We start from the raw sequence: 452,289 nt of genomic DNA, 5'->3' as shown, positions 1-452,289 counted from the left end.
CGAGTTCCGCCGCTTGTGCACCTTCTGCATCGCTGAGGGACTCGCCCAACCGGCCCACATAGGCGGGTTTACCCTCCACCAGCGGGATTTGCCCGGAGACGAACAGGTGATTCTGGCTGACCACGTGGTTGATGTAATTGGCAATCGGCTGGCTGGGGGTGGGCAGCGTGAGGCCCAGGGCTTGCACGCGTTGGCGGAGGGAGTCGCTCATGATGAATCCTCTTGGGTCGGGAGGCTTCAGCATGTTGGCTGTATTGAAGGGCGACAAACGGATAGATCTCACACGACGTATCGAAAAAACTCACGCGTCAGTGCAGGTTTCCTTCAGCCACTGGCTGAAACATGCGGCGGCTTCGCTAGGGGTGCCTTGAGGTGCGATCAGCCAGTAGCCGATGTCGCTGTGATAGGGCGGCCAATCGAAGGCCTCCACCAGGCTGCCGTCCTGCAGCCTGCGCTCGATCAGGCGATGACGGCCCATGGCGATGCCCTGGCCGGCCACGGCGGCTTCGACCACAATGTTGTAGTCGTGCAGCATCACGCGGGGGTGCTGGCCGAGGTCGACCTGATAGTGCTCGGACCAGTCGGTCCATTCAAAGGGGCGGTGCGAAGTGGCCATCAGCAACGGGCTGTCTTGCGCTGCCTTGAACGTCGGGCTGCACACCGGCGAGAGGACTTCCGGCATCAGTCGCGTGGCCTGCACATCGGGCCAATCGCCCTTGCCATAACGGATGGCCAGGTCGACCTCGGCGCCTGCCACGTCCGCCAGTTGAATGGCCGGCAACAGCTCCACCTGAATATGTGGGTAGCGATTGAGGAAGCCGGCCAGGCGGGGCGCCAGCCACAAGGTCGCAAAGGAGGCCAGCAAGCCGATGCGCAGCACGGTGGCACTGGGCGTGACGCGTTGGGCACGGGTGGCGGCGGCGATGGCGTCGAGGGCTGGGCGGATTTCGTCGTAGTACTGTTGGCCGTCGGTGGTCAGATCGATCGCTCGGGTGCGTCGGATAAACAAGGGTTTGCCCAGGTGCTGCTCAAGCTTTTGCACCTGATGGCTCAGCGCGCTCTGGGTCACTGACAACTCGCTGGCGGCCTTGATAAAACTCAAGTGCCGCGCCACGGCTTCGAAGGCGCGCAGCGCCAGCAGCGGCGGAAGGTCCTTGTGCAGTGCCACCTGGGTGCCTCTCCTGGTTCGGAAAAATAGCGATTTTGTGCGATGACCTGCCTTTTGTCGCCCGCTGATTTGCCGTTGAGCGGGGGAGGCCGCATTATTGGACCATTCCCTCCACGACGTAAGCCAAGCCATGAGTGAAGACGACAAGCTGATCGACCTGAATGCCGAGCGCGCCAAGCGCGTGCATGACCTCAATGACAAACGCCTGAATGAAGTCCGCCAGGCATTTGAACAGGCAATGCCACTCGGCAAAGTGAAGAAAAAACCGAAGAACAAACCCAAAAAGCGTTGAAACAGTCTGCATCCATTGATGCAGGTCAGTTATTGCCCTTCTTTACGCCCCGTCGCGGGCGACATTGATCCCCGTCAATTTTCCAATCCGCCTTCTCCATTAACTTAGCCCTATCGCAACAGGGCAAGTGCAGGAGGCCGGTCATGTTTATCGATAATGTGGTGTTCGCCGGAGTGCTGACCGTAAGCCTCATGGTGATGTTTTTTGTAGGGTTTGGAATTTTTATCTGGAAAGACGCGAACAAGCGGAAAAAACCATAGTTTTTCCAGGTTACATGAGCACGCAAGGCATTTTGGGCGACTTCGGTCGCCCTTTTTTTTTGCGCCTGAATTAACGCAATAGTGATCGGCATAAAAAAAGGTGCGACCCTCGCGGATCGCACCTTTTTTATCGCCGGCGGCTTATCAGCTGCCTAGCGCCTTGGAAGCCAACCAGAACAACCCGGCCGACAGCGCCACGGTTGCTGGCAGGGTCAGTACCCAGGCCATCAGGATGGTCTTCACGGTGCCGCCCTGCAGGCCGCTTTTGTTGGCGACCATGGTGCCGGCCACGCCCGACGACAGCACGTGAGTAGTCGACACCGGCAGCGCGAAGATGTTGGCAAAGCCAATCATGGTCGCGGTGGTGATCTGTGCCGACATGCCCTGGGCATAGGTCATGCCCTGCTTGCCGATCTTCTCACCGATGGTCAGTACTACACGCTTCCAGCCCACCATGGTGCCCAGGCCCAAGGCCAGTGCGACAGCGAGGATGACCCAGAATGGGGCGTATTCGGTGGTGGCGGTCAGGTCTTTGCGCAGTTTGTCGAGGTCGGATTTCTCACGGGCATCCAGGCCTGGCAGCTTGCCGACCTTTTTCGCGGTGTCGTCCAGGCAGAGCAGATAGCGGCGCACTTCAATACGCTGGTCAGCCGTCAACGCGTGATAGTCGGACACGCCTTTGAGCGTGTCGACCAGCGCGTTGATGGTCGGCTCGGTCTGCTGCGGGTTGCACTGGAACTTGCCAGGCAGGTCGTTCTGCACGCTTTTGCCCAGGGCCAGGAACTCGCCGAGCGTGGCGTTGTTACGCTGGTAGAACTGGCTCAAATGCACGGTGGCGTCGCGGGTCCGTTCGATCTGGTAGGTGGTGCTGCCCAGGTCGAGCACGAATTGCGCCGGTACGATACCGATCAGCACCAGCATGATCAGGCCGATACCTTTCTGGCCATCGTTGGAGCCGTGCACGAAACTCACGGCCATGGCGGAAATCACCAGCACCAGGCGGTTCCAGAACGGCGGGTGTTTCTTGTCGTCGAGCTTGCGGCGCTGGTCCGGGGTCTTGTGCATCTTGGACAGCGGACGCCACCACTTCAGGCCGATCAGCACCAGGGCTGCGACGAGGAAACCGGCCATCGGCGAGAACACCAGGGAAGCGCCGATATCCACCGCTTTCTGCCAGTTCACACCGTCAGCCAGGGGAATGTCGTTGATCAGGGCGTTGGCCAGGCCGACACCGAGGATCGAACCGATCAGGGTGTGGGAGCTGGAGGCCGGGATACCGAAGTACCAGGTGCCCAGGTTCCAGGTGATCGCCGCTGCCAATAAGGAAAAGACCATCGCCAGGCCATGGCCGGTGTTCACATTGATCAGCAACTCCACCGGCAGCAAGTGCACGATGGCGTAGGCGACACCCACACCGCCGAGCAACACGCCGAGGAAGTTGAACACCCCGGAGAAGAACACGGCCAGGTGTGGCGGCATGGCTTTGGTATAGATGACTGTGGCCACCGCGTTAGCGGTGTCATGAAAGCCATTGATGAACTCGAAGGCGAGGACAAAGGCCAGGGCGAGCAACAGGCTCACGAGAACCCAAGCATCCAGTCCGCTGAATAAATCGATCATGAAGGTTTTCTGACCCGGTCGTAAGGGGGCGCGATTATGCCAGAAAACCTCAGTAATCGATGCACTAGCTGCTCATCGGTAACAATCTTCCCTGAAAAAAATCCCGGAAAAGGCGTGCATCCCAGGGTTTTCGGGGCTTGGGCAAGTGTTTGATTTATATAGGAGAGGGCGCTGGAAGCGGGGGATTGTCACAAAAACGTCACGGCTGAAACATTTGTATGAAATTTTACCGTTCTTGGTAGGGTGCAAGATTTCTGGCTGCTAGCTAAGTGCCAGCAACCTAGGCCAAAACCTTGAGGCTCAAACCAAATCGCTTAGGGCTCTTCGGTTTTGAGTTCCTGTTCAATCTTTTGGATTTCCTGTGCAAATGCCTGGTCGAGCAGGCTGGCGCGCTTGCGCCATGGTTTGCGTTCAGGTTCAGGCTGGGCGGCGTAGGTGGTGACTTCCCCGCCGTAAACGTCCTTGTAACGTTGCTCCTGGCGCTCAAGTTCCGCGCGCAGTTCATCTTTCGTCACATCGTTACCTAATTGAGTTGAGTGTAAATACGTTGCAGCGTTATGCCGGAATGCGCCCTCGGGGTGTTTCAAGTCGAACCGCCATAGCGTTCAAGTTTGAAACAGACATGGGTGAACACTTGTTAGTGCCGTCATTCAAGGCAGGTAGTTGCTATCGACGATGCACGGCGTGTGCATCACGTGGCCAGCTCCGTTGCCGATAATGAAACCGGGCGGACCAGTACACAGGGTGCATTATAGCGGCGCATTTGAATAACACTATCGGTATAAAGTTAAAAACCGTCAACTTTGTATGAGTGTTCTGTTACACGTGCCTGTTGGTAATTGCACACATTCGGGTGTCATGAATCCATCCGAACTTCAGGCGTTAATAAGACGCCTCTGGTTTTTTTCAATCCGCCATGGGTGAAGGGGGAGGTTGCGAGCAAATTGCGATAATCGAATGATCGTCCGATAATCGCACAAAGTTGGCGGCCTTGCCTTGTGCATCTCGGCTGACGCGGCTTGTAATAGTGGCCAAACCTCCCCCGCGGTTGACAATAAGACAAAGGATCCCGACATGAACGATCAATTGCGCAACTCTTTCGCGTCAGTGGCGCCGCCGATCGTTGCGTCCCCGGCCAAGCGTATCCAGGCGTTTACCGGTGATCCGGACTTCATGACCTCCCTGGCCCGTGGCCTGGCCGTGGTGCAGGCGTTCCAGGAACGCAAGCGCCACCTCACCATCGCCCAGATCAGCCACCGCACCGAAATCCCCCGCGCTGCCGTGCGCCGTTGCCTGCACACCTTGATCAAGCTCGGCTACGCCACTACCGATGGGCGTACCTATTCGCTGTTGCCCAAGGTCCTGACCCTGGGCCATGCATACCTGTCCTCCACACCACTGGCGGTGTCGGCCCAGCCTTATCTGGACCGCATGAGCGAGCAACTCCACGAAGCCTGCAACATGGCGACCCTCGAAGGCGACGACATTCTCTACATCGCCCGTTCGGCCACCACCCAGCGTTTGATTTCGGTGGACCTGTCGGTAGGCGGCCGATTGCCGGCCTATTGCACCTCCATGGGCCGCATCCTGCTCGCGGCGCTGGATGATGCCTCGCTGCAGGATTACCTCGACCACGCCGACCTGCAGACCAAGACCAGCCGCACCCTGACCACGCCCGCCGCGCTTTTCGACTGCTTGCAACAAGTGCGTCAGCAAGGCTGGTGCATCGTCGACCAGGAACTGGAGCAGGGCCTGCGCTCCATCGCGGTGCCGGTGTATGACGCCTCGGGCCAGGTGCTGGCTGCGCTGAACGTCAGCACCCACGCCGGCCGGGTCAGCCGCAGCGAGTTGGAGCAGCGCTTCCTGCCGAGCATGCTCAGCGCCAGTCGCGAGTTGAGTGCGCAGCTATTTGCTTAAGCTGTTCGGTGACCGCACAGATCCCGGTTTGGTCAATTGCGCTGTTTCCCCTGGCTTATTACTGTGCGGCAGCGCTCTAGGGAGCGCGCAATAATAACGACGGCCCAAGGTCGTCAGCCCGCCATCGGTGTGGAAATAAAAACAATGAATCAGCCCTCTGTCGGTACCCCTTTGGACGTGCAGTCCTTCATCAACACCCAGCCACTGTCACGCTATCAGTGGCGCGTGGTGATTTTGTGTTTCCTGATTGTTTTCCTCGATGGCCTCGACACCGCCGCCATGGGTTTTATTGCGCCGGCGCTGTCCCAGGATTGGGGCATCGACCGCGCCAGCCTCGGCCCGGTGATGAGCGCCGCGTTGATCGGCATGGTCTTCGGCGCACTCGGCTCCGGCCCGCTGGCGGATCGCTTTGGTCGCAAAGTGGTGCTGGTGGGCGCGGTGCTGGTGTTTGGCGCGTTCAGCCTGGCGTCGGCCTACAGCAGCAACGTCGATCAACTGCTGGTGCTGCGCTTCCTGACCGGGCTCGGCCTGGGCGCCGGCATGCCGAATGCCACCACGCTGCTGTCCGAATACACCCCTGAGCGCCACAAGTCGTTGCTGGTGACCAGCATGTTCTGCGGCTTCAACCTGGGCATGGCCGGCGGCGGGTTTATCTCGGCCAAGCTGATCCCTGCATTTGGCTGGCACAGCCTGCTGCTGATCGGCGGCATCCTGCCGTTGATCCTGGCGCTGGTGTTGCTGGTGTGGCTACCGGAATCGGCACGCTACCTGGTGGTGCGCAATCGGGGCACCGACAAGGTGCGCAAAACCCTGTCGCCCATTGAGCCGAACATCGTCGCCCAGGCCAGCAGCTTCAGCGTGCCCGAGCAAAAAACCGTGAAGGCGCGCAACGTGTTTGCGGTGATCTTCTCCGGCACCTATAGCGCTGGCACGTTGTTGCTGTGGCTGACCTACTTCATGGGCCTAGTGATCGTGTACCTGCTCACCAGTTGGCTGCCGACCCTGATGCGCGACAGCGGCGCGAGCATGGAGCAGGCCGCGTTTATCGGCGCGTTGTTCCAGTTCGGTGGCGTATTGAGCGCGGTGGGCGTGGGCTGGGCGATGGACCGGTTCAATCCGCACAAGGTCATCGGCACGTTCTACCTGCTGGCCGGGGTGTTTGCCTACGCGGTAGGGCAGAGCCTGGGCAATATCACCTTACTGGCGACCCTGGTGCTGATTGCCGGGATGTGTGTCAACGGTGCGCAATCGGCGATGCCGTCCCTGGCCGCACGTTTCTACCCCACTCAAGGCCGTGCCACGGGCGTGTCGTGGATGCTCGGCATCGGCCGTTTCGGCGCGATCCTCGGCGCGTGGATGGGCGCGACCTTGCTGGGCCTGGGCTGGAACTTCGAGCAAGTGCTCACCGCGTTGGTGATCCCGGCCGCATTGGCCACCACTGCCGTGGTGATCAAGGGCATGGTCAGCCATGCCGACGCCACCTGACGCCTGTGGGAGGGGGGCTTGCCCCCGATGGCAGTGGTTCAGCCAACACATCTCGTGGCTGATACACCGCTATCGGGGGCAAGCCCCCTCCCACATTGATTGAGCGTTGTCTGAATGATTAGTGAGGTAACAATCTGTTCGATAATCGAACGTTGAGTCGATTATCGGATTGTTTGGCCCATTTCCCCGGCTTAATCTTCAAGCACTTCGGCGCCACCTCAGCGCCTTTTTCGATCCACACCGGGAGCCCGAACCCCATGGCTGAAATCCTCGCGCTGCGTGACGCGGTGAAGCAATTTGTGAACGACGGCGACACCGTCGCCCTCGAAGGCTTCACCCATCTGATCCCTACGGCAGCGGGTCATGAAATCATTCGTCAGGGCAAGAAAGACCTGACGCTGGTGCGTATGACGCCTGACCTGATCTACGACCAGTTGATCGGTGCCGGCTGCGCCCGCAAGCTGATTTTCTCCTGGGGCGGCAACCCCGGCGTGGGCTCCCTGCATCGCCTGCGTGACGCGGTCGAGAAGCAATGGCCGCAACCGCTGGAAATTGAAGAGCACAGCCACGCCGACCTGGCCAATGCCTACGTCGCCGGCGCATCGGGCCTGCCGTTCGCGGTGCTGCGTGCCTACGCCGGTTCCGACCTGCCCAAGGTCAACCCGCTGATCAAGACCGTGACCTGCCCATTCACCGGCGAAGTGCTGGCGGCGGTGCCGTCGGTGCGTCCGGACGTCACCGTGATCCACGCGCAAAAAGCCGACCGCAAGGGCAACGTGTTGCTGTGGGGCATCCTCGGTGTGCAGAAGGAGGCGGCACTGGCGGCCAAGCGCTGCATCGTCACCGTCGAAGAAATCGTCGATGACCTGAATGCGCCGATGAACAGCTGCGTCTTGCCGACCTGGGCCCTGACGGCGGTGTGCCATGTGCCCGGTGGTGCGCACCCGTCCTACGCTCATGGTTACAACGAGCGCGATAACCGCTTCTACCAGGCGTGGGACCCGATTGCCCGCGACCGTGGGACCTTTACCGCCTGGATCAACGAATACATCCACCGCACCGCCGACTTCACCGAATTCCAGGCCAAGCTGGCCACCGCGCAGGAGGCCAAGTAATGGCTTACTCGACCAATGAAATGATGACCGTCGCCGCCGCGCGCCGCCTCAAGAACGGCTCCGTGTGCTTTGTTGGTATCGGCTTGCCGTCCAAGGCGGCCAACCTGGCACGCCTGACGTCGTCGCCGGATGTGGTGCTGATCTACGAGTCCGGCCCGATTGGCGCCAAGCCATCGGTACTGCCACTGTCCATCGGTGACGGCGAACTGGCGGAAACCGCTGATACCGTGGTGCCGACCGGCGAGATCTTCCGCTACTGGCTGCAGGGCGGGCGCATCGACGTGGGCTTCCTCGGCGCGGCCCAGGTCGACCGCTTCGGCAACATCAACACCACCGTGGTGGGTGACTACCACCAGCCCAAAGTGCGCCTGCCGGGCGCAGGTGGCGCGCCGGAGATCGCCGGTTCCGCCAAGAGCGTGCTGATCATCCTCAAGCAGTCGGCGCGTTCGTTTGTTGACAAGCTGGACTTCATCACCTCGGTCGGCCACGGCGAAGGCGGCGACTCGCGTAAGCGCCTAGGCCTGCCGGGCGCGGGGCCGGTAGGGATTATTACCGACCTGTGCATCATGGAACCGGAAGCGGATACGAACGAATTCGTGGTCACCGCGCTGCACCCGGGCGTGACCCGTGAGCAAGTGGTGGCCGCCACCGGTTGGGCGATTCGGTTTGCCGAGCAGGTCGACACCACCGCCGAACCCACTGAAGTTGAGCTGACCGCCCTGCGTGACCTTGAAGCACGCACCGCAGCCGCCCATGGCCAAGCACCGGGAGAAGCCTGATGCGCGATGTATATATCTGTGACGCCATTCGTACCCCCATCGGCCGTTTTGGCGGTGGCCTGTCCACCGTGCGGGCGGATGATCTGGCGGCGCTGCCGATCAAGGCATTGATCGAACGCAACCCGTCGGTGGATTGGACGGCAGTCGACGAGGTGTTCCTCGGCTGCGCCAACCAGGCCGGTGAAGACAACCGCAATGTGGCGCGCATGGCGCTGTTGCTGGCGGGCTTGCCGGAAAGCATTCCGGGGGTGACCCTCAACCGCTTGTGCGCCTCGGGCATGGACGCGATTGGCACCGCTTTCCGTGCGATTGCCAGCGGCGAAATGGAGCTGGCGATTGCCGGCGGCGTCGAGTCGATGTCCCGCGCGCCGTTCGTAATGGGCAAGGCCGACGCGGCGTTTTCGCGCAACATGAAGCTGGAAGACACCACCATCGGCTGGCGTTTTATCAACCCGTTGATGAAAGAGCAGTACGGCGTGGACGCGATGCCACAGACCGCCGATAACGTCGCCGACGATTATCACGTGTCCCGTGCCGACCAGGATGCCTTTGCCCTGCGCAGCCAGCAACGCACTGCCGCCGCGCAAGCCGCCGGTTTCTTCGCTGAAGAAATCGTGCCGGTGCGGGTCGCCCATAAAAAAGGCGAAACCGTGGTAGAGCAGGACGAGCATCCCCGCGACACCACCCTGGAAGCCCTGGCCAAACTCAAGCCAGTCAATGGCCCCGACAAGACCGTCACCGCCGGCAATGCGTCGGGTGTGAACGACGGTGCGGCGGCGCTGATCCTGGCCTCCGCCGAAGCCGTCAAGAAACATGGCCTGACCGCCCGCGCTCGCGTATTGGGCATGGCCAGTGCCGGTGTTGCGCCACGCGTCATGGGCATCGGCCCGGTGCCGGCCGTGCGCAAACTGGTCGAGCGTCTTGGCTTGGCGGTCACTGACTTTGACGTCATCGAACTCAATGAAGCCTTCGCCAGCCAAGGCCTGGCGGTGTTGCGCGAGCTGGGCATTGCCGACGACGCACCCCAGGTCAACCCGAACGGTGGCGCCATCGCCCTCGGCCATCCGCTGGGCATGAGCGGCGCACGGCTGGTGCTGACTGCGCTGCATCAGCTGGAAAAAACCGGCGGCCGCAAAGGCCTGGCGACCATGTGTGTCGGTGTTGGCCAAGGCCTGGCCCTGGCGATTGAACGCATCTAATAAGAGAGGACTGCTCCATGAGTGACAAGCCCGGATACCGGCGCCCGCAAGCGGGCACTCAACCGGATTACCTGCACCCGGCCTACCAGTCGACGAACCTGCGTTCGCCGTCGCAGCCTTTGGTGTTCCTGCCCCATTCCTTGTCGGAAATCACCGGCCCGACCATCGGTGCCGAGCGCGTCAACGAGAAGGACAACGACCTCACCGCCCAACATGCAGGCGAGCCCCAGGGCGAACGCATCATCATTCACGGCCGTGTGCTGGATGAAAACGGTCTACCGGTGCCGGGCATCCTCGTGGAAATCTGGCAGGCCAACGCCGCCGGGCGCTACAACCACAAGCGCGACCTGCACGACGCACCGCTGGACCCGAACTTCACCGGCACCGGCCGCACCGTCACCGACGCCGACGGCTGGTACCAGTTCCAGACCATCAAGCCCGGCGCGTACCCGTGGGGCAACCACCACAACGCGTGGCGCCCGGCGCATATCCACTTTTCGCTGTTCGGCCCGAGCGTGCTGACGCGCCTGGTCACGCAGATGTACTTCCCCGGCGACCCACTGCTGGCGTACGACCCGATCTACAACTGCGTACCGGACACTTCGGCCAAGGAACGCTTGATCGCCCGTTTCGACCTGGAAAAGACCATTCCTTCCTATGCCCTCGGCTACCGCTGGGACATCGTCCTGCGCGGCCGCGACGCCACGCCGATGGAGAAATGAGATGACACTCAACGCGACCACGTCCCACACCGTTGGGCCGTATTACCACATCGGCCTGACCTGGCTGAACCGCGAAGACCTCACCGTGGCCGCCACCCTTGGCGAGCGCGTGGCGATCAGCGGGCAGGTGGTGGATGGCAACGGCGATGTCGTCAACGACGCCATGCTCGAAGTCTGGCAGGCCAACGCCGCTGGCAAGTACGACCACCCGGAGGATGAGCAGGACAAGGCCCTGGACCCGAACTTCGAAGGGTTCGGCCGGGTGCCGGTGGATGCCGAAGGGCGGTTCCGCTTTACCACCATCAAGCCGGGCGCCGTGCCGGGCCTGAAGGGCACCACCCAGGCGCCGCACCTGGTGGTACTGGTGTTTGCCCGTGGGTTGGTGAAGCACTTGCTTACGCGGATTTATTTCGAGGGCGAGGCGCTGAATGGGGAGGACCCGTTGCTGGCGTGTGTGCCAGCAGAGCGTCGCAGTACCTTGATTGCGCAACAGGATGCGGCGGGGGTGTATCAGTGGAATGTGATTCTGCAGGGGACCGATAGGGAAACAGTGTTCTTCGATTATTGAGTGGTTTTTCAGGGCCTCATCGGGGGCAAGCCCCCTCCCACATTTGATAGGCGGTGCGGTCAACATGTGGGAGGGGCTTGCCCCCGATGGGGCCGGTTCAAGCACCACCTACCCAAAAGTCTTCTTGCGGAACATGGTTGTTGCAAAGTATGTCTAGGCTATAACCGTTCCCACTGAGTGAAAAAAACATGACAACAACAACGAGTCACTACACCGGAGAAGAACGCAGCAAACGGATTTTTGCGATTGTCGGGGCATCCTCCGGCAACCTCGTCGAATGGTTCGACTTCTACGTCTATGCCTTCTGCGCCATTTACTTTGCCCCGGCGTTTTTCCCGTCGGACGACCCCACGGTGCAACTGCTCAACACCGCTGGCGTGTTCGCCGCCGGCTTCCTGATGCGGCCTATCGGCGGCTGGCTGTTTGGCCGGGTGGCCGACAAGCACGGGCGCAAGAACTCGATGATGATCTCGGTGCTGATGATGTGCGCCGGTTCCCTGGTCATCGCTTTCCTGCCCACCTACAAGGACATCGGCGCCTGGGCCCCGGCGTTGCTGTTGGTGGCGCGCCTGTTCCAGGGCTTGTCGGTGGGTGGTGAATACGGCACCACCGCGACCTACATGAGTGAAGTCGCGCTCAAGGGCCAGCGCGGTTTCTTCGCCTCGTTCCAGTACGTGACCCTGATCGGTGGGCAACTGCTGGCGGTGCTGGTGGTGGTGATCCTGCAACAGATCCTTACCGAAGAAGAACTGCGCGCCTGGGGCTGGCGGATCCCCTTCGTGATCGGCGCGATCGCGGCGGTGATCTCCCTGCTGCTGCGGCGCACCCTCAAGGAAACCACCAGCAAGGAAATGCGCCAGGACAAGGACGCCGGCAGCGTGGCCGCATTGTTCCGCAACCACAAGGCGGCGTTTATCACCGTGCTCGGCTACACCGCTGGCGGCTCGCTGATTTTCTACACCTTTACCACCTACATGCAGAAGTACCTGGTGAACACCGCCGGGATGCACGCCAAGACCGCCAGTTACATCATGACTGGCGCACTGTTCGTGTACATGTGCATGCAGCCGCTGTTCGGCATGCTCTCGGACAAGATCGGCCGTCGTAACTCGATGCTCTGGTTCGGCGCCCTCGGCACCCTGTGCACCGTACCGATCCTGCTGACCCTGAAAACCGTGACCAGCCCGTTCCTGGCGTTCGTGCTGATCTCCCTGGCCCTGGCCATCGTCAGCTTCTACACCTCCATCAGCGGCCTGGTGAAAGCGGAAATGTTCCCGCCTCACGTCCGCGCCCTGGGTGTGGGTCTGGCCTATGCAGTGGCCAATGCGATCTTCGGTGGCTCGGCGGAATACGTGGCCCTGGGCCTCAAGTCCATGGGCATGGAAAACACCTTCTACTGGTACGTCACCGGCATGATGGCGGTGGCCTTCCTGTTCAGCTTGCGCCTGCCGAAACAGGCGGAGTACTTGCACCACGATCTGTAAGGGATGAGCTATGACACTGCGCACGAGCAATCAATTGTTCGACGCTTACTTCACGGCGGACAGCATGGCCGAGGTGTTCTGCGATAGGGGACGCTTGCAGGGCATGCTGGATTTCGAAGCGGGATTGGCCAGGGCGCAGGCCCGGGTCGGGCTGATCCCTGAGGCCGCGGTCGCACCGATTGCCCAGGCGTGCCTGGCCTCGCTGTACGACGTGGATGCCCTCGGCGTGGCGATTGCCACGGCGGGGAATTCGGCGATTCCGTTGGTGAAGGCGCTGGGCAAGTTGATTGCCAGTGAAGATGCCGGGGCTGAGCGCTATGTGCATTTGGGCGCGACCAGCCAGGATGTGATGGACACCGGCCTGGTGTTGCAACTGCGCCGGGCGCTGGCGCTGATCGAAACCGACCTGGCGCGCCTGGGGGATATTCTGGCCGCCCAGGCCCAGCGTTACGCCGCCGTGCCGTTGGCTGGACGCACTTGGTTGCAACACGCGACGCCGGTCACCCTGGGGATGAAAATCGCCGGTTGGCTGGGGGCGGTGACGCGCAGCCGGCAACGGCTGGTGGAGCTGAAGCCGCGCTTGCTGGTGCTGCAATTTGGCGGTGCTTCCGGAACGTTGGCCGCGCTCGGCGAGCAGGCCATGCCGGTGGCCGAAGCCTTGGCAAACGAGTTGCAACTGACCCTGCCCGAACAACCCTGGCACACCCAGCGTGATCGTTTGGTGGAGTTTGCCAGCGCCCTCGGTTTGATCGCCGGTAGTCTCGGCAAACTGGGTCGCGACATCAGCCTGCTGATGCAGACCGAAGCGGCGGAGGTGTTCGAGCCGTCCGCACCGGGCAAGGGTGGTTCGTCCACCATGCCGCACAAGCGCAACCCGGTGGGCGCGGCCGTGCTGATCAGCGCGGCGACCCGCGTGCCGGGCCTGGTATCGACGATGTTCAGCGCCATGCCCCAGGAGCACGAACGCAGCCTGGGCCTGTGGCATGCGGAATGGGAAACCCTGCCGCAGATTTGCTGCTTGGTCTCCGGCGCATTGCAACAGGCGCTGCTGGTGAGCGAAGGGTTGGAAGTCGACCCCGAGCGCATGGGCAAAAACCTCGACCTGACCCAGGGTCTGGTGCTGGCTGAAGCCGTCAGCAGCGTGCTCGCCCAACGCCTCGGCCGGGAGACTGCGCATCACCTGCTGGAACACTGCTGCAAGCGCGCGGTTGCCGAGCAACGGCATTTGCGTGCGGTGCTGGCCGATGAGCCGCAAGTCACCGCCGAGCTGTCGGCGGCCGAACTGGACCGCCTGCTCGACCCGGCCCACTACCTGGGCCAGGCCCGCACCTGGGTCACCCGCGCCGTAGCCGAACACTTTGCTTGAGGAGACCACCATGGCATTTGTACACCTCGCCGAAGGCGACCTGCATTACCAACTGGACGGGCCTGTGGATGCGCCTGTGCTGGTGCTGTCCAACTCACTGGGCACCGACCTGCATATGTGGGACATCCAGATCCCGGCCTTCACCCAGCACTTTCGCGTGCTGCGTTTCGATACCCGTGGCCATGGCAAATCCCTGGTCACTCCTGGGCCGTACAGTATCGAGCAGCTCGGCCGCGACGTGATCGCGCTGCTGGATGCGCTGGATATCCAACGCGCGCATTTCTGCGGTTTGTCCATGGGCGGCCTGATCGGCCAATGGCTGGGGATCAACGCGGGCGAGCGCCTGAACCGCCTGGTGGTATGCAACACCGCTGCCAAGATCGGCACGCCCGAGGTGTGGAACCCACGCATCGAGATGGTGTTGCGAGACGGCGCAGCGGCGATGGTGGCGCTGCGCGATGCGTCGATCGCACGCTGGTTCACGGCGGACTTCGCGGCCGCTAACCCGCATCAGGCCAAGCAGATTACCGACATGCTTGCGGCGACCTCGCCTGAAGGTTACGCCGCCAATTGCGCAGCGGTGCGCGATGCGGATTTTCGTGAGCAACTGGCCCTGATCAAGGTGCCGACGTTAGTGATTGCCGGCACCGACGATGCGGTCACCCCACCGGCCGGCAGCCACTTTATCCAGAACCATGTGCAGGGCGCCGAGTACGCCGAGTTCTATGCGGCGCACCTGTCCAATGTGCAGGCGGGCGCTGCGTTCAGCGACTGTGTCATTGAATTCCTGCTGGCCCACTGAGGAGCTGTTTGTGAACGAGAAACAACGTTACGCCGAAGGCCTGCAAGTGCGCCGCGAAGTGCTGGGCGATGCCCATGTCGACCGCAGTCTCAATGCCCTGACCGAGTTCAACAGCGAATTCCAGGAGATGATCACCCGCCATGCCTGGGGTGACATCTGGACTCGTCCGGGACTGCCGCGGCACACCCGCAGCCTGATCACCATCGCCATGCTGATCGGCATGAACCGCAGCGAAGAACTCAAGCTGCACCTGCGTGCCGCCGCCAGCAACGGCGTGACCCGTGCCGAGATCAAGGAAGTGCTGATGCAGAGCGCGATCTACTGCGGGATTCCGGCGGCGAATGCGACGTTTCACTTGGCTGAATCGGTGTGGGATGAGCTGGGGGTTGAGTCCCAAGCGTAAGCTTGGGACCTGAGACAAACGCGATATCCGGTTGGATTTATTCATCGCTAATGTAATCGCTAGTGTATACGTAACTTTCCCGCTTTGGCTCCCCCATCTCTTTACGAAAAGCATTTTCATTGAAGGGGTCCGGGTTGGTATTAGTGAGCGGTGTTTTTGGATCGTTATCGTGATCAAAGTCGGGTTTGTTGGTGGGTAGGCCGACGGCTTGAAGTTCGACGTTCTGTTCGCCGGAGTTGTAGCCGGGTTGCCTTGTACCATTCATACCGGTCCAGGCATGCGACAGTTCATGATATAGGAAGTTGTGAGGTCCAATGACACGGTTGAGCTTGAATTCGATATAGGAGCGATTGTAGCCTACTTCGCCTCCCCTGTCGGGTGTGCCACTTTTTCCATTTTGAATAAAACCAAAATCTGATGTTTCTGCGTATTCGGATTCTCTGCCTTCTTCTGTGAGTTTCATCTTGTTTGGGTTGTACCCGTAGTAAGAGCTATTGTCCCAGGATTCAACTTCGAATATTTTTAGTGGCACACCATTCGCTGCTGCTTTCGAATCTAGAAATTGCAGCATTTTTTGACCTGTACGCGAGGATCTCATCATTTCCAAGTCATCTTGGACGCGCTGCTTAAATTCAGGCGAGCCTTCAACTTTAATTCCTGTGGCTCCGACGTGCATATAGTTAATAGAGTTGACAATATTGTCTGGGTGTTTTTGTACTGAGTCGCTTGGCTTCGCGTAGATAGAATCAAAGCGATTGTTTGACTCTATTTTGTCATTGCCTGCACCTGCATAGAAGGTAGTCAAAGATTTACCTTGTAATAGGTCGTCACCTAAGCCTCCGTTCATCACGGTGTGTCCACGTTCACTACCATAAAGTTTGTCATCTCCAGGGCCTCCATCCATGTAGACCATTTGCGCCTTGCCTCCGAATATACGGTCGTTACCCTTATTGCCGTATATATAACTTATGCCCCGGCCCGCACGTATGGTATCGTTGCCGTCATTGCCTTCAACATAATAAGTTCCGGAACCAAGTCTTATTGTGTCATTACCCCCTCCGCCAAAGATGCGGGAGCGGGCCCCGCGTGCAGTGATGTCGTCATCACCGTCTCCGCTTTCTATAATGATTTCATTTGATACATCTTTGTCGACTTTGATGGTGTCGTTTCCTCCGTGAGTTCGAATAGTTATTTTTTGATTAGCGTCACCTATCGTGTAACGGTTAGGCTGTATAGTGTAGCGCTTTTCGTTAACTACGATGTCGAGGGTTTCATCTTTGCCTTTGCGCACGCGAATAGAGTCGGCTTTGTTGCCGGTTTCTATAATAAGGTTGTCGGACGTTAGCTCAGCGTCCTTAGAGGGGGAGTTTTTTATTGATTTTATGGTTTCTTCCCTAGTGACTTTTATATTTTCATCTTGATACACAAGGGTTGGTTGAATGATGGTTGTATATAAAGGTTCTTGGTCTGTGGTGGGGCGAGGTGTTCCTGGTCGCTCAGTATGCGCACTTGAGCTGTTGCGTTCTCCGCTGATAAATATAGGTGTGTCAGAATTTTTAGTAGACTCTGCTAATTTATATTTTTCAGCGGGTGAGGGCAGGGGTGGGTAATTTTTAATCATCGGTTGACCATTAAATTAAAAACGTGAGGTACCTCCTGATTGGTTTTTTTTACGTAATAGTTCCATTTTCAGTTTAGCGAGAGTCAGAATCCCCAATCCAATTGCAGGCAGGTCGGTTAGACACCTCCACTTCGGCGCCAGCAATGGCGTGACCCGTGCCGAGATCAAGGAAGTGCTGATGCAGAGCGCGATCTACTGCGGGATTCCGGCGGCGAATGCGACGTTTCACCTGGCTGAATCGGTGTGGGATGAGTTGGGGGTTGAATTGCGCGAATAGGCGTCAGTGGGAGTCGGCATCCCATACCCAATTCCACACGCCCGGCAGATGCACCGGCTCATTCACGTCCTTCACCGTGCGCGCCAGTGCCGCACGCTGCAGAGCTGCCGTATCGGTGTAGAACGGTTCAGCGGCGGTCTTCATGCCGTTGATCCGTGCACTGTCCAGCAGGATCTGCAAGTACTCCTGCATATGCCGTGCGGTGTAGCGATTGATGTCGTGGAAGGTCACCACCACAGGGATCACCCCATCCACCGTCGGCAACTCGCCCAACGCAATGTGTTCGCGCACCACCGACAGTTGCCGATACAAATTGGCCCGGCGCCGTGGGCTGCCGTTGAAGCCCCAGATCTTGCCGTCATTGGCACTCAAATCCGTGAGCAGCACCTGCATGCCGTGACGCTGGTAGGCGGCGAAGGTGCGGCGGTCGTAATTCCAGAACGGCGGGCGGACCAGTACCGGCGGGTTGCCGGTGATCGCCGCAATGTCAGCGGCACCCTGGGTGAGGGTGCGTTCCAGTTCGGCGTCATTCAGCCAGCGATGGTTGGTGTGAAACGCCGTGGCGGTGTGGAAGGCCAGGATGTGGCCCGCCGCATACTCGCGCTGCATGGTCTTGCGGCCCCGTGAACTGCCACCGGAGCGCGAGGCTTCGGTTTGCAGGAAGAACACCGCCTTGATCCCCGGCAGCACCGGGTTTTGCGCCAGGTCAGCCACCACTGAGCGGCTCGGATTGTTGTAGCCCGACGCGCTGGGACCGTCGTCGAAGGTCAGCAGAAAACGGATCGGCGCCTGGCCTTGCAGGCGCTGCTCGGTCTGCGGTGTCAGGGCAATGGGCGCGCCAATACAGCCGCTGAGGCTCAGGGCCAGGGCAAGCACGGCGGAGGCGATGGCGAAGGGTTTCATGGTGGGCGCGGGCTCGAATAGGAGGCCGCTGTTGGGTGGATCAGCAGCGGCAGGCGCGCACGATACAGCAAGATGGTTGGTGTGAGGTTACCGCCTGACCAACGAGCGCGGTTCAGGCTCAACCGACGTATTAGGTACGCAGCAGCTTGCCCATTTCTTTGTTCAAGGCATTTTCAGTGAAGGGTTTGGGATTGGGGGGAAACTCGGGCGTGGTCGGCAACCCTACGGCTTGACGTTCGCTGTTGGGGACATCGAATGATTCACCCTTGAACATCTCCACAGTCGTGCCTGCCAGCGCAGTGCCGTTACCGGCGTCATAGGCGTGGACCATTTCGTGATAGAGAACGGTGATAGGTGAGTATGTCACGCCGGCCAGTACTTCCAGGGCTGAGCAGTTATAGGAGATTTCAGCCCGGTCAGCCCGCGACCCCGGCACGCCGTCGACCATGAAACCCCACTTGGGGTCGCCGCCGACCACCGGTGGGCGTTCGTATTGCAACAAGGCTTTGAGTTCCTGGCTGCCATAGGTGTAGCCGCTTCCTGTGTCGAGCAGGTCCTCCACCACTGTCACCGGTGCGCCGGGCTATCGCGTTCATTTCGGCAAGTATCTGTTTGCCCTGAGGGGAACTGCGCAGCAAGGCCAGATCGTCTTCGACCCGTTGGATGAAGTCGGCCGAACCTTTTATGACAAACCCTTCAAGCGACGCGTGGTCAGGCGTGACGGTGGTTAATCTCGAGCCGTTGAGGTGCCGGATCGTATCGCCGGGTTGAGCGTAGATCAGGTCGCCGGGGCGATTGCCAACCACTGCATCACGACCGCTGCCGGTATAGAACGTACTGCGGTCGTTGCCAATCAAGCGGTCATTATCAGCGCCGCCATGCAGCACGGTATGGCCATTGACCTTCACGTCCAACTGGCCTGGCAGGGTCTGGCTGATGTGGACCTGGTCCGCTTTGTCGCCGGTTTCAAGGATCAGGCTGTTGCTGAGGCTGTTGTCAAAGTCGTACTCCCAGACTGATTGCCCGCCGGCCTTCAAATTTCCATCATCCAGAAACGGATGCCGATGCGCTTGAACCGGATTGTCGGGCGTGAACGCCAGTTGAGGAGGAGTGTCGGGTGTATAGCGGCTGTTGCTGAAGACCGTGGCGCATGCAATACGATTTGAAGCGTCCATGTGAGATCCCTGTGGGAGAGCCAGGCATTGGCCCTGTCTCGTGAAGTCGACCGGACGCTTCAAATCGTTCCCAGGGTAAATGTTATGCGGCTTTACAGCAGGCTGATCGGGTAACTGACGATCAACCGGTTCTCGTCGAACTCGTTGTTGCTGTAGTCGCGACGCATGCTGGAATTGCGCCAGCGCACGGTCAGGTTCTTCAGGCTGCCGCTCTGCACGGTGTAGCCCAATTCGCTTTCGCGGCCCCATTCCTTGCCGTCAGTGATGGTGCCGGTGTGGACGTTGCTGCCGCTGATATAGCGGTTCATCAGGGTCAGGCCGGGCACGCCGAGGGCGGCGAAGTTGTAGTCGTGGCGCACTTGCCAGGACTTCTCCTGGGCATTGTCGTAGCTGCTGTTGTAGCTGTCGTTGGCCAGGGTGCCGCCGCTGGTGCCGTTGACGCGCATCCAGGCGCTGTTGCCGGTGAGTTTTTGCAGGCCGACGTAGAAGGTGTTGCCGCCGTATTTGGCAGAGAACAGGCCAGACCAGGTCTTGTTATCCAGCTCGCCGGCGCGGGCGCTGCCATCGTCCTTGCCATAGAAAAAGCCCAGGTTGGCGCCCAGGGTCCAGTCGCCCAACGGCTGGCTGTGGGTCAGGTTGACGAACTGCTGGCTGTAGATGTCCTTGAGCTGGGCATTCCACAGGCCGATCTGGGTGTGTTTGTCGTTGAACAGGTATTCGCCGCCCTGGAAGTTGAAGCGGTCCGAGGTGAACGCGGCTTTGCCGAACATCGACATGTCGCTCATGCTGCTGTCGTCACGCGGGCTGTTGGCGCGGAACTGGCCACCGTAGAGGGTCAGGCCGTCGATCTCCTTGGAGGTGATCTGCCCGCCGCGCAGGGTTTGCGGCAAGGAGCGGCCATCGTCCGAACGCAGGATCGGCAGCACCGGCATCCATTCGCCAACCTTCACTTCGGTCTTGGAAATACGCGCCTTGAACGCCACGCCCAGACGCCCGAACTCATCCGCCGGGCGGCCGTCGTGATCCAACGGCAGCAACTGGGTGCCCCCGGTGCCGCGCCCGCCATCGAGCTTCAACGAGTACAGCCCCAGCACATCCACGCCGAAGCCCACCGTGCCCTGGGTAAAGCCGGACTTGGCGTCGAGGATGAAACTCTGCGTCCACTCCTGCGCACCGCTCTGGGTCTTGGTCGGGTTGGTGAAATTGCGGTTGAAGAAGAAATTGCGCAGGTTGAGGTTGGCGCTGGCGTCTTCCAGAAAGCCGTGTTCCTCGGCGAGGGCGGGCAGGGCAAGACTGGCGACAGCGGTTGCCAGCAAGAGCCGGCGCGGGTGGAAAGTGCTCATGGCGTAAGGACCTGTTGTTATTGGGTTTATGCAGGTGGCGGCCATGGTGCAGGGCGGTGCGGGGGCGATGAAAGTGGGGGAGAGCCGGTTGTGGGCGATGATCGAACGCAAGTTGGCCAGTGAAGAAAAACAAAAAGCCCACCAAAAGGTGGGCTTTGTTGACGCGGGCGCTATCAGAACAACTTCAGCGCCGGTGCTTCTTCTTTCAACGGCTCATTCTTCGCGGTCTGCTCGTTCCAGCCACCGCCGAGGGCCTTGTACAGGTTGACCTCGCTGGTGAGCTGCGCCAGGCGGTCGGTGATCAGCGATTGCTGGGCACTGAACAGTTGGCGCTGGGCATCGAGGAACGTCAGGTTGCTGTCGACACCGATGCGGTAGCGACGCTCGGCCAGGCGGTAGTAATCCTGGTTGGCCGCGACGAAGCCACGCTGGGCGTCCAGTTGCTGCTTGTAGGTCTCACGTGCGGCAAGGCCGTCGGAGACTTCCTGGAAGCCGGTCTGGATCGCCTTCTCGTAGTTGGCCACGTTGATCTCTTTCTGGATCTTCGAGTAGTCCAGGCTGGCGCGCAGGCTACCGGCGTTGAAGATCGGGATGTTGATCTGCGGGGCGAACGACCAGGTGCCCGAACCGCCTTTGAACAGGCCGCCCAGGTTAGGGCTCGCGGTACCGGCGCTGGCGGTCAGGCTGATGCTCGGGAAGAACGCTGCGCGGGCCGCACCGATGTTGGCGTTGGCGGCCTTGAGGTTGTACTCGGCTTGCATGATGTCGGGACGACGTTGCAGCAGGTCCGATGGCAAGCCGGCCGGCACTTCGCTGAGCAGGTTGTCCGACAGCGGCTTGCTGGCGATATTCGCCGGCAGGCCGGTGCCCAGCAGCAGGGTCAGGCTGTTTTCGTCCTGGGCCACCTGGCGGGTATAACGCGCCAGGGCGACCCGGGCGTTTTCCACCGAGGTACGCGATTGGCTCAGGTCGAGGGCCGAGGCCACACCGACTTCGTTGCTGCGCGAGGTGAGCTTGAAGCTTTGCTCGTACGCGTCCAGGGTGTCCTGGGTCAGCTTGAGCAGTTCCTTGTCGGCCTGCCAGGTCAGGTAGGCATTGGCCACGCTGGCCACCAGGCTGATCTGGGTACTGCGCCGCGCTTCTTCGGTGGCGAAGTACTTTTGCAGGGCTTCTTCGCTCAGGCTGCGTACGCGACCGAACAGGTCCAGCTCATACGAGCTGATCCCGAGACCGGCCGAGTATTGGCTGCTGATGGTCGATTCGCCGGTCTGCGACAAGCGGGCCGGAGTACGCGAGCGGCTGCCGCTGCCCGTGGCCGACACGGCCGGGAACAGGTCGGCGCGCTGGATCTGGTACTGCGCGGCATAGGCGTCGATGTTCAGGGCCGCTACACGCAGGTCACGGTTGTTGACCAGCGCGGTCTGGATCAGCTGTTGCAGGGCAGGGTCATGGAAAAACTGCTTCCAGCCCTGCTCGACAGCGGCCTGGCTCGGCGCCTGGGCCGACGAATACGCCGGCCCCTGCGGGAACTGTGCGGCCACCGGCGCTTCGGGGCGCTGATAGTCAGGTATCAGCGAGCAGCCACTAAGCACGAATGCGGTGACGGCTAGGGAAAGTAGCGACTTGCTCATTGGCCAGCCTCTTTAGGGGTTTCAGTTGTGTCAGTCTTTTTACGTTCGCCGGCGGCGGATACAGTTGCGAAGAACAGGGGCACCCAGAAGATCGCCAGCACAGTGGCCGTGATCATACCGCCGATTACACCGGTACCGATTGCGTGCTGGCTGCCCGAACCTGCACCCGAGGAGATCGCCAGCGGCAGTACGCCGAGGATGAACGCCATGGAGGTCATGATGATCGGGCGCAGACGCATCCGCGAGGCCTCGATGGCCGACTCGACAATGCCCTTGCCTTGTTCGTGAAGTTCTTTGGCGAACTCCACGATCAGGATGGCGTTTTTCGCTGCCAGGCCCACCGTCACCAACAGGCCCACCTGGAAGAACACGTCGTTGGACAACCCGCGCATGCTGGTGGCGATCAACGCACCCACCACACCCAGCGGCACTACCAGCACCACCGCAATCGGGATCGACCAGCTTTCGTACAGGGCCGCGAGGCACAGGAACACCACCAGCAGCGACAGGGCGTACAGCGCAGGCGCCTGGGAGCCGGACAGGCGTTCTTCGTACGACAGGCCGGTCCACGCGTAGCCGATACCCGCCGGCAGTTGCTTGGCGATACGTTCGACTTCGGCCATGGCGTCACCGGTACTGTAGCCCGGAGCCGGGGTGCCGAGGATTTCCATCGCCGCTACACCGTTGTAACGCGAGAGCTTGGGCGAACCGTAGATCCACTTGCCTGAGGAAATGGCCGACATTGGCACCATCTTCCCGGAGTCGCTGCGCACGTACCATTTGTCCAGGTCTTCTGGGGACATCCGGCCAGCGGCTTCACCTTGCACGTACACCTTCTTCACCCGACCACGGTCGATGAAGTCGTTGACGTAGCTGCCACCCAGGGCGATCGCCAGGGTCTGGTTGATGCTCGACAGCGAAATACCCTGGGCACTGGCCTTCTCGTCGTCGACGGTGAGCTCGTACTGCGGCTCATCGTTCACGCCGTTGGGGCGCACACCCGCGAGGATCTTGCTTTGCGCGGCAGCCCCGAGGAACTGGTTGCGTGCGTCCATCAGCTTCTGGTGGCCAACGCCGCCCTGGTCTTGCAGGAACACGTCGAAACCGGTGGCGTTACCCAGTTCCAGTACCGAAGGCGGCACGATGGCGAACACCATGGCGTCCTTGAAGGCACCGAAGAAGTAACCCTGGGCACGCTTGGCCACTTCGAATACCGAGGTGGATGCATCACGTTCATCCCACGGCTTGAGCATCACGAACGCCAGGCCCGAACTCTGGCCACGACCGGCGAAGTTGAAGCCGTTAACGGTAAATACCGATTTCACCGCCTTGCCTTCGCCTGGCTCGCCTTCCTTGTCGTTGAGCAGGAAGGCACGCATGTCGTCGATGACTTTCTGCGTACGTTCGGCTGAAGATCCGACCGGGGTCTGCACCTGGGCAAAGATTACGCCCTGGTCTTCTTCCGGCAGGAACGCGCTCGGAATGCGGGTGAACAGCCAGATCATGCCGGCGAAGATGATCAGGTACACGAAGAATGCAGGAAACTTGTGCTTGATCATATTGCCCACGCCGCGCTCGTAGCTCAGTACGCCACGGTCGAAGGTGCGGTTGAACCAGCCGAAGAAACCACGCTTGGGTTGGCCGTGTTTCTCAGGGTCGATCGGCTTGAGCATGGTGGCGCACAAGGCCGGGGTGAAGATCAGGGCAACCAGTACCGACAACGCCATGGCCGAAACGATGGTGATGGAGAACTGTTTGTAGATCACACCGGTGGAGCCGCCGAAGAATGCCATTGGCAACAGTACCGCCGACAGCACCAGGGCAATACCGACCAGTGCGCCCTGGATCTGGCCCATGGACTTGACCGTCGCCTCTTTGGGCGACAGGTGTTCCTCGGCCATTACCCGCTCGACGTTTTCCACCACCACGATGGCATCGTCCACCAGCAAGCCGATGGCCAGGATCATGCCGAACATGGTCAGGGTGTTGATGGTGAAGCCGAACGCGGCCAGGATCCCGAAGGTACCCAGCAATACCACCGGTACGGTCATGGTGGTGATGATGGTGGCGCGGAAGTTCTGCAGGAACAGGAACATCACCAGGAACACCAGCACGATCGCTTCGACCAGGGTGTGGACTACACCGGAGATCGATTCGGTCACCACCGGCGTGGTGTCATACGGCACCACAGCCTTCATGCCTGGCGGGAAGAACGGTTCCAGGGACGCCACGGTGGCACGGATGGCCTTGGCGGTGTCCAGGGCGTTGGCGCCCGACGCGAGCTTGATCGCCATACCCGACGCCGGCTTGCCGTTGAACTGTGCACTGATGCTGTAGTTCTGGCCGCCCAGTTCGATCCGTGCGATGTCACGCAGGCGAACCTGCGAGCCGTCGGTATTGACCTTCATCAGGATCTTGCCGAACTCTTCGGCGGTCTGCAGGCGGGTCTTGCCGATGATGGTTGCATTCAGCTGGGTGCCGGGCAGGGCAGGCAGGCCGCCCAATTGGCCGGTGGCCACCTGGACGTTCTGTGCCGCAATGGCAGTGCTGACGTCGACCGGGGTCAACTGGTAGTTGTTCAGCTTGGCCGGGTCGAGCCAGATACGCATGGCGTACTGCGAACCGAACACCTGGAAGTCACCTACACCTGACGTCCGCGAGATCGGGTCCTGGATATTGGACACGATGTAGTTGGACAGGTCGTCCTTGGTCATGCTGCCGTCTTCCGACACCAGACCGATCACCATCAGGAAGTTCTTCACCGATTTGGTCACGCGGATACCCTGCTGCTGCACTTCTTGCGGCAGCAGTGGGGTCGCCAGGTTCAGCTTGTTCTGCACCTGAACCTGGGCGATGTCCGGGTTGGTACCCTGGTTGAACGTCGCGGTGATGGTCATGCTGCCGTCGGAGTTACTGTCCGAGGCGACATAACGCAGGTTGTCGATACCGTTGAGCTGCTGCTCGATGACCTGCACCACGGTGTCCTGCACGGTTTGTGCGGACGCGCCTGGGTAGGTCACCTGGATGTCGATGGCGGTTGGCGCGATGGCCGGGTATTGGTTGATGGGCAACTTCAGGATCGACAATGCCCCGACCAGCATGATCACCAGGGCAATTACCCAGGCGAAAATGGGACGGTCGATAAAAAATTTCGACATGGGTTACTCCCCCTGGCCAGCAGCGGCGGCAGGAGCGGGAGCAGAACCGGCAGGCTTGGCGTTGTCGGCGTCCTTGACCTTGACTTCGATGCCCGGCTTGATGAATTGCAGGCCTTCGGTGATCACGCGGTCACCGGCGTCCAGGCCTTTTTCCACCAGCCAGTAGGCGCCGGCAGTGCGGTTTGCCACCAGTTGACGCTGCTCGACCTTGTTGTCCTTGTTCACCACCATGGCGGTCGGGATACCTTTGATATCACGGGTCACGCCTTGTTGCGGTGCCAGGATGGCCTTGCTGTTCACGCCGGCTTGCAACTGGGCGTGCACGAACATGCCCGGCAGCAAGGTGTGGTCAGGGTTGGGGAACACGGCGCGCAGGGTCACGGAGCCGGTGGTCTGGTCGACCGATACTTCGGAGAACTCCAGCTTGCCGTCCTGGCCATAGGCAGTGCCGTCTTCCAGGGTCAGCTTGACCTTGGCCGCGTTGGCGCCGGCTTTTTCCAGCTGGCCGCTTTCCAGGTCGCGGCGCAGTTTCAGCATTTCGGCCGAAGACTGCGTGACGTCGACGTAGATCGGGTCCAGTTGCTGGATGACGGCCATGGCATCGGCCTGGCCGTTGCTGACCAGTGCGCCTTCGGTGACCGAAGAACGGCCGATACGCCCGGAGATCGGCGCGAACACTTTGGTGTAGCGCACGTTGATCTGGGCGGTTTGAACGTTTGCTTCCGCGGTCATGCGGTTGGCGACGGCAGTGTCGTATTCCTGACGGCTGACTGCCTGCTCATCGACCAACTGCTTGTAGCGGTCGGAGATGGACTTGGTCTGGGTCAGGCTGGCTTGTGCGCTTTTCAGGGTGGCGTCATACACCGACGGGTCGATCTGGTAGAGCTGTTGCCCTTCCTTCACGTCGCCGCCTTCCTTGAACAGGCGCTTGAGAATGATGCCGTTGACCTGTGGGCGAACTTCCGCAATGCGGTAGGCGGTGGTGCGGCCTGGCAGCTCGGTCGTCAGGGTATAGGCTTGCGGTTGAATGGTGACCACGCCGACCTGAGGGGTTTGGGCGGGCGGAGCCGCTTCTTCCTTTTTACATCCGCTGAGCAGCGATGCCAGGGCGACGGCAGTGACCAGAGCGGTAACAGCTGGCTTAAGTTGCATGAAGATCCTCGGGTCAGGCGCGCAGGGTGCGCACAAGAAGTGTGGAAGGGTAAAAAACAAGCTGTGAGTGGATAAGTAGCTTGCTACGCAATATACTTACGTTCATGGTTGTTTGTAAACTCTTGACAGGCTTCGCGGAATGTTGACAAAGCAATGCCCAAAGCCTCGATTTTAGTACGTTCGGCGCCCATGACGGTGTCGTCCCACAAGTATTCAGACGGTGGTCAACCACCACCCACAGTGTCCTGATTGAGGTTTTACTGCCATGGTTCGTCGCACCAAAGAGGAAGCTCAGGAAACGCGCAGCCAGATTCTCCAAGCCGCCGAGCAAGCCTTCTATGAGCGCGGCGTTGCGCGGACCACGCTGGCGGATATCGCCGCGCTGGCCGGTGTGACGCGGGGTGCTATCTACTGGCATTTCAGCAATAAATCCGATTTGCTGCAGGCGCTGCTCGACACGCTGCATGAGCCACTGGACGAGTTGGCCAGGGCCAGTGAAAGCGAGGATGAACTCGACCCGCTGGGCTGTATGCGCAAGTTGTTGATTCATTTGTTCCATCAAGTGGCCCTGGACCCGAAAACCCGGCGCATCAACGAGATCTTGTTCCATAAGTGCGAATTCACCGATGAAATGTGCGACATGCGCCGCCAGCGCCAGACCCACAGCCTGGAATGCAACCTGCGCATCGGCCTGACATTGCGTAACGCGGTCCATCGCGGGCAACTTCCGGAAAACCTCGACACCACCCGTGGCGCGGTGTGCATCCACGCCTACATCAACGGGCTGATCGGCCAGTGGCTACTGGTACCCGACAGCTTCCAACTGCATCAGGAAGCCGAACGTTGGGTGGACGCCGGGCTGGACATGCTGCGCTGGAGCCCAAGCCTGCGCAATTGACACAAAATGCGTAATTGCATCAGGTTGTGTCAACAGTAAAGCCCAAGGACCGTCAATCGTCCTTACGCCTGATTAGTGGGGTGACTTTATATACGGGCTGGCGGGCGGTTGATAGGTAGCCGCCTAAGTATTTTGTAGCGATTTTGTTGCAGGGCTGTGAAGGAATGTTTCCTACAGGACGCTACAAATCAAAATGTGGGAGGGGGCTTGCCCCCGATAGCACAGTGTCAGTCACCCGATTCATTGGCTGACACGCCGCTATCGGGGGCAAGCCCCCTCTCACATTGGGTAGTCGTACTACTTCGGAATAACGATTACAGCGCCAGGGTCGGGTAGTCGATATAGCCGACCGGGCCTTTGCCGTAAAAGGTTTCCGGATGCGCTTCGTTCAGCGGCGCATCGGCTTTCAAGCGCGCCGGCAGGTCCGGGTTGGCAATGAATGGCACACCGAAGGCCACCGCATCCGCCTTGCCTTCGGCCAGCCATGCATTGGCGCTGTCCTTGGTGAAGCGCTCGTTGGCGATGTAGGTGCCGCCGAAGGCTTTCTTCAATTGTGGGCCAAGGCTGTCCGCACCTTCTTTCTCACGGGAACAGATGAAGGCGATGCCACGCTTGCCCAGTTCACTGGCGACGTAGGTAAAGGTTTCCGCCAGATTGTCATCGCCCATGTCATGGGAGTCGGCGCGCGGTGCCAGGTGCACGCCCACGCGGCCGGCGCCCCAGACTTCGATGGCGGCGTCGGTGACTTCCAGCAGCAGGCGTGCACGGTTTTCCAGCGAGCCGCCGTACTGGTCGGTGCGTTTGTTGGTGCTGCTTTGCAGGAACTGGTCGAGCAGGTAGCCGTTGGCGCCGTGGATTTCCACGCCGTCGAAGCCGGCGGCCTTGGCGTTCTCGGCACCGGTGCGGTAGGCGTCGATGATATCGGCGATCTCCGCCGTTTCCAGGGCACGTGGGGTCGGGTAGTCCGCCAGTGGACGCACCAGGCTGACGTGGCCTTTAGGCTGGATCGCGCTCGGGGCCACCGGGGCTTCGCCGTTCAGGTACAACTCATGGGAAATACGGCCCACGTGCCACAGTTGCAGGAAGATCTTGCCCCCCGCGCCGTGCACGGCCTTGGTGACGTTGGCCCAGCCGCGCACCTGGTCGTTGGACCAGATGCCCGGGGTGTCCGGATAGCCCACGCCCATCGGCGTCACGGAAGTGGCTTCGCTGAGGATGAGCCCGGCGGAAGCGCGTTGCACGTAGTACTCGGCCATCAGCGCGTTGGGCACGCGACCTTCATCGGCACGGCAGCGGGTCAGCGGCGCCATGATGATGCGGTTCGACAGTTCCAGGTCGCCCAGTTTGATCGGATCGAAAATAGTCGTCATGGGATAACACCTTTCTCTATTAAGTGGTTGATCAGTGGGTAGCGAGGGCCAGGTCGGCATCGCCGCCCTGACGGAAAGTAATCAGCGTCACCAGCAGCGCGAGAATCGCCAGGGCCGCTGCGGCCAAGGGCACGCTGGTCAGGCCGAAACCGTGGGCGATCACACTGCCGCCGACCCAGGCACCCAGGGCGTTGCCGATGTTGAAGGCGCCGATGTTCAGGGTGGACACCAGGTTCGGTGCAGCCTTGCCGAAGGTCACCACGTTGATCTGCAACGCCGGCACGGCGGCAAACGAGGCGGTGGCCCAGAGGAACAGGGTGATTTCCGTCGGGATCACCGCGATGCTGGTCCAGCTCAGCGCCGTGGAGACCACCGCCATGCTGATGAACACGCCAACCAGGGTCGCGGCCAGGCGCTTGTCCGCCAGCTTGCCGCCGATGATGTTGCCCACGGTGAGGCCCAGGCCGATCAGCAGCAGGGTCCAGGTCACGCCCTTGGGCGACACGCCGGTGACATCGCCGAGCAGCGGCGCGACGTAGGTAAAGAGGGTGAACATGGACGCGGCGAACAGCGCGGTCATACTCAGCGACAGCCAGATGCCGGCGCCCTTGAGGGCGGCCAGTTCGGCGCGCATGTCGAGTTTTTCTTCATCACGCTTGGCCGGCAGAAAGCGGATCAGGCCGATCAGCGCCACTACCCCAATCACCGTCACCGCCCAGAACGTCGAGCGCCAGCCAGCTGCCTGGCCCAGTGCGGTGCCCAGCGGTACGCCGAGCACGTTGGCCAGGGTCAGGCCGGTGAACATCAGGGCCACGGCCGAAGCACGCTTGTTGGCCGGCACCAGGTTGGCCGCCACCACTGAACCGATCCCAAAGAACGCACCGTGGCACAGCGCGGTGACCACACGGGCAAACATCAGCACGTTGTAGTCACTGGCCAGGGCGCACAAAAGGTTGCCGACAATGAAGATCCCCATCAACGCTACCAGGGCCGCCTTGCGTGGCAGCCTGGCAGTGGCCAGTGCCATGAACGGCGCACCGATCGCCACGCCCAGGGCGTAGCCGGTGACCAGCCAGCCGGCGCCGGGAATCGACACCCCCAAGTCCGCCGCCACATCGGGCAGCAAGCCCATGATGACGAACTCGGTGGTGCCGATGGCGAAGGCGCTGAGGGCCAGTATGAGTAGCGAGAGGGGCATTCGTGGTTCCTTGTTACAGCGCTGCGCTGTCGTGCGCGCTGAGTTCGGTGGTGAGCGCCGCGAGGAAGGCTTGGATGGTGTCCTCGTTGCGTTTGAAAAAGTGCCACTGGCCGGCCTTCTGGCTGCTGATCAACCCGGCGCGTTGCAGGGTGGCCAAGTGGGCCGACACGGTCGACTGGGACAAGCCGCAGCGCTGGTCGATCTGCCCGGCGCAGATGCCGTATTCGTGGTTGTGCAGTTGCTCGGGGAATTGCACGGTCGGATCTTTCAGCCAGGTGAGGATGTCTCGTCGTACTGGGTGTGCCAGGGCTTTTATTATTTCGTCGAGGTCGATGGACATGGCAGGTGCTCGGTTTCGTACAGCGTTATATCGCGATGAGGCGAACTTTAAATCGGTCTATCCCGATATACCAATATGATTTTGGTCTGAGCCTAGGCTCATTCGGTATATCGGGTTATAACGATACGTTGGCGGCAGTGATAGACTGCGCGCCATGAATTATCTCGCACATCTGCACCTGGGCGGCCAACTTCCTGAGCAACTGCTGGGCAGCCTGTATGGCGACTTCGTCAAAGGCCGCCTGCAGGGCCAGTTCAGCCCGCAAATCGAAGCGGCGATCCAGTTGCATCGTTCAATCGATCGCTTCACTGACAGCCATCCGCTGGTAGGTGAGGCGTTGTCGCGCTTCAGCCTGACCCGCAGGCGCTATGCCGGGATCGTCCTCGATGTGTTTTTCGACCACTGCCTGGCGCGGGATTGGGCGCTGTACGCCGACCAGCCGCTGGAGCGCTTCACCTCGCAGGTGTACCGCGTCCTGGCGGCCGAACCGCAATTGCCGGGGCGGCTGGCGCAGATTGCACCGTATATGGCGGCGGATGATTGGCTGGGTTCGTACCGTGAATTTGCGGTGATGGAGCAGGTGTTGCGGGGAATCTCGCGGCGGCTGACGCAACCCGAGGAACTGGGGTATGCCATGCACGAGTTGCGAGAGTTGTACGAGCCGCTGAGTGAAGATTTCCGACGGTTCTACCCCGATCTGCAAGCATTCGCACAGATCCAGCTGACAAGGTAAAGCTGAATGTGGGAGGGGGCTTGCCCCCGATAGCAATGGTTCAGTCAAAGCATGCAGTGACTGACACACCCCAATCGGGGGCAAGCCCCCTCCCACATTTGAACGGTGTTCACTTGAGTTCAGGCAGCAAATGCTGGTCGAGCATCCACTTGCTCGGCTTCCGGCACCGGCCCGAACAACGCCTTCTGCACCGCCTGCTGCGCCTGATACGCCAGCGCCGCGCGTTCCTGTCCGGCACAGGCAATCGGCGTGAGCACATGGATTTCCACGTCACCCTGGTCATTGGCAAACAAGCGCATCAGGTGCGAGAGCAAATCATCATCGCCAATAAACGGTGCCAGCGGGTCCACTTGCCCATCACGCAGATAACGGATCGCCACCGGTTGCAGCGACACATCCGCATCGATCGCACTGGCCAGCAAGCGCCCGTGGAACGTACGCAGGCTGCGCCCGTCGGTGGTGGTGCCTTCCGGGAACATCAGCAGCGGGTGCTGTTGCTCCAGATGACGGGTCATCTGCTTGCGGATCAACTGGCTGTCGCCCGAGCCCCGGCGGATAAACAAGCTGCCAGCCTTGGCCGCCAACCAACCTGCCACCGGCCAGGTGCGCACTTCGGCCTTGGACAGGAATGACATCGGCGCCACGGCGCCGAGCAGCGGAATATCGGTCCAGGACACGTGATTGCTCACCCACAGCATCGGCGTTTGCGGCAACTCGCCGTGCACCGTCACGCGAAAGGGCAGGGCGTTGGTCAGCCGCGCCATAAAGAACCGCGACCAACGCTGGCGCCGCACCATTGAATTGGCGATGCCCAGACGCTCGAACACCCCAAACACACTGGCCATGCTCAAGCCCAGCGCCACCACCACCAGCACGCGGGCAATACGCCCGTAAACCCGCAGGCGGCTCATCACATTGCAGCCTTGAAGTGGCGCGCGTAACGCGGGCACAGCTCATCGCGCTTGAGCAGGATGAACACGTCGGCCACCTGGAAATCTTCATCCCAGCACGGCTCGCCGCAAATCTTCGCACCCAGGCGCATGTAGGCCTTGAGCAACGGCGGCATCTCCGCGATCACGTTGGACGGCAGGTCCAGCGCGGGCAGCGGTTTTTTCGGTTCGGCGCGCAGGTGTTCGTTGCACAGGTAGCGTTCGCGCAGGCGCTGCATGATCGCGTGGGCCTGGATCCCGCCGTCGTGCATCGGGATGCTCGCGCAGCCCATCAGGTAGCTGTAGCCACCCTGGTTGAGCACCTCGGCCAACTCGCCCCACAACACCGCGATAGTGCCGCCGTTGCGGTAGGCCGGGTCGACGCAGGTGCGGCCGATCTCCAGGATCGGGCCCTGCAGGTGGAGCAAGCCATGTAGGCTGAATTCTTCTTCGCTGTAGAACCGGCCCAGGGTGCTGGCGGCCTGGTGGTCCAACAAACGGGTGGTGGCCACCAGTCGACCGCTGTTCAAGTCCCGCACACCGATGTGGCTGCAGTGAACATCATAGTCATCCATGTCCAGGCCCAGTTCCGCGCCTTTCAGCTTGGCGTTGAACTCGCCGCTGAACACGTTGAACCGCAGGGCCTGTGCTTCCTGCAACGCCTGCGCGCCAACCAGGCGTTCGGCTTGCAGACGGCGTTCATTGCCGGTGTCGCTGATGCGGGCGATCTGAGTCATGGCGAATCTCCGAGTGCCAGCCACCTTTCGGCCGGTCGACTTGTTTGTCCAAACTCAGGCTATGTAGGCTCGGTGTCATCTCCATGAAGTTATGGTGACGCTTGGATGACAGGCCTTGTGTAGCAAATCTGTCATCACCCTCGGCTAGGCTCGCGGGCACGAATGCCCCCCTTGAGTCTGCGTCCATGGTCAGAGGCTTGTTGTGTGTTGCCCTGCTGTTCGTCACCGTCACCGCCCATGCCGACACCTGGCCTGACAAGGACTGGGCCAAGGGCACACCGCTCGAAGGCCCGGCTGTCGACGCCCTCAATGCCTACGCTTTCCCAGCGCGTGACGACACCACCCGCAAAGGCATCCGCACCGACGCGCTGTTGGTGATCCGCGATGGCGTGATCATTTATGAACGCTACGGCGCACCCACCACCGCCAGCACGCCGCACCTGACCTGGTCGGTCAGCAAAAGCCTGATGGCTACGGTGCTCGGCGTGGCCTACGGTGAAAGCCGTTTCAAACTCACCGACCCCGCCGCGCGCTTTTACCCGCCGATGAAACAGCACCCCAAGGTGACCATGGCTGACTTGCTGCACTGGGCCTCGGGCCTGGACTGGCAGGAAGACTACGAATACGCGCCGCTGAAATCCTCGGTGGTGGCGATGCTCTACACCCGAGGCCGTGGCGATATGGCGGACTTTGCCGCTGACACCGACGCGGCGGCTGAGCCGGGCCGGGCGTTCCGGTACTCCAGCGGCGACACCAACATCCTCTCCGCCGCCCTCAAAGGCATGCTCGGCCACAAGGCTTATATGAGTTACCCGTGGGATGCGCTGTTCAAGCCGTTAGGTATTCGCAACGCCACCTGGGAAACCGACGCCGACGAAACCTTCGTCGCCTCGTCCTACGCCTACCTCACCGCCCGCGACCTGGCGCGGGTCGGCTTGCTGATGGCGCGTGACGGGCGTTGGGGCGATCAGCAGTTGCTGCCTAAAGACTGGGTCGCCTTCAACCGCCAGCCGTTCGACAACTACAAGGTCGGCCAGGACGAAGCGGCGCCGGGTGGTCATTGGTGGCTTAACAAAGGCGAACCGCGCCCCTGGCCCGACGCCCCCGCCGACACCTTCGCCGCCCTCGGCCACTGGGGCCAAGCGCTGTACGTGATGCCCGACGAACAGTTAGTGATCGTGCGCTACGGCGATGACCGCGACGGCAGCTATCGCCATAACGAACTGCTCAAGCGCGTGCTGGCGGCGGTGCAACCATGATCCGCCGTCGGCCGTTTACCAGCCTGTTCCTGCTGCTGTTGCTCGCCCTGCTGGGGTGGATCTGGCACGAGCGCGTCAACCTGCAAGCCTTCCCCGACATCATCGCGGCGTACGCGGCCAAGGAATATTGTTCGTGCCGGTATGTGGAGAACAATCCGGCGGCGTATTGCCGGGGGTATGTGAAGCAGTACGTGCCGACGAGTGCGTTCAGCGATAACCCGGAGCGCAGTGAGGTGACGGCGAGTGGGCTGGGGAGGACGCACACGGCGAGGTGGCTTGGCGACCGCCAAGGCTGTCGCTTATCCCCCTGAGGTTCCACAGGGTGGAACCACCTTTGATTGTCCTTGCGCCCACATCGCGGTTAGCTGGCGATGTGCAGCAAACAAGAACGGGAATACCCGCCTGCGAGGAGAATCACCATGCGCCCCCACCAGCACATACTGGATTGGCTCAGCGACGTTGCCGGCGACTTGCGCGCCGTGCGCCACGACATTCACGCCCATCCTGAACTCGGTTTTGAAGAGAACCGTACCTCGGCCCTGGTTGCGCAGTCCTTGAGGGAATGGGGTTACGAGGTGCACACCGGCATCGGCAAGACGGGCGTAGTCGGTGTCATGCGCAATGGCAGCAGCTCACGCACCCTGGGCATCCGCGCTGATATGGACGCGTTGCCCATCATCGAAAATACCGGAGCGGCCTACACCAGCCAGCACGCCGGTTGCATGCACGCCTGCGGCCATGACGGCCATACCACCATGTTGCTCGGCGCTGCCCGCTACCTGGCGGCCACGCGGCAATTCGACGGTACGTTGAACCTGATTTTCCAGCCCGCTGAAGAAGGCCAGGGTGGCGCCGAAGCCATGTTGGCCGATGGTTTGCTGGAGCGTTTTCCCTGTGACGCCCTGTTCGGCATGCACAATATGCCGGGCTTGCCGGCCGGGCACCTGGGGTTGAGAATCGGGCCGATGATGGCGTCCCAGGACTTGCTCACCGTGACCCTCGAAGGCGTCGGCGGCCACGGTTCCATGCCGCATCTGACGGTGGACCCACTGGTGGCGGCGGCGAGTCTGGTCATGGCGTTGCAGACCGTGGTGGCGCGCAATATCGACACCCAGGAAGCGGCCGTGGTCACGGTCGGAGCCCTTCAGGCGGGCCAGGCGGCCAATGTGATTCCCCAGCAGGCGCTGTTGCGTCTGAGCCTGCGCGCGCTCAACCCCAAGGTGCGCGAACAAATGCTGGAACGCGTGTTCGCCATCATCCACACCCAGGCCGCCAGCTTTGGCTGCACCGTGCAGATCGAACACCGCCCGGCCTATCCGGTGCTGGTCAATCACGCCGAAGAAACCGAGTTTGCCCGCCAGGTCGGCATCGCCTTGCTCGGCGCCGATGCGGTGGACGGTAACACCCGCACGCTGATGGGCAGCGAAGACTTCGCCTGGATGCTGCAACGCTGCCCCGGCAGCTATCTGTTCATCGGCAATGGCGTGTCGCGGCCGATGGTGCATAACCCCGCCTATGACTTCAACGACAACATCCTGCTGACTGGCTCCGCCTATTGGGGCGCGCTGGCCGAGAGCTGGCTCAAGCCTGCCTGACGACCGTCTTTTTCTGCCGCTGGACCCTTTCCCTCGATCGGTTGAATGGAGTGTTCCTCATGCAGACTGCAAAACCAGGTGTGTCCCGCACCCGCCAAGTGGTGGCGGCCGTCATCGGCAATGCGCTGGAATGGTATGACTTCATTGTCTACGGCTTTCTGGCGAGCATCATTGCCCGTCAGTTTTTTCCTTCGGATGACGAGTACGCCTCGCTGCTGATGGCCTTGGCCACTTTTGGTGTGGGTTTTTTCATGCGTCCTGTGGGGGGCATCCTGCTGGGGATCTATTCCGACCGTAAGGGCCGCAAGGCGGCGATGCAGTTGATTATCCGGCTGATGACCGTGTCCATCGCATTGATTGCGTTCGCGCCCAACTACGCCGCTATCGGTATGGGGGCACCGATGTTGATCGTGGTGGCGCGCATGCTTCAAGGCTTCGCCACCGGCGGTGAATACGCGAGCGCCACAGCGTTTCTGGTGGAAAGCGCTCCGGCCCATCGCAAGGGCTTATATGGCTCCTGGCAATTGGTAGGGCAATGCCTGGCCGTGTTCGGCGGCGCAGCGATGGTGGCGGCGGTCACGCATTTCTTTTCGCCGCAAACCCTCGACCTGTGGGGGTGGCGCCTGCCGTTCGTGTTCGGTTTGCTGATTGGCCCGGTGGGCCTGTGGATTCGTCGGCACATGGAGGATCCAGAGGAGTTCATCGAGGCACGCAAACAGGCGACCGGCCCGGCGCCGAGCCTGATGCAGGTTGTACGCGAGCACAGACGCAGCATCCTCGTATCCATGGGCCTGGCCTGTGGTGCGACGGTGTCGTTCTATGTGGTGCTGGTGAACATGCCGACCTTTGCCCACAAAAGCCTTGGTTTGCCGCTGGACCAGGTATTGATGGTGCAGATGTTTGCGGTGGCGCTGATGACCGTGGTGATTCCGCTGTCCGGGCTGCTCTCGGATCGCCTGGGGCGGCGGCCGGTGTTGATGGCATTCACCCTCGCATTCTTCGTCATGGTTTATCCGCTGTACGTGTGGGTCGCCGCCGCACCGTCCATCGAGCGGCTGCTGGTGATGCAGGTGCTGCTGTGTACGGCTATCGGTGGTTTTTTCGGGCCGGCACCGACGGCATTGGCTGAGCAGTTTCCCATCGAAGTGCGCTCGACCGGCGTGTCGGTCGCCTATAACGTGGCGGTCATGGTGTTCGGCGGTTTCGCGCCGTTGATCGTCACTTGGCTGACCAAAGTACTGGGCACGCCAGTCGCGCCATCCTTCTATGTCTTGTTCGCTTGCGTGCTGACGCTGCTGGGCACTTACTGCATGCATGAGGCACCGCGGGCCAAGCAACCGCTGCCGTTTTCCAAAGAGGTGAAGCCTTGAGTATTGTTGATTGGGATGCCACCGAACTGTCGCGGGCGATTCATGGGCGTGAGGTGTCGTGCGAAGAAGTGATGCAGGCTTACCTGGCGCAGATCCAGCGCTTCAACCCAGGTGTGAACGCGCTGGTGTCGCTACGTGATGCCGATGACGTTCTGGCCGAGGCGCGCGAATGTGATCGCGAGTTGGACCAAGGCAAGTCCCGCGGCTGGATGCACGGCATGCCCCAGGCGATAAAGGACCTGGCGGCGACCAAAGGCTTGCGTACGACGCTGGGGTCGCCCTTGTTCGCCGAGCACGTGCCCACCGAAGACGCCATCAGCGTGGCGCGGGTACGGGCCAGTGGCGCGATCATCATCGGCAAGAGCAATGTGCCGGAATTCGGCTTGGGCTCGCAGACCTACAACACTCTGTTCGGTACCACCGGCAATGCCTATGACCCCGGCCTGGTCGCTGGCGGCAGCAGTGGCGGGGCGGCGGTGGCCCTGGCGCTGCGTATGCTGCCGGTGGCCGATGGCAGCGACATGATGGGCTCGCTGCGCAACCCGGCGGCGTTCAACAATGTGTTTGGCTTGCGTCCGTCGCAAGGCCGTGTACCTCACGGGCCTATGCCTGAAGTGTTCGTGCAACAGCTAGGCACCGAAGGCCCAATGGGCCGCAGCGTGACGGACGTGGCGCGGTTGCTGGGCATCCAGGCGGGTTACGACCCTCGGGTGCCGTTGTCGTCCAAGGAAGATCCGGCGGTGTTCGATCAACCCTTGCAGCGTGACTTCAAGGGGGCACGCCTGGGTTGGCTGGGGGATTACAACGGCTATCTGCCGATGGACGACGGTGTACTGAGCCTGTGCGAATCGGCCCTTGGCGATTTCACCGCGCTGGGGTGCACAGTGGAAAGCTGTCAGCCGGACTTTTCCATGGCGCGGCTGTGGCGCAGCTGGTTGGTGCATCGCCACTGGCTGGTGCACGGCAACCTCGGCGCGGCCTATGCCAACCCCAAAAAGCGTGCGTTGCTCAAGCCTGAAGCACAATGGGAGGTGGAGGGCGGCCTGGGGTTGACGGCCCAGCAGGTGTACCAGGCGTCGGTGGATCGCAGTGAGTGGTATCGCGCCCTCGCCAAACTGTTCGAGCATTACGATTTCCTGCTGTTACCGACGGCCCAAGTGTTCCCTTTCGAGGCACAACAACCCTGGCCGCGCCTCGTCGGCGGGCGCGAAATGGACACCTATCACCGCTGGATGGAAGTGGTGATAGGCCCGACCCTGGCGGGGCTGCCGAGCATGAGCATCCCGGTGGGCTTCAACCCCCAGGGCCTGCCCATGGGCCTGCAGATCATCGGCCCGGCCCAGGCGGATCGGGCAGTGCTGCAACTGGCCTATGCTCATGAACAGCTGACGCAATGGGTGCAGCGTCGGCCGCCGACGTGCCTTGAATCGACGGGTTGAGCCGCGACCGGGCCTGTATCTTGCTGTGAACAATGATCATCCATCGGCAACAGGGAGATCGAACATGGAGACAGGCACCGTACGCTCGGTCGAGCGCGCACTGGCAATCGTCGAGTTGCTGGGCGAGCATCAGGCCCTGGGGCTGGAGGAGTTGCATTACCTCACCCGCCTGCCCAAGGCCACAGTGTCGCGCATGTTGCTGACGTTGCAGGAGCAGGGTTGGGTCTATCGCGGCTTGAGCGATCGCCGTTACCGCCTGCGCGCCCAGCGCCTGTTCGGTGACACCCAGCAACGCTTCAAACGCCAGGTGGTGGAAAGTGCAGCGCCCTGGCTGCTGGAACTCAGCGAGCGCACCGGGCTGGTGGTGGATTTGTCCTGTTTTGATGGCGAGCGCCTGGAGGTCATGGAAAGCGCGATCCCCAGTGTGTTGCGCAAACTCTACCCGAACAATTGCCAGATCGTCGGCCAGCACGCCAGCCTGTTTCATTCTGCTATGGGCAAGGCCTGCCTGACCCAATTGCCGGCCGAAGAGGTTCAACGTTTGGCGGGCCGCGACCAGGTGGCGGCGGACGAGCAATACCAGGCCTGCGAACAAACCCAGCATCAGGGCTTCGGCCAGCGCACCGAGGGGTATTGGGAATACCCGGTGCGCCTGCCGTTTCTGATTCGTGCCGTGGCCTTGCCGGTGCGCGCCAATGGGCGCCTGGTTGGCAGCATGGCGTTGCATTGGCCGATGCATCAGGCGCCGGTTGAGCGGGTGTTGAACCTGCACATGGCCAGCCTGGAAGAGACGGTGCGCGAAGTGCAGCGCGCATTGGCGTAACCCTCGCGATCCGGTTAAGGTTCGTTCAGGTTTTTCGCCCCACGAGTCTTCAATGTTCAACGCTTCTGTGATCAAACCCCTGGCTTTCGCTCTGTTGGCCGCCGCCGCTGTGCCTGCCCATGCCGACTGGTACCTGGATAACGAGTCCTCGCGCCTCTCTTTCGTCACCACCAAGAACACCGAGATTGCCGAGGTGCAGCGCTTCCTGGTGCTGCACGGCAAGGTCGACAGCAAAGGCGCGGCGCAACTGGAAGTGGAGCTGGAGTCGGTCAACAGTGGCGTCCCGCTGCGCGATGAGCGCATGCGCAATCAGCTGTTCGAGATCAAGACGTTCCCCGAGGCGCTGATCAACGCGCAAATCAACCTGCAACCCATCAACGACCTGGCGCCCGGTGCGCAGCTTGAATTGCGCCTGCCGTTATCCGTGACGCTGCACGGCAAGACCCAGACCTACAGCGCCGAGCTGCTGGCCACGCGCCTGGATGACCGGCGTTTCCAAGTGGTCACCCTGGAGCCGCTGGTGGTGCATGCCGAGGACTTCGACCTGGCGCCGGGGGTGGCCGTGCTGCGTAAAGCGGCGGGGCTCAAGTCGATCAGTCTGTCGGTGCCGGTGGGTGCGGTGCTGATCTTTACGGCGCGCTGACGTGAGTGGCGCGGTGTTCCCGTGGCGCAGCGCCAACCGTTTCGAGTTGTTGATCGACGGGCCGAGTTTTTTCCCGCAGATGCTGGTGGGTATCGCCCGCGCCGAGCGGCAAGTCGAGTTGGAGTTGTACCTGGTGGAAGCCGGCGCCTGCGCCGAGGCCATGGTGCAGGCGCTGGTGCTGGCCGCCGAGCGTGGCGTGCAGGTGCGTTGCCTGTTCGATGACTACGGCAGCCTGGCGTTTACCCTCGGGCTGCGTAAGCGGTTGACCGATGCCGGTGTCGAGCTACGTTTCTACAATCGCCTGCGCTGGCGCCGCTGGATGCGCAACCTGTACCGCGACCATCGCAAACTGCTGTTGATCGACCAGGACATGGCCTTTGTCGGCGGCACCGGCGTGACCGATGAATTCTGGACGCCGGGCAACGACAGCGCCGACTGGCACGAAGTGATGGTGCAGATCAGCGGCCCGTTGGTGCAGGACTGGCAAGCATTGTTCGACCGCCAATGGCACGCCAACAACGCGCGCCGTGCGTGGAAACCCGCCACCCATTTCGGCTTGCCACGTTTGCCCAGGATGCCCGCCACCGGACCGGGTCTGGGTCGTGTGGCCTATGCCGATGCCCGCCAGCACCGGGACATTTTGCAATCGCTGATCCGGGCCTTGAACAGCAGCAAGACGCGCATCTGGCTGGCGACTCCGTACTTCCTGCCGACCTGGGGTGTGCGTCGTGCTCTGCGCCGTGCGGCGGGGCGGGGTGTGGAGGTGCGTTTGCTGCTCACCGGCCCGCGCACCGATCACCCGTCCGTGCGCTATGCCGGGCACCGCTATTACCCGCGCTTGCTGCGCTCGGGCGTGCAGATTTTCGAATATCAGCCGTGCTTCCTGCACCTGAAGATGGTGCTGGTGGATGACTGGGTCAGTGTGGGCTCGTGCAACTTCGACCACTGGAACCTGCGCTTCAACCTGGATGCCAACCTGGAAGCGTTGGACCCTGAATTGACGCGGGCGGTGGCGGGCAGTTTCGAGCGGGATTTCGCGCAAAGCCAGGCGGTGAGCCTGGAGGCGTGGAAGTCGCGACCGTTGTGGCGGCGGGTGAAGCAGCGGGTGTGGGGGTGGATTGATCGGTTGGTGGTGAACCTGCTGGATAGACGCGGCTAGCCAGTCCACTGGGAGGCAAATGTGGGAGGGGGCTTACCCCCTCCCACATGTCTACAGCAGTTCGAAGGTCTGCTGCTGTACGTCCTGGGAATCCAACCCGATCTGCACATTGAACTCGCCTGGCTCCGCCGCGTACTTGAGCTGGGTGTTGTAGAACTTCAAGTCTTCCTCGGTGATGGTGAAGTGCAGGGTGCGCTCTTCACCGGCCTTGAGCATGACCTTCTGGAAGTTCTTCAGCTCCTTGATCGGGCGGATCATCGAACCGGCCACGTCCTGGATGTACAGCTGCACCACGGTTTCGCCATCCACCTTGCCGGTGTTTTTCAGCGTCACGCTGGCGTCCAGCTTGCCGGTCTTGTTCAGGGTGGTGGATGACAGCGCCATGTCCGACAGGCCGAACGTGGTGTAGCTCAAGCCATAGCCAAACGGGAACAGTGGGCCGGTGGTGTCATCGAAATACTGCGAGGTGTAGTTGCCCGGCTTGCCTGGGGTGAATGGCCGGCCAATGGTCAGGTGGTTGTAGTAGGTGGGAATCTGCCCCACCGAACGTGGGAAGGTGATCGGCAGCTTGCCCGACGGGTTGTAGTCACCGAACAGCACGTCGGCGATGGCGTTGCCACCTTCGGTGCCGGCGAACCAGGTTTCCAGGATGGCGTCGGCCTGTTGGTTCTCTTCAAGGATCGACAGCGGGCGACCGTTCATCAGCACCAATACCAGCGGCTTGCCGGTGGCTTTGAGGGCCTTGATCAGGTCGCGCTGGCTTTGCGGGATGTTCAGGTCGGTGCGGCTGGACGACTCGTGGGACATGCCACGGGATTCGCCCACGGCGGCTACCACCACATCGGCATCCTTGGCAGCCTTGACGGCCTCGTCGATCATCACCTGGGCTGGGCGGGTGTCATCCACCACTTCCGGCGCATCGAAGTTGAGGAAGTTCAGGTAGTCGACCACCGCCTTGTCGTTGGTGATGTTGGCGCCACGGGCATAGATGATCTTGCCTTTTTCGCCGATCACCGCGTTCATGCCGTCGAGCAGGGTCACCGATTGCTCGGGTTTGCCGGCGGCGGCCCAGCTACCCATCATGTCGATTGGCGCCTTGGCCAACGGGCCGACCAGGGCGATGGTCGCGGATTTTTTCAGCGGCAGGGTGTTGTCCTGGTTTTTCAGCAACACCAGGCTGCGACGTGCGATATCGCGCGCGTCGCTGCGATGCAGGCGGCTTTCGGCGTAGGTGTCGGCCGGGTCATCCTCGGCCTTGCCGATGCGCAGGTACGGGTCCTTGAACAGGCCCATGTCGTACTTGGCGCCGAGCACTTCGCGCACGGCGTTGTCGATGTCGCTCTGTTCGATTTCGCCGGACTTGAGCAGGCCGGGCAATTCCTTGCCGTACAGCGAGTCGTTCATGCTCATGTCGATGCCGGCCTTGATCGCCAGCTTGGCGGCTTCACGCCCGTCCTTGGCCACGCCGTGCTTGATCAGCTCGAAGATCGCGCCATGGTCGCTCACGGCCAGGCCCTTGAAGCCCCAGTCCTTGCGCAGCAGGTCGTTCATCAGCCAGGTGTTGGCGGTGGCGGGCACGCCGTTGATCGAGTTCAGCGCCACCATCACGCCGCCGGAACCGGCCTTGATCGCCGCGTGGTACGGCGGCAGGTAGTCCTGGTACATCTTGACCGGGCTCATGTCGACCACGTTGTAGTCGCGGCCGCCTTCCACCGCGCCGTACAGGGCGAAGTGCTTGACGCTGGCCATGATGCTGTCGGCATTCGCCGGGCTCACACCCTGGAAGGCCTTGACCATCACTTCGGCAATGCGCGAGACCAGGTAGGTGTCTTCGCCGAAGCCTTCGGAGGTGCGGCCCCAGCGCGGGTCGCGGGAGATGTCGACCATCGGCGCGAAGGTGATGTCGAGGCTGTCGGCGGCGGCTTCCTGGGCGGCGATGCGCCCGGAGCGGCCGATGGCGTCCATGTCCCAGCTGGAGGCCAGGGCCAGGCTGATCGGGAAGATGGTGCGGTGGCCGTGGATTACGTCATAGGCGAAGAACATCGGGATCTTCAAGCGGCTGCGCATGGCCGCGTCCTGCATCGGACGGTTTTCCGGACGGGTGATGGAGTTGAACGTGCCACCGATGCGGCCGGCGGCGATTTCCTTGCGGATCAGCTCGCGGGGCATTTCGGGGCCGATGCTGATCAGGCGCAATTGGCCGATCTTCTCATCGAGGGTCATCTGCTTGAGCAGGTCGCTGACGAAGGCGTCCTTGTCCTTGAGCGCAGCAGGCTTTGTTTCTGCCCAGACGGGGTGGGTGGCCAGCGTGGCAACAAGGCCGAGCAAACACAGCTTCTTCATGAATATCCTTTTTCGGCTCACTGCACAGCGAAAATGCGCTGTTCTGCCAAAATGTGGGGAACGTATGTTGTTGTTCGAGTGTTATACCGACAAATGCCGCACACTTCGGAACTCTTATTAGCGGTGGGCATCTTTTTAGCTGATTGATTCGATGCAATCCAGTCGTGGCAACGGATTATGCCTTACCGGTGCCCAATTCCATCAAGGTTCGCCAGGAGAAACACCATGCAAGCAGCACAAGGTTATCGCTGGGGCTTGAAAGCCGCGGTTCTGCTATTGATCGGCACGGTGCTCAGCGGTTGCGGCATCAACAACATCCCGACCCTGGACGAACAGGCCAAGGCTGCCTGGGGCCAGGTGCAGAACCAGTACCAGCGCCGCGCCGACCTGATCCCCAACCTGGTGGAAGTGGTCAAGGGCTATGCCGCCCATGAGCAGGACACCCTCACCGCCGTGATCGAAGCGCGGGCCAAGGCCACTTCGATCCAGGTGGACGCCAGCACCCTCGACAACCCGGAAAAACTCAAGCAGTTCCAGCAAGCCCAGGACGGCTTGAGCGGTGCACTCAGCCGTTTGATGGTGGTGTCCGAGCGTTACCCGGACCTGAAAGCCAACCAGAACTTCCTGGCCCTGCAATCCCAACTTGAAGGCACCGAAAACCGTATCGCCGTGGCCCGCCGCGATTTCATCCAGGCGGTGCAGGCCTACAACACCGAGATCCGCACCTTCCCGGGCCGTCTGTGGCACAGCGTGATGTACAGCGACTTGCCGGTTCGCGCCACGTTTGAAGCCACCAGTGCCGATGCCGATAAAGCGCCGCAAGTGAAGTTCAAATAAGGCCGCGCTGAGGTGTCGATGCGTTTATTACGGATAGGCCTGGCACTGTGGCTGTTGGCCTGCGTGGGCGTGGCCCAGGCGGCGCTGACCTTCCCGGCGCTGACCGGGCGGGTGGTGGACAACGCCCAGATGCTCGACCCGGCCACGCGCCAGCAACTCACTCAGCAGTTGCAGGTGCTGGAACAGACCTCCGGCGACCAGATCGTGGTGGTCACCGTGCCCGACCTGCAAGGCGTGCCGATTGAGGACTTCGGTTATCAGTTGGGCCGCGAGTGGGGCATCGGCCAGAAGGGCAAGGACAACGGCGCGCTGTTGATCGTCGCCCGCGATGAGCGCAAATTGCGCATCGAAGTCGGCTACGGCCTGGAAGGTGTGCTCACCGATGCGCAGTCGTGGGTGATCATCAACCAGGTGATTGCACCCAAGTTCAAGGCCGGCAACTTCAGCCAGGGCATCAGCGACGGCGTGGCGGCGATGATTCAGGTGGTGGGCGGCGAACCGCTGGCCGTGCCGGCCCATGTGGCGGACGCCAACTTTGCCAAGGATAATCCCGGGTTTTCCATCGGTCTGTTTATCCTGCTGATCGGCGTGTTGTGGCTGTGCAATCGCTTGGGCCTGCCGGTGGGTGCGATCCTGCTGGCGATTCTCAGCAGCAGCGGCCGTGGCGGTGGTGGCGGGGGCGGCGGCGGTGGTTTCCGCGGCGGCGGGGGCGGCTTTGGCGGTGGCGGGGCTTCAGGCGGCTGGTGATGATAATAATGAGAGAGCAAGCACAACCATGGCATTACTGACTGAACACGAGCAGCGCCAGGTCGCGCAAGCGATCGCCCGGGTGGAAAAGACCACCGACGCGGAACTGGTGACCGTGCTGGCCGCCCGCGCCGATGACTACGCCTACATCCCGCTGTTGTGGGCTAGCCTGATCGCGCTGGTAGTGCCGGGTGTGGTGCATTACCTGTCGGGCTACCTGACCATGTACACCTTGCTGCTGGCGCAATGGGCGACCTTCATTGTGCTGTGCCTGGTGTTCCGCTTGCCCAAGGTGACGACACGGTTGATCCCGCGTTCGGTGCGCCACTGGCGCGCGTCCAACCTGGCGCGACGCCAGTTCCTGGAGCAGAACCTGCATCACACCCTGGGCAGCACCGGTGTGCTGATTTTCGTCAGCGAGGCCGAGCGGTATGTGGAGATCCTGGTGGATGACGGCATTTCCAGTCGCCTGGATGACAGCAACTGGGATGGGATCGTCAAGGCGTTTACCCAGCAGGTGAAGCAGGGGCAGACGTTGGCGGGGTTTGTGGCGTGTATCGAGGCGTGCGGTGAGTTGCTCAAGGTGCATGTGCCTGTCACCCAAACCCGTAACGAACTGCCCAATCGCCTGGTCGTACTCGAATAAAAGACTCAACACTGGGCAAAAAAATGTGGGAGGGGCGGTGTTCCATCCAATGACCACTGATCAAATAACCCCGTGCTCTGAATCACTATCCCCCCTAAAATGCCCGGCATTCCCTGCCCGAGGCGTTTTTGTTCATGTCTGTCACTGCTCAACCGGATCATCATGCCCAGTTCATCGAACTGCTGAGCGCAAGCCTCGCGCAGAGTGCCTTTATCAAACTGGTGCTGGCCAAATACGTCGGTAACGAGGCTGAGTTGCAGCGGCTGATCATCAAGCCGGTAACGGTCAAGGAGCAGCCGTGCCTGTCCTTCGTCTATCGCTACAAGACCCGCGATATCACCAAGAACTTCCCGGTGGCCGAGGGAGTGGCAACGATTGCCGAGCTACTGCCGGCATCGTTCAAGAACGCCCATCTGCTGTCGCTGAGCGACGAAGCGCAGCTGGAATACAGCAAGAAGAACAAAAGCTCGTTGTTCAAAAGCAAGCCGCAGCAACTGCGCGAAGCGCCATCGGCTGAGCATAACCGCGAGAAAAACCGCTTCCTCGACCTGAGCCGGCCGTTCCTCGCTGACCTGGGCGTGACCGACGCCAAGCAGGCGCTGATCCCGTCGATGTCGCGCAAGTGGAAACAGATCAACAAGTTCATCGAGGTGTTCAGCCATGCGCTGACCTCGTCACCGCTGAAGCTGGACCAGCCGGTGCGCGTCGCCGACTTTGGCTCGGGCAAGGGCTACCTGACGTTCGCCATCCACGACTACCTGCGTAACACCCTCAAGGCCGAGGGCGAAGTGACCGGCGTTGAATTGCGCGAAGACATGGTGACCCTGTGCAACGCCGCCGCCGCCCGCCTGGAGCACCCGGGGCTGGTGTTCAAATGTGGCGACGTGCGCAGCGTGGCGCCCAGCGAACTGGACGTGATGATCGCCCTGCATGCCTGCGACATTGCCACGGACTACGCGATCCACACCGGCATCCGCTCCGGCGCGTCGATCATCATGTGCTCGCCGTGCTGCCACAAGCAGATCCGCCTGCAAATCCAGAGTCCGGTACTGCTCAAGCCGATGCTGCAATACGGCCTGCACCTGGGGCAGCAGGCGGAAATGGTCACCGACAGTTTGCGTGCGTTGTTCCTCGAAGCCTGTGGTTATGAGACCAAGGTGTTCGAGTTCATCTCGTTGGAGCACACCAACAAGAACAAGATGATCCTGGCCGTGAAGCGCGCAGAGCCGCTGGACAACGCGCAGTTGCTGGAAAAAATCCAGGAGCTGAAGGCGTTCTACCACATCACCGAACACTGCCTGGAAACCCTGCTGCGCGCGGATGGTTACCTGGCCTGATCGGCCAATGCTACGGGCGCAGGCTGCACCGCCGTCTTGCGCCCCAGCATCACCGTCACGATCACCCCGCACGCGAACACCCAGGTAATCGGCTCGATGTGTTCTCCAAAGAACAACGCCGAAAACGCGATGGTGAAGAAGATCTGCAACAGCTGGATCTGGCTGACCCGCGCAATCCCGCCCATGGCCAACCCGGCGTACCAGGCAAAGAACCCCAGGAACTGCGAGAACAGCGACACATAGCCAAATGCCCACCATGCGCGCATCGAAATCGCGCCTTGATGTTGTGCCGTCAGGTACCACACCTGGCCGATCAGCACCGGTGTCGACAGCACCAGCGCCCAGCAGATCACCTGCCAGCCGCCCATCTCCTTGGCCAATCGTCCGCCTTCGGCATACCCCAGGCCGCCCACCGCAATTGCACCGAGCATCAGCAAATCACCGGCCTGGATACTGCCGGCGCCGGTGATCAAGGCGTAACTCAACACCAGGCCACTGCCCAGTGCCGCGCAGGCCCAGAAGGCTTTCGATGGCCGCTCATGGGACAACCACGCCGCATACAGCGCCACGCACAGCGGTTGCAGGCCGTTGACCAATGCGCCGTGGGATGCCGGCAAGGTCTGCATGGCCCAGGCCGACAGCACCGGGAAACCGAGAATCACCCCCGCGATCACCAGGCACAACCCACGCACCTGGCGCCAGGTGGGCCAGCGTTCGCGACGCCACAGCAACAGCGCCGCCGCCGGGATCGCCGCAAACAGTGCGCGGCCCAGGCCGTTGAGCAACGGGTGGATTTCCTGCACCACGATGCGGGTGAAGGGCAGGGTCAGGCTGAAGATGATGACGCCCAGCAGGCCGAGGGCCATGCCGGTGTTTTCGCGCGAGCTCATGGGGCAACCAAAACGAGAGGGCTTCAAGGGAAGCCCATCTAGCCACATCCCCCGTCGGTTGCGGGCCTACAGCTGGGTGCGGATTTATCCGTACAGTTTTTCAGAAGAAGCGCGTGATGCTGATCTTGGCGTTGCGGCCTTGGCTGTAGACACCTTCACCGCTGAGTGCCGGTTGGTAGAAGCGGTTGAACAGGTTATCGACGGTGAAGTTGATCTCGGTGCCCTTGAGACCGGCCTGCTGCGGTTTCCAATTGGCGAACAGGCCTTGTGTGTCGTAGCTGGCGTTCTCCGTCTGGTCGTAGATAAAGTCGCCGATGCTGGAGTTCAAACCGCCCGCGTAAATATCGGTGGGCACGCGATCGGTCTTGCGTACGAACTGGCCCTGCCAGCCCACCTGCGCGTCCCAACTCGGGATCTTGGTACCCAGCACCACCACCCATTTGGCCGGTGGGATGTCCCGCGCCCACACGTGCAGGTTGGTCGCCCAGGGGTTGGTGTAGGGGTTGTCGCGCTTGCCTGTGGCCCAGGAGTAAGTCAGGGAGCCGAACAGGTAGGTCGAGTCGTAGTAGCTTTCCAGCTCGACGCCCTTGATGGTCATGCCGCCCACATTGCGATAGTTGGTCCTGGACGCCGCGTCACTGCATACCGCATCGATACTGCCGGATACTGTCAGTTGCCGTTCGCAGCCGACGCCGGTGGCTTTCATGATCTCGTCTTCAATACGGTTGTGGAACAGCGTGGTGCGCAGTTGCAGGTTGTCCTCGCGGGTGAAGAGCCCCGAGAAGTTAGTGACGTTGCCTGCGGTAATCGCCGTAATGCGCTCCGGGTCGAGGTTCAGGCTGGTGGCGCTGCGGGTGCTGAGGGCGCCTTGGACTTCGTACTGTTCATCGATCACTGGCGCGCGCCAGGTGCGGTTCCAACTGGCGAAGAAGGCCACATCCGGGGTTACGTTCCAGAACGCGGCGAGGCGTGGCGACCAGCCGGTGTAGGTGCGGTCGCTGTAGTCGTGACCCACTTTCGGGTCCGGGTTGCTGTAGTACGGCGCATCGTTGGCTTCGCCGCGATTGCGCACATGGTCGTAGCGCAGGGACGGCGTGAGGGTCACGTCGCCCAGGGTAATCGCGTCCTGGATGTAGAACGCGTTGCTATCGACCTTGCCGTGGGGCATGAAATACGGCTGGAAATGCCCATAGTTGTATCTGGCAGTGTTGTAGGTCGCACCTGGCATCCAGCTTTCGGTTTCGCGCTTGTGCTTGCGGATCTGTACGCCCGTGGTCACCGCGTGTTCCAACGGGCCGGTGGTCAGCAGGCTGGTATTGCGCAGTTCGAGGATGCGGTCTTTGTAGGACGTATCCATCTTGCGTCCACCGGTCGCCAGGCTAATGACGGCATTCGCGGCGCGCTCATCGGTCTGGTCGGTATTGGACTCCGAGTAGCTCAGCTTCAGGTCGATCAGCGGGTTGTTCAACGGGTGGTACTCGTACTTGCTCGACCAGGTGGTGTCCACCGTGTCGCGGTCGGCCAGAAAGCGTGATACGGCCGTGGCGTAGCCGTAGCGGTCGATGGCCGATTGTGTCGGCGGTGATGGGTAGGACTTTGCCGAGAACGGCGTCATACGCTGGCTTTGGGCGCGCGAGTAAGACAGGCCCATGCTGTGTTCGTCGGTGAAGTACGCGTTGAACTTGAACAGCTTGCCGTCGACATCCTGCGCGCTGTTGGGCAAGCGTTTGGGGTTGATCGGGTATTCATTGCGCGGGTCGGGCGGTGTGCCGGCGAGCTTGAGGTCGCCGCCGTCGCGCTTGGTCAGGTAGGCCAGGCCATCCATGCGGCCGTCGTCGGTGCGGCCGTACACAGCGCCGGTGTAGACCTGCTCGTGGGTGTTGCTGGCGTAGCCGTATTTGACCATCGCCCCGGCGTTGCGCCCGTCCTTGAGAAGGTCGGGTGCGTCCTTGGTGATCATGTTGACCGTGCCGCCAAAACCGCCGTTACCGGTAAATGGCGAGTAAGGGCCTTTCTCCACCTCAATGCTTTTGATCAACTCGGGCTCAATGAAGATAGTGCCTTGTTGATAACGCTCGAACCCGCTTTTGGCCGCACCATCCACGGTCATCGGCACATCTTCGGCATCGCCCATGCCGCGGATGTTCATGGTCTGGCCGCCCGGCTTGGGCGAGCCACCCATGGATACCCCGGGCAGGGTCTGCAACAGCGAAGGAATGTTATCGGGCTGGTAGCGGTCGATATCCGCCTGGCTCAGGGTGGAGCGGCCCACGGTGCTGGAGTCGACCTGGCTACCGGTGCCGATCACGCTCAGTGCATCCAGTTGAACCACGCCGCTATTGGTGGTCTTGGCCTCTTCGGGCCTTACCACATAGGTACTGCCGACCTTGATCAGGGTGAACTCGCCGTTTTTCAGCAGGGTACGAATCGCCGCCTCCGGCGTGAAGTCGCCGTTGAGCGCGGGCGCATGCACGTTCTTGAGCAACTCTTCATCGAACAGCAACTGGATCTGTGCCTGCTGCGCCACCTGGCTCAGGGACGTGGCCAGCGACTGGGCCGGCAGCGTGAAGGGCTCGGCCTGGGCGCTGAGGCTGTACGCCAGGCAGGTGGCGATCAGGGTCGGTCGAAGAAACAGGTGCGAAGCGTGGCAAGGCGCGCGAAACATGAAATCCCCCGGTGTGGCCAAGTGGCCGAAAAGGTGTGCGTATCGAACTCAGACCGGAGGAAGACGGGGCAGCTGAAAAAATCCACACCTGCGAATGCAAAATATTCTCAAATAAGAATCTTGTGAGTTTATTTGCTCGGTTCGATCCTCACGATGCCGTCGGTCGACATCACGGTTTTCACCGGCAGCAAGGCGGGCAAGGCGTTGAGCAGGGCGTCCGGATCATTCACATCCAGATTGCCCGAGACCTTCAGGTGCGCCACGGCGCTGCTGACCTGCAGCGGCGCCTGGGGGCGATACAGGCTCAATTCATCGATCAGGCTGGCCAGCTCGCGGTTGCGAAATGACAGGTGACCGCTGCGCCAGTCGGCGACCTCTTCGGCGGTGAGGGTCTGCTGCTGCACCGTGCCCTTGGCGTAGCTGTAGATCGCACGTTGCCGGGCGCCCAGCAGGGTGATGGGGCTTTTCGCGTCCGGCTCGAAGGCGACTTGGCCATGGGCGACGCTGACCACCAGTTGCTGCTGGCTGCGGCGCACATCGAAGCCAGTGCCGACCACGCGCACATTGGCCTCGCCGGCTTGTACGAACAGCGGCCGTTCCTTGTCGGCGGCCACTTCAATGTACAGCTGGCCCTTGTCCAGGTGCAGGATGCGCTGGTGCGCGGTGAAATCCACGCGTACGCGGGTGTTGGCATTCACATACAAAGTGCTGCCATCGGGCAGGTTGAGGGTGCGCATGCCTTTGGCATGGGCCGCGACCTGGGTGTGATACAGCTCGCGGGGCGCGCCGATATGGGTGGCCAAGACCGCGCACAGCAGAGCAGCGGCCACGGCCAGGGCAGGGCGCCATACCGACGGTTTGCGCTGGGGCAGCGCCACGGGTTTGTTCAGTTGTTGCAACTGGGCCAGGTCTGCCCACAGCTGTTCGAATTCGGCGTAGGCACGGGCATGGGCGGGATCGGCCTGCCAGGCGGCAAAGGCCTTGCGCTCGGCACGCCCGGTTTCACTGCGGTTGCGTGCAAACCAGCTGGCGGCTTGGGCATCGATGGCGTTGCTGTCTTCGATGTCCAGCACGTCGGTGTCGCTCAGGCGGTTCATTCTGGCTGCTCCGTGCCGGGTTCGTGTTGAAGGCGTCGCTTGCAATGCAGCAGGGCAAACGCGATGTGCTTTTCCACCATGCTGGTCGAAATGCCCATGCGCTCGGCGATCTGCGCCTGGCTCAGGCCTTCGAAGCGGTGCAGCATAAGGGCTTCTCGCCTGCGGGGCGAGAGTTCGGCGAGGACTTCTTTCAACTGTTCCAGGCGTTGCAAGCGTTGCGCGGCGGCCATGGGATCGTTTTGCTCGTCGGTGACAGGCTCCGCGTCCATTTCGGCCTGATCAGAGTGGACTGTGTGCCGTACCTTCTGTTTGCGCCAGTGATCACGCAGCAGGTTGCGCGCCATCTGGAACAGAAACGCCCGTGGCTGCTCGACCTTGGCACGGTCGCGGTAGTCCAGCCACTGAGTGAAGACATCCTGGGTCATGTCCGCCGCGTCGCTGGCGTTGTCCGTGCGTTTGCGCAGGAAATACAGGATATCTGTATAAAACCCGCGAAAGGCATCGGCCGACAACGGGTCGGGCTTGGGACGAGACATGGATATCCTTCTTGACGAAGCACGACGTGGAAAAGTCGTGAATGATATCGAGAACTATTGTCATTTGTCATTCGGTTAAATGACAGTCACTGAGTCCATGGCTGGTAATCAGCCGGGTGTGACCTTTAATCCTACAAGCAAGTGAACAAAATCCCACTTGATAAGGAGAGAGTCATGGCTGGATGGTATGAGTTGAGTAAAAGCAGCAACGGGCAATTCCGTTTTGTGTTGAAGGCGGCGAACGCAGAAACCATTTTGACCAGCGAGCTTTACGTCACCCGCAGCGCAGCCGAAAACGGTATTGCTTCCGTGCAGACCAACAGCCCGCATGACGAGCGCTATGAGAAAAAAGTGGCCAGCAATGGCCAGCCGTTTTTTAACCTCAAGGCTGCCAATCACCAGGTGATCGGCAGCAGCGAGCAGTATTCCTCGACAGCGGCACGGGACAACGGCATTGCAAGCGTAAAGGCCAATGGCCCGACGACCACGATCAAAGACAAGACTTGAAGGTGTCGCAAAAAAACAAACACCCCGGCTCGCAAGAACCGGGGCGTTTTTTCAGGCGGCGTCCAGCAGCGCCTTCAATTGATTGCGTGCCGTTTCACTCAATGGGAACACCGGCAACCGTGGGTCACCCACTTCCAAACCGGTCAACCGCAACCCGGCCTTGATTGTCGCCGGCAACCCGCCCTTGAGGATGAACTCCAGCAATGGCAGCTGGCGGTAAAACAGCGCCTGGGCCTGGGTCAGATCGTTGCTCAATACCGCGTCGTACAAATCCAGGTTGAGCTGTGGGATCAGGTTCGGCGCCGCCGTGCACCAACCTTTGGCACCCGCCACGAAGGCTTCCAGTGCAAGCGGGTTGCAGCCGTTGTAGAACGGCACATCGCTGTGGCGATGCAGTTGGTGCATGCGCTGGATATCCCCGGTGCTCTCCTTGACCATGGTCACGTTGGCCACCTGCTTGATGATGCGCAGGATCAGCTCCACCGACATGTCCGTGCCGCTGGTGGCCGGGTTGTTGTAGAGCATGATCGGCACGCCGATGCTGTCGCCGATTGCGGCATAGTGGGCGAGGATTTCCGCTTCGCTGAGCTTCCAGTAAGACGTCGGCAGCACCATCACCGCATCGGCGCCATTGGCCTCGGCGTAGCGCGCACGGCGTACGGCCTTGGCAGTGGTCAGGTCGGAAACGCTGACGATGGTTGGTACGCGCCGGGCAATCTTGGCCAGGCTGAAGGCGCTGACTTCATCCCACTCGGCATCGCTCAAGTAGGCGCCTTCGCCGGTGCTGCCTAACGGCGCGATGGCGTGTACGCCGCTGGCGATCAGGCGGTCGATGGAGCGGCCCAAAGCGTCGAGGTCGATGCGTTGGCCGTCGGCGCTGAACGGGGTGATGGTGTAGCCGATGATGCCGTGGATGGTTGGGCTGGACATGGAAAGTCTCCGGTCGAAAAAGGGCAGGTCAGTTCAGGCAATCGGCGTGTTGGCGCAGGTTCTGCCGGGCGTAGTAGTTGAACGCGGCGCCGTGGCGCTTGGGCCGGGAGATCCAGTCATGGGCCTCGCGACCCAGCTCTGGCAGGATCGGCTTGATGGTGCCGGCCGCCATCGCCAGCAACTGCAACTTGGCCGCGCGTTCGATCAATTGCGCGATCACGCAGGCTTCCTCGATGCTCGCCCCGGTGGACAACTGGCCGTGGTGCGAAAGCAGGATCGCGCGTTTGTCGCCCAAAGCCGTGGTGATGATTTCGCCTTCTTCGTTGCCCACCGGCACACCCGGCCAGGCCTCCAGGAACGCGCAGTCTTCGTACAGCGGGCAGAGGTCCATATGGGACACCTGCAGCGGCACTTCCAGCATCGACAGCGCGGCGATGTGCGTGGGGTGCGTGTGGATGATGCAATTCACATCCGGCCGCCCACGGTACACCCAGCTGTGAAAACGGTTGGCCGGGTTGGGAATGCCGTGACCCTCCAGCACCTCAAGATCTTCGTTCACCAGCAACAGGTTGCTGGCGGTGATCTCATCAAACCCCAGGCCCAGTTGCTGGGTGTAATAGGTGCCCTGTTCCGGCCCGCGCGCGGTGATCTGCCCGGCCAAGCCGGAGTCATGGCCGTTCTCGAACAGGATGCGACACGTGAGCGCCAGCTTTTGCCGGTCGGTCCACGTATTATCCGCCAGGGTGTTTTGCATCTGGATCAGCGCTTGCTTGACCAGTTGGTCTTTCGGGAGTGCTAATGTCTTGGCCATATCGGTGTCCTTTGGGTGGTTCAATGGACGTCGGATTTGCTGTCTCCCGCTGCTCGCAAGGTCGTTGGGTGAAGGCAAATGACACTAAAGATGCTATATGACACTTTGTGTCATTGGCAAGCACAGCTCATCGCTTACTGCATGGATTAACCGCAGCGCATGTCTATCCGTTTGAAATTATTGAGAAAAAAACTTGGCGTCACCTTGGAGGCCCTGGCCGAAAAGTCCGGGATGACCAAGAGTTACCTGTCCAAGGTCGAGCGCGGGCTCAACACGCCATCGATTGCCGCCGCGCTGAAACTGGCCAAGGCATTGAACGTGAAAGTCGAGGAACTGTTCAGCGAAGACAGCGTCAGCCTGGACAGCTACAGCCTGGTGCGCAGCCATGAGCGGCCCGACACCTCGCCCGGTTATGCGGTGCTGGCCCATCAGGTCAGTGAGCGCAGCCTGCTGCCGTTCATCATCTACCCGCCGGCGGAGTTCACCGACAAGACCTTCAAGGAGCATCTGGGTGAAGAGTTTCTGTTCGTGCATGAAGGCCAGGTGGAGGTGGACTTCATGAATGAACGGGTGATCCTGGAGCGGGGCGACGCGTTGCACTTCAATGCGCAGAAGCCCCATCGGTTGCGCTCGGTGGGGCCGGTGCAGGCGCAGCTATTGGTGGTGGTGCACAGCGGCGAAGAGTGATCAGCGTTCGACAGGGACTGACAGCGCCGGATTACCCAGTGGATGGGTACGCGCCGCAAAGAACTTCAGCTCCACTCCAGCCCCGTCGAACAACTGCGAATACCGCCGCTTCTGCTGGCGAATAAACCCATCGCTGCGTCCCGACACCGAGATCGCCAGCGTCGTCACGTTGGCCTGGCGAATCGCATCCACCAAGTGTTGATCCTGCGCCCCCAGCTCGTGGCCAAAGATGCACAGCGCGCCCTCGTGGCTCAGCAACTGCTCATAACAGAACGACAGGTAATCCGAACTGCGGATGGTCTTGAGCTTCTCTTCCACCTTGCCCTCGCTGACGAACAGCGGCACATCATCCAGGGTCTTGATGGTGTTGTTGATCGCAAAACTGCTGAGCAAAGTGCTGTCGGTAGTCGGCAGTTTGCGCGCAGTGCCGTCGAGGTTGCGCACCAGGTGCAGGCCGCCGTGCAGGTACAAAATGCGCGTGGCGTCGGTGCGGGTGTTGCGCAGGTCGAAGCTGGCGTCGGCGCTGCGGAACAAGTCGTCGATGCCCGGCGTGTGCAGGATCGCCCAATAGTTGAGCAAGTCGTAGTTGCTGGTGAACACCGTCGCGTACTGCTGCAACTCAGTATTGAGGGTCACCAGCGTCGACGGTTGCACCAGGCGCCACGGGATATGCACGGCGTGGATGGTATTGATCAACGCTTCCTTGATCGCGTAATAGCGGTTGCGCGGCGCCGCCGAGCTGACCGCCAGCGCCTTGTTGACCCGGCTGGTGGTTTTCAACGCGCCCAGCGCCTGCTCGAAGCTGCGGGTTTGCAGGGCGTCGAACACGCTGAGTTCGGATTGACTCAGGGGTTTTTCTTCGACGGTGCGGGCATTTTCGAACAGTGAGTCGTAGGCAAAGTCTTCCCAAATCGTGCGGCTGGCGCCATTGCCGATCAGAATCCCACTGAAGTCGCGGCTCGCGCGCAGTGCGCTCCAGTCTTCAAGGTGGGCGTCTATATCCTGGAAATCCTTCATCGGGGCGGGTCTACTCGAAATCGGCTGGACGGTGACTTTATCACGAGCGGGCGTTGATCCTGATCAAGATGCAGAACGCGTCACCGGTTGATTCTGTAGGCATAAAGCCTCTGAGGATTGACCATGAGCAGCACCTTCTTTATTCCCGCCGTCAACATCATGGGCACCGACTGCCTCGACGAAGCCATGACTGCCATCCGCAACTATGGTTTTCGCAAGGCACTGATCGTCACTGACGCCGGCCTGGCCAAGGCCGGCGTGGCCAGCATGATCGCCGAGAAACTGGCGATGCAGGACATCGACTCGGTGATCTACGACGGCGCCAAGCCCAACCCCAATGTGGAAAACGTCGAGAAAGGCCTGGCGCTGTTGCAGCAGAGCGCCTGCGATTTCGTGGTGTCCCTGGGCGGCGGCTCGCCCCATGACTGCGCCAAGGGTATCGCCCTGTGCGCCACCAACGGCGGGCATATCGGCGACTACGAAGGCGTCGACCAATCGAGCAAGCCGCAACTGCCGCTGGTGGCCATCAACACCACCGCCGGCACCGCCAGCGAGATGACCCGCTTCTGCATCATCACCGACGAAAGCCGCCACGTGAAAATGGCCATTGTCGACCGCAACGTCACGCCGCTGCTGTCGGTCAACGACCCGGCGCTGATGGTCGGCATGCCCAAGGGCCTCACGGCCGCCACCGGCATGGACGCGCTGACCCACGCCATCGAGGCCTACGTATCCACCGCCGCCACACCGATCACCGACGCCTGTGCGATCAAGGCCATCGAACTGATCAGCGCCAACCTGCGCCTGGCCGTTCGCGACGGCACCGACAAGGCCGCACGGGAAAACATGGCCTACGCGCAGTTCCTTGCGGGCATGGCGTTCAACAATGCGTCCCTGGGTTTCGTACACGCCATGGCCCACCAACTGGGCGGTTTCTACGACCTGCCCCACGGCGTGTGCAACGCGGTGTTGTTGCCCCACGTACAAAGCTTCAACGCCAGCGTCAGTGCCAAACGCCTGAGCGACGTAGGCCGAGCGTTGGGCGCGGACATCAAGGGCATCACCGACGAAGAGGGCGCCCAGGCCGCCATCGCCGCGATTCGCAGCCTGGCCCACGACGTCGACATCCCGGCTGGGTTGCGCGAACTGGGCGCCAAGTTGCAGGACATTCCACTGCTGGCGAGCAACGCGTTGAAGGATGCATGCGGCCTGACCAACCCACGGCGCGCGGACCAGCGGCAGATCGAGGAGATCTTTCGCAGCGCGTTTTAATCCGTCCGATAACGGGCGACGCATATCGATGCGGCGCCCGCCAACACCACACATAAAATCGCCAACGGCCACGCCTGTTGACTCACCAGCAGGCTCGCCACGCCGCCGATCAACGCGGCCATCAACTGATGCATAAAGCCGCTCAACGCCATGGCGTAGGAGCCGCTCACCGGTGAGGCATCGTTGGCCAGGGACAAACTGATCGGGTAACTCATCGATTGCCCCAGCACCGCCACGCAGTAAGGCAGCCACAGCAAGACAGCGATTCCGACAGCAAACACACTGCCCAGCAACATCACAGCCGTTCCCGTTAGAAGCAGGGTCATGCCCCAGCCCATCATTTTCAGCCGCCCCGTGCGAGCAACGAAGCGATTGACCATTAATGCCCCCGCCAGATACGCCACGCTGATTGGCCAACCCAGCCAGCCATATTGCGCCGCGCTCCACTCGAAACGCCCTTGCAGAATCAACGGTGCACAGGTGTTGAAGGCGATGATCACCCCATAACCCAGGCCACCGACCAACGCCGCGTGCAGAAACGGCGGATGCCGCATGATCATGGCGTAGATACGCCAGGCAGATGCCGATGTATCGACCTTTACCCGTGCAGGGAATATCACCCGGTTCAACACCAGCATCAAACCGACTGCGCCAATCGCCAATCCGTAGAAGATCGCCTCCCAGCCGAAGACCACCTGCAACAACGACCCAACGAATTGACCGATGCCCAAAGCAATCACGAAAGTCATGCCCAGCCACGACAACCCTTTTGCCAGCAATGCACCGCTGAAGCTGTCGCGCACCAACACCCGCGCCATCACCGAAACACCGCCTGCCCCCAACCCTTGAACCAGCCGCAATGACAGGAAGACTTCAACGCTGGACGCCGAGGCAATCGCCGCACTCGCTAGCGCATACACGCAGAGCGCCGCCAATAGCACCGGCTTACGTCCGAAACGTTCGCCCAGGCTGCCCCACAGCAACATCGGTAATGCCATGCCGACCAAGTAGATCGCCAGGGCCAGCGCGACGTGTTCCTCGGCCGCGGGGAGGGCGTGGGCAATGGCGGGGACGGCGGGCAGGTAGCTGCTGATGCCGACTTGGGCGAGGAAGGCGGCGCTGCAGGCTATGACAAGGGTGGTGGTATTTTTCAAGACGAGGAAACCGCCAGCGTGAGTTCTGAACAAATCGTCGGAAGTCGAGTTATATGAATCGTGTCGTTTGAAACTCTTCATTTTTGAAAAGTGTGTAATTCAGCGATTACTTTTATTTTCTTCTATCAGACTCAGGAGCCTTGAGCAAAATAAACGTATTGTTTCATGGGTCATATCTGCTCGAAGCGTTATACGAATTGCGGCTTTTCCTCTGGGAACAACAGGGAAAAATACAGCTGACGTGAAGAAGCCACTGTTGGCGAGTTGTGCTGCGATTGTGTTCGCTTTTTCCGCCTCGCCGCAGGCCACCATACGGATTGCAGTACTCGTGCCGTACTGCGCAGTTTCGATGAGTCTGTCAAATAATTGGATGTTGGTGAGGAGTTTATCTTGAAGAAGAGTCAGTTCCTTCGTTTGGTGAATTTTTACAGAGGCAAGGCCAGCACCAATAGCGGCAGAATTTAGACTCTGGGACCAGTTGCTGGGTCCACCGTATCGATGCATGAGGCTTTTTTGTTTTTCGGTGCCAAACATAACCAGTCCTCCACTAGCGCCGAATGATTTGCCGAGCGATGCAACGATTAAGGTTTGATCGTCTAGCGTTTGAAAATTAGGGCGGATGAAGCCTTTTCCTTTCTCTCCAAAAGCTGACAGCGCATGCGAGTCGTCCAGATATAAAAATAGACCATAGCGGGATTTAAGGTAGATCAAACCGTCAATATCCGCCTTTCCACCCATGCTGTAGATGCCATCGGCTACGTAGGCGACTTTCTTGTGTTTCTTACATGATTCTTCAATAAAGTCTATGTCATTATGCGGCGCGGTTATTACTTCTGTTTCATCCGCGCAGGAGGCCTTCATATAGTTCATTGAATAGTGAGAATGTCTGTCGAATATCATCGTAAGGGGGACGTTTTTGGTAAACGCTCCGCTGGCAAGTAAGGGCAGTAATCCAGCGCTGGCCGCGCTGCAAGATAAGGTGCTCAGGCAGATTGAGTTGAAAAGCGTTGAAAGCGCTGTTTCATATTGTTCGAGCATGTCCAGCTTGCATCTATTTTTTGAGTTCGCTACTCGCAGGGTCTTGGCTTTGAGTATCCCTTGGATAGCGCCATCCAGTATTTGCTGGTTGTAATTAAGTCCGAGGTAGGAGGTGGTGCAGAAATGTTGAAGTTCACGGCCGTATTGGTCGACAAAGCAGTTGTTGCTTTTGATAGTTGCATTAAGTTCGCAGGTTAGTCCTTCTTTGGCCGATTCCCAGTCTTCGTTGGAGGTTTGGATGATTTTTTTATAGTTTGAGAATTTGTTGGTTGACCTGGAGGTTTCCATTTTTCTGTCCTTGGCGATGGAGAGAAATAACATTAATGGGTATTTTTTTGAAGGTTAAGTCAGGGCTTTCTTTTTGAGGTGACAGTCGGAAGATATTTTTATGTGTGTAACTTCCTACAATCTTCAATGGTGTGTATTCATCTGCACTGACTTGGTAACCAGATCAAGGCGTTTTTTATCGTGGTGTTTTGAGCTATACCAAGAGGCGTCGTACGATTTGATGAAGTCACCTGTCACCCTATTGAGTAAGGTGGTAGTGCAAGGGCCTAATGTGACGATAGCCTCCGAAGACCTGTCTCTCAGGTAGTCAAAACCAGCGGGATGAAGGGAGTAGTGGATGAGGATTCTGTTATTCGGCGCCACCGGCATGGTCGGGCAGGGCGTGCTGCGTGAGTGCCTGCTGGCCGCCGACGTGCAGGAAGTGGTCGCCGTCGGCCGTACGCCCCTGACCCAGGAGCATGGCAAGCTGCACCAGGTGCTGCACAGCGACATGCTGGATTTCCAACCCCTGGAAAACCTGCTGCAAGGCTTTGATGCGTGCTTCTTCTGCCTCGGCGTTTCATCGGCGGGCATGAATGAAACCCGGTACACCCACCTCACCTACGACCTCACCCTGGTCGCCGCCAGCACCCTGGCGCGGCTCAATCCGCAGATGACCTTTATCTATGTGTCCGGCGCCGGAACCGACAGTTCCGAGGCGGGCAAGTCGATGTGGGCAAGGGTCAAGGGCAAGACCGAGAACGCCTTGCTGCGCCTGCCGTTCAAGGCGGTGTACCTGTTCCGTCCGGGCGTCATCCAACCCTTGCATGGCGTGCGTTCGAAGACGCCGCTTTACCAATCCTTCTACTCGGTGCTTGGCCCCCTGTTGTCGTGTGTACGGCGGCTGAAACCGGGTTGGGTGGTGAGCACCGAGACAGTGGGCCGGGCGATGTTGCAGGCGGCCAGCCACGGCGCGCCGCAGCCGGTGGTGGAGCAGGCCGAGATCAACCGGCTGGCCAGCGAGCGTCGCTGATGCTGCACAAGAGCCTGGTGCGTCGGCTGGACCTGATCACGCTGCAGCTGTTCGTCGCGGTGTTCGAGGAGGGCACGCTGACCCGTGCCGCCAACCGCGAAGCCATCGCCGTGTCGGCCGCCAGCAAGCGCTTGATGGAACTGGAGCAGGTGCTGGGCGTGAGCCTGTTTGTGCGGCGGGCCAAGGGCATGGACCTGACGGCCGCTGGTGAGACCCTGCTGCACCATGCGCGGCAGATGTTGTTCAACGTCGAGAAGATGGGCCTGGAACTGGGCGAACACAGCCATGGCGTGCGCGGTTATGTGCGGATGCTGGCCAATCTGTCGGCGATCATTCAGTTCCTGCCGGAAGACCTGCGGGACTTTTCCAGACTGCACCCCGAAGTCAAAACCGACCTGGAAGAACGCCCCAGCGAAGGCGTGGTGCAGGGCGTATTGGATGGGGTCGCTGACCTGGGGATCTGCTCCAGTGACACCGACACCAAAGGCCTGCCCGGCGTGACCTATCGCCACGACAAACTGGTGGTGCTGATGCCGAAGGATCACCCGCTGGCAACGCGCGAAAGCCTGGCGTTCGTCGACACCCTCGACAGCGATTACGTCGGCCTGCACGCCGCCAGTTCCATCAACATGCGCACCCACGCCGCCGCCCGCGAGGCGGGCAAGCTGCTGCGCCTGCGCATTCATGTACCGGGGTTTGATGCGATGTGCCGGATGGTGCAGGCGAATATGGGCATCGGCATCCTGCCGCAGAAAGCCTATGAATTATTTGGTCGCGCACTGGGTTTGCATGCCGTACCGCTGACGGACGATTGGTCGGATCGCAGCCTGATCCTGGTGGTGCGTGATGAAACCCAGCTGTCACCGGTCAGTCGATTGTTGTTCGATTATTTGAGCGTTCGCGTTTAGCGAACGCTGCTTGCCAACTGACGGTTGGATTTCTCCTGCACCTGGCCTCTAGTCTTGGCCGCACATTCCAAGAATAAGAGGTGCACCCCATGACGGCTCCCCTGAGCGGTATCAAGGTGATCGAGATCGGCACCCTGATTGCCGCGCCGTTTGCCGCCCGGCTGATGGCCGAGTTTGGTGCCGAGGTGATCAAGATCGAAGCCATGGGCCAGGGCGACCCACTTCGCAAATGGCGAAAGCTGCACGAAGGCACGTCGCTGTGGTGGTACCTGCAATCGCGCAACAAGAAGTCACTGGCGCTGGACCTCAAGTCGCCGGAAGGCCTGGACCTGATCAAGCAATTGCTTGGCGATGCCGACGTGCTCATCGAAAACCTGCGCCCCGGCGGCCTGGAAAAGCTCGGCCTCGGCTGGGACGTGCTGCATGCGCTCAACCCCAAGCTGACCCTGGTGCGTATCTCTGGCTATGGCCAGACCGGCCCGTATCGCGACCGCCCTGGCTTCGGTGCCATCGGCGAGGCCATGGGCGGCATCCGCTACACCACCGGCAACCCGGACTCGCCACCGGCGCGGGTCGGCGTAAGCCTGGGCGATTCGTTGGCGTCACTGCATGGCGTGATCGGCGCGCTGATGTCGCTGCTGCGGGTCAAGACCGGCCAGGGCGACGGGCAGATTGTCGATGTGTCGCTGGCCGAAAGTGTGTTCAACCTGATGGAAAGCCTGGTGCCGGAATACGACATGCTCGGCCATGTGCGTGAACGCAGCGGCGGCGCCTTGCCGGGCATTGCGCCGTCCAACACCTACCTGACCGCCGACGGGGCTTATGTGGTGATCGCCGGCAACAGCGACCCGATCTACAAGCGCCTGATGCACACCATCGACCGCGCCGACCTGGCCGAAGCCCCCGAGTTTGCCCACAACGATGGCCGCGCCGCCAAGAGTGGTCTGCTCGACGCCGCGATCACCCACTGGACCAGCAGCCTGCCCATCGAGCAGGTGCTCAGCGCCCTGGAAGCCGCCGAAGTGCCGGCCGGACGCATCTACTCCGTGGCGGATATCGTCAGCGACCCGCACTACCAGGCGCGTGAGATGTTGCTCAATGCCGAGCTGCCCGGCGGTGTGTCGGTGAAGATGCCGGGCATCGTGCCCAAACTCTCGGAGACCCCCGGCGGTGTGAACTGGCAAGGCCCGACCCTGGGCCAACACACCGACGAAATTCTTGGCAGCCTGGGCCTGGCCGGTGCCGATATCCAACGCCTGAAAACCTCGGGAGTGGTGCAATGATCACAGACTATTGCGACCCGCTGATCGTGCAGGAAGTCTCCCCGCGTGACGGCCTGCAAATCGAGCCAACCTGGGTCGAAACAGCGGATAAGATCGCCTTGATCGATCAACTGTCCCTCGCCGGTTTTTCGCGGATCGAAGCCGGTTCGTTCGTTTCACCCAAAGCCATCCCGGCATTGCGCGATGGTGAGCAGGTGTTCCAGGGTATCGACCGCAAGCCGGGTGTGATCTACGTCGCGCTGATCCCCAACCTCAAGGGCGCCCAGCGCGCCGTCGAGTCCCGCGCCGATGAGTTGAACCTGGTGATGTCCGCCAGCCAGACCCACAACCTGGCCAATCTGCGTATGCGTTGCGAAGCCTCGTTGGCGGCGTTTGGCGACATCACACGGTTTGCCGCCGAGCATCCGGTAACGCTCAACGGCAGCATCGCCACCACCTTCGGTTGCCCGTTCGAGGGCAGGATCGACGAAAACCGCGTGCTGCAGATCGTTGACGCTTATCTCGAGCTGGGCATCCAGGGCATCAGCCTGGCTGACACCACAGGCATGGCTAATCCGCGTCAGGTGGAGCGCCTGGTCAAGCGCGTGCTGCAGCGCGTATCCGCCCGTGACCTGACCCTGCATTTTCACAACACCCGCGGCTTGGGCCTGTGCAATGTGCTGGCTGCCTATGAGGCTGGTGCCCTTCGCTTTGACGCGGCGCTCGGCGGTTTGGGCGGCTGCCCGTTTGCGCCGGGGGCTTCGGGCAATATCTGCACCGAAGACCTGGTGAACCTGTGCGAAGAAGTCGGGATTCACACCGGGATCGACCTGCCGCACCTGCTGCACATGTCCCGCCGCTTGCCAGCCCTGTTGGGCCACGAGCTGCCTGGCCAGGTGGCCAAGGCCGGGCGCAATTGCGACCTGCATGCGCCACCGGCCTACATCGCCACGCTGTAACGCCGTACCAGACAACAAAAACAATCGGGCGCCGCTGAGCAGCCCGCTGGAGAGAAACCATGAGCACTAATACGTTGGAGGCTGGCGTGCGCCCGGCCGCTGAAATCGATGCCGAAAAAGCCCTGGTCAGCAAGGTCGCCTGGCGCCTGATGCCGCTGATCATGGTGTGCTACCTGTTCGCGTTTTTTGACCGGATCAACATCAGCTTTGCCAAGTTTCAGCTGCAAGCGGACCTGAGCCTGAGCGACACCGCCTATGGCCTGGGTGCCGGATTGTTCGTGGTGGGATATGTGATCTTTGAAGTGCCGAGCAACATGATGCTGTACAAGGTCGGTGCCCGGCGCTGGATTGCACGGATCATGATGTCGTGGGGCCTGGCCACGGCGGCCATGGTGTTTGTTACGGCCGAATGGCAGTTCTACGGGCTGCGCTTCATCATCGGCGCGATGGAGGCGGGGTTCGCGCCGGGCGTGCTGTATTACCTGACGTTGTGGTTTCCGCAGCACTTCCGCGGGCGCATCACGTCGATGCTGTTCCTGGCCTCGGCGTTTGCCGGCCTGGTGGGCGCACCGTTCTCCGGCCTGGTGCTGGAACACCTCGACGGCGTGTTGCAAATGCGCGGCTGGCACTGGTTGTTCCTGCTCGGCGGCTTGCCCTGTATTGGCCTGGGGTTCCTGGTGTTGACGTTGCTCAAGGATCGCATTGAAGACGCCCATTGGCTGACGTCGGCGGAGAAGACCCTGCTGTCGAGCCGCATCGCCAAGCATGAGCCGAACCAGCACGGCGGTTCGCTGCTGTCGGCGATCCGCATCCCCGGGTTCCTGATGCTCGGCTTTATCTACTTCCTGATCCAGGTGGCGTCCTACGGCCTCAACTTCTGGGCGCCGCAATTGATCCGCAGCGCCGGTACCCAGAGCCCGGTGATGATCGGCCTGCTCACGGCGATTCCCTATGTGTGCGGCGCCATCAGCATGGTGGTGATCGGGCGCCTGTCGGATGCCACCGGCGAGCGGCGCAAGTTTGTCTGCGGGCTGGTGGTGCTGGGGGCGGTAGGCTTCTTCAGTGCCGGGATTTTTGCCGACCACACTACCTTCCTGATCATTGCCCTGGGCATGTTGGGCGCCGGCATCATCGCCTCGATCCCGACCTTCTGGACCCTGCCGCCCAAGCTACTGGCCGGCGCCGGTGCCGGCGCGGCGGGAGGCATTGCGGTGATCAATACCCTCGGGCAGTTCGGCGGCATTGTCAGCCCGGTGATGGTGGGGCGGATCAAGGACCTCACCGGCAGTACCACCCCGGCGCTTTACGTGATCGGTGTGTGCGCGCTGTTGGCGGCGGCGCTGTTGCTGTGGGGACTGCCGCAGAAGTTGCGCACCCTCGATAAAGGTTGATCTTGACCGCAACCCCGCGGATTGGAGGAGGACCGTTCGTCGCACCGGCGAGTTTTTTCTAAACCTTTACCGCCCTCAAAATTCGAAATGAGGGCGGGGTGTATTCCCCGGTCCCTTTTTTTGCCCTGGAGGAACCCATCATGAGCCGCATGGCTATCCGGTTACGCACCGCCAGTTTCGCGATGCTGCTGGGCCTCGGCGCCAGCAATGCCTTCGCCCAATCGCCTGCTGAATTCATCGAGCAGGCTTCGGCCAAAGGCATGGCCGATATCGAAACCAGTCGCATGGCCCACGCCAAGACCTCGTCCCAGGAAATCAAGGACTACACCATCGAGGTGATCAACGAGCGCACCCTGGCCAACCAGCACCTGGCGGCCATCGCCAAGAAGCTCGATTTGCCCGTGGCGCCGCGCGAGAAGATCGTCGATAAAGCCGAAACCCTGATGCCCGAACTCAAGGACGGCGACTCCTTCGATGCGGCCTACACGGCGCAGCAGGTGAAGGAAAATGAAGACGCCATCGCCTTGTTCAAACAGGAAGGCGCGGCGTCGGATGTGCCGGAAATCAAAGCCCTGGTCGATGAGACGCTGCCCAAGCTGGAAGAGCGTCTGCAAAAGGCTCGTGCCTTGGCGTCGACCTATGGAAAAGGCCATCAAGGCGACGGCTGAACCTGTCACTTGAATTGAAAAAAACGGCGGTTGGATCATCTCCAACCGCCGTTTTTTATAGGCTTTGCTAGAACGCCATTTCCGCCTGGCCGGTGCCTTCGAGTGCGAGCAAGTATTGCTTGGCTTCCAAACCTCCCGCAAAGCCCGTCAAGCCGCCTGACGCACCAATGACCCGATGGCAGGGCGCAATGATCGAAATCGGGTTACGCCCATTGGCCGCGCCCACTGCACGGACGGCCTTTGGGTTGCCGATCTGCTGGGCAATCTGGCTGTAGCTGCGGGTTTCGCCAAAGGGAATGGTCAGCAGCGCCTGCCAGACCTGCTTCTGAAAATCGGTGCCGGTAAACTCCAGCTCCAGGTCGAACTGGTTGCGGGTGCCGGCAAAGTACTCGTGCAACTGGCGTTCGGTTTCCAGCAACACCGGGCTGTCATTGGCCTCGTGCAGCTCACCCAGGCGCACACGGTTGGCGCGTTCCTCTTCCCAGAGGATGGCACTGAGCTTGCCAGCACGCGCCACGAGGGTGAGTACGCCGACAGGCGAAGGCATGAGCTTGTATTCGTAGGACATGAGCGGGCTCCTGGGTGGGCGGGGTAGCGTTGAATCTAGACCACGCCGCCCAACGAGAAACTACGTTTCTTGCGATTGAATTCGGTTTGTTCAGTGGTCTTGCTGCAACACTTTAAGCGCCGCTGAGGCCAGAAAGCCGGAACGGCTTTTTTCTTCCGGGTGGTGCAGCACATATTCATCGATGCGGTTCAACAGATAACCGGGCAGCGTGATGTTGAGCTTCTGCGCCTTGCCCAGGTACTTGGTGACATCAATGTCCACCACCGCCCAGGTGCAACCTGCATAGTGAGGGTTGGCGGCGTGCAAGGTGACCTTTTGCGCACTGGGAATCGGTGCACCGTCTTCCGCCAGGATTTCGAAATGTCCTTCAATGGCTTCGCGAGCCATGGCCATGGCGTCGTCCAAGTCGTCGCCGGCGGAGTAGCAGCCTGGAATATCCGGGACTTCTACGCCCCAGGCGTGGTCGTCGTCGCCGGTTGAAATTGCAATCGGGTAAAGCATGTCTGTTGTCCTCCACGGACGGTTAACTCAGCAGAGCCTGTTTCAAAATGCTCTTGGCGGTCTTGTCCAACAGGTCCTTCTTTGGATGGGGAATCGTCACCAGCCCCGGTTTTGTCGGGTGCTTGAAGTGGTGGTGGCTGCCTCTGATACGTACCAGATACCAACCGTCCGCAACGATGTGACCTATCAAATATCGGCTATCCACAACACCTCCTTGTGGTGTGTGATGGTGGTGACTATAACCACTGAATTGAAATTATCAACACTCTACCTACCAGTGGTCGATGACCGGCATTTTGGCAGGTGGTCAATGGAGTGTATGAGCGCGACGGAATGGCGCTGCAGAGAGGTATTGCGAGGTTTTGCAGCGGCGTTACCGGGCCGGTAGCGTCTGTGCAATGACGGCGAGAAACGCATCAACCAGGACACTTTTTGTTTCTGCACGGGTCAGCACCAACAACTGCGCACACGCATCTGCTTCCACCAACGGCCTGTACGTTACGCCTTTATTCATCAGGCTCTGCGTACACGCCGGCACCAACGCCACGCCTTGCCCGGCGGCCACCAGCGCAATGATCGAGGTGATTTGCCGCCCGGTCGGGCCTGGGCGTAGCGGCTGGCCGTGGTGGCGGTAAAGCTGTTCGATGGACTGGTTGAGCCCCGAGCCATAATCCGCTGGAAACAGAATCAACGGGTAGGTACTGAGCTGCGCCAGGCTGACGTCGGGTTGATTGGCCAGCGGGCTGTCGCTGGACACGGCGGCCACCAAGGGTTCCTCGCCCAGGGACAGCGCTTGCACCGCTTCGCCTTGCGGCAATAGGCGGCTCAGGCCGATATCCAGCCGCCCATCCGCCACTTGCGCACCCAGGATGCCCGAGGCGCATTCCACCAGGGTCAATTGCACATCGGGAAAGCGTTGGGCAAACGCCTGGATCGCCTGGCTGAACAGGTCCGACAGGGCGATCGAACTGACATAGCCCAACGCCAGTTGCCCGGCCGTACCTGCCGCGAGTTTGCCGGCGATCACCTGTGCCAATTCCACCTGCTCCAGTACGCCGCGTGCATAGGGCAGGAATGAGCGGCCTTGTGCGGTGAGGGTGACCGTGCGGCTGGTGCGGTCGAACAGCTTGAAGCCCAGCTCGGTTTCCAGCGCCGAGATCTGTCGCGTCAGCGGCGGCTGCGCCAGGTGCAGGCGAATGGCGGCGCGGCCGAAGTGCAATTCTTCGGCGACGGTCAGAAAGTAACGCAGCTTGCGTAGGTCGAGCATCCTGGTCCTTGGGTATCGATCGGTCCGAAATCGGTATTGGTTCAAGACCTGCCGGCCATTCTATAAAGACCTCACAAAATAAAACGAGAGGTTTCATGAAACCGCGCCTGCATTGTGCCCGTCTTGTCCTGTTCCTGTGTGGCTGCGCGGCGTTCCTCAACCTGTATGCCACCCAGAGCATTCTCCAGACCTTTGCCGCGCAGTTTCACATCAGCGCCAAGGCGGCGGGGTGGAGCATCACCGTGACCACGTTGGCGGTGGCGATCACTGCACCGTTTGTCAGCCGCCTGACCGGGCGCTTCGAGCCACGTACAGTGATCAGCGCGGCGGCCTTGCTGCTGGCGCTGCCGGCGCTGATGACTGCCTGGGCCGACAGCTTTGCCGAAGTGTTGGTGTGGCGGTTTGTGGCGGGAATGTTGATCCCGGTGGTGTTCGCCACCAGCGTGGCGTATATCGGCGACCGCTGGCGTGGCGGTACGGTGACGGAAGTCACCAGCCTGTATGTGGCAGGGACCGTGCTGGGTGGGTTTGCCGGGCGTTTCGTCACCGGCGTCGTGACTGAATATGTCGGCTGGCGCGAAGCCTTTGAATGGCTGGCGGTGCTGAGCCTGATGGTGGGTGGGTTTATCCAGTTCCTGTTGCCTATGAGTCGGGTGCGCTCGGCGAAGGTTCAACCCTCGTTCTCGGCGGTTTTTAGCAAGCCCTTGCTGGCCGCCTACGCCGTAGGATTTTGCGTGCTGTTCTCCCAGGTTGCCGCGTTTACCTACGCAGGGTTGTACCTCGGATTACCGCCGTTCAACCTGGGGCCTGCGGCGTTGGGTGCGCTGTATATGGTGTTTTTGCTGGCGTTGATCGTGATCCCCATAGCCGGGCGCCTCAGCAAATCCCGGCCTCATGCCGAACTGCTGAGTGTGGCTGCGCTGCTGGGCATCAGCGGCTCGGTGCTGACGCTGGTGCCCTCCTTGTGGTGCATCGTGGTGGGCCTGGCCCTCAGTTCTACCGGCGTATTCCTCGCGCAGTCGGCGGCCAACGCGTTCACCACGGCCACGGCCGGTGACAATAAAGCAGGCGCTGTGGGGGTGTACCTCACGTGTTACTACCTGGGCGGAAGTTGTGGTGCCATTGTCCCGGCATTGATCTGGGAACGCTGGGGCTGGGCCGGTTGTGTGGCGCTGATTATTACCTTCCAGGTGTTGACCTTGCTGATCGCCCTGACCGGCTGGAAGCCCGCCAAACCTCAACTGATTCCGACGCCATGAATGCCATCCCAACCCGCCGTCGCACACTGATCGCTGGCTGCAGCGCCCACGCCGTGCATGATGGTCTGACCGATGTCATCTACGTGCTGCTGCCGATCTGGCAAACACAGTTCGCCTTGTCCTACGCCCAGGTCGGGCTGTTGCGCGGTGCCTATTCCGGAATGATGGCGGTGTTCCAGCTCATGGCCAGCCGCGCCGCAAAACGCTGGGGCCGAGTGCCGATGCTGGTCGGCGGAACCGCGCTCGCCGGCGCGGCTTACCTGTTGGTGGGCCAGGCCACCGGGCTGGTGATGCTGTTGCTGGCGCTGCTGCTCGGCGGTCTGGGGGCCAGCAGTCAACACCCGCTGGCGTCTTCGATGATCAGCGATGCCTATGAGGACGGTGGCGGAATCAAGCAGGCGTTGTCCCAGTACAACTTCTGCGGCGACATCGGCAAAACCCTGATCCCCGGCCTGGTGGGCCTGTTGCTCACGGTGATCAGTTGGCGCGCCAGTGCCACGTTGCTGGGGGTGCTGGGGTTGGCGGCGGCGGGGTTGCTGTGGTGGCTTATTCCTGCGCAAACATCCGAATCGTCCTCGACCAAAAAAGCCAAACACTTCACTGGAACAGGCTCCGTCACCGGCCTGCGCGCACTGATCCTCACCGGCACCCTCGACAGTGCCGTGCGCATGGGCTTTCTCACCTTCCTGCCGTTTCTGCTACAAGGCAAGGGGGCGGGCACCGCCGGTATTGGCCTGGCCCTGACCCTGCTGTTTATCGGCGGGGCGTTCGGCAAATTATTCTGCGGCTACCTGGGCGCACGCATCGGCATGCTGAAGACGGTGTGGTTGACGGAGGGCAGCACGGCGCTGCTGATCGTCGCGGCGGTGTACCTGCCGCTGGACGGGTTGATGGTGATGTTGCCGGTGCTGGGGCTGGTGCTCAATGGCACGTCTTCAGTGCTGTACGGCGCGGTGCCCGATCTGGCGCCAGCCGAGAAACGCGAACAGGCGTTCGTCGTGTTCTACACCGGCACGATTGGTGGCGGGGCGCTGGCGCCCGTGGTATTCGGCGGGGTGGGGGATGCGCTGGGGGTGACGGTGGCGGTGATGCTGCTGGCCGGGGTGTTGGGGGTGACGTTGCCGTTGGCGTGGGTGATTCGCAGAGGAATGCAACTGGACGGTTGATAACTTTTTCTGACCCGAATTTCAGTTCCATCCTACGTCAGGATACAGAAGGCGAAACTGTACAGTTCGGTCTTCTAAAATCGCGGCGCATGTTTCGCATGCCTATCAGTGAGTGACGAGTGGCCGTTGCTTGATAGGAAGCGATCAGACTAAGCTTTCTATGCGCCAATGACGTATAGGCGTGAATATGATATTTATCGAGTCACCCGCATTTACAGAAGATCTGCTAGGGCTTCTGAGTGAGGAAAGCTACGGTGAATTCCAAGCGTTTTTGGCCGAAAATCCCACCTCCGGTGATGTCATTCAAGGCACCAATGGCTTGAGAAAAATCCGGTGGGCCGTGCGGGGAAGGGGAAAGAGCGGAGGCGTCAGAGTGATTTATTATCATGTCTGCAAGGCCTATCAAATCAGGTTGATCTTGATCTACCGGAAGGGCATTAAAGATGACCTTTCGCTGGCGCAGAGAAGTGTTCTGAGTGAAATAAACAGAAGGTGGGAATGATGGAGAAAAAACTGTTCAACCGTCTGGTCGAAAGTTTGATTCAGATGGATGAGATCGTAAGTGGCGAGCGATCTCCTTCTCGCGAATTTTTTGTTGATGCGTTGAAGGTAAAAGAGATTCGACAAGCCACTGGGCTTTCCCAAGCGGGCTTTGCAAAGGCGATTGACGTGCCTGTAGGAACACTTCAGAACTGGGAGCAAGGGCGACGTGAGCCAGAAGGGCCGGCTAGAGCATTGCTTCGTGCCTTACACAACGACCCTAGTCACGTATTGGCAGCGCTGGAGCATCGATAATTTCCGAGGTTGTGCCTTTTAAGTAAATGAAAACCGGCTGGCTGAAGCCGGTTTTTCTGTTTGAGCTGCCTGCATCGGCGTAATGCCCTGCGCCCTTTTTTCAAGTTTTGCGACATTGCCTACACCACCTTCGGAACACGTTGGGTTGTATGCCATGGCATGGGCTATTTATGGTTTCTCAGCCGCTACATCGGCACTTGATGGCAACTGCACCCAGGGCACCCTGGAGTGTGCCGGTATCCCGAAAGCTACCCGGCTCACTCGCCTGCGTGCAGTTGCCACCCTCCCGAATCACCAAATTCAACGCATAAAAAAACCGGCCACCAAGGACCGGTTTTTTTGCATCCCTCGTCAGAAACAACCTGACGCGAAACGAGAATCTGAGTGGAGCGGGTAGAGGGAATCGAACCCTCGTCGGAAGCTTGGGAAGCTACTGTTCTACCATTAAACTATACCCGCTCAGAGCGGCTGACTTTGTACCAGAAGTTCGCCGGGATTTGAAGTTTTTCTTCAAAAAAATGTGTGGGTTACAGATGTCCCACACATCGACAAGCGAACCCATTGTAGGAGCGAGCTTGCTCGCGAAAGACTCAAGAGCGCCGCGTTCTCTCAGGAGACGAGCGTTATCGTTGACGTTCTTCGCGGGCAAGCCCGCTCCTACAACGGGTCGTGTTTCAGAGTGCGAAGGCATGTTGTGCCGGGCCGGTTTGATAGCGCAATCGGCTGACCTGGCGCTCCGGTTTCAAGAAGCCCACCACCGCATCCCGGCTGTCCCGGCAGGCTGCCTTGTGCTCCATGTCCAGGAAGTGCCCCGTGGCCTGGATCGTGCTGAAGCTGCTCTTCGCCACATGCTGGCCAAACAGCTTGGCGTCCTGTGCGCTGGTGTACTCGTCCCATTCGCCATTCAAAAACAGCACTGGAATGTCGATCTGCTTGGCCGCCTTGAGGTAGCACAGGCGGTCACTGTTGAGCACATGGCTGATGTGAAAGTGCATCTGCCCATACTCGTGTTCTGCCAGGCTGCTCACGTGCTTGTAGTTGAAGCGCTTGAACAACGACGGCAGGTGTTTGCCGATGGTGCTGTTGACCAGGTGGCCGACGCGGTCGCGGTCGAGGTTGCCGAGGTAGTCGACGCCGCGCTCCAGGTAGTCGCGCATGGGCGCGTTGATCACTGGCGAGAACGAACTGATCACGGCTTTTTCCACGCGACGTGGCCGGTGGGCGAGGGCGACCAGGGTGGCGGCACCGCCCCAGGAAAACGACAGCACATGTTCCGCGGCAAAATGGTCGATGAGTTCCAGCAGGATCTGGCCTTCGACTTCCTTCGTCAGCATCTGCTCATGGCGGTTATGGATTTTGGAGCGACCGGCGTAGGGCTGGTCGTACAAAACCACATTGAACTGCGGGTACAGGCTTTTCACGGTTTGGGCGAAGGATGCCGTGGTGGCCATGGAGCCGTTGACCAGGATGATGGTCTTTGCAGCAACGTCCGCGCGATAGAACTCCGTGTAAACCCGATACTGACCCTGTATATCCAACACAGCGATTTCTGGCCTCATGTCGTAAGACTCCTGGCAAGCGGGTAGGGCGCGCAGATCACTCTGCACGAGCTTTGTGACAGGTAGGCATACGCCTGGAAAAGGAGGGCCCATGTCGATCCGATGACGGCTGGCCGACGGCTGTTGTTATGGCGGGCTGTTTGCCTGGAAGGCCCGTAGATCAAGCGCGGGCGGGGCAAGGTGTTTCTTGGAGGTTATAAGCGACTCGCCAGTCATAGTTGAACTGGTGATCCTGATTCAAGCAGTCGAGGCGGCACCTCGCAAGGTGACCTGGCGGTTTTTTGCCATCACCGGCCGAACGGTCGTCAGACCTGTCGGATTTCGTCGTCAGTCAGCGCCCGATACTGGCCCGGTGCAAGGGCTGCATCCAGCACCAGGGAGCCCATGCGCTCACGGTGCAGGCCGATGACCTTGTTATCAAAATGCCCGAACATGCGCTTCACCTGGTGATAACGCCCTTCGATGATGCTCAAGCGTGCGCTTCTCGGCCCGAGCAATTCCAACTCGGCGGGTTGGGTGGTCAAGTCTTCGAAGGCGAAGTAAATACCTTCGGCAAAGGTGGTTGCGTATTCAGGGCCGATAGCCTGTTCGGTCTCGACGAGGTACACCTTGGGTAACTTGGTCCGCGGTTGCGTCAAGCGCCGTGACCACTGGCCGTCGTTGGTGATCAGCATCAGGCCGGTGGTGTTGAAGTCCAGACGGCCGGCAATGTGCAATTCGCCTTTGTCCGGTTCATCGAGTAAATCCAGAACGGTTGGATGTTGCGGATCAGACGTGGCGCTCACGCACCCCAGGGGCTTGTGCAGCATGAAGTAGCGCGCCGGTTTGCCTGCCTGTAGCACCTCGTCGTCAACGCTCACTCGGCTGAATTCCCGCACCTCATGATGGGGATCGCTGACGGCCACGCCATCCACCGCCACACGCCGCTCAACCAACAGCAGGCGCACTTGCTTGCGATTGAAACGCGGCAGGTTACTGAGGAAACGATCCACCCGCATTACGTCGGTTCAACCCTACGCAACTGTTCATCGACCTGGGCACAACGCGGGCACAGGCAGGCCTGGTTGCGCAGTTCATCGGGCAGGGCCTGGAGCACGGCCGGGTCGATGGTGACGCTGTAGCACCAGCAGGCCTGGTCGACCGTACGCGGGTCAGCCAGGCTGCAGTCGTTGCGTGCACCGCAGGCGGGGCAAAGGGTGGGTGTGGTCATGGGCTAGTTCGGGCAAGGTTGCGGATGATTCCGCTAGGCCCTGTACGATACAGGGCCGTCCCCGCCCAGGCCACTCAGAGCTGGAACTTGCTGACCAGCACGTTGAACGAGGTGGCCAGGCGCGACAGGTCCTGGCTGGAGGCGTTGGTCTGATGGGCGCCGGCCGCCGTCTGGGTGGACAGGTCCTGGATGTTCAGCAGGTTGCGGTCCACTTCGCGGGCCACCTGGGCCTGCTCCTCCGAGGCCGAGGCGATCACCAGGTTGCGTTCATTGATCTTCGCCACGCTGGTGGTGATCCGTTGCAGGGCTTCGCCGGCGTTCTGCGCCAGGGTCTGGGTGTTGTTGGCCCAGGTCAGGCTCTTGTTCATCGCCGCGACCGCATCATCGGCGCCGGTCTGCACTTCACCAATCATCTTTTCAATATCGACCGTGGACGTCTGGGTGCGATGGGCCAGTGCGCGGACTTCATCGGCAACCACGGCAAAACCGCGACCTTGCTCACCCGCGCGCGCCGCTTCAATGGCCGCGTTAAGCGCCAGCAGGTTAGTCTGGTCGGCGATGCCACGGATCACATCGATCACCTTGCCGATCTCCCGCACCTGCCCGGCGAGGTCTGCCACCGACTGCGTGGAGTCGTTGATCTCAACCACCATCGAGCTCATGCCGGACACGGCCTGTTCCACTTGCTGGCGACCCTCTTCGGCCTCGGTGGTGGCCTGGCGCGAGGCTTCTGAGGTCGAGACGGCGTTGCTGGCCACTTCGTCCACGGCGGCGGTCATCTGGTTGACGGCGGTGGCCGCTTGTTGGATTTCATCGTTCTGGCGGGTCAGGCCACGGCTGCTTTCATCGGTGACCGCACTCAGTTCCTCGGCGGCCGACGCAAGCTGGTCGGACGCGTTGGCGATTTCCACCAGAGTGCTTTTCAAGCCGCCTTGCATATCCGAGAGCGCCATCAGCAGTTGCCCGGCCTCGTCGGTGCGTTCGGTGATGATGGCTTGGGTCAGGTCACCCTGGGCAATACGTTGTGCGCTAGCCACGGCCTGGGCGATGGGGCGGGTGATCAGGCGGGTGATCAACATGCCAATGGTCAAGGCGATGATGAAGGCCAGCACAATGCCGCTGATCATCCACGTCAACGCGCTGCTGCGCAGTTCATCCGCAGCGGCGGCGCCTTCCTTGATCTGGCGGTTATTGGATTCGACCATCACGCGGATCAGCTCGCGCGCCTGGCGGAAGAGCTCATTGTTGGTGGTATTGAGCTGGGTGCGGGCCTGATCGAGCTGGCCACCGTCGAGCAGTGCCATGATGCGGTCCGAGCTGCTGATGTAAGTGGGCCAGAGTTGGTCGAGTTTGTCGCCGGCTGCCCGTTCGTCGTCTTCCAGCGGGGTTGCGCGGTAGGTGGCGTACGCGGTCTGGCTGCGCTTGAGTTCCTGGGCGATATCCTGGCGCACACGTTCGCGATCCTGGGCGGAAACGTCACCGTTGCTGGCGTCCAGCAAGCGGTACAGGCCGCGGTTATGGGCGACCAGGCCGTTGAGGGTGGCGGCTGTGGTGCTCACCGAGACCAGGTTGTTGGAGAACGTCGACTCCAACGCCGTGGAGAGGCGAACCACGCCTTTGATGCCCAGCAGGCCCACCCCCAGGGTGACCAGCGCGCACAGGAGGAATGAGAGCAGCAGTTTGGTTGATATTTTCATGAGTCAGGTCCGGGCAGGGTAGCGAAGGGTGCACGCTAGAGCCTCCCTGGCTCTTGGCGATGTCATTGTGACATCATCGCAATTGACAAAGTTGCGAGCCAGATAAATTTACTGAATCGATAAAGCTTGCGCAGATGTATCAACCTATTACGAAAACGCACCAGATTCGCTTTTTGATGTCAGATATTTCGTCATTCAATGAAAGTTGAATGCCGCCCTCCAGCGTCGCTGGAGGTGCTCTTCCGCGGTCCAGGAGGCCGCCATGTATCGACGACTGCTGCTCAGCGCTTTACTCGGTCTGACCCTCTCTGCTTGTGTGCCCTATTACGATGGAGGCCAGAGCTACTATCGATCCGAGGTCTACACTTCACCGGCGCCGGCGTATTACTACGGGGGTGGCTCGGCGTATCAATACCGCCGTGACTACTACCCCGCGCCGCGCTATTACGCACCACAACCGCGTTATTACTCGGCCCCGCGTTATTACCAGCCGGCGCCACGCTACTACGGGCCGCGTGCCGGTTATCGGGCGTACCCGAACCAGGGCTGGGGCGGAGGTCATTGGGGTAATGGGGGTGGGCACGGTCGCGGTTCCGACCATGGAGGTGGCCGCGGCGGTCACCGTTGACGGGCCTGTACGGCAAGCGGCGCATGAAGCGCCGCTTTTTTATGGGCGCAGCCGTCAGTAATCGGACAGGTCCGCCAACGGGTGGCGGCCTTCCCACGCCTTGTCGAAGTGAGCCTGCACCACCGCCTCAGGAATGGCGTTGATATCCGGCCAGTGCCAATGGGGCGACTGGTCCTTGTCGATCAACCGCGCACGCACCCCTTCACTGAACTCAGGATGCCGGCAGCAATTGAGGCTCAACGTGTATTCCATCTGGAAAACCTCGGCCAGCGACAGGTGCCGTGCGCGCTGGATCTGTTCCCACACCAGATGGGCGGTCAGCGGGCAGCCTTCGTTCAATGTCTTGCCGGCACGACTGAACAGGGGGTCGGCATGCTCACTCAGCAGGCTCAAGGCGCGCCAGGCACACCGCACATCGCCTACATCCAGCCATTCGTCGATCTGCGCCCGGCGCGGTAACCACTGTGCTTCGGGTTGCTGACCGGCGGCTTCCTGGGCCAGCGCCTTGAGCAGGCTGTTGAGTTGCATCGGGGTCTGTTCCTTCCAGTTCAGCTGCAACAGGCCATCGAGCAGTTCGTCTTGCTGATCGTCACGCAAAAAGCGGTCGGCCAGGCCCAGGTCCAACGCGTCACGCCCGTTGATATGCGCACCGGTCAGGCCGAGGAACAACCCGAGCTTGCCCGGCAGGCGCGACAGGAACCAACTGGCGCCGACATCCGGGTACAGGCCGATGCTGATCTCCGGCATGGCCAACCGGCTGCTCGGCGTGACAATACGCACCGCCGCACTTTGCAACAGGCCCATGCCACCGCCCAGCACGTAGCCGTGGCCCCAGCAAATCACCGGTTTCGGGTAGGTGTGCAGGCGGTAATCAAGGCGATACTCCGCCGCAAAAAACTGCGCCGCCAGCGTCGGCACCACGCCTGGCTGCTCGCGGCAAGCCTGCGCCAGGCTGCGCACTTCGCCACCGGCGCAAAACGCCTTGGGGCCGTTGCCGCGCAGCAGCACGCAGACGATGTTCGGGTCTTTGGCCCAGGTGTCCAGGCGTTCGCTCAACGCGAGGATCATCGGGTGGGAAAGGGCATTGAGGGACTTTTCAGCGTCGAGGCTGGCGATGCCGATGCGGGCACCGTCGCTGCCGGTCAGCTCTTCGAAGTGCAGGTTCATCGTGACCTCAATCGAGAAGGTGAAGGATGAGTATGATCGCTTCGCAGGAAAGTGCCGGTGGTGTGTCAGAGCAATTGACAAGCGGGGTCGGCTTTCCTAGGGTTCGCCACATTCTTTTTGACAAGACCATTCAACCATGACCGAAGACGACCGTATCAAACTCGAACCCAGCTGGAAACACGCCCTGCGGGATCAGTTCGAGCTGCCGTACATGGCCCAGTTGCGCGCCTTCCTGCGCCAGGAACATGCCGCCGGCAAAGAGATCTACCCGCCCGGCCCGCTGATTTTCAACGCGCTCAATTCCACGCCGCTGGACAAGGTCAAGGTGGTGATCCTCGGACAGGACCCGTACCACGGCCCTGGCCAGGCCCACGGCTTGTGCTTCTCGGTGCAACCGGGCATCCCGACGCCGCCGTCGCTGCTCAATATCTATAAAGAGCTCAAGCGCGACCTCAACATCGATATCCCCAACCACGGCTGCCTGCAAAGCTGGGCCGACCAGGGCGTGCTGATGCTCAACACCACCATGACCGTCGAGCGCGCCAATGCCAACGCCCATGCGGGCAAGGGCTGGCAGTTCTTTACCGATCGGATCATCGAAGTGGTCAGCGAGCATCAGCCGCACCTGGTGTTCCTGCTGTGGGGCGCCCATGCCCAGGGCAAGCAGAAGCTGATCGACGCGACCAAGCACCTGGTGCTGACGTCGGTGCACCCGTCGCCGTTGTCGGCGTACCGCGGGTTTTTGGGGTGTGGGCATTTCAGCCGGACCAACAAGTTTCTTGAGCAGAATGGCGAGACGCCCATTGAGTGGCGGTTGCCGCTGGTCTGATCTGTAGGGCCACCTGTTATTTTCGACAGTATCCAGAGGGCGTACTTGCGCATTAAATGATCTACCTGGCCTTGTCGGTAGGGTGCTTTCCCGTCGGTAGTCAATGGCTGGTCATTGATTGATTGCCCAAGGAGAGTGGACATGCCCAAGTACAACCCCTCGACCCCGATCCCCCGCATGCTGGACCAGCCCTGGGTGCCAGCGGCGCTGCCATTGCTGGCAGATGAAGTGGCTTACACGATACACCGGTTGGACCAACTCGCCCCTTTGGTAGTGGAAGTTCAATCGATTTGGCCGGGGTGGGATAACCTGGATCCAGGTGAGGTGACCACAGTTACCTGGTTGTGGGATGGTGAACCGGTTGGCGATGTGAAGGAGTTGACTGCGCCCTACGATGCAAGCGACCTACCGAGTGTGGCCGGCGCCATACCCGAAATCCTGCTGGCGGTGCCCGGCCTGCATAGTTTGCAGTACATCGTTGAGCTGGTTCCTGGCAACCCGGCGGATCCGTCTTTTCCAATCCAGATAAACTTGAACAAACTCGCCCCGAATCAAGGGGTACAACCGAATTGGCTGAATTTTGACACTGATATTCAAAATAACGGCGTCACTGATGACTACTTGGTCGCCCACGATGATCAAGTCGTGGCAATTGTGCCTCCATGGCCTGATATGCGCCTGGAGGATCGCGCTTTAGGTAAGTTGACACTGCTACCAGCGCTCCGGCGCCCACATTCACGTAGCGACGAGATCGTGGCATCGGTGGAAATCACCCAGGCTCATAAAGCCGGTGCACCTATAGAGCTGGCATTTGAAGGCGAAACGTTTCGCTCGTTGCTCAGCAATCGAGAGTATTCGGCGCAATACCATCTGATTAATCGCGCTGGATGGCAGGGGCCTGCGTCGCGTACGGCTGTGGTACTGAATGCGCTTACGCCCTCGCCGATTAATTTTCCTGCACCGGAAGTACCACAAGCGTTCGGCACGGGCGCGAACGGGCGGATTGATTTGGAAGATGCTCGTGAAATTGGCGGCGTCTACATGAACATCCTCGAAATCGTCGGCGCATTGGAAGACGATGTTGTGACACCTTCCTGGAACTTGATACCCCTTCCACAAATCATCGTAGGGCCGTTCCAGGTCTGGCCAATTCGTGTGCCAATCCCTTGGCTGATCCTGGCCCAAGGCGGCTTCGAACTGGCAGGCGGGATCATCCGGGCCAGTTACACCTGGCAACGCGGAACCGCTGCGCCCCGGCCTTCCGTGGTCAGGTTCGTGCCGGTAGATTTTACCGCAGCTGGCGAACTCAATCCGGATAACCCCAACTACATCAACCCCTTGCTTCTGCTGCCAACCGTGAAAGGTGTATCTGGCGATGATGTATTGACCATCCTCGACCGTGATCAGCCCGCCAATGTGGAGCTGGTGCTGGGTGTCGGCTTCGAGGTGGGCGATTTACTTGAGCTGATCTGGAATGACAATCCCACGCCGGTGGCAACTCACCCTGTCGCTATTGGCGAAAACCCGGGAGCCGTGATTCCGTTCCAGATCCCCTGGGCACTCATTGATCCGATTGGCAATGCGCTGGTCAACCTCTTCTATCGCACGTTCAATGGCGTAAACCGCCAGCGATCGGATAACAAAATCGTCATCGTGGCGATCTCACCTGTTCTGGGGTTGAAGCCCACTCGATACCCGGATGTGAACTACGGCCCGGGGCCGGACTCCGGATTTATTGGGTGTACGCTCAATCCTCATCCGTCCTTTGGCGTTCAGGTACTTGTCCCTGGCGACGATACGCGCCTGCAGGTAGGCGATATTCTGCGATTGAGCTGGGTGGGGTATGCCAGCCCCAATGGCAATGTCAGCCATGTGATCAGCGGTTCTGAAGGTGAATGGGATTCACCGCCCTTGAACCTGAATTGGGTACAAAACGGTTACCCCTTCACCGTGCCATTCGATCCCTGTGTGTTGCTGCCTGGGCTGGTTAAGCCGGACGACTATCCTCATAAGCCCAGACATGGTTCAGCCACCACAAGCTACAAGGTGCTTCGTGGTGGGGTGCCAATTGGCGGGTCGAATCCTAGCCTGGTATTGGTCACATTGATTCGTCCAAACAACGTACCACCTTGTATTGCACCCAGTTGAGCCAGCGTGCAACAGGGAAGGGCACAAGGTCCTTCCCTTTGTATTGGCACGCCCTTGCATATCTTTTTTTCATAGGACCATGCGTGCTTTTAAAGACTCGTTAATGGCATGTCGGGAGTGAAAAAGACGTTTAACCGCCCACTCGTCGTTGAGTGCAGGACTGCACACTTTTTGAGCTTTGACAAACTGTGAATCTTGACAGTTACGCACGCACTAAGGGCGCTGTTTAATGAACTAGCCGCTGTCAGGTTGCACTGATTTCGGAAGATGAAAAATGATGTATCCACAAACAGGGTCGCCGATCTGAGGGCGAAATGCCGTGGTCCGGGTCCTGATCCTTTCACTCATGCAAGGAGCTTTGGATCATGTCAAAAAAACTACCGTTGTCGAAGGCCAAAACGCCAGCAACGCTGGCGAAGGAAAAGTTGCCTGCGAAAGCAAAAGCTACCCCTAAACCCTCGCAGCGCACGCGCGCAGGGACACAGAGGGTTTTAGCCGATGCGCCTCCTCCCACGCTTGTCAACGCACTCCCTAACTTGCCAGTAGTTCCCCCCGACCCTGACAAATCGGCAGACGGTCAACCCAATCTCATACCCCACGACGTCCAGGCCAGCGGTTTGACTATGTCCTTTCCACGCTGGTTTCCACTTGCAGATCCGGGGGAACTCGACACTGTTTTTTTTCGTGCGAACGGTCGATTGATTGGTTTCTATGAATACAGTGGCGACGATCCTGCGCCACCTGATCCTTTTGTTCACACAATTCAGCCGCACGCCGAGCTGCAAACCCATGGTGAAAAGGAGATCACCTATACGATCTTTCACGCCAATGGCAACGTAGCTCCCTCTGAGCCCACACGTGGGTTTGTCGACGCAATCGACCCCAACCTCAATAATCGGCCGGCTGCCATTACCCCGCCAGCCGACCTGGCGGGGCCTGTGACGCCGGATTACCTGAATGGCAAACCCGGGTTGGTATGTCAAATTCAACGTTTGGCTGACAACCGCCCGGGAGATACCTGGACAGCGTTTTTTGGGAGTAAGGATTTAGACGGTATCTCTGGTGATTTTCCAGAAACAGGCAACGCTGAAGTGATTTTCCCTTCCGCGGCTGTTCTGGCGGACGGGCCGGGTGATCGGGAGATTACCTACGCGGTGTCTGATCGTGGAGGCAACGCTACGCAGCCGTCTTATGTCCGAACAGTGACAGTCGCCACCGCTAACCCACCAGAGCTGGAAGACCTTGAAGTATTGGAGGCGCCTTTGATCGATAAGCAAGAGGCGCGCAATGGTGTGACGGTGCGCTTGGGGAATATTCTCAACTGGCTCTCGACTGATATGGTTCGAATGTTCTGGCATGGCACCTTGATCTACGAGAAATCTGTCGGTGTGTTCCCTATCTTCCCTATCGATGCCACGGCTACGTTTGATGTGATCAGTTCACATGGGGACATATACGATGCCGATGTCCACTGCACTATCAGCCGTGACGGGCTAGGGACTATCCCCTCGCCAACGATCACCGTTGCGGTGAATATAGATGAGCCCGGTGATCCGGATAACCCTGGCCCAGGCCCCGTTGACCCCGCCTATGATCCACCGACGGTCAGAGGCAATGAAGGCCATGAGAACCATTTGGTAGAACTTGACCGCGGTTTCCCGGCCACGGCGACGTTCATTATTCCTCCAGGGCTACCCGCCGGCGTTTTCATCGATATTTACTACGGCATTATGGGCGGGACGCTGGCTGACACTTATGACGTCAACGGTAGTGAAGCCGACGATTTCGAGGTTGAGTTGGAGATTGATTGGGACACTATCGAAATGTATGGCAACGGCGATGCCATACCTTGTTATTACAAGGTTCGCGATGCAATCAACTACAAGCACTCTCCCGACCAGAGCGTCAAGGTTGAACTCTACAGCTTGTCGGGGCTTGCAGATCCGGTGTTCTCGGTACTCAATACAGCGGGCAGGCTTGGATGCTTCGACCGCTTGGAGCCTCCGCTAGTCCCGGCACCTTGGGTGGCAGTCCCTATTTTCATCAAGGACGACGTAGTTCTTCAAATCGATGACCTCGTTGTTGTACATGCGGCCAGGTACGCAATTGGCGATAACACTACCCCGTTAGATACCCTGGAAACGACGCCTCGACAGATATCGTTCAACGACGTCGCGGATGGGTTCACCATCAACCTCTTGCTGGGGTTGTGGTTCAGGGACTTTACCGGTACCGCCGGTCGTGGTTGGGTAGGTGTGCGCTGGAGTATCTTTCGCCCTGGCACGACGGATCGCGGTACCTCGGATGAAGTTCAGGTGCGATGGGATTTCCGTGGTGCTTACCCACCACTGGGCACCTGTGTGCCAGATTCGACGCGAGCGCTAGGGTCGCTGTGATCCATGCATAACCCTGTTGGCCTCTTTTTGGGGTCACAGGGTTTTTTATTGCGGCTTGATTAATCAACGCCAGGATTGTGTCGACGCTCGACGAGCTCATCATAAGGAAACTCCTACATAAAGCGGTAACCCAGATCCTTAGTCTTTGCGCCGTGGAAAACGGAAGGCCGGTCGATGTGGCCTCCGGGTTCGAACTGGTACTTTTCTGAGGCTCACTGGCAATGCACACAATTGATTCTTCTCGCTTTAAATACTCCAAATTATCGGCCGCGATCAAGCTTATCGCTGTTGCCCCGATGTGTTTCCTGAGCGCTCAAACCCTGGCGCTGGAAGAACTGGATGGAACGACCAAAGATGTCTATCCAGTAACGTACGTTGATAACTTTCGGCTGAAAAACAATGCCACGCTGAATGTGCATAGCGGTGCGACAGTGCGCGACATTCAGTCGGTTGATTCGACGGTAAACCTGACAGGCGCACGGGTTTCATCCACTGCCACCACCACCGCAGTAATACTGAGCAACAGCACTGCACATATCAACAACACTCTTATTACCAGTACCCGGGCGGGTGGTCTGGACGTGGTACGCAATCCGTCGACGGTCACGGGTTCCTTCGCAGAGGTCAGCAATAACAGTGAAATCCGCGGTGCGACTTATGGTGCCAATGTAACCTCCTACAGCACCTTGAACCTCTATGACTCGAAACTGGTGGGCGGTTCCCAGGCCGGGTTGATCCTGCGCGGTGGCGCGGCCAATGCCTTCAATAGTCAAATCACCGGTGCTACCGACGGTGTCCGCATGACCCGCGAACACAGCACCGTACCCAACTCGCCAGAGCTGCGCTTGGAAGGTACACGTGTAGAGGGGCTGGCAGGCGCTGCCATTGTGGTCGATACACCGATCACCGCTGAAATTGATGTCAATAACGGCTCTACCCTGATAGGCAGCAACGGCAACCTGCTTGAGTTGAAAACTGGCGGCAACGCCAACATGCGCGTCAACAACAGCGCCCTGACCGGCAACATCCAGGTGGGCACCGGCAGCGCCCTGGACCTGAGCCTCGACCACGCCATCATGAACGGCGACGTGATCAACAACGGCGGCAGCGCCAGCGTTGGCCTGAGCAACGGCTCGATCCTCACTGGTCGCCTGGAGAACGTCGACAAGCTGGCGATCAACAGCGACGCCACCTGGGTGATGGTCGACAACCAGCAAGTGGGCGACCTGGCCCTGAGCGGCGGCAACGTCAAGTTTGGCGACCCAGGCGTGTTCTACCAACTGGACGTGGAAAACCTGTCGGGCAACGGCACCTTCATCATGACGGCGGATTTCGCCACGTTGACCGGTGACTTCCTTAACGTCACCGGGACGTCGTCGGGTGATCACAAACTGCTGATCGCCAGCAGCGGTGCCGACCCGTTGAGCGATGACCGCCTGCACGTGGTGCACACCGCCGATGGCGGCGCCAAGTTCAGCCTGCTGGGTGACCGTGTGGACGTGGGCACATACTCCTACAGCCTGGTCAACGACAACGAAGGCAAGGACTGGCTGCTGGACCCGGGCAGCAAGGTGATCAGCCCGAGCACCCACTCCGTACTGGCCCTGGCCAACGCGGCGCCGAGCGTGCTCTACGGCGAAATGACCAACCTGCGTACCCGCATGGGTGAGTTGCGTCACAGTGATGGCAAGTCCAGCGGCTTGTGGAGCCGTACGTACGGCAACAAGTTTGAAGTGAATAACCGCGATAAAGGTGTGCAGTACAACCAGGTCCAACGCGGCTTCACCCTGGGTGCCGACGTACCGTTGTCCGGTGGCGACGGCCAATGGCTGGGAGGCTTCCTGGCCGGTCACAGCACCTCCGACCTGGACCTGAACCGTGGCAGCAAAGCCACCGTCAACAGCTACTACGCCGGTGGTTATGCCACATGGCTGGACGCTGAAAGCGGCTTCTACTTCGACGGCGTGCTCAAGTTCAACCGCTTGCACAATGAGTCCAACGTGGCGATGAGCGACGGCAGGAAAGCCAAGGGCAACTACACGCAAAACGCAGTGACTGCTTCGGCAGAGGTGGGCCGCCACATCAAGCTGGACGACGGCTTCTTCGTGGAACCTTACGGCCAGTTGGCCACGGCAATCATCCAGCGCCAGAGCTACGAGCTGGATAACGGCCTGCAAGCCAAGGGCGCGCGTACCGCTTCGGTGGTGGGCAAGGCCGGTGTGACCGCCGGACGTGACATCCAGCTGGACGGTGGCAGTGTATTGCAGCCGTACTTGCGGACTGCCGTTGCCCATGAGTTCAACCAGAGCAACAAGGTGTCGGTGAACGGCAACAGCTTCAACAACGACCTGTCGGGCACTCGGGTTGAAATGGCAGCTGGTCTGGCCATGGCCGTGTCGAAGAACTGGAAGGTCCATGCCGATGTAGAGCGCAGCATGGGCAAGAGTGTTGACCAACCGTGGGGGGTGAATGTGGGGGTGCGGTATGACTTTTAAGCGCGCATGAATGAAAAATGCCCCGGGCTGGAAAGCACGGGGCATTTTGTTTCTAGGTTATTAGAACTCAGGTGTTTACGACCGTTACTGTAGTACTCGAGCCATTGGTCACGTAAAGGGTGGAACCGTCGCGGCTGATAGCAATTCCGAAGGGGTGATTGAACCCCGGGATAGCATCGATCACCGTTTCCTGAATGGTGTCTATTATTTTTACCGTATTATTATCGGCGTCGGTAACATAGGCGAGTGGTTGAGTAGGATGCATGACGATGCCGTATGGAGCGGCAAATGCGGGTAGGATACGGCGTCTGATATTGGAGCCTGCATTAATTATATGAACGTTATCTCCGTTGGTATCAGCCACGTAGAGTGTCGGATTTGTGCTGGTGTTATGCGGACTGTAAGCCATGTCTAGAGGCAGAGTGAATCCTGTAATCGCTGCCACACGGACATTGGACGCTGGGTCAATAACATGAACTGTGGTTTGACTACCTACATAAAGTCGGGTTTGGCTTGGGTTGAAAGCCAGCCCGGCAGCGTAGTTACACCCTGACAGCGTATATAGGCGTTTGCCATCGAGAGTGTCATGGGTGTTCAAGGTGTGTGAATTATAACAGGCAACATATAGACGTGACCCATCTTTGTTTAACAGAATTGTATAGGGGCCGGAAAGCCCTGTTATCTGATTGATGAAGGCATAGCTGGTTGTGTTGATGACTGTGACACTTTGTGATCTGATGTTGCTCACGTACAACCTTCCGCCATCTGGGCTTATAGCGATAGCATAGGGCGAGTTTAATCCAGGGATGGTGTGAATTACTTTGTGAGTGGCTGTTGATATTACCGAGACGGTGTGAGAGCTTCGGTTGGTCACGTAAACCCTGCTTCCATCTGGACTAATGACCAATCTAGCAGGGTTCGCACCTACATCAATGTGAGCAACAATCCCCGCCTGTCTTTTAATACTGTAGGGTGGTGCATTCAAACGCACGGTAGAGTTTTGACTATTGAGCCCATCCATTGAGACCTGTGTTTTAATGCGAAGGGAACTTCCATTTGGGCGTGACTTCAGGTAGTCGTTGGGGATCGGGGTGATGATTTTTCTGGAGCTGTACTCTGCAGGCGTTACTGGAACGCCGTTACGCACTACATAATCTAATGTTCCATCATCATGTTCAAAAGTTATCCAAACAGGCTGACTTGGCTGCATAAAGGGGTATTCGAGCACTTGTACCGTGTTGGCAGTATTGGCGTCGACTTGACCTCCTGAAGCTTGAGGAATGCTCACCACGTTCGTGACCGAGTCAGGAAGCGGGAAGACTCTTACATTCAGTGAGTTTGAAGGGGTGTCAGAACCGTTTCGTGTGACTACATAGTCAACGTTAAACTCCTCATTTAAGTGAGCGGCAACGACAATGTTTGAAACGTTGAAATCAACATAACCCTGGGCGGTGTTACCGAGTTTTGGTGCAATAGTTGGGCTGCCTATACCCATCTTTCCCCTAATGAAAGGTTGGATAGTGTCAGCGTCCAGCATGTTGTACTGGACGCGAATCGTGGCTACCGGCGGACTGACTACATGGAGCGGATCGATTGTGGCACTTTTGCCCGGTATGATAACGGTTGATTGCAAAATCTGCGGCGCGGGAAGATTCAGCGGCGCCCCAACTCGCATATCCACTGCGTGGGAAATACGCGTACGTTCATTTGGCTTGGTCAGTGTGTAATAAATTCTGGCTGATTTGTCGAGGTTGGCTACCACGAAAGTACGTTCGATATCGAAGTATAGGTCTCTCCCCACCCAAATATTGGTAATGGGGAAAGATTTAGTGGTACTGCCACCCGCTGCAGAACCGTCAAAATGCACTGTAACGGTACTGCCTAGAGTGAATGCCGAGTTGCGCTTGACAAGGACGGTTGCACCAAAAAGGCTCACGGATGGATTAAATACATAATCTGGTGGCGGGGCCTCTTCAATTTCAACAATAGGCAATGAAGGGACAAGTTCGCCTACATCAAAGTTGGCAACTTGAGACGGACGAGTTCCGGCCTCATTCGTGACTGAATAAAGAACGTCCAGGGTGCCACCTTCAAGACGGGCAATGTCGCCGTCGGGACCGTTTGCGAGGTTAAAGATAATGTTGCCTTTTCCGGCGGGTCGCGGCCCTACTTCTCGATAGTAACCGGCTCCATTGACGTAGGTTCCGATTAAAATCAATAGCACTGCGTCGAACGAGTCTTGTCCGGTATAGGGATCGATCCAGACGGTAATCGATGGAGCGTCTACCGGTATATTGCCGTCCGGTGCCTGAAGAATTCTCGCAGGAGGAAGCTCGACCGGGATCGAGTCGCCAATGACTTCATATACATTGACCTTCGAACGACGATTAGGTGTGACGCCTGCGCGTATACGTTCGAAGCGAATACGCAGGCTGCCGCCGACCAGCGTTTCTAAATCTTTGAAAGGCACCGAAATATGCTTGTTAACAAAGACTGAGTCGATGGTGCCGGTATATACCTCTTCGATACGGGTTCCTGCAGCGGTATATCCCACTGCGAATACTTTTATTACATCAGATTTTTGGTAGCCGTTGCCAGGGACATTAATAACGATGGTCGCATCTGCACCCTCCAGTAGGCCAATATCTACCTTCCCTTCATCGTTAACCTCAGCGATAAAAGGTGGAGCTAAAAGAGGATGTGGGTTGCCGACAAAAGACTCGACAATTGTCAGCGGGGAGGGGGCAACTGTTTTATTCCCAGCTTCGTCTATCACATAAAATTGAATGATCACATCGCCGTAGCCGACTTTGTCCCATGTGGCGTTGTAGACGATGATGGTGATTGGGCCCGTACCTGCCGCTTCGCCTTCTGTTACTACATGCTTAACGACATGACCGTTGAGTGTCAACCAAATTGTATCTCGTGCGGCCCAATTATAAAGCGGATTCAAACCTGGTCTGTTTGGGTACTTGTGGATTTTTATCTTGACGCCCATCTGAGCATCTTCTGGCTGCACGCCATTGTCGATGATGTGTTGCTCCAATTGCGGTGCAGTCATATAGTCGTGATAAGTTCCCGTGTCTGGGTTTGGCCCGGCAGGGTCAATATCGTCAACAAGGAAGCTGAATTTATCCGTCTCCGCTGTGCCTCCGCCAGCACGCGTCACCCTGAAATAACAGGGGGAGATGGGACCGTATTCAAGCCATGCGGTTGATACATACAAGGAAATCGATAACCCCGCTGAAGCTTGGGTATCAGAAACTGTCGTAAAGGCTGCCGGCACAGTAGCACTTCCGAAGAACAGCTCGACGAAATCATTTTCTGCCATATCCAAGTATGACTTCAGAATACACAAGAGACCTTTTTCAGGGTTGAGATTTTTCGCCGCTTTATTGATCCCGCCATGGTAACCAATATAGGGCACCCTGAGGCCGGGTATATCTAACGATAAATCTGCGAACGCGACACGGGGTACTTGCTCGGGTCGGCTGAGGTCGAATTCGTAAACGGCATCTTCCTCGGAAGGCTGTGAGACGTGATCAAGGGGAATGATTTCGGATGACATGATGTACTCCTCGATTGAACAATTGGGGGGGGGTATCGCAACGCGTGCGAGAAGCCTGTAGTCCATTCAATATCGAGCAAACGTCTACCGATAGCTGTGATAAATGACAGTGCCGACCAGCGGTAGAGGGCCAGGCCTGGGTCACCTGAAACAGGGGGACGGACTGGCCATGGCTGTGTCGAAGAACTGGAAGGTTCACGCCGATGTCGAGCGCAGCATGGGCAAGAGCGTTGACCAGCCGTGGGGGGGGATGTGGGGGGCGGTATGACTTCTAAGCAGTGATGAAGGTTTTTGGTTGCCCTTCTTTGGCGTGAAAAACTGCCCTGAATCTCCAGTTCAGGGCAGTTTTTTAACTACGTAAACAGGCTTTTAAGTCGCCAACTTAACACTTAAAGGGCGACGACAGAAACAGTTGAGCCCCCAGTGTTGCAGACATATGCATAAGCTCCGTCGTTTGATATTGCTATTCCCTCGGGAGTGTTGAAGCCGCTAATGGTTTTTATGACGGTGTCGGTGCGGGTGTCAATAAGTTTTACCGAGTTGCCTCTAGCCTCGGATACATACGCTTCTTCGGTAATGGGGTTAAAGCCTATGCCGTTGGGGGCATTAAATCCGGTTATTGTTTTGTCTATCTTGTTGGTGGTGGAGTTGAGCACGAGTACGGTAGTGCCTGTGTCATTCAATCCGCGATTGGTTATATATGCTTTTGGTGCACTGAAGTTGTGTGGGCTAAAGCGTATATCTCTAGGGTAGGATGTGCCTGGGATGTCACCCAGAAGACTGCCATTGTTTGTTGTGCTGATAATTGTGGTCACAGTTCGGCTAGGGGCATATAGGCGAGTGCCCTCAGGATTGATATCAAGTCCAGTAGGGTAAATAACTTTCAGGCTGTTTAGTCGAGCATAGTTGGTGGTGTTGTGAACATAGACAAAAGCGTCATAGTTACAGGAGACGTAAAGGAGAGATCCTGAGGTGTTGAAGGCGATTCCAAAGACACTGTTAAATCCAGTAATGGTCGCAATAATAGTGTTGGTCGCCGTATTTACGATGGATACTGTTTTTGTGCCGAGGTTGCCGACGAACAAACGCACTCCATCAGGATGTAGTTTTAGTCTGTAGGGGCTGGAGAACCCAGAAATAGTGGCGACAACAAGGTGGGTTAGGGTGTTGAAGACCGACACCGTGTTACTGCTGTAATTCGTTACATAAGCTAGCCTCCCGTCATGGCTGAGTTCGATGTGGTGGGGGTTTGTGCCAACGGTTATATTTTTAATAATCCCTGATTGTCTCTTAACAACGTAACTCGGCGAGTAAAGCGCGGTCGCCGAGCTTTTAAGGTTGGTACCGTCGAGTGAAACCAGCGTCCGGACATCCAGGTCAGAGTTATTGCTGAGTTTCAGTTGATAGCTGATCGGTATAGGTTCATCAATCTTTTTAGCGTTCGCCTCGGGGAGGCTGACGGGGGCACCGCTGCGCAGTTCATGATCTTCTTCACCGTCTAGATCAATCCATACGGCTTGCCCGGCCTTCATGAAGGGATAGTTCAGGATTTGCACGCTGTTACTAGTATGTGGATTGAGCGCGCCACCGATGGCCTGCGGTATCGAAACCACATTTGCAACGGAGTTAGGGAGTGCTTGTATTTCTAGGTCCAGTGGGTCTGACGGTAACGTCGCATTTCCCCGCGTTACCCTGTATTCTACGGTGACGTGTGTTTCCAAGTTGGCGGCGATTGCTGCATTGCCTATCTGAAAGTCAACAAAACCAGCTGCCGCGTTTCCATATTTCGGCGTAATAGTTGGGGTCCCCAAACCTGACTTGCCGCTAAAATAGGGTTGAATCAGGTCGCTGTTGTGCATGGTATAACGCACGCGATACGTAAATACGGGTGGATTTAGAACATGAGCAGGATTCATCGTGGCACTTTTTCCAGGCACTACGACAGTGGCCTCCAATATTTCCGGCACAGGAAGATTCAGCGGCGCCCCAACTCGCATATCCACTGCGTGGGAAATACGCGTACGTTCATTTGGCTTATTCAGTGTGTAATAAATCCTGGCTGATTTGTCGAGGTTGGCTACCACGAAAGTACGTTCGATATCGAAGTATAGGTCTCTCCCCACCCAAATATTGGTAATGGGGAAAGATTTAGTGGTACTGCCACCCGCTGCAGAACCGTCAAAATGCACTGTAACGGTACTGCCTAGAGTGAATGCCGAGTTGCGCTTGACAAGGACGGTTGCACCAAAAAGGCTCACGGATGGATTAAATACATAATCTGGTGGCGGGGCCTCTTCAATTTCAACAATAGGCAATGAAGGGACAAGTTCGCCTACATCAAAGTTGGCAACTTGAGACGGACGAGTTCCGGCCTCATTCGTGACTGAATAAAGAACGTCCAGGGTGCCACCTTCAAGACGGGCAATGTCGCCGTCGGGACCGTTTGCGAGGTTAAAGATAATGTTGCCTTTTCCGGCGGGTCGCGGCCCTACTTCTCGATAGTAACCGGCTCCATTGACGTAGGTTCCGATTAAAATCAATAGCACTGCGTCGAACGAGTCTTGTCCGGTATAGGGATCGATCCAGACGGTAATCGATGGAGCGTCTACCGGTATATTGCCGTCCGGTGCCTGAAGAATTCTCGCAGGAGGAAGCTCGACCGGGATCGAGTCGCCAATGACTTCATATACATTGACCTTCGAACGACGATTAGGTGTGACGCCTGCGCGTATACGTTCGAAGCGAATACGCAGGCTGCCGCCGACCAGCGTTTCTAAATCTTTGAAAGGCAACGAAATATGCTTGTTAACAAAGACTGAGTCGATGGTGCCGGTATATACCTCTTCGATACGGGTTCCTCCAGCGGTATATCCCACTGCGAATACTTCTATTACATCAGATTTTTGGTAGCCATTGCTAGGGACATTAATAACGATGGTCGCATCTTCACCCTCCAGTAGGCCAATATCTACCTTCCCTTCACCGTTAACCTCAGCGATAAAAGGTGGAGCTAAAAGAGGATGTGGGTTGCCGACAAAAGACTCGACAATTGTCAGCGGGGAGGGGGCAACTGTTTTATTCCCAGCTTCGTCTATCACATAAAATTGAATGATCACATCGCCGTAGCCGACTTTGTCCCATGTGGCGTTGTAGACGATGATGGTGATTGGGCCCGTACCTGCCGCTTCGCCTTCTGTTATTACATGCTTAACGACATGACCGTTGAGTGTCAACCAAATTGTATCTCGTGCGGCCCAATTATAAAGCGGATTCAAACCTGGTCTGTTTGGGTACTTGTGGATTTTTATCTTGACGCCCATCTGAGCATCTTCTGGCTGCACGCCATTGTCGATGATGTGTTGCTCCAATTGCGGTGCAGTCATATAGTCGTGATAAGTTCCAGTGTCTGGGTTTGGTCCGGCAGGGTCAATATCGTCAACAAAGAAGCTGAATTTATCCGTCTCCGCTGTGCCTCCGCCAGCACGCGTCACCCTGAAATAACAGGGGGAGATGGGACCGTATTCAAGCCATGCGGTTGATACATACAAGGAAATCGATAACCCCGCTGAAGCTTGGGTATCAGAAACTGTCGTAAAGGCTGCCGGCACAGTAGCACTTCCGAAGAACAGCTCGACGAAATCATTTTCTGCCATATCCAAGTATGACTTCAGAATACACAAGAGACCTTTTTCAGGGTTGAGATTTTTCGCCGCTTTATTGATCCCGCCATGGTAACCAATATAGGGCACCCTGAGGCCGGGTATATCTAACGATAAATCTGCGAACGCGACACGGGGTACTTGCTCGGGTTGGCTGAGGTCGAATTCGTAGACATCTTCATCCTGCGGTTTGGGAATGTCGCAGTTGGTGGTGATTGGCGTACCGGCAGCGGTTGTCATGATCGTGATCCCTGATTGAGATAGAAATGTGGCTCATCGCATACGCGGGAGGTCCGGATTTCATTCAAAGCCAGGCGGCAGCGCGGCGATAGCTGTGAGATTTGACAGTGCCGACGAGCGGTAATGAGGAGGCGGAGCGTGCCATCGCGCAAGAGTTAAGACGGGCGATTCCAATGCCTGAACAACGGCTCCGCCAGAAACAACACAAACAACAAGCGCATCACCTGCATCGCCGTCACCAGTGGCACCGACAGTTGCAGGGTCTCGGCGGTCAGGCTCATCTCGGCAATGCCACCGGGCATCATGCCCAGGGTCAATGAGCGCAGGTCCAGGTGTGTCAACGCACTCAGCCCCACGGCCGCCAACGTCGCCAGCGCCATGGTCAACGCGGTGCCGATCAAGGTACGGCCCATGAACGACGGCGCCCGACGAAAGAACTGCCGGTTGAAGTGGCAACCCAGGCCACTGCCGATCAACCACTGGCCAATCTGGCTGCCGCCATCGGGCAGGCCGATATGCAAATCCCACACGACGCTGGCCGTGGCACTCACCAGCAACGGCCCGAATAACCAAGGGTTCGGCTGGCGCAAGCGCTGCCAACCCCAGGCGACCAAGGCGCCCAGCGGAAACAGCGCCAGCAGCCACGGCCAGCTCACCGGCGCCGGGTGAAACTGCGGTGTACCGCCTTCGAGCAAGTACTTGAAGATCGCCGGCACACACAGCACCACCACCAGCACCCGCAGGCTCTGGCCCGCCGCGACACGGCTCAACACCGCGCCATTGCGTGCGCCGAGGTTGACCATCTCACCGGAACCGCCCGGCATGCTCGAGAAAAACGCCGTGGCGCGGTCTTCACCGCTGCGGCGCATCAGCCACACACCGACCACGCTCGACAGGCTGGTGACCAGCGCGCCGAAGAAGATCAGGCCGAAGTGGCTCATCACCTGTTCGATCACCACTGGCGTGAAGTGCAGGCCGATGCCGATGCCCACCACCCATTGGCCGCATTTGCGCCCGCCGGGAATCTCCGCCAACTGCCACGGCGTGAGGCAACGCACCAGGATGATCGCCAGCAGCGAACCGACCATGTACGGCAACGGCCAGCCAACCAGGCTGGCCAGGTAACCGCCGGCCAGGCCGACCAGCGGTGTGCCCCACCAATGTTTGAAGGTGACCTCAGACATCGGCCACGGCACGACGCTGCAGGGCGCGCTTGCGGTAGATACGCAGCAGCGGGAAGGCCAGCATCAGCGCGGTCAGTACCCATACACCAAAGGTGATCGGGCTCGACCACAGGATCTGCAGGTCACCGTTGGAGATCGACAGCGCACGGCGCAGGTTCTGTTCCATCAGGCCGCCAAGGATAAAGCCCAGCAGCACCGGCGACAGCGGGAAGTCGAGCTTGCGCAGGATGTAGCCGAAGATGCCGATACCCACCATCAGGAACAGGTCGAAGGTGGTGGCGTGCACCGCGTACACCCCGATGGCGGTGATGATCGCGATCACCGGCACCAGTGCCCAGTTCGGCACGGCGAGGATGCGCGTGAAGATGCGGATCATCGGGATGTTGAGGATCACCAGCATGACGTTGGCGATGAACAACGAGGCGATCAGGCCCCAGACGATGTCCGGTTGCTGTTGGAACAGCAGCGGACCCGGGGTGATGTTGTACAGCGACAGTGCGCCGATCATCACCGCCGTGGTGCCCGAGCCGGGAACGCCGAGGGTTAGCATCGGCACCAGGGCACCGCAGGCGGACGCACCAATCGCGGTTTCCGGAGCGGCGAGGCCGCGCATGTCGCCCTGGCCGAATTTACCGCTGGCACCGGCCAGGCGTTTTTCGGTCATGTAGGCAACCGCCGACGCCAACGTGGCACCTGCACCGGGCAGCACGCCCATGATGAAACCGAGCAGGCCGCAACGGATATTCACCACGAACACCGCGCCCGCTTCCTTCAGGTTGAACATCATGCGTCCGGTGGCTTTGACCGCTTCCTGGCCACGGTGGGTTTTTTCCAGCAGCAACAAAATCTCGCTGATGGAGAACAGACCCAGCACCAGCACGACAAACTGGATGCCGTCGGTGAGGTGGATGTTGTCGCCGGTGAAGCGATACACACCGCTGTTGGCGTCAATGCCGACCGCCGAGAGGAACAGGCCGATCAGCGCCGCTACAAACGTCTTCAGCGGTTTGTCCCCGGCCATGCCGCCGAGGCAGACAATCGCGAACACCATCAGTACGAAATATTCCGCCGGGCCGAAGGCAATCGCCCATTTGGCCAGCAGCGGCGCAAACAGCACCATGCCGCAGGTGGCGATGAACGCGCCGATGAACGAACTCCACGCCGACAACGACAGCGCCACGCCAGCCAGGCCTTTGCGGGCCATCGGGTAGCCGTCGAGGGTGGTCATCACGGTGGAGGCTTCGCCCGGGATGTTCAGCAGGATCGAGCTGATGCGCCCACCGTATTCGCAGCCCAGGTACACGGCTGCCAGCAGGATCAGCGCCGATTCCGGCGGCAGGCCCAGGGCAAAGGCGATGGGGATCAACAGCGCCACGCCGTTGATCGGGCCCAGGCCCGGCAACAGGCCGACCACGGTGCCGATCAGGGTGCCGCAGAGCGCGGTCACCAGGTTGTAAGGGGACAGTGCAACGCCGAAGCCCTGGCCCAAGTAGCCGAAAGTATCCATATCAGTTCTCCAGAACGTCGAGCAGGCCGAGGGGCAGCGGCACATCCATGGCTTTATCGAACAGCAGGTAAAGACCGATCGCCATCAGGCTGACGATCACCACGCTGGGCAACCAGCGGCCGCCATACAGGCGTGCCATCGGGATGCCGATCAGCATGCTGCTGAGGATGAAACCCAGGGGTTCGAAGGTGCCGGCGAACACGATCAACAGCGCGACGCACACGCCGATCTTGATCAGTGTTTCGCGGTCCAGCGCGGGTTCTTCTTCGGTGTGTTTGGTCGGTTGTGGACGAAACAGCATGTAGATCAGTGCCAGGCTCATCAGCCCGAGCATCAGCAGCGGGTAGGCGCGCGGCCCTACCGGCTCGTAGGAAAACGACGCCTGATACGGCCAGGCCATCAGCGCGAGGCCGGCACAGGCCAGCAGCAGCGCGGCGGCGAAAATGCGTTGTAAGAGCATGTGGAACTCCTGGGCCACGCCGCTTGGCTAAAGGGCGTGGCCACACAAAAGAGGGGCGATTACTGGATCAGGCCGAACTCTTTGGCCAGCACTTTGTAGTCAGCCACTTGTTTCTTCACGTAGGTGTCCAGCTCCGGGCCGGTCATGGCGAACGGGAACAGCTCACGCTGGTCACGCAGCTTGGCGAACTCCTCGGAGGCCAGCAGTTTGTCGAAGGCGTCTTTCCACCAGGCGTAGTCGGCATCGCTGACTTTTGGCCCGAGGTAGAAGCCACGCACCACTGGCCAGACGATGTCGTAGCCTTGCTCTTTGGCGGTTGGGATGTTCTTCATTTCCGGCTCGTCCAGACGCTGTTCGGAGAACACCGCCAGCAGGCGCATGTCGCCGCTCAGGATGTGCGGCATGGAGTCGGAGATGTCGGTACTGCCCACCTGGATATGGCCGCCGAGCAGGGCGGTGGCGATTTCACCGCCGCCTTCAAGGGCGACATAACGCAGTTCGCGCGGGTTGATCCCGGCGGCCTTGGCAATGAGCGCGGTTTGCATCCAGTCCTGGCTGCCGACGGTGCCGCCGGAACCGATCACCACGCTGCCCGGATCTTTCTTCAAGGCTTTGACCAGATCGTCGAGGGTCTTGTAGGGCGAATCGGCTTTCACCGCGATGGCACCGTAGCTGGTGCCGACCGCTGCCAACCAGCGCACGGCGCTTTCATCGAAGCGACCGAACTTGCCTTGGGCCAGGTTCAACAGCGAACCGCTGGACCAGGCCACCAGCGTGCCGCCGTCCGCAGGGCGCTGTGCAACCACGGCGTTGTAAGCCACCGCGCCCACGCCGCCGGGCATGTAGGTCACGCGCATCGGCTTGCTCAACAGCTTCTCGTTGACCAGCGCGCTTTGCGCCAGTTTGCAGGTCAGGTCAAAACCACCGCCCGGCGAGGCCGGGGCGATGCACTCCGGGCGCTTGGGTTCGTCAGCGGCCAGCAGTTGGCCGGCGAACAGCATGCAGCCGGCGGCGAGGGCCAGTTTACGCAGTGAAAGGGTCATGGTTATCTCCGTCTTTGTTGTTATGAGGGGTTACTACCAGAGCGCAACGCTGTAGCTGACCAGCAGACGAACTTCATCTGCGTCACGGGCCGAGTAGTTGGAGCGGTACGTGGCGTTGCGCAGGCGCACGGCCACATCCTTGAACGTGCCGGCTTGCACCACATACTTGATCTCGGTGTTGCGCTCCCACTCCTTGCCGGTCTCGCCGTTCTTGAGCTTGATGTTGTCACCCGACAGGTAACGGCTCATGAAGCTCAGGCCGGGAATGCCCAGCTTGGCGAAGTCGTAGTCGTAGCGCGCCTGCCAGGAACGCTCTTCGGCGCCGGCAAAGTCGTTGATCTGCACGAAGTTGACCAGGTACGGGTCGCTGCCATCCACATAGGGGAAGGCGCTGTCGCCGGACATGTGCTGGTAACCGGCGCTGAGCTTGTGGCCGTTGAGGGCATAGCTGAACAGGCCGTTGAGGGAGGTGTTGTCGATCTTGCCGCCACGGGCGGCGCCGGTGTCATCGCTGATGGCCAGGCGCAGGTCGGTGCCAAACGTGCCAGGACCCATCGGGCGCGAGGCGACCAGGCCGAGGAAGTGCTGGCGGTACACGTCGTCGAGTTGGGCGAAGTGGTAGCTGCCGGTGATCTTGTCAGCGAACTTGTAGTCGGCCCCGCCGAAATTGAAGTGTTTGCCGGTGGCGCCGCTGACGAAGCGGCTGTTCTTGTTGTTGAGGGCGATGTCTTCGTAATTGGTGTCGTCGCGGTCCTTGGCTTTGTCCAGGCGCCCGCCGGTGAACACCAGGTTCTTGAATTCCTTGGAGGTGATCAGGCCACCGTTGAAGGTCTGCGGCAGGATACGCCCGTCATTGGGCTTGAGGATCGGCAGCTCGGGGATCAACGAGCCGATCTTCAGCTCGGTGGCCGAGATCTTCACTTTGCCGGTCAGGCCCAGCTTGGAGTATTCGTTGGCGGCGCGGCCATCATCATGGGTAGGCAACAGGCCGGTGCCGGTGCGGTCGGGGCTGGAGTCGAGCTTGACCCCGAGCATGCCCAGCGCATCCACGCCGAAGCCGACGGTGCCGTCGGTGTAGCCCGATTGCAGGTTGAGCATGAAGCCCTGGGCCCATTCGTCGCGCTTGGATTGCTGGGCGCTGGTGCCGTCGCGGAAGTCGCGGTTGAAGTACATGTTGCGGGTTTCCAGGGTCGCGCTACTGTCTTCGAAGAAGGCAGCCTGGCTAAGCGGCGAAAAGCCGGCAAGGGTAGCAGCACTGGCGAGGGCGGTCTGGGTCAGGCGAGAAAAACGAACAGGCGAGGGGACCTGGGGCTGTGTCGACAGCATCGTTGTGTACTCCGTTATTGTTCTTATTTTGGCGAAAACGCGTCGAGGCGTTTTTCGGGCGCTGCGGTTAAGGCAGCTCGGCGGGCATAGACCACCGTGGCTGGATGCTAAAGGGCGAAGCTTTCACTAACCTTTCAGTCGGCTTTCAATGTTTTCGGGCTTCACAGGCCGGTCGGCGCCTGTAAACTGCCCGCCAAAGCGTGGCGCCGACCACCCCTGAATGAGGTAGTAATCCATGCGTGTCTTGCTGGTTGAAGACCATCTGCAACTCGCCGAAAGTGTCGCGCAAGCGCTCAAGAGCACGGGTTTGACCGTTGACGTGCTGCACGACGGCGTGGCGGCGGACCTGGCCCTGAGCAGCGAGGAGTACGCGGCGGCGATCCTCGATGTGGGGCTGCCGCGCATGGACGGTTTCGAGGTGCTTGCGCGGTTACGCGCCCGTGGCAAAAACCTGCCGGTGCTGATGTTGACCGCGCGCAGCGATGTGAAAGACCGCGTGCACGGCCTCAACCTGGGGGCGGACGACTACCTCGCCAAACCGTTCGAACTGACGGAGTTGGAGGCGCGGGTCAAGGCGCTGCTGCGCCGCAGCGTGTTGGGTGGTGAGCGTCAGCAGGCCTGCGGCGTGCTGGTGTACGACCTCGATACGCGACGCTTCACGGTCGGGGGAGAGTTGATGACGCTCACCTCCCGCGAGCAAGCCGTGCTTGAGGCGCTGATTGCCCGTCCGGGTCGGGTGATGAGCAAGGAGCAGTTGGCTTCCCAGGTGTTCGGCCTGGACGAAGAGGCCAGCCCCGACGCCATCGAAATCTACGTGCACCGCTTGCGCAAGAAACTCGATGGCCAGCCCATCGCCATCGTCACCTTCCGCGGCCTCGGCTATTTGCTGGAAGCCCGCGATGCATAAGCCCAGCAGCCTACGCTGGCGCCTGTTGTGGAACCTGGCGCTGTTGCTGGTGCTGTTGATGCTGGCCAGTGGCATGAGCGCCTACTGGAACGGTCGCGAGGCCGCTGACACCGCCTACGACCGCACGCTGCTGGCCTCGGCGCGTACCATCGCCGCCGGCTTGACCCAGGTGGACGGCACCCTGAGCGCCAACGTGCCCTACGTGGCCCTGGACACCTTTGCCTACGACAGTGCCGGGCGCATTTACTACCAGGTCAATGACATCGACCAGAAACTGATCTCCGGCTACGAAAACCTTCCCGGCCCACCGCCGGGTACGCCACGCACCGATGACTATCCGGCACTGGCACGCTTTTACGACGCCATCTACCAGGGCCAGCAGGTGCGGGTGGTGAGTCTGCTCAAGGCGGTGTCCGAACCGAACATGAACGGCATGGCCGAAATCCGTGTCGCCGAAACCGATGAAGCACGCGTGAGCATGGCTCGCAGCCTGATGGCCGACACCTTGCTGCGCCTGGGCATGCTCGCCGTGGGCGCGTTGTTGCTGGTGTGGTTCGCCGTGAGCGCGGCGTTGCGCCCACTGGAGCGTTTGCGTACGGCAGTGGAAGAACGCCAGCCTGACGACCTGCGGCCCTTGCCGTTGGTGGAAGTGCAGCATGAGTTCGGCCCATTGGTGCGTTCCCTCAACCATTTCACCGAACGCCTGCGCGGCCAGTTCGAGCGCCAGGCGCAGTTTATTGCCGATGCGGCCCATGAGTTGCGTACGCCACTGGCCGCGCTCAAGGCCCGACTGGAACTGGGCCTGCGCGCCGAGGACCCCGCCACCTGGCGCAGCACCCTCGAAACCGCAGCCCAGGGCACTGACCGCCTGACCCACCTGGCCAATCAACTGTTGTCCCTGGCACGCATCGAAAATGGTGCCCGCGCCATTGCCGAAGGCGGCGCGCAGTTGCTCGACCTCAGCCAGTTGGCCCGTGAGCTGGGCATGGCCATGGCGCCGCTGGCCCACGCACGCGGCGTGGCATTGGCGCTGGAAGCCGACGAGCCGGTGTGGCTGCGCGGGGAGCCAACCCTGTTGAACGAGTTGCTGAGCAACCTGGTGGACAACGCCCTGGCGCACACGCCACCGGGTGGCAATGTGATCCTGCGGGTCACGGCGCCGGCGATACTGGAAGTGGAAGATGATGGGCCGGGCATCCCGCTGGATGAGCGGGACCGGGTGTTCGAGCGTTTCTACCGGCGCAGCCAGCAGGGCATGGGCTCTGGCCTGGGGCTGGCGATCGTCGGCGAAATCTGCCGGGCGCACCTGGCACAGATCAGCCTGCACGATGGCGAGCAGGCCGGGCTGAAAGTGCGGGTGAGTTTTATCGCGGGTTGATCAATAGAACATCGAGCGGGCTTCATCCAGCTCGGCGCGCAAGGCGTCGCTGTAAGGGTCGACCCGCAGTTTCTGCATGGCCGGCAAGCTGGAAACCGGGACGCTGGCCAAGGGGTGATCGGTGCCGCGATGGCAATACAGCACGGCGACCTGCACCAGGTCGATGTAGTCGAGGCGCGCTGAATCGCGTTCCAGATCCAGGTATTGGCCAGGCAGTTTCGCCAGCATTTCCGGAAAGTCCCAGCCGCCCAGCAGTTTGTCGCCCAGCAGTGGGTGGATGCTCTCGATGACGTGGTTGAGGCTGACCGGGTCGGCGAGCAGCTCGTAGTGGTCTTCGGCGTAGGTCAGGATCGGCAGCACACCGATCTGGTGCACCAGGCCGCCGAGGGCCGCCTGGTCCGGCTTGAGTTGTGTGTGGCTGCGGCACAGGGCATAACTCACACCCGCGACCTCCAGGCTGCGGCGCCACACATCACGCATCTTTTGTTCGACCACGTCGGAACGCGCGTGGAAGATCTGCTCCATGACCAGGCCGATCGCCAGGTTGCTGCTGTAGTTGGTGCCCAACCGGGTGATGGCGGTGTGCAGGTCGGTGACTTCCTGGGTCGCACGCAACAACGGGCTGTTGACCACTTTGATCAGGCGCGCCGACAGCGCGGTGTCGCGACCGATCACTTTGCTCAAGTGGCTGATGCTGATCTCCGGGTCTTCTGCGGCCTGACGAATATTCAGGGCCACTTCCGGCAATGTCGGCAGAACCAGGTCATCGTTATCGATGGCCCTCACCAAAGCCTGTTGGACTTTTTCCGCCAGCTTGTTCATTCATGCTCTCTAGGGTGTTGCAAGAAGGTACGGCGATTAACGCTGGATCTCTCGATCGCGGTCGAGGGTGTAAGGCAGGTCGAGCAGTCGCAAGCCTGGACCTTCCAGTGTGCCCAGGTGCACATCGCCACTCTCGGCAGCTTCGGCTTGCAACACGGCCAGAAGTTCAACGCTCTGGTCAGCTTTTGCGGCGATCACCACTTCGCCGATCGAGCTGTTATGGCTGGGAGAAAACAACGGAGTGCCTGGCTCGGGCATTTCCGGCGCATTGAGGCTCAAACGGTACAGGCGACGTTTGAGTTTGCCCAGGTACTGCATGCGCGCGACGATTTCCTGGCCGGTGTAACAGCCTTTCTTGAAGCTCACGCCGCCCACGGCCTGCAGGTTGAGCATCTGCGGGATGAACAGCTCGCGGGTCTGGGGCATGACCTGGCCGATGCCAGCGCGGATTTGACCCAGCAGCCATTCATTCAGGTCGGTTTCTTTGAGATTCGCAGCCAATTGAGGGCGTATAACGTTGGCGTGCTCGGCAGGCACCCAAAGTTCAGCGCGATCAGGGGAGACTCGGATGGCAATCAACGTATCGCTGCGGGCGACGCTGTCGGTCTCTGCCGACAGCTCAAGGCCAAGGCTTATGAGGGCTTGATCCCCATTGACCAGGCCAAAGCGCACCCAGGCGGCGCTTTCATCGGTGAGTTTGGACTTGGAGAACACGGCGTATTTCTTCAGGTCGGCCAGTTGCGGCTCCAGCAGCTCGCTGGCCATGGCCAGCAACACACCGTCACCTTGCAGCAGGATGCGGAAGCTCGACTGCATGCGCCCTTTTTGCGTGCAGCGCGCGCCGAGGCTGGCCTGGGTGTCGCTCAGGTAATTGAGGTTGCAGGTCAGTTGGCCCTGAAGGAATTTGGCAGCGTCGGCGCCGCGGACGGCGAGAACGCCTTCGTGGGAAAGGGGGCAGAAGAAAGCAGAGTCAGCCATGGGTCATCGCAGGTCAAAAAGTCATGGGTGCATCATAGAGGGGCGCCCGGCAAATGGATAGTTTCCGTATGGGGCGACCAAAGCCGACTGTTCCGGTGCCGTCGGGTCTGTATACTTGCCGCCTATTTGAGGAGCGCTCCATGGTCGAAGATGTAGAAATCAATCGCCTCTACTGGCACAGCCGTCGCGGTATGCTGGAGTTGGATGTGTTGCTGGTGCCTTTCACCAAGGAGGTCTACGCGACGCTCAATCAAGTGGATCGCGACCTCTATGTCCGCCTGCTGACGTGCGAAGACCAGGACATGTTCGGCTGGTTCATGGAACGCGCCGAGTCGGAAGACCCGGAGCTGCAGCGCATGGTCCGGATGATCCTGGATCGTGTCCAGCCCAAGTAATAGCTTTGAATGCCGCTGGCAGGCCTCACGGCTGTTGCTGGCGGCCTATCTCCTTGCCCAGCTGTTTGCGCTGGGCGCCTTGATGTTCGTGCAACTTCCTTTTTCGAGCCTTGGCATGCTGGTGTGCCTGGCGCACGCCGCCTGGGTTTTGCCACGCGCTGTCCTGTTGACTCACCGTTCGTCGATTGGTGGCCTGCGCCGCGATGCAGACGGCTGGCAGCTGTGGAGTGCCGCGCGGGGCTGGCACAGCGTGCAGTTGCGTCGCGATAGCCTGGCGTTGCCGTTGATCGTGGTGCTGCGTTATCGGGTGCAGGGCGAACGGCGGGTACGTTCGGTCTGTGTGCCGAGGGATTCGCAGGCCGCCGATGTGCACCGGCGCCTGCGTGTACGCCTGAAGTTCAGCCGCCGTAGGTGGTTGGCACCAGGATAGTGTCGCGGGCCTCGGGCAGCATCTGCGGATAGTCGAGGGTGTAATGCAGGCCTCGGCTCTCCTTGCGCTCCATGGCCGAGCGGATCATCAATTCGGCGACCTGGGCCAGGTTGCGCAGCTCGATGAGGTCGCGGCTGACTTTGTAGTTGCTGTAGAACTCGTCGATCTCGTCCAGCAGCAGCCTTACGCGATGTTGCGCGCGTTGCAGGCGCTTGTTGGTGCGCACGATCCCCACGTAGTCCCACATGAAGCGGCGCAGCTCGTCCCAGTTGTGCGCGATGATCACATCTTCGTCCGAGTCGGTCACCTGGCTGGCGTCCCAGCGGGGCAGGGCGGCTGGCACCGGAATGCGGGGCAATTGTTCGAGTATGTCCGCCGCCGCAGAGCGTGCGTAGACGAAGCATTCGAGCAGCGAGTTGCTGGCCATGCGGTTGGCGCCGTGCAGGCCGGTGAAGCTGGTTTCGCCAATCGCGTACAGACCCGGTACGTCGGTGCGACCGTGCTGGTCGACCATCACGCCGCCGCAGGTGTAGTGCGCAGCCGGCACCACCGGGATCGGGCTCTTGGTGATGTCGATGTTGAACGCCAGGCAGCGCTCATAGACGGTGGGGAAGTGGGTCTTGATGAAGGCTTCGGGTTTGTGGCTGATGTCGAGATACACACAGTCGATACCCAGGCGCTTCATCTCATGGTCGATGGCGCGGGCGACGATATCGCGCGGGGCCAGTTCGGCGCGAGGGTCGAAGCGCTGCATGAAGCGTTCGCCGTTGGGCAGTTTCAGGTGTGCGCCTTCGCCACGCAGGGCTTCGGTGATCAGGAAGCTCTTGGCCTGTGGGTGGTACAGGCAGGTGGGGTGGAACTGGTTGAATTCCAGGTTGGCCACCCGGCAGCCCGAACGCCAGGCCATGGCGATGCCGTCACCGCAGGCGCCGTCGGGGTTACTGGTATAGAGGTAGACCTTGGCCGCGCCGCCAGAGGCGAGGATGGTGAAGCGTGCGCCGTAGGTGTCGACTTCGCCGCTGCCCCGGTTGAGCACGTAGGCGCCGAGGCAGCGCTCGCCGTCCAGGCCCAGGCGTTTTTCGGTGATCAGGTCGACGGCGACGCGTTGCTCCAGCAATTCGATGTTGGGGCGTTGGCGCGCCTGGTCGAGCAATGTCCTGAAAATCGCCGCACCTGTGGCATCGGCGGCATGAATGATGCGACGGTGACTGTGGCCGCCCTCGCGGGTCAGGTGGAACTCGAAACCACCGTCGTCGCTGCCTGCGTGCTCATCGCGGGTAAAGGGGACGCCCTGGTCTATCAGCCATTGGATGGCCTCGCGGCTGTGCTCGACAGTGAAGCGCACCGCTTCTTCATTGCACAGGCCGCCGCCGGCGTTGAGGGTGTCTTCGACATGGGATTGCACCGTGTCGGTGTCGTCCAGCACGGCGGCGACACCGCCCTGGGCCCAGAATGTCGAGCCGTTGGCCAGGTCGCCTTTGCTCAGTACCGCAATGCGCAGGTGGCTGGGGAGGGTCAGCGCTAGGCTCAAACCGGCCGCGCCGCTGCCGATCACCAAGACATCGTGTTGAAACTGTTGGCTCATTGGAAGGATTCCGCAAAAAGCGATCCGAAGAGGTGGCGCAAACAGGACGCCTGGATCGGCGAATCAAAGGGGCACACGGGCTACTAGTATATAGAGGGGTGGAGCGGCACAATAGCCGGGCATTCGTGGCAATGTGAGATTACGGTGCACGGCTCGGGTAGAATCAGCTGGTTATTGAAGCGGGAACTTTTTGCATAGGCCCCGACTCAATAGCAGGTTGCCCGAAAGCTGGGAAAACGTTGAGTTTATTGGCCCGTCGGGAGCATTGGACGCGTCAGAAAACCGACGACAAGATTATTCGCGCAGTCGGCGTTGCCCGTGCTGCGTTTTTCGTGTGTGCCAAATCAGTGCGTGCCGGAAACTTGCTTGAAGGGGGAGAACTTTTGCGAAAAGACCGAGTCTATGTTTGCAAGCCTGATCGTTTAGTTATGCAAGCCTCCTTCAAGTACTACGAGGAGTGTTCATGCTAACCCAGGAAGAGGATCAGCAGCTGGTCGAGCGCGTCCAACGCGGCGACAAGCGAGCTTTTGATCTGCTAGTGCTGAAATACCAGCACAAAATTCTCGGGTTGATCGTGCGGTTTGTGCACGACACCCATGAAGCGCAGGACGTTGCACAGGAAGCCTTTATCAAGGCTTACCGTGCACTTGGTAACTTTCGCGGTGATAGTGCGTTTTACACGTGGCTATACCGAATCGCCATCAACACGGCGAAGAACTATCTGGTGTCTCGCGGACGCCGCCCGCCAGATAGCGATGTAAGTTCAGAAGATGCGGAATTTTACGATGGTGATCACGGCCTCAAGGATCTCGAGTCGCCGGAGCGTGCATTGCTGCGCGACGAGATCGAAGGCACCGTTCATCGCACAATTCAGCAACTGCCAGAAGATTTGCGTACGGCGTTAACTTTACGTGAATTCGATGGTCTGAGTTACGAAGACATTGCGAGCGTCATGCAGTGTCCGGTGGGGACTGTAAGGTCACGGATTTTCCGGGCCCGGGAAGCCATCGATAAAGCCTTGCAACCGTTGTTGCAAGAGAACTAAAGACAGCGGCGACAGCCAAGAGAGGAACCGCCATGAGTCGTGATGCCCTGCAGGAATCGCTGTCCGCAGTGATGGATAACGAAGCGGATGAACTGGAACTTCGTCGAGTGCTCAACGCATTTGATGATGCCGAAACCCGTGATACCTGGTCTCGTTACCAAGTCGCTCGGGCGGTGATGCACAAGGATCTTCTAATCCCTCGTCTGGATATTGCTGCGGCCGTTTCTGCTGCGCTGGCTGATGAAGCCGTTCCGGCAAAAGCTGCTCGTGGTCCATGGCGTAGCCTGGGTCGCTTGGCAGTTGCTGCCTCGGTAACTGTTGCCGTGCTTGCTGGTGTTCGCCTGTACAACCAGGATGAAATCGCCGGTGCCGAACTGGCCCAACAGACTCAGCAACCGGTCATGGCCGGTCCGCAAGTCAAAGGCCCAGCGGTATTGGCCGGCTACAAGGAAAGCTCTGACACCACCGGCCCGATGGCCAACGGTGTACTGCAAGGGCAATCCGGCTGGCAAGACCAGCGTCTTCCAGGCTACCTGCGCCAGCACGCACAGGAATCGGCTCTGAAGGGCACTGAAAGCGCTCTGCCTTATGCTCGTGCAGCAAGCCTGGAAAACCGCTAATCCGTAAGGAGCTCTATGCGAGCCATACCGCTCCTTACGCTTTTGCTCAGTGGTTGGTTTGCACTCCCCGCCCACGCCGATGAAGCCCAAGACTGGCTGACTCGACTTGGGCGTGCAGAGCAACAGCAAAGCTTTCAAGGTACGTTCGTTTATGAACGTAACGGCAGTTTTTCCACCCATGACATCTGGCATCGTGTCCAGGACGGTCAGGTCCGTGAGCGGCTCTTGCAGCTCGATGGTTCTGCCCAGGAAGTCGTGCGGTTGGATGGCCGGACACAATGCGTCAGCGGCACCCTCGTCGCAGGCATTGGCAATTCCCGTGATGCACCGTCACGTGCGCTCGATCCGCAAAAACTCAATCAATTCTACGAACTGGCCGTCATTGGCAAATCGCGCGTGGCCGGTCGAAATGCGGTCATCGTATCGATCACACCGCGTGACCAGTACCGTTATGGTTTTGAACTGCACCTGGATAGAGAGACCGCGCTGCCGCTCAAGTCCCTGCTGCTGAATGATCAAGGGCAATTGCTGGAGCGCTTCCAGTTCACGCGATTGAATACTTCGGTCGTGCCTGATGACCGGGATCTGCAACCCAGCAGCGACTGTACACCTATCGCCGTCGCAAATAGCAAGGCGCCAGAGGTGCAATCTACCGAGACTTGGCATATGGAATGGTTGCCGCCGGGTTTTCAGCTGACCAACACCAGTGCCCGCAAAGACACTCAGACCAAAGCGACCGTCGACAGCCTGATGTATGAAGACGGGTTGGCGCGGTTCTCGGTATTCCTGGAGCCGATCAGCGATGCAAGCGTCACGGAGACCCGCACTCAGCTGGGCCCTACAGTGGCGGTATCGCGTCGGCTGAACACGGTGGACGGTGAAATGATGGTGACGGTGGTAGGTGAAATACCCATCGGCACCGCAGAGCGTATCGCGCTATCGGTGCGTGGTGAAAAAAAACCAGCCGTCCAGCCGTGAGTCTTTAATCCTATGTTCATCCTGACGTTTCACTGTACTTCCATGCCAGGTTGGCTGCCGAGAGCATGAAATGTCTGGATCAGCATTTTCACTTGCAAAAATCCCTCATGTTTTTTATAGGTCAGGGCTTGTCGGCTCTGGCCTTGTTTTGTTCGCGGAACAAAGATGTCGGTCGCAGTTTCCGGCGTTTCTTGAACCCTGTCGCTCAACCCTGCTCGTCGTAACGGGAGCTGTATGTCGATACCACGTTTGAAGTCTTACCTATCCATAGTCGCCACGGTGTTGGTGCTGGGTCAGGCCTTGCCTGCGCAAGCAGTCGAGCTGCCTGACTTCACCCAATTGGTCGAGCAAGCCTCACCTGCCGTGGTGAACATCAGTACCACGCAAAAACTGCCGGATCGCAAAGTCTCCAACCAGCAGATGCCGGACCTGGAAGGCCTGCCGCCGATGCTGCGCGAGTTCTTCGAGCGCGGCATGCCGCAACAGCGCGCACCCCGTGGTGGTGGTGGTGGTGGTGGTGGTGGTCAGCGCGAGGCCCAGTCCCTGGGCTCGGGTTTCATTATTTCGCCGGACGGCTACATCCTTACCAACAACCACGTGATTGCCGACGCTGACGAGATTCTCGTGCGCCTGGCCGATCGCAGTGAGCTGAAAGCCAAGCTCGTCGGTACCGACCCACGTTCCGACGTGGCCTTGCTGAAGATCGACGGCAAGGACTTGCCTGTGCTCAAGCTGGGCAAATCCCAGGACCTGAAAGCCGGCCAGTGGGTGGTCGCCATCGGTTCGCCGTTTGGTTTTGACCATACCGTGACCCAAGGCATCGTCAGCGCCATCGGCCGCAGCCTGCCGAACGAAAACTACGTACCGTTCATCCAGACCGACGTGCCGATCAACCCGGGTAACTCCGGTGGTCCGCTGTTCAACCTGGCGGGCGAAGTGGTCGGCATCAACTCGCAGATCTACACCCGTTCCGGTGGCTTCATGGGGGTGTCGTTCGCGATCCCGATCGACGTGGCCATGGACGTCTCCAACCAGCTGAAAAGCGGTGGCAAGGTCAGCCGTGGTTGGTTGGGCGTGGTAATTCAGGAAGTGAACAAAGATTTGGCTGAATCCTTCGGTCTCGACAAGCCGGCCGGCGCGCTGGTCGCACAGATCCAGGACGACGGCCCGGCTGCCAAAGGCGGCCTGCAAGTTGGCGACGTGATCCTGAGCATGAACGGCCAGCCGATCGTCATGTCGGCCGATCTGCCGCACCTGGTAGGTGCGCTCAAGGCCGGTAGCAAAGCCAAGCTGGAAGTGATCCGCGAAGGCAAGCGCCAGACCGTTGAGCTGACCGTGGGTGCTATCCCTGAAGAAGGCGCAACCCTGGATGCCCTTGGCAGCACCAAGCCGGGCGCCGAGCGCAGCAGCAATCGCCTGGGCATTGCCGTGGCCGAGCTGACCGCTGAGCAGAAAAAGAGCTTCGATCTCAAGAGCGGCGTCGTGATCAAGGAAGTGCAGGACGGTCCTGCTTCCCTTATCGGCCTGCAGCCGGGTGACGTCATCACCCACCTGAACAATCAGGCGATCGAGACCACCAAGCAGTTCACTGACATCGCCAAGGCGTTGCCGAAGAACCGCTCGGTCTCGATGCGTGTGTTGCGTCAGGGCCGCGCCAGCTTCATTACCTTCAAACTGGCTGAGTAAGTCGGTAATAACAAAAAGCCCAGCCTTCGTTTAACGAGGGCGGGGCTTTTTTGTGCCTGATCGGTTTAGCTCATCATCCCTTTGACCAGGCGTTCCTGTTCGATCAACTCACGCTGGCGTGCATCGATGCGCGACGACAGCGGGAAATTGCTGCCGGCGCGACGCTTGGCAAAATCCAACTGCTGGATAGCCTGCTGGAAATCACCCACCAGCGCAAAGTACTCGGCGCGAGCCTGATGCAGCCCGATGATGTTGCCCGACAAGCCGCGGGTCTCAGCGACCTGGTACCACACGTCCGGGTCATCCGGGCGAGACTTGAGCAAACCGTCCAGCGCCTTTTCCGCATCGGCGGTACGGTTCTGCTTGAGCAGCAGGTCCACGCGCACCTGATTCAACGGATAGTTACCCGGATACTGGGTGAGCATCCGATCCGTACGTTGCTGGGCATCCGGCAGGCGGCTGTTGTCGATGTCCAACTGAATTTGCGCCAGGTTGTAGGTGATGTCGTTGGGCGCTTTGGCCAGCAGCGGCGCAAGGTTTTCCCGAGCCTGCTTGAACTGGGAGCCTTTGATCTGGGCGATCGCCAGGCCATAGCGCGCCACATCGTTCTTCGGGTTTTCGTCGAGCTGCGCCTGGAAACGCTTGGCGGCAAGGCCTGGCGTGTCCTCGTATTGCAACTGTACCCGTGCACGAATCAGTTGATAGCGCAGGCTGTCTTCCTTGCCGCCAGGCTTGGACTGTTCGGCGCGGTTGCGGGTATCGGCGATCCGCGATTCGGTGACCGGGTGCGTCAACAGGAACTCCGGCGGTTTGGCGTCGAAGCGGTATTGGCGCATCAGGCGTTCGAACATGGTCGGCATCGAGCGCGGGTCATAACCGGCCTTTTCCAGGTTGAGGATGCCGATACGGTCAGCCTCTTGTTCGTTCTGGCGAGAGAACCGACGTTGTTCCTGGATCGCCGCAGCCTGGGTGCCGGCAATCGCGGCAATACCTGCATCGCCTGCACCCGCCGCAGCAGCAATGATGCCGCCGAGCAGGGCGGCCATCATCGGAATCTGCATGCGCTGTTGCGCTTCAACGCCACGGGCGAAGTGGCGTTGGGACAAATGCGCCAGTTCGTGAGCCAGTACCGAGGCATATTCCCCTTCGGTCTGGGCGTTGAGGAACAGGCCGCCGTTGACCCCGACGATGCCACCCGGTGCGGCAAAGGCGTTCAGTTGCGGGCTGTTGATCAGAATGAATTCCAGCCGCCGGTCATTGACCTGGCTGGTCTCCACCAGCTTGTACACGCTGGTTTCGACGTAGTCCTTGAGCTGCGGGTCGTTGAGTTGCGAGACCTGGCCCCGCAGATAGGCCAGCCAGGCGCGGCCCAACTGGTATTCCTGTTGCGGCGAGACAATGGCAGAACTGGCGTCGCCAAGTGACGGCAGGTCGTCAGCGAAGCCTGGGGAGGCCAGCAGGCAAGCCAGCGTCAGCAGGGTGGGGCGCAAAAAAGTCATGCACAGAGCCTTTCGACAAAGAGCTTACTGTAGCCGGACACTGAGCTTCGGACCAGATATTCTAAGCACTCCCAACGCTTGCCCGGAGTAAACCATGACCAACGCTGTAGCCTTTGATGCCGAACTCGATGCCAGCGGCCTCAATTGCCCGCTGCCCTTGCTCAAGGCCAAGCTGGAACTCAATCGTCTGGCCAGTGGCGCAGTGCTCAAGGTGATCGCCACGGACGCTGGCTCCCAGCGTGATTTCCGTACGTTTGCCAAGTTGGCCGGCCACACGCTGTTGCACGAAGAAGACGCCGCCGGTGTTTACCGTTACTGGTTGCGCAAGGCCTGAACCGTTTGCCCCATCACCCGAGGTTGATTGATGTTCAAAGTGTTACGAGACTGGATCCAGCGCTACTTCTCCGATGAAGAAGCCGTGGTGCTGGCGGTCCTGCTGTTTCTGGCCTTTACGGCCGTACTGACCTTGGGCGGCATGCTGGCGCCGGTATTGGCGGGGATGGTGCTGGCTTACCTGATGCAGGGCCTGGTCACTACGCTGGAGCGCCTGCGCCTGCCGGGTGGTGCGGCGGTAGGGCTTGTGTTCGCCTTGTTCATGAGCTTGTTGGTGCTGTTTATCGTGGTGGTATTGCCGCTGCTATGGCATCAGTTGATCACCCTGTTCAATGAACTGCCCGGCATGCTCGCCAAGTGGCAGTCGCTGTTGCTGTTGTTGCCGGAGCGCTACCCGCATTTGGTGTCGGACGAACAGGTGCTGCAAGCCATCGAAGTGGCGCGCGGAGAGATCGGAAAATTCGGGCAATGGGCGCTGACCTTTTCCCTGTCCAGCCTGCCGCTGCTGGTCAACATCATGATCTACCTGGTGCTGGTGCCGATCCTGGTGTTCTTCTTCCTCAAGGACCGCGCCATGATCGGTCGCTGGGTGCGAGGCTACCTCCCTCGTGAGCGCGCGTTGATTACCCGGGTGGCGGAGGAAATGAACCGGCAGATCGCCAACTACATTCGCGGCAAGGTCATCGAGATCATTATCTGCGGTGGCGTGACCTACATCGCCTTCATCGCCCTGGACTTGAACTACGCGGCCTTGTTGGCCTTGCTGGTGGGGATTTCGGTGGTGGTGCCCTACGTCGGCGCCGTGGTGGTGACCGTACCTGTGACCTTGATCGCCTTGTTCCAGTGGGGCTGGAGCGACCAGTTCATCTACCTGATGGCGGTTTACGGGATCATCCAGACCCTGGATGGCAACGTGCTGGTGCCGCTGTTGTTCTCGGAGGCCGTCAACCTGCACCCGGTCGCGATCATCTGCGCTGTGCTGTTGTTCGGTGGGTTATGGGGATTCTGGGGCGTGTTCTTTGCGATCCCACTGGCGACGTTGTTCAAGGCGGTGCTGGATGCGTGGCCGCGCCAGGAGCCGGTGGTTGCGCCGATGTTGTAACAATTGGGGCGAACAGGGGTGTTCGCCCCAAGGCTTCAAGCCTTGTTTAAAGCCTGCGCCGCCGCCAGCACGGCATCCACATGCCCTGGCACTTTCACGCCACGCCATTCCTGGCGCAGCACACCATCCTTGTCGATCAGGAAGGTGCTGCGATCCACACCCAGGTATTCCTTGCCGTACAGCTTCTTCAACTTGATCACATCAAACAGCTGGCAAACCGCTTCATCCTTGTCACTGATCAGCTCGAAGGGGAACGCCTGCTTGCCCTTGAAGTTCTCGTGGGATTTCACGCTGTCACGCGATACGCCAAACACCTCGGTGTTGGCCGCCTTGAACGCTGCGTACTGGTCACGAAAGCCCTGGCCTTCAGTGGTGCAGCCCGGCGTGCTGTCCTTCGGGTAGAAGTAGATCACCACTTGCCTGCCCTTTAGGGCGGCGAGGCTGAAGGTCTGGCCGCTGGTGGCCTGGGCTTCGAAATCGGCTACGGGTTTGTCGATGACTACCGCCATGAAAACTTCCTTACATTGGGTTCTGTGGGCGCCATGGCTCGATCAAGGCGTCGAGGTTCAGGGCATCGGCGAAATCCAGGAACTGGTCGCGCAACCAGCTGATCTGCACGCCAGCCGGCAACGTTACGGTAAACGTAGCGTTAAGCATGGTGCCGCCGGTTTGCGGGGCCTGGTAGGTGTCGCAGGTCAGGTTTTCCAGCTCGACGTTGTGGTCGATGAAGAACTGGCACAGCTCGTTGACGATGTCCGAGCGATAGGCGGAGCTGACGTAAGCCACATACGGCAGGGCCTGGGGGCGATTCTCCAGGGCAGCGCTGCGCACCACGTTGACGGTGAAGTCATGCTTCTTGGCCAGGCCCGGCAGGCCGGTTTCCAGGCGCGCCAGGGCATCCCAGGTGCCGGAGATCTGCAGGACCAGCGCGCTGCACTCGCCGTGGCGGGTCAGGCGGGAGGTCACGACGGCGCAGCGGTTTTCATGGCTGGCGCGGCACAGGACGTTGGTCAGCTCCATGGGGTTGGCGCCGAGGGCACTGATAACAAGGAATTGTTCGCGAACTGTGGGGGTGGACATGCAGCCTTCCTAAAACGATGAGCGGTCGATACCGTGTGGGCTGTATCGATCAAAGGATGAAGGGTAGCGAAAACCGTCGCCAAGGGATAGGAGGGGGCGTTTTCATTGCGTGACCGGTCTGATTTCATCGTGCTTCAGGGCGTGCTTCTGCCCAATGATGGCATTGCCTGTCGTTTAGTTGCGCCAGAACGCATCCTCAGGCGGTACTTCGCTTGTGCAAGCATCTTGGCGCCAGTACCATTACGGCTCTCTTTTTCCGGCAGGAGCGGTTGCATGATTGCGGGCAGTATGGTGGCACTGGTCACACCCATGGATGCACAAGGTCATCTCGACTGGGACAGCCTGGGCAAACTGGTGGACTTCCACCTGCAAGAAGGCACCAACGCCATCGTGGCGGTCGGCACCACCGGTGAATCGGCCACCCTCGATGTGGAAGAACACATCCAGGTCATCGAGTTCGTGGTCAAGCGTGTTGCGGGCCGTATTGCCGTGATCGCCGGTACGGGCGCCAACTCGACGCGTGAAGCCATCGAGTTGACCAAAAACGCCAAGAAGGCCGGCGCCGACGCCTGCCTGCTGGTGACCCCGTACTACAACAAGCCGACCCAGGAAGGCCTGTACCAGCATTTCCGCGCCATTGCCGAAGCGGTCGACATCCCGCAGATCCTCTATAACGTACCGGGTCGCACCGCGTGCGACATGAAGGCCGAGACCGTGATCCGCCTGTCCACCGTACCGAACATCATCGGTATCAAGGAAGCCACCGGCGACCTGCAGCGCGCCAAGGACATACTGGCCGGCGTGAGCAGCGATTTCCTGGTGTATTCCGGTGACGACGCCACCGCTGTCGAGCTGATCCTGCTGGGCGGCAAGGGCAACATCTCCGTGACCGCCAACGTGGCCCCGCGTGCCATGAGCGAAATGTGCGCCGCCGCCATCGCCGGCGACGCCGTGACCGCCCGCGCGATCCACGAGAAGCTGATGCCGCTCAACAAGACGCTGTTTATCGAATCCAACCCTATTCCCGTGAAGTGGGCGCTGACTGAAATGGGCATGATGCCGGACGGTATCCGTCTGCCGCTCACCCGTCTCAGCGAAGCCTGTCACGAACCGCTGCGACAGGCCCTGCGCCAGTCCGGCGTCCTGGTTTAATTGAGGAAGCACTACGCATGAAGCGATTGGCCGGACTTTCCGCACTTGCCTTGATTATCTCCAGCACCAGTGGCTGCGGTTGGATCTGGGGCCCGGAAGGCTACTTCCGTGACCGCGGCAGCGATTACCTGGAAGCACAACCTACCAAACCGATGGAATTGCCGCCGGGCGTCAACGTCGCCAAGCGCCTTGACCCGTTGCTGCCGATCCCGCGCAACGTCGCCGACGACACCACTAAAGGTGAATACGTGGTGCCACGTCCACAGCCGATCTCGGCCGTGGCGGATGCCAGCGACTACAGCCTGCAGAAAAGCGGCGACTCCCGCTGGATCGTGGCCCAGCGTCCACCTGCCGAAGTCTGGCCAGTGGCCGTGCAGTTCTTCCAGGACAACGGTTTCCGTATCGACGAGCAGCGTCCGCAGACCGGTGAATTCACCACGGCATGGCAGCAGGGCAGCGAACTGTCCGCCACCATGGCCAAGCGCCTGCAGGCCGGTGGTGTAGCCGCCGACAGCGAAGCTCGTGTGCGTGTGCGCATCGAGCCAGGCGTGCAGCGTAATACCAGTGAAGTCTACGTGGTCAGCGCCGAGCGCCCGGCCGGCAGCACCGCCAACGTTGACTTCACCAACCGCTCGGTCAACACCGGTGTCGACTCGGCGCTGGTCGACGAGATGCTGGCCAGCATGAGCCGTATCTCCGAGAAGGGTGGGTCGGTTTCCCTGCTCGCCGCCCGTGATTACGACACCCCGAGCCGCGTCAGCCTCACTGAGGACGGCAGCGGCAACGTGGTGCTGAACCTGGGTGAAGACCTCGATCGTGCCTGGGCCAGTGTTGGTCGCGCCTTGGAGCAGGGCCCTTGGCGCGTTGAAGACATCAACCGCAGCCTGGGCCTGTACTACATCAACGTGGCGGAAAAGGCCGAGCGTAAAGACGACGAGCCTGGTTTCTTCGGCAAACTGTTCGGCAGCAAGCCGACCAAGGAAGAGATCGAGACCCGCGCCGAGCGTTACCAGGTTCGTTTGAGCAAGGTGGGCGACAGTGTGCAGGTCACCGTCGAGAAGAACATCAATACCGTTGCGCCAGCTGAAACAGCGCGCAAAGTGTTGGGCGTGATTCAGGACAACCTGGGCTGATCCGATGCGTTTTGCCGTTCTCGGCAGCGGTAGCCAAGGGAACGGCACGCTGGTCGCACATGACGACACGTATGTGCTGGTGGATTGTGGTTTCTCGTTAAAAGAAACCGAGCGGCGCCTGCTGCGCCTGGGGGTTCACCCCGCGCAGCTGAGCGCGATTCTGGTGACCCACGAACATGCCGACCACGTGCATGGCGTGGGTTTGCTGTCTCGGCGCTACAATCTCCCTGTGTACCTCAGTCGCGGCACCTTGCGCGGGATGCGCAAACCCATTGAACCCGCGGGTTTCCTGGCCGGTGGCGAGCAGTTGCAAATCGGTGCCTTGAGCATCGATGTGATTGCCGTTGCGCATGACGCCCAGGAGCCGACGCAGTATGTCTTCAGTGACGGTGAGCGGCGCTTTGGTGTGCTGACCGACCTGGGCTCCTACTGCACCAAGGTGCTGGACGGTTACCGGAACCTCGATGCCTTGATGATCGAGTCAAACCACTGCCGAGACCTGCTGGCTCGTGGTCATTACCCCTACTTCCTCAAGCAGCGGGTGGGCGGCGAACTGGGACATTTGAACAACCACCAGGCGGCGTACCTGGTGTATGAGTTGGGCTGGCAAGACTTGCAACACCTGGTCCTGGCCCACCTGAGCAGCAAGAACAACCTGCCGCAGCTGGCCCGGCAATGTTTTGTCGACATCCTCGGGTGCGACCCGGACTGGCTGCAACTGGCCGATCAAGATTCAGGGCTCGACTGGCGACACATCGCCTAGCCCACCATTTAGCAAGCGGAGCCCATCATGGAAAAACGTGAAGAACTCTACCGCGGCAAAGCCAAGTCGGTGTACAAGACCGATGACGCCAACCGCCTGATCCTGCTGTTTCGCAACGACACCTCGGCGTTCGATGGCAAGCGCATCGAACAACTTGATCGCAAAGGCATGGTGAACAACAAGTTCAACGCCTTCATCATGCAGAAGCTCGAAGCGGCCGGCATCCCGACCCAATTCGACAAACTGCTCGGCGACAACGAGTGCCTGGTCAAGAAGCTCGACATGATCCCGGTTGAATGCGTCGTGCGTAACTACGCCGCCGGCAGCCTGGTCAAGCGCCTGGGCGTGGAAGAGGGTCTCAAGCTCAACCCGTACACCTTCGAACTGTTCCTGAAGGACGACGCCAAGGGCGACCCGTTCATCAACGAATCCCACGTCGTGGCATTCGGCTGGGGCACCGCTGAGCAACTGGCGCGCATGAAGGAGCTGTCCCTCAAGGTCAACGACGTGCTGAGCAAGCTGTTCGACGACGCAGGCCTGCTGCTGGTGGACTTCAAGCTCGAGTTCGGTGTGTTCCACGACGGCTCCATCGTCCTGGGCGACGAATTCAGCCCGGACGGCTGCCGCCTGTGGGACAAGGACACCAAGAAGAAGATGGACAAAGACCGCTTCCGCCAGGGCCTCGGTGACGTCATCGAAGCCTACGAAGAAGTCGCCAATCGTCTCGGCGTACCGCTTTAATCGACGCAAGCATCTGATAGCACGGAAAAAAATCGCTTCGGCGCTTTGCATCCACGAATCATGCTGTTATGATGCGCGCCGTTGGAGAGATGCCAGAGTGGCCGAATGGGACGGATTCGAAATCCGTTGTACCTTCACCGGTACCTAGGGTTCGAATCCCTATCTCTCCGCCATTACATAGAAAAAGCCCCGTAGCCGAATAAGCTACGGGGTTTTTTCGTTTTGGAATGTAATCGTTCCTTCTCTGTGGCCAGCAAGCCTTCAAGCTTGACCCTACTTCTTACCCTTGGGCTTTGACGGCGGCTTTTTATCCGTCTCCTTCACCGTCTCCCTAGGCCTCTTCTTTGCCTCAGCCTCTGTCACGTACTCCCCTGTGACCGCGTCACGATATCTAGCTGGCATATAACCTCCTTGGCAGTCTGTCGCCACGGCAGCGACTTTTTCAGGCTAGCCCAGGGGCTTGGGGGCACAAGATTCATTGTGCGAATTCTCATTACCAGGCTTTTCCATCGCTGTGACGGGCGTTGCGACACTTTGTGTCTAGTCCTGAAATAGGTTTACACCTGTTTCACCCCAACGCCCGATGCACTGCATCGGGCGTTTTGTATTTTAAGGACAAGTGCGGGCGCTCCTGGTTGTAGATCAAGATCGCCTCCCGCACCATTTGCTCCGCTTGAACCAAGTCTGTCGGCCGGTGAAGCAAGAGTTCCGCCTTCAAGATTCCGTTGACCCGTTCTGCCAAGGCGTTTTGGTAGCAATCGTAGCCATCAGTCATCGAGCATGTGATGCCATGCTTGGCATGGATTTTTTGATAGAGCACTGAGCAGTACTGCACGCCGCGATCCGAGTGATGAACCAGTTTCTGGCCCGTTCGACGTGCCTTCAACGCCATGCGTAAGGCTTGGGCTACCGAATCGGCATGTAGACTGCCATGCACGTGATAACCAACTATTTTCCTCGAGAAGGCATCCGTCACCAAACTTAGGTAGGCCGGTTCATCGCGCCCTGTAGATAGGTAGGTGATATCCGCCACCCAGACCTGTTCCGGGCCAGTAGCTACGACTTGTTGCGGGCCAGGCTTTAGCAAATTGGGATGGCAGCGAAAGCGATGATGGCTATCGGTCGTCTTGTGATAGGCCCGTCTCCTGCGCACCAACTGCCGGTGCTCTCGTAAAACCCCAAACAAACGATCTCGTCCGACATGCAATTCTGGCTTGTCATGCTTCGCTTGCATCATCGAGTGCAATTTGCGGGTGCCAATGCACGGTTGGCGCACACGAACTTCCTGCACAAACTGGAGAAGTTTCTGATCTTGATCGGCTCGGGCACGATGGACCCGGTCACGCTTGTAATAGGCTTGGCGACTGATCCTCATAAACTGGCAAGCCCTGCTGACACTCAGGGTCTGGGTTTGCGCAACGACTTGCCGGACCGCTTTTTTACAACGGATACACCGTAATCGTTCTTCAGAACATCGACCACGTCTTCAAAGAATTTGGCCTTCTGGTTGGCCAGTGCCAGTTGTTCCTCGAGCTCTTTGATTCTTTGCTCGGGAGTCAACGGCAAGGTAGGTTTGTCCATCGGTCGGCTCCTCTGGGTCCGAATGGAGGCGCCTTGGCTCCAGTCCTGCCGACCATGCTTGCGTAACCACACCAACACCGTCGAACGACCCTGAATCCCATAACGCCGTTGAGCTTCTTTATAACTCAACTCGCCTTTTTCGACTTGGTCGACAACCGACAATTTAAAAGTCAGCGTGTAATCTCGTTGACTGCGTTTTGCGCCCGTATTCATTGCACCTTCCCGATAAGACGTCAGAAGGTGTAAACCTTATTTAGGACGAGACATTGAAAATAAAAAAGCCTGCTGGGCTTAAGGCTCAGCAGGCTTTTTGGGTGGGCACTCTTCGCTCAGGCGGGTTGGGCCGCCAGGCTATTGCTTACATTCCGCCCCAGCACCAGCACAGTCATAAAACCGACGCCGACCAACGCCGTGGCCAGGCTCAACAACACCGAGCTGCCCATCTGGTCGACGATTCGCCCGCCAAAGAACGAACCCAGGGCAATGATCACCTGGAACAGGGCGACAAACAGCGGCATGCCGCGTTCGACATCCTTGGGCGCCACGACAAACATCCAGATACTGGCGCAGGCCGGGAAGGCACCGAAGGCAAAGCCCCAGAGTGCGATCAGCATCGCTGCGCCGGTCAAGCCAGTGGCGAAGTAGGGGAACAGTGCAGTGCTGGTGCCGATCATCAGTGCGACCAGCAGCAGCGTGTAGCGCACGCTGCGGTTGGCGGCGAAGCCGGCAAAGATGTTACCCGCAACCCCTGCCACGCCAAACATCAGCAGCAGCGAACCGATGGTCGGGCCGTCGAAGCCGGAGCTGTTCTTGAAGAACGGCGCAACATAGGTGTACGCAGCAAAGTGCGCCAGGCCGATCAGCAATACCGCGATCAACCCGACCCGAGCCCGTGGGTTGATGAACAAGGCGGGCAGGTCGCGCACCAGAATGGCTTTCTCCGGATCCAGCCGAGGCAACAAGAGGACCTGCGCCAACAGCACCGGTATGCCCACCAGCGCGGTCACCAGGAACGTCATGCGCCAGCCCATCAAGCCACTGAGCCAAGTGCCGACCGGCACGCCCAGAACGGTGGCCAGGGTCACGCCCATCATGATGATCGACGTGGCCTTGGCGACGTCCACACCCTTGGGCGCCAGGCGGCCGCTGAGGGCGATGGCCGTCGCCCAGAAACCACCGATACTGATGCCCAGCAAGACGCGGCCGAACAGCAGCAGGCTGAAGTCACTGGCGAACGCCACGACCATGTTGGCAATGATCATGATCAGCGTCAGGCCGATCAGCAGGTAGCGGCGGTCCATGGCGCCAATGATCACCGACAGCAACGGGGCGGCGAGGGCGGCCATGATGCCGGGCAGGGTCACCATCAGGCCGGCGTGGCCGGCACTGATGCCGAGGTCGGCGGCGACGTCGTTGAGCACGCCCACTGGGAGAAATTCACTGGTCACCAGGGCGAAGGCACCGACGGCGACCGAGAGAATCGCCAGCCACTGCTGTTTGACGCTCTGTTGATTATGTTCGGGAAGGCCGCTGGGGGCCTGGCTGGCACTTGGCATGGCGTTGGGTTCCAGGGTGAATGTCGCCTGAAGTCAGGCGCGGGGGAGGGAAATTGGAGGCGATTATAGGAACCGGTACTGAAAATCGGGCAGGCGCTCGTTTCGATAGTAATCATCAGTGCTATCGATGCGACGCTCTAGCCCGCACGACATGGCCAGTACACCTCTCGCACATACGTCCAAGGTAATGCCTACAGGCCGCGCGTTGCGATACCCCGGGCAATCCTTTTGGTCGCTTTATTTTCCCCGTCTTTCTCAGCAGCAGAAATATTAAGTAGCACTTCCATCGACATCGCTAAAGTCCTGCCCCGGCGGGCCGAAACGCTCTCATACGACGTCGTATCCCTGATAAGAGAGTCCCCTGAAAATGTCCCTTCGCAGCCTGTCCATCGCCCGCCGTGCGGGTCTGGGTTTCGCCTTGATTGCTTTGCTGGTGGCCCTACTGGGTTTTTTTGCGCTATCGAACATGGCAAGTATCCGCGCCAACGCGGTGCAGGTTGAAAGTGGGCTGGTGCCCAAGATGCGGCTGGTGGCGGATATTCGCGAAATCATGTTGCGCATTCGTACGATCTCTTTGCGCATGGCGTTGGACCCGAACCCCGCCAGCCTTGCGCAGTACCGCAGCCAGATGGACACCCGTAGCCAGGACCTGACGAAAAGGTTGGCCGAGCTTGATGCGGTCATCGACACCCCTGAAGTGCGCTCGCTCTATGACCAGTTTCAGGTGTCGCTGCGCCTGTACCAGCAAGGTCTGGCACAGTCCTTCATCCTTGCCGATAAGCAGCAGGGCGCCGAGCTTAACAAGCTGCTGCTGGTGGACATGAAAACCGTGGTTGATGGTTCCGGTGCGCAACTCAATGCCCTGGCTGACTACTACAACGCACAGATCAATCAGCAGGGTCAGGAGGCGGAATCGCAATACAGCCGTTCGCGCACCATGGTGGTCGGCTTCGTGCTGCTGGCCGCCTTGAGTACGGTGGCGCTGGCGTGGTTATTGACTCGCAGCATTGTCGGTCCGTTGGGCCATGCGGTGCGGGCCGCCGAAAACGTTGCCCACGGTGATCTGACTCAAACGGTAGACGTGACCGGCGATGACGAAGTAACCCGCTTGCTCGTGGCGCTCAAGACCATGCAGTCCAATCTGCGCGGGACCCTGCAACTGATCCGCCAGTCTGCAGGGCAGATGGCGTCATCCGCCACCGACCTGAATGGCATCACCGATCAAAGCAGCCGCAGCCTGCAAAAGCAGACCGCTGAAATTGAACAGGCCGCCACCGCTGTGAACGAGATGACCTCGGCGGCGGATGAGGTGGCGCGCAATGCCGTTTCCACCTCCGAGTCCACTCGCCTCTCTAATGAAACGGCGCGCGAAGGCCAGCATCGTGTCGGCGAAACCGTCAGCGCCATCCAGGCCCTGAGTTCTAACATTGGTGAAACGTCGACGCTGGTGCAGAATCTCGCCGAGCAATCGCGCGATATCGGCAAGGTACTCGACGTGATTCGCTCCATTGCCGAACAGACCAACCTGCTGGCTCTCAATGCGGCTATTGAGGCTGCGCGGGCCGGCGAGTCCGGGCGTGGCTTTGCGGTCGTGGCTGATGAAGTGCGCGCATTGGCGCACCGTACCCAGCAATCAACCCTGGAAATCGATCAAATGGTGACCGCGATGCGCTCGGGGTCTGACCATGCACTCACATCAATGCAATCGAGTACCCAGCGTGCCACCGATACCTTGGCCTTGGCTGAGGGCGCGGGTGGTGCATTGAGCCAGATCACCGACTCTATCGACCAGATTCACCAGCGCAACCTTGTCATTGCCAGTGCCGCAGAGGAGCAGGCGCAGGTGGCCAAGGAAGTTGATCGCAACATCGTCAACATCCGCGACTTGTCCGCTCAGTCCGCTTCCGGCGCCGGGCAGATTAATGGATCGAGCCGAGAGCTGGCGCAGTTGGCCGTCGCGCTGAACGAGGCGGTGGCACGTTTTCAGCTGTAGTGGGACTAGGGTTAAGGCGTGAGTGAATCGGACTGCAGTTCCAACACCCGATCTCTTCCGCCTTCGGCCACTAAATAGGCACCCGGACCGGTCCGCACAATCGATTGCGGCGCCTTCAGGAACGACAAAATTGTCTGCTGGTGCCCTTGCTTATCGATCAGTAACAGGCGCGCCCGATGAGTCGAGTCTTCATTGATCCACAGCCCACGCTCATCGCACATCAAAAACGTCGGCTTGTTCAGGTTGCTCAATACCACCGGATCGCTGCCGTCCTGAGTGAGTTCGCGCACCACGCCTTTTTTCTTCTCGGTGTAGAGCATCCGCCCGTCAGTACAACGCACGATGGACTCGCCTTCCTGCAGTTGGTCGCGTACTACGGTCAGGGTCTGGTCGCTCCAGCGATAACGCAGCAATCGCCCGACGGGTTTGCGGTCTTCGATGGCATAGAGATCGTCGCCGTCATCCCACAGGCCTTGCACGTTCTCGCCTTTGAACAGTTCGGTGACGACGCCGTCCTTGAAGAAACTCACGGGCAGGTCGGCCGATTCCTGGCTGAACACCCAGCCGCCGCGGGTGGCGAACAGGCCGTCGGGTTTGGACAGGCTGGCCACCACCACGTCGCGGCTGCCGTCGGGGTGGATGCGTACAATGCTGCCTTTGGCCTTGTCGAGTTCCTGGCTGACCATCAGCGAGCCGTCCGCCAGGGGCATCAGTGAGGCGGCCTTGGGGACGTCGCGGTGCACCACTTGGACACTCCACCCCTTGGCGGCACTGACGGGGTAGTAACTCTGCCAGGCAAAAAAGCCCAGGGTTGCCACGCACAGCAGGCCTGCTGCGCGCATGCCAAATCGGAGCGCCGGGTATTTTTTTGGAGCGTTGGTCATCGAGAGTTGCCAGCCGTCGGGGGGGAAGATCGTCGACCACCCTACCAAGCTTGTCGCTGAACTTCACGCGTGGGAAACCCGTTGCCCCGTTTACTGGTGCCTAGTCCTGCTCCCCCACGCCCTGTCTGATTTTTTCCAGCAACTCATCGATATGAAAGGGCTTGGTGAGCAGGTCCATGCGTTCGCCCAGGAAGTTCTGGCGGTTGGCCGCATTCTCGGCGTAGCCGGTCATGAACAGAATCGGCAGGTTGGGATGCAGGGCGCGCGCGTGGTCGGCCAACTCCCGACCGGTCATGTAGGGCAGGCCGACATCCGTCAGCAGCAGATGGATGCTCGGGTCGGCCTGCAGAATGGCGATTGCTTCGTCACCGTCAGCGGCCAGGCTGCAGCGGTAGCCGGCGTCCATCAGGACCTCGGCGACAAAACTGCGGACCGAGGGCATGTCTTCGACGATCAGTATATGTTCACCCTTGCTGTTACCTGGCACTGCCACGGTCTTGGTGGCAAGGGTGGCAGGGCCGTCGGCGGCGGGGAGCATGAGGGTCACCTCGGTGCCCTGGCGGGTGACGCTGCGGATCTGCGCATCACCGCCGGACTGGCGGGCAAAGCCATAGATGGTCGACAGACCCAGGCCGGTGCCCTGGCCCAGGGGCTTGGTGGTGAAGAATGGGTCGAACACCTTATCGATCACGCTGTGCTCGATGCCCACACCGTTGTCCCGTACCGACAGTGCAACGTACGGGCCGTCTTCCAGCTTGAGGTGGCCGTTGGAGTACGATGGGTAAGTCGTCACCCAGATAATCCCGCCCTGGGGCAGTGCATCCCGCGCGTTGATCACCAGGTTCAGTACCGCACTTTCCAGTTGGATCGGGTCCACCAGCGCCACGGCGGGGTTGCTGGTCAACTCCAGCTTCAGGGCAATGTGTTCGCCGATGGTGCGCACCAGCAGTTCTTCCAGGGAGCGGATGTGTGCGTTGATATCGGTCGGCCGGGTGTCCAGTGGCTGCTGGCGGGCGAAGGCGAGCAGGCGGTTGGTCAGGCCGGCGGCGCTAAGGGCTGAACTGAGCGCCGCGTCGGCATAACCCAGGACCTTGTCGGTGCGCTGGCTTTCGATGCGCTTCTTGATCAGTTCCAGGCTGGTGATGATGCCCGTCAGCAGGTTGTTGAAGTCGTGGGCGATACCGCCGGTGAGCTTGCCCAGGGCATCCATTTTCTGGGCCTGGAGCAGTTGCGCCTCCGTACGTGCAAGCTGGGTGGCGGCGTTGGCCAGTTCGGCCTGCTGGTGACGTTCACGATGGCGGTGTTCGGTCACGTCCTCGACAAACACCAGGCTCAGCTCGGCGCGGTCATAGGGCGAAATCTGCCATTCGGTTTCGCGCAGTTGGCCATCGACCTTCATCTGCAGCGTGCCCTTCCAGCGCTCGCCTGCCGCGAGGCGCAAGCACAGCTCCTGGATAACGCTATATTGATCGCTGGCGAAGCATTCGAGCAGGGCGTCCGGGTTGAGGTTGTCGTGGATCAGTTGGGCGAAGGCGTGGTTGCACTCGTGAACCTTCAACTGCGCGTCCATCACCGCAATCGGTGCGCTGATATTGAAGAAGATTTCCCGAAAGCGCGCCTCGCTTTCGCGCAGGGCGTATTCGGTGTCGCGTACCCGCAGCAAGGTGCGCAAGGTCGCCAGCAGGACCTCGGGGTCTACCGGGTGGATCAGGTAGGCATCGGCACCTGCGTCCAGGCCGGTGATGATGTCGCCGGTCTCGATGGACGCCGCCGAAACGTGCACCACCGGCAGCAACGCCGTGGCCGGGTTGGCGCGCAAACCGCGCACGATATCGAAGCCGCTCATGTCGGGCAGGTTGACGTCCAGGATCAGTGCGTCGATCTTGCCCCTTGCGATCAGGTCGAGTCCTTCCTGGCCCGTGCCGGCTTCCAGTACCCGGTAGTGATGACGCTCAAGACGTCGGCGCAGGGCGTAGCGCGTGGCGGCGTTGTCGTCGACGATCAGCAGCTGGATGTCACGTTTCATCGACGGTCTCGCTGGCGATGGAAAAGGGAATGATCACAAAAAACAGCGAGCCCACCCCAGGTGTGCTTTCCACGCCCACCCGGCCACCGAGCAGTTCGGCGAAACGCTTGCACAAGGACAGCCCCAGGCCGGTGCCGCGCAGACGTTTTTGCAAGGGCGAATCGATCTGGGAAAAGTCTTCGAACAGGTTGCTGTGCAATTCGGCTGGTATACCCAGGCCGGTGTCCTGCACCGCAAAGCGTATCTCGTGTTCATTCTCCATGCGCGCCGACACCCGCACTTCGCCCTGCGTGGTGAACTTCAGCGCGTTGGAGATAAAGTTGCGCAGGATCTGCGCCAGTTTCTTGTCATCGGTGTAGAGCTTGGGCAAGCCGGACGGCTCTTCGAAGATCAGGTCCACCGAGGACGCATCGACAATCGGCCGGAACATGCCGCGCAATGCCGAGAACAGGTCGAACATGTCGAACCAGGCCGGGGAAATGCTGATACGCCCGGCCTCGATCTTGGCCAGGTCCAACAGGTCATCGACCATCTCGCGCAGTTCGCGGGCCGAGTTGCGAATGAAGCCGACCTGGGTGTGCTGTTCCTCGCTCAACGGGCCATCCAGCTCATCGGCCAGCAGGCTGGTGATGCTCAGGATCGAGCCCAGCGGTGTGCGGAACTCATGGCTCATGTAGGACAGGAAGCGGCTTTTGAGGTCCGATGCCTGGCGCAGTTGATCGGCCTGGGTGTCCAGTTCGGCATACAGCGCGAGCACGCCTTGGTTGGTTTCGTCCAACTCGGCACGCAAGGCGTCCGCCTCCAGGCGAAGGCGTTCGATTTCAGCGGCGAGCGCGGCAGGGGTGTCAGCCATCAATGGCCTCCAGGGCAATCACGAAGACCGTGACGTCATCCCGGCCGCGACAGAAGTCACGGTGCAGGACGGCGGCGATCAGGGCAGGGTGGCGGTGGACGAGCCCGGGGTAGTCCGAAAGGTTCCAGCGTGATTGCAGGCCGTCGCTGTACAGGATCAGCAACTGGCCGCCGACTTGAGCGTAGTCGAAGGCATGCGCCTTGCGAAACTGCACGCCGACGATCCCAGGGTGCGAAGCCAGTCCCCGGGACTTGCCAGGCCCGATCAGGCTGGCGCCAATATTGCCCACGCCGGTAAACCTCAGGTGATCGGCCTCGGCATCGTACTGCGCCACGGCAAGGGCGCCGCCGCGAGTGCCGTTCATGGCAATGTGCAGATCGTTCATCAGCACCGTCGAATCCAGGAAGGCATCCTGGGCAAATACCACTTCTCCTGCCCGCGCGGCGTGCTCGGCATATTCTCCATGGCCGAGTCCATCGGCCACCATCACACTGAAACGACCGGGTTCGATTGCCAGGTGCCAGGCATCCCCGCAGTGCGGGTCGTCATGCAGTGAGTGCTGGCTGACCCCGTAGCGAATGTCTTTTGCAACCGAACCGCGCGGATACAGCCTGGCCAGGATCGCCGTGCCGCGTTGATCGGCGTAGGCATCGAATACCTGGGCCAGGCGCGAAATTGCGCCCAGGCCAATGCCTTGGGTACCTCCGGTGGAGTAGCCGTCCACCAGGCAGCTGTTCAGGTCGAAGCCGTGGCCACGGTCGATGGCGACCAGTTCGAGGCCACCATTGCCGGTGGTGCGCAGGTGCAGTTGGCCGTGCTCGGCATGCTTGAGGATATTGCTGGCCAGTTCAGTGGCCACCAGGGCCACGCGCCCGGCATCGGTGTCGTCGAAGCCCAACTGCTCGGCGAGCTGCTGCGCCGTGCGACGGGCATGACCGATCTGGCTGGTGTCCTCAATCAGCAGTACATGCGTCAGGGCGCTGGGGATGTTCAGGCCCATCGGGTGATCGTCACGCGGGTGCCCTGGCCTGGCGCGGTCTCCAGTTCAAATTCATCCACCAGGCGCTTGGCTCCGGTAAGCCCCAGGCCCAGGCCGCTGCCGGAGGTCCAGCCGTCGGTCATTGCCAGCTTGAGATCGGGAATGCCCGGCCCTTCATCACGAAAGGTCAGGCGCACGCCGGGTCGATGGTCTTTTTCCACCACCGCCCAATCCATGTAGCCGCCCTTGCCATAGACCACCGTGTTGCGCGCCAGCTCGCTGACCGCCGTGACCAGCTTGGTCAGGTCGATCAGGCGCATGCCGCAGTCCTGGGCCAGTTTGCGTACGAGTTGTCGAGCCAGCACGACGTCCTGTTCGATCAGCACCGGGTGGGTGCCATTGCTGGCTTGGGTCATGAGTGTTCTACCCGGTCACGCAGCAGTTTCATGCCGCGCTCGACATTCAACGCCGTCGCCACGCCAGGCAGGGTCATGCCCAGTTCCACCAGCGTAATGGCTACGGCGGGTTGCATGCCGACCAAGACCGTCTGGGCGTCCATGATGCGTGACAGGCCGGAGATGGTGCCGATCATGCGTCCGATGAACGAGTCGACCATGTCCAGCGCCGAAATATCGATTAGCACACCGCGGGCGGAGGTACGGCTGATGCGCTCGGACAAGTCGTCCTGCAAGGTCAGCGCGAGTTGGTCGTGCATGTCCACCTGGATGGTCACGAGCAAGAACTCGCCCATCTGCAAAATAGGGATGCGTTCCATGCTTAAACGGCCTTGGTGACGGTGACGCCCAGGCGTTTGAGGGAGAGTGCCAGCGCGTCGGCCAGGTTGGCCTTGGTCACCACGCCTTGCAGGTCAAGGCCCAGGTGCACGATGGTCTGCGCGATTTGCGGGCGTACGCCGCTGATGATGCAATCGGCGCCCATGAGGCGGATGGCCGTGACGGTTTTCAGCAGGTGTTGGGCCACCAGGGTGTCGACGGTTGGCACGCCGGTAATGTCGATGATCGCGATTTCCGCGCCGGTGTCGACGATGCGTTGCAGCAGCGACTCCATCACCACCTGGGTGCGTTGCGAATCCAGGGTACCGATCATCGGCAGGGCCAGGACGCCGTCCCACAGCTTGACCACCGGGGTGGACAGCTCCAGCAACTCTTCCTGCTGACGCTTGATCACCGACTCCCGGGATTTCTGGAAGGTGCGGATGGTGTGCATGCCCAGGGCATCGAGCAGTTCGGAGATCTTCAGCAGTTGTTCGGCCAGTTGTGCCGGTTGGTCGGCGTATTCTCGCTGCAGCAGGACGAACAGCGGGCCTTTGAGGGCGAAGATAAAGCTGGCGGTCTGTTGCGAGTCCTGGCCGACGAGGGCGCGACTGTGGGACAACTTTTCCAGGAATACGCGGGTTTCTGCCCAGTTGTCATGGTCGGTGTTCTGCGAGTTGCCTTGTTGCAGGGCTGTCGTCAGCAGGTTCAGGAACTCCTGGGTTTGCTGTTTGACGTCATCGCCTTTGATGTTGCGCGTCGCCCCTGAGGTATCGAGGCTGGCATTCCATTCAGCAAGGAGGGCGCTGCGATTGTCCTGCAGGGCCTGGATTGTGTTCGTTTGCAGAGTTGCCACGGGGAACCTCCTTGAATGCCATCGATGGGAATCGCGCAATTTATACTAAAACGAACTGTTTAGAATTGTTTCCGGTGGAATCGTTCATTAGTGGCACTGCGACATTAATCGGCGGTGGACCCCTCTTGCTGTGACAGCACGGCGTAATCCTGGCCGCCGTAGAAAATTCCCAGAATCGACACCCTCCGCGCACGTGCATCCACCCTGAATGCGATGACGGTGGAATGCCGATAATGCGTAATGCGTAGGCCAGGCAGCACGTCGTCCCGGCGGGTGCCACGTAAAGGAAACATGGTCAGGTTTTCGCAGCAGGTCACGAGGTTGTCGACGAAGCGTGCGGCGACCAGCGGCGAGCCGGTATCGCTGATGTAGTCTTCAAGGGCGTCAAGTTGGGTCAGTGCCTCGGGCGAAAAGGTCACTGAATACTTCACGTTCTATCGTGGCCTTTGCGCTGGCGTTTGGTGGCCAGGTGCTCACGAACCTGCTCGGCCGATAACGCCCGGCCGGGGTTGGCATCGAGCGCCACGGCGGCGGGGATAACCTGGTCGCGCAGCCAGTCATCCATGGCGCGATCCCGTGCCAGCAAGGCCCGCAGGCCGTCGCGGATCACTTCGCTTTCGGTGGCGTATTCACCGGCAGCGACCTTGGCCTTGACCAAGGCAGCCATTTCGATGGGCAAGGTAATGCTCATTTGCTGGGTTGAGCGCATTTGGACGTCCGCCAGGGGTGAGTAGGATTCAATCCTACTTGACCATTGGCGTGATGCAAGGAGCATCTGGTCAAAGCCGATATCCGGCGTCTCGTCGTCCATCCAGAAGTGATAGGTTTCCATGAGTGAGTCCATCTCCCGTTGTGTAGGTCAGGCCGCAAGTATTGACCCATTTCAACGATTGCGTGGTCGCGGGCAGCCAATAACCCGCTGATATGTATGACTTCATATTTGTAGCAGGGTTATTACGGCAAACCGGTCCTGGCACACATGGCGCCCCACCCGCTCCCATACGATAATGCCCACCCCCTCGACCACTCTGGCCTCACTCCCGTGATCATCAACTTCGACCTCAACGACCTCCAGGCCTTCCGCGCTGTGGTAGACAAGGGCAGTTTCCGTGGCGCCGCCGAGGCCATCCGCATCTCGCAACCGGCCCTCAGCCGACGCATCGAAAAGCTCGAAACCGCCCTCGATGTAAAACTGTTCGAACGCACCACCCGGCGCGTCAGCCTGACCATGGTCGGCCGCGCCTTCCTGCCGCAGGTGGAGCGCATGCTCGATGACCTCGACGTGGCGCTGATGGGCATCAGCAACGTCGCGTCCACGCGCATGGGCAATGTCACCATCGCCTGTGTGCCGTCCACCGCCTACTACTTCATGCCCCACGTGATCTCCGAGTTCCACAAGCTGTACCCGAAGATTCGCCTGTGCGTACTGGATGCCAGTGCCGGCGAAGTGTGCAATGCGGTGGAGAGTGGCGAGGCGGATTTCGGCGTGAGTTTCAGCGGCAGCCTGGCCGATGAGGTGGAGTTCGAGCTGTTGCTGCAGGAGCGCTACGTGCTGGCCTGTCGTCGTGACCACCCGCTGGCCCAGCGCGACAGCGTGGCCTGGGCCGAAGCCTTTGAGCATGATTACATCACGCTCGACAAAACCTCCGGCAACCGCTCCCTGCTTGACCAGGCCTTGCGCGGCGTGCGGGTGAAAAAGCCGAGTATCTGCGAAACGCATCACGTGACCACCATGATCGGGCTGGTGGAGGCGGGGCTGGGGGTGGCGATGGTGCCGTCGATTGCGATGCCGGCGGTCGAGCATCCGATTCTGGTGAGCGTGCCGCTGGTGGAGCCGCAGGTGATGCGCAACGTGGGCTTGATAAAACGCCGCGGGCGGACTTTGCCGCCAGCGGCGCTGGAGTTGGAGCGGTTGGTGCGGGAGATGCCGTTCCGGTCAGCGTGACACCGAATCCAGCCCGGTGGATTGCACCACCGGTTGCACCTCGGGCGAGGCCAGGAATTGCAACAACGCCTTGGCCTGCTCCGGATGTTCGGCGTTGACCGGTATGCCCGCCGCAAAGCGTGTCACCGATTGCACGTCTTCCGGGATCTTGCCGACGTAGGTCACACCGGGCACCGGCAACAATTCCGCGACCTGCTGCAAGCCCACTTCGTAGTCACCCTTGGCCACCTGCTCGGCCACCGGCAGGCGTTCGATCATGGTGCCTTTGGCGGGCATGCCGAGCTTCTTGAACAGCTCTTTCTCGACATACACACCGCTGGCGCTGTCCGAATAGGCCACCGATTTGGCCTTGCTCAGGGCGGCTTTCAATTCGGCATCGGTGCCGATGGCCGGTTTGACGGCGCCGGCCTTCACCACCAGGCCGATGCGCGAGTCTGCCAGCTCCACGCGGGAGGCCGGGTCGACCTTGCCCTGCTTGATCAAGTCGTCCAGAGCGTAGCCGACCATGATCACCACGTCGGCGTGTTCGCCTCGGGCCAGGCGGTTGGGAATCGCTTCCGGCGCCTTGCCCATCGACGGGCCAAGGATAGTGTCCAGGGTATCGCCGCTGTGCTTGGCGTATTGCGGGCCGAGCAACTTATAAGCGGCAGTGAAGCCACCCGACGTCATCACCTTGAGCTGTTCGGCCTGGGCCGACAGCGCCAGGGCGCCGAGGGCCAGGGCCGCCAGGGTCTTGAACAGCGGCTTCATCACGCGGCCCCCTGCATCACCTGGCCACGGGTATTGGCGCGACGGTACAGCGCCAGGGTCGAGCACAGCGCGCACAGGGCGGCGAACATCATCCAGTAGGCCGGCGAGGCCTTGTCTTCGGTGATGTGAATGAACCAGGTGGAGATCGCCGGGGTGAAACCGCCGAAGATCGCGGTCGCCAGGCTATAGGCCAGGGAGAAGCCCGCCACGCGCACTTCCACCGGCATGATTTCGGTGAGTGCCGGGATCATGGCGCCGTTGTACATACCGTAGAGGAACGAGAACCACAGCAGGGTTTCCAGCATGTGGGCGAAGCTCGGTGCGTTCACCACGTAGGACAGTGCTGGGTAGGCCGTGAGAACGGTCATCGCGGTCATGGCGATCAGCACTGGCTTGCGGCCGAAACGATCGCTCAACGTACCGCCGATCGGCAGCCAGACAAAGTTCGACACCGCCACCAGCAGGGTCACCAGCAGCGCATCGGACGTGCTCAGTTGCAGCACGGTCTTGCCGAAAGTCGGCGCGTACACGGTGATCAGGTAGAACGCGGTAGTGGTCATGGCCACCATCAGCATGCCGCCGATGACCACGGTCCAGTTTTTCACCAGGGTCGCCATCACTTCACGCATGGTCGGGCGATGTTTGCGGTTGGCGAATTCTTCGGTTTCCTGCAGGTTGCGGCGCAGCACGAAGATGAACGGGATGATCACGCAGCCGATGGCGAACGGAATGCGCCAGCCCCAGTCGGCAACCACCGAGGGTTCCATCCACACATTCAGGCCATAACCCAGCGCAGCGGCGACCACGATGGAGATCTGTTGGCTACCCGATTGCCAGCTGGTGTAGAAGCCTTTGCGGCCTGGGGTGGCCATTTCAGACAGGTACACCGATACGCCGCCCAGTTCCGCACCAGCCGAGAAGCCTTGCAGTAAACGACCGAGCAGCACCAGCAGCGGTGCCCACAGGCCGATGGTGTGATAGCCGGGCACCAGCACGATCAGCAGCGTGCCGCTGGCCATGATCGACAAGGTCACGATCAGCCCTTTGCGGCGCCCGACGTCATCGATATAGGCACCCAGAATGATCGCGCCCAACGGACGCATCAGGAAGCCTGCGCCGAACACGGCGAAGGTCATCATTAATGACGCAAATTCATTAGCGGCAGGGAAGAACGCGGCAGCGATGTAGGTGGCATAGAAACCGAACAGGAAGAAGTCGAACTGTTCGAGGAAGTTGCCCGAAGTAACGCGGAATACCGCACCCACTTTCGAGGGGGCAGAATCGGGACGGGTAGAGCTAGTCATGGTTTTATGTCTCCAGCGTTCTTTTAAAGTGCTTGTTTCGCTTAAGACCTAGCATAGTGGCTGACACATTTAGAAATGAAAAGTGACAAATTTGGATGGATTGATGTGTTTTTGCTATCAATTGGTAATGCGGTCGGAAATGCGTTCGCTGTCTATGCTGAAGATGTGACCAATTCTTACGGATGGGAGGTGGCAATGACTGATCAACAGAAACGGCGGGACGAGCCGGAACGTGAGCAGCCCCGGCGGCATGAGGAAGAAAAACCGCAGACCTGGAAACATCCCGATGATGGCACCGAGCTTTCAGAGCGCGACCAGGAGCGTCCGCTGAAACCGTAATATCAGGCTAAACGCGGTCCAAATGTGGGAGTGGGCTTGCCCGCGATGGCGGTGTGACAGTTGACCGATGCGTGGACTGACACACCGCCATCGCGGGCAAGCCCACTCCCACAGTTGTATGCGCACCTCCAAAAATCAGGAAAATATTTGACATATTTGATTTGTGATCACATATTGAGGCCATAAGAACGACAACACAGGTTTTGCCTCATGACCGATGGTCCGCTCCTCCTGCCCACCCTGCGCCAGGTGTCCCGCGATACCTTGCAAGACCAGGTCTACCGCCAGATCCGCGAAGCGTTGATGAGTGGCCGTTTCCAGCCTGGCCAGAAACTCACCATCCGCGGCCTTGCCGAAGCCCTTGGTTCCAGCCCGATGCCGGTGCGCGAAGCCCTGCAACGCCTCAGCGCCGAAAACGCCTTTGAAGTCACCGAGACCTCCCGTCTGCGTGTACGCCTGATGACGGTCGAACGCCTGCGTGAAATTCGTGATGCACGGGTCGCCCTCGAAGGGCTGCTGGCGGAAAAAGCCGTGCTGCGCCTGCAAAAGGCTGACCTCGACGAAATCACCGACCTGTGCCAGCAAATGCAACACGCCGCCGACGAAGTCGACGTGTCGCGCTACCTGTGGACCAACTTTGCATTCCACCGGCGCATCTACGCCGTGGCCCAGGCCGAGCTGACCATGGCCGCCGTGGAAAACTTCTGGCTGCACATGGGCCCGTGCTTTGCGCTGGTCGCCCCGGATAAAGCTCACCTGCAACGCTCGATGGAGGCGCACACGCGCATTGTCGAGGCGCTGGCTGCCCGCGATGGCGCCGGCGCCCGTGCAGCGGTGACCGATGACATCATGCAGGCCGCCGACTCCCTGGCGCGTCTGCTCGTCAAGAACGACCGTTCGCGGTCGTCTGCTTCAGGAGGTAAACGTGCATGAGTGTCCTACAGCGGCTGCAGCCCTATCCTGGGTTACGTGTGTTGATTTCCGGCGGGGCTGCCGGCATTGGTGAAGTGCTGGCGGCGGCGTACCTGGAAGCCGGTGCCCAGGTGCATGTGTGTGACGTGAGCGAGCCAGCCCTGGCCGCGTTTCGCGACAAGTACCCCGGCACCGTCGCCACCCGCGCCGACGTCAGCGATGCCGCGCAGATCGAAGCGGTGTTCACGGTGCAGCGCGAGCATTTCGGCGGCCTCGATGTGCTGGTCAACAACGCCGGAATCGCCGGGCCTACCGGCGGTATCGATGCGATCAGCGACGCCGAGTGGCAAGCCACTATCAACATCAATCTCACCGCGCAATACCGCTTTGCCCACCACGCGGTGCCGATGCTCAAGCAATCGTCCCACGGCCACCTGCTGCATATCGCCTCGGTAGCGGGGCGCTTGGGCTACGCGTGGCGCACGCCGTATGCGGCGACCAAATGGGCGATTGTCGGCCTGATGAAATCCCTGGCCTCGGAGCTGGGCGAGAGTGATATCCGCGTCAACGCCTTGCTGCCCGGCATCGTCGAAGGCCCGCGCATGGACGGCGTGATCCGCGCCCGTGCCGAACAGGTCGGCGTGCCGGAAGCCGAGATGCGCCAGGAATACCTCAACAAAATTTCCCTCAAACGCATGGTCACCGCCGAAGACGTGGCCGCCGTGGCGTTGTTCCTCTGTTCGCCCGCCGCACGCAACGTGACCGGCCAGGCGATCAGCGTCGACGGTAACGTCGAGTACCTGTAAGCCACGGAAGAACACATCGCGCAGCACCCAGGATTTTTTTCATAAGAATAAAAGTCGGAGATTCGTCATGTCCAAAAATCGTCCTGTCATCATCACCTGCGCCGTCACCGGTGCGATTCATACACCGTCGATGTCGCCGCATCTACCGATCACCGCGCAGGAAATTGCCGACGCCGCCATCGGTGCCGCCGCAGCCGGCGCCGCGATTGTTCATCTGCATGCCCGCGATCCCAACGACGGCCGCCCAAGCCAGGACCCGGCGCTGTTCGCCGAATTCCTGCCGCAGATCAAGGCCGCCAGCGACGTGGTGATCAACATCACCACCGGCGGCGCGCCGACCATGGGCGTGGAAGAGCGCCTGCAACCGGTGATGCAGTTCAAGCCGGAACTGGCCTCGCTGAACATGGGCTCGATGAACTTCGGCTTGTACGAAATGCTCAACCGCTTTACCGAGTTCAAGCACGACTGGGAGCGGCCGTACCTGGAAGAGAGTGACGATCGGATCTTCCGCAACACCTTCCGTGACATCACCCACATCCTCAATTCCTGTGCCGAGAACCGCACCCGTTTCGAGATCGAGTGCTACGACATCGGCCACCTGTACACCGCCGCGCATTTCCTGGAGCGCGGCCTGCTCAAGCCGCCGTTGTTTATCCAGTCGGTGTTCGGTTTGCGTGGCGGTATCGGTGGGCACCCCGAAGACCTGGCCCACATGCGGCGTACCGCCGACCGCCTGTTTGGCGACGACTATGTGTGGTCGATCCTCGGCGCCGGGCGTGGGCAGATTCCACTGGCGACCATGGGCCTGTCCATGGGCAGCAATGCGCGTGTTGGCCTGGAGGATTCGCTGTGGGACGGCCCGGGCAAATTGGCCGCGTCCAACGCCGACCAAGTGCGACGTATCCGCACGGTGATCGAGGCCCTCGGCCATCGGGTCGCAACGCCCGATGAAGCGCGGGAAATCCTTGGGCTCAAAGGGCGCGACCAGGTCAATTTTTAATCCGAAAACCGCCGCGTCACGGCGCGGCCTGCATCCCGCACAACAACAATAAGGGGATCACACCATGCGTATCGAAGTGCTTGTCGACGTCAAGACCACCCTGGGCGAAGGCCCCGTGTGGGACGTCGAGCAACAACGGCTGTACTGGATCGACAGCGCCGACGGCCGCATCCTGCGCTGCACCGACGATGGCCGCGAACTGCGCGCCTGGGAGGTCGGCCAGAAAATCGGCTCCATGGCCCTGCGCCATAACGGTGAGTCGGCGATTGTCGCCCTGCAAAACGGCGTGCACACCCTCGACCTCAAAAGCGGCGGGCTCAACCTGGTCATCGACCCGGAACCGCACCTGCCGGATAACCGCCTCAACGACGGCAAGGTCGACCGCCAGGGCCGCTTTATCTTCGGCTCCATGGACACCCAGGAAGACAGCGCCAGCGCCAGGCTTTACCGCCTGGACGCCGACCTGAGCCTGCACACCCTGGACGAAGGCATCATCGTGTCCAACGGCCCGTGCTGGAGTCCGTCGGGCGAGACCTTCTACTTTTGCGACACCTGGTCTGGCGAGATCTGGGCCTACGACTATGACCTGGCCACCGGCAATGTGCGCAATCGCCGCACCCTCGCCAAGGTCGACACCTCGGGCGGTGGCGCTGCCGATGGCTGCACCGTGGATGCCGAGGGCTGTTTGTGGCAGGCGCTGGTCTATGCCGGGAAACTGGTGCGCTACACCCCCGATGGACAGGTCGACCGCATCATTCAGATGCCAGTGAAAAAGGTCACCAGCCTGACCTTTGGCGGGCCGAATCTGGACACCCTGTTTGTGACCTCCATGGCCAAGCCGCCGCTGCCGCGTTTTCCGGCAGACGGCCAGCAGCGCGGAGCGCTGTTCGCCATTACCGGGTTGGGCGTGCAAGGAATAGCCGAGCAACGGTTCGCCAGCTAGCGCGTGTGTGTGACAAGGCATATTCCTTCGCAACCTTGTGTCAGTGCGCGCCCTCGCGCGCCTGGAGAGGCCCATGGCAACTATCAAAAAAGCGTCGCTGCGCAGCATTCACCGGCATTCCTGGGTGTCGCTGCTGGTCTGTTGGATGATCTGGATCCTCAACGCCTACGACCGTGAGATCGTGTTGCGCCTGGGGCCGACCATCTCCAAGCATTTCGATTTATCCGCCGACCAATGGGGCACCGTGGCCACGGTGGTCATGCTGGCCCTGGCGTTGCTGGATATCCCCGGCTCCATGTGGAGCGACCGCTACGGCGGCGGCTGGAAACGTGCGCGCTTCCAGGTGCCGTTGGTGCTGGGCTACACGGCGATTTCGTTTCTGTCCGGCTTCAAGGCCCTGAGCGGCAACCTCGCCACCTTCATTGCCCTGCGCGTTGGGGTCAACCTCGGCGCCGGTTGGGGTGAGCCGGTGGGGGTGAGCAACACCGCCGAATGGTGGCCGGTGGAGCGACGCGGCTTTGCCCTGGGCGCGCACCACACGGGCTATCCGATTGGCGCGATGCTCAGCGGTATCGTCGCGAGTTTTGTCATCACCGTGTTTGGCGAGGACAACTGGCGCTACGTGTTCTTCTTCGCCTTCGTGGTGGCGTTGCCGCTGATGATCTTCTGGGCGCGTTATTCCACCGCCGAGCGCATCACCGCGTTGTACGTCGACATCGCCGCCAAGGGCATGACGCCGCCGGACAACGCCCCAGCCAGTTCGGTGAAGGGCGAGGCCTGGCGTACCTTCGTCGCCACCTTGCGCAACCGCAATATCGCCCTCACGGCGGGCAATACGATGCTCACCCAAGTGGTGTACATGGGCGTGAACATCGTGCTGCCGGCCTACCTCTACAACATCGCCGGATTGTCCCTGGCCGAGTCGGCGGGGATGAGCGTGGTGTTCACCCTCACCGGCATTCTCGGGCAACTGGTGTGGCCGTCGCTGTCGGACATCATCGGCCGGCGCACCACCCTGATCATCTGCGGGGTGTGGATGGCGGCGAGTGTCGGCGCGTTCTACTTCGCCAACACCCTGACCCTGATCATCGTCGTGCAACTGCTGTTCGGCCTGGTGGCCAACGCGGTGTGGCCGATCTACTACGCGGTGGCCTGCGACTCGGCCGAGCCGTCGGCGACGTCCACCGCCAACGGCATCATCACCACCGCGATGTTTATCGGCGGCGGCCTGGCGCCGGTGCTGATGGGCAGTCTGATCGCCATGGGCGGCGGCTGGACCACACTGCATGGCTACACCGTGTGTTTCTTCGTGATGGCCGGCTGTGCCCTCGGCGGCGCGCTGCTGCAACTGTTTTCCCATCGCCCCCAGGCGTTGGCCCTGCAACTCGACTCCTAGAACAACACCGATGCGCCCCCCAGCCTGGCTGGCGGGGCGCCAAGAGGAACTGCCGATGACTACCGCCACCGCCGCCCGCACGCCGCAGGCGTTGAACAAACTGATGTTCGTCAAGCTGATGCCCTTGCTGATCATCGCCTACATCCTGAGCTTCCTGGACCGTACCAACATCGCCCTGGCCAAGCATCACCTGGACGTCGACCTGGGCATTTCCGCTGCCGCCTACGGGCTGGGTGCGGGGCTGTTTTTCCTGACGTATGCGCTGTCGGAAATCCCCAGCAACCTGATCATGCACAAGGTCGGCGCGCGCTTCTGGATCGCGCGCATCATGGTGACCTGGGGCCTGATCTCGGCGGCCATGGCCTTTGTGCAGGGCGAAACCTCGTTCTACGTGCTGCGCCTGTTGCTGGGCATCGCCGAAGCGGGGCTGTTTCCCGGCGTCATGCTGTACCTGACCTACTGGTTCAACCGTGAGCAACGGGCGCGGGCCACCGGTTACTTCCTGCTCGGCGTGTGCTTCGCCAACATCATCGGCGGCCCGGTGGGCGCGGCCTTGATGCGCATGGACGGCCTGCTCGGCTGGCACGGCTGGCAGTGGATGTTCCTGCTCGAAGGCTTGCCGGCCGTGGCGTTTGCCTGGGTGGTGTGGCGCAAACTGCCGGACCGCCCGAGCAAGGCGCCGTGGCTGTCGGCCGAGGAAGCGCGCGGGATCGAACAGCGCATTGCCCAGGAAAGCGAAGAGGGGGCTGGCGCGGGCGGTCACTCGCTGAAGAACTGGCTGACCCCGCAGATCCTGCTGGCGATCTTTGTGTACTTCTGCCATCAGATCACTATTTACACGGTGATCTTTTTCCTGCCGAGCATCATCAGCAAGTACGGTGAACTGAGCACCATGAACGTCGGCCTGCTGACCTCGTTGCCGTGGATCGCGGCGGCACTCGGTGCGCTGCTGATTCCGCGTTTCGCCACCACGCCCGGGCGTTGCCGGCGCTTGCTGGTCACGGGCCTGCTGACCATGGCGTTGGGCCTGGGTATTGCCTCGGTGTCGGGGCCGGTGTTCAGCCTGCTGGGTTTTTGCCTGTCGGCGGTGATGTTCTTTGTGGTGCAGTCGATCATTTTTCTATACCCGGCCTCGCGTCTCAAGGGTGTTGCGCTGGCGGGCGGGCTCGGGTTCGTCAACGCCTGCGGGCTGTTGGGCGGGTTTGTCGGGCCGTCGGTGATGGGCGTGATCGAGCAAAGTACCGGCAATGCAATGAATGGTTTGAAAGTCATTGCGTTGGTGCTGGTGGTGGCGGCCGTGGCAGCCCTGCGCTTGCGCATGGGGCACGAGCCTGAGCGTGGCGCCCAGGCCAGCGAAGCGTCCTACACGTAGACGCCGGCAACGGGCCTTTCTACACTGCGGCTTGTCTTGGGGAAAAGGGCAGGCGCCGATGAATCGCAATGAACTACGCAAAGCCGACATCAACCTGATGGTGGTGTTCGAAGCGCTGATGCTGGAGCGCAACGTGACGCGGGTGGCGGAGAAGCTGTTTCTCGGCCAGCCGACCATCAGCTCGGCCCTCAACCGTTTGCGTACCTTGTTCAACGACCCGCTGTTCATCCGCGTCGGCCACCGCATGGAGCCCACGGCGCGTGCCGAGGAGATCATCCAGCACCTGTCGCCGGCCCTGGATTCGTTGTCATCGGCCTTGAGCCTGACCCACGATTTCGACCCGTCCATCAGCACCATGACCTTTCGCATCGGCCTCTCCGATGACGTGGAGTTCGGCCTGTTGCCGCCGCTGCTGCGCGCCTTGCGCCAGGAAGCGCCGCAAGTGGTGTTTGTGGTGCAGCATGTGGACTACTGGCGTATTCCCGACCTGCTGGCCTCCGGCGATATCACCGTCGGCATCACCCAGACCCGTGGCCTGCCGGCAAATGCCAAGCGCAAGCTGCTGCGCCATATCCGTCCGCGTATCCTGCGCGCCGATGCGTCTGAAACGCCGCTGACCCTCGATGAATATTGCTCACGGCCCCACGTGCTGGTGTCCCACACCGCCAACGTGTCGGGGTTTGCCGATGAGTGGCTGGCGGAGATCGGCCGCAAACGCCATGTGGTGCTGTCGGTGCCGCAGTACAGCGCGCTGCCGGCCTTGCTCGCCGGCACCGACCTGATCGCCAGTTTGCCGGACTACACCGCCGAGGCCATGGCGGTGTCGGGCCACCTGTTCTGTGAGCCGTTCCCGTTTGAAACGCCGACCCTGGATTTGTCGATGGTCTGGCTCAGCCACGTGGACACCGACCCGGCTGAGCGCTGGGTACGTTCGCGGCTTGAAGCGTTTATGAGTGACAGAGGGCTGGCCAGCAAAGCCTGATGCTTTTATCCGTGGTATATCTAGGAATCTTCCTACCAAAGACTCGGAGCAATCCATGCCACACCTGCACCTGGAATACACCGCCAACCTGACAGGCCTCGCCGTCGAGAAGACCCTGTTGCGGCTCAACAACGTGCTGATGGCGTCCGGGCAGTTCGGTTCCGAGTTCGATATCAAAAGCCGTGCGGTCAAGGTCGAGACGTTCCAGGTGGGCACTTCCCTCGACCCGCGTGGGTTTATCGCAGTGAAGCTGTCGCTGCTCAGCGGGCGCTCACCGCAGGTCAAGAAGCAGCTGTCGGAAAGCCTGCTGGCAGCCTTGCAGGATCTGGGCGACTGGCCGGAAGGTATCCAGGTTCAACTGAGTGTCCTGTTGGTCGATATGGACCGCGACAGCTACAGCAAGGTCGCCGTCGGCTAAGGTTTACAACAAACCCTGATCCGCACACACCTTCACCACCTGCTCACGAAACCAGGTATTGGCGCTGTCCTGTTCGCTGGTTTCATTCCACTGCATCTCCAGGGTGAACCCCGGCAAGCCGTTGGGCGCTTCGCAATGGCCGAACGTGGTGGCGGGCGCCAGCAGTTTTTGCACGCGGCGCGGCAAGGTGACGATGAAGTCGGTGCCGGTGATCATCTTCAGCGCTGCGCTGTAGCTGTTGGCGCGGGCGATCACTTGGCGCTTGTGGGCCTGGCGCGCCAGCCAGCCATCGATCATGTTGGTGTCGGAGGTCCACGGCGTAGGGAACACATGACGCCGTTCGACGAAGGACTGCAGGCTGAAGGCCGGTTCCCGTGGCGCTGAGCGTTTATCGAACACACAGACCAGGTCGTCTTCGAGCAGCATCTGGGTGCGGAAGTCTTTATGGGCGCGGTGGAAATTGGGACCGAAGCAGATCACCAGGTCGAGGCGGCCTTCGCGCAGGTCGTCGGCGGGGATGTCGGTTTCCAACTTTTGCACGTTGACGATCACTGGCAGGTCGGCACGGTCGAAGTGCTTCAACAAGCGCGGCAGGATCAACTGTTCGAAGTATTCCGGCGCGCACACATTGAACGTCACGGCCTTCTGGGTCGGGTCGAAGGCCTGGCCTCCGGCGTGGCACAGGTTGATGCTTTCGAGGATTTTCTGCACATGCCCGTACATGGTGGTGGCCTTATACGTTGGCCGCATGCCCGCCCGGGTGTTGATGAACAACTCGTCTTCAAAGCTGGTGCGCAGCTTCTTCAGGCTGTAGCTCACGGTGGACTGGCTGACAAACAGTGTTTCGGACACCTCGGTAACGCTGCTCTGGTCGTAGACGGCGATAAACACCATCAAGTCCTGCATATCGAGCTTTCTGAGCAAGTTACTGTTTAGCATCGGTTTCGTCCGTAAACCTGTTGTACCGAACTCAGTACAAGACAGCGCAAAAGCTTAACGGAACGAGCGTGCCATTAGAAAGCTCTGTAGGGCGTTTCTATGTTTGGTGTGAGACAAATACTGTTTGCAACACGACCTCAGCGGATATGTCGTGCGTAGTGCCTTGGATTGAAGCGCGTGACGATCAGCAGCATCAGCACGATCACTGCTGTCAGCGTCCACCAGGCCCACTCGAAACTGCCCAGCTGATCGCGGATCATCCCGGCGATCAGCGGCGACAGCCCGGCGATCAGGTAGCCGATGCCCTGCACAAAGGCGGTGAGGCCACCGGCGCGGCGCGGGTTGTCCAAGTGGTCGAGGGACAGGATCAGGCTCATCGGGAACAGGCCGCCAATGCCCAGGCCCAGCAGGCATGGCCACAACAGGCTCAGGTGGTGCGGGCTGAGAATCAGGCCGCAGAAACCCAGGATGATCAATACCAGCAGCACCGTCACCACACCGCGTTTATCCTGGCGACGGTTGGCGATGGCAGGGGTGACCAGGCCGGAGACCACTTCCATGGCCGTCAGGAAGCCCAGGAGCAGGCCGGCGTTCTGCTCGCTCCAGCCTTGCTCCACGTAGTAAGGCGCCAGCCACGCCAGTACGCAGGTGTAGGACGCAGTGCCCAGGCCGAAAAATACTGCGAGCAACCAGGCACGGCCATTGCCGAAAAACGACTCCTGCGGGCCCGCACCGGCTTGCGGCAACGGCGGCAACACCGAGCGTTGCGCGTACCAGAACACCAACGCCAGCACCGCCAACGCCGCCCAGATCGCCAGGCCGATGCGCCAGCTGCCGGTCTGCACTTGCACGAACGGTGCGAACGACGCCGCCAGCGCTGCGCCGCCCATGATCGCGGTGACGTACAACCCCATGAACAGCGAAACATTGTCACTGAACCGCGACTTGATCAGCGCCGGCATCAACGCCTGGATCATCGCGATCCCCACGCCGGCCGCGATAGCGCTGACGATCAACTCCAGCGCCGAATCGAGGAACAGCCGCGACAACGTGGCCCCGCCAATCACCAGCAGGGACACCACGATGCTGCGGTGTTCGCCAAAGCGTTTGGCCAGGCCCATGCCGAAGAACATCGCCAAGCCCATGGCCATCACCGGCAACATGGTCAGCAACGCCGCGCTGCTGAAACTCAACGGCACATCGCCGCGAATCGATGACAACAACGGGCCGACCGCCGCCATCGATGGGCGCAGATTGAGGGCGACCAGCACGACACTGATCATCAGCCAGATGGCGATGGTGGGTTTTGCGTGAACGGTTTCCATGGGACGCCCTTGAGTGAACAAGGGCGAATCAGGCCATGGGCGGGGGAGTGGGGCAAATGAGAAAGTCGCTAGGTCTATCTAAAAATTGCGCTGGTCAAAATGTGGGAGGGGGCTTGCCCCCGATGGCAGTGTGTCAGCCAACAAATCTTTGACTGACCCACCGTTATCGGGGGCAAGCCCCCTCCCACATTAGATAGAGCGGATCACATGCTTGATCTCCTGGAATGCCGCCAACCCCCACGGCCCCAACTCGCGGCCGATGCTGCTCTGCTTGTAACCGCCCCACGCGGTCTGCGGGAAGATCACTTGCGGCGCGTTGATCCACACCAGCCCGGCCTGCAAGGCATTCGCCACACGCTCGGCGGTTTCAGCATGGCGGCTGACCACACTCGCCACCAGGCCGAAATCGCTGTCGTTGGCCAGGGTGATCGCTTCTGCCTCAGAGGTAAAACGGCGGACACACAGCACCGGGCCGAAGATCTCTTCGTTCCACAACGCGCTTTCCAGGGGTACGTCGGTGAACACGGTGGGGCGAATGAAAAAGCCCTTGGGCAAGTCCGTCGGGCGGTCACCGCCACACAGCAAGCGGGCGCCGTCTTCGATGCCACGCTGGATATGCCCCAGCACCCGCTGATACTGCGCGCGGTTGATCAACGCACCCATTTCCACGTCATCGGCAAACGGGTCTGCCACGCGAATGGCCTCAGCCCGTGCCTGCACACGCACCAGGAATTCATCGGCGAGCGTGTCAGCCACCAACACGCGACTGGTGGCCGAACACATCTGCCCGGCGTTGAAAAAACCGCCGCCACAGGCCAGTTCCACCGCCAGGTCCAGGTCGGCATCCGCCAGCACCAGCAGCGAAGACTTGCCGCCCATTTCCAGGCTCACACCCTTGATGGTTTCGGCCGCGCGTTGCATCACCTGCACGCCAACGGCGTTACTGCCGGTGAACGATATTTTCGCCACACGACGGTCCGCTGCCAGCGGTGCGCCGACCGCCAAACCTGTGCCACACACCAGGTTGAACACTCCAGCCGGCAAGCCGGCCTCGGCGATAATCCGCGCCAAGTGCAACTCGGCCAACGGCGTGACTTCCGAGGGCTTGAGCACCACGCAGCAGCCGGCGGCCAGGGCCGGGGCGAGTTTCCAGGCGGTGGTTACCATCGGGAAATTCCACGGCACGATCAGCCCCACCACGCCACAGGGCTCACGACGCAGGCGTGCGCTGAAGTCATCGCTGGGCAGTGCCACCGGCTGGTCCTGAGCGGCGTCCATTTCTTCGGCAACGCTGGCGTAGTACTCGAACGTGGCGATTACATCGTCCACATCAATTGCGGCTTCAAACAGTGGCTTGCCGTTGTTGCTCGATTGCAGGTGCATCAGGTGTTCGCGCTGCTCGCTCACGCCCTGGGCGATCTTGCGCAGCAGGGCGGCGCGATCACGGCCGGTGCTGTTCGACCACTCGATGAAGGACGCGCTGGCGGCGTCGACCGCCTGGGTCACCGCTGTCGCGTCGCCGACGCTGACCTGGGCCGATACCGCCTCGGTGGCCGGGTTGATCACCTCAAGTACTGCTTGGCCGGCTCGCCACGCGCCGTCGATGTAGATCCCGTTCAACACCGCGCTCATACCGCCACCTCCTTCATCCACAGACCTTGGTCGATTTCAATCAGTGTTGGCCCCTGGCGATCGGCGGCGCTGCGCAGTGCCGCACGCAGCTGCGCGATGCCCTGGATGCTTTCAGCGGCACAACCCAACGCCTTGGCTACGCCGATAAAGTCCGGGGTATAGATGTCCACGCCGACTGGCTCGATGGCGCGGTTGACCATGTATTTCTTGATCTCTTCATAGCCCTGGTTATTCCACAGCAGCACGATCACCGGCGTGCGCGCCTCCACGGCGCTGGCCAGTTCCGGCAGGCTGAATTGCAGGCCGCCGTCGCCGATCAGGCACACCACCGGTTGCCCGTCGCCGCGTCCCAGCCAGGCGCCGATAGCGGCGGGCAGGGCGTAGCCCAGGGTGCCGTAGCCAGTGGATGAGTTGAACCAGCGGCGCGGGTGGTCGAGGTTCAGGGTGAGGTTGCCGCTGTACACCGGTTGGGTCGAGTCGCCGACCAGCACGGCGTTGGGCAGCTCCTCCAGGACGGTGTTGAGGAACAGGGTTTGTGCGCGGGTGGCGGCGTCCCAGCCTGGGTTCAGTTCGGCCCACAGGCACGCAACTCGCGCAGCGCCCCACGTGCTGTTGCGGGGAGGCAATGGCTTGCTGTTGAGCGCATCCAACAAGGCTTCGGCAGCGATCTGCGCATCGGCTACCAAGGCAACCTGCGGCGGATAGTTGCGCACGGTCTGGTCCGGGTCGATGTCGATCCGCAGCAACGCGCCGGGAATCTCGAAGCCGCCGGCGAAGGTGACGTCGTAGTCGGTTTCCGCCAGCTCCGTGCCGATGGCCAGCACCACGTCGGCTTCGGCGACCAAGGCGCGGGTGGCGACCAGGGTCTGGGTCGAGCCGATCAGCAGCGGATGGTTGGCCGGCAACATGCCTTTGGCATTGATCGTCAGGGCCACCGGCGCGCCGAGTGCCTCGGCTAATTGCGTGAGTGCTGCGGCGGCGTCGATGGCGCCGCCCCCGGCCAGGATCAACGGCTGCCTGGCCGCCGCGAGCAACTGGCTCATCTGCTTGACCGCCGAGGGCGCCGCACCGGCGCGTGCCACGCTGACCGGCTCGCTGCCCAGCAGCGCGTCGGCGTTTTCCACCAGCACATCCAGCGGGATTTCAATATGCACCGGGCGTGGGCGCCCGGCCTGGAACAACGCAAAGGCACGCGCCAACACGCCGGGCAACTCGGCCGCCGACATCAGGGTGTGGGAGAACGCCGCCACGCCGGCGATCATCGCGCCCTGGTTCGGCAGCTCATGCAACTTGCCGCGCCCGCCGCCCAATTGGCTGCGCGACTGCACGCTGGAGATCACCAGCATCGGGATCGAGTCGGCGTAGGCCTGGCCCATGGCGGTGGTGATATTGGTCATGCCGGGGCCGGTGATGATGAAGCACACGCCGGGCTTGCCGCTGGTGCGCGCATACCCATCGGCCATGAAGCCGGCGCCCTGTTCGTGGCGCGGGGTGACGTGACGGATGTTGGAACGGGCCAGGCCACGATACAGCTCCACGGTGTGCACGCCGGGGATGCCAAACACCTGGTCCACGCCATAGCCTTCCAGGAGGTTGACCAGTACTTCGCCGCAGGTCGCCATAAACGTCGCTCTTATTGTTGAGATAAGGCGTTATTGGACCGGCTGGCCGGTAGCGGCAACAATCGATAAAAAGTCATACTAGCCATGTCCTCAGGTCATGGCTGCGCCCCTATGAAACGCCTCCCGCCGCTGCCCGCGTTGCACACCTTCTGGGTCACGGCACAGTGCTGCAACTTCACCCGTGCCGCCGAGCAACTGCACATCACCCAGGGTGCGGTGAGTCGCCAGGTTGCCGGGCTTGAAAGCCACTTGGGTTACGCCTTGTTCCAGCGCCAGGCGCGGGGCTTGAGCCTGACCGAGGAGGGGCGTGAGTGGTCGTTGCGCGCCCAGCAGGTGTTCGGTCTGATCGGCGAGGCGGTGGAGCAGATCGGTAGTCGCCGCCAGGTCCTGCAACTCAAGGCTTCCACCTGTGTGATGCGCTGGTTGTTGCCACGCCTGATGCAATGGCAGAAGGAGCGCCCGGACGTGCCGGTGGAACTCACCACCACCGTGGCCTACACCGTGGACTTTCGCCGCGAGCAATTCGATGCGGCAGTGATCTATGCGCCCATCGCCGAGCAGTCGGCCGAGGCGCGGCATCTGTTCGACGAACAACTCACCCCGGTCTGCACCCCTGCGATGCTCGGCGTTCTGCACTCACCGGCAGACCTGCAGCAACAGGTTCTGCTGCATCCCACAAGGGATGAGCGGGATTGGGCGTTGTGGTTGAAGGCGGCGAAGACGCGACTGAGTAACCTGAGCCAGGGGCATCATTTTGAGACGCTGGATTTGGCGATGACGGTGGCGTCGCAAGGCTCCGGCGTGGCGATTGGCGACCGTGCGTTGATTGGCGAGGATTTGAAGGCCGGGCGGTTGGCGACGCCGTTTGGGCTGCGGGTGCCGACGGGGATGGGCTATTACCTGGTGTATCCACCGGGCACCGAGCCTTCGGCGGGGCTTGAAGCCTTGATGGATTGGTTGGTCAGCCAGGCCAGAATCTCCTGACACTCACATTTCAAATGTGGGAGGGGGCAAGCCCCCTCCCAAATCTCAGTAGCCGACGGTAAAACGCTGGCGCGAGTGCTTCGGCGATTCGACTTCGTCGATCAAGGCAATGGCGTAGTCGGCAAAGCTGATCCAGCTGCGACCTTCACTGCTCACCAGCAGATCGTCCTGGCCCACGCGGAATTGCCCGGTGCGCTCGGTCTCGACGAACTCCGCCGAAGGCGACAGGAAGGTCCAGTCCAGTTCCTTTACCTGACGCAGCGTGTCGAGAAACGCTGCGCCTGCACTGGCTTCGGCTTTGTACTCAGCCGGGAAACCCGCGCTGTCGATCACCCGACCACCACCCGGCAGCAACAGCGAACCGGCACCGCCCACGACCAGCAGGCGTTTCACTCCGGCTTTCTTCACCGGCCCGATCACCGCGCTGGCCGGCAGGGTGGCGAAGTGCGCGGCGCTGATCACCACGTCACTGCCGCTGATGGCCTGTTGCAGGGCGTCTGCGTCCAGGGCATCCACCTGCTTGACGGTAACGCCAGGGCGCGCCGCCAGCTTGTCGGTGTTACGTGCGATGGCCACCACGTTATGCCCGCGACGCAGAGCTTCTTCCAGCAGTTGGCTACCGGCCCGGCCAGTGGCCCCAATGATTGCGATCTTGCTCATGACGTTCTCCAGTACGGTTAAGGTTTGAAACGGTTCACCACTTCATTTCGCCCTTGGCGACTTTGGCGCTCAGTTCCAGCGAGCCTTCGTCGCCGAGGGTCGGGTAACGTTTTTTCATGGCCGCGATCAGGGCGGCGGAATCCTTGGCCTTGGCGGTTTCGGCGTCGAAGGCCTTGATGTAGTCAGCGGTAAATTTCACCGATTGGACGGACGGCGTACCCAGGTAGTGACCCGGGATCACGGTGCGCGGTTTCAGGTTTTCAATGCGTTGCAGGGTGGCCAGCCAGTCTTTGTGGGATTGCGCGCTCTGGGTGTCGGCCATCCACACATGAATGTTTTCGGCGACGACCACGCCACCGACCACGGCCTTGAGCGACGGGATCCACACAAAACTGCGATCCGGCTGTGGGCCGTCCAGGCCGATTACCTCCAGTTGCTGGCCTTCCAGGCTCAAGCTGTGGCCTTCGAGGACCTGCGGCACGATAGTTTTGGCTGGCTTGTCCGCAGCCATTTTCGGGCCCCAGAACTCAAGCTTGCCGGCGACGGTGGCCTTGATGTGATCGACCACCGGTTGCGGCGCCAGCACCTTGGCGTCGGGGAAGGCGGTGGTGAGGGTGTCGAGGCCGAAGTAGTAGTCCGGGTCGCCGTGGCTGATGTAGATGGTGGTCAGGTGTTTGCCGCTGGCGCGGATCTTCTGCACCAGTTGTTCGGCCTGGCCTTTGCCGAACTGGGCGTCCACCAGGATCGCATCCTTGGCACCGCTGACCAGCACCGAGGTGACCGGGAAGATCGCGGCGTCGCCCGGGTTGTACACGTCCAGCTTCAGCTCGGCGGCGGCCGCGTGGGCGGCGAAGGCCAAGGCGGCGGTGGCCAGGGTCAGGCGCTTGAGGGGGGAGAACATCGGGCAGCTCCAGCATCGGTAAAGGATGCACAGAGCTTAGTTGCACAAAACCAGACTAAAAATGCGATGCTGGGACATAGTTTGTTTCTGAAATCGGGCAAATCATGGACCGTCTCCAAGCAATGCGCGTGTTTGTCACCGTGGTGGACCTGGGCAGTCAGTCCGCCGCCGCCGATCATCTGGACCTGTCGCGCCCGGTGGTGTCGCGCTACCTGGCCGAGCTGGAAGACTGGGTCGGCGCGCGCCTGCTGCACCGCACCACGCGCAAGCTCAGCCTTACGGCAGCGGGCGGTGAAACCCTGCCGCGCTGTCGACAATTGCTGGAGCTGTGCTGCGATATGCAGGCCGCCGTCAGCGAGCCCGATGACGCGCCCCGTGGCCTGCTGCGCCTGAGCGTCAGCACCTCGTTCGGCCAGGCGCAATTGGCCGAGGCCATCGCCGAGTACGTCAAGCGTTACCCGTTGGTGACCGTCGACCTGCAAATGCTCGACCGCACGGTGAACCTGGTGGATGAGCGCATTGACCTGGCCATTCGCACCAGCAACGACCTGGACCCCAACCTCATCGCCCGGCGCCTGACCCTGTGCCGCTCGGTGGTGTGCGCCTCGCCGGCGTACCTGCTGGCCCATCCGGCCCCGCAGAAAGTCGAAGACCTGGCCGGGCACAACTGCCTCACCCATTCCTATTTCGGCAAGAGCCTGTGGCATTTTGAAGAGCAGGGTGAGCACGTCTCGGTGCCCATCACCGGCAACATCACGTCCAACGAGGCCAGCACCTTGTTGCGTGTGACGCTGGCCGGGGCCGGCGTGTCGATGCTGCCCACTTACCAGGCCGGTGATTACATCCGCCGGGGTGAACTGGTGCGCCTGCTGCCCGACGCCGAGCCCCGGCAGATGAACATCTACGCGGTGTATGCGTCGCGCAAACACATGCCGTCGGCGCTGCGCAGCCTGTTGGATTTTCTGGTGCTGAGGTTTCCGGAGGAACCTGCGTGGGACGTTGGTCTGTAGGACCTGCCCTTTCAAAGTCTTTAAAAAACCGGTCATATCGGGCTAATACCCTCCCATAAGACGAACACTGCAACGGTGGCGAGCGGGCTTGCCCCGCGTTGTGTTGCGAAGCGACCCTGGAAGGAGGAATGCGGTGGGTCAGGCACTCTTTGGCGCTGGTTTTGGGGCTGCTTCGCAGCCCAACGCGGGGCAAGCCCGCTCGCCACAGCGGTACTTCCAGCTCTACCTAAAGACCTTGAAAGGGCTGGGTCTGTAGGGCGACATAAACCTGTTGAATGTCGTCCGATAATGGCAACTCGCCCTGGTTGACCTATGCTTTAAACAGCACCGTGTAGATCCGCAGAGGTCTGTGCCATGAGCATAAAAACCAGAAAGTACCTGATGATTGTCACCCTGTGCGCCATCGCCAGCGCGCTTTACGGGACTGCTGCCTTCCGTGTGGAGCAGACCCGTATGCAGCCGACCTTTGCGATCAGCTGCCATCAGGACCAATGCGTACCCCATACCGGCAGTTTCAGTGCGCTCAGGTAACCGGCTGTTCAGCCTTGAGTTGCTCACGAAACGCCTTGGGTGAGAACCCGACCCGGCGGCGGAACAGCCGCGAGAAGTTGGTCGGGTCGGAAAAACCCAGCACTTCCGACATTTCATTGATGGTCATGCTGGTGTACGTCAGCAGGCGCTTGGCTTCCAGCAATTGGCGGTCGTGCATGATCTGCAGCGCAGGCTGCCCACCCAGTTCCCGACACGTGCCGTTGAGGTGTGAGACCGAGATGCCGAGCTTGTGGGCCAAGTCCTCGATCTTCGGGTGTTCGCGGTAATGCTGTTCCACCAGTTGGGTAAAGCGGCGGAAGTATTCACGCCCCCTCGGCGCCCGTGGGTGGCGTTTCTGGATGGCCTGGCGGCTGATCCACACCAGCAATACGCTGACCAGCGCGTGCATCATCATGTCCCGGGCCGGTTGTTCGTCGGCGTATTCATTCTGCAAGCGGGCGAACTGGCTGTTCAGGTACTCACTGTCCTTGCCCGCCGGGTAACTGCCCAGGGACTGCAAGCCGTCCACCGTCGAGCCCAGTTGTGCCTGCAGGTGGCTGACCAGCGGCGCCGCAAGGGTTACCACGTAGCCTTCGACATCCTCGGGAAACCGAAAACCGTGCACGCACAGCGGCGGCAGGACTTGTAGCGTCGCTTCGTTCAGCGTGGTGCGCTGCCCTTCGATTTCCAATTGTGCCTGACCTTTGTGCACATACAGCAACTGGCACAGATCCGCGTGCCGGTGGGGCTGGATTTCCCACTGGTATTCCCGACTGCGCCGGGAAATGGTTTCGCAGTGCAACAAATCGGGCGTCGGCCATTGCTGGTGTTCCCCGTAAAGCTTGAAGACCGGAATCGCGGTTTTGGTCATGGTTTCAATCCGATACTCAGGAGAGTGGTGCGGTAATCGCCCCGATTGGCAAAAAGCGCAGGCTTTGGCTCAGTTTTCACCTTCTTATGCCGGCCACTCAAGTGAAAAATGTCAGCAACAAGACCAATGACAACTCTTTCACTCAATCCGTTCGAGTGGAACTTGCGGGCCATAAAAATAATGAAAACGCTGAAAACCCAAGTCGCCATTATTGGCGCCGGTCCCTCCGGACTGTTGCTCGGCCAACTGCTGCACAACGCCGGTATCCAGACTCTGATCCTCGAGCGCCAGAGCGCCGATTACGTACAAGGCCGCATCCGTGCCGGGGTGCTGGAACAAGGCATGGTCGACCTGCTGCGGCAGGCGGGCGTCAGCCAGCGCATGGACAACGAAGGCCTGGTGCATGAGGGCTTCGAGCTGGCGCTCAATGGCCAGTTGACCCACATCGACCTCAAGGCGCTGACCGGCGGCCAGACGGTCATGATCTACGGCCAGACCGAAGTCACCCGCGACCTGATGGCCGCCCGTGCTGCCGCGGGCGCCATCACCCTGTATGAAGCCCATGACGTGCAACCCCACGAGCTCAAAAGTGATCGGCCCTGGCTGACCTTCAAACATCAGGGCGAAGCCTTCCGCCTGGAGTGCGACTACATCGCCGGTTGCGATGGCTACCACGGGGTTGCGCGCCAGTCGATCCCCGCGGAATCACTGAACGTTTTCGAACGGGTCTACCCCTTCGGCTGGCTGGGTATCCTCGCCGATACGCCGCCGGTTCACCCTGAACTGGTGTACGCCAAACATCCGCGTGGCTTCGCCTTGTGCAGCATGCGATCGCCGACACGCAGCCGTTATTACCTGCAAGTGCCGGTGGAGGAGGCGCTTGATGAGTGGTCCGATGCGCGCTTCTGGGACGAACTGAAAACCCGCCTGCCCAGCCACCTTGCAGCCGACCTGGTGACCGGCCCGTCGATCGAAAAAAGCATCGCGCCGCTGCGCAGCTTTGTGGTGGAGCCGATGCAGTACGGGCGCCTGTTTCTGCTCGGCGATGCGGCGCATATCGTGCCGCCTACCGGGGCCAAGGGCTTGAACCTGGCGGCCAGTGACGTGAGTACCCTGTATCGGATTCTGCTCAAGGTCTATGGCGAGGGGCGGGTGGATTTGCTCGAACGCTATTCCTCCATCTGCCTGCGGCGGGTGTGGAAGGCCGAGCGCTTTTCCTGGTGGATGACCTCGATGCTGCATCAGTTTCCCGAGGCGGATGGCTTCAGCCAGCGCATCGCCGAGAGTGAGCTCGATTACTTCATCCACTCCGAGGCCGGGCGCAAGACCATCGCCGAAAATTACGTCGGGCTTCCTTACGAAGCTATCGAATAGCCTGCTATCGTATCGAGCATTCCCGCGGGCCGCCTTTTCCCGCGGGCCCTGCTCGAAGGTCTTGCCGTGACGCACCTCAATCAGCCTGTTCCGCCGCTGCCCGCTGTGCGCAGCATCCTCGCCTCACTGATGATGGCGATCTTCCTGGGGGCCTTGGACCAGACCATTGTCGCCGTGTCCATGCCCGCAATTTCCGCCCGGTTCCACGACGTCAACCTGCTGGCCTGGGTCATCTCCGGCTACATGGTGGCGATGACCGTGGCGGTGCCGATCTACGGCAAGCTTGGCGACCTGTACGGGCGCCGGCCGATGATGCTGATCGGCATGGGCCTGTTCACCCTGGCCTCACTGTTCTGCGGCATGGCGCAAAGCATGGAGCAACTGGTGCTGGCGCGGATCCTCCAGGGTATCGGCGCCGGTGGCATGATCTCGGTGAGCCAGGCGATCATCGGCGACATCATCCCGCCCCGCGAACGCGGGCGCTACCAGGGCTATTTCAGCAGCATGTACGCGGTGGCCAGCGTGGCCGGGCCGGTACTCGGCGGCTACATGACCGAGTACCTGTCGTGGCGCTGGGTGTTCCTGATCAACCTGCCACTGGGCGCCGGCGCCTGGTACGTGGCCCATCGCACCCTGGTGGGGCTGCCGGTGCCGCAGCGTAAGCCGATCATCGATTACCTCGGCACGTTGCTGATGATCATCGGCCTCACCGCTTTGCTGCTGGGCATCACCGAAATCGGCCAGGGCCAGCATTGGCGTAGTGACTCGGTGCTGGGCTTGCTGGCGTGTGCGCTGGTGGCGTTGACGGTGTTTGTCTGGCATGAGCGGCGTGCACGCGAGCCGTTGTTGCCGATGCATCTGTTCGCCAACCGCAGCGCGGTGTTGTGCTGGTGCACGATTTTCTTCACCAGCTTCCAGGCGATTTCCCTGACGGTGCTGATGCCGCTGCGCTATCAGACGGTGACCGGCTCGGGGGCCGACAGCGCGGCCCTGCACCTGCTGCCCCTGGCGATGGGCTTGCCAATGGGCGCCTATTTTGCCGGGCGCATGACCTCGGTGACCGGCCGTTATAAACCGATGATCCTCAGTGGCGCCTTGCTGAGTCCCTTTGCGATTCTCGGCATGGCCTTGAGCGCGCCCCAGGCGGTGGGGCTGACGGCGATGTTCATGTTGCTGTGCGGGATCGCCGCCGGCATGCAATTCCCCACTTCGCTGGTGGGTACGCAGAACTCGGTGGAACAACGCGACATCGGCGTCGCCACTAGCACCACCAACCTGTTCCGCTCCCTCGGCGGAGCAGTCGGGGTAGCGTGCATGTCGGCGCTGTTGCTGGCGCTGTTGCAGGACTCGAGCTTCGCCCACCTGGCCAGCGGCGCGCTGGTGGCCGAGGGCAGTTCCGGCAATGTGCTGCTCGACGGCCTCAACGCCGCCCCCGGCCCGGCGCAGGACGCCCTGCGCGGGGAGCTGGCGGTGACCTTCCGGCATTTGTTGATGGTGAGTGCGGCGGTGTCGCTGCTGGGGCTCGCGGCCGCAATCGCGATGCCCAACCGGGTGCTGCGCGGCCGCGAAGACAAGGCACGCTGAGCGTGAGTTTCAAGGGCTGTAGTAACCCACCGCTACCATGAAATGCCCGGCCTTGCGCACATACGCGTGCTTGTTCTCGACCTTGTCGGTCACCGGGTTTTTCCAGCGGTATTTGTATTCGCCCTGGTCCTGCTCGGCCATCAGCTTCAGGATTGGCTCGCCCACCGGCTTGCCGTCGGGGTCCTTGATCTTGCTGAAGTCGGTGTTGATCAGGCGCAGGTTGGTGCCGTGCGCCACATAGCGCTGGGTATCGAGGTCGACCACGAACACATAGAGGTCATCCTGCAGGAAACCGCCTTGCAACGAATTGATGGCCTTGAGCGTGCCGGCTTCATCCTTGAGCAGTGCGTTCACCGCCTTGTTGCGCAGGGCCCTGGCCTGTTCCGGCGTGGCCCGGGGCAAGTAGTAACCCACCGCCAGGATGCGTTCGCCCACGCGTTGATAAAACACGTGCTTGTGCTCGACCTTGCCGTCGTTCCAGTTCTGCCAGCGGTAATCGGCCTGTTGGATGCCCTGGCCGTCCGGCACCTTGAGCGCGTCCTTGAATGACTGGCGCAACTCCGGCCCGAGCACCTCGGATACATCGCGCCCGATCAAGGCGGAGGAGGGGCCGCCACTGGCCAGCAGCACGCCCTGGGTGTCGACCACGAAGACATAGCGGTCGTGGTCGACAAACTCGCCCTGGCGACTGAACGCGGCAAACGCCTTGTCGCCATTGCTCTGGTAGTACGCCAAGGCTTTTTCCAGCAGTGCCTTGGCGGCCTGGGCGTCCTCATCCTGAGCCGTTGCGGCGTGCACCTGGCTGAAACACAACAGCAGCAGCCAGGTGAGTCGAAGCAGTGCCTTCATTACCGGTCCCTCGTTCTTGTTGGTGTGACAAGAGCGTAGACGGTCGTGGGCCACTCAGAAGGGTTTGGTCGGCAGGTACTTGCCATCCAGGGTGATCACCGCGCGGGAGCCGCCGTCCGGGTCCTCGACTTTCTTGATGTCCAGCTTGAAGTTGATCGCACTGATGATGCCGTCGCCGAATTGCTCGTGCACCAGGGCCTTGAGGGTCGAGCCATAGACCTGGAGCATTTCGTAGAAGCGATACATCGTCGGGTCCGTCGGTATACCGCCGGGGAAGCTGCCGCGCAGGGGCACGCTTTGCAGCAGGCGGCTGGCGTCTTGGTCCAGGCCGAGTTTGTCGCACACCACATCAGCGGCCTCCTTGGGCAACGGGTGCTGGCCGAGCAGGGCGGCGGTGACGAACGCCAGGCTCAGGCCGGTGCCGTCGGTGAGGTCCTGCCAGGACAGGTTCTTGCGCGCCTTGAGCTCGATAACGGTGTCGGCCAGGGCCAGGCGTGGGGTTTGGGCGAAGTGGGATTGCAACATGGTGTGGTCCTCTGGGTTGGAATAGGGTCAGGCCGCGTGAATCTGATCCAGCAGCGACACGAAGCCACCGCTGCGTTGGTCCAGGGCGTCGATGGCGCCGGTCTCGATGTCGTACACCCAGCCATGCAGGGTCAGCCGGCCTTGCCCGAGCGCCAGGGCGACCGAAGGGTGGGTCTTGAGGTTGGCCAGTTGCGCGATCACGTTTTCGCGCACCAATGAACTCAGGCGGGCGGCGTCCGAGGCATGCTCGCGGGCGGCGTTGATCAGCTTGGCCGACTCGGCGTGGCGCAACCAGTTGGCCACGGCCGGCAGGTGGTCCAGGCATTTGCAGGTGGAGATCGCGGTCATGGCGCCGCAGTCGGAATGGCCGCAGATCACGATATCGCGCACCCCCAGCACCGCCACTGCGTATTCGACCGTGGCCGACACACCGCCCGGCTCCGGGCCGTAGGACGGCACGATATTGCCGGCGTTGCGGATCACAAACAGATCTCCGGGTTCCTGCTGGGTCAGCAGTTCCGGGACCACCCGGCTGTCGGAACAGGACACGAACAACGTGCCGGGGTTCTGGGTGGTGGCCAGGTGTTTGAACAGGTCGCTGCGTTGGCCGAAGGCTTCTGACTGGAACTTGCGAAAGCCGTTGATGAGGTCTTGCATAGGGTTCTCCTTGCGTCGCTGATGGGGCAAGGATGGAAGTTTTCAGCTATAGCGTCCAAGACCGGCTTATTATGGTTTTTATAAGTCATGCCTATAGTTGGAGGCAGCCGATGCTGTTGCGCCATATCCGATACCTGTTGGCCGTCGCCGAACACCGCAATTTCACCCGCGCTGCCGAGGCGCTGCACGTGTCGCAGCCGACCTTGTCGCAACAGATCAAACAGCTGGAAGACACCCTCGGCGCGCCGTTGCTGGACCGCTCCGGGCGCAGCGTCAGCCTCACCGATGCGGGCGCGGCCTATGTGCGCTTTGCGCGCCTGGCCTTGCAGGACTTGCAGGCCGGAACACGGGCCATGCATGACGTACAGGACTTGAGCCGGGGCAGCCTGCGCCTGGCGATGACGCCGACCTTCACCGCGTACCTGATCGGCCCGTTGCTGGCGCGGTTCAACGCCCTGTATCCGGGAATCACCCTGAGCATCGAAGAGCTGACCCAGGACCGTATGGAAGCCGCGCTGACCGAGGACCTGCTGGATATCGGCATCGGTTTTACTGGCGAGCATCTGCCGGATATCGAATGCGAAGGGCTGTTTGCCGAAGCGTTGAGCCTGGTGGTGGGGGCTGGCCATCCGGGGTTAGACGGCCGGCGGTGGCTGGAGCAGCCGATGGTACTGCTCAACCCAGGCTTCGCGACACGGCGCTACATCGATGGCTACTGCCGCGATCAAGGGTTAAAGCCGCTGATTGCGATGGAAGCCAACTCCATCAGTGCGATCATCGAAATCGTGCGCAACACCCACCTGGCCACCATCCTGCCCAGTGCGATTGCCCAGGCCCAGCCGGGTTTGCGTGCGGTCGCCATCGAACCGGCGTTACCGCAACGCACCGTGGCACTGCTCAGCCGCCAGGGCGCCTATCGCAGCGCCGCGTGCCGGGCCTTTGTCGCGTTGATCAAGGCGCCGCCAGCCACTGATTGACGATGCCGTCGTACGCCCCGGTGGCCACGCTCAGGTGCAGCCACTGGTCGACATAGCTTTTCCACGCCACATCATCACGGGGCAGCAGGAAGGCTTTTTCACTGTATTGCATCTGCCGTTCCGGGTTGACCGCGCACAGCCCGGGCTTGAGCTTTTGCTGGTAACGCGCCTCGCTGGCGTCGGTGATCATCACGTCGGCCTTGCCGGCCAGCAGTTCGTCAAAGATGGTCACGTTGTCGTGCAAACGGATCTGTGCCTGACCCAAGTGCATACGGGCAAACACTTCGTTGGTGCCACCCGCCGGTTCGATCACGCGCACATTCGGCTGGTTGATCTGCTCGACACTCTGGTAACGCTGCACGTCGGCACAGCGCACCAGGGGGATCTTGCCGTCGACGCCGAGTGCCTGGCTGAAGAAGGCTTTTTTCTGGCGCTCCAGGGACACCGAAATGCCGCCCACGGCGATGTCGCAGCGCTGGGCGAGGAAGTCCGGCATCAGGCTTTTCCAGGTGGTGGGCACCCAGTGGATCTTGGCGTTGAGGCTCTTGGCCAGGGATTCGGCCATGGCAATGTCGATGCCTTCATAGGTGCCGTCGGCGCGCAGCGAGGTGTAGGGCTTGTAGTCACCGGTGGTGCAGACGGTGAGTGTGCGGCGCTCGAGCACCTGGTCAAGGCGCGAGGGCGCGGTGTCGGCCACGGCGCTGGTGGCCAGGCCGAGTACACACAGGGCGAAAAGAGCTTTCATGCGGTCGAGTCCTTGGGGCATGGTCGGGGCGGCCATTATTTCCAGCGTGGGGCAGGGTGGCAAGGCACGCTGAATGTTTAGCCAAGTTGCAACCAAACTCCGTCAACCCTGAATTTAATTGCCCTGTGCCGGCGTGTGACGCTGGTAGTTATCTCTTGCACTGTGATCCCCGCATGGACGGCTCCTCCGACACTCACTCCGCGAAACTGCCGTCCGCCCTCGCGTTCTGGGCCCTGTTCCACTGCCGGCACGCCCGCCCACCAGATACCGCATTCCTACGTTGATCCATCCCGTTCGATGGCGTGCACCTGCGCGCCTGCCTGACCCCTACGTATGAGAATGCCCATGAGTGTTTTTGCCTGCCTGCAGGAAGCCCAGTCTTTCCTCGAACAACACCCGGACATCGAGATGTTCGAGCTGTTTATCCTCGACAACAACGGTGTGCCACGCGGCAAGTTGCTGCACCGCGACGAACTGCTGGCGGTGTACGAGAGCGGGCGCCCTTTGCCCAGCACCATCCTCGGCCTGACCATCAACGGCGACGACGTGGAAAACTCCGGGCTGGTCTGGGAGGTGGGCGATATCGACTGCCGGGCCTACCCGATCAGCGGCAGTCTGCAGCGCATGCCGTGGCGGCTGATCCCCACCGCGGCGGTGCAAGTCAGCATGCACCCCACCGAAGGCCTGCCCGCCACCGTGGCCGACCCCAGGCATCTGCTGGCCAAGGTGATCGACGGGCTCAAGGTTGACGGTTATTACCCGGTGATGGCGGCCGAGCTGGAGTTCTACCTGCTCGACCAGAAGCCCGACGGCAATGGTCGCCCGCAACCGGCACGCGATGTGGACGGCGGTCGGCCGCGCTCGACCCAGGTGTATGGCCTGCGCGAGCTGGAGCAGATCGAGCCGTTCCTCGCCGACCTTTACAGTGCCTGCAAACTGCAAGGCATCCCGGCGCGCACGGCGATTTCCGAATACGCGCCCGGCCAGGTAGAGATCACCCTGGAACACCGCACCGACGCCCTGCAAGCCATGGACGAAGCGGTGCGCTACAAACGCCTGGTCAAGGGCGTGGCGCATAGACACGGGATGACCGCGTGCTTCATGGCCAAGCCGTTCGACGGTCTGGCTGGCACCGGTATGCACATGCACGTGAGCCTGGCGGACGCCGAGGGCCATAACCTGTTCGCCAGCGAGGCCGCTGATGGCACGCCGCTGTTGCGCCAGGCAGTGGGCGGCATGCTCAGTACCTTGCTCGACTCATTGCTGATGTTCTGTCCCAACGCCAACTCCTACCGGCGTTTCCAGACCAACAGCTACGCGCCGCTGGCCGCCACCTGGGGGGTGGACAACCGCACCGTCAGCCTGCGGGTGCCGGGCGGGCCGGCCAATTCGCGGCATATCGAACACCGTATCTGCGGTGCCGACGCCAATCCCTACCTGGCTGCCGCCGCGATCCTGGCCGGGATCCATCGCGGCATCCGTGAGCAACGTGACCCCGGCGCCCCGGTGGAAGGCAACGGCTATGCCCAGGCCAAGGCGCTGCTGCCCACCGACTGGCTCACCACCCTGCGCGCACTGGAGGCTTCCAGTTGGGCACGGGAAGCGTTTGGCAGTGAGTTCCTTGGCGTGTACCTGGCGGTAAAACGCGCCGAATACCGCCAGTTCATGGGCGAGGTCGGGGAGCAAGACTGGCGGTGGTATTTGCATCAGGCATGATCGATTGGGTGGCAATCACGGTTTCGACCTTTTTTTCACGTTGCGCTGGTTAAGCTGCGAATCAAGGTCGTTCACAGCCGTTTCACCCATATGAGCCCGCGATGTCGCCACACACGCCTTCCTCCATCGAGATTGAATACGCCGAGCGCTGCGGTCGTGAGCACGCCAGGGTCTGCGGCGACACGCGCCCGCCCGGGCTGACGCAGCGCCTGGCGGCCTGGCGCAGTGAGTGGTTGGTGCGTCAGGCCTTGAAGGTTGCGGGTGAGCCGGGCCTGATCCTCGACCTGGCCTGCGGGTCGGGGCGCTTCTGGCCGGTGCTGGCCGAACACGTCAACCGGGTTATCCTGGCGTCGGACAACTCCCAGGACATGCTCGACCACGCGCTTACCCATCACGCGGCGGCGTTGCTCAAGCGGGTCAAGACATTCCAGGGGTCGGCGTTTTCCATCGGCTTGTCGGCGAATGCGGTGGACTGCATTTTCTGCCTGGAATTGTTTCGCCATGTGCCCAGCAGTGAAGGGCGCCAGGCGTTGCTGCGCGAGTTTCATCGGGTCAGCCGCGACTCGGTGATTGTCTCTGTGCCTTCTCGTACCAGCGTTGAGGACGAGTTCCGCCAGGCTGGTTTCAAGGTCCTGAGTCATCACGAGTTCATGCCGGGCTCCAACCTGTGGCGGGTCTACGTTCTTCGTAAGAGAGGATAACTCCCGCCTGTCGGACTATTCTTCATCTCCTGTCTGAGTTTTCATGGTCGGCTGTGCACTGCGGATGCTCGCTAGCCCCTTTCGCGATATATACTGCGCGCCATTCTTCAAGGGAGAGCCGTGTGGCCATCGATATTCACTGGATCTGCGACAACGATAGCCTCGGCCAGCATTGCGCCGAATGGCAGCAGTTGCCATTCGTCGCCCTCGACACCGAATTCATGCGGGTCGACACCTTTTATCCCATTGCCGGGCTGATCCAGATCGGTGATGGCGTGCGCGCTTACCTGATCGATCCCCTGACCATCGACAACTGGCAACCCTTGGCTGCGCTGCTGGAGAACCCGGCGGTGATCAAGGTGCTGCACGCCTGCAGCGAAGACCTCGAAGTGTTGCTGCGCCTGACCGGCAGCCTGCCGGCGCCGTTGTTTGACACCCAATTGGCAGCGGCTTACCTGAACCTCGGTTTCTCCATGGGCTACTCGCGCCTGGTGCAAGCCGTGCTGGACATTGAGCTGCCCAAGGGCGAGACCCGTTCAGACTGGCTGCAGCGGCCATTGTCCGAGACCCAGGTCAGCTACGCCGCCGAAGACGCGGTGCATTTGGCCGAGGTCTATACGCGGCTGCGTCCGCAACTGTCTGACGACAAGTACGCCTGGGTGCTGGAAGACGGTGCCGAGCTGGTCGCGAACCTGCGCCGCGAAGTCGACCCGTACGAGGTGTACCGCGACGCCAAGCTGGCGTGGAAACTGTCCCGTGCCCAGCTCGCCGTGCTGCGTGAACTGTGCGCCTGGCGCGAGCAGCAAGCCCGCGTGCGTGACTTGCCGCGCAACCGCATCATTCGTGAACACTCGCTGTGGCCCTTGGCCAAATCCCAGCCGGACAACCTCGCCGCCCTGGGCAAGATCGAAGACATGCACCCGCGTACCGTGCGTCAGGACGGCCAGTTCCTGCTGGACCTGATCAAGCGTGCCGGCAGCGTGCCCATGGACCAATGGCCGCCCGCCGTTGCCGAGCCTTTGCCGGTGGATGCCGCCGCACTGATCAAGCAACTGCGCGCTCTTGGCCAGGCTGAGGCCGAACGCCTGGACATGGCGCCGGAACTGATGCTGCGCAAGAAAACCCTCGAAGCCCTGGTCAAGAGTGGCTACCCCGATGGGCCTTACCAATTGCCAGACTCGCTGCGTGGCTGGCGTCGCGAGTTGATGGGCCAGGCGCTGCTCGACAGCCTGGCCACCGCCGGAGAACAGCCTTGAAACGTATTTGCTCCATCTACCGCAGCTCCAAACGCGCCGGTATGTACCTCTATGTGCTCAAGAGCGATGCCCTTGAACGTGTGCCTGAAGCGCTGATCACGATTTTCGGCAAGCCGGCCCACGCGTTCGACCTGGTGCTGACCCCCGAGCGCAAGCTGCAACAGGAAGACATCGTGCAAGTCCTGGAAAACCTCGACAAACAGGGCTACCACCTGCAAATGCCGCCGGCCGAGGACGAGTACATCGAACACTTGCCCGAAGAGCTGTTGCGCCGCAACGACCCGATGTGATCGACCGGTGCCCCATCCGGGGCACTCGCTTCAATGGAATCGTATAAGTGGGCGGTGGCCGTAAGGATGCGGGCGGCCGTCCGTAGTGTTTTTGAAAGGTTTTATGCATGCGCGTTCTGATTGCTGAACAGGATCACCCGCTCTACGCCCAATTGCTCGGCGAAGCGGCACCGGACCTTGAAGTGCTGACCAGCGGCGACTCGGCCGAACTGTCGCGCCTGGCCGCCGATTGCCCGGTATGGCTGGGCCAGCCGGACCTGTTGGCCACATTGTTGCGCCAGGGTCACCACCCGCAATGGCTGCAATCGACCTGGGCAGGTATCACCCCGTTGCTCGCCGAGGGCCTGCCGCGTGATTATCGATTGACCCGTGCCGTGGGTATTTTTGGCCAGGTCATGGCTGAATTCGTGCTCACCTACATGCTCGGCCACGAGCGTGAAGTGCTGGCCCGCCTGGTCAGCCAGGTCGAGCGTAAATGGGACAATCGCATGGGCCAGAGCCTGGCGGGACGCAAGGCGTTGATCGTCGGCACCGGCGATATTGGCCAGAGTGTTGCTGAGTTTCTCGTGCCGTTTGGCGTGAAGCTGTACGGCATCGCCAGTTCCGCACGCGAGCAGGCGCCGTTTATCGAAGTGGCCGGGCTCGACCAGTTGGGCCGGCTGGTGGGCGAGGTGGACTACGTGATCAACCTGCTGCCCAACACGCCGAGTACCCACGATCTCTACGACGCGGGGCTGTTCAAGCAATTCAAGCCAACCGGGCTGTTCATCAACGTCGGGCGCGGCGTGGCGGTGGTGGATGCCGACCTGGTCGAAGCGCTGAAAGAAGGGCACCTGGCCGGTGCGGTGATCGACGTGTGCCGCCAGGAGCCGCTGCCGCAACGTCATCCGTTCTGGACAGCTTGGGGGTTGCTGCTGACCGGGCACAGCTCCGCGCCGACTTCGCCGGCATTGATGGTGGAGTTGTTTGTGCAAAACCTGCGGGCGTATCAGGCCGGGCAAGACTTGCGCGGGAACGTGGATTTCGAGCGCGGTTACTGACAGCAGAGGAGCCGGCATGCCGGCTCCTCTTGGCATTACAGGCTGAAGTCACCTTCCGACACCAGCTCGCTCAGTGGCTTGCGCGGGCTCGGTGCTTCACGGCCTTGCAGGTACTCCGGCAGGCTCGATTTGTCCCCCAGCTTGCCGACCGCCACGGCGGCATGCAGCGCATAACCTTCCGGGATCTTCAGCTCTTTGCGGGTCAGTTCTTGATCGAAGCCGGCCATGCCGTGGGTGTGCCAACCGCTGAGGCTGGCTTGCAGCGCCAGGTGGCCCCAGGCGGAGCCGGTATCGAAGGTGTGCCACAGCGCCGGGGTTTCTTCCGTGGCGCCGGGGGCGGTGAAGTCGGTTTTCGAGGCGATGATCACCAGGGCCGACGCATGTTGTGCCCAGCCACGGTTGAATTCATTCAGCAAACCCAGGAAGCGCTCCCAGTCCGGCGTGTCGCGGCGTGCGTAGAGAAAGCGCCAGGGTTGCGAGTTGTAGGCCGAGGGTGCCCAGCGTGCTGCTTCGAAGAAACTCAGCAGGGTTTCCTTGGAGATGCTCTCGCCGGTGAAGGCGCGAGGCGACCAGCGGTCGGTGAACTGGGTGTGGATCGGATAGTCGGCAACACGTGTCATGGAGCAGTTCCTGATCGTCAATTCGGCCCTCAAAGCTACTGTGCAGTCACTAGACTGACAAGTGTTGTGACACCGCCAGTCGTAAGCGCTTGGATCCCGCAGCCGTGGGCACTAGACTGGCGGCCTTTTCACCTACCGATACTGATGTAGAGCCATGGCCGCCAAAGTCGAACCTTTCTGGATACGCAAAACCCTCGAACACCTCGACCAGGAGGAATGGGAGTCGTTGTGCGACGGCTGTGGCCTGTGCTGCCTGCAAAAGCTTGAAGATGAAGACGACAACAGCGTCTATTACACGCGTATCGCCTGCAAACTGCTCGATCTCAAGACCTGCCAGTGCACCGACTACCCCAACCGCCGTGCGTCGGTGCCCGATTGCATCCAGCTCACCCCGGGCCAGGCCGACCAGTTCAAATGGCTGCCGCCCACCTGCGGCTATCGCCTGGTCAGCGAGCGCAAGGACCTGCCGTTGTGGCACCACCTGGTCTGCGGCGACCGCGATGCCGTGCACCATGAACGCATTTCCCAGTCCGGGCGCATGCTCAGCGAAGGCAGCGTGCCCGAGGACGACTGGGAGGATTACCTGATTTTCCGCGCGGGCTGAAAGGGGAGTGTGTATGAGGGTCGGAACCAAGCTGGCGGCAAGCCTGGTGTTGTTGGCACTGAGTCAGCCTGGGTGGTGCGCGAAGAAAGTCGACCTGGATTATCACGTCAAACTGCTGCCCCAGAGCGATCAGGCCGAGGTACGCCTGAGCCTGTCCCAGGGCTCGGCGGTGCGCAGCCTGAACTTCGACCTGGGCCGCGACGGTGACTACAGCGACTTCAAGGCCGACGGCCAGTGGAGCGTCAAGGAGCACCGTGGGCTGTGGCAACCCAGCGCCGACAAGGCCAGCCTGACCTACCGCGTACGCCTCACCCACGCGCGCAAACCGGGTATCTATGAAGCGCGGATGACACCCGGCTGGGCGCTGTTTCGCGGCGAAGACCTGGTGCCGACGGCGCGTCTCGACCAGCAGGACGGCGTCGAATTGGTCTCGCGCCTGGTGTTCGAACTGCCGGCCGGCTGGAAAAGCGTCGAAACCGCCTGGCCGCGCATCGGCAAGAACAAGTTTCGCATCGACAACGTGTCCCGCCTGTTCGACCGGCCCACCGGCTGGATGCTCGCCGGCAACCTCGGCAGCCGCCGGGTGCGCCTGGGCGAAACCGAAGTCACCGTGGCCTCGCCCAAGGGCCAGGCCATGCGCCGTATGGATGTGCTGACGCTGCTGACCTTCGTCTGGCCGCAGGTGGAGACCGCGTTCCCGCGTCACCCGGCCAAGTTGCTGGTGGTCGGCGCCAGCGACCCGATGCGCCGTGGTGCCTTTTCGGCGCATGACTCGGTCTTCCTCAACAGCCGTACCCCGCTGGTCAGCGAGCACGGCGGCAGCCCGTTGGTCCGCGAAGTGGTGCAGGCGATAGGGCGTTTCAACGATCACGACACCAGTGATTGGATCAGCGAAGGCCTGGGCGAGTATTACGCCATCGAATTGCTGCGCCGCGCCGGCGGCATCACGGATGAGCGTTATCAGGCGATACAGGCGCGCTTGGCGAAGGAAGGCAAGGACGTGACCAGCCTGCGTGGCGAGCACGTCAGCGGCGCGACAGTGGCACGGGCGGTGGTGGTGTTGCAGGAGCTGGATCGCGAGATCCGCGTGAAGACCCATAACAAGCGGTCGCTGGATGACCTGACGCAAGCAGTGATGCGGGCCAACCGCATCACCACGGCGGAATTTGTGCAGCTTGCCAAGAGCATCATCGGCGAGTCGTCGGTGGTGCTGGACAGCAAGCTGCTACGTTAGACGCTGGTTTTGGTGGCCTTCTCGGCCGCCACTTCAGCCTTGGTCTTCAAGTTCTTCAGCTCCGCGCCGGCCCGCTCGATTTTCGTACGTACCGTGTTCATTTCCTGGCGGCCCTGTTCCAGCTTGTCCTTGAGCGAGCTGTGCCCGGTAAAGCCACGGGCCAGCGCCACACCGCCGATCGCCACCTGGATCAAACCGAAAATCCCGCCTCGGCGCAGGCCTTTGCCGACCATCATCACGCCACCCGCCACCGAGCCGATGCGCTCCCAACCGTGCACGTTCTGCTTTGGCTGAGTCTCGAAGGGGGTGTGTTCGATGATAGGTCGCAAGGTTTTGCTGTCGCTCATGATCTGTCTCCAACAAGGGCTATTGATAAGTAGCTGACTGCCCGCAGACGCCGGATGTTCCCGAAATATCAGTACTTGGGACCCGAACGGGTGTTGTTGCCCTTGGCCAGGCGGTCGTAAAGGACCACGTTGACCGTGGCGGCGAGGTTCATGCAACCGGTGGTCGGGATGTAGACCACATCTTCGCACCAGTCGCGGATCTCTTTATCCAGCGAGCCGTCTTCGGGGCCGAAAATGTACAGCGCACGGTCGGGGTGGGTGTACTCAGGCAGCGGGCGGGCGCCTTCCACCAGTTCCACGGCGACGGGGATGCAACCCAGGGGCAGGATCTTTTTCAGGTCATCGATGCCGATCAGCGGAATGTCGTGATGGACCTTCTTGGTGTCGGTGATGAAATCCCGGGCGCGCTCGTAGCGCACGCCGGTGTAGAACACCGAGGCCACGCCGTAGCAACCGGCGGCGCGCATGACTGAGCCGACGTTTTCGGGGGATTTGGGGTTGTACAGACCGATGCAGCTGTAGCGTTTATTGCCCACGGGGAAGGGTGCCTTGGAGAAAAACGGCAATTATACGGCCTTGGGGGGATGTGTTGCTTGGACGATCGCCATCGGGGGCAAGCCCCCTCCCACACCAGGCCTGCGTACGCCGGTCAGAATGTGGGAGGGGGCCTGCCTCCGATGAGGCCGGTGCTAACAACAATGGACGATCAGTCGTCTTTCTTCATCAACCCCGCCAACGCCGCAAACGGGTTATGCGTGGCCTTGGCAATCGTCGGGCTGCTGGTGGAGCCTTCGCCGAAGTACTGCTGGTCGGTGTAGCGCGAGTGTTCGTTGTCGTGGCAGTACAGGCACAGCAATTCCCAGTTGGAACCGTCCTGGGGATTGTCATCATGATTGTGGTTGCGGTGGTGTACCGTCAGTTCACTCAGGCGTTTGCCCGAGAACTCACGGGCGCAGCGGCCGCACACGTGGGGGTACATCTTCAAGGCTTTGTCGCGGTAGCCCATTTCCCGGTCGCGCTGGGCATCGGCAAGGATGCGGTCCAGCTTGGCGGTGTGGGAGGGCGGGTTGGTCGAGCTCATCATGGCTCCTGGCTATTTGGTGGTTCACGGATAGGGTTGATTCTAGCCGCTCGCGACGTAAATAACCGCTTCACTTTACTCATAAGGATCTGAAACGCATGCGTCTGCATTCATGGACTGTTGCACTGTTGTTGTGTGGGGTAGTTGCCCACGCCCAAGCGTTCTCCACGCCAAAACCCGGGCAGGTGATCGAGGTGGCCCTCGAACAACTGCACCCGACCCAGGCTGTGGTGGGCTTTGACCAGATTTACTACAGCCTGGGCCTGTTCGCCGACAAACCCGCCAAGGTCTTCGATGAATACTGCGAGACCAACGGCCAGGGCGAGGCTGACAACGTGCCCAAGGGCGCGGACCTGCACCAGCCGTCCAGCTTCACCTGCCAGGACCCGGTCGGTACCCATCCCGACGAAATGAAAACCGTGGTGGTCGGCCCCGGCGGCCAGCTCTACCTGACCGACGGTCACCACAGCTTCACCACCTTGTGGGAGGTGCCGGGCGGCGGCCCCCGCTTGAAGATGTGGGTCAAGGTCACCGATGACTTCAGCAACAGCCCGGACATGCAGAGCTTCTGGCAGCACATGCAAGCGGCGCGCAAGGTCTGGCTCAAGGACAAGCAGGGCCAGACCCTGCCACCCGAGCAGTTGCCGGCACACCTGGGCTTCAAGAACCTGCAGGACGACACGTTCCGCAGCCTGGTGTATTTCACCCGCAAGGCCGCCTATGGCAAGCCGGACGCGGGAGAGGTCGCACCGGAGTTCCTGGAGTTCTACTGGGGCAATTGGCTGCGCACTCAAATTGACCTGGGCAAGTACAACCTGAACAAGAAGGGCGGTTACAAGGACGCCATTGAAGCCGTCGCCAAGCGTATGGTCAGCCTGGCGCCGGGTTCACAGGTGGGCGATAGCGGGTTTACTGCCCATCAGCTGGGAGGCATGACAAAGCTCGACCGTAACGAGCTGGAAAAGACTTTCGACAAAAAAGTGCCGTACGTGATCGATTACCGCAATTCCCTGCGCTAGCCGATCACGCCTTCTGTGCAATCCAGATGGTATGCCGCGTGCCCTTGTTACCATGGGCAAACACCTGCACTTCCTCGGCCTTGAAACCGGCCTTGCGCAGTTTGTCGCTGAACAGCTTGTCGGCGCTGGCCGACCACACGGCCAGCACGCCCTTGGGGCGCAGGGCCTTGGCGCAGGCGGCCAGGCCACCGGCGGAGTAAAGCCAGCTGTTGGCCTTTTGCGTAAGGCCTTCGGGGCCGTTGTCCACGTCCAGCATGATCGCGTCAAAACCCTGGGGCTCGGCCTGCAGCACCTTGGCGACATCCTCCAGGCGGATCACCGTGCGCGGGTCCAGCAATGGCCGGCCGGATTTTTCCCCCAGCGGCCCACGGTTCCACTCCACGACACCCGGCACCAGTTCTGCGACGACCACCTCGGCGGTCTTGCCCAGGTGTTTGAGCGCCGAGGCCAAGGTGAACCCCATGCCCAGGCCACCGATCAACACCCGCGAATCCGCACGACCGGCAACTCTGCGGCAGGGAATTTCCGCCAGCGCATCCTCGGAACCGTGCATGCGCGTGTTCATCAATTGGCCGCCGTCACCGCCCTGGATCTTGATGACAAAATCTTCACCGTATTCGAACAGGCACAAGGCACCGCCATTGTCGGGGATCGGGGTGGTGTCCAGCAGAACGAAACGTTTCATGGAAATCTCATTGGGAAGGGCATTCTTGCGCGGTTGGGAGTAGCCTTGTGACATTCCGGTCAGGCCATGGAGCCATCGATGAAGTGCAGCATTCTAACGGTCATTGTGTTGAGCGCGCTCGCCTGTGGTGCGACGCAGGCTCAGGAGTTGCAAACCGTACCGGTCGCGCCCGCCCCGACGCCAGGCGCGCCGGGCACCCCGACGCCGACGTTGTACCCGCAAGTCACCCCGCCGGCGGTGCCCAAGACCAACGGCTCGCCACCGTTGGTGCCCATCGTGCTGCCGACGCCGCCGAAGGATCAGACGGTGCCTGGCTTGCTGCAGAACGACAGCAAGCCGAAGTCGCCGGGCGGTTAAAACTGCTGGGAAAGTAGCTGCCCATCCGCCATGCGCAGGCGCTTGGACAGGGCGATGGCAATCGCGCGGATGATCTTGGCGGCAACCCTGGGCGCTTCGTTGAGCATCTTTTCCAGGGAGTCCCTGCCCAGGTTCAGCAGCACACAGTCGCTGGCCGCCACGCAGCTGGCGGAACGCCGCTCGCCGTCGAGCACCGCCATTTCGCCAAAGGCCCGGCCACTGCGCAGGGTGGCGATAGTCAGGCGCTGGCCGTCATGATTGGTTTTCTGCACCGCCACCTGGCCATTGTGGAGGATGCACATGAAGGTGCCGGCGTCGCCTTCGAGGAAAATCACCTCGTCACAGGCAATGCTGCTGATGTTGAAGTAACCGGCGGCGACGTGAAAATCTTCCGGCAACAGCGGGTCGAACAGGCCGCAATCCATGAGCATGTCGCGGATTTCGGTATTCATTAAGGTCGGTAGTGCCATGGCTGCAATCTTGATCCATCAATCAGTAGGCGGTCCTGTGTTCAGACAGGACCGCCCGGCTAAGTTCCTTAAACCAGCCCCAGCGCCTTGAACACAAATCCATATTCGAGCGCTACGTCACGTAATCCCTGGTAACGACCGCTCATACCACCGTGGCCGGCGCCCAGTTCGGTCTTGAGCAACAGCAGGTTGTCGTCGGTCTTGGTGTCGCGCAACTTGGCCACCCATTTGGCCGCTTCCCAATACTGCACGCGGCTGTCGTTGTAGCCGGCAATCACCAGCAGGTGCGGGTAGGCCTGGGCGCTGACGTTTTCGTACGGCGCATAGGCCTTGATGCGCTCGTACACTTCGGGTTCTTGCGGGTTGCCCCACTCGTCATACTCGGTGATGGTCAATGGCAGCTCGGGGTCGAGCATGGTGTTGAGCACGTCGACGAACGGCACTTCGGCAATCGCCGCCTGGAACAGCGCCGGGCGCTGGTTGAGCACCGCACCGATCAACAGGCCGCCGGCGCTGCCGCCGCTGATCACCAGTTGCCTGGACGTCGTCAGGCCCTCGGCGATCAAGTGTTCGGCACAGGCGATAAAGTCGCTGAAGGTGTTCTGCTTGTGCTCCTGCTTGCCGTTGCGATACCAGGCCTCACCCAGCTCGCCGCCGCCGCGCACATGCGCAATGGCAAACGCCACGCCCCGGTCCAGCAGGCTCAGGCGGGCGTGGGAGAACCAGGGGTCGAGGCTCGAACCGTAGGCGCCGTAGCCGTACAGGTACAGCGGTGTCGGCTTGCCGAGCTGGTCGCGCTTGACCACCAGGCTGATCGGCACCTGGGTGCCGTCCGCCGAGGTGGCCCACAGGCGCTGGCTCACGTAGTCGTCGGCATTGAACACGCCGAGCACCGGAGTTTCCTTGAGCACCTGTTGCGTGCCGCTGGCCAGTTCCAGTTGGCGCACCTGGGCCGGGCGGTTCAGGGCTTCGTAGCGCAGGCGGATCCTATTGCTGGCAAATTCCAGGCTGTTTTGTACGTAGAGGCTGTAGGCGGCGTCGGGCAATTCCACGCGATACACCGGCAGGCCTTCCGGGTGCACCTCGATCACCGGCAGGCCGCCGATGCGCAGGCTCAGGGTCATGGCGCTGGTGTTGAGGCTGATGCCGTCGAGCATCACTTCGTCGTTGTGGGGGATCAGGGTCTGCCATTCGCCTTCGGTCGGCACATCGCCAATGTCGGTGGCCACGAACAGCGCGTAGTTGATGCCATCGCGGTTGCTGCGGATAAACCAGGTCCACGCGCCATTCAGCTGACCGTGATCGACATCGTATTCATGGTCCTCGACCCGTGGCGCCAGGCAGGTGAAATCCAGGTGCGGCTGTTCGGCATCCAGCGCCCAGACTTCGCTGGTGGTCTTGCTGCCCAGCGACAGCAGCAACTGGCGCTCGGAGCTGGAGCGGTAGCAATGCAGGAAGAAACGGCCATCGGGCTCGTGGAACACTTCCTGCGCCGCCGTGCCATCCAGGCGATAGCGATACAACTTGTGCGGGCGGTGCGTGTCGTCCAGTTCGCCGAAGAACAGCGTCAGGCTGTCATTGGCCCAGGTCATGCTGCCGTCGCAGTCTTCAAACGCCAGTTCGCTGACCTTGCCGGTGGCCAATTCCTTCACGTACAGGGTGTAGATCTCTTCGCCACTGGTATCGAGGCTGTAGGCCAGGCGCTGGTGGTCGGGGCTGATGCTGAACGCGCCGAGGGAGAAGAAACCGCCATTGGCCAGCACGTTGGGGTCCAGCAACAGTTCTTCGCTGCTGTCGTCCACCTGGTTGCTGTCATCGGCCGGGCGGCGGCAGCGGTAATGGCGGGCGTACTCGTCACCGGCGGTGGTGCGCGTGTAATACAAGTACGGCCCCCACGGCGAGGGCAGGGACAGGTCGGTTTCGAGAATGCGGCCCTTGATCTCTTCGAACAGGCTGTCGCGCAGCGCCTTCTGGTCGGCGAGTTGCGCTTCCTGCCAGGCATTTTCGGCCTTGAGGTAATCGAGCACCTCGGCGCTGTCGCGCTCTTGCAGCCAGGCATACGGATCGGGGCCTTGGGCCTTGCGGGCAATCGGAGCAGTCGATACAGGCATAGGATTGATCTCTATCTGGCAGACGGTGGCAGGCATTGCAGCCGCGACACGCAAAAGCCGTTATCATAGCCGCCTGTTTGCCAACCTTGCCATGGACACCATGACCGAGAACGACTATCTGACCGCTTGGGGCCTTTACGCCTTCGCCGCTTTGGGCTGCCTGCTGGTGTGGTGGCGCATGACCCGCTGGATCTGGCGCTGGCTTCGCGAGCCGCTGCAATTGCTGATGGCGGTGCTGCTGTTGAGCCCGACCATCGTCGATCCGGTCAAGACCCAGTTCGCGCCGGCGGTGGCCATCACCGCCCTGGACCTGGTGCTCAAGGTCGGCAACAACGCCTGGCGGGCCATTTCCGATCTGTTCATGTACAGCATGATCGCCTTTGGCGTGTACCTCGTGTTTGTGCTGATCCGCTGGCCGATCGAGCGCGCCGCCAAGGCCCGCCGCGAGCGCAAGGCCGCCGCCGATGCGGCCCTGGCCGCCGAGCCGGATCAAGATGAAGACGACGTACCCTTCCGCCGTCCTGCACCCGTGAGCGGTATGCGCGTCGAACCGCGCCTTTAACGTCGTCCGCCCTGCAGCGAGAGCCCTGGCATGTGTGAATTATTGGGCATGAGTGCCAACGTCCCCACCGACATCGTGTTCAGCTTTACCGGGCTGATGCAGCGCGGTGGGCGCACCGGCCCCCACCGTGACGGTTGGGGCATTGCGTTCTACGAAGGCCGTGGCCTGCGTCTGTTCCAGGACCCGGCCGCCAGCAGTGAGTCGGAAGTCGCGCTGCTGGTGCAGCGTTATCCCATCAAAAGCGAAGTGGTCATCGGCCATATCCGCCAGGCCAATGTCGGCAAGGTCAGCCTGGCCAATACCCACCCGTTCGTGCGCGAACTGTGGGGCCGCAACTGGTGCTTCGCCCACAACGGCCAGTTGGCGGATTTCAACCCCCGCGCCACGTTCTACCGGCCGGTGGGCGACACCGACAGCGAAGCGGCCTTTTGCGACCTGCTCAATCGCGTGCGCGAAGCCTTCCCTGAACCGGTGGACCTTGAAAAGGTGCTGCCGGACCTGATCGCCGCCTGTACCGAATACCGCAGCAAAGGTGTGTTCAACTGCCTGCTTAGCGATGGCGACTGGCTGTTCTGCTATTGCTCGACCAAATTGGCGCAGATCACCCGCCGCGCACCGTTCGGCCCGGCTCGCCTGAAAGATGTCGACGTGATCGTCGATTTTCAGGCCGAAACCACCCCCAATGACGTGGTGACGGTGATCGCCACCGAGCCGTTGACCGACAATGAAAACTGGACCCGCTACGAACCGGGCCAATGGAGCCTGTGGCGACGCGGTGAATGCGTCAGCCAGGGTATCACCGAGTAAGGATATCGCCCATGTTGCTCAGTTATCTGCGGTTGGTGCTGTTTGCGATTGGCCTGCTGGTCGGCGTGCAGGTGCCGGGGTTTATCAATGACTATGCCAAGCGTGTCGAAGCGCACCTGATCGAGGCCCAGACCGGCCTCAGCGGGTTTGAAAACACCGCACGCCAGTTCTTCAACGGCGATTTGAAAGCCTTGGTGGCGCATTACCGCGCCAGTGATGACCCGGTGTTCCAGAGCGATGCCAACAGCCTGGGCGCCATGCTTGATCGCCAGGTGGCGTTGGACAAGCAGTTCCAGGCCATGCAAGGCCCGTGGTACATCCGCGCCCTGCAAGTAGCGGTGGCGGCTGACCCGGATATCCGCTTGGAAACTTGGAGCGGCTACAGCTACCAGATCCTGCTGACGCCTGAAGCCATGGGCTGGGGGCTGGGCGGGGCGATGCTGCTGTCGTTTGGCCTGGAATGCCTATTCCGCCTGATCGACTGGGTGGTGCTGGGCGGCAAGCGCCTGCGCCAGAGCCGGCCGATCGAAGAGCGTGACCTGAAAGGCCTCTAAAGACTGACGCGGTCAACTGTGGGAGCTGGCTTGCCTGCGATAGCTATTTATCAGTTAATGCATCAGTGACTGATACACCGCTATCGCAGGCAAGCCAGCTCCCACAGTTTTAACCGGGTTTCGTCAGTAACATTCTGTCTTCACCGACTTCCCCGGCATAGCGGGCAACGACTTTCTGACACAACCCCACAATTTCCTCCACCAACTCCACCCCCACGCGCCACGACACCACCACCTGCAGATTCGGCAGTTTCTGCGCCATCGGCAACATCACCAACTCCCCGCGCGCCAGTTCTTCGCTGACCAATACCGGCGGCAACGCGCCGATGCCGAACCCGTCGCGTAACAGGCGGGTTATCGCCGACACCGAGTTCACGCAGTTCATCCGTGGCGCGGCCACGCCGTTGGCTTGCATCAGGCTGATAACGTCCTGGTGCGGATGGGAGTTTTTCGAGTAGGTGATGATGCGCTCCCGGGCCAGTTCGGCGAGGGAGGAGTAGTCGCGGTTGTAGATCGACTGGCTGGCGACGATCCAGGCCATGGGGTGGCTGGCCAGTTCCAGGCTGCGCACGGTTTCGAGGCGCAGCAGGTCGGTTTGCAGGATCAGGTCGAGGAAACCTTTTTGCAGCTGATCGCTGAGGTTCAGTGCAGTATCGGCGACCAATTCGATTTCCACGAGGGGGAAGTGGTCCATCAATTCCGCCACCAAGGGGCTGAGCCACGTGTGGATCACCGTGTCCATGGCGCCGATTCGGATGCGCCCGACCTTGCTGCTGGTGGTCTCCAGGGACTGCTTCAGGCCCTGCATGGTCACCATCATCTGCTCGGCGTAATCCAGCACCTTCAAGCCTTCCGGGGTCAGGCTCACGCCACGCGAATCTCGCAGAAACAACTTCACCCCCAACTCGCTTTCCAGCACCGCGATGCGGCTGGAGATCGAGGCCTGGGTGGTGAACAGCTTCTCGGCGGTCAGGCGAAAACTCTTGAGTTTGGCCACCCAGACGAAGGTTTCGAGGAACTTCAAATTCATGGGATCAACTTTTTCTTATGCATGGATCGGTTTTTATTAGTTGGACGCGGCACCGGGCCAGCGCCAAAAATCGAGCCATTCCACGATAAGCGCCGTTGGGGTGTCAGGACAAGTTGCGAGTTCTGCGTAAAAAATCCCACACTACAAAAAAACAAAGCCTACAGGAGCGACAGTCCGTGAGCCGTCTTCTACTCAATTGCGACATCGGCGAAAGCTTTGGCAACTGGACCATGGGTCTGGATGCCGAGGTCATGCCGTTCATCGATTGCGCCAATGTGGCCTGTGGTTTCCATGCTGGCGACCCGAGCATCATGCGCAAGACCGTCAGCCTGGCGCTTAAGCATGGCGTGCAAATCGGTGCGCATCCGGCGTACCAGGACCTGCAAGGCTTTGGCCGCCGCTCGATGGCTTATACCCCGCAGGAAATCCAGGACCTGCTGCACTATCAGATTGGTGCGCTCGAGGGTATCTGCCGTGCCCAGGGCGGGCGGGTCAGCTACGTCAAACCCCACGGCGCGATGTACAACGACATGATGGCCAACCCCGTGCAATTGCGCGCGGTGATCCAAGCCGTGGCGGCCTACGGCGAGTTGCCGCTGATGCTGCTCGCCACCCGCGACAACAGCGCGGCCCAGGCCTTGGGCGATGAATACGGCGTCACCCTTTGGTTTGAAGCCTTCGCTGACCGCGCTTACGACAATAAGGGGCACCTGGTGTCGCGGCAGTTGCCGGGCGCCGTGCACCATGATTCCGACATTATCGTCCAGCAAGCCCTGACCCTTGCCCGTGGTGAAACGTTGATTGCCAGCGACGGCAGCCCGCTGCTCCTGCAAGCCAATACCCTGTGCGTGCACGGCGACAACGCGAGCTCGGTCGCGGCCGTGCAGCGCATCCGCGAGGCATTGAAGCCAGCATGAAGCCACGGATTGAAGTGGTCGCCATCGACTGCCTGATGGTGCGTCTGTTTGATGCTATCGCCGAGACCAACATGCCGTGGATGCTCGCCGCTACCCAGCGCCTGCGCAGCGGGTTTGGCGCGGCACTGGTGGACCTGGTGCCGTCTTACACCACGTTGATGGTGCATTACGACCTCAACGCAGTGAACCCGGCCCAGGCGCGGGAGCTGATCGACCAGGCCCTCACCGACCTGCAGCCGCAGGCCCAGGGAGGCGGCCAGTGCCATGTGCTGCCGGTGTGGTACGACCTGAGCGTCGGCCCGGAATTGACCTTGCTCAGCCAGCGCAGCGGCTTGGCGATCGACGAAGTGATTCGCCGCCACAGCGCCCACGAATACCAGGTGTTTGCCCTTGGCTTCGCGCCCGGCTTTGCCTTTATGGGGCTGGTGGATGAAATCCTCGCCACCCCGCGCCTCAGTACCCCACGCAAACGCGTGGCGGCCGGCAGCGTCGGCATTGCCGAACGGCAAACCGCCGCCTACCCGGTGGTGTCGCCGGGCGGCTGGAACCTCATCGGCCGCACGCCGGCCAGACTTTTCGACCGTGAGCGCGACGGCTACAGCCTGATGCAGCCTGGTGACACGGTGCGCTTCGAAGCGGTCGAGCATGCTGAATTCATCAAGCTGGGTGGCGATGACACGCCGTTGGAGTCGCAGGCATGAGCCGCTTATTGATCGAGGCCAGCACGCCGCTGTGCCTGTTGCAGGACGCCGGTCGCTTTGGCGTGCGCCACCTGGGCGTGACCCAGGGCGGGGCGCTGGACTGGGTGTCGATGTCCTGGGCCAACTGGCTGCTGGGCAATGCCCTGGACGCGCCGGTGGTGGAAATCACCCTGGGCGGTTTCACCGTGCAGGCCGAGGACTATTGCCTGCTGGCCCTGGCCGGTGCGGACCTGGGCGCGTCTATCGACGAACGTGCCATCAGCCCTGGACGCAGTTTTATCCTGCAAAAGGGCCAGCGTTTGCGCTTTACCCAGCCGTTCAGCGGTGCGCGGGCCTACCTTGCGGCACCGGGCGGCTTTGACGCGCCGGATGTGCTCGGCAGTTGCGCCACGGTTGTACGTGAGGAATTGGGCGGGGTGGACGGTTTTGGCAGGGCGTTGGCCGAAGGCGGGCGCCTCGTTTATTCGGGGGCGGGCGGGGCCATGAAGGTACTGAGTGAACCCCAATTGCCAACCGGCGCATCACTGGATGTCATCCTCGGCGCCCAGATCGGCCAGTTCAGCGGCCAAAGCCTGTTCGATGCCTTCAACAGCGATTGGTCCCTGGACAGCCGCGCCGACCGCATGGGCATGCGTTTGTTGGGTACACCTTTGCAGTACCAGGGGCCGTCGCTGATTTCCGAGGGCATTCCCCTGGGCGCGATCCAGGTGCCGCCGGACGGGCAGCCGATTGTGTTGCTCAATGATCGGCAGACCATCGGCGGCTATCCACGCCTCGGGGCACTGACGCCGTTGTCACTGGCGCGGCTGGCGCAGTGTCTGCCGGGGGAAATGGTCAGGTTGTCGCCGGTGGTGCAAGAGACCGCGCACCGCCAGCACGTCGACTTTTTGCGTCGCTTCATTTAAGTACGGAGGCAGTACGCAATCACAATACGAGATATCTCCTACGGTGTTTGAGTCCTCTGTCGTATTGGTCCGCAAGGACGCGCATGGAAGTCTTGGTCGTTCATTCACAATCAGGATTCACCATGCGCTACATGAAGATCTACGCACAGGACATACTCGATAACGATGTGCCCGACGTGGTCACGCTTGAGTTTCACGACGATACCCGTACACCGACGCTTGTCCACCAGGCCACAACCTTCGATATCACCGATGACGGGAAGCTGGACTGGGTCATTGCCGATGATGTGAACCAGGATGGCATCGTCGATGCGGTTGACCGTGCACAGGCCATTGAGTTGGCCCAGCTGTTTCTTGAGTTCAATTGGTTCAGCCTTGACGAACCCTTTGATAAATACTTGAAAGTGTTTGCCCGGGACTTTGATGGCAACGGCGTGCCTGACACGGTGCGCCTGCATTTTCATCAAGGTGAAGGTGTACCCACCGATGAAAGCATCGCCTATACGGCGGCAGTCTATGCCGATGGGAATGGCCTTGGTGGGGTCTCGATCAATCAGGATGTCAACAATGACCGTAAGGTCGACAAGAAGGACTCTGAACTGGTCAAACAGTTTGCCGCGCTGTTCCTGAAGTTCGGTTGGACCGACGCCCAGCACGGCTGATGACAGTCCTGTAGTCGTTGCCCGCGACTACAGGTTTTCAGGCTACTTCGACAGAAACCGCATCCCTTCCTCAAGCCCGCGCAATGTCAGCGGATACATCTGATCCTCCACCAACTCCCGCACAATCCCCGTCGACGCCGTATACCCCCACGTGTCCTTCGGATACGGGTTAATCCAGATCAGCTTTTTGTACTTGGCCATGAAGCGCTGCATCCACACATACCCAGGCTCCTCGTTCCAGTGCTCGACGCTGCCGCCGGCCTGGGTGATCTCGTACGGTGCCATCGACGCATCGCCGATAAAGATCACTTTGTAATCGGCGCCGTATTTGTGCAGCAAATCCTGGGTCGAGGTGCGTTCCGAGGTGCGGCGCTGGTTGTTCTTCCACACCGATTCGTACACGAAGTTGTGAAAGTAGAAGTACTCCAGGTGCTTGAACTCGGTCTTGCACGCGGAGAACAGTTCTTCGCAGATCTTCACATGGGCGTCCATCGAGCCGCCGATATCGAACAGCAATAGCAGCTTGATGGTGTTGCGCCGCTCCGGGCGCATCTGGATATTCAGCAAACCGGCGTCGCGGGCGGTGTGGTCGATGGTGCCGTCGATGTCCAACTCTTCCGCCGCGCCCTGGCGTGCAAATTTGCGCAGGCGGCGCAGGGCGACCTTGATGTTGCGCGTGCCCAGCTCGACCTGATCGTCGAGGTTCTTGTACTCGCGCTGGTCCCACACTTTTACAGCCTTGCCCTGGCGCTTGCCGGCATCACCGACACGAATGCCTTCCGGGTTATAGCCGCCGGAGCCAAACGGGCTGGTGCCACCGGTGCCTATCCACTTGTTGCCGCCAGCGTGGCGTTCTTTCTGTTCTTCCAGGCGCTTCTTGAATTCCTCGATCAGCTTGTCGAGGCCACCCAGGGACTGGATCTGTGCGCGCTCCTCATCGGTCAGCGAACGTTCGAACTCTTTGCGCAGCCACTCTTCGGGGATCAGTGCCTGCAGGTGGTCGTCGAGCTTCTCCAGCCCGTTGAAATAAGCACCGAAGGCCCGGTCGAACTTGTCGAAATGCCGCTCGTCCTTGACCAGGATCGCCCGGGCCAGGTAGTAGAACTCGTCCATGTCGGCGAAGGTCACGCGCTGTTTCAGCGCGTTGATCAGGTCGAGCAACTCGCGCACCGATACCGGCACCTTGGCGGCGCGCATCTCGTTGAACAGGTTGAGCAACATCAGCGATTACCGCGACGGCTCATGAACGCCAGACGCTCCAGCAACTGCACGTCTTGCTCGTTCTTCACCAACGCACCGGCCAGCGGCGGGATGGCCTTGGTCGGGTCGCGCTCGCGCAGCACCGCTTCGCCGATGTTGTCGGCCATCAGTAGCTTGAGCCAGTCGACCAGTTCGGAGGTGGAGGGCTTTTTCTTCAGGCCGGGCACTTTGCGCACGTCGAAGAACACGTCCAGCGCTTCGCTGACCAGGTCTTTCTTGATGTCCGGGTAGTGCACATCCACGATCTTCTGCAGGGTGGTGCGGTCGGGGAAGGCGATGTAGTGGAAGAAGCAGCGGCGCAGGAACGCGTCCGGCAGCTCTTTTTCGTTGTTGGAGGTAATGATGATGATCGGGCGCTTTTTCGCCTTGATGGTCTCGTCGATTTCGTAGACGTAGAACTCCATCTTGTCGAGTTCTTGCAGCAGGTCGTTAGGGAACTCGATGTCGGCCTTGTCGATTTCGTCGATCAGCAGGATTACCCGGTCTTCCGACTCGAACGCTTCCCAGAGCTTGCCCTTCTTCAGGTAGTTGCGCACGTCGTGCACCTTGTCCACACCCAGTTGCGAGTCGCGCAGGCGGCTCACCGCGTCGTACTCGTACAGGCCCTGGTGGGCCTTGGTAGTGGACTTGATGTGCCAGGTGATCAGCCTGGCGCCGAAGGACTCGGCCAATTGCTCGGCGAGCATGGTCTTGCCGGTGCCCGGTTCGCCCTTGACCAGCAGCGGCCGTTCCAGGGTGATGGCAGCGTTGACGGCCAGTTTCAGGTCATCGGTAGCCACATAGGCCTGGGTGCCTTCGAACTTCATCGGTGTTTCCTCGCATTCATCAATGCCGGGACTATACCGCGCAGCCCCGGCGACTGTGAACGCAGGTGGGTTATTCAGTCTCTGAATGACCGGTCACATTCAATCCGCCGAGGGCTTGGGTTGTTCGTACCGCGCATTGAACGCCTGGATAAAGCCGTTGCGTAAAATCGCCAAAAACGCGGAGAACGCGCTGACATTCTGCTGGTGCACGCTGCCACTGAGTTCGACGCGGGTCGCGAACTGGTTTTTGCTCTGGTTTTTCAGCACGGTTTCGCTGGCACCGACCACGGCTTCCCAGATCGAGCGGAAGATGTTCTTGTCTTTGTTTTCCACGTCCTGCTGCCAGTCGAACACTTCGACATCGCGCAGCAACGGCTTGATATAACCAGTCAATTGGCCTTTGTCCGCCTGGGCTTCGATCACCACATCGCCGGTGCCGGCCTTGAAGTCGAATTTGCCGTAGGCCGAGGCGAAGTCATTCATGCGCTTGAGTTGCAGGTCTTTGGCGCGGAAGCGGAACTCGAAGTTTTCGAAATTGCTCAGCGGATCGAAGGTGGCGCTGGCTTCCAGCGGCGCCTGGCCCTGGAGCAGGGCCTTGCCGTCGAAGCGGGCGTCGCGCTTGCCTTGGACGTCGACGATGTTGGTCAGGTTGTAGAAGCTGGCGTTGACCGAGGTTGCATTGAGGTTGACCGGTGGTTTGGAGCTGAAGTTGTGGAAGGCGATCTTGCCGTCTTCGATGCGCACTTCATCGAGGGTGATGGGAGCCAGCTTGCTCAACTGTTCGCGCCAGTCGGTGCCTTTACCGGTCTGGGACGCCTGCTTGTTGGCGCCGCCGTCAACGAAATTCACCTCGGGGTTGATAAACAGCACCTTGGCCACCACCGCATGGTCGTACCACAGCGAGTGCCAGCTCACCGCCAGGTCGATCAGCGGCGCCTTGACGAACGGTACCGGCACCTTGCCGTCGACCTTGATGATCTGCAGGCCGTTGATCCTGTAGGCGCCGCGCCACAGGGCCAGGTCGACGTCGGTGACCTGGCCACGGTAGTCGCCCATGTCGGCGAGCTTGTTATTCAGGTAGTTGCGCACCAGATAGGGCAGGGCAATGCTCAGGGCGACCAGTACCACCAGCAATCCGGCAACGGTCCATAGTGGCCAGCTGTAGCGACGTTTCATGGGGAGGGTCCTCTGTCCGTATGGGGAGTGGACTGTTGCGATGGGCGCAACGTTCCTCCGACTGGACGCTTGGCGGCACGAGGCATACCCTTGTTGCCTTCCTGAATACCGCCAATAGGACCCGTCATGAGCCGCATCTTTGCAGACAACGCGCACTCCATCGGTAATACGCCCCTGGTGCAGATCAACCGGATCGCGCCGCGTGGCGTGACCATCCTGGCCAAGATCGAAGGGCGTAACCCGGGCTACTCGGTGAAGTGCCGCATTGGCGCCAACATGATCTGGGACGCGGAAAGCACCGGCAAACTCAAGCCGGGCATGACCATTGTGGAACCGACTTCGGGCAACACTGGGATTGGCCTGGCGTTTGTCGCCGCTGCCCGTGGCTACAAGCTGCTGCTGACCATGCCGGCGTCCATGAGCATCGAGCGGCGCAAGGTACTCAAGGCCCTCGGCGCTGAGTTGGTGCTGACTGAACCGGCCAAGGGCATGAAGGGCGCTATCGAAAAAGCCGGCGAAATCGTCGCCAGCGATCCGGCCACTTACTTCATGCCAGCCCAGTTCGAAAACCCGGCCAACCCGGCCATCCACGAGAAAACCACCGGTCCGGAAATCTGGAATGACACCGATGGCGCGGTGGACGTGCTGGTGGCGGGCGTGGGCACCGGTGGCACCATCACCGGCGTGTCGCGCTATATCAAGAACATTGCGGGCAAGCCGATCCTGTCGGTGGCCGTCGAGCCGATCGTGTCGCCGGTGATCACACAGGCCCTGGCCGGTGAAGAGATCAAGCCCAGCCCGCACAAGATCCAGGGCATTGGCGCCGGTTTCGTGCCGAAGAACCTCGACCTGGCGATGGTCGACCGCGTGGAACTGGTGACCGACGACGAATCCAAGGCCATGGCCCTTCGCCTGATGCAAGAAGAGGGGATACTGTGCGGTATTTCCTGCGGCGCGGCGATGGCCGTGGCCGTGCGCCTGGCCGAGAAACCGGAAATGCAGGGCAAGACCATCGTGGTGATTTTGCCGGACTCCGGTGAGCGCTACCTGTCGAGCATGCTGTTCAGCGATTTGTTTACCGAGCAGGAAAACCAGGCTTGATGTATGTCAGCGCCAATACCTTGGGCCTTCTGCATACTGGCCCAAGTGTTTATCATGGCCGGCTGCTACGTCTGCTGTTGGCCAGGCGCTTATTTCCAGGAGTTGCTGCATGACCTTTTCTTTGGCCGCCAAGCTGTCGGTGCTGGCGTTGTTTATCGGCAGCACGCTGTATGTGCACCTGCGCGGCAAGGCGCGTTTGCCGATGTTGCGCCAGTTCGTCAACCATTCGGCGCTGTTCGCCCCGTATAACGCCTTGATGTACCTGTTCTCGGCCGTGCCGTCCAAGCCCTACCTGGACCGCAGCAAGTTCCCGGAACTGGACGTGCTCAAGGACAATTGGGAAGTGATCCGCGAAGAGGCCATGCACCTGTTCGACGAGGGTTATATCCGCGCCGCCGAAAAGAACAACGACGCCGGTTTCGGTTCGTTCTTCAAGAAAGGCTGGAAGCGTTTCTACCTCAAGTGGTACGACAAACCGCTGCCATCGGCCGAGGCGCTGTGCCCGAAAACCGTGGCCTTGGTAAGCAGCATCCCTAACGTGAAAGGCGCGATGTTCGCGTTGTTGCCGGGCGGTAGCCACCTCAACCCGCACCGCGACCCGTTTGCCGGTTCCCTGCGTTACCACCTGGGCCTGTCCACGCCGAACTCCGACGACTGCCGCATCTTCGTCGACGGCCAGGTCTACGCCTGGCGCGACGGTGAAGACGTGATGTTCGATGAGACCTACGTGCACTGGGTCAAGAACGAAACCGAACAGACCCGCGTGATCCTGTTCTGCGACATCGAGCGACCGCTGAGTAACCGCCTGATGACCCGGGTCAATCGCTGGGTCAGCAAGCAGTTGGGCCGCGCGACTGCGCCGCAAAATCTGGATGACGAGCGCGTGGGCGGGATCAACCAGGCGTATGCCTGGAGCAAGACCTTCAGTGACAAGTTCAGCGGTGTGGTCAAGCAGTGGAAGCGCAAGCATCCGAAGGCTTACCGCATTGCGCGGCCGGTGCTGGCTGTAGTTGTTTTGGTACTGCTGTGGAAGTGGCTGTTCGGCTGATCTGAAACGTTAAACGCGGTCAAAATGTGGGAGGGGCGGTGCGACGGTTCGACTTGCCCCCGATGGCGATGTTTCAGTCACTGTATGTGTTGACTGATCCACTGCTATCGGGGGCAAGTCGAACCGTCGCACCGCCCCTCCCACATTGGTATTGCGGTGCTCTTAAGATGCGATCAGCTGGCGCAGTACGTAGTGCAGGATGCCGCCCGCCTTGAAGTACTCCACTTCATTCAATGTATCGATCCGGCACAACACCTCGACCTTCTCGCTGCTGCCATCCTCCCGCGTAATCACCAGCGTCAGGTTCATGCGCGGTACGATCTCCACGTCCGTCAGGCCGAGAATGTCGATCTTCTCCTTGCCCGTAAGCTTGAGCGACTTGCGGTTCTGATCCAGCTTGAACTGCAACGGCAGTACGCCCATGCCCACCAGGTTGGAGCGGTGGATACGCTCGAAGCTCTCGGCAATCACCGCCTTGACCCCCAGCAGGTTAGTGCCCTTGGCCGCCCAGTCGCGGCTGGAGCCGGTGCCGTATTCCTGGCCGGCGATCACCACCAGCGGTGTGCCCGACGCCTGGTATTTCATCGACGCGTCATAGATCGCCATCTTCTCGCCAGTGGGGATGTACAGCGTATTGCCGCCTTCCTCACCGCCGAGCATTTCATTGCGGATACGGATGTTGGCAAAGGTGCCGCGCATCATCACTTCATGGTTGCCACGGCGTGAGCCGTAGGAGTTGAAGTCTCGTGGCTCCACGCCCTGTTCGCGCAGGTAACGGCCGGCGGGGCTGTCGGTCTTGATATTACCGGCGGGGGAGATGTGGTCGGTGGTCACCGAATCGCCCAGCAACGCCAGCACATTGGCGCCCTTGACGTCTTTAATCACCGGCAGCGGCCCTGCAATGTCATCGAAGAACGGCGGGTGCTGGATGTAAGTGGAGTCCTTCTGCCACACGTAGGTCGCCGCTTGCGGCACTTCAATGGCTTGCCATTGCGCGTCTCCGGCGAACACCTCGGCGTATTCCTTGTGGAACATGCCGGTGCTGACCTGGGCCACGGCGTCGGCAATCTCTTTGCTGCTCGGCCAGATGTCCTTGAGGTACACCGGCTTGCCGTCTTGATCGTTACCCAGCGGTTCGCTGCTGATATCAATGCGCACGGTGCCGGCCAAGGCATAAGCGACGACCAGCGGCGGCGACGCCAGCCAGTTGGTTTTCACCAGCGGATGCACCCGGCCTTCGAAGTTGCGGTTGCCGGACAGCACCGAGGCCACGGCCAGGTCGGCCTTCTGGATGGCTTTTTCAATCGGCTCCGGTAATGGTCCGGAGTTGCCGATGCAGGTGGTGCAGCCATAGCCGACCAGGTCGAAGCCGAGCTTGTCCAGGTACTGGGTCAGGCCGGCCGCCTTGTAGTAGTCGGTGACCACTTTGGAGCCGGGGGCCAGCGAGGTTTTCACCCAGGGCTTGCGGGTCAGGCCCTTTTCCACGGCCTTTTTCGCCACCAGCCCGGCGGCCATCATCACGCTGGGGTTGGAGGTGTTGGTGCAGGAGGTGATCGAGGCGATCACCACGGCGCCGTTTTTCAGGCGATAGGTCTGGCCGTCGTATTCGTAGTCGGCTTCGCCCACCAGGTCTGCATTGCCCACGGCAACCCCGCCGCCGCCTTCGCTTTCCAGGCGACCTTCTTCCTTGTTGGTGGGTTTGAATTGCAGGTCGAGGAAGTCGCTGAAGGCCTGGCCCACATTCGGCAGGGCTACGCGGTCCTGTGGGCGCTTCGGCCCGGCCAGGCTCGCTTCGACGCTGCCCATGTCGAGGGCCAGGCTGTCAGTGAACACCGGTTCCTGGCCGGCGTTGCGCCACAGGCCCTGGGCCTTGGTGTACGCCTCGACCAACTTCACGGTTTCTGCCGGGCGCCCTGACAGGCGCAGGTAGTCCAGTGTCACCTCATCCACTGGGAAAAAGCCGCAGGTGGCGCCGTACTCCGGGGCCATGTTGGCGATGGTGGCGCGGTCGGCCAACGGCAGGTCGGCCAGGCCGTCGCCGTAGAATTCGACGAACTTGCCCACCACGCCCTTTTTGCGCAGCATCTGGGTCACGGTCAACACCAGGTCAGTGGCGGTGATGCCTTCTTTCAGTTTGCCGGTGAGCTTGAAGCCGATCACTTCCGGGATCAGCATCGACACCGGTTGGCCGAGCATCGCCGCTTCCGCCTCGATCCCGCCCACGCCCCAGCCGAGTACGCCAAGACCGTTGATCATGGTGGTGTGGGAGTCGGTGCCGACCAACGTGTCGGGAAACGCATAGGTGCGGCCGTCTTCGTCCTTGGTCCACACGGTGCGGCCCAGGTATTCGAGGTTGACCTGGTGGCAGATGCCGGTACCCGGCGGCACAACACTGAAGTTGTCGAAGGCGCTCTGGCCCCAGCGCAGGAAGGCGTAGCGTTCGCCGTTGCGCTGCATTTCGATGTCGACGTTCTGCTCAAAGGCGTCGGCGTTGCCGAACTTGTCGACCATCACCGAGTGGTCAATTACCAGGTCCACGGGCGATAGCGGGTTGATGCGCTGCGGATCGCCCCCGGCCTTGGCCACGGCGGCGCGCATGGCGGCCAGGTCGACCACGGCGGGTACACCGGTAAAATCTTGCATCAGTACGCGGGCGGGACGGTACTGGATCTCACGGTCGGACTGGCGCTCTTTAAGCCAGGCGGCGATGGCCTTGAGGTCGGCGCCGGTGACGGTCTTGTCGTCTTCCCAGCGCAGCAGGTTTTCCAGCAGCACCTTGAGCGACATCGGCAGCTTGTCGAGGTCACCCAGACTCTTGGCGGCCTCGGGCAAACTGAAGTAGTGATAGGTCTTGCTGTCGATTTGCAGTGTTTTAAGGGTTCTCAGGCTATCAAGCGATGACATGACACGACTCCTTATGGTCCGCACGGCTACGGACCTGACGGGACGAACAGAGCTATCAACTTAGCCCTGTTTTCATTAGCAGGCTAATAACTGGACTCTATCGTTAAGTCCAAGGTTCCGAAGTCCGTTATCATGCGCGGGTTTTCATGACAGGCATTGCGACAGCGCAAGGTCGGTTGATTCACTTGGAGAATTGATGAACACCCTTTTTATGCACTGCCGCCCGGGTTTTGAAGGCGAAGTCTGTTCCGAGATCGCGGAACACGCCGCGCGCCTGAACGTTTCCGGCTACGCCAAGGCCAAGACCGGCAGCGCCTGCGCCGAATTCGTCTGCACCGAAGAAGACGGCGCCCAGCGCCTGATGCACGGCCAGCACTTTGCCGAGCTGATCTTCCCCAGGCAGTGGGCGCGCGGGGTGTTCATCGACCTGCCGGAAACCGACCGCATCAGCGTGATCCTCGCCCACCTGCGCGAATTCCCGGTGTGCGGCAGCCTGTGGCTGGAGATGGTCGACACCAACGACGGCAAGGAACTGTCGAACTTCTGCAAGAAATTCGAAGTGCACCTGCGCAAAGCCCTGCTGAACGCCGGCAAGTTGGTGGACGACCCGAACAAGCCGCGCCTGCTGTTGACCTTCAAGAGCGGCCGCGAAGTGTTCATGGGCCTGGCCGAGTCGAACAACTCGGCGATGTGGCCGATGGGCATCCCGCGCCTCAAGTTCCCCCGCGAGGCGCCCAGCCGCTCGACCTTGAAGCTGGAAGAAGCCTGGCACCACTTCATCCCCCGCGACCAGTGGGACGAGCGCCTGCACGGCGACATGACTGGCGTCGACCTCGGCGCGGCGCCGGGCGGCTGGACCTGGCAACTGGTCAACCGTGGCATGCTGGTGACCGCCATCGACAACGGCCCCATGGCCGAAAGCCTGATGGACACCGGCCTGGTCCAGCACTTGATGGCCGACGGCTTCACCTTCGTGCCCAAGCAGCCAGTGGACTGGATGGTCTGCGACATCGTCGAGAAGCCGGCGCGCAACGCCGCGCTGCTGGAAACCTGGATCGGCGAGGGGCATTGCCGCGAGGCGGTGGTGAATCTGAAGTTGCCGATGAAGCAACGTTACGCTGAAGTGAAGCGCTTGCTGGAGCGCATTGAGGACGGCTTCAGGGCGCGTGGCATTCGCGTGGAGATCGGCTGCAAGCAGCTGTACCACGACCGTGAGGAAGTGACATGCCATTTGCGTCGATTGGAAACAGCGAAGAAACCCAAGGCTCGCTGAACAGTTGAAATCACCACAGGACCCCTGTGGGAGCGGGCTTGCCCGCGAAAGCGGTATAACAGTCGAAACTTATGTTGAATGTGCCCGTGTCTTCGCGGGCAAGCCCGCTCCCACCTTTGGAGCGGCATCCGTTTCAGGAGTGATGTATGAACCTCGATTTGCCCGTCGACGCCACCCTCGACGCCACCGGCCTCAACTGCCCGGAGCCGGTGATGATGCTGCACCAGCACATCCGCGACCTGCCGCCCGGCGGCCTGCTCAAGGTGATCGCGACAGACCCGTCCACGCGTCGCGATATCCCCAAGTTCTGCGTGTTCCTGGACCACGAACTGGTGGATCAGCAGGAACAGGCGGGTACGTACCTGTACTGGATCCGCAAGAAGTCTGCTTAACCCTGCGCTTTATCTACGCGGATGCGCCGGCGTGCACTGCGCGCCAGGCGCACCAGCAGCATCCCCGCGGCGCAGCTCAGGCCCACGATCAGCCCTTGCCATAAGCCGCTCGGGCCGCTCGGTTCGCCGAGCCAGTCGGTCAGGCCCAGGGCATAACCCACCGGCAGGCCCACGCCCCAATAGGCGAACAGGGTCAGCACCATGGTGACACGGGTGTCCTGGTAGCCACGCAAGGCGCCGGCGGCAGTGACCTGGATCGAATCACTGAACTGGAACAGCGCTGAAAACACGATCAGCGTGGATGCCAGGTGGATGACGATCGGGTCCGGGGTGTAGATCGCCGCAATCTGCTCGCGCAACAGCAGCATCAAGCTGCATGAAAGGCACGCGTAGGCCAGCGCCGTGCCCATGCCGACACCCGCGGCGAAGCGTGCTTCACGCGGTTCACCACGGCCCAGGGCCTGGCCGACCCGTACGGTGACCGCCATGCTCAGCGAGTAGGGAATCATGAACACCAGCGAGCTGACGTTCAGCGCGATCTGATGGCCCGAGACCACCGTGGCGCCGAGGCTGCCGATCAGCAGGGCGATGACCGCGAAAATGCTGGACTCAGCAAAGATCGCGATGCCAATCGGCAAGCCAATCCCGAGTACGCGCTTGATCACCGCCCATTGCGGCCAGTCGAAGCGCTTGAACAACTCGCTGCTCTGGTACGCCGGGCCGAAGCGTGTCCACACGGCCAGGCCAATCACCATCGCCCACATCGAAAGGGCCGTGGCCCAGCCGCAGCCCACGCCGCCCATGGCCGGTACGCCGAGGTGGCCGTAGATGAAGATGTAGTTCAGCGGAATATTCAGCGCCAGGCCGACCAGGCCCATGACCATGCTCGGCCGTGTGCGGCCCAGGCCGTCGCTGAAGCAGCGCAGCACGTAGTACAGCGCGATGGCCGGCATGCCCGAAGCGATGCCGTGCAGGTAGCCCATGGACGGTTTGATCAGGTCGGCCTCGACCTTCATCCAGTGCAGGATTGGTTCCGCGCACAACAGCAACAGCCCGCCTACGATGCCGACCACAATCGCCAGCCACAGCGACTGGCGCACCAGTGGCCCGATCTCGGTGAATTTCCCGGCACCGTAGCGCTCGGCGACTTTTGGCGTGGTGGCCAGCAGCGTGCCGCTCATCAGCAGGTACACCGGAATCCAGATCGAGTTGCCCAGGCCCACCGCCGCCAAGTCTTGGGGGCTGACGCGTCCGGCCATCACCGCATCGACAAAACTCATCGCCGTCGTGGCCAGTTGACCGATCATGATCGGCAGGGCAAGCGTCAGCAGGCCGCGCACTTCCCGGCGAATGCGGGCGGGGCGGGTAAGGGGGGCGGTGGCAGTGTTCACGTACAGGTGTCCAGTCGAGGGCAGCGCAAGGACGGCGGATTCTACGCGCTGACGCATCGGTCAGGAAAAAACCTGTGTTAGCGATTTGTAAGCGAGGGCTGCGATCCCTGTACACTGCGGGTCCGCCTAAGGAGCCTGCCATGCTGATTGTTGCCGACGAAAATATTCCGCTGCTCGATGCCTTTTTCCAGGGTTTCGGTGAAATTCGCCGCGTGCCTGGCCGCTCCATTGACCGTGCGACGGTCGAGCAGGCCGATGTATTGCTGGTGCGCTCGGTGACCAACGTCAACCGTGCCCTGCTCGATGGCACGAACGTGCGCTTTGTCGGCACCTGCACCATCGGCACCGATCACCTGGACCTCGACTACTTCAAACAGGCCGGCATCCAGTGGTCCAGCGCCCCCGGCTGTAACGCCCGTGGCGTGGTGGATTATGTGTTGGGCAGCCTGATGACGCTGGCCGAGATCGAAGGCGCCGACCTTAACCAGCGCACCTACGGCGTGGTTGGCGCCGGTGAAGTCGGCGGGCGACTGGTCAAGGTGCTCAAGGGCCTGGGCTGGAACGTGCTGGTCTGCGACCCGCCCCGGCAGATCGCCGAAGACGGCGATTACGTCAGCCTGGCGCAGATCATCGAGCAGTGCGACGTGATCAGCCTGCACACACCGCTGACCAAGTCCGGTAACGGCTCCACCTGGCACCTGTTCGACCGCCAACGCCTTGAGCAGCTCAAGCCCGGTACCTGGCTGATCAACGCCAGCCGTGGCCCGGTGGTCGACAATGCCGCCCTGCGCGAGGTGCTGCTGGACCGCGAAGACCTGCAAGCGGTGCTGGATGTGTGGGAGGGCGAGCCGCAGGTGGACGTCGACCTGGCTGACCTGTGCGTATTGGCCACGCCGCATATCGCCGGCTACAGCCTGGACGGCAAGCAGCGCGGCACGGCGCAGATCTATCAGGCGTTCTGCGCGCACCTGGGGCAGGAGCCGAGCATTCAATTGCGTGATTTGCTGCCACCGCCGTGGTTGGCCGAGGTGCAGCTGAATGCGTCTACCGACCCGGCCTGGGCGCTGGCGACGCTGTGCCGCAGCGTGTACGACCCGCGTCGTGATGATGCGGATTTCCGCCGCAGCCTGGTAGGAACGGTGGACGAGCAGCGCAAGGCGTTTGACCTGCTGCGCAAGCACTACCCCGAGCGCCGCGAGATCGATGGTTTGAAGGTGCGCGTCCTGGGTGAGTCGGCTGTGTTGTCGAACATCGTGTCCGCGTTGGGCGCCGAAGCGGTTTAGAGACCAATAAAAAACCCGGCCACCAGGGCCGGGTTTGAAAGAGCGTGGGCGCTTCAGCCTTGCTGGGCAGGCTTGACCAGTCGCTGTTCCAGTTCGCTGCACGCTTGCTGGATCATCTCTTCGGTGATCTGCACTTCGCGGCCTTGGGCGTCAATGTACGAGCAAGGCAACTGCTGCGGCTGGCGGATCACTTCAATCTTGGCATCGCTGCTGTTCTGCAAGGTCATGGCCTGTCTCCTCATCAGGTTGTGTACCTACTCTAAAGCCCGCGCGTGACCAGGCTGTTACAACTCCCTGCCAGGTCAGCGGTTCGAACACTCAGTCCACCAGAAACCAATACAAATTTCCAGCCAGGGGTTAGACCGATAGCCTCTAGGGATCAGCATCGGCGGGCATAATTAACCTGACTCATTGCTATTCGCCCAAGTTCCCCCCATGTAGGTGTACAGACTTCTCATTGGTGATGCTCTCCATGTTCTCAGTCCGTCAACGCCGTGCCATTCGCCTGGCCAGTCGATTCATCGCCCCTTACCGCTGGCAGGCGCTTGGCGCCCTGTTGGCGCTGATCGTCACGGCCGGCATCACCTTGTCCATGGGGCAGGGCATCCGCCTGCTGGTGGACCAGGGGTTCATGACCCAGTCGCCGCACTTGCTCAACCAGTCCATCGGGCTGTTCATGATCTTGGTGCTGGGCCTGGCGGTCGGCACCTTTGCGCGGTTCTACCTGGTGTCGTGGATCGGCGAGCGAGTGGTCGCGGATATCCGCCGGCAGGTGTTCAACCACCTGATCTACCTGCATCCGGGCTTTTATGAGAACAATCGCAGTTCGGAAATCCAGTCACGCTTGACCACTGACACTACGCTGCTGCAATCGGTGATCGGTTCGTCGCTGTCGTTGTTCCTGCGCAATGCCTTGATGGTCATCGGTGGCATCGTGCTGCTGTTCGTCACCAATCCCAAGCTCACCAGCATCGTGGTGGTGGCGCTGCCGCTGGTGCTGGCGCCGATCCTGATCTTCGGCCGGCGCGTGCGCAGCTTGTCGCGCCAGAGCCAGGACCGCATCGCCGATGTGGGCAGCTATGTGTCAGAAACCCTCGGCCAGATCAAGACCGTGCAGGCCTACAACCACCAGGTGCAGGACGAACAGCGCTTCGCCGTCACCGTGGAAGGTGCCTTCACCACCGCACGCAAGCGCATCACCCAGCGTGCGTGGCTGATTACCCTGGTGATCATGCTGGTGCTCGGCGCCGTGGGCGTGATGCTGTGGGTCGGCGGCATGGACGTGATCAGTGGGCGTATTTCCGGCGGCGAGCTGGCGGCGTTTGTGTTCTACAGCCTGATTGTCGGCAGCGCGGTCGGCACCCTCAGCGAGGTGCTTGGCGAGCTGCAACGTGCCGCCGGTGCCGCCGAGCGCATTGGCGAGTTGTTGCAGTCGAGCAACGAAATCCAGGCGCCGGTCGCCGGCACTGTCCAGTTGCCGGCGCGGGTCAGCGGGCGCATGGAGCTGCAGGACCTGCGCTTTTCCTATCCTTCACGGCCGGACAGCTATGCCATCGACGGCCTGAACCTGACCATCAACCCTGGCGAAACCCTGGCGTTGGTCGGCCCTTCCGGTGCGGGCAAATCGACGATCTTCGACTTGCTGCTGCGCTTCTACGACCCCCAGCAAGGCCGGATCCTCATTGAAGGCCACCCGCTGACCGAACTCGACCCCATGGACCTGCGCCGCCACTTCGCCCTAGTGTCCCAGAGCCCGGCGCTGTTCTATGGCAGCGTTGAAGAGAACATCCGCTACGGCAACCCGACGGCCACCCAGGAACAGGTCGAAGCAGCGGCGCGCATTGCCCACGCCCACGATTTCATCCTGCAAATGCCCGACGGTTACCAGACCCACCTGGGCGACGGCGGCATGGGCCTCTCTGGTGGACAACGCCAGCGCTTGGCCATCGCACGGGCGTTGCTGGTGGACGCGCCGATCCTGCTGCTGGACGAAGCCACCAGCGCCCTGGATGCGCAGAGTGAACACCTGATCCAGCAAGCGCTGCCGCAATTGATGCAGGGGCGCACTACGCTAGTGATCGCCCATCGACTGGCCACGGTGAAGAACGCCGACCGGATTGCCGTGATGGACCAGGGCAAGCTGGTGGCGGTGGGGACACATCAGCAGTTGATTGCGAGCAATGCGTTGTATGCAAGGTTGGCGGCGTTGCAGTTCAGTGACGGGGCCGAGGTCGGAAAAAGCGAACGTTAACGCGGCCTATGTGGTGAACAAGCTTGTTGTGGCGAGCGGGCTTGCCCCGCGTTGGGCTGCGTAGCAGCCCCAAAACGTCACACTGCGTGGCCTGGATTGGGAGCGCTTCGCACTCCAACGCGGGGCAAGCCCGCTCGCCACAAATGTCAGCTTGGCCCTCAGGCCATGACCTCACTGGTCATCAAAATATCGCTCATGCCAATCCACCAACGGCTGCGGTGAATTGAGCTTCTGCCCGTAGATCACCGAATAAGACAGCACGTTCTGCACATACTGGCGGGTTTCGTCGAACGGAATGCTCTCCACCCACACATCGAAGCTCAGGTGGTCGGCGCCGCGCAACCATTGGCGCACACGGCCGGGGCCGGCGTTATACGCGGCGGAGGCGAGTACGCGGTTGCCGTTGAACTGGCTGTGCACCTGGCTCAGGTAGGCGGCGCCGAGCTGGATGTTTTTGTCCGGGTCCAGCACCTGGGCCGGGGAGGCCAGGGGGATGCTGAACTTGCGTGCGGTTTCCTTGGCGGTGCCGGGCATCAGTTGCATCAGGCCGCTGGCGCCGACGCCGGAGCGCGCGTCGTCCATGAAGGCGCTTTCCTGGCGGGTGATCGCGAACACCCAGCTCGAATGCAAGCCGCGCACCTTGGCTTCACGCACCAGGGTATCGCGGTGGGCCATCGGGAAACGGATGTCCAGATCGTCCCAGTATTGCGCCTGGCTGATGGTACGGATGGCTGGGAAGTACCACTTCATGTCGTAGGCCAGCTTGGCCTGGGCGACCATTTCGTCGCGGTTGAAGTGACGGCTGACGTGGTACCACTCGCGGCGGCCATCGACCACCTGGCCGCGTGCATAGAACTCCAGGGCGCGGCGCACGCCCGGGGTATTGCGCACTTTGTTGACCAGCGCCTGGCTCATCAGCAGGGGTTTGTTCTTCAACTGGTACGGGGCCTTGGAGCGATCGGCGGCAAGGAAACCGTAGAAGTCACGCTCCTGCGCCAGGTGCTTGTACAAGACCAGCGCTTGCGGGTTCTTCGGCTCGGCCAGTTCCAGGCTGCGGGCCTGCCAGTAGCGCCAGCGGTTGGTGATGGCCAGGTCTTGTGGCAGTTTGCGGGTCAACTGGTAGGCATCTTCCCAGCGGGCCAGGCGCAGCAGCAGGCGCAGGCGCCACTCGGACACGGTGTTGTCGCGCAACTCGGGATCGTACTTGGTCATCACCTCAAGGGCGCGCGGGTCATAGCGCTTGGCCAGGGTGAGGCCGATTTCCCGGGCGATCGACACTTTTTCGTCACGGGAGAAGTGCATGCTGCTGGCGTAGCCGTCGAGCAGGGCCATGGCCTTGTCCGGATCCTGGCGTGCCAGGCGCCGCAGGCCCAGGCCTACGGCGTCGGACATGGCCTCGGTGGCCGGCAGGAAGCGCGAGGGGTCGCTGAGCATGTCCGGCTTTTGCGCCACGTCCACCATCAGGCGGCCTTGCGGGCCCAGCGTGCGCAGGGTTTTTACCAGGCTGTTGGCCAGCGCGTAGTTGCGCGCTTCGGCGGCGAGTTTGGCACGGTCCCAGATCTTCTGTTCGGTGAGTTGGCCGTCAGCCGCCCATTGGCCAAAGGTGACATCGCAGGCAGCCGGTTGGGACTTGCCTGTCATCCAGAGTTTTTCGGCGGTCTTGTAGCCCTCGGCCTTCAGATTATGGGTGAGCTGGTACTGGCCGTGCAGGCAGTCCAGTTCGACGAAATTGAGCTTGGCATCGTAGTACTTTTCAAAGGTCTGCCAGTCGCCGCGTTCGGCCAGCCAGCGCAACCAGCGCAGTTTCATCCAGTTGGCCTGGGGCAGGTCGCCGTTTTTGGCGAGGAACTGCTCGATTTCCTGGTTGCTCGCGGTTTTCAGGCGGGCGGTCAGTTCGTCGTAGGCCAGATAGGGTGTCAACGGGTAGTCGGCCAGGGCCTGGCTGTATTGCATGTACGGCCCGGTATCGCCCTTGGCCAGGGCGCGTTTGGCTTCATCGTAGTATTGACGTTGGGTGGTGAGGTCCACGGCCTGGGCGGATTGAACGGCGGTGGCGGAAAGAAGCAGACAAGATAAAAAGCTGAAAAGGCGACTGCGCATGAGACGTCCGTGCAGAGGAATCTGGACAAGTGCCGGCATCGCCGACACTGATTGCCCCTAGCTTAGCCTTTTGCCTGACGCCGGTGAAAGCTTTGACGGCCGCTTCGTTCAAGTTCCTCGGAAATGTCTCTCAGAGTATGTCGACTGAGAAAATCCCGGCCGCCTCAGCCCCTAACTCAGGTAGAATGCGCGCCCAGTTTTTGGAGAAGCGTATGACCCTGCTCAAATTCAGCGATGTGTCCCTTGCTTTCGGCGCCATGCCGTTGTTGGACAAGGTGTCCTGGCAGATCGCCCGTGGTGAGCGGGTGTGCATCATCGGCCGCAACGGCACCGGCAAATCCAGCATGATGAAGCTGGTCAAGGGCGACCAGAAGCCCGATGACGGCTCCGTATGGCGCGCGCCGGGCCTCAAGATCGGCGAATTGCCGCAAGAATTGCCGGTGGCCGACGGACGGACAGTGTTCGACGTGGTTGCCGAAGGCCTCGACGGCGTTGGCGCACTGCTCGCCGAATACCATCACCTGGCACAGAACTGTGTCACCGAAGATGACCTGAACAAGCTGATGCACGTCCAGCAAGACCTGGAAGCTCGTGATGGCTGGCGCTTGCAGCAGTTGGTCGACAGTACCCTGAGTCGCCTGCAACTGCCGGCGGACAAGACCCTCGCCGAGTTGTCCGGCGGCTGGCGTCGTCGCGTGCTGCTGGCCCAGGCGTTGGTGTCCGAGCCGGACCTGCTGCTGCTCGACGAACCGACCAACCACTTGGACATCGGCGCGATTGCCTGGCTGGAAGAAGCCCTCAAGGAATTCCAGGGCGCCGTGCTGTTCATCACGCACGACCGTTCCTTCCTGCAGAACCTGGCAACGCGCATCCTGGAACTGGACCGTGGCGGCCTGATCGACTGGAACGGCGACTACGCCAGCTTCCTGGTGCACAAGGAAGCCGCGCTGGCCGCCGAAGAAACCGCCAACGCGCTGTTCGACAAGAAACTGGCCCAGGAAGAAGTCTGGATCCGCCAGGGTATCAAGGCCCGTCGCACCCGTAACGAAGGCCGCGTACGCGCCCTGAAAGCCCTGCGTGTTGAGCGCAGCGAGCGTCGCGAGCGTACCGGCAAGGCGAATATCCAGCTGGACACCGCCGACAAGTCGGGCAAACAGGTGATGGTGCTGGAGAACGTCAGCTTCCATCACCCGGATGGCCCGTTCCTGATCAAGGACTTTTCCATGGTCCTGCAGCGCGGCGACCGTATCGGCCTGCTGGGCGCCAACGGTACTGGCAAGACCACCTTGCTCAAGCTGATGCTCAACGGCTTGCAGCCGACCAGCGGTAAAGTGGAGGAGGGCACGCGGATCGACGTGGCCTACTTCGACCAGTTGCGCCATCAGTTGGACCTGGAAAAGACCGTAATCGACAACGTCGCTGAAGGCCGCGACTTTATCGATATCGACGGCCAGAGCCGTCACGTGCTCAGCTACTTGGGCGACTTCCTGTTCAGCCCGCAGCGTGCGCGTACCCCGGTGAAAGCCTTGTCCGGTGGTGAGCGTGCGCGCCTGCTGCTGGCCAAACTGTTCAGCAAGCCGGCCAACCTGCTGGTCCTCGACGAACCGACCAACGACCTCGACGTGGAAACCCTCGAGCTGTTGGAAGAAGTGCTGCTGACCTTCAACGGCACCGTGCTGATGGTAAGCCACGACCGGGCATTCCTCGACAACGTGGTCACCAGCACCTTGGTCTTCGAAGGTGAGGGCAAGGTGCGTGAATACGTGGGTGGTTACCAGGACTGGTTGCGCCAGGGCGGTTCCCCGCGTTTGCTGGGCGTGACCGAGAGCAAGTCCGGTAAGGCCGACTTGACCTCCGCCGTGGTGGCTCCGGTGGTTGCTGCTGCACCGGCGCAGGACGCCGCGCCGGCGGCCAAGAAGAAACTCAGCTACAAGCTGCAGCGGGAGCTGGAGGCCTTGCCGGGTGATATCGACGCCAAGGAACAGCAGATTGCCGCGGTAGAAGCGCAAATGGCTGACGCGGGGTTCTACCTGCGTCCGGCGGCGGAAACGGCCAAGGTCATCGCTTCCCTGGAGAAACTGAACCAGGAGCTGGAAGTGTTGGTTGAGCGTTGGGCTGAGTTGGATGCCTGAGTGATCTCAGCGCATTAAAAAAGCCCGGCGTTCATTCGTATGAACGCCGGGCTTTTTATATCGGTCTTAAGGGGCTTTTACCAGCTTGACGGCCAGCACATCGCACGGCGCGCCATGCAGGACGTCATTGGCGGTGGAGCCCAGCAACAGCGCCAAACCATGACGGCCATGGCTACCGACCACGATCAGGTCACAACCCTTTTCTTTGGCCAGGTGGTGGATTTCCTGGCGCGGTTGGCCGTAGGTCAGGTGGCAGTCTTCCTTTTTCAGGTGCGGGTACTTGAGAATCAAACGGTCCAGACGCTCTTTGGCCTGGTCGAATTGTTGTTGCTGCAACTGGGAAAGGTCCATCGGCACGTCACCGCCAAAGGCCATGGCCATGGGCTCGACGATGTGCACCAGTGACAGTACGGCACCATTGGCCAATGCAGATTCCTGCGCGCGCTTGATCACTGGATCGCACTCTTCGGTCAGATCGACAGCGACCAGAATATGTTGGTAGGGCATGAGGCGTTCCTCCAGGGGGACTGCAATAGATTCAGTATGGCTGCTTTCAAGCGGATAGGGTTGCGTCAGATCAAATCCGCTCATCTGTAAATTCGGGAGTACACATATGACGGTCTGGATAGTGGTGTCAATCCTTGTGGTGCTGCTGAGCCCCCTGGCATGGTTGCGCCCGTCGCGCCACCAGAGCGGGCGCATGGCCCTGCGCATGGAGGCGCGCCGCATCGGCCTGGCCATGCAACTGGCGCCCCAGGAGTGGCCGCACTGGCTCAAGCAGGAGCCGCCGAGCCCTTGCGCGCAGTACTGCCGGCCACGGCGCGGCAGTACGCCGGCGATCTGGTGTTATTGGCAGTTGGAGCCAAGTGTGTGGGTCAATCAGTGGCGTGAAGTGTGCGTCGATGAAAAGTTGTTGCCGCATTTTGCGACGCTGCCGGACAACGTCTACAAGATCGAAGCCGACAAGCAGATGATCGCCCTGTATTGGGGCGAGAAGGGCGAGGCGAGCGTGTTGAAGGATATCGATGCGCTGCTCAAGGCGTTGGCCTGAATTGCAGGCAATAAAAAGCCCGACAATCATCATCGGGCTGGAGTTGGCCAGGCAGGCCGGTAAATCTTTGGTTGCGGCTAGCCTAGCCGCATATCCCATTCTGTACAGTCTTTTCCCACATCTTTTCTATTATTGATTTCGTGAATATTTGAATATTGGCGAGGCGCACGTATGGGGGCGGGGTTCTGAACTGACTGGAAAGTCGCGTTTTTCCTAGTCTTTGGAGCGATTGACAATTGCCCGGAATTGGATGAAGGTGGCGTACCCAAATCAAACGGGCGTATGAATTGAGCGTTTGTCTGTCAGACGACTCATACAGAATCCCGACTATCGCATTGGCGGGTGTGCCTGGCGGATTGGCGTGAACATTGAAGATTTCATCAATGTCCAACCCATAGGCCAGCGTCCAATGTGTACTGTTCAGCTTCCATATCGTGGAGATCAGTTGATGATTTACGAAGGTAAAGCCATCACGGTTAAGGCTCTTGAAAGTGGCATCGTCGAACTGAAATTCGACCTCAAGGGTGAGTCCGTCAACAAGTTCAACCGTCTAACCCTGAATGAATTGCGTCAGGCCGTAGACACCATCAAAGCAGATGCTTCGGTCAAGGGCGTGATCGTTTCCAGCGGCAAGGACGTGTTCATCGTCGGCGCTGACATCACCGAATTCGTCGACAACTTCAAGCTGCCCGATGCCGAGCTGGTGGCTGGCAACCTCGAAGCCAACAAGATTTTCAGCGATTTCGAAGACCTCAACGTACCGACTGTCGCTGCCATCAACGGCATCGCGTTGGGCGGCGGCCTGGAAATGTGCCTGGCGGCAGACTTCCGCGTCATGTCCGCCACTGCCAAGATCGGCCTGCCCGAAGTCAAGCTGGGCATCTACCCAGGTTTTGGCGGCACCGTACGTTTGCCGCGCCTGATCGGTGCCGACAATGCCATCGAGTGGATCGCCGCCGGTAAGGAAAACAAGGCTGAAGACGCCCTGAAAGTCGGTGCCGTCGACGCAGTTGTCGCTCCGGACAAGCTGGCCGAAGCCGCACTGAACCTGATCAAGGGTGCCATCAGCGGCGAGTTTGACTACAAGGCCAAGCGTCAGCCGAAACTGGAAAAACTCAAGCTCAACGCCATCGAACAGATGATGTCGTTCGAAACCGCCAAGGGTTTCGTGGCTGGCCAGGCCGGCCCGAACTACCCAGCGCCGGTTGAAGCGATCAAGACCATCCAGAAAGCCGCGAACTTCGGGCGCGACAAGGCCCTGGAAGTGGAAGCGGCGGGCTTCGTCAAACTAGCGAAAACCTCGGCGGCCCAGAGCCTGATCGGCCTGTTCCTGAACGATCAGGAGCTGAAGAAAAAGGCCAAGGCCTACGACGAAATTGCCCGCGACGTGAAACAGGCTGCCGTACTCGGCGCCGGTATCATGGGCGGCGGTATCGCCTATCAGTCGGCGTCCAAAGGCACGCCGATCTTGATGAAAGACATCAACGAGCACGGCATCGAGCAGGGTCTGGCCGAAGCCGCGAAACTGCTGGTGGGCCGCGTTGATAAAGGCCGTATGACCGCAGCGAAAATGGCTGAAGTGCTTAACGGCATTCGTCCGACGCTGTCCTACGGCGATTTCGGCCATGTCGACCTGGTGGTCGAAGCGGTTGTCGAGAACCCGAAGGTCAAGCAAGCGGTCTTGGCTGAAGTGGAAGCCCAGGTCAAAGACGACACTATCCTGGCGTCCAACACCTCGACCATTTCCATCTCGCTGCTGGCCAAGGCCCTCAAGCGTCCGGAAAACTTCGTCGGCATGCACTTCTTCAACCCGGTGCACATGATGCCGCTGGTGGAAGTCATCCGTGGCGAGAAGTCCAGCGAGCTGGCGGTTGCCACCACCGTTGCCTACGCCAAGAAAATGGGCAAGAACCCGATCGTGGTCAATGACTGCCCGGGCTTCCTGGTCAACCGCGTACTGTTCCCATACTTCGGCGGTTTCGCCAAGCTGGTCAGCGCCGGCGTGGACTTCGTGCGTATCGACAAGGTCATGGAAAAATTCGGCTGGCCCATGGGCCCGGCGTACCTGATGGACGTGGTTGGTATCGACACCGGCCACCACGGTCGCGACGTAATGGCTGAAGGCTTCCCGGACCGCATGAAAGACGACCGCCGCTCGGCGATCGACGCGCTGTACGAGGCCAAGCGCCTGGGCCAGAAGAACGGCAAGGGCTTCTACGCCTACGAGGCGGACAAGAAGGGCAAGCAGAAGAAAGTCGCCGACCCGTCGGTGCACGAAGTGCTGGCTCCGGTCATCTACGAGCAGCGTGAGGTGTCCGACGAGGACATCATCAACTGGATGATGATCGCCCTGTGCCTGGAAACCGTGCGCTGCCTGGAAGACGGCATCGTTGAAACCGCCGCCGAAGCCGACATGGGCCTGGTGTACGGTATTGGTTTCCCTCCATTCCGTGGTGGTGCACTGCGTTACATCGATTCGATCGGTGTGGCTGAGTTCGTTGCCCTGGCTGACAAATACGCTGATCTGGGCCCGCTGTACCACCCGACCGCGAAGCTGCGTGAAATGGCCAAAAATGGCCAGAGCTTCTTCGGTTAAGCGCCCAGACGACTAGAGCGAGAATATTTATGAGCTTGAATCCAAGAGACGTGGTGATTGTCGACTTCGGTCGCACACCGATGGGCCGCTCCAAGGGCGGCATGCACCGCAACACCCGTGCCGAAGACATGTCGGCGCACCTGATCAGCAAGCTGCTGGAACGCAACGTCAAGGTCGACCCGAACGAAGTCGAGGACGTGATCTGGGGTTGCGTCAACCAGACCCTGGAGCAGGGCTGGAACATCGCGCGCATGGCGTCGTTGATGACCCAGATCCCGCATACTGCTGCCGGCCAGACCGTCAGCCGCCTGTGCGGTTCGTCGATGAGCGCGCTGCACACCGCCGCCCAGGCGATCATGACCGGCAACGGTGATGTGTTCGTGGTCGGTGGCGTGGAGCACATGGGCCACGTCAGCATGATGCACGGCGTCGACCCTAACCCGCACATGTCGCTGTACGCGGCAAAAGCCTCGGGCATGATGGGCCTGACCGCGGAAATGCTCGGCAAAATGCACGGCATTACCCGTGAAGCCCAGGACGCGTTCGGCCTGCGTTCCCACCAGTTGGCTCACAAGGCGACCGTGGAAGGCAAGTTCAAGGATGAAATCATCCCGATGAACGGCTACGATGAGAACGGTTTCCTGAAACTGTTCGACTACGACGAAACCATTCGTCCGGACACCACCCTGGAAAGCCTGGCGGCGCTCAAGCCTGCTTTCAATCCAAAGGGCGGCACCGTGACAGCCGGTACGTCGTCGCAAATCACCGACGGTGCCTCGTGCATGATCGTGATGTCGGCGCAGCGTGCCCAGGACCTGGGTATCCAGCCGCTGGCCGTGATTCGTTCGATGGCAGTGGCGGGTGTGGACCCGGCGATCATGGGCTATGGTCCAGTACCGGCCACACAAAAAGCCTTGAAGCGCGCGGGCTTGACCATCAACGACATCGACTTCTTCGAGCTCAACGAAGCTTTCGCCGCACAGGCCCTGCCGGTGCTGAAAGATTTGAAAGTACTCGACAAGATGAATGAGAAGGTTAACCTGCACGGCGGCGCGATTGCCCTGGGCCACCCATTCGGTTGCTCCGGTGCGCGGATTTCTGGCACTTTGCTTAACGTGATGAAGCAAAATGGCGGCAACCTTGGGGTTGCAACCATGTGCATTGGTCTCGGCCAAGGCATTTCCACCGTCTTCGAACGCGTTTAAGCGTTGGGTTGACGGAAGCCGGGGCCCAGTGCCCCGGTTTTTGTTTTTTGGAATTTTTAATATTTTTTTTCAACAAATTTTGTAAGAGGGCCAGAGCATGAAAGTCGAACCAGGGCTCTACCAGCATTATAAAGGTCCGCAGTACCGTGTTTTCAGTGTGGCGCGGCACTCCGAGACCGAAGAAGAAGTGGTGTTCTACCAAGCTCTGTATGGCGATTACGGCTTTTGGGTGCGCCCATTGAGCATGTTTCTGGAGACCGTCGAAGTTGACGGCGAGCAGGTCCCGCGCTTTGCTTTGGTCCAGGCCGAACCCAGTCTTTTTTCAGGGCAATAACGGCAGGTCGCGCAGACTGCTGCGCTTGACCTCACCTTGTTGCCACTATATATAGCGTTGCCGCGACAGGCGCCAACTGCCTTTCACTTCTCGAATTCAGGAATTTTCCGATCCATGGGCAAATCGCTGGTCATTGTGGAATCCCCGGCTAAGGCCAAGACCATCAACAAGTACTTGGGCAACGAGTACGTGGTGAAGTCGAGTATCGGCCATATCCGAGACCTGCCCACCAGCGGTTCGGCTAGCGCCAGCAAGGAGCCAGCCGCCAAGCGCGGCAAGGCGGCTGCGGGCGAAGGTCCGGTGCTCACCCCTAAAGAGAAAGCGCGCAAGCAGCTGGTCTCGCGTATGGGGGTGGACCCGGATCATGGCTGGAAGGCCAAGTATGAAATCCTTCCCGGCAAGGAAAAGGTCATCGAGGAGCTGCGTCGGCTCGCCAAGGATGCTGACACCATCTATCTCGCGACGGACTTGGACCGCGAAGGGGAAGCCATTGCCTGGCACCTGCGGGAAGCCATCGGCGGTGATGACAGCCGCTACAAGCGCGTGGTGTTCAACGAAATCACCAAGAAAGCCATTCAGGAAGCCTTCTCCAAGCCAGGCGAACTGGACATCGACCGCGTCAACGCCCAGCAGGCGCGTCGCTTCCTCGACCGCGTGGTGGGTTACATGGTCTCGCCGCTGCTGTGGGCGAAGATCGCCCGTGGTCTGTCGGCCGGCCGAGTGCAATCGGTTGCGGTGAAGCTGGTGGTGGAGCGTGAGCGCGAGATCCGTGCGTTCATCCCTGAAGAGTACTGGGAAGTCCACGCTGACCTCGGCACCGCCAAGGGCGCCAATGTGCGCTTTGAAGTGGCCCGTGAGAAAGGCGAGGCCTTCAAGCCGCTGAACGAAGCCCAGGCCATGGCCGCGCTGGAAAAGCTCAAGGCTTCCAGCTACAGCATCGTCAAGCGTGAAGACAAACCGACCAGCAGCAAGCCGTCGGCACCGTTCATCACCTCGACCCTGCAACAGGCCGCGAGCAACCGCCTGGGCTTTGGTGTGAAGAAGACCATGATGATGGCCCAGCGCTTGTATGAAGCGGGCTACATCACGTATATGCGTACCGACTCCACCAACCTGTCGGTGGACGCGGTCGCCATGGCGCGTACCTATATCGAAAGCGAATTCGGCAAGAAGTACCTGCCGGAGAAGCCGAACGTCTACAGCAGCAAGGAAGGCGCACAAGAGGCTCACGAAGCGATTCGTCCTTCCGACGCCAACACCACGCCTGCCAAGCTCAGTGGCATGGAGCGCGACGCTGAGCGCCTCTACGAGCTGATCTGGCGCCAGTTCCTGGCCTGCCAGATGCTGCCGGCGCAATACCTGTCCACTACCGTGAGCGTGGGCGCTGGCGACTTCGAGCTGCGTGCCAAGGGCCGTATCCTCAAGTTTGATGGCTACACCCGCGTGATGCCGCAGATCGCCAAGCCGGGCGATGATGACGTGCTGCCAGACATGGCCCAGGGCGATACGCTGAAGCTGATCAAGCTCGACCCGTCCCAGCATTTCACCAAACCGCCGGCGCGCTACTCCGAGGCCAGCCTGGTAAAAGAGATGGAAAAACGTGGTATCGGTCGTCCTTCGACCTACGCGGCGATCATCTCCACCATTCAGGACCGTGGCTACGTGGCGCTGCACAACCGTCGTTTCTATTCGGAAAAGATGGGCGATATCGTCACCGAGCGTCTGTCCGAGAGCTTCTCCAACCTGATGGACTACGGCTTCACCGCCGGTATGGAAGAGAACCTCGATGACGTGGCCCAGGGCGAGCGCGACTGGAAAAACGTGCTGGACGAGTTCTACGGCGACTTCAAGAAGAAGCTCGAGGTGGCCGAAAGCCCTGAGAGTGGCATGCGTGCCAACCAGCCGGTGATGACCGATATTCCGTGCCAGACCTGTGGCCGCCCAATGCAGATTCGTACTGCATCCACCGGCGTGTTCCTCGGTTGTTCGGGTTACAGCCTGCCGCCGAAAGAGCGCTGCAAGGCCACCGTCAACCTGGTGCCGGGCGACGAAATCGCCGCCGATGACGAGGGCGAGTCCGAGTCGCTGGTACTGCGTGGCAAGCACCGCTGCCCGATCTGCAGTACGGCGATGGACGCCTACCTGCTTGACGAGAAACACAAGCTGCACATCTGCGGTAACAACCCGGATTGCAACGGCTACGAGATCGAAGAGGGCACCTATCGCATCAAGGGCTATGAAGGTCCGAGCCTGGAATGTGACAAGTGCGGCAGCGAGATGCAGCTCAAGACCGGCCGTTTCGGCAAGTTCTTCGGCTGTACCAATCCGACCTGCAAGAACACCCGCAAGCTGCTGAAAAGCGGTGATGCGGCGCCGCCGAAGATGGACCCGGTGAAGATGCCGGAGCTCAAGTGCGAGAAGGTCAACGACACCTACATCCTGCGTGACGGGGCTTCGGGGTTGTTCCTGGCTGCGAGCCAGTTCCCGAAAAACCGTGAGACCCGTGCACCGCTGGTGCTGGAGATCGTGCCGCACAAGGATGAGATCGATCCGAAGTACCACTTCCTGTGTGAAGCACCGAAGAAGGATCCGGATGGTCGCCCGGCCGTTATCCGCTACAGCCGCAAGACCAAGGAGCAGTATGTGCAGTCCGAAGTGGACGGCAAGCCGACCGGTTGGAAAGCGTTCTACGACGGTGGCAAGTGGAAGGTCGAAGACAAGCGTCAGGGCGCTTGATCCGGCGGATGCGCTGAAGATCCAATGTGGGAGGGGGCTTGCCCCCGATAGCAGCATATCAGTCAACATGTGTATGACTGATACTCCGCTATCGGGGGCAAGCCCCCTCCCACATTTGGGTCTGTTTGGTTCTTTAGGCCCGCATAGGCAGCGGTTTATTGCACTTGCAGTAGGTTCGGCTGATCCGTGAAACTGTTCAGCCAGCATCACGCTTATTCGTTGTGGAGATTGCCGTCATGGCCTACGAACTCTATACCCGTACCAATCAGAAAATTTACTTCGCGGGTTTGTCCCTGGAAGCCCTTGGCCGTGCCGAGGAAGGGAAGGAGATGAATGCCATCGCGCTGGTCCAGGCGGGGCGTGAAGCGGCGTTGTTCCACCTGTACGGCGCCTTGCTGGGCCTGTGCCACGAAATCGCCGGCTTTTACCGTCTGCCCCAGGCCGGCTCGCCCCGTGCTGAAATGATCATGAATCGCGAAGTGCTCGATTCGATGGCGATTCCTGAATTGGCCGAGCTGGTGGAAATGGCGCAAAGCCCCGACAGTTGGGTTGCACGCCTACTCAAGGCGCATGCCGATATGTTCCAACCGCCGCGCATTCCCCATGTGCCCAAGGGGGATGTGACTCAGCCGCTGATTGTGGCGGTTGCGGTGGAAGAGGAAGAACCCAAGCCGTTGAGCCGCGAAGAGCTGGAAGGCTGGCGCCAGGAATTGAAAAAAATGGCGTTGCGCTTTCGCGAAGGCCTCAACGAGTGCTGATCATTCTGTAGGAATTGGATAGCGACCATTCATCAAGCTGTCAAGAAACCTGTTCAGATCCTCTGCGAGGCTGGGTGGATGACTGATATAATCCCGGCCTTTCGTGGAGAACAGACTTTTATGCCGACGTCCTTTCTGGAAATTGTTGAGTTGCCTGACGGCCGAATCGAGCTGCGCCGGGCTGAGGACGAAGGTTCTCTGGTCATTCTGGATTTTTCCGAGGACGCCAAGGTGTTCCTGCAGGGCCAACACGTGGAAGTGGCTAAAGCCATGTTGAGCGTGGGTGTGCAGATGGCAGGTCGCCTGGCAGAAGGCGAACCGGAGAAAGAAGACGGGCCGCGGGTTCTTCACTGAGTTCTGTGGTGAAGGAGTCTGGGGTGGTTAGACAGGCTTCTGTGGTGAGCTAGCTTGCTTGTAGTGAGTGGACTTGTTGTGGTGAGCGGGCTTGCCCCGCGCAGGGCTGCGCAGCAGCCCTAAATAGATTGACGCAGTACATCAGGTATTCCACGGTGCTTGGTTTTGGGGCCGCTTCGCAGCCCAGCGCGGGGCAAGCCCGCTCACCACAGAAGCCCGCATGTCACAGGACTTCGGTCGATCAGCACTAGCCCAATCGAATATTCAAACTCTGGGCATCACCCGTACGAGCAGCGCTGATCAACTGCTGCTTGGCGCTGACACTCAGTGGATTCAACCAGCTCACCACTGTATGGCTGCGGCCCAGGCGAAGTGCTTCGCAGGTCAACTGTTGGGCACTTTGCGCGCCGCGTGGTTGCAGCAGCAGGATGCGCTCGCGATTGAGGCCGGCGTCCCGTAGCCAGGCCTGGGTCAGGCTGGCGGGCGGGGCGATCAGTGTCAGCCAGCGGGCGTCCTGCTCTTCGCTCAACTCGCGCAGGATGGGCGCCAGCAGGCTCAGGCAGCTCCCTGCTGCACCGCGCAACGACAATTCACTGAACGCCTCAGGCTCGGCGCTCCAGGGCGCTTCGATCGTTTCCTTGAGGATGGGCGCAAGGGGTTGGGCCATGAAGGCCTCGAACAGCGACAGTTGTGTGTGTTGTGGGGTGTGGACGAGCTGCATGATGCCTCCTTTAGCGGCGAATGACGCCGACGCTCAGGCCTTCGATCACCAGGTCCTGGTCTTTCAGGTTCACTTCAATCGGGGCGAACTCAGGGTTCTCGGCCAGGAGCCAAACCTTGCTGCCTTCGCGCTTGAAGCGTTTGACGGTGACTTCATCGCCTATACGGGCGACGACGATCTGGCCATTACGGGCTTCGCGGGTGGTGTGGACGGCCAACAGGTCGCCGTCGAAGATGCCCACGTCCTTCATGCTCATGCCATGGACCCGCAACAGGTAGTCGGCGCGAGGGTGGAAGAAGGTAGGGTTGATGTTGCAGGACTCCTCGACGTGCTGCTGCGCCAGGATCGGCGCACCGGCGGCGACGCGGCCGATGATCGGCAGGGTCGATTCGTCGGCCTTGGCCTCGAAGCCAGGGATGCGAATACCGCGTGAGGCACCGGGGGTCATCTCGATCGCGCCTTTGCGAGCGAGGGCCTTGAGGTGTTCCTCGGCGGCGTTGGGGGACTTGAACCCCAGTTCCAGCGCAATCTCTGCTCGTGTCGGCGGGTAGCCGTTGTCATCGAGGCAGCGCTTGATAAAAGCCAGAATCTCAGCTTGGCGTGGCGTCAGTTTTAGCATGTTGATCGCTCTGTCTTTTTATACAGTGACTGGGATTATATACAGTGAACTGCGCTTGGCAATCATCCTTTTCCAGCCCTCCGCTGGACGGTCATCCCTGAGACTTCCCACAGGCCCGAGATAGCGCTGCCTACAGATCAATAGAGATGTGATTAAATAGCGATGAAATACATGACTGCCCGGCCGGAAAGCGAACTCGCAGGCTTGACAAGACACACCCTGAAACGTATGTTTCAAACAAGTGTTTGTCAGGCGGAGTAGCCATGGCCCAGTCGGAAACCGTTGAACGCATTCTCGATGCTGCCGAGCAATTGTTCGCGGAAAAAGGATTTGCTGAAACTTCATTGCGGCTGATCACCAGCAAGGCTGGCGTCAACCTCGCTGCAGTGAACTATCACTTCGGCTCGAAAAAGGCCCTGATCCAGGCGGTGTTTTCGCGTTTCCTGGGGCCGTTCTGCGCCAGTCTCGACCGTGAGCTCGAGCGTCGCCAGGGCAAGGCTGACCACAAGCCGACACTCGAAGAGCTGCTGGAAATCCTCGTTGAGCAAGCGCTGGTGGTTCAACCGCGCAGCGGCAACGACCTGTCCATCTTCATGCGCCTGCTCGGCCTGGCGTTCAGCCAGAGCCAGGGTCACCTGCGGCGTTACCTGGAAGACATGTACGGGAAGGTATTTCGTCGCTATATGTTGCTGGTCAACGAGGCTGCCCCGCGTATTCCGCCCATCGAGCTGTTCTGGCGCGTGCACTTCATGCTCGGTGCGGCGGCGTTCAGCATGTCCGGGATCAAGGCGCTGCGGGCCATTGCCGAGACCGATTTCGGCGTCAACACCTCTATTGAGCAGGTGATGCGCCTGATGGTGCCATTCCTGGCTGCCGGCATGCGTGCCGAAACCGGTGTGACCGACCCGACGATGGCGGCCGCCCAATTGCGCCCGCGCAGCAAATCCGCGCCAACCCCCGCCAAGGTTTGACCCTGCCGGGTGTGCGCAGCCGCTTGCATCCGCTAAGCTAGCGGCCCATGCCGAATTCAGCTATTTACTCGCAACCTGTTGTGCTCACTGTGCCTGGTGGGTGCAATGGGTTGTGCGCGTTATATAAGGAAGATTTATGACTGCTGCCCTGCAAGGTTCATTGATGGTCGACGTTGCCGGCACTTGGCTCACGGCCGAGGACCGCCATCTGCTGCGCCAGCCTGAGGTGGGCGGCCTGATCATTTTTGCACGCAACATCGAGCACCCGCGCCAGGTGCGCGAGTTGAGTGCGGCGATTCGTGCAGTGCGCCCGGACCTGCTACTGGCGGTCGACCAGGAAGGCGGCCGCGTACAACGCCTGCGTCAGGGCTTTGTGCGCCTGCCGGCCATGCGTGCCTTGGCGGATAACCCGAATGCGGAATACCTGGCCGAGCAGTGCGGCTGGATCATGGCCACCGAAGTACTGGCCGTGGGTCTGGACCTGAGCTTCGCCCCAGTGCTGGACCTGGATTACCAGCGCAGCGCTGTGGTCGGCACCCGTTCCTTCGAGGGCGAACCGGAGCGCGCCGCCGTGCTGGCGGGTGCATTCATCCGTGGCATGAACAGCGCCGGTATGGCCGCCACCGGTAAGCACTTCCCCGGTCACGGTTGGGCCGAGGCCGATTCCCATGTCGCCATTCCCAATGATGAGCGTAGCCTGGAACAGATTCGCGCCAATGACTTGGTGCCTTTCGCACGCCTGAGTCAGCAACTGGCGGCTGTCATGCCCGCGCACGTCATCTACCCGCAAGTCGACACCCAGCCAGCCGGCTTCTCGCGCCGCTGGTTGCAAGACATCCTGCGCGGTGAGTTGCAGTTCGATGGAGTGATTTTCAGCGATGACCTGTCCATGGCAGGTGCCCATGTGGTGGGCGATGCCGCCAGCCGCATCGAAGCGGCGCTGACAGCTGGTTGCGACATGGGACTGGTCTGCAACGATCGCGCAGCTGCCGAATTGGCGTTGAGCGCCGCCCAGCGGATGAACGTCAAGCCTTCGGCGCGCATCGCACGCATGCGCGGCCAGACGGTCGCCTCGACTGAGTACAAACAGGATCCGCGTTGGTTGGCGGCGCTGACTGCGTTGCGGGATGCTCAGCTGATCGGCTGAACACTGCGTCGAGCCCATCGGGGGCAAGCCCCCTCCCACATTTTGATCTGTGAACCTGGTCAAGTGTGGGAGGGGGCTTGCCCCCGATGGCGATGTTACCGTCAACGCTTCTCTTGCTTATGCGGCAACGGCGCAAACAGCGCTTCGATATCCTCGTTGCCCAATTGCCAATCCCCGGTCGTACGGCCATCCAGCACACCTGCCGCCAGGTCGGACTTTTCCTTTTGCAGGTGCTGGATTTTCTCCTCCACCGTGCCGCGGGCAATCATCTTGTAGACAAACACCGGCTTCTCTTGACCGATGCGATACGCACGGTCAGTCGCCTGGTTCTCCGTCGCCGGGTTCCACCAGGGGTCATAGTGGATCACCGTGTCGGCTTCGGTCAGGTTCAAGCCCACACCACCGGCCTTCAGGCTGATCAGGAAAATCTGCAGCTTGCCGCTCTGGAAGTCCTTCACCGGCGTGCGCCGATCCCGCGTCTGGCCGGTCAACAAGGCGTAGGCAACACCGCGCTGTTTCAGCTCGGCTTCGATCAGGCTCAACATCGAGGTGAACTGGGAAAACAGCAGGATCCGTCGACCTTCCTCAAATAACTCCTCAAGCATTTCCATCAAGCTATCGAGCTTGCCTGAACTGCTGCCACGGGCGGGCAGGGTGGCGTCGTTGACCAGGCGCAAGTCGCAGCACACCTGGCGCAACTTCAGCAGCGCCTCAAGAATGATGATCTGGCTGCGTGCCACGCCCTTGCGGGTGATCTCGTCGCGCACCTTCTTGTCCATGGCCAGGCGCATGGTTTCGTACACGTCGCGCTGGGCCTCGTTGAGGTCGACCCAATGGATGATCTCGGTCTTGGGCGGCAGCTCCGTAGCCACTTGTTCCTTGGTGCGGCGCAGCAGGAAGGGTTTGATCCGGCCGTTGAGGTGCTGCAGTCGTACGTCGCTGGCGCGCTTTTCGATGGGTACGCGGTAGTCGCGGTTGAAGCTTTTTACGTCACCCAGCCAGCCCGGCAGCAGGAAGTGGAACAACGACCACAGCTCACCCAGGTGGTTTTCCAGCGGCGTACCGCTCAGGCACAGGCGCTGCCGCGCATTCAGTTCGCGTGCCGCCTGGGCCGCCTTGCTGGACGGGTTTTTGATGTACTGGGCTTCATCGAGGATCAGCACATGCAGGGGCAGCGCCTTGAGCTGTTCGATGTCCTTGGGCAGCAAGGCGTAGGTGGTCAGCAGCAGGTCGTAGTCCTGCAGGTTCGCAAAATGTTTCTTGCGAGCTGCGCCGTACAGCGCCAACACCTTGAGTTGCGGCGTGAAGTGCGCTGCTTCATCCAGCCAATTGGGGATCAGACTGGTGGGCATCACCACCATGCAGGGGCGATCCAGGCGCCCGGCGTTCTTTTCACTGAGAATATGCGCCAGGGTCTGTAGGGTCTTGCCCAGGCCCATGTCATCCGCAAGTATCCCGCCCACATCAAGCTGGCGCAGCGACTGCATCCAGCTCAAGCCTTCCAGTTGGTACGGACGCAGGGTCGCGTTCAGCCCTTCGGGCGCCACGCAGGTGAAGTCCTTGATGTCCCGCAGGCGTTGGGCGAAGTTGCGGATTTTTTCGCCACCTTCCCATTGCAGCGGCAGGTCTTCCAGCGGGTTAAGGCGAATCGCATCGGCCTTGGCCAGGCGCAGCGTGGTGGCGCCGGCTTCCTGTAGATAAAACTCACCGAGGGTGGCCAGCACCGGTTTCAGTCGGCCATAAGGCAGCGCCACTTGTATCGGGCCGTGGCCATTGGGCAGGCCAGGGATATTCACCAGGATCAGCTCATCATCGCGGCGCCGCGCCAGCTTCTCCGGGTTGAGGATCTCGGTGTGGGAGCGCATCAGATTCAACAGGATCGGCAACAGGCTCAGGCGCTCGCCGTTGACGATGATCCCCAGCTCCAGGTCGAACCAGTCGCGCTCCGGCCCTTCATCAACCGTGGCATACCAGTCATCGACGGCGCTCAGGTCGAAGCCGAAATCATCATCGATCAGCAGCTCCCAGCCCTCGGCCCGCAAGGTCGGCGTGGCATTGAGGGTGAAGGTCAGCCAGGCACTGTCATTGACCATCTCGAACAACTCGCCGGCGCTTTCCGGCAGGGCCTTGCTCTGGCGCGTGGCGATCTTGAAACCCAGCAGGCGCAGTTGCTCGCGGTACGGCTGTTCCAGCTCGGGATGGCGCTTGATGCGCAGGCTCTGGGTGTCCTGGCGCACGATGATGTCGGCGTTTTTCTGCCCGCTGACATAGTTGCCCAAATAATTGAACGACAGCGCCGCCCGATGCTGGATATAGCGCTGCATCTTGCCGTTGCGTGGTTCGAACGCGCTGAACTCAACACTGGCCATCCACAGGCGCGGCACCGGCACCACATCCTCCATGACCACCTGCGGCAACACCGCGCGGTTTTCCAGGACTGCCTGGAGCTTTTCCAGCAGCTCTGCATCCTGGGCGGCAGCGGGGAAGGCCAGGGTTTCCTGGACCTTGAGCAGTACCGCCGCGATGTGTTTGCAGTTGGTGTGCACCGGGCAAGTGCAGCGGCTGTCCACCAGGATCAACGTGCCCTTGGCCGATTCGCGCAGCGAAATGGTCTGCCGGTAGACGTTGCCGCCTGAGCCTTCGCAACTGGCGATGATGGTGCTGTCGCCGGATTCGACGATGCGCACCCGGTTCTCCAGGGCATAACGCCGCCCGCGCTCAAGGCTCTGCTCTTTAAAGCGATTGGCCCACGAAGGGGCCAGGGGTTTGGTCAGCGACGACGTCAGGGGCATGGCGTTGGATCAGTCCTGGAGGTCGGGCGGTGGTGCGCTGGGGGGCTTGGCGGTCAGCGAGGTGATCTTGATCAGCAACGCCAGGTGGCCGCCGTCCAGGTAGTTGAGCTGGTTGTTCTTGGTGCGCACGTCGGTCTGGCTCAGGTGTTCGCTGGCGATCACGCTGCCGTTGGCGTCGAACTGGTTGATCCAGAAGTTCGCATCGATATCGGTAAAACGCCCCAGTTGCAGGCTCAGCACGCCCTCGATCGGAAACTGGCCGAACTGCTCCTGGCCGTCGGTGATGGCGACCTTGACCGGTTGTTCGCCCAGGTTCTGTTCCCAGGCCTTATGCAGCAGCACCGTGTAGGTGGAGTCGGCGCGCAGCTTATCGACAATGTTGGACAGGCGCGGCGGGCTCAGCCGGTCGCCCAGGCGCGCGGCGCCAGCATCCCAGTTTTCCGGGGCGGCACGGCTGTTGATCACCGGTTCGGCGTTCTGGCGCACCAGGATCATTTCCACCTGGTACGGGCTGTCGGCGAACGCCGCAGGTGCCACGACCACCAACAACAGGCTCAACATGCGGAACAGGCGCATTCGGGCGTCCTTCAAGCAGGTTTCGGGATGAGGCGCTCGAACAACGCCTCCAAGGTATTAAAGCGTTCTTCGGCACGTTCCATCGGCACCATGAACTTGAACAGCGTAGCCCCTTCGAACTTGTAGCGGTTGGGCTGGCCCTGGATCAGCTTGATCAGCACCAACGGGTCCACGGGGGTCTGCGCCTCGAATTCAATGCGCCCACCCTGCGGCCCGGCGTCGACCTTCTTGATCCCCAGTTGCTCGGCCTGCAATTTGAGCAGGGTCAGGCGCACCAGGTTCTTGGTCGGCTCCGGCAACAGGCCGAAGCGGTCGATCATCTCCACCTGCAGGTCCTTGAGGCCTTCTTCGTCGGTGGCCGAGGCGATGCGCTTGTACAGGATCAGCCGTGCGTGCACATCCGGCAGGTAGTCCTCGGGAATCAACGCCGGCAAGCGCAGGTTGATCTCCGGACCGCCGCCCAATGGTTGATCGAGGTTCGGTTGCTCGCCCTTGCGGATGGCTTTTACCGCTCGCTCGAGCATCTCCATATACAGCGTGAAACCCACCGCCTGGATCTGCCCGCTCTGGCCATCGCCCAGCAGTTCGCCGGCGCCACGGATTTCCAGGTCGTTGGTGGCCAGTACAAAACCGGCGCCCAGGTCCTGGGTGTTGGCGATCGCTTCCAGGCGTTTTTCCGCATCGCCGGTGATTTGCTGGCGCGGTGGTGTCAGCAGATAGGCATAGGCCTGGTGGTGACTGCGCCCGACGCGGCCGCGTAATTGGTGAAGCTGCGCCAGGCCGAACTTGTCGGCGCGCTCGATGATGATGGTGTTGGCGCTCGGCACGTCGATGCCAGTCTCGATGATGGTCGAGGCGATCAGCACGTTGAAGCGCTTGTGGTAGAAGTCGCTCATCACCTGTTCGAGTTCGCGCTCGCGCATTTGCCCATGGCCGATGGCGATACGCGCCTCCGGCACCAGCTCGGCCAAGTCGGCGGCGCATTTTTCGATGGTCTTCACGTCGTTGTGCAGGTAATACACCTGCCCGCCGCGCAGCAGTTCGCGCAGCAGTGCTTCCTTGACCGTGCTCTTGTTCTGCTCCATCACGAAGGTGCGCACCGACAAACGACGCGCCGGCGGCGTGGCGATGATCGACAGGTCGCGCATGCCCGACACCGCCATGTTCAGCGTGCGCGGAATCGGCGTGGCGGTGAGAGTGAGGATGTCGACTTCGCTGCGCAGGGCCTTGAGCTGTTCTTTCTGGCGCACACCAAAGCGGTGTTCTTCGTCGATGATCACCAGGCCCAGGTTCTTGATCTTCACATCATCCGACAGCAGCTTGTGCGTGCCGATCACGATGTCGATCTTGCCTTCGGCCAGATCGGCGACGGCGGCGTTCACTTCCTTGGCCGACTTGAAGCGGCTCATCACTTCGACAGTCACCGGCCAATCGGCAAAGCGGTCGCGGAAGCTGTTGTAGTGCTGTTGGGCGAGCAGGGTGGTGGGCACCAGGATTGCCACTTGTTTGCCGCCATGCACCGCAATAAAGGCGGCGCGCATCGCCACTTCGGTCTTGCCGAAGCCCACATCGCCGCAGACCAGGCGGTCCATCGGCTTGGGCGCGAGCATGTCGGCGCGCACTGCTTCGATGGTGGTTTGCTGGTCCGGGGTTTCTTCGAAGGCGAAGCCGGCGCTGAAAGTGGCGTAGTCGGCTTTCGGGTCGGCGAACGCGTAACCCTCTCGGGCGGCGCGACGTGCATAGATGTCGAGCAGCTCGGCGGCGACGTCGCGCACCTGTTCGGCGGCCTTGCGCTTGGCTTTCTGCCAGGTTTCGGAGCCCAGGCGATGCAACGGCGCCAGGGCGTCGTCGCTGCCGGTGTAGCGGGCGATCAGGTGCAGGCTGGCTACCGGCACATAGAGCTTGGCGCCTTCGGCGTATTCCATGGTGAGGAATTCGGCGGCCTGGTTGTCGATCTCCAGGGTCTGCAGGCCCAAGTAGCGACCGACGCCGTGGTCGATATGCACCACCGGCGCGCCTTCACGCAGCTCGGTCAGGTTCTTGATCACCGCGTCGTTGTTGGCGTCGGCGCGTTTTTCACGGCGGCGGCGCTGCATCACGCGTTGGCCGAACAGCGGGCTTTCGGCAATCAATGCCAACGCTGGATCGTCCAGCAGCAGGCCTTCGTCCAGTGGCGCGATGGTGATCGCCAGGCGGTCTTTGCTCGCCACAAAATCCGGCCAGCTGTCGACGGTCTTGGGGCGCAGCTTCAGGCGTTCGAGCAGTTCCAGCAGTACTTCGCGGCGGCCGGCAGACTCGGCGGTAAACAGCACGCGGCCTGGGAAGTCGCCGAGGAAGTTGGACAGCGCTTCCAGCGGTTGCGTGGCTTTGGCCTGGATCGCCAGGTCGGGCAACGTGCCCGCGGGGAAGCGTTCGCGACCGACACCGGTGTCGACCTCCTGCTGGCTGGCGACCACGCGCGGCCAGTTTTTCAGGCGTGCGAAGCAGTCTTCCACCGGCAGGAACAGCTCGGCGGGCGGCAATAAAGGACGGGATGGGTCGACGCGGCGTTCTTCATAACGGTTACGCACGTCGTTCCAGAAGTTTTCCGCTGCTTGCTCGATACCTGGCAGCGAGAACACTTGGGTGTCCTGGGGCAGGTAATCAAACAGGGTGGAGGTTTCGTCGAAGAACAGCGGCAGGTAGTACTCGATACCGGCCGGTGTAATCCCGCTGCTCAGGTCCTGGAAGATCGGGCAGCGGCGGAAGTCCACGTCGAAGCGTTCACGAAAGCGCGCCTTGAAGCGGGTGACCGCGTCTTTTTGCAGTGGGAATTCCCGTGCCGGCAGCAGCTTGATCGAGTCCACTTTGTCGATGGAGCGCTGGTTCTCGGGGTCGAAGGTACGCAGGGTCTCGATTTCGTCATCGAACAGGTCGATGCGATAGGGCAGTTTGCTGCCCATCGGGAACAGGTCGATCAACGCACCGCGCACCGCGAACTCACCGTGCTCGTACACCGTGTCGACGCAACGGTAGCCGCTGGCTTCCAGGCGCGTGCGCATCTGTTCTACATCGAGCTTCTGGCCGACATCCAGCACCAGGCTGCTGCCCAGCAGGAACTTGGTCGGCGCCAGGCGATGCAGTGCCGTTGTTATCGGCACCACCAACACGCCGTGGGCCAGTTCCGGCAGGCGGTACAGACTGGCGATGCGCTGGGAGATGATGTCCTGGTGCGGCGAGAACAGGTCGTAGGGCAGGGTTTCCCAGTCGGGGAAATGCAGCACCGGCAAATCGGGGGCGAAGAAGCTCAGCTCCTGCTCCAACCGTTCGGCGCTTTGGCTGTCGGCGGTGAGCAGCAGGGTAAAGCGCTTGGCTGCGCTGGCAGCCTCGGCGATAGCCAGGCTCAGGGCGGCACCGGGCAGGTTGCCCCAGTGCTGTTTACCTGCTTCGGCAGGGAGTAGCGGTAGACGCAGAACGGGCACGGAAGGTTGAGCTCCAAGCGTTGCGACAAAGTCGGTAATTGTAACGGCCCGAGGTGCCGCCTGTCAGTTTCTGACTGAGCCTATTACGGTTTGTAGGAAATGTGGTGGCTAAGACAAACAATGGCGTGTTTTGACTCAATATGTAGTGCCGAAATACGCGATTGTTTAGGAGGGTTACGGACAAGTCGGCCAGCTCTCCCAACTGGTGGCCTTCTGGAACCCGCGTATTTACTGGGCTGTAGCGGGGCGGTATTTTTTGGCAAGGGGTTTTTGTTGTGGGGCGCGCATTGCTCCGAGGGCGGTCGGGCGGCATAATGTAGCCCCTTTTTTCAGCCCCTACATGTGGAAGGTTCCCGTGACTCAGAAGCCCGACCAGTGTCTTGGTGAATGGATCGACCGTGAAGCACTCGCAGAAGCGATGATCCCGCTTATCGGTCAGCTGTACCGCAATAACAATGTGGTGAGCTCGATCTATGGCCGCAGCCTGATCAACCAGTCCGTCATCGCGATTCTCAAAGCGCACCGCTTTGCACGCCATCGCTCTGCCGACGACAGCGAACTCTCCGTCCACGAAACATTCCCACTGCTCAAAGCCATGAGCGAGCTCAAGCTCGGCGCGGCCTCGGTAGACCTGGGCAAGCTGGCCTACAAATTCCGCAAGGAAGGCGCCGGCCGTACCGCCGAGCAGTTCGTGCGTGAAGAAATGGCCGATGTGGTTGGCCAGCAAAACGCCGCGGCCCGCAAAGGCACCGACGTGGTGCTGTACGGCTTCGGCCGTATCGGCCGCCTGCTGGCACGCATCCTGATCGAAAAAACCGGTGGCGGCGACGGCCTGCGCCTGCGGGCCATCGTGGTGCGCAAAGGCGCCGACAACGACCTGACCAAGCGTGCCAGCCTGCTGCGTCGCGATTCGGTACACGGTCCGTTCAACGGCACCATCGTCATCGACGAAGAAAACAACACCATCACCGCCAACGGTAACCTGATCCAGGTGATCTACGCGAAGAACCCGTCCGAGGTGGATTACACCCAGTACGGCATCAAGGACGCCCTGCTGGTTGACAACACCGGTGTATGGCGTGACGCCGAGGGCCTGGGCCAGCACCTGGCCTGCCCGGGTATCGACCGCGTTGTGTTGACCGCGCCTGGCAAGGGCAAGCTGAAGAACATCGTTCACGGCATCAACCACGCTGAAATCACCGCTGACGACAAGATCGTGTCCGCCGCGTCCTGCACCACCAACGCCATCGTGCCGGTGCTGAAGGCGGTGAATGACAAGTTCGGCATCGTCAACGGCCACGTTGAAACCGTTCACTCGTACACCAACGACCAGAACCTGATCGACAACTTCCACAAGGGCGATCGCCGTGGCCGTAGCGCCGCGTTGAACATGGTGATCACCGAGACTGGTGCGGCCACCGCTGCAGCCAAGGCATTGCCTGAGCTGGCCGGCAAGCTGACCGGTAACGCGATCCGCGTGCCGACGCCAAACGTGTCGATGGCCATCCTCAACCTGAACCTTGAGAAAGCCGCCACCCGTGAAGAGATGAACGAGTACCTGCGCTACATGGCGTTGCACTCGGATCTGCACAAGCAGATCGACTTCGTCAACTCGCAGGAAGTGGTCTCCACCGACTTCGTGGGCTCGCGCCACGCCGGTGTGGTGGACGCCGAGGCGACCATTACCCAGGACAACCGCGTTGTCCTGTACGTGTGGTACGACAACGAGTTCGGCTACAGCTGCCAGGTGGTTCGCGTGATGGAAGACATGGCTGGGGTCAACCCGCCGGCGTTCCCGCGCTAAGCATTTGCGTTGAATGAAAAGCCCCGACTGGTTCGGGGCTTTTTTGTGGCTGGGGATTTTGTGCGGGCTGGAAGGGCCTCATCGGGGGCAAGCCCCCTCCCACATTTAAACCGCATTCCTGCAGGGTGAATGCGGTCCAGTGTGGGAGGGGGCTTGCCCTCGATGGCGTCAGTTCAGACAATACATGTCTTTATTCCAGCAACCTCTCCGACAAGCCCTTGGGCGCTAACCAGATCCCCAGGTAAGCCCTCGCCAGCTCATCGTCGTTGCTGCTGAACAGCACTTCCCCATTGATCTCCAGGTTCAAGCCGCGTCCGGGTCGAAAATCCAGTGCGTAGCGATCACCGCTATGAATGTTGCGAAAGACGGCATGCAGTTTGTCCACTTCGGGTTTCAAGCGGTCGCTGACGTGCTGGCGCTCCAGCGTGGTATTGGCGGCCTTGATCACATCATTGCGATCAATATCGCGAAAGTAATACAGCTCCAGGCGCAGCGTCTTTTGCTGTTTCCAGGCTGACTCTGCGGGAGTGTCGGCTGGGGCATACAGCGCCGCGGCGTATACATCGGCCCAAAGATAGGTCAGTACTGCCTGGTTTTTCAGTGCCAATTCATGAGACTGCGGGGGGAAACCTGCCTGCTTGAGTCGGGCGACTTCATTGGCTTGCACCGTGAACGAAAACATCAGTAATAAACAGAAAGCGACATGCCGCATAATGGCTCGTCCTGCAAAGGTGCGTGCCGACAGTGTAATTGCAATTTCCTGAGCGTGTAGTAGAGGCAATACTGGCCTACGACGCGACCAAGGGTTAATGTGCGCGGCGTTGAGCCTTATATAGACTGTGCCCCGGTTCACACACTTGAGCCAAATTGTCCTTCATGACCGCTGGCGCGGCATGATTTAGCCCGGCGTCCAACCGTACGCCTGGCCTGTTCTGAGGAGTACGCATGGCTGTCTACAACTACGACGTGGTGGTACTGGGTTCCGGCCCGGCTGGAGAAGGTGCGGCGATGAACGCTGCCAAAGCTGGGCGCAAGGTGGCGATGGTCGATAGCCGTCGCCAGGTCGGCGGTAACTGCACCCACCTGGGTACCATCCCGTCCAAGGCGTTGCGTCACTCCGTGCGCCAGATCATGCAGTTCAACACCAATCCGATGTTCCGGGCCATTGGTGAGCCACGCTGGTTCTCGTTCCCGGACGTACTGAAAAGCGCCGAGAAGGTCATCTCCAAGCAAGTCGCGTCGCGCACCGGCTACTACGCCCGTAACCGCGTCGACCTGTTCTTCGGCACTGGCAGCTTTGCCGACGAGCAAACCATCGAAGTGGTCTGCCCCAACGGCGTGGTCGAGAAGCTGGTGGCCAAACACATCATCATCGCCACCGGCTCGCGCCCGTATCGCCCGGCGGACATCGATTTCCACCACCCGCGTATCTACGATAGCGACACCATCCTGAGCCTGGGCCACACCCCGCGCAAACTGATCATCTACGGCGCCGGCGTGATCGGCTGTGAATACGCCTCGATCTTCAGCGGCCTGGGTGTACTGGTGGAACTGGTGGACAACCGCGATCAGTTGCTGAGCTTCCTCGACTCGGAAATCTCCCAGGCGTTGAGTTACCACTTCAGCAACAACAACATCACTGTGCGCCACAACGAAGAGTACGAGCGCGTCGAAGGCCTGGACAACGGCGTGATCCTGCACCTCAAGTCCGGCAAGAAGATCAAGGCCGATGCCTTGCTGTGGTGCAACGGCCGTACCGGCAACACCGACAAGCTGGGCATGGAAAACATCGGGGTCAAGGTCAACAGCCGTGGCCAGATCGAAGTGGACGAGAACTACCGCACCTGCGTGGCGAACATCTACGGTGCCGGTGACGTGATCGGCTGGCCGAGCCTGGCCAGTGCCGCCCATGACCAGGGCCGTTCAGCCGCTGGCAGCATTGTCGACAATGGCAGCTGGCGCTACGTGAACGACGTGCCGACCGGGATCTACACCATTCCCGAGATCAGCTCGATCGGCAAGAACGAACACGAACTGACCAAGGCCAAGGTGCCTTACGAAGTGGGCAAGGCGTTCTTCAAGAGCATGGCGCGTGCGCAGATCGCCGGTGAGCCCCAAGGCATGCTGAAGATCCTGTTCCACCGCGAAACCCTTGAGGTACTCGGCGTGCATTGCTTCGGCTACCAGGCGTCGGAGATCGTGCACATCGGCCAGGCGATCATGAACCAGCCGGGCGAGCTCAATACCCTCAAGTACTTCGTCAACACCACGTTCAACTACCCGACCATGGCCGAAGCCTATCGGGTAGCGGCCTACGACGGCCTCAACCGGCTTTTTTGAGCGGCTCCGGCCGGTGGCCTGAGCCGGCCGGGGAGACCGATTTCAGTAATTCCCGAGGGTGGCAGTGGCCAAACCGGGAAAGTCTGTAATCAGGCTATCTACGCCGAAGTCGGCGAGCCTGCGCATCAGCGCGGGTTCGTTGACTGTCCACACGGACACGTGCAAGCCCTGGCGCTGGGCTTTTTCCAGTCGCTCGGGGGTGCACAGCGTCCAGTTCAACGCCAGAATCTCACAGCCATAGTTCTGCGCGACCTTCAACGGGTCGAGCCAGGCATATTCGGCAACCAGGCCGCGTGACAGGTCCGGGGTGAGTTCAACCGCTGCTTTCAGCACTTCCCGCGAACTTGAGGTGACGGTGACTTTGTCCATCAGGCCAAAGCGCACGGCCATTTCACGAATGGCCAGCACCGTGGTGGCGGCGCGGGTGCGTGAGGCGCTTTTGACTTCCAGTTGCCAGTGATCGAAGTCGCATTGTTCGAACAGTTCTTCCAGGCGTGGGATCGGGCACGGCTTGACCCAGCCCGGGCCGCCTTTGCGCGCGTCCATCTTCACCAGGTCGGCTGCCGAATACTCCACGACCTTGCCGCGCCGGTCGGCGGTGCGCTTGAGGGTCGGGTCGTGGATGACCATCAACTCGCCGTCCATGGACAGGTGCAAGTCCAGTTCGCAGCGGCGTACGCCGTGCTTGAGGCATTCCTGGAAGCTGGTCAGGGTGTTTTCCGGTGCTTCGCCTTTGGCACCGCGGTGGCCGTAAATCAGGGTCACAGTTGCTCCTATGCGCCAGGTCTGCTGGCGGGGTAATACGAATTCAGGTGTCTTGGGCGTCGCTCTGTTCCCGCGCCAGGCGCCGTTCCTGGGCCTGTTTCTGCAGGATGTAACGCGCCAGCAGCTGGCGTTGGGCGTCAGTCATGGCTTCGAATTCCGTGCCGACGTCAAAACCTGTGCCCTTGGGATCGCAATGGGTGACCCGGGCGCGCAGCAGCAGGCCAAGCGCCTGGGGCATCAGCACCAGCTTGACCGCCAGGTGCGCACCGGGCGACAGGGGCGTGGGGTTTTGGAAGTCGATACCGCCCTCGGAAAGGATCACCGGCTGCGGTGCGCCAACTTCATCCAGCAGGCCGCGCGCCATGATCTGGCTGAGCAGGTCCAGGCGTTTGTTCTGTACTTTGAGGAAGGCGGCCAGGCTGCGATCTTTCTCATTGATCTGGCGCAACAGGTGCTGGGCCTCGAATTCGCTCAGGTGCAGTTCGCTGAGCAGATTGAACAGCGGCGAATCATCCAGCGACACTTCCTTGCTCGCCGCCTCGGGGGCAGACAGGCTTTTGATTTGGAGTGCGATCATGTCGGCGATACGGTAGTATTCGCGGCGCTCTTCTTCATCTAATGTCGACATGGCGAACCCCAAGTAGCGTTAATGGTCTGAGTGTAAAGCTGCTTACCAGACCCCGCCACCGGGACGTCTTCTTTTCCTCCGAACAAGCCCCGACATGTTCAGACCTCTCTTCGTATTTATCGGCACGCGTTATACCCGTGCAAAGCGTCGCAATCATTTTGTGTCGTTCATTTCCTTGACCTCGATGATCGGGCTCGCCTTGGGCGTGGTCGTGATGATCGTGGTGCTGTCGGTGATGAATGGCTTCGATCATGAGATGCGCACCCGCGTGCTGGGCATGGTGCCCCACGCCACCATCGAGGGCGATGCGCCCATCAGCGACTGGCAAAGCCTGGCGGCCAAGGTCAAGCAGAACCCCAAGGTATTGGCCGTTGCGCCATTTACCCAGATGCAGGGGTTGCTGACCAACGACGGCAAGGTGCAGAAGATCCTGCTCAACGGCATCGACCCGGCCCAGGAACGTAACGTGTCGATCATCGACAAGTTCATGTTGTCGGGCAAACTCGATGACCTGGCGCCCGGCGAGTTCGGCATCGTGATCGGCGACAAGGCGGCGGCCAAGCTCGGCGTGGGCTTGGGCGACAAGCTGACCTTCGTCGCGCCGGAAGTCACCGTGACCCCGGCCGGCATGTTCCCGCGCATGAAGCGCTTTACCGTGGTCGGCACCTTTCACGTTGGCGCCGGCGAGATCGACGGCTACCTCGGCCTGACCAACCTCACCGACCTGGCGCGCCTGCACCGCTGGCAGCCGGAACAGGTGCAGGGCCTGCGCCTGAAGTTCAACGACCTGTTCGACGCGCCGCGCACTTCATGGGAAATCGCCCAGCATTTGGGTGACAGCCAGTACTACGCCCGCGACTGGACGCGAACCCACGGCAACCTCTACCAGGCCATCCGCATGGAAAAAGCCATGATCGGCCTGCTGTTGCTGCTGATCGTCGCCGTGGCCGCCTTCAACATCATCTCCACGCTGGTGATGGTGGTGAACGACAAGAAGGGTGATATCGCCATCCTGCGCACCCTCGGCGCCACACCGGGGCAGATCATGGCGATTTTCATGGTGCAGGGCACCGTGATCGGCGTGGTCGGCACCTTGATCGGCACGGCGGTCGGCATCCTGGCGGCGCTGAACGTGAGTGCCGCCATCGCTGGCCTCGAAACCCTGATCGGCCACAAGTTTCTCAACGCCGACGTCTACTTCATTGACTACTTGCCGTCCCAGGTGCAGGCCCAGGACGTGTTGATGGTGGGCGGCGCTGCGTTGGTCCTGAGTTTCCTTGCCACCCTGTATCCAGCCTGGCGCGCGGCACGTACCCAGCCAGCACAGGCCTTACGTTATGAGTGAATCGGGCATGAGTGAAAAAGCAATCCTGAGCTGCCGCAACCTGGGCAAATCCTACGAGGAAGGTCCGGAGTCGGTGGTCGTGCTGTCCAACCTGCAACTTGAGCTGCACCCGGGCGAGCGCGTGGCGATCGTCGGCAGTTCCGGTTCCGGTAAAAGTACCTTGCTGAACCTGCTGGGCGGCCTGGATACGCCGTCCCAGGGCAGCGTATGGCTGGCCGGTGAAGAACTCTCGGCCCTCGGCGAAAAGGCCCGTGGCCAACTGCGCAACCGTTCGCTCGGTTTTGTGTACCAGTTCCACCACCTGTTGCCGGAATTCACCGCCCTGGAAAACGTGTGCATGCCGCTGCTGATCGGCAAGACCGCGATCCCGGAAGCCCGCCAGCGCGCCAAGGCCCTGCTGGAGCGCGTCGGCCTCGGTCATCGCCTGGAGCACAAGCCGGCCGAACTGTCCGGCGGCGAGCGCCAGCGTGTGGCAATCGCCCGTGCCCTGGTGAACAACCCCGGCCTGGTAATGCTCGACGAGCCGACTGGCAACCTCGACTCACACACCGCCCAGGGCATCAAGGACTTGATGCTGGAACTGAGCACCCAGATGCGCACCGCGTTCCTGGTGGTGACCCATGACATGAGCATGGCCCGTCAGATGGACCGCGTGCTGCACCTGCAGGAAGGTCATCTGGTCGCCATCTGACCCGTTTCAAGCCCGGTGCTTCATGCGCCGGGCTTTTTCATTTTTTCAGGCGGTGCAAGCGAATGTTCAGACCGTTATCGATTTTCATCGGCACGCGCTATACCCGCGCCAAGCGCCGCAACCGTTTTGTCTCGTTTATCTCGATGACCTCGATGATCGGCCTTGCCCTGGGTGTGCTGGCGATGATCGTGGTGCTCTCGGTGATGAACGGCTTCCAGCGCGAAATGAGCTCGCGCATCCTTGGCATGGTGCCCCACGCCACCATCGTTGGTGTGAACCCGATTGATAATTGGCAGCCCGTGGCCGCCGCTGCGATGAAGAATCCGGAAGTCACCGCAGCGGTACCGTTCACACAAATGGACGGCATGTTCTCCTACAAAGGCGCGATGCAGCCGATCGAGATCAGCGGCATCGACCCGGCACAGGAAGGCAAGGTGTCGATCGTGGCCCAGCACATCGTGCAGGGCAAACTGGATGACCTTAAACCCGGCGAATTCGGTGTAGTGGTCGGCGAAATCACCGCCCGGCGTTTTCGCCTGAATGTGGGCGACAAGCTGACCCTGATCGTGCCGGAAATCAGCACCGCGCCGGGTGGCATCACCCCGCGCATGCAGCGCTTGAACGTGGTGGGGATCTTCAAGGTCGGTGCCGAGCTGGATGGCTCCATGGCCATGATCCATATGGCCGACGCTGCCGAGATCCAGCATTGGCAGCCGAACCAGGTGCAAAGCGTGCGCCTGGCGGTGAAAGACCTGTACGCGGCACCCAAGGTCTCGGCAGACATCGCCGCCAGCCTGGGCACCGCCTACAAGCCCGATGACTGGACCCACACCCAGGGCAGTCTGTTCAGCGCGATGAAGATGGAAAAGACCATGATCGGTCTGCTATTGCTGATGATCGTCGCCGTGGCGGCGTTCAACATCATCGCCACCTTGATCATGGTGGTGAACGACAAGGGCGCGGACATTGCGATCCTGCGCACCATTGGCGCCACGCCACGGCAGATCATGGCGATCTTTATGGTGCAGGGCACGGTGATCGGCATCGTCGGCACCTTGATCGGCGGCGTATTGGGCGTGATCGCGGCGCTGAACGTGAGTGAACTGGTGGGTTGGATGGAGCGGGTCACCGGGCAGCATATCTTCAGTTCGGACGTGTATTTTGTCAGTAACCTGCCTTCGCAGCTGCAAGGTGGGGATGTGGTGCTGATTTGCACGGCTGGGTTTGTGCTGAGCTTTTTGGCCACGCTGTACCCGGCGTATCGGGCGGCGAAGATTGAGCCGGCGCATGCGCTGAGATATTCGTAGTATTCAAGACCGCTATCGGGGGCAAGCCCCCTCCCACACTTTGATCTGTGAATACATTCAAATGTGGGAGGGGGCTTGCCCCCGATAGGGCCGGTACAGCTTGCATCAATCTCCAGCAGGCAACTCGATCACAAACCGTGTCCATCCCGCCCCGGATTCACAATAAATCCTCCCCCCATGCGCCCGCACAATCGACTGGGTAATCGCCAGCCCCAACCCTGCATGCTCGCTGCTGCCTTCGTGCCGTGCCGGATCGGCCCGATAGAAGCGGTCAAACAACCGGGGCAGCAACTCGGTTGGAATGCCGTCCCCGGTGTTCTCTACTGAAAGTTTCACCCCATCCTCGATTTGCACACGCACTTCGCCGCCTGGCGGGGTAAAGCGCAGCGCGTTATCCAGCAGATTCGACAGCGCCCGCCGCAACATTCCACGGTCGCCCATCGTATGGGCCGTGCCCTCGCGAACCAGGCTGATCTGCCCGTCCTCCGCCAGCAGCGTGAAAAACTCCAGTAACGCATCCACTTCATCGGCCAGTGCCAAAGGCTCGCGCTTGGGCATCAGTAGGCCATGATCGGCCTTGGCCAGGTAAAGCATGTCATTGACCAGTTGCGCCATCCATTGCAGCTCTTCCAGGTTGCTGTGCAGCGCCTCGCGGTAATCCTCCAGCGGGCGTGGCTGGGTGAGGATGACCTGGGTCTGAGTCAGCAGGTTCGACAGCGGTGTGCGCAGTTCGTGGGCGATGTCGGCGGAGAACGCCGAGAGGCGCTGGAACGCATCGTCCAGGCGGCCGAGCATGGCGTTGAAGGCCTGGGCCAGTTCGGCCAGTTCCACCGGCATATGTTGCTGGGGCAGGCGCTGGGTCAGGGAGTGGGCCGACACACTGGCGGCCACTTCGCCCATGCGTCGCAATGGCTGCAACCCGCTGCGGGCAGCCCAGGCGCCGAGCAGGGCGGTGGCCAGGGCTGACAAGCCGACGGTGAGCCAGATCAGATGCTGCATGCGCTGCAGGAAATGCTGGTGGTGGGTGATATCAAGCATCAGCGTCAGTTGTGGCGAGTCGGGTTGGCCCGCCCTCAGCGGCGCGTTGTAGACCCGGTAGTCGGTGTCGGCATTTTGCAGGCTGTGCAGGCCGGGGGCTGCGGGCAAGTCGACGCTGGGGGCATCGTCCAGCCAGCGTTGGCCGGCGGCGGTGATACGCAGGGTAAGGTCGGGCTGGCGCCTGAGTTCGGCGCGCAGTTGCGCCTCACGCTGGGCCAGGGCTTCCGGTGAATCGACCCCCTGCAAGGTACTGCGCAGCGCCACCAGCTTGCTGTCGAGCTGTTGCTGGTCCAGCTCGATGAAGTGCGCTTCGCTGGCGCGGTTGAACAGCACACCGGCGATCAGCGACACCACCGCCGTGCAGGCGGCAAACAGCAACGCCAGGCGGCTGGCCAGGGACAGGCGCTTGATCAATTGACCCGTTCCTCCAGCACATAGCCCATGCCGCGCACGGTGTGGATCAGTTTGTTGGGGAAGTTATCGTCGACTTTCAGGCGCAGGCGGCGGATGGCGACTTCGATGATGTTGGTGTCGCTGTCGAAGTTCATGTCCCATACCTGGGAGGCGATCAGTGATTTGGGCAGCACTTCGCCCTGGCGCCGCAGCAACAGTTCCAGCAGGGAGAACTCCTTGGCGGTCAGGTCGATGCGCTGGCCGTCCCGCTCGACGCGGCGGCGGATCAGGTCCAGGCGCAGGTCGGCCAGTTGCAGCGCAGTTTCCTGGGGCGTGCTGCCGCCCCGGCGCAATAGGCTGCGCACGCGGGCCAGCAGCTCGGAAAAGGCGAACGGCTTGACCAGATAGTCGTCGGCGCCCAGTTCCAGGCCGTGCACGCGGTCTTCCACGGCATCGCGGGCGGTGAGGAACAGTACGGGAATGTCCAGGCCGGCGCTGCGCACGGCTTGGAGGATCTGCCAGCCATCACGGCCCGGCAGCATCACATCGAGGATCAGCAGGTCGTAGTCGCCGGTCAATGCCAGGTGCTGGCCGCTGGTGCCGTCGGCCACCAGTTCGGTGGTAAACCCCGCCTCGGCCAGGCCCTGGCGCAGGTAGTGGCCGGTTTTGGGTTGGTCTTCGACGATCAGCAGTTTCATGGGCGGCTCTTGGCAACGGTGGACGACGGCTTTATACCTTGGGTGCCAGGGCAGGAGGGCAACCTGACAAAGTTGTAATCTAGCAGTCAGCTGGCTGGCAGCGGCGCATTCTTAGAGTGCTCCCCAGGCGAGTCACACATTTTTGGAGAAAACCGATGGCGTTGCGTACACCCTTTTTGTTGGCCGGTTGCCTGTTGGCGTTGAGTGTTGAGGCGATGGCCGATGGCGCTCATACCTATGCGTTCGGCGAGGCGGCGCCGGCGAGCAAAGCCACGCGTACTGTGGAAGTGACCCTGCAGGACATTTCCTTTTCGCCCAAGTCCCTGGATGTCAAAGCCGCTGAGACGGTGCGCTTTGTACTGGTCAACAAAGGGCAGTTGCTCCACGAATTCAACCTGGGCGACGCGGCGATGCATGCCGAGCACCAGAAGGAAATGCTACAGATGCAGGCCAGCGGCATGCTCACCTCCACCGGTATGGGTAACATGGACCACAGCGCCATGGGCCATGGCGCGATGAAGCACGACGATCCCAATAGCGTATTGGTCGAGCCCGGTAAAACTGCGGAGCTGACCTGGACGTTCACCAAGGCCACAGGCCTGGAGTTTGCCTGCAACCTGCCGGGGCATTACCAGGCGGGCATGGTCGGCAAGCTCAACGTCGATTGATCCGCTGGCGCTTAGGCGCGGGGGCAAAGGCTGGTAGACTGGCGCGGTTTATTTAGCCAGGTTTCCGCCATGCATCCCGCAGCCGAACATTCGCCGCTGGGCAAGTCCAGTGAATACATCTCCACCTACACCCCGTCGTTGCTGTTCCCGATCCCGCGTGCCGCCAAATGGGCCGAGCTGGGCCTGAGCGCCGAGACCCTGCCGTACAAGGGCGTGGATTTCTGGAACTGCTTCGAATTGTCCTGGCTGCTGCCGTCGGGCAAGCCGGTGGTGGCCATCGGCGAATTCAGCATCCCGGCCGACTCGCCGAACATCATCGAGTCAAAGTCGTTCAAGCTGTACCTCAACTCGCTGAACCAGACCGCGTTTGCCGATACGGCCAGCCTGGAAGCCACCCTGCGTACTGACCTCAGCGCCGCTGCCGGTAAACCGGTGAGCGTACGCATCCGCAGCCTGGCCGAGATCGAGGCCGAGGGCGTGATGGCTTTGCCCGGTGTGTGCATCGATGATCTGGATATCCGCGTCAGCAACTACGAGCACCCGCGTCCGGAACTGCTGCGTTGCGGTGATTCGCGCGTTGTCGAAGAGAGCGTGCACAGCCACCTGCTCAAATCCAACTGCCCGGTCACCAGCCAGCCCGACTGGGGCAGCGTGGTGGTGGAGTACCGTGGTCACGCGTTGGACCACGCCAGCCTGCTCGAGTACATCGTGAGCTTTCGCCAGCACTCTGACTTCCATGAGCAATGCGTGGAGCGCATCTTCCTGGACTTGCAGCGCCTGCTGAAGCCGGAAAAATTGACGGTGTATGCGCGCTATGTGCGACGGGGTGGGTTGGATATCAACCCGTATCGCAGTACTGAGGATGTGGCGTTCCAGAACGTGCGCCTGGCTCGCCAATAGGCTTGATGCAAGATAAATGTGGGAGGGGGCTGGCCCCCGATGGCGGAGTGTCAGTCACAGAACCTGTGTCTGAACCTCTGCTATCGGGGGCAAGCCCCCTCCCACATTTGGATCCGGGCTGGCGGGAAGATTAGATTCCCATGCTGCCCAGCGTGTTCATGATATTGCGCAGTGCCCCGGAAATGGCCGGGTGTTCAGCATCGAACTCTATGGCCGCTTTATTCACATCGTCGGAAATACTGGGTGTCTGGGTGGCCGGTTCCAGCTCAAGTTGCAATTCGAACTTGGCAATCAAGGCCTCCAGTGCTTCACGTTTTTCTTCCGACAGCGGCGGTTCCTGTTCCAACTGCCCGCGCAGGATCTCGACCTGTTCTTCCAGTTTTTTGCGATCAGGCATGACGTGTTTCCTTTTATCGATAGGCACTGGCATAGACCACGGCACGCCGCGAAAGGTCTACGGGCTGACCTGTAGATTAATCCACCGGCGCTGAGTGTGCATGATCCGTGTCAGGGCTTCTCGCCTTTGAGCTGGCGCAGGCTGATGTCCGCCAGGCAGGTGCCGAGCTCGCCCAGGTGATCGATCACCGAGTGCACGCCCAGCCCGTACAGCGCGAGGGTGGCCTTGCCGCGCTTGAGCTCGCGCTCCGGTTCGCTCAGCGCCTGCCATTGCTCGGGGGCCATACCGCACAGCGAGCCGCAGGAGGCCAGGCCGATGGTCCACAACCCGGCGTTAAGGCCCGACTGCAGCAGGCGCGGCTCGCCGCTGACCAGTACGCAGCCTTCCAGGCGTTCGATGTTCAGCGCCATCAAGGCTTGCCAGCAGGCGTGGGGCGCAGGCCAGCGGATGGCGGACGGCGACGTAGCCTTGACCCAGGCGGGCAGCGTCGCGGCCAGTGGGGTGGTGACAGAGGAGGGGAGTTCGTCCAGCCAGGCGCAGGGCACGCCTTGCTCCTTGAGGCTGCGCAAAATGTTCAGTGCGCCCGGTGTGGCTTGGGAGTCGGGGGAGGGGGAATCGGTACGCGCCCGGGAACCGAAGTCCACCAGGCAGCCACTCAGGCCAAACAGAACGGCAGTCAAGGCGGGGGCGCTGGCGATGGCTATCTCGGCGTGAGGCATGTCGACATCCCTGAAATAGCGCTAACGCTATCCAGGCACCATGACAGGCCGATGACAGCCGGGATAATTGTAGGAATTTTGTCCATTTTTGGTCTGACGTTTCCTAGTTACTGCCTAATTGGCGACTTCCGTCATATACTGACGTCCTTATTCAGGGCATAGCGCCCATGACAGACCATTCAAGGAGCAAAAGCTATGCGCTGGAGCCACTACTTCGCTCAGCTGTCAGTGTGTGCCACTGTCCTGCTGGCGCCGTTCGCCGCACAGGCAGCATCGGAAGACGATCCATGGGAAAGCGTCAACCGTCCGATCTTCACTTTCAACGACACCGTTGACACTTACGCGCTCAAGCCATTGGCCCAGGGTTACCAGTTCGTGACTCCGCAATTCGTCCAGGATGGCGTTCACAACTTTTTCCGCAACATCGGCGATGTCGGCAACCTGGCCAACAACGTGCTGCAGCTCAAGCCCCAGAAGGCCGGTGTAGATACGGCCCGTTTGCTGGTCAACACCACCTTCGGCGTGTTGGGCTTCATCGATGTAGGCACCAAAATGGGGCTGCAACGCAGTGATGAAGACTTCGGCCAGACCCTCGGCTACTGGGGGGTCGGCAGCGGCCCTTACGTGATGCTGCCGCTGCTGGGCCCGAGCACCTTGCGTGACGCGCCGTCCAAGTACGTGGACAGCTACACCCAGCCGTACCGCTACATGAACGATATCGGCTGGCGCAACAGCACCTTCGGCCTGAACATCGTCGATACCCGTGCCAGCCTGCTCGACAGCGAGAAGCTGATCACCGGTGACAAGTACACCTTCATCCGCAACGCTTACCTGCAGAACCGCGAGTTCAAGGTCAAGGACGGCAAGGTCGTCGACGACTTTTAAGCCGTGATGTTTTGAAATGAAAAAGGCGACCCATGTGGTCGCCTTTTTTGTGCGCGGTTTTCAGCGCATTTTCAGGATCCTGAGGCCCAGGTGCTGGTCTTCACCGGTGGTTTTAGTCCACACCACCTCGGTGTCCGCCTCCAGGCCCTTGAGCGCTGCGTGCTCCGAATCGATGCGCACCGTCAACCGGTCGCCTACGTTGAACTGGCGCGGCGCCTGCACTTGCATGCCGGAGCTGGAGAGGTCCACGCAAACCCCGGCAATCTCCTGGCCTGCATGGATCAGAGACACATCGGCATCCACACGCATGCGGATGAAATCGCGTTTTTCGGCGTAGTCGCGCTCGTGTTCGCTCATGGGCTCCATCCTTACTTTGTGTTGTGGTCGTGCCTGTTCTTATAACTCCCGGTGATTTGCGGTGTAAAGACGCCCGGCGACCATCGGCATGAGCTTGAAACCCCTGACGGATGGGAGTACCGTCTGCGCCTTAGAAGGGCACCTCTGCTTTACCTTTGTGCATGGGAAAAATCCCAATGCTTTGTAGGACAGAGAGGCTAGAAAGCGAATCCAGTACGTGAGCCCGGCCATTGTCGCGCCACCTACGCCAACCTAATTCTGGCGCCGTTTGCCCACATGCAAAAAACCAGTGCCACGCTGCTGATAATCGATGACGACGAAGTAGTGCGCGCGAGCCTCGCGGCCTATTTGGAAGACAGTGGGTTCAGCGTCCTGCAGGCCAGCAATGGCCAACAGGGTCTCCAGGTGTTCGAGCGCGACCAGCCCGACCTCGTGATCTGCGACTTGCGCATGCCTCAGATGGGCGGCCTGGAGCTGATTCGACAGGTGACCGAGCTCGCCCCGCAGACGCCAGTGATTGTCGTATCCGGCGCCGGCGTGATGAACGATGCCGTCGAGGCGTTACGCCTGGGCGCTGCCGATTACCTGATCAAGCCCCTGGAAGACCTGGCCGTGCTGGAGCACTCGGTGCGCCGTGCGCTGGACCGGGCTCGCCTGCTGCTGGAAAACCAGCGCTACCGCGAAAAGCTCGAAACCGCCAACCGCGAACTTGAAGCCAGCCTCAACCTGCTCCAGGAAGACCAGAATGCCGGTCGCCAGGTACAGATGAACATGCTGCCGGTCAGCCCGTGGACCATCGACGAGTTCCAGTTCGCCCACCAGATCATCCCGTCGCTGTACCTGTCGGGTGATTTCGTCGACTATTTTCGCGTCGACGAGCGGCGTGTTGCATTCTATCTGGCCGATGTGTCCGGCCACGGTGCTTCCTCGGCTTTTGTCACCGTGCTGTTGAAGTTCATGACCACACGGTTGCTGTTCGAATCCAAGCGCAATGGCACCTTGCCCGAGTTCACCCCCTCCGAGGTGCTGGGCCACATCAACCGGGGCCTGATCAGCTGCAAGCTGGGCAAGCACGTGACGATGGTCGGCGGCGTGATCGATGAAGAAACCGGTCTTTTGACCTACAGTATCGGCGGTCACCTGCCGATGCCTGTTTTATACACTCCTGACAGTGTGCGTTACCTGGAAGGGCGTGGTCTGCCGGTGGGCTTGTTCAATGAAGCCACCTACGAAGACCACATCCTGGAACTGCCGCCGACCTTCAGCCTGACGCTGATGTCCGACGGCATTCTGGACCTGCTTCCAGAGCCTACACTCAAAGAGAAAGAAGCCGCCTTGCCCCAAAAGGTCAAGTCGGCGGGCGGCAGCCTGGATGGCCTGCGGCAGGTTTTTGGATTGGCCACGCTAGGGGAGATGCCGGATGATATCGCCCTATTGGTGTTGAGCAGGAATCTTTGATGAGTACCGGAAGAATCCAATTCGCCGAGCAAGACGGGACCTTCGTCCTGAAGTTTGTCGGTGAAGTGCGCCTGACCTTGTGTTCGGCGCTGGATGCGACGATTGAGCGGATCTTCACAGCGCTGAACTTCTCGGCGATCGTGATCGATCTGACCGAAACCCGCAGCATCGATAGCACCACCTTGGGCCTGTTGGCCAAGTTGTCCATTCTGTCTCGGCAGAAGGTCGGCCTGTTGCCGACCGTCGTCACCACCCACGAAGACATCACCCGCCTGTTGCAGTCCATGGGCTTCGACCAGGTGTTCAACATCGTTGACCGCCCGATCCCTTGCCCGGAATGCCTGACCGATCTGCCGTCGCAAGACCAGTCCGAAGAAATCGTGCGGGTCAAGGTGCTGGAAGCGCACAAGATCCTGATGGGCTTGAACGATTCCAACCGCGAAGCCTTCCACGACCTCGTCAACGCCCTCGAGCGCCACTGACCGCATTCCAACTGTGGGAGGGGGCTTGCCCCCGATTGCTGAGGGTCAATCACAACATCTGTGCCTGACACACTGCTATCGGGGGCAAGCCCCCTCCCACATTGAATCGAGATAGGCTGCAGATCGGCTAAGCACAAAAAAGGGCGGTACCCGCGAGGGAACCGCCCTTTTTGCCACTGCCTGCCTTATAGCTTGGCAGTCAACAACGCCTCCAGCTTCTCCTGGTCCCGAGCAAACTGACGAATCCCCTCCGCCAGCTTCTCAGTCGCCATCGCATCCTCGTTGGACTCCCAACGGAACTGCGCTTCAGTCAGATGCACGCGCGCTTCACCGGCATGCCCAGGCGACAACTTGCGCTCCAACTTGCCCTCATCTGTGGCCAGCTTCTCCAGCAGGTCCGGGCTGATGGTCAGGCGATCACAGCCGGCCAGCTCTTCGATCTGGCTCAGGTTACGGAAGCTCGCACCCATCACCACGGTCTTGTAGCCGTTGGCCTTGTAGTAGTTGTAGATGCGGGTCACCGACTGCACGCCCGGATCCTCGGCACCGGTGTAGTCGTTGCCGTTGGCCTTCTTGTACCAATCATAGATACGGCCCACGAACGGCGAAATCAGGAACACCCCGGCTTCGGCACAGGCCACGGCCTGGGCGAAGGAGAACAGCAGCGTCAGGTTGGTCTGGATGCCTTCTTTTTCCAGCTTCTCCGCCGCGCGGATGCCTTCCCAGGTGGAGGCGATCTTGATCAGCACACGGTCACGGCCAACGCCGGCCTTCTCGTACAGGTCGATCAGGCGATGCGCACGCTTGAGAATGGCGGCTTCATCGAACGACAGACGGGCGTCCACCTCAGTGGAAATACGCCCCGGCACCACTTTGAGAATCTCTTGACCCACCGCCACCGCAAAACGGTCGCTGGCCAGGCCCACATCGCCATTGCAGTCCTGTACTGCCTCATCCAGCAGCTTGGCATAAGCCGGGATCGACGCCGCCTTGAGCAGCAGGGAAGGGTTGGTGGTGGCGTCCTGCGGCTTGAGCTTGGCGAGGGTGGAAAAATCGCCGGTATCGGCTACAACAGTGGTGAATTGCTTGAGTTGTTCCAGCTTGGAAGTCATGGGCGTGCTCTGTCCTGTGGGTCTGATGACATTACCCGAGCACCGGCAGGCGCTCAAGGGCGCAAATGCGTTCGATCGTTTGCGAGGGCAACAACCTGAAAACGGCCGTTTGAATGCCTTGTCTTGGTGCTAAATAGGAGGCCAAAACCGCCGGCAGGTTCAACTCAATTACCGAACGACCACCACAATTCAAAGGTGGGAGGGGGCTTGCCCCCGATAGCGACAGACCAGTCTCCCCGGACCCGAACTGGCCCTCACCGCCCTTCCAGCAAAGCCCCAGCCTGATCCAGCAACGCCAACGGATCACTCGCCTTATGAATATCCACCGACAACAACTGCCTGAACTTGCGCGCCCCCGGAAAACCGGTGCCCAACCCCAGAATATGCCGAGTGATATGGTGCATCGCACCACCACTGGCCAAATGCTCAGCAATATAAGGCCGCAATTGCACCAGCGCCTCAGCCCGACTGATCACCGGCGCCTCACTGCCAAACAACTGCTGATCCACCTCCGCCAGCAAATACGGATTGTGATAAGCCTCCCGCCCCAGCATCACCCCATCAAACACCTGCAAATGCTCATGGCACTGCTCCAGCGTCTTGATTCCGCCGTTGAGCACAATCTCCAGCTCCGGAAAGTCCTGCTTCAACTGCGCCGCCACGTCATAACGCAACGGCGGAATGTCACGGTTCTCCTTCGGCGACAACCCCTCCAGAATCGCAATCCGCGCATGCACAGTAAAACTGGTGCAGCCCGCGTCCTTCACCGTCCCGACAAAATCACACAACTCGGCATAACTGTCCCGCCCATTGATCCCGATGCGATGCTTCACCGTCACCGGGATCGACACCGCATCGCGCATGGCCTTCACACAATCCGCCACCAGGGCCGGGTGCGCCATCAGGATCGCGCCGATCATATTGTTCTGCACCCGGTCGCTGGGGCAGCCGACGTTCAGGTTCACTTCGTCGTAACCGGCGGCCTCGGCCATACGCGCGCAAGCCGCCAGATCGGCCGGAACACTACCGCCCAGTTGCAGTGCAAGTGGATGCTCGGCTTCGTTGTGACGCAGGAAACGGTCATGGTCGCCGTGGAGGATCGCGCCGGTGGTGACCATCTCGGTGTAGAGCAGGGCGTGTTTGGAAAGCAGGCGCAGGAAGAACCGGCAGTGGCGGTCGGTCCAATCCATCATAGGGGCGACGGAGAAGCGGCGGGAGAGGGGGGAGGTTGTGGCGCTGGTCGAGGACATTGGCTGTTCTGGTGTGGGCGAGGCTGGGAAGTTGGGGAGTTTATCAGGGTTGGAGTCAGCTCGTTCATTGAGCAACAACCGACCGAACCCTAAAAAATCTCAAGCATCACTTTTGTGATGGCGCTATGATCTCAAAAATGCAGTGCGTCGCCTTCTGGAAAAAATAGATGTTTGAATATATCTTGTTCTTTAAACTCTAGATTCGATCGTTCCTTGATGTGGGGCGAATAGATTAGGGTTAAATATGTATGTTAAGGATGCTGGTGCGCCATTGAATACCAAGGAAGTCGCGAAGATATTCAGCAGTAAGGAAGTAAATGCTATTGCTCGTGGGGATTTCGAGTTTTTTTTTAAAGTGGTGAGCGGGATTTATGAGTTGCTTGGTGACGTATTTAGTGTGAGCGATGTTTTTCAGGAGTGCTATAAAGTCCTTCGTACGGATTATAAGTTTGAATATTATATTAAGAATTTGATTGCAGAAAAAATATTGGTTGGTCGCTATTCACTAAATACTGCAACTCTACTGAGCGAGTTTAGGGTGGGTGAAAGTAAAGCGGATAGTGTTATTTTGAATGGTTATAGCACCTGTTACGAAATCAAATCGGAATTTGATGGTTTAAGTCGGCTTTCGGATCAGCTTAATTCTTATCTGAGGTTGTTTGATAAGGTTAATGTTGTGGTCGGTGATGGGCATCTGTCAAAGGTGGAAAGAATAATTCCCGAAAGCGTTGGTATTATGACGTTGAGTAAGAGGAATGGTTTTACGGAAGTTAGACCTGCTCTTCAAGCAACTATCTCAGTAGATGTGGGCGTTTTAATGTCCTCGTTGCGGCGTCATGAGTATCTTTCATTGGTCAAGGAGCTATATGGGGAAGTACCTACTGCTCCCAATACAAGGATTTATGATGAATGCCGGATTGCTCTTGAGGGGGTCGACTCTGAGAAATTAAGAAGAGCATTTTGTAAAGTTTTGAAGAGCACCCGAAAGATAGATAGGAGCTATGTTGAAGGGTTGCCGGTTAGTTTGTTGGCTGCTGGTATTGAATATCGTATTTCTGCAGTGGATAAAGCTGGGTTGTTGGAAAACTTAAATCTACATTTTAGTAAGGAAACTTCATGTACTACCCAATTCTTAAGGCTAAGCGGCACGAGCTGAACTCACTATATGATCTTTCAAGTAGGTTGAGTGCGGCAAAATACAGACCGGTCATAGAGCCAGTAAATCGTTCATTCGTAGAAGTGTTCGATGCAGTAGAGGAGTTGCACAAGCATTCTGTTCAGCCGTTAGTAGTTATAAATCCCTCTCAAGGTTTTTTTTCATCGGCTACTTCCGCAAATGTGTTTAGTCAGCTCCAGTCTAATGCGAAGTCAGCTAATAGGTTTACCCCCTGTATTAAAGTTCGCGACTCCTCAGACTCAGTTTCTCTTTCACTGCTTGCTATGTATCCTGGGGCTGCGGTGTACCTGGAAAATGATACTCTAATGTCTTCGGTAGTGCTCTTGAATACTGCATCGCTTGTTATTCTAAATCAGCAGAAAGTTGACTCGGATATTGTTGATAAGCTGAGTAAGGTAGTGCTGTACGTGGATAGTTTTGCCAAGAGAAAACGCAACGCCGACTATGGTGTTTCATCTTTCTATTCTAACTTGCATTTATCGTATAAGAAAAGAAGAAATGCAGTAGGTTTCGGTGATTTTACTATTATGGCTGAAGAGTATAGTGAGTCGGGAGGCCCTGCATATGTTGTCGCTATTCATGCTTCTCACATTGATGCGCTATTGCCAAACTCTATGCATGTAAGACATTTTCTATCGACGACGGGAGGGACCCTTCCAACTAACCCTGGAGGTAAGTATCTAGAGGCTCTTGATAAATTAATTAATTTTGATGCGAGCAATCCAGGTTTTTTTGATAGTACTTTAGGCATGAGCGAGTTTAAGGCTTCTCACGCAATTGGGCATTATCCTGGCTTAGGCATTGTGAAGGAAATGTCAATCAAGCATCATATTGAGTCCGTATGCAATTTTATTTGACTTGCGCTCTTTATTTTGGTTGTTTTTAAGGTAGAGAAAAGGGGGTGTATCTATTTTTGCGTTATAGCGCGGACAGTAAATATGCTCCCGTTTTCTGAAATGGCAGTCGGTCGCCAAAAAACTTTCGATCGCAACGCAGTTTGCTTGGCGTTCAAAGCCCTTGAATGCTTTTTCAAGCCAATTGATCTGGATTGCGAGTTTATCGTCTAGAATATATCGTTATCATTTGATTGTCGGTAGGAAATTACCTTCGTTGGCTTTTTTACTCTCGGCTTGATCTGAACAATCCGTATTTTTTATGTTAAATTTAGTCGCGAGGAATATCAGTCACGATTTGGCTTGCTATTTGGTCAATGGTTCTGACTAGGTCGGCTAAAGAGTTGAACAAGTCTCTACGCCTGTTTAGGGGTATCCCTGTCATGGCATTCTTGAAGAGGGTGGTTCTAAGATATCTTACATTTTGGCGCGCTGGGTCGAATCAGCAGTTCGCGCTGAGGTATGCATTGAAGTGATTCTTTTGCTTTTCTTCTGCCAACTCAAAACCGGGTATCTGGTATGACCCCGATTTCACTCAAATTGTTGGTTGTGATTTTCTGGCACCTCTATCCAAAGATAGTAAAAATTCCCACCCTCTAATCGGGCACTTAGAGGGTGAGGTTTTTTATATGCCCATGCGTTTTCTGATGATAGTCGCAAGTCCTGAAAACTCGGTGGCGGCTTCAAGTATTTGAGCGTTATAGCCAGAGTTGACGTGAGTTCTGAGCTTTCCAATCGCTAACCCGTACTCTTGTGCTTGAGGGGCGAGACTATGGAAGTCTTTTATAGCAGCGAGTTTATTCGAGGGGAACGGTACTGTGGTAGGGTCAATAGCACGTAATACGTCAACTACACGATTTTTAACGCGAGGTGCAATTTTGCTCTCCCAGTAATCGTGCGGGCGGGTCGAAGTTCTACCGGATGATACTTTATAAGCTGATGTTACATACCCGAGATAGGTCGGAAGGCCATGAAGCAGTTTGTCTCGTGATTCATCCGAAGCTAGTCCCCTGACTGTTTTCCAATCCGTAATCCAGCGGGCCACCGCGCGACCTACCGTCGAGAGCGCTCGGAGAGAGAAAAGATCTGCGGCTACCGGGGTACAGAAAAAATCAGAGTCGAGCAAAATTGCTCTATTGAGAGGGCCGACATTGGGTCCGATGTCGTAGATAACGAGATCAACTTCATAGCGTTGCCCCATTTCTCTTGCTGCTGCTGATAGTGCGCACATCACGTCGTAGTCCCGCCCTTTGCGGGCGAACGACCCGGTCCACGCTGCAGGTAATTCCTCCTCATAGTCTGCTAATAAAACGTCGCCGGGACACAGGTAAAGCCCGTTTTTGATTTTGTAAGCGTCTACCGGTTTAATGCCTCCCTTACCATCAACTACTGGTTTAATTGCGGACCAGAGGGTGCCGCCGTCAGCATCGTCGGACTCGCCTAGCAATACATCTAGCTTTTTTTCGTCTAGATAAAATGCCGTTAGATTGCATTGGGGGTCAGCATCAATCATTAGGACTCGAAGTCCTTGATCAGCAAGGGCGTCCGCGACATTGACCGTTAGCGTGGTTTTACCGACTCCACCTTTATGATTGAAAAACGTAAGTGTTCGCATCATCTATCTCCCTGATTAAGCCCGTAATGCTATCACTAGGCTACTAGCAAGCCGAGAAGATTCAATTTCTAAATACTGGGAGCGCTACCAGAAAAAACACTGATGGAGGCCACAATATTTCCTGGGAAAATTCCCACACTTTTCTCAGCTTGCCCCTCAGACTTCCCACAGCTAACCTCCCCAAACCGCTGGACACCCAGCGGCCGGATGTGGAAGTCCGACCAAGCTGAAGGCGCTCAATCGCCCATAAACACCTACCGGCGTTTTTTTACGTCTGTATGATTGCTTATGGCGGCTGTGCGCGGGGCACTTCGGTGCGCCGGGTCCTTTAGCCCTGGTCTTCCACACCTGCGTACAGCTGCCACCCTCATGTGGAAGTGAGATAGGCAGTTCCTGAAACGCTAAAGGAGCTTCGCCATGTACAAAGTCACACCTAACCCGCCAGACGCTTCAAATGCTGCACCTGTCGATACCCGGTTTCAAGCTGCCGCCCAACGCGCTATTCATCACTACCTGCCCCAACCTGACGCCGCTACCACCAACGAAAAGCCAAGCAGTAACCTGTTCTCCGTCAGCCCCAACATCGACACCGAAACCCTCCTGGCCAACGCCGCCGAAAACCTCGCATCCGCCAACCAAATGGCCGCCACCCTGGCTTTCGACCTCGATGACCCGCACCGCGCCATCGTCCTGGGCATCCAGCAACTCATCGACCTAAGCGCTCTGCTCGTCGACCGAGTCCAGGAACAGGTCGTACCTGCCGCCTGACACCCAACCCCGCCGCCTTACCCCAAGGCGGCAACCTGAACCCATCCTGTCACCCAGCAAAGTTTCATCATCCCCGGCGCTTTTGAGGTCTACGATCCTCTTCAAGAGAGGACCTCCGCGCCTCCATTCCACAGGGAACTGAAACCATGATCTCGAACCTCGTTAAAGTCGTGATGGTTGCTGGCACGTTGCTGTTGGGCGCTTGTTCGACGGGGTCGGCCGGCGTGAGCAGTGACCCTTGTTTTTCAGGCGGATGCCAGGCGTTTGGGGACCATAGCCCCAGCAAAGCCGCCAAGATGAATTTTGGCGGCAGTGGGCTGGGGAGTAGTTATGGGGAGTATGGGTCAGGGTTGTTGCATGATGATTGATGGGGTGGTGGGGCAGTCACTGGGATGGTGACTGACCCATTGCTATCGGGGGCAAGCCCCCTCCCACATTGGAATAGGGGGGGCGGGAAATGTCAGTGGCCGCCCTTCATGCGGCGGGCGATGAGGTAGATGCCCAGGCCGATCAGCGCCGTCGCGGCGCCGATGTAGCCGGTGCTGGTCCAGCCATACCCCGCTGTAATCGCCATCCCGCCCAACCACGGTCCCAGCGCGTTCGCCAGGTTGAACGCCGCGTGGTTCGACGCCGCCGCCAGGCTCGGGGCTTCGTGGGCGATGTCCATCAAGCGGATTTGCAGGGGGGCCGCCATGGCGATCATGGTGCCGACCAGGCCAATGCCCAGTAGTACGCTCCACAGCGAACTGGCGGCGACGGTGAAGAAGATCAGCACGGCCATCGACCACACCATGATCCAACCCACGGCGCGAAATTGCAGGCGGTCGAACAACTTGCCGCCGGCGATGTTGCCGATGATGCCGCCTGCCCCAAACGCGGCGAGGCCGAAGGGAATCCACTGCGGCGAGACTTTGGTCACTTCCAGCATGGTCGGCGCCAAATAGCTGAACACGCAGAACATCCCGGCAAACCCGATCGCGCCAATCGACAACGCCATCCACACCTGCGGCTTAGTGAAGGCGCGCAGTTCCTTGCGCGGGTCGCTGCGTTGTTCGTCATGGCGGTGGGGCACGAATTGCCAGACCAGTGCGATGGTGCACAGGGCAATCACGCTGACCAGTGCAAACGCCGAGCGCCAGCCTAGGTGTTGGCCGAGGAAGGTGGCGATGGGGTTGCCGAGCAGCATGGCCAGGGTCAGGCCCATCATTACGCGGGCCACGGCGCCGGCGCGTTTGTCGTTGGGGACCATGCTCGAGGCGACCACGGCGGCGATGCCGAAGTAGGCGCCGTGGGGCAGGCCGCTGATAAAGCGGAAGGCCACCAGCGAGCCGAAGGTCGGGGTGAAGGCGGTGGCCAGGTTGCCCAAGGCGTACAGGCCCATCAGTAGCAACAGCATGTGTTTGCGTAGTAGCTTGGCGCCAAGAATGGCCAGCAGTGGCGCGCCAACCATCACGCCCAGGGCGTAGGCGCTGATGGCGTGGCCGACTTGCGGTTCGCTCAAATTGAGATTGTGGGCGATGTCGGGCATCAAGCCCATGATGGCGAATTCGCCGGTGCCGATCGCGAAGGCGCCCACGGCCATGGCCGCTTCCATTTTGGCGGCGCCGCGCGCGGGCAGCACATGCCCGGGTGTTTGCTGGATAGTCATGGGTAACTCTGGTTGGATGGAGCGCACGAAGGAGAGCCGCCGATGCTACGCAAGCAGCGGCAAAGGTGTCTAGAACAGCGGTTTGCGTGAGAGTTCCAGGCCTGTGACCCCAGGTCGCGCCTGCCACGCTTGACATCGACGGGTTAAAAGCTGCGATTTAGAGCTGTCAATTGGCCAAACGGCGCATAAACGCCGTTTGCCGTGATATTCTGCGCGCCGTCCTGGTCTAGTCTCTCCTGGGTACGTACATCCGTATACGTCCCAGCGGTTGGCTGTCGCCCAGGTAGCTGAAGCCAATAATGATAAGAAGTCAGCGCAGAAGGGACATAAACAGTGAGGTCGATACGTCGGCCTTGTGTGCCCACCCTGCGGCCCTCTCGTGAATGTGCATACCCCACGGTGCTGCCTTGCGCAGCTGTGATGGAGGGTTGCCCATGATCAGGGGCGGTAGGGCGGATGGCGTTTTATCATAGGTGCTACTGATGTTTAAAAAAGTAAACACTGCCCTGCTGGGGCTGGCTTTGTCGCTGGGGATCAGCTCCGTTCAGGCGGAAGAGGCAAAGAAAGTCGATGTGCTGCTGATTGGCGGCGGCATCATGAGTGCAACCCTGGGTGTCTGGCTCAATGAGCTGGAGCCGGGCTGGTCGATGGAGATGGTCGAGCGCCTGGATGGCGTGGCCGAAGAAAGCTCCAACGGCTGGAACAACGCCGGTACCGGTCACTCGGCCCTGGCTGAGCTGAACTACACCCCGGAAGACAAGAACGGCAACGTTGAGATCCCGAAAGCGGTCGAGATCAACGAAGCGTTCCAGATTTCCCGTCAGTTCTGGTCCTGGCAGGTCCGCCAGGGCGTGCTGAAGGACCCGCGTTCGTTCATCAACACCACACCGCACATGAGCTTTGTGTGGGGCGATGACAACATCAAGTTCCTGAAAAAACGCTACGAAGCCCTGAAGGCCAGCCCGCTGTTCGCCGGCATGCAGTACTCCGAAGACCCGGCGCAGATCGCCAAGTGGGTTCCGCTGATGATGGAAGGGCGTGACCCGAACCAGAAAATCGCGGCCACCTGGAGCCCGCTGGGTACCGACATGAACTTCGGCGAGATCACCCGCCAGTTCGTCGCTCACCTGCAAACCACGCCTAAGTTCGACCTGAAACTGTCGAGCGAAGTGCAGGACATCACCAAGAACGCCGACGGTTCGTGGCGTGTGAGCTACAAAAACCTGAAAGACGGCACCAAGACCGAAACCGACGCCAAGTTCGTGTTCATCGGCGCCGGTGGCGGTGCACTGCACCTGCTGCAGAAGTCGGGCATTCCTGAAGCCAAGGAATACGCTGGCTTCCCAGTGGGCGGCTCGTTCCTGGTGACCGATAACCCAACCGTTGCCGAGCAACACCTGGCCAAGGCCTACGGCAAGGCTTCGGTTGGCGCGCCACCGATGTCGGTTCCGCACCTGGACACCCGCGTGCTGGATGGCAAGCGCGTGATCCTGTTTGGCCCATTCGCGACCTTCTCGACCAAGTTCCTGAAAGAAGGCTCGTACCTGGACCTGCTGACCAGCACCACCACCCACAACATCTGGCCAATGACCAAAGTCGGTATTCGTGAATACCCACTGGTCGAGTACCTCGCCGGCCAACTGATGCTGTCCGATGACGACCGCTTCAAGGCGCTGCAAGAGTACTTCCCGAACGCCAAGCAATCCGACTGGCGCCTGTGGCAAGCCGGCCAGCGCGTGCAGATCATCAAGCGTGACGAAGAGCAGGGCGGCGTCCTGAAACTCGGCACCGAAGTGGTCAGCTCCGCCGACAACACCATCGCGGGCCTGTTGGGTGCATCGCCAGGCGCGTCCACCGCGGCTCCGATCATGCTGACCGTGCTGCAGAAAGTGTTCAAGGACAAGGTCGCGACTCCTGAGTGGCAGGCCAAACTGCACCAGATCGTACCGAGCTACGGCACCAAGCTGAACGACAGCCCGGAAGCGGTTGCCAAGGAATGGGCCTACACCGCCGAAGTCCTGCAACTGCCTACGCCGCCTGTGATTCCACAAATGGCTGCCCCAAAGGCTACCGAGGCTGCCAAGCCTGCGGCTGAGCCAAGCAAGCCGGCATCTGACCTGGCGCTGTAAGCCAGGCTGATGCACAAAAGCCCGCTGAACCGGTAACGGTCAGCGGGCTTTTTCATGGCCGTGAGAACAGTTCAGCAACCTGACAGACGCCACCTGTTAAAAATATTCCAGAGCCAAGCAGGAGCGAGGCCGCAACAAGGGGGCATTTTTTACCAGTGTCAGTGTTGGGCGCACGCGCCCGAGGGTTTTTTGTATGTGGCTACGTTATGCAGCATTGGCGGCCATGGTCGTCGCGGCATCCGGATGTGTGCAAGAGCGCGTCGTGCACGAGCGCAGGCCGGTGCAACGTGAGTATGTGGAAGTCATCGCGCCACAACCGCCGCCGGTGCAGGTGATCGAAGTCGAGCCGCCCGTGCGCTACGGCTACGTCTGGTCGCGTGGTTACTGGCGCTGGGACGGCGGGCGATATGTGGCTGTACACGGCCACTGGGAGCCTGTACGTGAAGGCTATCGCTATGTGCATCCACATTGGGTGCAGCGCAATGATGGGTATCACTGGCAGGGCGGTGGCTGGGTTCGCTGAGCCCTGGTTTCATCGGCAACGAGCGTTAAATCGGCTTCTGGGTGCCCAGGAGCCGAACCTCCCGCAGCAACGCGGCGCCGAGTTGATCGGTGCCCAGTTCCCGGTAGCCCACGGCCTTTACCTCGCCGTTCTCCTCCGCCTGGATAAGGATCACCGGGGTTTCCTTGCCGGTGGTTTCGTCGACATGCATCGCGTATTGGGGAATATCCAGCTTGATCGGCGTCCCCGCCGCCTTGCCCTTCACATTGATCAGGAAGGCGGCGCAACCGCTGTCGACATCCGCAGTGGTGGCGGAGCGGCCGCTGACAAAGCAGGTCTTTGGTAGATCGGGCCAGGTGATGGTGTCGGCCAGGGCGAGAGTGGGGGCCATGGCCAGGGCGGCGAGTAGAAGCGTGCGCACGTCGGTCTTTCTCTCGATCAAGGTGAACACGGTTTGTACCAAAGCCCGCCCGCGGCCGCAACGCCAGGGTTCAGGCCAGCCGCTTCATGCCGGTGGTCTTGATCGCGTTGAGGTCGAAGGTTGCCGTGTATTCGCAACCGGCGGCGTGGGCGCAGCGCTCGATCAGGCAGTCTGCAAAGTCAGCCTTGTTCGCCACAAACTTGCGCAGCGCCTGCCAGATGATCTCCCCATGCTCTACGGTCAATTCGCGGGTGCGCAGCAGGGTCTCAAGCACTATCACCACATCACTTTTGGCCGACTGGTAGCAGCTTTGCAGTACCCACACCAGCTCCACAATGGAGACCAGGCTGATAAAGCCCGGCGAGGCGGTGGTCAGTGATTCGATCAGCTCGGATGCCTTGGCGGATTGAACGGGATCATCCTGGGTGACGTAGCGCACCAGCACATTGGTATCCAGCCCGATCATCCGGCTTTTGCCCCCTGCGCTGCGATGGCTTGGTTCATCTCTTCGATAGAGATGGTCCTGGCGGGCGTGCGGATCAACCCTTTGAGGTCATGCACCGTTTTGCTCGCGGCAATGATGGAAAACTGCCCATCTTCCATTTCTACGAATTCAACCCGATCACCTGTTTCCAGGCCGAGGGCGGTCCTGACCTGGACTGGGATGGTGATTTGACCTTTTGAGGTCAATGTAGCGATAGCCATGTTGAAGATCTCCATCGTGATATTCCTTACCTTAGGGTAAGGAATGACAGAGGACAATATCCGTTGGTCCATAGGGTGCTCATCTGGTGTGGGTTAGTCGGAACAGGTAAAACACTAGTCCCAACTGTCCACGCCCGCTGGGCCTAAAGAGATACAAACCATGACCGACCGCCACCTCGTTATCCCTGCCTCCATGCACCCCATCGTCGAGCGCGCCGGCTACGTGCCTGCGGTCAAGGTTGGCAAGACGTTGTACTGCGCCGGGCAGGTCGGGCGTACGGCTGGGTTGGCGGTGATCGAGGACCCCGCGGCGCAATTCGTCGCGGCCTGGGACAATCTGCGGCAGGTGCTGGAAGAGGGCGGTTGCACGTTCGACGATGTGGTGGACATGACCACTTATCATGTGGATATGAGCCAGCACATGGCGGTTTTCCGTGAAGTGAAAAACCGCCTGTTTCCACGTGGGCATTGCGCCTGGACCACAATCGGGGTGTCCGAACTGGCGCACCCCGGCCTGCTGGTGGAAATCAAATGTGTGGCGGTACAGCGCTAGCTTATTGCACCACGCGGTAGCACGGTACATACGCCGCGCCGCCCGGCAACTTCATGCGGTGCTGGGCGACGAAGGCCTGTAGCAACTCGTCCAGCGGTTTCATGATGGCCGGGTCGCCGTGGATCTCATACGGGCCGTTCTGCTCGATCAGGCGGATGCCCTTGTCCTTCACGTTACCCGCCACGATCCCCGAGAACGCGCGGCGCAGGTTGGCGGCGAGTTCATGGGGCGGCAGGGCGTGGCTCAATTGCAGGCTGGCCATGTTCTCGTGGGTGGGGTCGAACGGGCGCTGGAAGCCTTCGTCGATCTTCAACAGCCAGTTGAAATGGAACGCGTCGTTGCGCTCGCGGCGGAACTGCTTCACCGCCTTGAGGCCGGCAGTCATCTGGCGTGCCACTTCCGCCGGGTCATCAATGATGATCTGGTAGTGCGCCTGGGCCGCTTCGCCCAAGGTGGCGCCGACGAAGGCATGCAGTTGTTGCAGGTACGGCGCGGCGTGTTTCGGCCCGGTGAGGATGACCGGGAACGGCAGGTCACGGTTGTCCGGGTGCATCAGGATGCCCAGCAGGTACAGGAATTCCTCTGCTGTACCGGCACCACCCGGGAAGATGATGATGCCGTGGCCGACGCGCACGAACGCTTCCAGGCGCTTCTCGATGTCCGGCAAAATCACCAGTTCGTTGACGATGGGGTTCGGCGCCTCGGCCGCGATGATGCCCGGCTCGGTGAGGCCCAGGTAGCGCCCGCCGGTAATCCGCTGCTTGGCGTGGGAAATGGTCGCGCCTTTCATCGGACCTTTCATCACGCCAGGGCCGCAACCGGTGCACACGTCAAGGCTGCGCAGGCCCAGCTCGTGGCCGACCTTCTTGGTGTATTTGTATTCTTCGGTATTGATCGAGTGCCCGCCCCAGCACACCACGATCTTCGGTTCGACACCCGGGCGCAGCGTACGGGCGTTGCGCAGCAGGTGGAACACGTAGTCGGTAATGCCCTGGGAGTTGCTCAGGTCGATGCGCTGGCTGTCCAGCTCGTTCTCGGTGTAGACGATGTCGCGCAGGGCGCTGAACAGCATCTCGCGGGTGCTGGCGATCATTTCGCCATCGACGAAGGCGTCGGCCGGAGCGTTCAGCAGTTCAAGGCGCACGCCGCGGTCCTGTTGGTGGATGCGCACTTCAAAATCTTTGTAGGCGTCGAGGATGGTCTTGGCGTTGTCGATGTGCGCGCCGGTGTTGAGGATCGCCAGGGCGCATTGGCGGAACAGGGTGTAGATGCTGCCGGTGCCGGCTTCGCTCAGTTGCTGGACTTCACGTTGAGACAGGGTTTCGAGGCTGCCCTTGGGGCTGACGGAGGCATTGATGACTTGACGTTGGGGCATTCTGATTCCTTGAAAGCGCAGCCACCGCACCCGCAAGGGGCCGCGATGGCTTGAGAATGATGGGCGCCGAATTCGGTCGCACGAGACGGTTATTTACCTCACGCGCAAGGTCGAGCGCAAATACCGTCCAGCACCATCATGCCGCAGAACTCACTGAATCAGCTTCCAGTTTTTGTAGAAAACCCGACGCAGGGTAAAGGCCATCCCGGCAAACCCAGCGATCACGGCATTGAGCACCCGGGGGATCGGCGTCGGTCGCACGATATCGATAAACAGGCAGTAACGCTTGGCGTCGTTTTTGTTGAAAGACGCATGCATCAAGGTGTCATCGAAAATAAACAGCGGGTCGTCGTGCCAGTAATGCTTGTGCTGGCCCACCTGGATGTAGACGCCCTCGTGATGCGGTGCCGGGGCCATGTTGTAGAGCACGCGGAACATCATGCGCAGCGGGCCGAAGTGAAAGGAGGTCGAGCGGTTTTCATTGAACACCGACACACCGATGGTCTTCACGAACGGCAGTTTTTCGCGCAGTTTCGGAATGTCCAGGGTGGTCTCGATGGCTTGGCCGTACCACTGGAAGAACAACATGCCGCGTTTCTTCTCGGCCATGCGCTCATCCAGGTAGCCGATGATTTCGTCCTTGTGGGCCATGGCATCGTTGATCACCTGTTGCAGGTCTTCACGCCAGGCGGGTGGCAGGTCGGCCATGGTGTAGACGTGGCGGTTAGGCGAACTCAACAGGTCGAACAAGGTGTTGAACGGGGCCAGCAGCCAAGTGTTACGGCCACTGCCGATAAAATACTTTTTGATCGTCGTGCGGTCGTACAGCCCGTTGCGCAAAAAGTCATAGACACCACACACCAGCACCAGGCCCAGGAACACCAGGGTGGTGACCGGGAAGCAATAAATAACCAGCAGCACGCCGATGATCCAGGCGGCCGAGACTATTTTCTTGCGGTTGACACTCGCACTCATGAAGCTCAACTCCAACGGGGGAAGGTGCACGAGTTCCAGTCCTCATGGCACCCAGAGATGCGAAGACATGAAACATAATGAAACAATCTCCCTATGATAGGGCTTTCCCCCGCAGCCGGGCGTTTTAAATATTGCGAAATTGTGAAGGCTTTACACAGTTTTTAACCCCGGCGGCGCTGTGTGGATTGGATTTTGTAAACAGAAGATTTGCGACTATCGTGACGCTTCGGTTTTTTGGACGTCATAGACCGGTACGATTGAAGTTGAATGGCCACCACTGGCCTTCGGCACCTTGGAAGAGGCAGAAATTTTATGATCATCAAACCGCGGGTTCGTGGCTTCATCTGTGTGACCGCTCACCCTGTTGGCTGTGAAGCGAACGTCAAGGAACAGATCGACTACGTGACCCAACACGGCGTCATCGAAGGCGGCCCGAAAAAGGTGCTGGTCCTCGGTGCTTCCACCGGCTACGGCCTGGCCGCGCGCATCAGTGCCGCGTTTGGTTGTGGCGCCGACACCCTGGGCGTGTTTTTTGAGAAAGAAGGCGAAGAAGGCAAGCTGAGCTCCGCCGGCTGGTACAACAGCGCCGCGTTCGAGAAGTTTGCCGTCGAAAAAGGCCTGTACGCCAAGAGCATCAACGGCGACGCGTTCTCCGACGAGATCAAGCGCCTGACCATCGACACCATCAAGAAAGACCTCGGCAAGATCGACCTGGTCGTCTACAGCCTGGCCGCGCCTCGCCGTACCGACCCGCAAGGCGTGGTGCACAACTCCACCCTCAAGCCGATCGGCAAGGCCGTGACCCTGCGCGGCATCAACACCGACAAAGGCGTTGTGGTCGACACCACCCTGGAGCCAGCGACCCAGGAAGAAATCGACGGCACCGTCAAAGTAATGGGTGGCGAAGATTGGCAGCTGTGGATTGACGCCCTGCGTGACGCCGACGTCCTGGCCGAAGGCGCCAAGACCACTGCGTTCACCTACCTTGGCGAGAAGCTGACCCAGGACATCTACTGGAACGGCTCCATCGGCGAAGCCAAGAAAGACCTCGACAAGAAAGTCCTGACCCTGCGCGACAACCTCGCCGCGCTCAAGGGCGACGCCCGTGTGTCGGTGCTCAAGGCCGTGGTCACCCAGGCCAGCTCCGCGATCCCGATCATGCCGCTGTACCTGTCGCTGCTGTTCAAAGTGATGAAAGAGCAGGGCACCCACGAAGGTTGCATCGAGCAGGTCTACGGCCTGTTCAAGGACAGCCTGTACGGCAGCCAGCCTAAACTCGACGCCGACGGCCGCCTGCGTGCCGACCTGGCCGAGCTGGAACCGAAAGTCCAGGACGCCGTGGCGGCCCTGTGGAACCAGGTCACCGACGACAACGTCAACGAAATCAGCGATTTTGCCGGCTACAAGGCGGAGTTCCTGCGTTTGTTCGGCTTTGAAATCGACGGCGTGGACTACGAGGCTGACGTGAATCCGACCGTGAAGATCAACGGCCTGATTCAGGCGTAAGTGATCCGGTTCAAAAAGACGGCCCTTCGGGGCCGTTTTTTATGGCCGCTGAAAAAGGCTGCCTTCAGAACCCTCTTACACATTTTTGAGCAGCGTCCGATCGCTCCGATATGCCAGACTCCAGCCGCTATCACATTCAGGCTAACGGAGGATCTGATGACGATTCGTGCAGTGGTTTTTGATTTCGGCGGTGTCCTGTTCGACTGGAGCCCGCAGCACCTGTACCGCAAGCTGATTGCCGACGAGCATGAGCGGCAATGGTTCCTCGATAACATCTGCACCCAGGCCTGGAACACCGAGCAGGACGCCGGTCGCTCCCTGGCCGATGGCACCCGCAGCCTGATCGAGCAATACCCGCATCATGAGCGCTTGATTCAAGCCTATTACGACCGTTGGCACGAGATGCTGCGAGGGCCGTTGCCGGAAGGTGTGGCGATCCTCGAAGCGTTGCACCGAGCCAATATGCCGTTGTTCGGGCTTACCAACTGGTCTGCCGAGACGTTCCCCTATGCGCGGGCCAATTACCCGTTCCTGCAGTGTTTTCGCGACATCGTGGTATCCGGCGAGTTGAAGCTGATCAAGCCTGACGCGGCGATCTATCACGCCAGCCTCAGCCAGGTACGTGCGCAGTTGCCGGATATCCAGCCGGCTGAAGTGGTGTTTATCGATGACGTTGCCGGCAATATCGAAGCGGCCATCGCACTGGGCTGGCAGGGGATTCACCATGTGTCTGCCGAGCGCACGGCCGCGCAGTTGCGTGAGTTGGGCGTGGGCTTCTAGCGCGCCCACTTTTCCATGGCGAAATCCACGAAGGCGCGCAGCTTGGGCAGGCGATATCGGTCCTGGCCGTAGAGCAGATGCATGGGGCGGCTGGGCAGTCGATAGGTGGTCAACAAGGCCACCAGTTTGCCGCTCTCCAGGTCCGGTTGTACCAGGGCATCGGCCAGCATGATGATGCCCATGCCGTTGACGGCCGCCTGGCGCAAGCCTTGCGAGCTGTTGATGGTCAATGAGCCGGACACTGGCACTTCCACCTCGCCGCTATCGTCGGTCATGCGCCAGAGTTTTTCGGTGTCGCGCCAATTGTCATTTGCCGGGTAGGCGAACGCCAGGCAGTCATGTTGCTTGAGGTCCTCGGGTTTCGAAGGCGTGCCGCGTCGTGCCAGGTACGCAGGTGACGCGCAGAGGGTGAGGGTGTAGTCCTGCATTGGCCGAGCAATCAGGCTCGACGCTTCCAGTTCGCCCAGACGTATCGCCACGTCGAAGCCGCTGTCGACCAAGTCCATCCGCTCGTTGCTCAGCACCACGTACAGGTTGATCAGCGGGTAGCGCCGGGAAAACTCGCTCAAGGCCGGTGTAAGGCGTTCGGTGCCGAATACGGGGGGGGCGGTGATACGCAGGGTACCTTTGGGGATGTCACTGTTGGCTAGCTCGGCAAGCTGTTCGGAGTCAGCCACCAAGCCCAGCACTTCCAGGCAGCGCTGGTAATACTGCCCACCGAATTCCGTGAGGCTCTGTTTGCGCGTGGTGCGCTTGAGCAGGCTGACGCCCAGGCGTTGTTCCAGCGCGCGCAAGTGGTTGCCGACCATGGTGGTCGACATCCCGCAGGCCTGGGCTGCGGCGGTCATGCTGCCAGTCTCGACCACTTTTACGTACACCGACATTGCCTGGAACAGATCCATTATCAAGTCCTGATTTAAAGTCATTGCAGGAATGTGCAGTTTATCCATCTCAGGTGGCTAACGATACTGAAGGCATCACAACGATGCACTGGAGCCCGCACCATGACCGCCGCCTGCCTGATGACCACTTACCAACCCCTGGCGCTGAGCTTTACCCGCGGCCTGGGCACGCGCCTGTGGGACCAGCAGGGCCGCGAATACCTTGATGCGGTGGCTGGTGTGGCGGTGACCAATGTCGGCCACTCGCACCCCAGGCTGGTGACGGCCATCAGTGAACAGGCCGGGCTGTTGCTGCACACCTCCAACCTCTACAGCATCGACTGGCAACAACGGCTGGCCCAGCGCCTGGCCCAACTGTCTGGCCTGGACCGGGCCTTCTTCAATAACTCAGGGGCCGAAGCCAATGAAACAGCGCTGAAACTGGCGCGGCTGCATGGCTGGAAAAAGGGCATTGAAGAGCCGTTGGTGGTGGTGATGGAAAACGCCTTTCATGGCCGCACGCTCGGCACCATGGCTGCCAGTGATGGGCCGTCGGTGCGCCTGGGTTTCCAGCGGTTGCCGGGGGACTTTCTCAAGGTGGGCTTTGGTGATCTGGCTGCGCTTGAAGCCATCACCCAGAGGTTGGGTGCGCGTATCGCCGCGGTCCTGCTGGAACCGATCCAGGGTGAAAGCGGCGTACTGCCGGCACCGCCGGGCTACCTGAAAGCCCTGCGTGATCACTGCACCCGCCATGGCTGGTTGATGATGCTCGATGAAATCCAGACCGGCATTGGCCGCACCGGCGCCTGGTTTGCTTTCCAGCATGAAGGCATCGTCCCGGATGTGATGACCCTGGCCAAGGGCCTCGGCAACGGCGTACCCATCGGCGCCTGCCTGGCGCGGGCTGGTGTGGCCGAGCTGTTCACGCCGGGCAGTCACGGCAGCACCTTCGGCGGCAACCCGTTGGCCTGTCGGGTCGGCTGCACCGTGCTGGACATCATCGAAGAACAAGGCTTGCTGCAGAACGCGGCGCAACAGGGCGAGCGCCTGCTGGCGCGGTTGCGGGTGGAATTGGCTGAGCACCCGCACGTCCTGGCGATTCGTGGGCAGGGGTTGATGATCGGGATCGAGCTCGCGAGCCCTTATCGTGACCTGGCCCAGCGCGCGGCCCAGAAACACGGCCTGTTGATCAACGTGACGCGGGGCAAGGTCATTCGGCTGCTGCCGCCGCTGACCCTGGATGCCAAGGAGGTTGAGATGATCGTGCGGGCCATTACCCGGTTACTGGATCAGGCCCATTGAGCCATTCCTGGTTCAGGGTTTCGGTATCGCCCAGGTACTCCAACAACCAGGCCATGGCCGGGGACAGCTTGTCCTGTGCCCAGGCCACACACGACGGGCTGGCCGGAAACGGCCGGCTCAATTGCAGCGCCACCAACTCCCCGCGTTCGATCCATGGCAACACCTGATGCGCCGGGGCCATGCCGACACACAGGCCATCACGCAGGCAATCGAGGGCCGAGGACCAATTCGGCACTACCAGCCGTCGCTGGTTATCCAGGGTCCAGGTGTCGCGCTTGGGCAGGTTGCGTGATGTGTCGGTCATGCACAACGAGGCGAAGGGCCGCAGTTGATCGTCACTCAGCAAGCCTTCGACGCTGGCCAACGGGTGGCGCGCGCTGACCACACACAGCCAGTTCAACAAGCCCATGTCGCGAAAGGTAAAGCGGCTGGCCACCGGCACCGCGCTGGTGGCGCCGATCACAATGTCGGTGCGCTCATCCGCCAGGGCATCCCACACGCCGTTGTACACCTCGTACTCCAGCAACAGCTCGACTTCAGGAAATTGCCGATAGAAATCAATGACCAACTGCCGGCAGCGCTGGGGTTTGACGATGGAATCCACCGCCACCTTCAACTGGCCACTCCAGCCGTTGGCCACTTGCTGGCAAAGGCGTCGGGTGCCGAGCATTTTTTTCATCACGCCACGGGCTTCCTCGATAAACAGCCGGCCCGCTGGCGTGAGCTCGACGTCCCGGTGGCGCCGCACAAACAACGGCACCGCCAGCCATTCCTCGATCTGACGCACCGTATAGCTGATGGCCGACGGCACCCGGTGCAGTTCCTGGGCAGCGGCGCTGAAGCTGCCATGACGCGCTACTGCGTCGACAACGTCCAGCGAATATTCAGACCACATGGCGGCTGCCTTCAAATTTATTGATAAGAGTTCCCAATTATTATCGCTTCACACCAAAACTGTCAGCTTCATAATGGGCGGCAGTCAGCAAATAGTTTGATGGCAAGGTCAACAAGGCTTCAATGAAAAATTCTTTTGGTTTCACTGCGTATCTGGCGGGGCTGAGCATGCTCGGTTACCTCGCCATGGACATGTATCTGCCGGCGTTCGGCGCCATGGGCGAGCAATTGCAGATTGGCGCAGGCGCGGTGGGCGCCAGCTTGAGTATCTTCCTCGCCGGCTTTGCGGTCGGGCAGTTGTTGTGGGGGCCGTTGTCCGACCGCCTGGGGCGCAAGCCGATCCTGCTCGCCGGGCTGAGCCTGTTTGTGCTCGGTTGTGCGGGCATGTTCTGGGTCGAAACGGCGCCGCAACTGCTTGCATTGCGTTTTATCCAGGCCATTGGCGTGTGCGCTGCCGCCGTCAGCTGGCAGGCGCTGGTGATCGACCGCTACCCGGCCGACAAGGCTCACCGCGTGTTCGCCAGCATCATGCCGCTGATGTCGTTGTCACCGGCTTTAGCGCCGCTGTTGGGCGCGATGGTGCTGAATCACTTCGGCTGGCAGGCGATCTTCGGCGTACTGCTGGGGGTGTCGTTGTTGCTGCTGTTGCCGACGTTGTTCCTGCGTACTGCGCAAAAACGTCAGGCAGCGAAGGGTGAACCTTCGCGCCTGGGTTATGGGCAGTTACTGACGTCTCGCGTGTTCACCGGCAATGTCATGATTTTTGCCGCGTGCTCGGCCAGTTTCTTTGCCTGGCTGACGGCGTCGCCCTTCATCCTGGGCGGCATGGGCTACAGCCCGAATGACATCGGCCTGAGCTACGTGCTGCCCACCTTGGCGTTCCTGGTCGGCGGTTACAGCTGCCGCAGCGCCTTGCAGCACTTCCAGGGCAAGGCGCTGTTGCCGTGGCTGCTGCTGGCGTATTGCATCAGCATGGTGGCGTTGTACTTGGTCGCCACTTTGACTGTGCCGACCCTCACCACCTTGCTGATTCCGTTCTGCCTGATGGCGCTGTGCAACGGTGCCAGTTACCCCATCGTCGTGGCGAATGCGCTGATGCCGTTTGCGGAAAACTCCGGCAAGGCGGCGGCGCTGCAAAATACGCTGCAATTGGGCCTGTGCTTTCTCAGCAGCTTGTTGGTGTCATCGATGATCGACCAACCGCTGCTGATTACCGTGATCGTGATGCTGGCGACCGCGCCGTTGGCGGTATTGGGTTACTGGCTGGCACGGCCCAAGGCCGATGATTCGGAACTGGCAGCCGCCTAGAACGTCACTTCCAGGTTCACCGTCGGCGTTGATGTGCGGCTGCCCCGGCCGCCATCCACGCCGAATTTGTTATGCCAATACTCGTAACCCACCCCCAGGTACAGGTTCGGCTTCACGCTTTTGCCCGGTCGCACCGCCACCATCAGCGCGGTGCGCATCAGGGCTTCCGGCGCGGTGTCGCGACCGTGATAGTCCTCGCCTTTTTCCCCGACATAATTGATAAAACCCTGGAATTTCGCCGCATGGTTGGCGATCTCGAACGGGCGCATCCATGTCAGATTGAGCATGTAGGTATCGTCGAAGGTGTGGTTCGACTCCTGCGCGCCGGGGATGCCGGTGTGGTTCCTTTCCTTGTAGTACAGCAGGCTCAGGTCCAGCACGCCGACGGTGTTGAACTTCAAGGTCGGGCCGATCACCAGGGCGCGCTTCTTGGCTGAGGCGAAGTTGTTGTTGCGGTTGGCATCGAAACCCAACGTCAGCGCGTAATCCTTGACCAGGCCGCTGCCCAGCGGCACATCGAACACCCGCGACGCATACAACTGGTGGCGGTATACGACATACACCTCACTCCCGCCATGATCCGTACCCTTGCGCGGGTCGCGGCTGTCGGACAGGAACACATCGAGGTTGAGGAAGTTGCTGCCATACCGGTAGCCGCTGGCGTGGGTGAAGCTGAAGATGCGCTTGCTGAATTCGTCGGGATTGTTCGGGTTGGTGAACTGCTGACCGTAGCGAAACCCTACGCTGTTGTTCATCCATTCCACCGCGACGGCCTCCCCGCCGCCGAGGAGGGTGAGTGCGACGGTTGCGCCCTGTAGTGCCTTTTTCATTGTTATGGGTCCTTTGGCGTTCTGGCTCATCACGGCCGGATTGTTTTTGTAACGCCGATGGAGGGTAACTTGTTCGATTGATTGTATACAACTCTATGGACATCCAGTCCGAACATTGCATACAGTGACCGCACAACAAAAACAGAGAACCCCTCACCATGACTATCCCGAAGGCGTCACCGCAGCGGCCAGAAGATGAGAATCTCGGCGTCGCCGCCAACATGGCTTACGGCCTGCAACATGTGCTCACCATGTACGGCGGCATCGTCGCGGTACCGTTGATCGTCGGCCAGGCGGCAGGTTTGTCGCCGGCGGATATCGGCCTGCTGATCGCCGCGTCGCTGTTTGCCGGTGGCCTGGCCACGCTGTTGCAGACCCTGGGCCTGCCGTTTTTCGGCTGCCAGTTGCCGCTGGTGCAGGGCGTATCGTTCGCCGGTGTGGCGACCATGGTGGCGATTGTCGGCAGTGATGGCGCCGGCGGTGTGCCGGCGATTCTCGGCGCGGTGATGGCCGCGTCGTTTATTGGTTTATTGATAACCCCGGTGTTCTCGCGGATCACCAAGTTTTTCCCGCCGCTGGTGACGGGTATTGTGATCACCACCATCGGCCTGACCCTGATGCCCGTTGCGGCGCGCTGGGCCATGGGCGGCAATAGCCGCGCTGCAGATTTCGGCAGCATGTCCAATATCGGCCTGGCAGCGTTGACCCTGGTACTGGTGTTGCTGCTGAGCAAGATCGGCAGCGCGACCATCTCACGCTTGTCGATCCTGCTGGCGATGGTGATCGGTACCGTGATTGCGGTGTTCCTCGGCATGGCTGACTTCTCGGGTGTGACCCAGGGGCCGATGTTCGGTTTCCCCACACCCTTCCATTTCGGCATGCCCACCTTTCATGTGGCCGCGATCATTTCCATGTGCATCGTGGTGATGGTGACCCTGGTCGAGACCTCGGCGGATATCCTGGCGGTGGGTGAAATCATCGACACCAAAGTCGATTCCAAACGCTTGGGCAACGGGCTGCGCGCCGATATGCTGTCGAGCATGGTTGCGCCGATCTTCGGTTCGTTCACCCAGAGCGCCTTCGCCCAGAACGTCGGGCTGGTGGCGGTGACCGGGGTCAAGAGCCGCTTCGTGGTGGCCACGGGCGGGCTGTTCCTGGTGATCCTCGGCTTGTTGCCCTTCATGGGCCGGGTCATCGCGGCGGTGCCCACTTCAGTGCTGGGCGGGGCCGGTATTGTGCTGTTCGGTACCGTGGCGGCCAGTGGTATCCGCACCTTGTCCAAGGTCGATTACCGCAACAACATGAACCTGATCATCGTGGCCACTTCCATCGGCTTTGGCATGATCCCGATTGCGGCACCGAGCTTCTACGATCACTTCCCGAGCTGGTTCGCGACTATTTTCCACTCGGGGATCAGCTCATCGGCAATCATGGCGATCCTGCTGAACCTGGCGTTCAACCATTTCACCGCCGGTAACTCGGACCAGCAGTCGGTATTTGTGGCGGGGACCGAGCGTAGCTTGTGCTTTCGCGATGTGTCGGAACTGCGTGATGGGGATTACTTCAAAGGCGGCAAGTTGTTTGATGCGGAGGGCAGGGAAATCCCGTTGGTGGCGGAAGTGTCGAAGAAGGCCGCAAAGCCTCAAACCACTGAGGTCTGAATGTGGGAGGGGGCTTGCCCCCGATAGCGGTGTGTCAGCAACCAATCACTCAGCTGATCCACCGTCATCGGGGGCAAGCCCCCTCCCACAATTGGAATGCATCCAGCTTGAGCATTCAGCCGGCCTTGAGCACTTTGTATTTTGCTGAACACACCTCATCCAGAAACTTCACCACAGTCCCCATGCACGCCTGGCGTTCTTCCACATGGGGCATATGACTGGAGTCTTCAAACAGCGCCCAGCGCACATCGGCGATTTCATCCAGGAACGGCTTGACCACCAGCGGCGTGGCCTCGTCGTGCCGGCCTGAGATCACCAGGGTCGGTACATTGATCGCCGACAGGCGGCCAGTGGATTTCCAGTCTTTCAAGCTGCCGATCACATGGAATTCGGTCGGGCCGCTCATGGCGTGGTACACCGTCGGGTCTGCATCGACCGCGGCGAAGGTGCGTGCCACTTCCTCGGGCCACGGGATGACCCGGCACACGTGATGGTCATAGAACACCCGCGATGCGGCGAGGTATTCCGGGTCCTGGTAGTTGCCGGCGGTTTCGTGCTTGAGCAGGGTTTCATGCACGCCTTCAGGCAATAATTTGCGCAGGCGGTTGGCTTCGCTGACCCAGGTGCGCATGCACGTTGGCGAGTTGGCCGGGATGAACGCTCGCAGGCCCTTGGGTTGCAGGATCGCGTGTTCACTGCCGAGCATGCCGCCCCAGGACTGGCCGAGGATCGCGTAGTTATCGCTGATCTGCAGATGGTCCAGCAGGTTATTCAGCTCTTCGAGAAACAGGCCTACGGTCCAGAAGGATGGATCTTTGTCGGGCAGATGAGTGGAGCGGCCGTTGCCCAGTTGGTCGTAGTGGATCACGGCGTGGCCGCTGGCGGCGACATCCTTGAACGCGTCAACGTAATCGTGGGTGCATCCGGGGCCGCCGTGGATAACCACCAGGGGCGTGCGACCGCTGGAGAGGTCACCGGTGACGCGGTACCAGGTTTGGTAGGCGCCAAACGCCGCATACCCTTCGCGGATTTTTTCGATGAATTCCATTTCGTGCCCTGCTCTGAAAAAAGGATCGGGGACACGATAATGGGTGAAAGAAATTTAAGTAACTAGCAAAACAGCTAGGTTTTGCCCGGCGGTCAATCGTCGAGCAGGCGGTAATGGGTGGCGCGCACCACCGCTTGCACACGGTTCTTGGCCCCCAGCTTGTGCATGGCCGAGGCCAGGTGCAGGGTGACTACCGCCAGGGAACGGCTCAGTTGTGTGGCAATTTCGGCCGCAGTCATGCCGTCGGCGGCCCATTTGAGGCACTCGCGTTCGCGTTTGGTCAGGTGAATGTGCGGGTAAGTCCGTAGCTCTTTGCTGAACAGCGGGTAGGCCGCTTCCTGCAAGGCATGGGAAATCAGGCCGAAGTCCGACAGGGTCTGCTGCGCATCCTGCAGCACGTTGCGAGCACTGCCGGTACGCAGCCCGGTCAGCGAGGCAAAACCACCACGGGGCAAGTGGATCGGCACGCTGACGCCGCAGGTCAATTGCTGGTCATGCAGGTAGGATGAAACCGGCGCATGGCAGGGATCGATGATCTTTTGCAGCGGGGTGTCGGCCTTGACGTCGTAGGACCAGACGAACGGCGACACCCGGCTCAGGGCCAGATGTTGTACCGGGTCAATCTGGTAGAACCCTTCGCTGCACCACAAGGCATGCCAGTCGGGCGGGGTGTTGCGCAGTTGCAGCACCGAAGGGGTGATCAATGCACCATCCTGGTCGATCGGCACCGGGGTGTAGTCGTACACCAAGGCGTCGAAGCCCAGTTGCTGGGCGAGGATAAAGGTGTTGTCCATCTGCTCGTCCAGGCTCCTGCCCGGCATCAGACGGTGATTTAAGGCAGTCAGCTTGGCCAGCATCCGTTCTGCTCCCGAATTCGTTTGAATCTCGACTTGCTGCAAGTAGAATGCCACGCCCCGGCGAAGGACTGCCAGGCCAAACCTATAAGAAATGCTAGGTTATGGACGCGCGGCATCCTCGGTAGTGTTGGCCTGATAAACGGCCCGCTACCTGCCAGGCCGACACTACACAAGGAATGTATGCATGTGGCGTGAAATTGCCCCCGACCAGCAGTACAACGTGCAAGTCGACGGCCATAACCTCGTGGTCTACAGCTTCGGCGAAGGCGATGAGGTGCTGCTGTGCCTCAACGGCGGGCCGGGCCTGCCGTGTGACTACTTGCGCGACGCCCATGGCTGGCTCAAAGACCATAACCTGCGAGTGGTTGCATTCGACCAGCTTGGCACGGGCGCATCAGCCAGACCCACTGATATTTCCCTGTGGGAAATCCGCCGTTATGTCGAAGAAGTCGAAACCGTGCGCCAGGCCCTGGGCCTGGGCCGTGTGCATTTGCTCGGGCATTCCTGGGGCGGCTGGCTCGGTATCGAATACGCCATCCATTACCCCGACGCACTGAAAAGCCTGATCCTCGAAAACACCGTCGGCGACATTCCGCACCTGTCCCAGGAGCTGGAGCGCCTGCGCGGCGCCCTCGGCAGCGAAACCGTGGCCATGATGCAACGCCACGAGGCCATGGGCACCCTCGACCACCCGCAATACCAGGCGGCGATCACCTTGCTCAACTACCGCCACGTGTGCCGCCTCGATGAATGGCCCGAGCCGGTCAAGCGTTCCCTTGGCGACTGGAACATGGGCCCCTACGAAACCATGCAGGGGCCCAACGAATTCCTCTACATCGGTAACCTCAAGGACTGGAACCGCATCCCCGAGATGGCCGAATTCAAGATGCCGATCCTGATCACCACCGGCCAGCACGACGAACTCACCCCGGCCTGCGCCATGCGCATGAAAATGGCGGCCCGACACGCCGAATTGCATGTGTTCCCCAACAGCAGCCATATGCCTTTTTACGAGGAGCCCCAGGCGTATTTCCCGGTGTTGCTGGACTTCCTTGCTCGTCACCGAGGCTGACGGATGAACCTGGCGCGTTATGGTTTTGTGCTGTCCCGGCCGCTGCAGTTGCTGCCGGTGCTGTTTGGCATCAGCCTGATCACCTTTGTGCTGGTGCGCTCGATCCCCGGCGACCCGGCGCGCGCCTTGCTGGGCTCGCGCAGCACACCGGATGCCTTGCTGAAGATCCGCGCCCAGTACGGCCTCGACCAGCCGTTGTGGCTGCAATATTTCTACTTCCTCAAGAACTTGCTCAAGGGCGACCTCGGCCAATCGCTGCTGTACAAGGTCGACGCTCTCAAGCTGATTGTCACGCGCATCGAGCCCACCCTGGTGCTGGTACTGGGCAGCGTGGTGCTGGCGCTGCTGATCGCGGTGCCGCTGGCGACGTGGGCCGCACGCAACAAGGGCGGCTGGGCGGACAACCTGATCCGCGTGTTCACCACGGTTGGCCTGGGCATGCCGGCGTTCTGGCTGGGCTTGATGCTGATCCTGTTGCTGAGTGTGCAGTGGGGCTTGTTTCCGGTGTCCGGCTACGGCCGCACCTGGCTGGACAAGGCGCATCACATGGTGCTGCCGTGCCTGACGATTGCCCTGGCGCTGTCGGCGGTGCTGGTGCGCAACCTGCGGGCGAGCATGCTGATGGAGTTGCAGGCCGATCACGTGACCGCGGCCCGCGCCCGTGGGCTGTCGGAAACCGCCGTTTTTCGTCGGCATGTGTTGCCAAATTCCCTGGTGCCGGCGGTCAACCTGCTGGCGGTGAACATCGGCTGGCTGATCAGCGGCACGGTGGTGATCGAAAGCCTGTTCGCCATTCCCGGTATCGGCCAATTGCTGGTGCGCGGCATTTTCACCCGCGATTACATGGTGGTGCAGGGCGTGGCCATGGTGCTGGCCTGTGCGACGGTGGTGGTCAACTTCATCGCTGACGTGGTGACGGTGGCCCTCGACCCACGGGTGAAGATGCAATGAGCAGCCGCCCGTTGATTGCCGCGTGGCGCATGCGCCTGCGCTTCGGCTTTCGCAATGGCCGGCTGACGGCGGCGTGGGGCCTGTTGATTCTGCTGGTGTGGTTGGCGCTTGCGCTGTTTGCGCCGTGGATAGCACCGTATGACCCGATCGCGCAAAACACGGATTTCAGTTTGCTCGGTCCGAGTCTTGCGCATCCGTTTGGTACGGATAACTACGGCAGGGACATCCTGTCGAGGGTGATCTGGGGCGCGCGCATCGACCTGCAACTGGCGATTGTCGGGGTGATCTTTCCCTTCATGATCGGCACCTTTATCGGTGCGGTCTCAGGCTACATCGGCGGGCGCTTCGACAGTTTTTGCATGCGCGTGATCGACGTGATCCTGGCGTTTCCGTTCCTGGTGTTGATGCTGGCGATCATGGCCATCCTCGGTCCAGGCCTGAAGAGTTTCTATATCGCCATGGCGCTGGTGGGCTGGGTGTCGTATGCGCGGCTGATCCGCTCGCAGATCCTGGTGCTCAAGGAAAGCGAGTTTGCCCTGGCCGCCAAGAGCCTGGGCTTTGGCCACGGGCGCATTCTGTTCCGGCATCTGCTGCCCAATGCGATGTTCGGCTCGATTGTGTTTTCCATGTCGGACGCGGTGCTGGTGCTGCTTAATGGCGCTGCCGTGAGCTACCTGGGCCTGGGCGTGCAACCGCCGACTGCCGAATGGGGCACGATGGTCGCCGAGGGGCAGGCCTTTATCACCACCGCGTGGTGGATCTGTACCTTTCCGGGGCTGGCCATCGTAACCCTGGCCATGGGCTTCAGCTTGCTGGCCGATGGCGTGGCGCAAGTGTTGGGGGACCGCTCATGAGCCTGCTGCAAGTGCGCGACCTCAGTGTCATCGCCAACAATGCCGGGCGCGACGTCACCTTGGTCGATCGGGTGTCGCTCGACCTGGCCGAAGGCGAAATCCTCGGCCTGGTAGGGGAAAGCGGCTCGGGCAAGACCATGGCCTGTCGCGGCCTGATGCGCCTGCTGCCATCGCCCAGCCTGCGCGTGCAAGGCGGCGCAGTGCGGCTGGCCGGCCAGGATCTGTTGGCACTGGATGATGCTGGCATGCGTGCCGTGCGCGGCGGCCAACTGGGCATGATCTTCCAGAACCCCAGCAGCCACCTTGACCCGCTGATGCGTATCGGCGAGCAGATTGCCGAAGGCATTCGACTGCATCAAGGCGCATCGAAAAAAGACGCGCGGCTGCAGGCTATCGACGTGCTGCGCCAGGTTGGCATCCCCGATCCCCAGGCGCGGGTCGACAACTACCCTCACGAGTTTTCTGGCGGCATGCGCCAGCGCGCCATGATCGCCGTGGCCCTGGGCTGCAACCCTAAAGTGCTGATCGCCGACGAGCCGACCACGGCCCTGGATGTGACGGTGCAGGCGCAGATCCTGCGGTTGTTGCTGGACCTGCGTGATCAGCGCGGCCTGTCGATCATCATGATTACCCATGACCTCGGCGTGGTCGCGCAAACCTGTGATTCCATCGCCGTGATGTACGCCGGGCGCCTGTGTGAGCACGGCAGCAAGTACGACTTGCTGGCTCGACCGCAGCACCCTTACACCGCCGGCCTGATCGATTGCCAACCCGCCCACAGCAGCGGCCACGCCATGCTGCGCACGATCCCCGGGCAGCCGCCGTTGCTGGACGCATTGCCCGCTGGTTGCCGGTTCAATCCGCGTTGCCCGCAGGTCGGCGCGTTGTGCACCGAGGTGCTACCGGAGGGTGCTCGGGTCGCCTGTCATTACCCGTTGGGAGCGCAGCCATGAGTCTGTTGCAGATCAAGGACCTGGAGGTGAAGTTTGCCGCGTCCGGCACCGGCGTGTTCGGGTTGAACAAGCAGTGGGTGAGGGCGGTGAACGGCGTGTCGCTGAACCTGGCGGCGGGTGAAACCCTGGGGCTGGTGGGCGAGTCGGGCAGTGGCAAAAGCACGCTGGGCCGCGCCATCCTGCACCTCAACCCGATCAGTGCCGGTCAGGTGTTGTTTGATGGCATCGACATGGCCCACGGCAGCGCCATCGACATCACTCGCCTGCGCCATGAAACTGCGATGATCTTCCAGGACCCGTACGCCGCGTTGAACCCGCGTCACACCATCGGCGAAACCATTGCCGAGGTGCTGCGCGTGCAGCGCAACGTCGCGCCAGAGCAGATTCACGTGCGCGTAAATGAACTGCTCGACCTGGTCGGCCTGCGTCCCGAACTGGCCAGCCGCAAGCCCGGCTCCCTCAGCGGCGGGCAATGCCAGCGCGTCGGCATTGCCCGGGCGCTGGCGGTGGAGCCACGCCTGATCATCGCCGACGAGTGCGTGGCGGCGCTGGATGTGTCGATCCAGGGCCAGATCATCAACCTGTTGCTGGAACTGCAACAGCGCATGAACCTGGCGATCCTGTTTATCGCCCATGACCTGGCCATCGTGCGCCGCCTGTGCGACCGCGTGGCGGTGATGTACCTGGGCAAGATCGTCGAGGAAGGGCCGGTGGAGGCGGTCTTTACTTCACCGCGTCACCCCTACACAGCGGCGTTGATCCAGGCGATTCCCGAGATCGATCCGCATCGGCCGTTACCTACGCAACCTTTGCCGGGTGAACCACCGAGCCCACTGAATTTGCCCACAGGCTGCGCCTTCCACCCGCGTTGTCGGCATGCCCGCGCCATGTGTTCCGTGGTGTTGCCGCCAACGCATTTCCTGCACGAGCATCGGTACAGTTGCGTGCTTGAAGAACCTTTGCTTTGACCCATCCCTGCCATTCATGAACAAGGAGTTATGACATGCAATCGCGCCACTTGAAGTTGCTCGCCGCCGCCACACTGACCGCCTGGTCGCTGACTGCCGGTTTCGCGCAGGCCGCCGGTGTACTGACCATCGGCTGCCGTGAAGACAGCACCACGTTTGACCCGATCAAAAGCGCGCAAAACCGCGACACCTGGGTCTTCGCCAACGTCTACGACACCCTGGTTCGCGTCGACAACCTGGGCACCAAGATGGAGCCGGGCCTGGCCGAAAGCTGGGATATCTCCAAGGACGGGCTGACTTACACCTTTAAACTGCGTGACGCGAAGTTCTCCGATGGCTCGGCCATTACCGCCGACGATGCGGCGTTCAGCCTGCTGCGTATCCGCGACAACAAGGCTTCGCTGTGGGCTGATCCGTTCAACCTGATCAGCACGGCCAAGGCATCGGACCCGAAAACCCTGGTGGTCACCTTGAAGACCCCGGCTGTGGCCTTCCTCTCGCAATTGGCGTCGCCGACGGTGTCGATCCTGTCGGAAAAAGCCATGACCAAGATGGGCGAAGACGCCTACTCGGAAAACCCAGTGACCTCCGGTGCGTTTACCGTGGACGAGTGGCGCAAGGGTGATCGGGTGATTCTGAAGAAGAACCCGAACTTCTGGCAGGCCAAGAACGTGAGCCTGGATGGCGTGGAGTGGGTCTCCGTGACCGACGACAACACGCGCATGCGCATGGTGCAGAACAACGAGCTGGACACGGCGATCTTCGTACCGTTCTCGCGGGTTGAAGAGTTGAAGAAAGACCAGAACGTGGTGATCCACGCCGACCCGTCCACCCGTGAAGATCACTTGCTGATCAACCACGCCCACGGCCTGCTGGCCAAGCCGGAGGTGCGCCAGGCGCTGGACATGGCCATCGACAAACAATCGCTGGTGAAGACCGCCACCTACGGTCAGGGCACTGTGGCCTATTCCTACATTCCAAAGGGCTCGCTGTACCACTACGCCAACAACCTGCAGCGCCCGTATGACCCCACGGCCGCCAAGAAGCTGTTGGAGCAGGCCGGTGCCAAGGACTTGAAGCTCAACTACGTGGTCAACGCCGGTAACGAAGCCGACGAGCAGATTGCGGTGATCATCAAGGACCAGCTGGCCAAGGTCGGCGTGACCGCCAACCTGCAAAAGGTCGACCCGACCCAGAGCTGGCAGATGCTGGTGGACGGTGAGTACGATATTTCGGTGATGTATTGGACCAACGACATCCTCGACCCCGACCAGAAGACCACCTTCGTGCTGGGCCACGACACCAACCAGAACTACATGACCCGCTACAAGAACGACAAGGTCAAGGACCTGGTGGCTCAGGCACGGATCGAGGCCGACCCGGTCAAGCGTGAGCAGATGTATGTGGAATTGCAGAAACTGGCGAAACAGGATGTGAACTGGATCGACTTGTACTACAGCCCTTACATCAACATCTCACGCAAGAATGTGAGCAACTTCCTGCAGAACCCGTTGGGCCGTTTCACCCTCGAAGAAGTGGTGAAAAACTAAACCACACCGCGATAAAAAATGTGGGAGGGGGCTTGCCCCCGATAGCGGTGGGACAGTCACTGTATCTGTTGACTGATCCACTGCAATCGGGGGGCAAGCCCCTCCCACATTTGGTTTTACAATGTGCCGGTTATTGCGCGTCGAACGCCTGGCCGTTGATGCCGGTACTGTCCGGCCCCATCAGGTACAGGTACACCGGCATGATCTCTTCCGGAGCAGGCCGCTCCATCGGGTTTTCCCCGGGATACGCCTGGGCGCGCATGCTGGTGCGCGTGCCGCCTGGGTTGATGCTGTTGGAGCGTACTGCTGCCACATCCTCAAGCTCATCAGCCAAGGTTTGCATCAAGCCTTCGGTCGCAAACTTCGACACGCCATAAGCGCCCCAGTAAGCCCGACCCTTGCGCCCGACGCTGCTGGAGGTGAACACCACCGACGCATCCTGGGACAATTTGAGCAGCGGCAACAAGGTGCTGGTCAGCATGAACATCGCGTTGACGTTCACGTGCATCACCCGCATGAAGTTCTCGCCGGACAACTGTTCGAGCGGCGTGCGCGGGCCGATGATCGAGGCGTTGTGGAGCAGGCCGTCGAGGTGGCCGAATTCCTTTTCGATCATCGCGGCCAGCTCATCGTATTGATGGGGCAGGGCGGTCTCCAGGTTGAAGGGGATCACCACCGGCTGTGGTTGGCCTGCGGCTTCGATTTCGTCATACACCTGGGCCAGGTTGGCTTCGGTCTTGCCCAGCAACAGTACGGTAGCGCCGTGGGCGGCATAGGTTTTCGCCGCCGCGGCGCCGATCCCGCGACCGGCACCGGTGACCAGGATCACCCGGCCTTTGAGCAGTTCTGGACGTGCGGAGTAATCAAACATAAATAGCCTCGACAGAATTCAGCAGCTTATGAACCCCAAATCCGAAAACACTGAAGATCCCCTGTGGGAGGGGGCTTGCCCCCGATGAGGGCCTATCAGTCCGATAGGTGCGGGCTGGCACACCGCTATCGGGGGCAAGCCCCCTCCCACATTGGATCTTCATAGAGGGTGGGGGCGTTGAGTAATCAGCAACTGCACAGTGCGTTATCGAGCACCTTGCGCAGTTCCAGCGGGTGATCCACCACCACATCGGCGCCCCAATGGCGTGGGTTGTCGTCCGGGTGGATGTAGCCGTAAGTGACCGCCGCGGTGCGGGTGCCGGCGTCGCGGCCGGACTCGATGTCGCGCAGGTCGTCGCCCACGAACAGCACGCTGGCCGGGTCCAGGCCGAGCATCTTGCAGGCCAGGATCATCGGCTCCGGGTCCGGCTTGCTGTTTTTCACGTGGTCCGGGCAGATCAGCAGTGCCGAGCGTTCGGCCAGGCCGAGTTGCTGCATGATCGGTTCGGCAAAACGCAGGGGCTTGTTGGTGACCACGCCCCAGACCAGCTTGGACTTCTCGATGTCATCCAGCAGCTCGGCCATGCCGTCGAACAACTTGCTGTGCACCGCGCAGCCCTTGAGGTAGCGCTCGAGGAATTCCTGGCGCAGTTCTTCAAAGCCTGGCGATTCCGGGTCCATCGAGAAGGACACCGCCACCATTGCCCGCGCACCGCCGGAGATTTCATCGCGGATGTGCTGCGGGTTGATCGGCGGCAGGTCGCGGTCGGCGCGCATGGCCTGGCAGATGGCGATAAAGTCCGGCGCGGTATCCAGCAGGGTACCGTCCATGTCGAAGAGAACCGCTCGCAACTTCACAGGCTCACTCCTCGCGCAGGGTCTGGATCATGTAGTTGACGTCCACATCGTTGGCCAGCTTGTAGTGCTTGGTCAGCGGGTTGTAGGTCAGGCCGATGATGTCCTTGACGGTCAGCCCGGCCTGGCGGCTCCACGCACCCAGCTCGGAGGGACGGATGAATTTCTTGAAGTCATGGGTGCCGCGCGGCAGCAGCTTCATGATGTATTCGGCGCCGATGATCGCGAACAGGTAGGCCTTGGGGTTGCGGTTGATGGTGGAGAAGAACACCTGGCCGCCGGGCTTGACCATGCGGAAGCAGGCGCGGATCACCGAGGACGGGTCCGGTACGTGCTCCAGCATTTCCAGGCAGGTGACCACGTCGAACTGCTCGGGCATCTCTTCGGCCAGGGCTTCGGCGGTGATCTGGCGGTATTCCACGCTCACCCCGGACTCCAACTGGTGCAACTGGGCCACGGCCAAGGGCGCTTCGCCCATGTCGATACCCATCACGGTCGCGCCGCGTTGGGCCATGGCTTCGCTGAGGATGCCGCCGCCGCAACCGACGTCCAGTACCTTCTTGCCGGCCAGGTTGACGCGCTCGTCAATCCAGTTGACCCGCAGCGGGTTGATGTCGTGCAAAGGCTTGAACTCGCTTTCGCGGTCCCACCAGCGGTGAGCCAGGGCTTCGAATTTGGCGATTTCGGCGTGGTCGACGTTGCTCATGGTGAATCCTCTAAATCTGATAAATCGGTTTGTCAGTCTTGAACGCCGGGGTTCAAGACCTTCGTTATTCGCTGTGCCCGCTGATGCGTTGGCCCCAGGCGATGGCCGTGGTGGTCAACTGGTGTTCATCCATGCGGGTCAATTGCCGGTCGTCGAGCAATTGCTTGCCGGCGACCCAAAGGTGTTTCACGCAATCGCGTCCGGTGGCATATATAAGCTGTGAGACCGGATCATAGATCGGTTGTTGCGCCAGCCCCGACAGATCGAAAGCAACGATATCCGCCGCCTTGCCGACTTCCAGCGAGCCGATCTCGCTTTCCAGGCCCATGGCCCGCGCGCCATTGAGGGTGGCCATGCGCAGGGCGCGATGGGCATCGAGTGCGGTGGCCGAACCGGCGACGGCCTTGGCCAGCATCGCCGCCGTGCGGGTTTCGCCCAACAGGTCGAGGTCATTGTTGCTGGCGGCGCCATCGGTGCCGATGGCCACATTCACGCCAGCCTGCCACAGACGCTCCACCGGGCAAAAGCCGCTGGCCAGTTTCAGGTTGGATTCCGGGCAATGGATGACGCTGGTGTTGCTTTCTACCAGCAAAGCCAGGTCGTCCTCGCTGATTTGGGTCATATGAACGGCCTGGAAGCGCGGGCCCAGCAGCCCCAGGCGACCCAGGCGCGCCAGCGGGCGCTCGCCGGTCTGCTCGACCGCTTGCTGCACTTCGAAGGCGGTTTCGTGAACATGCATATGGATCGCGGCGTCCAGTTCTTCGGCGATCACCCGGATTTTTTCCAGGTTGTCATCGCACACCGTGTAGGGCGCGTGTGGGCCGAAGGTGATCTTGATGCGCGGGTGGTGCTTGAGGTCGCCGAACAGCTCGACACCTTGGCGAATCGCCTCGTCGGCGCTGCCGGCGCCGGGGATCGGGAAGTCGAGGATCGGAATCGCGATTTGTGCGCGCATGCCGCTGTTGTGCACGCAATTGCTGGCGACCTTGGGGTAGAAGTACATGTCGGAGAAGCAGGTGATGCCGCCCTTGAGCTGTTCGGCGATGGCCAGGTCGGTGCCGTCGCGTACGAAGGCTTCATCGACCCACTTGGCTTCGGCGGGCCAGATGTGTTTTTCCAGCCAGGTCATCAGCGGCAGGTCATCGGCCAGGCCGCGAAACAGGCTCATCGCGGCGTGCCCGTGGGCGTTGACCAGGCCGGGGCTGAGCAGCATGCCCGGCAGTTCACGGGTCTCCTTGGCGGTCAGCTTCAACGCCGCCTGGCGAGGCCCGATAAACACAATGCGCCCATCGCGGATGCCCAGGCCATGTTCCTTGAGCACCACGCCGGCGGGTTCGACAGGCACCAGCCATGTTGGCAGCAACAATAGGTCGAGCGGGGCGGCAGTGGCGGTCATCGCAGGCTTCTTCCCAGGCAGCTATAAAAGAAGGGCGAAGTATACCCGAGCGTCCTGGCTGGCGGATCGCTATAATCGGCGGCTTTGTTTATGAGTGCGGAGTAAGGGATGCGCGATCGACTGTTGGCTGCGGAGAAAGTGAAGGCCATCGATTGGCGTGATGGCGCACTGTACCTGCTCGATCAGCGTGCCTTGCCGTCCCGGGAAAGGTGGGTGGCCTGCGTGACGGTCGATGAAGTGGCTGCAGCCATTCGCTCGATGGTAGTGCGCGGTGCGCCGGCCATCGGCATCAGCGCCGCATATGGCCTGGTGCTGGCCGCCCGTGAGCGGATCGCCGAAGGCGGTGACTGGCAGGCTGCGTGGGAAGAAGACTATGCATTGTTGGCCGATGCCCGACCCACCGCGTCGAACCTGTTCTGGGCGTTGAAGCGCATGCGTGATCGCCTGGATCGTGTGAAAAAGCACGCCGACCCGCTGGCGGTGCTGGAGGCGGAAGCCATTGCTATCCATGAGAGTGACCGCGAGGCCAACCTGACCATGGCCCAGCTCGGCGTCGAGCTGATCCGCAAGCACCAGGGCAACGCCCAGGCCATCCTCACCCACGGCAACGCGGGTGCCCTGGCGACCGGCGGTGTGGGGACGGCGCTGGGGGTGATTCGCGCGGCTTACCTCGAAGGCATGGTCGAGCAGGTCTACGCCAATGAAACCCGGCCCTGGCTGCAAGGTTCGCGGCTGACCGCCTGGGAGCTGGCGGGCGAGGGCATCCCGGTGACGGTGAATGCCGACTCGGCCGGTGCGCATATCCTCAAGACCAAAGGCGTGACCTGGGTGATCGTCGGCGCCGACTGCATTGCCGCCAACGGTGATGTGATCAGCAAGATCGGCACCTACCAGTTGGCGGTGTGTGCGATGCACCACGGTGTGCGTTTCATGGTGGTGGCGCCGAGTTCTACCCTGGACCTGATGATGGCCACTGGCGATGACGTTGCCCTGGAAGAACGTGATGCCGGTGAGTTGCTGGAAGTCGCCGGCCAGCGCTTCGCAGCGAATGTGGCGGCCTTCAATCCGGTGTTCGACGTGACCCCGGCTGACCTGATCGATGTGATCGTGACCGAAAAAGGCGTGGTCGAACGACCGGACACCGCCAAGTTGGCCAAATTGATGTGCCGTAAACGCTTGCATTAAGCCAATTTGCCGCCGAAATCGGGCTTGGATCCAGCTCAGAGCCCCTCTCGTCGCCCTCAAGCCTGTCATCCGTCAACTTACTATGCTCCATGCGCATCAGGGGGATAGGTGCGTGGCGGCGATTGTGATAACATCCGGCGGTTTCCAGGGCTGCCCCGAGGGGCGGCCTATAACGTGCAGATCCGTGTCATAACTCGTTGATTTGTCGTAAGTCGTTGTCAGGCACTCTGCCGGCAGCGGCGAGCTTCGTTCGTCCCATATGGATGTGACGAGGTTTCACCCGAAAAAGGAATCAGGCTTCTCATGGGCGAACTGGCCAAAGAAATCCTCCCGGTCAATATCGAAGACGAGCTGAAACAGTCCTACCTCGACTACGCGATGAGCGTAATTGTCGGTCGGGCACTGCCTGATGCGCGCGATGGCTTGAAGCCCGTGCACCGGCGTGTGCTGTTCGCGATGAGCGAGCTGGGTAACGACTGGAACAAGCCGTACAAGAAATCTGCCCGTGTTGTCGGTGACGTGATCGGTAAGTATCACCCTCACGGCGACACTGCGGTGTACGACACCATCGTTCGGATGGCCCAGCCGTTTTCCCTGCGCTACCTGCTGGTAGACGGCCAGGGCAACTTCGGTTCGGTCGACGGCGACAACGCCGCGGCCATGCGATACACCGAAGTGCGCATGACCAAGCTGGCGCATGAGCTGCTGGCCGACCTGCATAAAGAAACCGTGGACTGGGTGCCGAACTACGACGGCACCGAAATGATCCCGGCCGTCATGCCGACCAAGATCCCCAACCTGCTGGTCAACGGTTCCAGCGGTATCGCCGTGGGCATGGCGACCAACATCCCGCCGCACAACCTCGGTGAAGTCATCGACGGTTGCCTGGCCCTCATCGACAACCCCGAGCTGACCGTCGATGAGCTGATGCAATACATCCCCGGCCCGGACTTCCCGACCGCCGCGATCATCAACGGTCGCGCCGGCATCATCGAAGCCTATCGCACCGGTCGCGGCCGCATTTACATGCGTGCCCGCTCGATCATCGAAGACATCGACAAGGTCGGTGGCCGCCAGCAGATCGTCATCACCGAGCTGCCGTACCAGCTGAACAAGGCACGCCTGATCGAGAAGATCGCCGAGCTGGTCAAAGAGAAGAAGCTCGAAGGCATCACCGAGCTGCGCGACGAGTCCGACAAAGACGGTATGCGCGTGGTGATCGAGCTGCGTCGTGGCGAAGTGCCTGAGGTGATCCTCAACAACCTCTACGCCCAGACCCAGCTGCAAAGCGTGTTTGGTATCAACGTGGTTGCACTGATCGATGGCCGCCCGCGCATCCTGAACCTCAAGGACCTGCTGGAAGCCTTCGTGCGTCACCGCCGCGAAGTGGTCACCCGCCGTACCGTGTTCGAACTGCGCAAGGCCCGCGAACGCGGCCACATCCTGGAAGGCCAGGCAGTTGCGCTGTCGAACATCGACCCGGTGATCGCCCTGATCAAGGCCTCGCCAACCCCGTCGGAAGCCAAAGAGGCGCTGATCAGCACCCCTTGGGAATCCAGCGCCGTGGTGGCCATGGTTGAACGTGCCGGCGCCGACTCGTGCCGTCCGGAGACCCTGGACCCGCAATACGGTCTGCGCGAAGGCAAGTACTTCCTGTCGCCGGAACAGGCCCAGGCCATCCTGGAACTGCGCCTGCACCGCCTGACCGGCCTGGAGCACGAGAAGCTGCTGGCCGAGTACCAGGAGATCCTCAACCAGATCGGCGAGTTGATCCGCATCCTCAGCAGCGCCGTGCGCCTGATGGAAGTGATCCGCGAAGAACTGGAAGTGATCCGCGCCGAATACGGCGATGTGCGCCGCACCGAGATTCTCGATGCACGCCTCGACCTGACCCTGGGTGACATGATCCCGGAAGAAGAGCGTGTAGTGACCATCTCCCACGGTGGCTACGCCAAGACCCAGCCGCTGGCTGCGTACCAGGCCCAGCGTCGTGGCGGTAAAGGCAAGTCGGCTACCGGCGTGAAGGATGAGGACTACATCGCCCACCTGCTGGTCGCCAACAGCCACACCACGCTGCTGCTGTTCTCCAGCAAGGGCAAGGTGTACTGGCTCAAGACCTACGAAATCCCGGAAGCGTCCCGTGCTGCCCGTGGTCGCCCACTGGTCAACCTGCTGCCGCTGGACAGTGATGAATACATCACCACCATGCTGCCGGTCGAGGAATACACCGAGGGTCACTTCATCTTCATGGCCACCGCCAAAGGCACCGTGAAGAAGACCCCGCTGGAATCCTTCAGCCGCCAGCGCAGCGTGGGCCTGATCGCTCTGGAGCTGGACGAAGGCGACGTACTGATCTCCGCTGCCATCACCGACGGCGAGCGTGAAGTCATGCTGTTCTCCGACGGCGGTAAAGTAACGCGCTTCAAGGAATCCGACGTGCGCGCCATGGGCCGTACCGCCCGCGGTGTGCGCGGCATGCGCCTGCCAGAAGGGCAGAAGCTGATTTCGATGCTGATCCCGGAAGAAGGCAGCCAGATCCTCACCGCCTCCGAGCGTGGTTATGGCAAGCGCACCGCCATCAGCGAGTTCCCGGAGTACAAGCGTGGCGGCCAGGGCGTGATCGCCATGGTCAGCAACGACCGCAACGGCCGTCTGGTCGGCGCGGTGCAGGTGCTCGACGGCGAGGAAATCATGCTGATCTCCGACCAGGGCACCCTGGTACGTACCCGTGTGGCTGAAGTGTCGAGCCTGGGCCGTAACACCCAGGGCGTGACCCTGATCAAGCTGGCCAAGGACGAAAAACTGGTCGGCCTGGAGCGTGTCCAGGAGCCATCGGAAGTCGAAGGCGAAGAGCTGGAAGGTGAGGAGTTTGAGGGCGAGGTGATCGCAGCAGGCGATGACAACGTCGACGAGCCAACCCTCGACGCTGCCGCAGACGAAGAAGAACCGCAGGAATAAGCGGACACACAGGGGGCGGATGAAGATTCGCCCCCTTGTTGTTTGTCCCTTCTGAAAGTATTGAAATACCCGTTTATTGCACCACCCCACCAGATCAGAGTGAGATTGGATGTGAGCAAGAGAGCCTATAACTTCTGTGCCGGTCCCGCGGCGCTTCCTGAAGCAGTCCTGCAGCGTGCGCAGGGTGAACTCCTCGACTGGCATGGAAAAGGCCTCTCCGTGATGGAAATGAGCCATCGCAGCGATGAGTTCGTGTCTATCGCCACCAAGGCCGAGCAGGACCTGCGCGACTTGCTGGACATCCCATCCAACTACAAAGTGCTGTTCCTGCAAGGTGGCGCCAGCCAGCAGTTCGCCCAGATCCCGCTGAACCTGCTGCCGGAAGACGGCACTGCCGACTATATCGACACCGGTATCTGGGGGCAGAAGGCTATTGAAGAGGCCTCGCGTTACGGTCACGTCAATGTGGCAGGCACCGCCAAGCCTTACGACTACTTCGCCATTCCGGGTCAGAACGAGTGGAAGCTGTCGAGGGACGCTGCCTACGTGCACTACGTGGCCAACGAAACCATTGGCGGCCTGGAATTCGACTGGGTACCGGAAGTGGGCGACGTGCCGCTGGTGTGCGACATGTCCTCGGACATCCTGTCGCGCCCGATCGACGTGTCCAAGTACGGCATGATCTACGCCGGAGCCCAGAAGAACATCGGCCCGAGCGGCATCCTGGTCAACATCATCCGCGAAGACCTGCTGGGTCGTGCGCGATCGCTGTGCCCGACCATGCTCAACTACAAGGTCGCAGCCGATAACGGCTCGATGTACAACACCCCGCCGGCGTTCGCCTGGTACCTGTCCGGCCTGGTGTTCGAGTGGCTGAAAGAGCAGGGCGGTGTCGCCGCCATGGGCAAGCTCAACGAAGTGAAGAAGCGCACCCTGTACGACTTCATCGACGCCAGCGGCCTGTACAGCAACCCGATCAACCTGACCGACCGCTCGTGGATGAACGTGCCGTTCCGCCTGGCTGACGACCGCCTGGACAAGCCATTCCTGGCCGGTGCCGACGAACGCGGCCTGCTGAACCTCAAGGGTCACCGCTCGGTGGGTGGCATGCGCGCCTCCATCTACAACGCCGTCGACATCCACGCGATCAACGCGCTGGTTGCCTACATGGCAGAGTTCGAAAAGGAACACGGCTAATGTCTGAGCAAGAACTCAAGGCCCTGCGCGTACGCATCGACAGCCTGGACGAGAAAGTCCTGGAGCTGATCAGTGAGCGTGCGCGGTGCGCCCAGGAAGTGGCACGGGTGAAGATGGCATCCCTGGCCGAAGGCGAAGTGCCGGTGTTCTACCGTCCCGAGCGTGAAGCCCAGGTGCTCAAGCGCGTGATGGAGCGCAACAAGGGCCCGCTGGGCAACGAGGAGATGGCGCGGTTGTTCCGTGAAATCATGTCTTCGTGCCTGGCGCTGGAGCAGCCGCTGAAAGTGGCGTACCTCGGCCCGGAAGGCACCTTCACCCAGGCGGCGGCCATGAAGCACTTCGGCCACGCCGTGATCAGCAAGCCAATGGCGGCCATTGACGAAGTGTTCCGTGAAGTGGCGGCCGGTGCGGTGAACTTTGGCGTGGTTCCGGTGGAAAACTCCACCGAAGGCGCGGTCAACCACACGCTGGACAGCTTCCTCGAACACGACATGGTGATCTGCGGCGAAGTCGAGCTGCGCATCCACCACCACCTGCTGGTGGGCGAGAACACCAAGACTGACAGCATCAGCCGCATCTACTCCCACGCGCAGTCGCTGGCCCAGTGCCGCAAATGGCTGGATGCGCATTACCCGAATGTCGAGCGCGTGGCGGTCTCCAGCAACGCCGAAGCCGCCAAGCGGGTCAAGGGTGAGTGGAACTCGGCGGCCATCGCCGGTGATATGGCGGCGGGCCTGTACGGCCTGACGCGGCTGGCCGAGAAAATCGAGGATCGCCCGGACAACTCCACGCGCTTCCTGATGATCGGTAGCCAGGAAGTACCGCCGACCGGTGACGACAAGACCTCGATCATCGTGTCCATGAGCAACAAGCCTGGCGCGCTGCATGAGCTGCTGGTGCCGTTCCACGACAACGGGATTGACCTGACGCGCATCGAGACTCGTCCTTCGCGCAGCGGTAAATGGACTTACGTGTTCTTTATCGACTTCATCGGCCATCACCGCGACCCACTGGTCAAGGGCGTGCTCGAGAAAATCAGTCAGGAAGCCGTGGCACTCAAGGTGCTGGGCTCTTACCCGAAAGCGGTTTTGTGAGGCGTTAACATGAGTGGCAACTTCCTCGCCCTGGCGCAGCCGGGCGTGCAACAACTGTCGCCTTACGTTCCGGGCAAGCCTGTGGATGAGCTGGCGCGTGAGTTGAACCTGGATCCTTCGAAAATCGTCAAGCTGGCGAGCAACGAGAATCCGCTTGGTCCCAGCCCCAAGGTATTGGCAGCGATTCGTGAAGAGCTGGCTGAGCTGACCCGGTATCCGGACGGCAACGGCTTCGCGCTCAAGTCGCTGCTGGCGGAAAAGTGCCGGGTCGAGCTGAACCAGGTGACCCTGGGCAACGGTTCCAACGACATTCTTGAACTGGTCGGCCGTGCCTACCTGGCACCGGGCTTGAACGCGGTGTTCAGCGAGCACGCGTTTGCGGTCTATCCGATCGTGACCCAGGCCGTCGGTGCCGATGCGCGCATCATTCCGGCGAAAGATTGGGGTCACGACCTGCCAGCCATGCTGGCGGCCATCGACGCCAAGACCCGCGTGGTGTTTATCGCCAACCCGAACAACCCGACCGGCACCTGGTTCGACGCCCAGGCGCTGAACGACTTCCTGCAAGACGTGCCTGAGCACGTGCTGGTGGTGCTGGACGAGGCCTATATCGAGTATGCCGAAGGCAGCGACCTGCCGGACGGCCTGGACTTCCTGGCCGCGTACCCGAACCTGCTGGTGTCGCGCACCTTCTCCAAGGCCTACGGCCTGGCGTCGTTGCGCGTGGGCTACGGCTTGTCCAGTGCGGTGGTCGCCGATGTGCTGAACCGCGTGCGCCAGCCGTTCAATGTCAACAGCCTGGCCCTGGCGGCGGCCTGTGCGGCGGTGAAGGATGCCGAGTATCTGGAAGAGGGTCGCCGCATCAACGAAAGCGGCATGCTGCAGTTGCAGGAAGGCTTCCGCGAACTGGGCCTGGGCTGGATTCCGTCCAAGGGCAACTTTATCTGCGTCGATCTCGGCCAGGTGGCTGCCCCGGTGTTCCAGGGGCTGTTGCGCGAAGGCGTGATCGTGCGTCCGGTGGCCAACTACGGGATGCCGAACCACCTGCGCATCACCATCGGTCTGCCGGCTGAAAACAGCCGCTTCCTGGAGGCGCTGGCCAAGGTTCTGGCTCGTGGTTGATGTCACTGCATTGCAACCTGCTGTGCCTATGATCGGTCGCCTGGTGGTGGTCGGTCTGGGGTTGATCGGTGGCTCCTTCGCCAAAGGCCTGCGTGAAAGCGGGCTGTGTGGCGAAGTGGTCGGTGTGGACCTGGACCCGCAATCGCGTCAGTTGGCGGTCGAGTTGGGCGTGGTGGATCGCTGTGAAGCGGACCTAGCGCTCGCGTGCCAGGGCGCTGACGTGATCCAACTGGCCGTACCTATCCTGGCCATGGAGAAATTGCTCGCCGTGTTGGCGGGCATGGACCTGGGCCAGGCGATCCTCACGGACGTCGGCAGTGCCAAGGGCAATGTGGTGCGCGCGGCGCAACAGGCGTTTGGTGGCATGCCGACGCGTTTCGTGCCGGGCCATCCGATTGCTGGTTCGGAGCAAAGCGGGGTGGAGGCGTCGAATGCGCAGCTGTTCCGTCGCCACAAAGTGATCCTGACGCCGCTTGCGCAAACCGATCCGGCGGCGCTGGCGGTGGTGGATCGCCTGTGGCGCGAGTTGGGTGCGGACGTCGAGCACATGCAGGTCGAGCGCCATGACGAAGTGCTGGCCGCGACCAGCCATCTGCCGCATTTGCTCGCATTTGGCCTGGTGGACTCGCTGGCCAAGCGCAACGAGAACCTCGAGATTTTCCGTTACGCCGCCGGTGGCTTCCGCGACTTCACGCGGATTGCCGGCAGCGACCCGGTGATGTGGCACGACATCTTCCTCGCCAATCGCGAAGCGGTGTTGCGCACCTTAGACACCTTCCGCAGCGACCTCGACGCCTTGCGCGATGCGGTCGACGCCGGGGATGGCCATCAGTTATTGGGCGTGTTTACCCGTGCGCGGGTGGCGCGTGAGCATTTCAGTAAGATCCTGGCGCGCCGGGCCTACATGGAAACCGCTGTGAACGCTGATGAGCTGACCTTCCTCGCCGAACCCGGTGGCCGCTTGAGCGGGCGCATTCGGGTGCCGGGCGACAAGTCGATCTCCCATCGGTCGATCATGTTGGGTTCATTGGCTGAAGGCGTGACTGAGGTTGAGGGTTTCCTCGAAGGCGAGGACGCGCTGGCAACTTTGCAGGCGTTTCGCGACATGGGCGTGGTGATTGAAGGGCCGCACCATGGTCGCGTGACCATCCACGGCGTGGGTTTGCATGGCTTGAAGCCGGCGCCGGGGCCGATCTATCTCGGTAACTCGGGCACCTCCATGCGCCTGCTGTCCGGGTTGCTGGCTGCGCAGAGCTTCGACAGCGTGCTGACGGGCGATGCCTCCCTGTCCAAGCGCCCGATGAGTCGCGTGGCCAAACCGTTGCGGGAAATGGGCGCGGTGATCGAGACTGGCCCGGAGGGGCGTCCGCCGCTGACTATCCGGGGTGGTCAGGTGCTCAAAGGTTTCGATTATTCGATGCCGATGGCCAGTGCGCAGGTTAAATCCTGCCTGTTGCTGGCCGGGCTTTACGCCGAGGGCAAGACCTCGGTGACCGAGCCTGCGCCGACCCGTGATCATACCGAGCGCATGTTGCGCGGTTTTGGTTATCCGGTTGATGTGGTGGGGGCCAAGGCGTCGGTTGAGTCTGGCCATGCGCTGGTTGCGACGCATATTGAAGTGCCGGGGGATATTTCCTCGTCGGCGTTTTTCCTGGTGGCGGCTTCGATTGCCGAAGGCTCCGAGTTGTTGCTGGAACATGTGGGCGTCAACCCGACCCGCACCGGCGTGATCGACATTCTGCGGCTGATGGGGGCGGACATTACCCTGGAAAATCCGCGTGAAGTGGGCGGCGAACCGGTTGCTGATCTGCGCGTACGTGCCGCGACGTTGAAAGGTATTGAAATCCCCGAGGCGCTGGTGCCTTTGGCGATCGACGAGTTCCCGGTGCTGTTCGTCGCGGCGGCCTGTGCCGAAGGGCGGACCGTGTTGCGCGGCGCCGAAGAGCTGCGCGTGAAGGAGTCCGACCGTATCCAGGTCATGGCCGATGGTCTGCTGGCACTGGGCGTGAAGTGTGAACCGACGCCTGATGGGATTATCATTGACGGTGGCCTGATGGGCGGTGGTGAAGTGCATGCCCATGGCGATCACCGGATTGCCATGGCATTCAGCGTGGCTTCCCTGCGGGCGGCGGCGCCGATTCGTATCCGTGACTGCGCCAATGTTGCTACGTCTTTTCCGAACTTTCTTACACTGTGTGCCCAAGTCGGCATCCGTGTTGCCCAAGAGGCTCAATTGTGAATATCAAAGCACCGGTGATTACCATCGACGGGCCAAGTGGCTCGGGCAAAGGCACGATCGCCGGCATCCTGGCCAAGCGCCTGGGCTGGTGCCTGCTGGATTCCGGCGCGCTGTACCGCCTGCTGGCATTCGCCGCACGCAACCATGGCGTCGACCTGACCAACGAAGAATCCCTGAAGCTGCTGGCGGCGCACCTTGATGTGCAGTTTGTTGGCGCGACGGAAGGTCATCCCCAACGCATAATCCTTGAAGGGGATGATGTGACCGATGATCTGCGCAATGAGCAAGTCGGCTCCTGGGCCTCCCAGGTTGCCGCACTGCCAGCGGTGCGGGACGCATTGTTGCAGCGCCAGCGGGCTTTCCAGGAGCCACCGGGCCTGGTGGCCGATGGCCGTGACATGGGAACCGTGGTGTTTCCCGAGGCGCCATTGAAGATTTTCCTGACCGCCAGCGCCGAGGAGCGGGCTCGCCGCCGCTACTTGCAGTTGAAGGGCAAAGTCGATGGTGTTAGTCTGTCGAGTCTGCTAGATGAGATCCGTGCACGCGATGAGCGTGATACCCAGCGCGCAGTAGCCCCGCTCAAGCCGGCGGCTGATGCCATACAGCTGGATTCCACGGAGTTGTCCATCGAGCAGGTGCTGGAACGCATCTTGAGCGAGATCGCCATTCGCGATATCGCCGGGTGACCAAGAAGGCTGCAGGGGACCAGTCATAGTCCTGCGGTGCTTCTTTTAATTGAAACTGACCCACACCGTCTGGGGTGTGGAGATGGGCGTATTCTTCGCCCTTATCAACAGGAATTAAAATGAGCGAAAGCTTTGCGGAACTCTTTGAAGAAAGCCTAAAAACCCTGAACCTTCAGGCAGGCTCCATCATCACCGGTGTTATCGTTGATATCGATTACCAAGCTCGCTGGGTAACCGTTCACGCTGGTCTGAAGTCTGAAGCTCTGATCCCGCTGGAACAGTTCTACAACGATGCTGGTGATCTGACAATCAATGTCGGTGACGAAGTTCACGTTGCTCTGGACTCGGTTGAAGACGGTTTCGGTGAAACCAAGCTGTCCCGTGAAAAAGCCAAGCGCGCTGAATGCTGGATTGTTCTCGAAGCAGCCTTCGCAGCTGAAGAAGTGGTCAAGGGCGTTATCAACGGTAAGGTTAAAGGCGGCTTCACTGTCGACGTTAACGGCATCCGTGCGTTCCTGCCAGGTTCTTTGGTCGACGTTCGTCCAGTGCGCGACACCACGCACCTGGAAGGCAAAGAACTCGAATTCAAGGTCATCAAGCTCGACCAGAAGCGCAACAACGTTGTCGTTTCCCGTCGCAGCGTCCTGGAAGCAGAGAACTCCGCCGAGCGTGAAGCTCTGCTGGAATCCCTGCAGGAAGGCCAACAAGTCAAAGGTATCGTCAAAAACCTCACCGACTACGGCGCATTCGTCGACCTGGGTGGCGTGGATGGCCTGCTGCACATTACCGACATGGCTTGGAAGCGTATCAAGCATCCTTCCGAAATCGTCAACGTTGGCGACGAGATCGATGTCAAGGTTCTGAAATACGATCGCGAGCGCAACCGTGTTTCCCTGGGCCTGAAGCAACTGGGTGAAGATCCATGGGTTGCTATCAAAGCCCGTTACCCAGAAAGCACTCGCGTTACCGCGCGTGTTACCAACCTGACCGACTACGGCTGCTTCGCTGAGCTGGAAGAAGGCGTGGAAGGCCTGGTACACGTTTCCGAAATGGACTGGACCAACAAGAACATCCACCCTTCGAAAGTCGTACAAGTCGGCGACGAAGTGGAAGTTATGGTTCTGGACATCGACGAAGAGCGTCGTCGTATCTCCCTGGGCATCAAGCAGTGCAAATCTAACCCATGGGAAGATTTCTCTGGCCAGTTCAACAAGGGCGATAAAATCTCCGGCACCATCAAGTCGATCACCGATTTCGGTATCTTCATTGGTCTGGACGGCGGCATCGACGGCCTGGTTCACCTGTCCGACATCTCCTGGAACGAAGTGGGCGAAGAAGCTGTTCGTCGTTTCAAGAAGGGCGACGAGCTGGACACCGTTATCCTGTCGGTTGACCCAGAGCGCGAGCGTATCTCCCTGGGTATCAAGCAACTGGAAAGCGACCCGTTCTCTGAATACGTTCAGGACAACGACAAAGGCGCAATCGTTAAAGGCATCGTGAAGGAAGTTGACGCTAAAGGCGCCATCATCACTCTGGCCGACGATATCGAAGCGACTCTGAAAGCCTCCGAAATCAGCCGTGACCGCGTTGAAGACGCGCGTAACGTTCTGAAAGAAGGCCAGGAAGTAGAAGCCAAGATCATCAGCGTTGACCGCAAGAGCCGTGTAATCCAGCTCTCCATCAAGTCGAAAGACGATGCTGAAGAGAAAGAAGCCATCCAGAGCTTGAAAGACAAGCCTTCGGATAGCATCGCTGCTGGTCCTACCACTCTGGGCGACCTGTTGCGTGCACAAATGGAAAAACAGAACTAAGTTCTGTCAGACCATAGAAAAAGGGCGACTTCGGTCGCCCTTTTTTGTGCCTGAAATTCGTTGAATCAACACCGAGAACCAAGGCGTATAGCCCAGTGTCAGAACTGACTATAGTCTTAAGTTAAAAGCGGTTCTTGTGTTGTGGCTTCAGTAAGGATTTGAATGAACAGGCTTATCGTAGTGCTCGCATTGGTAATGCTTGCTGGTTGCTCGGCCACCAGCGCCAAGACCCACGCCAAACGCGGTGTGAGTGGTATTGAGGTAGATTGCTCTGGCCTCGGCAACAGCTGGAGCAAGTGCGAAAAACGCGCGGCTCGAGAGTGCAAGATGCAGGGCTACAAGGTCATCACCCGATCCAGCGATGCCAGCGACGAAGAGGGTGACTATCTGTTCGGTTGGAACCCTGCCGGGGCAGTAACCCGCACTATGCTGGTCATCTGTAATTGAGGTCGGAATACGCCTATAGCCGGTTGCCATCTATCCTGCGGATAAGTTGTTCGGTGGGCTGTTCAAATTCATCAAGTCATGCTAAAACCTTCGAAGCGCTTTTCCTAGCTGCTTGAAAAAGAAGGGAAAAATATGACGAAGTCGGAGTTGATCGAACGAATTGTCACCCATCAAGGGCTGCTCTCATCCAAGGATGTCGAGCTGGCTATCAAGACCATGCTTGAGCAAATGTCCCAGTGCCTGGCGACCGGGGATCGGATTGAGATCCGTGGGTTTGGGAGCTTTTCGCTTCACTATCGCGCACCGCGTGTGGGTCGTAATCCAAAAACCGGCCAGTCCGTCAGCCTGGACGGTAAGTTCGTACCTCACTTCAAGCCGGGTAAGGAATTGCGTGATCGGGTGAACGAAGACGAGGAAGAGGGCGTCTGATCGACTTTCAGGAGAACGTTATGCTAAAAGCCAGGCGCTTTGTATCGGTTGTAGCTGTTTTGTTTTTCGCGCTCATTGTCGTGACTTTTGTGTTGGAAAATCAGCAAAGTACAAAGCTGTCATTTTTCGGCTGGTCTACCGTTGAACTGCCTGTTTCAGTTTTTACGACGTTGGCTTTGGTCGTGGGAATGATCATTGGGCCAGTGCTGGGGTTGATAGTGGGTCGTAAGATGGCTCGACAAAAGGCTTGATGTCTTTTCCTGCAGCATCCTGTTTTCTTTAGCGGCCGCAGCCTGAGCAGGATTTGAGACGTTTATCCTGTCATGTATGCCATGCCCTGCTGGTCTAGTGAAAAACTTGCGCATTTGTCTGCATTAATGCTCTCGAAAAGTCGGTCTGCGTTATTCTCTTGCGCCGCTCGGGGCTTGCGCCCCTTCCCCTCAAGCCGCTGCCAAGGCGCCTTCTTACGCGACATGCATCCATGTTCGCTTTTGACTTTAAGGATGCAGGCCTTAAAATGGCCATCAATTTTCATCCCCTTCATCTTTAACTGCACCACACAAAGCTTATTTTTCGGGCTGTTTGCTAACGAGCTTCGACGTTTTCCTAGAACCTCTTCACCGTTGAGCATTCCGGGGCGGCATGTTGGCTTTGTTGGTCTGCAGGCATTGAGGTGATTGGCCGACTAGAAGCTTGTCGTGCTGTGCGCGTTGCTTTAGGACTTACTATGTTCAGCGGAAAAACGCTTCTTATCACCGGTGGTACCGGTTCATTCGGCAACGCCGTCCTCAAGCGCTTCCTCGACAGTGATATTGCAGAAATCCGCATCTTCAGCCGCGATGAGAAGAAGCAGGATGACATGCGCAAGCGCTATGCCGACACCAAGCTCAAGTTCTATATAGGCGATGTGCGCGACTATCAAAGTGTGCTCAATGCCACGCGTGGTGTGGACTACATTTTCCATGCGGCCGCACTGAAGCAGGTGCCTTCCTGTGAGTTTCATCCCATGGAAGCGGTCAAGACCAACGTTATCGGCACTGAGAATGTCCTGGAAGCCGCTATCCAGAACGCGGTCAAGCGAGTGGTTTGCCTGAGCACCGACAAGGCTGTCTACCCTATCAACGCCATGGGTATCTCCAAGGCGATGATGGAAAAGGTCATGGTTGCCAAATCCCGCAACGTAGATGATGCCAAGACCGTTATCTGCGGTACTCGCTACGGTAACGTCATGGCTTCGAGGGGGTCTGTCATTCCCCTGTTCATCGAGCAGATTCGTGCAGGTAACGCATTGACGTTGACCGACCCGAGTATGACTCGCTTCATGATGACGCTGGCCGATGCTGTGGACTTGGTGCTGTATGCTTTTGAGCACGGTCGCAACGGTGATCTTTTTGTTCAGAAGGCGCCTGCCGCGACAGTCGAGACCTTGGCCAAGGCACTGACCGCAATGGTCGGCCGGCCTGAGCACCCTATCCAGGTCATCGGTACTCGCCATGGGGAAAAGCTTTTTGAAGCGTTGTTGAGCCGTGAAGAAATGGCCTGCGCTGAAGACAAGGGTGATTACTACCGGATTCCCCCCGATCTGCGTGACTTGAACTATTCAAAATTTGTCGAGCAGGGTGAAGAGAAAATCTCCCGTACGGAAGACTATAACTCCCATAACACTGAACGGTTGGATGTGGCCGGCATGCAACGGCTTCTGCTCAAGCTTGAATTCATGCAAGCGATCCAGCGTGGCGAACTCGCTACGCCGGAGGAATAATTGATGAAGGTACTGATCACCGGGGCCAACGGTTTTGTCGGCAAGAACCTGATTGCGCATTTGACTGAGCGCAGTGATGTCGAGGTTGTCGTCTTTACCCGTGACAACAGCATCGCCCAACTGCCAGCGTTGGTTGCCGAGGTCGATTTTGTGTTCCATCTGGCGGGGGTCAACCGGCCCCAATCGTCCGATGAGTTCAAGGTGGGCAATACTGACCTGACTCTGGCCCTGTGCGACGCGATCAAGGCAAGTGGCAAGCTCACTCCTGTGCTCTACACCTCGTCGACCCAAGCTGACCGTGACAATCCCTACGGTGCCAGCAAGCTGGCTGCCGAGCAGGCATTGCACGACCTGCAGGCGAGCCATGGTTCCAGGGTTCATGTCCTGCGCCTGCCTAATGTGTTTGGCAAGTGGGCGCGACCTGATTACAACTCCGCCGTGGCGACTTTCTGCCATAACATCACCCGAGGCCTGCCGATCCAGGTCAATGATCGACAAGCGATGGTTAACCTGGTCTACATCGACGACGTGGTCGAGTGTTTTATCCGGGTAATGGATTCGGGTTTACCTCATGGCGCGGCGGCTCAGGTGAGCCCAATTTACAGCATTGCTGTCGGGGAACTGGCCGATCAACTGCATGCGTTTCGCGACAGTCGCGAAACGTTGATCAGCGAAGCTGTTGGCACGGGCCTGGTGCGAGCACTCTACTCGACCTATGTGAGCTACTTGCCCGTCGAGCAATTCACTTATGACGTTCCGAAATACGGTGACCCGCGCGGCGTTTTTGTCGAAATGCTGAAGACCAAGGACAGTGGGCAGTTTTCCTATTTCACTGCGCATCCCGGCATCACACGTGGTGGGCATTATCATCACAGCAAGACCGAGAAGTTTCTGGTAATCAAAGGCAAGGCCTGCTTCCGTTTTCGCCATATCGTATCGGGTGAGTTCCATGAGTTGTTCACTCAAGGTGAACAGCCTCGGGTGGTGGAGACAGTGCCTGGTTGGACTCATGACATTACCAATGTCGGCGAAGACGAGATGATCGTCATGCTCTGGGCCAACGAGGTTTTTGATCGTGAGCGGCCAGACACCTTTGCGATGCCGGTGGGTACTCAAGCCTGAGCATGAGCGCATCAGGCAATGCATGGCGCGAACAGCTCCGATGCCAATGATTCTGGAAGAGTGTTGAAATGAAAAAGCTGAAAGTTGTCACAGTCGTTGGGACTCGCCCCGAAATCATTCGCTTGTCGCGAGTGATTGCCAAGCTGGATGAACACTGTGAACACGTCCTGGTGCATACCGGCCAGAACTACGATTACGAATTGAACGAGATTTTTTTCCAGGACCTCGGTATTCGTAAGCCTGACCATTTTCTCAATGCAGCGGGCGCGAGTGGTGCGCAAACGATCGGCAATGTGATCATTGCGGTGGACCAGGTGCTGGAGGAGGTGCAGCCAGAAGCCCTTCTGATTCTCGGTGATACCAACAGCTGCATGGCGGTGATTCCAGCCAAACGCCGTAAAATCCCGACATTCCACATGGAAGCCGGCAATCGCTGTTTCGACATGCGTGTGCCTGAAGAGATCAATCGCCGCATCGTTGATCACACCGCAGACATCAACCTGACCTATAGCAGCATCGCACGTGACTACCTGCTGAGCGAAGGATTGCCGCCGGATCGGGTGATCAAGACCGGTAGCCCTATGTTTGAAGTGCTTAACCATTACCGTGATGGTATCGAAGCCTCTGAAGTGCTCGATCGCCTCAGTCTTGAGGCGGGCAAGTTTTTCGTGGTGAGTGCCCATCGCGAAGAGAACATTGATTCCGACAAAAACTTCCTCAAGCTGGTCGGCGTGTTGAACACCGTTGCTGCCCAGTATGACCTGCCGGTGATCGTGACCACACACCCTCGTACGCAAAAGCGTGTCGATGCGATGGGCGTAACCTTTCACAAGAATGTGCAATTGCTCAAGCCGCTGGGGTTCAAGGATTACAACAAGCTGCAACTGACGGCCAAGGCAGTACTGTCCGACAGCGGCACCATCAACGAAGAGTCATCGATCCTGAATTTCCCTGCACTGAATCTGCGTGAGGCCCATGAACGACCGGAAGGGATGGAGGAGGCGGCGGTCATGATGGTCGGCCTGGAGGTTGAGCGCGCCCTGCAGGGCTTGCAGCTCCTGGAAAGCCAGGCCGCTGGGGCGGAACGGACGTTGCGCTTGGTTGCCGATTACAGCATGCCAAATGTTGCCGAAAAGGTTGTGCGGATCATCCATAGCTACCGTGACTACGTCATGCGCACTGTATGGAAGCAATATTGATTGGACAGCCTCTCCCCGGAAAAACCACTGAAGATTCTGGTGGTCACCCAGTATTTCTGGCCCGAAAACATGCGTATCAACAACATGGTCGAGGGCTTTGTCGCCAAAGGTCATGAGGTGACCGTCCTCACGGGCGTGCCCAACTATCCGGAAGGGCAAGTCTTTGCCGATTTCCGGCGTGACCCTGCGCAGTTTTCCAATTATCGGGGAGCGCGAGTGATCAGGGTGCCGATGCTGGCGCGAGGCAAGAGCAATTTCAGACTGGCCATGAATTACCTCTCGTTTTTCAGCAGTGCCTCAATCATTGGCAGTTACAAGCTGCGTGGTCAGGCGTTCGACTCCATCTTTGTGTATGGCGTGTCGCCTATCATGGGGGCGATCCCGGCGCTGTTGCTTGGGCGCTTGAAAAGGGCTCCGGTACTTATATGGGTGCTGGATCTTTGGCCGGAAAGCCTCAGGGCGGTTGGGGTTATAGAAAACCCGAAGTTGCTTGGACTGGTTGGCAAGGTGGTGTCCTGGATCTACAACCGCACTGATTACCTGTTGTTGCAGTCACGTTCGTTCGACGAGAACGTCAAGGAGTACTGCACACGTGCAATTGATGCAGACCGACTGGTGTATTTCCCTAGTTGGGCTGAGGATGATTTTTCCGCAGAGCAGCAGGGGCCTTCGGAGTTGCTGCAGCGTGACGATGCTGTATTTACAATCCTTTTCGCCGGTAACATCGGCGATGCTCAGGATTTTCCAGCCATCATGGCGGCAGTCAAGGCTGTCGAGACCGATCTGCCTGTGCGCTGGGTGATTGTGGGGGATGGTCGGGCAAGCCAATGGCTGACCGAGCATGTGGCGCAAAACCGCATGGACAACGTGCTACTGCTTGGCAGACATCCCTTGGAGAAGATGCCTGCGTTGTTCGCCGTCGCGGACGCTTTGCTGGTTTCGTTGAGGACAAATGACGTTTTCGAGAAAACCATTCCAGGCAAAGTTCAGGCTTACCTGGCTTCTGGGAAACCTGTAATCGCCATGATCGATGGTGAAGCGGCCAACGTTGTTGAAGGATCGGGTGCGGGCATGGTGTGTCGTTCTGGCGATGCCCAGGGGTTGGCGCGTATCGTTCGCACCATGGGCGTCTTACCCAAGTCCGAGCTTGAGAGCATGGGCCTGTTGGGCAGGCGTTACTACCTTGAGCATTTTTCCAAGGACACCTTGTTCGATCGTCTTGAGGCGCTATTTAGAAAAGCGACCTTGAGGCGTAACCAACAATGACCAGAACCCTTTGCCCGTCTCTGTTTCAGGAATTGTTTGCGAAATGACCCTCTGGTTCGTGTTTGCCGCAGTACTCCTCGTATCACTTTTGTTGACCTGGGTACTGCGCCGCTATGCTTTGTCGCGTAGCTTGATGGACATTCCCAATGGTCGCAGCTCGCACTCGGTTCCCACGCCACGAGGAGGCGGGGTCGCAATCGTGCTGACTTTCCTGGTGGCGTTGGTGCTCGTTGCGCTCGCTGGCTGGGTCAGTTGGAATGCAGCATGGCCATTGCTGGGGGCGGGCGCATTGATCGCCGTGGTTGGCTTTCTCGATGATCACGGCCATATCGCCGCACGTTGGCGCCTGTTGGCCCATTTCGCCGCAGCCATTTGGGCGTTATGTTGGATCGGAGGGCTGCCCACCATCAGTCTGGCCGGGGTTGAATTGGACCTTGGGTGGTTCGGTCACGTGCTGGCGGCTTTGTACTTGGTCTGGATGTTGAACTTGTACAACTTCATGGATGGTATCGACGGCATTGCCAGCATCGAGGCCGTCTGCGCCTGTTCGGGAGCGTGCCTGGTGTACTGGCTGACAGGGCATGAAAGTCTCATGCTTGCGCCGATGTTACTGGCAGTCGCCGTGCTTGGATTCTTGTACTGGAACTTTCCTCCCGCGCGCATTTTCATGGGCGATGCGGGTAGCGGCTTCCTCGGTGTCGTAATCGGTGTGTTGTCGCTGCAGGCGGCCTGGGCGGCCCCTCAGATGCTGTGGGTCTGGCTGATTTTGCTGGGTGTGTTCGTGGTTGATGCCACCTTTACCTTGGGACGACGCCTGTTGCGCGGGGATAAGGTCTATGAAGCGCATCGCAGTCATGCTTATCAGTATGCCTCGCGCCAGGCCGGGCGCCACTTGCCGGTGACGCTGACGGTGATGGCGATCAATCTATTGTGGCTGCTGCCCATCGCTCTTTTCGTCGGCCTTGGTTTTGACGGTGTTCTTGGGCTGGTGGTGGCGTATGTTCCGCTTGTAGTGCTGGCGATCAAGTTTCACGCGGGCGAGTTGGAAAAAGTGTGATCATTGGTTGACGCTGGTGTTTGAAAAGGTTGCTGCACACGTACGTGACTGCCATTTTTTGCTGGCAGCGCTAGGGACTGAGGTATAAAAAGGGTTTATGGATAGTCTACGTGCCCGATTGGTGGGCTTGCCGCGCAGGCAAAAACGTTTCTTGCAAGTAGTGACCGACATCGTCCTGGTGTGGGGAGCACTGTGGCTGGCATTTGTCGTTCGCCTGGGGTTTGATGATCTTAACAACCCCTTCGTCGTGCATTTGTGGTTGTTTCTCAGCGCGCCGGTAATCGCTATCCCGTTGTTTATCCACTTTGGCATGTACCGTGCGGTCATGCGTTATTTTGGCAATGATGCGCTGATTGCAATCATCAAGGCCGTGAGCCTCTCTGCATTATTGCTGGCGCTGGTGGTGTACCTGTACAGCAATCACCAGACGGTGGTGCCGCGCTCGATCGTATTCAACTATTGGTGGTTGAGCATGGTCATCATTGGTGGCTTGCGCCTGGCCATGCGTCAGTACTTTCAAGGGGACTGGTTTACTGCGGCGCAACACGTGCCGTTCACCAATCGTGATGATGGCTTGACCAAGGTCGCTATCTACGGTGCCGGGGCCGCAGGTAATCAATTGGTGGCAGCCTTGCGGCTGGGGCGGGTAATGCGGCCTGTGGCATTCATCGATGATGACAGCGGCATCTCCGATCGGATCATCTCGGGGTTGAAGGTGTACAAGCCCAAGCGTATCCAGCAGATGATCAATGAGACTGGCGCGGAAGAGCTGTTACTGGCCATCCCTTCATCCACACGGGCTCGTCGCCGAGAGATACTCGGTTATCTGGAGGGATACCCGCTGCATGTGCGTAGTGTTCCCGGTTTCATGGATCTGGCTAGCGGGCGCGTCAAGGTCGATGATATCCAGGAAGTCGACATTGCCGACCTGCTGGGTAGGGACCCTGTACCTGCGCAGCCCGAACTGCTGGAGCGATGCATCAAGAATCGCGTGGTACTGGTTTCCGGCGCGGGCGGTTCGATCGGGTCGGAGCTTTGCCGGCAGATCCTTACGCTGGAACCCACCAGCCTATTGTTGTTCGACCACAGTGAGTACAACCTCTACTGCATCCTGTCCGAACTTGAACAGCGCGTTCAATCAGAATTGTTGAATGTGACGTTGTTACCCATCCTCGGTTCGGTGCGCCATCCGGACAAACTGCTGGATGTCATGAATACCTGGTCGGTCGACACGGTCTACCATGCGGCGGCCTATAAGCATGTGCCCATGGTGGAGCACAACATTGCCGAAGGCATTCTTAATAACGTGATCGGTACTCTCAATACCGCGCAGGCAGCGTTGCAGGCAGGTGTCGAGAACTTTGTGCTCATTTCAACCGACAAGGCGGTGCGGCCAACCAATGTCATGGGCAGCACCAAACGGCTGGCGGAGCTTGTGTTGCAAGCGTTGAGCAAGGAATTGGCACCGACGTTGTTTGGTGATGCGTCGAATATCTCGCGCGTCAACAAAACCCGTTTCACCATGGTTCGCTTTGGCAACGTACTGGGCTCTTCAGGTTCGGTTATCCCGCTGTTTCATAAGCAGATCCAGGCGGGAGGCCCTTTGACGGTGACTCATCCGAAGATAACCCGCTATTTCATGACGATTCCCGAGGCGGCGCAACTGGTTATCCAGGCGGGTTCGATGGGGCAGGGCGGCGACGTTTTCGTGCTGGATATGGGTGAGCCTGTGAAGATTGTCGAGCTTGCTGAAAAGATGGTTCATCTCTCGGGCTTGAGTATCCGCTCCGAGAAAAACCCGCACGGAGATATCCTGATTAATTTCAGTGGGCTGCGTCCGGGTGAAAAGCTGTATGAGGAGTTGTTGATTGGCGACAATGTAGCGGCTACTCGTCATCCAATGATTATGCGAGCTAATGAAGAGCTTCTGGGGTGGGAAGTACTCAAGGCCAGGTTGCACGGGTTATTGGCGGCTGTCGAGGAGGGCGATTTTGCGCTCGTCAGGCAATTCTTGAAAGAAACCGTCAGTGGCTATAGCCCGGAAGGTGAGATCGTCGACTGGATGCACATTCAGCGACACCGTGAAGTCTGATCATCTGGTGGACGCTCTGATGGGCCTATTTGGAGGCCCATCAGGTAAAACTTAAGTTAAAGCTTCCAGAGTTTTTTGTTGAGTCTGAAGCTCGATAGGTAGACGAACAGTCTCGATATGTTCATGAACCTGTTAGGGCCTACAGTGTAAAGAACCACCTTTAGCAACGAGTTGATGATCTGAAGCTTTCCAGAGTGATTTAGTGCGTCACCAAACCCTGCCGGTTTGTAGGGCCCGCCCTTTTCGAACAAATAGTTCTTCTTGGCAAATTGGTAGACAGGGCCGCTCGCATCGAACGGCTCATGCTCGGCAGGCAGTTCATCCAGTACGGCGGCGTAGGCCCTTCTCAGCGTGGGCGAAATGTATTTCCCATCGCTCATATAATCAAAGGCATAGGCTGCGTTGGAAGGGAAGGCTGAAAAGTTGGACAGCCGTTCCTTGTAATAGAAGCTGACCTCCAACAGATCTTCACGTTTTTCTTCTCTTCCCGCAAATGCTCGTTTGCTCAAGCGTTCCGGATTCTTCTCGTCAAACGAACTGAAGTGGAAGAAAACCAGCGGGAACTCTCCATTTACCGTATAGCCACCCTGGCCGTCAGGGGCGAGGGTGCGCTCATGGCTATTCCAAAAAGCCATGTTGTAGCCAAGATTGAACGATACGTGCAGGGTCGGGAAGAAGCAGGGGGCGATGCTGACCCACTTCTGGTCGGTGGAGAGGCCAAACTGAGTTTCGAAATAGCAATGTTCCAGACAGCGTTCATTCCACCACTGGAGAAAGCGTATGCCTTCTGACGTGTTTGAAACTGCGTAGAAGCCCAGATTGAAGGAGCCAAAGCGCAGCATCCCGACATCACCCTCGACATGAGGCGTGACGTAGTGGGGCGTTAGAATGATGTCACGCGTACCGAGTTCGTCCCATAGGCCATCGAGGCGGCTGAAAACGCACGTGTCGGGGTCGAGGAAGATAACCTTCTCGTGTTGCTCAAGCAGCTGCAAAGTGATCCAGGGCTTGAGACTGGTACTGAACTCCACGATGTCGTATTTAAAGGCGTAGTGCTGGACATTTGGCAATCCGATCTCTTCAACCCAATGGAACTCTGCCAGGTGGGTAGGGAGATCCATCTCGACCTTGCGATCAAAAATATAGATCTTCAGTTTAGGCTGACCGAATTTAACCAGCGACTCGGCCAGCACCAACGCTTTGGACAAGTAAGCCAAGTTGCACACAGTAAAAATGGCTGAGCGCTCGACGGTCATGCCTTTTTCATCAGTCACGTTTAAATATTCCTAATGTATTGATTACTCTGACGAGGATCTGAGACGTGCAGTAGAGGGTCAGTAATCTTGTGATTCTGAGCGCGAAGCCGAACTGACAGCTCGCGAGCGCAGAAAAAATAAGTTTCAGGTTCGAAGATACCGTGTCTTTTATTCTGGACCATGAATACGCCCGCATTGAATACGTACGGCCAGCAATTCGGTAGCGACTGTCAGCCTGCTCGGTCACATGATCAAAGCCAGGTGTGGCGCCACAGACGCCGATTCGATAGCCTTTATTCAATGAATCCAGGCACAGCTTATAATCCACGCTGTCGACAAAGTAGCTGCAATCCATCCAGCCGAGAGCGCTGAGTTTATCCAGAAAATAAAGACTGCCGCTGTTGATCAGTAGGGGGACATCCCGGACTGACGCGTTTCCATCGGCCTTGAAAGCGATCGCGCTGAACGCAGTGTAAGCGTCGAGGTTGTCGGTATAGTTTTTTTCGACATAGGCCAGTGTTTCTTCGTTGAACCCCGTGTCCTGATCAAAAAACAGAAGTGCCGAGTGGCCCTGTTGATAGGCATTGGCGCATACCGTTGAAATACCGATGCCCAGCCCCAGATTTTTACCACAGGTAAAATAGTGGATCTGCGGATGATGTTCGGCGAATGCCCGCACGCTGGCATTATCAGGTGAATTGTCGAATACATAGACTTCAAACCCGTTTGCCGAAGTCAATTCAAGCCTGTGCAGTAATTCAACGCCGGCGTGATAGACAACAATCCCTACAGCAATCTTACGTGTCATGCCATACCTTTGATATGTGGAGCCGCCCGTACCCGGTCGTTTTTATACACTTAACCATTTGCTCTCTTTATCGCTCCATACTTTCACAACCCTGGCAGGGCAGCCCACGGCAATGACGTTGCCTGGGATATCTTTGGCAACAACGCTATTGGCACCGATGATCGAGCCACTGCCAATGGAGGTGTTCGGCAATATGACGACATTGTCCCCGATCCACACCTTGTCGCCAATGGTCACAGGGCCGCTGCTGGACAGCTTTCGTTCGAACGGTGTTTCGTAGGGGCTGGACTGGTCCTCCCCCGAGTACGCGCCGTGGGAGTGGTCCGTGATATGGATCTTGCTGCCCATCAACACATCGTTGCCGATGGTGACCTTGTTACAACAGGCGATATGCAAGTGGTCGCTGGCAGAGAAATTTTCGCCGATTTCGATACGGGGTTGATAGGTGAACGCAAGGTATTGAGGAATAGCGTGTAGCCAGAGTCCCTCACCCACTCTGAAGTTGTTACCCAGTGCGATATTTTCCAGTCCAAATACCTTGGGCGCACGGCCGAGGTAGGCACGCCTGCCTGGACCCGGAATCGTCCTGAGGTGAATGAGCGCGCGCCACACCAAGAGAAATCTCCCCGCCAGTAGCGGGATAATGAACAGGTGGTGTTGTTTTAATTTCTTTAGAATATATGACACCGCGTTTACTCGTACTTGGGTGTTAACGGATCTTGGTTGGCTCTGGACTTTATTGATGTCCGGATCCAGGCGGCTGATTGCGTGTAAACCGAAGATAAATGTCGGCCATGGCTTTAAGCAGAGGGCGGGGGGTAAGTGAAATAACAGCGACAATCAGGAGTGGGTAGTCGATGGACAAGCGTAAGGCATGCTTGAATTGCCTGTACGTCGAATAGCTCAAGAGCCCACGAACGCGCAGGGATACCATTCCCCTTACCGAAAAAGCCCCCGACACGGCGCCGAAACTACGGCATGCAGAAAGTTTGCTCTTCAGTGCATAGCTCGATGGCAGTGAGAAAATAAAGTTCACCCATTTTTCCACCCCAACTTCAAATATTTTTGGCGTATGCGCCCAGCCTTTCTTTTGCAGGGTTGGGCTCTCTAGTGAAGTAATAGATATGTCTCGCTCCCATCGGATAACTGCATTGCCACGCGCCGCATGTTCCAATATGACCCCGGTCTGCATGTAGTAAGAACCGATGTAGCGGCTGAAGTCTGCTGTGGCGATCAGTTCTTTATTATAAATCAGGCAGCTCATGCAGCTCATTATTCCGGCTAGCTCGGTCAACAAAGCATCCGGGCAACTATAGTCTTGGCTGGCTGTTGTGTTTTTATCGATGAGATTGACGACTATTGCGCTATAGCTATCTGAGCTTTCGATTAGCTTGAGTACGGACACGATACCTTTTTCGGGGATTTGCGACGTATCCCCCAAGAGCCACACGTATTGGGTGTCCGCAGCCTTCAGTGCTTTCTCGAAATTGGCCTCAGGACCCAGTGTGGTCGCGTTACGCAGGCTATGAATAAAGCCGTATTCTTTTTGCCACTTCGCGATCACGTCCTGTGTGTTATCGGTCGAGGCATTGTCTGATATGAAAATTTGTAGGTTGTGGCTGCGGGCTAGCGGAACGTGTACCGACAGGGATTTATCTAGAAAGTCCGCTCGATTGTAGGACGGAATGACGATTGAGAGAGAGGGGTTGCCAACTGGATTCATGCGTGCGATCTCTTGAAGTTTTTAAATATCCAGTACACCCAGGGCGTCACCAAGCAAAGCGCGCTAAAGAAACCGAGAAATAGGTAATCGAAGGGTAGATAAATGGAGATAACCAGCGTAGTTGTTGCTACATACACGCCTTGTACCACGGACGCGGTAACCAGTGGCTCTTGTTTGTGAGCTCGCATGTAGACAGCCATCGAGTTGATCCATAACTGGATCAACCAGCCAAATCCAACCAATGCCAAGGCGACATGTGACAGCAGGCGATTTGCGATCGGCAGGTAATCCTTGAGGAGTTCGATGCCTGTAAACAGAGTTGCCAAGCCCAGTATGTAAGTCACCGTGGCGAGCAGGAGGGCGCGTTTGAAGGTGGTGTCCAGCGCTGGGTAATCTTGCTGTGCAACATACATGTTCATCTTGGGTGTGTTGATTGAAACCCAGATGTTTGCGATGCTGAAAAGCGCCATGCATATCGCCATCGATAGACCCACTTGTCCAGCCTCTACTGTTCCGTAAAAGTGGAATGCCAAAGGGGTAAAGATAGACAGAATAAAATAGCCACTTATCCAGCTGACAGCAAACCGCCACATCAGTGGCATGATTTCTGGCGCCCACGCGTGTTGGGCATGTTTACCGGCGGTATAAAGCTGTTGAAGCATTTTTTTATAGCGGCAGCCGATCAGGACCAGCCCGGTCGTCGCTCCGGCTAGCAGGGCTATTGCAAGGGCGTAAAGCTCTTCCCCGCAGAACAGCAGAAGTGCGGTCACGGTGACTGTGCTTACGCTGATGTAGAACCGGATTTTTTGCACATCTCCGACGCTATCGCACCCTTCGATAAACGACAGTAACATGCTGTTCAGGAAGACCAATACCGACGCTGCACCATAGATGAGCCAGGGAAATTGCCAGTTGATAGCTGAACCCTTGCTATTCAGGAAAACATACCCGGCCCCTAATACCAGGGGGAAAATCACCATGGCCATTGCACTTGACCACTTCAAGGCAAATTTGCCAAGGGTTGCCAAGCGGATCATGTGCTTGGTATCACCGGTAAGCGTTTTATCAGGGTTGAACTTCAGGTGCGCGAATTCGTGGGATGAAAACAGTAAAAGTATTGACGAAAAACCCATGTCAGCGAACACAGCCAGGGCTGCCAGGCTAATAAAGGTGTACCAGTAGCCTTGGGCTTCTGCGGAGAGGTAAAGGGGGACTAACAGCAGTAGCAGAGGGCCGGAAAACAATCTCCAGAGCTGATTGATGGCGGAGTGTCGGACATCGTAGCTCAGTAACGTTTTGAGCAGCATATTTTTCACGGCTGATGGCACATTCTATTTTTCAACTTTTGAGAAGGCTGGAGTTTTATCAGGGGCGCTCTACATGCATACGCGCTGCATGTAAGCGTGCCCCCAAACTGAGTGGCTGCAGGTTACTATTTCCCGGCCAGCTCTTTTGCGACCTCTATGATCAGGCTTTCCTGGCCAGCAACTGCCTTGCGTTCACCCAGTCGGAAAAACACGTCCCTTGGGTCTACACCAAATTCTGCGGCCGCTCTGGCCACGGGTTTGGCGAAGCCGGAAAATACTCCAGCAAGACCGCTCACGATTGAGACTGGGGAAATGGAGGGTGCGATAAACCCCAGTTCCTTTTCTGCCATCGTGGCAGCGTCTAGGATTTTGAATAGATCAATCCCAGTGTCATATCCGAGTTTGTGCAACACCCCTACCAGCACTTCAAGCTGTGTGTTGCCGGCGCCAGCGCCAAATCCACGGATGGTGCCATCGAGAATTGTCGCGCCTTCATTGACCGCTGTTACGGAGTTGATTACAGCCATTCCAAGGTTATTGTGGCCGTGGAAGCCAACTGGGATGGACAGGCCATTTACCAAAGTGCTGATGCGAGCTTTGACATCATCCACCATCTGAGCGCCCGCAGAGTCCATGATGACAATAGCCTGGGCTCCATAGGACTCCATTTTTCTGGCCTCTTCAAGCAGCACTGCTGGGCTGGCCATATGCGTCATCATAAGGATGCCCCATGCTTCCTTGCCTGACTCTCGGATATAGCCAATGTGGCGCTGGGTGACATCAGCCTCGGTGCAGTGCGCGGCAATCCGGAATACGTCGACACCCAGTTCGACTGCCTTGCTCAGGTCTTTCTTGATGGTGCAGAAGCCCGGGATAACATGGATTGCCAATCGAGTGTTGCTCAGATGCTCGCGGGAGATTCTGAGAATTTCCTGGTCACTGAGCCGGCTCTCTCCAACCAGCATCGACGAGCCACCGAGGCCATTGCCATGGCCGACCTCGATAATGGGTACATTCGCTACCTCCGCTGCCTTGCAATAAGCGACGAACGCTTCGGCTCCCAATTTATGCCCTACCGCATGGTTACCATCACGCAATGTTGGATCGGTAATGAGAATTTGCTTAGGCATGCAGGTTTTCCTTGGCGTGAAAGGAGGTCGCGATCATTTCTGCGACAGCAATAGCGGCACAGTTGATGATGTCCAGGTTGCCGGCATACTGCGGCAGGTAATCGCCGTTACCCACGACCTTTATAGTCGTCAGTACTCGATCTCCTTCAACCGTTGGTGGGACGATCAGCGAATAACCGGGAACATACTCCTGCAGCTTTGCGACCATTGCGTCTACCGAATGACGGATAGCAGGAATATCAGGGTTGGTGATCTTGGCGTAGATGGTCGTTTGCATGTCGATCGGCGGGTTGGCCGGGTTCAGGATCAGTATCGCCTTCGTCCGCTGTGCTCCCGAGAAGCGCATTAGCGCATCCTCGGTGGTCTCTATGTACTCATCAAGATTGGCCCGAGTGGCCGGCCCCGCACTGAGTGATGCAATGCTGGAAACAACTTCGATGTATTCAACATTGGCATGAACGGCAGCAATCGCACTGGCGATGGGAATGGATGACTGCCCGCCGCAGGTAATCATATTGATGTTCTGCGTATCTCCGCCTACACATTCCCTAGCGTTGATGGCGGGGATGCAGAACACCCCCAGCTTTGCCGGTGTCATGTCGATGACTGTCTTTCCGAGCTTGCGCAATGCATCCCAGTGCTCAACATGTGCATGAGCGGAGGTTGCATCAAAAACCAGGTCGCATACATCAGGCGACGAGAGGATCGCACCAATACCCTGATCGGATGTTGGAATGCCTAGCTCGGCAGCTCTTTTCATTCCTGCCGACGAGTAGTTACGCCCGGCGAAAAGCGTACATACAAGATGCTGAGAGCGCATTATCTTCACGAGCAGGTCGGTACCAATATTGCCCGAACCGATAATAGCTACTTTCAGTACTTTTTTAGTGACCATCACATATATCCAAGGAAGCGCAGAATCAAAGCAAGCCGTTATTTTACTCGTAGCTCGTTGATCTCAAGCGCGTGCTGTGTTTCGTGCAAAAAGAAGAAGTTGGTTTCTAGCGTCTGGTCATCCATCAGGCCAAATGCACGGAGATTTCCCTCCGCGTCAGCGGTGAAGCATTGGTAGCCCAGTCCCTGAAAAAGCTCGATGATTTGGTTGGGGTGGTAGTCAAATTTTGCTGCCCATTTTCGCAGCATTTCCGTGAATACAATAGGCTTGTCCTGGGCCAACAGTTTCAGCGCACCCTGGAAGACAAAAAGCTCGGCCCCCTCGACGTCACATTTGATAAAGTCGACCTTGGGCAGACCCAGTCGTGTTGACGTGTCGTCAAGTACCTTGACATCGCAGGTAATCTTTTTGACGTCGGAGCGCCCGCTCAAGTTGGCTGAAGAGGCATTTCCCGAGCCTCCTGGGTAGAAATAGAACTCTAGGGTTTTCTCTTCCGAAGAGAATCCAAAATTGAAGGTCTTGATATTGTCCAGCTCGTTGATGCGCACGTTTTCTTGGAGCGCCAGATACGTGGAATCAATGGGTTCAAACGCGTAGACATTGACGCCTGGGTTCTTTTTGGCGATGTTGAGGGCATACCATCCCATGTTTGCGCCAATATCCAATACGCAGGCATTTGGCTTGACCAGTTTCATGATCATGTTTGAATCTGTCAGCTCATAATCGCCAAAGTTGAGAATCTCAACCGGCGCAACACGCTTGTCAAACTCGGGGCATACAATTTTTATACCATTGTCGCGTGAGGTCATGACCACCTTGCCATCGGTGATTTCTATGCGGGCAACGTTTGTTTCTTGCAACCATGATGCATAGGAAAAGAGCTTGCTATGGAAGTCACTGTACATTCCATCTATATAGTCAGGTTTGCTCAACACTTGGTTTTCAAAGCACTGACGCATCTCTTCCATGTTCTTCATGTGTAACTCTCAATGGTTTTCTTGAAGCCCTCACGGACAGGCGTCCGGGGGAGCCAGCCGAGCTTTTCGACTTTAGTGATATCTGGGCAGTTTCTGACAATTGGGCTTACTAAGTACGTACTGTCATTTTCGCGGGGAGCAAGCAGAACGCTCAATTTTTTTTCGGGGTATAGCTCTACCAGTATTTCGGCCAGCTCTCCAATACTGATTTCTCCCGCGGGGTTACCAATATTGTATGCCTCGCCGTGGGTGCCGTTGAGCAATACCGTCCAGAAGCCTGCTACCGCGTCGGCTGCATAGCAGAAGGCACGTCTCGCAGTACCATCGCTTTTCATGGTAATGGGCTGATTATTCAGGATATTGGCCACAAAATCAGCATAAACCCTTCCGTCATTTAATAGCATGTGAGGGCCGTAGGTGTGAAAGGGCCTGACGATGGTGGCCGGTACGCCAGCTTGGTGGTGCCAACTGACGCACATGTTTTCACCCATTCGCTTGCTTTCCGCGTAGCAAGCACGGACCGAGGTCGGGTCGACAAACCCGAAGTCTCCCTCCAAGGTCGGTACCCTATCAGTCTGTCCATACACCTCGCCGCTGCTGAAGAAGAGAAACCCCTTGGATTTGCTCAGGGCTGCAAGTTTCAGCAGTGCAGCGGTCCCTAGTGTGTTGGCACTCAAGGTGCCAATTGGATCGGTCGAATAATACTTGGGGCTGGCCTGACTGGCGGCATGAATGATGTAGTCAGGGCGCACGTCGAATTCCAAAGGATTACTGACGTCTTGTTCTATGCAAACTAAGTCCGATCTGCCTAACACATGCGCAAATCTGCTCTCGAAGCGCTGCCGGCTACGAACCAGGGCAAAGATCTGGATCTCCAACCCTTGTGTTTCGTTGAGAAACAACAGCGTTTCTACCATGTAGGCGGCGAGAAAACCGGAGGCACCCGTAATGAGTACCTTCTGCCCCCTCAGACGATGCCAAGGTAACGGGTACTGGGTCGTAATCGCTAGCAGATCGCTCGCGACGATGGCATTGCGCAAGATCTTTTCCATGGGAGGGCTTATGCGCCCAGCGTCTTGGATTTTTCATGCATGCCCTTGAGCATGGCACTCTCCAGTTGATCACGTGGAATCAGTGGCGAGAGATCTTCCAGGGGTGGAGAGACCAGCGAACCGTCTTCTTTCACTATCACGGAAAGTTTCGGTGAGAACAGTTGCTCTGGGTGCATAAACACCTCGCAGATAATCGGTCCGGTCGCGGCCTGCACTTTTTCCAATGCCGGGTCCACGTCATCCCAATGACGAATCTGGCAAGACGGGATGCCAAAGCCAGTTGCCAGTTTTGAGAAGTCCGGGCACGAAACGCCCGAGGTCCGATCAGTCCCCACGTAAGAACCTTTGAACAAGGAGTTCTGAGTGTGCTTGATCATCAAGTAGCCATCGTTGTTGAAGATGAAAAGCTTGATCGGCAATTGGTGGTGCACGATTGTCTGCAGTTCTTGCAGGTTCATCATCATGCCGCCGTCGCAGTTGAGGCACATTACCTCACCCCTGTCCGTGGCGAACGATACCCCTAGTGCTGCAGGCAAGCCGTAGCCCATCTCACCGAGGCCGGTAGAGGTCATCAGGCGCTGGCCATCTTTCAGACGCAGTACCTGGTGCCCACACAATAGGGCGGTACCCATATCGGTTACAACGATCTGGTTCGGCTTGAATACGCCGTTCAGGCGCTCCATGAAACGATAAGAATTTATGAAGCCGTCTTTGTCAGCATGCTCTTCACCCACCCAAGGGAATTGAGCTTCATAGGCTTTACATTGCGCCAACCATTGCGATTTGCTAGGAATTACCAGTGTCTCCAGACGAGCGCTCAATGCCTCGATAAAGGCGGCAGCGTCACTGATGATGACTTCGTGTGTGCGTGAAGCATTCTTGATCGCCTCTTCACGACTGATATCTACCACGTCGATCCTTGCTTCGCGCGCCAGCTCGGTCAGGTCATAACCGACCTGTGGTATGGCCAGGCGAGTACCAATGGCAAGTATGTAGTCACTGTTTTGCAGGATAAAGTTAGCCGAGCGCTGGCCGTAGACGCCAGCGCGTCCGAATATCAAAGGGTGATCGGAGTCGATCATGTCGATACCCGCCCAGGAGACAAGGCCCGGAGTACCGAGTTTCTCCAGGAGCGGTGCGATACGCTTTTCGGCGCCAGCCAGGCGGATGCCGTTGCCCAGCCAAAGCAGTGGCCGTTCGGCTTTGAGCAGGGCGGCCACGACGCTGTCGACTTGGGCGCCCACTTCAGCGCTGATCGTTTTATCGGTAACGGGCGTCGGGAAATGCGCCATTTCGTTGGCTGGAATGCGGCTGGACTGTATGTCCATTGGGATTTCGATCCAAGTTGGACCCGGGCGGCCTTCCAGCGCCACGTATGCGGCTTTTTCGAGCTCGTAGACGGCCTGCTCCGGCTGGGTGACGCGTTGAGTGTATTTGCAGACCCGGCTCACCATCTGGCAGGAGTCGTAGCCCTGAACGCCCCACATGCGCAAAGGGTTATCCACCGAGCAATGCTTGGAGTGCTCATTACCCGCGATGACCAGGCACGGAATGGAGTCGGCCCAGGCAGACACCACTCCAGTGACGCCATTGGTGGAACCGGCGCCTGTGGTCAGCAATGCTGCGGAAAGACGACCATTGGTGCGGTAATAGGTCTGTACTGCCATGCAAGCGGCCTGTTCATGGTGCACACAGACAATCTCGGTGTAGCCACGACGGCTGATGGCCTCAAAAAGATGAACGTTACCGGCGCCAATAATCCCGAACGCATGTGTAATGCCCAGGTTTTCCAGTGCTTCAGCAATCTGCTCACTAACTTTGATTTTTTCCAGCGCTTGCATTTTAAAACTCCGTCGATGGACGCTTCAGCCTGCTCGAAGACCAGTAGCTGAGTTTTGAAAAATTATGGGTGAGGCACCCATGTCTTTTGGGGCGTTTGCTGGTCAATCACCATCCCGAACTCGAGCCGTGGGCGACACTCTCGTGCGTCAGGCATGATGACCTCTATCAACATGGGGCGGGGAGCTTCCAAAAACTCCCTCACAGGGACGTGAAAGTCGGTATCCCGCGTCACGACCCTGCCAGTGATGCCATAAGCCTCGCCAATGGCTTTGAATTGAGACGTGTAGCCGTTCCAGTAGGTGGATGATGTTCGACCCTCAAAGTACATTTCTTGAAAGCCGTGCACCATCCCTAAGGAATGATTGTTAAGCACTATTATCAGTATCGGTAGTTGGTCTCGCGCGATGATATCCAGCTCTTGGATGTTGAGCTGGGCGCCGCCGTCACCGGTAATGACAATCACAGGCTTGTTACCAGCGTTGCAAACGCCGATGGCTGTTGGAATCGCGAACCCCATGGCGCCCAGCCCGCCTGAGTGATGCATAGATTGGCCATGACTTAAGCGTAGTGTGTGAGCCACCCACATCTGATTGTTGCCGACGTCGGCAACATAATCGACAGCTTGGCCTCTGGCCTGCTCACAAAGGCTCGAAAAAATCACGAAAGGACTGACCAGCCAGTCGCTGTACTCGTCCACAAAGCTGATCTGGAAGCGGGCACGCAATTCGGCAGCCCAGACAATCCAAGCTTTTTTATTCTGCACTTGGGAAAGGGGGAAGTGGGCAAAGAAGGTGTTCAATTCCATCACATAGGACGCGTGTGTTTGAACCCGGTTGTTCAATTGCCCTTCCATCAGGTCTATCTGGATAATTTTGGCCTTGCGGGCGAAATCATCCGGTTTTGCGCCGGTTTGTCGAACGTCCAGGCGGCTTCCCAATACCAGCAGAAAATCGCAGTTTTGTACGGCGTGATTGGCAGCACGCGTCCCGTAGGCGCCGAGCATGCCTAGGTAGTTCGCGCTCGCCGGGATTTTTTCTGCGCCTTTCAAACTGGCTACGTAAGGAAGATCCAGGGCCTCTAACTGCCCGAGCCATTGCTTGAAGTGGCGGGTATTGACCGCCCCTCCACCCAAAAGGATCAAGGGCCTTTCAGCGGATGCCAGTGCATTGCTGATCGCCTCAATGTCGTATTCACTCAGCTGACTCACCGCCTGTTTGTCACTCAGTGCCAACAGTCCATTTACGACGCGGTCATCAATGTCGGCTCGCTGTATATCCATCGGGATATCCAGCAATACCGGCCCTGGGCGTCCTTCCCTGGCGATGTCGATGGCTTTTTGCAGGCAGGGAAGTAACTCGTCGACCTGTGTGACCTGATAGGCGTACTTGGTAATGCTGCCGGCTAGTGCCACGCTGTCGAGCTCTTGAAAACCCTGTTGGCGGATGTGCCTCTCGCCTTTGAGTTCGTAGGTATTGACCTGGCCTGTGAGAAACAGGCAGGGGTGGCTGTCAAGCCAGCAGTCGGCTATGCCTGTCATTAGGTTGGTGGCGCCCGGGCCGCTTGTGCCCAGGGCCACGCCGAGTAATTCGTGGTGCGTTGTACGAGCAACGCCGGATGCCGCAAATGCTGCTCCTTGCTCATGGTGAACTGATACCAGCCTGGTCTTGCCCAGCTTATTGATGCTGTCAACCAGGTGCGTGATCATCCCGCCGATCAGTTCGTAACCATACAGAACCTTGTTCTGTGCAAGAACCAGCGCCACGGCATCCGATGCTTTCATCGCCTAGAAACCAATCCCGAAGAACTCTTCCAGCTTCTCACCGACAAAATCGAAATGCTCCTGGCCCAGCGCCGGCTGCACGCCGAGCCAGAAGGTCTGGTTCATGGTGCGGTCGGTATTGGTCAATTCGCCAACCACTCGGTATTCCAGATTCTGGAAGTAAGGCTGGCGGGTCAGGTTGCCGGCGAACAGGAGGCGTGTGCCGATTTTGTGCTGGTCAAGGTACTTGAGCAGGTCGACACGCTTGACGCCGCTGCTTTCCTTGAGTGTTACCGGGAAGCCGAACCACGATGGGTCGCTGTTGGGTGTTGCCTCGGCGATTTCGAGGAATTCGGACAGGCTGGACAAGCGCTCTTTGAGCAGCACGAAATTGCGCTTGCGCGTGTCGATGAAGTCCTGGGCGCGTTCGAGTTGCGCCAGGCCGCAGGCGGCCTGCATATCGGTGATTTTCAGGTTGTAGCCCAGGTGCGCATACACGTACTTGTGGTCATACCCTTGAGGCAGGCTGCCATATTGCTGGCCGAAACGGTCGCCACAGGTGTTGTCGCAGCCTGGCGCGCAGTAGCAGTCACGGCCCCAGTCGCGGAACGACTCGGCAATCACTTTGAGCATCGGGTTGTTGGTGAATACCGCGCCACCTTCGCCCATGGTGATGTGGTGCGCCGGGTAGAAGCTGAGGGTGGCGATATCACCGAACGTGCCGACCAGCTTGCCATCGTAGGTGGCGCCCAGGGCGTCGCAGCAGTCTTCCACCAACCACAGGTTGTACTTTTCGCACAGCGCCTTGACCTTGCCCAGGTTGAACGGGTTGCCCAGGGTGTGAGCCAGCATGATTGCCTTGGTTTTCGGCGTGATGGCGGCTTCGATCAGGTCGGCATTGATGTTGTGGGTGGTCATGTCGACGTCGACGAACACCGGGATTGCGCCAAATTGAACGATAGGGTTGACCGTGGTCGGGAAGCCCGCTGCCACGCCAATCACTTCGTCGCCCTTTTTGATCGCCCGCTCACCCAGTTTGGGCGAGGTCAGGGTGCTGAAAGCAACCAGGTTGGCGGAAGAGCCGGAGTTGACCGACAGCAGGAATTTGACACCGAGGAATTCAGCCAGCTTTTTCTCGAATTCAGCATTGAAGCGGCCGGTCGTCAGCCAGCCGTCCAGGGAGGCCTCGACCATCAGTTGCAGCTCTCGTGCCCCGATCACTTTGCCGGACGGCGGGATAACGGTCTCACCGGCCACGAACGGCTTGCTCGCCAATGCGACCTTGGCGTATTGCTCGACGAGCTTGCTGATTTCCTGGCGGAGCATATCGGGTGTCATGAAAATTCCTGCTAAAAAATAGAGTTAGTTGCTGTTGGCACGCATGGCGAGCATGTAGGCGTCGATTTCATCCAGGCAATGGGCCTGCATGTCGTTGCCGCTCAACCAGGCACGATGCCAGGTAACAATCCGGGCGAGCGTGGTTGCAAGGTTCCAGCTGGGTGTCCAGTGCAGGTGCGCGCGCGCCTTGGAAATGTCCAGCTTGAGGTAGTTGGCCTCATGCGGCTGCGGGTCCTGGTCCAATTGCCAACTGGCCCCTGTGCCCCAGGCCTGAACCATGTGATCAAGGATCCATTCCACCGGGCGTGCGTCTTCATCCTTGGGGCCGAAATTCCAGCCCTGGGCAAAGTGATGCCCTTGGGTCCAGAGGTGTTCAGCCAACACAAGGTATCCACTGAGTGGCTCCAGCACGTGTTGCCACGGCCGGGTGGCCTTCGGATTGCGTATTGTGACGGGCTGACCCTTCTCGAAGGCACCCAGAATATCAGGTATCAGCCGGTCTTCTGCCCAATCGCCGCCGCCAATCACATTGCCCGCCCTGCCGGATGCCAACGCTGCGCCTTGCGGATGGTTGAAAAACGACTTGCGGTAGGCGCTTGTGATCAGCTCCACACAGCCTTTGCTGTTGCTGTAGGGATCATGGCCGCCCATGGGTTCGTCTTCACGATAGCCCCATTCCCACTCACGGTTCTCGTAGCATTTGTCGGTGGTGACGTTGACGATAGCCCGCAGGTTGGGACATTGCCGCGCAGCCTCCAGTACGTGCAGGCTGCCCATCACATTGGTGGCGTAGGTCTCGACCGGCTCGCGGTAAGACAAACGGACCAATGGTTGCGCCGCCATGTGAATCAGCACGTCGGGATTAAAGCGCGTCATGCTTTGGGTGATGGCCGCCAGGTCGCGAATGTCGCCCTGCTCCGACTCCATGCCTTCGGCCACCCTGGCCTCGACGAACAGGGCAGGGTGGGTTGGCGGCGCCAGGGCAAAGCCCTTCACCTGTGCGCCCATGCTGGTCAGCCAGAGTGACAGCCAACTACCCTTGAACCCGGTGTGGCCGGTCACGAAGACTCTTTTGCCTTGCCAAAAGGCAGGAGAAACGGTCGACTTCATATTCAGTCCCAGGATTTCCAGGGCGCTTTGCCGGACTGCCAAAGCTCTTCCAGATAGTGTTTGTCACGCAGTGTGTCCATGGGCTGCCAGAACCCCGGGTGTTCGTAAGCCATGAGCTGGCCTTCGGCGGCAAGCTTCATCAGCGGCTCCTGTTCCCAGGTGGTGCTGTCATCCTCCAGGTATTTGAGCACTGTGGGGCTCAAGACAAAGAAACCACCATTGATCAGGGCACCATCACCCTTGGGTTTCTCCTTGAAGTTCAGCACTTGGCCTTTCTGGATATCCAGCGCGCCAAAACGGCCGGGCGGGAACGTTGCAGTGAGCGTCGCCGCTTTGCCGTGCGACTTGTGGAAGGCCAGGGTCGCGCCGATATCAAGATCGCTGACGCCATCACCGTAGGTAAAGCAAAAGGCTTCTTCGTCTTTGACGTAGTCGGCGACGCGACGCAGGCGACCACCGGTCATGGACTCGTCGCCGGTATCGACCAGGGTGATGTTCCAGTCTTCGGCGCGTTGGTCGTGCACCTTCATGGTGTTGTCGCGCATATTGAAGGTGACATCGGACATGTGCAGGAAATAGTTGGCGAAGTATTCCTTGATCACATACCCCTTGTAGCCACAGCAGATAATGAAGTCATTGATGCCGTGCGCGGAGTACATCTTCAGGATGTGCCAGAGAATAGGTTTGCCGCCAATCTCGACCATGGGTTTTGGGCGTACGCTGGTTTCTTCGCTTAGCCGCGTTCCCAGGCCACCGGCCAAAATAACTGCTTTCATGCTGTCTCCGGGTCAATTCGAGCTTACAAAGGCGTCAGAATGGAAATGTTTGAGGGGCAGGCCAGCCTGCGTCAGCAGCTCGCGTGCGGCGTGGATCATGGCTTCTGAGCCACAGGCATAGACCGAGGTATCGGCCAGGTCAAGACTTTCTGCAAGGACGGCCTGTTGAACGTAGCCTGTTGCACCGGGCCATTGTGTATCCGCACGTGAGAGCACGGGGCGGTAGGTCAGGCCCAGCGATGGAAAATCAGGCTGCCAGTACAAGTCCTGCTCCGTACGGCCGCCCCAGTACACGTAAATGCGTTTGCCGCTGAGTGTTTCCGGTGCGTCACTCAAGCCTTCAAGCATGGCTTTGACCGGGGCGATTCCGGTTCCGGTTGCCATGAACACCAGGTTCGTCGTGCTTGCACTGCGCAAGCAGAAGGTGCCCAGCGGGCCTTCCAGCCTGAGCAGGTCATTGGCTTGGGCTCCGCCAAACCAGTACTGGCTCATCACGCCATCGGGTACTTGGCGGATATGCAGTTCCAGCTTGCCATCCTCACGCACGGCATTGGCGATGGAGTAACTACGTCGCACACCGTCTTTGCCTATGACGTCGATGTACTGCCCCGGAAGGTAGAAGAGTGCGCTTTTTGGAGGCGTTCGGAGGACAACCCTTAGTACGTCGTCCGCCAGGCGCTCCAGGGTATCGAGGCGGCAAGGCATGGTTTTGATCTGGATGTCGGCCAGCAATCCCAGGTCTTCGATGTCCAACTCGACATCGGTGACGGCGGCCCGGCAGCACGTCAGGATGGAACCGCAGGCACGCTCTTCTTCCGTCAGCGCGAGTTCCGGTTGCACCACCTCTGTATCGCCTTGAAGCACGTTGGCCTTGCACACGCCACAACGGCCCGTACGGCAACTGTATTCCAGCACTGTGCCTTGGGACTTGGCGCAATCCAGAAGGCTCTTGCCGGGTTCAGCCGTAAACGTCTTGTGGTTCGACAATGTAACAATCGACATGCGTCAGGCACCATGCTCAGGGTTGGCGTCGCAAGGATTCGACTCGTCCACTGGAGTGCGAGGGACGGCCGCCATCGGCCCGATACTTTTGATACCCATGTACGTATACATCTCCTGTCGTCATTGCCCTGAAAGTCATACGACATTCAGCGCGCAGACTACGCCCCTGGCCGGGGTCATTTTTCGTAGAGTTTAAAGCGGATAGAAGCCGCTGGCGGAAGGCCCCACCAGTTGAATCGCATATACAACTCGCAGCAACATCGCAGCGTGTTGCTGATTATTGAATAACGGACTGCCTATTGATGGCGGCAATTCTACCTGCTTGGGACCGTAACTGGAAATGCAGGATATCCGGGGCCTGCCCAGGCCGTTTCACTGGCATTGAGTGGGCGGGTCATACGCTGTTACCGATCCGTTTTTGACTCCTTCCAAACATCACCTAAGTTTGAAATGCAGCTTAGGAAAGCTGCATTTCCTTTATCGATGTCATGGAGTGTCACCAATGCAAAACGCCTATATCGCCTCCTTAATCTTCGCCTTCCTCACCACCCTCTCTGTCACCACCACCGCAGCGCCCTCCGTCAAAACCGAGGCTCCAATCCCGATCACGACCCAAATGTCCAAGGCAGAGCAATCCGCCAAGGTCAATCTGAACGCCGCCGATGCCGAAACCCTGCGTCGTGACCTCTTTGGCATCGGCGCCGCCAAGGCCAAGGCGATCATCGCCTACCGCGAGAGCAATGGTCCGTTCACTGCTGTTGATGAACTACTGGAGGTGAAGGGCATCGGCAAGGCGCTGCTGGAGAAGAACCGCGAAAGGATTGTAATCAACTGAGCACAGGACGGCCGGTCACCGACCGGCCATTCCATCATCCGAAACCTGTGCCTTCAGGCTTTCCCTTACTACGTCCAGAATACGCACCGCCAGCGCTGCGCTTTCGACACTTCTGGCCAGCGCCAATGCGCCCACTAGCGTCGACATCATTACCAGGCTTTCTTCATCGGCATTCGTGCTAATCAGCGTCGCTTCCACCTGCTGCAAGCGCGCCCTCAGTACCGCGTCCGTGGTCGGACTCTGCTGGCCCCTCAACCCCAACTCCGAGCACATGGTAGGCAATGGGCAACCCTGATCCGGCGAGGCTCGATGCCATTCAGATAAGTAACTATCAATAAATGCCTCAAGAGGGCGTTCCTGGCTGAACAACATTTCGCAATGCGCATCCAGCTCGGCAGCTGCGGCTTGCAGCGCCTTTTCTACCAGTTCGTCCTTGGATTTGAAGTGGGCATAGAACCCGCCATGCGTCAGGTCCAGAGCCTTCATCAAGGGCTGCAGACCGGTCGCGCCGATCCCGTCGCGACGAAAGCGTACAGAGGCTTCCTTGATGATGCGTTGGTGGGTCTTGGCTTTGTGGTCGGATGAGTAACGCATAGGTGGGCCTCAGTGACAGGCTGGCATTTTAACCAACTTGAATCTTTTTACACGCTGACACGTTGGCATGAAAAGTGATTACCTACCCATCGAGGATTGTTCAACAATCATGAAGGTAGCCATGACACTCAGTTTGTCTCTCGCCGACCAGATTGCCCTGGAGCTTCGCGCTGACATCATCGGCGGGCGACTGCTGCCAGGAATGCCTTTGGTCGAAGTAGAACTGGTCAAAGCCTACAACGCATCGCGCAACACGATCCGTGAAGCGTTGCACCGCCTCGGGCAAGAAGGGTTGACCCGTTATGTGCGCAACAAGGGGGTGATGGTCCGGCGGTTGGCGCGAGAGGAGGTGCGTGATTTGTTTGTCGTGCGCCGCACTCTGGAGTTGCAGGCCATCGCCCAGAGCGGTCCCCTGACGGAGGATCAATCCGAACGCATGCAGAACGCCATCGACGCCACCACCCTGGCCCGCGAGCGTGAAGACTGGCGTGCGGTCGCCACCCATAGCCTGGTGTTTCACCAGCACATCGTCGGGTTGATGCGCAGCCCGTTGTTCGATGAGTTTTTTGCCCAGGTCATCGCTCAACTGCGCTTGGTGTTTTGCGCTGCGCCTGATGAGCAGCGTTTTCAGTCGCCATGGCTGGAGCGTGATCGTGAGATCTACACATTATTGGTCGAGCAGGATAAATCGGCGGCGGGGGAGGCGATGAGCCTGTACCTGGATGATTCGGAACGCCTGTCCCTGGCCTTGTTTAACCACCCCTGATCGAGGATCTGCACCATGTACAAAGACTATCCGGCCGCTTATCAGGTCAGTAAAGGTTCGGCGTTGCAGGTCGACACGGCGTTTTACGAACGTATTCGTGACCGAAAAGACCAGCGCACGCTGACCGAGCAGTTTGAGGTGCCGATTCGTACGGGGAGGGCGTGGAAGGTGCCAGCCGGGCATGTGTTCCGTGTGACCACGCCGGTCGGCCCGCAGGTGGGTGATTTCAACGTATGGAATGCCAATGACCCCCGTGAGCGCCTGTGGGCGGCGCGTACTCGCCAATTGCAGGGCGCCCATGTCAGCACCCATGACCGCTTGTGGTCGAATTTGCCATTCCTGCGGCCTTTGGTGACGATCACGGATGACAGCCTGGCCAGCTACGGGATCGATGAGCACGGCGGGCGGCTGCATGATTTGCTTGGCACACGTTGTGATCCCTATGTTAATCGGATGCTCACCGGTGAGGACTTCCATCACCATTGCCACTCCAACCTGACACGTGCGGTTTTGCCCCACGGACTGACGGAATTCGACGTGCATGACGTGCTGAATATTTTCCAGTGCACTGGTCTCAATCACGACGACATGTACTTCATGAAGGCCTGCCCTGCACAGAAGGGCGACTACCTGGAGTTCTTTGCCGAGATTGATTTGCTGTGCGCGCTGTCTACGTGCCCCGGTGGGGATTTGTCGCTGCCGATGTGGGGGCCGGAGGCGCAGGACCCGCTGACGGTGTGCCGTCCGCTGGGGGTTGAGATCTACACGTTGGAGGATGAGTTGCTCAATGGCTGGCGCCAGCCGGAACGTGCTGCCTACAAGGGGCAGCACGGGTTGCATATTGCCAAGGCGGATTGGGAGTAACCCAAGGCTCAGCGATCCTGCGCATCCTTGGCATCCGCCTGGGCGTTGCGCTCGGCCACACGCTTGCGTTGTTCGTCGGTGAGTTCAACTTTGTTGGCGCTGTCACGCAGCATCATCAGCCCACCGACGATCGACCCGATCGCAACTACCATAATCAACCACGCATACCACGGCATAAGGCTCTCCTTGAGGCAGATTGCCGTGGGAGAGTTTTCCCACGGTAATAACTGCTTTGAGTGACGGGCTTTCTTACTAGTTCAGTGTAGGCCCGTTCTGCCTCGTAGTAGATCAGAGCCCGGTCAACATCGCATCCGCCGGTGCATCGGCACGGTCTTGCGCAGTCATCTGGAAGTAGGCGAACCCCACCACCATAAAGCCCAGGAAGATCAGCCCGATCAGCGTGTTGAACCAAGCCATGGCCACCAGGCACACCACCGCCAGCACCAGTGCTATGCCCGGCACGATGGGGTAACCCGGTGCACGGAAGGTGCGCTCCAGCAGCGGTTCGGTCTTGCGCAGTTTGAACAGGCTGAGCATGCTCATGATGTACATCACGATGGCGCCGAATACCGCCATGGTGATCATCGCCGCGGTCAGTGTCATGCCACCCAGGTTGATCAGGCCGTCGCTGTAGATCGCCGCGATGCCGATCACGCCGCCGGCGATGATTGCACGGTGGGGGGTCTGAAAACGCGACAGTTTGGCGAGGAAAGACGGCAGGTAACCGGCGCGTGCCAGGGCGAAGAACTGGCGCGAGTAGCCCAGGATGATGCCGTGGAAACTGGCCACCAGGCCGAACAGGCCGATCCACACCAGCATGTGCAACCAGCCGGAGCTGTCGCCGACCACGGTTTTCATGGCTTGTGGCAGTGGGTCGTTGATGTTCGACAGGGTGCGCCAGTCACCCACGCCGCCGGCGAAGAACATCACGCCCATGGCCAGGATCACCAGGGTCAGGATGCCGCTGATGTAGGCCTTTGGAATGGTGCGCTTGGGGTCTTTGGCTTCTTCGGCGGCCATCGCGGCGCCTTCGATGGCGAGGAAGAACCAGATGGCGAAGGGAATCGCGGCAAACATGCCGGCAATCGCCGGTGCGCCAAAAGTATCGGAACCGGCCCAGCCATTCAGGGCAAAGTTACTGAAGCTGAAGGCGGGTGCCACTACGCCCATGAACACCAGCAATTCAGCGACGGCGAGCACGCACACCACCAGTTCGAAGGTGGCGGCGAGCTTAACGCCGAGGATGTTCAGGCCCATGAACACGATGTAGGCACCGACGGCCGCGTGTTTGGGGTCCAGCGCCGGGAACTGCACATTCAGATAGGCGCCGATGGCCAAGGCGATGGCAGGCGGCGCAAAGACGAATTCGATCAAGGTCGCGAGCCCCGCGATCAAGCCGCCTTTCTCTCCAAAGGCACGACGGCTGTAGGCAAACGGCCCACCCGCATGAGGAATGGCGGTGGTCAGTTCGGTGAAGCTGAAGATGAAACAGGTGTACATCGCGGCAACCATCAATGAGGTCACCAGGAAGCCCAGGGTCCCGGCGACGCCCCAGCCATAGCTCCAGCCGAAGTACTCCCCGGATATCACCAGCCCGACCGCGATGCCCCATAAGTGCAGGGTGCCCAAGGTGGGTTTGAGTTGTGTGTTCATCGTGATGCGCTCCCTGAACGGTTTGGAATGATTCAAGGTGTTGCAGCGGACATGCCATGCCTCACAACCGTGTCGTAAAGCGGCGCAACTGTCGTCTGGGAGATGGTTTGGCGTTTGAAATTTTCCGGTGTCGCACCAGATAAGTGCGCGGGTGGCTGGCAGGGCCTCATCGGGGGCAAGCCCCCTCCCACATTTTGACCGGTGTACGCAGGCCCTGTGTGGGAGGGGGCCCCCGATGAGGCCCTCCAATCCAGCACAACCCTCCCTGTAAACCCCGCATAAACTCACTCTTTACGCCGTCTTTACGCCCCGCCCGCACCCTCGCTCTCGTTCCTTTACGCCACTCCTGCCGACAATTGCCCCACACGCGGCACTCGCCGCTAAACGGAGAGACTTCCATGAGCGTTCTGGACGGGGTGTCACTGCTATTGGCCGTGGCGCTGTTCATTTATCTGCTGGTTGCGCTGTTACGCGCGGATCGGAACTAGGAGCTGGCCATGCACAGTTATGACTATTGGCTGATCATTGCCTTCTTTGCCGTGGTGCTGGTGCCGGCCCCGTTCCTGGGGCGGTTCTATTACAAAGTGATGGAGGGGCAGCGCACCTGGCTCACACCGGTGTTCGGCCCTGTGGAACGCGCCTGTTATCGCCTGTCGGGCGTGGATGAGCATCAGGAACAGAGCTGGCAGAAGTACATGCTGGCGTTGCTCGCTTTCAACCTTGCGGGCTTTTTGCTGTTGTTCGCGATCTTGTTGTTCCAGGACTACCTCCCACTGAACCCGCAGAAATTGCCGGGGCAGGAATGGACGCTGGCGTTCAACACTGCAGTCAGTTTCATGACCAACACCAACTGGCAGTCCTACAGCGGTGAAGCGTCACTGAGCTACCTCAGCCAGATGGCCGGCCTGACCGTGCAGAACTTCGTCAGCGCGGCGACCGGTCTGGCCGTCCTTGTCGCTTTGTGTCGTGGGATCGGTCGCAAATCCACCAAGACATTGGGCAACTTCTGGGTCGACATGACCCGCGCCACCCTCTACGGCTTGCTGCCGTTGTGCCTGGTGCTGGCGTTGTTCCTGGTGTGGCAGGGCGTCCCCCAGACCTTCGCCCATTACGTGGATGCCGTGACCCTGCAGGGTGTGGATCAAGTGATCCCCCTGGGCCCGGCGGCCAGCCAGATTGCGATCAAGCAATTGGGCACCAACGGCGGTGGCTTCTTCGGTGTCAACTCGGCGCATCCGTTTGAAGACCCTACCGCTTGGGCAAACTTGTTCGAAGTGGCGTCAATTATCCTGATCCCCGTGGCGCTGGTGTTCACCTTCGGCCACTACGTGAAGGACCTGCGTCAGAGCCGCGCAATCCTCGGCTGCATGCTGGCGTTGTTCATCATCGGCGGCGCGACCTCGCTGTGGGCCGAATACCAGCCCAACCCGACCCTGAACAACCCGGCCGTGGAGCAGACTGCGCCACTGGAAGGCAAGGAGGCACGCTTCGGTACCACCGGCACGGTGCTGTGGTCGGTGACCACGACAGCGGCGTCCAACGGCTCGGTCAACGGCATGCAGGACAGCCTGAGCCCTCTCAGTGGCATGGTCGCGCTGGTCAACATGATGGTCGGCGAAGTGATCTTCGGCGGCGTCGGCGCTGGCATGTACGGCATGTTACTCAACGTGTTGATTGCAGTGTTCCTCGCCGGCCTGATGATTGGCCGCACCCCGGAATACCTGGGCAAGAAGCTGCAGGCCAAAGAAGTGCAATTGCTGGTGGTGACCTTGCTGGTGATGCCGGTGGGCGTTCTGGTGCTCGGCGCCATTGCCGCCAGCCTGCCTGGCCCGGCCGGCGCGATCAGCAACCCTGGCCCCCACGGTTTCAGCCAGTTGCTCTACGCCTACACCTCGGCCAGTGCCAACAACGGCTCGGCGTTCGGTGGCTTCAGCGCCAACACCCCGTTCCACAACCTGATGCTGGGCCTGGGCATGTTGATCGGCCGCTTCGGCTACATCCTCCCGGTACTGGCCCTGGCCGGTAGCCTGGCGATGAAGAAGACCGCACCGATTGGCCAGAACAGCTTCCCGACCCATGGCCCGCTGTTCGTGACCCTGTTGACCGTGACCATTCTGCTGGTGGGCGGCCTGACCTTCCTGCCGACGCTGGCACTGGGCCCTATCGCTGAACATCTGAGCATGGGCTTCTAAGGGGATATGAAAATGAATATGCCTGCAAAAAACGCAGCTCCTGCCAAAACCCAGGAGCCTGCCAAAACCGCCATCTCCGCCCTGTGGCGCCCGGCGCTGGTCCAGGCGTTCGTCAAGCTGGACCCGCGCCAGCTGCAACGCTCGCCGGTGATGCTGGTGGTCGAGTTGACCGCCATCCTCACCACCGTGTTGTGCTTTGTGCCCGACACCGCCGTGCCGACCTATGTCGCCGTGCAGATCGCCGTGTGGCTGTGGTTCACCGTGCTGTTCGCCAACTTCGCCGAAGCCTTGGCCGAAGGACGTGGCAAGGCCCGCGCTGACAGCCTCAAGGCCGGCAGCGAAGGCCTCAGCGCACGGCGCAAGGAGGCCGATGGCAGCTTCAAGGTCGTGCCGGCCACCAGCCTGCGCAAAGGTGATGTGGTGCGTGTCGCCGCCGGGGAAATGATCCCCGGTGACGGCGAAGTCATCGAAGGCATCGCGGCGGTCAACGAAGCGGCCATTACCGGTGAGTCGGCACCGGTGATCCGCGAGTCCGGCGGCGACCGTTCGGCGGTCACCGGCAACACACGCCTGGTGTCGGACTGGCTGCTGATCCGCATCACCGCCAACCCGGGCGAGTCGACCCTGGACCGCATGATCGCCCTGGTGGAAGGGGCCAAGCGCCAGAAAACCCCCAACGAAGTGGCGCTGGACATTCTGCTGATCGGCCTGACCCTGATCTTCCTGTTGGTGGTGGTAACCCTGCAGCCGTTCGCCCATTTCGCCAGCGGCAGCTTGCCGTTGGTGTTCCTGGTCGCACTGCTGGTGACGCTGATTCCTACAACTATTGGCGGATTGCTGTCGGCCATCGGCATCGCCGGTATGGACCGTCTGGTGCGCCTCAACGTGATCGCCAAGTCCGGGCGTGCCGTGGAAGCTGCGGGCGACGTGCATGTGTTGCTGCTGGACAAGACCGGCACCATCACTTTCGGTAACCGTCGCTGTGCGGCAGTGGTCGCGGCGCCTGGCGTCAGCGGCAAGGAAGTGGCCGAGGGCGCGTTGTTTGCCTCCCTGGCGGATGACACGGCGGAAGGTAAATCCATCGTCGAATACCTGCGCGCCTTGCACCCTCAAGCCGAGCCGAGCGCAGACGAACTGACGGCCGTGCCGTTCAGTGCTGAAACCCGCTTGTCCGGTGTCGACTACCAGGGCCGTGTGTTCCGCAAAGGCGCGGTGGATTCGCTGCTGGCCTTCATCGGTCAACAACGTCGCGACTTGCAGCCTGCGCTGTCGCGGGAAATCGACAAGATCGCCCAGAGCGGCGGCACCCCGTTGTTGGTGTGTGCCGACGGCAAGTTGCTCGGCGCGATCCACCTGAAGGACGTGGTCAAGCCGGGCATCCGTGAGCGTTTCGCCGAGCTGCGCAAACTGGGAATCCGTACCGTGATGGTCACCGGCGACAACCCGTTGACCGCCGCCGCGATTGCCGCTGAAGCGGGCGTGGACGACGTACTGGCCGAAGCCACCCCGGAGAAAAAACTCGCCCGCATCCGTCATGAGCAAAATGATGGTCGCCTGGTGGCGATGTGCGGCGACGGCGCCAACGACGCCCCGGCGCTGGCCCAGGCGGACGTCGGCATGGCGATGAACGATGGCACCCAGGCTGCGCGCGAGGCCGCCAACATGGTCGACCTCGACAGCGACCCGACCAAGCTGTTGGACGTGGTGCAGATCGGCAAGGAATTGCTGGTGACCCGTGGCGCATTGACCACCTTTTCCATTGCCAACGATGTGGCCAAGTACTTCGCGATCCTGCCGGCGCTGTTCGCCTCGATCTATCCGCAACTGGGCGTGCTCAACGTGATGCACTTGCAGAGTCCGCAGAGCGCGATCCTTTCGGCCATCGTGTTCAACGCGCTGATCATCGTGGTGCTGATCCCCCTGGCGCTGCGCGGTGTGCGCGTACAGGCAGCGAGTGCGGCGGCATTGCTGCGGCGCAACCTGCTGATCTACGGGCTGGGCGGGATTCTGGTGCCGTTCGTGGGCATCAAGGCGATCGACATGCTGCTGACTGCGTTGCACCTGGTTTGACCCGATTCCTGTGGGCGCCCGGCGGGTGCCCACAGGTTGCAATGACCGAATTGAGGAATCCGAAATGTCCAACATGATCCGCCCGGCCCTGAGCCTGCTGGTGCTCATGACCCTGATTACCGGCGTCGCTTACCCACTGGTGGTGACCGGTGTCGCCCAAGTGGCTTTCCCGGACCAGGCCAATGGCAGCCTGGTACGCGATGACAGCGGCAAGGTGCGTGGCTCCAGCCTGATCGCCCAGGATTTTACCGGTGACAACTGGTTTCACCCGCGCCCCTCGGCTGGCGCTTTTGCGACGGTCTCCAGCAGTGCCAGTAACCTTGGTCCAAGCAACCCGGCGCTGGCGACGCGTATCTTCGATGACGCGAGTAAACAGCTGGTGCCGAGCCAGGGGCCGGTGCCTCTGGTATCGCTGACTACCTCTGGCAGCGGTCTTGATCCACACTTGCCACCACAGGCGATTGCCTATCAACTGGCGCGGGTGGCGGCGGCGCGGAATGTGCCGGTGTCGACCTTGCAGCGCTTGCTCGATGAACACATCGAAAGCCCGCTGGTGGGCCCGCCGGTGGTGAATGTGCTGGCGCTGAACATGGCCCTGGAAAAGTTGTAGGCCGTGGCGCAGCCATCGCAGGCAAGCCAGCTCCCACAGGGGAATGCATTCCAAATGTGGGAGTGGGCTTGCCCGCGATGGCGGCCTGAGGCGCAACCAATAAACATCTGAAGGAACCCCGAGCATGAGCGACTCCGGCCGCGCCGATGCCCTGTTAGCCGATCTGCCCCGGGACGGCCGTGGCCGGCTCAAAGTTTTCCTCGGCGCTGCGCCGGGCGTGGGCAAGACCTACGCCATGCTCCAGGCCGCGCACACGCAGTTGCGCCAAGGCGTGCGCCTGGTTGCCGGCGTGGTCGAAACCCACGGCCGCGCCGAGACCGAAGCCTTGCTCAGCGGCCTGCCGCAGCAACCATTGCTGCGCAGTGAATACCGTGGCGTGATGCTCGAAGAAATGGACCTGGACGGCCTGCTCGCCGCCAAGCCCAAGCTGGTGCTGGTGGACGAACTGGCCCACAGCAACGCCCCCGGTAGCCGTCACGAAAAGCGCTGGCAAGACATCCAGGAACTGCTCGCCGCCGGCATCAACGTGTTTACCACGGTCAACGTCCAGCATCTGGAAAGCCTCAACGACCAGGTGCGCGGCATCACCGGCGTGCAGGTGCGTGAAACCCTGCCGGACTGGGTGCTGCAAGAGGCCGACGAACTGCTGCTGATCGACCTGCCGTCCCGCGAACTGTTGGAGCGCCTGCGCGACGGCAAGGTCTATGTGCCGGAGCAGGCGCGTGCGGCCATCGATGCGTTCTTCACCCAGACCAACCTCATGGCCCTGCGCGAGTTGGCGATGCAGACCGCCGCCGCCCACGTCGATGACGATTTGGCCCAAGGCTATCGCCAGCTCGGCCAGGCTGCGCCGGCGGTGCGTGGGCGCTTGTTGGTGGGCGTGGATGGCGATGCGCAGGCCGAGCGCCTGGTGCGCCATGCCAGCCGAGTTGCCCAGCGCCGCCATTTGCCGTGGAGCCTGGTGCATATCGATAACGGTCGAGCACGGGACGAGCAGTCACGGCTACGCCTGCAAAATGCCCAGCAGTTGGCCGAGCGCCTGGGCGGCGAGGTGGTATTGCTGCGCGCAGGGGAGGTGGCCAAGACACTGATCCAGCACGCCGCCGAACGCCGCGCCAGCCTGCTGCTGGTGGGGCAGTCGCGCATGCGTTGGCGCCGTCGCTTGTTCGGCGGCGGCCTGGCTGCGCGTTTGCTGCGTAATGCGCGGGGCTTGGAAATCAACGTCCTCGACAGTGACGACATGCCTGCGCCGCCACGCTTGCCGGATGTACGCGGGCTGGTGTGGTTTGACTATGCGCTGGCAGTTGTGGCAACGGTGGCGGCGGCGGCGGTGGCCTGGGCCGTGTCCAGCGCCTTGCCGTTGCCGAACATTTCGTTGGTGTTCCTCGCTGCGGTGTTGCTGGTGGCGGTGCGCAGCAGCCTGGGGCCGTCGCTGATGTGTGCGGCGCTGTCGTTCCTGACCTACGACTTCCTGTTTATCCCGCCGAATTTTTCCTTCGCCATCCAACGTGAAGAAGACGTACTGACCCTGTTGTTCTTCCTGTTGATGGCGGCGTTGACCGGCAACCTGGCTGCGCGCCAGCGCCGTCAGTTGCAGGCGTTGCGCGACACCCAGGAAGAAACCAGCGAGCTGCTCGACCTCTCGCGCAAACTCACCGCCGCCACTGATCGCCAGGCGGTAATCAGTGCTGCCGCGCATCACCTGGAAGGCTGGAGCGACCTGGACCTGTGCCTGGTCAATCGCGATGGCCAAGGCGGTTGGGCCATCGAGACGGGCGGCCCGCTGACCCTGACTGAAGCTGAGCGTGCCGCCGCCGATTGGGCCTGGCAACATGACCAACCAGCGGGCATGGGCACCGGAACCCTGCCGTTCGGGCGTTGGTGGTGGTGGCCGTTGTCGGGCGAAGAAGGCCCGTTGGGTTTGCTCGGGGTCAGCCCCAAACCCGGCCTGGAATTGAGCGGGCAACGCCGTCGTCTGCTCACTGCCTTGAGCCAACCGCTGGCCCAGGCGCTGGCGCGGGCGCAACTGGCCCAGGAGTTGGAGTCTGCACGGTTGCACGGCGAAACCGAGCAATTGCGCAGCGCCTTGCTGGCGTCGGTATCCCATGATTTGCGCACGCCGCTGACCTCCATGCGTGGCAGCATCGACAGCCTGCTGGCGCTCGGTGAGGCCATCCCGCTGGAGGACCGCCGCGAGTTGCTCGAAGGCACCCGCGATGAGGCTGAACGTCTCGACCGTTACATCCAGAACCTGCTGGACATGACCCGCCTCGGTCACGGCGCTTTGAAGCTGGCGCGCGATTGGGTGTCGCCGGGTGATATCGTCGGCAGCGCCCTCGGCCGTCTGCGTGCGGTGCTGGCGCCGTTGCAGGTGAGTACCGAAGTGCCGCCCGAGTTGCCGTTGTTATATGTGCACGCCGCGCTGATCGAGCAGGCGCTGGTCAATGTGTTGGAAAACGCCGCACGTTTTTCGCCGCCGCAAGGGCGCTTGCAACTGAGCGCCGGCGTTGCCGATAACCAGTTGTTCTTCGCCGTGGCTGACGAAGGCCCCGGTATTCCCGAGGATGAGCGCGCAAAGATCTTCGATATGTTCTACACCGCAGCACGCGGTGATCGAGGCGGGCAGGGCACGGGGCTGGGCCTCGCAATTTGCCAGGGCATGGTCGGCGCTCACGGTGGGCATATCAGCGTGGCCGACGGCATTGACGGGCGTGGCACCTGCATCACCTTGTTCCTGCCTTTACCGACACAGCCTGGCCTGGAGCGCGAGGCATGAGCTACCCTGTTTTCTTCACGGATTTTGATTGGAAGCCATGAGCCAGACCGCGACGATTTTGGTCATTGATGACGAACCGCAGATCCGCAAATTCCTGCGTATCAGCCTGGCCTCCCAGGGCTACAAAGTGATTGAGGCCGGCACTGGCAACGAAGGCCTGGCCCAGGCAGCGTTGAACAAACCGGACTTGTTGGTCCTCGACCTTGGCCTGCCGGACATGGACGGCCAGCAGGTGCTACGTGAATTTCGCGAGTGGTCGACGGTGCCGGTGCTGGTGCTGTCGGTGCGGGCCAGCGAGGGGCAAAAGGTCGAGGCCCTGGATGGTGGTGCGAATGACTATGTGACCAAACCCTTCGGTATCCAGGAATTCCTGGCCCGGGTGCGGGCGCTGCTGCGTCAGGCGCCAGCGGGTGAGGCCCAGGAAGCAGCCTTGCGTTTTGGCCCGCTGACGGTGGACCTGGCCTATCGCCGGGTGCTGCTGGACGGCGCCGAAGTGGCACTGACGCGTAAGGAATACGCAGTGCTGGCGCAACTGGCGCGGCATCCGGGGCGAGTGATTACCCAGCAACAGTTGCTCAAGGATATCTGGGGGCCGACCCATACCGAGGACAGCCACTACCTGCGCATCGTCGTGGGGCACCTGCGTCAGAAGCTGGCGGATGACCCGACCCAGCCACGGTTTATCGTGACCGAGGCGGGAGTGGGGTATCGGTTATTGGGCGGATAGATAGACCTCAGGCGCGCTCTGTGGCGAGCGGGCTTGTTGTGGCGAGCCCGCTCGCCAAAACGGCTTTAGTGACACGTCTGTTTCAGCGTTGCTCACTTTCATAACGGTCCAGCGTATCACTGGCAATTTCCCGCCCCAGGGCGATCAACTCCGGCGCTTTGTAGAACTCGAAAAACCGGCACACCCGCTTCGGCACGTTGATCAGCACGTCTGGCGGGTAGCCCGCGATCTTGTACTGCGCCAGCGACGTCTGCATCACCTCGAAGCTCTGGTTGATCAGGTCCAGCAGCGAAGCCGGGCCGACGTTATCGATGATGAACGACCCGGTTGCCGACTTCGGTGCGCCGGGCTTTTCCGGTGCCGCGGCGGGTTGTTGGGATTCCGGCTCGGCAGATTCCAGCCACGGGTTGATCTCCGCCGCCTGCGCTTCCAACGCCTCCTGCTCCAGTTTCATCAGTTGTTCGGCCTGCTTGCGGCGAAAGGGCAGGTGCGAACCAAGTGATCGCGCCAGGTTGTTGAAGCGGCTCTTGAACGCGGGTGGGCGTTGGATCACCGGCAACTGGTAGTGCTTCTGATTGGTGGCGTTGAGGTTGACCGCTATGATCAAGTCACAGTGGCTCGACACCACCGGCACGATGGGCAGCGGGTTGAGCAGGCCGCCGTCCACCAGCATGCGGTTACCTTGCATCACCGGGGTGAACAGGCTGGGGATCGCCGCCGAGGCGCGCATGGCTTGGTGCAGGCAGCCTTCCTGGAACCAGATTTCCTGCTGGTTGGTGAGGTCGGTGGCGACGGCGGTGTAGGGGATGCGCAGTTCTTCGATGTTGATCTCGCCGACGATCTTGCGGATCTGCCCGAAGACTTTCTCGCCGCGAATGGCGCCCAGGCGGAAGCTCACGTCGACCAGGCGCAACACGTCGAGGTAGTCTAGGCTTTCAATCCAGTTTCGATACTCGTCCAGCTTGCCGGCGGCGTAAATGCCGCCCACTACGGCCCCCATTGAACAGCCGGCGATACAGGCGATGTCGTAGCCGCGCCGCTCGATCTCCTCGATTACCCCGATATGGGCGTAGCCCCGGGCCCCACCGGAGCCCAGCACCAAGGCAACACGTTTCTTCATGGTCCATGTCCTCCCCAAGGCAGGTCCCCACAATGCACCCATGAGAGGCCGGCTTCAATATTCGTGGGAGCCTGCAATATTTTTCCAGAATAGCGGTGTTGCTCGGGTATGCTCTGGTCAATAGGTACTACCGATTTCAGGCTAAGGACAGGCACTTTTCCCTGTAGGCAACGTCTACAACGTACGACTGTTTTTTCTTTTTTGAGGTGTCATCGATGAAAGCCTGGATGTGTGTGCCTGTGATCGTGTTGGCCCTGGCCGGTTGCGCCGGAAAAACCGCATACCGCGACAGTTGCGGCAGCCAGTTGGACGCCGCCTGGAAAGAACTGGACCTGGCCAAGGCCGAAGGCTTTGCCGGTACCGTGAGCTACTCTAAGGCACTGTCTTTGTTGACGGGCGCCAAGACCCAGCAACAGTTTGAAGCGTTTGAAGGCTGCTCCAACAAGGCCGAGAAAGCGCGTTTCTATATTCGTGAGTCTCGCGCCGGGCGTTGACCTGCAGCGAGTAGGATTTTTCATCAGGTAGTGAGGGCAGGATGTCAGCTTTGGTCGATCAGTTAGTCGCTCAGGTCATTGGCCTGGAAGTAGGGTTACTGAGCTGCCAGGCTCGCCTTGCCGCCGTCACCGATGATGAAGCCCTACATGACCTGCGCACCACCGTGCGCCGTCTGCGCAGCCTGTTGCGGCCCTTGCGCGGGTTGCCAGGGGTGGAGCAGCTTGAAGTGGCGGCCAGCACGGTCGGCCAATTGACCACTCCGCTACGCGACCGCGAGGTGCTGGCGGCGTATTTGCATCAGCATGGCCATCATGAGGCCGCAAACCGACGACTGCGCCTGCAACCCGAGGCCTATCGTCAGGTGGCGCAAAGCCCGGAGCTCGCGCACTTGTTGCTGATCCTCGATGCCTTTCCGCGTTTTATCCGTGCTTCTGAACACCAGAAACTGCTCAAAGGCCTGCGCCCGCGCATCGAAAAACGCCTGGCCAAGCAGTGGCAGACACTTGATCAGGCCTTGAGGGACCCTGACCATGATCGCCACCGCCTGCGCTTGCTGATCAAACGCGTGCGCTACGCTGCAGAAGCCTATCCCGAATTGGACAAGTTGCCCGCCAAGGCCATGTCGCACCTGAAAAAAGCCCAGGGCGCCCTTGGGGATTGGCATGATTGCTGGCAGTGGTTGGCCCAGGCTGAACACCAGGCAGATCTGCAACCTTGTGTTGCCGTATGGCATCGCACCATGGCCAAGGCGCAGGGGCAGGCGGACCGCGTGCTGGATAAACTCAGTGCTGATTGTTTCTGAACCGGTCCGGTTTTTGGCCGGAATAGGCGCTGTACCTGATTGGTCCGATGGTTAAGATCCCTCATCTGTTCCTTTTGATGTGAGACCGCCATGCGCTTTAGTGATTTGCTCGACGCCGCCCGCAGCAACCCGCTGGATGTGACCATCCCCGCTGAGTGGGCCCAGGGCCGTGCGACCTTTGGCGGCCTGGTCGCCGCATTGCAATACGAAGCCCTGCGTGCCCAAGTGCCCGCGGATCGTCCTTTACGGTCGTTGGCAATCACCTTTGTTGGCCCGGTAGCGCCGGACGTCCCCGCCAGTTATCAAGTCGAAGTGTTGCGTGAAGGCAAAGCTGTCAGCCAATTGCTTGGCCGCGTGGTGCAGAACGGTGAAGTGACGACACTGGTACAGGCCAGTTTCGGTGGGGCCCGTGAGTCGGAAATTGCGGTCGAAAGCAAAGCGCCTCCGGTGTTCAAACATTGGGATGAGTGCCAGGAACTGCCCTATATCAAGGGCGTCACTCCGGAGTTCATGCGCCATCTGGCGATGCGTTGGAGTGTCGGCGGCTTACCCTTTACCGGTAACAAATCCCGCGACATGGGCGGTTGGGTACGGTTGCGCGGCGATGTGAAAGAAGAACCGCTGACCGAAGCGCATATCCTTGCCCTAGTCGACGCCTGGCCCCCGGCGTTGCTGCCGCACCTGAAAAAGCCGGCGCCGGGCAGCACCCTGACCTGGACCATCGAATTCATCCAGCCATTGCAAGACCTCACGACCCTCGACTGGTGCCAGTATTACGTCAATATCGAGCACGCCCGCGACGGCTACGGCCATGCCGCCGCCGCCCTGTGGAGCCCGACCGGCGCACTCATCGCCATCAGCCGCCAGACCGTGGTGGTCTTCGCCTGACCTCAATGCTGGTGGCGCTGCCGCCAGGCACGCCACCAGCCACCGCTCAACACAAAACGTGGCAAGGTCACGAACTGCTCGACCATCAGGCGCTGGACCGCATCTTTACGATCACTGAACGGCTCACTGGCCTCGGCCTCCAGGCTATGCCCATGACGCTGCAACGCCAGGCCGGCCAAGATACCGACCACACCGACGGCAAAGCTGGCCAGACTCAGGCTGAACACCCCGGACACAATCAACAGAAACCCGATGATGAACAGCGGCACGGCAATCAGGTGCAACGCCAGGTTGGTCGGGTGCTGATGGTTCTGCGGGTAGTGACGCCATTGCCAGGCGGGGAGATTGGGGTGACGTTTGCCCATGATGGTGAATCCTCTGTCCGTTGAAACAACTTGAACAGAGTTTAGGTGGGGGTGGGCGGGGCGGCGAATTGGGGTTGGCTATGGGGTCTATAGCCTTGCGGGAAAAAATAGAGATCCATTAGTAATCCAAGATGCAGCTTTTGATTGGGCGCGCGCGTAAAACAAATAAATGAATGTCGTTGCCAATTTAAGCTAGCTGTGGATATACGCGTAGACACCGTCCTGCTGAATTTCTTCCAAGTTAATCTTTTTTATTGTTTCGTTCAGAAGAGGTAGATGTTCTGAGTGGCAAATGAGTTGAGCCACACCATGTGTTTCTGCATCATAGAATCTGAAAGAGATAGAATGCTCATCAGCAAGTATTAATTTAAAGTCTTCCGTTTTAGAAATGTCTGTGAGCTGACTTAAGTTTTGCCACAGGTTTTCAAGACTGCTATTGCTTTTTTGCATCAGTGTTACAGATGTTCGATAGCAGGCCATACGATTAGGATCTATGTGAAATGGATCACAATCTAAATGAATTACTCTAGAGTAAATTCCGGTTGATTCATTTTTTCTGAAAATATCTCCTGGTTGGGAGGTTTTGGCGAAGTTTTTTAGTGACAGATACTCTTGAGTCTTACTGTGGTACGGTAATAGATTGGTGTGCCATTGTACAATTTTTGGCCATTTTTGCGTAAGTAAACAGCTGAACTCACACCAGGCTTTCCAAGCGCCTGCGTAATCTTGGTGAAGCAGTGTGACCGTAATATAGTTTTCATCGTTGCTAGGATGTAACTGGTCCCAAGGATGTATGCCTAGCTCTCTGATAAATACTGCTTCCATTTTTTATTTCCTGAAGTATGAGTGATTGTCTGTGTGGTTTTTTAATGGGGCTGACTTTCCGTCAATGGTAACCTTCGTATTGAAGTGTGGTCCCAGGTTTCCTTTTTTGTGGCCAAGTGAGTGTTCTTGGATCTCTATTTGGAGCTCCTTTAGTTCAAATATATACACCCTGCCCATCGTATGTTGGTCTTGATCTTTGATCTTCTCTCGATGTATTTGAGTAGGGTGTTGATTTTTTGGAACTCCACCTATTGCTTTTGCCCTTTTAAATGCACCACGTCTAGATAGTTTGCTATCAGCACCCTTAGGGAGTTCTGCATCGCCTTCGTCTACCTTGGCATGTTTTTCCGGATCGTCAGCGTTGTGTGTTGGTTTACATCCATTACCGCCAGGGCATGTGCTTAAGCCTAGCGGGTCTACCCATCCGGTAGGGTTGGGCACGTACTGGTACGTATTAATTCCGCCAGCCAGCTTCACCGGATCCGGCGTCAGGTACCGACCAACATCCGGATTGTAGTAGCGATGGCGGTTGTAGTGCAGCCCGCTTTCCTGATCGAAATACTGACCCTGGAAGCGCAGCGGGTTGTCGATTTTTCCGATGTCGATGCGGCTGATTTCGCCGTAGGCACGGTAATGCGTAGACCAGACGATTTCGCCATCCGGGGCAGTGAGTTCCTGTGGGGTGCCGAGGTGGTCAAGTTGGTAGTGGTAGGCCTTGGTTTCCTTTGGACCGAAACCTTCCAATAAAGCCAGCGGGCGAAAGCTGTCCGGTTCGTAGAGGTAGCTGCGGTGCCGATCCGCGTGGTGTTCGGCGATGAGTTTGTCGCCTTGCCAGAAGAGTTCGGTCGTAATCCCATCTACGGTTTTACTGATACGCCGCCCAAACGGGTCGTAGCGGTAGCTGGCAGTCTGGCCGTTGGGCGTCTTAACGCCGATCAGACGATGCTGGCAGTCGTAGCGGTATTCGGTGACGAGTGCGTGGCCCTTACCGTGGCGTTCGCGAATCAGGTTGCCGAAGGCGTCATAGTCGTAATGGTGGTCGCCCTGGATCATCAGGCGGTTGCCGGCGACGATGTCGGGGCCGGGGCGGTTTTGCATGAGCAGGTTGCCGGCCGGGTCGTGGCCGAAGCGTTCCTGTTCGTCTTGGGAGTGGTCGGCGCGGGTGAGGCGGTTGAGTGGGTCGTAGTGGTAGCGGTGTTCGCCTTTGCGGGTGTCGAGCAGGCGGGTTAGGTTACCGGATTTGTCGTAGTCGTAATGACGGCGGTAGAGCGGGCCTTCGGCATCAACGATGCTCTGGTTGAACAGGCGTCCCTGGTGGTCGTGTTGGTAGTGGCTGAGCAATTGGCCTTGTTGGCGTTGCTGTTCGCGGCCGGCCTTGAACAGGTGTGAGGTAAGTACAACGCCGTTCAGTTCGACGGTGGCGAGGTGGCCGCCTTTGTCGTGATTGAGGGTGAGGCGGTTGTTGTCCGGCAGGCGCAGGTTTTGCAATCGGCCGTAGGCGTCGTAGGCGTAGCGCAGCGTGCCCCAGCCTTGGTGTTCGGCGGTGAGGCGGTTTTGGCTGTCGTACTCGTAGGCCAGGGACCAGTGGCCGTCTTCGACGCCTAATAGATTGCCCTGGCGGTCGTAGGTGTAATCAACCTTGCAACCGTCGGGCAGGGTTTTTCTGACGAGGCGTCCGGCGTAATCGCGCTGGTAGCGGGTAACCAACTGACTGCCGTCATCGCCGTGTTCGGTCTTTTCCGAAAGGTTGCCGTTGAGGTCGTAGAGGTAAGCTGTGCGCTGACCATCAAAGCCGGTTTCCTGCTGGATCAGGCCATTGGCGTGATACTGGAGTCGGTAGGTTTCGCCTACCTCGTTTTCGATCTCGGTCAACAACAAACGTACGTTGTCGTAGCGGTACTTGACCTGAGTGCCATCGGCATTGATGCGGCGGCTGATCAGGTGCAGGCCGTCGGCGTGTTCGTAGCGGGTGATGTTCCCGAGTTCATCGCGCTCGGCGGTGATTTTTCCGTAAGCGTTGTAGGTATATTTACGCGTGTCGCCGCTCGGAAAGACGACCTGGACTAACCGCCCAACGTCGTCCCACTGATACTGGGTCAGCGCGCCATGCTCATCCTCACGCGCAATCTGTCGCCCAAGGTCGTCATAGCGATAACGCTTGATCCCGCCATTGGGCAATTGCTCCTCAAGCAACTGCCCACGCTCGTTCCACACCAGCCGCTGACAGCTTTGATCCGGGTACCAAACCCCAACCAATTGTCCGTATTTGTTGTAGCTGTAGTCAGTAGCGTTGCCATCAGGATCGGTCTTGCGAATGACATCGCCCTGATCATTGCGCTCATACTTCCAGACGGCTTCACCACGCCGCACCACCCGTACGAACCCGTTGTCATGCTCGTAGGTCGTTGGCTCATCGTCCCCCGGAAACACCGCCACCAAACGTCCGGCTTCGTCGTACTGATACGCCGTGATCGCCCCGAGCGGGTCCTGCTCAACCGTCAGCCGGCCTTTTTCATCGTAGGATTTGAAATGCTCGGCACCGTCTGGATCGACCCGCTGCACCAGCCGCGCCCGCTGGTCATGCACGTAGACTTCCTGGCTACCATCGGCGTTAAACACCGTGACCTGGTCGTTGTCATCCCAGGCATAGCGCGTGTCCATCTGCGAGAAACTCGCCCAATGCCGCACACACCGCGCCGCTTTGCCCGACCGTTCCCACTCCCAGAAGAAACTCGCCCCACCGGCCAAGCCACGTTCAAGGATGACGTGCTGTTCGTCGTAGCGATAAACCTCGCTTTCACCGACGGCATTGGTCACTGAAACCAGTCGTCCCAAGTCGTCATAGGCGTAGGAAACAACGGTCTGCTCCGTCACCCAAACAAACGGCCCGTCATCCACAACGCGATGAATCTGGTAATCCACCGCCACAATCCGGCCCGACGCATAGCGCAAAAACAGCGAGCGCCCCGCGCCGTTGTCCACCCGCTCAACACGCCCCAGAAAATCCCGAGTGATACGCAGCCGGTTGTCATACGCATCGCTGATCGCTGTCAGCACACCGTCGCGGAAGTGGTAGAACCGTGACGCCTGGGCCAGCACCAATTCATCGGGCGCAGCACCCAAATAGATCGCCGCTTCGGCCAGACTGTTGGTGATCGCGGGACGAGAAGTAGACGGCAAGGGCAGGGTGGTCGACCGATTCTCATGATCGGTCCAAACGACCGAATCACCCTCAACCACCAGCCGATGCGCCAGCGAATGACTCCAACCAAACCCCAGCCCGCAATCCATTTCCACCGCACTGGTGCGGTACAAACGGGTCCACTCGAACGACAAAACCCCGTCCAGCGTGCCATCGGTCAGCGTCAGCAACTCCTCGCCGGTAACCATCGATACCGGACACCCATTGGTAGCGGTCTTGTCCGCAGGCGCCGCCGCATCTCCATTCGGGTTGCGAGCAGAAACCGGCACATCATCCACATGCTCTTGCTGAACCAACACAGTTCGCTGGGACTTGCTGCGCACCGCAGGCACCGCGTTGGCAACCACCTGATCCCCAGCCTTCAACGGCACATCCGGAACCACCCTGATCGGCGTGTCTGCGCTGCCCAGCAACACCGGCCTGGCCGCCTCCACATGCGCGTCCAACCGAGGCCCGACCAGTTGATCCGCCAGCATTTGCAGCCATCTACGCACGCGTCCGGACTTGATGTGCCCCAGCACCTGCATACCCAAACGAAGCTGAACCCCCATGCCCCGCGTGGCCCAGATCAGAAACAGATTGATCAGTACCTCGCCGGTTATCTCGCCCAGCAGCTCGTACATCTGCGGCGGTGGCAGCATGCGTATCCAGGCAACCATGGCCGACAGGTAGATAAACAACAGCGGCTCATCGCTGAGCACAAGCAGGCCCTGGGCAATGGCGTCCTTGCCCAGTTTCAGCAGTTCATCCAATTCGGCCTGGGAGACGTATTGCAGCAACTTCAGGCTGTTACTCTTGAGGTCCGCCAGTAGGTCGTACAGTTGTGTGAAATTGTCCCAAAGGTTGTAGAACGCCTTGCCGATCCCGGTTGAGAGCGCCAGGCCTTGCATTGCACTGCGCTCGAATGGCGTGGCGTTGGCAAAGTCGTCCCATTGCGGCTTGAAGGTCTTTTTCCATTCATCACGCAGGCCCGTTTCCAGCCCCGCGATCACCGACTGATAAGACGCATACAGCGCCTTGATGTGATCATTCGAAACGTTGGGATAAAAGGTGATCTGATAGCGCTGATCGCGGGCGCAGTCGCTGGCTGCAAGAATGCCACTGGGGCCGATGGTGCGATGAATCGACGGGCCCACCGGGCTGCCATCAGGGGCGACCGGTTGCAGCATCACCGGCGTATTGCCGATAGGCACAAACCGCGTGCTCTCGAACATATGCACCAGGGTCAACGAGCCCTGGGCCTTGCAGGTGGCGACCGTGCGATTCGGTTTCTTGGAGGACGCCGGAGCGGCGAGGGAAACCTCGTCCCCGACCTTGAACACCTGCTCGACTTCCAATGCCGAACCGCTCCAGAAGCCTTCGGCCCACTCGTCAAAGGTGTTCAGGCATTCACGCAAGTCACGCAGGACGCCTTCAACGTCCGGCGCCTTGGCATCCATGGGCGCGAGGATGAAACGTGCAATAACGGGAATCATGAGGCGGCCCCGTTGAGTGGGGCACGGCTAGAGAGGTGCATCGGCGGTCCCTCGCGCTGATTGATCAGGCGAGAGACTTTGGAGAGGTTGCCAGGGAAAAGAAGTCGGCGTTATTCGCCGAGAGGGTTAGGACGTTTCGCCAAAACCTCGGGCAAACCGAGGCTTTGTTGTAGGCAGAGGATTATGGGTTGAGCAGTCCTACAGCTTCAACTGCCCAATCGCCTTGCTCAGCTCCCCGGCCAGCGTGGCCAGTTCATTGCTGGTCGTCGCCGAATCCACGGTTTGCTGCACGGTGTTCTCGGTCACATCCCGAATGCTCACCACCGCACGGTTCATCTCTTCGGCGACGTGGCTTTGCTGCTCGGCAGCGACGGCGATCTGGGTGTTGCTTTCACGCATCTGCGCCACGGCGCTGGTGATTTCGGCGAGGGCGGCACCGGCTTCCTGGGCTTGTTGCACGCAGTCGTCAGCCTTGAACGAGCTTTCTTGCATGAAGTCCACTGCGTCGCGGGTGCCGGCTTGCAGCGCCGAGACCATGCGGGTGATTTCGTCGGTAGAGCTTTGTACGCGTTTGGCCAGGTTGCGCACTTCGTCGGCAACCACGGCGAACCCCCGGCCCATTTCCCCGGCGCGGGCGGCTTCGATGGCGGCGTTGAGGGCGAGCAGGTTGGTTTGCTCGGCGATGCTGTGGATCACGCTGACCACGCCGTTGATTTTTTGACTGTCTTCGGCGAGCTTCTGGATCATCTCGGCGGTCTGTTGCACGCCGGTCGACAAACCGGCGATCGAGCGCTGTACGCGGCTGACCACTTCCTGGCCGCTGCCCGCCAGGGTGTCAGCGGTCTGGGACAGGTCACGGGTGGCGCCCGCGTGCTGGGCGATGTGGTAGACGGTGGCGGTCATTTCGTTGATGGCAGTGGCGGCCTGGTCGGTTTCGCTCTGCTGGCCGAGCATGCCGTGCTGCACATCGTTCATGCTGCTGGCCAACCGTGCGGCGCCATCGTCGAGTCGCTGGGCGGTGCGTGCCACGGTGTTGACCACACGCTGGTAGCCGGCTTGCATGGCGTTGAACGCGCTGGCCATCTGGCCGACTTCATCCTTGCAGGCCAACGGCACGCGGGCCGACAGGTCGCCGGTTTTCTCTACGTGCAGCATCACGTCTTTCAAGGTGTTGAGTTGGCTGAGCAGGAAGCGGATCAGCAGTTGCGAGGCGCCGAGCATCGCCAGCATCAGGATCAGGACTGCCACCGCATAGTTGGCAAAGCGTTCTTCGAACACTTGGCTCAGGCTTGGCGCGTAGGCGAGCACGGCGACGTATTGACCGTCAGGGCGGGCGATGACTTCAGCACCCATCAGCGGGTTCTCACCGAACAACGGCATATGATTGAGTTCGACCCAGCCCAGGTTGCTGCCCAGGGGCGACAGATCCTGCTCCGCCAGTTGTGGGACCTGGCCGCGCTTGAACGTCAGCCAGTGCTCGCCCTTGGGCAAAGCTTCGCCAGTCGGCCACGCATTGAACAAATGTGCCTGCGCCTGGGCCGAAGCCCTGGATGCATCGCTGCGGGACTGTTGCTCAAGCTGCACGGCATACAGCACCAGCAGCAGGGTGGTAATGAAGGCGACCGCATTGACGGCCCAGAATTTGTACTTCAGCGAGATATTGCTAAGCCAGGCACCCATGGAAGGTTTTCTCTGATAGCGGAAACAGCATTGGCAAGGTGCCATTATTGTGCCGCTATCCAGGAAAACGGTTTTGACATGGGTCAATGGGCCGCATCAATCCATTGCTGGCAAGCCAAAAAAGCTGCGGGCGCAGGCCGTGCTGTGGCGGGCCAGGTCTTCCACGCTCTCGTTGCGGTGCAGGGCGACTTCGCGCAGCACTTCAGGTAGATACGCGGGCTCGTTGCGACCGTTTTTCGGTTTTGGGCGCAAGGTGCGTGGCAGCAGGTAGGGAGCGTCGCTTTCCAGCATCAGACGGTCACGGGGAATTTCCCTGACCAGCGGGTGCAGGTGTGTCCCACGGCGTTCATCACAGATCCAGCCGGTGATACCGATGTGCAAATCGAGGTCGAGGTAGCTGAACAGCGCCTGTTGTTCGCCCGTGAAGCAGTGCACCACGGCGGCGGTGAGGTGGTCGCGGTAATCCTTGAGGATGTCCAGCAGGCGCTGGTTGGCGTCACGTTCGTGGAGGAATACCGGCAATTTGAGCTCGACGGCCAGGGCCAGATGGTCTTCGAGGACTTTTTCCTGCTGCGAGCGCGGTGAAAAATCCCGGTTGAAATCCAGCCCGCATTCTCCCACTGCACGTACGCGGTTTTCTTTCAGCAAACCGCGCAAACGCGATGCGCTATCGCCGTTCCAGTCACTGGCGGAGTGGGGGTGGATGCCCGCGGTGCTGAACAGGCGCTGGCCGCTTTCATCGAGTTTTTCGCACAGTGCCAGGGCCTGTTCGCTGCCCTCGATGCTGGTCCCGGTGAGCACCAATTGTTGCACGCCGACAGCATAGGCACGTTCAAGCACGGCCTGGTGCTTCTCGTCGAAACTGGGGTTGGTCAGGTTGACGCCGATATCAATGAGTTGCATGGTGCTATCTCCGCCTGCGGCCGGAAAGCATATCAGAGCTGTAGATTTATAAGAAAAACGAAGAACTACAACGAGTTATAGCTGTCTTTGAACGTCGCAAGCGACATTGTGGTTGGCCCGCCGCCTTCCACCATGCCGCCGTTGCGTACCTTGCCAGCGCATAAAGCGCTCTGTTTCTGACCCCCACCGCCTCGTTTTTCGCGAGGGCGTTGGCCAGTATTCTTTCCGGAGAGCGGATGATCCGACCCTCGGCGTTGCTTATGTTGTGCCTGACGATGCTGCTGCCCATGGCGGCGGTTGCGCGTCTGGACGGGCCGCTGGAAGTGACCAGGCCCGGCAAGGTCCGTGACTTGGCGGAGATTCGTTCAAGCCGCACCTTGCGCGTCTTGGTCAACCAGAGCCGTAACAGTTCCGGCGAGGTGCAAGGCCAGGCCATCGGTGTCGAATACCACCGCCTGCGCGCCTTCGAGCAGTACCTCAATGGCCATGCCCGTGATGGCCAGGAGATCAACCTCAAGATCATTCCCAAGGCCAAGGACCAGTTGCTCGGCGCACTGGCCCGTGGCGAAGGCGACTTGGTGGCCCCCGGTGAACTGCTTGATGTAAAGGCGGCGCACAAGATCAGCACCAGCGACCCAATTGCCAGCGATGTGCCGTTGTGGCTGGTGGGGGTTAAGGGCGAGCGGCGGTTTACCAAGCTGGAGCAACTGTCGGGCCGCACCCTGGCGCTGACCACCGGTAGCGCCGCGGCGGATGCCATCAACCAGGTCAATCAAAAGCTCGCGCTGCACAAGCAGCCGCCGGTGAAAGTGGAGTGGGTGGACCCGACCCTGGCCGTGGAAGATGTGCTGGAGATGGTCCAGGCTGGGATTTTCCACCTGACCATTGTCGAAAAGCCGATTGCCGAGCGCTGGTCGAAGATCCTGCCCAAGCTGCGTTTCGATAAGCAGGTGGCGATCAGTGAGCCAGGTGACGAATACTGGTTTGTACGCCAGGATGCCTCGATGCTGCGGGCCAGCATTGACCGATTCCTCAAGACCTATCGAACCCCATCTGACCAGGATGTGGCGTTCCAGCGTATCTACCGTCGCCTTTACCAAGTGCGCAACCCACTGGCTCGCGTCGACCGACAGCGCCTGGAAAAACTGCGCCCGGTCTTGCAGAAACACGCCCGTGAGCAGGGTATGGATTGGTTGAACCTGGCTGCACTGGCCTTCAAGGAGTCGGCGCTTGACCCTGGCGCGCGCAACAGCGGCGGCCCCACCGGCCTGATGCAGATCACGCCATCGGCGGCGCAACGCGTGGGGGTCAACAATATAGAAACTCTCGACAGCAACGTGCAGGCCGGCGCGCGGTACTTGGCGATGATCCGTCGCAAGTTCTTCGCCAGCCCCAAGCTCAACGAGCGCGAGCGCATGGCCTTTGTGCTGGCGGCCTACAACATGGGGCCGGAGCGGGTGCAGGGCATGCGTACTGAAGCCAAGCGGCGGGGACTCAACCCCAACCAGTGGTTCTTCCAGGTTGAACGCATTGCCATGGAGCAAGTAGGGATGGGCGGCGTCAGCTATGTTAATAGCGTCAACAAGTACTTCTTGGCGTTCGATCGGGAGCGAGCGTCCCTTGAACCGCAGGCACCGAAAATCGCCTCACGGAAGTAATCGATTTTATCGATATTAATCAGGCATTTTTTCGGCTTTTATCATTGTCTAAACTGATTAATATAGCGGCCAACCAACCCCTACTTTGAAAAGGATTTGCACCATGAGCCCACTGATCAAAAGCATTCTGTCCACCCGCGCCGGTTACGGCCTGACTCTCCTGCGCATCGTGGTTGGCATCATCTTCGCCGCCCACGGCTCGCAAAAACTCTTTGGCTGGTTCGGCGGCTATGGCCTGGCGGGCACTGCCCAGTGGATGGAAAGCATTGGTCTGGCACCGGGTACGTTGATGGCGCTGCTGTCGGGCGGTACCGAGTTCTTTGCCGGCCTGGCGCTGATCATTGGCCTGCTGGTTCGCCCTGCGGCATTGGGCCTGACCATCCTGTCGCTGGTGGCGATCTTCTCGGTGCACATCCATAACGGCCTGTTCATGGCCAACAACGGTTATGAGTTCGCACTGGCCTTGCTCGGTGGCTCCCTGGCGGTACTACTGGAAGGTGCTGGCAAACTGTCCGCAGACCGCGCCATCGCCCACTGATTGTGCTGCAACACCTTGAATCGGCCTGCCCTGTGCGGGCCTTTTCGTTGCTCCGGATTCTTGACACCGCCCCACCGGCTTCTCTAGGATGCCGCTCATGCGCCGATTTAAACAGCTAATTGCGGGGCGCCATGGGTGATCGTTATCGGTCCCGACAGGAGCGTGTTTCATGCTTCGAAATTCCGCTAAAGCGCTGGTTCGGTGTTGCCTCTCACCTGCCCGCAGACTTTTGAGGCAGAGACACGACACGATGAATGCACTACGCCCCCTGATACGCCTGGCCCCGATCACCGCGGACCTTACTCAACGCAACCCGAAAATTCTTCTTGGCGGCAAGCACCAGCCGACGCTATTGCGTTACCTGGACGGTTGGCCGCGTCGCACTGGCCGACCGTCAGCGTTCCTGATCCAGTTTGTTGAAGATGGCGATTCACTTGCGCGTTTTGCCAGCAACAGCTTTGACCTTGCGGTTATCCAGGCACCAAGCGCCAACAATGCCACCGAGGTCATCCGCCAATTAACCCGTATTGCACGACAGGGGCTGATAGCCCGTCGCTGAACCTTCAGTGAATCGTGCCGCCGGCTTGCAACCGGCGTCGGCGCTCTCCAAGAAAGACCATCCAGGCGATCAGGCATAACGTCAGCGGCATGGCAAAGATCGCCACCAGCGTTATCGCCAACTCCAGATGACGCACTTGGGCGTAGGCTTCGCGCTGCAGGGTATGCAGCTCCATGGGTAGGCGCAGACGTTCCTTGTTGAGTGCTTGCAGCTGGGTATTGGTCTCCACCGCCTGGGTGCCGAGGGTGGTTGTCCATGGGCTCAGCCGTTGCCATTCCTGCTCTGTTCGTTGCAAGCGTCGCTCCAGTTCGCTGGCTTTCGAACGATAGGCCTGTCTTGCGACCTCACGCATACCCTCCAGCACCGTCGGCGGCCTTTCCTGCGTTGCCCTGGGGCGAATCGCGACGAGCATGTCGGGGGCGGACAGGTTATCCAGTGTATTCAGAACAAACAGCGCGTTGCCATCGGGCGCTGCGTCGCTGACCTTATCGGTAAGCATGTCCGTATCAGCGATGACCACAACATGAATCTGCGCCGCTGTCTGCAACCCGGACGGCAGGCCCTTGATACCATCGGGAAAAACTGAATAGCTCGGCCCTTCGATGCGTGCAGCAATGACATGGCGCTGCTCCCGGCTCGAAGCCTCTTCAATCAAGGAATTGGGTGTGGTTGCGCGAGTGGATTGGTTGGCATCCAACAGCACCGATTGCTCGGAACTTTGCAGGATCGGGGTGAAGGTTGTGCGGCTTTTGTTCAACTGCGCGAGCGTCCCACTGCTCGATACGGTCACCCTGTTGAGGTTCCAGGTGCTGATGTCGTTCAGGTTCATCGCCTGTCGTGGCAAGTTCAGCCTGACTCGATTGGGCATATCAGGCGTCTCCCAGGGCGTGTAGAGAGCGTCGACCACCAGCTTGTCCGTCGGCATCTGGATACCCCAGGCGGCAAGCACCTCGTCCAGTCGGCTATTGGCTGGGAGTGGGTTTGAGCGTTGTTCGCTCAAAGGGTCGATGAACATCATCAATCTACCGCCCCTCAAGACAAATTGCTCAATCCCATACAAGGTACGTTCCGGCAACATCCGTGGCTGTACAACCATCAGGGTTTTGATGTGTTCGGGGATTTGAGCGGCATTCGGCTCCAGAGCGAACAGTTCGAATTCTCGCCGCACCGCCTGCAAGAGCCGACCTGCGGATTCGTCCATCGCCAGCCCCGACAGCAGCCCAACAACCGGTCGCTCCGGGTGCTGCAACTTGTAGAGCAGGTGGCTTATTTCATATTCGAGCAACGGCTCGCGCTCGAGGCTGAAAGAACCGATACGGCGCACGCCATGACCGGGGCTCGTGCTGATGAGCCCGAGAAACCCTGTGTTTTCGTCGAGCCCTGACAGCCTTGCTTTATAGGCGTCTTCCGAATAGGGAGCGGGTTCAATCACGTGCAGGTTGATCATGCCCTGAGCCTTCTTTTCGTACTCCTTGAGCAGATCCTCAATACGTTTGCCATAGCGTTTCACGGCGTAGCTTCGTTTCGGGTCGTTATTTGAATTGAAGTAATACACGTCCACCGGGCTTTCCAGCGTTGCAAGTAGTGGGTAGACGGGGGGCGATAAAGTGTGGATTTTTTGTTGAGAAAGATCCCACCGTATATCAGGAAGTTTACCTATCCACACCAGGTTGAAAGCCAGGAAAAGCAAAAAGGTGACGCATAGCGTCATACCGGTGCGCAGAGTGGACCGCATTAAGGGTTTCCCTTCTCATCTGTGTTTGTAGTTGAGCGTGACTGTCGTTGCGGTGAGAAAGGTGAGGATCATGCTGATAAAATAAAGTGTGTCGCGCAGTGTGAGTTTTCCATCATCGATACTGCTGAATCGCCAAGTAGGGCTGAGGGATGCCAGGCTGTCGATCAGCCATATAGGGGTTTGGTGTTCAAGTGAGTCCAATACATAAGAAAGGCCACTGGCTGTCAGTAACAAGCTCAGCGTCAATACGAAAATGACAGTGCGCTGATGCACCAGTGCGCAAATAAAACAGCCTGCGGATAAGTAACTGCCTGCCAGCAGCCAACTCGCCAAAAATTGCGAGGCAATGACACCGTTGTCGGCGTTACCCAGATAGTTCGCAATGATCACCAGGGGAAACATTAGAAACAGGGCGGTGCTGGCCACCAGCCAGGCGGCGAGGAATTTTCCGACAATCCATTCGAACGTTGTGATGGGCAGGGTTTTCATCAGGCTGAAAAAACCTGCGTTGGTTTCATCGGACCAGAGTTGAGTGGTCAGGGCGGGGATCAGCAATAAGTACAGCGAAGGGTGGAACCGGAAAAATACCTGTAAGTCACTGCCGTTTTGTTCCTGCCACGGACTTACGTACAACCCTAATGTCACTGAGAGTATCAGGAAGATGGCAATGTTGAGGTAAGTGCCGGGGGAGCGCGCATAGCTGGTGAGTTGACGCCTCAGAATGATGGGCAATAGTCTCAATGGGACGCCTCTTTGGTCAGATGGTGGACCACATCATTCAGGCGACCTGGCTCCAGGTTCAGTGAGTTGATTTTCCAGCGCCGGCTGGCAATCAGCGTGTTGATATGGGGATAGATGGTGTGTCCGGGCATGGCGAGAACCGTCACTGTGCCGGGCGCGTTTCGATGCTCTTCAATGCCTGCCACACCTGGCAGGACAGCCAGTGCCAACAGGTCCAGTGGCGTCTCGGCAGTAAGGGTGACTGCCTGGAAGTGACGCGAGTCGCGCTGTAGATCGGGCAGTGGCGTATCGGCCACCAGGCGACCGTTGGCAATGACCAGGGCACGTGTGCACAGTTCGGACAACTCTTCGCAGTGACGCGAGGCAATGATGACCGTCATTTCTTGCGTCAATGATTGGATAAGCGCCTTGAATGCGTGTTTCTGATCCTGCGCGAGTCCTTCGGTGGGTTCGTCCAGCAGTAACAGGGCAGGGCCATGCAGGATGGCCTGAGCAATTGCGACTTTGCGTTTCCAGGCGATGGAAAGGAGATCGAGGGGGGCATCGAGTACCGGGAACAACTCCAGTCGTGCGACGGACTGTTCCAGGCGGTCACGTTTTTCGGTACCGCGAAAGCCACGAATGGCAGCAATGAAATCGAGGAACGCTTTGACGGACATCGTCGGATGACCGAGGTCGTTGGACAGTTGATAGCCGACCAGTTGCCTTGCTTCGAGCGGGTGGGTTTGTGTGTCGAAGCCGTGAATTTTTATATGACCGCTGGACGGCTGTGTCGAACCGGCAATGACATCGAGCAGTACTGTTTTGGCCGTGTGATCTTGTCCGAACAACCCGAGGCATGCTTGTTGACCGGCACTGAATGAAAAGTCGCGGACAATCGTATTGTTACCCATGTGTTTTGTCAGATTGCTTACTTCGATCATTGTTTTACCGAATAAGTTTGGTATGACGTAGGGAAGCTGAAAAAAGGGTACGGGTTACTCTCGCTTTTGGGAACGTCGGTCAGCATTAATAAGAGAAGTCCTACGTGCAGGGCGGGCAGACCACTGAAACAATGTGTCGTGTCTTGGAGTGTCTAATTTTTGAATGTTTATTTGTTTTTTATATAAACTTTCTTTCCAAATAATGAGGCCTGATTGCATGATGCTGCTACGTACCCTTGTTCTTGAGCGAAATGGTCAAGATGCTCCGGTTAACGGTGCTCTGCTCTGTGGGTTTGCTGTCGGTCAGACGGCCTCAAACTTTCTTGTTTACAGCCTGGATGAAGAGATAGAACCTGGAAGTTCCAGGGTCTATATTGCGGCTTTGCGTAAAAAACTTGACCGGTATTTTCTGGGAGGCGTCGAATCCAAGGAAGACCTGCAGGTGGCATTGCATGTTTTCAAGCAAATACTGACATTAGCCGCTTCGGGCGTTAAACCCGGTGGTGTTACCGAAACCCAGGTGCCTTATCATTTTGTCGATTTAAAAGGTTGCAAGTTGCCACCTGCCAGGCCTGAGGATCATCACTCGGTGATCATCAAAAAAGCGCTGGTGATGAAAGTGATCACCCTGGGCATGTCTGCGCCGACGTTGCCGGCGATCGAAAGTGCTTCAGTGATCGTGCCGTCCATTCGTTTTTCGTCACAGATGATTTCCCCTCCCAGGGTGGCGAGCCCCTCCGAGTCGCTCCGCTTACCGTCGCATGAGCAACCGCTTGAGGAGCCCCGACAGGTGCCCTCGGGCGCGCCGGTGGACATAGCACAGGCCTCACCTGCTATCTCGCGCGAACCCGATGCGCCGGTACCAACGAAACCCGCGCCTTCAGATAATCACGGTACATTGTTCGAAGTAGACAGCACGCTGACCAACCTTGCCCGTGTCGCTCAAGAGTTGACGCAGCAAAAACTCGCTGCAATCGAGCGGGAGACTGCACTTGAGCAGTGGCAGTCGCGACTGCAGCAGGAACAAAACCAACTGGATGAAAAGGTTCGAGACCTGGAGCAGCGCACCACTCAACTGCATGATCAGTCGCTTGCAGTCAGCCAGAGGACCGAAGCCTTGAAGGTGATGACGTCACAAGTCTCGGGCTTGCGGCAGAGTTTGCGGGGCCTGTTGCTGGAGCTGGACCGCACGCTGGACAACTAGACCGGCCTGGCTACTTTCACGGGTTCATTTATCATCAACGCCAGCCAGCCGAACCCAGGGCATGAAACCCTGGCGTATCGGCACCTATGGACATTGCCTGGGGATGCAAGCGTTTGAGTACCAAGCTGATTACCAAAGAAGGCCATGAAGCGCTGAAAAAGGAGCTGGATTACCTGTGGCGCGAAAAGCGCCCGGACACCACACGCAAAGTGACGTGGGCGGCTTCGCTGGGGGATCGCAGCGAAAACGCCGACTACCAGTACAACAAGAAATTGTTGCGTGAGATCGACCGTCGCGTGCGCTACCTGCGCAAACGCCTGGAAGATATGCGCGTGGTGGAGTACATGCCCGAGCAAGAGGGCAAGGTATTTTTCGGCGCCTGGGTGGATATCGAAAATGAGCAGGGTGAAACCAAGCGTTTTCGTATTGTCGGCTATGACGAGATTTATGACCGGATGGACTACATCTCCATCGATTCGCCCATGGCCCGTGCGCTGTTGCGCAAGGAGGTGGATGACGAGGCTATCGTGCAGACGCCAAGCGGTGACGTGTGCTGGTGGATCACCGGGATCGAATATGTGAAGTGAGCAAAATGGGCCCGTATTCTGTAAGGAATGCGGGCCCATCGCGTTTCAACCTTCGCGCAACACCGTCAGCGGGCTGGCATTCAGCGCGCGGCGGGTGCCGAACACACCGGCACCGCCGATCAGCACGGCACCGATCACTGGGAGCAGCAACAGCCACGGGTGAGGGTGCCAGGCCAGGTCAAATGCGTAGCGGTACAGCACGAACGTCACCAGCTCCGTGCCCAGCGCGGCCAGCAACCCACTGACGGCACCCAGCAAACCGAACTCGATACGCCTGGCCTTGACCAGCAGCTTGCGTTCGGCGCCCAGTGCGCGCAACAGCGCGCCCTGGCGGATACGTTCGTCCAGGGTGGCTTGCAGGCCGGAGAACAACACCGCCATCCCCGCCGCCAGCACAAACAGCAGCACATACTCCACTGCGAGGGTCACTTGGGCGAGGATGCTGCGCAACTGCTCCAGCAGCGCCTCGACCTGCAGGATGGTCACCGCCGGGAACGCGCGTGACAGGTCGACGATCTGCTGGTCATGCCCGGGTGCCAGATAGAAGCTGGTCAGGTAGGTGGCCGGCAGGTCCTTCAAGGTACCCGGTTGGAAAATCATGAAGAAGTTGGGCTGGAAGTTATCCCAGTTGATCGTGCGCAGGCTGGTGACCCGCGCTTCTCGATTCTCTCCGCCCACGGTGAATACCAAGTGGTCGTCGAGCTTGAGCTTGAGGCTCTCCGCTACCTTGGCTTCCACCGAGACACCCGGGATTTCATCGGTAGGTTGCGACGACCACCACGAGCCCGCCGTCAGGGCATTGCCTGGTGGCAGGTCGGCGGCCCAGGTCAGGCTCAGGTCGCGTTGCACCGCACGGTCGCCGCTGGAGTCCTTGCTGACGATTTCCTGTACCGGTTCGCCATTGATACTGATCAGGCGCCCCGGCACCACCGGGTACAGTGGTGCGGATTGCGCCTGCAGTTCCAGCAGACGGGTGCCAAAGGCATCCTTGTCGGCCGGCAGGATGTTCAAGGCGAAATAATTGGGTGCGTCCTTGGGCAGCTGGTTTTGCCAGGTATCAAGCAGCTCGCCGCGCAACAGGGCGATCAAGCCCATGGACAGCAGGATCAAGCCGAACGCCAGGGATTGCCCGGCGGCCGCCAGCGGGTGGCGCAGCAACTGGCCCAGGCCCAGGCGCCAAGGCAGGGAGGCACGGGCCAGCAGGCGCCGCAGGCTTTGCAGCAACAGCAGGAGCAGGCCGCCGAGTACCAGCGCAGCCACCACGCCGCCACCGAGCAGGGCGAAGGTCAGCACCAGGTCGAGGCTCAGGCGCCACATGATCAGGCCCAAGGCGAACAGTGCCGCGCCGTAGACCATCCAGGTGCTGGAAGGGATCGGCAGCAGGTCACGGCGCAACACCCGCAGCGGTGGCACTCGACCCAATGCGGCCAACGGCGGCAGGGCGAAACCGGCGAGGGCGACCAACCCGGTGCCGATCCCGGCAACCGCCGGTAGCAGGCCGCCGGGTGGAACGTCTGCGGGCAACAGGTCGTGGAGAAAGTAGAGCAGGCCAAACTGCGCCAGCCAGCCCAGCAGGGCGCCGACCAGGCTGGCGAAAAGCCCCAGGACGCTCAGTTGCAGGCTGAACAGCAACATAGCTTCACGTCGTGACAAGCCCAGGCAGCGCAGCAATGCACTGGCGTCGAAACGTCGAGTGGCGAAGCGATTGGCCGACAACGCCACCGCCACACCCGCCAGCAACACGGCGACCAGGCTGGCCATGTTCAGGTAGCGTTCTGCCTTACCCAGGGCGCCGCCGATTTGCTGGTTGCCGTCCCGTGAATCCTGCAGGCGCTGGTTGGCGGCGAGCCCCGGCTTGATCAGGTCACGATAGGTCTGCAACACGGTGCTGCCCTGCGGCCCGCGCCATAGTTCGCGGTAGCTGACGCGGCTGCCGGGCTGCACCACACCGGTGGCGTCCAGGTCCGCCAGGTTGATCATCACCCTGGGCGTGAGGCTGTAGAAGTTGCCGGCGCGGTCCGGCTCATAGGTGAGCACGCGGGCCAGGCGCAGGGTCTTCATGCCCACATCGATGCTGTCGCCGACCTTGAGGTCCAGCGCCGTCAGCAGCCGCGCTTCCACCCAGGCTTCACCGGGTTTCGGGCCACCCCCTGGAGTTTCATCGGCAAAAGGCGCGGCTGCGCTTTTCAGTTCACCGCGCAATGGGTACTGCTCGTTGACCGCCTTGATGCTGGAAAGCTGGATGCCATTATCGGTGGCGATGACGCTGGAGAACTCCACGACGCGGGCGTGATCCAGGCCCAGTTCGGTGCCGGACCGGATTTGCTCGGGGCGGGCTGGCGAACTGCCTTCAAGCACCAGGTCGGCACCGAGGAATTCGGTGGCGCGCAGTAGCATGGCGCCGTTGAGGCGCGCGCCGAAGTAACCGATGGCGGTGCTGGCGGCGACTGCCACCAGCAGGGCGAAGAACAACACGCGCAATTCACCGGCGCGGGCATCGCGCATTAATTGGCGCATGGCCAGGCTGAACAGGCGCAACAGCGGCAAACGTGCCATCAAGGCTCCAGGGGCGCGACCATCAGGCCGGCTTCAAGGCGGATCAGGCGTCGGCAACGATGGGCCAGGCGCTCGTCGTGGGTGACCAGCACCAGGGTCGTGCCGCTCTCCTTGTTGAGTTCGAACAGCAGGTCGCTGATGCGCTCGCCGGTGTGGCTGTCGAGGTTGCCGGTGGGTTCATCGGCAAACAGCACGTCCGGTTCGGCGGCAAAGGCGCGGGCAATCGCTACCCGTTGCTGTTCGCCACCGGAGAGTTGGCGTGGCGAATGGGTCAGGCGTTGGCCCAGTCCGACGCGCTCCAGCAGGTGCCTGGCACGCTCGCGGGCGTCTTTGCGGCCGTCCAGCTCCAGCGGCAGCATGACGTTTTCCAGGGCGTTGAGGCTGTCGAGCAATTGGAAGGATTGGAATACAAAACCCACATGCTCGGCACGGATGCGCGCGCGCTGGTCTTCATCGAGGGTACTGAGGGCTTGCCCGGCGAGGGTGACTTCGCCGCTGCTGGGCAGGTCGAGGCCGGCCAGCAGGCCGAGGAGGGTGGATTTGCCGGAACCGGAGCTGCCGACGATAGCCAGGCTATCGCCCTTGTTCAGTTCCAGGCTCAGTTCGTGCAGGATAGTCAGTTCACCTTCCGCGCTGGGAACCACTTTGCTAAGGTTCCGCGCGGTGAGAATGCTTGCGCCCATGGAGAATCCGATGCGAATGTGGTTTTTGAGTGCTGGCCTGGCCTTGATGTGCATGGCCCAGAACGCAGCGGCGGGTACAGTCCTGATCGTTGGCGATAGTATCAGTGCCGGTTTCGGCCTGGATACCAGCAAAGGGTGGGTGGCCCTGCTGCAGCAACGGCTCAAGCAGGAAGGTTTCGACGATAAAGTAGTCAATGCCTCCATCAGTGGCGACACCAGTGCCGGAGGCCTGGCGCGGCTGCCGGCGGCGCTTGCAGAGCACAAGCCGGATGTGGTGGTCATTGAGTTGGGGGGCAATGATGGCCTGCGCGGGCAACCGCCTGCGCAATTGCAACAAAATCTTGCATCAATGATTGACCAGTCCAAGGCCGGTGGCGCCAAGGTGTTGTTGTTGGGGATGCAGTTGCCGCCCAATTATGGCCCGCGATACACCACCGCATTTGCCGAAGTCTATGGCGAGCTGGCCAAGCAAAAAAATGTCCCGCTGGTGCCGTTTTTCCTCGATGGCGTGGGCGGTCACCCGGAGCTGATGCAGGCTGATCAACTTCACCCGGCGGTCGGCGCCCAGGGCAAGTTGCTGGAAAATGTCTGGCCGACGCTAAAACCGCTGCTATGACGCTTTTCTACCGGCAGGCTTTCGGCTAAGGTGGCGCCCCCCCGATTTGGAGCCCCTGATGTCGCGTCCTGCCTGGTCCCTGTTTAACTACCAACTGATCGAGCCGGACGAGCAGCTGGATCTGTTCGCCTGCCAGGAAGTGCGGGTGCATCTGGTGGCGCGTCAACTGGAACTGGGCGGCTCTATCGATCGCACGCTGTGCGGCACCCTATTGCCGGCGCAACCGCGTTGGTCTCGGGTCGATCGTTCGATTTTCCAGGACCAGCGCCTGTGCCCGCTGTGCCGTGCCATCCTGGAGTCGCAGAAGCGCGGCACGCCGCCGATCTGGCCGGAGCTGCGTTTCGAGTTGTAGGGGGCAGCTAGAAGCGCGCTTCACGTATACAATCGATGTTTACCTACCCGTCGTCTGCGAAGGATTTACCGGATGTTGTCGCGCCTTTCCGTCGTCACCTGCTGCCTGTCTCTCGCTGCGCTTTGTGCGGCCGGTTCTGCGTCAGCTTTGCAGTTGCCTTTGCCCCCACCGGGTGAAGACATCGTCGGCCAGGTCCAGGTGATCAAGGCCAAGTACGAAGACACCTTTGCCGACCTGGGCACCACCTATGACCTGGGCTACTCGGAGATGGTCGCGGCCAACCCGGGCGTGGATGCCTGGTTGCCGGGCGCGGGCACCGAGATCGTATTGCCGACGCGTTTCATCCTGCCGCCGGGGCCTCGCGAAGGCATCGTGATCAACCTGGCGGAATACCGGCTCTATTACTACCCCAAGGGTCAGAACGTGGTCTACACGTTCCCGTTGGGGATTGGTCGTGAAGGCTGGGGTTCACCCATCGCCCATACCAGCATCATTGCCAAGACGCCAAACCCTACCTGGACCCCGCCCGCCTCGATCAAGGCCGAGCACGCCGCCAATGGTGACCCGCTGCCCAACGTGGTGCCGGCCGGCCCGGACAACCCACTGGGTCCGTTCAAGTTCACCCTGGGCACGCCGGGTTATCTGATCCACGGTTCCAACATGAAGTTTGGTATCGGCACGCGTACAAGCCACGGCTGCTTCCGCATGTTCAACAACAATGTGCTGGAGATGGCCGGCATGGTGCCGGTGGGGACATCGGTGCGCATCATCAACGATGCCTACAAGTTCGGCAGCAGCGGCGGCAAGGTGTACCTTGAAGCGCATACGCCCTTGAATGATGACGGTACGCCGTCGGTGGTCGACAAGCATACCGCGGTGATCAACGCCTTGCTCAAGCGTGAAGACCTGGCGAACAATTTGCGGGTCAACTGGGACCAAGTGCGTGACGTGGTCGCGGCGGAAGATGGTTTGCCGACGGAAATCGGTGTGCCCGGCGCAGCGTCGGTTGCCGCCAGCGCGCCGATCGATCTGCAGCAATAAGGCGCGACATCAAACGCCCGCCAAGGCCTTGCGCCAGGGCGGGCTTTTTATTGCGCGTGATTCAGGCACAAATCCCAGGCAATAAAAAAGCCGACCCATAAATGGATCGGCTTGATAACAACCCCGAGGGATTATTACTTGCGGCTAGCTTTTTCAAGCATGCGCAGAGCGCGCTCGTTAGCTTCGTCAGCAGTCTGTTGTGCTTTTTGAGCAGCAGCCAGAGCTTCATCAGCTTTACGGTAGGCTTCGTCTGCACGGGCCTGGGAGCGAGCTGCTGCGTCTTCAGTTGCAGTCAGACGAGCTTCGGTTTCTTTGGAGACGCTGCTGCAACCGGTAGCCAGAACTGCGGCCAGAGCCAGAGCAGAGAATTTCAGAACGTTGTTCATCGTGTTCCCCTTCAAGGACTTTCTATTAGATGGCTAGTATCTCAGAGTGAGCCAATAGCCGGCGTACATACTACCCATTACTTGTAGTAAGTAAACTGACGTAGCGCAAGAAGCAAAAAAAATTCTCGTGCCGAATCTATTTTGGCTAATCTTTTGGAGTTTTGTATAAAAACTGTCCAATTTTTTTAACCAGGCGTAAATCGGATCCAGGCTGAAAGGGCCGGCCCGCATGTGTTAAGCCCTGTAAACAGATGAAATTTTATATATCCACGCCGACACTTACGTTCAGCATGGCTTCGCGTTGCCCGGTATCTTTTGCGCATGTAGAGGTGACTTTAAGAGCGCCTGTTCGTCTCAAGGTTCAACTGCCGGCAATGTTCAGGCGTTCGATCATCGGTAGATCGAAGCCCTTTCTATATCCACCCGTGGCAGGGGATGACGAGTGCGCCTTGAGCAATTGCAGGATTGGTGCCTACTATTCCCTACGTGCAGGTGTGAGCGCTCAGGGTTTTCTCGTTGTCGAAACCGGCACGGGGTGGCGTAGATGTTCCTTCGCCGGAAAAACATCGGTAAGGTAGGGGTCAGAATCCAAGACCCGCGAGGAGTAGTGATGAGCGAGGCGTTGTCCATCCACCATGACCAGGCTGGTCATCAGTTCGAGACCAATGTGGACGGTCATCGTGCCTATCTGACCTATATGGATCTCGGCAAACAGACCCTGGATATCTATCGGACCTTCGTGCCCAACGCACTGCGGGGCCGTGGTATTGCGGCGGCACTGACCGAGGAAGCCTTGAAGTTTGCCGAGGAGGCGGGCTACACGGTGATCCCGTCCTGCTCCTATGTCGAACGCTACATGGAGCGCCACCAGCGCCATGCCGCGAAGTTGTAAGGCACAATCAGCAGCATGAAAAACGCCGGGCTCAGCCCGGCGTTTTTGTGTGCGCTCCATACAGACTCAGGTGCGCTTGCGCTTAGGCAGCACGTCCTTGAGCTTGGCGTGCATGCTGCGCAGTGTATTTTCGGTGGCGGCCCAGTCGATGCAGGCATCGGTGATCGACACGCCGTACTGCAAGTCGGCCAGGTCTTTTGGAATCGCCTGGCAACCCCAGTTCAGGTGGCTCTCGACCATCAGCCCGATGATCGACTGGTTGCCTTCGAGAATCTGGTTGGCGACGTTTTCCATCACCAGTGGCTGCAGGGCCGGGTCCTTGTTGGAATTGGCGTGGCTGCAGTCGACCATGATGTTCGGCTTGATCTTGGCCTTGTTCAACGCCTGCTCGCACAGCGCAACGCTGACCGAGTCATAGTTGGGCTTGCCGTTGCCGCCGCGCAGTACCACGTGGCCGTAGGCATTGCCCTTGGTGGTGACGATGGACACGCCACCTTCCTGGTTGATACCCAGGAAACGGTGCGGGCTGGAAACCGATTGCAGCGCGTTGATCGCCACAGTCAGGCCGCCGTCGGTGCCGTTCTTGAAACCCACGGCCGAGGACAGGCCGGACGCCATTTCGCGGTGCGTCTGGGATTCAGTGGTGCGTGCGCCGATGGCCGACCAGCTGATCAGGTCCTGCAGGTATTGCGGGGAGATCGGGTCCAGGGCTTCGGTGGCGGTGGGCAGGCCCATCTCGGCCAGGTCCAGCAGCAACTGGCGACCAATGTGCAGGCCGTCCTGGATCTTGAACGAGTCGTCCAGGTACGGGTCGTTGATCAAGCCTTTCCAGCCGACCGTGGTGCGCGGTTTTTCGAAATAGACGCGCATCACCAGGTACAGGGTGTCGGACACTTCCGCCGCCAGCACCTTGAGGCGCTCGGCGTACTCGTGGGCAGCCTTGAGATCGTGGATCGAGCAAGGCCCGATGACGACGAACAGGCGGTGGTCGGTGCCATCGAGAATGTCACGGATGACTTCGCGGCCCTTGGTGACGGTCTGCAGGGCAGCGTCGCTCAAAGGGATTTCGCGCTTGAGCTGATCGGGCGTGATCAGGGTCTCGTTGGATTCAACGTTTAGGTCATTGATCGGTAAATCAGCCATCGTGTTACTCGTCAGGGTCACGGGTGCCGGCCGCCAGCCATCCCCGTGCGGCGGAGCACAGCATGATTTGAATGCAGGGGGGAGGAACCTTAGCGCGTAACACCGGCCCGCGACAATGGGCAAAGCCCGCTTTAATCCAGTGCTGGCGCCACAAAGGCTTCGTGGGAGAACTCGCTGGCATGGCGCGATACCCACTCACGGGCCAGGGCTTCGAGTTGCTGGGGTGTCGGTTCGGTGTCTTCGTGCTGGCGGCAGTAGCGCTCTATCCGGCATGCTTGCTCACCCATGCGTGCACCGAACAACGCATGTTCATCGGTAAACGAGACACCGACGCGGTAGCCGTTTTCCACCTTGCGGCACCACGCCACATAGCCTGGATAACGTGCGCTGGCACCCAGGGACGGGATATGCAGATCAACCGCCGTGCCTTCGCGCCAAGCGCGTGGCCAATGGCAGGCGATGCCGCCCAGGCCGATAGCGTGCAGGCGTTGGCGAGGGATGGCGGGAGAGGGACGTTGGATTAACTCGACAGCGACATCATCAGGGTGAGGTAAAAAACGACCCATGTACACGGACTCCGAGCACCGTCCAATTGACGGCGGTGGCAGCAGTATAGTGAAGGAACTGGAATTGACCGACCTGGATATTGACCAGCAATTGCTGGGATTGCCAGGTATTTCTCTGGTGATCTTTACCAGCGCAGGGTGTTCCAGTTGCCGCTGGGCACGCCAGCAAGTGCCGGGCTGGCCGTTACCGGTGGACCGGCTGTGCTGGGTGGACGCCGGGCACAACGGTGGTGCGGTCGAACGCTACCAGATCTTTCATTTGCCGGCGCTGTTCGTGGTGTGCGAGGGTCAATTCCTTGGGCAAATACAGACACGTCTTACGCGTGACGACGTTTTCGATGCCGTAAAACAGGCACTCACCCGTCCAACTGAGGATTTGCCATGACAGCAGTTACACCCCAGCCACCACGCATTGGCATCATCGGCACCGGTGCCATTGGTGGTTTCTACGGCCTGATGCTGGCCCGCGCCGGTTTCGATGTGCACTTTTTGCTGCGCAGCGAATACGCGGCGGTCAGCGAGCACGGCCTGCACTTGAACAGCACCGTGCACGGCGTATTGCATCTGCATCCCGTGCAGGCCTACGCCCGCGCTGCCGATATGCCGCCATGCGACTGGCTGCTGGTGGGCACCAAGTCGACCGGCAACGTCGAATTGGCCCCGACCCTCGCCCAGGTGGCGGCGCCGGATGCCAAGGTGGTGTTGCTGCAAAACGGCCTTGATGTGGAAGACAGTCTGCGTGAACACTTGCCGGCGTCGCTGCACTTGCTGGGTGGCCTGTGTTATATCGGCGTGCACCGTTCTGGTCCGGGCGTTATCGAGCACCAGGCGTTGGGCCGGGTCAATCTGGGGTATCACAGTGGCACCGCGGCCAATGATGACGCCCGCCAAAAGGAGATTGTCGACGCAGGCGCCGCGTTGTTTCACCAGGCCGGTATCGAGTCGCAGGCCATGGCCAATGTGCATCTGGCACGCTGGCACAAGCTGGTGTGGAACGTGCCTTACAATGGCCTGTCGGTGTTATTGGGCGCGGGGACCACGGCGATGATGGCGGACGAATCCAGCCGCGAACTGATCCAGGCGCTGATGGCCGAAGTGGTGCAGGGTGCCCACGCCTGTGGTCATGAGATTCCCCAAAGCTACGCCGAGCAGATGTTTACCCTGACTGAAACCATGGACGATTACCTGCCGAGCATGTACCACGACCACGTGCACAAACGCGCGCTGGAACTGGCGGCGATCTACGCCCGCCCACTTGCTGCGGCCAGGGCTGCCGGCTGTGAGCTGCCACGGATGCAGGCGCTGTATCAGGCCTTGAGTTTTATTGATCGGCGTAACCGCTGAGCAGGGGGACACACCATGGCAAAGGGATTGGGCGACAAACTGGTGCTGGCGATTTCGTCGCGGGCACTGTTCGACCTCAGCGACAGCCACAAGATCTACCTCGCCCAAGGCGTTGAGGCGTACCGCAAGTACCAGATCGAGCACGAGGAGGAAATCCTCGAACCCGGCGATGCATTTCCGCTGGTCAAGAAACTGCTGAGCCTGAACGCCAGCCTGGGCCGTGCGCGGGTTGAAGTGGTGCTGGTGTCGCGTAACAGCGCTGACACCGGCTTGCGCGTGTTCAATTCGATCCAGCATTACGGCCTGGATATTTCCCGTGCCGCTTTCGTAGGCGGTCGTAGCCCTTATCCTTATTTGGCGGCGTTTGGCTGCCACCTGTTTCTTTCGACCCATGCCGAGGATGTACGCAGTGCCCTCGATGCGGGGTTCGCGGCGGCGACGATTCTGTCGGGCGGCCCGAACCGCGCATCCAGCGAAGAACTGCGCATTGCCTTCGACGGCGACGCTGTACTGTTTTCCGATGAGTCAGAACGTGTGTACCAGGCCGGTGGCCTGGCCGCGTTCCAGGCCAATGAGCGAGAGGCGGCGCGCCAACCGTTGCACGGCGGTCCTTTCAAGGGTTTTCTGGCGGCACTCAACTTGTTGCAGCGCGAGTTTCCCGATGAGGCCTGTCCGATCCGCACCGCCTTGGTCACTGCCCGTTCGGCGCCGTCACACGAGCGGGTGATTCGCACCTTACGTGAATGGGATATCCGCCTGGACGAGTCGTTGTTCCTTGGCGGCCTGGAGAAATCTGCATTCCTGGAGGCGTTTGCCGCCGATGTGTTTTTCGATGACCAGGCCGGGCATTGCGAGAAAGCCATGGAATTTGTCGCCACCGGGCACGTGCCCCATGGCATCAGTAATGAGGTGAAGATCTAGGGCGCTGCTAAGCTGATTTCATCTCCGCCATCCTGGCAGTCCAGGAGGTTCTATGATCCGTTCGATGCTGTACGCCACGGACCTCGGTCTGTACGCGCCTTATGTGATGCAACATGCGCTGGCGCTGGCTCGAACGTTCAAGGCGGACCTGTATGTGATTCATGTGGTCGAGCCCATCGGCCTGTTCGCCGAATCGGTGTTGCAGAGCTACCTTGATGAGAAGGCCCTGAGTGAGTGGCAAAGCCAGGGGCTGACCACGGTCATGGCGACGATCGAACAGCGGGTGCTGGACAGTTTTCGCGAGGAGTTGGGGGACGGCGAGCAAGACCTGAAGTTGATTCGCTCGGTACGGGTGATCCAGGGGGACCCCTGCGAGGTGATTCTCGACCAACTGCGCAAACTTTCCGTGGATCTGTTGATCGTAGGAAGTCATAGCCATGCAACCGCGGCGGCCACCCCGTTGGGCCGCACCGCTGCGCGGGTGCTGCAGCTGTCTACGGTGCCGGTCTACCTGGTGCCTTCGTTGCAACGTCGACGCAGTGATGACGTGTGATGGATGAAAAGGATAAAAAGTTCTAGATTTATCCATCAAACCTTTAATATAGTTATATACCGTCGCTGATACCCGTGGCGTCTATCTGCTTTGAGGGACACATATGAAGCTTCAACAACTGCGCTACATCTGGGAAGTGGCGCACCACGACCTCAACGTTTCCGCTACCGCTCAAAGCCTCTACACCTCGCAACCCGGTATCAGCAAGCAGATCCGCCTGCTCGAAGACGAGCTGGGCGTCGAAGTGTTCGCGCGCAGCGGCAAGCACCTCACCCGTGTCACCCCGGCCGGTGAGCGCATCATCACCACCGCCGGCGAGATCCTGCGCAAAGTCGAAAGCATCAAGCAGATCGCCCAGGAATTCTCCAACGAGAAGAAAGGCACGCTGTCCATCGCCACCACCCACACCCAGGCGCGTTACGCGTTGCCGCCGGTGATCCGTGATTTCATCAAGCAGTACCCGGATGTGGCCCTGCACATGCACCAGGGTTCGCCGATGCAGATCGCCGAAATGGCCGCTGACGGCACCGTCGATTTTGCCATTGCCACCGAGGCTCTTGAGCTGTTCGGCGACCTGGTGATGATGCCGTGCTACCGCTGGAACCGTTGTGTGGTCGTGCCGCAAGGTCACCCTTTGGCCAAGCTGCCGAAGCTGACCCTGGAAGCCCTGGCCGAATACCCGATCGTGACCTACGTGTTCGGTTTCACCGGCCGTTCCAAGCTCGACGAAGCCTTCAGTCATCGTGGCCTCACGCCGAAAGTGGTGTTCACTGCCGCCGACGCCGACGTGATCAAGACTTATGTACGCCTGGGCCTGGGCGTGGGCATCGTCGCCAAGATGGCGGTCGACACGGCCCTCGACAAAGACCTGGTGGTGCTCGATGCCAGCGAGCTGTTCGAGTCCAGCGTGACCAAGATCGGCTTCCGTCGTGGCACCTTCCTGCGTGGCTTCATGTGCGATTTCATCGAGAAGTTTGCGCCGCACCTGACCCGCGAAGTCATGGCCAAGGCGATCCAGTGCCACAACAAGCAGGAGCTGGAAGAGCTTTTCGACGGCGTTGAATTGCCCGTCCATTAAGCCAGCGGTTTATTTGGCCTCGGTAACCGTAAAATGTTGCCGGGCGCCTGCCACCAGAATCTCCACCTCATCGCCTTCGAACTTGCCCAGCAGGCTTTTGCCCAGTGGTGAGCGCGGGGTGATGACGGTCACCGGTTGTCCAACCACGTCAACCTTCAAACCGGCCGCATCCGGCGCCAGGAACAGCCATTGCTGGCGACTGCTCTCATCTTCCAGGCCCAGCAGGGTGCCGACTTCTATACCGCGCTGATCATCGTAGGCCCGTAATGGCAGGTTCTGGCACAGCGCCAACGCCTGCTTGATCTCCTCGACGCGCTTGGCTTGCCCGGCCGCCAGGTAGGATGCCTCCAGCCCGAGGGTGTCGTACTTGTTTTCAGCGATGTTTTCTTCGTGGGTCGCGGTTTCGTAGGCGGTCTGCGCGGCGCGCTGGGCGATGTCGAGGTCGACGCTGAGCTTTTCCAGGATGAGCAGGTGGACGGCGTGTTTATTCATGGTCATCAATCGCAGAATTGCAGGACATTGGCCCGGGTCTTTTCGTTGGGAGCGTTCTGGTCCTGTTGCAGCCAGAACTGGCATTTGGGGTTGGACAGGTTGCGCGCATTGTTGCGCGCCTGGTCCAGGCTCTGTTGCTGCTCCTGTTTCTGCAGGTTCTGCTGATACTGCTCGAACATGCGATTCGGCGGTTCAGGCGCGGCCACCGCAGGCTTGCCCAATTGCTGCACTGCCTGGGCCACCGGCGCCAGGCTCTGGGGGAACAGGTAGCGCGACGCCAGCCAGGTGGTCAGCACGATGGCGATAAACCCCAGCCATACGCCAAACGAGATAGCGGCACTGAGCTTGAACAGCGACAACGGACGATCAGACATGAGGCCCTCCTGGCAGGCATTGACGGCGTGGCGGCGATTGTCGCACAGCCACCGTGCAGAATAATCGTGATCAAGCCTTCTGCATCCGCACATTTATGCGGACAATCGAACCTTTGAGCGTTGGAGCCCGGAATGAAAGCCCGCTGGGATATTTTTTGCAGCGTCGTCGACAACTTCGGCGACATCGGCGTGACCTGGCGCCTGGCCCGGCAACTGGTGGCGGAACACGCCTGTGATGTGCGCTTATGGGTTGACGACCTGCGCGCATTCGAACGCATGTGCCCTGAGATTGATGTGCAGCTCGATCAACAATGGCAGGAAGGCGTCGAAGTGCGTCATTGGCCGGCCGAGTGGGTGGGCGCGCCCGCGGCGGATGTGGTGATCGCCGCGTTTGCCTGCCAGTTGCCGCCTGAGTATATGGAGGCCATGGCCGAGCGTGAACGCACGCCGGTGTGGATGAACCTGGATTACCTCAGTGCCGAGGAATGGGTCGTGGGTTGCCACCGGCTGCCGTCGGTGAAGTTCAAGGGCGTGCAGAAGTACTTCTTCTTCCCCGGATTCCGCCCCGGCACCGGCGGCCTTTTGCGTGAGGCCGGGTTGCTGGAACAGCGTCGGGCTTTTCAGCAGGATGCGAGTGCGCAGCAAGACTTCCTGCAAACCTTGGGTGTGTTTCCCACAGCCGGTGCGCGGCTGATCTCACTGTTTGCCTACGAAAATGCCGGGCTCGCCAGTTGGTTGGACGAGTTATCGACGGACGGGCGTGCCACTCATCTATTGGTGCCGGAGGGGCGCATTCTGGGCGATGTGCAGCGCTGGCTGGGTCTGGATCGGCTGGTGGCGGGGGATATCCACCAGCGCGGCTCGCTGACCGTGCAGGTCATCGCTTTCGTGCGTCAGGAGCAATACGACCGCCTGCTGTGGTGCTGTGACTTCAATGCCGTGCGCGGCGAAGACTCGTTCGTGCGCGCCCAGTGGGCCGGGCGCCCACTGCTGTGGCATATCTATCGACAGGACGAAGATATTCACCTCGACAAACTCGATGCCTTTCTGGATCTGTACACCGCCGGTTTGTCACCCGCTGCAAGGCAGGCGTTGATCGGGCTCTGGCAAGCCTGGAACACGGAGGGCGATATGGCCCAACCGTGGAAAATGCTGCTGGAACATTGGCCGGAGGTCAGCCAGCATGCCGAAACATGGTGTCTGGAACAGGGCTTGCAGGCCGATCTTGCGACGGCGCTGGTGAAGTTTTATGAAAGTTGGATATGATACGCCACCTTGAATTTTGTAAATCCCATCCAAATTTCGGATATATGCAATGAAAACTGGTAAAGAACTGAAACCCGGTACAGTGATCCGTCTCGAAAACGACCCTTGGCTGGTTCAGAAAGCTGAGTTCACCAAGTCTGGTCGTAACAGCGCCATCATGAAGACCAAGCTGAAGAACCTGCTGACCGGTTACAAGACCGAGATCGTCTACAGCGCCGATGACAAACTGGACGACGTAATCCTCGACCGCAAAGAAGCGACCCTGTCCTTCATCAGCGGCGACACCTACACGTTCATGGACACCACCGACTACACCATGTACGAGCTGAACGCTGAAGATATCGAAGCCGTTCTGCCGTTCGTGGAAGAAGGCATGGAAGACATCTGCGAAGCGATTTTCTTCGAAGACCGCCTGGTTTCCGTAGAACTGCCAACCACTATCGTGCGTCAGGTTGACTACACCGAAGGTTCCGCTCGCGGCGACACGTCGGGCAAGGTGATGAAGCCAGCCAAACTGAAAAACGGTACCGAACTCGCCGTTGCGGATTTCATCGAAATCGGCGACCTGATCGAGATCGATACCCGCGAAGGCGGTTCGTACAAAGGTCGCGCCAAGAAGTAATTCTGGCCCCGCAGATACGAAAAAAAGCCCGACCTTGAGTCGGGCTTTTTCGTGGGCGCTGTTTTTTACTTCAAGTGTTGCTTCAGCTCATCCGAGGCCTGGAGCAATGCGGAGCGGACTGCCGGGACTTGGCTGACCACGTTGAGCAAACCGTAGTCGTGAATCATGCCGTTGTAGCGCACGGCAGTCACCGGTACACCGGCTGCGTCCAGCTTGCGGGCGTAGGCTTCACCCTCATCCCGCAGCACATCGGCGCTGGCTGTCTGGATCAGCGCAGGTGGCAAGCCTTTGAGCTGGTCGGTGGTGGCCCGCAGCGGCGAGGCATAGACCTCGGCGCGCTGGTTGGCGTCGGTGGTGTAGTTGTCCCAGAACCACTTCATCATGTTGCGGGTCAGGAAGTGCCCTTCGGCGTACTGGTTGTAGGACGCGGTGTCGAAATTGGCGTCGGTCACCGGCCATAGCAACAATTGGAACTTGATCGCCGGCGTGCCCTTATCCTTGGCCATCAGGCTGACCACTGCCGCCATGTTGCCGCCGACACTGTTGCCCGCGACCGCCAGGCGCTTGCCATCGACGTTGATCTCTTTACCGTGCTCGGCCACCCATTTTGTGGCGCCGTAGGCCTGGTTGATCGCCACTGGGTAATGCGCTTCCGGTGAAGGCGTGTAGTTGACGAATACCGCCACCGCCCCCGAACCCACCACCAGATCCCGCACCAGGCGCTCATGGGTCGGGTAATCCCCCAGCACCCAGCCGCCACCGTGGAAGAACATGAACACAGGCAATGTGCCCTTGACCCCGGCTGGCCGCACGATGGTCAGGTCCAGCGGCTTGCCGTCGACCTGGATGGTCTTCTGGCTCACATCCGCCTTGGGCAAGGTCAGCTTCACACCGGCCTGGGCGCCGGTCAGTACGGCACGGGCGTCCTTGGGCGTCAGTTGTTCCATCGGTTTGCCGTTGCCTGCGTTCAACACATCCAGGAAGGCCTGGGTGTTGTGCTCGACTTCACCGGTCGCCGCAAAGGCGTGGGTGATGGACAAGGCGAGCAGGGTGCCGGTGAGCGCTTTACCAATTGTGTTCATTTCGTTCTCCAGGGGCGGCCGGTTTCATTTAGACGATCACGTGCAGGCGTACATCGACGTTGCCACGGGTGGCGTTGGAGTAAGGGCAGACTTGGTGGGCGGCGTCGACCAGGCTCTGCGCGTCGTCCTGGGCCAGGCCGGGCAGGCTGATGTGCAGGTCGATGTCCAGGCCGAAACCGCCGGGGATCTGGCCGATGCCAACGTGGGCGGTGATCGAGGCGTCATCCGGGATTTTGCGTTTGGTCTGGCTGGCGACGAATTTCAGGGCACCGATGAAGCAGGCCGAGTAGCCGGCAGCGAACAGTTGTTCAGGGTTGGTGGCCTGGCCGCCGGCACCGCCCAGTTCTTTGGGGGTGGAGAGTTTGACGTCGAGGATGTTGTCGCTGGAAACAGCACGACCATCACGGCCGCCGGTGGCGGTAGCTACTGCGGTGTAGAGCGTTTGCATGGTGTTTTCCTCTTGGTTTTTAGCGCTAAATGTTTGCGCACTAAGTAGTTGGTGAGGCAAATGTATAGCGCTAATGTTTAGCGCGCAAGATAAATTTATAAAATATTTTCGTGTAGCCAAAACCGATGTGGGAGGGGCGTTCTAAATTGCGTTCTGCAAGTTGCTGCGCAGTGCAATCAAATCAGCTTGTAGCTTGCGTAGTTGGTCCAACTCCAGGCCGCTGGCGCCCAGGATGCACTGCGGGATCCCCAGGGCCTTGTCCTGCAATGCCCGCCCGGCCTCGGTCAGTTCTACAACCACGACGCGTTCATCCTCGCGGCTGCGGGTACGGCTGAGCACACCTTCGGCTTCCAGGCGCTTGAGCAGTGGGGTAAGCGAGCCCGGATCGGTCAGCAGGCGGCTGCTGATTTCGCCGACGGTCAAACCATCCTCTTCCCACAACACCATCATGGCCAGGTACTGCGGGTAGGTCAGGCCAAGTGCTTGCAGCAATGGCTTGTAGACCTTGGTCATCAGCAGCGAGGTGGAGTGCAAGGCGAAGCACAGCTGGTTGTCCAGCATCAGGGATTCGCACGGATCAGGATTCTTGCTCATGGCGGTACCTCGAAAAAGCATGTCTGGGCTGGAATCTAGCGGGCAAATCTTTAATGCGCCAGATAATTCTGACCGAATGGTTAGACCAGGCCACTCTGTAGCGCCAGATCCCAAGGCGGCACCGGGCTGAAGCGGGACTTCAGATATTCCAGCAGCAATCGGCTGCGGGCATTGGGTTGCTGTTCCAGGCGCAGCGCGTAGATTCCGGTGGTCTCGGGGCTGGGCAGGCCGTCTTCGCAGAACAAGGGCAGCAGTTCGCCGCGCACCAGGTATTCGCTGGCCAGCCACGTGGGCAGGTGAGCGATACCCAGTCCTGCCAAAGCACCAGACAACAAGGCTTCAGCGTTATTGGCGCTCATGCGGATGCGCTGCGGTCGATAGGTGGCACGGCGCCCATCCAGCTCGAAGCGCCAGGCGAACGTCGGCGCCAGGCCATCCCAGTCCAACCCGTCATGTTCGCTCAGTTCCCGAGGGTGGATCGGCGTGCCCCGGCTTTTCAGATAGGCCGGGCTGGCGCACGCGATGCGCACGATGCTGGCCAAGGGCGTGGCGATCAACCGCGTGTCGACGAGATGGCCGGCGCGCAGCACTAGGTCCACCTTGCCCAGGTGCGCGCCCTGCATATCCACAAAGCTGTCGATCAGATGCAGGTGCACATCCAGTCCCGGGTAGACATTGAGGAAATCCGCGATCACCGGCGCCAGATGCCGTCGACCAAATGCCGCTGGTGCATCGACTCGGATGAGGCCTTCCGGCGCATGGCTGAGGGACACCGCTTCGGCCCGCGCCAGTTGCAGCTCGCTGACAATCCGCCGTGCCCGCTCGGCGAAGGCCAGCCCCGCCGGAGTCGGCACTACGGCGTGGGTGCTGCGCTGGAACAAGCGGCTGCCCACCGAGCTTTCCAGGCTGTCGATCCGCCGTGCTACCGCCGACGGCGTCAGCGGATGGCGGCGTGCGGCGGCGGAGAAACTGCCGGTCTCCAGTACATCGAGAAACAGGCTCAGTTGATCGGTCAGAGGATTGGGGTTCATCGTAGCGTCGCTTATGCGAGATTGGCACAGCCATTGTGCGTTGCTGTGCGTTTCCGCGCCAGAGCCGACTGCGTAGCATGCAAGGCCTGGGATTGCGGAGTAACAAGCGGTGTTGGATTTAATGATGTACCTGATCTTGGGCGCGGCCCTCGGCACGGTGGGCGGCCTGTTTGGCATTGGCGGTGGGTTGATTGCCATCCCGGTGCTGGGCGTGTTGTTCGGCCTGGACCAGCAATTGGCCCAAGGCACCGCCTTGGTGATGGTGGTGCCCAACGTGATGCTGGCGCTGTGGCGCTATCACCAGCGCAACCGTATCGAGCTGCGCCATGCGTTGCCGCTGGGCGTCATGGGTTTCACGTTTGCCTGGCTGGGTTCGATCTGGGCAGTGGGCTTGGACGCGGGTGCGATGCGCATCGGTTTTATCGCCTTCCTGTTGACGCTATCCGCCTACAACTTGCTGCGCATGTTCACCCGTAACGCGCCGCCGACGGCGCAGATGCGTTATTCCTGGCCATGGCTTGGGGTACTGGGTGCCGCCTCCGGGTCCATGGGCGGTTTGTTTGGCGTAGGCGGGGCAGTGGTCGCAACGCCGGTGTTGACCAGTTTGTTCGGCACGACCCAGGTGGTTGCCCAAGGTTTGTCCCTGGCCTTGGCCTTGCCGAGCACCGGCGTGACGTTGGTCACCTACGCCTGGCACCAGGAAGTGGACTGGATGATCGGCGTGCCGTTGGCCGTTGGCGGCTTGCTCAGCATCAGTTGGGGCGTGAAGGTCGCCCATGCATTGCCGGAGCGCGTGCTGCGCGGCCTGTTCTGCGGCTTCCTGGTGGTGTGCGCGGTGATGCTGACTTTTAAAGTTTGAATCCTTCGAGGATGTACTCCGCCAGGCAGTCAGTGATGGGGGAGGTCATCGCCGGGTTGCGTAGCAATCGAAGCGTCATCGATGGCAGCGGCGGAAAACCTTCTTCGCTGCCGAGCACCCGCAGATCGTCGGTCACCAGGCTTTCCATGCTGACCATCACCGCCAGGCCGGAACTCACCACGGCCTGAATCGCCGCCACGTTGGAACTGTGGTAGGCCAGTCGGTAGTCCCGCCCCGCGGCGTCCAGTGCCGCACGGGTCCACTGGGTGCAGAAGCTGTCGACCCCGGAAATTGCCAGCGGCAGCGCGTCGTGTTCGTCCACGCAGAAGCAAGGCGCGGCCACCCACACCATGCGCTCGGTACGCAGCAACTCGCCGATTTCATTGCCGGGTTCGCGGCTGATAACGGTCAGCGCCAGGTCCCGGCGCTGCATCAACACCGTCGACGCCTCGCAGTGCATCTCGATCTGGATCAGCGGATATGCCTTGGAAAACCGCTTGAGGATGCCTGGCAGGAAACGCATCACGTAGTCGTCCGGCGTGCCGATGCGCACCAACCCGACCATGTGCGGCTCGCGCAGGGTGTTGAACACTTCGCTGTGCAGTTTCAGGATGCGCCGCGCATAGCCCAGCAAGACCTGGCCCTCGGGCGTCAGCCGCACCTGCCGACCATCGCGTTCGAACAACTTGCGCTGCAATACGTCTTCTTCCAGGCGTTTCATCTGCATGCTCACCGCCGATTGTGTGCGGTTGACCCGTTCGCCAGCGCGGGTAAAGCCGCCCTCGTCAGCGATGGCGACGAAGGTGCGCAGCACTTCAGTGTCGATGCTCGGGTAGCCGGACAATTGATCAATCTCCGAGATGCATTGCATAAAAAACATTCGTTGGATTGATCATAAGGCCAGGCACACACTTGCGCCATCCCCACTGGAGGGCGAGAAGATGAAAGGTCAAAGAGGTTTTGTATTGCTGGCGAAACGTCCGTTTGCCGGGCTGTTTCACAAGGTTGCGCGCTGGCAGGCGCTGCATGAGGAGCGCCAGATGCTGGCGACCTTGAGTGATGATGCGCTCAAGGACATCGGCCTCAATCGCGGCGACGTGGAGCAGGAGCGCCACCTGCATTTCTGGCAAGACCCGCTGCGAAAATAATCGCGGATGCAGTAGGGTAGTCGGCGAGTCCCCACGGAGAAACCCATGCCCGCCGACCTGTCTTTTTCACTCAAGCAAGCTCGACGCATGGCGCTGGCGGCCCAGGGTTTTTCCGGACGCCAGGCGCCTGCACTGATCAAGGCTGCGCACCTCAACCGCATGATCGAGCGCCTGGGCGTGTTGCAGATCGATTCGGTCAATGCCGTGGTGCGCTCCCATTACCTGCCGCTGTTTTCCCGCTTGGGCAACTACTCCCCGCTGATACTTGAACAGGCCGCCTGGAGCCAGGGGCGGCGGCGTTCGCTGTTCGAATATTGGGGGCATGAGGCATCGCTGTTGCCGATGGCGCTGTACCCGCTGATGCGCTGGCGCATGGAGCGGGCCAGGCAAGGGCAGGGCATTTATTCGCAAATGGCACGTTTTGGGCGTGAGCAACAGGCCACTATTCAGCGGGTGCTGCAGACCGTCGAGCAACAGGGCGCGCTGGGTGCCGGCAGCTTGTCGACCCGCGAGGAGCGCGCCGGCCCGTGGTGGGACTGGAGCGACGAAAAGCACGCGTTGGAATGGCTGTTTGCCGCTGGCCTGGTCACGGTCGCCGGCCGGCGCGGGTTCGAGCGGCTCTATGATTTGCCGGAGCGGGTCATTCCCGGCGATATCCTTCAAACCTCTGTGACTGAAACCGAGGCCCAGCGCGGCTTATTGCTGCACAGCGCCACCGCGTTGGGGGTCGGTACTGAAAAAGACCTGCGTGATTACTTCCGTCTCGACCCGGCCGACAGCCGCACTCGCCTTGCTGAATTGGTGGAAGACGGTCGATTGTTGACGTGCCAGGTACAAAGCTGGAAACAACCGGCGTACTGCCTGCCCGATGCCAAAGTGCCGCGCAAAGTGCCGGCCAGCGCCTTGTTGTCGCCATTTGATTCGCTGGTCTGGGAGCGCAGTCGCACCGAGCGGCTGTTCGACTTCCGTTACCGGCTGGAGATCTATACCCCGCAAGACAAGCGGGTGTACGGCTACTACGTGCTGCCGTTCTTGCACAACGAGCGGATCGCCGCGCGCGTCGACCTGCGCGCCGAACGCGCCAATGGGCGCCTGGCGGTGCATGCGGTGCACGAAGAAGAGCCGGGGTTGGATGAGGAAGGGATGTTGGCGCTGGCGCAGAACCTGCGGCAAATGGCCGACTGGCTGGGGCTGGAGCAGGTGCAGCTCAACTGCCAAAGGCCCAGTGCCGACCGGTTGCGGGCGGCGATGATCAGCATGGGGGTTGGTCTTTAGGGCCTCATCGGGGGCAAGTCGAATCGTCGCACCGCCCCTCCCACACTTGAATGTATTCACAGATCAAAATGTGGGAGGGGGCTTGCCCCCGATGAGGCCCTGAAGGCAACTGAAAACTCAGCGTTTGACTTGCTTCAATGTCTCGGCAATCAGAAACGCCAACTCCAGAGACTGATCGGCATTCATGCGTGGGTCGCAGTGGGTGTGATAACGGTCCGACAATCCATCCTCGGTGATCGGCCGCGCGCCGCCGATGCACTCGGTGACGTTCTGCCCGGTCATCTCGATGTGAATCCCGCCGGCATAGCTGCCTTCGGCCTGGTGCACCTGGAAGAACTCCTTCACCTCGCCGAGGATCTGCGCAAAGTCGCGGGTTTTGTAGCCGCTGCTGGCCTTGATGGTGTTGCCATGCATCGGGTCCGAGCTCCACAGCACCTGCTTGCCCTCGCGCTGCACGGCACGAATCAGGTGGGGCAGGTGATCGCCGACCTTGCCCGCGCCCATGCGCGCGATCAGGTTGAGGCGGCCGGGGTCGTTGTCCGGGTTGAGGATATCGATCAGGCGGATCAGGTCATCCGGGTTCATGCTCGGCCCGACCTTGACCCCGATCGGGTTGTTCACCCCGCGCAGGAACTCGACGTGAGCGCCGTCCAGTTGGCGAGTGCGATCGCCGATCCACAGCATATGGGCCGAGCAGTCGTAGTAGTCGTTGGTCAGGCTGTCACGGCGTACGAAGGCTTGTTCGTAGTTGAGCAGCAGCGCTTCGTGGGCGGTGAAGAAGCTGGTCTCGCGCAGTTGCGGCGAGCTGTCCATGCCGCAGGCGCGCATGAAGGCCAGGGTTTCGTCGATACGGTCGGCCAGTTGGCTGTATTTTTCAGCCAGCGCAGAGTTGGCGATAAAGTCCAGGTTCCACTTGTGCACCTGGTGCAGGTCGGCAAAACCGCCCTGGGCAAAGGCGCGCAGCAGGTTCAGGGTAGCGGTGGACTGGTGGTAGGACTGCAGCAGGCGGTCCGGGTCCGGCACGCGGCTTTTCTCGTCGAAACCGATGCCATTGACGATGTCGCCACGGTAGGCGGGCAGGGTGACACCGTCGATGGTTTCATCGTTGGCCGAGCGCGGCTTGGCGAACTGGCCCGCCATGCGCCCGACCTTGACCACCGGGCAGCCGGCGGCAAAGGTCATCACGATAGCCATTTGCAGCAGCACTTTGAACGTGTCGCGGATTTTCGCGGCGGAGAACTCGGCAAAACTCTCGGCGCAATCGCCGCCTTGCAGCAGGAACGCGCGGCCCTGGGTTACCTCGGCAAACTGGCGGCGTAACTCGCGGGCTTCACCGGCAAACACCAGTGGCGGGTAGCTGGCCAGGTTCTGCTCCACTTGCAGCAAGTGTGCAGCGTCCGGGTACCGGGGTTGTTGCTGGATCGGCAGGGCGCGCCAGCTGTCGGGGCTCCAGGGTTGGCTCATCATGAACTCGATTGGCTGATTGACGGTGGGGCGCCAATGTTATCAGCAATTAGTGCGTGACCTGTTGCCGCCGGTTGGCCGACAATCGCGCCTTTGCCGTGCAGCAAACCCGTTAGGAGTAGTGATGACCGAGGAGCGTGTCGAGCGCCTGCTGGCCGAAGTCCATGATGATTTCGGCATGATCCGTGTGCTCGAAGTGGCCGATTACCGTTTTCTCGAGTTTGGCGACGCCATCGAGCAAAGCTGCGTGTTCACCGCTGATCCGAGCTGGCTGGAGTACGACTACACCCGTGCGATGCTGATCGGTGCGTTGTGTCATGAACAACCCGAGAGCGCGCTGTTCCTCGGCCTGGGCGCCGGCACGCTGACCCAGGCGTGCCTCAAGTTCCTGCCGCTGGAAGATGTGGAAGCCATCGAACTGCGCCCCGATGTGCCACGTCTGGCCATTGAGTTCCTTGGGCTGGATGACGACCCGCGGCTGTACATCCGCATTGGCGACGCATTGCAATTGCTGGAGACCGCCGAGTCGGCCGACCTGATTTTCGTCGACCTCTATACCGATGTCGGTCCCGGCGTCGGGCATCTGGCGTGGACCTTCCTGGAGAACTGCCAGAAAAAACTCAACCCTGGCGGTTGGCTGGTGATCAACCAATGGGCCACCGATGATGGCAAGCCGCTGGGCGCGGCATTGTTGCGCGGGTTGTATCACCGGCATTACTGGGAGCTGCCGGTGAAGGAGGGCAATGTGATTTTGCTGGTGCCTTCGGAGCTGGATCAGGCGCTGGATCTGGAGGCACTGTCCGCTCGCGCCGAGGCCCTGGCATCGAAGTTGGGGTATTCGTTGCAGCCGTTGATCAAGGCGATTCGCCCGGCGACCTGAGCTAGATGCCTTTGAATATGCCGGGTCGCTTCTCAATCATTGCCCGCACACCTTCCTTGGCATCCTCACTGTTGAGCAATTTGTCCACCATCGGCGGCAACGCCTCAGCCGCCACGGCTTCGCCTTCCATGCGCGCCAGCCGTGCCGACATCAACGTAGCCTGCACGCCCAGCGGTGCCTGGCGGGCGATGCGGTTGGCGAGTTCGACGGCGCGGGGCAGCAAGTCCTCGCTGGCCATCACTTCCTGCACCAGGCCCAGGCGCAGGGCTTCATGGGCATCGAACTCGTCGCCGGTGAGCAGCCAGCGCATCGCGTTGCCCCAGCCGGCGATCTGATGAAGGCGCAGCGTCGCGCCGCCGAACGGAAAGATGCCACGCTGCACCTCCATCTGCGCAAAGCGCGTGTTGCTCGCACAGAGGTTGATATCTGCGGCCAGCATCAACTCTATCCCGATGGTCAGGCAGTAGCCCTGGGCCGCGACGATCACCGGTTTGCTCACGCGCGGGCCGGCAAACACGCCCCACGGATCACAACCGCCCAGAGGCGGCTGCCAGCCACTGGCCATCACGCTGCTGACATTGGCCAGGTCCAGCCCGGCGGTAAAGTGGTCGCCATGGGCAAATACCACGGCCACCCGAGCGTCGTCATTTCGATCAAATTCGCCATACGCCAGGCTCAGCTCATTGAGCAGGTCGAGGTCGAACGCGTTGCGTTTGGCCACCCGGTCCAGACCCAAAAGCAAGACATGACCCTGGAGTTCACGACTGACGCGGCTGCTGCTGGCTTGATTCATCGGGTGTGCCCTCGGGCGCGGGGAAAGGTTTCGGACCAAAGGACCGCAAAGGTCAGGTGAACCGTTTAAGCGTTATGACCAGCAGGGCCGGGCCTCTGAAAAATAGACCCTGGCGGTGTTATCTGCAAAGACTGTGATGCAGCGCGGTTTATCGGTGCCTTACGATAAAAAAAGCTCCCTTTTTCAGCTATTTCCGGTATAGTGCGCGCCGGCCTTTAACCGGGCCGCGTTTAGGTAGCGCAATTCCCCGAAGTCAGCTTCGGCTGCACGTCCGCACAGCGGACTCTCCCTTGACGAATCTTTTTCATTCATTCGTTTTCGCAAATCCCCGCCGACAAAGCAGCCAGGGCGACTCTTGAGTCTCAACACGGCATGCGCAGCTTTGGAGCATGGGTCTTTGCGGATGCACTTAGAGGCAGACCCATGACCCAGGAAACCGGCGGCTTCGCCGCTTTTAATCTTAACCCGAATATTCTTGCAGCAGTCGCAGCGACCGGCTACGAAGAACCTTCGGCGATTCAGCAGCAATCGATCCCGATCATCATGGCCGGCCAGGACATGATTGGCCAGGCGCAAACCGGTACCGGTAAAACCGCCGCGTTCGCCCTGCCTATCCTGCATTGCATCGATCCTGCCAAGCGCGAACCGCAAGCCCTGATCCTGGCGCCAACTCGTGAGTTGGCGCTGCAAGTAGCAACCGCTTTTGAAACCTACGCCAAGCAAATGCCAGGCGTAACCGTTGTGGCCGTTTACGGCGGCGCGCCTATGGGCCCGCAACTCAAGGCAATCCGCAATGGCGCACAGATCGTTGTCGCCACCCCGGGCCGTCTGTGCGACCACCTGCGTCGTGACGAGAAAGTCCTGTCGACCGTGAACCACCTGGTTCTGGACGAAGCTGACGAAATGTTGAAGCTGGGCTTCATGGATGACCTGGAAGTCATCTTCAAGGCACTGCCACCGACCCGTCAGACTGTATTGTTCTCGGCCACCCTACCGCAGTCGATCCGTGCCATTGCCGAACGCCACCTGCGCGATCCGCAACACGTGAAAATCCAGACCAAGACCCAGACCGTTACCGCGATCGAACAGGCTCACCTGTTGGTTCACGCTGACCAGAAGACCTCGGCTGTATTGAGCCTGCTGGAAGTCGAAGACTTCGACGCCCTGATCATGTTCGTGCGCACCAAGCAAGCGACCCTGGACCTGGCCAGTGCCCTGGAAGCCAAGGGCTACAAAGCCGCTGCGCTGAACGGTGACATCGCCCAGAACCAGCGTGAGCGCGTGATCGACTCCCTCAAGGATGGCCGCCTGGACATCGTTGTAGCGACCGACGTTGCTGCCCGTGGCCTCGACGTTCCACGTATCACCCACGTGTTCAACGTTGACATGCCATACGACCCAGAGTCCTACGTGCACCGTATCGGCCGTACCGGCCGTGCCGGTCGCGAAGGTCGTGCACTGCTGCTGGTGACTCCGCGTGAGCGCCGCATGCTGCAAGTGATCGAGCGTGTGACCGGTCAGAAAGTCGCTGAAGTGCGCCTGCCGGATGCCCAGGCAGTTCTCGATGCCCGCATCAAGAAACTGACCAACAGCCTGGCGCCACTGGTGGCCGACGCTGAATCGACCCACGGCGACCTGCTGGACCGCCTGACCGCCGACATCGGTTGCACCCCGCGTGCCCTGGCTGCAGCCCTGCTGCGCAAGGCAACCAACGGTCAGGCCCTGACCCTGGCGGCCATCGAGAAAGAACGTCCACTGGTGCCGAACAGCGCGCCACGCGGTGATCGTCCAGAGCGTTCCGGCGACCGTCCAGACCGTGGTGATCGTGAGCGTCGTGCTCCGGTTCCATTGGCTGAAGGCCGTGCGCGTTGCCGTACCGCGCTGGGCGCGCGTGATGGCATTGCTGCCAAGAACCTGCTGGGCGCTATCCTCAATGAGGGTGGCCTGGCACGTGAAGCCATCGGTCGCATCCAGGTCCGTGACAGCTTCTCCCTGGTGGAGCTGCCTGAAGACGGTCTGGAAAAACTGCTGACCAAGCTGAAAGACACTCGCGTTGCCGGTAAGCAGCTCAAACTGCGTCGCTACCGCGAAGATTGATCCGCCCTTGGGCTGATTGATCGCAAGTAAAAAATCCCCGACTGGTTCGGGGATTTTTTTTGCCTGAAACTTACCTTAGCCGAAGCGGTAGATGTCCATGCCCAGCGCGCCCATGGTGAATCCCTGGTGTGCCACGCTGAATTCGCCACCGGCACCTCGTGCAAAGTACAGCGGCAGCAAGTGTTCATCGCTGGGATGGCTGCGCACGGCATTCGGTGCCAGGCGGCGATAGTCGTGCAGCGCGGTTTCATCGTTGGCTGCCAGCTTATCCACCACCCAATCGCGGAAATCCCGCGCCCATGGCTCGATGCTCTCCGGTCCCGCGTGCCAGTCCAACTCGCCCAGGTTGTGGGTGATGCTGCCAGAGCCAATCAACAACACACCTTGCTCACGCAGGCCCGCAAGAGCATGCCCGACGCGGGTCTGCAGGGCAGGCCCCATACGACTGGGCAACGACACCTGCACCACCGGGATATCTGCCGCCGGGTACATCAGCGACAGCGGCACCCAGGTGCCGTGGTCGAAGGGGCGACGGTCATCGATGCGCGCAGGCAGGCCATCGGCGTGCAGCAGCTCGACAATCTTGCCGGCCAGCTGCGGGTCACCCGGTGCCGGGTACTGCACGGCAAACAGCTTGCGGGGGAAGCCGCCGAAGTCGTGCCAGGTTTCGGGCGCGGCGCTGCCGCTGACCAGGAGTTCAGAGCTTTCCCAGTGCGCCGACACCACCACGATTGCCTGGGGCCGTGGCATCTCGGCCGCTAGCCGTTGCAGCGCCGGGCCACTGGCGCCGGGTTGCAGGGCGAGCATGGGCGATCCGTGGGAGATAAACAGGCTGGGGAGCATAAGTAGGGTCCTGAGCGTTAACATGGGCCCATCTTCAATCAGATCATTGATCTAAATCTAATATAAGTTTTAGTGCCATTTGATCGAATTTCATGGAGGATCTATGGAGCCTAAGTTTTGGCAGGAGCGCTGGGCGAATAATCAGATCGGCTTTCACTTGCCCGAGGTCAACCCCTACCTGCAACGGCACTGGCCGCGGTTGGCCGATGGCGCCAAAGTATTGGTGCCGCTGTGTGGCAAGAGCCTGGACCTGATATGGCTGGCCGCCCAAGGTTTGCATGTGCTCGGTGTAGAGCTTTCTGAGCAGGCGGTCGAGGCGTTCTTCAACGAACAAAATCTCGTCCCGCGAATCACCGAACGTGGCGCGTTCAAGGTGTACCAGGCAGATTTGATCGAAGTGTGGTGCGGCGACTTTTTTGCCCTGGAGCCTGAAGTGTTAGCTGGTTGCGCTGCGCTTTATGATCGCGCCGCACTGATCGCTTTGCCGCCGCTGATGCGTGCGCAATATACCGAGCATTTGAATGCTTGCCTGCGTCCTGGCTGTCAGGGCCTGCTGATCACCCTTGACTATGACCAGACGCAAAAAGCCGGCCCGCCCTTTGCGGTGGCTGACGATGAGGTGGCGGTGCTGCTCGGGCCGCACTGGGCGTTGAAGGTGCTTGAGGAGCAAGACATCCTGGGGGAGAGCTGGAAGTTTGTGCAGGACGGCGTCACACGGCTGGATGAACGGGTGTATCAGTTAACCAGGCGCTGAATTTACCGATCGCTATCGGGGGCAAGCCCCCTCCCACTTTTGATGTGTGAACGCATGCAAAATGTGAGAGGGGGCTTGCCCCCGATGAGGCCTTCAGACCTGCAAAAAAGGGGCGATCAGATCGCCCCTTTTTTGTGTTGCTGTCGCCTGTCAGCCCCGACGACGCAACGCGTCGATCCGTTCTTCCAGCGGCGGGTGGCTCATGAACAGGCGAGCCATGCCCTGCTTGATACCGCCGTTGATGCCGAAGGCGGTCAGGCTGTCCGGCATATGCACCGGCAGGCCTTGTTCGGAGCGCAGGTGTTGCAGCGCTGCGATCATTGCCCCGGTACCGGCCAGGCGTGCCCCGGCTTCGTCTGCACGGAACTCCCGTTTGCGCGAAAACCACATGGTGATCGCGCTGGCCAGGAAACCCAGCACCACTTCGGCGAAGATGGTCGCCACGAAGTAGGCAATGCCGCGGCCGCCTTCGTTCTTGAAGATGACCTTGTCGACAAAGTTGCCGATGATCCGCGCGAAGAACATCACGAAGGTGTTCACCACACCCTGGACCAGCGCCAAGGTGACCATGTCACCGTTGGCCACGTGGCCGATCTCGTGGGCCAGCACGGCTTTCACTTCGTCGTAGGAGAAGCGTTCCAGCATGCCCTGGCTGACCGCAACGAGTGCGTCGTTCTTGTTCCAGCCGGTGGCAAAGGCGTTGGCTTCATAGGCCGGGAAGATCCCGACTTCAGGCATCTTGATGCCGGCCTCGCGCGACAACTCCTCGACGGTTTGCAGCAACCATTGCTCATGCCGGGTACGTGGCTGGGTGATGACCTGGGTGCTGGTGCTCATCTTCGCCATCCACTTGGAGATGAACAGCGAGAACAGCGAGCCGGCAAAACCAAAGACCGCACAGAATACCAGCAGCTGATTGAGGTTCAGGTCAACCCCGTTGGCCGCCATGAACCCGTTGAAGCCGAAAAGGCTCAAGGTGATGCTGGCAATCAGCACGACCGCAAGGTTAGTGGCCAAGAACAGCAGGATGCGCATCATGGTTGTAGAGTTCTCCTCATGCTTAATATGTCGCGTACTGCGGGGTATATAAGGTGCCGCATGGGGTGATTCAACCGAGCGACTATTTCAAACTGTGTCCTACAGCCTGAATGTAGAGGCTTGAAGGGAATTTCCGATAGGGAAAAGGTCGTTTGATCGGTTCACCGTTGCCTTGAAGCCCTGTGATTATGGGGTGTGGGGGGCTTTTTCGGCGCCAGCGAGGTGGCAAGGTAGAAGAGGGGCAGAGAAGTGTTGCCAGATACTCGCCGTACGACCGATTGCCGGTCGTACGGCGCCGTTTCCCTTACTGGCGATAGGACTTGAGGAAGTTGCCGATACGACCGATGGCCATGTCCAGGTCATCCACGCGCGGCAACGTCACCACGCGGAAGTGATCCGGCCACGGCCAGTTGAACGCGGTGCCTTGCACCACCAGTAGCTTTTCCGACAGCAGCAGGTCGAGCACGAACTTTTCGTCGTTGAGGATCGGGCATACCTTGGGGTCGATCCGCGGGAACGCATACAGCGCTCCCATGGGTTTTACGCAGCTGACGCCCGGGATCGCATTGAGCAGTTCCCAAGTGCGGTTGCGCTGCTCCAGCAGGCGGCCTTGGGGCAGGACCAGGTCATTGATGCTCTGGTAGCCGCCCAAGGCGGTCTGGATGGCGTGCTGGCTCGGCACGTTGGCACACAGGCGCATGTTGGCCAGCATGTCGATGCCTTCGATGTAGCTCTGGGCGTTGTGCTTGGGACCGGAGATGGCGATCCAGCCGGAGCGGAAACCCGCCACGCGGTAGGACTTGGACAGGCCGTTGAAGGTCAGGCACAGCAGGTCTGGCGCCAGGGAGGCAGTGCATACGTGCACGGCGTCATCGTAGAGGATCTTGTCGTAGATCTCGTCGGAGAACACCACCAGGTTGTGCTGGCGTGCCAGCTCGAGCATGCCCAGCAGCACTTCCTTGGAGTAAACGGCGCCGGTCGGGTTGTTCGGGTTGATGATGACCAGGGCCTTGGTGTTCGGGGTGATCTTGGCCTTGATGTCGGCCAGGTCCGGGAACCAGTCGGCGCCTTCGTCACACAGGTAGTGCACCGGGTGGCCACCGGCCAGGGTCACGGCGGCGGTCCACAGCGGGTAGTCCGGCGCCGGTACCAGTACTTCGTCGCCATTGTTGAGCAGGGCCTGCATGGACATCACGATCAGTTCGGACACGCCATTGCCCAGGTAGATGTCCTCGATGCCGACACCTTCGACCTGCTTCTGCTGGTAGTACTGCATCACGGCCTTGCGCGCACTGAACAGGCCTTTGGAGTCGCTGTAGCCTTGGGCAGTGGGCAGGTTGCGGATCACGTCCTGGAGGATTTCGTCCGGCGCTTCGAAACCAAAGGGCGCCGGGTTGCCAATGTTCAGCTTGAGGATGCGATGGCCTTCCTCTTCCAGGCGTTTGGCGTGCTTGAGCACTGGGCCGCGAATGTCGTAGCAGACGTTGGCGAGCTTGTTCGATTTGCTGACCTGCATGGCGATGTGATCCTGAAAATGAACGATCCAGACGGTGTGGGCACTACCGTACTGTGAATCCTGCGAAGGCCGCACCCATAAATACGTTTGAATGCCGGTAGCGCGGGTGCCAGACTGGCGTTTTGAAGAGGCGCAATCATACGTGCCGCCTGATCCATGGAAAAGACACAGATCAGGCTTTTTCAGTTGCCGAGGTGTACCGATGGAAAAGTTGCAGAAAACGCTGGAGGAATGGCGGGAAATGCTCGACCCCGCGCAATATCAGGTGTGTCGACTGAAGGGTACTGAGCGCCCGTTCTCCGGCAAGTACAACGCCACCACCACGGATGGCGTGTACCACTGCATTTGCTGCAACGAACCGCTGTTCGATTCCAGTACCAAGTTCGACGCGGGCTGCGGCTGGCCGAGTTTCTACGAGCCGATCGCCGACAGCGCGATGATCGAGATCCGCGATGTCAGCCACGGCATGATCCGCACCGAAGTCACCTGCGCCAAATGCGATGCGCACTTGGGCCACGTGTTCCCGGACGGCCCGCCGCCGACCGGCTTGCGGTACTGCATCAATTCGGTGTGCCTGGACCTCGTCGCGCGTTGAATTGAACGGCGCGGCACCCCTGAGCCCGGCTTGCCGGCGATGGCGATCTCACGGACGCTATCGCCGGCGAGCCGGGCTCCTACAAGGGAGGGGTGATAGCGAGGTATCAATTTTGCCAATTAAATTGCATGCAATTTAATTGCCTACTATCTTTTCCCTTCTTTCCCCCCATCGAGGCACTGCCATGAGCAACAACCTGCTGAGCATTCCTTGCACCACCATCAAGGGTGAGCAAAAGACCTTGGCCGATTTCGCCGGCAAGGCCATTCTCGTGGTCAACACGGCGAGCAAGTGCGGCTTCACCCCACAGTACAAAGGCCTGGAGCAACTCTGGCAGCAGTACAAGGACCAGGGTTTGGTGGTATTGGGGTTTCCTTGCAACCAGTTCGGCAAACAAGAGCCCGGTAACGAAGGCACGATTTCCGAATTCTGCGAGCTGAATTTTGGTGTCAGCTTCCCGCTGTTCAAAAAGATCGACGTGAATGGCAGCGACGCCCACCCTTTGTTCGTACAGCTGAAAAAGCAGGCACCGGGCCTGCTGGGTTCCAAGGGGATCAAGTGGAACTTCACCAAGTTCCTCATTGGCCGTGACGGCCAGGTGGTCAAGCGTTTTGCCCCGACCACCAAGCCGCAGGACCTGACCCAAGAGATTGAAGCCCTGCTCAAATGACCGTCTCCCTGGCGCTCGACCATCAACTGTGTTTCAAGCTCTACGCAGCGTCGCGGGCGGTGACCCGTGCCTACAAGCCGATGCTGGATCAACTCGGCCTGACCTACCCGCAGTACCTGGTGATGCTGGTGCTATGGGAGTGGCATGCCGCAACGCCGGCGCAACCCACGGTCAAGGCCTTGGGCGAACGCCTGATGCTCGACTCTGGCACGCTCACGCCGCTGCTCAAACGCCTTGAGCAGCTCGGCTGGGTCAGGCGCCAGCGCAGCGCCAGGGATGAGCGCGAAGTGCACCTGGGCCTCAGCGAAAGCGGTATGCAACTGCGTGACCAGGCCCATGGCCTGAAGACCCGGCTGCTGTGCGACAGCGGTATCGACCTGAACCAGGCCGACACATTGCGCGATGGCCTCGACCAGTTGCTCCGGCAGATCACAGACTTGTCGCCTTCGGCACCCACAGGTCCAGCAATCCGCTGAGCTCCTCGCGGCGAAACGGCTTGGCCAGGTAGTCATTCATGCCTGCGGCCCGGCAACGCTCGCGTTCTTCCGACAGGGCGTTGGCGGTCAGTGCGACGATCGGCAGGTCCGGCCAGCGCCCGCTGCGACGGATCTGTCGGCTGGCCTCGTAACCATCCATCACTGGCATATTGCAGTCCATCAGCACCATGTCGAAGGGTTGTTCCTCAAGCAGCCTGAGTGCTTCGCCACCGTGGGCGGCCACGATCACCTCACACCCCAGTTTGCCGAGCATGCCCTTGGCCACCAGTTGGTTGACCGGGTTGTCCTCCACCAGCAGGATGCGCGCCCGGTGCATCAGGGGCGCAGCGTCCATCTGGATCGGGTCGAGGATCAGTTGCGCTTCGCTGCGCAGGTTACGTTGCAGGATCTGATACAGCGCGTTGCGGCTCAACGGGCGCGCCTGTTGCTGCAACGGTGCCAGTGCCGCGACTTCTTCGCTGGGCATGAAATTGCCATAGGCGGTCACCAGCAGGATGGGGGCGCTAATGGCGGGGCGCAGGCGGAACAGGCATTCGGGGCAGTCGGTGATCAGCAGGTCCGGGGTTTGCCCGCTCAAGTCATCGTCTTGCGTGTAGCAGTGCGGTGTCAGCCCCCAGTGGGGCAGCAGGGTGGTGAGCAGCTCTGTCAGGCCACTGCCGACACTGGTAATGGCGATGACGTCACCCTTGAGCGGTGTCGGTTGCACCGCAGGCAAATGGATCGGCAACGGCAAGTCTGCGCAGAATTGGCTGCCGAAGCCCACCTCCGAGCTGATGCTCAAGCGGCCCTGCATGGCTTCACACAGGTTGTGCGTCAACGCCAGGCCCAGGCCCGTGCCGCCAAACTGACGGGTGATGCCGGCACCGGCCTGGGTAAAGGGTTGGAAGATTTTCACCTGGGCTTCCTGCGCAATGCCGATGCCGGTATCACACACCTCGATGCGTACCCGGCCCTCCTGCGCGCTGAGGCGAACATCCACACGGCCGAAGCGGGTGAATTTCAAGGCGTTGGACAGCAGGTTACTGACGATTTGCCGCACGCGGGTCGGGTCACCCAAGACCTGGGCGGGAAACTGCGGGTCGATCAGGCAGGTCAGTTCGACGCTCGGCGCCGCGTTCTGCGACAGCAGGTTGGCGGTGTCTTCCACCAGTGAACCCAGGTCGAACGGGATGTGCTCCAGCTCCAACTGGCCGGCGTCGAACTTGGACAGGTCGAGGATATCGTTAAGCAATTCCACCAGCACCTTGCCCGAGTCATGGGCGATGGACAGTTGCTGGCGTTGCTCGGCGTTGAGCGGGCTGTCCAGCGACAGCGCGATCATCCCCAGCAGGCCATTGAGCGGGGTGCGAATCTCGTGGCTCATGTTGGCCAGGAAGGCCGCCCGCGCCTGGGCCATGCCCAGCGCGTGCATTTTTGCGGCTTCCAGTTCGTCGTTAGACTGGCTCAGCCGCTGGTTGCTGGCCTTGAGCTCCAGGGTGCGGGCGGAGACGATGTCTTCCAGTTGCCCCAGATACTCGGTCAGCCGATCTTCAGCGTGACGGCGTTGCTGGATCTCCGTCTCCATGTTCTCGAACTGCTGGTTGGCAACGTTCACCAGCACGCCGATCTCGTCGTGCTCGTGGCCTGGCGGGCAGTCCAGGCGGGCCTGCCGGCGATTGCTCAGCTCGCGGATGATGCGCACCAAAGGCTGGGTCAACATTACGTAGAACAGGCCCAGCAGGATGCCGGTCAGCAACAGGCTGCGGGCGAAGCCGTTGAGTAGCGTGATCTCGGCACGGCGCAGAAAGCGGCTGCCAAAGGCGTAGGTGTCCACATCCAGGCGCAGCACCCCAAGGGACTCGTTGGGCATGTGACTGAGGAACAGCCGGTCCTCAAACTGGCGGTTGGCACCGAACAGGAAGTCGCTGATAGGACGGTAGGTGCTTTCTTTGCGCGGGCGGTCGACATCGGCCAGCACCACGCCGTTGTTGTCGATCAACTGGGCGTGGACGATGGCGGGGGAGTGCAAAAGGCCCAGGGTCAGTTCCTGGGCCAGTTCGGCGTCGATGTTGTAGGCGATGCGTGACGCGGGGTTGTGGCTGATTTCGATCAGCGAGCGAATTTCACGGTTGATGGATGCATCTTCGCTGGCATAATCAATACCGATTTGGATCAGGCTGAGCAAGGTTCCCAAGACGAAACCGACCAGCACAGTCAATCTGGCTTGTTTATAAGACAAGCGGTGGGCGAACTTGATATCCATCGAGTGTTGAACCACTTCACGTTTCCCTTCGCCCGGCAAGCATAGCTGAACATCCACAAGCTCTGGCTTACCCGGCATGAATCGTTTTTTACGCAGCCTCGTGCGGTCTGCCGCAGGGTTGCCAATACGCCATCTTTTGCAAGAACTTGCCAGAGGAATAATCGTGGACTCTCGATTGAATGCCTTTCTTGAACGGGCTGAAACCGTGCTCGCCCGCCTGGAGCCGTTGTTGCCCGCGCCGCGCCAAGCCATCGATTGGAACCAGTGCCTGGCTGCGCGCTGGCAGCGCGAAGGCCGCAGTGGTTTCCTGTTGCCGCTGGACGTGAGCCTGGACATGCGCCTGTCCGACCTGATTGGCGTGGACAAGCAACGTGAAACACTGGCGCGCAATACCCAGCAATTCATCGATGGCCTGCCCGCCAACCATGCACTGCTGTGGGGTTCGCGTGGCACCGGTAAATCGTCCATGGTGCGCGCGTTGCTGGCCCAGCATGCCAAGGCGGGCCTGCGCCTGATCGAAATCGAGCGTGATCATCTCGCTGATCTGCCGCGTGTGGTCGAGCAACTGCTCAAGTTGCCGCAGCGCTTTATCCTGTTCTGTGATGACCTGTCGTTCGAGGCCGGCGAAGGCGATTACCGCGTGCTGAAAAGCGTGCTGGACGGCTCCCTCGAACAGGCTCCGGAAAACGTGCTGCTGTACGCGACCTCCAACCGCCGTCACCTGGTCCCGGAGAACCAAAGCGACAATGACAACTGGAAACGCGTGGATGGCGAGCTGCACCCCAGCGAAGCGGTGGAGGACAAGATTGCCTTGTCCGACCGTTTTGGCCTGTGGCTGTCGTTCTATCCGTTTACCCAGGAGCATTTCCTGGATGTGGTGGAGCACTGGATCGGCGAGCTGGCGAGCAAGGCCGGTTTGCAATGGCAGCGCGATGAAGCCCTCGACATCCTCGCCGTACGCTGGGCGACCGGTCGCGGCAACCGCAACGGCCGTTGCGCGTACCAATTTGCCCGTTACTGGGTAGGCCTTAAATTGTTGGAGCTTCAACCATGATCGATCTACACAGCGCAGGCACCGGCCTGGATGGCTATGCGATGCTCTGCGCGCAACTGGAGTCGCTGCTGGCCGATGAGCGCGACTTTATCGCCAACAGTGCGCAGTTCTCCGCGTTCCTGTTCAATCAACTGGACGACTTGAACTGGGCCGGCTTCTATCTGAACCGTAACGAAGAGCTGGTGCTCGGACCGTTCCAGGGCCAGATCGCCTGTGTGCGCATTCCCTTTGGGCGCGGGGTCTGCGGGGCGGCTGCCGCGACGCGGCAGACCCAGCGGGTGGAGGATGTGCATGCGTTCCCCGGGCACATTGCCTGCGACAGCGCATCGAACAGTGAGCTGGTGGTGCCTTTGGTCAAGGACGGCAAGCTGGTTGGCGTTCTTGACCTCGACAGCCCGTCGCTCGCACGCTTTACGCTCCAGGACCAGGCGGGCATTGAACAGCTGGCGGCGATTTTCCTGCGTCTGACCGACTGCTGATCACGCAAGGGGCAGCAATGCCCCTTACTGACCCTCCGGGCTGTGGAGCTGCACTTGCAGCAACCGCTCCAGTTCCAGCATGAACTTTTCCAGGGTTTTCGCACCCGCCTCGATTAACGCCCAGTCATCGCCACGGGCGCACGCCTGTTCGAGGGTTTCGCACTGCCCGGCCAATGAGGCCGCCTGAACAATACGGGCGGCACCCTTGATCTTGTGGGCCTGCTCAATGATCTCCTGAAGCGGGGCGTGTGCGGTTATCAGCGCGGTCAGTGCCTGGCGATCATTCCGGCTGCTGCTCAACAGCTCCTCCAGCAGTCGCCCATTCAACTGTGGATCGCCGCCGGTCAACGCCTCGAAGTTGCCAAGGTCCAGGTGCAAGTCCACTGTTTGAGGGGCGATCTGCGCCAGTTGCCGCTCCAGGGTCGTGAGGCTGATGGGTTTGAACAGGCAATCGTTCATGCCGGCCTGAGCACAGCGTTGTTTCTCTTCAGGCTGTGCATTGGCGGTAAACCCAAGCACCACGCACGGTGCCAGTTGCTCGCGCTGTTCGTATTCGCGAATCGAACGACTCAACTCGTAGCCATTCATGATGGGCATGTTGCAGTCGGCGATGACCAAGTCGAAGCGTTCCTGGCGCCATGCCTGGAAACCGGCTGCGCCATTCTGGGCTGCGGTGAACTGGTGGCCCAGGTAGCCCAGTTGCTGGCACATCAGCAAGCGGTTGGCGGGATGGTCGTCCACCACCAACACATTGAGTACCGGCGTGGTTGCGGGCTTCTCGGGTTTCTGTTCATCGGCTGCCTGTTCCGGCTGCAGTCGCGGCATTCGCAGGTTGACATGCACCTGGGTGCCCACCATGGGCACACTGCTCAGGCTCAGCTCTCCACCCATCATTGCGCACAGGCTGCGGCAGATCACCAGCCCCAGGCCCGCGCCGCTCCTGGCGAGCTGCCCGGAATTGTCGGCCTGGGCAAAGGGTTCGAACAGGCGTTTCTGGTCATCGCGGCTGATACCTATCCCGGTATCCTCCACCACCAGCTTCATCTCGACCTGTTGCGCCAGTTCGGTGGGCAATACGTCGACGCGGATTTTTACCTGGCCACGTTCGGTGAACTTGATGGCATTGCTGATCAGGTTCGACAGCACCTGCTTGAAGCGCAGCGGGTCGATCAGGACTTCGGTGTCGTCCTGGTCGGGTTTGAACTCAAGGGACAGGCTGAGGGTTTTCTGGCGCGCCAGGCCGTCGAAGACACGCACCACCGACTCGATCACCTCGCGCAGGTTGACCCGTTCCGGCGCCAGGCTCAGGCGGCCGGACTCGATACGTGCGATGTCCAGGATATCGCCGATCAGCTCCAGCAGGTCCTTGGCCGAGTTGTACGCGACTTCGATGGCCGGGCGATCCAGGTGGCCATGGTCGGCGCGTTTGAGGGTCAGCTCCAGCATGCCGATCACCGCGTTCATCGGCGTACGTATTTCATGGCTCATGGTCGCGAGGAACGTGCTCTTGGCCCGATTGGCTTCGTCGGCGCGCTCTTTGGCCGCGCGGATCTCATCGAACAATTGGCGGCGCTCGCTGATGTCAATCCAGCCACCGATGATCCCTTGCACCTCCCCGGTAGAATCGCGGTAGGGCAGGATCCAGTGATAGATCGTCAGTTTTTCCCCGCGGATATGCAGGGTGCGGTCCAGGATCAGCGGGTTACCTTCGGCCATTACCCGCTGGTAGTCGGCATGGTACTGCTCCGCGTCCGTCTCCAGGGCTTCGCTCATCTGCAGGGCACTTTTGCCGATCACATCCTCGCGCTTGACCTCAAACACTTGCAGGTAGCTGTCGTTGCAGGTCTGCAGCAGGCCTTTACGATCACGCACATAGATGGGGTGCGGGGTTTCATTGACCAGCGCGCGCATGAATTCGAACTGATCGTTGAGGGCCCGCTCGGCCATCTTGCGGTGCTTGATCTGACGGCGCATGTAGGCGTTCCAGGCCAGGGAGATCAGCAGTAGCAGCCCGGTGCCGATGATGATACGGGCTATCAGTTGGTGGTAGTCGCGCCAGTAGCTGTCGGAGGCGGCGGTGTAGCCCCGCCAGCGGCTGTTGATCACCCCCAGTTCATCCGGGGCGATGCTCAACAGGGCCTTGTCGAGGATCGAGCTGAGTTCGGTGGCACTGCGCGATGTGGCCAGGGCAAACATGGCCGGGAAGGTGCCGATGCTCGTACTCATCTGCAGCTTGTCCTGGAACACCTGGGACGACAGGAAGTAGTTGGCGACCACCAGGGAGTTCACCGCGCCTTCCACGTGTCCCTGGGCCAACAGTTCCGAAGCCTTGAAGGTGTCGCTGGCTTTTACCAGTTGGACCTGGGGAAAGTCGCGACGAAGGATAGCCTCCAGAGGGTTGCCCGGCGTGATTGCCAGGCGTTTGCCGGCCATCTGCTCCAGGTTAGAGGGGGCATTGGGTTCTTTGCGTGTCAGCAGGACATAGGAGTTTTCCAGGTAGGGCCGGCTGAAGTTCAGTTGCGCCTCCCGCTCGGCGCTGGGCACGATGGCCCCGATAATGTCGGCCTTGCCGGTGTCCACCTGCTCGATCATTGCGTTGACGTCGCGTTCGCGCTGGATCTCGAAGCGCAGCCCGGTGCGCAGGCGGACCAACTCCAGCAGGTCGGCGGTGATGCCGCGAAAGTTGCCGTCGGCATCAAAAAAGGTCAGGGGTGCGAAGGTTTCATTCACAACCACCTTGACTACCGGATGGTCTTTCAACCAGCGCTCTTCGCGTTGGGTCAGTTGCAGTTTCTGGTCGGACAGCAAGATGTCGCTGCCGGCGCTCCAGCGCTTGGCGATCATTTCCCGTTCGTTCATGGGCACGGTGGTCAGAACCGCGTCAACAATACTCAAGAGGGTGCGCTGGTGTTGGGGCATGGCAAAGCTGAACCCGTAGGCTTCGTGTTTACCGAAGTTGGCCATGCGGATGTTCTTCAGGTAGCCCTTGTTGATCATGTAATGGGTGGAAATGGTATCGCCGAGGAACACGTCAGCCTGGTCGAACGCCACCGCATTCAGGGCATTTTGATAAGAGGGGTAGGCACGGATGATTGCCTGGGGGTACAGCTTTTCCACTTCGTCCAGGGGCAGGTAGTGGTAGACCAGGGCCAGGCGCATGCCGGCCAGGCCATCGTTCAGGCTGCGGGTTTCACCTTCGCGGGTGACCAGCACCGGTTGGTCGACGGCATAGGGTTCGGACAGCGTGAGGTTCGGGTTCGCCGCCTCGAAGCCGTTGGAGGAGCCCAGTAGGTCGATATCCCCGGTTTCAAGCGCGCGGATCGCCGCTTCACGGGAAGGGTAGCGCAGTACTTTCACTGGCAAGGCCAGCGCCTTGGCCAACAGGCCGGCGTAATCAGCGGTAAGTCCTTCGTAGTCGCGACCGCTGGACGTGAGGTCGAACGGAGGATAGTCAGGGGCCGCAGTGCCCAATACCAGTTCGCGCTTGTTTTGCAGCCATTGGCGCTGGGTCTTGTTGAGGTTTGTTTCCAGTTGAACGGAGCCTGCACGGCTCAACAAGGTGAAATGTTCCGGGCCCGTTTGATGGTTCGCGAGCACGGCGGTGCTCAAGCACAAACCGGCACTCAATATAATCAGATAGTCCTTTATACGCCTGGGCATCCGCTTTCTCACACTAGCGCGTTTCGTTTTGCCATCTCGATAAGTTCTACCAAGGATTTGGCTTGAAGTTTTTGCATCAGCCTCTTTTTGTAAGTGCTTACTGTTTTGTTGCTCAGAAACATACCTTTCGCAATTTCCTTATTGGTGCGGCCTTGTGCAAAAAGTTGCAAAACCATAAGTTCGCGGTCGTTGACGTTCTTGAACAGTTCAAGTTCCTGGGAGTCGCAGCCGTCTGCACCACTGCTGTTCAGTGCCTGGCTGGGAAAGTAGTTGTAGCCGGACAACACCGCACGGATGGCGCTCAGCAATTCGCTCAGGTCGCCTTCCTTGCATACGTAGCCGTCGGCGCCCGAGCGCATGCAGCGTGTGGCGAACAAGGTGGGGGACTGGGCCGTCAGAATCAGGGTTTTCATCTGCGTGTTCATGGCGTTGAACCGGCAGAGCACCTCGAGCCCGTCGAGCTTGGGGATGCTGATATCGAGGATGATGAGGTCAGGCAAGCATTCGCGGACCATTTGTATGGCATCGCATCCGTTGTCCGTTTCTCCCACCACTTTGTAACCTTCGTGTTCCAACAACATTCGGATGGCAAGCCGTATAACCGGGTGGTCATCGATAATAAAAACTGAGTTCATGATCACATTCCGTGCAAGTGCAAATAAAGCGGGCACATTAGCTCAGAAGGGGAGGTGGGAGCATGAGCTCAGGGGGGAGTAGATATAAAACAGGAAAGTTCCTACATTAAAAAAGGTAAAGGCCTACCCGTTGCTCAGGCTGTGCGAAGTGAAATGCCAGCGCTTGTGAGATGAATGAATTAAATCTTGCCGCTATGGAATTAGCTGGCTCGGTACAGAGCATTTTCTTCGGGGCCTGATGTTTAAAATCCTACATGTGTGACCTGAGTAATGGGCAGATCAAACGTGCCAGCTCATCTTTGTTGAGCGGTTTTGACAAATAGCCGAGCAATGGCAGGCCACGGTCCACCGCTTGGGCTATCAGGGCGGCGAGTTCTGTCGCGGGCAGCCCGCTCAGGAGGATGGCAGTGGTGGTAAAGCGTCGGCGACTGGCGATTTCAATCAGCTCGAGTCCCGGCAGGTCGGGCAGGCATTGATCGCACAGGATGATGTCGAAGGGCATCTCGGCCCGCGACATTAAACAGATAGCCTGTTCGGCGTTCTCGGCGGGGGTCACCCGTGCGAAGCCGAAGTTTCTGAGCAGGCACTGGGTGGCGAGGAGTTGAAAGGGATGATCCTCCACCAGCAGGATACGAAGCGGATAACTGGGCATTGGGGGGCACACGGTGAGTCAAGCGTCGATGGAGGGCGCGTAGGAACAATTCGCCTGGGTCGCCCGGAGCATGCGTGAGTATTCATCGGGTGCTTGTGCGAATTCGATCAGGCCGCTCTGTTCCCTTCGTAGGTCGATTCCTTTCGGGCAATAGGCGGCTTGATCGTGCTCGTCATTGGGGGCTGGAGCGCCCGGTCATTTCCCGGGCCATTTCGGTGGCATAGCTATCGGTCATTCCGGCGATGAAGTCGATCATGCGCAGGAACGAGGCGTGCAAAGGCCATTGGGGGTTCGGCGCGTTGTTACCCAGCAGGTCGAGAATGCGCCGATTCTTGAACGACGGCGTACGCCCGCCATGCTGCTCCAGGGCTGCACCGCAAAAGGCGTTCAGCAGAATTTCCAAGGTGGTGTAGGCGCCGATTTCATGCAATGTCTTGCGCTTGTCCTGGAAGATCTTCTTGCGTGCCATGTCCTTGGCGTCCAGCACGCAACGCTTGGCCGGGCCGTGCATGTGCTCCACCAGGTCGCCGGGCAGGGTGCCGGCGAGCAAGGCATCCTGTTGTTCGACAAAGGCCCGCGCGGCCGCGTTGGTCAGGTGTTCGATAGCCTTGCCGCGCAGGATCGCCAACTTGCGCCGCCGGGAGTCCTGCGCGCCGAGTTGACGATAGGTCTGCGGCAGGTCATCGCCTACCAGGTCGAGCAGCAACGACTCGACCTCGGTGTATTCCAGCAACTCCATTTCCAGGCCGTCTTCCAGGTCGATCAAGGCATAGCAGATGTCATCGGCTGCCTCCATCAGGTACACCAGCGGATGCCGGGCCCAGCGCTGTTCTTCGAGTTGCGGCAGGCCGAGCTTGTGGGCGATCTGCTCGAGGATCGGCAATTCACTCTGGTAACAGCCGAACTTGTGTTTCTTGTAGCCCAGGGAGTCGGCGTGGCGGGCGGTCCAAGGGTATTTCAGGTAAGTGCCCAGGGTGGCGTAGGTCAACCGCGTGCCGCCGTCGAACTGGTGATATTCAAGCTGGGTGAGCACGCGGAAGCCTTGGGCGTTGCCTTCGAAATTGAGGAAGTCATTCCGCTCGGCGCTGCTCATGTCATCCAGCCAACCGCGTCCTGCGGCCTGCTGGAACCAATGGCGGATGGCGTCTTCGCCGGAGTGCCCGAACGGCGGGTTGCCGATGTCATGGGCCAGGCAGGCCGATTGCACCACCATGCCCAGGTCGCTCGGGTCGCACCAGTCGGGCAGGGCGCTGCGCAGGGTTTCGCCGACGCGCATGCCGAGGGAGCGGCCTACGCAGCTGACTTCCAGGGAATGGGTCAGGCGTGTGTGGATGTGGTCGTTGCTGGAGACCGGGTGCACTTGGGTCTTGCGGCCCAGGCGGCGAAATGCGCCGGAGAAGATAATACGGTCATGGTCTTTGTGGAACGGGCTACGGCCCAGTTCTTCCGGGCTGTGCAGCGGTTTACCTAGACGTTCGCGAGTCAGCAGGGTGGGCCAATCCAAGGCGGGTACTCTCCGTGCGGTGAATGACCCTCCCAGCTTCCCGGTTCAGCGCGGGCTGGGCAAGCGAAAATCTACAGCCCGGCCGCGTCGATATCGATTAACAGCAAACGCTGACCGTTATCAAAGAATTGTCCGGCGGTGAGGCAATACTGGTTGGTGGTCGCGTCGCGGTAGGTCGAGGAGAGGGTCAGACGGCGCTCGTCCCACCCTTCGGCCAACAGGTGGTAGAAGTACGGGCGCCACGACCAGTTGTGGCCCAGATAAAGGCTGTCGGCCTGCCAGGCGTCCTGGCGCCATTCGAAGTTGGGCGTCAGCTGAGTGCCGTGTCGGTCGCATTGGTAGAAGCGCAGCAGCCAGGGGAAAGCCGGCAGTTGGGGCAACTGGCTCAGCGGCGCTTGTGCCTGAGCCCAGGTTTGCAGGATTTTCATCAGCTCGGCCAATTGCTGGCGCAATTGCATGATGCGCCCGCGTTCCGCCAGTTTTTGCTGAACGTAGGCTGTGCGCAACTGGGCAAAGCGTGGCACGAAGGCGTCGGCGGCAAACCAGTCCAACTGTGCCTGGGCAAACAGATAGCCCTGCACATACCGCGCGCCGCACTCCAGGGCGAAGCTCAACTGTGCTTCGGTTTCCACGCCTTCGGCAATGATCCAGCAGCCGGTTTTCTCGGCCATCTGTGCCAGCGCCCGCACCACTTCGCTGCTCGGCCCACCGCGGGCGGCTTCCTGGAACAGGCGCATGTCCAGCTTGAGAATGTCCGGTTGCAATGCCAGCACCCGGTCGAGCTGGGAATAGCCGGCGCCGAAGTCATCGATGGCGATACGCGCACCGGCCTCGCGGTAACGCGCGACCACGTCGGCCAGGCGTTGGATGTCGCCACCCAGTTCGGTGATCTCGAACACGATCCGCTGCGGGTCGACACCATGGCTATGAATCTGTTTCAGGCTCGGCAGGGCTTGGCCCGGACGCAGGCGGTTGATCCAGCGCGGCGAGATGTTCAGGCTCAGGAACCAGTCGGCGGGCGCTTCATGCAAGCGGCTCAGTGCATTGTCGCGAATCTGCCGGTCGAGACGGCGCAAGGTCACGCCTGGGGTGCGCGGGTCGGCGAACAGCGGCCCCACCGATTGCAGGCGCCCGTCGGCCTGGCGCAGTCGGCCGAGGGCCTCGACGCCGGCGATGCGGCCGGTGGCGGTATCGATAAAGGGCTGGAAGCATGCGAGCGGTTGCCCGTCGATCACGGGGCCTCCTTAAGCGAGGTGGCTGAAAAAAGGCCCGGCCCTCGAAAACGAGGGTCGGGCCGATTCTGTTAGCAAGAATGCAGCCAGCCAGGCTCAACTTTTGCGCGAAGTGCCCTGCATGGCCAATTTGATCAGCGGGATCAACCCGGCACCGAGACGCACCAGGCGTGTCAGGCTGCTGATACCGCCGCCCTTGGCGCCTTTGCCGGTGAAAAAGCCCATCAGCGTCACCGCAGCCACGCCCCACAGCGGCGCGTGCTTGATGCCCAGGCTGTCTTGCCAGTGACTGCCCAGGTTGCGCACCTTGTTCAACGGCAGCATCAATTGCTGGGACTCGTGGCGGATTTCCTGACGGTGCATTTCCATGCGCAGGCGGATCAACGCCTTGCGCATTTCCCGCCGTGACGTGTTTTTTGGCATTTCAGTCAGGCTCATGGCAGCAAGCGCTCCCGATCATTGGCCAGTTCTTCGAGGGTGGCATGGAACGGCGTGGATTCATCGAACACCGCCGCTTTCAAGCGCACCCCGCAAAAGGCTGCGGCCAGGCTGTAGAACACGCAGAGGCAGATGATGCCGGTCAGGCGGTAGCCGGTGTCCCACACCAGGATCATCACCAGCGTCGACAGCCCCACCAGCAACAGCAATGCAAACACCAATGCCAGGCCGGCAAACAGCAGCAGGCTGACGGTGCGGGCCTTCTGTTCCTGCAATTCGATGCCAAACAATTCGACGTGGCTGTGCAGCAAGCCCAGCACGGCCGCGCCCAGACGCCTTGAGGTAGTGCCCGTGGACGAGCCAGTTTCGCCGATAGACATGATTTAGCGCCTTGTGGCCAGCAGGCCGATCAGAAAGCCCACGCCGGCGGCAATGCCCACCGACTGCCAAGGGTTGGCCTGCACGTAATCTTCAGTCGCGGTGACGGCCGCCTGGCCGCGTTCGCGCAGGGAGTCTTCGGTCAGTTGCAGGGTTTCGCGGGCCTTGAGCAGGCTTTCGTGGATCTTGCTGCGCAGCTCATCGGCCTGGTCACCTGCCAGCACCTTGGTGTCATCCAGCAACTTTTCGGTGTCGCTGACCAGGGTTTGAAAATCCGCCATCAGTATTTCTTGAGCAGTCTTTGCAGTTCTTCTGGCCATGGGTATCTCCGTGATGGGCTGTTTTGTACTAGTGGTTTCGAGTCACCGGCGTCGGTGAAGGTTCAGTGCAATTGTGTGGTACAGCTTTTGCTTTGCCTTGGTGCGCAGGCCTTGGTGCCTGCGCTGAATCCGGGCGGTCGGGCAGGAAGCCTTGAAAAACCTTACCCTAAATAACTGAAACTCGCGGAAAAACCCTGTCGGCAACGACCTGATGCGTTGATCGCTGCGCTAAATCGGTTCACGCCCTCTGAAGAGGGGTGGGGCCGGCGGTGCCAATTTAGTGCGCGCAACCCAGGTTTGAACCGCTTTGGTGCTTTTTGCCTTTACTACAGGCCTGCCAACCTCCATGGACAATATGCAAAGCGCGGTGGACACCCTGATCCACAGCTCCAATACCCTGTTTATCCTGATCGGCGCGGTCATGGTCCTGGCCATGCACGCTGGTTTCGCCTTCCTCGAAGTCGGCACGGTGCGCCAGAAGAACCAGGTCAACGCCCTGTCGAAGATCCTCAGCGACTTCGCCATCTCCACCCTGGCCTATTTCTTTATAGGCTATTGGATCTCCTACGGGGTGAGCTTCATGCAACCGGCGGCGGTGATCAGCGCCGACCATGGCTACGGCCTGGTGAAGTTCTTCTTCCTGCTGACCTTTGCGGCGGCGATCCCGGCGATCATTTCCGGGGGCATCGCCGAGCGGGCGCGGTTTGCGCCGCAGCTCTGCGCGACCGCGTTGATCGTGGCGTTTATCTACCCGTTTTTCGAGGGCATGGTGTGGAACGGCAATTTCGGCCTGCAGGCCTGGTTGCTCGCGACGTTCGGCGCCAGCTTCCATGATTTCGCCGGCTCCGTGGTGGTCCACGCCATGGGCGGCTGGCTGGCGCTGGCGGCGGTGTTGCTGCTTGGCCCGCGCAACGGGCGCTACCGCGAAGGGCGCCTGGTGGCGTTCGCGCCGTCGAGCATTCCGTTCCTGGCATTGGGGTCGTGGATCCTGATTGTCGGTTGGTTTGGCTTCAACGTGATGAGTGCGCAAACGTTGAATGGCGTCAGTGGCCTGGTGGCGGTCAACTCGCTGATGGCCATGGTTGGCGGCACCGTCGCAGCCTTGATCATTGGCCGCAACGATCCGGGTTTCCTGCATAACGGCCCGCTGGCCGGGCTGGTGGCCATTTGTGCGGGTTCCGACTTGATGCACCCGGTGGGCGCACTGGTCACAGGGGCCGTCGCCGGTGGTTTGTTTGTGTGGTTCTTTATCGCCGCCCAGGATCGCTGGAAGATCGACGACGTGTTGGGCGTGTGGCCGTTGCATGGCCTGTGCGGCGTGTGGGGCGGCATTGCCTGCGGCATCTTCGGCCAGACGGCGCTGGGTGGACTGGGCGGTGTCAGCCTGGTCAGCCAGTTGATCGGCACCGCCCTTGGCGTGTTGGTCGCGTTGGCCGGCGGCCTGCTGGTGTACGGCGTGATCAAGCGCGTGCATGGGCTGCGCCTGAGCCAGGAAGAGGAGTATTACGGCGCGGATCTGTCGATCCATAAGATCGGCGCGGTCAGTCAGGATTGATCGGCTCGTCTGCCTGGCGATAAAAACCGTGTAGCAGGCGGTAGCGGTTCTGTCGTACTTCATCGACCCGCGCCTGCACCTGTTGGTCCGGCAGGCCCAATAGAATCAGGGCGTGGGAGGCAAGCATCAGGCTTGACTCCAATAGTTCGGGCACCACTTCGCTGGCGCCTGCGGCCTTCAGCTCAGCCAGTTGGCTGTCGTCGCGGGTGCGTACCAGGATCGGCACTTCGGTGTTGATCCGGCGTGCTTCCTTCAACACCACCAGCGCGACATCGGTGTTGTCTACGGCAATCACCACCAACCGTGCGCGCTCCAGGCCGACCGCACTGAGCAATGCGCCACGCCGGCAATCACCGTAGTGCACGCTGCTGTCTTCGGTGGCGGCTTCCTGTACCCGTTCCGGGTCGTCATCCAGAGCGATGAATGCCTGTTGTTCCTTGCGCAGAAAGCGTCCGATGGATTGGCCGACGCGACCATAGCCGCAGATCACCGCGTGGCCGTGCAGCTCGGCGTTGAGCGCGGTGATGGCTTCCAGTTGCACTTGCTGGTTGGGCTTGCGGTGCAGGCGCAGAGCAATGCCCGGCGCGGCACGCAGCAGCAGGGGTGTCAGCAGCATCGAGCAGAAGGTGGCGGCGAGCAGCAAGCCGTTGAATTCATCCGGGATCAGTCGGCTCTGCTGCATCTGTGCCATCAACGCAAAGCAGAACTCGCCGCCCTGGGCCAGTGCCAGGCCGCTGCGCCAGGCGGTTTCGCTGTCGCTGCCGCGCAGCTTGACCAGCGCGGCGACCACACAGCCCTTGACCAGCATCAGGGTGAGGGTCAGGGCGAGGATCAACAGGCTGTGGCTGACGAACAGTTGCAGGTCGATGAGCATGCCGATACTGACGAAAAACAGCCCCAGCAGGATGTCGCGAAACGGACGGATATCTGCCTCGATCTGATGGCGGTAGTGGCTTTCTCCCAACAGCATGCCGGCCAGGAACGCGCCGAGGGCAGGGGAGAGCCCCAGCAGGTGCGTGAGCCAGGCGGTCAGCAACACAATCACCAGCGCCAGCAGTACAAACAGCTCGGCCGAGTGTGAGGCGGCCACTTCATGAAACAAGCGCGGCAACAGCCAGCGACTGGCAAGCAGCAGGCCGACAAACAACACCACGGTCTTGCCCAGGGTCAGTGGCAGCGCCCAGTACCAGGCCTGTTCGCCGGTGCCGGCAAACACCGGCACCAGGGTCAGCAACAGCACCGCCACCACATCCTGGAACAGCAACACGCCAATCGCGTTCTGGCCGTGGCTGCTGAAGATTTCACCGAGGCTGCTCAACTCCTTGCTGACGATGGCCGTGGATGACAGCGCCAGCCCTGCGCCCAGCAACAACGCGATACCCGGCGCCACCCCCAGGATCATCAACAAGATGCCCAGCAGTGCCCCGCAGCCCAACACCTGCAGACTGCCCAGGCCGAACACCACGCGGCGCAGGGCGAGCATCTTGGTCAGGGAAAATTCCAGGCCCAGGGAGAACAGCAGGAACACCACGCCCAGTTCGGCGAGGTCGGGCAGCTCCTCGCTGTCATTCACCCAGTCCAGCGCGGTAGGCCCCACGGCCAGGCCGACGCACAGGTAGCCCAGCACGGGCGGCAGTTGCAGCCGGCGAAACAGCGCAATCACCACCAGGGATGAGGCCAGAATGATCAGCAGGTTGGCAAACACACGCATCTCCATTGCAAGGGGGCAGGCAAAAAGCCGCGAGAATCGCTGAAACAGTTATAGGCCATGGTGACCTGGGTCAGGGTTTTCAGGGGCTGGTTTCTCGCCACAGGTTTTCGTCAGGCTTAGAATGTTGGCCTACTTTCTGATCAGGTCCATTCGTCATGCTTCCTGAATGCCAGTTGTTCGGCACCCTGGGTTGCCATCTATGTGAAATTGCTGAAGCCGAAATCATGCCGCTCGTCGAACACGGGTTGCTGGTGGAGCTGGTGGATATCGCCGACCCCGACGACCTGACCGAAGCCTACGGCCTGCGGATTCCGGTACTCCGCCGGGTGGACACGGGGGCGGAACTGGATTGGCCATTTGACTCACAACAGGTCGTGGCCTTCCTTCGTTGAGTTTATGCGATGGCAGGTTTCCAAATATTACGTTACTGTATGTTTGTACAGCGATGGAATAGAGGGAACGCCCGTGGTGAATGTTGAACAACTGAAAAGCAGCGTCAATCGCATGTCTGCCGACGTCGTGCGCGACGCGGTGAACGAGCTGCGCCTCGATGGCCTGGTCACGGAAGGCAAGACGCCTTTTAACAAGGTGCATTTCAATACCTGCTTTGCCGAGATCGAGGCGCTGTTCCAGCGCGCCGGTTACCACAAGCAGCTGGATGTGGTGGGTTACCAGGGCTTGTTGTACGCGTTGTACGATCCAGGCCGCTGGGAAGCCGTGGACGTGTTGCGCTGGCTCAAGGAATTCACCGAGGCCGCGAGTGCCTCGCCGATCCTGCGGGCGGAGTTGGCCAAGGCCTGAATCCGCCCTAGGCTCAATCCCGCCCGATGCGGGATAATGCCCGCCGGTTTTCCCAGGCTTTGAGCATTTCATGTCGACTTCCGTTTTTATCGCCTCCGAGCACCAAGCCAGCACCCTGTATTTGCCGCCCGGTCCTTGGGCGACGGTGCTCGATTGCCTGTGCGAGCACTTCCCGGCGATCGGCCGCGAACAGTGGCTCGACCGCATCGCCCGTGGCCGGGTGCTGGACATCGACGGCAGTCCCATCAGCCTGGACCTGGCCTACAAGGAAGGCCTGTGCATCTATTACTTCCGCGAAGTACCGAACGAGAAAGTCATCCCGGTGCAGGAAACCATCCTGTACGCCGACGAGCACCTGGTGGTCGCCGACAAACCGCACTTCCTGCCCGTGACCCCCGCCGGTGAATACGTCGAGCAAACCCTGCTGCGGCGTTTGATTCGCCAGTTGGATAACCCATCGCTGGTGCCTCTGCACCGCATCGACCGGCACACGGCGGGGCTGGTGTTGTTCTCGGCCCACCCGGCCAGCCGCTCGGCATATCAGCAATTGTTTCCCACCCGCCAGATCGACAAGTTCTACGAAGCCATCGCTCCGGCCCTGCCGAACTTGACGTTCCCCCTGGTGCATAAAAGCCGCCTGGTCGATGGCGAGCCGTTCTTTCGCATGCAGGAAGGGCCTGGCGCGAGTAACACCGAAACGGCGGTGGAAGTGCGCGAAAAGAACGGCGATCTATGGCGCTATGGCCTGTTTCCCGTCACCGGCAAGAAGCACCAGTTGCGTGTGCACATGAGTGCCCTCGGCGCGAGTATTTGTAACGACCCGTTCTACCCTGACGTGATCAAGGACGCGGTAGACGACTACGCCAACCCGCTGAAACTGCTGGCCCAGGGGGTGCGGTTTATCGACCCGGTTACGGGCGAAGAACGCAGTTTCCGCAGCCGGATCACCCTCGACTGGTAACCGCCAGAAACGACAAGGCCCGCGCGAGGCGGGCCTTGGATTAACCGGATAGCTGGGGCTTTCTGATACTGCGTGGTGTCCCGTTCAGGGCGGCTTCGCCACCCAGCGCGGGGCAAGCCCGCTCACTACAGGTCTTTGACGGTGCGAACCTGATCCTTATTGATGCGGGTGCGCTTGCCGTCAAGTTGTTCGAATTCGTAGAAACCCGAATCTTCATTGTATTTCGGGGTGTCGACGGCCTGGATTTCGCGACCGTCATTCAGGGTGATCACTGTCGGCGAGGCGCAACCGGCGAGGGTGGCGAGGCCCAGTGCAAGCATGAGAGCGGCGATGGTCCGTTGAGTCATGAGTTTGTCTCCGAGAGAATTCTTTTAAATGGCTGACCTTGTGACGCTCACGGCGTCGACAAAGTTCCTGATGCGAGGTTCATTCTGACACGCCCGAGCGCGTCTGTAACAGCTCCGGCGTATTAAGGTTGGCCAGGCGCGGGTCATCCGCCGGGCATTCCATGCCCACGCCGCCCAGTTGCAGGAAGAGCTTGCGCGGGCTGCGTTCGCCGGCGTGCCAGGCGCTCTCCACCGCGTCCCGCAGGGCGGAGGGGAGGATGCAGATCAGCGGCTCCCAGAACTCACCATGGCGCACCATTACCGGCAGCAGCGGGTTGCGCCGTGCAGTCTCACACAGGTCAGCGAGCAACCCTGCGTCGATATGCGGCACATCGCACGGCAGTATCAGCAGGTGCGCGTGGCGCGCGGCGGCGAGTCCTGCGCGGATACCGGCGAGTGGGCCGGGAAAGTCCGGGCTGTCGTCGTTGACCAATTGGTCGGCATACGCGGCGTAGTGTTGCGGGTTGCGGTTGCACGAGATGATCAAGTCATCCGTCAGCGGCCGCACCAGGCGCTGCAAATGGGCGATCAGGGGCTGGCCGTGCCATTCCAGCAGGCCTTTGTCCTGGCCGCCCATGCGCTGGCCACGCCCACCGGACAGCAGCAAGACCGAACAGGGCAGGGGCGATGAATCGATAGGCATGACGGCTCCGCAGCGGCAGCAAAAGGGGGGCCTGTGATATAACATCGGGCTGTTCCTTCGACAACCGGACCGTGCCATGAAAGCCAAGGCAGATGCGCCCTTCGTACCCCTGAACATCGCTGTATTGACTGTCAGCGACACCCGCACCCTCGACACTGATACCTCCGGCCAGGTCTTCGTCGACCGCCTCACCGCTGCTGGCCACAACCTGGCCGAGCGCGTGCTGCTCAAGGACGACCTCTACAAGATCCGCGCCCAGGTCGCCCACTGGATCGCCGAAGACGTGGTGCAAGTGGTGCTGATCACCGGCGGCACCGGCTTTACCGGCCGTGACAGCACCCCCGAAGCCGTGAGCTGCCTGCTGGACAAGCAGGTCGATGGTTTTGGCGAACTGTTCCGCCAGATCTCCGTGGCGGACATCGGCACCTCTACCGTGCAGTCCCGCGCCCTGGCCGGCCTGGCCAATGGCACCCTGGTGTGCTGCCTGCCGGGTTCCACCAATGCGGTGCGTACCGGTTGGGACGGCATCCTCGCCGAGCAACTGGACAACCGTCACCGCCCGTGCAACTTCGTCCCGCACCTGAAACAGGCCGAGCCTTGTGAATCCCGTGGGTAAGCCCGGCAAGACCGGCGCCCTGATGCCGGTGGAAGACGCGTTGGCGCAACTGCTGACCATGGCCGAAGCCGCACCGATCCGTGAGCAGCAAACCTTGCCCCTGGCGGACTGCGACGGGCGGGTATTGGCCCAGGACCTGGTCTCCACCCTCGACCTGCCGCCCTGGCCGAACAGCGCCATGGACGGCTACGCCGTGCGTCTGTCGGACTGGATCGGCGAACCTATGGTGGTCAGCCAGCGCATCTTCGCAGGCCAGGTGCCACAGCCGTTGGCTGCCGGCACCTGCGCGCGCATTTTCACCGGAGCACCGGTGCCTGAAGGCGCCGACTGCGTGGAAATGCAGGAAAACGCCGTGGTCCACGCCGATGAGCGCGTGAGCTTCACCGAGCCGCTGCACCTCGACCAGAACATCCGCCCACAGGGCCAGGAAACCACGGCTGGCGAGTTGGTTTTGTCGGCCGGCACGCGCCTGGGCCCGATCGAACTCGGGCTTGCCGCCTCCCTGGGGCGCGACTGCCTGGAGGTGGTGCGCCGCCCACGTGTGGCGGTGCTGTCCACCGGTGATGAACTGATCGAGCCGGGTTTGCCACTGGGGCCGGGCCAGATCTACAACAGCAATCGGCGCGTGCTGTGCTCGTGGCTTGCGCGCCTGGGTTGTGAAGTGATCGATGCCGGCATCCTGCCCGACGACCTGGAGCAAACCCGCACGCGCCTGGGCGACCTGGGCAGCGTCGACCTGATCCTGTCGACCGGCGGTGTGTCGGTGGGCGAGGCGGATTTCCTTGGCATCGCCCTGCGTGAAGAGGGCGAGCTGGCCCTGTGGAAACTGGCGATCAAACCGGGCAAGCCGCTGACCTTCGGGCACTTCCGTGGCGTGCCGGTGATCGGCTTGCCAGGCAACCCGGCGTCGACGCTGGTGACGTTCGCACTATTGGCGCGCCCTTATCTGCTGCGCCGCCAAGGTGTGCAAGAGGTGGAGCCACTGCGTTTCGAGGTGCCGGTGGGATTCACCTGGCCAAAACCGGGTAACCGCCGTGAATACCTGCGTGGGCGCATCGAGCAGGGCAAGGCGATCATCTACCGCAACCAGAGCTCCGGCGTGCTGCGCAGTGCGGCGTGGGCGGAGGGGTTTGTGGAGGTGTTGGAAGGCACGACGCTGGCGATCGGCGATCGGGTCAACTTCATCCCGCTCAGTGAAGTCCTGAACTGACCCAATCCAAATGTGGGAGGGGGCTTGCCCCCGATGGCGGTGTATCAGTCAACTTAAGTGTGACTGACACTCTGCTATCGGGGGCAAGCCCCCTCCCACATATGATTCTTCATATGCCTCAGTAATCGTCGCCGCGCTCGGTGATGTCGCGCTCCACCGGCCCCGCATTCGGGTCATACCCCACCGGGAACTTGCCCTTCAGCGTCCACGCAAACGCAATGATCTCGGCAATCGTGCGGTACAGCTCCTCGGGAATACTGTCGCCCAGTTCCATCCGCGCCAGCAGCTTGACCAGCTCGGCGTTTTCGTAGATCGGTACTTCGTGTTCCCGCGCCAGCTTGAGGATCGCTTCGGCCAGGGCGTCGTCGCCCTTGGCCGTCAGGGTGGGGGCCTGCTGGCCGTCGTACTTGAGGGCAATCGCCTGGCGCGGCGGTATCGGGTTCTTCATGCGGTTTCATCCACCCAGCGTTGTTCCAGCCCGGTTTTTGGCCCGCGCGGCGGGGTGCCGAGGTGGCAATCGAGGTCGCCGACGTTGATGCCCGAGGTCACCAGGCGTTCGCGCAGGTTGCCCAAGTGGCTTTCGATCAGGCTGGCGGTGAAGGGCCGCGAGGCCCACAGCTGGCTGGACAGTTTGCCCTGGCTCAGTTGCGCCTGGACCTGCAATGGCCCCAGCGGCTCCATGTCGAAGGCCAGCTCGACGCGCCAGAGCATCTGCTTGGCGTCCTTCTTGTCCTTGCGTTCGGGCTGGTCCTTGTCCGGCGCCGGTTCCTCGCGCTGGAACTTGACCTGCAACGGCACTATGTCTTGCAAGGTGCGCATGGGGATTTCCAGCTGCCAGGTGGTTTGCAAGCGGCCGTCGGCGGTGGTGCCGGTCTGTTCCAGGCTCGACAGCTGATGGCTTTGCAGCCGTGAAATTGCGCCGGCGGCCAGGCGCAGCAGGTTTTCCAGGTCGCCTTCACCTTCCAGTTTCGCCATCAGCCGTTCGGGCAGTGGGAAGCCGGCGGGTAGTTGCCGGGCGCTGACCTGGCCAAGTGTGTTCAGTGGGCTGCGCACGAAGTTGGGCAGCACCTGGGCCAGGGTGTTGGCGGCGAGGATCGCGGTCATGTTGGTGCTGGCGGGCAGGGCGGGCAGCAAGTCCGCGACCAGGCGCAGCAACGCGCCTTTCATGTCCAGCGGCGGGATTTGCGGGTTCTGCCCGGCGAGCAGCTTGGCTTCAAGAAAGGCGCCGCTGTTCTGGATGACTTGCGCCAGTACCTTGGGGTTGCTGACTTGCGCCAGGTCCGGCAAAGCAGCCAACAGGCGCTCGGCGGCGGCGCGCAGATCGGCGGAGGTGCTGTCGCCGCGAGGCAGGTTCTGCAGGGCGGTGAAGACAGCATCCAACGAGCCCTGGCGACTTTGCTGGGTCGACAGTTGCTGGCTGACCGCCAGTTGATCCTTGAGCCCGCTCAACGGCACAAAGCTCAGGGTCTGCGCGTTTTGCACCACGGCGCTGAGCAGGCTGCCGACGCGCAGGGGCTGAGGGCTTTCCACGGTCAGGGTCGCGCCCGCCAGGGCGTTGTTGAGCACAGTGACCAGCGAGCGGTAGATCGCCGGCTGCGCGGTGCCCTGGGGCAGCATCTGGGTAGTCAGCACCTTGGCCTGCAACAGCGTGCCCACCGGTATCTGGTTGGTGTCAATGCGGGTGAGGGCGGCGACATTGGCGCTCAAGGCCTGCTGCAGGCTTAGGGTCAGGTTACCCGCAGGCGTCTGGCTCACCGCCACATTGCTGCCCAGCGGCAGCGGCTGCGGGCTGCTGGCCTGCACCAGGGTCTGGCGGCCGCCTTCCAGGGTCAACTTGAGCAGCAACTGGAAGGCCTCGCCGCCTTGTTTCAGGGCGATGACTTCGGCGTTTGCGGTTTTCCCGGGGTCGATCAGGCCGATCTGCGGCTCCAGCAGTTTCAGCAACTCACCGGCTGCGGGCGCAGGGCCCGGCCCGGCTGCCGGGGCGGGTGCAAGCGTAGGAAGGTTGATCTCACCGGTCATCGCGCGCGTCGTCTCTGGGGAAATTGCCCTCTTTAGAGTAGGGCATCACATGTATAATGCCGCCCGTCTGCAAAGAGAGCGGTAAAAACCTCACAACTATTTGATCCAGCTCTCTAAAATCGGTCGCCAAAGCCGTTATTGTGCATTTCTCTTTAACGGCCGCTGCACCGCCGACTTGAACCGTAAAGGCCCGCGATCTTTTGACCAGCCCTCTTCTTGAAGCCGTAGCGCTTGCCTGTGAACGCGACCTGCGCCTGCTGTTCGAGCACCTCGAACTGCGGCTGGCGGGCGGTGACATGGTGCAAGTCAGCGGCCCCAACGGCAGTGGCAAGACCAGTTTGCTGCGCCTGTTGGCCGGGCTGATGCAGCCGACCGCCGGTGAGGTTCGACTCAACGGCAAGCCCCTCAACCAACAACGCAGCGAACTTGCCCGCAACCTGGTGTGGATCGGCCACGCCGCCGGTATCAAAGACGTGCTCACCGCTGAAGAAAACCTCAGCTGGCTCAGCGCCCTGCATCATCCCGCTTCCCGCGAGGCCATCTGGCAGGCCCTGGCCGCTGTCGGCCTCAAGGGTTTCGAAGACGTTCCCTGCCACACCTTGTCCGCTGGCCAACAGCGCCGCGTGGCCCTGGCGCGTTTGTACCTGCCGGGCCCACCGCTGTGGATCCTCGACGAACCCTTCACCGCCCTTGATAAACAAGGCGTTGCCCAGTTGGAAGAGCACCTGGCCCGGCACTGTGAACAGGGCGGCCTGGTGGTGCTCACCACCCACCACACCTTGGCGCGCATGCCCTCAGGCTACCGCGAGCTGGACCTTGGCCGGTGGTCGGCATGAGCGTCTTCGCCTTGTTGGTCGCCCGCGAAGCGCGGCTGCTGTGCCGTCGCCCGGCCGAACTGGCCAACCCGCTGGTGTTCTTTGCGATTGTTATCGCGCTGTTCCCGTTGGCGGTTGGCCCCGAGACTAAACTGTTGCAAACCTTGTCCCCAGGGCTGGTGTGGGTGGCCGCGCTTTTATCGGTCCTGCTCTCGCTGGACGGGCTGTTTCGCGGTGATTTCGAAGACGGCTCCCTGGAACAGTGGGTCCTTTCGTCGCACCCCCTGCCACTTCTGGTACTGGCCAAGGTACTGGCACACTGGGCTTTTTCCGGCCTCGCGCTAGTCTTGCTCTCGCCGCTGCTGGCGATGATGCTCGGGTTGCCCACCGAATGCCTGCCGATCCTGCTGCTGAGCCTGTTGCTCGGTACGCCGGTGCTCAGCCTGTTGGGCGCAGTAGGCGCGGCGTTGACCGTGGGTTTGAAGCGGGGCGGCCTGTTGCTGGCCCTGTTGATTCTGCCTTTGTACATCCCGGTATTGATCCTGGGCAGCGGTGCCTTGCAAGCCGCGCTCATGGGCATGCCGGCGACCGGTTACCTGTTGTGGCTGGGTAGCCTGACCGCCCTGGCGGTCACCCTGACACCCTTTGCTATAGCGGCCGGCCTGAAGATCAGCGTCGGCGAATAATGAGGTCTGACTAAGTGTTATGTCTTAGTCAGTAAAGACCCTAAGCTTTTCGCAACGACGAAAAGCAACCGTGATGGAAACAGCAATGAACTGGACCTGGTTTCACAAGCTCGGCTCGCCCAAATGGTTCTATGGCATCAGCGGCAAGCTGTTGCCGTGGTTGAGCGTCGCCGCCGTGTTGCTGATCGGCATCGGCCTGGTCTGGGGCCTGGCCTTCGCGCCGCCGGACTACCAGCAAGGCAACAGCTTCCGCATCATCTATATCCACGTTCCCGCCGCCATGCTGGCCCAGTCCTGCTACGTGATGCTGGCGGTGTGCGGCGTTGTCGGCCTGGTGTGGAAGATGAAGCTCGCCGACGTGGCCCTGCAATGCGCCGCGCCCATCGGCGCCTGGATGACCGCCGTGGCGCTGGTCACCGGCGCGATCTGGGGCAAGCCCACCTGGGGCTCGTGGTGGGTGTGGGATGCGCGACTAACGTCCATGTTGATCCTGCTGTTCCTGTACTTCGGTCTGATTGCCCTGGGCAACGCGATCAGCAATCGTGACAGCGCCGCCAAGGCCTGCGCGGTGCTGGCGATTGTCGGCGTGATCAACATCCCGATCATCAAATACTCGGTGGAGTGGTGGAACACCCTGCACCAGGGCGCCACCTTCACCCTCACCGAAAAGCCGGCGATGCCCGTGGAGATGTGGGCGCCACTGCTGCTGATGGTGCTGGGGTTCTACTGCTTCTTCGGCGCCGTGCTGCTGCTGCGCATGCGCCTTGAAGTGCTCAAGCGTGAAGCCCGCACCAGTTGGGTCAAGGCCGAAGTGCAAAGCAGCCTGGGAGTGCGTGGATGAGTTTTGCTTCTTTCAGCGAGTTTCTCGCCATGGGCCATCACGGCCTGTACGTCTGGACCGCCTATGGCATCTGCCTGGCGGTGCTGGCCCTCAACGTCGCCGCGCCGATCCTGGCCCGCAAGCGTTACCTGCAACAAGAGGCGCGTCGTCTGCGCCGGGAGACCGAAAAGTGAATCCGCTGCGTAGAAAGCGTCTGTTGATCATCCTTGCCATCCTGGTGGGCGTCGGCATTGCCGTGGGCCTGGCCTTGAGCGCCTTGCAACAGAACATCAACCTGTTCTACACCCCGACTCAGATCGCCAATGGCGAAGCGCCTGTCGATACGCGTATCCGCGCCGGCGGCATGGTCGAAAAGGGCTCGCTGAAGCGCTCCGGTGACTCCCTCGACGTCACCTTCGTGGTCACCGACTTCAACAAAGCCGTGACCATCACCTACCGTGGCATCCTCCCGGACCTGTTCCGCGAAGGCCAGGGCATCGTCGCCCTGGGCAAGCTCAACGCCGACGGCGTGGTGGTCGCCGATGAAGTGCTGGCCAAGCACGATGAAAAATACATGCCGCCGGAGGTCACCAAGGCTCTGAAAGACAGCGGCCAATCCGCGCCAACGCCTGCCAAGGAGGGCTAAGCCATGACGTCCGCACTGTTTATTCCGGAGTTGGGCCAGTTGGCGATGATCCTCGCCCTGTGCTTTGCCATCGTCCAGGCCGTGGTGCCGTTGCTCGGTGCCTGGCGTGGTGACCGTTTGTGGATGAGCTTGGCCCAGCCGGCGGCCTGGGGCCAGTTTGCCTTCCTGTTGTTCGCCTTTGGTTGCCTGACCTACGCCTTCATGACCGACGACTTTTCCGTCGCCTATGTGGCCAATAATTCCAACAGCGCCTTGCCTTGGTACTACAAGTTCAGCGCCGTGTGGGGCGCCCACGAAGGTTCGTTGCTGCTGTGGGCGCTGATTCTCGGCGGCTGGACCTTCGCCGTGTCGGTGTTCTCGCGCCAATTGCCGCAAGTGATGCTGGCGCGGGTGCTGGCGGTGATGGGCATGATCAGCATCGGCTTCCTGCTGTTCCTGATCATGACCTCCAACCCGTTCAGCCGCATCCTGCCGCAGATTCCGGCGGACGGGCATGACCTCAACCCGTTGCTGCAAGACATCGGCCTGATCGTGCACCCGCCGATGCTCTACATGGGCTACGTGGGCTTCTCGGTGGCCTTCGCCTTCGCCATCGCCGCCTTGCTCGGCGGGCGCCTTGATGCGGCCTGGGCGCGCTGGTCGCGGCCGTGGACCATCGTCGCCTGGGCGTTCCTCGGCATTGGTATCACGCTGGGCTCCTGGTGGGCCTATTACGAACTCGGCTGGGGCGGCTGGTGGTTCTGGGACCCGGTGGAAAACGCCTCCTTCATGCCCTGGCTGGTCGGTACTGCGCTGATTCACTCACTGGCTGTCACCGAGAAGCGTGGCGTGTTCAAGAGCTGGACCGTGCTGCTGGCCATCGCGGCATTTTCCCTCAGCCTGCTCGGCACCTTCCTCGTGCGTTCGGGGGTGCTGACGTCGGTGCATGCGTTTGCGTCCGACCCGGAGCGCGGCGTGTTTATCCTGATCTTCCTGCTGTTTGTGGTCGGTGGCTCCCTGACCCTGTTCGCCCTGCGCGCCCCGGTGGTCAAGAGCCATGTCGGCTTTAACCTGTGGTCGCGGGAAACCCTGCTGCTGGGCAATAACCTGGTGCTGGTGGTGGCCGCGTCGATGATCCTGCTCGGCACCTTGTATCCGCTGGTGCTGGATGCGTTGAGCGGCGCCAAGCTGTCCGTGGGCCCGCCGTACTTCAACGCGTTGTTTATCCCATTGATGGGCCTGTTGATGGTGGTGATGGCGGTCGGCGTGCTGGTGCGCTGGAAAGACACCCCAGTCAAATGGCTGGCCGGCATGCTGATGCCGGTACTGCTCGGCAGCGTGGCCCTGGCGGTCATCGCCGGGTTTGCCTACGGCGACTTCAACTGGGCGGTGCTCGCCACTTTCCTGCTCGCCGCCTGGGTGTTGCTGGCCGGCGTGCGCGATATCTTCGACAAAACCCGCCACAAAGGCCTGATCAAAGGCCTGCCGACGTTGACCCGCAGCTACTGGGGCATGCAGGTCGCCCACATCGGCATCGCCGTATGCGCCCTCGGTGTGGTGTTGTCCAGCCAGAACAGCGCCGAACGCGACCTGCGCCTGGCGCCGGGCGAGTCCATGGACCTGGCCGGTTATCACTTCATCTTCGAAGGCGCCAAGCACTTCGAAGGGCCGAACTTCACCTCCGACAAAGGCACCGTGCGCGTCGTGCGCAACGGTAAGGAAGTGGCGGTGCTGCACCCGGAAAAACGCCTGTACACCGTGCAGAGCTCGATGATGACCGAAGCCGGGATCGACGCCGGTTTCACCCGTGACCTCTACGTCGCATTGGGTGAGCCGCTGGGCGACGGCGCCTGGGCCGTGCGGGTGCATGTGAAGCCGTTTGTGCGCTGGATCTGGTTCGGCGGCTTGCTCACCGGCTTTGGTGGTTTGCTCGCCGCGCTGGACCGGCGTTATCGGGTCAAAGTGAAAAGCCGGGTGCGTGAAGCCCTCGGCCTGCAAGGAGCGGCGGCATGAAGCGTTGGTTGATGGTGGTACCGCTGGCGATGTTTCTGGTGGTGGCGGTATTCCTGTATCGCGGGCTGTACCTGGACCCTGCCGAGCTGCCTTCGGCGATGATCGGCAAACCGTTTCCGGCATTCAGCCTGCCGACCGTGCAGGGTGACAAGACCCTGACCCAGGCCGACCTGCTCGGCAAACCGGCGCTGGTCAACGTGTGGGGCACCTGGTGCATCTCCTGCCGCGTCGAACACCCGGTGCTGAACAAACTGGCCGAGAAGGGCGTGGTGATCTACGGCATCAACTACAAGGACGACAATGCGGCGGCCTTGAAGTGGCTGGCCGAGTTCCACAACCCGTACCAGCTGGATATCCGCGATGAAGACGGCAACCTAGGTTTGAACCTGGGCGTGTACGGCGCCCCGGAAACCTTCTTCATCGATGCCAAGGGCGTAATCCGCGACAAGTACGTCGGCGTGATCGACGAAGTGGTCTGGCGCGAGCAGCTCGCCGCCAAGTACCAGGCCCTGGTCGATGAGGCCAAGCCATGAAGCGTCTGTTAGCCGCTGCCGTTTTAGCGTTGGGCTTGGCAAGCGTGGCCCACGCCGCCATCGACACCTACGAATTTGCCAACGACGCCGAGCGCGAGCGTTTCCGCGACCTGACCAAGGAACTGCGCTGCCCCAAGTGCCAGAACCAGGATATCGCCGACTCCAACGCACCGATCGCCGCCGACCTGCGCAAGGAAATCTTCCGCATGCTGGGGGAGGGCAAGGACAACCAGCAGATCATCGACTTCATGGTCGACCGCTACGGAGATTTCGTGCGCTACAAACCGGCGCTCACCGGCAAGACCGCGCTGCTCTGGTTCGGCCCTGCCGGACTGTTGCTGGCCGGCGTTGTCGTAATGGCCGTGATCGTGCGCCGCCGCCGCGCCGCGCCAACCGATGGTTCCGACGCGCTGTCCCTGGATGAGCGTAAACGCCTCGACCAATTGCTGGACACCAAGACTGATGATTGATTTCTGGCTCGCAGCCGGCTTGCTGCTTCTGATTGCCCTGAGTTTCCTGCTGATCCCTGTACTGCGCGGCCGCCGTGCCCAGCGCGAAGAGGATCGCACCGCGCTGAACGTGGCGCTGTACCAGGAACGCGTTGCCGAACTGCAAGAGCAGCAGGACGAAGGCGTACTGAATCCCGCGCAACTCGACACCGGCCGCGCCGAAGCTGCCCGCGAATTGCTGGCCGATACCGAAGGCGTGGAAAAGCCCCGTGAATCGCGCCTGGGCAAGCCGCTGCCGTTGTTGGCGGCGTTTCTGGTGCCGGTCCTCGGCGTTGCCCTGTACCTGCATTACGGGGCGAGCGACAAGGTCGAACTGACCCGCGAATTCTCCCAGCCGCCGGTGTCCATGGAAGACATGACCCAGCGCCTGGAGCGCGCCGCCGCTGCCCAGCCGGATTCTGCCGAGGGCCTGTATTTCCTCGGCCGTGCCTATATGGCCCAGGACCGTTCCGCCGATGCGGCCAAAGTCTTCGAACGCACCGTGGCCCTGGCCGGGCGTCAACCGGAGTTGCTCGGTCAGTGGGCCCAGGCGCAATATTTTGCCGACAACAAACAGTGGTCGCCCAAGGTTCAGGCCCTCACCGACGAGGCGCTGAAGCTTGATCCGAAGGAAGTGACCAGCCTGGGCCTGCTGGGAATCGCCGCCTTTGAAGGCCAGCGCTATCAGGAAGCGATCGACTACTGGAACCGCCTGTTGGCTCAGCTACCACCGGACGACAACTCCCGTGCGGCACTGCAAGGCGGCATCGACCGTGCAGCGGAAAAACTCAAGGAAAGTGGCGGCACCGTCGCGCAGAAGGCCGTGATGACAGTCCGCGTGGACCTGTCCGCCGAGGTGAAGGCCAAAGCCTTGCCAAGCGACAGCGTGTTCATCTTCGCCCGCGCCGTCAGTGGCCCGCCGGCACCCTTGGCGGCCAAGCGCGTGACCGTCGCCGAACTGCCGGTCACCGTCGAACTGGGCGATGCCGACGCGATGATGCCGCAATTGAAACTGTCCAACTTCCCCGAAGTCCAACTGGTTGCGCGCATATCCCGGGCCGGTCAGCCGACCACTGGCGAGTGGATCGGCCGCAGCCAACCCCTGGCCAGCACCACCACTGCCTTGCAGCAGCTGACCATCGACAGTCCGGACCAGTAAATCGAGGAAACGCCCATGACCGCATTTGCACGCATCACCTTGCTCAGCCTGGTATTGGGCCTGAGCGCTTGTGCGGTCCACCGCCCACCTCCCACGCCCACCGGCCCGACCATCCCACCGTCAGGCCCGTCGACCCAGCCGAGCACCAAACCGTCCGGCCCGGTGACCCCGCCGCCGAAGCCCTTGCCGAGCAAGTCGCCGACGTTTGCCCCACCTCCAGGCGCCGCCAGCCACTGGGACGGCAAGATGCAGGTGTATGTGCTGGACGACCAGCCCGACACCTTCTATCGCCAGCGCACGTATTACCGCTGGAGCAACGGCTGGAGCCGCTCGATCAGCCCGAACGGGCCATGGGAAGACACCGACGTGCACGGTGTGCCGCCGGGGTTGAGCAAGCAGTACGCGCAATGAAAAAAGGCGACCTATTACAGGTCGCCTTTTTTGCGCTTTAAAATCCGCTCTCTCAACCACCGGAGATCAAAGGTGGGAGGGGGCTTGCCCCCGATGGCAATGGGTCATTCAGCCCATCACTGACTGATCCACTGCCATCATGCCACCGGACACTCCCGATTCAGCGCTTCATCCACCAACAACTGCGCAATCTCGATCATCTGCACCACCGCCAACACCTGCTTGCGGCCCGAGCCATCCAAGTGCTCGGCACAGTCGTAGGCACACACAGTCGCCGATTCCAGCATCTCGCTGGCATTGCTCAAGGCCGCTTCGGTGCTGAGGCCGGGGCGGACGGTGAAGATGAGGTTGGGTGGGGTTTGTGGTGTGTCATCCGAAGTGGATGGCGGGGGATTTGGAGTAACTTTTTTCATGCAGTAAATCTCCATTCAATTGGAGCTCACCCCATCCGCGACCAAGCAGAAGGGTGGCGAGCTGTACGCAGGTTGGTCGACCAGGGAATGGAAACCCGGCAGGGCCTAGGCCCTCCCACGCACAGCTCGCCATAACGCGAACACAATAATGCCGCTTGCGCGGCACTGTGCGCCATTCTAATCCAGGCGACCAAGCCTGATCGCTGATGAGCAGCGATTGCGAGAGGCTAACGGTGCGTTATAGCAACCGCAACCGACAGAGAAGGTAGGAAAAATCGCATATGTTGTGGCGAGCAGGGCTGTTGTGGTGAGCAGGCTTGCCCTGCGTTGGGCTGCGAAGCGGCCCCGGAAGCTGGTTCTGTCTGACATAACGCGGTGGCCTTAATGGGGCTGCTGCGCAGCCCAACGCGGGGCAAGCCCGCTCGCCACAACAAGCCTGCTCACCACAATAAGCCCGCTCACCACGGTGTGGGTATGTGCCTTTAGCGTTCACTTGCAACCTTTCATAAAACCTTCATCCAACCGACCCCCTCCAGTCATGTGCAAGTCATAGGGCTGACACCTCCCGCGCCTACTGTCGTTTGAACTCAACCGCAGCCATCCCAGGCTGTTCAAACAAGACAGAGAAGCCCATGAATCACGCTATCCATGTCGATCACTTGAACAAGACCTTTGCGAAGAAATCCGCCTTGGTCGACCTCGAACTCACCATTGCCCCGGGTGAGATGGTCGCGCTGATTGGCGCTTCCGGTTCCGGCAAGTCCACCTTGTTGCGCCACCTGGCGGGCCTGGCCTGTTGCGACAAAAGCAACGGCGGCAGCGTCAAGGTGTTGGGCCGGGAAGTGCAGGCCAGTGGGCGCTTGAATGGCAAGGTGCGGCGGTTGCGCGCGGACATTGGCTATATCTTCCAGCAGTTCAACCTGGTCAATCGTCTGAGCGTGCTCGACAACGTGCTGCTCGGTTGCCTGGGCCGCATGCCGCGCTGGCGTGGCAGCCTCGGCTTGTTCAATGCCGAAGAAAAAGCGTTTGCCCTCGAGTCCCTGGCTCGCGTCGGCCTGGCCGATCTGGCGTCGCAACGTGCCTCGACCTTGTCCGGCGGCCAGCAGCAGCGCGTGGCGATTGCCCGGGCATTGACCCAGCGCGCCGAGGTAATCCTCGCCGACGAACCCATCGCCTCCCTCGACCCGGAGTCGGCGCGCAAGGTCATGGAGATCCTCGCCGACATCAACCGCCGCGACGGCAAGACCGTGGTGGTGACCTTGCATCAAGTCGATTACGCCATGCGTTATTGCCCGCGTGCCGTGGCCCTCAAAGGCGGGCGCATTCATTTCGACGGGCAGGGCAGTGCGATGAGCAGCCAGTTCCTCAACGATTTGTACGGTGCCGACGTCGACACCAGCCTGATGTTTTCCGACCAGACCCGCCACGCCACCGCCACCCCTCGGCTGGCCTTGGCGCGCGCTTGAAACCTTACTCACGACCCACAGGAAGCCTTTCCATGTTGAACCGTATCGGCCATGTGTTTCTGTCTGCCGTATTGCTGGCCAGTGTCGCGCTGGGCAACGCCCACGCCGCTGACAAGGTGATCAACTTCGGCATCATGTCCACCGAGTCTTCGCAGAACCTCAAGAGCATCTGGCAGCCATTCCTGGATGACATGCACAAGAAGACCGGCCTGACCATCAACGCCACCTTCGCCTCCGACTACGCCGGCCTGATCCAGGGCATGCGCTTCAACAAGGTCGACGTGGCCTGGCTCGGCAACAAGGCCGCGATGGAAGCGGTGGACCGTTCCAACGGCGAGATCTTCGCCCAGACCGCCGCCGCCAACGGTGCCGCCGGTTACTGGAGCGTGTTGATCGTGCGCAAAGACAGCCCGATCAACAACGTCGACGACATGCTCAAGAACGCCAAGAACCTGACCTTCGGCAACGGTGACCCGAACTCCACCTCGGGCTACCTGGTGCCGGGCTACTACGTGTTCGCCAAGAACAACGTGGATGCCGCCACCGCGTTCAAACGCACGCTCAACTCCAGCCATGAAGTCAACGCGTTGAGTGTGGCCAAGGGGCAACTGGACGTCGCCACCTTCAATACCGAGAGCTGGGAGCGCCTGGAAGTCACCCAACCGGACAAGGCCGCCATGCTCAAGGTGATCTGGAAATCGCCGCTGATCCCCGCCGACCCGATGGTGTGGAGCAAGGCGCTGAGCGACAGCGAGAAGGCCAAGATTCGCGACTTCTTCGCCCACTACGGCGACACCGATGAAGAGAAGGCGGTGCTGAAGAATATGCAGTTGGGCAAGTTCCTGCCGTCCAGCGATGACCAGCTGTTGCCGATCCGCCAGTTGGAGCTGTTCAAGCAGCGCACCACCGTCAGTGCCGACGACAAGCTGGAGGCTGCCGACAAGGCCAAGAAGCTGGCGGATATCGACGCCGACCTGGCCAAGCTGCAACAGCGCATCTCCGAGCTCGACAAGAAAACCGCAGCCAACGGTTAACCCCTGTGGGAGGGGGCAAGCCCCCTCCCACATTTCGCTCGAGGACAACCATGACTACTTTGCACGCTGAAGCCGTCGGCAAACGCACCTGGCCGCAATACCTCGGCTGGGGCCTGTTCCTGGTCCTGCTGGCCTGGGCCTGGCACGGCGCGGAAATGAACCCGCTGGCGCTGTACCGCGATTCCGGAAACATGGCGACCTTCGCCGCCGACTTCTTCCCGCCGGACTTCCACGAATGGCGCAGTTACCTCAAGGAGATGATCGTCACCGTGCAGATCGCCCTGTGGGGCACGGTATTGGCCATCGTCTGCTCGGTGCCGCTGGGCATCTTGTGCGCCGACAACATTACCCCGTGGTGGGTGCACCAACCGCTGCGCCGCGTGATGGATGCCTTCCGCTCGATCAACGAAATGGTGTTCGCCATGTTGTTCGTGGTCGCCGTCGGCCTCGGTCCCTTCGCTGGCGTGCTGGCGCTGTGGATCAGCACCACCGGTGTGCTCGCCAAGCTGTTCGCCGAAGCCGTCGAAGCCATCGACCCAGGTCCGGTAGAGGGCGTGCGGGCCACTGGTGCCAGTGCCCTGCAGGAAGTGATCTACGGCGTGATCCCCCAGGTCATGCCGCTGTGGGTCAGCTACGCGCTGTACCGCTTCGAAGCCAACGTGCGTTCGGCGACGGTGGTGGGCATGGTCGGCGCGGGCGGGATCGGCGTGATCCTGTGGGAAAACATCCGTGCCTTCCAGTTCGTCCAGACCTGCGCGGTGCTGCTGGTGATCATCGTGGTGGTGAGCCTGATCGACGTGTTGTCCCAACGCCTGCGCAAGCAGTTCATCTGACCTCGGAGGGGTGCCCGCGCGGCGCTTTTTTTAAGCATGCAGTTGTCTAGACAAGATGAGCCGGTGTACCGCGAACTCGCGGATATCCTGCGCCGTGAATTGAGCAGCTACAGCGCCGGTGATTTCCTGCCCGGTGAGGTGCACATGGCCGAGCGCTTCGGCGTCAACCGCCACACCCTGCGCCGTGCCATCGATGAGCTGGTGTTCGAAGGCAGCCTGTTGCGTCGCCAGGGCAAGGGCACCCAGGTGCTCGACCGGCCGCTGATCTACCCGATGGGCGCCGAGACCTCCTACAGCCAATCCCTGTCAGCCCAGGGCGTCGGTGTGCAGGCGGTGTTGCTCAAGCGCCGCTACTGCTACGCCAGCCGTGAAGAAGCGCTGCACCTGGGGATCGCTGAAATGGCGCCGATGATCGAGCTGCAAACCCTGCGCAAGCTCGACCACCAGCCCGTCAGCCTGATCCGCCATCGCTACTGCGCCAGCCGTGCGCCGTTGCTGGCCGACTACACCGGCGGTTCGCTGCGCCAGTACCTGCGCGAACGCGACCTGCCATTGACTCGCACCCACAGCCTGATCGGTGCGCGCCTGCCCAACCGTGACGAAGCCGCGCTGCTGATGATGCCTCGGCACTTGCCGGCCCTCACCGTATTCACCCTTTCCCGCGATCGCGACGGCCACCCGGTGGAGCTGGCGCAGTCCACCAGCCGTTCGGATCGCTTCCAGTACCAAGTGGTGACTTGATGGAGACCCTGATGAACCTGTCCCCGCGTCAGCATTGGATTGGTGTGCTCGCCCGCGCCCAACTCAGTGAATTGCAACCCCACGAAGCGGCCTTGAAAGACGCGGAGTACCAGCTCATTCGCGCCCCGGAAATCGGCATGACCCTGGTACGCGGTCGCATGGGCGGCAATGGCGCACCGTTCAACGTCGGTGAAATGAGCGTGACCCGCTGCGTAGTGCGCCTGGCCGATGGCCGCACCGGCTACAGCTACCTGGCCGGGCGCGACAAGGTGCATGCCGAGCTGGCCGCCCTGGCCGATGCCCATTTGCAAGGCGCGCAGCCGAGTATCTGGCTCAGCGATCTGATCACTGCCCTGGCGAACGCCCAGGTCAGGCGTCGCGCTGAAAAAGAGGCGGACACCGCCGCCACCAAGGTCGAGTTCTTCACCCTCGTGCGAGGAGAAAACTGATGAATGCGCACCTGTTGCAACCGGCGTTTGTCGACCCGGTATTGGATGCCCAGCGTGGTTTTCGTGCCGCGCTCAAAGCCTTGGCCGAACCCGGTTTGATCCAGCACCTGCCATCCGCTCCACGCCTCGATGGTCTTGCCCCCGCCACCTATGCACTGTGCCTGGCACTGCTGGACGTGGACACGCCGCTGTGGCTTTCACCGAGCTTCGACACGCCGCTGATTCGCGCCAACCTGGCGTTCCACTGCGGTTGCCCGCTGACTTCGCATCGCGAAGCAGCGGTGTTCGCCTTGCTCGGTGAACACGACCTGCTGGATCTGAGCGGCTTCGACCACGGCAACGACCGCTACCCCGACCAGTCCTGCACCTTGCTCGTGCAGCTCACCGACCTGGAGTCCGGTCGCGGCCTGCTCTGGCGCGGCCCAGGCATCAAGACCCAGCGCCAGGTGCACGTCCCGGTGCCGCAGGCCTTCTGGCAGGAACGCCAACGGCGCAAAACCTTTCCCCGTGGCCTGGACGTGCTGTTTGCCGCCGGCCATCACCTGATCGGCCTGCCTCGCAGCAGCCGCATTGCACAGGAGCATGCCTGATGTACGTAGCCGTCAAAGGTGGCGAACAGGCCATCGACAATGCCCACCGCCTGCTGGCGAAAAAACGCCGGGGCGATACCGCGATTCCGGAACTGAGCGTGACGCAAATCCGCGAGCAACTGCCCCTGGCCGTGGCGCGGGTGATGACCGAAGGCTCACTGTTCGACGAAGAACTCGCCGCGCTGGCGATCAAGCAAGCGGCGGGGGACCTGGTGGAAGCGATCTTCCTGTTGCGCGCCTACCGCACCACGCTGCCGCGCTTCAGCCCGAGCCTGCCGATCGATACCGCCCGGATGTCGTTGAGCCGGCGCCTGTCGGCCACCTTCAAGGACCTGCCCGGCGGCCAACTGCTCGGCCCGACCTTCGACTACACCCACCGCCTGCTGGATTTTGCCCTGCTGGCCGAAGGTGAGTACCCGGGGCCGCAGACCGCGCCGGAGGCGACGCTGGAAGACTGCCCACGCGTGCTCGGCCTGCTCGCCAAAGAAGGCCTGATCAAGACCGAAACCGACGACAACGCCCGCGTTGCCGACATCACCCGCGACCCGCTGGAATACCCGGCCAGCCGCGCCGAGCGCCTGCAAGCCCTGGCCCGTGGCGACGAAGGTTTCCTGCTGGCGCTGGGGTACTCGACCCAACGTGGCTACGGTCGCAACCACCCGTTTGCCGGTGAGATTCGTATCGGCGATGTGGAGGTGTGGATCGAACCGGAAGAACTGGGTTTCCCCATCTGCCTGGGCAGCATCGAAGTGACCGAGTGCGAGATGGTCAACCAGTTTGTCGGTTCGGCTACCGAGCTGGCGCAGTTCACGCGGGGTTACGGCCTGGCCTTCGGGCATGCCGAGCGCAAGGCCATGGGCATGGCCCTGGTGGACCGCTCGCTGCGCGCCGAGGAGTACAACGAAGAGATCGTCTCGCCCGCCCAGCGCGAAGAGTTTGTGCTGGCCCACTGCGACAACGTCGAGGCGGCGGGCTTTGTCTCCCACCTCAAACTGCCGCACTACGTGGACTTTCAGTCCGAGCTGGAACTGATCCGCAAACTGCGCCAACCGGCCGAGGGCTCGAGCCATGAATGACGCCGCGTACAACTTCGCCTACCTCGACGAACAGACCAAGCGCATGATCCGTCGCGCCTTGCTCAAGGCGGTGGCGATCCCTGGCTACCAGGTGCCGTTCGGTGGCCGCGAGATGCCGCTGCCTTACGGCTGGGGCACCGGCGGCATGCAATTGACCGCCGCGATCCTGGGGGACGATGACGTGCTCAAGGTCATCGACCAGGGCGCCGACGACACCACCAACGCGGTGTCGATCCGCCGCTTTTTTGCGCGCACTGCAGGCGTGGTCACTACCGAAGCGACCCCTGAAGCGACGGTGATCCAGACCCGTCACCGCATCCCGGAAACGCCCTTGCAGGCGAACCAGATCATGGTGTTCCAGGTGCCGATCTCAGAGCCGCTGCGTTTTATCGAACCCTCGGAAACCGAGACTCGCACCATGCACGCCCTGAATGATTACGGGGTGATGCATGTGAAGCTGTATGAGGACATCGCCACCTTCGGCCACATCGCCACGGCCTACGCCTACCCGGTGACGGTGGATGAACGCTACGTGATGGACCCGTCGCCGATCCCCAAATTCGACAACCCCAAACTCGACATGAGCCCGGCGCTGATGCTGTTCGGCGCCGGTCGCGAGAAGCGCCTGTATGCGGTGCCGCCATACACCCAGGTCACCAGCCTCGACTTTGAGGACCACCCGTTCGAAGTGCAGAAATGGGCGCACAGCTGCGCGATCTGCGGCAGCCATGAATCGTTCCTTGATGAGCTGATTCTGGATGACGCCGGAACCCAGAGTTTTGTGTGTTCCGACACGTGGTATTGCGCCCAGCGGGTGAAGGAGAACAACCAGTGAGCCAGCCGTTATTGCAAGTGCGTGACCTGTCCCTGTTGTACGGCCCGGAGAAGGGTTGCCAGGGTGTGAGCTTCGATCTGTACCCCGGCGAAGTGCTTGGGATTGTCGGTGAGTCCGGTTCGGGTAAATCCACCTTGCTTTCGTTGTTGAGCGGGCGCCTGCCGGCGCACGCGGGCAGCATCGGCTACCGCAGCCAGGACGGCGAATGGCTCGACCTCTACAGTGCCAGCGAAGCCGAGCGCCGCACCTTGCTGCGCACCGAATGGGGCTTTGTCGAGCAGAACCCGCGTGACGGCCTGCGCATGGGCGTGTCGGCCGGCGCCAACATTGGTGAACGCTTGATGGCCCAGGGCGTGCGCAATTACGCGCAACTGCGTGGCGCCGGTCTGGATTGGCTGGAGCAGGTGGAGATTGACCCACAACGCATCGACGACCTGCCACGCACCTTTTCCGGCGGCATGCAGCAGCGCCTGCAAATTGCCCGCAACCTGGTTTCCAGCCCACGGCTGGTGTTCATGGACGAACCCACCGGCGGCCTCGACGTGTCGGTGCAAGCGCGTCTGCTCGACCTGCTGCGCGGCCTGGTGCGTGAACTGGATTTGGCGGTGGTGATCGTCACCCACGACCTGGCCGTGGCACGCCTGTTGGCCGACCGCCTGATGGTGATGCGTCGCTCTCGTGTAGTGGAAACCGGGCTCACCGACCAGATCCTCGACGATCCACAGCACCCTTACTCTCAACTGCTGGTGTCTTCGGTATTGCAGCCATGACAAATGCCTTGATCGAGGTCCGTGACCTCTCGAAAACCTTCACCCTGCACCAGCAAAACGGTGTAGTACTCAATGTGCTGCGCGGGGTGGAGTTAAGTGTGCAGGGCGGCGAATGCCTGGTGCTGCACGGTCAGTCCGGCGCGGGCAAAAGTACCTTGCTGCGTACGCTGTACGGTAACTATCTACCGGCCGGTGGCAGCATTCGTGTACGCCATGCCGGCGAGTGGCTGGAGCTGGTGGGCGCCGCGCCCCGCGAGATTCTGCAGGTGCGCCAGCAGACCCTGGGCTACGTCAGCCAATTCCTGCGGGTGATTCCGCGTGTGGCGTGCCTGGATGTGGTGATGGAGCCGGCGTTGGCCCGAGGCTGGTCGAAAGCCGAGGCACAACAGCGCGCCGAACACCTGCTGACCCGTCTGAACATCCCCCAGCGCCTGTGGCCACTGGCGCCCGGCACTTTTTCCGGTGGCGAGCAACAGCGCGTCAACATCGCCCGCGGTTTCATGGTGGCCTGGCCGGTGATGCTGCTGGACGAACCCACCGCCTCCCTGGACGACCACAACCGCCAGGTGGTGCTGGAACTGATGAACGAAGCCAAGGCTGCCGGCGCTGCATTGATCGGCATCTTCCACGACCGTGCCGCCCGTGAAGCGGTGGCCGATCGCCATTTCGACATGACCCCCACGCCTGTTGCCCAAGAGGAATACGCCCATGCCCGCTGAACAGATCCTCAGTAATGCCCAGGTCGTCACGGCTGATCGCATGTTCCTGGGCTCGGTGGTGTTGCGTGATGGCAAGATCGTCGACCTCGCCGAAGGCCGCAGCCAGTTGCCCCAGGCCCAGGACCTGGGCGGTGATTTCCTGCTGCCGGGCCTGGTGGAGTTGCACACCGACAACCTGGAAAAACACATGACCCCGCGCCCCGGCGTGGACTGGCCGTCGACCTCGGCAGTGCTCAGCCACGATGCGCAGATTATCGCGGCGGGCATCACCACCGTCTTCGATGCGGTGTCCATCGGTGACGTGAACCCCAAGGGCAACCGCATGAAAAAACTGCCGGCGATGCTCGATGCCATCGCCCAGGCAGAAGGTGCCGGCCTGACCCGCGCCGAGCACCACCTGCACCTGCGCTGCGAGCTGTGCCACCCGGACACCCTCAGTGTGTTCCGCGACCTGGTGGAAAACCCGCTGGTGCAACTGGTGTCGGTGATGGACCATTCGCCGGGCCAGCGCCAGTTTGTGCTTGAAGCCAAGTACCGTGAGTACTACATGGGCAAGTACCACCTGAACGACGAAACCATGGACGCCTTCATCGTGCTGCAAAAGGCCAATTCCCTGGCCTACAGTGATCGCTACCGTGCGGCTATCGTCGAGCATTGCCTGGCGCGTGGTTTGTCGGTGGCCAGTCACGACGACGCGACGCTCGCGCATGTGCAGGAGTCGGCACGCTATGGCATGACCATCGCTGAATTCCCCACTACGCTCGAGGCGGCGAAGGGCTGCCAGGCGTTGAACATGAAAGTGTTGATGGGCGCGCCGAACGTGGTGCGCGGCGGGTCGCACTCGGGTAATGTGGCCGCCGCCGGCCTGGCGGCCGAGGGCTTGCTGGATATACTTTCCAGTGACTACTACCCGGCCAGCCTGTTGCAGGCGGCCTTCGTGCTGGCTGACCAGCAAGACGGCGGCGACCTGTCGCGGGCGGTCAAGATGATCAGCCTGGCGCCCGCGCAGGCGGCAGGGCTGAAGGACCGTGGCGAGATTGCCCTCGGCCTGCGCGCCGATCTGGTCCAGGCACGTAGCCGCGAAGGGCTGCCTGTGGTGCAACAAGTATGGCGACAAGCGAAGAGGGTGTTTTGATGGCAGGCAGGTTGATCTATCTCATCGGGCCGTCCGGCTCGGGCAAGGACAGCCTGCTGGATGCCGCACGCCCACGCTTGGCCGAGCGCGGTTGCCGCATTGTGCGCCGCGTCATCACCCGCTCGGCGGAAGCGGTGGGCGAAGCGGCGCAGGGCGTCAGCCCCGAGCAATTTGCGACGATGCAGGCCGAGGGCGCGTTTGCCCTCAGTTGGCAGGCCAATGGTTTGTCCTATGGCATTCCCAGGGAGATCGACGATTGGCTGGCGGCGGGGGACGACGTACTGGTCAATGGCTCCCGTGCGCACCTGGCGCAGACTCGCAAGCGTTATCCGACTTCGCTGGTGTTGCTGCTGACGGTGGACCAGGCGGTGTTGCGCCAACGCCTGATCGCACGGGGGCGTGAAGCGTTGGCGGATATCGAGGCGCGCCTGGCGCGCAATGCGCGGTTCACCGCCGAGCTGATCGCCGGCAACGGTGCGGGGTTGTTCGTACTGGATAACTCCGGGCCGCTGGAACATACGGTCGAGCGCCTGCTGTGCTGCATCGATCACGGGCACTCGGCATGCGCCTGACCTTGCTCGGCACCGGTGACGCGCGGCAAGTCCCGGTGTATGGCTGTGAGTGCGCCGCGTGCGGTCTGGCGCGCAGTGATGCCAGCCTGCGCCGTCGCCCGTGCAGCGCGTTGATCGAATGCGGCGACCAGCGCTGGTTGATCGACAGCGGTTTGCCCGACCTTACCGAACGCTTCCCACCGCGCAGTTTCAACGGGATCTTGCAGACCCACTATCATGCCGATCATGCCCAGGGTCTGTTGCACCTGCGCTGGGGGCAAGGGCTGGTGATTCCGGTGCACGGGCCGGTGGATGCCGAAGGTTTGTCCGATCTGTACAAACATCCGGGCATCCTGGATTTCAGCCAGCCATTCAGCGAATTTGAAACCCGGCAGTTTGGCGAACTGAGCGTCACCGCGTTGCCGTTGCAGCATTCCAAACCAACCCTGGGTTACCTGCTGGAAGGCGAGGGGCGACGCATCGCCTACCTCACCGACACCGTCGGCCTGCCGCCTGCGACCCTGGCCTGGCTGCAGCGCGAACCCCTGGATGTACTGGTGCTGGACTGTTCCATGCCGCCGCAGCCGCAGGCACCGCGCAATCACAATGACCTGACGCTGGCGTTGCAGAGCATCGAGCAAACCGGTGCGCAGTTGGGCGTGCTGACCCATGTCGGGCACACATTGGATGCCTGGCTGCTGGAGCATCGCCGCGAGTTGCCACGGCAAGTCACGGTCGGCTGGGATGGCCGGGTCATCTGAACGCCAAAGGTTCCACAGAACCCTACTTCGTCAGTAACCCTTCAACGTATTCGATAAATGCCTTGGCTTTGGCACTTGGCATTCGACCCGTCGGCAATACCGCCCACAGGTCCTTGGGCGGCAGTTCCCAATCGGTCAACACGGCTTTCACCTCACCCCTGGCCAATTCTGGTGAGAACATCCACTCGGACGTCATCGCCAGGCCATGGTGGGCGAGCACGCCTGCGCGCAAGCCTTCGGAAGAGGTAACACGCAAGCGTCCTCGAGCGGCGATGGCGTGTTCGTGCGGGCCTTGTTTGAATGACCAGAGCGGGCTTTCCCCGAGGCTGTAGATCACCGCCTGGTGGTTGAGGATATCCGCCGGGCTTTGCGGTTCGCCGAAACGTTCGAAGTAGGCCGGTGTACCAAACACCCGGCTTGGGCTTTGGCCAAGCCGGCGGGCAGTGAGGCCGGAGTCACTCAGGTTGCCGATGCGCAGGGCGACGTCGATGCCGTCTTCAACCAGGTTGAGGAGGCGGTCGTCGAGCAACACGTCGATGTTCAGGCCAGGGTGTTGGTCCAGGAACGGTCCCAGGTTAGGAATGATCCGCATGCGGGAGAACGTCACGCCGGCGCTGACCCGCAGGTTGCCCGTCAAGCCAGCGCCTGCGCCACGGGCCGCCTCGTCAGCTTCATCAGCTTCGAAAATGGCGCTCTTGGCTTTCTCGAAAAATGCCAGGCCTGCTTCGGTAGGGGTCAGGCCCCTCGTCGAGCGCAGCAACAACCGCACGGCCAGGCGGGCTTCCAATTGCGCGATGCTTTTGGACACCGCGGGTTGGCCGATGCCCAGGCGTTTGGCCGCGGCCGAGAAGGAGCCGGTCTCGACGACGTGAACGAAGGTTTCCATGGCAGTGAGACGGTCCATCGGGCGTTCCTGTTGGCTGGCCGGCGCTCAAGCCTAAGGCGCTGGGCTAGCGGTGTCATGCGTTTCCCTTATTGAGCCGGTGAGTTTTCAATATTCGGTAATACAGCCGTCAGTCAGGCATGCGCATTTTGTGCTTGAGTAAAGATAACTCTAGGGTTACTTTTATTCAGGCCAAGCCAAGGAGGCGAGGGTGCAAAGCAGGCTATTGATCAAGGAACTGCAAGAGGCGGGTTGGGTATTGGATCGAGTCACGGGCAGCCATCACATTTTTACCCATCGTTACAGCCCGTACACGATTCCCGTGCCTCATCCTAAAAAAGACTTGCCGTTGGGCACTGTCAGAAGCATCAGGAAACGCGCCGGGCTGTTTGATTTTTAAGGAGAGCATTCATGCAATACCCAATCTGTATCGAATGGGGCGATGACTTCACCGCCACCGGTATCCAGATCCCCGATATTCCAGGCGCAGTCACCGCCGGGGACAGCTTTGAAGAGGCCTACAACGCCGCCGTGGAAGTCGCGCACATCATGCTGCAAGAGATCGCCACAGAGGGCGGGGCCATTCCGATGCCAACGTCGGTCGCCCATTATCATGCCCATGAGGACTACGCCGGGATGGGCTGGGGCATGTTGGAGTTGGACGTCACGCCCTACCTGGGTAAAACCGAGAAGGTCAATGTGACCTTGCCCGGTTATGTCATCCAGCGCATCGACCGGTATGTACGGGAGCACAAGGTCAAAAGCCGCTCGTCATTCCTCGCGGACGCGGCGTTGGAAAAATTGGTGCGGTCCTAGGGCGATCAGGCGGTGTCAGGGGTTGGCCGCGTACGTTGTCGGATGAGCGCGGTTTTTTTGCGCGCCTTTTTCCGGGCATGTTTGAGTCAGTTTCCTTATGTTTGAAATTAAGATTTTGATTGAAATAAGGGAGCGTTTTACAAGTTTTTTTCCTCTGGAAATCAACTTGATAGTGTTGTTGATATGTCAGGAGAGTTGGGCCGATCAGTGATTGAGTGTGTTTTCTTTGCAGGTGTGTTTATTAAGTATTTTTGAAAAGAACCAGCACTGGCGAACGTGTCATTGATTTGAGAATTTTAGCGTCCTGCCAATGGACTGGTCAGCGTTGGTATTTCTCATACAGGGACGAATGGCTCTTCACTGTTCAGAGTATTCATCGTCATGCACTTTCCTGTCAGGCAACCTTCACAGCAACCCCCTGCGCTTGCGCCGTATTCCCGTTCGTCAGCGTTTGATAACGACGCCTTGCACTGGGGAAACAATAAGAAGTCGTTCAGCACCGCGCAGGCGGCTAAACATATCACTCGAGGTAACTTCAAATTTCCTGATCGGGACGGGGATAATAAGGTCGTGGTGGGCTTCAGTTTTTCCGGCGTCTTTACCTCGCCCCAGAAAGAGCGCGCCAGGCAGGCATTGAAAGCCTATGCCGATGTCGCCAACATTTCCTTTGTCGAAAACAGCGCTCATACGGATGGCGGCATAGTCATCAGGGGCGTGCCGGGTTCCTGGTCAGGCTGGGCGGCCTCTCCCAGTCAGTACCAGCCGAACGTAACGGCGAATGTGGGGACGGGAGGCGCAGGCGCCAACCCTGAAATGGGCAGTCATTTCTTGTCTTTGTTGGTCCATGAGTTGGGGCACACCTTGGGCCTGGAACATCCGGGCGGTTACGACGGCGGTGGGACTTACGAGGCCAATGCCGATTATGCGCAGGACACCAAGGCCCGCAGTGTCATGAGCTATTGGTCGGAACGCAAACAACCGGGGCATGACTTCAACGAACAGCAACCCGCTGCCCCCATGATGGACGATATCGCCGCGCTCCAGCGCTTGTACGGAGCGAATACGCGCACCCGTGCCACCGACACCGTCTATGGGTTCAACTCCAACACCGAGCGTGAGCACTACAGCCTCAGGAGCGCCCGCGACAAGCCCGTGTTCAGCGTCTGGGATGGCGGTGGCGAGGACACCCTGGATTTCTCTGGCTTTGCCGATAAACAAAACATCAACCTCAATGCCGAGGCGTTTTCGGATGTGGGCGGGCTGCGGGGGAATGTGTCGATCGCCAAGGGGGTGAGCGTGGAGAACGCCATTGGCGGTTCCAACAGCGATGTGTTGACGGGTAACGGCGCCAATAACCGCTTGAAAGGGGCTGGCGGCAGCGACACGTTGCGCGGCGGTGCCGGCGCCGACACATTCGTGTACGCCCGCGTCAGCGACTCGACACCCCAGGCTCCCGATTTTATTCAGGACTTCACCAGCGGTAGCGACAAAATCGATGTGGCTGGCGTGCTGCGCGAGGCCGGGCTCACGTCGCTGAACTTCATGGATAGCTTCAGCGGGCGTGCCGGCGACGCGGTGCTCAGTCATGACACCACAACCGGGCGCTCCACACTGGCCGTGGATACCACGGGCAACGGCACGGCTGACCTGCTGATCAGCAGCCATGGTCAAATCAAACAGGAGGATGTGATCTGGAGTGGTAATGGGGAGCCCGCAGCCGTGACGCCCGATCAGACGGCTGATCTCACGCTGGAGCCGGACCCGGATCCTGCGCCTGACTCAACGTCACAGCCGGATCCGAATACGACGCCTGGGCTTGCGTCTTGGTTTGGTGAGCGGGTGGGTAAACAGATAGCTTCAGGGATCTCGCTTTTCGCGAACTGGATATCCGGGTGGTTCAGGTGAGTTCAAGGTTTATCCAATAAGCCCACCGAATCCTCACGGGAAACACTCAGAAAGCGCAGCAATGCCACCAACGGGAATGCACTACCCACCAGCATCACACCCAGCCAGCCGCCGTGTTCATACACGCTGCTGGCAATCGCCGAGCCGAATGCGCCGCCGATGAAGATGCTGGTCATGTACAGCGCGTTCAGGCGGCTGCGGCTGTTGGCGTCGAGGGCGTAGATCGCGCGCTGGCCGAGCACCATGTTCATCTGCACGCAGAAGTCCAGGACCACGCCGGTCACGGCCAGGCCGATCACGCTGTACAGCGGGTGCACGAAGGCCGGCAGGAAGCTCAACGCAGCGAACAACATGGCCAGCAGCGAAGCGCGATGGGTGTGACCGGCATCGGCCAGGCGACCGGCGATGGGTGCGGCAATGGCACCCAGCGCACCGACCAGGGCGAACAGGGCTATCTCGCTTTGGCTCAGGCCGTGGTTGCGCGCCAGTTCCAGTGGGGCGGCGGTCCAGAACAGGCTGAAGGTGGCGAACATGCAGCCCTGGTAGAACGCCCGTTGACGCAGCACCGGTTGCTGACGCAGCAAGGTGCCGAGGGAGCGCAGCAGTTGGCCATAGCTGGCAGAGTGATCCGGCTGACGCTTGGGAATGGTCAGCATCAACACCACACTGATTAACGCCATCAACGCCGCCGCCGCCATGAACATCGCACGCCAGCCGAAGTGGTCCGCGACCACGCTGGACACCGGCCGTGCCAGCAGGATGCCCAGCAGCAGCCCACCCATGATGCTGCCGACCACACGGCCCCGTGATTCGGCGGGCGCCAGGTGCGCGGCCAACGGAATCAGGATCTGCACCGACACCGAACTGAAGCCGATCAGCAGCGACACCAGCAGGAACAGGTTCGGCTGCTCGGTGACCGCTGCGCCCAGCAGGCTGGCGATAGCGATGACGGTGGTGGCGATCATCAGTTTGCGGTTTTCCAGCAAGTCGCCCAGGGGCACCAGGAAAAACAGCCCCAGGGCGTAGCCGATTTGCGTCAGCGAGACGATCAGGCTGGCCATGGCCGGCGTGAGGCCGATGTCCGGCGCGATCAGCTCGATGATGGGTTGCGCGTAGTAGATGTTGGCAACGATGGCGCCGCAGCAAAACGCAAACAGCATCACCATGCTCCGGGTCATGGTGCTTGTAGCGTGGGAAGTAGCGTTCATGGTGTTCTCATAAAAGCGAAGGAAGTGGGGCGAGCCTAAAGACAACACCGTAGCCCGGGTAGGCCGCTGGCAGTGATAACACTCATGCCCGGTAATGATGAGTGAATCGTTAACTTTCTGCGCGAACGCTGATGATACATTCAGGCACCACTGCCGAAACAGGAAATCCATTGCAATGAAGATCACGTTGAACAAGATGCTCCTGGCTTCCACGCTCGCCGCCGCCATGGCCGTGGGCCTGGCCCAGGCTGCCGAGACGCCTCGCGTGGGCGTACGCGGCGCCATTACGGCGATGGACGGGGACGCGATGCACGTCAAGGTCAACAGCGGCGAAGAGGTTGTCGTGCACTTGACCCAAGACACCCAGGTGCGCGCGGTCACCCTGGCCAAAATCGATGAAATCAAGCCGGGCAGCTACATCGGCTCGGCCGCCATGCCCAACGACGACGGCAGCCTGACGGCGCTGGAGGTGCACGTGTTCCCCCCGGCGATGGCCGGCACGGGCGATGGGCATCGTGCGTTTGATTTGAAAGAAGGCAGCAGCATGACCAACGGCACCGTCGGCGACCTGGTGGTGAGCAACGGGCGCACGCTGACGGTGAAATACAAAGGTGGCGAGCAGAAGATCGTGGTGCCGGAAGATGTGCCGATCGTGAACCTGGAACCGGGTGACCGCAGCTTGCTCAAGCCGGGGGTGAAGGTGGTGCTGTTTGCGGCGAAGGGGGCGGATGGGACGATCACGGCCCAGGCGATCTCCGCCGGCAAGGATGGCGTGACACCGCCGATGTAACGGCACCTGTAGGAGCGAGCTTGCTCGCGAAGAACTCAGTAGCACCGCGTTTATCCAGGAATCACGCGTTCTCGTTGACGATCTTCGCGAGCAAGCTCGCTCTTACAGGTCAGCGCTTTATTGGCCGCTGTAGATCTGGTCGAACACCCCACCATCGTTGAAGTGGGTCTTCTGCACGGTGCGCCAGTCACCAAAGGTCTTCTCTACCGACAGGAAGTCGACTTTCGGGAAGCGGTCGGTGTACTTGGCCAATACTGCCGGATCACGTGGGCGCAGGTAGTTGTTGGCGGCGATTTCCTGGCCTTGCGGTGACCACAGGTACTTCAGGTAGTCTTCAGCGGCCACGCGGGTGCCTTTCTTCTCGACCACTTTGTCGACCACCGACACCGGCGGCTCGGCTTCGGCGGAAACGCTCGGGTAGATCACTTCGAACTGATCACGGCCGAATTCACGGGCGATCATCTCGGCTTCGTTCTCGAAGGTCACCAGCACGTCGCCGATCTGGTTGGTCATGAAGGTGGTGGTGGCGGCACGGCCACCGGTGTCCAGTACCGGGGCTTGTTTGAACAGCTTGCCAACAAAGGCCTTGGCCTTGTTTTCATCACCGCCGTTCTTCAGCACATAGCCCCAGGCCGACAGGTAGGTGTAGCGGCCGTTACCCGAGGTTTTCGGGTTGGGCACGATCACCTGCACGCCATCTTTCAACAGGTCCGGCCAGTCTTTCAGGGCTTTCGGGTTGCCTTTGCGCACGATGAAAACGGTGGCCGAGGTGAACGGCGCGCTGTTGTTCGGCAGGCGGGTGACCCAGTTGTCCGGCACCAGTTTGCCGTTGTCCACCAGGGCGTTGATGTCGGTGGCCATGTTCATGGTGATCACGTCGGCGGGCAGGCCGTCGATGACCGAACGCGCTTGCTTGCTCGAGCCACCGAAGGACATCTGCAGGGTCAGCTTGTCGTTCGGGTGCTCGGCTTCCCAGTGTTTCTGGAACGCGGCGTTGTAGTCCTTGTAGAAGTCGCGCATCACGTCGTAGGAGACGTTGAGCAGTGTCACGGGGGCAGCCTGGACGGCGCCCGCCAGGGCAAGGCCGGCGGCCAGAAGGGAGGCGCTAACGAGTTTTTTCACTGCTCATTCCTTGTTGTTCGAGAAGGTTGCTGATTGAGTGGGGGCAATTTGCCAGCGACTATAGCTGGCGTCGCATAGACGCTTAAAGATTAAAACGAACTTTGCTTATTCCACTTTCTTGAAAAGATTACTGCCACAGCGTGAGCAGAATGCAGCGTTCGGCTCATGACTGTCTTTCTTGCACACCGGGCAGTCATGCTGCAATTGCTCACCGCGCATGGCACTGGCCAGTTCGGCGGTGAAAATACCGGTGGGCACGGCGATGATCGAATAACCGGTGATCATCACCAGGGACGAAATCACCTGGCCCAGCGGGGTCTTGGGCACGATATCGCCAAAGCCCACCGTCGTCAGGGTCACGATGGCCCAGTAGATGCCCTTGGGAATACTGGTAAACCCGTGCTCCGGGCCTTCGATCACATACATCAAGGTGCCGAACACCGTGACCAGGGTGCATACGCTCACCAGGAACACCACGATCTTCTGCTTGCTGCCGCGCAGCGCCGCCATCAGGTAATTGGCTTGCTTGAGGTAGGGGCTGAGCTTGAGCACGCGGAAAATCCGCAGCATACGGATGATGCGGATGATCAGCAGGTACTGTGCATCGCTGTAGTACAGCGCGAGGATACCGGGCACGATGGCGAGCAGATCCACCAACCCATAAAAGCTGAAGGCGTAGCGCAAGGGTTTGGGCGAACAGTACAGCCGCAGCCCGTACTCGATCAGGAAGATAAGGGTGAACCCCCACTCGATATACGCCAGCACGTCAGCGTAGTTCTGGTGGATCTGGTCGATGCTGTCGAGCATCACGATCACCAGGCTGGCGAGGATGATCAGCAGCAGGATGCCGTCAAAGCGCCGCCCGGCGACCGTGTCACTTTGAAAAACCATGACGTAGAGCCGCTGGCGCCAGTCGTTGTTGCTGTCCATAAAGCCCGCCTGAATCGAATATCGAGCAAGCCTAGGGGGATTCGAAGGGGCTGTCCATGCGAGGTTTCTGCAGCACTCGAGCAGCGGCGCGCACCAGCCAGCAGGCGAGGATGAACGGCGCGGTCAACGCGGGCAGGTGCACAGCGGCAAAGCCTGGGGTGAGGAGGATCGCCAGCAGGATGCCGAGCAGCGGCAGCCAGGGTTGGCGACGCACCTGGCTCAATGCCACAGCCGCCAACGCCGGGTTGTAGCTGTGCAGGCCGAGGAGGGCGCCGGCGGGCTCCTTTAGCCACAGCCCGACCAGCACACCGACACTGGCGCCAGTCACCGCCCATAGCGCGGCGCGGCGGTTGGCCAGCCACAGGCCGAGTGCAATCAGCGCGCCCGCCACCGGTTGATCCAGCAGCATGATCTGCGCGAGCCCGGTAAAAGGCGCGGTGAGGATAGCCAAGGTGTCGGGTTCGCTCAGGGCAAATGTGTTCTCCGGCACCGTGCCCAGCAACAACCAGCCCAGGCCGACAAAAGGCACGGTGTAAGCGGACAAGTCATTGGGCTGGTCGGCGTGTTTCAGCCATTGTCGTGTCAACATCGCCGCCAGTCCGCCGCACGCGAGGATCAGCGGCGGCAGCAACGCCGACCAGGCGAAGTGCTGGCTGATCAATAAGCCCAGCAGCACGCCGTTGTAGCTGTAAAGGCCGGCCTGGCGTTCGGCCTTGGGATAACCGCGACGCTGGGCCGTGAGCAATCCCGCCACGCCACCCAGCAACGCTCCGCCGAACCAGGCCGGGGCGCCGATCAGGATGGCCAGCAGGCACAGCAGGCCGCACAGCGGCTGGCGCTGCAGGAAGATCTGGCTGAAGCCGTTGAGCAGCGCTTCGGCCCAGTCGGGGCAGGATGGGTTGTGCATGGTGGTTAGTCAGTGGGACCGAGTCGTTCCCATCGGGGGCAAGCCCCCTACCACACTTGATTGGGTTCACAGATTCAAATGTGGGAGGGGGCTTGCCCCCGATGAGGGCCTTGCAGACGCTAAATCAACGTCTCGATACGCAGCGAGTTGGTTGAGCCGGGCTGCCCGAACGGCACTCCCGCGGTAATCACCAACGTATCCCCGCGCTCCGCCATGCCCTGTGCCTGGGCGATCTCCAGCGCCGTGGAACACACCTCGTCCACCTGGCGCAGGCGGTCATTGACCACCGAATGTACGCCCCATGCCACGCTCAAGCGCCGTGCCGTGGACAGGTTCGGCGTGAGGTTGAGGATCGGCGCCACCGGCCGCTCCCTGGCCGCGCGCAGGCTGGAACTGCCCGACTCGCTGTAGTTCACCAGCACCGCCACCGGCAGAATGCTGCTGATGCGGCGGATCGCGCAGCTGATGGCGTCCGACACCGTGGCATCGGCCTTGGGTCGGTTGACGTCGAGCTGGGTCTGGTAATCCGGGCCGTTTTCCACCTGGCGGATGATCTTGCTCATCATCTGCACGGCTTCCAGCGGGTACTCGCCGGACGCGGTTTCCGCCGACAGCATCACCGCGTCCGCGCCTTCGGCCACGGCGTTGGCGACATCGGTGACTTCGGCACGGGTCGGCGCCGGCGAGAAGCGCATCGACTCCAGCATCTGCGTGGCCACCACCACCGGTTTACCCAGTTGGCGACAGATGCGGATGATGTCTTTCTGAATCTGCGGCACGCTTTCGGCCGGCACCTCTACGCCCAGGTCGCCTCTGGCCACCATGATTGCATCGCTCAGTTCAGCGATTTCCCGCAGGCGCTGCACGGCCGAGGGCTTCTCGATCTTGGCCAACAGGAAGGCCTTGTCGCCGATGAGTTCGCGGGCTTCGCGGATGTCTTCCGGGCGCTGTACGAACGACAGCGCCACCCAGTCCACGCCCAGTTCCAGGCCGAAGCTCAGGTCGCGCCGATCCTTGGCGGTCAACGGGCTGAGTTCCAACAAGGCTTGTGGGACGTTCACGCCTTTGCGGTCCGATAATTCGCCGCCATTGAGCACGGTGGTGTCGATGGCGTCAGCATGCTTGGTGATGACCCGCAGGCGCAGCTTGCCGTCGTCCAGCAGCAGGTCCATGCCCGGTTCCAGCGCCGCAATGATTTCCGGGTGGGGCAGGTTGACCCGGCGCTGGTCGCCCGGCGTCGGGTCCAGGTCCAGGCGCAGGGCCTGGCCGCGCACCAGTTGCACCTTGCCTTCGGCAAAGCGCCCGACGCGCAGCTTCGGCCCTTGCAGGTCCATGAGGATGCCCAACGGGTAGTTCAGTTGGCGCTCCACCTGGCGGATCCACTGGTAGCGCTGGGCATGGTCGGCATGATCGCCGTGGCTGAAATTGAGCCGGAAGATATTCACCCCGGCTTCCACCAGTTCGCGGATGTCGTCGATACCATCGGTGGCCGGGCCCAGGGTGGCGAGAATTTTGACCTTCTTGTCAGGCGTCATGGTGGGCAGTCTCAAGGATCAGGATGGCGCGGAAGTCGTTGACGTTGGTGCGTGTCGGCTCGGTGACGATCAACCCGTCGAGGGCAGCGAAATAGCCGTAGCCGTTGTTGTTATCCAGCTCATCGCTGGCCGACAGGCCGAGGGCTTCGGCGCGGCGGTAGCTGCACGGGGTCATGAGGGCGCCGGCGTTGTCTTCCGAGCCGTCGATGCCGTCGGTGTCACCGGCCAGGGCGTACACGCCGGGCAGGCCCTTGAGGCTGTCGGTGAGGCTCAGCAGGAACTCCGCGTTACGCCCGCCACGGCCATTGCCACGCACGGTGACGGTGGTTTCGCCACCGGACAGGATCACGCACGGCGCCGCCAGCGGCTGGCCGTGTTGCACGATCTGCCGGGCGATGCCGGCGTGCACCTTGGCCACGTCCCGCGCTTCGCCTTCCAGGTCGCCGAGGATCAACGGGCTGAACCCGGCCTGGCGGACTTTGACCGCCACGGCTTCGAGGGATTGCTGCGGGCGGGCGACCAATTGGAAGTGGCTGCGCGAGAGCACCGGGTCGCCGGGCTTGACGGTTTCCGAGGCCGGGTCCAGCAACCAATTGCGTACTGAGGCGGGGGCGTCGATGTGGTAGCGCTTGAGGATCGCCATGGCCTGTTGCGAGGTGCTCGGGTCGCCGACCGTGGGCCCGGAGGCAATCACCGTGGCCTGGTCGCCCGGCACATCGGAAATCGCATAGGTGTAGACCGTCGCCGGCCATGCCGCTTTCGCCAGGCGGCCGCCCTTGATCGCCGAGAGGTGCTTGCGCACGCAATTCATCTCGCCGATGGTCGCGCCGGATTTGAGCAGGGCTTTGTTGATGGCCTGTTTGTCGGCCAGGGTGATGCCTTCGGCGGGCAGTGCCAGCAAGGCGGAACCGCCACCGGACAGCAGGAAGATCACGCGGTCGTCTTCACCGAGGTTACCGATCAATGCCAGAACGCGCTTGGCCACCGCGAGGCCCGCCGCATCGGGCACCGGGTGCGCGGCTTCGACCACTTTGATTTTCTTGCACGGCGCGCCGTGGCCGTAGCGGGTGACCACCAGGCCGCTGACTTCGCCTTGCCAGCAGTTCTCCACGACCAGTGCCATGGCGGCAGCCGCTTTGCCGGCACCGATCACGATCACACGGCCGCTGCGGTCGGCGGGCAGAAAGGGTTCAAGGACTTGCCGGGGGTGTGCGGCGTCGATGGCTGTGGCAAACAGCTCGCGAAGCAGGTGTTGCGGATCGACCGACATAAGCGGGCTCCCGGGGATTTTTGTTATTAGAGGTGCGTCAATTTCAGGCTTGGAATGGGGTCAAATTGTGGGAGGGGGCTTGCCTCCTCCCACATTTGATTGCATTTCATCAGGGGTTATTTATCGCGAATCGAGAAGTTCGCCATATGCTCCAGGCCCTTGATCAGCGCCGAATGGTCCCAGTTGCCGCCGCCAATCGCGGTGCAGGTGCTGAACACTTGCTGGGTGCCGGCGGTGTTCGGCAGGTTGATGCCCAGCTCCTTGGCCCCGGCCAGTGCCAGGTTGAGGTCCTTCTGGTGCAGGTTGATGCGAAAGCCCGGATCAAAGGTGCCCTTGATCATACGTTCGCCATGCACTTCGAGGATCTTCGACGAGGCAAAACCGCCCATCAGCGCTTCACGCACCTTGGCCGGGTCGGCGCCGTTCTTGGAGGCGAACAGCAGGGCTTCGGCCACCGCCTGGATATTCAGCGCGACGATGATCTGGTTGGCCACCTTGGCGGTCTGGCCGTCGCCATTGCCGCCCACCAACGTGATGTTCTTGCCCATGGCCTGGAACAGCGGCAAGGCGCGCTCAAAGGTCTGCGGCTCGCCACCGATCATGATGCTCAGGGTGCCGGCCTTGGCGCCGACTTCACCACCGGACACGGGCGCGTCCAGGTACTGCGCGCCGGTTTCGTTGATCTTCGCGGCAAACGCCTTGGTGGCGGTGGGGGAGATCGAGCTCATGTCGATCACCACCTTGTTTGGCGACAGGCCCGCAGCCACGCCGTCTTTGCGGAACAGCACGTCGTCGACCTGTGGGGTGTCCGGCACCATCACGATGATGAACTCGGCTTCCTGCGCCACCTGCTGCGGGTTCGCCAGGGCGACGGCGCCTGCGTCGATCAGGGCTTGCGGCGCCTTGCCATGGTGTTCGGAGAGGAACAGTTGGTGACCCGCTTTCTGCAGGTTCGCGGCCATGGGTTGGCCCATGATGCCGGTGCCGATGAATCCGATTTTAGCCATGAAAAAATCCTCTTGTTATTACACCGCAAGTCCACTGTGGGAGGGGGCTTGCCCCCGATGACGGTGTGTCAGATAAACAGTGCTGACAGACCCACCGCGATCGGGGGCAAGCCCCCTCCCACATGGAGTTTGCGTGGTGTTTGTTAGATCGCGTTGTGGGTCTTCAACCAACCCAAACCCGCTTCGGTGGTGGTCAACGGTTTGTATTCACAGCCGACCCAGCCCGTGTAGCCGATGCGGTCCAAATGTTCGAACAGGAAGCGGTAGTTGATCTCACCGGTGCCTGGCTCGTTGCGCCCTGGGTTGTCCGCCAACTGGATGTGGTTGATCTGGCCCAGGTGCGCAGCCATGGTGCGGGCCAGGTCGCCTTCCATGATTTGCATGTGGTAGATGTCGTACTGCAGAAACAGGTTGTCACTGCCCACCTGTTCGCGAATCGACAGGGCCTGCGCCGTGTTGTTCAGGTAGAAGCCTGGGATGTCGCGGGTATTGATCGCTTCCATCACTAGCTTGATGCCCACCGCTTGCAGCTTTTCAGCGGCGTACTTGAGGTTGGCGACGAAGGTTTTTTCCAGGGTCTCGTCATCAACGCCTTGTGGCCGGATGCCCGCCAGGCAGTTGATCTGGGTGTTGCCCAGCACTTGGGCGTAGGCGATGGCCAGCTTGACCCCGGCACGGAATTCCTCGACCCGGTCCGGGTGGCACGCCAGGCCGCGTTCGCCTTTGGCCCAGTCACCGGCCGGCAGGTTGAACAGCACCTGGGTCAGGCCGTGCGCATCGAGTTGTGCCTTGATTTCAGCCGAGCTGAATTCGTAAGGGAACAGGTACTCGACCCCTTGGAACCCGGCATCGGCGGCGGCTTTGAACCGGGCAAGAAAGTCCTGTTCGGTATACAGCATGGACAGGTTGGCGGCGAAACGCGGCATAGGGTTCTCCTTAATCGAGCAGGGAAATGGCGGTCGGCGCATCGTTGCCGACCAGGGCCAGATCTTCGAATTCATTGACGGCGTTGATCTCGGTGCCCATGGAAATATTGGTCACGCGCTCCAGAATAATCTCAACGATCACCGGCACCTTGAATTCTTCGATCATTGCCTCGGCACGGCGCAGGGCCGGCGCGATCTGGCTTGGCTCGAACACACGCAGGGCCTTGCAACCCAGGCCTTCGGCGACGGCCACGTGGTCCACGCCGTAACCGTTGAGTTCCGGCGCGTTGAGGTTGTCGAAGGACAACTGCACGCAGTAGTCCATTTCAAACCCGCGCTGGGCCTGGCGGATCAAGCCCAGGTAAGAGTTGTTCACCACCACGTGGATATACGGCAGCTTGAACTGCGCGCCCACGGCCAGCTCTTCGATCATGAACTGGAAGTCGTAGTCGCCGGACAGCGCCACTACCTTGCGGCTCGGGTCGGCCTTGACCACGCCGAGGGCGGCGGGGATGGTCCAACCCAATGGGCCGGCCTGGCCGCAGTTGATCCAGTGGCGTGGTTTGTACACGTGCAGGAACTGCGCACCGGCAATCTGCGACAGGCCGATGGTGCTGACGTAGCAGGTGTCTTTGCCGAACACCTGGTTCATCTCTTCATAAACACGCTGTGGCTTGACCGGCACGTTGTCGAAGTGGGTCTTGCGGTGCAGGGTGGCCTTGCGCTGCTGGCAGTCGTGCAGCCAGGCACTGCGATCCTTGAGTTTGCCGGCAGCTTTCCACTCGCGGGCCACTTCAATGAACATCGTCAGGGCGGAGCCGGCGTCGGAAACGATGCCCAGGTCCGGGGTGAACACGCGGCCAATCTGCGTCGGCTCGATGTCGACGTGAATGAATTTGCGACCCTCGGTGTACACCTCCACCGAACCGGTGTGACGGTTGGCCCAGCGGTTACCTATGCCCAGCACCACGTCCGACTTGAGCATCGTCGCGTTGCCATAGCGGTGGGAGGTTTGCAGGCCGACCATGCCGACCATCTGCGGGTGATCGTCCGGGATGGTGCCCCAGCCCATCAGTGTCGGGATGACTGGGATGCCGGTCAACTCAGCGAATTCCACCAGCAGCTCGCTGGCGTCGGCATTGATCACGCCGCCGCCACTCACCAGCAGCGGGCGCTCGGCCTGGTCCAGCAGGGCCAGGGCTTTTTCCACCTGCACGCGGGTGGCCAAAGGCTTGGCCAGGGGCAGCGGCTGGTAGGCGTCGATGTCGAATTCGATCTCGGCCATCTGCACGTCGAACGGCAGGTCGATCAGCACCGGGCCGGGGCGGCCGGAGCGCATTTCATAGAAAGCTTTCTGGAAGGCATACGGCACTTGGCCGGGCTCCAGGACAGTGGTCGCCCACTTGGTCACCGGCTTGACGATGCTGGTGATGTCCACGGCCTGGAAATCTTCCTTGTGCATGCGGGCGCGGGGCGCTTGGCCGGTGATGCACAGGATCGGGATCGAGTCCGCCGAGGCGCTGTACAGGCCGGTGACCATGTCGGTGCCCGCCGGGCCCGACGTGCCGATGCACACGCCGATATTGCCGGCCTTGGTGCGGGTGTAGCCCTCGGCCATGTGGGAGGCGCCTTCAACGTGGCGAGCAAGGACGTGATCGATGCCACCCACCTTCTGCAAGGCCGAATACAGCGGGTTGATCGCGGCGCCTGGGATACCGAAGGCGGTGTCTACGCCTTCACGGCGCATGACGAGGACGGCGGCTTCGATTGCTCTCATTTTGCTCATGATTTTGGTGCCTCTTGCGTTTTGTAATTGTATACAAGTGGTGTTTGTCCAAAGTGTATTCACGGCGGGCTGCGCAGGTCAATGCATTTTATAAACTGGCCTTTGCGTTCGTCGGAACGGCTTTTTTCGACATGTGGAGCCTTTGTGCGAAAATATTGTATACAAAAAATAAAGTCATTGTGTTCTATTTGTTCGATCGAGCATCTTATCATTCAGACCTCCACCGCTTTCCCAATAACAAAAGAAGGACGGCACCATGAGCGCTTTAACCTTGAAAATTGCCACCCAGCTGGCCAGTCAGGCCCTTGCTGCAGGGCGCACCATCGCGGCTGCGCCACTGACCATCGCGGTACTCGACAGCGGTGGCCACCTGATTACCCTGCAACGGGAGGATGGTGCCAGCCTGTTGCGCCCGCAGATCGCCATCGGCAAGGCCTGGGGTGCGATTGCCTTGGGCAAGGGGTCGCGCTTGTTGGCGCTGGACGCACAGCAACGGCCGGCGTTTATCGCCGCATTGAACAGCCTGGGGCAGGGCAGTGTGGTGCCGGCGCCGGGTGGGGTGTTGATTCGGAATCAGGAAGGCGTGGTGCTAGGGGCGATCGGCATCAGTGGGGATACGTCGGATATTGATGAGCAGTGTGCGATTACGGCGATCGAAGGGGTGGGGTTGATGGCGGATGCCGGGGTGTCTGCTTGATTTTGTGGTAATGGTCAGGGCCTTATCGGGGCGGTGCGACGATTCGACTTGCCCCCGATTGGCACAGACACCACGGCCTGTCAGTCCGGCTCACAGCCCTTGAGCACCAACCGGATGATGGTCTGCGCTGCGGCTTCGTAATCGGCCTCATCCAGCTTGGCCTTCCCGGTCACCGCCGAGATCTGCCAGTCAAAGTCCGCGTAGGTCTGCGTGGCCGCCCAGATGCTGAACATCAAGTGATTGGGGTCAATCGCCGCGATCAGGCCGCGATCCACCCAATCCTGGATGCACGTAATGTTGTGCTTGGCCTGGGCGTTCAACTGCTCGACCTGATCAGCGCTCAGGTGCGGGGCGCCGTGCATGATTTCGCTGGCGAACACCTTGGAGGCGAACGGCAGGTCACGGGAAATGCGGATTTTCGAGCGGATGTAGTTGCTCAGTACTTCCTTGGGGTCGCCCTGCGGATTGAATGGCGTGGACGCCGCCAGGATCGGCTCGATGATGCTTTCGAGCACCTCGCGGTAGAGGTTGTCCTTGGACTTGAAGTAGTAGTAGACGTTGGGCTTGGGCAGCCCGGCCTTGGCGGCGATGTCGCTGGTTTTGGTCGCGGCGAAGCCCTTGTCGGCAAACTCCTCGCTCGCCGCCCGCAGGATCTTTTCTTTGTTGCGCTCGCGAATGGTGCTCATAAACCTGGAGTTTCCTTGCCAAGGCTGGCGGTTGCGCATGGTAGCACCGGCCATCCGCGAGCCTCAACAATCTGCCCGTCGGCCCTTGCGCCGCGTTATGCTCGCGCCATCTCACTCTTACGGAAGCCCGATTCATGGCAGGAAGCAGCTTGTTGGTATTGATCGACGATATCGCCGCGGTACTCGATGACGTTGCCCTGATGACCAAAATGGCGGCGAAGAAGACCGCCGGGGTGTTGGGCGATGACCTTGCACTCAATGCCCAGCAGGTCTCCGGGGTGCGTGCCGAACGGGAAATCCCCGTGGTGTGGGCGGTGGCGAAAGGCTCGTTCGTCAACAAATTGATCCTGGTGCCCGCAGCACTGTTGATCAGTGCATTCGCCCCGTGGGCGGTGACACCCTTATTGATGCTCGGCGGTGCCTACCTGTGTTTCGAAGGGTTCGAGAAGCTCGCGCATAAGTTTCTCCACAGCAAGGACCAGGACCAGGCTGAACACGCGCAGTTGGCCGAGGCCGTGGCCGATCCGGCAACCGACCTGGTGGCCTTTGAAAAGGACAAGATCAAGGGCGCCATCCGTACCGATTTCATCCTTTCCGCCGAAATCATCGCCATCACCCTCGGCACCGTTGCTGACGCGCCCCTGATGCAGCAGGTGATCGTGCTGTCCGGCATCGCTATCGTCATGACGGTGGGCGTCTACGGACTGGTGGCCGGTATCGTTAAGCTGGATGACCTGGGCCTGTGGCTCACCCAGAAGCCCGGCCAGGTGGCGCGCAGTATCGGCGGCGGCATCCTGCGGGCAGCACCGTACATGATGAAGAGCCTGTCGGTGATCGGTACGGCGGCGATGTTCCTGGTCGGCGGTGGAATCCTTACCCATGGCGTGCCGGTGGTGCATCACTGGATCGAAACGGTCAGCCAGGGCGTGGGTGGGGTGGCGTGGTTGGTGCCGGTGTTACTGAATGGGGTGGTGGGGATTATTGCCGGGGCGGTGGTGCTGGCGGTGGTCAGCATGGTCGGCAAGGGGTGGAAAGCACTGAAGGCCTCATATGGGAAATAAAAAGGCCATTCAAACGAATGGCCTTTTTTGCGAACAGGTTTTTTGAGTGCAGTGCTGACACTGTCAGGTAGTGTTCGCGCAGACTTCCACTGACTAGGCTGATAGCGTTGAGTGCTGAGGGATGAGCGAACCTAGGAGCTTGTCAAATTCAGAACCGGGTTCAGCCATTTCACCTACCCCATGAAATGCCTTAAGGGTCATCGGGGTTTTGGCTCCGTCGATGGTTTTATTACCGTTTCGATCATGGGATTTGACCCATTGATCGGCGTCGCGAAGGGATGCGGCCCTATCTTCTGGACTGCGATTCACATCGTCCCAGTCGCCTACGCGTGCCTTAATCAAATTGTTAAGAGTAGTGACATGATGTTTTTTAGTCAGGGGATCTATGTAACTGATTTTATGGTGTAGGTGAGTGCCTAGTGAAGAAAGATAAGGGGTGTTTTCTGCTTTTTCAGTGGTCATGCCGTCGCGCTGAGTTTCGGAAATGAGGTATTCATAAAACTTTTGAAGTTCAGAGCCAGGTTCAGTCAATTCAGACACTGAGTGATATAACTTACGGCTCGTATGCGTTTTGGCACCGTCGATCTCGTGATTACCGTTTTGATCAAAATTCCTGACTATGTCATTGGCTCTCAGACGGGAAATCTGATTTTCTTTTGTACCGCGACGCTCATCGTCCCAGTCACCTACGAGCTGCTTCAACATTTTTATGGGGGTAGTAAACGTTTCCTCATTAGTCACCGGGTCAAAGTGCACGATGTGTTGATTGAGGGTGCGGCCTGGTGAAGAAAGATAAGGGGTTTCATCTGGTTTCTCTTTCATCACGTTCTCGGAATGATTCGAGGCCTGTGAAGAAAGTGCATGTGCCGCATAGAAAGGTTGCTGGGCGGCGGGGGTTATAGGGAGCGACATGTCATATTCCTTGTGTGATGTTGAATGTAACAGGTGTTGAGAATCTAGTCTGTTTCCACAAGGTGAGTGGTGAATGAGAGGACGTGGTTCATAAAATATATATTTTGTTTCAATTATGAGAAATGCGTTTTGACGGGTATGGGATCTTTCGTTGCAATCGTAGGGGTGGGAGCTGATGTAGCAATAAGAGTTGGGGATGTCGGGTTTTGTTAAGGGGTTGATGTATGAGGTTTATTGATCGAGTGTAAATAATAATTTCTGGAATATTTCAGATTGTTGTGTGAATTGCATCAGGTACATCATTTGATGCGCAGTGCCGAGTGTGTTTTTGTGATCGAGTGGTTCCACAGATAAGTAGGTTGGAGGAAGGGGGCTAGTAGTGTGCAGGGATGATGGAAATAAAAAGGCCATCCGGATTGCTCGAATGGCCTTTTTCTTACTGAGCTTCTTTTACTCAGCTATTTGTAACTTTCGAGATTCGGTATATATATACCGCACCTTCTCATACTCAAACGGCGAGTTCATCTGCCCATACCGGAAGCTGGTCTGATAACGTTTATCCACCGCACGCAACGCCCAGATTTCCGGGTGGTTTGAGCTGACTTCCGACACGTTGAGGAAGTTGATCTGGGTTTCCGCGCCGTAGTCGACGATCAGGCCGGTGGTGTCGCGCAGGTTCGACGGGCCGAAGATCGGCAGCACCAAGTACGCGCCGCCGGGCACACCGTAGAAGCCCAGGGTCTGGCCGAAGTCTTCGCTCTGGCGCGGCAGGCCCATGGCGGTAGCCGGGTCCCACAGGCCGGCGATGCCGATGGTGGTGTTGAGCAGCAGGCGCCCGGTGGTTTCCAGGGAGCGGTGGCCCTTGAGTTGCAGCAGGCTGTTCAGCAGGTTGGGCACGTCGCCCAGGTTGTTGAAGAAGTTGCTCACACCGGTGCGGAGGAAGCTGGGTGTCACATAGGTGTAGCCATTGACCACCGGCAGGAACACCCATTGGTCGAAGCGGTAGTTGAAGTGGTACACGCGACGGTTCCACGACTCCAGCGGGTCATACACGTTGAGTGCGGTGAGCGACGAGCGCTCGAACTCACGCTGATCCAGGCCTGGGTTGAACTTGAGCTTGCTCAGCGGTTCCTTGAAACCGTCGGCGTCCACGTTGACCGGCTCATGGGCCTTGCTGTTGTCGGCATTGGCCACGCCTGCGCACATCAAGGCGGCAAGCAGCAGAAGATATTTAGCCACGGAAGAACTCCAGCATGGCGTCGGCGTTGACGCGGTAATTGAGGTTGCCGCAGTGGCCGCCCAGCGGGTAGACGGTCAAGCGATCGCCGAAGGTTTTACGCAGGAAACCGAGGTCGCCAGGGCCGAGGATCACGTCGTCGGCGTTATGCATGACGGCAATTTTCGGGCTGTTGTGCAGGTAGTCCTTGAGGGCGTACAGGCTGACCTGGTCGACCAGTTGCAACAGGCTGCCGCCGTCGGAGCGTGCGCGCCACATCGGAATCACTTGCTCGGTGAGGTAGCAATCGAAGTCGCATTGCAGCGCACGCTTGAGGAACGGCGTGAGGCTGGTGCCTTCGGTGATCGGGTATTTCGGTGGGATGATCAGGCCACGACGGTTGATCAGGTCCGAAGTAAAGGCGATGTCGGCCGCTGAAAAGCGGAACGAGGTGCCGATCAGCATGGCCATCTGTTCGTTGGTCAGGTGCTGCTTGGATTGCTGGAAGTCGTAGAGCAGGGCGTCGTTGAGGTCGATGTAGCCCTTTTGCTGGAAGTAGCGGGTCAGCTTGTTCAGCACCAGTTCATAGAAGGTGGTGGTGTTGTTGATGCCCTTGACCTCGGTCTGTACCAGCTTGTCGAGGTTGGTGATCGAGGTGTAGAGGTTGACCGGCGGGTTCAGCAGCAAGACTTTCTTGAAGTTGAAGCTGCGACGGGTCTCGTCCAGCTTGGCCACGAATGCCGCATCCAGGCCGCCGAGGCTGTAGCCGGTGAGGTAGAAGTCGGTCACCGGCAGCGAGGCGTTCTGTGCGCGCACGGCCTGCATCACGCGGTACATGTCTTCGGCGTCTTCCTGGGTGATCCCCGGGGTGGCGAAGCGTGAGGCGGCGCTGATGAAGTCGAAGCTGGTGGGCGACGACAGTTGCACCACGTGGTAGCCGGCCTGGTAATACAGCTTCTTCAAGTATTCGTTGATGCTGCTGTCGAATCGCGCGCCGGTGCCGGCGATCAGGAATATCAGCGGCGCGGCACGGTCCTGCTTGGCGATGCGGTAGGTGAGTTTCTTCACCGCCCAGAAGTTGTCCGGCAGGCTGAACTCGCGCTCGGGGCGCATGTTCAGGGTGTAGTCGGATTGGTTGATCTCGTCATCGCTCGGCAATTTGGGCCGAAGGTCGGGCGGTGTAGTGGCGATGGTCGCTTCAAACGGGTTGGTCAAAGGGTAGCCATAGCTGGCTTGGTCAATGTCGACGGCCAGTGCTGACGCACTCAAAAAAAGGCTGCCCAGCAAGGCAGCACAGCGCAAGGAACGGAGCATGACTTAATCCCTAAGAGGAAACGTGCTTAATGAAGTTCGCAGGCTATGACCACCGCGTTGTCACCGAAGTGCCAGCACTCGGCACGAAAAGTCGGAAAATAACGTCGGAATCGGGGTAATAGTAGCCAGACGATACACTTTGCCACGCATTGGTGAACACTAATTGTGTGTATGCGCCTTGCTAACGGCCACCGGGGCATTAAGCTGGGCGCCGTTTTTGCCTATCGGAGTGGCCCATGTCCCGTCGTTTACCGCTGATTTTTCTGCTAATTGCCCTGCCGCTATGGCTGGCTGCCAGTTACGGCGCGCGCTTTGGCTTTATGGAAGATGGCCAGTGGGTCGGCATCTGCATCGATGAGGCCAGCCGCTGGGAATGCCAATTGCGTTCGAACCTGGGCCTGATGATCCACTTCAAGGTGCTCGGTTGGGCAGCGTTGATCACGTCGGTGCTGGCGTTTTTTGTGCCGGGGCGTGCAGGGTGGGGGTTGGCGGTGCTGGGTATGGTGTTCGGGTTGCCGGCATTGGCGTTGTACAACACCACGTTTGCGGTGTTTGCGGTGGTGATCGCGGGGTTGCGGTTGGTCAGGAAAGGGCGGGCAGCCTGATAGTGCCTCATCGGGGGCAAGCCCCCTCCCACATTGGTAATGCACTGACCTGTGGGAGGGGGCTTGCCCCGATAGCGGTTTTAGACCTTGCGCACCCGCAAGCAGCGCCACAAGGCTGCCGTCATGAGCAGGCTCACTACCGCCCAACCCCAGGCCTGCTGGTTCAACAACCCTTCACGGTACAACTGCGGCGCAATACCCGCACCGATGATGAAGGCCAGCAACGCAATCTCCCGACGCGGCCCGGTTACCGGGCGCACCAGGTACACCAGGGCTGGCAACACCAGCGCGGCGCTAGGGAAACTGCGGTAGCGCGGGTCAAACACCAGTGCCAGCATCATCACTGCCCCCGCAAACCCGGCAATCGCCACCAGCCAGCCTGCGCGTTGCTCCAGCCAGTTGAAGGCGCGTGCGCGCCAATCTTCCCGTGAGCTGAGGCTCAAGGCGGCATGGGTCAGCACCAGCAGGTTCAACACCACCAGCAAGCCTGCCCACACCCATTCATCGTTGAAGCGCGCGGTGACGCGCGTCAGCTCGGCCCAGGTGCCGATGGAGCAGGCTGCCACGGCACCCAGCAGTGGCAGGGCGATGGCGGCCCGCACACTGCGCACGCGACCACCCAGCACCAGAGTGCCCAGCAGGATGATTCCACCTACACCCAGCCATAGCGGCCAGTACGGCACATTGGTCACGGGCCCGGCGAGGATGCCCTTGTCCTGGCGATCGGCATCGAACAGGCCCCAGTAACCGCCCACGGCGCCTTCGCTTGCGCGCTTCCATGGCTGGTCAAAGGCTTCGATCAGGTTGTAGCGCCAGCCATTGGCTTCCGCCATAGCCACGAAACCTCGCATGAACTTGGCTTCGTTGACCCGGCTCGGTACGGCGGTTTCGCGCTGGCGGCCTTCGCTGGGCCAGCCGGTTTCACCGATGAGGATGTCCTTGGGCGCGAATTTGTTGCCGAAGGTCTGGCGCACATCACCTACGTGCTTGAGTGCCTGGTCGATGCCAGAAGGGTCATCTTCCCAGTACGGCAGCAGGTGGATGGTCAGGAAGTCCACGGCCGGCGCGATTTCCGGGTGTTGCAGCCAGAACTCCCACACGTCCGCGTAGGTCACCGGCTGCTTGATCCGGCTTTTGACGGTCTGGATCAGCGTCACCAGCTGTTTGGCGGTGACTTCTTTACGCAGCAGCGCTTCGTTGCCGACGATCACCGAGGTCACTACATCAGGGTTGGCGTTGGCTGCGGCGATCAACTCTTCGATTTCTTTCTCGGTCGCCACCGGGTCACTGCTGACCCAGGCACCGGCCATCACCTTCAGTCCATGCTTGCGTGCCATCTCCGGCAAGGCTTCCAGGCCGGTCATGGAGTAGGTGCGAATGCATTCGAAGCGCGTGGCCAGCAGGGCCAGGTCGGCATCCATGCGTTCCGGGCGCAGTGTGAACGGCTGGTCAAACGGGGATTGGTCTTTATCGAACGGTGTGTAGGAAGCGCATTGCATCTTGTGTGTGGCACTGGCGACATCGGGCAGTACCACGGGCCGGCCGAGGCCATACCAGTAACCGATCAGGGCCAGCAGGCCGAGGAGCAAGGCGCAGAAATAGGGCAGGGCAGGGAAGCGGGCAGTCGCAGGCATGGTCGGCTTATCTGGGGGAGCAAAGGCGCGCATCTTACCCGGATTTGGGCCGTCCCAGTGGGGCAGCATAATTTTGACATGCAAAGTTCGGGCGGGATTTTGGCGTCACGTCCTACAAAATGCCCTGCTGGCTATGTGATGTCGTTTCTTGCTTGTATGAGGTCGCTGACAGAGCAGGTCGAAGGACGCGGCAGGTTGATGATCGAAGTGTCAGCACTCCACTGATGCCGCAGACACCGGATCGATGCGCGTGACGGGGGCGCGGTGCACCACATAACAACAGGTTCACGTCGCTCGGCATCCGTCGGGCGCAGCACTTTCGGGGAAGTACGATGAAGATGCGACGACTCTTGGGCGCAGCTGCCACTCTGGTAGTTGCGATGAGCTCCACACTGGCCAGCGCCGACAGCAAAACCCTGAGCATCGGCTATGTGGACGGCTGGTCCGACAGCGTTGCCACCACGCACGTGGCGGCAGAGGTGATCAAGGCCAAGCTCGGTTATGACGTGAAACTGCAAGCGGTGGCCACCGGGATCATGTGGCAGGGCGTGGCCACTGGCAAGCTCGACGCCATGCTGTCCGCCTGGTTGCCGGTGACCCACGGTGAGTACTGGGCCAAGAACAAGGACAAGGTGGTCGACTACGGCCCCAACTTCAAGGATGCGAAGATCGGCCTGATCGTGCCGGAGTACGTCAAGGCCAAGTCCATCGAAGACCTCAAGACCGACACCACCTTCAAGAACAAGATCGTCGGTATCGACGCCGGCTCAGGCGTGATGCTCAAGACTGACGAAGCCATCAAGCAGTACGGCCTCGACTACAAACTGCAAGCCAGCTCGGGGGCGGCGATGATCGCCGAGTTGACCCGTGCCGAAGACAAACAGGAATCCATCGCGGTCACCGGTTGGGTGCCACACTGGATGTTCGCCAAGTGGAAACTGCGTTTCCTGGACGATCCAAAAGGGATTTATGGTGCTGCTGAAACCGTCAACAGCATCGGCAGCAAGGGCCTGGAGAAGAAAGCGCCGGAAGTCGCGGCCTTCCTGAAGAAATTCCAGTGGGCCTCCAAGGACGAAATCGGCGAAGTCATGCTGGCTATCCAGGAAGGCGCCAAGCCTGATGCAGCGGCCAAGGATTGGGTTGCCAAGCACCCTGAGCGTGTAGCCGAGTGGACCGGTAAGTAACAACCCCTGATATACCCTTGTGGGAGGGGGCTTGCCCCCGATAGCGATCTGTCAGCTATCGATGTACTGGCTGACACACTGCTATCGGGGGCAAGCCCCCTCCCACATTAATTTTGCCTCCCGCAAATCTCCCTGCGCCCCCGCAAACCCTCGCTACACTCGATCTAAGACTAAGGTCGTCTGGAACCTGTTCCGCAGCCGCATACAGTGGATACGTTCCAATAATAAAAAAGCTGTGCTGCGAGGATAAAAACAATGAACGACAGCATTTACCTCTCGATTCAAAACAGCCCGCGTTTCAAGGAGCTGGTGAGAAAAAGGGAAAGGTTCGCCTGGATTCTCTCGGCGATCATGCTAGGGCTTTACTCCGCTTTCATCCTGTTGATCGCCTACGGGCCACAAGTACTTGGGGCCAAGCTCAGCCCTGGTTCGTCGATTACCTGGGGCATTCCCTTGGGCGTCGGGCTGATTGTGTCCGCCTTCATCCTGACCGGCATCTACGTGCGCCGGGCCAATGGCGAGTTTGACGACCTGAACAATGCGATTCTCAAGGAGGCTGCGCAATGATCGGTCGTCTACTGGCAATATTCGGCGCTTCACTCTTTGCTCCGGCCGTTTGGGCGGCAGACGCATTGACCGGTGAAGTGCACAAGCAACCCCTGAACATATCGGCCATCGTGATGTTTATCGCGTTTGTCGGTGCGACCCTGTGCATCACCTACTGGGCTTCCAAGCGCAACAAATCGGCAGCTGACTACTATGCGGCCGGCGGCAAGATCACCGGTTTCCAGAACGGCCTCGCAATTGCCGGCGACTACATGTCGGCGGCGTCCTTCCTGGGGATTTCCGCACTGGTCTACACCTCCGGTTATGACGGCCTGATCTACTCGATCGGGTTCCTGGTGGGCTGGCCGATCATTCTGTTCCTGATCGCCGAGCGCCTGCGTAACCTGGGCAAGTACACCTTTGCCGACGTGGCGTCCTATCGCCTGGGCCAGACCCAGATCCGCAGCCTCTCGGCCTGTGGCTCGCTGGTGGTGGTGGCGTTCTACCTGATCGCGCAGATGGTGGGCGCGGGCAAGCTGATCCAGCTGCTGTTCGGCCTGGATTACCACGTAGCGGTGATCCTGGTAGGTATCCTGATGTGCATGTACGTGCTGTTCGGCGGCATGCTGGCGACCACCTGGGTGCAGATCATCAAGGCGGTGCTGTTGCTGTCCGGTGCCTCGTTCATGGCGCTGATGGTAATGAAGCACGTCAACTTCGACTTTAACGCGCTGTTCTCCGAGGCGATCAAGGTTCACCCTAAAGGTGAAGCGATCATGAGCCCCGGCGGTCTGGTGAAAGACCCGATCTCGGCATTCTCCCTGGGCCTGGCACTGATGTTCGGTACCGCCGGCCTGCCGCACATCCTGATGCGCTTCTTCACCGTGAGCGACGCCAAGGAAGCGCGCAAGAGCGTGCTGTATGCAACTGGCTTTATCGGCTACTTCTACATCCTGACCTTCATCATCGGTTTCGGCGCGATCCTGCTGGTGAGCACCAACCCGGCGTTCAAGGATGCGGCTGGCGCCTTGCTCGGTGGCAACAACATGGCGGCGGTGCACCTGGCCAACGCGGTGGGCGGCAGTATCTTCCTGGGCTTCATCTCGGCGGTGGCCTTCGCCACCATCCTCGCGGTGGTTGCAGGCCTGACCCTGGCCGGTGCGTCAGCGGTGTCCCATGACCTGTACGCCAGTGTGATCAAGAAAGGCAAGGCCAACGACAAGGATGAGATTCGCGTCTCGAAGATCACCACCATCGCGTTGGGCGTATTGGCAATCGGCCTGGGTATCCTGTTCGAAAGCCAGAACATTGCGTTCATGGTCGGCCTGGCGTTCTCCATTGCTGCCAGCTGTAACTTCCCGGTGTTGCTGCTTTCCATGTACTGGAAAAACCTCACCACCCGTGGCGCGATGATCGGCGGCTGGCTGGGCCTGGTCAGTGCGGTTGGCCTGATGGTCCTGGGCCCGACCATCTGGGTCTCGATCCTGCACCATGAAAAAGCAATCTTCCCTTACGAATACCCGGCGCTGTTCTCGATGATCATTGCGTTCGTCGGCATCTGGTTCTTCTCCATCACCGACAAGTCGGCGGCGGCAGAGAAAGAGCGTGCGCTGTACTTCCCGCAGTTTGTGCGTTCGCAGACTGGCCTGGGGGCGAGTGGGGCGGTGTCTCACTAAGGTCGTAGCTGGATAGGGAAATGCCCCGGTCGAAAGGCCGGGGCATTTTTTTGTCTGGGGTTCTGCGTTATGGGTACTCGCGTCATCGGGGGCAAGCCCCCTCCCACATTTGACTGTATTCACAAATAGACATGTTTGAACCGCGCCCGGTGTGGGAGGGGGGCTTGCCCCCGATTGCGGTCGACCAGTTGTCACAAACAAAAACGGCCTCCACTAGGGGAGGCCGTTTTCGGTGCAACTAAGCGATGCTTACTTGCGATCTTCCAGCTTGGTGATGTCACGCGACTCGTAGCCGGTGTACAGCTGGCGCGGGCGGCCAATCTTGTACGGGCTGGAGAGCATTTCTTTCCAGTGGGAGATCCAGCCCACGGTCCGCGCCAGGGCGAAGATCACGGTGAACATGCTGGTTGGAATGCCGATCGCCTTGAGGATGATCCCCGAGTAGAAGTCGACGTTCGGGTACAGCGAGCGTTCAATGAAGTACGGGTCGGTCAGGGCGATCTCTTCCAGGCGCATGGCCAGTTCGAGTTGCGGATCGTTCTTGATGCCCAGTTCCTTCAACACTTCGTCGCAGGTCTGCTTCATCACGGTGGCACGCGGGTCGCGGTTCTTGTAGACCCGGTGACCGAAGCCCATCAACTTGAACGGATCGTTCTTGTCCTTGGCCTTGGCGATGAATTTGTCGATGTTCGAGACATCGCCGATTTCATCGAGCATGGTCAATACGGCTTCGTTCGCACCGCCGTGGGCAGGGCCCCACAGTGCGGCGATGCCGGCGGCGATACAGGCAAACGGGTTGGCACCCGAAGAGCCGGCCAGACGTACGGTCGAGGTGGAGGCGTTCTGCTCGTGGTCGGCATGGAGGATGAAGATCCGGTCCATGGCCTTGGCGAGTGTCGGGCTGATCGGTTTGATCTCGCACGGCGTGTTGAACATCATGTGCAGGAAGTTTTCCGCGTACGTCAGGTCGTTGCGCGGGTACATCATGGGTTGGCCCATGGAGTACTTGTAAACCATTGCGGCCAGGGTCGGCATCTTGGCAACCAGGCGGATCGCGGAGATTTCGCGATGCTGCGGGTTATTGATGTCGAGGGAGTCGTGATAGAAGGCCGACAGGGCGCCGACCACGCCGCACATGACGGCCATCGGGTGGGCGTCGCGACGGAAGCCGTTGAAGAAGGTCTTCAACTGCTCGTGAACCATGGTGTGGTTCTTCACGGTGCTGACGAACTGGGCTTTCTGCTCGGCTGTTGGCAGTTCGCCATTTAGCAGCAGGTAGCAGGTTTCCAGGTAGTCCGACTTCTCGGCCAGTTGCTCGATCGGGTAGCCGCGATGCAGCAAAATGCCATTATCGCCATCGATATAGGTGATCTTCGACTCGCAAGAGGCGGTCGACATGAAGCCTGGGTCGAATGTGAAACGGCCCGTGGCCGTCAGGCCCCGTACGTCGATAACATCGGGACCAACGGTGCCGGTTAAAATGGGCAGCTCGACGGGGGCTGCGCCCTCGATGATCAACTGCGCTTTTTTGTCAGCCATGTGGCCTCCTATTTATGCTTCAAATCATCAGACAGACCCCCCACGCAGGGCCCGCACCACTATATTGATATAAATCCAGATGTCAATTTGCCTAAAGTCTTGCGCCAGAAGGCTTTAACCGTACTTTTTCCTCGAAATTGCCTGCCATTTACGCCTTTTATTCTCCCAGCGCAATCCGCTATTAGGGTGAGGAGTGCGCGTTGTCATTAGTAACCTAACTGTCTATACTCGGCCACCGACCGCCAAGGGCTTTTGGGCTTGCTTTCATTGGGGGTCGCACTCCCTGGGTGGTGCTTACCTGACCAGTGCACTCCCCAACAACTTTGCCCTGATTGTTAGGGGCTCTTCAGTGTGAAAAAAAGCCGTGAATAGCCAACGACCTGTAAACCTAGACCTAAGGACCATCAAACTCCCCATCACCGGCGTTACGTCGTTCCTGCACCGTGTTTCCGGCATCATCCTGTTCCTGGGCTTGGGCATCATGCTTTATGCATTGAGCAAATCCCTGGGTTCCGAGGAAGGATACGCCGAGGTGAAGGCATGCTTGACCAGCCCGCTGGCCAAGTTCGTAGCATGGGGCCTCCTGTCTTCTCTTCTGTATCACCTGGTAGCCGGTGTGCGCCACTTGATCATGGACATGGGCATCGGTGAGACGCTGGAAGGCGGCCGCCTGGGCTCGAAAATCATCATCGCCATTTCCGTGGTGCTGATCGTTCTGGCAGGAGTTTGGATATGGTAACCAGCGTTACGAATCTGTCGCGTTCGGGCCTCTATGACTGGATGGCACAGCGTGTGTCTGCGGTCGTTCTCGCGGCTTATTTCATTTTTCTGATCGGATACCTCGTCGCAAATCCGGGCATTGGCTATGAGCAATGGCACGGCCTGTTTTCCCACAATGCGATGCGAATCTTCAGTCTGCTGGCCCTTGTTGCCCTGGGTGCACACGCCTGGGTAGGCATGTGGACCATCGCGACCGACTACCTGACGCCGATGGCGCTGGGCAAGTCCGCGACTGCAGTACGTTTCCTCTTCCAGGCAGTCTGCGGCGTCGCGATGTTCGCTTACTTCGTCTGGGGTGTGCAGATTCTTTGGGGTATCTGATTCATGGCTAACATTCCAACTATTTCATTCGACGCCATCATTATTGGTGGCGGCGGTGCTGGCATGCGCGCTGCGCTGCAGCTGGCCCAGGGCGGTCACAAGACTGCCGTGATCACCAAGGTGTTCCCGACCCGTTCCCACACCGTATCGGCCCAGGGTGGCATCACCTGCGCCATCGCGTCCGCCGACCCGAACGATGACTGGCGCTGGCACATGTACGATACCGTCAAGGGTTCCGACTACATCGGTGACCAGGACGCTATCGAATACATGTGTCAGGAAGGCCCGGCTGCAGTGTTCGAGCTGGACCACATGGGTCTGCCGTTCTCCCGTACCGAGCAAGGCCGTATCTACCAGCGTCCGTTCGGCGGCCAGTCGAAGGATTACGGCAAAGGCGGGCAGGCTGCCCGTACCTGCGCCGCGTCCGACCGTACCGGTCACGCGCTGCTGCACACCCTTTACCAGGGCAACCTGAAGGCCGGTACCACGTTCCTGAACGAGTACTATGCCGTTGATCTGGTCAAGAACGCACAAGGCGAGTTCGTCGGTGTGATCGCGATCTGCATCGAAACCGGTGAAACCACCTACATCCGCGCCAAGGCTACCGTGCTGGCGACCGGCGGTGCAGGTCGTATCTACGCGTCCACCACCAATGCCCTGATCAACACCGGTGACGGCGTCGGCATGGCACTGCGTGCGGGCGTGCCGGTACAAGACATCGAAATGTGGCAGTTCCACCCGACCGGTATCGCCGGCGCCGGCGTACTGGTGACCGAAGGTTGCCGTGGTGAAGGTGGCTACCTGATCAACAAGCACGGCGAGCGTTTCATGGAGCGTTATGCGCCGAACGCGAAAGACCTTGCTGGTCGTGACGTTGTGGCCCGTTCGATGGTTAAAGAGATCATCGCCGGCAACGGCTGTGGCCCGAATGGCGACCACGTACTGCTGAAACTTGATCACCTGGGCGAAGAAGTACTGCACAGCCGCCTGCCAGGTATCTGCGAGCTGTCCAAGACCTTTGCTCACGTTGACCCGGTGGTTGCTCCGGTTCCGGTTGTCCCGACTTGCCACTATATGATGGGCGGCGTGCCGACCAACATCCATGGCCAGGCGATCACCCAGAATGCCGAAGGCGAGGACGAGATCATCCACGGTCTGTTCGCCGTAGGCGAAGTGGCGTGCGTATCGGTGCACGGTGCCAACCGCCTGGGTGGCAACTCGCTGCTCGACCTGGTGGTCTTCGGCCGTGCTGCCGGCCTGCACCTGGAAAAAGCGCTGACCGACGGCATCGAATACGATGACGCGACCGACGCCAACATCGAGGCTGCCCTGGCCCGTCTGAACGCTCTGAACGAGCGCACTGATGGCGAAGACGTGGCAACCCTGCGTCGCGAGCTGCAAAACTGCATGCAGAACTACTTCGGTGTATTCCGTACCGGCGAATACATGCAGAAGGGTATTGCCCAGCTGGCCGATCTGCGCAAGCGCATCGCCAACGTCAAGATCAACGATAAGAGCCAGGCGTTCAACACTGCTCGTATCGAAGCCCTTGAACTGCAGAACCTGCTGGAAGTGGCCGAAGCGACTGCCATCGCTGCCGAGGTTCGCAAGGAATCCCGTGGTGCCCACGCCCGTGAAGACTTTGAAGATCGCGACGACGAAAACTGGTTGTGCCATACCCTGTACTTCCCGGGTGACAAGCGCGTGACCAAGCGTGCCGTGAACTTCTCGCCGAAGACGGTTCCGACGTTTGAACCGAAGATTCGGACTTACTAAGGGTGGCTGCCATGTTGAAAGTCAGTGTTTATCGCTACAACCCTGATCAGGACGCTGCGCCGTTCATGCAGGAATTCCAGGTCGATACCGGTGGTAAAGACCTGATGGTGCTGGATGTACTGGCACTGATCAAAGAGCAGGACGAAGGTTTCTCCTATCGTCGCTCTTGCCGTGAAGGTGTATGCGGTTCCGACGGCATGAACATCAACGGCAAAAACGGCCTGGCGTGTATCACGCCGCTGTCCGCCGTGGTCAAAGGCAACAAGCTGATCGTTCGTCCTCTGCCAGGTTTGCCGGTTATCCGTGACCTGGTCGTTGATATGAGCATCTTCTACAAGCAATACGAGAAAGTTAAGCCGTTCCTGCAGAACGACACGCCGGCTCCGGCCATCGAGCGTCTGCAGTCCCCGGAAGAGCGCGAGAAGCTCGACGGTCTGTACGAGTGCATCCTGTGCGCTTGCTGCTCGACGTCGTGCCCGTCCTTCTGGTGGAACCCGGACAAGTTCCTGGGCCCAGCTGCCCTGCTGCAAGCGTACCGCTTCCTGGCAGACAGCCGTGACACCAAGACGTCCGAGCGTCTGGCTTCGCTGGATGACCCGTTCAGCGTATTCCGCTGCCGCGGGATCATGAACTGCGTCAACGTATGTCCCAAAGGCCTGAACCCGACTAAGGCCATTGGTCACATCCGTAACATGCTGCTGCAGAGCGGCGTGTAACTGACGTTGTAGTAAAAGCAGGACCGTTGTGCCCGTAAATGCTACGGCGCAGGCTTCAACCGGCGCCGTAGTTTTAACTTGAGCAGCGACTTACAAAGCCGCGGCTCTTATTTTGAAGAAATGAGACAAGCAGGGGCATTCGGGTTGGTACCCGAACTATCAGCGTGATCCTAAGTGGCTTGTTTTGGTCGCTGCACTTGGCCTTTTGCAAGCAAACTCGGTGTTTTCGCCGGTGGTGTCCCCAAATCGAGGGTGACCAAGCATGCAAGAAAGCGTGATGCAGCGCATGTGGAACAGCGGCTATCTTTCAGGTGGTAACGCTGCCTATGTGGAAGAGCTTTATGAGCTCTACCTGCACGACCCTAACGCTGTGCCAGAAGAATGGCGCACCAAATTTCAGACGTTGTCTTCAGACGGCAACGCTGCCACCGATGTATCGCATGCAACAATTCGCGATCAGTTTGTGCTGCTGGCAAAGAACCAGCGCCGCGCCCAACCGGTTTCCGCCGGTAGCGTGAGCAGTGAGCACGAGAAGAAGCAAGTTGAAGTATTGCGACTGATCCAGGCCTACCGGATGCGCGGCCACCAGGCGGCCCAGCTTGACCCGCTGGGGCTCTGGCAGCGTCCTGCACCTGCTGACCTGTCGATCAATCATTACGGCTTGACCAATGCCGATCTTGATACGACCTTCCGTGCCGGCGACCTGTTCATCGGCAAAGAGGAAGCGAGCCTACGCGAAATTCACGAAGCGTTGCAGCAGACATATTGCCGCACCATTGGCGCTGAGTTCACGCACATCACCGATTCCGAGCAACGCCACTGGTTCCAGCATCGCCTGGAAGGTGTGCGTGGCCGTCCGGTGCTGTCCGCCGACGTACGCAGCCACCTCCTTGAGCGCGTAACCGCTGCCGAAGGCCTGGAAAAATACCTGGGTACCAAATACCCGGGCACCAAGCGTTTCGGCCTGGAAGGCGGCGAAAGCCTGATCCCGATGCTCGACGAGCTGATCCAGCGTTCCGGTTCCTACGGCACCAAGGAAATCGTGATCGGCATGGCCCACCGTGGTCGCCTGAACGTGTTGGTCAACACCTTCGGCAAGAACCCGCGTGAGCTGTTCGACGAGTTCGAAGGCAAGAAGAAGGTCGAGCTGGGTTCCGGTGACGTTAAATACCACCAGGGCTTCTCGTCCAACGTGATGACCACCGGCGGTGAAGTTCACCTGGCCATGGCCTTCAACCCATCCCACCTGGAAATCGTTTCTCCAGTGGTCGAGGGTTCGGTGCGTGCTCGCCAGGATCGTCGTAACGACACCACGGGTGAAAAGGTCCTGCCGATTTCCATCCACGGTGACGCGGCATTCGCCGGTCAAGGCGTGGTCCTGGAAACCTTCCAGATGTCGCAGACCCGCGGCTTCAAGACCGGCGGTACCGTTCACATCGTCATCAACAACCAGGTTGGCTTCACCATCAGCAACCCGCTGGATGCGCGCTCCACCGAGTACGCCACCGACGTTGCCAAGATGATCCAGGCACCGATCCTCCATGTGAATGGTGATGATCCGGAAGCCGTGCTGTTCGTGACCCAACTGGCTGTCGACTACCGCATGCAGTTCAAGCGTGACGTGGTGATCGACCTGGTCTGCTACCGCCGTCGCGGTCACAACGAAGCCGACGAACCAAGCGGCACCCAGCCGTTGATGTACCAGCAGATCACCAAGCAGCGCACCACCCGTGAGCTGTATGCCGAAAGCCTGACCAAGGCCGGCGTGGTTGACGATGCACGTGTTCAGGCGAAGATCGATGAATACCGCAACGCGCTGGACAACGGTCTGCACGTAGTGAAAAGCCTGGTCAAAGAGCCGAACAAAGAGCTGTTCGTCGACTGGCGTCCATATCTGGGTCACACCTGGACCGCGCGTCACGACACATCGTTCGATCTGAAAACCCTGCAGGAACTGTCCGCCAAGCTGCTGGAAATCCCGGAAGGCTTCGTCGTACAGCGCCAGGTTGCGAAGATCTACGAAGACCGTCAGAAGATGCAAGCCGGCGGCCTGCCGATCAACTGGGGTTACGCCGAAACCATGGCGTACGCGACCCTGGCGTTCGAAGGTCACCCGATCCGCATGACCGGCCAGGACATCGGCCGTGGTACGTTCTCGCACCGTCATGCGGTTCTGCACAACCAGAAAGACGCTGGCACCTATGTGCCGCTCAAGCACCTGTACGAAGGCCAGCCACGCTTCGACCTGTACGACTCGTTCCTGTCCGAAGAGGCCGTACTGGCGTTCGAATACGGTTACTCGACCACCACGCCGAACGCGCTGGTGATCTGGGAAGCCCAGTTCGGCGACTTCGCCAACGGTGCCCAAGTGGTTATCGACCAGTTCATCACCAGCGGCGAGCACAAGTGGGGTCGCCTGTGCGGTCTGACCATGCTGTTGCCACACGGTTATGAAGGTCAGGGTCCTGAGCACTCCTCGGCCCGTCTGGAGCGTTACCTGCAGTTGTGCGCCGAGCACAACATCCAGGTATGCGTGCCGACGACTCCGGCCCAGATCTACCACTTGCTGCGTCGCCAGGTGATCCGCCCGCTGCGCAAGCCGCTGGTAGTGCTGACACCGAAGTCGCTGCTGCGTCATAAATTGGCCATCTCGACCCTGGAAGATCTGGCTGATGGTTCGTTCCAGACCGTTATTCCAGAAATCGACACGCTGGACGCGGCCAAGGTGACTCGCCTGGTCCTGTGCAGCGGCAAGGTCTACTACGACCTGCTGGAAAAACGTCGTGCCGAAGGCCGCGAAGACATCGCCATCGTGCGTATCGAGCAGCTTTACCCGTTCCCGGAAGACGACCTGATGGAGGCCATCGCGCCTTACACCAACCTCACCAACGTGGTGTGGTGCCAGGAAGAACCGATGAACCAGGGCGCGTGGTACAGCAGCCAGCATCACCTGCGTCGCAGCATCGGCAACCACAACAAGGCCCTGGGCCTGGAATATGCCGGCCGTGATGCTTCCGCTGCACCTGCGTGTGGTTATGCGTCGATGCACGCCGAGCAGCAGGAAAAACTGCTGCAAGATGCTTTCACTGTTTAACGCCTTCGCGCTGACTGAAACCGAATTTTAAGGACCCACAGATAATGGCTATCGAAATCAAAGCCCCGTCATTCCCGGAATCGGTTGCCGATGGCACCGTTGCCACCTGGCACAAGAAACCAGGCGACGCTGTAAAGCGTGACGACCTGATCGTCGACATCGAAACCGACAAAGTCGTGCTGGAAGTGTTGGCCGAAGCTGACGGCGTGCTGGGCGCAATCGTTGCCGAAGAAGGCGCTACCGTTCTGTCGAACCAGGTGCTGGGCTCGATCGAAGAGGGCAGTGCTGCTGCCGCGGCTCCTGCTGCTGCACCGGCCGCCGCCGCTGCTCCAGCTGCAGCCCCGGCTGCAGGCGCTGAAGACCCGATCGCTGCACCGGCTGCCCGCCAGCTGGCTGAAGAGAACGGCATCAACCTGGCCTCCATCAAAGGCACCGGCAAAGACGGCCGTGTGACCAAGGAAGACGTGGTTGCGGCGGTTGAAGCCAAGAAAAACGCTCCAGCTGCCGCACCTGCCAAGGCTGCTGCCCCGGCTGCCGCTGCGCCTGTGTTCGCTGCTGGCGACCGCACCGAGAAGCGCGTTCCGATGACCCGCGTACGTGCCACCGTGGCCAAGCGTCTGGTTGAAGCCCAATCGAACATGGCGATGCTGACCACCTTCAACGAAGTCGACATGACCGAAGTCATGGCCCTGCGTTCGAAGTACAAGGATCTGTTCGAGAAGTCCCATAACGGCGTGCGCCTGGGCTTCATGTCCTTCTTCGTGAAAGCGGCCACCGAAGCGCTGAAACGCTTCCCGGCAGTCAACGCTTCCATCGACGGCAACGACATCGTTTACCATGGCTACGCAGACGTCGGCGTTGCCGTGTCCAGCGACCGTGGCCTGGTGGTTCCTGTACTGCGTAACGCCGAGCTGATGAGCCTGGCTGAAATCGAAGGCGGTATCGCCACTTTCGGCAAGAAAGCCCGTGACGGCAAGCTGACCATCGACGAGATGACCGGCGGTACCTTCACCATCACCAACGGTGGTACCTTCGGTTCGATGATGTCGACCCCGATCGTCAACCCGCCACAAGCCGCGATCCTGGGCATGCACAACATCATCCAGCGTCCTATGGCCATCAACGGCCAGGTCGTGATCCGCCCGATGATGTACCTGGCGCTGTCTTACGATCACCGCCTGATCGATGGTAAAGAAGCCGTGACTTTCCTGGTGACCATCAAGAACCTGCTGGAAGACCCGGCTCGTCTGTTGCTGGATATCTGATTGAAGCAGCTGCAAGTTGCGAGCTACAAGCTGTAAGAAAAAGCAGCTTGGCTTGCAGCTTGCGGCTAAAAGCTTGTCGCAAATAGAGGATCTATTTTCATGACACAGAAATTTGACGTCGTAGTGATTGGTGCAGGTCCTGGCGGCTACGTAGCCGCTATCAAGGCCGCACAACTGGGCCTCTCGACTGCTTGCATCGAAAAATACACCGACAAGGAAGGCAAACTGGCACTGGGCGGTACTTGCCTGAACGTCGGTTGCATTCCTTCCAAGGCGCTGCTGGACAGCTCCTGGAAATTCCACGAAGCCCAGGACGGCTTCGCGATCCACGGCATCAACCATGCTGGCGTGACCATGGACGTACCGGCGATGGTCGGTCGTAAAGCCAACATCGTTAAGGGTCTGACTTCCGGCGTTGCCACCTTGTTCAAGGCCAACGGCGTTACTTCCCTGCAAGGCCACGGCAAACTGCTGGCCGGCAAGAAAGTTGAAATCACCAAGCCAGACGGCTCGGTTGAAGTCATCGAAGCCGAAAACGTGATCCTGGCCCCAGGTTCGCGCCCAATCGACATTCCACCGGCTCCAGTCGACAACAACGTGATCGTTGATTCGACCGGGGCCCTGGAATTCCAGGCTGTGCCTAAGCGCCTGGGCGTGATCGGCGCTGGCGTGATCGGCCTGGAACTGGGTTCGGTCTGGTCCCGCCTGGGTGCTGAAGTGACCGTGCTGGAAGCCCTGGACACGTTCCTGCTGGCTGCCGACACTGCCGTTTCCAAGGAAGCGCTGAAAACCCTGACCAAACAAGGTCTGGACATCAAGCTGGGCGCTCGCGTCACCGGCTCGAAAGTCAACGGCGAAGAAGTTGTGGTCAACTACACCGACAAGGATGGCGAAAAAACCATCACTTTCGACAAGCTGATCGTAGCCGTTGGTCGCCGTCCAGTGACCACCGACCTGCTGGCCGCTGACAGCGGCGTGACCCTCGACGAGCGCGGCTACGTGCACGTTGACGATCACTGCGCGACCACCGTGCCTGGCGTGTACGCCATCGGCGACGTGGTTCGCGGCATGATGCTGGCGCACAAGGCTTCCGAAGAAGGCATCATGGTTGTCGAGCGCATCAAGGGTCACAAAACCCAGATGAACTACGACCTGATCCCATCGGTTATCTACACCCACCCGGAAATTGCATGGGTCGGCAAGAACGAACAGCAGTTGAAAGCTGAAGGCGTTGAAGTTAACGTCGGCACCTTCCCGTTTGCCGCTTCTGGCCGTGCCATGGCAGCCAACGACACCGGTGGTTTTGTCAAAGTCATCGCTGATGCCAAGACTGACCGCGTATTGGGCGTCCACGTGATTGGCCCGAGCGCTGCAGAACTGGTTCAGCAAGGCGCGATCGGTATGGAATTCGGCACCAGTGCCGAGGAC

The 452,289-nt window shown here is 60.2% G+C and carries 434 protein-coding genes, 2 tRNA genes and 3 pseudogenes (2 of these 439 running past the window's edge); 241 read left to right on the top strand and 198 right to left on the bottom strand.

Going from position 1 to position 452,289, the window contains the following annotated elements; translation table 11 throughout:
- On the bottom strand, positions 1-211 hold the 5' end (the start) of the coding sequence (locus NL123_RS23560) for a RidA family protein (protein WP_494356472.1). Its footprint begins 260 nt before the window's first position; 211 of the gene's 471 nt are visible here — the first part of the coding sequence; the start codon lies at positions 209-211; its stop codon lies beyond the left edge, outside the window.
- A gap of 90 nt (positions 212-301) precedes the next feature.
- Positions 302-1,168, bottom strand: a complete 867-nt coding sequence (locus tag NL123_RS23555) for a LysR substrate-binding domain-containing protein (RefSeq protein ID WP_248486728.1) — start codon at positions 1,166-1,168, stop codon at positions 302-304.
- A 97-nt stretch (positions 1,169-1,265) separates the two neighbouring features.
- On the opposite strand from NL123_RS23555, the gene NL123_RS23550 reads away from it, so the two are divergent.
- Complete coding sequence (locus tag NL123_RS23550) at positions 1,266-1,460, top strand: hypothetical protein (protein ID WP_134434970.1); 195 nt, start codon at positions 1,266-1,268, stop codon at positions 1,458-1,460.
- Positions 1,461-1,603: 143 nt separating this feature from the next.
- Positions 1,604-1,720, top strand: a complete 117-nt coding sequence (ccoM, locus tag NL123_RS23545; RefSeq protein WP_010212341.1) for a cytochrome c oxidase subunit CcoM — start codon at positions 1,604-1,606, stop codon at positions 1,718-1,720.
- A gap of 144 nt (positions 1,721-1,864) precedes the next feature.
- Here the strand turns inward: ccoM and NL123_RS23540 are convergent, their stop codons facing one another.
- The gene (locus NL123_RS23540; protein WP_092241266.1) at positions 1,865-3,340 is read right to left on the bottom strand and encodes an inorganic phosphate transporter; all 1,476 of its coding nucleotides are present in this window, start codon (positions 3,338-3,340) and stop codon (positions 1,865-1,867) included.
- Positions 3,341-3,654: 314 nt separating this feature from the next.
- Positions 3,655-3,855 (bottom strand): hypothetical protein, encoded by a 201-nt coding sequence (locus NL123_RS23535; RefSeq protein WP_003189295.1) that lies wholly within the window; start codon positions 3,853-3,855, stop codon positions 3,655-3,657.
- A 559-nt stretch (positions 3,856-4,414) separates the two neighbouring features.
- On the opposite strand from NL123_RS23535, the gene pcaR reads away from it, so the two are divergent.
- From pcaR to pcaC, 11 genes are all read left to right on the top strand, one after another.
- Positions 4,415-5,257, top strand: a complete 843-nt coding sequence (gene pcaR / locus NL123_RS23530; RefSeq protein WP_071488865.1) for a pca regulon transcriptional regulator PcaR — start codon at positions 4,415-4,417, stop codon at positions 5,255-5,257.
- A 144-nt stretch (positions 5,258-5,401) separates the two neighbouring features.
- Positions 5,402-6,742: a 4-hydroxybenzoate transporter PcaK gene (gene pcaK, locus NL123_RS23525; RefSeq protein WP_071496867.1), complete on the top strand. Its 1,341-nt coding sequence runs from the start codon at positions 5,402-5,404 to the stop codon at positions 6,740-6,742.
- A 257-nt stretch (positions 6,743-6,999) separates the two neighbouring features.
- On the top strand, positions 7,000-7,857 hold the full coding sequence (locus tag NL123_RS23520; RefSeq protein WP_494356471.1) for a CoA transferase subunit A: 858 nt from the start codon (positions 7,000-7,002) through the stop codon (positions 7,855-7,857).
- Positions 7,857-8,636 carry a CoA-transferase subunit beta gene (locus NL123_RS23515; protein WP_248486732.1) on the top strand — a complete coding sequence of 260 codons (780 nt, stop codon included), beginning with the start codon at positions 7,857-7,859 and terminating at the stop codon, positions 8,634-8,636. The genes NL123_RS23520 and NL123_RS23515 overlap by 1 nt, the downstream gene beginning before the upstream one ends.
- The gene (gene pcaF, locus NL123_RS23510; protein ID WP_179040773.1) at positions 8,633-9,835 is read left to right on the top strand and encodes a 3-oxoadipyl-CoA thiolase; all 1,203 of its coding nucleotides are present in this window, start codon (positions 8,633-8,635) and stop codon (positions 9,833-9,835) included. Before NL123_RS23515 ends, pcaF begins: the two co-directional genes overlap by 4 nt.
- A gap of 17 nt (positions 9,836-9,852) precedes the next feature.
- Complete coding sequence (pcaH, locus tag NL123_RS23505) at positions 9,853-10,557, top strand: protocatechuate 3,4-dioxygenase subunit beta (RefSeq protein ID WP_248486734.1); 705 nt, start codon at positions 9,853-9,855, stop codon at positions 10,555-10,557.
- Between the two features lies 1 nt (position 10,558).
- Positions 10,559-11,125 carry a protocatechuate 3,4-dioxygenase subunit alpha gene (pcaG, locus tag NL123_RS23500; RefSeq protein ID WP_248486736.1) on the top strand — a complete coding sequence of 189 codons (567 nt, stop codon included), beginning with the start codon at positions 10,559-10,561 and terminating at the stop codon, positions 11,123-11,125.
- A gap of 188 nt (positions 11,126-11,313) precedes the next feature.
- Positions 11,314-12,609 (top strand): MFS family transporter, encoded by a 1,296-nt coding sequence (locus tag NL123_RS23495; protein WP_494356470.1) that lies wholly within the window; start codon positions 11,314-11,316, stop codon positions 12,607-12,609.
- A 10-nt stretch (positions 12,610-12,619) separates the two neighbouring features.
- The gene (locus tag NL123_RS23490; protein WP_494356469.1) at positions 12,620-13,975 is read left to right on the top strand and encodes a 3-carboxy-cis,cis-muconate cycloisomerase; all 1,356 of its coding nucleotides are present in this window, start codon (positions 12,620-12,622) and stop codon (positions 13,973-13,975) included.
- A gap of 10 nt (positions 13,976-13,985) precedes the next feature.
- The gene (gene pcaD / locus NL123_RS23485; RefSeq protein ID WP_248486741.1) at positions 13,986-14,777 is read left to right on the top strand and encodes a 3-oxoadipate enol-lactonase; all 792 of its coding nucleotides are present in this window, start codon (positions 13,986-13,988) and stop codon (positions 14,775-14,777) included.
- A 10-nt stretch (positions 14,778-14,787) separates the two neighbouring features.
- On the top strand, positions 14,788-15,180 hold the full coding sequence (gene pcaC, locus NL123_RS23480) for a 4-carboxymuconolactone decarboxylase (RefSeq protein ID WP_248486743.1): 393 nt from the start codon (positions 14,788-14,790) through the stop codon (positions 15,178-15,180).
- 37 nt (positions 15,181-15,217) lie between these two features.
- On the opposite strand, the gene NL123_RS23475 is transcribed toward pcaC, so the two are convergent.
- A complete protein-coding gene (locus NL123_RS23475; protein WP_494356468.1) occupies positions 15,218-16,801 on the bottom strand; it encodes a M91 family zinc metallopeptidase in 1,584 nt (527 codons plus the stop codon).
- A 139-nt stretch (positions 16,802-16,940) separates the two neighbouring features.
- On the opposite strand from NL123_RS23475, the pseudogene NL123_RS23470 reads away from it, so the two are divergent.
- Positions 16,941-17,078 (top strand): annotated as a pseudogene (locus tag NL123_RS23470) (carboxymuconolactone decarboxylase family protein); the annotation flags it as partial.
- Between the two features lie 3 nt (positions 17,079-17,081).
- Here the strand turns inward: NL123_RS23470 and NL123_RS23465 are convergent.
- The 7 genes from NL123_RS23465 to NL123_RS23435 form a co-directional block, all read right to left on the bottom strand.
- Positions 17,082-17,981, bottom strand: a complete 900-nt coding sequence (locus NL123_RS23465) for a polysaccharide deacetylase family protein (protein ID WP_248486747.1) — start codon at positions 17,979-17,981, stop codon at positions 17,082-17,084.
- A 130-nt stretch (positions 17,982-18,111) separates the two neighbouring features.
- Positions 18,112-18,429 (bottom strand): M91 family zinc metallopeptidase, encoded by a 318-nt coding sequence (locus NL123_RS23460; RefSeq protein WP_494356467.1) that lies wholly within the window; start codon positions 18,427-18,429, stop codon positions 18,112-18,114.
- Positions 18,398-19,156 carry a M91 family zinc metallopeptidase gene (locus NL123_RS23455; RefSeq protein ID WP_494356466.1) on the bottom strand — a complete coding sequence of 253 codons (759 nt, stop codon included), beginning with the start codon at positions 19,154-19,156 and terminating at the stop codon, positions 18,398-18,400. The genes NL123_RS23460 and NL123_RS23455 overlap by 32 nt, the downstream gene beginning before the upstream one ends.
- Positions 19,157-19,248: 92 nt before the next feature.
- Positions 19,249-20,499 (bottom strand): OprD family porin, encoded by a 1,251-nt coding sequence (locus tag NL123_RS23450; RefSeq protein ID WP_494356465.1) that lies wholly within the window; start codon positions 20,497-20,499, stop codon positions 19,249-19,251.
- Positions 20,500-20,672: 173 nt separating this feature from the next.
- Positions 20,673-22,130, bottom strand: coding sequence for an AdeC/AdeK/OprM family multidrug efflux complex outer membrane factor (gene adeC / locus NL123_RS23445; protein ID WP_248486755.1), 1,458 nt, complete (start codon positions 22,128-22,130; stop codon positions 20,673-20,675).
- Positions 22,127-25,288: an efflux RND transporter permease subunit gene (locus tag NL123_RS23440; protein ID WP_248486756.1), complete on the bottom strand. Its 3,162-nt coding sequence runs from the start codon at positions 25,286-25,288 to the stop codon at positions 22,127-22,129. Before NL123_RS23440 ends, adeC begins: the two co-directional genes overlap by 4 nt.
- A gap of 3 nt (positions 25,289-25,291) precedes the next feature.
- Entirely contained in the window at positions 25,292-26,440 is a 1,149-nt protein-coding gene (locus NL123_RS23435; protein WP_058425202.1) for an efflux RND transporter periplasmic adaptor subunit, read from the bottom strand.
- A gap of 265 nt (positions 26,441-26,705) precedes the next feature.
- On the opposite strand from NL123_RS23435, the gene NL123_RS23430 reads away from it, so the two are divergent.
- Positions 26,706-27,338 carry a TetR family transcriptional regulator gene (locus NL123_RS23430; RefSeq protein ID WP_010212311.1) on the top strand — a complete coding sequence of 211 codons (633 nt, stop codon included), beginning with the start codon at positions 26,706-26,708 and terminating at the stop codon, positions 27,336-27,338.
- 314 nt (positions 27,339-27,652) lie between these two features.
- Here NL123_RS23430 and NL123_RS23425 read toward each other — a convergent pair whose 3' ends face one another.
- From NL123_RS23425 to NL123_RS23415, 3 genes are read right to left on the bottom strand one after another with little or no spacing between them, the layout of a single operon-like run.
- Positions 27,653-28,708, bottom strand: a complete 1,056-nt coding sequence (locus tag NL123_RS23425) for an alkene reductase (protein ID WP_248486757.1) — start codon at positions 28,706-28,708, stop codon at positions 27,653-27,655.
- Between the two features lie 31 nt (positions 28,709-28,739).
- Positions 28,740-29,906, bottom strand: coding sequence for an MFS transporter (locus NL123_RS23420; protein ID WP_248486758.1), 1,167 nt, complete (start codon positions 29,904-29,906; stop codon positions 28,740-28,742).
- 13 nt (positions 29,907-29,919) lie between these two features.
- On the bottom strand, positions 29,920-30,246 hold the full coding sequence (locus NL123_RS23415; RefSeq protein ID WP_248486759.1) for an ArsR/SmtB family transcription factor: 327 nt from the start codon (positions 30,244-30,246) through the stop codon (positions 29,920-29,922).
- Positions 30,247-30,400: 154 nt separating this feature from the next.
- Between NL123_RS23415 and NL123_RS23410 the strand changes: the two genes are divergently transcribed.
- A complete protein-coding gene (locus tag NL123_RS23410; protein ID WP_248486760.1) occupies positions 30,401-30,979 on the top strand; it encodes an acyl carrier protein phosphodiesterase in 579 nt (192 codons plus the stop codon).
- Between the two features lie 119 nt (positions 30,980-31,098).
- On the opposite strand, the gene NL123_RS23405 is transcribed toward NL123_RS23410, so the two are convergent.
- Together NL123_RS23405 and olsB are read right to left on the bottom strand one after the other, a co-directional pair.
- Positions 31,099-31,890, bottom strand: coding sequence for a lysophospholipid acyltransferase family protein (locus NL123_RS23405; RefSeq protein ID WP_494356464.1), 792 nt, complete (start codon positions 31,888-31,890; stop codon positions 31,099-31,101).
- Positions 31,890-32,645, bottom strand: coding sequence for an L-ornithine N(alpha)-acyltransferase (olsB, locus tag NL123_RS23400; protein WP_003172415.1), 756 nt, complete (start codon positions 32,643-32,645; stop codon positions 31,890-31,892). Before olsB ends, NL123_RS23405 begins: the two co-directional genes overlap by 1 nt.
- Positions 32,646-32,830: 185 nt before the next feature.
- Here olsB and NL123_RS23395 point away from each other — a divergent pair, with 185 nt between their 5' ends.
- From NL123_RS23395 to NL123_RS23360, 8 genes are all read left to right on the top strand, one after another.
- Positions 32,831-33,904 carry a serine hydrolase domain-containing protein gene (locus tag NL123_RS23395; protein WP_494356463.1) on the top strand — a complete coding sequence of 358 codons (1,074 nt, stop codon included), beginning with the start codon at positions 32,831-32,833 and terminating at the stop codon, positions 33,902-33,904.
- Positions 33,901-34,215: an amidase gene (locus tag NL123_RS23390; protein ID WP_494356462.1), complete on the top strand. Its 315-nt coding sequence runs from the start codon at positions 33,901-33,903 to the stop codon at positions 34,213-34,215. The genes NL123_RS23395 and NL123_RS23390 overlap by 4 nt, the downstream gene beginning before the upstream one ends.
- 108 nt (positions 34,216-34,323) lie before the next feature.
- Positions 34,324-35,499: a M20 aminoacylase family protein gene (locus tag NL123_RS23385; RefSeq protein WP_494356461.1), complete on the top strand. Its 1,176-nt coding sequence runs from the start codon at positions 34,324-34,326 to the stop codon at positions 35,497-35,499.
- A 59-nt stretch (positions 35,500-35,558) separates the two neighbouring features.
- On the top strand, positions 35,559-36,869 hold the full coding sequence (locus tag NL123_RS23380) for a citrate-proton symporter (RefSeq protein ID WP_494356460.1): 1,311 nt from the start codon (positions 35,559-35,561) through the stop codon (positions 36,867-36,869).
- Positions 36,866-38,308 (top strand): amidase, encoded by a 1,443-nt coding sequence (locus NL123_RS23375; protein ID WP_494356459.1) that lies wholly within the window; start codon positions 36,866-36,868, stop codon positions 38,306-38,308. Before NL123_RS23380 ends, NL123_RS23375 begins: the two co-directional genes overlap by 4 nt.
- A gap of 64 nt (positions 38,309-38,372) precedes the next feature.
- Positions 38,373-39,131 carry an IclR family transcriptional regulator gene (locus NL123_RS23370; RefSeq protein WP_071496842.1) on the top strand — a complete coding sequence of 253 codons (759 nt, stop codon included), beginning with the start codon at positions 38,373-38,375 and terminating at the stop codon, positions 39,129-39,131.
- 52 nt (positions 39,132-39,183) lie between these two features.
- Positions 39,184-39,774, top strand: coding sequence for a YceI family protein (locus tag NL123_RS23365; RefSeq protein WP_494356458.1), 591 nt, complete (start codon positions 39,184-39,186; stop codon positions 39,772-39,774).
- A gap of 1 nt (position 39,775) precedes the next feature.
- Positions 39,776-40,933: a phospholipase D-like domain-containing protein gene (locus tag NL123_RS23360; RefSeq protein ID WP_494356457.1), complete on the top strand. Its 1,158-nt coding sequence runs from the start codon at positions 39,776-39,778 to the stop codon at positions 40,931-40,933.
- A 51-nt stretch (positions 40,934-40,984) separates the two neighbouring features.
- Here NL123_RS23360 and bglX read toward each other — a convergent pair whose 3' ends face one another.
- Positions 40,985-43,276, bottom strand: a complete 2,292-nt coding sequence (gene bglX, locus NL123_RS23355; protein ID WP_248486766.1) for a beta-glucosidase BglX — start codon at positions 43,274-43,276, stop codon at positions 40,985-40,987.
- A gap of 225 nt (positions 43,277-43,501) precedes the next feature.
- On the opposite strand from bglX, the gene NL123_RS23350 reads away from it, so the two are divergent.
- From NL123_RS23350 to NL123_RS23335, 4 genes are all read left to right on the top strand, one after another.
- Positions 43,502-44,113, top strand: a complete 612-nt coding sequence (locus tag NL123_RS23350; RefSeq protein ID WP_058425190.1) for a LemA family protein — start codon at positions 43,502-43,504, stop codon at positions 44,111-44,113.
- A gap of 18 nt (positions 44,114-44,131) precedes the next feature.
- Positions 44,132-44,860 (top strand): TPM domain-containing protein, encoded by a 729-nt coding sequence (locus tag NL123_RS23345; protein ID WP_282579046.1) that lies wholly within the window; start codon positions 44,132-44,134, stop codon positions 44,858-44,860.
- A gap of 28 nt (positions 44,861-44,888) precedes the next feature.
- On the top strand, positions 44,889-45,506 hold the full coding sequence (locus NL123_RS23340) for a TPM domain-containing protein (RefSeq protein WP_071496837.1): 618 nt from the start codon (positions 44,889-44,891) through the stop codon (positions 45,504-45,506).
- A gap of 134 nt (positions 45,507-45,640) precedes the next feature.
- On the top strand, positions 45,641-46,843 hold the full coding sequence (locus NL123_RS23335) for a class I SAM-dependent methyltransferase (RefSeq protein WP_248486767.1): 1,203 nt from the start codon (positions 45,641-45,643) through the stop codon (positions 46,841-46,843).
- On the opposite strand, the gene NL123_RS23330 is transcribed toward NL123_RS23335, so the two are convergent.
- From NL123_RS23330 to NL123_RS23315, 4 genes are all read right to left on the bottom strand, one after another.
- Entirely contained in the window at positions 46,831-47,733 is a 903-nt protein-coding gene (locus tag NL123_RS23330) for a DMT family transporter (protein WP_494356456.1), read from the bottom strand. The genes NL123_RS23335 and NL123_RS23330 overlap by 13 nt on opposite strands.
- A gap of 100 nt (positions 47,734-47,833) precedes the next feature.
- Positions 47,834-50,398, bottom strand: coding sequence for a TonB-dependent receptor (locus NL123_RS23325; protein WP_494356455.1), 2,565 nt, complete (start codon positions 50,396-50,398; stop codon positions 47,834-47,836).
- A 128-nt stretch (positions 50,399-50,526) separates the two neighbouring features.
- Positions 50,527-51,495: a FecR family protein gene (locus tag NL123_RS23320; protein ID WP_494356454.1), complete on the bottom strand. Its 969-nt coding sequence runs from the start codon at positions 51,493-51,495 to the stop codon at positions 50,527-50,529.
- Positions 51,492-52,031: an RNA polymerase sigma factor gene (locus NL123_RS23315; protein ID WP_071488898.1), complete on the bottom strand. Its 540-nt coding sequence runs from the start codon at positions 52,029-52,031 to the stop codon at positions 51,492-51,494. The genes NL123_RS23320 and NL123_RS23315 overlap by 4 nt, the downstream gene beginning before the upstream one ends.
- A gap of 174 nt (positions 52,032-52,205) precedes the next feature.
- Here NL123_RS23315 and NL123_RS23310 point away from each other — a divergent pair, with 174 nt between their 5' ends.
- Entirely contained in the window at positions 52,206-52,538 is a 333-nt protein-coding gene (locus NL123_RS23310) for a YegP family protein (RefSeq protein ID WP_058425182.1), read from the top strand.
- A 51-nt stretch (positions 52,539-52,589) separates the two neighbouring features.
- On the opposite strand, the gene NL123_RS23305 is transcribed toward NL123_RS23310, so the two are convergent.
- Together NL123_RS23305 and NL123_RS23300 are read right to left on the bottom strand one after the other, a co-directional pair.
- The gene (locus NL123_RS23305) at positions 52,590-53,468 is read right to left on the bottom strand and encodes a dihydrodipicolinate synthase family protein (RefSeq protein ID WP_494356453.1); all 879 of its coding nucleotides are present in this window, start codon (positions 53,466-53,468) and stop codon (positions 52,590-52,592) included.
- 28 nt (positions 53,469-53,496) lie between these two features.
- Positions 53,497-54,279, bottom strand: a complete 783-nt coding sequence (locus NL123_RS23300) for an aldolase (protein ID WP_071496831.1) — start codon at positions 54,277-54,279, stop codon at positions 53,497-53,499.
- Positions 54,280-54,438: 159 nt separating this feature from the next.
- Between NL123_RS23300 and NL123_RS23295 the strand changes: the two genes are divergently transcribed.
- The gene (locus NL123_RS23295) at positions 54,439-54,966 is read left to right on the top strand and encodes a helix-turn-helix domain-containing protein (protein WP_071488902.1); all 528 of its coding nucleotides are present in this window, start codon (positions 54,439-54,441) and stop codon (positions 54,964-54,966) included.
- Here NL123_RS23295 and NL123_RS23290 read toward each other — a convergent pair whose 3' ends face one another.
- Positions 54,967-55,983 carry a DUF4917 family protein gene (locus tag NL123_RS23290; RefSeq protein ID WP_248486772.1) on the bottom strand — a complete coding sequence of 339 codons (1,017 nt, stop codon included), beginning with the start codon at positions 55,981-55,983 and terminating at the stop codon, positions 54,967-54,969.
- A gap of 123 nt (positions 55,984-56,106) precedes the next feature.
- Here NL123_RS23290 and yiaY point away from each other — a divergent pair, with 123 nt between their 5' ends.
- On the top strand, positions 56,107-57,255 hold the full coding sequence (yiaY, locus tag NL123_RS23285) for an L-threonine dehydrogenase (RefSeq protein WP_494356452.1): 1,149 nt from the start codon (positions 56,107-56,109) through the stop codon (positions 57,253-57,255).
- On the opposite strand, the gene NL123_RS23280 is transcribed toward yiaY, so the two are convergent.
- Both NL123_RS23280 and NL123_RS23275 read right to left on the bottom strand, forming a co-directional pair.
- On the bottom strand, positions 57,252-58,409 hold the full coding sequence (locus tag NL123_RS23280; RefSeq protein WP_494356451.1) for an MFS transporter: 1,158 nt from the start codon (positions 58,407-58,409) through the stop codon (positions 57,252-57,254). The genes yiaY and NL123_RS23280 overlap by 4 nt on opposite strands.
- Before the next feature lie 99 nt (positions 58,410-58,508).
- Positions 58,509-59,735 (bottom strand): aminotransferase class I/II-fold pyridoxal phosphate-dependent enzyme, encoded by a 1,227-nt coding sequence (locus NL123_RS23275; protein ID WP_494356450.1) that lies wholly within the window; start codon positions 59,733-59,735, stop codon positions 58,509-58,511.
- 337 nt (positions 59,736-60,072) lie between these two features.
- On the opposite strand from NL123_RS23275, the gene NL123_RS23270 reads away from it, so the two are divergent.
- The 6 genes from NL123_RS23270 (at position 60,073) to NL123_RS23245 (ending at position 65,935) form a co-directional block, all read left to right on the top strand.
- Complete coding sequence (locus NL123_RS23270) at positions 60,073-60,747, top strand: NAD(P)H-binding protein (RefSeq protein ID WP_464708124.1); 675 nt, start codon at positions 60,073-60,075, stop codon at positions 60,745-60,747.
- Entirely contained in the window at positions 60,747-61,655 is a 909-nt protein-coding gene (locus NL123_RS23265) for a LysR family transcriptional regulator (RefSeq protein ID WP_494356449.1), read from the top strand. The genes NL123_RS23270 and NL123_RS23265 overlap by 1 nt, the downstream gene beginning before the upstream one ends.
- 89 nt (positions 61,656-61,744) lie before the next feature.
- Positions 61,745-62,938: a CaiB/BaiF CoA transferase family protein gene (locus NL123_RS23260; RefSeq protein ID WP_494356448.1), complete on the top strand. Its 1,194-nt coding sequence runs from the start codon at positions 61,745-61,747 to the stop codon at positions 62,936-62,938.
- The gene (locus tag NL123_RS23255) at positions 62,935-63,876 is read left to right on the top strand and encodes a hydroxymethylglutaryl-CoA lyase (protein ID WP_494356447.1); all 942 of its coding nucleotides are present in this window, start codon (positions 62,935-62,937) and stop codon (positions 63,874-63,876) included. The genes NL123_RS23260 and NL123_RS23255 overlap by 4 nt, the downstream gene beginning before the upstream one ends.
- Before the next feature lie 59 nt (positions 63,877-63,935).
- Positions 63,936-65,267, top strand: a complete 1,332-nt coding sequence (locus tag NL123_RS23250; RefSeq protein ID WP_494356446.1) for an MFS transporter — start codon at positions 63,936-63,938, stop codon at positions 65,265-65,267.
- Positions 65,268-65,407: 140 nt separating this feature from the next.
- Positions 65,408-65,935: a DUF4142 domain-containing protein gene (locus tag NL123_RS23245; protein WP_016975135.1), complete on the top strand. Its 528-nt coding sequence runs from the start codon at positions 65,408-65,410 to the stop codon at positions 65,933-65,935.
- A 67-nt stretch (positions 65,936-66,002) separates the two neighbouring features.
- Here NL123_RS23245 and NL123_RS23240 read toward each other — a convergent pair whose 3' ends face one another.
- The 4 genes from NL123_RS23240 to NL123_RS23225 form a co-directional block, all read right to left on the bottom strand.
- On the bottom strand, positions 66,003-66,503 hold the full coding sequence (locus NL123_RS23240) for a methylated-DNA--[protein]-cysteine S-methyltransferase (protein WP_248486781.1): 501 nt from the start codon (positions 66,501-66,503) through the stop codon (positions 66,003-66,005).
- 90 nt (positions 66,504-66,593) lie between these two features.
- Positions 66,594-67,004, bottom strand: a complete 411-nt coding sequence (locus tag NL123_RS23235; RefSeq protein WP_071496822.1) for a type II toxin-antitoxin system HicB family antitoxin — start codon at positions 67,002-67,004, stop codon at positions 66,594-66,596.
- A gap of 22 nt (positions 67,005-67,026) precedes the next feature.
- Positions 67,027-67,209, bottom strand: a complete 183-nt coding sequence (locus tag NL123_RS23230) for a type II toxin-antitoxin system HicA family toxin (protein WP_003189411.1) — start codon at positions 67,207-67,209, stop codon at positions 67,027-67,029.
- Between the two features lie 168 nt (positions 67,210-67,377).
- The gene (locus NL123_RS23225) at positions 67,378-68,271 is read right to left on the bottom strand and encodes a LysR family transcriptional regulator (protein WP_494356445.1); all 894 of its coding nucleotides are present in this window, start codon (positions 68,269-68,271) and stop codon (positions 67,378-67,380) included.
- A 95-nt stretch (positions 68,272-68,366) separates the two neighbouring features.
- Between NL123_RS23225 and NL123_RS23220 the strand changes: the two genes are divergently transcribed.
- From NL123_RS23220 to NL123_RS23205, 4 genes are all read left to right on the top strand, one after another.
- Positions 68,367-69,530 carry an MFS transporter gene (locus NL123_RS23220; RefSeq protein WP_494356444.1) on the top strand — a complete coding sequence of 388 codons (1,164 nt, stop codon included), beginning with the start codon at positions 68,367-68,369 and terminating at the stop codon, positions 69,528-69,530.
- Positions 69,527-70,696: an MFS transporter gene (locus NL123_RS23215; RefSeq protein ID WP_494356443.1), complete on the top strand. Its 1,170-nt coding sequence runs from the start codon at positions 69,527-69,529 to the stop codon at positions 70,694-70,696. Before NL123_RS23220 ends, NL123_RS23215 begins: the two co-directional genes overlap by 4 nt.
- 187 nt (positions 70,697-70,883) lie before the next feature.
- Positions 70,884-71,198, top strand: a complete 315-nt coding sequence (locus NL123_RS23210; protein ID WP_248488179.1) for a hypothetical protein — start codon at positions 70,884-70,886, stop codon at positions 71,196-71,198.
- Complete coding sequence (locus tag NL123_RS23205; protein WP_494356442.1) at positions 71,198-71,491, top strand: helix-turn-helix domain-containing protein; 294 nt, start codon at positions 71,198-71,200, stop codon at positions 71,489-71,491. Before NL123_RS23210 ends, NL123_RS23205 begins: the two co-directional genes overlap by 1 nt.
- A 385-nt stretch (positions 71,492-71,876) precedes the next feature.
- Here NL123_RS23205 and NL123_RS23200 read toward each other — a convergent pair.
- The 5 genes from NL123_RS23200 to NL123_RS23180 all read right to left on the bottom strand — a co-directional run bounded on the left by NL123_RS23200 (position 71,877) and on the right by NL123_RS23180 (position 75,957).
- A tRNA-Gly gene (locus NL123_RS23200) sits at positions 71,877-71,950 on the bottom strand.
- Between the two features lie 215 nt (positions 71,951-72,165).
- Complete coding sequence (locus NL123_RS23195; RefSeq protein ID WP_494356441.1) at positions 72,166-73,050, bottom strand: alpha/beta fold hydrolase; 885 nt, start codon at positions 73,048-73,050, stop codon at positions 72,166-72,168.
- A 305-nt stretch (positions 73,051-73,355) separates the two neighbouring features.
- Positions 73,356-74,048 carry a 16S rRNA pseudouridine(516) synthase gene (locus tag NL123_RS23190; RefSeq protein ID WP_494356440.1) on the bottom strand — a complete coding sequence of 231 codons (693 nt, stop codon included), beginning with the start codon at positions 74,046-74,048 and terminating at the stop codon, positions 73,356-73,358.
- On the bottom strand, positions 74,048-74,260 hold the full coding sequence (locus NL123_RS23185; RefSeq protein ID WP_071488921.1) for a cysteine-rich CWC family protein: 213 nt from the start codon (positions 74,258-74,260) through the stop codon (positions 74,048-74,050). Before NL123_RS23185 ends, NL123_RS23190 begins: the two co-directional genes overlap by 1 nt.
- Before the next feature lie 74 nt (positions 74,261-74,334).
- The gene (locus tag NL123_RS23180) at positions 74,335-75,957 is read right to left on the bottom strand and encodes a methyl-accepting chemotaxis protein (RefSeq protein ID WP_248486796.1); all 1,623 of its coding nucleotides are present in this window, start codon (positions 75,955-75,957) and stop codon (positions 74,335-74,337) included.
- 262 nt (positions 75,958-76,219) lie between these two features.
- Here NL123_RS23180 and NL123_RS23175 point away from each other — a divergent pair, with 262 nt between their 5' ends.
- Positions 76,220-76,585 carry a hypothetical protein gene (locus NL123_RS23175; protein ID WP_248486798.1) on the top strand — a complete coding sequence of 122 codons (366 nt, stop codon included), beginning with the start codon at positions 76,220-76,222 and terminating at the stop codon, positions 76,583-76,585.
- Positions 76,586-76,639: 54 nt separating this feature from the next.
- On the opposite strand, the gene dspII is transcribed toward NL123_RS23175, so the two are convergent.
- Positions 76,640-77,752 carry an enoyl-CoA hydratase/isomerase DspII gene (gene dspII, locus NL123_RS23170; RefSeq protein WP_494356439.1) on the bottom strand — a complete coding sequence of 371 codons (1,113 nt, stop codon included), beginning with the start codon at positions 77,750-77,752 and terminating at the stop codon, positions 76,640-76,642.
- Positions 77,753-77,888: 136 nt separating this feature from the next.
- Between dspII and ung the strand changes: the two genes are divergently transcribed.
- The 4 genes from ung to NL123_RS23150 all read left to right on the top strand — a co-directional run bounded on the left by ung (position 77,889) and on the right by NL123_RS23150 (position 85,620).
- Positions 77,889-78,581, top strand: coding sequence for a uracil-DNA glycosylase (gene ung / locus NL123_RS23165; protein ID WP_494356438.1), 693 nt, complete (start codon positions 77,889-77,891; stop codon positions 78,579-78,581).
- Positions 78,582-78,722: 141 nt separating this feature from the next.
- Entirely contained in the window at positions 78,723-80,729 is a 2,007-nt protein-coding gene (locus NL123_RS23160; RefSeq protein ID WP_494356437.1) for a hypothetical protein, read from the top strand.
- A 365-nt stretch (positions 80,730-81,094) separates the two neighbouring features.
- Positions 81,095-83,125 (top strand): hypothetical protein, encoded by a 2,031-nt coding sequence (locus NL123_RS23155; RefSeq protein ID WP_494356436.1) that lies wholly within the window; start codon positions 81,095-81,097, stop codon positions 83,123-83,125.
- 221 nt (positions 83,126-83,346) lie between these two features.
- A complete protein-coding gene (locus NL123_RS23150; protein ID WP_494356435.1) occupies positions 83,347-85,620 on the top strand; it encodes an autotransporter outer membrane beta-barrel domain-containing protein in 2,274 nt (757 codons plus the stop codon).
- A 67-nt stretch (positions 85,621-85,687) separates the two neighbouring features.
- On the opposite strand, the gene NL123_RS23145 is transcribed toward NL123_RS23150, so the two are convergent.
- From NL123_RS23145 to NL123_RS23115, 7 genes are all read right to left on the bottom strand, one after another.
- Complete coding sequence (locus NL123_RS23145; RefSeq protein ID WP_494356434.1) at positions 85,688-89,188, bottom strand: YncE family protein; 3,501 nt, start codon at positions 89,186-89,188, stop codon at positions 85,688-85,690.
- A 389-nt stretch (positions 89,189-89,577) separates the two neighbouring features.
- Positions 89,578-93,087: a YncE family protein gene (locus NL123_RS23140; protein ID WP_494356433.1), complete on the bottom strand. Its 3,510-nt coding sequence runs from the start codon at positions 93,085-93,087 to the stop codon at positions 89,578-89,580.
- A gap of 155 nt (positions 93,088-93,242) precedes the next feature.
- Positions 93,243-94,271, bottom strand: a complete 1,029-nt coding sequence (locus NL123_RS23135; RefSeq protein ID WP_494356432.1) for an AbrB family transcriptional regulator — start codon at positions 94,269-94,271, stop codon at positions 93,243-93,245.
- Complete coding sequence (locus NL123_RS23130) at positions 94,264-95,778, bottom strand: tripartite tricarboxylate transporter permease (RefSeq protein ID WP_494356431.1); 1,515 nt, start codon at positions 95,776-95,778, stop codon at positions 94,264-94,266. The genes NL123_RS23135 and NL123_RS23130 overlap by 8 nt, the downstream gene beginning before the upstream one ends.
- 1 nt (position 95,779) lies before the next feature.
- Positions 95,780-96,238: a tripartite tricarboxylate transporter TctB family protein gene (locus NL123_RS23125; RefSeq protein ID WP_058425152.1), complete on the bottom strand. Its 459-nt coding sequence runs from the start codon at positions 96,236-96,238 to the stop codon at positions 95,780-95,782.
- Positions 96,239-96,297: 59 nt separating this feature from the next.
- Positions 96,298-97,287, bottom strand: coding sequence for a Bug family tripartite tricarboxylate transporter substrate binding protein (locus NL123_RS23120; RefSeq protein ID WP_162276416.1), 990 nt, complete (start codon positions 97,285-97,287; stop codon positions 96,298-96,300).
- Between the two features lie 27 nt (positions 97,288-97,314).
- The gene (locus NL123_RS23115) at positions 97,315-98,607 is read right to left on the bottom strand and encodes an OprD family porin (protein WP_494356430.1); all 1,293 of its coding nucleotides are present in this window, start codon (positions 98,605-98,607) and stop codon (positions 97,315-97,317) included.
- Positions 98,608-98,842: 235 nt separating this feature from the next.
- Between NL123_RS23115 and NL123_RS23110 the strand changes: the two genes are divergently transcribed.
- Positions 98,843-99,514, top strand: coding sequence for a response regulator (locus NL123_RS23110; protein ID WP_010212220.1), 672 nt, complete (start codon positions 98,843-98,845; stop codon positions 99,512-99,514).
- Positions 99,507-100,892, top strand: coding sequence for a sensor histidine kinase (locus tag NL123_RS23105; protein WP_464708161.1), 1,386 nt, complete (start codon positions 99,507-99,509; stop codon positions 100,890-100,892). The genes NL123_RS23110 and NL123_RS23105 overlap by 8 nt, the downstream gene beginning before the upstream one ends.
- Here NL123_RS23105 and NL123_RS23100 read toward each other — a convergent pair whose 3' ends face one another.
- Both NL123_RS23100 and ygfZ read right to left on the bottom strand, forming a co-directional pair.
- Positions 100,893-101,714, bottom strand: a complete 822-nt coding sequence (locus NL123_RS23100; protein WP_494356429.1) for an HDOD domain-containing protein — start codon at positions 101,712-101,714, stop codon at positions 100,893-100,895. It abuts the gene before it with no gap.
- 36 nt (positions 101,715-101,750) lie between these two features.
- Positions 101,751-102,692 (bottom strand): CAF17-like 4Fe-4S cluster assembly/insertion protein YgfZ, encoded by a 942-nt coding sequence (gene ygfZ, locus NL123_RS23095; protein ID WP_248486814.1) that lies wholly within the window; start codon positions 102,690-102,692, stop codon positions 101,751-101,753.
- A 140-nt stretch (positions 102,693-102,832) separates the two neighbouring features.
- Between ygfZ and NL123_RS23090 the strand changes: the two genes are divergently transcribed.
- Both NL123_RS23090 and NL123_RS23085 read left to right on the top strand, forming a co-directional pair.
- Positions 102,833-103,087: an FAD assembly factor SdhE gene (locus NL123_RS23090; RefSeq protein ID WP_014717362.1), complete on the top strand. Its 255-nt coding sequence runs from the start codon at positions 102,833-102,835 to the stop codon at positions 103,085-103,087.
- Positions 103,071-103,517 carry a protein YgfX gene (locus NL123_RS23085; RefSeq protein WP_248486815.1) on the top strand — a complete coding sequence of 149 codons (447 nt, stop codon included), beginning with the start codon at positions 103,071-103,073 and terminating at the stop codon, positions 103,515-103,517. The genes NL123_RS23090 and NL123_RS23085 overlap by 17 nt, the downstream gene beginning before the upstream one ends.
- Here the strand turns inward: NL123_RS23085 and nadB are convergent.
- Positions 103,486-105,102 carry an L-aspartate oxidase gene (nadB, locus tag NL123_RS23080; protein ID WP_248486816.1) on the bottom strand — a complete coding sequence of 539 codons (1,617 nt, stop codon included), beginning with the start codon at positions 105,100-105,102 and terminating at the stop codon, positions 103,486-103,488. The two genes, NL123_RS23085 and nadB, sit on opposite strands and share 32 nt — an antisense overlap.
- Positions 105,103-105,565: 463 nt before the next feature.
- Here nadB and rpoE point away from each other — a divergent pair, with 463 nt between their 5' ends.
- The 3 genes from rpoE to NL123_RS23065 are packed head-to-tail and all read left to right on the top strand — an operon-like array spanning position 105,566 to position 107,745.
- Positions 105,566-106,147, top strand: coding sequence for an RNA polymerase sigma factor RpoE/AlgU (rpoE, locus tag NL123_RS23075; RefSeq protein WP_003172477.1), 582 nt, complete (start codon positions 105,566-105,568; stop codon positions 106,145-106,147).
- A gap of 32 nt (positions 106,148-106,179) precedes the next feature.
- The gene (locus NL123_RS23070; protein WP_003172479.1) at positions 106,180-106,767 is read left to right on the top strand and encodes a sigma-E factor negative regulatory protein; all 588 of its coding nucleotides are present in this window, start codon (positions 106,180-106,182) and stop codon (positions 106,765-106,767) included.
- Positions 106,768-106,782: 15 nt separating this feature from the next.
- Entirely contained in the window at positions 106,783-107,745 is a 963-nt protein-coding gene (locus tag NL123_RS23065) for a MucB/RseB C-terminal domain-containing protein (RefSeq protein ID WP_494356428.1), read from the top strand.
- Positions 107,746-107,774: 29 nt separating this feature from the next.
- Here NL123_RS23065 and NL123_RS23060 read toward each other — a convergent pair whose 3' ends face one another.
- A complete protein-coding gene (locus NL123_RS23060) occupies positions 107,775-107,954 on the bottom strand; it encodes a hypothetical protein (RefSeq protein WP_248486818.1) in 180 nt (59 codons plus the stop codon).
- Positions 107,955-107,979: 25 nt separating this feature from the next.
- Between NL123_RS23060 and NL123_RS23055 the strand changes: the two genes are divergently transcribed.
- Positions 107,980-109,431, top strand: a complete 1,452-nt coding sequence (locus tag NL123_RS23055) for a DegQ family serine endoprotease (RefSeq protein ID WP_494356427.1) — start codon at positions 107,980-107,982, stop codon at positions 109,429-109,431.
- Positions 109,432-109,496: 65 nt separating this feature from the next.
- Here NL123_RS23055 and NL123_RS23050 read toward each other — a convergent pair whose 3' ends face one another.
- Positions 109,497-110,930, bottom strand: coding sequence for a M48 family metalloprotease (locus tag NL123_RS23050; protein WP_071488938.1), 1,434 nt, complete (start codon positions 110,928-110,930; stop codon positions 109,497-109,499).
- A gap of 94 nt (positions 110,931-111,024) precedes the next feature.
- On the opposite strand from NL123_RS23050, the gene NL123_RS23045 reads away from it, so the two are divergent.
- Positions 111,025-111,264, top strand: coding sequence for a sulfurtransferase TusA family protein (locus NL123_RS23045; protein ID WP_017137333.1), 240 nt, complete (start codon positions 111,025-111,027; stop codon positions 111,262-111,264).
- Between the two features lie 30 nt (positions 111,265-111,294).
- The gene (locus NL123_RS23040; RefSeq protein ID WP_071496795.1) at positions 111,295-112,365 is read left to right on the top strand and encodes an AI-2E family transporter; all 1,071 of its coding nucleotides are present in this window, start codon (positions 111,295-111,297) and stop codon (positions 112,363-112,365) included.
- Between the two features lie 35 nt (positions 112,366-112,400).
- Here the strand turns inward: NL123_RS23040 and NL123_RS23035 are convergent, their stop codons facing one another.
- Both NL123_RS23035 and NL123_RS23030 read right to left on the bottom strand, forming a co-directional pair.
- Positions 112,401-112,874 (bottom strand): peroxiredoxin, encoded by a 474-nt coding sequence (locus NL123_RS23035; RefSeq protein WP_248486821.1) that lies wholly within the window; start codon positions 112,872-112,874, stop codon positions 112,401-112,403.
- Between the two features lie 10 nt (positions 112,875-112,884).
- On the bottom strand, positions 112,885-113,445 hold the full coding sequence (locus NL123_RS23030) for a glycine cleavage system transcriptional repressor (RefSeq protein WP_003172487.1): 561 nt from the start codon (positions 113,443-113,445) through the stop codon (positions 112,885-112,887).
- Between the two features lie 273 nt (positions 113,446-113,718).
- Between NL123_RS23030 and dapA the strand changes: the two genes are divergently transcribed.
- From dapA to NL123_RS23005, 5 genes are all read left to right on the top strand, one after another.
- Positions 113,719-114,597: a 4-hydroxy-tetrahydrodipicolinate synthase gene (gene dapA, locus NL123_RS23025; RefSeq protein ID WP_016975174.1), complete on the top strand. Its 879-nt coding sequence runs from the start codon at positions 113,719-113,721 to the stop codon at positions 114,595-114,597.
- A 17-nt stretch (positions 114,598-114,614) separates the two neighbouring features.
- Positions 114,615-115,730 (top strand): NlpB/DapX family lipoprotein, encoded by a 1,116-nt coding sequence (gene bamC, locus NL123_RS23020; protein WP_071496792.1) that lies wholly within the window; start codon positions 114,615-114,617, stop codon positions 115,728-115,730.
- A 4-nt stretch (positions 115,731-115,734) separates the two neighbouring features.
- On the top strand, positions 115,735-116,493 hold the full coding sequence (locus tag NL123_RS23015) for an MBL fold metallo-hydrolase (RefSeq protein WP_494356426.1): 759 nt from the start codon (positions 115,735-115,737) through the stop codon (positions 116,491-116,493).
- Positions 116,494-116,520: 27 nt separating this feature from the next.
- Entirely contained in the window at positions 116,521-117,234 is a 714-nt protein-coding gene (gene purC, locus NL123_RS23010) for a phosphoribosylaminoimidazolesuccinocarboxamide synthase (protein WP_010212191.1), read from the top strand.
- Positions 117,235-117,317: 83 nt separating this feature from the next.
- Positions 117,318-117,407: transfer RNA gene (locus NL123_RS23005), tRNA-Ser, on the top strand.
- A gap of 367 nt (positions 117,408-117,774) precedes the next feature.
- Here NL123_RS23005 and NL123_RS23000 read toward each other — a convergent pair.
- Both NL123_RS23000 and NL123_RS22995 read right to left on the bottom strand, forming a co-directional pair.
- A pseudogene (locus NL123_RS23000) lies at positions 117,775-119,028 on the bottom strand (IS3 family transposase).
- Positions 119,029-119,144: 116 nt separating this feature from the next.
- The gene (locus tag NL123_RS22995) at positions 119,145-120,371 is read right to left on the bottom strand and encodes an MFS transporter (protein ID WP_494356425.1); all 1,227 of its coding nucleotides are present in this window, start codon (positions 120,369-120,371) and stop codon (positions 119,145-119,147) included.
- 367 nt (positions 120,372-120,738) lie between these two features.
- Here NL123_RS22995 and NL123_RS22990 point away from each other — a divergent pair.
- Together NL123_RS22990 and NL123_RS22985 are read left to right on the top strand one after the other, a co-directional pair.
- Positions 120,739-121,458, top strand: a pseudogene (locus NL123_RS22990) (MCP four helix bundle domain-containing protein); the annotation flags it as partial.
- Positions 121,459-121,500: 42 nt separating this feature from the next.
- Positions 121,501-122,364 (top strand): methyl-accepting chemotaxis protein, encoded by an 864-nt coding sequence (locus NL123_RS22985; protein WP_494358336.1) that lies wholly within the window; start codon positions 121,501-121,503, stop codon positions 122,362-122,364.
- A gap of 11 nt (positions 122,365-122,375) precedes the next feature.
- Here the strand turns inward: NL123_RS22985 and NL123_RS22980 are convergent, their stop codons facing one another.
- The 9 genes from NL123_RS22980 to NL123_RS22940 form a co-directional block, all read right to left on the bottom strand.
- Entirely contained in the window at positions 122,376-123,248 is an 873-nt protein-coding gene (locus tag NL123_RS22980; protein WP_494356424.1) for an SMP-30/gluconolactonase/LRE family protein, read from the bottom strand.
- Between the two features lie 100 nt (positions 123,249-123,348).
- Positions 123,349-125,274, bottom strand: a complete 1,926-nt coding sequence (locus NL123_RS22975) for a response regulator (RefSeq protein WP_494356423.1) — start codon at positions 125,272-125,274, stop codon at positions 123,349-123,351.
- A complete protein-coding gene (locus NL123_RS22970) occupies positions 125,264-126,127 on the bottom strand; it encodes a sensor histidine kinase (RefSeq protein WP_248486910.1) in 864 nt (287 codons plus the stop codon). The genes NL123_RS22975 and NL123_RS22970 overlap by 11 nt, the downstream gene beginning before the upstream one ends.
- Positions 126,120-127,127: an ATP-binding protein gene (locus tag NL123_RS22965; protein WP_494356422.1), complete on the bottom strand. Its 1,008-nt coding sequence runs from the start codon at positions 127,125-127,127 to the stop codon at positions 126,120-126,122. The genes NL123_RS22970 and NL123_RS22965 overlap by 8 nt, the downstream gene beginning before the upstream one ends.
- The gene (locus NL123_RS22960) at positions 127,118-127,522 is read right to left on the bottom strand and encodes an ATP-binding protein (protein WP_248486912.1); all 405 of its coding nucleotides are present in this window, start codon (positions 127,520-127,522) and stop codon (positions 127,118-127,120) included. Before NL123_RS22960 ends, NL123_RS22965 begins: the two co-directional genes overlap by 10 nt.
- Entirely contained in the window at positions 127,519-127,881 is a 363-nt protein-coding gene (locus NL123_RS22955) for an STAS domain-containing protein (protein WP_017254285.1), read from the bottom strand. The genes NL123_RS22960 and NL123_RS22955 overlap by 4 nt, the downstream gene beginning before the upstream one ends.
- 2 nt (positions 127,882-127,883) lie before the next feature.
- A complete protein-coding gene (locus NL123_RS22950) occupies positions 127,884-128,735 on the bottom strand; it encodes an STAS domain-containing protein (protein ID WP_248486914.1) in 852 nt (283 codons plus the stop codon).
- A gap of 104 nt (positions 128,736-128,839) precedes the next feature.
- A complete protein-coding gene (locus NL123_RS22945; protein WP_494356421.1) occupies positions 128,840-129,166 on the bottom strand; it encodes a type II toxin-antitoxin system RelE/ParE family toxin in 327 nt (108 codons plus the stop codon).
- Complete coding sequence (locus NL123_RS22940; RefSeq protein WP_248486916.1) at positions 129,163-129,567, bottom strand: ribbon-helix-helix domain-containing protein; 405 nt, start codon at positions 129,565-129,567, stop codon at positions 129,163-129,165. The genes NL123_RS22945 and NL123_RS22940 overlap by 4 nt, the downstream gene beginning before the upstream one ends.
- Before the next feature lie 210 nt (positions 129,568-129,777).
- Here NL123_RS22940 and NL123_RS22935 point away from each other — a divergent pair, with 210 nt between their 5' ends.
- Entirely contained in the window at positions 129,778-130,680 is a 903-nt protein-coding gene (locus tag NL123_RS22935) for a LysR family transcriptional regulator (RefSeq protein ID WP_494356420.1), read from the top strand.
- On the opposite strand, the gene NL123_RS22930 is transcribed toward NL123_RS22935, so the two are convergent.
- Together NL123_RS22930 and NL123_RS22925 are read right to left on the bottom strand one after the other, a co-directional pair.
- Positions 130,672-131,430: a substrate-binding domain-containing protein gene (locus NL123_RS22930; protein WP_248486920.1), complete on the bottom strand. Its 759-nt coding sequence runs from the start codon at positions 131,428-131,430 to the stop codon at positions 130,672-130,674. The genes NL123_RS22935 and NL123_RS22930 overlap by 9 nt on opposite strands.
- Positions 131,430-132,734, bottom strand: a complete 1,305-nt coding sequence (locus tag NL123_RS22925; RefSeq protein WP_248486922.1) for an MFS transporter — start codon at positions 132,732-132,734, stop codon at positions 131,430-131,432. Before NL123_RS22925 ends, NL123_RS22930 begins: the two co-directional genes overlap by 1 nt.
- 75 nt (positions 132,735-132,809) lie before the next feature.
- On the opposite strand from NL123_RS22925, the gene NL123_RS22920 reads away from it, so the two are divergent.
- The 9 genes from NL123_RS22920 (at position 132,810) to NL123_RS22880 (ending at position 140,902) form a co-directional block, all read left to right on the top strand.
- Complete coding sequence (locus NL123_RS22920; protein WP_494358361.1) at positions 132,810-133,073, top strand: hypothetical protein; 264 nt, start codon at positions 132,810-132,812, stop codon at positions 133,071-133,073.
- 210 nt (positions 133,074-133,283) lie between these two features.
- Positions 133,284-134,006 carry a GntR family transcriptional regulator gene (locus NL123_RS22915; protein ID WP_058425125.1) on the top strand — a complete coding sequence of 241 codons (723 nt, stop codon included), beginning with the start codon at positions 133,284-133,286 and terminating at the stop codon, positions 134,004-134,006.
- On the top strand, positions 134,003-134,791 hold the full coding sequence (locus NL123_RS22910) for an SDR family oxidoreductase (RefSeq protein WP_494356419.1): 789 nt from the start codon (positions 134,003-134,005) through the stop codon (positions 134,789-134,791). The genes NL123_RS22915 and NL123_RS22910 overlap by 4 nt, the downstream gene beginning before the upstream one ends.
- Positions 134,792-134,858: 67 nt before the next feature.
- A complete protein-coding gene (gene kce, locus NL123_RS22905) occupies positions 134,859-135,791 on the top strand; it encodes a 3,5-dioxohexanoate:acetyl-CoA acetone transferase (protein WP_494356418.1) in 933 nt (310 codons plus the stop codon).
- A 64-nt stretch (positions 135,792-135,855) separates the two neighbouring features.
- Positions 135,856-136,734, top strand: coding sequence for an SMP-30/gluconolactonase/LRE family protein (locus NL123_RS22900; protein WP_248486930.1), 879 nt, complete (start codon positions 135,856-135,858; stop codon positions 136,732-136,734).
- Between the two features lie 73 nt (positions 136,735-136,807).
- A complete protein-coding gene (locus tag NL123_RS22895) occupies positions 136,808-138,130 on the top strand; it encodes an MFS transporter (protein ID WP_092247258.1) in 1,323 nt (440 codons plus the stop codon).
- Positions 138,131-138,185: 55 nt separating this feature from the next.
- Positions 138,186-139,502 carry an MFS transporter gene (locus tag NL123_RS22890; protein ID WP_494356417.1) on the top strand — a complete coding sequence of 439 codons (1,317 nt, stop codon included), beginning with the start codon at positions 138,186-138,188 and terminating at the stop codon, positions 139,500-139,502.
- Between the two features lie 58 nt (positions 139,503-139,560).
- Entirely contained in the window at positions 139,561-140,484 is a 924-nt protein-coding gene (locus NL123_RS22885; RefSeq protein WP_071488956.1) for a LysR substrate-binding domain-containing protein, read from the top strand.
- A gap of 55 nt (positions 140,485-140,539) precedes the next feature.
- Positions 140,540-140,902, top strand: coding sequence for a 5-carboxymethyl-2-hydroxymuconate Delta-isomerase (locus tag NL123_RS22880; RefSeq protein WP_248486936.1), 363 nt, complete (start codon positions 140,540-140,542; stop codon positions 140,900-140,902).
- Positions 140,903-140,905: 3 nt separating this feature from the next.
- On the opposite strand, the gene NL123_RS22875 is transcribed toward NL123_RS22880, so the two are convergent.
- The 4 genes from NL123_RS22875 to NL123_RS22860 form a co-directional block, all read right to left on the bottom strand.
- A complete protein-coding gene (locus NL123_RS22875) occupies positions 140,906-141,841 on the bottom strand; it encodes a LysR family transcriptional regulator (protein WP_248486938.1) in 936 nt (311 codons plus the stop codon).
- A gap of 137 nt (positions 141,842-141,978) precedes the next feature.
- Positions 141,979-143,166 carry a cyanate transporter gene (locus NL123_RS22870; protein WP_494356416.1) on the bottom strand — a complete coding sequence of 396 codons (1,188 nt, stop codon included), beginning with the start codon at positions 143,164-143,166 and terminating at the stop codon, positions 141,979-141,981.
- A gap of 189 nt (positions 143,167-143,355) precedes the next feature.
- Positions 143,356-144,798, bottom strand: coding sequence for an aldehyde dehydrogenase family protein (locus tag NL123_RS22865; RefSeq protein ID WP_494356415.1), 1,443 nt, complete (start codon positions 144,796-144,798; stop codon positions 143,356-143,358).
- The gene (locus NL123_RS22860) at positions 144,795-146,420 is read right to left on the bottom strand and encodes a 5-guanidino-2-oxopentanoate decarboxylase (protein WP_494356414.1); all 1,626 of its coding nucleotides are present in this window, start codon (positions 146,418-146,420) and stop codon (positions 144,795-144,797) included. Before NL123_RS22860 ends, NL123_RS22865 begins: the two co-directional genes overlap by 4 nt.
- Before the next feature lie 111 nt (positions 146,421-146,531).
- Between NL123_RS22860 and NL123_RS22855 the strand changes: the two genes are divergently transcribed.
- A complete protein-coding gene (locus NL123_RS22855; RefSeq protein ID WP_494356413.1) occupies positions 146,532-147,404 on the top strand; it encodes a LysR substrate-binding domain-containing protein in 873 nt (290 codons plus the stop codon).
- 45 nt (positions 147,405-147,449) lie between these two features.
- On the opposite strand, the gene NL123_RS22850 is transcribed toward NL123_RS22855, so the two are convergent.
- Both NL123_RS22850 and NL123_RS22845 read right to left on the bottom strand, forming a co-directional pair.
- Positions 147,450-148,064, bottom strand: a complete 615-nt coding sequence (locus tag NL123_RS22850) for an NAD(P)-dependent oxidoreductase (protein WP_494356412.1) — start codon at positions 148,062-148,064, stop codon at positions 147,450-147,452.
- Positions 148,065-148,098: 34 nt separating this feature from the next.
- Positions 148,099-148,965, bottom strand: coding sequence for an MBL fold metallo-hydrolase (locus tag NL123_RS22845; RefSeq protein ID WP_494356411.1), 867 nt, complete (start codon positions 148,963-148,965; stop codon positions 148,099-148,101).
- Between the two features lie 104 nt (positions 148,966-149,069).
- Between NL123_RS22845 and NL123_RS22840 the strand changes: the two genes are divergently transcribed.
- Positions 149,070-149,975 carry a LysR family transcriptional regulator gene (locus NL123_RS22840; protein ID WP_248486952.1) on the top strand — a complete coding sequence of 302 codons (906 nt, stop codon included), beginning with the start codon at positions 149,070-149,072 and terminating at the stop codon, positions 149,973-149,975.
- Between the two features lie 354 nt (positions 149,976-150,329).
- The gene (locus NL123_RS22835; protein ID WP_248486954.1) at positions 150,330-150,506 is read left to right on the top strand and encodes a hypothetical protein; all 177 of its coding nucleotides are present in this window, start codon (positions 150,330-150,332) and stop codon (positions 150,504-150,506) included.
- On the opposite strand, the gene NL123_RS22830 is transcribed toward NL123_RS22835, so the two are convergent.
- A complete protein-coding gene (locus NL123_RS22830; protein WP_494356410.1) occupies positions 150,499-151,377 on the bottom strand; it encodes a helix-turn-helix domain-containing protein in 879 nt (292 codons plus the stop codon). The two genes, NL123_RS22835 and NL123_RS22830, sit on opposite strands and share 8 nt — an antisense overlap.
- Positions 151,378-151,566: 189 nt before the next feature.
- Between NL123_RS22830 and pobA the strand changes: the two genes are divergently transcribed.
- Both pobA and NL123_RS22820 read left to right on the top strand, forming a co-directional pair.
- On the top strand, positions 151,567-152,751 hold the full coding sequence (gene pobA / locus NL123_RS22825; RefSeq protein WP_494358335.1) for a 4-hydroxybenzoate 3-monooxygenase: 1,185 nt from the start codon (positions 151,567-151,569) through the stop codon (positions 152,749-152,751).
- A gap of 66 nt (positions 152,752-152,817) precedes the next feature.
- A complete protein-coding gene (locus tag NL123_RS22820; RefSeq protein WP_494356409.1) occupies positions 152,818-154,335 on the top strand; it encodes an MDR family MFS transporter in 1,518 nt (505 codons plus the stop codon).
- A 9-nt stretch (positions 154,336-154,344) separates the two neighbouring features.
- Here NL123_RS22820 and NL123_RS22815 read toward each other — a convergent pair whose 3' ends face one another.
- Genes NL123_RS22815 through NL123_RS22805 form a run of 3 tightly spaced genes read right to left on the bottom strand, consistent with a single transcriptional unit; the run spans position 154,345 to position 156,366 of the window.
- Complete coding sequence (locus NL123_RS22815; RefSeq protein WP_494356408.1) at positions 154,345-155,184, bottom strand: cache domain-containing protein; 840 nt, start codon at positions 155,182-155,184, stop codon at positions 154,345-154,347.
- Between the two features lie 54 nt (positions 155,185-155,238).
- Entirely contained in the window at positions 155,239-155,709 is a 471-nt protein-coding gene (gene cynS / locus NL123_RS22810; RefSeq protein ID WP_494356407.1) for a cyanase, read from the bottom strand.
- Between the two features lie 27 nt (positions 155,710-155,736).
- Positions 155,737-156,366 (bottom strand): carbonic anhydrase, encoded by a 630-nt coding sequence (locus NL123_RS22805; protein WP_071496758.1) that lies wholly within the window; start codon positions 156,364-156,366, stop codon positions 155,737-155,739.
- Positions 156,367-156,476: 110 nt separating this feature from the next.
- Between NL123_RS22805 and cynR the strand changes: the two genes are divergently transcribed.
- The gene (gene cynR, locus NL123_RS22800) at positions 156,477-157,343 is read left to right on the top strand and encodes a transcriptional regulator CynR (RefSeq protein ID WP_494356406.1); all 867 of its coding nucleotides are present in this window, start codon (positions 156,477-156,479) and stop codon (positions 157,341-157,343) included.
- Here cynR and NL123_RS22795 read toward each other — a convergent pair.
- Positions 157,318-158,088, bottom strand: a complete 771-nt coding sequence (locus NL123_RS22795; RefSeq protein WP_494356405.1) for a transporter substrate-binding domain-containing protein — start codon at positions 158,086-158,088, stop codon at positions 157,318-157,320. The genes cynR and NL123_RS22795 overlap by 26 nt on opposite strands.
- Positions 158,089-158,433: 345 nt before the next feature.
- Here NL123_RS22795 and NL123_RS22790 point away from each other — a divergent pair, with 345 nt between their 5' ends.
- The 5 genes from NL123_RS22790 (at position 158,434) to NL123_RS22770 (ending at position 163,091) form a co-directional block, all read left to right on the top strand.
- A complete protein-coding gene (locus tag NL123_RS22790) occupies positions 158,434-159,804 on the top strand; it encodes a glutamine synthetase family protein (RefSeq protein ID WP_494356404.1) in 1,371 nt (456 codons plus the stop codon).
- A 101-nt stretch (positions 159,805-159,905) separates the two neighbouring features.
- Positions 159,906-160,505, top strand: coding sequence for a class I SAM-dependent methyltransferase (locus tag NL123_RS22785; RefSeq protein ID WP_248486968.1), 600 nt, complete (start codon positions 159,906-159,908; stop codon positions 160,503-160,505).
- 122 nt (positions 160,506-160,627) lie between these two features.
- On the top strand, positions 160,628-161,761 hold the full coding sequence (gene rnd, locus NL123_RS22780) for a ribonuclease D (protein WP_248486971.1): 1,134 nt from the start codon (positions 160,628-160,630) through the stop codon (positions 161,759-161,761).
- Positions 161,758-162,051 (top strand): YcgL domain-containing protein, encoded by a 294-nt coding sequence (locus NL123_RS22775; RefSeq protein ID WP_248486973.1) that lies wholly within the window; start codon positions 161,758-161,760, stop codon positions 162,049-162,051. Before rnd ends, NL123_RS22775 begins: the two co-directional genes overlap by 4 nt.
- Positions 162,052-162,158: 107 nt before the next feature.
- Positions 162,159-163,091 carry a D-2-hydroxyacid dehydrogenase gene (locus tag NL123_RS22770; protein ID WP_248486974.1) on the top strand — a complete coding sequence of 311 codons (933 nt, stop codon included), beginning with the start codon at positions 162,159-162,161 and terminating at the stop codon, positions 163,089-163,091.
- Positions 163,092-163,126: 35 nt separating this feature from the next.
- Here NL123_RS22770 and NL123_RS22765 read toward each other — a convergent pair whose 3' ends face one another.
- A complete protein-coding gene (locus NL123_RS22765) occupies positions 163,127-163,711 on the bottom strand; it encodes a nitroreductase family protein (protein WP_058425096.1) in 585 nt (194 codons plus the stop codon).
- Positions 163,712-163,865: 154 nt separating this feature from the next.
- On the opposite strand from NL123_RS22765, the gene NL123_RS22760 reads away from it, so the two are divergent.
- Together NL123_RS22760 and NL123_RS22755 are read left to right on the top strand one after the other, a co-directional pair.
- Complete coding sequence (locus NL123_RS22760) at positions 163,866-164,315, top strand: YcgN family cysteine cluster protein (protein ID WP_003172524.1); 450 nt, start codon at positions 163,866-163,868, stop codon at positions 164,313-164,315.
- Positions 164,316-164,328: 13 nt separating this feature from the next.
- Positions 164,329-165,549, top strand: a complete 1,221-nt coding sequence (locus NL123_RS22755; protein ID WP_494356403.1) for a hypothetical protein — start codon at positions 164,329-164,331, stop codon at positions 165,547-165,549.
- On the opposite strand, the gene NL123_RS22750 is transcribed toward NL123_RS22755, so the two are convergent.
- From NL123_RS22750 to NL123_RS22740, 3 genes are all read right to left on the bottom strand, one after another.
- Positions 165,546-165,896 (bottom strand): YgaP family membrane protein, encoded by a 351-nt coding sequence (locus NL123_RS22750; RefSeq protein WP_494356402.1) that lies wholly within the window; start codon positions 165,894-165,896, stop codon positions 165,546-165,548. The genes NL123_RS22755 and NL123_RS22750 overlap by 4 nt on opposite strands.
- 68 nt (positions 165,897-165,964) lie before the next feature.
- The gene (locus tag NL123_RS22745; protein WP_003189607.1) at positions 165,965-166,432 is read right to left on the bottom strand and encodes an RNA methyltransferase; all 468 of its coding nucleotides are present in this window, start codon (positions 166,430-166,432) and stop codon (positions 165,965-165,967) included.
- A 170-nt stretch (positions 166,433-166,602) separates the two neighbouring features.
- The gene (locus NL123_RS22740; RefSeq protein WP_025858458.1) at positions 166,603-166,977 is read right to left on the bottom strand and encodes a YajD family HNH nuclease; all 375 of its coding nucleotides are present in this window, start codon (positions 166,975-166,977) and stop codon (positions 166,603-166,605) included.
- Positions 166,978-167,075: 98 nt separating this feature from the next.
- Between NL123_RS22740 and NL123_RS22735 the strand changes: the two genes are divergently transcribed.
- On the top strand, positions 167,076-167,996 hold the full coding sequence (locus NL123_RS22735) for a ParB/Srx family N-terminal domain-containing protein (RefSeq protein WP_494356401.1): 921 nt from the start codon (positions 167,076-167,078) through the stop codon (positions 167,994-167,996).
- Positions 167,997-168,000: 4 nt separating this feature from the next.
- Here NL123_RS22735 and NL123_RS22730 read toward each other — a convergent pair whose 3' ends face one another.
- Complete coding sequence (locus NL123_RS22730) at positions 168,001-168,681, bottom strand: spermidine synthase (RefSeq protein WP_494356400.1); 681 nt, start codon at positions 168,679-168,681, stop codon at positions 168,001-168,003.
- Positions 168,682-168,759: 78 nt separating this feature from the next.
- On the opposite strand from NL123_RS22730, the gene NL123_RS22725 reads away from it, so the two are divergent.
- A complete protein-coding gene (locus NL123_RS22725; RefSeq protein WP_071488985.1) occupies positions 168,760-169,038 on the top strand; it encodes a hypothetical protein in 279 nt (92 codons plus the stop codon).
- Here NL123_RS22725 and NL123_RS22720 read toward each other — a convergent pair.
- The gene (locus NL123_RS22720) at positions 169,035-169,508 is read right to left on the bottom strand and encodes a cyclic nucleotide-binding domain-containing protein (protein ID WP_494356399.1); all 474 of its coding nucleotides are present in this window, start codon (positions 169,506-169,508) and stop codon (positions 169,035-169,037) included. The two genes, NL123_RS22725 and NL123_RS22720, sit on opposite strands and share 4 nt — an antisense overlap.
- A gap of 68 nt (positions 169,509-169,576) precedes the next feature.
- The gene (locus NL123_RS22715) at positions 169,577-171,619 is read right to left on the bottom strand and encodes a S9 family peptidase (protein WP_494356398.1); all 2,043 of its coding nucleotides are present in this window, start codon (positions 171,617-171,619) and stop codon (positions 169,577-169,579) included.
- A gap of 25 nt (positions 171,620-171,644) precedes the next feature.
- Here NL123_RS22715 and NL123_RS22710 point away from each other — a divergent pair, with 25 nt between their 5' ends.
- Genes NL123_RS22710 through NL123_RS22700 form a run of 3 tightly spaced genes read left to right on the top strand, consistent with a single transcriptional unit; the run spans position 171,645 to position 173,542 of the window.
- Positions 171,645-172,181, top strand: a complete 537-nt coding sequence (locus NL123_RS22710; RefSeq protein ID WP_248488185.1) for an MFS transporter — start codon at positions 171,645-171,647, stop codon at positions 172,179-172,181.
- 30 nt (positions 172,182-172,211) lie between these two features.
- Entirely contained in the window at positions 172,212-172,988 is a 777-nt protein-coding gene (locus tag NL123_RS22705; protein WP_058425088.1) for a class II glutamine amidotransferase, read from the top strand.
- 11 nt (positions 172,989-172,999) lie between these two features.
- Complete coding sequence (locus NL123_RS22700) at positions 173,000-173,542, top strand: DUF2937 family protein (RefSeq protein ID WP_248486981.1); 543 nt, start codon at positions 173,000-173,002, stop codon at positions 173,540-173,542.
- Positions 173,543-173,651: 109 nt separating this feature from the next.
- Here the strand turns inward: NL123_RS22700 and NL123_RS22695 are convergent, their stop codons facing one another.
- Positions 173,652-174,572: a LysR family transcriptional regulator gene (locus NL123_RS22695; protein WP_248486983.1), complete on the bottom strand. Its 921-nt coding sequence runs from the start codon at positions 174,570-174,572 to the stop codon at positions 173,652-173,654.
- Positions 174,573-174,748: 176 nt separating this feature from the next.
- On the opposite strand from NL123_RS22695, the gene NL123_RS22690 reads away from it, so the two are divergent.
- From NL123_RS22690 to NL123_RS22675, 4 genes are all read left to right on the top strand, one after another.
- Positions 174,749-175,489 (top strand): 5-oxoprolinase subunit PxpA, encoded by a 741-nt coding sequence (locus NL123_RS22690; protein WP_494356397.1) that lies wholly within the window; start codon positions 174,749-174,751, stop codon positions 175,487-175,489.
- Entirely contained in the window at positions 175,486-176,190 is a 705-nt protein-coding gene (gene pxpB, locus NL123_RS22685) for a 5-oxoprolinase subunit PxpB (protein WP_494356396.1), read from the top strand. Before NL123_RS22690 ends, pxpB begins: the two co-directional genes overlap by 4 nt.
- Complete coding sequence (locus tag NL123_RS22680; protein WP_494356395.1) at positions 176,187-177,095, top strand: 5-oxoprolinase subunit C family protein; 909 nt, start codon at positions 176,187-176,189, stop codon at positions 177,093-177,095. Before pxpB ends, NL123_RS22680 begins: the two co-directional genes overlap by 4 nt.
- A gap of 83 nt (positions 177,096-177,178) precedes the next feature.
- A complete protein-coding gene (locus tag NL123_RS22675; RefSeq protein WP_494356394.1) occupies positions 177,179-177,757 on the top strand; it encodes a hypothetical protein in 579 nt (192 codons plus the stop codon).
- Positions 177,758-177,799: 42 nt separating this feature from the next.
- On the opposite strand, the gene NL123_RS22670 is transcribed toward NL123_RS22675, so the two are convergent.
- From NL123_RS22670 to NL123_RS22660, 3 genes are all read right to left on the bottom strand, one after another.
- Positions 177,800-178,978, bottom strand: a complete 1,179-nt coding sequence (locus NL123_RS22670) for a vWA domain-containing protein (protein ID WP_071488994.1) — start codon at positions 178,976-178,978, stop codon at positions 177,800-177,802.
- Positions 178,978-179,823, bottom strand: coding sequence for an AAA family ATPase (locus NL123_RS22665; RefSeq protein ID WP_494356393.1), 846 nt, complete (start codon positions 179,821-179,823; stop codon positions 178,978-178,980). Before NL123_RS22665 ends, NL123_RS22670 begins: the two co-directional genes overlap by 1 nt.
- A gap of 99 nt (positions 179,824-179,922) precedes the next feature.
- Positions 179,923-180,999 (bottom strand): DUF748 domain-containing protein, encoded by a 1,077-nt coding sequence (locus NL123_RS22660; protein ID WP_494356392.1) that lies wholly within the window; start codon positions 180,997-180,999, stop codon positions 179,923-179,925.
- Between the two features lie 126 nt (positions 181,000-181,125).
- Here NL123_RS22660 and cysK point away from each other — a divergent pair, with 126 nt between their 5' ends.
- Entirely contained in the window at positions 181,126-182,100 is a 975-nt protein-coding gene (cysK, locus tag NL123_RS22655; RefSeq protein ID WP_248486996.1) for a cysteine synthase A, read from the top strand.
- Between the two features lie 109 nt (positions 182,101-182,209).
- Positions 182,210-183,148 (top strand): aspartyl/asparaginyl beta-hydroxylase domain-containing protein, encoded by a 939-nt coding sequence (locus NL123_RS22650; RefSeq protein ID WP_034102532.1) that lies wholly within the window; start codon positions 182,210-182,212, stop codon positions 183,146-183,148.
- 162 nt (positions 183,149-183,310) lie between these two features.
- Here NL123_RS22650 and acnA read toward each other — a convergent pair whose 3' ends face one another.
- Entirely contained in the window at positions 183,311-186,052 is a 2,742-nt protein-coding gene (acnA, locus tag NL123_RS22645; protein WP_494356391.1) for an aconitate hydratase AcnA, read from the bottom strand.
- Between the two features lie 196 nt (positions 186,053-186,248).
- On the opposite strand from acnA, the gene rlmM reads away from it, so the two are divergent.
- Together rlmM and tusA are read left to right on the top strand one after the other, a co-directional pair.
- On the top strand, positions 186,249-187,325 hold the full coding sequence (gene rlmM, locus NL123_RS22640) for a 23S rRNA (cytidine(2498)-2'-O)-methyltransferase RlmM (protein ID WP_494356390.1): 1,077 nt from the start codon (positions 186,249-186,251) through the stop codon (positions 187,323-187,325).
- A gap of 146 nt (positions 187,326-187,471) precedes the next feature.
- Positions 187,472-187,717: a sulfurtransferase TusA gene (tusA, locus tag NL123_RS22635; protein ID WP_058425075.1), complete on the top strand. Its 246-nt coding sequence runs from the start codon at positions 187,472-187,474 to the stop codon at positions 187,715-187,717.
- Here tusA and NL123_RS22630 read toward each other — a convergent pair.
- Complete coding sequence (locus tag NL123_RS22630; protein ID WP_248486998.1) at positions 187,714-189,108, bottom strand: MATE family efflux transporter; 1,395 nt, start codon at positions 189,106-189,108, stop codon at positions 187,714-187,716. The two genes, tusA and NL123_RS22630, sit on opposite strands and share 4 nt — an antisense overlap.
- Before the next feature lie 140 nt (positions 189,109-189,248).
- Between NL123_RS22630 and pdxB the strand changes: the two genes are divergently transcribed.
- Positions 189,249-190,391 carry a 4-phosphoerythronate dehydrogenase PdxB gene (pdxB, locus tag NL123_RS22625; protein ID WP_494356389.1) on the top strand — a complete coding sequence of 381 codons (1,143 nt, stop codon included), beginning with the start codon at positions 189,249-189,251 and terminating at the stop codon, positions 190,389-190,391.
- A gap of 53 nt (positions 190,392-190,444) precedes the next feature.
- Here pdxB and NL123_RS22620 read toward each other — a convergent pair whose 3' ends face one another.
- Positions 190,445-190,618: a PA1571 family protein gene (locus tag NL123_RS22620; RefSeq protein WP_058425072.1), complete on the bottom strand. Its 174-nt coding sequence runs from the start codon at positions 190,616-190,618 to the stop codon at positions 190,445-190,447.
- Between the two features lie 245 nt (positions 190,619-190,863).
- On the opposite strand from NL123_RS22620, the gene NL123_RS22615 reads away from it, so the two are divergent.
- Positions 190,864-192,642 carry an ABC transporter transmembrane domain-containing protein gene (locus NL123_RS22615; protein ID WP_494356388.1) on the top strand — a complete coding sequence of 593 codons (1,779 nt, stop codon included), beginning with the start codon at positions 190,864-190,866 and terminating at the stop codon, positions 192,640-192,642.
- A gap of 171 nt (positions 192,643-192,813) precedes the next feature.
- Here the strand turns inward: NL123_RS22615 and NL123_RS22610 are convergent, their stop codons facing one another.
- Entirely contained in the window at positions 192,814-194,742 is a 1,929-nt protein-coding gene (locus tag NL123_RS22610) for a transglycosylase SLT domain-containing protein (RefSeq protein ID WP_248487004.1), read from the bottom strand.
- A 212-nt stretch (positions 194,743-194,954) separates the two neighbouring features.
- Between NL123_RS22610 and NL123_RS22605 the strand changes: the two genes are divergently transcribed.
- On the top strand, positions 194,955-196,874 hold the full coding sequence (locus NL123_RS22605; protein WP_494356387.1) for an ATP-binding cassette domain-containing protein: 1,920 nt from the start codon (positions 194,955-194,957) through the stop codon (positions 196,872-196,874).
- Between the two features lie 66 nt (positions 196,875-196,940).
- On the opposite strand, the gene NL123_RS22600 is transcribed toward NL123_RS22605, so the two are convergent.
- Positions 196,941-197,381, bottom strand: a complete 441-nt coding sequence (locus tag NL123_RS22600) for a universal stress protein (RefSeq protein ID WP_071496727.1) — start codon at positions 197,379-197,381, stop codon at positions 196,941-196,943.
- A 106-nt stretch (positions 197,382-197,487) separates the two neighbouring features.
- Here NL123_RS22600 and NL123_RS22595 point away from each other — a divergent pair, with 106 nt between their 5' ends.
- The 7 genes from NL123_RS22595 to NL123_RS22565 all read left to right on the top strand — a co-directional run bounded on the left by NL123_RS22595 (position 197,488) and on the right by NL123_RS22565 (position 205,908).
- On the top strand, positions 197,488-197,925 hold the full coding sequence (locus tag NL123_RS22595; RefSeq protein WP_494356386.1) for a hypothetical protein: 438 nt from the start codon (positions 197,488-197,490) through the stop codon (positions 197,923-197,925).
- 448 nt (positions 197,926-198,373) lie between these two features.
- A complete protein-coding gene (fadB, locus tag NL123_RS22590) occupies positions 198,374-200,521 on the top strand; it encodes a fatty acid oxidation complex subunit alpha FadB (protein WP_034102543.1) in 2,148 nt (715 codons plus the stop codon).
- 29 nt (positions 200,522-200,550) lie between these two features.
- Positions 200,551-201,726 carry an acetyl-CoA C-acyltransferase FadA gene (fadA, locus tag NL123_RS22585; RefSeq protein ID WP_016975260.1) on the top strand — a complete coding sequence of 392 codons (1,176 nt, stop codon included), beginning with the start codon at positions 200,551-200,553 and terminating at the stop codon, positions 201,724-201,726.
- Positions 201,727-201,823: 97 nt separating this feature from the next.
- A complete protein-coding gene (locus NL123_RS22580; RefSeq protein ID WP_010212074.1) occupies positions 201,824-202,060 on the top strand; it encodes a DUF1653 domain-containing protein in 237 nt (78 codons plus the stop codon).
- Positions 202,061-202,174: 114 nt separating this feature from the next.
- A complete protein-coding gene (gene topA / locus NL123_RS22575) occupies positions 202,175-204,796 on the top strand; it encodes a type I DNA topoisomerase (RefSeq protein ID WP_058425065.1) in 2,622 nt (873 codons plus the stop codon).
- Between the two features lie 236 nt (positions 204,797-205,032).
- Complete coding sequence (locus tag NL123_RS22570) at positions 205,033-205,554, top strand: DUF6586 family protein (RefSeq protein WP_071489009.1); 522 nt, start codon at positions 205,033-205,035, stop codon at positions 205,552-205,554.
- A 120-nt stretch (positions 205,555-205,674) separates the two neighbouring features.
- The gene (locus NL123_RS22565; protein WP_010212068.1) at positions 205,675-205,908 is read left to right on the top strand and encodes a hypothetical protein; all 234 of its coding nucleotides are present in this window, start codon (positions 205,675-205,677) and stop codon (positions 205,906-205,908) included.
- A gap of 247 nt (positions 205,909-206,155) precedes the next feature.
- On the opposite strand, the gene sulA is transcribed toward NL123_RS22565, so the two are convergent.
- Both sulA and lexA read right to left on the bottom strand, forming a co-directional pair.
- A complete protein-coding gene (gene sulA / locus NL123_RS22560) occupies positions 206,156-206,629 on the bottom strand; it encodes an SOS-induced cell division inhibitor SulA (protein ID WP_248487011.1) in 474 nt (157 codons plus the stop codon).
- A 10-nt stretch (positions 206,630-206,639) separates the two neighbouring features.
- Complete coding sequence (gene lexA, locus NL123_RS22555) at positions 206,640-207,248, bottom strand: transcriptional repressor LexA (protein ID WP_003172575.1); 609 nt, start codon at positions 207,246-207,248, stop codon at positions 206,640-206,642.
- Between the two features lie 263 nt (positions 207,249-207,511).
- Here lexA and NL123_RS22550 point away from each other — a divergent pair, with 263 nt between their 5' ends.
- The gene (locus NL123_RS22550; RefSeq protein ID WP_058425062.1) at positions 207,512-208,219 is read left to right on the top strand and encodes a TetR/AcrR family transcriptional regulator; all 708 of its coding nucleotides are present in this window, start codon (positions 207,512-207,514) and stop codon (positions 208,217-208,219) included.
- Between the two features lie 136 nt (positions 208,220-208,355).
- Complete coding sequence (gene nagZ, locus NL123_RS22545) at positions 208,356-209,366, top strand: beta-N-acetylhexosaminidase (RefSeq protein ID WP_494356385.1); 1,011 nt, start codon at positions 208,356-208,358, stop codon at positions 209,364-209,366.
- Positions 209,367-209,467: 101 nt separating this feature from the next.
- On the opposite strand, the gene NL123_RS22540 is transcribed toward nagZ, so the two are convergent.
- From NL123_RS22540 to mfd, 3 genes are read right to left on the bottom strand one after another with little or no spacing between them, the layout of a single operon-like run.
- Complete coding sequence (locus tag NL123_RS22540; RefSeq protein WP_494356384.1) at positions 209,468-212,158, bottom strand: SNF2-related protein; 2,691 nt, start codon at positions 212,156-212,158, stop codon at positions 209,468-209,470.
- A gap of 9 nt (positions 212,159-212,167) precedes the next feature.
- On the bottom strand, positions 212,168-212,734 hold the full coding sequence (locus NL123_RS22535) for a CsiV family protein (protein WP_248487014.1): 567 nt from the start codon (positions 212,732-212,734) through the stop codon (positions 212,168-212,170).
- An 11-nt stretch (positions 212,735-212,745) separates the two neighbouring features.
- The gene (gene mfd, locus NL123_RS22530; protein WP_494356383.1) at positions 212,746-216,195 is read right to left on the bottom strand and encodes a transcription-repair coupling factor; all 3,450 of its coding nucleotides are present in this window, start codon (positions 216,193-216,195) and stop codon (positions 212,746-212,748) included.
- A gap of 340 nt (positions 216,196-216,535) precedes the next feature.
- On the opposite strand from mfd, the gene NL123_RS22525 reads away from it, so the two are divergent.
- Positions 216,536-217,999, top strand: a complete 1,464-nt coding sequence (locus tag NL123_RS22525; RefSeq protein ID WP_494356382.1) for a glyceraldehyde-3-phosphate dehydrogenase — start codon at positions 216,536-216,538, stop codon at positions 217,997-217,999.
- A gap of 190 nt (positions 218,000-218,189) precedes the next feature.
- Here NL123_RS22525 and NL123_RS22520 read toward each other — a convergent pair whose 3' ends face one another.
- Positions 218,190-218,711: a chalcone isomerase family protein gene (locus NL123_RS22520; RefSeq protein ID WP_248487017.1), complete on the bottom strand. Its 522-nt coding sequence runs from the start codon at positions 218,709-218,711 to the stop codon at positions 218,190-218,192.
- A 233-nt stretch (positions 218,712-218,944) separates the two neighbouring features.
- Here NL123_RS22520 and sthA point away from each other — a divergent pair, with 233 nt between their 5' ends.
- On the top strand, positions 218,945-220,339 hold the full coding sequence (gene sthA / locus NL123_RS22515) for a Si-specific NAD(P)(+) transhydrogenase (RefSeq protein WP_016975273.1): 1,395 nt from the start codon (positions 218,945-218,947) through the stop codon (positions 220,337-220,339).
- Positions 220,340-220,381: 42 nt separating this feature from the next.
- Here the strand turns inward: sthA and NL123_RS22510 are convergent, their stop codons facing one another.
- The gene (locus NL123_RS22510) at positions 220,382-221,104 is read right to left on the bottom strand and encodes a glycerophosphodiester phosphodiesterase (RefSeq protein ID WP_095015140.1); all 723 of its coding nucleotides are present in this window, start codon (positions 221,102-221,104) and stop codon (positions 220,382-220,384) included.
- A 43-nt stretch (positions 221,105-221,147) separates the two neighbouring features.
- A complete protein-coding gene (locus NL123_RS22505) occupies positions 221,148-221,732 on the bottom strand; it encodes a PilZ domain-containing protein (RefSeq protein WP_494356381.1) in 585 nt (194 codons plus the stop codon).
- A gap of 94 nt (positions 221,733-221,826) precedes the next feature.
- Between NL123_RS22505 and NL123_RS22500 the strand changes: the two genes are divergently transcribed.
- From NL123_RS22500 to NL123_RS22490, 3 genes are all read left to right on the top strand, one after another.
- The gene (locus tag NL123_RS22500; RefSeq protein WP_494356380.1) at positions 221,827-223,077 is read left to right on the top strand and encodes a lipoprotein-releasing ABC transporter permease subunit; all 1,251 of its coding nucleotides are present in this window, start codon (positions 221,827-221,829) and stop codon (positions 223,075-223,077) included.
- 7 nt (positions 223,078-223,084) lie between these two features.
- Positions 223,085-223,768, top strand: a complete 684-nt coding sequence (gene lolD, locus NL123_RS22495) for a lipoprotein-releasing ABC transporter ATP-binding protein LolD (protein ID WP_017477213.1) — start codon at positions 223,085-223,087, stop codon at positions 223,766-223,768.
- 62 nt (positions 223,769-223,830) lie between these two features.
- Complete coding sequence (locus NL123_RS22490; RefSeq protein ID WP_248487021.1) at positions 223,831-225,075, top strand: lipoprotein-releasing ABC transporter permease subunit; 1,245 nt, start codon at positions 223,831-223,833, stop codon at positions 225,073-225,075.
- Positions 225,076-225,180: 105 nt separating this feature from the next.
- Here the strand turns inward: NL123_RS22490 and NL123_RS22485 are convergent, their stop codons facing one another.
- Both NL123_RS22485 and NL123_RS22480 read right to left on the bottom strand, forming a co-directional pair.
- On the bottom strand, positions 225,181-226,527 hold the full coding sequence (locus NL123_RS22485) for a heavy metal sensor histidine kinase (protein ID WP_494356379.1): 1,347 nt from the start codon (positions 226,525-226,527) through the stop codon (positions 225,181-225,183).
- Positions 226,524-227,204, bottom strand: a complete 681-nt coding sequence (locus NL123_RS22480) for a heavy metal response regulator transcription factor (RefSeq protein WP_058424549.1) — start codon at positions 227,202-227,204, stop codon at positions 226,524-226,526. Before NL123_RS22480 ends, NL123_RS22485 begins: the two co-directional genes overlap by 4 nt.
- 155 nt (positions 227,205-227,359) lie before the next feature.
- Between NL123_RS22480 and copI the strand changes: the two genes are divergently transcribed.
- Both copI and queF read left to right on the top strand, forming a co-directional pair.
- Complete coding sequence (gene copI / locus NL123_RS22475; RefSeq protein ID WP_494356378.1) at positions 227,360-227,872, top strand: copper-resistant cuproprotein CopI; 513 nt, start codon at positions 227,360-227,362, stop codon at positions 227,870-227,872.
- A gap of 69 nt (positions 227,873-227,941) precedes the next feature.
- On the top strand, positions 227,942-228,772 hold the full coding sequence (gene queF / locus NL123_RS22470) for an NADPH-dependent 7-cyano-7-deazaguanine reductase QueF (RefSeq protein WP_494356377.1): 831 nt from the start codon (positions 227,942-227,944) through the stop codon (positions 228,770-228,772).
- A 130-nt stretch (positions 228,773-228,902) separates the two neighbouring features.
- Here the strand turns inward: queF and NL123_RS22465 are convergent, their stop codons facing one another.
- Both NL123_RS22465 and pcrP read right to left on the bottom strand, forming a co-directional pair.
- Positions 228,903-229,169, bottom strand: coding sequence for a DUF4404 family protein (locus NL123_RS22465; protein ID WP_248487025.1), 267 nt, complete (start codon positions 229,167-229,169; stop codon positions 228,903-228,905).
- 110 nt (positions 229,170-229,279) lie between these two features.
- Positions 229,280-229,888, bottom strand: a complete 609-nt coding sequence (pcrP, locus tag NL123_RS22460; RefSeq protein ID WP_494356376.1) for an HAD superfamily inactivated hydrolase PcrP — start codon at positions 229,886-229,888, stop codon at positions 229,280-229,282.
- A 195-nt stretch (positions 229,889-230,083) separates the two neighbouring features.
- On the opposite strand from pcrP, the gene NL123_RS22455 reads away from it, so the two are divergent.
- A complete protein-coding gene (locus tag NL123_RS22455) occupies positions 230,084-230,773 on the top strand; it encodes an MlaA family lipoprotein (protein WP_058424544.1) in 690 nt (229 codons plus the stop codon).
- 60 nt (positions 230,774-230,833) lie between these two features.
- Here NL123_RS22455 and NL123_RS22450 read toward each other — a convergent pair whose 3' ends face one another.
- On the bottom strand, positions 230,834-231,130 hold the full coding sequence (locus tag NL123_RS22450) for a PilZ domain-containing protein (RefSeq protein WP_494356375.1): 297 nt from the start codon (positions 231,128-231,130) through the stop codon (positions 230,834-230,836).
- Between the two features lie 276 nt (positions 231,131-231,406).
- Here NL123_RS22450 and rssB point away from each other — a divergent pair, with 276 nt between their 5' ends.
- Both rssB and rssC read left to right on the top strand, forming a co-directional pair.
- Complete coding sequence (rssB, locus tag NL123_RS22445; RefSeq protein ID WP_058424541.1) at positions 231,407-232,588, top strand: two-component system response regulator RssB; 1,182 nt, start codon at positions 231,407-231,409, stop codon at positions 232,586-232,588.
- The gene (rssC, locus tag NL123_RS22440; RefSeq protein ID WP_058424540.1) at positions 232,588-233,070 is read left to right on the top strand and encodes an anti-sigma factor antagonist RssC; all 483 of its coding nucleotides are present in this window, start codon (positions 232,588-232,590) and stop codon (positions 233,068-233,070) included. The genes rssB and rssC overlap by 1 nt, the downstream gene beginning before the upstream one ends.
- Before the next feature lie 185 nt (positions 233,071-233,255).
- Here rssC and tal read toward each other — a convergent pair whose 3' ends face one another.
- The gene (gene tal / locus NL123_RS22435; RefSeq protein ID WP_494356374.1) at positions 233,256-234,182 is read right to left on the bottom strand and encodes a transaldolase; all 927 of its coding nucleotides are present in this window, start codon (positions 234,180-234,182) and stop codon (positions 233,256-233,258) included.
- A 254-nt stretch (positions 234,183-234,436) separates the two neighbouring features.
- Positions 234,437-235,432 carry a tRNA dihydrouridine(20/20a) synthase DusA gene (gene dusA / locus NL123_RS22430; protein WP_494356373.1) on the bottom strand — a complete coding sequence of 332 codons (996 nt, stop codon included), beginning with the start codon at positions 235,430-235,432 and terminating at the stop codon, positions 234,437-234,439.
- Positions 235,433-235,676: 244 nt separating this feature from the next.
- On the opposite strand from dusA, the gene NL123_RS22425 reads away from it, so the two are divergent.
- Both NL123_RS22425 and NL123_RS22420 read left to right on the top strand, forming a co-directional pair.
- Positions 235,677-236,588, top strand: a complete 912-nt coding sequence (locus tag NL123_RS22425) for a sce7726 family protein (protein WP_494356372.1) — start codon at positions 235,677-235,679, stop codon at positions 236,586-236,588.
- The gene (locus tag NL123_RS22420) at positions 236,549-237,466 is read left to right on the top strand and encodes a sce7725 family protein (RefSeq protein WP_494356371.1); all 918 of its coding nucleotides are present in this window, start codon (positions 236,549-236,551) and stop codon (positions 237,464-237,466) included. Before NL123_RS22425 ends, NL123_RS22420 begins: the two co-directional genes overlap by 40 nt.
- A gap of 661 nt (positions 237,467-238,127) precedes the next feature.
- Here the strand turns inward: NL123_RS22420 and NL123_RS22415 are convergent.
- A complete protein-coding gene (locus NL123_RS22415) occupies positions 238,128-239,117 on the bottom strand; it encodes a ParA family protein (RefSeq protein ID WP_494356370.1) in 990 nt (329 codons plus the stop codon).
- A 417-nt stretch (positions 239,118-239,534) separates the two neighbouring features.
- Here NL123_RS22415 and NL123_RS22410 point away from each other — a divergent pair, with 417 nt between their 5' ends.
- Both NL123_RS22410 and NL123_RS22405 read left to right on the top strand, forming a co-directional pair.
- Positions 239,535-239,885: a DUF6124 family protein gene (locus NL123_RS22410; RefSeq protein WP_494356369.1), complete on the top strand. Its 351-nt coding sequence runs from the start codon at positions 239,535-239,537 to the stop codon at positions 239,883-239,885.
- 146 nt (positions 239,886-240,031) lie between these two features.
- Positions 240,032-240,253 (top strand): hypothetical protein, encoded by a 222-nt coding sequence (locus NL123_RS22405; protein ID WP_058424535.1) that lies wholly within the window; start codon positions 240,032-240,034, stop codon positions 240,251-240,253.
- Between the two features lie 92 nt (positions 240,254-240,345).
- Here NL123_RS22405 and NL123_RS22400 read toward each other — a convergent pair whose 3' ends face one another.
- Entirely contained in the window at positions 240,346-241,533 is a 1,188-nt protein-coding gene (locus NL123_RS22400; RefSeq protein WP_248487039.1) for an MFS transporter, read from the bottom strand.
- 482 nt (positions 241,534-242,015) lie between these two features.
- On the opposite strand from NL123_RS22400, the gene mqo reads away from it, so the two are divergent.
- Both mqo and NL123_RS22390 read left to right on the top strand, forming a co-directional pair.
- Positions 242,016-243,662 (top strand): malate dehydrogenase (quinone), encoded by a 1,647-nt coding sequence (mqo, locus tag NL123_RS22395; protein ID WP_248487041.1) that lies wholly within the window; start codon positions 242,016-242,018, stop codon positions 243,660-243,662.
- Positions 243,663-243,855: 193 nt separating this feature from the next.
- On the top strand, positions 243,856-244,185 hold the full coding sequence (locus NL123_RS22390; protein ID WP_058424532.1) for a YXWGXW repeat-containing protein: 330 nt from the start codon (positions 243,856-243,858) through the stop codon (positions 244,183-244,185).
- Positions 244,186-244,210: 25 nt separating this feature from the next.
- Here the strand turns inward: NL123_RS22390 and NL123_RS22385 are convergent, their stop codons facing one another.
- From NL123_RS22385 to NL123_RS22375, 3 genes are all read right to left on the bottom strand, one after another.
- Positions 244,211-244,585: a hypothetical protein gene (locus NL123_RS22385; protein WP_494356368.1), complete on the bottom strand. Its 375-nt coding sequence runs from the start codon at positions 244,583-244,585 to the stop codon at positions 244,211-244,213.
- Positions 244,586-244,655: 70 nt separating this feature from the next.
- Positions 244,656-245,051: a type II toxin-antitoxin system VapC family toxin gene (locus tag NL123_RS22380; protein WP_058424531.1), complete on the bottom strand. Its 396-nt coding sequence runs from the start codon at positions 245,049-245,051 to the stop codon at positions 244,656-244,658.
- Entirely contained in the window at positions 245,048-245,305 is a 258-nt protein-coding gene (locus NL123_RS22375) for an AbrB/MazE/SpoVT family DNA-binding domain-containing protein (protein WP_494356367.1), read from the bottom strand. Before NL123_RS22375 ends, NL123_RS22380 begins: the two co-directional genes overlap by 4 nt.
- 145 nt (positions 245,306-245,450) lie before the next feature.
- On the opposite strand from NL123_RS22375, the gene NL123_RS22370 reads away from it, so the two are divergent.
- On the top strand, positions 245,451-245,843 hold the full coding sequence (locus NL123_RS22370; protein WP_494356366.1) for a RidA family protein: 393 nt from the start codon (positions 245,451-245,453) through the stop codon (positions 245,841-245,843).
- Position 245,844: 1 nt separating this feature from the next.
- On the opposite strand, the gene ppnN is transcribed toward NL123_RS22370, so the two are convergent.
- Both ppnN and NL123_RS22360 read right to left on the bottom strand, forming a co-directional pair.
- On the bottom strand, positions 245,845-247,218 hold the full coding sequence (gene ppnN / locus NL123_RS22365) for a nucleotide 5'-monophosphate nucleosidase PpnN (RefSeq protein ID WP_025856956.1): 1,374 nt from the start codon (positions 247,216-247,218) through the stop codon (positions 245,845-245,847).
- A 150-nt stretch (positions 247,219-247,368) separates the two neighbouring features.
- Positions 247,369-248,193, bottom strand: coding sequence for an aspartyl/asparaginyl beta-hydroxylase domain-containing protein (locus NL123_RS22360; protein WP_248487049.1), 825 nt, complete (start codon positions 248,191-248,193; stop codon positions 247,369-247,371).
- Positions 248,194-248,505: 312 nt separating this feature from the next.
- Between NL123_RS22360 and fabV the strand changes: the two genes are divergently transcribed.
- Together fabV and NL123_RS22350 are read left to right on the top strand one after the other, a co-directional pair.
- Positions 248,506-249,699, top strand: coding sequence for an enoyl-ACP reductase FabV (gene fabV / locus NL123_RS22355; protein WP_248487051.1), 1,194 nt, complete (start codon positions 248,506-248,508; stop codon positions 249,697-249,699).
- A 156-nt stretch (positions 249,700-249,855) separates the two neighbouring features.
- A complete protein-coding gene (locus NL123_RS22350) occupies positions 249,856-250,479 on the top strand; it encodes an HAD family hydrolase (RefSeq protein WP_248487053.1) in 624 nt (207 codons plus the stop codon).
- Here the strand turns inward: NL123_RS22350 and NL123_RS22345 are convergent.
- Entirely contained in the window at positions 250,476-251,381 is a 906-nt protein-coding gene (locus NL123_RS22345) for a LysR family transcriptional regulator (RefSeq protein WP_248487055.1), read from the bottom strand. The two genes, NL123_RS22350 and NL123_RS22345, sit on opposite strands and share 4 nt — an antisense overlap.
- 102 nt (positions 251,382-251,483) lie before the next feature.
- Between NL123_RS22345 and NL123_RS22340 the strand changes: the two genes are divergently transcribed.
- The gene (locus tag NL123_RS22340) at positions 251,484-252,662 is read left to right on the top strand and encodes an aspartate aminotransferase family protein (protein WP_494356365.1); all 1,179 of its coding nucleotides are present in this window, start codon (positions 251,484-251,486) and stop codon (positions 252,660-252,662) included.
- On the opposite strand, the gene punR is transcribed toward NL123_RS22340, so the two are convergent.
- The gene (punR, locus tag NL123_RS22335) at positions 252,634-253,557 is read right to left on the bottom strand and encodes a DNA-binding transcriptional activator PunR (protein ID WP_248487059.1); all 924 of its coding nucleotides are present in this window, start codon (positions 253,555-253,557) and stop codon (positions 252,634-252,636) included. The two genes, NL123_RS22340 and punR, sit on opposite strands and share 29 nt — an antisense overlap.
- 122 nt (positions 253,558-253,679) lie before the next feature.
- Here punR and punC point away from each other — a divergent pair, with 122 nt between their 5' ends.
- Positions 253,680-254,864: a purine nucleoside transporter PunC gene (gene punC / locus NL123_RS22330; protein WP_494356364.1), complete on the top strand. Its 1,185-nt coding sequence runs from the start codon at positions 253,680-253,682 to the stop codon at positions 254,862-254,864.
- Here the strand turns inward: punC and NL123_RS22325 are convergent.
- Positions 254,861-255,694, bottom strand: coding sequence for a nucleoside-binding protein (locus NL123_RS22325; protein WP_494356363.1), 834 nt, complete (start codon positions 255,692-255,694; stop codon positions 254,861-254,863). The genes punC and NL123_RS22325 overlap by 4 nt on opposite strands.
- A 158-nt stretch (positions 255,695-255,852) precedes the next feature.
- On the opposite strand from NL123_RS22325, the gene NL123_RS22320 reads away from it, so the two are divergent.
- Positions 255,853-257,355, top strand: a complete 1,503-nt coding sequence (locus NL123_RS22320) for a nucleobase:cation symporter-2 family protein (protein ID WP_494356362.1) — start codon at positions 255,853-255,855, stop codon at positions 257,353-257,355.
- A gap of 115 nt (positions 257,356-257,470) precedes the next feature.
- Here the strand turns inward: NL123_RS22320 and NL123_RS22315 are convergent, their stop codons facing one another.
- Together NL123_RS22315 and NL123_RS22310 are read right to left on the bottom strand one after the other, a co-directional pair.
- The gene (locus tag NL123_RS22315; protein ID WP_248487065.1) at positions 257,471-258,403 is read right to left on the bottom strand and encodes a proline iminopeptidase-family hydrolase; all 933 of its coding nucleotides are present in this window, start codon (positions 258,401-258,403) and stop codon (positions 257,471-257,473) included.
- Between the two features lie 92 nt (positions 258,404-258,495).
- Positions 258,496-259,260 (bottom strand): LuxR family transcriptional regulator, encoded by a 765-nt coding sequence (locus NL123_RS22310; RefSeq protein ID WP_058424519.1) that lies wholly within the window; start codon positions 259,258-259,260, stop codon positions 258,496-258,498.
- A 184-nt stretch (positions 259,261-259,444) separates the two neighbouring features.
- On the opposite strand from NL123_RS22310, the gene NL123_RS22305 reads away from it, so the two are divergent.
- Genes NL123_RS22305 through NL123_RS22280 form a run of 6 tightly spaced genes read left to right on the top strand, consistent with a single transcriptional unit; the run spans position 259,445 to position 265,608 of the window.
- Positions 259,445-260,332 (top strand): proline iminopeptidase-family hydrolase, encoded by an 888-nt coding sequence (locus tag NL123_RS22305; protein WP_248487066.1) that lies wholly within the window; start codon positions 259,445-259,447, stop codon positions 260,330-260,332.
- A 3-nt stretch (positions 260,333-260,335) separates the two neighbouring features.
- Positions 260,336-261,283, top strand: coding sequence for an ABC transporter permease (locus NL123_RS22300; protein ID WP_494356361.1), 948 nt, complete (start codon positions 260,336-260,338; stop codon positions 261,281-261,283).
- Positions 261,280-262,137 (top strand): ABC transporter permease, encoded by an 858-nt coding sequence (locus NL123_RS22295; protein ID WP_494356360.1) that lies wholly within the window; start codon positions 261,280-261,282, stop codon positions 262,135-262,137. Before NL123_RS22300 ends, NL123_RS22295 begins: the two co-directional genes overlap by 4 nt.
- A complete protein-coding gene (locus NL123_RS22290; RefSeq protein ID WP_494356359.1) occupies positions 262,134-263,090 on the top strand; it encodes an ABC transporter ATP-binding protein in 957 nt (318 codons plus the stop codon). The genes NL123_RS22295 and NL123_RS22290 overlap by 4 nt, the downstream gene beginning before the upstream one ends.
- Entirely contained in the window at positions 263,087-264,058 is a 972-nt protein-coding gene (locus tag NL123_RS22285) for an ABC transporter ATP-binding protein (protein ID WP_494356358.1), read from the top strand. The genes NL123_RS22290 and NL123_RS22285 overlap by 4 nt, the downstream gene beginning before the upstream one ends.
- Positions 264,059-264,093: 35 nt before the next feature.
- Positions 264,094-265,608 carry an ABC transporter substrate-binding protein gene (locus NL123_RS22280; RefSeq protein ID WP_494356357.1) on the top strand — a complete coding sequence of 505 codons (1,515 nt, stop codon included), beginning with the start codon at positions 264,094-264,096 and terminating at the stop codon, positions 265,606-265,608.
- A 130-nt stretch (positions 265,609-265,738) separates the two neighbouring features.
- On the opposite strand, the gene NL123_RS22275 is transcribed toward NL123_RS22280, so the two are convergent.
- From NL123_RS22275 to NL123_RS22260, 4 genes are all read right to left on the bottom strand, one after another.
- A complete protein-coding gene (locus NL123_RS22275) occupies positions 265,739-266,479 on the bottom strand; it encodes a YciK family oxidoreductase (protein ID WP_248487068.1) in 741 nt (246 codons plus the stop codon).
- 185 nt (positions 266,480-266,664) lie between these two features.
- Complete coding sequence (gene mupP / locus NL123_RS22270) at positions 266,665-267,336, bottom strand: N-acetylmuramic acid 6-phosphate phosphatase MupP (RefSeq protein WP_494356356.1); 672 nt, start codon at positions 267,334-267,336, stop codon at positions 266,665-266,667.
- A gap of 4 nt (positions 267,337-267,340) precedes the next feature.
- Entirely contained in the window at positions 267,341-268,039 is a 699-nt protein-coding gene (gene ubiG, locus NL123_RS22265; RefSeq protein WP_003189760.1) for a bifunctional 2-polyprenyl-6-hydroxyphenol methylase/3-demethylubiquinol 3-O-methyltransferase UbiG, read from the bottom strand.
- 64 nt (positions 268,040-268,103) lie between these two features.
- The gene (locus NL123_RS22260) at positions 268,104-269,435 is read right to left on the bottom strand and encodes a TRZ/ATZ family hydrolase (protein ID WP_494356355.1); all 1,332 of its coding nucleotides are present in this window, start codon (positions 269,433-269,435) and stop codon (positions 268,104-268,106) included.
- 108 nt (positions 269,436-269,543) lie between these two features.
- Between NL123_RS22260 and mtnA the strand changes: the two genes are divergently transcribed.
- The 11 genes from mtnA to NL123_RS22205 all read left to right on the top strand — a co-directional run bounded on the left by mtnA (position 269,544) and on the right by NL123_RS22205 (position 282,854).
- Positions 269,544-270,620: an S-methyl-5-thioribose-1-phosphate isomerase gene (gene mtnA / locus NL123_RS22255; protein ID WP_494356354.1), complete on the top strand. Its 1,077-nt coding sequence runs from the start codon at positions 269,544-269,546 to the stop codon at positions 270,618-270,620.
- A gap of 303 nt (positions 270,621-270,923) precedes the next feature.
- On the top strand, positions 270,924-273,578 hold the full coding sequence (gene gyrA / locus NL123_RS22250; RefSeq protein ID WP_010211963.1) for a DNA gyrase subunit A: 2,655 nt from the start codon (positions 270,924-270,926) through the stop codon (positions 273,576-273,578).
- Between the two features lie 111 nt (positions 273,579-273,689).
- The gene (gene serC, locus NL123_RS22245; RefSeq protein WP_494356353.1) at positions 273,690-274,775 is read left to right on the top strand and encodes a 3-phosphoserine/phosphohydroxythreonine transaminase; all 1,086 of its coding nucleotides are present in this window, start codon (positions 273,690-273,692) and stop codon (positions 274,773-274,775) included.
- Positions 274,775-275,869, top strand: a complete 1,095-nt coding sequence (pheA, locus tag NL123_RS22240; protein ID WP_003172650.1) for a prephenate dehydratase — start codon at positions 274,775-274,777, stop codon at positions 275,867-275,869. The genes serC and pheA overlap by 1 nt, the downstream gene beginning before the upstream one ends.
- A gap of 9 nt (positions 275,870-275,878) precedes the next feature.
- Entirely contained in the window at positions 275,879-276,991 is a 1,113-nt protein-coding gene (gene hisC, locus NL123_RS22235; protein ID WP_494356352.1) for a histidinol-phosphate transaminase, read from the top strand.
- 28 nt (positions 276,992-277,019) lie between these two features.
- Entirely contained in the window at positions 277,020-279,230 is a 2,211-nt protein-coding gene (locus NL123_RS22230; protein WP_248488187.1) for a bifunctional prephenate dehydrogenase/3-phosphoshikimate 1-carboxyvinyltransferase, read from the top strand.
- The gene (cmk, locus tag NL123_RS22225) at positions 279,227-279,916 is read left to right on the top strand and encodes a (d)CMP kinase (protein ID WP_003172653.1); all 690 of its coding nucleotides are present in this window, start codon (positions 279,227-279,229) and stop codon (positions 279,914-279,916) included. Before NL123_RS22230 ends, cmk begins: the two co-directional genes overlap by 4 nt.
- 119 nt (positions 279,917-280,035) lie before the next feature.
- The gene (gene rpsA / locus NL123_RS22220) at positions 280,036-281,727 is read left to right on the top strand and encodes a 30S ribosomal protein S1 (protein ID WP_012722933.1); all 1,692 of its coding nucleotides are present in this window, start codon (positions 280,036-280,038) and stop codon (positions 281,725-281,727) included.
- A 162-nt stretch (positions 281,728-281,889) separates the two neighbouring features.
- A complete protein-coding gene (locus NL123_RS22215; protein ID WP_248487076.1) occupies positions 281,890-282,174 on the top strand; it encodes a hypothetical protein in 285 nt (94 codons plus the stop codon).
- 132 nt (positions 282,175-282,306) lie between these two features.
- Positions 282,307-282,603 carry an integration host factor subunit beta gene (ihfB, locus tag NL123_RS22210; protein ID WP_003218804.1) on the top strand — a complete coding sequence of 99 codons (297 nt, stop codon included), beginning with the start codon at positions 282,307-282,309 and terminating at the stop codon, positions 282,601-282,603.
- 20 nt (positions 282,604-282,623) lie between these two features.
- Positions 282,624-282,854, top strand: a complete 231-nt coding sequence (locus NL123_RS22205) for a LapA family protein (protein WP_248487077.1) — start codon at positions 282,624-282,626, stop codon at positions 282,852-282,854.
- Positions 282,855-282,916: 62 nt separating this feature from the next.
- Here the strand turns inward: NL123_RS22205 and NL123_RS22200 are convergent, their stop codons facing one another.
- A complete protein-coding gene (locus tag NL123_RS22200) occupies positions 282,917-283,234 on the bottom strand; it encodes a hypothetical protein (protein ID WP_494356351.1) in 318 nt (105 codons plus the stop codon).
- Positions 283,235-283,330: 96 nt separating this feature from the next.
- Here NL123_RS22200 and NL123_RS22195 point away from each other — a divergent pair, with 96 nt between their 5' ends.
- From NL123_RS22195 to NL123_RS22170, 6 genes are all read left to right on the top strand, one after another.
- Positions 283,331-284,365, top strand: coding sequence for a polysaccharide biosynthesis protein (locus NL123_RS22195; RefSeq protein ID WP_058424502.1), 1,035 nt, complete (start codon positions 283,331-283,333; stop codon positions 284,363-284,365).
- 3 nt (positions 284,366-284,368) lie between these two features.
- Positions 284,369-285,487 (top strand): UDP-2-acetamido-2,6-beta-L-arabino-hexul-4-ose reductase, encoded by a 1,119-nt coding sequence (gene wbjC, locus NL123_RS22190; RefSeq protein WP_248487079.1) that lies wholly within the window; start codon positions 284,369-284,371, stop codon positions 285,485-285,487.
- A gap of 68 nt (positions 285,488-285,555) precedes the next feature.
- Positions 285,556-286,686, top strand: coding sequence for a non-hydrolyzing UDP-N-acetylglucosamine 2-epimerase (wecB, locus tag NL123_RS22185; protein WP_248487080.1), 1,131 nt, complete (start codon positions 285,556-285,558; stop codon positions 286,684-286,686).
- Positions 286,687-287,952, top strand: coding sequence for a glycosyltransferase family 4 protein (locus tag NL123_RS22180; protein WP_248487081.1), 1,266 nt, complete (start codon positions 286,687-286,689; stop codon positions 287,950-287,952).
- 43 nt (positions 287,953-287,995) lie between these two features.
- Complete coding sequence (locus NL123_RS22175) at positions 287,996-289,009, top strand: MraY family glycosyltransferase (protein ID WP_494356350.1); 1,014 nt, start codon at positions 287,996-287,998, stop codon at positions 289,007-289,009.
- 97 nt (positions 289,010-289,106) lie between these two features.
- Complete coding sequence (locus NL123_RS22170; RefSeq protein ID WP_494356349.1) at positions 289,107-291,101, top strand: polysaccharide biosynthesis protein; 1,995 nt, start codon at positions 289,107-289,109, stop codon at positions 291,099-291,101.
- 56 nt (positions 291,102-291,157) lie between these two features.
- Here the strand turns inward: NL123_RS22170 and NL123_RS22165 are convergent, their stop codons facing one another.
- The 15 genes from NL123_RS22165 to NL123_RS22095 form a co-directional block, all read right to left on the bottom strand.
- On the bottom strand, positions 291,158-292,375 hold the full coding sequence (locus tag NL123_RS22165) for a glycosyltransferase family protein (RefSeq protein WP_494356348.1): 1,218 nt from the start codon (positions 292,373-292,375) through the stop codon (positions 291,158-291,160).
- Entirely contained in the window at positions 292,368-293,165 is a 798-nt protein-coding gene (locus NL123_RS22160; protein WP_494356347.1) for a glycosyltransferase, read from the bottom strand. The genes NL123_RS22165 and NL123_RS22160 overlap by 8 nt, the downstream gene beginning before the upstream one ends.
- Positions 293,166-293,207: 42 nt before the next feature.
- Complete coding sequence (locus NL123_RS22155) at positions 293,208-293,852, bottom strand: LbetaH domain-containing protein (protein ID WP_494356346.1); 645 nt, start codon at positions 293,850-293,852, stop codon at positions 293,208-293,210.
- 49 nt (positions 293,853-293,901) lie between these two features.
- Entirely contained in the window at positions 293,902-294,888 is a 987-nt protein-coding gene (locus tag NL123_RS22150) for a glycosyltransferase family 2 protein (RefSeq protein WP_494356345.1), read from the bottom strand.
- Positions 294,885-296,195 (bottom strand): hypothetical protein, encoded by a 1,311-nt coding sequence (locus tag NL123_RS22145; RefSeq protein ID WP_494358334.1) that lies wholly within the window; start codon positions 296,193-296,195, stop codon positions 294,885-294,887. Before NL123_RS22145 ends, NL123_RS22150 begins: the two co-directional genes overlap by 4 nt.
- Before the next feature lie 125 nt (positions 296,196-296,320).
- A complete protein-coding gene (dmpG, locus tag NL123_RS22140; RefSeq protein ID WP_494356344.1) occupies positions 296,321-297,325 on the bottom strand; it encodes a 4-hydroxy-2-oxovalerate aldolase in 1,005 nt (334 codons plus the stop codon).
- On the bottom strand, positions 297,318-298,220 hold the full coding sequence (locus NL123_RS22135; RefSeq protein WP_494356343.1) for an acetaldehyde dehydrogenase (acetylating): 903 nt from the start codon (positions 298,218-298,220) through the stop codon (positions 297,318-297,320). The genes dmpG and NL123_RS22135 overlap by 8 nt, the downstream gene beginning before the upstream one ends.
- A gap of 38 nt (positions 298,221-298,258) precedes the next feature.
- Entirely contained in the window at positions 298,259-299,197 is a 939-nt protein-coding gene (locus tag NL123_RS22130; protein WP_494356342.1) for an FkbM family methyltransferase, read from the bottom strand.
- On the bottom strand, positions 299,194-300,249 hold the full coding sequence (locus tag NL123_RS22125; RefSeq protein WP_494356341.1) for an NAD-dependent epimerase/dehydratase family protein: 1,056 nt from the start codon (positions 300,247-300,249) through the stop codon (positions 299,194-299,196). Before NL123_RS22125 ends, NL123_RS22130 begins: the two co-directional genes overlap by 4 nt.
- Before the next feature lie 8 nt (positions 300,250-300,257).
- A complete protein-coding gene (locus NL123_RS22120) occupies positions 300,258-302,090 on the bottom strand; it encodes a thiamine pyrophosphate-binding protein (protein WP_494356340.1) in 1,833 nt (610 codons plus the stop codon).
- A 62-nt stretch (positions 302,091-302,152) separates the two neighbouring features.
- Entirely contained in the window at positions 302,153-303,871 is a 1,719-nt protein-coding gene (locus NL123_RS22115) for a thiamine pyrophosphate-binding protein (RefSeq protein WP_494356339.1), read from the bottom strand.
- Between the two features lie 3 nt (positions 303,872-303,874).
- The gene (rfbH, locus tag NL123_RS22110) at positions 303,875-305,188 is read right to left on the bottom strand and encodes a lipopolysaccharide biosynthesis protein RfbH (protein ID WP_494356338.1); all 1,314 of its coding nucleotides are present in this window, start codon (positions 305,186-305,188) and stop codon (positions 303,875-303,877) included.
- A gap of 24 nt (positions 305,189-305,212) precedes the next feature.
- Positions 305,213-306,298, bottom strand: a complete 1,086-nt coding sequence (gene rfbG, locus NL123_RS22105) for a CDP-glucose 4,6-dehydratase (RefSeq protein ID WP_058424488.1) — start codon at positions 306,296-306,298, stop codon at positions 305,213-305,215.
- Between the two features lie 2 nt (positions 306,299-306,300).
- Positions 306,301-307,074 carry a glucose-1-phosphate cytidylyltransferase gene (gene rfbF, locus NL123_RS22100; RefSeq protein ID WP_248487098.1) on the bottom strand — a complete coding sequence of 258 codons (774 nt, stop codon included), beginning with the start codon at positions 307,072-307,074 and terminating at the stop codon, positions 306,301-306,303.
- 12 nt (positions 307,075-307,086) lie between these two features.
- Positions 307,087-308,076: an FAD-binding oxidoreductase gene (locus NL123_RS22095; protein ID WP_248487100.1), complete on the bottom strand. Its 990-nt coding sequence runs from the start codon at positions 308,074-308,076 to the stop codon at positions 307,087-307,089.
- Positions 308,077-308,578: 502 nt separating this feature from the next.
- Here NL123_RS22095 and NL123_RS22090 point away from each other — a divergent pair.
- Positions 308,579-308,911, top strand: coding sequence for a ComEA family DNA-binding protein (locus NL123_RS22090; RefSeq protein ID WP_058424485.1), 333 nt, complete (start codon positions 308,579-308,581; stop codon positions 308,909-308,911).
- Positions 308,912-308,926: 15 nt separating this feature from the next.
- Here NL123_RS22090 and NL123_RS22085 read toward each other — a convergent pair whose 3' ends face one another.
- Complete coding sequence (locus tag NL123_RS22085; RefSeq protein ID WP_248487102.1) at positions 308,927-309,505, bottom strand: TetR/AcrR family transcriptional regulator; 579 nt, start codon at positions 309,503-309,505, stop codon at positions 308,927-308,929.
- 121 nt (positions 309,506-309,626) lie between these two features.
- On the opposite strand from NL123_RS22085, the gene NL123_RS22080 reads away from it, so the two are divergent.
- Positions 309,627-310,271: a GntR family transcriptional regulator gene (locus NL123_RS22080; protein ID WP_058424483.1), complete on the top strand. Its 645-nt coding sequence runs from the start codon at positions 309,627-309,629 to the stop codon at positions 310,269-310,271.
- Positions 310,272-310,286: 15 nt separating this feature from the next.
- Positions 310,287-311,135 (top strand): urea carboxylase-associated family protein, encoded by an 849-nt coding sequence (locus NL123_RS22075; protein WP_248487104.1) that lies wholly within the window; start codon positions 310,287-310,289, stop codon positions 311,133-311,135.
- Between the two features lie 8 nt (positions 311,136-311,143).
- Here NL123_RS22075 and NL123_RS22070 read toward each other — a convergent pair whose 3' ends face one another.
- Positions 311,144-311,311, bottom strand: a complete 168-nt coding sequence (locus NL123_RS22070; protein WP_003172675.1) for a DUF2897 family protein — start codon at positions 311,309-311,311, stop codon at positions 311,144-311,146.
- A 112-nt stretch (positions 311,312-311,423) separates the two neighbouring features.
- Positions 311,424-312,788 (bottom strand): ethanolamine permease, encoded by a 1,365-nt coding sequence (gene eat / locus NL123_RS22065; RefSeq protein ID WP_494356337.1) that lies wholly within the window; start codon positions 312,786-312,788, stop codon positions 311,424-311,426.
- A gap of 398 nt (positions 312,789-313,186) precedes the next feature.
- Here eat and kdpF point away from each other — a divergent pair, with 398 nt between their 5' ends.
- The 6 genes from kdpF to NL123_RS22035 all read left to right on the top strand — a co-directional run bounded on the left by kdpF (position 313,187) and on the right by NL123_RS22035 (position 321,163).
- Entirely contained in the window at positions 313,187-313,276 is a 90-nt protein-coding gene (kdpF, locus tag NL123_RS22060) for a K(+)-transporting ATPase subunit F (protein ID WP_003218754.1), read from the top strand.
- A 9-nt stretch (positions 313,277-313,285) separates the two neighbouring features.
- The gene (gene kdpA / locus NL123_RS22055) at positions 313,286-314,980 is read left to right on the top strand and encodes a potassium-transporting ATPase subunit KdpA (protein ID WP_248487107.1); all 1,695 of its coding nucleotides are present in this window, start codon (positions 313,286-313,288) and stop codon (positions 314,978-314,980) included.
- A 12-nt stretch (positions 314,981-314,992) separates the two neighbouring features.
- Complete coding sequence (gene kdpB / locus NL123_RS22050; protein WP_371858643.1) at positions 314,993-317,050, top strand: potassium-transporting ATPase subunit KdpB; 2,058 nt, start codon at positions 314,993-314,995, stop codon at positions 317,048-317,050.
- Between the two features lie 64 nt (positions 317,051-317,114).
- Complete coding sequence (gene kdpC / locus NL123_RS22045) at positions 317,115-317,660, top strand: potassium-transporting ATPase subunit KdpC (RefSeq protein ID WP_248487108.1); 546 nt, start codon at positions 317,115-317,117, stop codon at positions 317,658-317,660.
- A 124-nt stretch (positions 317,661-317,784) separates the two neighbouring features.
- Entirely contained in the window at positions 317,785-320,436 is a 2,652-nt protein-coding gene (locus NL123_RS22040) for a DUF4118 domain-containing protein (protein WP_248487110.1), read from the top strand.
- A gap of 37 nt (positions 320,437-320,473) precedes the next feature.
- A complete protein-coding gene (locus NL123_RS22035) occupies positions 320,474-321,163 on the top strand; it encodes a response regulator (protein WP_071490041.1) in 690 nt (229 codons plus the stop codon).
- Between the two features lie 82 nt (positions 321,164-321,245).
- Here the strand turns inward: NL123_RS22035 and NL123_RS22030 are convergent, their stop codons facing one another.
- Positions 321,246-322,283 (bottom strand): patatin-like phospholipase family protein, encoded by a 1,038-nt coding sequence (locus NL123_RS22030; RefSeq protein WP_058424475.1) that lies wholly within the window; start codon positions 322,281-322,283, stop codon positions 321,246-321,248.
- A 215-nt stretch (positions 322,284-322,498) separates the two neighbouring features.
- Here NL123_RS22030 and NL123_RS22025 point away from each other — a divergent pair, with 215 nt between their 5' ends.
- The 3 genes from NL123_RS22025 (at position 322,499) to NL123_RS22015 (ending at position 324,468) form a co-directional block, all read left to right on the top strand.
- Positions 322,499-322,777 carry a hypothetical protein gene (locus tag NL123_RS22025; protein ID WP_012722962.1) on the top strand — a complete coding sequence of 93 codons (279 nt, stop codon included), beginning with the start codon at positions 322,499-322,501 and terminating at the stop codon, positions 322,775-322,777.
- A 41-nt stretch (positions 322,778-322,818) separates the two neighbouring features.
- Entirely contained in the window at positions 322,819-323,580 is a 762-nt protein-coding gene (locus tag NL123_RS22020) for a CHAD domain-containing protein (protein WP_494356336.1), read from the top strand.
- A gap of 90 nt (positions 323,581-323,670) precedes the next feature.
- The gene (locus NL123_RS22015) at positions 323,671-324,468 is read left to right on the top strand and encodes an acyl-CoA thioesterase (RefSeq protein WP_494356335.1); all 798 of its coding nucleotides are present in this window, start codon (positions 323,671-323,673) and stop codon (positions 324,466-324,468) included.
- Between the two features lie 2 nt (positions 324,469-324,470).
- On the opposite strand, the gene NL123_RS22010 is transcribed toward NL123_RS22015, so the two are convergent.
- The 5 genes from NL123_RS22010 to NL123_RS21990 all read right to left on the bottom strand — a co-directional run bounded on the left by NL123_RS22010 (position 324,471) and on the right by NL123_RS21990 (position 332,918).
- Positions 324,471-324,833 (bottom strand): Mpo1-like protein, encoded by a 363-nt coding sequence (locus NL123_RS22010; RefSeq protein WP_494356334.1) that lies wholly within the window; start codon positions 324,831-324,833, stop codon positions 324,471-324,473.
- Positions 324,834-325,025: 192 nt separating this feature from the next.
- The gene (locus NL123_RS22005) at positions 325,026-325,658 is read right to left on the bottom strand and encodes a hypothetical protein (protein ID WP_147467429.1); all 633 of its coding nucleotides are present in this window, start codon (positions 325,656-325,658) and stop codon (positions 325,026-325,028) included.
- A 3-nt stretch (positions 325,659-325,661) separates the two neighbouring features.
- Entirely contained in the window at positions 325,662-330,335 is a 4,674-nt protein-coding gene (locus NL123_RS22000) for an RHS repeat-associated core domain-containing protein (RefSeq protein WP_494356333.1), read from the bottom strand.
- Positions 330,336-330,533: 198 nt separating this feature from the next.
- Positions 330,534-332,015: a methyl-accepting chemotaxis protein gene (locus NL123_RS21995; protein ID WP_494356332.1), complete on the bottom strand. Its 1,482-nt coding sequence runs from the start codon at positions 332,013-332,015 to the stop codon at positions 330,534-330,536.
- A 96-nt stretch (positions 332,016-332,111) separates the two neighbouring features.
- Positions 332,112-332,918: a TatD family hydrolase gene (locus NL123_RS21990; RefSeq protein ID WP_494356331.1), complete on the bottom strand. Its 807-nt coding sequence runs from the start codon at positions 332,916-332,918 to the stop codon at positions 332,112-332,114.
- Between the two features lie 236 nt (positions 332,919-333,154).
- On the opposite strand from NL123_RS21990, the gene NL123_RS21985 reads away from it, so the two are divergent.
- The 3 genes from NL123_RS21985 (at position 333,155) to NL123_RS21975 (ending at position 335,673) form a co-directional block, all read left to right on the top strand.
- Complete coding sequence (locus NL123_RS21985; RefSeq protein WP_494356330.1) at positions 333,155-334,576, top strand: MltF family protein; 1,422 nt, start codon at positions 333,155-333,157, stop codon at positions 334,574-334,576.
- 103 nt (positions 334,577-334,679) lie between these two features.
- Positions 334,680-335,114, top strand: coding sequence for a DoxX family protein (locus NL123_RS21980; RefSeq protein WP_494356329.1), 435 nt, complete (start codon positions 334,680-334,682; stop codon positions 335,112-335,114).
- Between the two features lie 250 nt (positions 335,115-335,364).
- Positions 335,365-335,673, top strand: a complete 309-nt coding sequence (locus NL123_RS21975) for a hypothetical protein (protein WP_058427984.1) — start codon at positions 335,365-335,367, stop codon at positions 335,671-335,673.
- A 4-nt stretch (positions 335,674-335,677) separates the two neighbouring features.
- Here NL123_RS21975 and NL123_RS21970 read toward each other — a convergent pair whose 3' ends face one another.
- The 3 genes from NL123_RS21970 to NL123_RS21960 are packed head-to-tail and all read right to left on the bottom strand — an operon-like array spanning position 335,678 to position 339,072.
- Positions 335,678-337,408: a Gldg family protein gene (locus tag NL123_RS21970; RefSeq protein WP_494356328.1), complete on the bottom strand. Its 1,731-nt coding sequence runs from the start codon at positions 337,406-337,408 to the stop codon at positions 335,678-335,680.
- Positions 337,409-337,423: 15 nt separating this feature from the next.
- Positions 337,424-338,149 carry an ABC transporter permease gene (locus NL123_RS21965; protein WP_494356327.1) on the bottom strand — a complete coding sequence of 242 codons (726 nt, stop codon included), beginning with the start codon at positions 338,147-338,149 and terminating at the stop codon, positions 337,424-337,426.
- Entirely contained in the window at positions 338,146-339,072 is a 927-nt protein-coding gene (locus NL123_RS21960) for an ABC transporter ATP-binding protein (RefSeq protein WP_248487133.1), read from the bottom strand. Before NL123_RS21960 ends, NL123_RS21965 begins: the two co-directional genes overlap by 4 nt.
- A gap of 217 nt (positions 339,073-339,289) precedes the next feature.
- Between NL123_RS21960 and NL123_RS21955 the strand changes: the two genes are divergently transcribed.
- Positions 339,290-340,276, top strand: a complete 987-nt coding sequence (locus NL123_RS21955) for a hypothetical protein (protein ID WP_494356326.1) — start codon at positions 339,290-339,292, stop codon at positions 340,274-340,276.
- A 113-nt stretch (positions 340,277-340,389) separates the two neighbouring features.
- Entirely contained in the window at positions 340,390-340,863 is a 474-nt protein-coding gene (gene greB, locus NL123_RS21950; protein ID WP_058427998.1) for a transcription elongation factor GreB, read from the top strand.
- 45 nt (positions 340,864-340,908) lie between these two features.
- On the opposite strand, the gene NL123_RS21945 is transcribed toward greB, so the two are convergent.
- Together NL123_RS21945 and NL123_RS21940 are read right to left on the bottom strand one after the other, a co-directional pair.
- Positions 340,909-343,419 (bottom strand): ABC transporter permease, encoded by a 2,511-nt coding sequence (locus NL123_RS21945; protein WP_494356325.1) that lies wholly within the window; start codon positions 343,417-343,419, stop codon positions 340,909-340,911.
- A complete protein-coding gene (locus NL123_RS21940; protein WP_005786391.1) occupies positions 343,419-344,102 on the bottom strand; it encodes an ABC transporter ATP-binding protein in 684 nt (227 codons plus the stop codon). The genes NL123_RS21945 and NL123_RS21940 overlap by 1 nt, the downstream gene beginning before the upstream one ends.
- Before the next feature lie 10 nt (positions 344,103-344,112).
- Between NL123_RS21940 and NL123_RS21935 the strand changes: the two genes are divergently transcribed.
- The 3 genes from NL123_RS21935 (at position 344,113) to NL123_RS21925 (ending at position 346,111) form a co-directional block, all read left to right on the top strand.
- Positions 344,113-344,718 (top strand): arylesterase, encoded by a 606-nt coding sequence (locus NL123_RS21935; RefSeq protein ID WP_248487136.1) that lies wholly within the window; start codon positions 344,113-344,115, stop codon positions 344,716-344,718.
- Positions 344,719-344,776: 58 nt separating this feature from the next.
- On the top strand, positions 344,777-345,070 hold the full coding sequence (locus NL123_RS21930; RefSeq protein WP_010211879.1) for a hypothetical protein: 294 nt from the start codon (positions 344,777-344,779) through the stop codon (positions 345,068-345,070).
- Positions 345,071-345,142: 72 nt separating this feature from the next.
- Positions 345,143-346,111 carry a L,D-transpeptidase family protein gene (locus tag NL123_RS21925; protein WP_071496310.1) on the top strand — a complete coding sequence of 323 codons (969 nt, stop codon included), beginning with the start codon at positions 345,143-345,145 and terminating at the stop codon, positions 346,109-346,111.
- A gap of 134 nt (positions 346,112-346,245) precedes the next feature.
- On the opposite strand, the gene oprI is transcribed toward NL123_RS21925, so the two are convergent.
- Complete coding sequence (gene oprI / locus NL123_RS21920; protein ID WP_003172710.1) at positions 346,246-346,497, bottom strand: outer membrane lipoprotei OprI; 252 nt, start codon at positions 346,495-346,497, stop codon at positions 346,246-346,248.
- Between the two features lie 610 nt (positions 346,498-347,107).
- Between oprI and NL123_RS21915 the strand changes: the two genes are divergently transcribed.
- A complete protein-coding gene (locus tag NL123_RS21915) occupies positions 347,108-347,389 on the top strand; it encodes a GNAT family N-acetyltransferase (RefSeq protein ID WP_003189869.1) in 282 nt (93 codons plus the stop codon).
- A gap of 66 nt (positions 347,390-347,455) precedes the next feature.
- On the opposite strand, the gene NL123_RS21910 is transcribed toward NL123_RS21915, so the two are convergent.
- Positions 347,456-348,532: a 3-deoxy-7-phosphoheptulonate synthase gene (locus tag NL123_RS21910; RefSeq protein ID WP_016975370.1), complete on the bottom strand. Its 1,077-nt coding sequence runs from the start codon at positions 348,530-348,532 to the stop codon at positions 347,456-347,458.
- 131 nt (positions 348,533-348,663) lie between these two features.
- Positions 348,664-349,098 carry a PilZ domain-containing protein gene (locus NL123_RS21905; protein WP_248487138.1) on the bottom strand — a complete coding sequence of 145 codons (435 nt, stop codon included), beginning with the start codon at positions 349,096-349,098 and terminating at the stop codon, positions 348,664-348,666.
- Between NL123_RS21905 and NL123_RS21900 the strand changes: the two genes are divergently transcribed.
- The 5 genes from NL123_RS21900 to cysB all read left to right on the top strand — a co-directional run bounded on the left by NL123_RS21900 (position 349,097) and on the right by cysB (position 352,994).
- Positions 349,097-349,483 (top strand): YbbN family protein, encoded by a 387-nt coding sequence (locus tag NL123_RS21900; protein WP_248487140.1) that lies wholly within the window; start codon positions 349,097-349,099, stop codon positions 349,481-349,483. The genes NL123_RS21905 and NL123_RS21900 overlap by 2 nt on opposite strands.
- Positions 349,480-350,442 (top strand): putative 2-dehydropantoate 2-reductase, encoded by a 963-nt coding sequence (locus NL123_RS21895; RefSeq protein WP_248487141.1) that lies wholly within the window; start codon positions 349,480-349,482, stop codon positions 350,440-350,442. Before NL123_RS21900 ends, NL123_RS21895 begins: the two co-directional genes overlap by 4 nt.
- 15 nt (positions 350,443-350,457) lie before the next feature.
- Positions 350,458-351,363: a 5'-nucleotidase gene (locus tag NL123_RS21890; protein WP_071488528.1), complete on the top strand. Its 906-nt coding sequence runs from the start codon at positions 350,458-350,460 to the stop codon at positions 351,361-351,363.
- Positions 351,364-351,415: 52 nt separating this feature from the next.
- Entirely contained in the window at positions 351,416-351,916 is a 501-nt protein-coding gene (locus tag NL123_RS21885; protein WP_058427971.1) for a universal stress protein, read from the top strand.
- A gap of 103 nt (positions 351,917-352,019) precedes the next feature.
- The gene (gene cysB / locus NL123_RS21880; protein ID WP_012722988.1) at positions 352,020-352,994 is read left to right on the top strand and encodes an HTH-type transcriptional regulator CysB; all 975 of its coding nucleotides are present in this window, start codon (positions 352,020-352,022) and stop codon (positions 352,992-352,994) included.
- A 9-nt stretch (positions 352,995-353,003) separates the two neighbouring features.
- Here cysB and NL123_RS21875 read toward each other — a convergent pair whose 3' ends face one another.
- Positions 353,004-353,486, bottom strand: coding sequence for a GreA/GreB family elongation factor (locus NL123_RS21875; RefSeq protein ID WP_248487145.1), 483 nt, complete (start codon positions 353,484-353,486; stop codon positions 353,004-353,006).
- A 5-nt stretch (positions 353,487-353,491) separates the two neighbouring features.
- On the bottom strand, positions 353,492-353,860 hold the full coding sequence (locus tag NL123_RS21870) for a hypothetical protein (protein ID WP_248487147.1): 369 nt from the start codon (positions 353,858-353,860) through the stop codon (positions 353,492-353,494).
- Between the two features lie 132 nt (positions 353,861-353,992).
- Between NL123_RS21870 and earP the strand changes: the two genes are divergently transcribed.
- Complete coding sequence (gene earP, locus NL123_RS21865; RefSeq protein WP_248487149.1) at positions 353,993-355,126, top strand: elongation factor P maturation arginine rhamnosyltransferase EarP; 1,134 nt, start codon at positions 353,993-353,995, stop codon at positions 355,124-355,126.
- A 49-nt stretch (positions 355,127-355,175) separates the two neighbouring features.
- Complete coding sequence (locus tag NL123_RS21860) at positions 355,176-355,748, top strand: elongation factor P (protein WP_248487152.1); 573 nt, start codon at positions 355,176-355,178, stop codon at positions 355,746-355,748.
- A 65-nt stretch (positions 355,749-355,813) separates the two neighbouring features.
- Here the strand turns inward: NL123_RS21860 and NL123_RS21855 are convergent, their stop codons facing one another.
- The 4 genes from NL123_RS21855 to NL123_RS21840 form a co-directional block, all read right to left on the bottom strand.
- Positions 355,814-356,830: an alpha/beta hydrolase gene (locus NL123_RS21855; RefSeq protein ID WP_092247699.1), complete on the bottom strand. Its 1,017-nt coding sequence runs from the start codon at positions 356,828-356,830 to the stop codon at positions 355,814-355,816.
- 28 nt (positions 356,831-356,858) lie between these two features.
- Entirely contained in the window at positions 356,859-357,278 is a 420-nt protein-coding gene (locus tag NL123_RS21850; RefSeq protein WP_071488523.1) for an organic hydroperoxide resistance protein, read from the bottom strand.
- Positions 357,279-357,419: 141 nt separating this feature from the next.
- The gene (locus tag NL123_RS21845; RefSeq protein ID WP_071488522.1) at positions 357,420-357,872 is read right to left on the bottom strand and encodes a MarR family winged helix-turn-helix transcriptional regulator; all 453 of its coding nucleotides are present in this window, start codon (positions 357,870-357,872) and stop codon (positions 357,420-357,422) included.
- A gap of 80 nt (positions 357,873-357,952) precedes the next feature.
- On the bottom strand, positions 357,953-358,903 hold the full coding sequence (locus NL123_RS21840; protein ID WP_071488521.1) for a LysR family transcriptional regulator: 951 nt from the start codon (positions 358,901-358,903) through the stop codon (positions 357,953-357,955).
- Between the two features lie 109 nt (positions 358,904-359,012).
- On the opposite strand from NL123_RS21840, the gene NL123_RS21835 reads away from it, so the two are divergent.
- Positions 359,013-359,762 (top strand): sulfite exporter TauE/SafE family protein, encoded by a 750-nt coding sequence (locus tag NL123_RS21835; RefSeq protein WP_248487156.1) that lies wholly within the window; start codon positions 359,013-359,015, stop codon positions 359,760-359,762.
- Here NL123_RS21835 and NL123_RS21830 read toward each other — a convergent pair.
- Positions 359,752-360,633 carry a LysR family transcriptional regulator gene (locus tag NL123_RS21830; protein ID WP_248487158.1) on the bottom strand — a complete coding sequence of 294 codons (882 nt, stop codon included), beginning with the start codon at positions 360,631-360,633 and terminating at the stop codon, positions 359,752-359,754. The genes NL123_RS21835 and NL123_RS21830 overlap by 11 nt on opposite strands.
- 70 nt (positions 360,634-360,703) lie before the next feature.
- Here NL123_RS21830 and NL123_RS21825 point away from each other — a divergent pair, with 70 nt between their 5' ends.
- A complete protein-coding gene (locus NL123_RS21825) occupies positions 360,704-360,910 on the top strand; it encodes a DUF1127 domain-containing protein (protein ID WP_071496297.1) in 207 nt (68 codons plus the stop codon).
- 45 nt (positions 360,911-360,955) lie between these two features.
- The gene (locus tag NL123_RS21820) at positions 360,956-362,185 is read left to right on the top strand and encodes a winged helix-turn-helix domain-containing protein (RefSeq protein ID WP_248487161.1); all 1,230 of its coding nucleotides are present in this window, start codon (positions 360,956-360,958) and stop codon (positions 362,183-362,185) included.
- Between the two features lie 117 nt (positions 362,186-362,302).
- Here NL123_RS21820 and NL123_RS21815 read toward each other — a convergent pair whose 3' ends face one another.
- A complete protein-coding gene (locus NL123_RS21815; RefSeq protein ID WP_071488516.1) occupies positions 362,303-363,649 on the bottom strand; it encodes a class II 3-deoxy-7-phosphoheptulonate synthase in 1,347 nt (448 codons plus the stop codon).
- A 124-nt stretch (positions 363,650-363,773) separates the two neighbouring features.
- Here NL123_RS21815 and NL123_RS21810 point away from each other — a divergent pair, with 124 nt between their 5' ends.
- Positions 363,774-364,529: a spermidine synthase gene (locus tag NL123_RS21810; protein ID WP_494356324.1), complete on the top strand. Its 756-nt coding sequence runs from the start codon at positions 363,774-363,776 to the stop codon at positions 364,527-364,529.
- A 1-nt stretch (position 364,530) separates the two neighbouring features.
- On the opposite strand, the gene NL123_RS21805 is transcribed toward NL123_RS21810, so the two are convergent.
- A complete protein-coding gene (locus NL123_RS21805) occupies positions 364,531-365,322 on the bottom strand; it encodes a crotonase/enoyl-CoA hydratase family protein (protein ID WP_494356323.1) in 792 nt (263 codons plus the stop codon).
- A gap of 423 nt (positions 365,323-365,745) precedes the next feature.
- Between NL123_RS21805 and NL123_RS21800 the strand changes: the two genes are divergently transcribed.
- Complete coding sequence (locus NL123_RS21800; protein WP_058427958.1) at positions 365,746-367,419, top strand: DEAD/DEAH box helicase; 1,674 nt, start codon at positions 365,746-365,748, stop codon at positions 367,417-367,419.
- A 75-nt stretch (positions 367,420-367,494) separates the two neighbouring features.
- Here the strand turns inward: NL123_RS21800 and NL123_RS21795 are convergent, their stop codons facing one another.
- Complete coding sequence (locus NL123_RS21795; RefSeq protein WP_494356322.1) at positions 367,495-368,262, bottom strand: DODA-type extradiol aromatic ring-opening family dioxygenase; 768 nt, start codon at positions 368,260-368,262, stop codon at positions 367,495-367,497.
- Positions 368,263-368,365: 103 nt separating this feature from the next.
- Between NL123_RS21795 and NL123_RS21790 the strand changes: the two genes are divergently transcribed.
- Positions 368,366-369,016: a thiopurine S-methyltransferase gene (locus tag NL123_RS21790; protein WP_248487167.1), complete on the top strand. Its 651-nt coding sequence runs from the start codon at positions 368,366-368,368 to the stop codon at positions 369,014-369,016.
- Positions 369,017-369,166: 150 nt separating this feature from the next.
- Here the strand turns inward: NL123_RS21790 and htpX are convergent, their stop codons facing one another.
- Positions 369,167-370,054, bottom strand: a complete 888-nt coding sequence (gene htpX / locus NL123_RS21785) for a protease HtpX (protein ID WP_071496291.1) — start codon at positions 370,052-370,054, stop codon at positions 369,167-369,169.
- A 304-nt stretch (positions 370,055-370,358) separates the two neighbouring features.
- On the bottom strand, positions 370,359-371,570 hold the full coding sequence (locus NL123_RS21780) for a pyridoxal phosphate-dependent aminotransferase (protein ID WP_016978462.1): 1,212 nt from the start codon (positions 371,568-371,570) through the stop codon (positions 370,359-370,361).
- Positions 371,571-371,772: 202 nt separating this feature from the next.
- Between NL123_RS21780 and msrB the strand changes: the two genes are divergently transcribed.
- The 3 genes from msrB (at position 371,773) to NL123_RS21765 (ending at position 373,311) form a co-directional block, all read left to right on the top strand.
- Positions 371,773-372,165 (top strand): peptide-methionine (R)-S-oxide reductase MsrB, encoded by a 393-nt coding sequence (msrB, locus tag NL123_RS21775; RefSeq protein ID WP_248487170.1) that lies wholly within the window; start codon positions 371,773-371,775, stop codon positions 372,163-372,165.
- Between the two features lie 184 nt (positions 372,166-372,349).
- Entirely contained in the window at positions 372,350-372,835 is a 486-nt protein-coding gene (locus NL123_RS21770; protein ID WP_248487172.1) for a glutathione peroxidase, read from the top strand.
- Entirely contained in the window at positions 372,832-373,311 is a 480-nt protein-coding gene (locus NL123_RS21765) for a MarR family winged helix-turn-helix transcriptional regulator (RefSeq protein WP_494356321.1), read from the top strand. The genes NL123_RS21770 and NL123_RS21765 overlap by 4 nt, the downstream gene beginning before the upstream one ends.
- On the opposite strand, the gene NL123_RS21760 is transcribed toward NL123_RS21765, so the two are convergent.
- On the bottom strand, positions 373,265-375,574 hold the full coding sequence (locus NL123_RS21760; RefSeq protein ID WP_494356320.1) for a hybrid sensor histidine kinase/response regulator: 2,310 nt from the start codon (positions 375,572-375,574) through the stop codon (positions 373,265-373,267). The two genes, NL123_RS21765 and NL123_RS21760, sit on opposite strands and share 47 nt — an antisense overlap.
- A 163-nt stretch (positions 375,575-375,737) precedes the next feature.
- Here NL123_RS21760 and NL123_RS21755 point away from each other — a divergent pair, with 163 nt between their 5' ends.
- On the top strand, positions 375,738-376,628 hold the full coding sequence (locus NL123_RS21755; protein WP_248487178.1) for an ATP-binding protein: 891 nt from the start codon (positions 375,738-375,740) through the stop codon (positions 376,626-376,628).
- On the top strand, positions 376,625-377,107 hold the full coding sequence (locus tag NL123_RS21750; RefSeq protein WP_058427948.1) for a GAF domain-containing protein: 483 nt from the start codon (positions 376,625-376,627) through the stop codon (positions 377,105-377,107). Before NL123_RS21755 ends, NL123_RS21750 begins: the two co-directional genes overlap by 4 nt.
- 24 nt (positions 377,108-377,131) lie before the next feature.
- Here NL123_RS21750 and NL123_RS21745 read toward each other — a convergent pair whose 3' ends face one another.
- The 8 genes from NL123_RS21745 to NL123_RS21710 form a co-directional block, all read right to left on the bottom strand.
- A complete protein-coding gene (locus NL123_RS21745; protein ID WP_494356319.1) occupies positions 377,132-380,767 on the bottom strand; it encodes a transporter substrate-binding domain-containing protein in 3,636 nt (1,211 codons plus the stop codon).
- Between the two features lie 8 nt (positions 380,768-380,775).
- Entirely contained in the window at positions 380,776-381,402 is a 627-nt protein-coding gene (locus NL123_RS21740; RefSeq protein ID WP_248487185.1) for a response regulator transcription factor, read from the bottom strand.
- Positions 381,403-381,652: 250 nt separating this feature from the next.
- Positions 381,653-382,054, bottom strand: a complete 402-nt coding sequence (locus NL123_RS21735; RefSeq protein WP_494356318.1) for a response regulator — start codon at positions 382,052-382,054, stop codon at positions 381,653-381,655.
- A gap of 172 nt (positions 382,055-382,226) precedes the next feature.
- The gene (locus NL123_RS21730; protein ID WP_058427944.1) at positions 382,227-383,558 is read right to left on the bottom strand and encodes a deoxyguanosinetriphosphate triphosphohydrolase; all 1,332 of its coding nucleotides are present in this window, start codon (positions 383,556-383,558) and stop codon (positions 382,227-382,229) included.
- A 71-nt stretch (positions 383,559-383,629) separates the two neighbouring features.
- Positions 383,630-384,793, bottom strand: coding sequence for an EAL domain-containing protein (locus NL123_RS21725; RefSeq protein WP_494356317.1), 1,164 nt, complete (start codon positions 384,791-384,793; stop codon positions 383,630-383,632).
- A 93-nt stretch (positions 384,794-384,886) separates the two neighbouring features.
- A complete protein-coding gene (locus NL123_RS21720; RefSeq protein ID WP_058427942.1) occupies positions 384,887-385,228 on the bottom strand; it encodes a hypothetical protein in 342 nt (113 codons plus the stop codon).
- Positions 385,225-385,608: a phage holin family protein gene (locus tag NL123_RS21715; protein ID WP_012723020.1), complete on the bottom strand. Its 384-nt coding sequence runs from the start codon at positions 385,606-385,608 to the stop codon at positions 385,225-385,227. Before NL123_RS21715 ends, NL123_RS21720 begins: the two co-directional genes overlap by 4 nt.
- 3 nt (positions 385,609-385,611) lie before the next feature.
- On the bottom strand, positions 385,612-385,926 hold the full coding sequence (locus NL123_RS21710; protein WP_010211812.1) for an ElaB/YgaM/YqjD family protein: 315 nt from the start codon (positions 385,924-385,926) through the stop codon (positions 385,612-385,614).
- Between the two features lie 346 nt (positions 385,927-386,272).
- Between NL123_RS21710 and NL123_RS21705 the strand changes: the two genes are divergently transcribed.
- Positions 386,273-387,481: an ammonium transporter gene (locus NL123_RS21705; RefSeq protein ID WP_248487190.1), complete on the top strand. Its 1,209-nt coding sequence runs from the start codon at positions 386,273-386,275 to the stop codon at positions 387,479-387,481.
- On the opposite strand, the gene NL123_RS21700 is transcribed toward NL123_RS21705, so the two are convergent.
- Positions 387,468-389,192: a cation:proton antiporter gene (locus tag NL123_RS21700; protein ID WP_494356316.1), complete on the bottom strand. Its 1,725-nt coding sequence runs from the start codon at positions 389,190-389,192 to the stop codon at positions 387,468-387,470. The genes NL123_RS21705 and NL123_RS21700 overlap by 14 nt on opposite strands.
- A gap of 155 nt (positions 389,193-389,347) precedes the next feature.
- Here NL123_RS21700 and NL123_RS21695 point away from each other — a divergent pair, with 155 nt between their 5' ends.
- The 3 genes from NL123_RS21695 to NL123_RS21685 all read left to right on the top strand — a co-directional run bounded on the left by NL123_RS21695 (position 389,348) and on the right by NL123_RS21685 (position 390,954).
- Positions 389,348-389,584 carry a glutaredoxin family protein gene (locus NL123_RS21695; RefSeq protein WP_058427940.1) on the top strand — a complete coding sequence of 79 codons (237 nt, stop codon included), beginning with the start codon at positions 389,348-389,350 and terminating at the stop codon, positions 389,582-389,584.
- A 73-nt stretch (positions 389,585-389,657) separates the two neighbouring features.
- The gene (locus NL123_RS21690) at positions 389,658-389,993 is read left to right on the top strand and encodes a hypothetical protein (protein WP_010565034.1); all 336 of its coding nucleotides are present in this window, start codon (positions 389,658-389,660) and stop codon (positions 389,991-389,993) included.
- Positions 389,994-390,063: 70 nt separating this feature from the next.
- Complete coding sequence (locus tag NL123_RS21685; RefSeq protein ID WP_494356315.1) at positions 390,064-390,954, top strand: pseudouridine synthase; 891 nt, start codon at positions 390,064-390,066, stop codon at positions 390,952-390,954.
- Positions 390,955-391,079: 125 nt separating this feature from the next.
- Here NL123_RS21685 and NL123_RS21680 read toward each other — a convergent pair whose 3' ends face one another.
- The gene (locus NL123_RS21680; protein ID WP_010211805.1) at positions 391,080-391,301 is read right to left on the bottom strand and encodes a YgdI/YgdR family lipoprotein; all 222 of its coding nucleotides are present in this window, start codon (positions 391,299-391,301) and stop codon (positions 391,080-391,082) included.
- Positions 391,302-391,380: 79 nt separating this feature from the next.
- Positions 391,381-391,983 (bottom strand): molybdenum cofactor guanylyltransferase MobA, encoded by a 603-nt coding sequence (gene mobA / locus NL123_RS21675; protein ID WP_494356314.1) that lies wholly within the window; start codon positions 391,981-391,983, stop codon positions 391,381-391,383.
- A gap of 76 nt (positions 391,984-392,059) precedes the next feature.
- On the opposite strand from mobA, the gene moaB reads away from it, so the two are divergent.
- Positions 392,060-392,599, top strand: coding sequence for a molybdenum cofactor biosynthesis protein B (gene moaB / locus NL123_RS21670; RefSeq protein ID WP_056857153.1), 540 nt, complete (start codon positions 392,060-392,062; stop codon positions 392,597-392,599).
- Positions 392,583-393,809, top strand: coding sequence for a molybdopterin molybdotransferase MoeA (locus NL123_RS21665; RefSeq protein ID WP_494356313.1), 1,227 nt, complete (start codon positions 392,583-392,585; stop codon positions 393,807-393,809). The genes moaB and NL123_RS21665 overlap by 17 nt, the downstream gene beginning before the upstream one ends.
- A 118-nt stretch (positions 393,810-393,927) precedes the next feature.
- Here NL123_RS21665 and NL123_RS21660 read toward each other — a convergent pair whose 3' ends face one another.
- Positions 393,928-394,257, bottom strand: coding sequence for an EscU/YscU/HrcU family type III secretion system export apparatus switch protein (locus NL123_RS21660; protein ID WP_248487199.1), 330 nt, complete (start codon positions 394,255-394,257; stop codon positions 393,928-393,930).
- A complete protein-coding gene (gene fliK, locus NL123_RS21655; RefSeq protein ID WP_248487201.1) occupies positions 394,254-395,831 on the bottom strand; it encodes a flagellar hook-length control protein FliK in 1,578 nt (525 codons plus the stop codon). The genes NL123_RS21660 and fliK overlap by 4 nt, the downstream gene beginning before the upstream one ends.
- Before the next feature lie 200 nt (positions 395,832-396,031).
- Here fliK and ccmA point away from each other — a divergent pair, with 200 nt between their 5' ends.
- The 10 genes from ccmA to NL123_RS21605 all read left to right on the top strand — a co-directional run bounded on the left by ccmA (position 396,032) and on the right by NL123_RS21605 (position 403,381).
- Positions 396,032-396,667, top strand: coding sequence for a cytochrome c biogenesis heme-transporting ATPase CcmA (gene ccmA / locus NL123_RS21650; RefSeq protein WP_248487203.1), 636 nt, complete (start codon positions 396,032-396,034; stop codon positions 396,665-396,667).
- Positions 396,664-397,332: a heme exporter protein CcmB gene (gene ccmB / locus NL123_RS21645; protein ID WP_248487205.1), complete on the top strand. Its 669-nt coding sequence runs from the start codon at positions 396,664-396,666 to the stop codon at positions 397,330-397,332. Before ccmA ends, ccmB begins: the two co-directional genes overlap by 4 nt.
- A gap of 85 nt (positions 397,333-397,417) precedes the next feature.
- Positions 397,418-398,173: a heme ABC transporter permease gene (locus NL123_RS21640; RefSeq protein WP_248487206.1), complete on the top strand. Its 756-nt coding sequence runs from the start codon at positions 397,418-397,420 to the stop codon at positions 398,171-398,173.
- Positions 398,170-398,346: a heme exporter protein CcmD gene (ccmD, locus tag NL123_RS21635; RefSeq protein WP_061435869.1), complete on the top strand. Its 177-nt coding sequence runs from the start codon at positions 398,170-398,172 to the stop codon at positions 398,344-398,346. Before NL123_RS21640 ends, ccmD begins: the two co-directional genes overlap by 4 nt.
- Positions 398,343-398,798 (top strand): cytochrome c maturation protein CcmE, encoded by a 456-nt coding sequence (ccmE, locus tag NL123_RS21630; RefSeq protein WP_042570794.1) that lies wholly within the window; start codon positions 398,343-398,345, stop codon positions 398,796-398,798. The genes ccmD and ccmE overlap by 4 nt, the downstream gene beginning before the upstream one ends.
- A 3-nt stretch (positions 398,799-398,801) precedes the next feature.
- Complete coding sequence (locus NL123_RS21625; protein WP_494356312.1) at positions 398,802-400,790, top strand: heme lyase CcmF/NrfE family subunit; 1,989 nt, start codon at positions 398,802-398,804, stop codon at positions 400,788-400,790.
- Positions 400,787-401,323 (top strand): DsbE family thiol:disulfide interchange protein, encoded by a 537-nt coding sequence (locus tag NL123_RS21620; RefSeq protein WP_016978490.1) that lies wholly within the window; start codon positions 400,787-400,789, stop codon positions 401,321-401,323. The genes NL123_RS21625 and NL123_RS21620 overlap by 4 nt, the downstream gene beginning before the upstream one ends.
- Complete coding sequence (locus NL123_RS21615) at positions 401,320-401,793, top strand: cytochrome c-type biogenesis protein (RefSeq protein ID WP_248487207.1); 474 nt, start codon at positions 401,320-401,322, stop codon at positions 401,791-401,793. The genes NL123_RS21620 and NL123_RS21615 overlap by 4 nt, the downstream gene beginning before the upstream one ends.
- Positions 401,786-402,970 (top strand): c-type cytochrome biogenesis protein CcmI, encoded by a 1,185-nt coding sequence (gene ccmI, locus NL123_RS21610; protein ID WP_494356311.1) that lies wholly within the window; start codon positions 401,786-401,788, stop codon positions 402,968-402,970. Before NL123_RS21615 ends, ccmI begins: the two co-directional genes overlap by 8 nt.
- 15 nt (positions 402,971-402,985) lie before the next feature.
- Positions 402,986-403,381, top strand: coding sequence for a hypothetical protein (locus NL123_RS21605; RefSeq protein ID WP_494356310.1), 396 nt, complete (start codon positions 402,986-402,988; stop codon positions 403,379-403,381).
- Positions 403,382-403,518: 137 nt separating this feature from the next.
- Here NL123_RS21605 and NL123_RS21600 read toward each other — a convergent pair whose 3' ends face one another.
- The gene (locus NL123_RS21600; protein WP_178953590.1) at positions 403,519-403,794 is read right to left on the bottom strand and encodes a DUF6124 family protein; all 276 of its coding nucleotides are present in this window, start codon (positions 403,792-403,794) and stop codon (positions 403,519-403,521) included.
- Between the two features lie 632 nt (positions 403,795-404,426).
- Between NL123_RS21600 and phnC the strand changes: the two genes are divergently transcribed.
- Genes phnC through phnP form a run of 13 tightly spaced genes read left to right on the top strand, consistent with a single transcriptional unit; the run spans position 404,427 to position 414,754 of the window.
- The gene (gene phnC / locus NL123_RS21595; RefSeq protein ID WP_494356309.1) at positions 404,427-405,260 is read left to right on the top strand and encodes a phosphonate ABC transporter ATP-binding protein; all 834 of its coding nucleotides are present in this window, start codon (positions 404,427-404,429) and stop codon (positions 405,258-405,260) included.
- A gap of 32 nt (positions 405,261-405,292) precedes the next feature.
- Positions 405,293-406,294: a phosphonate ABC transporter substrate-binding protein gene (gene phnD / locus NL123_RS21590; protein WP_248487212.1), complete on the top strand. Its 1,002-nt coding sequence runs from the start codon at positions 405,293-405,295 to the stop codon at positions 406,292-406,294.
- A 50-nt stretch (positions 406,295-406,344) separates the two neighbouring features.
- Positions 406,345-407,127 carry a phosphonate ABC transporter, permease protein PhnE gene (gene phnE, locus NL123_RS21585; protein WP_058427920.1) on the top strand — a complete coding sequence of 261 codons (783 nt, stop codon included), beginning with the start codon at positions 406,345-406,347 and terminating at the stop codon, positions 407,125-407,127.
- A 36-nt stretch (positions 407,128-407,163) separates the two neighbouring features.
- Complete coding sequence (phnF, locus tag NL123_RS21580; RefSeq protein ID WP_248487213.1) at positions 407,164-407,868, top strand: phosphonate metabolism transcriptional regulator PhnF; 705 nt, start codon at positions 407,164-407,166, stop codon at positions 407,866-407,868.
- Positions 407,869-407,879: 11 nt separating this feature from the next.
- Complete coding sequence (gene phnG, locus NL123_RS21575) at positions 407,880-408,317, top strand: phosphonate C-P lyase system protein PhnG (RefSeq protein WP_071496260.1); 438 nt, start codon at positions 407,880-407,882, stop codon at positions 408,315-408,317.
- The gene (phnH, locus tag NL123_RS21570; protein WP_494356308.1) at positions 408,317-408,907 is read left to right on the top strand and encodes a phosphonate C-P lyase system protein PhnH; all 591 of its coding nucleotides are present in this window, start codon (positions 408,317-408,319) and stop codon (positions 408,905-408,907) included. Before phnG ends, phnH begins: the two co-directional genes overlap by 1 nt.
- A complete protein-coding gene (locus NL123_RS21565) occupies positions 408,907-409,983 on the top strand; it encodes a carbon-phosphorus lyase complex subunit (protein ID WP_494356307.1) in 1,077 nt (358 codons plus the stop codon). The genes phnH and NL123_RS21565 overlap by 1 nt, the downstream gene beginning before the upstream one ends.
- A complete protein-coding gene (locus NL123_RS21560; protein WP_248487219.1) occupies positions 409,976-410,818 on the top strand; it encodes an alpha-D-ribose 1-methylphosphonate 5-phosphate C-P-lyase PhnJ in 843 nt (280 codons plus the stop codon). Before NL123_RS21565 ends, NL123_RS21560 begins: the two co-directional genes overlap by 8 nt.
- Positions 410,779-411,588, top strand: a complete 810-nt coding sequence (gene phnK / locus NL123_RS21555; RefSeq protein ID WP_494358333.1) for a phosphonate C-P lyase system protein PhnK — start codon at positions 410,779-410,781, stop codon at positions 411,586-411,588. Before NL123_RS21560 ends, phnK begins: the two co-directional genes overlap by 40 nt.
- Complete coding sequence (gene phnL / locus NL123_RS21550; RefSeq protein ID WP_494356306.1) at positions 411,585-412,307, top strand: phosphonate C-P lyase system protein PhnL; 723 nt, start codon at positions 411,585-411,587, stop codon at positions 412,305-412,307. Before phnK ends, phnL begins: the two co-directional genes overlap by 4 nt.
- Entirely contained in the window at positions 412,297-413,442 is a 1,146-nt protein-coding gene (locus tag NL123_RS21545; RefSeq protein WP_494356305.1) for an alpha-D-ribose 1-methylphosphonate 5-triphosphate diphosphatase, read from the top strand. The genes phnL and NL123_RS21545 overlap by 11 nt, the downstream gene beginning before the upstream one ends.
- A complete protein-coding gene (gene phnN, locus NL123_RS21540; RefSeq protein ID WP_248487224.1) occupies positions 413,442-414,014 on the top strand; it encodes a phosphonate metabolism protein/1,5-bisphosphokinase (PRPP-forming) PhnN in 573 nt (190 codons plus the stop codon). The genes NL123_RS21545 and phnN overlap by 1 nt, the downstream gene beginning before the upstream one ends.
- Positions 414,005-414,754: a phosphonate metabolism protein PhnP gene (gene phnP / locus NL123_RS21535; protein WP_494356304.1), complete on the top strand. Its 750-nt coding sequence runs from the start codon at positions 414,005-414,007 to the stop codon at positions 414,752-414,754. Before phnN ends, phnP begins: the two co-directional genes overlap by 10 nt.
- A 22-nt stretch (positions 414,755-414,776) precedes the next feature.
- Here the strand turns inward: phnP and NL123_RS21530 are convergent, their stop codons facing one another.
- Positions 414,777-415,658 carry a LysR family transcriptional regulator gene (locus tag NL123_RS21530; RefSeq protein WP_071496251.1) on the bottom strand — a complete coding sequence of 294 codons (882 nt, stop codon included), beginning with the start codon at positions 415,656-415,658 and terminating at the stop codon, positions 414,777-414,779.
- A 190-nt stretch (positions 415,659-415,848) separates the two neighbouring features.
- On the opposite strand from NL123_RS21530, the gene NL123_RS21525 reads away from it, so the two are divergent.
- The 3 genes from NL123_RS21525 (at position 415,849) to NL123_RS21515 (ending at position 418,358) form a co-directional block, all read left to right on the top strand.
- The gene (locus NL123_RS21525; protein ID WP_071496250.1) at positions 415,849-416,037 is read left to right on the top strand and encodes a type II toxin-antitoxin system HicA family toxin; all 189 of its coding nucleotides are present in this window, start codon (positions 415,849-415,851) and stop codon (positions 416,035-416,037) included.
- 11 nt (positions 416,038-416,048) lie between these two features.
- On the top strand, positions 416,049-416,453 hold the full coding sequence (locus NL123_RS21520; protein ID WP_494356303.1) for a type II toxin-antitoxin system HicB family antitoxin: 405 nt from the start codon (positions 416,049-416,051) through the stop codon (positions 416,451-416,453).
- 381 nt (positions 416,454-416,834) lie between these two features.
- Positions 416,835-418,358, top strand: coding sequence for a M10 family metallopeptidase C-terminal domain-containing protein (locus NL123_RS21515; RefSeq protein WP_494356302.1), 1,524 nt, complete (start codon positions 416,835-416,837; stop codon positions 418,356-418,358).
- Positions 418,359-418,360: 2 nt separating this feature from the next.
- Here the strand turns inward: NL123_RS21515 and NL123_RS21510 are convergent, their stop codons facing one another.
- Entirely contained in the window at positions 418,361-419,566 is a 1,206-nt protein-coding gene (locus tag NL123_RS21510; RefSeq protein WP_494356301.1) for an MFS transporter, read from the bottom strand.
- 175 nt (positions 419,567-419,741) lie between these two features.
- On the opposite strand from NL123_RS21510, the gene NL123_RS21505 reads away from it, so the two are divergent.
- On the top strand, positions 419,742-420,356 hold the full coding sequence (locus tag NL123_RS21505; RefSeq protein ID WP_494356300.1) for a DUF5666 domain-containing protein: 615 nt from the start codon (positions 419,742-419,744) through the stop codon (positions 420,354-420,356).
- 117 nt (positions 420,357-420,473) lie between these two features.
- On the opposite strand, the gene NL123_RS21500 is transcribed toward NL123_RS21505, so the two are convergent.
- The 8 genes from NL123_RS21500 to gcl all read right to left on the bottom strand — a co-directional run bounded on the left by NL123_RS21500 (position 420,474) and on the right by gcl (position 429,839).
- On the bottom strand, positions 420,474-421,478 hold the full coding sequence (locus NL123_RS21500) for a sulfate ABC transporter substrate-binding protein (RefSeq protein WP_494356299.1): 1,005 nt from the start codon (positions 421,476-421,478) through the stop codon (positions 420,474-420,476).
- A gap of 105 nt (positions 421,479-421,583) precedes the next feature.
- Complete coding sequence (locus NL123_RS21495; RefSeq protein WP_058427905.1) at positions 421,584-422,408, bottom strand: ion transporter; 825 nt, start codon at positions 422,406-422,408, stop codon at positions 421,584-421,586.
- Positions 422,409-422,439: 31 nt separating this feature from the next.
- A complete protein-coding gene (locus NL123_RS21490) occupies positions 422,440-423,315 on the bottom strand; it encodes an urea transporter (RefSeq protein WP_494356298.1) in 876 nt (291 codons plus the stop codon).
- Between the two features lie 119 nt (positions 423,316-423,434).
- Positions 423,435-424,850, bottom strand: coding sequence for a pyruvate kinase (pyk, locus tag NL123_RS21485; RefSeq protein WP_494356297.1), 1,416 nt, complete (start codon positions 424,848-424,850; stop codon positions 423,435-423,437).
- Complete coding sequence (locus NL123_RS21480; RefSeq protein ID WP_494356296.1) at positions 424,840-426,120, bottom strand: glycerate kinase type-2 family protein; 1,281 nt, start codon at positions 426,118-426,120, stop codon at positions 424,840-424,842. The genes pyk and NL123_RS21480 overlap by 11 nt, the downstream gene beginning before the upstream one ends.
- Before the next feature lie 116 nt (positions 426,121-426,236).
- Positions 426,237-427,127, bottom strand: a complete 891-nt coding sequence (locus tag NL123_RS21475) for a 2-hydroxy-3-oxopropionate reductase (RefSeq protein WP_071496242.1) — start codon at positions 427,125-427,127, stop codon at positions 426,237-426,239.
- Between the two features lie 143 nt (positions 427,128-427,270).
- On the bottom strand, positions 427,271-428,053 hold the full coding sequence (gene hyi, locus NL123_RS21470; RefSeq protein WP_494356295.1) for a hydroxypyruvate isomerase: 783 nt from the start codon (positions 428,051-428,053) through the stop codon (positions 427,271-427,273).
- 10 nt (positions 428,054-428,063) lie between these two features.
- Positions 428,064-429,839 carry a glyoxylate carboligase gene (gene gcl / locus NL123_RS21465; RefSeq protein ID WP_494356294.1) on the bottom strand — a complete coding sequence of 592 codons (1,776 nt, stop codon included), beginning with the start codon at positions 429,837-429,839 and terminating at the stop codon, positions 428,064-428,066.
- A gap of 256 nt (positions 429,840-430,095) precedes the next feature.
- Between gcl and NL123_RS21460 the strand changes: the two genes are divergently transcribed.
- Positions 430,096-430,536 carry a GlcG/HbpS family heme-binding protein gene (locus tag NL123_RS21460; RefSeq protein WP_494356293.1) on the top strand — a complete coding sequence of 147 codons (441 nt, stop codon included), beginning with the start codon at positions 430,096-430,098 and terminating at the stop codon, positions 430,534-430,536.
- An 80-nt stretch (positions 430,537-430,616) separates the two neighbouring features.
- Here the strand turns inward: NL123_RS21460 and NL123_RS21455 are convergent, their stop codons facing one another.
- Positions 430,617-431,222, bottom strand: a complete 606-nt coding sequence (locus NL123_RS21455; RefSeq protein WP_058427897.1) for a TetR/AcrR family transcriptional regulator — start codon at positions 431,220-431,222, stop codon at positions 430,617-430,619.
- A gap of 134 nt (positions 431,223-431,356) precedes the next feature.
- Here NL123_RS21455 and NL123_RS21450 point away from each other — a divergent pair, with 134 nt between their 5' ends.
- Positions 431,357-432,283, top strand: a complete 927-nt coding sequence (locus tag NL123_RS21450; protein ID WP_248487242.1) for a DUF808 domain-containing protein — start codon at positions 431,357-431,359, stop codon at positions 432,281-432,283.
- A gap of 93 nt (positions 432,284-432,376) precedes the next feature.
- Here NL123_RS21450 and NL123_RS21445 read toward each other — a convergent pair whose 3' ends face one another.
- From NL123_RS21445 to NL123_RS21435, 3 genes are all read right to left on the bottom strand, one after another.
- On the bottom strand, positions 432,377-433,195 hold the full coding sequence (locus NL123_RS21445; RefSeq protein ID WP_494356292.1) for a hypothetical protein: 819 nt from the start codon (positions 433,193-433,195) through the stop codon (positions 432,377-432,379).
- Positions 433,196-433,645: 450 nt separating this feature from the next.
- The gene (locus tag NL123_RS21440) at positions 433,646-434,434 is read right to left on the bottom strand and encodes an MlaA family lipoprotein (protein ID WP_071496234.1); all 789 of its coding nucleotides are present in this window, start codon (positions 434,432-434,434) and stop codon (positions 433,646-433,648) included.
- On the bottom strand, positions 434,427-435,725 hold the full coding sequence (locus NL123_RS21435) for a serine/threonine protein kinase (RefSeq protein WP_179030066.1): 1,299 nt from the start codon (positions 435,723-435,725) through the stop codon (positions 434,427-434,429). The genes NL123_RS21440 and NL123_RS21435 overlap by 8 nt, the downstream gene beginning before the upstream one ends.
- 236 nt (positions 435,726-435,961) lie before the next feature.
- Here NL123_RS21435 and NL123_RS21430 point away from each other — a divergent pair, with 236 nt between their 5' ends.
- A complete protein-coding gene (locus NL123_RS21430) occupies positions 435,962-436,330 on the top strand; it encodes a hypothetical protein (RefSeq protein ID WP_248487248.1) in 369 nt (122 codons plus the stop codon).
- 80 nt (positions 436,331-436,410) lie between these two features.
- On the opposite strand, the gene NL123_RS21425 is transcribed toward NL123_RS21430, so the two are convergent.
- Positions 436,411-437,964 (bottom strand): glycoside hydrolase family 17 protein, encoded by a 1,554-nt coding sequence (locus NL123_RS21425; protein ID WP_494356291.1) that lies wholly within the window; start codon positions 437,962-437,964, stop codon positions 436,411-436,413.
- 332 nt (positions 437,965-438,296) lie between these two features.
- Between NL123_RS21425 and NL123_RS21420 the strand changes: the two genes are divergently transcribed.
- The 3 genes from NL123_RS21420 (at position 438,297) to NL123_RS21410 (ending at position 441,370) form a co-directional block, all read left to right on the top strand.
- Positions 438,297-439,148 (top strand): glycine betaine ABC transporter substrate-binding protein, encoded by an 852-nt coding sequence (locus NL123_RS21420; RefSeq protein ID WP_025857941.1) that lies wholly within the window; start codon positions 438,297-438,299, stop codon positions 439,146-439,148.
- A gap of 255 nt (positions 439,149-439,403) precedes the next feature.
- The gene (locus NL123_RS21415) at positions 439,404-439,715 is read left to right on the top strand and encodes a DUF485 domain-containing protein (RefSeq protein WP_016972153.1); all 312 of its coding nucleotides are present in this window, start codon (positions 439,404-439,406) and stop codon (positions 439,713-439,715) included.
- Entirely contained in the window at positions 439,712-441,370 is a 1,659-nt protein-coding gene (locus NL123_RS21410) for a cation acetate symporter (protein WP_248487252.1), read from the top strand. The genes NL123_RS21415 and NL123_RS21410 overlap by 4 nt, the downstream gene beginning before the upstream one ends.
- A gap of 249 nt (positions 441,371-441,619) precedes the next feature.
- Here the strand turns inward: NL123_RS21410 and gltA are convergent, their stop codons facing one another.
- On the bottom strand, positions 441,620-442,909 hold the full coding sequence (gltA, locus tag NL123_RS21405) for a citrate synthase (protein WP_016979565.1): 1,290 nt from the start codon (positions 442,907-442,909) through the stop codon (positions 441,620-441,622).
- Between the two features lie 364 nt (positions 442,910-443,273).
- Here gltA and sdhC point away from each other — a divergent pair, with 364 nt between their 5' ends.
- The 7 genes from sdhC to lpdA form a co-directional block, all read left to right on the top strand.
- A complete protein-coding gene (gene sdhC, locus NL123_RS21400) occupies positions 443,274-443,648 on the top strand; it encodes a succinate dehydrogenase, cytochrome b556 subunit (RefSeq protein WP_003190005.1) in 375 nt (124 codons plus the stop codon).
- Entirely contained in the window at positions 443,642-444,010 is a 369-nt protein-coding gene (gene sdhD, locus NL123_RS21395; protein WP_003172805.1) for a succinate dehydrogenase, hydrophobic membrane anchor protein, read from the top strand. The genes sdhC and sdhD overlap by 7 nt, the downstream gene beginning before the upstream one ends.
- A gap of 3 nt (positions 444,011-444,013) precedes the next feature.
- Positions 444,014-445,786, top strand: a complete 1,773-nt coding sequence (sdhA, locus tag NL123_RS21390; protein WP_071489585.1) for a succinate dehydrogenase flavoprotein subunit — start codon at positions 444,014-444,016, stop codon at positions 445,784-445,786.
- Between the two features lie 11 nt (positions 445,787-445,797).
- Positions 445,798-446,502 carry a succinate dehydrogenase iron-sulfur subunit gene (locus NL123_RS21385; protein ID WP_003172807.1) on the top strand — a complete coding sequence of 235 codons (705 nt, stop codon included), beginning with the start codon at positions 445,798-445,800 and terminating at the stop codon, positions 446,500-446,502.
- A 262-nt stretch (positions 446,503-446,764) separates the two neighbouring features.
- Complete coding sequence (locus NL123_RS21380; RefSeq protein ID WP_071496230.1) at positions 446,765-449,596, top strand: 2-oxoglutarate dehydrogenase E1 component; 2,832 nt, start codon at positions 446,765-446,767, stop codon at positions 449,594-449,596.
- 44 nt (positions 449,597-449,640) lie between these two features.
- Positions 449,641-450,861 carry a 2-oxoglutarate dehydrogenase complex dihydrolipoyllysine-residue succinyltransferase gene (gene odhB / locus NL123_RS21375; RefSeq protein ID WP_058427889.1) on the top strand — a complete coding sequence of 407 codons (1,221 nt, stop codon included), beginning with the start codon at positions 449,641-449,643 and terminating at the stop codon, positions 450,859-450,861.
- Between the two features lie 99 nt (positions 450,862-450,960).
- Positions 450,961-452,289, top strand: the 5' portion of a protein-coding gene (gene lpdA, locus NL123_RS21370; RefSeq protein ID WP_058427888.1) for a dihydrolipoyl dehydrogenase. It continues 108 nt past the right edge of the window; only the first 1,329 of its 1,437 coding nucleotides appear in the window; it begins with the start codon at positions 450,961-450,963; its stop codon lies off the right edge, out of view.

This window comes from Pseudomonas sp. FBCC-B1565, from assembly GCF_059133265.1.
The sequence above is the reverse complement of the archived record's forward strand: the minus strand, read 5'-3'. Positions and strand labels throughout refer to the sequence as shown.

Coding starts and splice junctions, on each gene's coding strand:
- NL123_RS21620 (WP_016978490.1), top strand. CDS start 400,787: ATGAAGCGTTGGTTGATGGTGGTACCGCTGGCGATGTTTCTGGTGGTG.
- NL123_RS23515 (WP_248486732.1), top strand. CDS start 7,857: ATGGCTTACTCGACCAATGAAATGATGACCGTCGCCGCCGCGCGCCGC.
- odhB (WP_058427889.1), top strand. CDS start 449,641: ATGGCTATCGAAATCAAAGCCCCGTCATTCCCGGAATCGGTTGCCGAT.
- NL123_RS21890 (WP_071488528.1), top strand. CDS start 350,458: ATGGCAAAGGGATTGGGCGACAAACTGGTGCTGGCGATTTCGTCGCGG.
- NL123_RS23220 (WP_494356444.1), top strand. CDS start 68,367: ATGAAACCGCGCCTGCATTGTGCCCGTCTTGTCCTGTTCCTGTGTGGC.
- NL123_RS22085 (WP_248487102.1), bottom strand. CDS start 309,505: ATGCGTTACTCATCCGACCACAAAGCCAAGACCCACCAACGCATCATC.
- NL123_RS22730 (WP_494356400.1), bottom strand. CDS start 168,681: ATGAAACGTTTCGTTCTGCTGGACACCACCCCGATCCCCGACAATGGC.
- NL123_RS22410 (WP_494356369.1), top strand. CDS start 239,535: ATGTACAAAGTCACACCTAACCCGCCAGACGCTTCAAATGCTGCACCT.
- rpoE (WP_003172477.1), top strand. CDS start 105,566: ATGCTAACCCAGGAAGAGGATCAGCAGCTGGTCGAGCGCGTCCAACGC.
- NL123_RS22985 (WP_494358336.1), top strand. CDS start 121,501: ATGCAGTCCAATCTGCGCGGGACCCTGCAACTGATCCGCCAGTCTGCA.
- lexA (WP_003172575.1), bottom strand. CDS start 207,248: ATGCTAAAACTGACGCCACGCCAAGCTGAGATTCTGGCTTTTATCAAG.
- NL123_RS21810 (WP_494356324.1), top strand. CDS start 363,774: ATGACCGAGGAGCGTGTCGAGCGCCTGCTGGCCGAAGTCCATGATGAT.
- NL123_RS23105 (WP_464708161.1), top strand. CDS start 99,507: ATGCATAAGCCCAGCAGCCTACGCTGGCGCCTGTTGTGGAACCTGGCG.
- NL123_RS23370 (WP_071496842.1), top strand. CDS start 38,373: ATGGAGACAGGCACCGTACGCTCGGTCGAGCGCGCACTGGCAATCGTC.
- NL123_RS23425 (WP_248486757.1), bottom strand. CDS start 28,708: ATGACGACTATTTTCGATCCGATCAAACTGGGCGACCTGGAACTGTCG.
- NL123_RS23395 (WP_494356463.1), top strand. CDS start 32,831: ATGGTCAGAGGCTTGTTGTGTGTTGCCCTGCTGTTCGTCACCGTCACC.
- NL123_RS22850 (WP_494356412.1), bottom strand. CDS start 148,064: ATGAGCAAGATCGCAATCATTGGGGCCACTGGCCGGGCCGGTAGCCAA.
- NL123_RS21970 (WP_494356328.1), bottom strand. CDS start 337,408: ATGCGGTCCACTCTGCGCACCGGTATGACGCTATGCGTCACCTTTTTG.
- NL123_RS22700 (WP_248486981.1), top strand. CDS start 173,000: ATGTTGCTCAGTTATCTGCGGTTGGTGCTGTTTGCGATTGGCCTGCTG.
- NL123_RS21510 (WP_494356301.1), bottom strand. CDS start 419,566: ATGAACGCTACTTCCCACGCTACAAGCACCATGACCCGGAGCATGGTG.
- NL123_RS22345 (WP_248487055.1), bottom strand. CDS start 251,381: ATGGATCTGTTCCAGGCAATGTCGGTGTACGTAAAAGTGGTCGAGACT.
- NL123_RS22785 (WP_248486968.1), top strand. CDS start 159,906: ATGTCGCCACACACGCCTTCCTCCATCGAGATTGAATACGCCGAGCGC.
- dspII (WP_494356439.1), bottom strand. CDS start 77,752: ATGAACCTGCACTTCGAAGAGCTGACCGGCAGCGACGGTGCCCGCATC.
- NL123_RS21385 (WP_003172807.1), top strand. CDS start 445,798: ATGTTGAAAGTCAGTGTTTATCGCTACAACCCTGATCAGGACGCTGCG.
- NL123_RS23190 (WP_494356440.1), bottom strand. CDS start 74,048: ATGCGGGTGGATCGTTTCCTCAGTAACCTGCCGCGTTTCAATCGCAAG.
- moaB (WP_056857153.1), top strand. CDS start 392,060: ATGAAAGCCAAGGCAGATGCGCCCTTCGTACCCCTGAACATCGCTGTA.
- NL123_RS22885 (WP_071488956.1), top strand. CDS start 139,561: ATGAATCGCAATGAACTACGCAAAGCCGACATCAACCTGATGGTGGTG.
- NL123_RS23330 (WP_494356456.1), bottom strand. CDS start 47,733: ATGAGCTCGCGCGAAAACACCGGCATGGCCCTCGGCCTGCTGGGCGTC.
- NL123_RS23380 (WP_494356460.1), top strand. CDS start 35,559: ATGCAGACTGCAAAACCAGGTGTGTCCCGCACCCGCCAAGTGGTGGCG.
- wecB (WP_248487080.1), top strand. CDS start 285,556: ATGAAAAAGCTGAAAGTTGTCACAGTCGTTGGGACTCGCCCCGAAATC.
- NL123_RS21795 (WP_494356322.1), bottom strand. CDS start 368,262: ATGCTCCCCAGCCTGTTTATCTCCCACGGATCGCCCATGCTCGCCCTG.
- NL123_RS21940 (WP_005786391.1), bottom strand. CDS start 344,102: ATGGGCGCAAGCATTCTCACCGCGCGGAACCTTAGCAAAGTGGTTCCC.
- rpsA (WP_012722933.1), top strand. CDS start 280,036: ATGAGCGAAAGCTTTGCGGAACTCTTTGAAGAAAGCCTAAAAACCCTG.
- cynS (WP_494356407.1), bottom strand. CDS start 155,709: ATGTTGCAATCCCACTTCGCCCAAACCCCACGCCTGGCCCTGGCCGAC.
- NL123_RS21460 (WP_494356293.1), top strand. CDS start 430,096: ATGAGCGCTTTAACCTTGAAAATTGCCACCCAGCTGGCCAGTCAGGCC.
- NL123_RS23300 (WP_071496831.1), bottom strand. CDS start 54,279: ATGGCCAAGACATTAGCACTCCCGAAAGACCAACTGGTCAAGCAAGCG.
- ihfB (WP_003218804.1), top strand. CDS start 282,307: ATGACGAAGTCGGAGTTGATCGAACGAATTGTCACCCATCAAGGGCTG.
- NL123_RS21425 (WP_494356291.1), bottom strand. CDS start 437,964: ATGCCTGCGACTGCCCGCTTCCCTGCCCTGCCCTATTTCTGCGCCTTG.
- NL123_RS22570 (WP_071489009.1), top strand. CDS start 205,033: ATGGCCTACGAACTCTATACCCGTACCAATCAGAAAATTTACTTCGCG.
- NL123_RS23050 (WP_071488938.1), bottom strand. CDS start 110,930: ATGACTTTTTTGCGCCCCACCCTGCTGACGCTGGCTTGCCTGCTGGCC.
- NL123_RS22910 (WP_494356419.1), top strand. CDS start 134,003: ATGAGTGTCCTACAGCGGCTGCAGCCCTATCCTGGGTTACGTGTGTTG.
- NL123_RS22870 (WP_494356416.1), bottom strand. CDS start 143,166: ATGGAAACCGTTCACGCAAAACCCACCATCGCCATCTGGCTGATGATC.
- NL123_RS22195 (WP_058424502.1), top strand. CDS start 283,331: ATGTTCAGCGGAAAAACGCTTCTTATCACCGGTGGTACCGGTTCATTC.
- NL123_RS22815 (WP_494356408.1), bottom strand. CDS start 155,184: ATGAAGGCACTGCTTCGACTCACCTGGCTGCTGCTGTTGTGTTTCAGC.
- NL123_RS23325 (WP_494356455.1), bottom strand. CDS start 50,398: ATGTTTCGCGCGCCTTGCCACGCTTCGCACCTGTTTCTTCGACCGACC.
- NL123_RS23090 (WP_014717362.1), top strand. CDS start 102,833: ATGGTCGAAGATGTAGAAATCAATCGCCTCTACTGGCACAGCCGTCGC.
- kdpC (WP_248487108.1), top strand. CDS start 317,115: ATGTCCAACATGATCCGCCCGGCCCTGAGCCTGCTGGTGCTCATGACC.
- NL123_RS22090 (WP_058424485.1), top strand. CDS start 308,579: ATGCAAAACGCCTATATCGCCTCCTTAATCTTCGCCTTCCTCACCACC.
- NL123_RS22765 (WP_058425096.1), bottom strand. CDS start 163,711: ATGACACGTGTTGCCGACTATCCGATCCACACCCAGTTCACCGACCGC.
- NL123_RS21495 (WP_058427905.1), bottom strand. CDS start 422,408: ATGGACAGCAACAACGACTGGCGCCAGCGGCTCTACGTCATGGTTTTT.
- phnF (WP_248487213.1), top strand. CDS start 407,164: ATGCAGTTGTCTAGACAAGATGAGCCGGTGTACCGCGAACTCGCGGAT.
- NL123_RS23340 (WP_071496837.1), top strand. CDS start 44,889: ATGGCATTACTGACTGAACACGAGCAGCGCCAGGTCGCGCAAGCGATC.
- phnP (WP_494356304.1), top strand. CDS start 414,005: ATGCGCCTGACCTTGCTCGGCACCGGTGACGCGCGGCAAGTCCCGGTG.
- NL123_RS22610 (WP_248487004.1), bottom strand. CDS start 194,742: ATGCGCAGTCGCCTTTTCAGCTTTTTATCTTGTCTGCTTCTTTCCGCC.
- NL123_RS21735 (WP_494356318.1), bottom strand. CDS start 382,054: ATGCCCAGTTATCCGCTTCGTATCCTGCTGGTGGAGGATCATCCCTTT.
- NL123_RS23215 (WP_494356443.1), top strand. CDS start 69,527: ATGAATGCCATCCCAACCCGCCGTCGCACACTGATCGCTGGCTGCAGC.
- NL123_RS22080 (WP_058424483.1), top strand. CDS start 309,627: ATGACACTCAGTTTGTCTCTCGCCGACCAGATTGCCCTGGAGCTTCGC.
- NL123_RS22760 (WP_003172524.1), top strand. CDS start 163,866: ATGGCCGCCAAAGTCGAACCTTTCTGGATACGCAAAACCCTCGAACAC.
- NL123_RS23520 (WP_494356471.1), top strand. CDS start 7,000: ATGGCTGAAATCCTCGCGCTGCGTGACGCGGTGAAGCAATTTGTGAAC.
- NL123_RS23070 (WP_003172479.1), top strand. CDS start 106,180: ATGAGTCGTGATGCCCTGCAGGAATCGCTGTCCGCAGTGATGGATAAC.
- phnE (WP_058427920.1), top strand. CDS start 406,345: ATGACTACTTTGCACGCTGAAGCCGTCGGCAAACGCACCTGGCCGCAA.
- NL123_RS22735 (WP_494356401.1), top strand. CDS start 167,076: ATGCGTCTGCATTCATGGACTGTTGCACTGTTGTTGTGTGGGGTAGTT.
- NL123_RS23290 (WP_248486772.1), bottom strand. CDS start 55,983: ATGAAGGATTTCCAGGATATAGACGCCCACCTTGAAGACTGGAGCGCA.
- NL123_RS21435 (WP_179030066.1), bottom strand. CDS start 435,725: ATGCTCCGTTCCTTGCGCTGTGCTGCCTTGCTGGGCAGCCTTTTTTTG.
- NL123_RS23490 (WP_494356469.1), top strand. CDS start 12,620: ATGACACTGCGCACGAGCAATCAATTGTTCGACGCTTACTTCACGGCG.
- NL123_RS21640 (WP_248487206.1), top strand. CDS start 397,418: ATGAACTGGACCTGGTTTCACAAGCTCGGCTCGCCCAAATGGTTCTAT.
- NL123_RS22095 (WP_248487100.1), bottom strand. CDS start 308,076: ATGTCGATTGTTACATTGTCGAACCACAAGACGTTTACGGCTGAACCC.
- NL123_RS22620 (WP_058425072.1), bottom strand. CDS start 190,618: ATGACCTTGCAGAACAGCAGCGATGCCAAGATTGAAGTGATCCGCCAG.
- NL123_RS22860 (WP_494356414.1), bottom strand. CDS start 146,420: ATGGCGACCTGCGGCGAAGTACTGGTCAACCTCCTGGAAGGCTATGGC.
- NL123_RS23405 (WP_494356464.1), bottom strand. CDS start 31,890: ATGAGCCGCCTGCGGGTTTACGGGCGTATTGCCCGCGTGCTGGTGGTG.
- NL123_RS22600 (WP_071496727.1), bottom strand. CDS start 197,381: ATGCCCTACCAACATATTCTGGTCGCTGTCGATCTGACCGAAGAGTGC.
- NL123_RS21700 (WP_494356316.1), bottom strand. CDS start 389,192: ATGCGTGTGTTTGCCAACCTGCTGATCATTCTGGCCTCATCCCTGGTG.
- NL123_RS21505 (WP_494356300.1), top strand. CDS start 419,742: ATGAAGATCACGTTGAACAAGATGCTCCTGGCTTCCACGCTCGCCGCC.
- NL123_RS22170 (WP_494356349.1), top strand. CDS start 289,107: ATGGATAGTCTACGTGCCCGATTGGTGGGCTTGCCGCGCAGGCAAAAA.
- NL123_RS22650 (WP_034102532.1), top strand. CDS start 182,210: ATGACCTTTTCTTTGGCCGCCAAGCTGTCGGTGCTGGCGTTGTTTATC.
- NL123_RS21935 (WP_248487136.1), top strand. CDS start 344,113: ATGCGAATGTGGTTTTTGAGTGCTGGCCTGGCCTTGATGTGCATGGCC.
- NL123_RS21995 (WP_494356332.1), bottom strand. CDS start 332,015: ATGGGTGCCTGGCTTAGCAATATCTCGCTGAAGTACAAATTCTGGGCC.
- NL123_RS23195 (WP_494356441.1), bottom strand. CDS start 73,050: ATGAGGCCAGAAATCGCTGTGTTGGATATACAGGGTCAGTATCGGGTT.
- NL123_RS23205 (WP_494356442.1), top strand. CDS start 71,198: ATGGAGAAAAAACTGTTCAACCGTCTGGTCGAAAGTTTGATTCAGATG.
- pcaR (WP_071488865.1), top strand. CDS start 4,415: ATGAACGATCAATTGCGCAACTCTTTCGCGTCAGTGGCGCCGCCGATC.
- NL123_RS21420 (WP_025857941.1), top strand. CDS start 438,297: ATGAAGATGCGACGACTCTTGGGCGCAGCTGCCACTCTGGTAGTTGCG.
- NL123_RS22695 (WP_248486983.1), bottom strand. CDS start 174,572: ATGAATTTGAAGTTCCTCGAAACCTTCGTCTGGGTGGCCAAACTCAAG.
- NL123_RS21910 (WP_016975370.1), bottom strand. CDS start 348,532: ATGGCTGATTTACCGATCAATGACCTAAACGTTGAATCCAACGAGACC.
- NL123_RS21740 (WP_248487185.1), bottom strand. CDS start 381,402: ATGAACTCAGTTTTTATTATCGATGACCACCCGGTTATACGGCTTGCC.
- NL123_RS22015 (WP_494356335.1), top strand. CDS start 323,671: ATGCGCTTTAGTGATTTGCTCGACGCCGCCCGCAGCAACCCGCTGGAT.
- NL123_RS23415 (WP_248486759.1), bottom strand. CDS start 30,246: ATGTCCATCGACCTCGACGAAATAATAAAAGCCCTGGCACACCCAGTA.
- NL123_RS22900 (WP_248486930.1), top strand. CDS start 135,856: ATGCGTATCGAAGTGCTTGTCGACGTCAAGACCACCCTGGGCGAAGGC.
- NL123_RS23305 (WP_494356453.1), bottom strand. CDS start 53,468: ATGTCCAGCCCAACCATCCACGGCATCATCGGCTACACCATCACCCCG.
- NL123_RS21875 (WP_248487145.1), bottom strand. CDS start 353,486: ATGAATAAACACGCCGTCCACCTGCTCATCCTGGAAAAGCTCAGCGTC.
- NL123_RS21710 (WP_010211812.1), bottom strand. CDS start 385,926: ATGGCCAGAAGAACTGCAAAGACTGCTCAAGAAATACTGATGGCGGAT.
- NL123_RS22755 (WP_494356403.1), top strand. CDS start 164,329: ATGAGGGTCGGAACCAAGCTGGCGGCAAGCCTGGTGTTGTTGGCACTG.
- eat (WP_494356337.1), bottom strand. CDS start 312,788: ATGAACACACAACTCAAACCCACCTTGGGCACCCTGCACTTATGGGGC.
- NL123_RS23390 (WP_494356462.1), top strand. CDS start 33,901: ATGATCCGCCGTCGGCCGTTTACCAGCCTGTTCCTGCTGCTGTTGCTC.
- NL123_RS21715 (WP_012723020.1), bottom strand. CDS start 385,608: ATGTCTATCGGCGAAACTGGCTCGTCCACGGGCACTACCTCAAGGCGT.
- NL123_RS21930 (WP_010211879.1), top strand. CDS start 344,777: ATGTCGCGTCCTGCCTGGTCCCTGTTTAACTACCAACTGATCGAGCCG.
- NL123_RS22960 (WP_248486912.1), bottom strand. CDS start 127,522: ATGACCCAAGCCAGCAATGGCACCCACCCGGTGCTGATCGAACAGGAC.
- punC (WP_494356364.1), top strand. CDS start 253,680: ATGAAAAATTCTTTTGGTTTCACTGCGTATCTGGCGGGGCTGAGCATG.
- NL123_RS23270 (WP_464708124.1), top strand. CDS start 60,073: ATGAGGATTCTGTTATTCGGCGCCACCGGCATGGTCGGGCAGGGCGTG.
- sulA (WP_248487011.1), bottom strand. CDS start 206,629: ATGCAGCTCGTCCACACCCCACAACACACACAACTGTCGCTGTTCGAG.
- pcaD (WP_248486741.1), top strand. CDS start 13,986: ATGGCATTTGTACACCTCGCCGAAGGCGACCTGCATTACCAACTGGAC.
- NL123_RS22325 (WP_494356363.1), bottom strand. CDS start 255,694: ATGAAAAAGGCACTACAGGGCGCAACCGTCGCACTCACCCTCCTCGGC.
- NL123_RS21765 (WP_494356321.1), top strand. CDS start 372,832: ATGACCGTCTCCCTGGCGCTCGACCATCAACTGTGTTTCAAGCTCTAC.
- NL123_RS22925 (WP_248486922.1), bottom strand. CDS start 132,734: ATGACTAGCTCTACCCGTCCCGATTCTGCCCCCTCGAAAGTGGGTGCG.
- NL123_RS21445 (WP_494356292.1), bottom strand. CDS start 433,195: ATGTCGCTCCCTATAACCCCCGCCGCCCAGCAACCTTTCTATGCGGCA.
- sdhD (WP_003172805.1), top strand. CDS start 443,642: ATGGTAACCAGCGTTACGAATCTGTCGCGTTCGGGCCTCTATGACTGG.
- NL123_RS23420 (WP_248486758.1), bottom strand. CDS start 29,906: ATGCCCCTCTCGCTACTCATACTGGCCCTCAGCGCCTTCGCCATCGGC.
- NL123_RS21900 (WP_248487140.1), top strand. CDS start 349,097: ATGTACACGGACTCCGAGCACCGTCCAATTGACGGCGGTGGCAGCAGT.
- NL123_RS22670 (WP_071488994.1), bottom strand. CDS start 178,978: ATGTTGCTCAACCTGTTCAACGAGATGCGCGCCGCCAAGGTGCCGGTA.
- dapA (WP_016975174.1), top strand. CDS start 113,719: ATGATTGCGGGCAGTATGGTGGCACTGGTCACACCCATGGATGCACAA.
- mobA (WP_494356314.1), bottom strand. CDS start 391,983: ATGCCTATCGATTCATCGCCCCTGCCCTGTTCGGTCTTGCTGCTGTCC.
- NL123_RS21800 (WP_058427958.1), top strand. CDS start 365,746: ATGACCCAGGAAACCGGCGGCTTCGCCGCTTTTAATCTTAACCCGAAT.
- NL123_RS22845 (WP_494356411.1), bottom strand. CDS start 148,965: ATGTTCTCCCCCCTCAAGCGCCTGACCCTGGCCACCGCCGCCTTGGCC.
- fadB (WP_034102543.1), top strand. CDS start 198,374: ATGATTTACGAAGGTAAAGCCATCACGGTTAAGGCTCTTGAAAGTGGC.
- NL123_RS22920 (WP_494358361.1), top strand. CDS start 132,810: ATGAAAAGTGACAAATTTGGATGGATTGATGTGTTTTTGCTATCAATT.
- fliK (WP_248487201.1), bottom strand. CDS start 395,831: ATGACCGGTGAGATCAACCTTCCTACGCTTGCACCCGCCCCGGCAGCC.
- NL123_RS23180 (WP_248486796.1), bottom strand. CDS start 75,957: ATGAAAATATCAACCAAACTGCTGCTCTCATTCCTCCTGTGCGCGCTG.
- NL123_RS21925 (WP_071496310.1), top strand. CDS start 345,143: ATGTTGTCGCGCCTTTCCGTCGTCACCTGCTGCCTGTCTCTCGCTGCG.
- NL123_RS22965 (WP_494356422.1), bottom strand. CDS start 127,127: ATGGGCCTGAACATCCCCAGCGCCCTGACGCATGTACTGCTGATTGAG.
- mqo (WP_248487041.1), top strand. CDS start 242,016: ATGTTTAAAAAAGTAAACACTGCCCTGCTGGGGCTGGCTTTGTCGCTG.
- phnH (WP_494356308.1), top strand. CDS start 408,317: ATGAATGCGCACCTGTTGCAACCGGCGTTTGTCGACCCGGTATTGGAT.
- pheA (WP_003172650.1), top strand. CDS start 274,775: ATGTCTGAGCAAGAACTCAAGGCCCTGCGCGTACGCATCGACAGCCTG.
- fabV (WP_248487051.1), top strand. CDS start 248,506: ATGATCATCAAACCGCGGGTTCGTGGCTTCATCTGTGTGACCGCTCAC.
- NL123_RS23065 (WP_494356428.1), top strand. CDS start 106,783: ATGCGAGCCATACCGCTCCTTACGCTTTTGCTCAGTGGTTGGTTTGCA.
- NL123_RS22970 (WP_248486910.1), bottom strand. CDS start 126,127: ATGGCTGACACCCCTGCCGCGCTCGCCGCTGAAATCGAACGCCTTCGC.
- pcaK (WP_071496867.1), top strand. CDS start 5,402: ATGAATCAGCCCTCTGTCGGTACCCCTTTGGACGTGCAGTCCTTCATC.
- NL123_RS22795 (WP_494356405.1), bottom strand. CDS start 158,088: ATGAAAGCTCTTTTCGCCCTGTGTGTACTCGGCCTGGCCACCAGCGCC.
- NL123_RS23455 (WP_494356466.1), bottom strand. CDS start 19,156: ATGGACGCTTCAAATCGTATTGCATGCGCCACGGTCTTCAGCAACAGC.
- phnD (WP_248487212.1), top strand. CDS start 405,293: ATGTTGAACCGTATCGGCCATGTGTTTCTGTCTGCCGTATTGCTGGCC.
- NL123_RS22605 (WP_494356387.1), top strand. CDS start 194,955: ATGACCCTGCTCAAATTCAGCGATGTGTCCCTTGCTTTCGGCGCCATG.
- pcaH (WP_248486734.1), top strand. CDS start 9,853: ATGAGTGACAAGCCCGGATACCGGCGCCCGCAAGCGGGCACTCAACCG.
- NL123_RS22505 (WP_494356381.1), bottom strand. CDS start 221,732: ATGTCGACATTAGATGAAGAAGAGCGCCGCGAATACTACCGTATCGCC.
- ubiG (WP_003189760.1), bottom strand. CDS start 268,039: ATGAGCAACGTCGACCACGCCGAAATCGCCAAATTCGAAGCCCTGGCT.
- NL123_RS22370 (WP_494356366.1), top strand. CDS start 245,451: ATGACCGACCGCCACCTCGTTATCCCTGCCTCCATGCACCCCATCGTC.
- NL123_RS22020 (WP_494356336.1), top strand. CDS start 322,819: ATGTCAGCTTTGGTCGATCAGTTAGTCGCTCAGGTCATTGGCCTGGAA.
- gcl (WP_494356294.1), bottom strand. CDS start 429,839: ATGAGCAAAATGAGAGCAATCGAAGCCGCCGTCCTCGTCATGCGCCGT.
- NL123_RS22750 (WP_494356402.1), bottom strand. CDS start 165,896: ATGAGCGACAGCAAAACCTTGCGACCTATCATCGAACACACCCCCTTC.
- NL123_RS23350 (WP_058425190.1), top strand. CDS start 43,502: ATGCAAGCAGCACAAGGTTATCGCTGGGGCTTGAAAGCCGCGGTTCTG.
- NL123_RS22275 (WP_248487068.1), bottom strand. CDS start 266,479: ATGTTTGATTACTCCGCACGTCCAGAACTGCTCAAAGGCCGGGTGATC.
- NL123_RS22720 (WP_494356399.1), bottom strand. CDS start 169,508: ATGGCACTACCGACCTTAATGAATACCGAAATCCGCGACATGCTCATG.
- NL123_RS22835 (WP_248486954.1), top strand. CDS start 150,330: ATGAGCATAAAAACCAGAAAGTACCTGATGATTGTCACCCTGTGCGCC.
- NL123_RS23260 (WP_494356448.1), top strand. CDS start 61,745: ATGACGGCTCCCCTGAGCGGTATCAAGGTGATCGAGATCGGCACCCTG.
- NL123_RS22405 (WP_058424535.1), top strand. CDS start 240,032: ATGATCTCGAACCTCGTTAAAGTCGTGATGGTTGCTGGCACGTTGCTG.
- NL123_RS22035 (WP_071490041.1), top strand. CDS start 320,474: ATGAGCCAGACCGCGACGATTTTGGTCATTGATGACGAACCGCAGATC.
- NL123_RS21520 (WP_494356303.1), top strand. CDS start 416,049: ATGCAATACCCAATCTGTATCGAATGGGGCGATGACTTCACCGCCACC.
- NL123_RS23125 (WP_058425152.1), bottom strand. CDS start 96,238: ATGCTCTTACAACGCATTTTCGCCGCCGCGCTGCTGCTGGCCTGTGCC.
- NL123_RS22075 (WP_248487104.1), top strand. CDS start 310,287: ATGTACAAAGACTATCCGGCCGCTTATCAGGTCAGTAAAGGTTCGGCG.
- NL123_RS21605 (WP_494356310.1), top strand. CDS start 402,986: ATGACCGCATTTGCACGCATCACCTTGCTCAGCCTGGTATTGGGCCTG.
- ygfZ (WP_248486814.1), bottom strand. CDS start 102,692: ATGGCTGACTCTGCTTTCTTCTGCCCCCTTTCCCACGAAGGCGTTCTC.
- NL123_RS22415 (WP_494356370.1), bottom strand. CDS start 239,117: ATGCGAACACTTACGTTTTTCAATCATAAAGGTGGAGTCGGTAAAACC.
- NL123_RS23255 (WP_494356447.1), top strand. CDS start 62,935: ATGATCACAGACTATTGCGACCCGCTGATCGTGCAGGAAGTCTCCCCG.
- NL123_RS22010 (WP_494356334.1), bottom strand. CDS start 324,833: ATGGGCAAACGTCACCCCAATCTCCCCGCCTGGCAATGGCGTCACTAC.
- NL123_RS22030 (WP_058424475.1), bottom strand. CDS start 322,283: ATGAAGAAACGTGTTGCCTTGGTGCTGGGCTCCGGTGGGGCCCGGGGC.
- NL123_RS22955 (WP_017254285.1), bottom strand. CDS start 127,881: ATGGAACGCATCCCTATTTTGCAGATGGGCGAGTTCTTGCTCGTGACC.
- pcaG (WP_248486736.1), top strand. CDS start 10,559: ATGACACTCAACGCGACCACGTCCCACACCGTTGGGCCGTATTACCAC.
- NL123_RS22260 (WP_494356355.1), bottom strand. CDS start 269,435: ATGACCGCCACTGCCGCCCCGCTCGACCTATTGTTGCTGCCAACATGG.
- purC (WP_010212191.1), top strand. CDS start 116,521: ATGGAAAAACGTGAAGAACTCTACCGCGGCAAAGCCAAGTCGGTGTAC.
- hyi (WP_494356295.1), bottom strand. CDS start 428,053: ATGCCGCGTTTCGCCGCCAACCTGTCCATGCTGTATACCGAACAGGAC.
- NL123_RS21840 (WP_071488521.1), bottom strand. CDS start 358,903: ATGAACCCCAATCCTCTGACCGATCAACTGAGCCTGTTTCTCGATGTA.
- NL123_RS22915 (WP_058425125.1), top strand. CDS start 133,284: ATGACCGATGGTCCGCTCCTCCTGCCCACCCTGCGCCAGGTGTCCCGC.
- NL123_RS21985 (WP_494356330.1), top strand. CDS start 333,155: ATGATCCGACCCTCGGCGTTGCTTATGTTGTGCCTGACGATGCTGCTG.
- NL123_RS23100 (WP_494356429.1), bottom strand. CDS start 101,714: ATGAACAAGCTGGCGGAAAAAGTCCAACAGGCTTTGGTGAGGGCCATC.
- NL123_RS22160 (WP_494356347.1), bottom strand. CDS start 293,165: ATGACACGTAAGATTGCTGTAGGGATTGTTGTCTATCACGCCGGCGTT.
- NL123_RS23045 (WP_017137333.1), top strand. CDS start 111,025: ATGACCAACGCTGTAGCCTTTGATGCCGAACTCGATGCCAGCGGCCTC.
- NL123_RS21975 (WP_058427984.1), top strand. CDS start 335,365: ATGAATGCACTACGCCCCCTGATACGCCTGGCCCCGATCACCGCGGAC.
- NL123_RS23160 (WP_494356437.1), top strand. CDS start 78,723: ATGCCCAAGTACAACCCCTCGACCCCGATCCCCCGCATGCTGGACCAG.
- NL123_RS21750 (WP_058427948.1), top strand. CDS start 376,625: ATGATCGATCTACACAGCGCAGGCACCGGCCTGGATGGCTATGCGATG.
- NL123_RS21805 (WP_494356323.1), bottom strand. CDS start 365,322: ATGAATCAAGCCAGCAGCAGCCGCGTCAGTCGTGAACTCCAGGGTCAT.
- NL123_RS23345 (WP_282579046.1), top strand. CDS start 44,132: ATGCGTTTATTACGGATAGGCCTGGCACTGTGGCTGTTGGCCTGCGTG.
- sthA (WP_016975273.1), top strand. CDS start 218,945: ATGGCTGTCTACAACTACGACGTGGTGGTACTGGGTTCCGGCCCGGCT.
- NL123_RS22150 (WP_494356345.1), bottom strand. CDS start 294,888: ATGAATCCAGTTGGCAACCCCTCTCTCTCAATCGTCATTCCGTCCTAC.
- NL123_RS23055 (WP_494356427.1), top strand. CDS start 107,980: ATGTCGATACCACGTTTGAAGTCTTACCTATCCATAGTCGCCACGGTG.
- NL123_RS22005 (WP_147467429.1), bottom strand. CDS start 325,658: ATGGAAGCAGTATTTATCAGAGAGCTAGGCATACATCCTTGGGACCAG.
- NL123_RS22715 (WP_494356398.1), bottom strand. CDS start 171,619: ATGCCTGTATCGACTGCTCCGATTGCCCGCAAGGCCCAAGGCCCCGAT.
- NL123_RS23275 (WP_494356450.1), bottom strand. CDS start 59,735: ATGGAAACCTCCAGGTCAACCAACAAATTCTCAAACTATAAAAAAATC.
- phnL (WP_494356306.1), top strand. CDS start 411,585: ATGACAAATGCCTTGATCGAGGTCCGTGACCTCTCGAAAACCTTCACC.
- NL123_RS23440 (WP_248486756.1), bottom strand. CDS start 25,288: ATGTCGAAATTTTTTATCGACCGTCCCATTTTCGCCTGGGTAATTGCC.
- NL123_RS21380 (WP_071496230.1), top strand. CDS start 446,765: ATGCAAGAAAGCGTGATGCAGCGCATGTGGAACAGCGGCTATCTTTCA.
- NL123_RS22295 (WP_494356360.1), top strand. CDS start 261,280: ATGAGCAGCCGCCCGTTGATTGCCGCGTGGCGCATGCGCCTGCGCTTC.
- NL123_RS23495 (WP_494356470.1), top strand. CDS start 11,314: ATGACAACAACAACGAGTCACTACACCGGAGAAGAACGCAGCAAACGG.
- NL123_RS23145 (WP_494356434.1), bottom strand. CDS start 89,188: ATGTCATCCGAAATCATTCCCCTTGATCACGTCTCACAGCCTTCCGAG.
- NL123_RS22310 (WP_058424519.1), bottom strand. CDS start 259,260: ATGCTGGCCAAGCTGACTGCCTTAAATCACCGTCTGATGCCGGGCAGG.
- NL123_RS23235 (WP_071496822.1), bottom strand. CDS start 67,004: ATGCTTTACCCGATTGCAATTTCAACCGGCGACGACGACCACGCCTGG.
- NL123_RS22525 (WP_494356382.1), top strand. CDS start 216,536: ATGTGGAAGGTTCCCGTGACTCAGAAGCCCGACCAGTGTCTTGGTGAA.
- NL123_RS22490 (WP_248487021.1), top strand. CDS start 223,831: ATGTTCAGACCGTTATCGATTTTCATCGGCACGCGCTATACCCGCGCC.
- acnA (WP_494356391.1), bottom strand. CDS start 186,052: ATGTCATCGCTTGATAGCCTGAGAACCCTTAAAACACTGCAAATCGAC.
- rfbF (WP_248487098.1), bottom strand. CDS start 307,074: ATGAAAGCAGTTATTTTGGCCGGTGGCCTGGGAACGCGGCTAAGCGAA.
- NL123_RS21770 (WP_248487172.1), top strand. CDS start 372,350: ATGAGCAACAACCTGCTGAGCATTCCTTGCACCACCATCAAGGGTGAG.
- cysK (WP_248486996.1), top strand. CDS start 181,126: ATGAGCCGCATCTTTGCAGACAACGCGCACTCCATCGGTAATACGCCC.
- NL123_RS23335 (WP_248486767.1), top strand. CDS start 45,641: ATGTCTGTCACTGCTCAACCGGATCATCATGCCCAGTTCATCGAACTG.
- NL123_RS21780 (WP_016978462.1), bottom strand. CDS start 371,570: ATGCAGGTCAGCAAATCGAACAAGCTCGCCAACGTCTGCTACGACATT.
- NL123_RS23135 (WP_494356432.1), bottom strand. CDS start 94,271: ATGTCTGAGGTCACCTTCAAACATTGGTGGGGCACACCGCTGGTCGGC.
- NL123_RS23015 (WP_494356426.1), top strand. CDS start 115,735: ATGCGTTTTGCCGTTCTCGGCAGCGGTAGCCAAGGGAACGGCACGCTG.
- phnN (WP_248487224.1), top strand. CDS start 413,442: ATGGCAGGCAGGTTGATCTATCTCATCGGGCCGTCCGGCTCGGGCAAG.
- NL123_RS21855 (WP_092247699.1), bottom strand. CDS start 356,830: ATGAACACAATTGGTAAAGCGCTCACCGGCACCCTGCTCGCCTTGTCC.
- NL123_RS22895 (WP_092247258.1), top strand. CDS start 136,808: ATGGCAACTATCAAAAAAGCGTCGCTGCGCAGCATTCACCGGCATTCC.
- NL123_RS22120 (WP_494356340.1), bottom strand. CDS start 302,090: ATGCAAGCGCTGGAAAAAATCAAAGTTAGTGAGCAGATTGCTGAAGCA.
- NL123_RS23410 (WP_248486760.1), top strand. CDS start 30,401: ATGAATTATCTCGCACATCTGCACCTGGGCGGCCAACTTCCTGAGCAA.
- NL123_RS22665 (WP_494356393.1), bottom strand. CDS start 179,823: ATGAAGTTCGAAGGCACCCAGGCCTATGTGGCTACCGATGACCTGAAA.
- NL123_RS21685 (WP_494356315.1), top strand. CDS start 390,064: ATGTCGACTTCCGTTTTTATCGCCTCCGAGCACCAAGCCAGCACCCTG.
- gyrA (WP_010211963.1), top strand. CDS start 270,924: ATGGGCGAACTGGCCAAAGAAATCCTCCCGGTCAATATCGAAGACGAG.
- NL123_RS22115 (WP_494356339.1), bottom strand. CDS start 303,871: ATGAAAGCATCGGATGCCGTGGCGCTGGTTCTTGCACAGAACAAGGTT.
- NL123_RS23210 (WP_248488179.1), top strand. CDS start 70,884: ATGATATTTATCGAGTCACCCGCATTTACAGAAGATCTGCTAGGGCTT.
- NL123_RS22660 (WP_494356392.1), bottom strand. CDS start 180,999: ATGAAACGTCGCTACAGCTGGCCACTATGGACCGTTGCCGGATTGCTG.
- NL123_RS21475 (WP_071496242.1), bottom strand. CDS start 427,127: ATGGCTAAAATCGGATTCATCGGCACCGGCATCATGGGCCAACCCATG.
- NL123_RS21720 (WP_058427942.1), bottom strand. CDS start 385,228: ATGAGCCTGACTGAAATGCCAAAAAACACGTCACGGCGGGAAATGCGC.
- NL123_RS21790 (WP_248487167.1), top strand. CDS start 368,366: ATGGAGCCTAAGTTTTGGCAGGAGCGCTGGGCGAATAATCAGATCGGC.
- NL123_RS23155 (WP_494356436.1), top strand. CDS start 81,095: ATGTCAAAAAAACTACCGTTGTCGAAGGCCAAAACGCCAGCAACGCTG.
- NL123_RS22315 (WP_248487065.1), bottom strand. CDS start 258,403: ATGGAATTCATCGAAAAAATCCGCGAAGGGTATGCGGCGTTTGGCGCC.
- NL123_RS22285 (WP_494356358.1), top strand. CDS start 263,087: ATGAGTCTGTTGCAGATCAAGGACCTGGAGGTGAAGTTTGCCGCGTCC.
- NL123_RS23245 (WP_016975135.1), top strand. CDS start 65,408: ATGAGCCGCATGGCTATCCGGTTACGCACCGCCAGTTTCGCGATGCTG.
- NL123_RS22000 (WP_494356333.1), bottom strand. CDS start 330,335: ATGATTCCCGTTATTGCACGTTTCATCCTCGCGCCCATGGATGCCAAG.
- nadB (WP_248486816.1), bottom strand. CDS start 105,102: ATGAGCCAACAGTTTCAACACGATGTCTTGGTGATCGGCAGCGGCGCG.
- NL123_RS22130 (WP_494356342.1), bottom strand. CDS start 299,197: ATGAAGAACATGGAAGAGATGCGTCAGTGCTTTGAAAACCAAGTGTTG.
- NL123_RS23460 (WP_494356467.1), bottom strand. CDS start 18,429: ATGGTCGACGGCGTGCCGGGGTCGCGGGCTGACCGGGCTGAAATCTCC.
- NL123_RS22450 (WP_494356375.1), bottom strand. CDS start 231,130: ATGAGCGAACACGAGCGCGACTACGCCGAAAAACGCGATTTCATCCGC.
- tusA (WP_058425075.1), top strand. CDS start 187,472: ATGAACCTCGATTTGCCCGTCGACGCCACCCTCGACGCCACCGGCCTC.
- NL123_RS23185 (WP_071488921.1), bottom strand. CDS start 74,260: ATGACCACACCCACCCTTTGCCCCGCCTGCGGTGCACGCAACGACTGC.
- NL123_RS23240 (WP_248486781.1), bottom strand. CDS start 66,503: ATGTCCTACGAATACAAGCTCATGCCTTCGCCTGTCGGCGTACTCACC.
- kdpF (WP_003218754.1), top strand. CDS start 313,187: ATGAGCGTTCTGGACGGGGTGTCACTGCTATTGGCCGTGGCGCTGTTC.
- NL123_RS21545 (WP_494356305.1), top strand. CDS start 412,297: ATGCCCGCTGAACAGATCCTCAGTAATGCCCAGGTCGTCACGGCTGAT.
- ccmD (WP_061435869.1), top strand. CDS start 398,170: ATGAGTTTTGCTTCTTTCAGCGAGTTTCTCGCCATGGGCCATCACGGC.
- NL123_RS23130 (WP_494356431.1), bottom strand. CDS start 95,778: ATGGATACTTTCGGCTACTTGGGCCAGGGCTTCGGCGTTGCACTGTCC.
- NL123_RS22145 (WP_494358334.1), bottom strand. CDS start 296,195: ATGCTGCTCAAAACGTTACTGAGCTACGATGTCCGACACTCCGCCATC.
- NL123_RS23250 (WP_494356446.1), top strand. CDS start 63,936: ATGAGCACTAATACGTTGGAGGCTGGCGTGCGCCCGGCCGCTGAAATC.
- NL123_RS21680 (WP_010211805.1), bottom strand. CDS start 391,301: ATGACTCAACGGACCATCGCCGCTCTCATGCTTGCACTGGGCCTCGCC.
- NL123_RS23040 (WP_071496795.1), top strand. CDS start 111,295: ATGTTCAAAGTGTTACGAGACTGGATCCAGCGCTACTTCTCCGATGAA.
- NL123_RS21430 (WP_248487248.1), top strand. CDS start 435,962: ATGTCCCGTCGTTTACCGCTGATTTTTCTGCTAATTGCCCTGCCGCTA.
- sdhA (WP_071489585.1), top strand. CDS start 444,014: ATGGCTAACATTCCAACTATTTCATTCGACGCCATCATTATTGGTGGC.
- NL123_RS22350 (WP_248487053.1), top strand. CDS start 249,856: ATGACGATTCGTGCAGTGGTTTTTGATTTCGGCGGTGTCCTGTTCGAC.
- NL123_RS21625 (WP_494356312.1), top strand. CDS start 398,802: ATGACGTCCGCACTGTTTATTCCGGAGTTGGGCCAGTTGGCGATGATC.
- NL123_RS22840 (WP_248486952.1), top strand. CDS start 149,070: ATGGACCGTCTCCAAGCAATGCGCGTGTTTGTCACCGTGGTGGACCTG.
- NL123_RS21530 (WP_071496251.1), bottom strand. CDS start 415,658: ATGGACCGTCTCACTGCCATGGAAACCTTCGTTCACGTCGTCGAGACC.
- NL123_RS22380 (WP_058424531.1), bottom strand. CDS start 245,051: ATGATCGGGCTGGATACCAATGTGCTGGTGCGCTACGTCACCCAGGAT.
- rssB (WP_058424541.1), top strand. CDS start 231,407: ATGCAAAAAACCAGTGCCACGCTGCTGATAATCGATGACGACGAAGTA.
- NL123_RS22980 (WP_494356424.1), bottom strand. CDS start 123,248: ATGACCAACGCTCCAAAAAAATACCCGGCGCTCCGATTTGGCATGCGC.
- NL123_RS22880 (WP_248486936.1), top strand. CDS start 140,540: ATGCCACACCTGCACCTGGAATACACCGCCAACCTGACAGGCCTCGCC.
- dmpG (WP_494356344.1), bottom strand. CDS start 297,325: ATGCCTAAGCAAATTCTCATTACCGATCCAACATTGCGTGATGGTAAC.
- NL123_RS23315 (WP_071488898.1), bottom strand. CDS start 52,031: ATGTCTCGTCCCAAGCCCGACCCGTTGTCGGCCGATGCCTTTCGCGGG.
- NL123_RS22580 (WP_010212074.1), top strand. CDS start 201,824: ATGAAAGTCGAACCAGGGCTCTACCAGCATTATAAAGGTCCGCAGTAC.
- NL123_RS22070 (WP_003172675.1), bottom strand. CDS start 311,311: ATGCCGTGGTATGCGTGGTTGATTATGGTAGTTGCGATCGGGTCGATC.
- NL123_RS23365 (WP_494356458.1), top strand. CDS start 39,184: ATGTTCAACGCTTCTGTGATCAAACCCCTGGCTTTCGCTCTGTTGGCC.
- cynR (WP_494356406.1), top strand. CDS start 156,477: ATGCTGTTGCGCCATATCCGATACCTGTTGGCCGTCGCCGAACACCGC.
- NL123_RS22305 (WP_248487066.1), top strand. CDS start 259,445: ATGTGGCGTGAAATTGCCCCCGACCAGCAGTACAACGTGCAAGTCGAC.
- kce (WP_494356418.1), top strand. CDS start 134,859: ATGTCCAAAAATCGTCCTGTCATCATCACCTGCGCCGTCACCGGTGCG.
- NL123_RS22725 (WP_071488985.1), top strand. CDS start 168,760: ATGAAGTGCAGCATTCTAACGGTCATTGTGTTGAGCGCGCTCGCCTGT.
- NL123_RS22290 (WP_494356359.1), top strand. CDS start 262,134: ATGAGCCTGCTGCAAGTGCGCGACCTCAGTGTCATCGCCAACAATGCC.
- NL123_RS23435 (WP_058425202.1), bottom strand. CDS start 26,440: ATGCAACTTAAGCCAGCTGTTACCGCTCTGGTCACTGCCGTCGCCCTG.
- NL123_RS22480 (WP_058424549.1), bottom strand. CDS start 227,204: ATGAAACTGCTGATCGTCGAAGACCAACCCAAAACCGGCCACTACCTG.
- NL123_RS22420 (WP_494356371.1), top strand. CDS start 236,549: ATGTACTACCCAATTCTTAAGGCTAAGCGGCACGAGCTGAACTCACTA.
- NL123_RS21515 (WP_494356302.1), top strand. CDS start 416,835: ATGCACTTTCCTGTCAGGCAACCTTCACAGCAACCCCCTGCGCTTGCG.
- NL123_RS21820 (WP_248487161.1), top strand. CDS start 360,956: ATGCCCGCCGACCTGTCTTTTTCACTCAAGCAAGCTCGACGCATGGCG.
- phnC (WP_494356309.1), top strand. CDS start 404,427: ATGAATCACGCTATCCATGTCGATCACTTGAACAAGACCTTTGCGAAG.
- queF (WP_494356377.1), top strand. CDS start 227,942: ATGCATCCCGCAGCCGAACATTCGCCGCTGGGCAAGTCCAGTGAATAC.
- NL123_RS23140 (WP_494356433.1), bottom strand. CDS start 93,087: ATGACAACCGCTGCCGGTACGCCAATCACCACCAACTGCGACATTCCC.
- NL123_RS23385 (WP_494356461.1), top strand. CDS start 34,324: ATGCGCCCCCACCAGCACATACTGGATTGGCTCAGCGACGTTGCCGGC.
- NL123_RS23225 (WP_494356445.1), bottom strand. CDS start 68,271: ATGCTCGACCTACGCAAGCTGCGTTACTTTCTGACCGTCGCCGAAGAA.
- ccmB (WP_248487205.1), top strand. CDS start 396,664: ATGAGCGTCTTCGCCTTGTTGGTCGCCCGCGAAGCGCGGCTGCTGTGC.
- kdpB (WP_371858643.1), top strand. CDS start 314,993: ATGAATATGCCTGCAAAAAACGCAGCTCCTGCCAAAACCCAGGAGCCT.
- NL123_RS22830 (WP_494356410.1), bottom strand. CDS start 151,377: ATGACCAAAACCGCGATTCCGGTCTTCAAGCTTTACGGGGAACACCAG.
- NL123_RS21955 (WP_494356326.1), top strand. CDS start 339,290: ATGATGCTGCTACGTACCCTTGTTCTTGAGCGAAATGGTCAAGATGCT.
- NL123_RS21600 (WP_178953590.1), bottom strand. CDS start 403,794: ATGAAAAAAGTTACTCCAAATCCCCCGCCATCCACTTCGGATGACACA.
- NL123_RS23465 (WP_248486747.1), bottom strand. CDS start 17,981: ATGAAACCCTTCGCCATCGCCTCCGCCGTGCTTGCCCTGGCCCTGAGC.
- NL123_RS22400 (WP_248487039.1), bottom strand. CDS start 241,533: ATGACTATCCAGCAAACACCCGGGCATGTGCTGCCCGCGCGCGGCGCC.
- NL123_RS22200 (WP_494356351.1), bottom strand. CDS start 283,234: ATGCTCAACGGTGAAGAGGTTCTAGGAAAACGTCGAAGCTCGTTAGCA.
- NL123_RS22595 (WP_494356386.1), top strand. CDS start 197,488: ATGACGGTCTGGATAGTGGTGTCAATCCTTGTGGTGCTGCTGAGCCCC.
- NL123_RS22040 (WP_248487110.1), top strand. CDS start 317,785: ATGAGCGACTCCGGCCGCGCCGATGCCCTGTTAGCCGATCTGCCCCGG.
- copI (WP_494356378.1), top strand. CDS start 227,360: ATGGCGTTGCGTACACCCTTTTTGTTGGCCGGTTGCCTGTTGGCGTTG.
- NL123_RS22675 (WP_494356394.1), top strand. CDS start 177,179: ATGGAAGTCTTGGTCGTTCATTCACAATCAGGATTCACCATGCGCTAC.
- NL123_RS23430 (WP_010212311.1), top strand. CDS start 26,706: ATGGTTCGTCGCACCAAAGAGGAAGCTCAGGAAACGCGCAGCCAGATT.
- NL123_RS23030 (WP_003172487.1), bottom strand. CDS start 113,445: ATGTCCACCCCCACAGTTCGCGAACAATTCCTTGTTATCAGTGCCCTC.
- pdxB (WP_494356389.1), top strand. CDS start 189,249: ATGCTGATTGTTGCCGACGAAAATATTCCGCTGCTCGATGCCTTTTTC.
- NL123_RS21830 (WP_248487158.1), bottom strand. CDS start 360,633: ATGCAATGCATCTCGGAGATTGATCAATTGTCCGGCTACCCGAGCATC.
- NL123_RS22390 (WP_058424532.1), top strand. CDS start 243,856: ATGTGGCTACGTTATGCAGCATTGGCGGCCATGGTCGTCGCGGCATCC.
- NL123_RS22425 (WP_494356372.1), top strand. CDS start 235,677: ATGTATGTTAAGGATGCTGGTGCGCCATTGAATACCAAGGAAGTCGCG.
- NL123_RS22520 (WP_248487017.1), bottom strand. CDS start 218,711: ATGCGGCATGTCGCTTTCTGTTTATTACTGATGTTTTCGTTCACGGTG.
- rssC (WP_058424540.1), top strand. CDS start 232,588: ATGAGTACCGGAAGAATCCAATTCGCCGAGCAAGACGGGACCTTCGTC.
- NL123_RS22940 (WP_248486916.1), bottom strand. CDS start 129,567: ATGGAAACCTATCACTTCTGGATGGACGACGAGACGCCGGATATCGGC.
- NL123_RS21480 (WP_494356296.1), bottom strand. CDS start 426,120: ATGTCGGTCGATCCGCAACACCTGCTTCGCGAGCTGTTTGCCACAGCC.
- NL123_RS21870 (WP_248487147.1), bottom strand. CDS start 353,860: ATGTCTGATCGTCCGTTGTCGCTGTTCAAGCTCAGTGCCGCTATCTCG.
- NL123_RS22805 (WP_071496758.1), bottom strand. CDS start 156,366: ATGCAAGACCTCATCAACGGCTTTCGCAAGTTCCAGTCAGAAGCCTTC.
- NL123_RS22280 (WP_494356357.1), top strand. CDS start 264,094: ATGCAATCGCGCCACTTGAAGTTGCTCGCCGCCGCCACACTGACCGCC.
- dusA (WP_494356373.1), bottom strand. CDS start 235,432: ATGTCCTCGACCAGCGCCACAACCTCCCCCCTCTCCCGCCGCTTCTCC.
- NL123_RS22125 (WP_494356341.1), bottom strand. CDS start 300,249: ATGGAAAAGATCTTGCGCAATGCCATCGTCGCGAGCGATCTGCTAGCG.
- NL123_RS21560 (WP_248487219.1), top strand. CDS start 409,976: ATGAATGACGCCGCGTACAACTTCGCCTACCTCGACGAACAGACCAAG.
- ccoM (WP_010212341.1), top strand. CDS start 1,604: ATGTTTATCGATAATGTGGTGTTCGCCGGAGTGCTGACCGTAAGCCTC.
- NL123_RS23295 (WP_071488902.1), top strand. CDS start 54,439: ATGTCTATCCGTTTGAAATTATTGAGAAAAAAACTTGGCGTCACCTTG.
- mtnA (WP_494356354.1), top strand. CDS start 269,544: ATGCGCGATCGACTGTTGGCTGCGGAGAAAGTGAAGGCCATCGATTGG.
- pcrP (WP_494356376.1), bottom strand. CDS start 229,888: ATGCCTCACGCCGAGATAGCCATCGCCAGCGCCCCCGCCTTGACTGCC.
- NL123_RS22865 (WP_494356415.1), bottom strand. CDS start 144,798: ATGAGCGCGGTGTTGAACGGGATCTACATCGACGGCGCGTGGCGAGCC.
- NL123_RS22025 (WP_012722962.1), top strand. CDS start 322,499: ATGAAAGCCTGGATGTGTGTGCCTGTGATCGTGTTGGCCCTGGCCGGT.
- NL123_RS22500 (WP_494356380.1), top strand. CDS start 221,827: ATGTTCAGACCTCTCTTCGTATTTATCGGCACGCGTTATACCCGTGCA.
- NL123_RS23475 (WP_494356468.1), bottom strand. CDS start 16,801: ATGATTAAAAATTACCCACCCCTGCCCTCACCCGCTGAAAAATATAAA.
- NL123_RS23035 (WP_248486821.1), bottom strand. CDS start 112,874: ATGGCGGTAGTCATCGACAAACCCGTAGCCGATTTCGAAGCCCAGGCC.
- oprI (WP_003172710.1), bottom strand. CDS start 346,497: ATGAACAACGTTCTGAAATTCTCTGCTCTGGCTCTGGCCGCAGTTCTG.
- NL123_RS22300 (WP_494356361.1), top strand. CDS start 260,336: ATGAACCTGGCGCGTTATGGTTTTGTGCTGTCCCGGCCGCTGCAGTTG.
- ccmI (WP_494356311.1), top strand. CDS start 401,786: ATGATTGATTTCTGGCTCGCAGCCGGCTTGCTGCTTCTGATTGCCCTG.
- ppnN (WP_025856956.1), bottom strand. CDS start 247,218: ATGCCCCAACGTCAAGTCATCAATGCCTCCGTCAGCCCCAAGGGCAGC.
- NL123_RS22550 (WP_058425062.1), top strand. CDS start 207,512: ATGGCCCAGTCGGAAACCGTTGAACGCATTCTCGATGCTGCCGAGCAA.
- NL123_RS23310 (WP_058425182.1), top strand. CDS start 52,206: ATGGCTGGATGGTATGAGTTGAGTAAAAGCAGCAACGGGCAATTCCGT.
- punR (WP_248487059.1), bottom strand. CDS start 253,557: ATGTGGTCTGAATATTCGCTGGACGTTGTCGACGCAGTAGCGCGTCAT.
- gltA (WP_016979565.1), bottom strand. CDS start 442,909: ATGGCTGACAAAAAAGCGCAGTTGATCATCGAGGGCGCAGCCCCCGTC.
- rlmM (WP_494356390.1), top strand. CDS start 186,249: ATGAACACCCTTTTTATGCACTGCCGCCCGGGTTTTGAAGGCGAAGTC.
- NL123_RS22360 (WP_248487049.1), bottom strand. CDS start 248,193: ATGAGTGCGAGTGTCAACCGCAAGAAAATAGTCTCGGCCGCCTGGATC.
- NL123_RS21980 (WP_494356329.1), top strand. CDS start 334,680: ATGAGCCCACTGATCAAAAGCATTCTGTCCACCCGCGCCGGTTACGGC.
- tal (WP_494356374.1), bottom strand. CDS start 234,182: ATGACTTCCAAGCTGGAACAACTCAAGCAATTCACCACTGTTGTAGCC.
- NL123_RS21915 (WP_003189869.1), top strand. CDS start 347,108: ATGAGCGAGGCGTTGTCCATCCACCATGACCAGGCTGGTCATCAGTTC.
- NL123_RS22375 (WP_494356367.1), bottom strand. CDS start 245,305: ATGGAGATCTTCAACATGGCTATCGCTACATTGACCTCAAAAGGTCAA.
- NL123_RS21905 (WP_248487138.1), bottom strand. CDS start 349,098: ATGGGTCGTTTTTTACCTCACCCTGATGATGTCGCTGTCGAGTTAATC.
- NL123_RS21705 (WP_248487190.1), top strand. CDS start 386,273: ATGGACAATATGCAAAGCGCGGTGGACACCCTGATCCACAGCTCCAAT.
- NL123_RS21660 (WP_248487199.1), bottom strand. CDS start 394,257: ATGAAGAACCCGATACCGCCGCGCCAGGCGATTGCCCTCAAGTACGAC.
- NL123_RS21815 (WP_071488516.1), bottom strand. CDS start 363,649: ATGAGCCAACCCTGGAGCCCCGACAGCTGGCGCGCCCTGCCGATCCAG.
- NL123_RS22535 (WP_248487014.1), bottom strand. CDS start 212,734: ATGCGCCTGTTCCGCATGTTGAGCCTGTTGTTGGTGGTCGTGGCACCT.
- NL123_RS22740 (WP_025858458.1), bottom strand. CDS start 166,977: ATGAGCTCGACCAACCCGCCCTCCCACACCGCCAAGCTGGACCGCATC.
- NL123_RS21945 (WP_494356325.1), bottom strand. CDS start 343,419: ATGGCACGTTTGCCGCTGTTGCGCCTGTTCAGCCTGGCCATGCGCCAA.
- NL123_RS21960 (WP_248487133.1), bottom strand. CDS start 339,072: ATGATCGAAGTAAGCAATCTGACAAAACACATGGGTAACAATACGATT.
- NL123_RS21615 (WP_248487207.1), top strand. CDS start 401,320: ATGAAGCGTCTGTTAGCCGCTGCCGTTTTAGCGTTGGGCTTGGCAAGC.
- yiaY (WP_494356452.1), top strand. CDS start 56,107: ATGAGCAGCACCTTCTTTATTCCCGCCGTCAACATCATGGGCACCGAC.
- NL123_RS22540 (WP_494356384.1), bottom strand. CDS start 212,158: ATGCCCCTGACGTCGTCGCTGACCAAACCCCTGGCCCCTTCGTGGGCC.
- NL123_RS21845 (WP_071488522.1), bottom strand. CDS start 357,872: ATGAGCAAGAATCCTGATCCGTGCGAATCCCTGATGCTGGACAACCAG.
- bamC (WP_071496792.1), top strand. CDS start 114,615: ATGAAGCGATTGGCCGGACTTTCCGCACTTGCCTTGATTATCTCCAGC.
- NL123_RS22680 (WP_494356395.1), top strand. CDS start 176,187: ATGAGCCGCTTATTGATCGAGGCCAGCACGCCGCTGTGCCTGTTGCAG.
- earP (WP_248487149.1), top strand. CDS start 353,993: ATGAAAGCCCGCTGGGATATTTTTTGCAGCGTCGTCGACAACTTCGGC.
- pyk (WP_494356297.1), bottom strand. CDS start 424,850: ATGACGCCTGACAAGAAGGTCAAAATTCTCGCCACCCTGGGCCCGGCC.
- NL123_RS22340 (WP_494356365.1), top strand. CDS start 251,484: ATGACCGCCGCCTGCCTGATGACCACTTACCAACCCCTGGCGCTGAGC.
- NL123_RS23320 (WP_494356454.1), bottom strand. CDS start 51,495: ATGAACCGCCTGAGCGACACCGACGTGCTGGACATCGAAGACAGCAAC.
- bglX (WP_248486766.1), bottom strand. CDS start 43,276: ATGAAGAAGCTGTGTTTGCTCGGCCTTGTTGCCACGCTGGCCACCCAC.
- NL123_RS23265 (WP_494356449.1), top strand. CDS start 60,747: ATGCTGCACAAGAGCCTGGTGCGTCGGCTGGACCTGATCACGCTGCAG.
- NL123_RS23175 (WP_248486798.1), top strand. CDS start 76,220: ATGTATCGACGACTGCTGCTCAGCGCTTTACTCGGTCTGACCCTCTCT.
- NL123_RS21455 (WP_058427897.1), bottom strand. CDS start 431,222: ATGAGCACCATTCGCGAGCGCAACAAAGAAAAGATCCTGCGGGCGGCG.
- NL123_RS21860 (WP_248487152.1), top strand. CDS start 355,176: ATGAAAACTGGTAAAGAACTGAAACCCGGTACAGTGATCCGTCTCGAA.
- NL123_RS22855 (WP_494356413.1), top strand. CDS start 146,532: ATGAAACGCCTCCCGCCGCTGCCCGCGTTGCACACCTTCTGGGTCACG.
- NL123_RS21490 (WP_494356298.1), bottom strand. CDS start 423,315: ATGCACAACCCATCCTGCCCCGACTGGGCCGAAGCGCTGCTCAACGGC.
- NL123_RS22705 (WP_058425088.1), top strand. CDS start 172,212: ATGTGTGAATTATTGGGCATGAGTGCCAACGTCCCCACCGACATCGTG.
- topA (WP_058425065.1), top strand. CDS start 202,175: ATGGGCAAATCGCTGGTCATTGTGGAATCCCCGGCTAAGGCCAAGACC.
- NL123_RS21895 (WP_248487141.1), top strand. CDS start 349,480: ATGACAGCAGTTACACCCCAGCCACCACGCATTGGCATCATCGGCACC.
- NL123_RS21415 (WP_016972153.1), top strand. CDS start 439,404: ATGAACGACAGCATTTACCTCTCGATTCAAAACAGCCCGCGTTTCAAG.
- ung (WP_494356438.1), top strand. CDS start 77,889: ATGACCGAAGACGACCGTATCAAACTCGAACCCAGCTGGAAACACGCC.
- NL123_RS21410 (WP_248487252.1), top strand. CDS start 439,712: ATGATCGGTCGTCTACTGGCAATATTCGGCGCTTCACTCTTTGCTCCG.
- nagZ (WP_494356385.1), top strand. CDS start 208,356: ATGACTGCTGCCCTGCAAGGTTCATTGATGGTCGACGTTGCCGGCACT.
- rfbH (WP_494356338.1), bottom strand. CDS start 305,188: ATGACACCCGATATGCTCCGCCAGGAAATCAGCAAGCTCGTCGAGCAA.
- fadA (WP_016975260.1), top strand. CDS start 200,551: ATGAGCTTGAATCCAAGAGACGTGGTGATTGTCGACTTCGGTCGCACA.
- NL123_RS21850 (WP_071488523.1), bottom strand. CDS start 357,278: ATGCAAACGCTCTACACCGCAGTAGCTACCGCCACCGGCGGCCGTGAT.
- kdpA (WP_248487107.1), top strand. CDS start 313,286: ATGCACAGTTATGACTATTGGCTGATCATTGCCTTCTTTGCCGTGGTG.
- NL123_RS22565 (WP_010212068.1), top strand. CDS start 205,675: ATGCCGACGTCCTTTCTGGAAATTGTTGAGTTGCCTGACGGCCGAATC.
- NL123_RS22135 (WP_494356343.1), bottom strand. CDS start 298,220: ATGGTCACTAAAAAAGTACTGAAAGTAGCTATTATCGGTTCGGGCAAT.
- pxpB (WP_494356396.1), top strand. CDS start 175,486: ATGAAGCCACGGATTGAAGTGGTCGCCATCGACTGCCTGATGGTGCGT.
- hisC (WP_494356352.1), top strand. CDS start 275,879: ATGAGTGGCAACTTCCTCGCCCTGGCGCAGCCGGGCGTGCAACAACTG.
- NL123_RS23110 (WP_010212220.1), top strand. CDS start 98,843: ATGCGTGTCTTGCTGGTTGAAGACCATCTGCAACTCGCCGAAAGTGTC.
- NL123_RS23150 (WP_494356435.1), top strand. CDS start 83,347: ATGCACACAATTGATTCTTCTCGCTTTAAATACTCCAAATTATCGGCC.
- NL123_RS21745 (WP_494356319.1), bottom strand. CDS start 380,767: ATGCCCAGGCGTATAAAGGACTATCTGATTATATTGAGTGCCGGTTTG.
- NL123_RS22995 (WP_494356425.1), bottom strand. CDS start 120,371: ATGCCAAGTGCCAGCCAGGCCCCCAGCGGCCTTCCCGAACATAATCAA.
- NL123_RS22790 (WP_494356404.1), top strand. CDS start 158,434: ATGAGTGTTTTTGCCTGCCTGCAGGAAGCCCAGTCTTTCCTCGAACAA.
- NL123_RS22770 (WP_248486974.1), top strand. CDS start 162,159: ATGCGCGTTCTGATTGCTGAACAGGATCACCCGCTCTACGCCCAATTG.
- NL123_RS21885 (WP_058427971.1), top strand. CDS start 351,416: ATGATCCGTTCGATGCTGTACGCCACGGACCTCGGTCTGTACGCGCCT.
- NL123_RS22230 (WP_248488187.1), top strand. CDS start 277,020: ATGATCGGTCGCCTGGTGGTGGTCGGTCTGGGGTTGATCGGTGGCTCC.
- htpX (WP_071496291.1), bottom strand. CDS start 370,054: ATGATGCGCATCCTGCTGTTCTTGGCCACTAACCTTGCGGTCGTGCTG.
- NL123_RS22455 (WP_058424544.1), top strand. CDS start 230,084: ATGCGCTGGAGCCACTACTTCGCTCAGCTGTCAGTGTGTGCCACTGTC.
- NL123_RS22930 (WP_248486920.1), bottom strand. CDS start 131,430: ATGAAGCCGCTGTTCAAGACCCTGGCGGCCCTGGCCCTCGGCGCCCTG.
- NL123_RS23450 (WP_494356465.1), bottom strand. CDS start 20,499: ATGAGCACTTTCCACCCGCGCCGGCTCTTGCTGGCAACCGCTGTCGCC.
- NL123_RS21990 (WP_494356331.1), bottom strand. CDS start 332,918: ATGCAACTCATTGATATCGGCGTCAACCTGACCAACCCCAGTTTCGAC.
- adeC (WP_248486755.1), bottom strand. CDS start 22,130: ATGAGCAAGTCGCTACTTTCCCTAGCCGTCACCGCATTCGTGCTTAGT.
- olsB (WP_003172415.1), bottom strand. CDS start 32,645: ATGACTCAGATCGCCCGCATCAGCGACACCGGCAATGAACGCCGTCTG.
- NL123_RS22175 (WP_494356350.1), top strand. CDS start 287,996: ATGACCCTCTGGTTCGTGTTTGCCGCAGTACTCCTCGTATCACTTTTG.
- wbjC (WP_248487079.1), top strand. CDS start 284,369: ATGAAGGTACTGATCACCGGGGCCAACGGTTTTGTCGGCAAGAACCTG.
- msrB (WP_248487170.1), top strand. CDS start 371,773: ATGGAAAAGTTGCAGAAAACGCTGGAGGAATGGCGGGAAATGCTCGAC.
- NL123_RS22205 (WP_248487077.1), top strand. CDS start 282,624: ATGCTAAAAGCCAGGCGCTTTGTATCGGTTGTAGCTGTTTTGTTTTTC.
- NL123_RS22890 (WP_494356417.1), top strand. CDS start 138,186: ATGACTACCGCCACCGCCGCCCGCACGCCGCAGGCGTTGAACAAACTG.
- NL123_RS22320 (WP_494356362.1), top strand. CDS start 255,853: ATGACTATCCCGAAGGCGTCACCGCAGCGGCCAGAAGATGAGAATCTC.
- NL123_RS22465 (WP_248487025.1), bottom strand. CDS start 229,169: ATGCCTGATCGCAAAAAACTGGAAGAACAGGTCGAGATCCTGCGCGGG.
- NL123_RS21760 (WP_494356320.1), bottom strand. CDS start 375,574: ATGGATATCAAGTTCGCCCACCGCTTGTCTTATAAACAAGCCAGATTG.
- NL123_RS21825 (WP_071496297.1), top strand. CDS start 360,704: ATGAAAGGTCAAAGAGGTTTTGTATTGCTGGCGAAACGTCCGTTTGCC.
- NL123_RS21695 (WP_058427940.1), top strand. CDS start 389,348: ATGCTTCCTGAATGCCAGTTGTTCGGCACCCTGGGTTGCCATCTATGT.
- phnG (WP_071496260.1), top strand. CDS start 407,880: ATGAACCTGTCCCCGCGTCAGCATTGGATTGGTGTGCTCGCCCGCGCC.
- cysB (WP_012722988.1), top strand. CDS start 352,020: ATGAAGCTTCAACAACTGCGCTACATCTGGGAAGTGGCGCACCACGAC.
- NL123_RS22975 (WP_494356423.1), bottom strand. CDS start 125,274: ATGAAACGTGACATCCAGCTGCTGATCGTCGACGACAACGCCGCCACG.
- NL123_RS21450 (WP_248487242.1), top strand. CDS start 431,357: ATGGCAGGAAGCAGCTTGTTGGTATTGATCGACGATATCGCCGCGGTA.
- NL123_RS23115 (WP_494356430.1), bottom strand. CDS start 98,607: ATGCTGTCGACACAGCCCCAGGTCCCCTCGCCTGTTCGTTTTTCTCGC.
- NL123_RS22215 (WP_248487076.1), top strand. CDS start 281,890: ATGAACAGGCTTATCGTAGTGCTCGCATTGGTAATGCTTGCTGGTTGC.
- NL123_RS21565 (WP_494356307.1), top strand. CDS start 408,907: ATGTACGTAGCCGTCAAAGGTGGCGAACAGGCCATCGACAATGCCCAC.
- lolD (WP_017477213.1), top strand. CDS start 223,085: ATGAGTGAAAAAGCAATCCTGAGCTGCCGCAACCTGGGCAAATCCTAC.
- NL123_RS23540 (WP_092241266.1), bottom strand. CDS start 3,340: ATGATCGATTTATTCAGCGGACTGGATGCTTGGGTTCTCGTGAGCCTG.
- NL123_RS22615 (WP_494356388.1), top strand. CDS start 190,864: ATGTTCTCAGTCCGTCAACGCCGTGCCATTCGCCTGGCCAGTCGATTC.
- rfbG (WP_058424488.1), bottom strand. CDS start 306,298: ATGAAGTCGACCGTTTCTCCTGCCTTTTGGCAAGGCAAAAGAGTCTTC.
- NL123_RS22875 (WP_248486938.1), bottom strand. CDS start 141,841: ATGCTAAACAGTAACTTGCTCAGAAAGCTCGATATGCAGGACTTGATG.